This window comes from Jeotgalibacillus proteolyticus, from assembly GCF_050107735.1.
GTDB classification, from domain to species: domain Bacteria; phylum Bacillota; class Bacilli; order Bacillales; family Jeotgalibacillaceae; genus Jeotgalibacillus; species Jeotgalibacillus proteolyticus_A.
The window spans coordinates 172,828-496,179 of the sequence record NZ_JBNILO010000002.1 but is presented as its reverse complement, the minus strand read 5'-3'; the positions used below and the strand labels follow the sequence as shown (position 1 = coordinate 496,179).

324 protein-coding genes, 1 pseudogene, 2 riboswitches and 2 other annotated features (1 of these 329 only partly in view) are annotated in these 323,352 nt (G+C 41.0%); of the genes and pseudogenes, 88 read left to right on the top strand and 237 right to left on the bottom strand.

Features of this window, described 5'->3' with window-relative positions; all coding sequences use genetic code 11:
- Window positions 1–512 precede the first annotated feature (512 nt).
- The 7 genes from ACQCT8_RS05295 (at window position 513) to ACQCT8_RS05265 (ending at window position 6,659) form a co-directional block, all read left to right on the top strand.
- Window positions 513–746 (top strand): YozE family protein, encoded by a 234-nt coding sequence (locus tag ACQCT8_RS05295; protein ID WP_426869117.1) that lies wholly within the window; start codon window positions 513–515, stop codon window positions 744–746.
- Between the two features lie 50 nt (window positions 747–796).
- A complete protein-coding gene (locus ACQCT8_RS05290; RefSeq protein ID WP_426869115.1) occupies window positions 797–1,567 on the top strand; it encodes a sporulation protein in 771 nt (256 codons plus the stop codon).
- A 69-nt stretch (window positions 1,568–1,636) separates the two neighbouring features.
- Entirely contained in the window at window positions 1,637–2,341 is a 705-nt protein-coding gene (gene deoD / locus ACQCT8_RS05285) for a purine-nucleoside phosphorylase (RefSeq protein WP_426869113.1), read from the top strand.
- 168 nt (window positions 2,342–2,509) lie between these two features.
- Window positions 2,510–4,060 (top strand): S41 family peptidase, encoded by a 1,551-nt coding sequence (locus ACQCT8_RS05280; RefSeq protein ID WP_426869111.1) that lies wholly within the window; start codon window positions 2,510–2,512, stop codon window positions 4,058–4,060.
- Between the two features lie 226 nt (window positions 4,061–4,286).
- A complete protein-coding gene (locus ACQCT8_RS05275) occupies window positions 4,287–5,207 on the top strand; it encodes a CobW family GTP-binding protein (RefSeq protein WP_426869109.1) in 921 nt (306 codons plus the stop codon).
- Entirely contained in the window at window positions 5,164–5,493 is a 330-nt protein-coding gene (locus tag ACQCT8_RS05270; protein WP_426869107.1) for a hypothetical protein, read from the top strand. Before ACQCT8_RS05275 ends, ACQCT8_RS05270 begins: the two co-directional genes overlap by 44 nt.
- A gap of 311 nt (window positions 5,494–5,804) precedes the next feature.
- Window positions 5,805–6,659, top strand: a complete 855-nt coding sequence (locus ACQCT8_RS05265; RefSeq protein ID WP_426869105.1) for a CAP domain-containing protein — start codon at window positions 5,805–5,807, stop codon at window positions 6,657–6,659.
- Window positions 6,660–6,712: 53 nt separating this feature from the next.
- Here ACQCT8_RS05265 and ACQCT8_RS05260 read toward each other — a convergent pair whose 3' ends face one another.
- Complete coding sequence (locus tag ACQCT8_RS05260; RefSeq protein WP_426869103.1) at window positions 6,713–7,339, bottom strand: glycerol-3-phosphate acyltransferase; 627 nt, start codon at window positions 7,337–7,339, stop codon at window positions 6,713–6,715.
- 116 nt (window positions 7,340–7,455) lie between these two features.
- Here ACQCT8_RS05260 and ACQCT8_RS05255 point away from each other — a divergent pair, with 116 nt between their 5' ends.
- From ACQCT8_RS05255 to ACQCT8_RS05245, 3 genes are read left to right on the top strand one after another with little or no spacing between them, the layout of a single operon-like run.
- Window positions 7,456–8,964 (top strand): spore germination protein, encoded by a 1,509-nt coding sequence (locus ACQCT8_RS05255; protein ID WP_426869101.1) that lies wholly within the window; start codon window positions 7,456–7,458, stop codon window positions 8,962–8,964.
- Window positions 8,948–10,042: a GerAB/ArcD/ProY family transporter gene (locus ACQCT8_RS05250; protein ID WP_426869099.1), complete on the top strand. Its 1,095-nt coding sequence runs from the start codon at window positions 8,948–8,950 to the stop codon at window positions 10,040–10,042. Before ACQCT8_RS05255 ends, ACQCT8_RS05250 begins: the two co-directional genes overlap by 17 nt.
- Window positions 10,039–11,142 (top strand): Ger(x)C family spore germination protein, encoded by a 1,104-nt coding sequence (locus ACQCT8_RS05245; protein WP_426869097.1) that lies wholly within the window; start codon window positions 10,039–10,041, stop codon window positions 11,140–11,142. The genes ACQCT8_RS05250 and ACQCT8_RS05245 overlap by 4 nt, the downstream gene beginning before the upstream one ends.
- A gap of 47 nt (window positions 11,143–11,189) precedes the next feature.
- Here ACQCT8_RS05245 and ACQCT8_RS05240 read toward each other — a convergent pair whose 3' ends face one another.
- Window positions 11,190–12,545 (bottom strand): MATE family efflux transporter, encoded by a 1,356-nt coding sequence (locus ACQCT8_RS05240; RefSeq protein WP_426869095.1) that lies wholly within the window; start codon window positions 12,543–12,545, stop codon window positions 11,190–11,192.
- 113 nt (window positions 12,546–12,658) lie between these two features.
- Between ACQCT8_RS05240 and ACQCT8_RS05235 the strand changes: the two genes are divergently transcribed.
- The 6 genes from ACQCT8_RS05235 to ACQCT8_RS05210 all read left to right on the top strand — a co-directional run bounded on the left by ACQCT8_RS05235 (window position 12,659) and on the right by ACQCT8_RS05210 (window position 18,737).
- Complete coding sequence (locus tag ACQCT8_RS05235) at window positions 12,659–13,426, top strand: carotenoid biosynthesis protein (RefSeq protein WP_426869092.1); 768 nt, start codon at window positions 12,659–12,661, stop codon at window positions 13,424–13,426.
- The gene (locus ACQCT8_RS05230) at window positions 13,419–14,153 is read left to right on the top strand and encodes a lysophospholipid acyltransferase family protein (protein WP_426869090.1); all 735 of its coding nucleotides are present in this window, start codon (window positions 13,419–13,421) and stop codon (window positions 14,151–14,153) included. Before ACQCT8_RS05235 ends, ACQCT8_RS05230 begins: the two co-directional genes overlap by 8 nt.
- On the top strand, window positions 14,150–15,250 hold the full coding sequence (locus ACQCT8_RS05225) for a glycosyltransferase (protein ID WP_426869088.1): 1,101 nt from the start codon (window positions 14,150–14,152) through the stop codon (window positions 15,248–15,250). Before ACQCT8_RS05230 ends, ACQCT8_RS05225 begins: the two co-directional genes overlap by 4 nt.
- On the top strand, window positions 15,247–16,758 hold the full coding sequence (locus ACQCT8_RS05220) for a phytoene desaturase family protein (protein ID WP_426869086.1): 1,512 nt from the start codon (window positions 15,247–15,249) through the stop codon (window positions 16,756–16,758). Before ACQCT8_RS05225 ends, ACQCT8_RS05220 begins: the two co-directional genes overlap by 4 nt.
- 51 nt (window positions 16,759–16,809) lie before the next feature.
- Window positions 16,810–17,889, top strand: a complete 1,080-nt coding sequence (locus ACQCT8_RS05215) for an undecaprenyldiphospho-muramoylpentapeptide beta-N-acetylglucosaminyltransferase (protein ID WP_426869084.1) — start codon at window positions 16,810–16,812, stop codon at window positions 17,887–17,889.
- A 188-nt stretch (window positions 17,890–18,077) separates the two neighbouring features.
- A complete protein-coding gene (locus tag ACQCT8_RS05210; RefSeq protein WP_426869082.1) occupies window positions 18,078–18,737 on the top strand; it encodes an SDR family oxidoreductase in 660 nt (219 codons plus the stop codon).
- A 35-nt stretch (window positions 18,738–18,772) separates the two neighbouring features.
- Here ACQCT8_RS05210 and ACQCT8_RS05205 read toward each other — a convergent pair whose 3' ends face one another.
- Both ACQCT8_RS05205 and ACQCT8_RS05200 read right to left on the bottom strand, forming a co-directional pair.
- Window positions 18,773–19,330, bottom strand: a complete 558-nt coding sequence (locus ACQCT8_RS05205; RefSeq protein WP_426869080.1) for a GNAT family N-acetyltransferase — start codon at window positions 19,328–19,330, stop codon at window positions 18,773–18,775.
- Between the two features lie 300 nt (window positions 19,331–19,630).
- Window positions 19,631–20,758 carry an amidohydrolase gene (locus ACQCT8_RS05200; protein WP_426869078.1) on the bottom strand — a complete coding sequence of 376 codons (1,128 nt, stop codon included), beginning with the start codon at window positions 20,756–20,758 and terminating at the stop codon, window positions 19,631–19,633.
- 163 nt (window positions 20,759–20,921) lie between these two features.
- On the opposite strand from ACQCT8_RS05200, the gene ACQCT8_RS05195 reads away from it, so the two are divergent.
- The gene (locus ACQCT8_RS05195; protein WP_426869076.1) at window positions 20,922–21,485 is read left to right on the top strand and encodes a YitT family protein; all 564 of its coding nucleotides are present in this window, start codon (window positions 20,922–20,924) and stop codon (window positions 21,483–21,485) included.
- Window positions 21,486–21,717: 232 nt separating this feature from the next.
- Here ACQCT8_RS05195 and ACQCT8_RS05190 read toward each other — a convergent pair whose 3' ends face one another.
- The gene (locus ACQCT8_RS05190) at window positions 21,718–22,422 is read right to left on the bottom strand and encodes a GDSL-type esterase/lipase family protein (RefSeq protein ID WP_426869074.1); all 705 of its coding nucleotides are present in this window, start codon (window positions 22,420–22,422) and stop codon (window positions 21,718–21,720) included.
- 50 nt (window positions 22,423–22,472) lie between these two features.
- Window positions 22,473–22,664: a hypothetical protein gene (locus tag ACQCT8_RS05185; RefSeq protein WP_426869072.1), complete on the bottom strand. Its 192-nt coding sequence runs from the start codon at window positions 22,662–22,664 to the stop codon at window positions 22,473–22,475.
- 297 nt (window positions 22,665–22,961) lie between these two features.
- Here ACQCT8_RS05185 and ACQCT8_RS05180 point away from each other — a divergent pair, with 297 nt between their 5' ends.
- Both ACQCT8_RS05180 and ACQCT8_RS05175 read left to right on the top strand, forming a co-directional pair.
- Window positions 22,962–23,312 (top strand): YolD-like family protein, encoded by a 351-nt coding sequence (locus ACQCT8_RS05180; RefSeq protein WP_278239245.1) that lies wholly within the window; start codon window positions 22,962–22,964, stop codon window positions 23,310–23,312.
- A gap of 15 nt (window positions 23,313–23,327) precedes the next feature.
- Window positions 23,328–24,602 carry a DNA polymerase thumb domain-containing protein gene (locus tag ACQCT8_RS05175; RefSeq protein WP_426869070.1) on the top strand — a complete coding sequence of 425 codons (1,275 nt, stop codon included), beginning with the start codon at window positions 23,328–23,330 and terminating at the stop codon, window positions 24,600–24,602.
- 84 nt (window positions 24,603–24,686) lie between these two features.
- Here the strand turns inward: ACQCT8_RS05175 and ACQCT8_RS05170 are convergent, their stop codons facing one another.
- Window positions 24,687–25,688, bottom strand: coding sequence for a LacI family DNA-binding transcriptional regulator (locus ACQCT8_RS05170; RefSeq protein WP_426869068.1), 1,002 nt, complete (start codon window positions 25,686–25,688; stop codon window positions 24,687–24,689).
- Window positions 25,689–26,063: 375 nt separating this feature from the next.
- On the opposite strand from ACQCT8_RS05170, the gene ACQCT8_RS05165 reads away from it, so the two are divergent.
- The 4 genes from ACQCT8_RS05165 to ACQCT8_RS05150 all read left to right on the top strand — a co-directional run bounded on the left by ACQCT8_RS05165 (window position 26,064) and on the right by ACQCT8_RS05150 (window position 29,955).
- Window positions 26,064–26,342: a holin gene (locus ACQCT8_RS05165; protein WP_426869065.1), complete on the top strand. Its 279-nt coding sequence runs from the start codon at window positions 26,064–26,066 to the stop codon at window positions 26,340–26,342.
- Between the two features lie 439 nt (window positions 26,343–26,781).
- Complete coding sequence (locus ACQCT8_RS05160) at window positions 26,782–27,801, top strand: phosphotransferase enzyme family protein (RefSeq protein WP_426869063.1); 1,020 nt, start codon at window positions 26,782–26,784, stop codon at window positions 27,799–27,801.
- Between the two features lie 277 nt (window positions 27,802–28,078).
- On the top strand, window positions 28,079–29,170 hold the full coding sequence (locus ACQCT8_RS05155; RefSeq protein WP_426869061.1) for a Gfo/Idh/MocA family protein: 1,092 nt from the start codon (window positions 28,079–28,081) through the stop codon (window positions 29,168–29,170).
- A gap of 38 nt (window positions 29,171–29,208) precedes the next feature.
- On the top strand, window positions 29,209–29,955 hold the full coding sequence (locus tag ACQCT8_RS05150) for a hypothetical protein (RefSeq protein WP_426869059.1): 747 nt from the start codon (window positions 29,209–29,211) through the stop codon (window positions 29,953–29,955).
- Between the two features lie 457 nt (window positions 29,956–30,412).
- On the opposite strand, the pseudogene ACQCT8_RS05145 reads toward ACQCT8_RS05150, so the two are convergent.
- A pseudogene (locus ACQCT8_RS05145) lies at window positions 30,413–30,967 on the bottom strand (cupin domain-containing protein); the annotation flags it as partial.
- Window positions 30,968–31,376: 409 nt separating this feature from the next.
- On the opposite strand from ACQCT8_RS05145, the gene ACQCT8_RS05140 reads away from it, so the two are divergent.
- The 3 genes from ACQCT8_RS05140 (at window position 31,377) to ACQCT8_RS05130 (ending at window position 36,263) form a co-directional block, all read left to right on the top strand.
- On the top strand, window positions 31,377–31,532 hold the full coding sequence (locus ACQCT8_RS05140; protein ID WP_426869057.1) for a hypothetical protein: 156 nt from the start codon (window positions 31,377–31,379) through the stop codon (window positions 31,530–31,532).
- 243 nt (window positions 31,533–31,775) lie between these two features.
- Window positions 31,776–32,627 carry a DegV family protein gene (locus ACQCT8_RS05135; protein WP_426869055.1) on the top strand — a complete coding sequence of 284 codons (852 nt, stop codon included), beginning with the start codon at window positions 31,776–31,778 and terminating at the stop codon, window positions 32,625–32,627.
- 30 nt (window positions 32,628–32,657) lie between these two features.
- Window positions 32,658–36,263 carry an SIR2 family NAD-dependent protein deacylase gene (locus ACQCT8_RS05130; protein WP_426869053.1) on the top strand — a complete coding sequence of 1,202 codons (3,606 nt, stop codon included), beginning with the start codon at window positions 32,658–32,660 and terminating at the stop codon, window positions 36,261–36,263.
- An 81-nt stretch (window positions 36,264–36,344) separates the two neighbouring features.
- Here the strand turns inward: ACQCT8_RS05130 and ACQCT8_RS05125 are convergent, their stop codons facing one another.
- The 3 genes from ACQCT8_RS05125 to ACQCT8_RS05115 all read right to left on the bottom strand — a co-directional run bounded on the left by ACQCT8_RS05125 (window position 36,345) and on the right by ACQCT8_RS05115 (window position 38,227).
- Window positions 36,345–36,464: an FCD domain-containing protein gene (locus tag ACQCT8_RS05125; protein WP_426869051.1), complete on the bottom strand. Its 120-nt coding sequence runs from the start codon at window positions 36,462–36,464 to the stop codon at window positions 36,345–36,347.
- Between the two features lie 132 nt (window positions 36,465–36,596).
- On the bottom strand, window positions 36,597–37,532 hold the full coding sequence (locus ACQCT8_RS05120; protein WP_426869049.1) for a P1 family peptidase: 936 nt from the start codon (window positions 37,530–37,532) through the stop codon (window positions 36,597–36,599).
- Window positions 37,533–37,945: 413 nt separating this feature from the next.
- Window positions 37,946–38,227, bottom strand: a complete 282-nt coding sequence (locus ACQCT8_RS05115) for a hypothetical protein (RefSeq protein ID WP_426869047.1) — start codon at window positions 38,225–38,227, stop codon at window positions 37,946–37,948.
- Between the two features lie 365 nt (window positions 38,228–38,592).
- Between ACQCT8_RS05115 and ACQCT8_RS05110 the strand changes: the two genes are divergently transcribed.
- The 6 genes from ACQCT8_RS05110 (at window position 38,593) to ACQCT8_RS05085 (ending at window position 44,991) form a co-directional block, all read left to right on the top strand.
- Complete coding sequence (locus tag ACQCT8_RS05110; protein WP_426869044.1) at window positions 38,593–39,450, top strand: HNH endonuclease signature motif containing protein; 858 nt, start codon at window positions 38,593–38,595, stop codon at window positions 39,448–39,450.
- 162 nt (window positions 39,451–39,612) lie between these two features.
- A riboswitch (FMN riboswitch) is annotated at window positions 39,613–39,752 on the top strand.
- Window positions 39,753–39,858: 106 nt separating this feature from the next.
- Window positions 39,859–40,944 (top strand): bifunctional diaminohydroxyphosphoribosylaminopyrimidine deaminase/5-amino-6-(5-phosphoribosylamino)uracil reductase RibD, encoded by a 1,086-nt coding sequence (gene ribD / locus ACQCT8_RS05105; protein ID WP_426869042.1) that lies wholly within the window; start codon window positions 39,859–39,861, stop codon window positions 40,942–40,944.
- 16 nt (window positions 40,945–40,960) lie between these two features.
- The gene (gene ribE / locus ACQCT8_RS05100; RefSeq protein WP_426869040.1) at window positions 40,961–41,611 is read left to right on the top strand and encodes a riboflavin synthase; all 651 of its coding nucleotides are present in this window, start codon (window positions 40,961–40,963) and stop codon (window positions 41,609–41,611) included.
- Between the two features lie 13 nt (window positions 41,612–41,624).
- Window positions 41,625–42,818 carry a bifunctional 3,4-dihydroxy-2-butanone-4-phosphate synthase/GTP cyclohydrolase II gene (locus ACQCT8_RS05095; RefSeq protein WP_426869038.1) on the top strand — a complete coding sequence of 398 codons (1,194 nt, stop codon included), beginning with the start codon at window positions 41,625–41,627 and terminating at the stop codon, window positions 42,816–42,818.
- Window positions 42,819–42,830: 12 nt separating this feature from the next.
- Window positions 42,831–43,301 carry a 6,7-dimethyl-8-ribityllumazine synthase gene (gene ribH / locus ACQCT8_RS05090; RefSeq protein ID WP_278239214.1) on the top strand — a complete coding sequence of 157 codons (471 nt, stop codon included), beginning with the start codon at window positions 42,831–42,833 and terminating at the stop codon, window positions 43,299–43,301.
- Window positions 43,302–43,701: 400 nt separating this feature from the next.
- Window positions 43,702–44,991 (top strand): NCS2 family permease, encoded by a 1,290-nt coding sequence (locus ACQCT8_RS05085; protein WP_426869035.1) that lies wholly within the window; start codon window positions 43,702–43,704, stop codon window positions 44,989–44,991.
- Between the two features lie 84 nt (window positions 44,992–45,075).
- Here ACQCT8_RS05085 and ACQCT8_RS05080 read toward each other — a convergent pair whose 3' ends face one another.
- On the bottom strand, window positions 45,076–45,351 hold the full coding sequence (locus ACQCT8_RS05080) for a hypothetical protein (protein ID WP_426869033.1): 276 nt from the start codon (window positions 45,349–45,351) through the stop codon (window positions 45,076–45,078).
- A gap of 110 nt (window positions 45,352–45,461) precedes the next feature.
- Between ACQCT8_RS05080 and dapF the strand changes: the two genes are divergently transcribed.
- From dapF to ACQCT8_RS05020, 12 genes are all read left to right on the top strand, one after another.
- Window positions 45,462–46,454: a diaminopimelate epimerase gene (dapF, locus tag ACQCT8_RS05075; RefSeq protein WP_426869031.1), complete on the top strand. Its 993-nt coding sequence runs from the start codon at window positions 45,462–45,464 to the stop codon at window positions 46,452–46,454.
- Between the two features lie 23 nt (window positions 46,455–46,477).
- The gene (locus ACQCT8_RS05070; RefSeq protein WP_426869029.1) at window positions 46,478–47,203 is read left to right on the top strand and encodes a TIGR02206 family membrane protein; all 726 of its coding nucleotides are present in this window, start codon (window positions 46,478–46,480) and stop codon (window positions 47,201–47,203) included.
- Window positions 47,204–47,266: 63 nt separating this feature from the next.
- Window positions 47,267–47,510: a binding site (T-box leader), on the top strand.
- 38 nt (window positions 47,511–47,548) lie between these two features.
- Window positions 47,549–47,763, top strand: a binding site (T-box leader).
- A gap of 55 nt (window positions 47,764–47,818) precedes the next feature.
- Window positions 47,819–49,222, top strand: coding sequence for an anthranilate synthase component I (gene trpE / locus ACQCT8_RS05065; protein ID WP_426869027.1), 1,404 nt, complete (start codon window positions 47,819–47,821; stop codon window positions 49,220–49,222).
- Window positions 49,219–49,788 carry an anthranilate synthase component II gene (locus ACQCT8_RS05060; protein ID WP_426869025.1) on the top strand — a complete coding sequence of 190 codons (570 nt, stop codon included), beginning with the start codon at window positions 49,219–49,221 and terminating at the stop codon, window positions 49,786–49,788. Before trpE ends, ACQCT8_RS05060 begins: the two co-directional genes overlap by 4 nt.
- Before the next feature lie 45 nt (window positions 49,789–49,833).
- A complete protein-coding gene (gene trpD, locus ACQCT8_RS05055) occupies window positions 49,834–50,856 on the top strand; it encodes an anthranilate phosphoribosyltransferase (RefSeq protein ID WP_426869023.1) in 1,023 nt (340 codons plus the stop codon).
- Entirely contained in the window at window positions 50,853–51,653 is an 801-nt protein-coding gene (gene trpC / locus ACQCT8_RS05050; RefSeq protein ID WP_426869021.1) for an indole-3-glycerol phosphate synthase TrpC, read from the top strand. Before trpD ends, trpC begins: the two co-directional genes overlap by 4 nt.
- Entirely contained in the window at window positions 51,650–52,261 is a 612-nt protein-coding gene (locus ACQCT8_RS05045) for a phosphoribosylanthranilate isomerase (RefSeq protein WP_426869019.1), read from the top strand. Before trpC ends, ACQCT8_RS05045 begins: the two co-directional genes overlap by 4 nt.
- A complete protein-coding gene (gene trpB, locus ACQCT8_RS05040; protein ID WP_426869017.1) occupies window positions 52,258–53,463 on the top strand; it encodes a tryptophan synthase subunit beta in 1,206 nt (401 codons plus the stop codon). The genes ACQCT8_RS05045 and trpB overlap by 4 nt, the downstream gene beginning before the upstream one ends.
- Entirely contained in the window at window positions 53,456–54,250 is a 795-nt protein-coding gene (gene trpA, locus ACQCT8_RS05035; RefSeq protein WP_426869014.1) for a tryptophan synthase subunit alpha, read from the top strand. The genes trpB and trpA overlap by 8 nt, the downstream gene beginning before the upstream one ends.
- Window positions 54,251–54,419: 169 nt before the next feature.
- The gene (locus ACQCT8_RS05030; RefSeq protein WP_426869012.1) at window positions 54,420–54,716 is read left to right on the top strand and encodes a 4a-hydroxytetrahydrobiopterin dehydratase; all 297 of its coding nucleotides are present in this window, start codon (window positions 54,420–54,422) and stop codon (window positions 54,714–54,716) included.
- Window positions 54,717–54,730: 14 nt separating this feature from the next.
- Complete coding sequence (locus ACQCT8_RS05025; protein ID WP_426869010.1) at window positions 54,731–55,414, top strand: response regulator transcription factor; 684 nt, start codon at window positions 54,731–54,733, stop codon at window positions 55,412–55,414.
- On the top strand, window positions 55,411–56,814 hold the full coding sequence (locus ACQCT8_RS05020; protein WP_426869008.1) for a sensor histidine kinase: 1,404 nt from the start codon (window positions 55,411–55,413) through the stop codon (window positions 56,812–56,814). Before ACQCT8_RS05025 ends, ACQCT8_RS05020 begins: the two co-directional genes overlap by 4 nt.
- Here ACQCT8_RS05020 and ACQCT8_RS05015 read toward each other — a convergent pair.
- Window positions 56,811–57,215: an Hsp20/alpha crystallin family protein gene (locus ACQCT8_RS05015; RefSeq protein ID WP_426869006.1), complete on the bottom strand. Its 405-nt coding sequence runs from the start codon at window positions 57,213–57,215 to the stop codon at window positions 56,811–56,813. The genes ACQCT8_RS05020 and ACQCT8_RS05015 overlap by 4 nt on opposite strands.
- Window positions 57,216–57,513: 298 nt before the next feature.
- On the opposite strand from ACQCT8_RS05015, the gene ACQCT8_RS05010 reads away from it, so the two are divergent.
- A complete protein-coding gene (locus ACQCT8_RS05010; protein ID WP_426869004.1) occupies window positions 57,514–60,330 on the top strand; it encodes a 2-oxoglutarate dehydrogenase E1 component in 2,817 nt (938 codons plus the stop codon).
- Window positions 60,331–60,357: 27 nt separating this feature from the next.
- The gene (gene odhB, locus ACQCT8_RS05005; RefSeq protein ID WP_426869002.1) at window positions 60,358–61,656 is read left to right on the top strand and encodes a 2-oxoglutarate dehydrogenase complex dihydrolipoyllysine-residue succinyltransferase; all 1,299 of its coding nucleotides are present in this window, start codon (window positions 60,358–60,360) and stop codon (window positions 61,654–61,656) included.
- A 113-nt stretch (window positions 61,657–61,769) separates the two neighbouring features.
- Here odhB and ACQCT8_RS05000 read toward each other — a convergent pair whose 3' ends face one another.
- On the bottom strand, window positions 61,770–61,904 hold the full coding sequence (locus tag ACQCT8_RS05000) for a sporulation histidine kinase inhibitor Sda (RefSeq protein ID WP_156969499.1): 135 nt from the start codon (window positions 61,902–61,904) through the stop codon (window positions 61,770–61,772).
- A 215-nt stretch (window positions 61,905–62,119) separates the two neighbouring features.
- On the opposite strand from ACQCT8_RS05000, the gene ACQCT8_RS04995 reads away from it, so the two are divergent.
- The 4 genes from ACQCT8_RS04995 to ACQCT8_RS04980 all read left to right on the top strand — a co-directional run bounded on the left by ACQCT8_RS04995 (window position 62,120) and on the right by ACQCT8_RS04980 (window position 64,655).
- Window positions 62,120–62,737 carry a DedA family protein gene (locus tag ACQCT8_RS04995; protein WP_426869000.1) on the top strand — a complete coding sequence of 206 codons (618 nt, stop codon included), beginning with the start codon at window positions 62,120–62,122 and terminating at the stop codon, window positions 62,735–62,737.
- A 4-nt stretch (window positions 62,738–62,741) separates the two neighbouring features.
- A complete protein-coding gene (locus ACQCT8_RS04990; protein WP_426868999.1) occupies window positions 62,742–63,782 on the top strand; it encodes a C45 family autoproteolytic acyltransferase/hydolase in 1,041 nt (346 codons plus the stop codon).
- A 66-nt stretch (window positions 63,783–63,848) separates the two neighbouring features.
- On the top strand, window positions 63,849–64,052 hold the full coding sequence (locus tag ACQCT8_RS04985; protein ID WP_426868997.1) for a DUF6501 family protein: 204 nt from the start codon (window positions 63,849–63,851) through the stop codon (window positions 64,050–64,052).
- Between the two features lie 141 nt (window positions 64,053–64,193).
- A complete protein-coding gene (locus ACQCT8_RS04980; protein WP_426868995.1) occupies window positions 64,194–64,655 on the top strand; it encodes a competence protein ComK in 462 nt (153 codons plus the stop codon).
- Between the two features lie 56 nt (window positions 64,656–64,711).
- Here the strand turns inward: ACQCT8_RS04980 and ACQCT8_RS04975 are convergent, their stop codons facing one another.
- Window positions 64,712–65,506: an ion transporter gene (locus ACQCT8_RS04975; protein WP_426868993.1), complete on the bottom strand. Its 795-nt coding sequence runs from the start codon at window positions 65,504–65,506 to the stop codon at window positions 64,712–64,714.
- A 184-nt stretch (window positions 65,507–65,690) separates the two neighbouring features.
- Between ACQCT8_RS04975 and ACQCT8_RS04970 the strand changes: the two genes are divergently transcribed.
- Both ACQCT8_RS04970 and ACQCT8_RS04965 read left to right on the top strand, forming a co-directional pair.
- Entirely contained in the window at window positions 65,691–66,569 is an 879-nt protein-coding gene (locus tag ACQCT8_RS04970; RefSeq protein WP_426868991.1) for an ATP-binding protein, read from the top strand.
- Window positions 66,570–66,580: 11 nt separating this feature from the next.
- Window positions 66,581–68,491 carry a vWA domain-containing protein gene (locus tag ACQCT8_RS04965; RefSeq protein WP_426868989.1) on the top strand — a complete coding sequence of 637 codons (1,911 nt, stop codon included), beginning with the start codon at window positions 66,581–66,583 and terminating at the stop codon, window positions 68,489–68,491.
- Window positions 68,492–68,803: 312 nt separating this feature from the next.
- On the opposite strand, the gene ACQCT8_RS04960 is transcribed toward ACQCT8_RS04965, so the two are convergent.
- Entirely contained in the window at window positions 68,804–69,991 is a 1,188-nt protein-coding gene (locus ACQCT8_RS04960) for a toxic anion resistance protein (protein WP_426868987.1), read from the bottom strand.
- The gene (locus tag ACQCT8_RS04955) at window positions 69,991–70,632 is read right to left on the bottom strand and encodes a 5-bromo-4-chloroindolyl phosphate hydrolysis family protein (RefSeq protein ID WP_426868985.1); all 642 of its coding nucleotides are present in this window, start codon (window positions 70,630–70,632) and stop codon (window positions 69,991–69,993) included. Before ACQCT8_RS04955 ends, ACQCT8_RS04960 begins: the two co-directional genes overlap by 1 nt.
- A gap of 285 nt (window positions 70,633–70,917) precedes the next feature.
- Here ACQCT8_RS04955 and ACQCT8_RS04950 point away from each other — a divergent pair, with 285 nt between their 5' ends.
- Both ACQCT8_RS04950 and ACQCT8_RS04945 read left to right on the top strand, forming a co-directional pair.
- Window positions 70,918–71,232: an ArsR/SmtB family transcription factor gene (locus ACQCT8_RS04950; RefSeq protein WP_426868983.1), complete on the top strand. Its 315-nt coding sequence runs from the start codon at window positions 70,918–70,920 to the stop codon at window positions 71,230–71,232.
- 165 nt (window positions 71,233–71,397) lie between these two features.
- Window positions 71,398–71,745: a DUF1033 family protein gene (locus ACQCT8_RS04945; protein ID WP_426868982.1), complete on the top strand. Its 348-nt coding sequence runs from the start codon at window positions 71,398–71,400 to the stop codon at window positions 71,743–71,745.
- A 36-nt stretch (window positions 71,746–71,781) separates the two neighbouring features.
- Here the strand turns inward: ACQCT8_RS04945 and ACQCT8_RS04940 are convergent, their stop codons facing one another.
- Window positions 71,782–72,903: an AI-2E family transporter gene (locus tag ACQCT8_RS04940; protein ID WP_426868980.1), complete on the bottom strand. Its 1,122-nt coding sequence runs from the start codon at window positions 72,901–72,903 to the stop codon at window positions 71,782–71,784.
- Window positions 72,904–73,132: 229 nt separating this feature from the next.
- Here ACQCT8_RS04940 and ACQCT8_RS04935 point away from each other — a divergent pair, with 229 nt between their 5' ends.
- The 3 genes from ACQCT8_RS04935 to ACQCT8_RS04925 all read left to right on the top strand — a co-directional run bounded on the left by ACQCT8_RS04935 (window position 73,133) and on the right by ACQCT8_RS04925 (window position 74,058).
- Window positions 73,133–73,321, top strand: coding sequence for a DUF1232 domain-containing protein (locus ACQCT8_RS04935; RefSeq protein ID WP_426868979.1), 189 nt, complete (start codon window positions 73,133–73,135; stop codon window positions 73,319–73,321).
- 215 nt (window positions 73,322–73,536) lie between these two features.
- A complete protein-coding gene (locus ACQCT8_RS04930) occupies window positions 73,537–73,737 on the top strand; it encodes a cold-shock protein (RefSeq protein WP_039809180.1) in 201 nt (66 codons plus the stop codon).
- 150 nt (window positions 73,738–73,887) lie between these two features.
- Complete coding sequence (locus ACQCT8_RS04925; RefSeq protein WP_426868976.1) at window positions 73,888–74,058, top strand: hypothetical protein; 171 nt, start codon at window positions 73,888–73,890, stop codon at window positions 74,056–74,058.
- An 83-nt stretch (window positions 74,059–74,141) separates the two neighbouring features.
- On the opposite strand, the gene ACQCT8_RS04920 is transcribed toward ACQCT8_RS04925, so the two are convergent.
- The gene (locus ACQCT8_RS04920) at window positions 74,142–74,447 is read right to left on the bottom strand and encodes a DUF3817 domain-containing protein (protein WP_426868974.1); all 306 of its coding nucleotides are present in this window, start codon (window positions 74,445–74,447) and stop codon (window positions 74,142–74,144) included.
- Window positions 74,448–74,642: 195 nt separating this feature from the next.
- Here ACQCT8_RS04920 and ACQCT8_RS04915 point away from each other — a divergent pair, with 195 nt between their 5' ends.
- A complete protein-coding gene (locus ACQCT8_RS04915) occupies window positions 74,643–75,101 on the top strand; it encodes a YkvA family protein (protein WP_426868972.1) in 459 nt (152 codons plus the stop codon).
- A gap of 50 nt (window positions 75,102–75,151) precedes the next feature.
- Here the strand turns inward: ACQCT8_RS04915 and ACQCT8_RS04910 are convergent, their stop codons facing one another.
- A complete protein-coding gene (locus ACQCT8_RS04910; protein WP_426868970.1) occupies window positions 75,152–76,753 on the bottom strand; it encodes an ABC-F family ATP-binding cassette domain-containing protein in 1,602 nt (533 codons plus the stop codon).
- Window positions 76,754–76,948: 195 nt separating this feature from the next.
- Between ACQCT8_RS04910 and ACQCT8_RS04905 the strand changes: the two genes are divergently transcribed.
- Both ACQCT8_RS04905 and ACQCT8_RS04900 read left to right on the top strand, forming a co-directional pair.
- On the top strand, window positions 76,949–77,554 hold the full coding sequence (locus ACQCT8_RS04905) for an alpha/beta hydrolase (RefSeq protein ID WP_426868968.1): 606 nt from the start codon (window positions 76,949–76,951) through the stop codon (window positions 77,552–77,554).
- Window positions 77,555–78,082: 528 nt separating this feature from the next.
- Entirely contained in the window at window positions 78,083–78,460 is a 378-nt protein-coding gene (locus tag ACQCT8_RS04900; RefSeq protein ID WP_426868966.1) for a PadR family transcriptional regulator, read from the top strand.
- A gap of 514 nt (window positions 78,461–78,974) precedes the next feature.
- Here ACQCT8_RS04900 and ACQCT8_RS04895 read toward each other — a convergent pair.
- Window positions 78,975–80,159 carry an LL-diaminopimelate aminotransferase gene (locus ACQCT8_RS04895; RefSeq protein WP_426868964.1) on the bottom strand — a complete coding sequence of 395 codons (1,185 nt, stop codon included), beginning with the start codon at window positions 80,157–80,159 and terminating at the stop codon, window positions 78,975–78,977.
- 113 nt (window positions 80,160–80,272) lie between these two features.
- Between ACQCT8_RS04895 and ACQCT8_RS04890 the strand changes: the two genes are divergently transcribed.
- The 7 genes from ACQCT8_RS04890 (at window position 80,273) to ssuD (ending at window position 86,236) form a co-directional block, all read left to right on the top strand.
- The gene (locus ACQCT8_RS04890; RefSeq protein WP_426868963.1) at window positions 80,273–81,550 is read left to right on the top strand and encodes a DUF4139 domain-containing protein; all 1,278 of its coding nucleotides are present in this window, start codon (window positions 80,273–80,275) and stop codon (window positions 81,548–81,550) included.
- 85 nt (window positions 81,551–81,635) lie between these two features.
- Window positions 81,636–82,502 (top strand): CvfB family protein, encoded by an 867-nt coding sequence (locus ACQCT8_RS04885; protein WP_426868961.1) that lies wholly within the window; start codon window positions 81,636–81,638, stop codon window positions 82,500–82,502.
- Window positions 82,503–82,588: 86 nt separating this feature from the next.
- The gene (locus ACQCT8_RS04880; RefSeq protein ID WP_426868959.1) at window positions 82,589–83,017 is read left to right on the top strand and encodes a hypothetical protein; all 429 of its coding nucleotides are present in this window, start codon (window positions 82,589–82,591) and stop codon (window positions 83,015–83,017) included.
- Between the two features lie 13 nt (window positions 83,018–83,030).
- Window positions 83,031–83,219 carry a hypothetical protein gene (locus tag ACQCT8_RS04875; protein ID WP_426868957.1) on the top strand — a complete coding sequence of 63 codons (189 nt, stop codon included), beginning with the start codon at window positions 83,031–83,033 and terminating at the stop codon, window positions 83,217–83,219.
- 218 nt (window positions 83,220–83,437) lie between these two features.
- A complete protein-coding gene (locus tag ACQCT8_RS04870; protein ID WP_426868956.1) occupies window positions 83,438–83,914 on the top strand; it encodes a cell wall hydrolase in 477 nt (158 codons plus the stop codon).
- Between the two features lie 23 nt (window positions 83,915–83,937).
- On the top strand, window positions 83,938–84,375 hold the full coding sequence (gene gerQ / locus ACQCT8_RS04865; protein WP_426868954.1) for a spore coat protein GerQ: 438 nt from the start codon (window positions 83,938–83,940) through the stop codon (window positions 84,373–84,375).
- A gap of 805 nt (window positions 84,376–85,180) precedes the next feature.
- Window positions 85,181–86,236, top strand: coding sequence for an FMNH2-dependent alkanesulfonate monooxygenase (gene ssuD / locus ACQCT8_RS04860; RefSeq protein ID WP_426868952.1), 1,056 nt, complete (start codon window positions 85,181–85,183; stop codon window positions 86,234–86,236).
- Window positions 86,237–86,285: 49 nt separating this feature from the next.
- On the opposite strand, the gene ACQCT8_RS04855 is transcribed toward ssuD, so the two are convergent.
- The 7 genes from ACQCT8_RS04855 to ACQCT8_RS04825 all read right to left on the bottom strand — a co-directional run bounded on the left by ACQCT8_RS04855 (window position 86,286) and on the right by ACQCT8_RS04825 (window position 92,445).
- Entirely contained in the window at window positions 86,286–87,383 is a 1,098-nt protein-coding gene (locus ACQCT8_RS04855) for a metallophosphoesterase (protein ID WP_426868951.1), read from the bottom strand.
- 31 nt (window positions 87,384–87,414) lie between these two features.
- Window positions 87,415–88,026, bottom strand: coding sequence for a DUF6241 domain-containing protein (locus tag ACQCT8_RS04850; RefSeq protein WP_426868950.1), 612 nt, complete (start codon window positions 88,024–88,026; stop codon window positions 87,415–87,417).
- 525 nt (window positions 88,027–88,551) lie between these two features.
- Complete coding sequence (locus tag ACQCT8_RS04845; RefSeq protein WP_426868948.1) at window positions 88,552–89,514, bottom strand: hypothetical protein; 963 nt, start codon at window positions 89,512–89,514, stop codon at window positions 88,552–88,554.
- Window positions 89,515–89,603: 89 nt separating this feature from the next.
- Window positions 89,604–89,867, bottom strand: a complete 264-nt coding sequence (locus ACQCT8_RS04840) for a DUF2524 family protein (RefSeq protein ID WP_426868947.1) — start codon at window positions 89,865–89,867, stop codon at window positions 89,604–89,606.
- 52 nt (window positions 89,868–89,919) lie between these two features.
- Entirely contained in the window at window positions 89,920–91,386 is a 1,467-nt protein-coding gene (locus ACQCT8_RS04835) for a DUF4153 domain-containing protein (RefSeq protein ID WP_426868945.1), read from the bottom strand.
- An 86-nt stretch (window positions 91,387–91,472) separates the two neighbouring features.
- Window positions 91,473–92,117, bottom strand: coding sequence for an HAAS signaling domain-containing protein (locus ACQCT8_RS04830; RefSeq protein WP_426868943.1), 645 nt, complete (start codon window positions 92,115–92,117; stop codon window positions 91,473–91,475).
- Window positions 92,098–92,445, bottom strand: a complete 348-nt coding sequence (locus tag ACQCT8_RS04825) for a PadR family transcriptional regulator (protein ID WP_426868941.1) — start codon at window positions 92,443–92,445, stop codon at window positions 92,098–92,100. The genes ACQCT8_RS04830 and ACQCT8_RS04825 overlap by 20 nt, the downstream gene beginning before the upstream one ends.
- Before the next feature lie 141 nt (window positions 92,446–92,586).
- Between ACQCT8_RS04825 and ACQCT8_RS04820 the strand changes: the two genes are divergently transcribed.
- The gene (locus tag ACQCT8_RS04820) at window positions 92,587–92,712 is read left to right on the top strand and encodes a small acid-soluble spore protein P (RefSeq protein ID WP_426868939.1); all 126 of its coding nucleotides are present in this window, start codon (window positions 92,587–92,589) and stop codon (window positions 92,710–92,712) included.
- 22 nt (window positions 92,713–92,734) lie between these two features.
- On the opposite strand, the gene speD is transcribed toward ACQCT8_RS04820, so the two are convergent.
- The 5 genes from speD to ACQCT8_RS04795 form a co-directional block, all read right to left on the bottom strand.
- Entirely contained in the window at window positions 92,735–93,571 is an 837-nt protein-coding gene (gene speD / locus ACQCT8_RS04815; protein ID WP_426868937.1) for an adenosylmethionine decarboxylase, read from the bottom strand.
- Between the two features lie 621 nt (window positions 93,572–94,192).
- The gene (locus ACQCT8_RS04810; RefSeq protein WP_426868936.1) at window positions 94,193–95,815 is read right to left on the bottom strand and encodes a thiamine pyrophosphate-binding protein; all 1,623 of its coding nucleotides are present in this window, start codon (window positions 95,813–95,815) and stop codon (window positions 94,193–94,195) included.
- The gene (locus ACQCT8_RS04805) at window positions 95,812–98,622 is read right to left on the bottom strand and encodes an EAL domain-containing protein (protein WP_426868935.1); all 2,811 of its coding nucleotides are present in this window, start codon (window positions 98,620–98,622) and stop codon (window positions 95,812–95,814) included. The genes ACQCT8_RS04810 and ACQCT8_RS04805 overlap by 4 nt, the downstream gene beginning before the upstream one ends.
- 260 nt (window positions 98,623–98,882) lie before the next feature.
- On the bottom strand, window positions 98,883–99,512 hold the full coding sequence (locus tag ACQCT8_RS04800) for a metal-dependent hydrolase (RefSeq protein WP_426868932.1): 630 nt from the start codon (window positions 99,510–99,512) through the stop codon (window positions 98,883–98,885).
- 88 nt (window positions 99,513–99,600) lie between these two features.
- The gene (locus ACQCT8_RS04795; RefSeq protein WP_426868930.1) at window positions 99,601–100,008 is read right to left on the bottom strand and encodes a sporulation protein; all 408 of its coding nucleotides are present in this window, start codon (window positions 100,006–100,008) and stop codon (window positions 99,601–99,603) included.
- A 331-nt stretch (window positions 100,009–100,339) separates the two neighbouring features.
- Here ACQCT8_RS04795 and ACQCT8_RS04790 point away from each other — a divergent pair, with 331 nt between their 5' ends.
- The gene (locus ACQCT8_RS04790; RefSeq protein ID WP_426868929.1) at window positions 100,340–100,492 is read left to right on the top strand and encodes a lmo0937 family membrane protein; all 153 of its coding nucleotides are present in this window, start codon (window positions 100,340–100,342) and stop codon (window positions 100,490–100,492) included.
- Window positions 100,493–100,536: 44 nt separating this feature from the next.
- Here ACQCT8_RS04790 and ACQCT8_RS04785 read toward each other — a convergent pair whose 3' ends face one another.
- Window positions 100,537–101,469, bottom strand: coding sequence for an LCP family protein (locus ACQCT8_RS04785; RefSeq protein ID WP_426868927.1), 933 nt, complete (start codon window positions 101,467–101,469; stop codon window positions 100,537–100,539).
- 192 nt (window positions 101,470–101,661) lie between these two features.
- Here ACQCT8_RS04785 and msrA point away from each other — a divergent pair, with 192 nt between their 5' ends.
- The gene (gene msrA, locus ACQCT8_RS04780; protein WP_426868925.1) at window positions 101,662–102,189 is read left to right on the top strand and encodes a peptide-methionine (S)-S-oxide reductase MsrA; all 528 of its coding nucleotides are present in this window, start codon (window positions 101,662–101,664) and stop codon (window positions 102,187–102,189) included.
- 35 nt (window positions 102,190–102,224) lie between these two features.
- On the opposite strand, the gene ACQCT8_RS04775 is transcribed toward msrA, so the two are convergent.
- The 6 genes from ACQCT8_RS04775 to ACQCT8_RS04750 all read right to left on the bottom strand — a co-directional run bounded on the left by ACQCT8_RS04775 (window position 102,225) and on the right by ACQCT8_RS04750 (window position 105,231).
- The gene (locus ACQCT8_RS04775) at window positions 102,225–102,398 is read right to left on the bottom strand and encodes a hypothetical protein (RefSeq protein ID WP_426868923.1); all 174 of its coding nucleotides are present in this window, start codon (window positions 102,396–102,398) and stop codon (window positions 102,225–102,227) included.
- Between the two features lie 32 nt (window positions 102,399–102,430).
- The gene (gene queE, locus ACQCT8_RS04770) at window positions 102,431–103,171 is read right to left on the bottom strand and encodes a 7-carboxy-7-deazaguanine synthase QueE (protein ID WP_426868921.1); all 741 of its coding nucleotides are present in this window, start codon (window positions 103,169–103,171) and stop codon (window positions 102,431–102,433) included.
- A gap of 1 nt (window position 103,172) precedes the next feature.
- Window positions 103,173–103,607 (bottom strand): 6-carboxytetrahydropterin synthase QueD, encoded by a 435-nt coding sequence (gene queD, locus ACQCT8_RS04765; protein ID WP_426868919.1) that lies wholly within the window; start codon window positions 103,605–103,607, stop codon window positions 103,173–103,175.
- A complete protein-coding gene (queC, locus tag ACQCT8_RS04760; protein ID WP_426868917.1) occupies window positions 103,604–104,269 on the bottom strand; it encodes a 7-cyano-7-deazaguanine synthase QueC in 666 nt (221 codons plus the stop codon). Before queC ends, queD begins: the two co-directional genes overlap by 4 nt.
- A gap of 71 nt (window positions 104,270–104,340) precedes the next feature.
- Window positions 104,341–104,385, bottom strand: a riboswitch (PreQ1 riboswitch).
- Between the two features lie 106 nt (window positions 104,386–104,491).
- Entirely contained in the window at window positions 104,492–104,692 is a 201-nt protein-coding gene (locus ACQCT8_RS04755; protein ID WP_278239149.1) for a cold-inducible protein YdjO-related protein, read from the bottom strand.
- Between the two features lie 245 nt (window positions 104,693–104,937).
- On the bottom strand, window positions 104,938–105,231 hold the full coding sequence (locus ACQCT8_RS04750; protein ID WP_426868915.1) for a hypothetical protein: 294 nt from the start codon (window positions 105,229–105,231) through the stop codon (window positions 104,938–104,940).
- A 148-nt stretch (window positions 105,232–105,379) separates the two neighbouring features.
- Between ACQCT8_RS04750 and ACQCT8_RS04745 the strand changes: the two genes are divergently transcribed.
- Together ACQCT8_RS04745 and ACQCT8_RS04740 are read left to right on the top strand one after the other, a co-directional pair.
- Window positions 105,380–105,586, top strand: coding sequence for a hypothetical protein (locus ACQCT8_RS04745; RefSeq protein ID WP_426868913.1), 207 nt, complete (start codon window positions 105,380–105,382; stop codon window positions 105,584–105,586).
- 83 nt (window positions 105,587–105,669) lie between these two features.
- Window positions 105,670–105,828, top strand: a complete 159-nt coding sequence (locus tag ACQCT8_RS04740; RefSeq protein WP_426868911.1) for a hypothetical protein — start codon at window positions 105,670–105,672, stop codon at window positions 105,826–105,828.
- A gap of 84 nt (window positions 105,829–105,912) precedes the next feature.
- Here ACQCT8_RS04740 and ACQCT8_RS04735 read toward each other — a convergent pair whose 3' ends face one another.
- From ACQCT8_RS04735 to ACQCT8_RS04715, 5 genes are all read right to left on the bottom strand, one after another.
- A complete protein-coding gene (locus ACQCT8_RS04735; protein ID WP_426868909.1) occupies window positions 105,913–106,782 on the bottom strand; it encodes an SDR family oxidoreductase in 870 nt (289 codons plus the stop codon).
- Between the two features lie 167 nt (window positions 106,783–106,949).
- Complete coding sequence (gene thrB, locus ACQCT8_RS04730) at window positions 106,950–107,867, bottom strand: homoserine kinase (RefSeq protein WP_426868907.1); 918 nt, start codon at window positions 107,865–107,867, stop codon at window positions 106,950–106,952.
- A complete protein-coding gene (gene thrC, locus ACQCT8_RS04725; protein WP_426868906.1) occupies window positions 107,864–108,925 on the bottom strand; it encodes a threonine synthase in 1,062 nt (353 codons plus the stop codon). Before thrC ends, thrB begins: the two co-directional genes overlap by 4 nt.
- A complete protein-coding gene (locus ACQCT8_RS04720) occupies window positions 108,922–110,223 on the bottom strand; it encodes a homoserine dehydrogenase (protein ID WP_426868905.1) in 1,302 nt (433 codons plus the stop codon). Before ACQCT8_RS04720 ends, thrC begins: the two co-directional genes overlap by 4 nt.
- Before the next feature lie 185 nt (window positions 110,224–110,408).
- Window positions 110,409–110,933, bottom strand: coding sequence for a C39 family peptidase (locus ACQCT8_RS04715; protein WP_426868903.1), 525 nt, complete (start codon window positions 110,931–110,933; stop codon window positions 110,409–110,411).
- Window positions 110,934–111,025: 92 nt separating this feature from the next.
- Between ACQCT8_RS04715 and ACQCT8_RS04710 the strand changes: the two genes are divergently transcribed.
- The 3 genes from ACQCT8_RS04710 to ACQCT8_RS04700 all read left to right on the top strand — a co-directional run bounded on the left by ACQCT8_RS04710 (window position 111,026) and on the right by ACQCT8_RS04700 (window position 113,572).
- Window positions 111,026–111,349 (top strand): hypothetical protein, encoded by a 324-nt coding sequence (locus ACQCT8_RS04710; RefSeq protein WP_426868901.1) that lies wholly within the window; start codon window positions 111,026–111,028, stop codon window positions 111,347–111,349.
- Between the two features lie 356 nt (window positions 111,350–111,705).
- On the top strand, window positions 111,706–112,086 hold the full coding sequence (locus ACQCT8_RS04705) for a DUF1499 domain-containing protein (RefSeq protein WP_426868899.1): 381 nt from the start codon (window positions 111,706–111,708) through the stop codon (window positions 112,084–112,086).
- Between the two features lies 1 nt (window position 112,087).
- Window positions 112,088–113,572, top strand: a complete 1,485-nt coding sequence (locus ACQCT8_RS04700; protein ID WP_426868898.1) for a dihydrolipoyl dehydrogenase family protein — start codon at window positions 112,088–112,090, stop codon at window positions 113,570–113,572.
- A gap of 62 nt (window positions 113,573–113,634) precedes the next feature.
- Here ACQCT8_RS04700 and ACQCT8_RS04695 read toward each other — a convergent pair whose 3' ends face one another.
- The 4 genes from ACQCT8_RS04695 to ACQCT8_RS04680 all read right to left on the bottom strand — a co-directional run bounded on the left by ACQCT8_RS04695 (window position 113,635) and on the right by ACQCT8_RS04680 (window position 118,311).
- Complete coding sequence (locus ACQCT8_RS04695; RefSeq protein WP_426868896.1) at window positions 113,635–114,897, bottom strand: glutamate-5-semialdehyde dehydrogenase; 1,263 nt, start codon at window positions 114,895–114,897, stop codon at window positions 113,635–113,637.
- A gap of 40 nt (window positions 114,898–114,937) precedes the next feature.
- Window positions 114,938–116,065, bottom strand: coding sequence for a glutamate 5-kinase (gene proB, locus ACQCT8_RS04690; RefSeq protein ID WP_426868894.1), 1,128 nt, complete (start codon window positions 116,063–116,065; stop codon window positions 114,938–114,940).
- Window positions 116,066–116,127: 62 nt separating this feature from the next.
- Complete coding sequence (proC, locus tag ACQCT8_RS04685) at window positions 116,128–116,970, bottom strand: pyrroline-5-carboxylate reductase (protein WP_426868892.1); 843 nt, start codon at window positions 116,968–116,970, stop codon at window positions 116,128–116,130.
- A 483-nt stretch (window positions 116,971–117,453) separates the two neighbouring features.
- Window positions 117,454–118,311, bottom strand: a complete 858-nt coding sequence (locus ACQCT8_RS04680; RefSeq protein ID WP_426868890.1) for a gamma-glutamylcyclotransferase — start codon at window positions 118,309–118,311, stop codon at window positions 117,454–117,456.
- 138 nt (window positions 118,312–118,449) lie between these two features.
- On the opposite strand from ACQCT8_RS04680, the gene ACQCT8_RS04675 reads away from it, so the two are divergent.
- Window positions 118,450–118,683 (top strand): hypothetical protein, encoded by a 234-nt coding sequence (locus ACQCT8_RS04675; RefSeq protein WP_426868888.1) that lies wholly within the window; start codon window positions 118,450–118,452, stop codon window positions 118,681–118,683.
- A 91-nt stretch (window positions 118,684–118,774) separates the two neighbouring features.
- Window positions 118,775–119,812, top strand: coding sequence for an SGNH/GDSL hydrolase family protein (locus ACQCT8_RS04670; RefSeq protein WP_426868886.1), 1,038 nt, complete (start codon window positions 118,775–118,777; stop codon window positions 119,810–119,812).
- A 47-nt stretch (window positions 119,813–119,859) separates the two neighbouring features.
- Here ACQCT8_RS04670 and ACQCT8_RS04665 read toward each other — a convergent pair whose 3' ends face one another.
- The 8 genes from ACQCT8_RS04665 to ACQCT8_RS04630 form a co-directional block, all read right to left on the bottom strand.
- Complete coding sequence (locus tag ACQCT8_RS04665; RefSeq protein WP_426869147.1) at window positions 119,860–121,287, bottom strand: alanine/glycine:cation symporter family protein; 1,428 nt, start codon at window positions 121,285–121,287, stop codon at window positions 119,860–119,862.
- A 98-nt stretch (window positions 121,288–121,385) separates the two neighbouring features.
- Window positions 121,386–123,815, bottom strand: coding sequence for a DNA topoisomerase IV subunit A (gene parC, locus ACQCT8_RS04660; protein WP_426868884.1), 2,430 nt, complete (start codon window positions 123,813–123,815; stop codon window positions 121,386–121,388).
- 6 nt (window positions 123,816–123,821) lie between these two features.
- A complete protein-coding gene (gene parE / locus ACQCT8_RS04655) occupies window positions 123,822–125,789 on the bottom strand; it encodes a DNA topoisomerase IV subunit B (protein WP_426868882.1) in 1,968 nt (655 codons plus the stop codon).
- Between the two features lie 563 nt (window positions 125,790–126,352).
- Window positions 126,353–126,760 (bottom strand): CoA-binding protein, encoded by a 408-nt coding sequence (locus tag ACQCT8_RS04650; protein WP_426869145.1) that lies wholly within the window; start codon window positions 126,758–126,760, stop codon window positions 126,353–126,355.
- Between the two features lie 25 nt (window positions 126,761–126,785).
- Window positions 126,786–127,700, bottom strand: a complete 915-nt coding sequence (locus ACQCT8_RS04645) for a glycine betaine ABC transporter substrate-binding protein (RefSeq protein WP_426868880.1) — start codon at window positions 127,698–127,700, stop codon at window positions 126,786–126,788.
- A gap of 35 nt (window positions 127,701–127,735) precedes the next feature.
- Entirely contained in the window at window positions 127,736–128,386 is a 651-nt protein-coding gene (locus ACQCT8_RS04640; protein WP_426868878.1) for an ABC transporter permease, read from the bottom strand.
- Window position 128,387: 1 nt separating this feature from the next.
- On the bottom strand, window positions 128,388–129,356 hold the full coding sequence (locus ACQCT8_RS04635; RefSeq protein ID WP_426868877.1) for an ABC transporter ATP-binding protein: 969 nt from the start codon (window positions 129,354–129,356) through the stop codon (window positions 128,388–128,390).
- Between the two features lie 85 nt (window positions 129,357–129,441).
- Complete coding sequence (locus ACQCT8_RS04630) at window positions 129,442–130,737, bottom strand: purine/pyrimidine permease (RefSeq protein ID WP_426868875.1); 1,296 nt, start codon at window positions 130,735–130,737, stop codon at window positions 129,442–129,444.
- A gap of 139 nt (window positions 130,738–130,876) precedes the next feature.
- Between ACQCT8_RS04630 and plsY the strand changes: the two genes are divergently transcribed.
- Window positions 130,877–131,470 (top strand): glycerol-3-phosphate 1-O-acyltransferase PlsY, encoded by a 594-nt coding sequence (plsY, locus tag ACQCT8_RS04625; protein WP_426868872.1) that lies wholly within the window; start codon window positions 130,877–130,879, stop codon window positions 131,468–131,470.
- An 84-nt stretch (window positions 131,471–131,554) separates the two neighbouring features.
- Here plsY and ACQCT8_RS04620 read toward each other — a convergent pair whose 3' ends face one another.
- Window positions 131,555–131,806 (bottom strand): hypothetical protein, encoded by a 252-nt coding sequence (locus ACQCT8_RS04620; protein WP_426868870.1) that lies wholly within the window; start codon window positions 131,804–131,806, stop codon window positions 131,555–131,557.
- A 91-nt stretch (window positions 131,807–131,897) separates the two neighbouring features.
- Here ACQCT8_RS04620 and ACQCT8_RS04615 point away from each other — a divergent pair, with 91 nt between their 5' ends.
- Window positions 131,898–132,191 (top strand): HesB/YadR/YfhF family protein, encoded by a 294-nt coding sequence (locus tag ACQCT8_RS04615; RefSeq protein WP_426868868.1) that lies wholly within the window; start codon window positions 131,898–131,900, stop codon window positions 132,189–132,191.
- A 38-nt stretch (window positions 132,192–132,229) separates the two neighbouring features.
- Here the strand turns inward: ACQCT8_RS04615 and ACQCT8_RS04610 are convergent, their stop codons facing one another.
- The 13 genes from ACQCT8_RS04610 to ACQCT8_RS04550 form a co-directional block, all read right to left on the bottom strand.
- Complete coding sequence (locus ACQCT8_RS04610) at window positions 132,230–132,541, bottom strand: hypothetical protein (protein ID WP_426868866.1); 312 nt, start codon at window positions 132,539–132,541, stop codon at window positions 132,230–132,232.
- A gap of 11 nt (window positions 132,542–132,552) precedes the next feature.
- On the bottom strand, window positions 132,553–132,993 hold the full coding sequence (locus ACQCT8_RS04605) for an acyl-CoA thioesterase (protein WP_426868864.1): 441 nt from the start codon (window positions 132,991–132,993) through the stop codon (window positions 132,553–132,555).
- Between the two features lie 106 nt (window positions 132,994–133,099).
- Window positions 133,100–133,234, bottom strand: a complete 135-nt coding sequence (locus ACQCT8_RS04600; RefSeq protein WP_426868862.1) for an FbpB family small basic protein — start codon at window positions 133,232–133,234, stop codon at window positions 133,100–133,102.
- Between the two features lie 276 nt (window positions 133,235–133,510).
- Window positions 133,511–136,222: an aconitate hydratase AcnA gene (acnA, locus tag ACQCT8_RS04595; protein ID WP_426868860.1), complete on the bottom strand. Its 2,712-nt coding sequence runs from the start codon at window positions 136,220–136,222 to the stop codon at window positions 133,511–133,513.
- Window positions 136,223–136,446: 224 nt separating this feature from the next.
- Window positions 136,447–137,910: an amidase gene (locus ACQCT8_RS04590; protein ID WP_426868858.1), complete on the bottom strand. Its 1,464-nt coding sequence runs from the start codon at window positions 137,908–137,910 to the stop codon at window positions 136,447–136,449.
- 24 nt (window positions 137,911–137,934) lie between these two features.
- Entirely contained in the window at window positions 137,935–138,624 is a 690-nt protein-coding gene (locus ACQCT8_RS04585; RefSeq protein ID WP_426868856.1) for a thermonuclease family protein, read from the bottom strand.
- A 20-nt stretch (window positions 138,625–138,644) separates the two neighbouring features.
- Window positions 138,645–139,292 carry a lytic transglycosylase domain-containing protein gene (locus ACQCT8_RS04580; protein WP_426868854.1) on the bottom strand — a complete coding sequence of 216 codons (648 nt, stop codon included), beginning with the start codon at window positions 139,290–139,292 and terminating at the stop codon, window positions 138,645–138,647.
- A 118-nt stretch (window positions 139,293–139,410) separates the two neighbouring features.
- A complete protein-coding gene (locus tag ACQCT8_RS04575; protein ID WP_426868852.1) occupies window positions 139,411–140,937 on the bottom strand; it encodes a glycine betaine uptake BCCT transporter in 1,527 nt (508 codons plus the stop codon).
- Between the two features lie 169 nt (window positions 140,938–141,106).
- On the bottom strand, window positions 141,107–141,532 hold the full coding sequence (locus ACQCT8_RS04570; protein WP_426868850.1) for a hypothetical protein: 426 nt from the start codon (window positions 141,530–141,532) through the stop codon (window positions 141,107–141,109).
- Window positions 141,533–141,547: 15 nt separating this feature from the next.
- Complete coding sequence (locus ACQCT8_RS04565; RefSeq protein ID WP_426868848.1) at window positions 141,548–142,987, bottom strand: phospholipase D family protein; 1,440 nt, start codon at window positions 142,985–142,987, stop codon at window positions 141,548–141,550.
- 77 nt (window positions 142,988–143,064) lie between these two features.
- The gene (locus ACQCT8_RS04560) at window positions 143,065–143,655 is read right to left on the bottom strand and encodes an SCO family protein (protein ID WP_426868846.1); all 591 of its coding nucleotides are present in this window, start codon (window positions 143,653–143,655) and stop codon (window positions 143,065–143,067) included.
- A gap of 102 nt (window positions 143,656–143,757) precedes the next feature.
- The gene (locus tag ACQCT8_RS04555; protein ID WP_426868844.1) at window positions 143,758–146,889 is read right to left on the bottom strand and encodes an SbcC/MukB-like Walker B domain-containing protein; all 3,132 of its coding nucleotides are present in this window, start codon (window positions 146,887–146,889) and stop codon (window positions 143,758–143,760) included.
- The gene (locus ACQCT8_RS04550) at window positions 146,886–148,028 is read right to left on the bottom strand and encodes an exonuclease SbcCD subunit D (protein ID WP_426868842.1); all 1,143 of its coding nucleotides are present in this window, start codon (window positions 148,026–148,028) and stop codon (window positions 146,886–146,888) included. The genes ACQCT8_RS04555 and ACQCT8_RS04550 overlap by 4 nt, the downstream gene beginning before the upstream one ends.
- Before the next feature lie 231 nt (window positions 148,029–148,259).
- Between ACQCT8_RS04550 and ACQCT8_RS04545 the strand changes: the two genes are divergently transcribed.
- Together ACQCT8_RS04545 and ACQCT8_RS04540 are read left to right on the top strand one after the other, a co-directional pair.
- Complete coding sequence (locus tag ACQCT8_RS04545; RefSeq protein WP_278239110.1) at window positions 148,260–148,409, top strand: hypothetical protein; 150 nt, start codon at window positions 148,260–148,262, stop codon at window positions 148,407–148,409.
- Between the two features lie 154 nt (window positions 148,410–148,563).
- Window positions 148,564–148,992: a DUF2621 family protein gene (locus ACQCT8_RS04540; protein WP_426868840.1), complete on the top strand. Its 429-nt coding sequence runs from the start codon at window positions 148,564–148,566 to the stop codon at window positions 148,990–148,992.
- Window positions 148,993–149,048: 56 nt separating this feature from the next.
- Here the strand turns inward: ACQCT8_RS04540 and ACQCT8_RS04535 are convergent, their stop codons facing one another.
- The 3 genes from ACQCT8_RS04535 to ACQCT8_RS04525 form a co-directional block, all read right to left on the bottom strand.
- Entirely contained in the window at window positions 149,049–149,531 is a 483-nt protein-coding gene (locus ACQCT8_RS04535) for a CcdC family protein (protein WP_426868839.1), read from the bottom strand.
- Window positions 149,532–149,667: 136 nt separating this feature from the next.
- Window positions 149,668–150,033, bottom strand: a complete 366-nt coding sequence (locus ACQCT8_RS04530; RefSeq protein WP_426868837.1) for a response regulator — start codon at window positions 150,031–150,033, stop codon at window positions 149,668–149,670.
- An 82-nt stretch (window positions 150,034–150,115) separates the two neighbouring features.
- Window positions 150,116–150,823: a cytochrome c biogenesis CcdA family protein gene (locus ACQCT8_RS04525; RefSeq protein ID WP_426868835.1), complete on the bottom strand. Its 708-nt coding sequence runs from the start codon at window positions 150,821–150,823 to the stop codon at window positions 150,116–150,118.
- A gap of 322 nt (window positions 150,824–151,145) precedes the next feature.
- Here ACQCT8_RS04525 and ACQCT8_RS04520 point away from each other — a divergent pair, with 322 nt between their 5' ends.
- Window positions 151,146–151,340: a Spo0E family sporulation regulatory protein-aspartic acid phosphatase gene (locus tag ACQCT8_RS04520; RefSeq protein WP_426868833.1), complete on the top strand. Its 195-nt coding sequence runs from the start codon at window positions 151,146–151,148 to the stop codon at window positions 151,338–151,340.
- A gap of 129 nt (window positions 151,341–151,469) precedes the next feature.
- Here ACQCT8_RS04520 and ACQCT8_RS04515 read toward each other — a convergent pair whose 3' ends face one another.
- The 5 genes from ACQCT8_RS04515 to yneA all read right to left on the bottom strand — a co-directional run bounded on the left by ACQCT8_RS04515 (window position 151,470) and on the right by yneA (window position 155,472).
- On the bottom strand, window positions 151,470–151,691 hold the full coding sequence (locus ACQCT8_RS04515) for a YneF family protein (protein WP_041057670.1): 222 nt from the start codon (window positions 151,689–151,691) through the stop codon (window positions 151,470–151,472).
- A 170-nt stretch (window positions 151,692–151,861) separates the two neighbouring features.
- Entirely contained in the window at window positions 151,862–153,868 is a 2,007-nt protein-coding gene (gene tkt / locus ACQCT8_RS04510) for a transketolase (protein ID WP_426868831.1), read from the bottom strand.
- Between the two features lie 276 nt (window positions 153,869–154,144).
- Window positions 154,145–154,378: a DUF896 domain-containing protein gene (locus tag ACQCT8_RS04505; protein WP_426868829.1), complete on the bottom strand. Its 234-nt coding sequence runs from the start codon at window positions 154,376–154,378 to the stop codon at window positions 154,145–154,147.
- Between the two features lie 84 nt (window positions 154,379–154,462).
- Entirely contained in the window at window positions 154,463–155,116 is a 654-nt protein-coding gene (locus ACQCT8_RS04500; protein ID WP_426868827.1) for a YneB family resolvase-like protein, read from the bottom strand.
- Between the two features lie 29 nt (window positions 155,117–155,145).
- Entirely contained in the window at window positions 155,146–155,472 is a 327-nt protein-coding gene (gene yneA / locus ACQCT8_RS04495) for a cell division suppressor protein YneA (RefSeq protein ID WP_426868825.1), read from the bottom strand.
- Window positions 155,473–155,634: 162 nt separating this feature from the next.
- On the opposite strand from yneA, the gene lexA reads away from it, so the two are divergent.
- From lexA to ACQCT8_RS04480, 3 genes are all read left to right on the top strand, one after another.
- Window positions 155,635–156,255: a transcriptional repressor LexA gene (gene lexA / locus ACQCT8_RS04490; protein WP_426868823.1), complete on the top strand. Its 621-nt coding sequence runs from the start codon at window positions 155,635–155,637 to the stop codon at window positions 156,253–156,255.
- Window positions 156,256–156,365: 110 nt separating this feature from the next.
- Window positions 156,366–156,986 (top strand): 3'-5' exonuclease, encoded by a 621-nt coding sequence (locus tag ACQCT8_RS04485; protein ID WP_426868821.1) that lies wholly within the window; start codon window positions 156,366–156,368, stop codon window positions 156,984–156,986.
- A 79-nt stretch (window positions 156,987–157,065) separates the two neighbouring features.
- The gene (locus ACQCT8_RS04480; protein ID WP_426868819.1) at window positions 157,066–157,188 is read left to right on the top strand and encodes a hypothetical protein; all 123 of its coding nucleotides are present in this window, start codon (window positions 157,066–157,068) and stop codon (window positions 157,186–157,188) included.
- A gap of 151 nt (window positions 157,189–157,339) precedes the next feature.
- Here ACQCT8_RS04480 and glnA read toward each other — a convergent pair whose 3' ends face one another.
- The 5 genes from glnA to hflX all read right to left on the bottom strand — a co-directional run bounded on the left by glnA (window position 157,340) and on the right by hflX (window position 162,213).
- A complete protein-coding gene (gene glnA / locus ACQCT8_RS04475) occupies window positions 157,340–158,674 on the bottom strand; it encodes a type I glutamate--ammonia ligase (RefSeq protein ID WP_426868817.1) in 1,335 nt (444 codons plus the stop codon).
- Window positions 158,675–158,711: 37 nt separating this feature from the next.
- Window positions 158,712–159,107 carry a MerR family transcriptional regulator gene (locus ACQCT8_RS04470; protein ID WP_426868815.1) on the bottom strand — a complete coding sequence of 132 codons (396 nt, stop codon included), beginning with the start codon at window positions 159,105–159,107 and terminating at the stop codon, window positions 158,712–158,714.
- Between the two features lie 292 nt (window positions 159,108–159,399).
- Window positions 159,400–159,522 (bottom strand): hypothetical protein, encoded by a 123-nt coding sequence (locus ACQCT8_RS04465; protein ID WP_426868813.1) that lies wholly within the window; start codon window positions 159,520–159,522, stop codon window positions 159,400–159,402.
- Between the two features lie 111 nt (window positions 159,523–159,633).
- Window positions 159,634–160,908, bottom strand: a complete 1,275-nt coding sequence (locus ACQCT8_RS04460) for an aminotransferase class I/II-fold pyridoxal phosphate-dependent enzyme (RefSeq protein ID WP_426868811.1) — start codon at window positions 160,906–160,908, stop codon at window positions 159,634–159,636.
- A 36-nt stretch (window positions 160,909–160,944) separates the two neighbouring features.
- Complete coding sequence (gene hflX / locus ACQCT8_RS04455; protein ID WP_426868809.1) at window positions 160,945–162,213, bottom strand: GTPase HflX; 1,269 nt, start codon at window positions 162,211–162,213, stop codon at window positions 160,945–160,947.
- Window positions 162,214–162,431: 218 nt separating this feature from the next.
- Here hflX and ACQCT8_RS04450 point away from each other — a divergent pair, with 218 nt between their 5' ends.
- On the top strand, window positions 162,432–163,046 hold the full coding sequence (locus ACQCT8_RS04450) for a trimeric intracellular cation channel family protein (RefSeq protein WP_426868807.1): 615 nt from the start codon (window positions 162,432–162,434) through the stop codon (window positions 163,044–163,046).
- Between the two features lie 60 nt (window positions 163,047–163,106).
- On the opposite strand, the gene ACQCT8_RS04445 is transcribed toward ACQCT8_RS04450, so the two are convergent.
- From ACQCT8_RS04445 to ACQCT8_RS03785, 133 genes are all read right to left on the bottom strand, one after another.
- A complete protein-coding gene (locus ACQCT8_RS04445) occupies window positions 163,107–164,036 on the bottom strand; it encodes an AAA family ATPase (protein ID WP_426868806.1) in 930 nt (309 codons plus the stop codon).
- Between the two features lie 92 nt (window positions 164,037–164,128).
- Window positions 164,129–164,365 carry an RNA chaperone Hfq gene (gene hfq / locus ACQCT8_RS04440; RefSeq protein ID WP_041057638.1) on the bottom strand — a complete coding sequence of 79 codons (237 nt, stop codon included), beginning with the start codon at window positions 164,363–164,365 and terminating at the stop codon, window positions 164,129–164,131.
- 49 nt (window positions 164,366–164,414) lie between these two features.
- Complete coding sequence (gene miaA, locus ACQCT8_RS04435; RefSeq protein WP_426868803.1) at window positions 164,415–165,341, bottom strand: tRNA (adenosine(37)-N6)-dimethylallyltransferase MiaA; 927 nt, start codon at window positions 165,339–165,341, stop codon at window positions 164,415–164,417.
- Between the two features lie 60 nt (window positions 165,342–165,401).
- Entirely contained in the window at window positions 165,402–166,322 is a 921-nt protein-coding gene (locus ACQCT8_RS04430; protein ID WP_426868801.1) for an alpha/beta fold hydrolase, read from the bottom strand.
- Between the two features lie 16 nt (window positions 166,323–166,338).
- On the bottom strand, window positions 166,339–168,018 hold the full coding sequence (locus ACQCT8_RS04425) for a glycerol-3-phosphate dehydrogenase/oxidase (protein WP_426868799.1): 1,680 nt from the start codon (window positions 168,016–168,018) through the stop codon (window positions 166,339–166,341).
- 161 nt (window positions 168,019–168,179) lie between these two features.
- Entirely contained in the window at window positions 168,180–169,670 is a 1,491-nt protein-coding gene (glpK, locus tag ACQCT8_RS04420) for a glycerol kinase GlpK (protein WP_426868797.1), read from the bottom strand.
- Window positions 169,630–170,508, bottom strand: a complete 879-nt coding sequence (locus ACQCT8_RS04415) for an MIP/aquaporin family protein (protein ID WP_426868795.1) — start codon at window positions 170,506–170,508, stop codon at window positions 169,630–169,632. Before ACQCT8_RS04415 ends, glpK begins: the two co-directional genes overlap by 41 nt.
- Before the next feature lie 169 nt (window positions 170,509–170,677).
- Window positions 170,678–171,235: a glycerol-3-phosphate responsive antiterminator gene (locus tag ACQCT8_RS04410; protein WP_426868793.1), complete on the bottom strand. Its 558-nt coding sequence runs from the start codon at window positions 171,233–171,235 to the stop codon at window positions 170,678–170,680.
- A gap of 128 nt (window positions 171,236–171,363) precedes the next feature.
- Entirely contained in the window at window positions 171,364–171,582 is a 219-nt protein-coding gene (locus ACQCT8_RS04405; RefSeq protein ID WP_426868791.1) for a hypothetical protein, read from the bottom strand.
- A gap of 205 nt (window positions 171,583–171,787) precedes the next feature.
- Window positions 171,788–173,653 carry a DNA mismatch repair endonuclease MutL gene (gene mutL / locus ACQCT8_RS04400; protein ID WP_426868789.1) on the bottom strand — a complete coding sequence of 622 codons (1,866 nt, stop codon included), beginning with the start codon at window positions 173,651–173,653 and terminating at the stop codon, window positions 171,788–171,790.
- A gap of 27 nt (window positions 173,654–173,680) precedes the next feature.
- Window positions 173,681–176,263, bottom strand: coding sequence for a DNA mismatch repair protein MutS (mutS, locus tag ACQCT8_RS04395; protein WP_426868787.1), 2,583 nt, complete (start codon window positions 176,261–176,263; stop codon window positions 173,681–173,683).
- A gap of 103 nt (window positions 176,264–176,366) precedes the next feature.
- The gene (locus tag ACQCT8_RS04390; protein WP_426868785.1) at window positions 176,367–176,642 is read right to left on the bottom strand and encodes a hypothetical protein; all 276 of its coding nucleotides are present in this window, start codon (window positions 176,640–176,642) and stop codon (window positions 176,367–176,369) included.
- A gap of 334 nt (window positions 176,643–176,976) precedes the next feature.
- Window positions 176,977–177,519, bottom strand: coding sequence for an outer spore coat protein CotE (gene cotE / locus ACQCT8_RS04385; RefSeq protein ID WP_426868783.1), 543 nt, complete (start codon window positions 177,517–177,519; stop codon window positions 176,977–176,979).
- A gap of 71 nt (window positions 177,520–177,590) precedes the next feature.
- The gene (locus tag ACQCT8_RS04380) at window positions 177,591–178,856 is read right to left on the bottom strand and encodes an MFS transporter (protein ID WP_426868781.1); all 1,266 of its coding nucleotides are present in this window, start codon (window positions 178,854–178,856) and stop codon (window positions 177,591–177,593) included.
- 283 nt (window positions 178,857–179,139) lie between these two features.
- A complete protein-coding gene (locus tag ACQCT8_RS04375) occupies window positions 179,140–179,490 on the bottom strand; it encodes a hypothetical protein (protein ID WP_426868779.1) in 351 nt (116 codons plus the stop codon).
- A gap of 152 nt (window positions 179,491–179,642) precedes the next feature.
- Window positions 179,643–181,163, bottom strand: a complete 1,521-nt coding sequence (adh, locus tag ACQCT8_RS04370; RefSeq protein WP_426868778.1) for an aldehyde dehydrogenase — start codon at window positions 181,161–181,163, stop codon at window positions 179,643–179,645.
- A 470-nt stretch (window positions 181,164–181,633) separates the two neighbouring features.
- Complete coding sequence (locus ACQCT8_RS04365; protein WP_278239076.1) at window positions 181,634–182,065, bottom strand: RicAFT regulatory complex protein RicA family protein; 432 nt, start codon at window positions 182,063–182,065, stop codon at window positions 181,634–181,636.
- The gene (gene miaB / locus ACQCT8_RS04360; RefSeq protein ID WP_426868776.1) at window positions 182,065–183,609 is read right to left on the bottom strand and encodes a tRNA (N6-isopentenyl adenosine(37)-C2)-methylthiotransferase MiaB; all 1,545 of its coding nucleotides are present in this window, start codon (window positions 183,607–183,609) and stop codon (window positions 182,065–182,067) included. Before miaB ends, ACQCT8_RS04365 begins: the two co-directional genes overlap by 1 nt.
- A gap of 261 nt (window positions 183,610–183,870) precedes the next feature.
- On the bottom strand, window positions 183,871–184,131 hold the full coding sequence (locus ACQCT8_RS04355) for a stage V sporulation protein S (protein WP_278239074.1): 261 nt from the start codon (window positions 184,129–184,131) through the stop codon (window positions 183,871–183,873).
- Window positions 184,132–184,242: 111 nt separating this feature from the next.
- Complete coding sequence (locus tag ACQCT8_RS04350; RefSeq protein ID WP_426868774.1) at window positions 184,243–185,037, bottom strand: TIGR00282 family metallophosphoesterase; 795 nt, start codon at window positions 185,035–185,037, stop codon at window positions 184,243–184,245.
- Window positions 185,038–185,136: 99 nt separating this feature from the next.
- On the bottom strand, window positions 185,137–186,696 hold the full coding sequence (gene rny, locus ACQCT8_RS04345; RefSeq protein WP_426868772.1) for a ribonuclease Y: 1,560 nt from the start codon (window positions 186,694–186,696) through the stop codon (window positions 185,137–185,139).
- Window positions 186,697–186,936: 240 nt separating this feature from the next.
- Entirely contained in the window at window positions 186,937–187,989 is a 1,053-nt protein-coding gene (recA, locus tag ACQCT8_RS04340; RefSeq protein ID WP_426868770.1) for a recombinase RecA, read from the bottom strand.
- A gap of 333 nt (window positions 187,990–188,322) precedes the next feature.
- Window positions 188,323–189,579, bottom strand: a complete 1,257-nt coding sequence (locus ACQCT8_RS04335) for a competence/damage-inducible protein A (protein WP_426868768.1) — start codon at window positions 189,577–189,579, stop codon at window positions 188,323–188,325.
- A 14-nt stretch (window positions 189,580–189,593) separates the two neighbouring features.
- Window positions 189,594–190,172, bottom strand: a complete 579-nt coding sequence (gene pgsA / locus ACQCT8_RS04330; protein ID WP_426868766.1) for a CDP-diacylglycerol--glycerol-3-phosphate 3-phosphatidyltransferase — start codon at window positions 190,170–190,172, stop codon at window positions 189,594–189,596.
- 105 nt (window positions 190,173–190,277) lie between these two features.
- Window positions 190,278–191,171, bottom strand: a complete 894-nt coding sequence (locus ACQCT8_RS04325; RefSeq protein WP_426868764.1) for a RodZ domain-containing protein — start codon at window positions 191,169–191,171, stop codon at window positions 190,278–190,280.
- Between the two features lie 19 nt (window positions 191,172–191,190).
- Window positions 191,191–191,982 carry a YmfK family protein gene (locus tag ACQCT8_RS04320; RefSeq protein ID WP_426868762.1) on the bottom strand — a complete coding sequence of 264 codons (792 nt, stop codon included), beginning with the start codon at window positions 191,980–191,982 and terminating at the stop codon, window positions 191,191–191,193.
- A gap of 337 nt (window positions 191,983–192,319) precedes the next feature.
- Window positions 192,320–192,577, bottom strand: coding sequence for a DUF3243 domain-containing protein (locus ACQCT8_RS04315; RefSeq protein ID WP_278239066.1), 258 nt, complete (start codon window positions 192,575–192,577; stop codon window positions 192,320–192,322).
- A 106-nt stretch (window positions 192,578–192,683) separates the two neighbouring features.
- The gene (gene ymfI, locus ACQCT8_RS04310; protein ID WP_426868759.1) at window positions 192,684–193,406 is read right to left on the bottom strand and encodes an elongation factor P 5-aminopentanone reductase; all 723 of its coding nucleotides are present in this window, start codon (window positions 193,404–193,406) and stop codon (window positions 192,684–192,686) included.
- A complete protein-coding gene (yfmH, locus tag ACQCT8_RS04305) occupies window positions 193,399–194,703 on the bottom strand; it encodes an EF-P 5-aminopentanol modification-associated protein YfmH (protein WP_426868757.1) in 1,305 nt (434 codons plus the stop codon). Before yfmH ends, ymfI begins: the two co-directional genes overlap by 8 nt.
- Complete coding sequence (gene yfmF, locus ACQCT8_RS04300; RefSeq protein ID WP_426868756.1) at window positions 194,704–195,978, bottom strand: EF-P 5-aminopentanol modification-associated protein YfmF; 1,275 nt, start codon at window positions 195,976–195,978, stop codon at window positions 194,704–194,706. It abuts the gene before it with no gap.
- A 273-nt stretch (window positions 195,979–196,251) separates the two neighbouring features.
- Window positions 196,252–197,208 carry an ABC transporter permease gene (locus ACQCT8_RS04295; RefSeq protein ID WP_426868754.1) on the bottom strand — a complete coding sequence of 319 codons (957 nt, stop codon included), beginning with the start codon at window positions 197,206–197,208 and terminating at the stop codon, window positions 196,252–196,254.
- A complete protein-coding gene (locus tag ACQCT8_RS04290; protein WP_426868752.1) occupies window positions 197,208–198,251 on the bottom strand; it encodes an ABC transporter permease in 1,044 nt (347 codons plus the stop codon). The genes ACQCT8_RS04295 and ACQCT8_RS04290 overlap by 1 nt, the downstream gene beginning before the upstream one ends.
- Window positions 198,244–199,779, bottom strand: a complete 1,536-nt coding sequence (locus ACQCT8_RS04285; RefSeq protein ID WP_426868750.1) for an ABC transporter ATP-binding protein — start codon at window positions 199,777–199,779, stop codon at window positions 198,244–198,246. The genes ACQCT8_RS04290 and ACQCT8_RS04285 overlap by 8 nt, the downstream gene beginning before the upstream one ends.
- Window positions 199,780–199,990: 211 nt before the next feature.
- The gene (locus ACQCT8_RS04280; RefSeq protein WP_426868748.1) at window positions 199,991–201,076 is read right to left on the bottom strand and encodes a BMP family lipoprotein; all 1,086 of its coding nucleotides are present in this window, start codon (window positions 201,074–201,076) and stop codon (window positions 199,991–199,993) included.
- 53 nt (window positions 201,077–201,129) lie between these two features.
- Complete coding sequence (locus tag ACQCT8_RS04275) at window positions 201,130–201,855, bottom strand: GntR family transcriptional regulator (RefSeq protein ID WP_426868746.1); 726 nt, start codon at window positions 201,853–201,855, stop codon at window positions 201,130–201,132.
- A 1,050-nt stretch (window positions 201,856–202,905) separates the two neighbouring features.
- The gene (locus ACQCT8_RS04270) at window positions 202,906–205,281 is read right to left on the bottom strand and encodes a DNA translocase FtsK (protein ID WP_426868744.1); all 2,376 of its coding nucleotides are present in this window, start codon (window positions 205,279–205,281) and stop codon (window positions 202,906–202,908) included.
- Window positions 205,282–205,378: 97 nt separating this feature from the next.
- Complete coding sequence (locus ACQCT8_RS04265; protein WP_426868742.1) at window positions 205,379–207,046, bottom strand: ribonuclease J; 1,668 nt, start codon at window positions 207,044–207,046, stop codon at window positions 205,379–205,381.
- Window positions 207,047–207,224: 178 nt separating this feature from the next.
- The gene (gene dapA / locus ACQCT8_RS04260; protein WP_426868740.1) at window positions 207,225–208,118 is read right to left on the bottom strand and encodes a 4-hydroxy-tetrahydrodipicolinate synthase; all 894 of its coding nucleotides are present in this window, start codon (window positions 208,116–208,118) and stop codon (window positions 207,225–207,227) included.
- A 5-nt stretch (window positions 208,119–208,123) separates the two neighbouring features.
- The gene (locus ACQCT8_RS04255) at window positions 208,124–209,344 is read right to left on the bottom strand and encodes an aspartate kinase (protein ID WP_426868739.1); all 1,221 of its coding nucleotides are present in this window, start codon (window positions 209,342–209,344) and stop codon (window positions 208,124–208,126) included.
- Window positions 209,345–209,386: 42 nt separating this feature from the next.
- Window positions 209,387–210,430 carry an aspartate-semialdehyde dehydrogenase gene (gene asd / locus ACQCT8_RS04250; protein ID WP_426868737.1) on the bottom strand — a complete coding sequence of 348 codons (1,044 nt, stop codon included), beginning with the start codon at window positions 210,428–210,430 and terminating at the stop codon, window positions 209,387–209,389.
- Between the two features lie 109 nt (window positions 210,431–210,539).
- The gene (locus tag ACQCT8_RS04245) at window positions 210,540–211,133 is read right to left on the bottom strand and encodes a dipicolinate synthase subunit B (protein WP_426868735.1); all 594 of its coding nucleotides are present in this window, start codon (window positions 211,131–211,133) and stop codon (window positions 210,540–210,542) included.
- Window positions 211,134–211,157: 24 nt separating this feature from the next.
- Window positions 211,158–212,039 (bottom strand): dipicolinate synthase subunit DpsA, encoded by an 882-nt coding sequence (gene dpsA / locus ACQCT8_RS04240; RefSeq protein ID WP_426868733.1) that lies wholly within the window; start codon window positions 212,037–212,039, stop codon window positions 211,158–211,160.
- Window positions 212,040–212,053: 14 nt separating this feature from the next.
- Window positions 212,054–212,350, bottom strand: coding sequence for a YlmC/YmxH family sporulation protein (locus tag ACQCT8_RS04235; protein WP_278239050.1), 297 nt, complete (start codon window positions 212,348–212,350; stop codon window positions 212,054–212,056).
- Between the two features lie 93 nt (window positions 212,351–212,443).
- The gene (locus ACQCT8_RS04230) at window positions 212,444–213,685 is read right to left on the bottom strand and encodes a M16 family metallopeptidase (protein ID WP_426868730.1); all 1,242 of its coding nucleotides are present in this window, start codon (window positions 213,683–213,685) and stop codon (window positions 212,444–212,446) included.
- A gap of 186 nt (window positions 213,686–213,871) precedes the next feature.
- The gene (pnp, locus tag ACQCT8_RS04225; RefSeq protein ID WP_426868728.1) at window positions 213,872–215,998 is read right to left on the bottom strand and encodes a polyribonucleotide nucleotidyltransferase; all 2,127 of its coding nucleotides are present in this window, start codon (window positions 215,996–215,998) and stop codon (window positions 213,872–213,874) included.
- 199 nt (window positions 215,999–216,197) lie between these two features.
- A complete protein-coding gene (rpsO, locus tag ACQCT8_RS04220; protein WP_278239047.1) occupies window positions 216,198–216,467 on the bottom strand; it encodes a 30S ribosomal protein S15 in 270 nt (89 codons plus the stop codon).
- A 133-nt stretch (window positions 216,468–216,600) separates the two neighbouring features.
- A complete protein-coding gene (ribF, locus tag ACQCT8_RS04215) occupies window positions 216,601–217,545 on the bottom strand; it encodes a bifunctional riboflavin kinase/FAD synthetase (protein WP_426868726.1) in 945 nt (314 codons plus the stop codon).
- Window positions 217,546–217,559: 14 nt separating this feature from the next.
- A complete protein-coding gene (truB, locus tag ACQCT8_RS04210) occupies window positions 217,560–218,477 on the bottom strand; it encodes a tRNA pseudouridine(55) synthase TruB (protein WP_426868724.1) in 918 nt (305 codons plus the stop codon).
- 106 nt (window positions 218,478–218,583) lie between these two features.
- Window positions 218,584–218,931: a 30S ribosome-binding factor RbfA gene (rbfA, locus tag ACQCT8_RS04205; protein WP_041057552.1), complete on the bottom strand. Its 348-nt coding sequence runs from the start codon at window positions 218,929–218,931 to the stop codon at window positions 218,584–218,586.
- A 37-nt stretch (window positions 218,932–218,968) separates the two neighbouring features.
- On the bottom strand, window positions 218,969–219,247 hold the full coding sequence (locus ACQCT8_RS04200; RefSeq protein WP_278239043.1) for a DUF503 domain-containing protein: 279 nt from the start codon (window positions 219,245–219,247) through the stop codon (window positions 218,969–218,971).
- Window positions 219,247–221,448 carry a translation initiation factor IF-2 gene (gene infB, locus ACQCT8_RS04195; protein ID WP_426868722.1) on the bottom strand — a complete coding sequence of 734 codons (2,202 nt, stop codon included), beginning with the start codon at window positions 221,446–221,448 and terminating at the stop codon, window positions 219,247–219,249. Before infB ends, ACQCT8_RS04200 begins: the two co-directional genes overlap by 1 nt.
- Before the next feature lie 13 nt (window positions 221,449–221,461).
- Entirely contained in the window at window positions 221,462–221,770 is a 309-nt protein-coding gene (locus ACQCT8_RS04190) for a YlxQ family RNA-binding protein (RefSeq protein ID WP_426868721.1), read from the bottom strand.
- The gene (gene rnpM / locus ACQCT8_RS04185; protein WP_278239040.1) at window positions 221,767–222,045 is read right to left on the bottom strand and encodes an RNase P modulator RnpM; all 279 of its coding nucleotides are present in this window, start codon (window positions 222,043–222,045) and stop codon (window positions 221,767–221,769) included. The genes ACQCT8_RS04190 and rnpM overlap by 4 nt, the downstream gene beginning before the upstream one ends.
- A 15-nt stretch (window positions 222,046–222,060) precedes the next feature.
- Window positions 222,061–223,185: a transcription termination factor NusA gene (gene nusA / locus ACQCT8_RS04180; protein WP_426868718.1), complete on the bottom strand. Its 1,125-nt coding sequence runs from the start codon at window positions 223,183–223,185 to the stop codon at window positions 222,061–222,063.
- Window positions 223,186–223,226: 41 nt separating this feature from the next.
- Entirely contained in the window at window positions 223,227–223,697 is a 471-nt protein-coding gene (rimP, locus tag ACQCT8_RS04175) for a ribosome maturation factor RimP (RefSeq protein ID WP_278239038.1), read from the bottom strand.
- A gap of 136 nt (window positions 223,698–223,833) precedes the next feature.
- Entirely contained in the window at window positions 223,834–228,150 is a 4,317-nt protein-coding gene (locus ACQCT8_RS04170; protein ID WP_426868716.1) for a PolC-type DNA polymerase III, read from the bottom strand.
- A gap of 64 nt (window positions 228,151–228,214) precedes the next feature.
- Window positions 228,215–229,930: a proline--tRNA ligase gene (locus ACQCT8_RS04165; protein WP_426868714.1), complete on the bottom strand. Its 1,716-nt coding sequence runs from the start codon at window positions 229,928–229,930 to the stop codon at window positions 228,215–228,217.
- A 19-nt stretch (window positions 229,931–229,949) separates the two neighbouring features.
- Window positions 229,950–231,218: an RIP metalloprotease RseP gene (gene rseP, locus ACQCT8_RS04160; RefSeq protein ID WP_426868712.1), complete on the bottom strand. Its 1,269-nt coding sequence runs from the start codon at window positions 231,216–231,218 to the stop codon at window positions 229,950–229,952.
- Window positions 231,219–231,300: 82 nt separating this feature from the next.
- On the bottom strand, window positions 231,301–232,443 hold the full coding sequence (locus ACQCT8_RS04155) for a 1-deoxy-D-xylulose-5-phosphate reductoisomerase (RefSeq protein WP_426868710.1): 1,143 nt from the start codon (window positions 232,441–232,443) through the stop codon (window positions 231,301–231,303).
- A gap of 15 nt (window positions 232,444–232,458) precedes the next feature.
- Complete coding sequence (locus ACQCT8_RS04150) at window positions 232,459–233,247, bottom strand: phosphatidate cytidylyltransferase (protein ID WP_426868708.1); 789 nt, start codon at window positions 233,245–233,247, stop codon at window positions 232,459–232,461.
- Window positions 233,248–234,039, bottom strand: a complete 792-nt coding sequence (locus ACQCT8_RS04145; protein ID WP_426868706.1) for an isoprenyl transferase — start codon at window positions 234,037–234,039, stop codon at window positions 233,248–233,250.
- A 222-nt stretch (window positions 234,040–234,261) separates the two neighbouring features.
- Window positions 234,262–234,819: a ribosome recycling factor gene (frr, locus tag ACQCT8_RS04140; RefSeq protein WP_426868705.1), complete on the bottom strand. Its 558-nt coding sequence runs from the start codon at window positions 234,817–234,819 to the stop codon at window positions 234,262–234,264.
- Entirely contained in the window at window positions 234,819–235,544 is a 726-nt protein-coding gene (gene pyrH / locus ACQCT8_RS04135) for a UMP kinase (RefSeq protein WP_426868703.1), read from the bottom strand. The genes frr and pyrH overlap by 1 nt, the downstream gene beginning before the upstream one ends.
- An 85-nt stretch (window positions 235,545–235,629) precedes the next feature.
- On the bottom strand, window positions 235,630–236,511 hold the full coding sequence (tsf, locus tag ACQCT8_RS04130) for a translation elongation factor Ts (RefSeq protein ID WP_426868700.1): 882 nt from the start codon (window positions 236,509–236,511) through the stop codon (window positions 235,630–235,632).
- A gap of 92 nt (window positions 236,512–236,603) precedes the next feature.
- Complete coding sequence (gene rpsB / locus ACQCT8_RS04125; RefSeq protein ID WP_041057537.1) at window positions 236,604–237,320, bottom strand: 30S ribosomal protein S2; 717 nt, start codon at window positions 237,318–237,320, stop codon at window positions 236,604–236,606.
- A gap of 152 nt (window positions 237,321–237,472) precedes the next feature.
- Window positions 237,473–237,994: a DUF6115 domain-containing protein gene (locus ACQCT8_RS04120; RefSeq protein WP_426868698.1), complete on the bottom strand. Its 522-nt coding sequence runs from the start codon at window positions 237,992–237,994 to the stop codon at window positions 237,473–237,475.
- Window positions 237,995–238,232: 238 nt separating this feature from the next.
- Window positions 238,233–239,006, bottom strand: coding sequence for a FliA/WhiG family RNA polymerase sigma factor (locus tag ACQCT8_RS04115; protein ID WP_426868696.1), 774 nt, complete (start codon window positions 239,004–239,006; stop codon window positions 238,233–238,235).
- Window positions 239,007–239,142: 136 nt separating this feature from the next.
- Entirely contained in the window at window positions 239,143–239,634 is a 492-nt protein-coding gene (locus tag ACQCT8_RS04110; protein ID WP_426868694.1) for a chemotaxis protein CheD, read from the bottom strand.
- Window positions 239,627–240,268 (bottom strand): chemotaxis protein CheC, encoded by a 642-nt coding sequence (locus tag ACQCT8_RS04105; RefSeq protein ID WP_426868692.1) that lies wholly within the window; start codon window positions 240,266–240,268, stop codon window positions 239,627–239,629. Before ACQCT8_RS04105 ends, ACQCT8_RS04110 begins: the two co-directional genes overlap by 8 nt.
- Window positions 240,265–240,711, bottom strand: a complete 447-nt coding sequence (locus tag ACQCT8_RS04100) for a chemotaxis protein CheW (RefSeq protein WP_426868690.1) — start codon at window positions 240,709–240,711, stop codon at window positions 240,265–240,267. The genes ACQCT8_RS04105 and ACQCT8_RS04100 overlap by 4 nt, the downstream gene beginning before the upstream one ends.
- 25 nt (window positions 240,712–240,736) lie before the next feature.
- The gene (locus ACQCT8_RS04095) at window positions 240,737–242,776 is read right to left on the bottom strand and encodes a chemotaxis protein CheW (protein ID WP_426868688.1); all 2,040 of its coding nucleotides are present in this window, start codon (window positions 242,774–242,776) and stop codon (window positions 240,737–240,739) included.
- Window positions 242,777–242,783: 7 nt separating this feature from the next.
- Window positions 242,784–243,902 (bottom strand): protein-glutamate methylesterase/protein-glutamine glutaminase, encoded by a 1,119-nt coding sequence (locus tag ACQCT8_RS04090; RefSeq protein WP_426868686.1) that lies wholly within the window; start codon window positions 243,900–243,902, stop codon window positions 242,784–242,786.
- 16 nt (window positions 243,903–243,918) lie between these two features.
- Window positions 243,919–244,773: a MinD/ParA family protein gene (locus ACQCT8_RS04085; protein ID WP_426868684.1), complete on the bottom strand. Its 855-nt coding sequence runs from the start codon at window positions 244,771–244,773 to the stop codon at window positions 243,919–243,921.
- A complete protein-coding gene (locus ACQCT8_RS04080; RefSeq protein ID WP_426868682.1) occupies window positions 244,773–245,861 on the bottom strand; it encodes a flagellar biosynthesis protein FlhF in 1,089 nt (362 codons plus the stop codon). The genes ACQCT8_RS04085 and ACQCT8_RS04080 overlap by 1 nt, the downstream gene beginning before the upstream one ends.
- The gene (gene flhA / locus ACQCT8_RS04075; protein WP_426868680.1) at window positions 245,858–247,891 is read right to left on the bottom strand and encodes a flagellar biosynthesis protein FlhA; all 2,034 of its coding nucleotides are present in this window, start codon (window positions 247,889–247,891) and stop codon (window positions 245,858–245,860) included. The genes ACQCT8_RS04080 and flhA overlap by 4 nt, the downstream gene beginning before the upstream one ends.
- Window positions 247,892–247,913: 22 nt before the next feature.
- The gene (gene flhB, locus ACQCT8_RS04070) at window positions 247,914–248,996 is read right to left on the bottom strand and encodes a flagellar biosynthesis protein FlhB (RefSeq protein WP_426868678.1); all 1,083 of its coding nucleotides are present in this window, start codon (window positions 248,994–248,996) and stop codon (window positions 247,914–247,916) included.
- Window positions 248,997–249,779: a flagellar biosynthetic protein FliR gene (fliR, locus tag ACQCT8_RS04065; protein ID WP_426868676.1), complete on the bottom strand. Its 783-nt coding sequence runs from the start codon at window positions 249,777–249,779 to the stop codon at window positions 248,997–248,999. It lies immediately after the preceding gene.
- A complete protein-coding gene (gene fliQ / locus ACQCT8_RS04060; RefSeq protein WP_278239016.1) occupies window positions 249,780–250,049 on the bottom strand; it encodes a flagellar biosynthesis protein FliQ in 270 nt (89 codons plus the stop codon).
- Window positions 250,050–250,066: 17 nt separating this feature from the next.
- A complete protein-coding gene (fliP, locus tag ACQCT8_RS04055) occupies window positions 250,067–250,732 on the bottom strand; it encodes a flagellar type III secretion system pore protein FliP (RefSeq protein ID WP_426868674.1) in 666 nt (221 codons plus the stop codon).
- Window positions 250,725–251,375 carry a flagellar biosynthetic protein FliO gene (locus tag ACQCT8_RS04050; RefSeq protein WP_426868673.1) on the bottom strand — a complete coding sequence of 217 codons (651 nt, stop codon included), beginning with the start codon at window positions 251,373–251,375 and terminating at the stop codon, window positions 250,725–250,727. Before ACQCT8_RS04050 ends, fliP begins: the two co-directional genes overlap by 8 nt.
- A 5-nt stretch (window positions 251,376–251,380) precedes the next feature.
- On the bottom strand, window positions 251,381–251,743 hold the full coding sequence (locus ACQCT8_RS04045) for a response regulator (RefSeq protein ID WP_278239013.1): 363 nt from the start codon (window positions 251,741–251,743) through the stop codon (window positions 251,381–251,383).
- Between the two features lie 18 nt (window positions 251,744–251,761).
- The gene (gene fliY, locus ACQCT8_RS04040; RefSeq protein WP_426868671.1) at window positions 251,762–252,964 is read right to left on the bottom strand and encodes a flagellar motor switch phosphatase FliY; all 1,203 of its coding nucleotides are present in this window, start codon (window positions 252,962–252,964) and stop codon (window positions 251,762–251,764) included.
- The gene (gene fliM, locus ACQCT8_RS04035; protein ID WP_426868670.1) at window positions 252,954–253,952 is read right to left on the bottom strand and encodes a flagellar motor switch protein FliM; all 999 of its coding nucleotides are present in this window, start codon (window positions 253,950–253,952) and stop codon (window positions 252,954–252,956) included. Before fliM ends, fliY begins: the two co-directional genes overlap by 11 nt.
- A gap of 31 nt (window positions 253,953–253,983) precedes the next feature.
- Complete coding sequence (fliL, locus tag ACQCT8_RS04030; RefSeq protein ID WP_426868668.1) at window positions 253,984–254,421, bottom strand: flagellar basal body-associated protein FliL; 438 nt, start codon at window positions 254,419–254,421, stop codon at window positions 253,984–253,986.
- Window positions 254,408–254,635, bottom strand: coding sequence for a flagellar FlbD family protein (locus ACQCT8_RS04025; protein WP_426869143.1), 228 nt, complete (start codon window positions 254,633–254,635; stop codon window positions 254,408–254,410). The genes fliL and ACQCT8_RS04025 overlap by 14 nt, the downstream gene beginning before the upstream one ends.
- Before the next feature lie 52 nt (window positions 254,636–254,687).
- Complete coding sequence (locus ACQCT8_RS04020; RefSeq protein WP_426868666.1) at window positions 254,688–255,902, bottom strand: flagellar hook protein FlgE; 1,215 nt, start codon at window positions 255,900–255,902, stop codon at window positions 254,688–254,690.
- 70 nt (window positions 255,903–255,972) lie between these two features.
- Entirely contained in the window at window positions 255,973–256,353 is a 381-nt protein-coding gene (locus ACQCT8_RS04015) for a TIGR02530 family flagellar biosynthesis protein (RefSeq protein ID WP_426868664.1), read from the bottom strand.
- Between the two features lie 13 nt (window positions 256,354–256,366).
- A complete protein-coding gene (flgD, locus tag ACQCT8_RS04010) occupies window positions 256,367–256,999 on the bottom strand; it encodes a flagellar hook assembly protein FlgD (protein WP_426868663.1) in 633 nt (210 codons plus the stop codon).
- Between the two features lie 4 nt (window positions 257,000–257,003).
- Window positions 257,004–258,266, bottom strand: coding sequence for a flagellar hook-length control protein FliK (locus ACQCT8_RS04005; protein ID WP_426868661.1), 1,263 nt, complete (start codon window positions 258,264–258,266; stop codon window positions 257,004–257,006).
- 32 nt (window positions 258,267–258,298) lie between these two features.
- Entirely contained in the window at window positions 258,299–258,898 is a 600-nt protein-coding gene (locus tag ACQCT8_RS04000) for a MotE family protein (RefSeq protein ID WP_426868659.1), read from the bottom strand.
- A 5-nt stretch (window positions 258,899–258,903) separates the two neighbouring features.
- Window positions 258,904–259,350, bottom strand: a complete 447-nt coding sequence (gene fliJ / locus ACQCT8_RS03995; RefSeq protein WP_426868658.1) for a flagellar export protein FliJ — start codon at window positions 259,348–259,350, stop codon at window positions 258,904–258,906.
- Window positions 259,351–260,682, bottom strand: a complete 1,332-nt coding sequence (fliI, locus tag ACQCT8_RS03990; protein WP_426868657.1) for a flagellar protein export ATPase FliI — start codon at window positions 260,680–260,682, stop codon at window positions 259,351–259,353.
- Window positions 260,679–261,446, bottom strand: coding sequence for a flagellar assembly protein FliH (fliH, locus tag ACQCT8_RS03985; protein ID WP_426869141.1), 768 nt, complete (start codon window positions 261,444–261,446; stop codon window positions 260,679–260,681). Before fliH ends, fliI begins: the two co-directional genes overlap by 4 nt.
- A gap of 1 nt (window position 261,447) precedes the next feature.
- Complete coding sequence (fliG, locus tag ACQCT8_RS03980; protein ID WP_426868656.1) at window positions 261,448–262,461, bottom strand: flagellar motor switch protein FliG; 1,014 nt, start codon at window positions 262,459–262,461, stop codon at window positions 261,448–261,450.
- A gap of 12 nt (window positions 262,462–262,473) precedes the next feature.
- A complete protein-coding gene (gene fliF, locus ACQCT8_RS03975) occupies window positions 262,474–264,078 on the bottom strand; it encodes a flagellar basal-body MS-ring/collar protein FliF (RefSeq protein ID WP_426868655.1) in 1,605 nt (534 codons plus the stop codon).
- A 53-nt stretch (window positions 264,079–264,131) separates the two neighbouring features.
- Window positions 264,132–264,416, bottom strand: coding sequence for a flagellar hook-basal body complex protein FliE (gene fliE, locus ACQCT8_RS03970; protein WP_426869140.1), 285 nt, complete (start codon window positions 264,414–264,416; stop codon window positions 264,132–264,134).
- Window positions 264,417–264,461: 45 nt separating this feature from the next.
- Window positions 264,462–264,911, bottom strand: a complete 450-nt coding sequence (gene flgC, locus ACQCT8_RS03965) for a flagellar basal body rod protein FlgC (protein ID WP_426868653.1) — start codon at window positions 264,909–264,911, stop codon at window positions 264,462–264,464.
- 3 nt (window positions 264,912–264,914) lie between these two features.
- Entirely contained in the window at window positions 264,915–265,307 is a 393-nt protein-coding gene (flgB, locus tag ACQCT8_RS03960; protein WP_426868652.1) for a flagellar basal body rod protein FlgB, read from the bottom strand.
- Between the two features lie 678 nt (window positions 265,308–265,985).
- Window positions 265,986–266,765, bottom strand: a complete 780-nt coding sequence (codY, locus tag ACQCT8_RS03955; protein WP_426868651.1) for a GTP-sensing pleiotropic transcriptional regulator CodY — start codon at window positions 266,763–266,765, stop codon at window positions 265,986–265,988.
- A gap of 75 nt (window positions 266,766–266,840) precedes the next feature.
- A complete protein-coding gene (hslU, locus tag ACQCT8_RS03950; RefSeq protein WP_426868650.1) occupies window positions 266,841–268,256 on the bottom strand; it encodes an HslU--HslV peptidase ATPase subunit in 1,416 nt (471 codons plus the stop codon).
- 12 nt (window positions 268,257–268,268) lie between these two features.
- Complete coding sequence (hslV, locus tag ACQCT8_RS03945) at window positions 268,269–268,811, bottom strand: ATP-dependent protease subunit HslV (protein ID WP_426868648.1); 543 nt, start codon at window positions 268,809–268,811, stop codon at window positions 268,269–268,271.
- Window positions 268,812–268,845: 34 nt separating this feature from the next.
- Complete coding sequence (gene xerC / locus ACQCT8_RS03940) at window positions 268,846–269,745, bottom strand: tyrosine recombinase XerC (RefSeq protein ID WP_426868647.1); 900 nt, start codon at window positions 269,743–269,745, stop codon at window positions 268,846–268,848.
- Window positions 269,746–269,806: 61 nt separating this feature from the next.
- Window positions 269,807–271,117, bottom strand: coding sequence for an FADH(2)-oxidizing methylenetetrahydrofolate--tRNA-(uracil(54)-C(5))-methyltransferase TrmFO (gene trmFO, locus ACQCT8_RS03935; RefSeq protein ID WP_426868645.1), 1,311 nt, complete (start codon window positions 271,115–271,117; stop codon window positions 269,807–269,809).
- Window positions 271,118–271,212: 95 nt separating this feature from the next.
- Entirely contained in the window at window positions 271,213–273,294 is a 2,082-nt protein-coding gene (gene topA / locus ACQCT8_RS03930; protein WP_426868643.1) for a type I DNA topoisomerase, read from the bottom strand.
- Window positions 273,295–273,551: 257 nt separating this feature from the next.
- A complete protein-coding gene (dprA, locus tag ACQCT8_RS03925; protein WP_426868641.1) occupies window positions 273,552–274,421 on the bottom strand; it encodes a DNA-processing protein DprA in 870 nt (289 codons plus the stop codon).
- Between the two features lie 119 nt (window positions 274,422–274,540).
- Window positions 274,541–275,443: a succinate--CoA ligase subunit alpha gene (gene sucD, locus ACQCT8_RS03920; protein ID WP_278238990.1), complete on the bottom strand. Its 903-nt coding sequence runs from the start codon at window positions 275,441–275,443 to the stop codon at window positions 274,541–274,543.
- An 18-nt stretch (window positions 275,444–275,461) separates the two neighbouring features.
- Window positions 275,462–276,622, bottom strand: coding sequence for an ADP-forming succinate--CoA ligase subunit beta (gene sucC, locus ACQCT8_RS03915; RefSeq protein WP_278238989.1), 1,161 nt, complete (start codon window positions 276,620–276,622; stop codon window positions 275,462–275,464).
- A gap of 153 nt (window positions 276,623–276,775) precedes the next feature.
- Complete coding sequence (locus ACQCT8_RS03910; RefSeq protein WP_426868638.1) at window positions 276,776–277,060, bottom strand: EscU/YscU/HrcU family type III secretion system export apparatus switch protein; 285 nt, start codon at window positions 277,058–277,060, stop codon at window positions 276,776–276,778.
- Window positions 277,057–278,886 carry a hypothetical protein gene (locus tag ACQCT8_RS03905; protein WP_426868637.1) on the bottom strand — a complete coding sequence of 610 codons (1,830 nt, stop codon included), beginning with the start codon at window positions 278,884–278,886 and terminating at the stop codon, window positions 277,057–277,059. The genes ACQCT8_RS03910 and ACQCT8_RS03905 overlap by 4 nt, the downstream gene beginning before the upstream one ends.
- 15 nt (window positions 278,887–278,901) lie before the next feature.
- Window positions 278,902–279,666 carry a ribonuclease HII gene (locus ACQCT8_RS03900; protein WP_426868635.1) on the bottom strand — a complete coding sequence of 255 codons (765 nt, stop codon included), beginning with the start codon at window positions 279,664–279,666 and terminating at the stop codon, window positions 278,902–278,904.
- Between the two features lie 99 nt (window positions 279,667–279,765).
- On the bottom strand, window positions 279,766–280,641 hold the full coding sequence (ylqF, locus tag ACQCT8_RS03895; RefSeq protein ID WP_426868633.1) for a ribosome biogenesis GTPase YlqF: 876 nt from the start codon (window positions 280,639–280,641) through the stop codon (window positions 279,766–279,768).
- Between the two features lie 116 nt (window positions 280,642–280,757).
- Window positions 280,758–281,321, bottom strand: a complete 564-nt coding sequence (gene lepB, locus ACQCT8_RS03890) for a signal peptidase I (RefSeq protein ID WP_426868631.1) — start codon at window positions 281,319–281,321, stop codon at window positions 280,758–280,760.
- A gap of 147 nt (window positions 281,322–281,468) precedes the next feature.
- Window positions 281,469–281,813 carry a 50S ribosomal protein L19 gene (gene rplS / locus ACQCT8_RS03885; RefSeq protein ID WP_278238983.1) on the bottom strand — a complete coding sequence of 115 codons (345 nt, stop codon included), beginning with the start codon at window positions 281,811–281,813 and terminating at the stop codon, window positions 281,469–281,471.
- Window positions 281,814–281,936: 123 nt separating this feature from the next.
- Window positions 281,937–282,683 (bottom strand): tRNA (guanosine(37)-N1)-methyltransferase TrmD, encoded by a 747-nt coding sequence (trmD, locus tag ACQCT8_RS03880; protein WP_426868628.1) that lies wholly within the window; start codon window positions 282,681–282,683, stop codon window positions 281,937–281,939.
- Window positions 282,680–283,198: a ribosome maturation factor RimM gene (rimM, locus tag ACQCT8_RS03875; RefSeq protein WP_426868626.1), complete on the bottom strand. Its 519-nt coding sequence runs from the start codon at window positions 283,196–283,198 to the stop codon at window positions 282,680–282,682. Before rimM ends, trmD begins: the two co-directional genes overlap by 4 nt.
- Before the next feature lies 1 nt (window position 283,199).
- Window positions 283,200–283,592 carry a YlqD family protein gene (locus ACQCT8_RS03870; RefSeq protein ID WP_426868625.1) on the bottom strand — a complete coding sequence of 131 codons (393 nt, stop codon included), beginning with the start codon at window positions 283,590–283,592 and terminating at the stop codon, window positions 283,200–283,202.
- Between the two features lie 57 nt (window positions 283,593–283,649).
- Complete coding sequence (locus ACQCT8_RS03865) at window positions 283,650–283,886, bottom strand: KH domain-containing protein (protein ID WP_426868623.1); 237 nt, start codon at window positions 283,884–283,886, stop codon at window positions 283,650–283,652.
- A gap of 8 nt (window positions 283,887–283,894) precedes the next feature.
- On the bottom strand, window positions 283,895–284,167 hold the full coding sequence (gene rpsP, locus ACQCT8_RS03860; protein WP_104056010.1) for a 30S ribosomal protein S16: 273 nt from the start codon (window positions 284,165–284,167) through the stop codon (window positions 283,895–283,897).
- Window positions 284,168–284,275: 108 nt separating this feature from the next.
- Entirely contained in the window at window positions 284,276–285,625 is a 1,350-nt protein-coding gene (ffh, locus tag ACQCT8_RS03855) for a signal recognition particle protein (protein ID WP_426868621.1), read from the bottom strand.
- 14 nt (window positions 285,626–285,639) lie between these two features.
- Entirely contained in the window at window positions 285,640–285,972 is a 333-nt protein-coding gene (locus tag ACQCT8_RS03850; protein ID WP_426868619.1) for a putative DNA-binding protein, read from the bottom strand.
- A 91-nt stretch (window positions 285,973–286,063) separates the two neighbouring features.
- On the bottom strand, window positions 286,064–287,068 hold the full coding sequence (ftsY, locus tag ACQCT8_RS03845) for a signal recognition particle-docking protein FtsY (protein WP_426868617.1): 1,005 nt from the start codon (window positions 287,066–287,068) through the stop codon (window positions 286,064–286,066).
- 15 nt (window positions 287,069–287,083) lie between these two features.
- Complete coding sequence (gene smc, locus ACQCT8_RS03840; RefSeq protein ID WP_426868615.1) at window positions 287,084–290,653, bottom strand: chromosome segregation protein SMC; 3,570 nt, start codon at window positions 290,651–290,653, stop codon at window positions 287,084–287,086.
- On the bottom strand, window positions 290,653–291,408 hold the full coding sequence (gene rnc, locus ACQCT8_RS03835; protein WP_426868613.1) for a ribonuclease III: 756 nt from the start codon (window positions 291,406–291,408) through the stop codon (window positions 290,653–290,655). Before rnc ends, smc begins: the two co-directional genes overlap by 1 nt.
- A 137-nt stretch (window positions 291,409–291,545) precedes the next feature.
- Window positions 291,546–291,779, bottom strand: coding sequence for an acyl carrier protein (gene acpP, locus ACQCT8_RS03830; protein ID WP_278238973.1), 234 nt, complete (start codon window positions 291,777–291,779; stop codon window positions 291,546–291,548).
- 67 nt (window positions 291,780–291,846) lie between these two features.
- Entirely contained in the window at window positions 291,847–292,590 is a 744-nt protein-coding gene (fabG, locus tag ACQCT8_RS03825; protein WP_426868612.1) for a 3-oxoacyl-[acyl-carrier-protein] reductase, read from the bottom strand.
- Entirely contained in the window at window positions 292,591–293,535 is a 945-nt protein-coding gene (fabD, locus tag ACQCT8_RS03820; protein ID WP_426868611.1) for an ACP S-malonyltransferase, read from the bottom strand.
- Window positions 293,536–293,550: 15 nt separating this feature from the next.
- The gene (gene plsX, locus ACQCT8_RS03815) at window positions 293,551–294,534 is read right to left on the bottom strand and encodes a phosphate acyltransferase PlsX (protein WP_426868610.1); all 984 of its coding nucleotides are present in this window, start codon (window positions 294,532–294,534) and stop codon (window positions 293,551–293,553) included.
- Between the two features lies 1 nt (window position 294,535).
- On the bottom strand, window positions 294,536–295,111 hold the full coding sequence (gene fapR / locus ACQCT8_RS03810; RefSeq protein ID WP_426868609.1) for a transcription factor FapR: 576 nt from the start codon (window positions 295,109–295,111) through the stop codon (window positions 294,536–294,538).
- A 78-nt stretch (window positions 295,112–295,189) separates the two neighbouring features.
- Entirely contained in the window at window positions 295,190–297,226 is a 2,037-nt protein-coding gene (gene recG, locus ACQCT8_RS03805; protein ID WP_426868608.1) for an ATP-dependent DNA helicase RecG, read from the bottom strand.
- A 6-nt stretch (window positions 297,227–297,232) separates the two neighbouring features.
- Window positions 297,233–298,120, bottom strand: coding sequence for an L-serine ammonia-lyase, iron-sulfur-dependent, subunit alpha (gene sdaAA, locus ACQCT8_RS03800; RefSeq protein WP_426868606.1), 888 nt, complete (start codon window positions 298,118–298,120; stop codon window positions 297,233–297,235).
- A gap of 53 nt (window positions 298,121–298,173) precedes the next feature.
- Window positions 298,174–298,836, bottom strand: coding sequence for an L-serine ammonia-lyase, iron-sulfur-dependent subunit beta (gene sdaAB / locus ACQCT8_RS03795; RefSeq protein ID WP_426868604.1), 663 nt, complete (start codon window positions 298,834–298,836; stop codon window positions 298,174–298,176).
- Window positions 298,837–298,948: 112 nt separating this feature from the next.
- Entirely contained in the window at window positions 298,949–300,622 is a 1,674-nt protein-coding gene (locus ACQCT8_RS03790; protein ID WP_426868603.1) for a DAK2 domain-containing protein, read from the bottom strand.
- 16 nt (window positions 300,623–300,638) lie between these two features.
- Window positions 300,639–301,001 (bottom strand): Asp23/Gls24 family envelope stress response protein, encoded by a 363-nt coding sequence (locus ACQCT8_RS03785; RefSeq protein ID WP_278238964.1) that lies wholly within the window; start codon window positions 300,999–301,001, stop codon window positions 300,639–300,641.
- Between the two features lie 362 nt (window positions 301,002–301,363).
- Here ACQCT8_RS03785 and rpmB point away from each other — a divergent pair, with 362 nt between their 5' ends.
- Window positions 301,364–301,552 carry a 50S ribosomal protein L28 gene (gene rpmB / locus ACQCT8_RS03780; protein WP_039808810.1) on the top strand — a complete coding sequence of 63 codons (189 nt, stop codon included), beginning with the start codon at window positions 301,364–301,366 and terminating at the stop codon, window positions 301,550–301,552.
- Between the two features lie 59 nt (window positions 301,553–301,611).
- Here rpmB and spoVM read toward each other — a convergent pair whose 3' ends face one another.
- From spoVM to ACQCT8_RS03705, 15 genes are all read right to left on the bottom strand, one after another.
- Window positions 301,612–301,710 (bottom strand): stage V sporulation protein SpoVM, encoded by a 99-nt coding sequence (gene spoVM / locus ACQCT8_RS03775; RefSeq protein WP_278238963.1) that lies wholly within the window; start codon window positions 301,708–301,710, stop codon window positions 301,612–301,614.
- Window positions 301,711–301,722: 12 nt separating this feature from the next.
- Entirely contained in the window at window positions 301,723–302,367 is a 645-nt protein-coding gene (locus ACQCT8_RS03770) for a thiamine diphosphokinase (RefSeq protein ID WP_426868601.1), read from the bottom strand.
- 100 nt (window positions 302,368–302,467) lie between these two features.
- Window positions 302,468–303,124 carry a ribulose-phosphate 3-epimerase gene (gene rpe / locus ACQCT8_RS03765; protein WP_426868599.1) on the bottom strand — a complete coding sequence of 219 codons (657 nt, stop codon included), beginning with the start codon at window positions 303,122–303,124 and terminating at the stop codon, window positions 302,468–302,470.
- 1 nt (window position 303,125) lies between these two features.
- Window positions 303,126–304,007 carry a ribosome small subunit-dependent GTPase A gene (gene rsgA / locus ACQCT8_RS03760; RefSeq protein ID WP_426868597.1) on the bottom strand — a complete coding sequence of 294 codons (882 nt, stop codon included), beginning with the start codon at window positions 304,005–304,007 and terminating at the stop codon, window positions 303,126–303,128.
- Between the two features lie 20 nt (window positions 304,008–304,027).
- Complete coding sequence (pknB, locus tag ACQCT8_RS03755) at window positions 304,028–306,052, bottom strand: Stk1 family PASTA domain-containing Ser/Thr kinase (protein WP_426868594.1); 2,025 nt, start codon at window positions 306,050–306,052, stop codon at window positions 304,028–304,030.
- Window positions 306,052–306,813, bottom strand: a complete 762-nt coding sequence (locus ACQCT8_RS03750; protein WP_426868592.1) for a Stp1/IreP family PP2C-type Ser/Thr phosphatase — start codon at window positions 306,811–306,813, stop codon at window positions 306,052–306,054. Before ACQCT8_RS03750 ends, pknB begins: the two co-directional genes overlap by 1 nt.
- A gap of 100 nt (window positions 306,814–306,913) precedes the next feature.
- Window positions 306,914–308,248 carry a 16S rRNA (cytosine(967)-C(5))-methyltransferase RsmB gene (rsmB, locus tag ACQCT8_RS03745; RefSeq protein WP_426868590.1) on the bottom strand — a complete coding sequence of 445 codons (1,335 nt, stop codon included), beginning with the start codon at window positions 308,246–308,248 and terminating at the stop codon, window positions 306,914–306,916.
- Entirely contained in the window at window positions 308,241–309,194 is a 954-nt protein-coding gene (gene fmt, locus ACQCT8_RS03740) for a methionyl-tRNA formyltransferase (protein WP_426868589.1), read from the bottom strand. The genes rsmB and fmt overlap by 8 nt, the downstream gene beginning before the upstream one ends.
- Window positions 309,191–309,676: a peptide deformylase gene (gene def, locus ACQCT8_RS03735; protein ID WP_426868587.1), complete on the bottom strand. Its 486-nt coding sequence runs from the start codon at window positions 309,674–309,676 to the stop codon at window positions 309,191–309,193. The genes fmt and def overlap by 4 nt, the downstream gene beginning before the upstream one ends.
- A gap of 26 nt (window positions 309,677–309,702) precedes the next feature.
- Entirely contained in the window at window positions 309,703–312,108 is a 2,406-nt protein-coding gene (gene priA / locus ACQCT8_RS03730; protein WP_426868585.1) for a primosomal protein N', read from the bottom strand.
- Window positions 312,105–313,319, bottom strand: a complete 1,215-nt coding sequence (gene coaBC, locus ACQCT8_RS03725; protein WP_426868583.1) for a bifunctional phosphopantothenoylcysteine decarboxylase/phosphopantothenate--cysteine ligase CoaBC — start codon at window positions 313,317–313,319, stop codon at window positions 312,105–312,107. Before coaBC ends, priA begins: the two co-directional genes overlap by 4 nt.
- 142 nt (window positions 313,320–313,461) lie before the next feature.
- Window positions 313,462–313,689, bottom strand: a complete 228-nt coding sequence (rpoZ, locus tag ACQCT8_RS03720) for a DNA-directed RNA polymerase subunit omega (protein WP_278238952.1) — start codon at window positions 313,687–313,689, stop codon at window positions 313,462–313,464.
- 1 nt (window position 313,690) lies between these two features.
- A complete protein-coding gene (gene gmk / locus ACQCT8_RS03715) occupies window positions 313,691–314,305 on the bottom strand; it encodes a guanylate kinase (protein ID WP_426868580.1) in 615 nt (204 codons plus the stop codon).
- A gap of 5 nt (window positions 314,306–314,310) precedes the next feature.
- Entirely contained in the window at window positions 314,311–314,574 is a 264-nt protein-coding gene (gene remA, locus ACQCT8_RS03710; protein WP_041057365.1) for an extracellular matrix/biofilm regulator RemA, read from the bottom strand.
- Window positions 314,575–314,603: 29 nt separating this feature from the next.
- Window positions 314,604–315,479: a YicC/YloC family endoribonuclease gene (locus tag ACQCT8_RS03705; RefSeq protein ID WP_426868579.1), complete on the bottom strand. Its 876-nt coding sequence runs from the start codon at window positions 315,477–315,479 to the stop codon at window positions 314,604–314,606.
- A 134-nt stretch (window positions 315,480–315,613) separates the two neighbouring features.
- On the opposite strand from ACQCT8_RS03705, the gene ACQCT8_RS03700 reads away from it, so the two are divergent.
- On the top strand, window positions 315,614–317,323 hold the full coding sequence (locus tag ACQCT8_RS03700; protein WP_426868577.1) for an Rqc2 family fibronectin-binding protein: 1,710 nt from the start codon (window positions 315,614–315,616) through the stop codon (window positions 317,321–317,323).
- 232 nt (window positions 317,324–317,555) lie between these two features.
- On the opposite strand, the gene pyrE is transcribed toward ACQCT8_RS03700, so the two are convergent.
- The 5 genes in view from pyrE to carB are tightly spaced (each overlapping or abutting the next) and all read right to left on the bottom strand, a layout consistent with a single transcriptional unit that may run on beyond the window.
- A complete protein-coding gene (gene pyrE / locus ACQCT8_RS03695) occupies window positions 317,556–318,164 on the bottom strand; it encodes an orotate phosphoribosyltransferase (RefSeq protein WP_426868575.1) in 609 nt (202 codons plus the stop codon).
- Window positions 318,145–318,870 (bottom strand): orotidine-5'-phosphate decarboxylase, encoded by a 726-nt coding sequence (gene pyrF / locus ACQCT8_RS03690; protein ID WP_426868573.1) that lies wholly within the window; start codon window positions 318,868–318,870, stop codon window positions 318,145–318,147. The genes pyrE and pyrF overlap by 20 nt, the downstream gene beginning before the upstream one ends.
- Window positions 318,842–319,783 carry a dihydroorotate dehydrogenase gene (locus ACQCT8_RS03685; protein ID WP_426868571.1) on the bottom strand — a complete coding sequence of 314 codons (942 nt, stop codon included), beginning with the start codon at window positions 319,781–319,783 and terminating at the stop codon, window positions 318,842–318,844. Before ACQCT8_RS03685 ends, pyrF begins: the two co-directional genes overlap by 29 nt.
- The gene (locus tag ACQCT8_RS03680) at window positions 319,780–320,559 is read right to left on the bottom strand and encodes a dihydroorotate dehydrogenase electron transfer subunit (protein WP_426868569.1); all 780 of its coding nucleotides are present in this window, start codon (window positions 320,557–320,559) and stop codon (window positions 319,780–319,782) included. The genes ACQCT8_RS03685 and ACQCT8_RS03680 overlap by 4 nt, the downstream gene beginning before the upstream one ends.
- Window positions 320,556–323,352: the 3' portion of a carbamoyl-phosphate synthase large subunit gene (gene carB, locus ACQCT8_RS03675; protein WP_426868567.1), read on the bottom strand. The gene runs 407 nt beyond the window's last position; 2,797 of the gene's 3,204 nt are visible here — the last part of the coding sequence; its start codon lies beyond the right edge, outside the window — the gene reads right to left on this strand; it ends in the stop codon at window positions 320,556–320,558. The genes ACQCT8_RS03680 and carB overlap by 4 nt, the downstream gene beginning before the upstream one ends.

Genomic DNA, 323,352 nt, shown 5'->3' with positions numbered 1-323,352 from the left:
TTTTGAAGTTTGATTTCCAAGTCTAGGGGCAAAACAACTTGATTCATGTTATAATCTTTAAACATAAGGACACCTCCGGTGGTTTTTGTTGTGGTGACTTTAATTTTACCAGAGGTTGTCCTTATCTATTATAAAAAATTTAATACATCCAAATAAAAAATGCCCTCATGAGCTACTAAAGTTCATGAGGGCATTCTCGTTTATTCAGCTGAGTTTTGTCCCAGCCTCTTTTTTAATTTGTCTGCTGTCATCTACGGGACAGTGGTTAAATACGGCAGGGAGGAAGTCTGTCTCCATTCAATTTTCCATTCAATTTTCCATTCGATTTAATCCACCGGTCTTTTGTTTTTTAACGACCTGAATTATACTAATGAATCAGATGCCGCTGAACCGAAACCATGATCCAGAGCATCGGCAAAAAAACAAAAGGTTATCATCCTGCCTTACAGGGTAGAAATCAATTAAATTGTAATGAAACAAAAATACAATCCTGACAGAAAGAGGAGAAAAAAATGAACCGATCTTTTTACCATTTTGCTATGAAATACAGAGAGCCGCAGCCTATATCTGAACAAAGTAAGCTGGCAAATGCAATGTACGATGACCTGGATTTTCCAAAAATGTCCGAAGATTATCATGAATTAAGTAATTATATCGAACTTACAGAAATTTACAACGATAAGATTTCCATTTTTGATCAAATGTGGGAAGAGTATAAGATTGAAATAAAATTAGAATTGGGCTAGCTTAATACTTAGTAGCAACTCCGAATACAAAAAAGAAAGGGGGAAAATCTTTGTCATTACTTAATAAGGCCTTGGCTTCCATCGGCATAGGTTCATTGAAAATTGACAGCAGACTATCTAAACCTTCTTTTCGTATAGGAGAAACCGTAGATGGGAAAGTACTGATCAAAGGGGGTTCGGTAGAACAGGAGATCGATGCAATCTATTTATGTCTGATCACTGACTATCTAAGAAACTCCAACAATAAGGCATATAAAGACCAGACGGTTATCAAAAGAGTAAAGGTTTCAGAACCGTTTACTGTACTGGAAAACGAAATTATTGAAATTCCTTTCAGCTTTGTCTTGCCGATGCTGACACCGATTACTGCAAATGGAACGAGCATCTGGATTAAAACAGAAGCAGGAATTAAAAATGCTAAAGATCCGACTGACAGGGATTTAATTATCATTAAGCCATCTCTTTTCTTAACTGACATGATGAACGCTGTGCTCTCATTAGGCTTTACTCTCGATTATTCCAGATGCCATGAAGCACCTGAGAGATATAAGAAAACGCAGCAATATATTCAATGCTTTTACTTTAAGCCACTTGAAGGAAAATGGCAGGATATGGACAATATCGAAATTGTATTTTTTGCTGAATCCGCAGACACGTATGATCTTTTTATAGAGGTTAATAATAAAGTGAATGACAGTGTAAAAAAGGAACTTTATCTGCATCCAGAGTCGATCTTTTATTTAAGAATCAGACAGGAAGATGTTCATGAAATTCCCAATAAAATTCTGCAGCTTATGAAGCAGTCCCATCAGCTTGATTAATAGTTGAAATCGTTTTAAAAAAACGCTACAATTGGTTAGCTGGAAAAGGAATTTAAGGAGGAAACAAACATGAGCATCCATATTGGAGCTAAAAAAGGTGAGATAGCTGAAACGGTATTATTGCCGGGAGATCCACTACGTGCAAAATACATAGCTGAAACTTTTTTGGAAGATGTAACCTGCTATAATGAAGTGCGTAATATGTTCGGATACACTGGAACATATAAAGGAAAACGAATCTCTGTACAAGGTACAGGAATGGGTGTTCCTTCCATTTCAATTTACGCTAACGAATTAATCGAGCAGTATGATGTGCAGAATTTAATCCGTGTAGGAACATGCGGAGCTATTCAAAAGGACGTAAAAGTTCGTGACGTCATTCTCGCTATGACTGCTTCAACCGATTCAAATATGAATCAGCGCACGTTCAACGGAGTTGATTATGCACCAGCTGCTAACTTTAATCTGTTAAAAAATGCTTATGATGCAGGTATTGAAAAAGGATTGAATTTAAAAGTTGGAAATGTCTTCACTGCAGATATTTTTTACGATGACAACGCCGAGCATGAAAAATGGGCAAAGTATGGCATTTTGGCTGTTGAAATGGAAACATCTGCTCTTTATACGCTGGCTGCTAAGTTTGACCGTAAAGCGTTGTCCGTACTGACCGTCAGCGACCACATTTTAACAGGTGAAGCAACCTCATCAGAAGAGCGTCAGCTAACCTTCAATGACATGATCGTCGTAGCTTTGGACGCGGCAATTGCTGAATAGGATTTAACCGTTTAGCCAGTGAAAAGGTTGACTGCATAGACAGTCAGCCTTTTATTTTCTATTAATGAGGGAAGTAAGAGCCAATAGGCTTTTACTTACAGTTTAAAAACTGATAAGATATAAGAGATTATTAATAAGGGTATTGCTGAATGAGAAAGTGGTGATTCGATGGATAAAGATCCAAATGAGCAACAGCAAAACAATGAGAATAATGAAATACAGAAAGAACAGAAGGATAATTCCTCGAAATTTGTTAATATTAAAAAATTTAATTTTGTTATGCTGCTTTTTTTCACGGTCTTAGCGACTGCAGGCATTTCAATCTTTGCTCTTTCATTCGGCGATGAAAAGGCAGTAACGGTGGGTGTCCCTGAGCGCCCTGAATTTACTAAGCTTTATGATGCATATGATTCTATCAATAATGAGTATTTTATGGATATTGAAGAAGACGATTTGGTAAATGGCGCAATTAACGGTATGCTTGAAGCGCTTGATGATCCATACTCTGATTATATGAATCAGCAGGAAGCAGCTCAGTTTAATGAAAATATTTCCTCCAGCTTTCAAGGAATTGGTGCGGAAATTCAGTCGTTAAACGATGTTATAACAGTTGTTTCTCCTATAAAAGGATCCCCTGCTGAAGAGGCCGGTATTCTGCCTAACGATCAAATTCTGGCTGTGGACAGTGAGAGCATTCAGGGTATGAGTGCAAACGAAGCCGTCCTGCTGATCCGTGGAGAAAAGGGCAGCGAGGTCACCCTAACCATTCAGCGTCCTGGTATGCAGGAGACGATGGAGATCAGTATTACTAGAGATGACATTCCGATCGATACTGTATACTACGAGATGGATGAAGATAATATTGGACTTATCCAATTAACTAGTTTTTCTGAAAATACCTATGAAGAACTGACAGCTGCCATCCAGGAGCTTGAAGAACAAGGGATGGAAGCGATGGTGCTTGATATGCGTCAAAACCCGGGCGGATTACTTCCTCAGGCTATATCCATTGCGAATTTGTTTGTGCCTGAAGGCGAAACCATTGTTCAGATCGAAGAGAAGAGTGGAGAAAAACAGGTCATTGAAGCACAGGCAGGCGAAAAGCTTGATATTCCGACATCCGTTATAATTGACGAAGGAAGTGCGAGCGCTTCGGAGATCGTAGCAGCTGCTTTAAATGAAACCGCCGGAATTCCTTTATTTGGACAAACTTCATTTGGTAAAGGAACAGTTCAGACTGCTGAGGAGTTCAGTGATCAATCTAATATGAAGATCACGACAGCAAGATGGCTTACACCGGAAGGAAACTGGATTCATGAAGATGGGATCGAGCCGACGACGGAAGTGAGTCTACCTGACTATGCATTTCTTCCATTTTTAGAAGTTGATGTAGATCTGGAAGAGTCTATGCTTTCAGAGCAGGTCGAAACAGCGGAAGAAATGCTGCAGGCGGTAGGATATGAACCAGGTGATGTTGATGGACTGTTTGACGAAGATACTGTATCAGCAGTTGAATCTTTTCAAGAAGAAAATGAGCTTGAGGTAACGGGCACCATTAATAATGATACAGCCAACCTCTTAATTACAGCTTTACGTGAAGAACTTGAAGAAAATGATCCTCAAGTAGAAGAAGCCAGCGAGTATTTAATTGAAGAAGCTGAGATCAATTCGGAAGAAGCTGAGAATGAAGAAGAAGATGAAGATGAAGATTCTGCCTAATTCAACACAGCTGCCTGTTGATAGTATGAGGTGAGCGGAGCAGAAGAAGGCGAGTCCTGCAGGATATGACGGTTGCTTGAGACCCCGCAATGCAAAGCTTGAGAAGAGCTCAGCGCCGTCCCTGCGGAAAGCGTCCGTTTGAAGCGAAGTGAACCGATCGTAGAGCTTGAGACACTTTTGTCCCAGGCTCTTTTTTTACATCACTTTTTGAAAAGGAGCGAACTCAATGACTCATAACAAAAAGTCAGTTTATTTAATCTCTGGCTTTCTTGGGAGCGGCAAAACCAGTTTATTAAAGCAGTTGATTAAGATACATAAGGAAGATCAGCTTACACCTGCCATCCTCATGAACGAAATCGGAAGTGTTTCAATTGATTCAAATGAAGTGGATGACGAACTGCCTTTGGCTGAACTGCTTGACGGATGTATTTGCTGCACGATTCAAGACAAGCTGGAATCACAGCTGCAGGAATTATTGTTTAATCAGAAATTTGATTCAATCATTATTGAAACAACTGGAGCTGCTCATCCCGTTCAGGTTATTGATGCAGTTATGTCACCGCTGTTTGCACATGCTTTTGATTTTAAAGGGATTATCACGGTTGTAGATGCGCTGCAATGGACAAAAAAGGGAGAATATTCCCCGCAAGTCCTGCAGCTGATGAGAGAACAAATTAAACATGCTTCTTTACTTTTGCTAAATAAAATTGATCTTGTCGATGAAATGAGTCAGGGGCTCATTGTAAATGAGCTGCAGTCGATCAATTCAACATGTAAATTACTCATGACAAATCAATCAAGAATTTCCCGCCAGGCACTCGATCATATGCTCCCAGTCCCATTTGATGATGTAAAGAAGGTGAGAGTGAAGAAAGAGTTATCTCTTCAGGCGATTGTACATACCTTTAAAGGAGAAATGAATCAGGAGGATTTTGAAGAGTGGGTTCGTACTGTGGAAGGTACAGTTTATCGAATGAAAGGATATGTGCCATTTTCGAGTCAAAAATATCCGATGCTGTTTCAATATTCTTATGGCATGCCACTGTATTTTCAAGAAGATATGTCAATGCCAAAAAACCTCGTCATTATAGGAGAAGGTCTCGATGAAGCTGCATTATCAGAACGGCTCAGAAGTATGGAGTCCTGAAGGAGAGGTGAATAAGATGAAGCCGTCATCCGAACAACTGCTGGAAGCATACGAGTCTCTTTGGAATAACAGGATCTTTGATCGGAATCTATCTGCACGGGAAATCACTGCTTCAGCTATTAAACGGGAACTGAAAGATGAACTAACCCATCCGAGAGTCAGAGTAGAACCTGATCACAAGTTTTATCAGGCGATTGAAAGAATTGTTTATTCCGCTCTAAGCAGAGATGAAAAAGTTGCTTTAATTCAATTATATACAGTCATATTAAATGACATCACAGAGTAGCCGACGTTACATTTTTGACATATTTGTAACGAATTATGGCTTTTTAAAAACCTGTCAATAGGTAATTTAAAGTAATATCTAGAGTCAATTCTAAAAATAACCGTCTAACCCTAATTTCATCTTATTTTAGAAGAAAAAGGTAAACTCTTATAAAACAAGGAGTTTACCTTTTTTGTTTTACATAATCTTCTATTCTGTTGAAATTAATAGAGTAGACCATCAGATTTCCAGAATGAACCACAAATATTACAAAAAAAGAATGATAGGATGAAATTGTCGAAAAGACAACAACTTTAAAGGAGGAAGTTCACATGAAAGGTAAATCACTTATTATTTCAGGAGCTGCAGCGATTGCACTTCTAGTATCACCGGCTGCTTCTCAGGCATCCAGTGCGGATGTTCAACAAACACCTCAAAAGCATCAAAATATAGAAGTTCTAACAAAGTTGGTTTCACAAAACTTGCAATCTGGAAATCTTCAGGATTTTTCAGGTCAAATTGACTGGGAAAAAATAAATGCAGAACTAAATAAATATAATATTTCTTTAAATGAATTAAATGGAGCTCCAGCTCAAGCTGAGCAGCCTGCTGAAAAAGAGGCAGAAGAAAAAGAAGCCCCAGCTGCTCCTGCTCCGGAAAAACAGTCTGAAGCACCAAAAGCTGAGCAGCCTGCAGAGCAGGAAAATGCAGAAGCACCACAAGAGGAAGCTCCAGCACAGCCAGCTGAAGAACAACCGGCAGCTGAAGTTCAGGATAATGAACAAGCTGATCAGCAAGAAGCTTCACCTGTCTCTGATTTTGAACAGCAGGTCGTGGATTTAACTAATGCAGAACGCAGTAAAGAAGGTCTTCCTGCACTTGAGCTAGACGTAGAACTAAGCAAAGTGGCAGACGACAAATCATTGGACATGCAGCAAAACCAATACTTCTCTCACACAAGTCCAACACACGGTTCACCATTTGACATGATGAAAGCATATGGCATTGAGTACAGCAGTGCCGGAGAAAACATTGCAATGGGTCAGCGTTCACCTGAAGAAGTCGTTCAAGCGTGGATGAATAGTGAAGGCCACCGTAAAAACATTATGAGTTCTTCTTTCACTCATATCGGAGTTGGCCATGTTGAAGAAGGCAACTACTGGACTCAAATGTTTATCAGTAAATAAGTAAACGAACAGAGCATGAAAGGGAGAGGCGGTCCAAATTGGACCGCCTCTTTTTAACTTGCTTTTTTCTTGTTCATTAAGCTCGACAGCCGTGTCTCTTCATGTTTTCTTAAACGCGAGTAATTTTCCATATGTTTGATGGTGCTGATCATCCATACAGCAAAAACGCAGATTACCGGAATCAGCGGATAGTCAAACAGTAAGGTCAAAATAAAAAATGCTGCGTACATAACTGTCACACCAATTACAAGATAATCGGTCGTAAACGTCACAATAAGTAATAAAGAAATAGATATAAGTGCTATACGCCAGTCCAATACGAACAAAACCCCTACAATGGATGCTGTCCCTTTACCGCCACTAAATTTCATTTGGAATGGAAAGATATGTCCAAGCACGACGAATACTGCATTAACAAATAATAAGGACAAGAAAATTTCATTTGTTTCTACATTTGAATACATCAGCCGGATAAGTAAAACAGACCCAATTCCTTTTCCGATATCAATTAAAGCAACCAGTATTCCGAACTTCCAGCCTAAAACGATCGTAGCATTCGATGCACCGGAATTTTTCACTCCGCTTTCTTTTAAATCTGTTTTTTTCAAAAATCCAGCAAACTGGGATCCATGGAAACAACCAATTAAGTAGCCAATGGATGCTGTAATAATCCAATCCATACACAACCTCCTCTTTCCCATTATTTAGTAAGAAGCGTAATTTTGCAACGCTATTTTGCATGAAATGGATAAATATTCTCCATACTATTGTTAGCGAAGATCAGGAGGTGTTGTAAGTGGATCAGGATAAGAATTATTTGAAAATACCGGAACAAAAAGTTAATGAATATGAAAATACACAGAACTTATTTGAAGACTTATCTTTTTTCCTTGGCAACACTGAGGATTTTTCTAAACGTCCTCTTTCCTACGATGAAGGGGAAGCGATCTGTGTGTATATGAGCACGCTGCTTGACGGAGAAAAGCTTGAAAAATCAATTGAGTGGTTCCAACGTTCTTTATGGGAAGTGGGGGAGATTACCACCACTTTAAATATTCAAAGCGTTCCGGCAGATGAAACCATTAATCAAGTGGGGCTCAGGCTTATCAAAGGGCAGGCTCTTATATGGGTAAAAAAAGAGAGTGGGTGGGAAGGAGTCTCTATAGACAGTCCCATTGACCATTACCGAGCCATCCAGGAACCGAAAAATGAACAGATTGTCCGCGGGTCTCATGCCGGTTTTAATGAGAGCCTGCTCACCAATATCCATCAAATACGCACTAAAATCCGTTCCCAGCACTTAGTTATCCGATATCTCACAATCGGAAAAGAAGCCAATACCACCTGTGTCCTAATTTATTTAAATAATGTCGTGAATCAGATGAACGTAGAAGAATATATTATGAGGCTTCAGGCTGTGGACAGTGATATTGCGTTTAGCATCGGCTATCTTGAGGAATTCATTGAAGACGACAGCTGGTCGCCGTTTCCACAGTTTTTGAATACAGAGAGGCCTGACCGTGTAGTTGCAAATATTAGTGAAGGCAGAATCGCTATGATGATTGAAGGGTCTCCCACTGCCTTACTTGCCCCTATGAATTTCTTTGCTTTTTATCAGTCTCCTGATGATTACAATGGCCGTTTTTTAGTCGGCTCATTTTATCGTCTGCTTCGTTTGGGAAGCTTTTTATTGGCTCTATTGCTGCCGGCATTTTATATAGCGATCATTAGCTTTCACTTCGAAGTGATTCCGGATGAACTGGCGCTTCCTGCTAAAAGAGCAGTGGAGGGAATTCCATACTCTCCACTGATTGAGGCGCTTATTTTAGAGTTAACCATTGAACTAATCAGGGAAGCGGGGATTAGGCTTCCAAACCCCATCGGTCAGACTATTGGTATCGTGGGCGGACTTGTCATTGGGGATGCGGTAGTAAACGCTGGGCTTATATCCAATTTAATGATCATTGTTGTTGCGCTAACAGCCATTTCTTCCTTTGTCGTGCCTTCAGTGGAGATGAATACAACTGTAAGGATTCTGCGCTTTCCTTTTATGATTCTTGCATCCATGTTTGGTTTTTTCGGCATTGCGATCATGGGAACAGTTCTTATTATTCATTTAATCAAACTTGAATCATTGCGATCACCTTATCTTTCACCAATTGCACCATTTCATTTGAAGGGAGCTAAGGATATGTTTATCCGCTTGCCTTCATATTTGCAAAATACCCGATCAGCAGATGCTAATCCTGTAAACAAAAGAAGACAGGGCTATAGCAGGTGGTGGAAAAATGAACGCGAAAAATGAAATCACAGGCTGGCAGCTCTTTTTTCTTATCGTGCAAACTCAAGTCGGTGTTGGCATTTTGTCAATGCCAAGTGATATTGGAAAGGTCGCCTACCAGGATGCCTGGATTTCGATGATGCTGGCAGGCGTTTTAGTGCAAATCATTATTTTAATGTATATTTTCCTTTTGTCCCGGTTTCCCGAAGATACGTATTTTGGAATTGTAAATTTGTGTTTTGGTACTATACTTGGAAAGATTATCATGACCACATATCTTGTCTACTTTCTTGGTGTGCTCATTGCCTCCATGACAAGCTTTCATCACATTATTGCTACATGGATTTTCACCGATACACCTAAATGGGTAATTATGCTGCTCTTCTCTATTCCTGCGGTTTATATGGCCAGAGAAAACATCGTCCTGATCGCCAGGTTTAAAATGTTAATCTCTTTTATGCTGCCTATTTTAATTATTGTGCTGGCGTGGGTATACATTCAGCCGCAATTTTTATATTTGCTGCCAATAGGCGGCTCAGGATTAAACGCAATAATAGCTGGAATAAAGCCCGCCATTTTTGCTTTAATGGGATTTGAAGCATTTTTGTTTTTTGCTTTTTATGTTAAAACAGACCGGAAAAAAGAGCTGAGAAAAGGAGCGCTTGCCACTGCCTTTGTGACTGCGTTTTATGTATTTACCATTATCACAACACAGGTTTTCTTTTATATAAAAGAAATTATCGTTGTGCCTTATCCGGTTCTTTACATCATGAAAGCATTAAAATTCACGATCCTTGAAAGAATTGATTTAGTCTTTATTACGGTTTGGATGGTGATTGCGTTATCTTCATTTATCAGCTTTTTATTTATTGCGGGGAACACAATGGAACAATTATTGTCCAAACAGAAGCATACCAAAATGGTGTATATCATCATGGTGATGGCATTTTTCGGGGCGCTCATCCCGACTTCGATGCTTGAGATGAAAAAATTTATGGAAGTATTACTTCCCTCTTCTCTCGTATTCACTGTCGCAATTCCTTTTTTGGTCATGATTGTTTCCCTCTTTAAAAAACCATCTCAAAAGGAGAAATCAGCATGAAGAAAACATTCCTGCTTCTTTTATGCAGCGCTGCGGTTTTACTTTCTTCCTGCTGGGATGAACGCTTGCTGAAGGATTTGCAGCTTGTTTATACAGTTGGATATGACGTTGGAGAAAACGGCGATGTTGACGTTACTTCTGTTGTGCCTCCTTTGGATCCAGCAAACTTAAATGGCACGGTAACATTTAAAACCGGGCATACGTTAAGGGATGCGAGATATAATGCAGATTTAAATGTGTCAGAGCACATTGATTACAGCAAACTTCAGATTATGCTTCTTGGAGATGAATTGGCTAGACAGGATATTTACTCATTTTTAGATGTACTCTACCGAAATTCCCGCAATAATTTAAACGCCCGTATGGCTATTGTGGAGGGGTCTGCATCTAAGTTGCTGTTTAAGCCGGTAACCTCTCAAAAAAGCATATCAGAATACTATACTGGGTTGGTGGAAAGTGCTGAGTTAATCAGTGTTCTGCCAAAGGTTAGTCTTCAAACAGCCTGCACACTTATATTTGATCCAGGAGGAGATCTTTATCTTCCTTATATATCTTATGATGAAGAGATGCAGCGATCGGAAGTAAAAGGATTGGCTCTTTTTAGTGAAAAAAGATTCACAGGCGAAATTCTTGATCCAAGTTTAAGTGCGCTCTTTACGCTTATCAACAGCAGGCAGGGAGATATTGTTCGTTTTACCAGAAAATATTCTGAAAACGAAACACCTGAGATTGCAAATTATATGACAGTCGAACCCCATAGTTCAGACGTTTCCATTAAAGTGAAAGGGGACCAGCAGCTTTCCGCTCATATCTCTGTAAAGATGCAGGTAAATATCGTTGAGTATTCCCCAAATCATATTATGGCAGAAAATAAAATTCCAGATATCGAAAAATGGTGGGAAAAAGAATTGAAAAAAGATGCTGAAGAAATGATTCAGATCATGCAAAAGGCAAAATCGGATGTTTTAGGCATCGGCAGAAGAGTTTCTGCTTTCCATCCTGAGCAGTGGGATGAAAAGACATGGAAGGATATGTATGCAGACATGCCTTTTGAAGTTGATTTTGAAGTAGAGGTTGTCGGAACAGGAATTATTGATTGATTCAAAAAAAGCTCATGAAACCCACTCTACTGGGTTTCATGAGCTTTTTATATTCTGGTGCGGAGGCTTTTCTTCTGTATTAAGATAAGTCGGACAGTCAGTGTAATGGCACCTGCTGTCAGTCCGGCAATCAGGCCGACCCAGTAGCCGAAATATTCCAGGCCTGTGAAGTTTGCCATCAGGTATCCGCTCGGCAGTCCGATTACCCAATAGGAAATCATGGTCATGATCAATGAGACATTCACATCTTTATAGCCTCTCAGCACCCCTTGAACAGGAGCCTGGATAGCATCAGAAAGCTGAAACAACACGGCGAAAAACAGGAATTGAACTGTTAAATCAATTACTTGCGGGTCTTTCACATACATGGCAGCGACAGGTTCTCTGAAAAAGAAAACTATAATGCCTAAAATGGAAGAAATCGTAACAGCGGTTCCAACTCCCATCCAGCCATATTGCTTCGCGTCTTTCATTCTGTTTGCCCCCACTTCAAAGCCGACGACAATCGTCAGTGCCATGGCAATACTGAGCGGGATCATATACAAAAAAGAAGAGAAATTAATGGCTGCCTGATGAGCTGCAATTACTTCAGTAGAGTAATTACTCATAAATAGAGTAACAGCAGAGAAAATACTTGTTTCAAAGAAAATGGAAAAGCCGATTGGAACTCCTATGATCAGGATTTCTTTCCATTTTGAAAAATTCAAACGGTACAGCCTGCTGAATATCTGATATTTTTTAAAAGGCCGGTTCCGATGAATAATGAAAATAGAAATCAGTGCAATCAGCCAGTAGGTAAGGGCTGAGGCAACACCCGCTCCAATGCCCCCAAGTGCAGGAAATCCAAGTTTCCCGAAAATCAGCACATAGTTAAACAGCACATTTAGAGGCAAAGAAAGCAAGGTAATAAACATCGAAACTCTTGTAAGGCCGAGTGCATCGATAAAAGACCGCAGTACATTATATACAAACAAAGGAATGATTCCAAAAGCTAATGCCGTTAAGTAATAAAAGGCTATCCTTCGCACTTCAGGGTCAATATTCATGGCGTTTAAGATAGGCGGCAGAGCAAATATTCCGATCACTACGATCGCAGCAGCCATTAGTATCGCCACATAGATGCCTTGAATAACCGACATGGGAACGTCTTTTTCTTTTTTTGCACCTACAAGCTGTGCTACGATTGGTGTAACAGACAGCAATATGCCGGATAGTCCGGTGAAAACAGGCATCCATAAAGAAGAGCCGATCGCCACTCCGGCTAAATCATTTGTGGAATACTGTCCTGACATAATAGTATCGAAAAAATTCATCGCGAACAGTCCCAGCTGGGTGATGAGAATGGGAACCAGGATGAAAGACAGCTGCTTGACTTTCCCCCGGGTTGAAAATGTTTGTTCCATGTTATCACTGCTCTCTGTAAAAGTAGTCTTCAAATTTCTAAAACAGTAGCATTATATCACAAAAATGATTGTGAAGTTCAATTAGCGCATTAAAAGCTGGAGGTTGTTGGAGCATGGAATGGCTTTGGAGAATTTTTTTAGTTTGGTATGGTTTTGGCATTATTTTAGTCGGATTTGATCTGCTTCCGCCCTTTTTAGAATGGGCAAATGCTGTGTTTCTTTATTTAGCCGGCGGATTGGCTGTTATTTATGCAGTGAAAACCCTTGGGAAAGGGCCGGGATTACTTTTTTCAGCTGCCATTATGGCCTTTACGATGTGGGCTGAATCTCTCGGTGTCAAATATGGCTGGGTGTTTGGTGCTTATCATTATGAGAAGGATTTTGGCATTCAGCTTTTTGGTGTTCCACTAACGATTGGATTCGCGTGGGTGATGGTCATCTTTACCTCAATGGCGATTGTGCGCCCATGGCTGGAGCACTCATTTTCACTCGTAAGAATGCTCCTGTACGCTGTGATCACTTCTTCACTTGCGGTTGGGATGGATTTAATTATCGATCCGGTTGCATTTGTAGTAAAGGAATACTGGGTATGGGAAAACACAGGACCTTACTACGGAATTCCGAATCAAAACTTTATCGGATGGTTTTCCGTATCATTTGGGATTCAAATTTTATTATACATATGGCTGACCGTTAAAAAAGGCAAATCAGACTCCTTATGGAGCACTCGGATGAAGTGGCTCTATGCCATGATGATTGCGATGTTTGTTGTGACCTCTCTTGTAGCAGGGCTTTATTTGGCTGTCGGTGTAACGCTTGCCGCCATAACCGTTACATTGAGTGCAGCGTATGCAGGAGGGAGGCTGGTTTTTCGTGAATAAACCTGTAAAGTCTCCCCGCTCAGAAAAGCTGTTGGTTCATTTTTTGCATTTTCAACTAAAAAAGCATTTTTATCGAATTTATCTTGACGACTGCCGCGGAGATCTTCCTGCTGGTCCGAAGCTTTATAGCATGAATCATTCAAGCTGGTGGGATGGCTTGCTCATTTTTTATTTAAATAAACAGGTGTTGAAAGAAGATGCTTACGCCTTAATGAGCAAGAAAGGGCTGGAGGAATTCAGATTTTTTGGCAGAATCGGGGCTTTCGGGGTTGATCCTGCGTCACCTAAGGATCTACTGCGCTCTTTAACAGTAGCCTCTACCTTATTAGAGGAGAAAAAAAGTGTCTGGATTTTTCCTCAGGGAAAAGAAGAACATATTGAAAAAAGACCTTTTACGTACATGAATGGACCGGCCTATTTGCATGATAAGGCAGATGATATCACGATTATTCCGGTCGCTTCGTATTACACCTTCAGACATGATCAGCGCCCGGAGCTGTTTATTCGCATAGGCAGCCCATTAAAAAACGAAGATTTACAGTCTATGAACAGAAAGCAAAAAACAGAGTATATGCGTGTGATGCATGAAAAATTGGTGGACAGCGTCAAGAAAGACTTGATTGAGGATCGAACCGAGCCATATCAATTAATGAAAAAAGGGAGCAGGACATCGAGTGAATGGCTGCAGTGGATGAAAAGCCCCTTAAACAAGAGGCGCCAGACATGATAATGCTGCTGAATAGTCTACTCGTACTTTTTGTGATCCTGACACTGGTCAATGTTTTCACCATGCCTGCGTTTAAAAAAACCTCTCACACAAAGAGTGGCAAGGTTTCTATTTTAATTCCAATGAGAAACGAGGAAAAAAATGTAGAGGGTCTGATCACGTCTGTTAAAGAAATTGAGTATTCATCTATTGAAGTCATTATTCTTAACGATCAATCAACTGACAGGACTCAGAAACTGCTCGATCAGCATACAAAAGGAGATTCCCGTTTCACCGTGATTTCAGGCAATTCGCTGCCAGAAGGCTGGGTTGGCAAGGTTCATGCCTGCGAGCAGTTAAGCAAAAAAGGAAGCGGAGACTACTTGCTCTTCCTGGATGCCGATGTCAGAGTCAAACCTAATGTGATTCATCAGGCCTTGCACATTATGGAAAAGAACCAAGCAGGATTGGTGACTGGTTTTCCAAGATTTCCTGTTACACCGTTTCTTGGGAAATTGCTTGTGCCGCTTCAGCATTTTTTTATTTTTTTTCATCTGCCCAATATCGTCGCTAATCAAACGACATATCCCGCTTTCACAGCAGCACACGGGGCTTTTATGTTCTTTGAGCGAAAGGCGTATGAGGCAATCGGGGGCCACCGTGCAGTGAAAAGCTCTCTTATTGAAGACATTCAAATTACCCGGACACTAAAAAAAAGGGGATATAAAGCGATTCTGGCAAACGTGGCGCCCTCTGTTACCTGCTTTATGTATGAGACAAATAAAGAAGTGTGGAACGGATTTTTAAAAAATATTTATGTAGGCCTTGGCAGATCGCCGTTTACCGCAATGCTTGTGAGCTTATTTTATCTTGTCTTTTATTTTGCGCCATTGCTGCTTGCAGGGGCGTTCTTGTGGACAAAAGATTGGACATGGCTCCTCCCGCTTTTATTGGTTTTTATCCAAACAGCGATTATTGACTGTGTCACAAGGCAAACCAGGCTGCATTTTCTTTTAATGCCGATATCCTCAGTGGCGCTGACCATGCTGCTGTGGTCCTCAATGCTCAGATCGTTAACGCAAAAAGGCTATGAGTGGAAAGGAAGAACCTATAAATGAAGAAAGTCATTATAATCGGGGCAGGACTCGGTGGACTTGCCTGCGGAATTCAGCTCCAGCATGCCGGATTTGAAGTAACGATTATCGAAAAAAATGCACATGCCGGAGGGAAAATGATGCCGGTAAAAATAGATGACTATTCCTTTGATTTTGGACCTAACACCATCACGATGCCTGGAGTGTTTAAGAGGGTATTTTCTAATGTTGGTGAATCGATGGACGACTATCTGGAATTGATCCGCCTCGATCATCACACGAAAAATGTTTTTCGATCAGGGGACTCATTTATTCAATCCATTGATCCCCATGTTGTCATCAGCCAGCTCGCAAAACTTGATCCATATGGAGCGAAAAATTATTGGCGATACTTAAAGGAAGTGAACAGACTTTACGGGCAGGCGGAGTCAGGTTTTTTCCACCGCTCTTTTCACAGCTGGCTAGATTATTTATCCCCAGGATTAACCAAAGCGTTTTTTTCTGTGAGACCTCTTGAAACCATGGATCATTTTCATAAACGGTTTTTTTCCAGCCCGGATATACTCCAGGTATTTAACCGCTACGCCACGTACATCGGATCTTCTCCTTATAAAAGTCCGGCCACATTTTCTTTAATCGGACACTTGGAAATGAACGAAGGCGTATTTACCGTAAAAGGAGGAAACACCAAAATCGCGGATGCATTTTCACAGGTTTTTAAAAAGCTTGGCGGCGCTTTGCATTTGAATGAAGAAGTAGGTCAGATTACGATTGAAAATCAAAGGGCAGCCGGGGTGCAGCTTAAAAGCGGTACGGAAATTATAGGAGAGACGGTCATTATTAATGGCGATTTTATTACCGCTACGAAACAGTTAATTAAAGAAAAAGACCGGCCATCCTTTTCAACTAAAAAGCTTGACGCCTATGAGCCTTCCATTTCCGCTTTTGTCATCCTTGCCGGATTAAAGACCTTTCAAAAAGACATTCATCACCATCATGTTTTCTTTCCGGAGGATTACCGCAAGGAATTTCAGGATATTTTCACCCATCAAAAACTGCCGGAGGATCCAACCATATATATTTCCCATAGTGCATATACTGACCGTGGCATCTCCAAAGGCAGCAATCTATTTATCCTGGTGAATGCACCGGCTGTTCAAATGCAAAGTGAAGAGGCAGTCACTCACTATAAGGAAGCCATTTACAGCCGGCTCGAAGAACAGGGAATTCCGATCCGAAGCGAGATTGAAGCAGAAAAAGTCTACACCCCCGATACCATTGCGCATTTATTCCATGCTTATAAAGGGGCTTTGTACGGAGTTTCATCTCATAAGAAAAAAGATGCTTTTTTAAGACCCCGCAACGCAAGCAAGGATACAGCCGGTCTATTTTATGTCGGGGGAACGACTCATCCAGGGGGCGGGTCTCCAATGGTAACGTTAAGTGGGCTGAATGTCGCAAAAGAAATCATTGATCAGCATAAGAAGAAAGATGCAGATCGGACAAAATCAAAGAAAAGCACGAATAGTTGAGTGAATATGTGTATAATGGTCTAGTAAACAATTCATGATTGGAGTAAGACTATGACAAAGCGAGTACTATTTACAGGCGGAGGTTCTGCAGGGCATGTTTCCGTTAATGTGGCCTTAATACCCCGTTTCAAAGAAAAGGGCTGGACGATCAGCTATATCGGTTCGCATAATGGGATTGAAAAAGATATGATTACCACCCAGTTTCCGGAGGTTCCGTACCACGGGATCGCCAGCGGAAAATTAAGACGATATTTTTCCATTAAAAACTTCACGGATCCATTCCGTGTCCTAGCAGGCGTTATGCAGGCATACCGTGTGTTGAAAAAAGAAAATCCAGACGTCATTTTTTCAAAAGGCGGATTTGTTTCTGTGCCGGTGCTGCTTGCAGCAAAAATGGCGAAAATTCCGGTAGCTATTCACGAATCAGATGTAACACCGGGACTTGCCAATAAATTAGCTGTGCCATTTGCTACAAAAATTTATACGACCTTCAAAGAAACGCTTCAGTTTATGCCTGCTGACCGTTCTGTTTGTGCAGGCGCCATTATCCGTGAGGAATTATTCACCGGATCAAGAAAAAAAGGGGAAGAACTGACAAAGCTGCACGCTTCAAAGCCTGTTTTATTGATCATGGGCGGCAGCCTTGGTGCTCAAGGCATCAATAAGGTGGTTCGTGATTCACTGGATTCTTTGCTTGAACATTTTTCTGTTATCCATTTATGCGGAAAAGGAAATATTATGCAAACGAATAAAGAAGGGTATGTGCAATACGAGTTTGTTACGACAGAACTGCCCCATCTTCTGGAAATAACAGACCTTGTCGTATCCCGTGCAGGATCTAATTCTATTTTTGAATTTTTGGCTTTGAAAAAACCAATGCTGCTGATTCCTTTATCAAAAGAGTCTAGCAGGGGAGATCAGATTTTAAATGCCAACGCGTTCGTCCAGCAGGGATTTGCTCTAAAGCTTGAGGAACAGGACCTGTCACAGGAATGCTTTTTAACCACTGTGCGGCAGCTTCGGGACCAGCAGTGGACCATGGTCGAAAAAATGGAGGAAGCTCCGCCATCCTATACCATTGATCAAATGACAGATGAAATTGCCCTGCTTTCCAAGTCAACTAAAGGCTGAGGCATCATTTACATCTATAAAAAGGCTTAATGCCGGAAAACCTTCTAATCATACGGAAGGTTTTCCGGCATTTTTTTTGACTTGCAGCTCGGTTCCTTTTTCCCGAGGCAGAACATCGATGCGTTTTAGGAGGCAGAGAGAGGGGTAGAGAGTTTAGAGTTGCAGTAAACAGAAGGGATTGAAGAAACGTGAAAAATAAAAAAAACGTATTAGTAATCGGAGCAAACGGAACAACAGGTAAGATGGTGATTGATAAATTAGCCCGCAGCAGTGCCTATTATGCAAAAGGAATGGTGCGGAAGGAAGAACAAAAGGAAACAATGGAAACACTTGGGGCGCTGCCTGTCCTTGGAAACCTTGAAGAAGACTTCAGCGATGCATTTAAAGAGGTGGATATTGTCATCTTTGCAGCCGGATCCGGTGGAAATACAGGACCGGATAAAACAAAGTCGATCGATGAGGAAGGGGCCATCAAGGCGGTTGATTTAGCAAAAGAGCATGGCGTTGAAAAATTCATCATGCTTTCTGCAATCGGTGCGGGAGATCCATCTGAGCTTGACCTTGATGAAGCAATGGAAGTGTATTATGATGCTAAACATAAAGCAGACGCTCATTTGGAAAAAAGCGGCCTGACGTATACGATTGTCAGACCCGGTCTGCTTACAGATGACGAAGCAACAGGGAAGATTCGTGCAAGCGAAAGACTGCAGAACCGCGAAGGTGAAATTACCCGTGCTGATGTGGCAGAAGTGCTTGTTCAGGCAATTGAACTGGATAACCTGAACAATAAAGCAATTGAGATTCTGAATGAACGGACAGAAATTAAAACATCACTGATTCGGTTGTAATAGAAAAAATCCACGTGCAAGGCACGTGGATTTTTTTATGCTTCAAGCGCTTCTTCTTCCTGAATACTATCGTGCTGACGCATCATATGGAAGGTGTAAAGGTCTTTGGATATCTCAAACAAATTATAAACATCCTCAGCTGCATTCAGCTGATCGTAGATATGCTTTTTTGTCTCATTTGCCAGGACTACATAAGGGAGCTTTAAAGCAGCATTTTGGGATCTGAAGTTCACTTTTCTTATGCGCATATAGATGGTATCAATGCCCAGTTCGTAGAAAAGCTCCTGAAAAAATGCTTCCTTTGCCGGCTGGTTATAGCCTTTCCCGTGGTAAGGCTTGCCAAGCCATGTACCGAGAAAACCGGCACCGTCTTTTACATCAAATAAATTAATGGTTCCAATCGGGGAGCCCCATTCGTCCACAATGGTTCTTGAAATCATTTCTCCCCGTTCTTCTGCTTCTAGCGTTTGTTTGGTCAGGAAAAACAGTTCATCTGCTGATTGAGCTTTTTGACGCACAAAAGGGAAGACGTCTGGATGCACCATCAACTCGAAAAGCGCGTGGCTTTCGTGGATGTCTCGTTTTTTGATCATGGTTTACCCCTCCATAAAAGGGCAGTATCCTAGCAGGAACTGTGATACTCACCCTCGAAATTTTTCATAACGTTCATAAAAAATTTCGGGGTGGGAATCGAACCCACTAGAACCAGTCAAAAACCTGGTGGCGCACCATTTGCCTTCCCTCCATTAAAGACTCTCAAAACAGTCCCATGGCATCATTGTATTAAAACTACCAGTAGTTTGTTCTACATATTTGCATTTAAATCATACAAAAAAAATCTTGTTTTGAAAATAGTTTTTTAGTACTTTTTTTGTATGGATTTTGTAAATAGTTTATTCACTTTGATAGACCATCATTCCTTTTATCATTGTAAAGGACGGCTTTGCCATAAAGTGAAATGGATGGTGGCTCCAGAGAACTAAATCTGCTTCTTTTCCCGGCTCAATACTTCCTACTGTCTTATCAATGCCCAGGTTTCGTGCGGGCCCCATTGTGATGGCTTCAAGCGCTTTTTCAATCGACAATCCCTCTCTTACTGCGATAGCAGCACAGACATTCAAGTATTGAATAGGGGTGTACGGATGATCGGTCGTAATCGAGATATCGATTCCTTCATCTGCAAGCTGATGATAGGTTTTCCACGATTTATTTTTAAGCTCCACTTTTGATTTGCGGGTAAATGTCGGTCCAATGCATACTTTGCTGTTTGAACGCTTCAGTTCTTCTATAATCAGGTGACCTTCTGTACAATGCTCGATTCGTAAATCAAGTCCGAACTCTTCAGCAAAACGGATGGCTGAAACAATATCATCTGCCCGGTGTGCATGAATACGTACAGGAATTTCCCGCTTTAACGCTTTTTTTATAGGAGAGAGCCGCAGATCTTCAGGGCTGCTGCAATGCTTCGCGTGATAAAATGCTTCCCGCAGCATGCCCATAATGCCCATCCGGGTAATCGAATCGTTGTTGCCGTTGCTATGCATCCGCTTAGGATTTTCTCCCAACGCAAGCTTTAGGCCGGATGCCTCATTCACAATCATAGATTGAATGGTTTTCCCATATGTTTTAATAACGGCACTGACACCGCCGATCACATTGGCACTGCCCGGCAGAACATTCACCGTTGTAATGCCGTGTGCGATCGCATTGCGAAACCCTTCATCCAGAGGATAAATGCCGTCAATTGCACGGATGTGAGGCGTCATAGGCTCAATGGATTCATTGGCATCATTGCCGGCCCAGCCGGTTCCTTCATCGTAAAGTCCCAGATGAGTATGCACGTCAATCATTCCTGGGATCAAATGCTGCCCGGAGCAATCGTAAATCGTGCAATTTTCCGGAGGAAGAATATTCTCACTTACCTCTTTAATGATTCCGTTCTCGATCAATACATCTCCATATTCGATCATAGGAGCTGTTATGGGATAAATTAACGCGTTTTTCAGCAGGATTGTGCTCATCGTACCCTCTCACTTCGTCTCATATTGTAAAACAGATTCTGGTCTATTGTCTTTGTTATAGCGTATGTAAAAAAAGCCCGGCCGCCTCAGCGTTTGTTCCGCTTTCATTTCTCAAATTTACGTAGAAAACACGGATAAAAATAAAGAGCAGAAGGGGAAAGATGTGGTTAAAAAAAGCGCAGCAATTCTTATTGGAAGTCTTTTCCTCAGTTTTGGCGTAAATGCTTTCCTTGTCCCTTATCAGCTGCTTGATGGCGGAATGATTGGCCTTGCTTTAATTCTACATTATTTTTGGGATATACAGGCGGGATTATCCATGATTTTTTTAAGTGCACCCTTATTTATTTATGCCTGGTTTAAAAAACGGACTTATTTTTACAACAGTCTGCATGGATTGCTGGTTTCATCCCTGTTAATTGACTGGCTTTCTCCGCTTAGGTACTGGTTTGATTTTTCGCTGCCGCTCAGTGCGATACTTGGAGGTCTCTTTATCGGGGTGGGAATTGGCACCATGCTGAGACATGAAACGAGTACAGGCGGAACCGATTTGCTTGCTCAGATGATTGCTGCGGTTGTGAAGCTTAATGTTGGGATAGTGATCTTTATTGTGGATGGGTTCGTTGTACTGCTCGGGTACAGAATCGTGGGGATTGAAAGCTTTCTTTATTCGTGCCTTGTCATCTGTCTGGTGGGCCTGACGACGTCATGGATGGTACGGGATACATAATAAAGAGTCTGGGACAAAAGTGTCTCAGACTCCTTGACCGGTCCACTGCGCTCCAGGTGGACGCTTTCCGCAGGGACGGCGCTGAGCCTTCTTGGGCCCTGCCCTGCGAAGTCTCAGCTTGCCGTCATATCCTGCAGTCGCCACCTTTCGCTCCGCTCACCTCATACTATTAATAGATACTACATCATTTTTATACTTCTTTTAGTTTTGTCCCAGCGCCTACAGATTACAATTAAAAATTATATTCCTCAACGATCTTTTCGGTAATCAGCTTGTATCCTTTGTCATTCGGATGAAGCTTATCACTAAAATATTCAGTGGATTTTTCTTCAAATAATCCATTCGTTGAAATAAATTTCAATTGTTCTTCTTCAGCAGTCACATTTACAGTCGTACGATTCCAATCCTTTACAATTTCATTAAGCTCCTCTGTTTCCGGATAGGGGTTATAGAGGCCAAGCATTAAAATAGGTACGTTTTGATTTTCAGACCGGATAATGCTCAAAATTTCTTTTATATTGGATTCATAATCCTTTTGACCGCGCTCAATGGCAGACAGATTAAGTTCTGTTAAATCGCCGCCGTTGCTTTCAATCAGATCATTTGTGCCAATAAAGATGATGACGTATTCTGCTTTTTTTATCCTTTCACGAATACTTTCGTTCTTGATTTGCTCGAGAAGACCGTCAGACTGCTGCCCGGGAATGCCGTAATTATGAACGGTAACCGTATGATGCTGATCTTCGGTCAATAAATTCTCCAGGTTGTCTGCATACCCCTGGCCCTGATCACCTACGCCTCTCGTGAGTGAATCTCCCAGGGCAACCAGCTCCTGATGCTCAACCGGCTGCTTTTCACTCTTCAGCACTCCAGACAGGATGGATCCGGCAATAATGACAGCAAATAAAAGAAAACCAACTACAATTGCTTTTTTCATACAAACCTCCGCACGGATAAAGCCCCGCAATAAAAGCGGGGCTTTATTGTTCACTTTTTTGATCGTTGTTCATTTACCCACCAGTCAATATGATTCATATCAAATGAATACATTCCTTTAACCGGGTTTTGATGAGGAATTATTTTTTTATGGATTAGAGTGCGAATCTTCTCATCAGAAAGGGGGTAGTTTTTTGATGCAAGATACTCAATTAATTTCTCAATTCCATATAGTTTACCCATCTCATCACCTCCCACCCAGCTCTCCTTATTCAATAAAGAAAGCTAAGCGCCAGGTACAAGATGAATGGCATTCTTTTTTATACCCCGCTTTTCACATAAGTAGTCGTGGGTATTTTTTACAGATGAAAAGCGTCCTTCTTCCTCAAGCAAAATATGGCAGGACTGGCTGAAAGATTTAAGGACAAAAAAAGATTATTTTTTATATAGTGGTTTATTTTACGAACATTTGTTCTATAATACAGTATAGGGAAAAGACAAAGAGTACAAAAAAGCAGAAAAAGAAAGGGGGAGCTTGAAATGAACCGTGACAGGGGAGATCTTAAATGGCAGTCTGCAATGATACTGCCTGAATTTGCTCAATTATTAAGCGAGGCAAAGGAAGAATACAAACAGGTTCCAAAGCCGATTTTAGATGAACAGCAGGTCGAAGAAAACGAACAAAGCATCCTCGCAGCGATGGAATATAATTTCTTCTCGGAATTTAAAATTTTTCATAACAAAGCCATTACGCAAATAAGAGGGTATGTTCACTTCATTGACTACCACAACAGGCATTACCGGATTTACGATGAGAAGCACAAGGAACATATTATTTCATTTAACAATCTTCTTAGTGTAATGAATCTGGATGAAATTATTCCTCTTTAAGAAAAGGTGAAGAAGATGGATTATTCAATATATCCCAAACGTGTTTATGCCTGTGTTGACATGAAATCATTTTATGCAAGCTGTGCAGCCGTGGAAATGAAGCTCGATCCTTTAACATGCTATCTGGCGGTTGTAGGAAACACCGAAGCCTCGGGAAGCGTGGTGCTCGCGGCTTCTCCTATGCTGAAAAAGGATTTTAATATAAAAACGGGCTCAAGGCACTATGAAATTCCGCGCAATGCAGGCATTCATATTGTGAACCCAAACATGCGCCACTTTATGCAGATGTCTGTTGAAATCACGAAATTATACTGGCGGTACGTCCCGCCGGAATTTGTCCACACCTATTCCGTAGATGAATCTTTTTTACGGCTCGATAAAGTGGAAAGCCTGTGGGGAAGCCCGGAAAAAATAGCTCAAATGATTCAAAACGATATGATGAAGGAGTATGGGCTCTACTGTACGATCGGCATCGGACCAAATCCATTGATGAGCAAACTGGCACTTGATTTGGAAAGTAAAAAAGCACCCAGCGGCATAGCGCGGTGGGAATACAGCGATGTACAGTCCAAGCTTTGGCCGGTGCGGCCGCTTTCCGAAATGTGGGGCATCGGCAGACGGGTTGAAAAACGGTTAAACCGCATGGGAATCTTTACAATTGGAGAACTGGCCAATCACCGCCTCGACGCTCTGGAAAAAGAATTCGGGATTTTGGGCAATCAATTATATTATCATGCCTGGGGAATCGACCTCAGTGACTTGTCGGGCGCATCCGTCACGCAAAAGCAAGTTCAGGTGAGCTATGGAAAAAGCCAGATTTTAATGAGGGATTATAAAGATCCAACAGAAGTGAAGCATGTCATATTAGAAATGTGCGAGGATGTGGCAAAGCGGGCGAGGGACGCCAAAAAAGCAGGAAGAACCATCTCACTCGGCATCGGCTATAGCAAGGATGAGGGCGGGGGAGGTTTTTCACGGGAAAAGAGCATTGAAGTCCCCACCAATATTACACAGGAAATTTACGCTGTGTGCCTGCTTTTATTCGACGAGTTTTATGAAAAGGACCGAACCGTCAGACAAATCAGCATCACGCTGTCTAAAATTGTGTCCGATTCAAACATGCAGCTGGACTTATTTAATGAAAAAAAAGCAAAGCAGATTCAGCTCGGATACGTAATGGACTCCATCCGAAACAAATATGGATCAAAAGCGCTTCTGCGCGCCGTATCCTACACACCTGCCGGAACAGCCGTTCATCGATCCACTCTGATCGGCGGCCATAAAGCATAGCAGTAAAAAGAAAAAGCGGCATCTCGTTCGATTTGAATGAGATGTCGCTTTTTTCGTATGAATTCCTGTCATTTGGGCTGGAGTTTATCTTGATCTATCCGCATGTGACTGCCGTTCAAGCAGATGCGGAAACAACAGTCGGGTTTGCGGTGAAAGATCCGGCTGTTTAAAGCGATCCTCAAGCAGCTTCATTGCTTCTTTTGCCATCTCTGACAAATCGACCTGCATCGTTGTAATTGCTGGATCAAGCATCGTGCTGTATGCGGTATCGTCAAAGCCGACTACGGTCACATGATCAGGTACAGCAATGTTGTGTTTAAGAAGGTGATTTGTAAGGATCATGGCTGTACGGTCATTTGAGCAGACGAAGGCATCAGGCAGATGATTCAGATCAATAGTAACATCCTGTTCCCAATTCAGTTTCACGCTATCAATGGAAGAGGGGAGGAGATCAGCCTGATCTAAACTGCTTAAAAACCCAAAGTAGCGGTCTTTACTACTGCGGGTTTCATTCGTATCCGTAACAAAGATCAGCTTACGATGGTTCTGTTCGATCAGCCAGGATGTCAGCTGGTACGACGCGCGGTAGTTTTCGGTTTCAACAGAGTCAATAGACAGGGAGGGGACGGAGAAATCAATCAGCACAGTGGATGGAATAGTTTTTTGTATTAGTTGAACATACGGTACAGGCAGTTCACCAATAATGAAGCAGCCATCCCAATGCTGTGAATTAAAAGGGAACGTACCTGAATGAATTTGGTCCGAATTAATGAGATAAAGTTCATGATGGTACTGATCAGCTATATTAAATTTTTTCGTCATTTCTCCGTACAAATTCGGATAGGTAAAACTTTCATTGCGGAAAGAGTGCTCATGCATGACAATCATTATTTTTTTAGTTTCAAATTCTTCCGGCACTGGAATATTTACGGAAAGGGGATAGCCTAATTTTTGAGCCAGCTGAGTGGCATTCTGACGTAATGTGTCACTCACGCCGCTCTTTCCGTTAAGTGCTTTTGATATGGCCACTTTCGAAACACCGAGTTCATTTGCCAGCGTTTGAAGGGTAATTTTTTCGTTCTTCATTGGTTGCACCACACAATCTGAATAGAATTAATTAAGTTAACAATAACACTTTTTAGTTTATAAAGTAAATCAAAGAAGTTTACGAAATATACGTTAGTTAACAAAAGGTTAACAGATTAATAGTTTTAACTAATAGATTAACTAAATTAACTATATTAATTAATATTCGTAAATAAGAGTTAATTTTTGATTAATTTAAACTTAAATGTAATTAACAATTAAGTTAAAGCGTGGGGTTAAAAGGAAAGCTAAACACTCCAAGACCAAGCCAAGTGTAAAAATTTTTAAAGGAGCACGTAAAAACCAGAAAAAGAGCATATAGATGAATAAGCCCTTCTCATTACCCAATAAATTAAAGAAGAGAGTGGATTGAAAATGACGACAGAAGTACTGATGTTTGCTTCCATCCTGTCACCGGTCATTCTGGGATTAATTGAAGTAGTAAAACGTTTAGTACGGATACCGAAAAAATACATACCGCTTCTTTCACTTGGAGTAGGACTGTTGATTGGATTATTGTCCGCGTCTTTAACAGAACTCGATCTTCCACTGAGATTGTGGGCGGGGGGCATAGCCGGTCTCAGTGCCACGGGCCTGTTTGAAATGGGAAGTAAAAACCCGGGCAAAACAAGAGGCAGGACAGCCAAAAAATAATACAACCGGTCCGGTAAAAGAAGCAGTGCAAAGAGACAGATTCACAATGTGGTGAATCCGTCTCTTTTTTTGTTAACTTAATTAATTCAAACAATGTCCGACTGGAACTTTTTGTATTATGATAGAAGTGGAAGGATAAATTTTGCAAGTGAACGAATAAAAGCCTCTGACGGGATTCGAACCCGCACTCCTTTCGTAAGCATAGACCAGGGGGGAACACGCTTCCCTACGGAATTTCACCGACGGGAATTTCACCCGTCTCAGCTCATTTGCTTTTCGGTGCTTCTGAAACCCTTGCCTTGTGCGACCCGCTGCTACAATGTTTTACGGCGCTCTTCCCTTCTTGAGCTACAGAGGCGAGATGTACTTTATTATACAGATTGGAAATGATGCTGCTAAATAGTATATTCCTTAAAAAGTCGCCGTTAGGAGGCATTACGTGAGTAACGAGAAAAAAATGATTTGTACTGCACTTGAAGCATATGGGGAAAATCCAAAAGCGTTAACGAGGTATGAAAAACTAGCTGAAAATTTTCATGGAGATCACCATTTTCAAATTCAGTTAGAGAATACATGTTATTCTGCGAGATTCATAGGCTCTCACCGCTATGATCATGACGTATTCGGGGAGTTGACGGATGATGTTCTTACAGAACAGATGAAGTTTTGTGATTTTTTAAATGAAAACGAAATCCCATTTATGCGCCGGAAACCACCTGCTGATGGAAATCCGTACATTCACTTGAACTGGAAAGATTCTGCGTACCGGTTTCTTCTTTTCGAATGGATGGAAGGGAGACATATTACTCACTGTACCGGAGAAGTCGCTTATAAAATGGGGAAAATGGTACGCCGATATCATACAATGACTTATACATACAATGCATCTTTACCTAAGGTTTCCCATCTTGAAGGATATGAGAAATTTATTAAAATGATTAGAACGGCAATGACTGATTCCACCATTAATGACCAGGAAAGATCCATGCTTCACACGTATTTACAAACAGCTGAACAGCATATAGAGCGGTCAGCTTCCTCAAATTTTGATTTCATTATGCAGTCCGATCTCAATCCGCTCAATATTCTATGGGATGAAACAAATACCATAACCGGAATCATTGATTTTGAACATATTGGCTATACAGACCGAATGGAAGGGCTGGCATGGCTTATTAAGTGGTACACACGGCCATATGGAATAGGAAATAATGTGGGATCTCCGAAACTTGCTCAAAGCTTATTAAAAGGCTATGGTGCTGAAGATTTTTTGAATAAAGAGAAGTTAGTGCGGCTGCAGTCCCTGGTTTGGTTATCAGGCTGCATGAATTGGGGATTTACGGCAAAAACACTCGATCTATTAAAGGAACACGATGGAACGGGTCAAATGGAATTGAACGGGCATTTAGTTACGTATCAAGAACGGGGAGAAAAACTTAAGTCTCTCGTTGTAAAGTAAAATAGTTAAGTAAGCTATGGCTAACGGTTCTGGGTAAAAAACGAGTGGAGGTGGTGGGCTATATTGGGAAACGCTCCCGGCTTAGTTTTGGACCATCTATAATTTGGTTTTATTACTAACTTTTATAGTTGCAGTAATAACTATTTCCTTTTTATTAACTAGAAAATTTAATAAAGCGAGAGTGGATTAATTTACTGTAAACCGATTGTTAACAAATTAAAGTATTTAAATTATTTACCTAAGAACACAGGATATTTTGATAAAAGGGGATGTGAAAATGTCAAAACCTGTTTCATTTAGCATTATTGGCGGTTCCAGTTTTCGGGCGGGCTATTATCTAAAAATCGCACGTGAGCTTCCGGAAAGATTCAAAGTGGCAGGCATGGTGGTGCGTGACGTACAGAAAGCAGCAGACTTGGAGGAAACATGGGGAGTCACTGCTTATCCTAATGTAAACGAGCTTTTAAAAAAAGAGCAGCCGGATTTTATCGTGATATCTGTAAGCGCTTCCGCATGCGCCGAGTATTTGCTTCAATTGGCAGACATAGGCATACCCGTATTAACAGAAACTCCTCCCGGGTCGAGTTTGTCTGAATTACGGTTGTTGTATGAAAAACTTAATGTAAAAAAAGCGAAAGTGCAGGTAGCCGAACAATATCATCTTCACCCAACAAATGTTGCACGACTTGCTGTTATCAATTCAGGAATGCTTGGAGAGGTAACCGAAGCAACTATTTCAATCTCACATTTGTATCATGGGGCAAGCCTGATGCGAAAAATGCTTGGCCTGCATTTTGAAAATGCTGAAATAAAAGCCATGCGCTTTCATTCTCCACTTACTGCAGGACCTAATCGCAGCGGGAAGCCGGAGGAAGAAAGAGTGATTTCTGCTGAACGTGATCTGGCCTGGGTGTCATTTGGCAGCAAGCTTGGCATTTATGACTTTACAAAAGACCAGCACCGCTCGTGGATCCGCTCAAACCATTTATCCCTGAGAGGCACGAAGGGAGAATTATTTGATGACCGGCTGGTGTTCCTGCAGCGTTTTGATCGTCCTATGACTGTGGACTTGAAGCGGATCAATAAAGGAGAACAGGAAAATGCGGAGGGTTATTTTTTGGAAGGGATCACAGCGGGAGAAAAATGGGTGTATCAAAATCCGTTTGCACCAGCCAGATTATATGATGATGAGATCGCCATCGCATCCTGCCTGGAAAAAATGGCAGACTACATTTCCGGTGGACAAGGCTTTTACAGCTTTGCTGAGGCAGCGCAGGATTTTTATCTGGGCTCAATGATTGAAAAAGCCATAGCAACGGGAGAAACCTTCCAAACCGAACGGCAGCCCTGGGCAGAAGAAGAGCAATAAGTCATCTTTCTGGCTGAGATGTCTATAAGGAGAAACAGATGAAATTAAAAATCTTTTTATTACTAACAGGGGTATTTTTTATCTATATTTCAATAAATAATGATCTAGTAAAAGAAACTGTATATCAATATGAAATGGATAAACGTTATGAGATTACAGAGTTAAATCTAATGAAGAAAGGTATTTCCACAAAATATAATTTTGAAAATATAGAAATAGATCTTTTTTATGAGCTAATAGACCAACCTCCAGTCATTGAGAGTATGAACGAAGTTGTTAAACTTGCTAATGTATTGATAACAATAAATAATCGCGTGGAAACGATTTTGGAAAGATCTGCAGTAAAAACATTTGATATTAATAATAAGGAAGAAAATCTTAATCAGTACGATCCCTTTATAAGCTATTGGCTAATTACTGATAAAGAAAAAAACGACTATTCGTTTGCGATTATTTTAAATACCACGCAAAATAATTATTATATGTTAGTGCCAAAAGAAGACCAATCATTTCAAATGGTCACGATAAATGAAAATGGGAACGTAAAAACAGAAGATTACACCTGGGAAACAAGATCAAAATTACAAGGAAAGCTGGTTCCTTTTTCAAGTTACTCAGGTACTACTGGCTATTATACAGATTCCCTTAATTCTTACCCCTCTGGTTTTGACATCATCTCTACTTTAACCTTTCCCATCTTGTCATTTTTAATTGGATTGGTGTTCTTAGTCTGCTTCATAGCTTTGGCGGTGGATGATTATAAGGCAAAGAGAAGTGTTGCTTAATTCTTCTTTATAATTTTTTACAAAAATTTACTAGTTTTAAGTTACAGATAGGTGTTTTCTTATTATCGTTAAAATGCATAAGTGAAAAAGAACTGAAAAGATACTGTTTGGACATGAAAATGGTAAAAAGAAACCTGTACATACAGAAAGCCCTGTCGATTTGAGAGGGCTTTTAATGCCAAAGATTTATTACTTAAAGATCTCTTTTAAGCTGCTTCTACATATTTTTGCTTTGCTGAAGAAGCTTGGATACGCCTGTGCGTTCCCAATCTTCTACAGTTTGATAAGCTTCCTCAGGTGAGTACCCTTTTCCAACAAGAACACCCATTAGGATAAATTCCTGAAGAATATGCGTGGCATTTATTCCTCTTTTAACATCCTCCAGCCCCTCATTCACTAAAAATTGAGTGTGTTGAACCCATTCATCCGGAGTTTTTCCTGATATAACGGGATTCTGTCCATGACTTTCCTCAGCGTCCGCTTTTGTAGCATGAACCGTAGCGAAAGGATGGTTGGGTGGAGCATAGATTGAATAAAGCTTTAGCGGTGTGCTGCCTGTATTTGTGAGATTATGCCAGGTGCCGGCAGGGATGATAATAGCAAAGTCGTCGGAAACATTTTGACTAAATGTTAAGTTGTTTTTTTCCTTGCCCATTTGGACCATTCCCTGTCCCTGTTCAAGACGCAGGAATTGATCAACATGCGGATGGGTTTCTAAACCGATATCTTCCCCGGGGTTGATACTCATTAACGTCACTTGTAAGTGCTATCCTGTCCATAATGCAGTACGGTACGTATTGTTCTGCTTTGTTGCCTCGTTAATATTTATAACAAATGGATTTGGCCAATAATCTTTTAATGCATTACGCCAATCATCGTTTGAATATGAAAAAGAATAATAGCTGTTTGTATAGTTCGTTCCGTAAGGATAATTCCCGTAGCCGGAACGGATATTGTCGGTATACATTGGTGTATCCGTGTATGAGTAATATGAATTCGGAACATTAGACATTGTTTTCAATCCCTTCACAGTTAATAAAATTATCCTATGCACTGTTTGTGGGATATGTACGTAATGCGGTAATTAAGCTGCAGCTCTTCCGGCTGTGATCCCTTTCAGATACACAAAACTAGTTCTCATTTTATGAATGACCTGCCAATACTTATTTGAGATGAGTTCCTTGATTCTGAATATCTGATTAGTACTTGCACTCCTTGTAGTTAAATATTTATCATCCAATAATATTGAATTTGCATGCAGAAAATCATAGATAAAATAAATTGCTTCATTATAAGAACAAGAAGATTAATGGTTATGTACAGGGACATTAGATATTATTTTCATCTTTTTTTACTAATTTCAATCATTTAAAGGAAAATAGAAATAATTGTAGAAAATGCTAATAAAGGTGGTTGAATTCATGGATGGAAAGGTAGAAGATTTGAACGTTCTAGACAAAATAAAAAAAGAGACGGTCTTTGGAAAGATGGGTATACTTAAATTCATAAGAGGAAAACCAAATGAAATTAAAAATGTTATTTATGGCAGGGGCATTTTTTTATCTATATTTCAATAAATAACAATCTAGTAAAAGAAACGATTTAACAGTACCTGACATTCTTTTATGAAAATCATTAAGTTAAAGCATTCGAAGACACCATGAAAACAACTCGTGAACATAACCTTTTACACAAAGTGAGAATAAGCACTGTTTCTTTCATTAAATTATATTTGTCACATCACTAATCCCATAATCTCCTGTATAGTTAAAGCAATAACTGGAAAAACAAACGCTACAAACAACCAAGGGGAAGTTCACATGCGTAACATCATCCTATCAAACGAAAGCGGCGCCGATCTGCCGAATGATCTAGTTGAAAAGTACAACCTGCAAGTCGTTCCCATGCACATCATTATGGACGGAAAAGATTATCTGGACGGTTCTTTACCAGTCCCAGACATCTATGACTACTACGACCGCACGAAGAAAATACCCTCCACCACCGCCACGAACATTCACAAATACCAGGAGTTTTTCACATCAATCAAAGAAAAGTACCCTGACTGCACCATCATACATATCGGCTATACATCACAGGCATCCTCATCCTTTCAAAACGCAGTCATCGCTGCAGAAGAATTCGAAGGCCTCCACCTGATCGACGCACTAAATGTAACCGGAGGATTAGCAGCAGTTGTCTTATATGCCGCTGATTTACTAGAAAAAGAACCTGACATTGAACCGGCCTTAATCGAAAAAATAGAAGCAGTCGTTCCAAAATCAAAACTCGCCTTCATCCCAGGCAGCCTGGAATTCCTGAAAGCAGGAGGCCGCGTCAGCAACATGGCTTCCCTGATCGGCGCACTGCTGAAAATAAAGCCATGTATAGAACTAAAAGATGGCAAGCTCGTCTCCACAAAGAAATACCGCGGGAAAATGAGCGGAGCGACGGAGAAGCTTTTTAGTGATTACTTAAAGGAATTTGATATTGATCGAGAGCAGCTTTACCTGATTTACTCGATTGGTCTTGATGAAGGAATCAAGCAACGAATGGATGAAGTTGCGAAAGAGAATGGATTTAAAAATGTGAGATGGATTCAGGCTGGTGGGATGATTTCGACGCATTCTGGGCCTGGGGGATTTGGGGTTGCGGGGTTGGAAACATCATAGGTGTAAAATCATAAAAAGGAGTGAAAAGTAATGAATTCAGAATTAGTTTATACGTATATAAACGATATAGCTAAAAGATTACATGATCCTAATAAATACGGCTCTGCTTCAGTAATGGTTGGAGCAGGATTTTCAAAAAATGCAATAAGTTTGGCAGAGCAATCTGTATCCCCAAATTGGGAAGAACTTGCTAAAACTATGTACGAGTCTTTATATCCATGCCCAGACTCAGACTACGAAAAGGAGAATTGGAATAGGATTTTATTAAAGAAAACCTCTGGGAAAAATGTATTGAAACTTGCTGAAGAATATAAAGTTGCTTTCGGAAGAAATAAATTGGATAAATTCATTGAGGAAAACATTAAAGATGACAAGTTCCTTCCAGGAAACCTGCATGTGAAATTATTAGATTTAAATTGGAACGATGTATTTACTACTAATTATGATACTTTATTGGAAAAATCGATTGAAAATGTTGCTCTTAAAAAGAATTATAAAATATTAACTTCTCAAAATGATCTGCCTGGCAGCACTCATCCTAGAATAATAAAGTTGCATGGAAGTATTCCCAATGCTAAACCATATATTATTTGTGAGGAGGATTATAGAACTTTTCCTATAAAATATGCACCTTTGGTAAATACTGTCCAACAGTCTATGCTTGAAACACAGCTTTGCTTAATTGGTTTTTCAGGGGATGATCCTAATTTTCTAAATTGGTTAGGGTGGTTAAGGGATAATATGGGCGAAAATTGCCCTCAGATATATCTCTGTGGAATCTTTAGTGAGATGAGTGAATTTGAAAGAAAAATGTTAGAAAGTCAAAGTATTACTGTTGTAAATATAGAAGGTCTTGTAGAAGGGAATTCATCAAGTAAATATCATGATGCTATTGATAAATTCCTAGAATTACTAAAAAAATATGGTTATAAAAAGAATTTGTTTGAAGAAATACCATTTGGGAAGTCTTATAAACCACTAATTGAAATTGATACAGATGAGTATTATCAAAAAATGCTCAACTATACAACTGAAATTATAAAAGAGGTTTCTCGGTATTCCGTACTACCTACAAGTAATATAGGTGATTTTCATAGCAAAATAAAAGAACACTTTGAATTTGTACTTCGTCTAGATAACAATCACAATAAATTTATTTTAATAAGCAAGCTAACAATTTTATTAAGGAAATGTTGTATGCCATTAATGGACGATGATGCCAAACGCCTCGATGAATTATTGAGTATTTATACTTATGATAATTTGCCAAAAAATACTGCAAGAAACGACTTTAAAACGATGTGGTTTGAAATTGCAATGTATTTAGCGGAGATGCATAGAATTGACAGTAATTCAATAAAATACAATGAAGTTATAGGATATATAGACGATAACTTGACGCATTTTGATGAACACAAAAAAGCGGAATATTATATTGAACGTTGCAAAAGTAATATTTCAGAATTTAACTACTTAGATGCATTGAATTATATTAATGCCATTGATGAGAGTGTCTCTGTTGAAACTCAAATATTAAAAGCCTGCTTATTAAGCCAATTACAGATGAATCGTGAGGCATTAGAGATACTCAAAAAATGTTCCGCCTATCTGGCTCAAAAATCATATTCAGAAAATAAGACTGCTGAGATAATGAGCCATCTCAACCTATGCGCAAGATCTTTAAATATATATGGGGCCAATTTAAATGATTTTTCGGATCAAGAATTCTCAAATAACCTTTATAATGTGAGGAAAATATTGAACGAGAATAAAGATAATTTAATAAACAGTTTGTTCGCAGAGGACTATAAGAAGTTCGGAGAATCTCAATCTTTTAATCCTAACACTTACACATATACATATGGAACAACCCCAGTTGAAGTTATGAAGGCTTTTACCAATACATTTCGCTATTTAATAATTCAAGACAGACTGTGTCTGCCGGTATTTAGGGATCACAAACAATTAATCGCCGAGGCATGTAATAAAATCATTCCTGCTAGTGAAGTTCCTTTATGGAAATGGTCTTTTATTGTTAGGACAAATGATCCTAAAGTAATCAAGTCGTTTTTCACAAAGGAAAGAATTGTAACATCAAATATAGAATGGACTCGGAAATTCTTTGACCAACTTTTATTAATGCTAAATGAAATGCAAAAATCGAGACAGGACAATCATACAAAGAAATTTATATCAAAAAAATCAATTATGATTGTTTTAACTAGGTTTTGTAGTGTCTTAGATGATGAAAGGATTATTAAGTTTCTCGATAATATATATGAGGATATCCCAAAAGCGAGTGACCTGGATGTAACTGAAATAAAGCATAGTTTAAGTGGTATTTCATATTATCTCAACTCGAATATAATGGAAAAATATCTTACCAAAATAATCAATCAACCTACTAACCACAAAGTCCATTTAGCAGAATATTTTTACCGTATTAAAAATGCTGTAATTCAAAGAGAGGTAATATCTGATGAATTACTATTAAAAATTATTAACCAAATAAAAAGTAAAGACACTAACATACGTGAAAAAGGTTTAACTAAAATGGTTTTATTGAGCGACAACAATTTAATTAATAATTTTAATGACAAGTTTTCAGATGCCATTTGGGAGCAAACAGATAAATTCGGTATTCCAATCTCGAATAATTATGCAATTTGGGCGTGGGAGAGATTTCCGCATAGCTCAATGGTTAATTTTAGTGAAATTTATCTATCTTATCTAAGAGATCTCAATTTCCCTCGTTGTGTACAAGGAGGAGCTATTCATGGATTTACAAGTGTAGATTATAAAATTCAAATATATACTAATAATTTCTATGAGTTATCAGACTTTGGAGATAAACATGTTGCTGAAGTAGATTGGAATAATAGTCTGTTAGATTCAATAATAGAAAATCTATTAGATTATGTGGAAAATGAGAAGAAATTAATAATTGAACACAAGTTTGATATCTTTGGTCAAGGTGAAACGGCCATAAGATATTTTTCAAAATTAAGTGAGCTAGTAGCTTATGTTATTACTCAGGCAATTATTAAAGGCCATTACACTGAAAATACAGCAAGCCTAGTGAATAGAATAAAATTAGTATTCAATGAAACCGAAACTTCAACATTATGTATAGATATTGTTGAAAAGCTTATTAATGATGACTGGAAAGATTACTATAAAGAAATTATGAAGAAAATTATGTCAGGATCTATAGAATATACATCACAGGCATTTTCTGCTTTAGATATAGTAGTAATTTATAAGAAATACAAAAATGAAGAAATTACTATTGAGGAAGAGCTTATAGAATTAATAAAGTCTCTAAAGTACATGGATGTAAAGAATAGTAGAGCGATCTTATTGCATCTACCTCAAATTATTACCAGAGATATGTTCATTACCTCTAAATTTAGAGATGTAATTATATCTTCGCTACACGATTGTATAGAGATTTATGAAGTTGCAATAACTGACATTAATAAGGATTATTTAGATGCTTTATTCAACTTGTCTAAATTAGCCAAACAGTATTATGATAAATTGAAAAATAGTGAGCTTGTAATTCCTAAAAAAATGAATAATTTAATGGGAAAAATAAAAACGTTGCCCCTTAATGAAGTTAAAAATATTTGGTAAGTAGTCCTTTTTTTGTGAAAACTTTATATAATGATTAATAAAGAGAAAAAAGCGTTGATCCCCAATCAACGCTTTTTTCTATTACAATACATGCACCGAAAAATCCAAATCCGCCTGCAAATGCTTCTTCATTAATTCCTCAGCTTTCTCGGCATCTCTATCCTTAATCGCTTCATAATTCTCCTCATGCTCATCAATCAATCCAGGTCCAATTTACTCATGATTTGGTAAAAGAGCTATTTAAAGTTAAGAAGCCTCTAAGAAAACAATTTCTTTGATTATTATATGAAAAAACAATCCCTCATCTAGTAGCAGAGGGATTTGCTCAAGTTTTTAATTAGTGTTTTTATAGGCCATTTGTACTTCGCGTATAATGGCCTCTTCCAATACCAATGCAGCTGCGGTACCCACTGAATCCACGGCAAAATCACCTGTTAATCCGCTTGTATCGGTACCTGTGGCTAGGCAGAAAACTGTATCTCCGTCCTCTTGAAGATGTGAAGGGGAAATGGCTCGGGCCAATCCGTCATGAGCGATAGTTGCTACTCGACTGGCTTCAGATTTGGTCAGTATTGCATTTGTCGCGATAACAGCAAGTGTAGTACTCTTAGTCCTCAAGCCAAGTGGTACATCTCCGTCTAACATTGCCCGAGTTTGGTTGACGAAAGTTCCGTCAGGTCTTAGGGCTCCAGCGATAATGCTCCCCTTATTCCAGATGTCACCAAGTGCGTTTACAATCGCCAAAGCTGCCACCACAGGACCGCCGGGGATAGTCCATGATGCACTACCCAAACCACCTTTCATTGGTAGACCGTAAATTTTCCCTAAAGTTGCACCTGCTCCAGCACCAACGCTACCTTCCTTCACAGAACCTGCATTTGCAGCTTGACAAGCAGCGTAACCCATTTGTGTGTTTGGCCTTCGTGAACCTTTCGCGTAAACAATATCATAGATTACCGCTGCGGGCACAGAAGGCAATGGACCTACTCCTGTCTTATGGCCAATACCTCTCTCACTTAGCCAACGCATCACTCCATCCGTGGCTGCCAGTCCAAAATTACTTCCACCAGTGAGGAGGACTGCATGTATCACCTCCGTAGATGTCCCAGGTCGAATGGCGTCAGTTAGTTCAGTTCCAGGGGATCCCCCTCTAATATCCACGCCAGGGACAGCCCCTTCAGGGTAAAGAATTACTGTACAAACAGTGCGACCGCTTTCGTCTTCAGCATTTCCCACCATGATTCCGGGAACATCAGTAAGACCTCCCATATTTGATCTTGTCTCCTTTCCATTTTTCTATTAATGAAGGGAAATGTTGGTAAGAAGTAATATAATTTCGTTTAATACACTTGCTGTTTTTCATTAATAAGTGCATCTAATTAGTGAATAAACAGTTTGAATTCTGATGAATAATATCCTCCAGAGTACAATTTTGTGCTTACCGATAGTATGATACTCTGTTTAATGATATGACATTAAGCTTAGATTTTTAAATGAAGGAACACTATAAAAGAAATGCCAGCAAATTTAAGTACAAGAATACATAGTATCCTAAACTCCAGGGGTTAGGGGTTTTATCTTTGTACTAAGTTGCACATCAACTTTTAAAGGATCAAGTGAATCCTGTACATATTTAATAATACGGAACACTAAAGATATGGAAGTCGAAAACTCTCGTTTCATTAATTATCTCCATTTATCAATAAGTTATTGTCCATTAGAGCATCTTCATATGATGGTTTTAAGATTAAAGGATTATCCCAATCACAAGCTCCTGGACCATCTAAAGAATTAAAATTAATTCTCTCCCACTCTCCCTCATACTCGTTATCAATGTAGTATAAAGCGACAGCACTATAAGTTTCATTATTAATCCTAATCGGATTCTGGATGGTACGAAATTGCTCATTGGCAAAATTAAAAACTGTTGAATTCCTCTTATTTAATTTTTTAAATTGGCTCAAATTTTAATTCCCTCTTTTTCCTGACTCTGATCCGTAAGTACTGGTATCAGGTGTTATATACCTATTATAAGAGTAACGAGAAATTTTTGTTTTATATAAATGTAACTATAATCTAAATTTTTGATAAGAATTCTACATAAAAACAGGTAATAAATATCAAATTTACATATTAGTAGTGATCGATGAATGTAAATCTTAGAGACATATAATGGCACTGACAAGGATATAGTCTAATTTTTCAAAGTTATCTATAGAACCATATGATAGTTCTATTTTCGACATAAAAAGACAAAATAATAATTTTTATTCATTTATAATCACAGATAATTGATTAAATTTATGAAGTTCACAATAGGAGGACTGAAATGGGGAGAGATCCAATAGGAAGGAAAAAAAGAAGATATTTAAGGAAAGAGGTTGGATTTGGTTGTCCAGTTGAAGGATGTAGAGTTCCATTTTTAGAGTATCACCATTTTGACCCCCCTTACCGTGAAGGTAAGATGCATAACCAAGATGGAATGATCGCTTTATGTCCTACTCACCATAGACAGGCGGATCAGCAGACTTGGTCGGTTCAAGATTTACATGATATGAAAAATATCAAAGTCAGAGAACCTGCTAAAGGTAAACTTGAATGGAGTATCGCCGAAGCTTTTTTAGTTACAGGGTCTAACTATTTCTTGGGATCTTCATTTAATCTTAGGATTAACAACATTGAGTTATTTAGTTTGCAGCAAGATCATAAGGGCAGATTATCGATTAATGCACTGCTATGGAATGAAAATCGAGAAGTAGTTGCTGAAATTAAAAATAATGATATGCTAATAAATCATATGAGACTGGAAGATGTAGACTGCATGTCTTCTGGAAAAGAAATACTATTTAAGACTGCTAACAGATCAAATTTTATACAAGTTAGATTTGAGCGGAAGTCTATAGTAGATGTTATTAAAGATATTAAAGCTACGATGGATCCATTAGTGAAAAATACTTTGACTAAGTTAATTGAAGAGAAAGAAAAAAACGGAATGATAAATTTAATAAAGTTTAATGCAAAAATAAAGAATAATGAATTTATATTTGATGCAAGAGATGAAAATATTACTTTCGATTTTAGAAAAGTTGGTTTGGGTAAGGGCGAATACACAGATAGAGTTCATGCTAATGCTAGCTTAAAAATAAGTAGTAAAGCTGGAAAAGAATTAATCTACTTAGGCAACTGACTTATAACTTAAATATTTAGAAGTCTAAATATTTTTGAGGACGAAATGGGGACGAAATTCAAAACTGGGGACGAGAATGGACAAAGAAGCAAAGGTAAGCTGGAGACAAAAACCTTTACAAGACAACGTTTCATAGGACATAATGAGAATACAATTGAATCAGTGTTCCTTCGGGGCAGGGTGTAAGTCCCTACCGGCGGTGATGGACAGCTGTTGTGTCCTTAGTCCGTGACCCGGCGATGCCGGTGGATTTGGTGAAACTCCAAAGCCGACAGTGATAGTCTGGATGAGAGAAGGAAATATACGCGGACCGTTTCCTATTGCGGTGCCCGTTTATTTAGCGATTTTTTAAAAGCCCCTTTTGTACAAAAGGGGCTTTTTTGGCTTAATTCTTCCGATGAGGATGATTTGATGGATGAAAAATGGATGAAATTAGCGATTGAGATGGCAAGAAGTACGATGGGCCAGACCTCTCCCAATCCTGCTGTGGGGGCTGTTGTAGTCAATCATGGCCGTGCAGTTGGTATGGGCGCTCATTTAAAACCCGGTGAAGGCCATGCAGAAGTGCATGCATTGAAGCAGGCAGGCGATCAGGCAGAAGGCGGTACAATTTACGTGACGCTTGAGCCGTGCTCACACTATGGCAAAACCCCGCCTTGTGCGGATTTGATTATTGAAAAGAAACTGGCGAGGGTCGTTGTGGCATCTGTTGATCCGAACCCTCTTGTCGCAGGCAGAGGACTCAAAAAACTGGAAGAAGCCGGACTCGATGTGACTGTCGGTGTCTTAAAAGAAGAAGCGCTTCAATTAAATGAATTCTTCTTTCATCACACTGCCACTCAAAAGCCGTTCGTGACGCTGAAAGCAGCGATGACTCTTGATGGCAAGATTGCGACAAGCTCCGGCAGCAGTAAGTGGATTACGTCTGAGGAAGCGCGTGAAGACGTTCATCTCGATCGTCATCTGCATGATGCGATATTAGTGGGAGCAAATACGGTGAAGCAGGACAATCCATCATTAACTGCGAGACTTCACGGAGATGCCATTTCACCTGTACGGATTGTGCTTGACACTTCTTTGTCTATCCCGACAACTTCTGCTGTATTAACAGATGGTCTTTCTCCAACCTGGGTCATATGCGGAAGTGAGGCTTCTGAGGAAAAAGAATCACTTTTAACGGGGGTTGCTCATGTCCGTGTTATCAGAATGCAAGCGGAATCGATAGAGCTTCCTGAGCTTTTATCCCTGCTCGGGAAAGAAAAAATCCTTTCTCTTTATGTAGAAGGCGGCGCGAAGATTCACGGTGCTTTTTTAGATCAAAAAGCGGTGGACCGCATGATTATCTATATTGCGCCAAAGATCATCGGTTCAAGAGATGCTTTTTCTGTATTTAATGGAGAAGGTGTGCTGACAATGAATGAAGCAGTTGACCTTTCCATACAAGAAATAAAAACAGTCGGACGGGATATCAAAGTAACAGCAACGTTAACTTAAGAAAGGGTGAGAGACATTGTTCACAGGAATCGTGGAAGAAGTTGGGGCAGTGGTCTCCATCAACAGGGGCAGAGAGTCCATGGTGCTTTCCATTGAAGGACCCAAAGTGGTCAGCGATGTTCACCTCGGTGACAGCATTTCTGTAAACGGGGTTTGTTTAACGGTAACCGGTTTTTCCAAAAACACATTTACAGTGGATGTCATGCCGGAAACGGTCAAGGCATCGACGATTCATCAGTTAAAGGTCGGCTCGAAAGTGAATTTAGAGCGTGCGATGTCTGCGAACGGCAGATTTGGCGGACATTTTGTATCCGGTCATATTGACGGCACTGGGACCATTCGTTCCACTCAGCAGAAGGAAAATGCGATTTACATTTATATTGAAATGGACCCTTCTTTAATGCCTTATTTTATATTGAAGGGATCCGTTTCTGTAGATGGCACATCCTTAACCATTTTTGATGTGGAGGAATCGGCGATTATGATTTCCCTCATTCCACAAACCGTAGAAGAATCGGTGCTCGGTAAAAAGAGAGTGGGAGATCTCGTGAATATTGAATGTGATATGATTGCGAAATATATTCACCGATTTGTTCAGCCTGCAGCGTCTGCAAAGAAAAAAGGGGTAGACGAAGCATTTTTGCAAAAATACGGATTTATGAATTAGGGAGGCTGTCTGTATGTTCGATCGTATTGAAGAAGCAATTGAGGATTTAAAAGCAGGTAAAGTGGTGATCGTGGTCGATGATGAAGACCGGGAGAATGAAGGTGACTTTATCGCGCTGTCTGAAAATGTGACGGCAGAAACTATAAATTTTATGATTACAGAAGGCCGTGGACTGGTGTGTGTGCCAATTACTGAGGAGCGTGCAAAAGAGCTTCAGCTGAAGCCGATGACAGATACCAATACCGATTCTCACGGCACCGCTTTTACAGTGAGTGTGGATCATGTTCAAACGACTACCGGAATCAGTGCACCGGAGCGGGCTTTGACTGTAAGAGAACTGATCAAGCCAGAAGCCAAAGCGGCTGATTTTAACCGCCCTGGTCATATTTTTCCTTTAGTAGCGAAGCCGGGTGGTGTACTGAAACGTGCAGGTCATACAGAAGCAGCGGTTGATCTAGCCGTTTTATCAGGTGCAAAGCCTTCAGGTGTGATCTGTGAAATCATTAAAGAGGACGGTACCATGGCTCGTGTGCCGCAGCTTAAAGAAATCGCTGATAAATTTAATTTAAAGATGATCACGATTCAGGACCTGATTGCGTACCGCAGAAATAAAGAAAAACTGATTCAGCGTGAAGTGGAAGTACAGATGCCTACCGAATATGGGGAGTTTAGAGCTGTCGCTTATACAGAAACTCTGACAGGCCAGGAGCATGTCGCGCTTGTAAAGGGCGATATCTCATCAGTGGATCCTGTGCTGGTCCGTGTACATTCAGAGTGTCTGACGGGTGATGTGTTTGGTTCGAATCGCTGCGACTGCGGTCCTCAGCTTCATGCGGCACTTTCTCAAATTGAAAAAGAAGGCAACGGCATCCTTCTGTACATGAGACAGGAAGGGCGCGGAATCGGTCTTATTAACAAGCTTAAAGCCTATAAGCTGCAGGAAGAAGGACTCGACACCGTTGAAGCAAATCAGAAGCTTGGGTTTGCGGCAGACCTGCGCGATTACGGGATTGGCGCACAAATCCTAAAGGATCTTGGAGTAACCAATATGAGAATCCTGACCAACAATCCAAGAAAAATTGCGGGTGTAAAAGGCTACGGCTTAAAAGTAGTGGAACGTGTAGCCATTCAGATGCCGACAAAAGAACAAAATGCAAAATACATGGAAACAAAAAAATCAAAGCTTGGACACATGCTTAAATTCTAGGAGGAATCATTCATGAAAAACGTTTATGAAGGACATTTAATCGGAACAGATCTTAAGGTGGCAATCGTAGTAGGCCGCTTCAACGAATTTATCACAAGCAAATTGCTTGGAGGAGCAGAGGACGCGCTTCGCCGGCACGGTGTAAAGGAAGAAGACGTTTCAGTTGCGTGGGTGCCGGGTGTTTTTGAAATTCCTGTTGCGGCTCAGAAATTAGCGAAGTCAGGCAAATACGATGCGGTTATCACACTTGGCACCGTTATTCGCGGCGCAACCCCTCATTTTGAATATGTCAGCGGGGAAGTAGCAAAAGGTGTAGCAAATATTGCCCTTAATGAAGGACTGCCGGTTATTTTTGGAGTGCTTACTACCGATACAATCGAGCAGGCAATTGAGCGTGCAGGAACAAAAGCAGGAAATAAAGGCTGGGAAGCAGCAACAGCAGCGATTGAAATGGCAAGCCTCTTCAAAAGCATGGACGTTTAATTTTTTTAGGTGATCATTTGGTCAATCATTAAGTTATATACTAAAAAGAGGTCGATTCCCATACCTGAAAAAAGGTAAAAATGAGCATTATCTATTAACAGTAGGAGGTGCGCGGAGCGGAAGGTGGCGACTCCCTGCAGGATATGACGGCAAGCTGAGACTTTGCAGGGCAAGGCCCTGAAAAGGCTCTGCGCCGTCCCTGCGGAAAGCGTCCGCCTGAAGTGAAGCGAACCGGTCAAAGAGCCAGAGACGCTTTTTTTGTCTCGGGCTCTTCATTTTGTTTCAGTTCAAAAAAAGTAATGACAATTTCTTTTAATGACAGTATAATAACAGCTTGTGGCTGACTTTGTAATGAGGTTGAGCGGGTAGGGAGAGGGCGCTTGCAAAGGCAGGCAATTATATGAAAGTGATAGGAGATTTTTTTGGTTTAACCACTCATCAGACTTCTTTTAAACAGGAAGTGATGGCTGGAGTAGTAGGATTTTTTACGATCGTGTACATTATCGCGGTCAATGCACTCATTTTATCTCAATCGGGGATGCCGTTTGAGGGAGCTGTCATCGCAACCATTATGACGTGTGCTTTAGGTTGTTTTTTAATGGCCTTTATTGGAAATGCTCCGATTATTTTGGTTCCAGGCATGGGCATCAACGCCATGTTCACGTACACGCTGGTTCAGGCGATGGGCTTTACATGGCAGGAAGCACTCGGCATTGTGGCAATGTCAGGAGTTCTATTTATTATCGTCGCTTTTACCAGGCTGTCGGGAATTTTAAATGATGCCATTCCTCAATCGTTAAAAGATGCGATCACCGTGGGTTTGGGCTTTTTTCTTCTGCTGATCGGCCTCGAAAAAGGCGGTCTTGTGGTTCAGGGCGAAAATTCGTTGATTGCCATAGGGGATTTTGCTCAGCCGGCAGCACTTGCGACTATTTTGACGCTGCTTGTGGCATTTATTCTCTTTGTAAAAAATGTTCCGGGTCATTTTTTATGGACCATTTTATTTGGAACCGCACTGTCATTTGTATTGGGTATTCAACCGCCAAATACAAGTGAGTCTCTATCGTGGGATTCATTAATCTGGTTTGAATTATCATTTGAAAGATGGCTTGAAATTCCTTTTTGGGTCGGAATATTTTCCCTGACCATGGTGCTGGTTTTTGAAAACATAGGGCTGATACACGGCCACGCCAGTTTTATTAAAAGACCTGAGACCTATAGCCCGGCTTTGAAGGCAAATGCTTTATCTGCTTTTAGTTCAGGCTTTTTAGGCACCAGTCCGACCGTTTCTACTGTAGAGTCTACAGCTGCTATGGCAGCCGGAGGAAGAACCGGACTGACTTCTTTAACGATCGGTGTGTTATTTCTTGCCTCAACCTTGTTCATTCCATATATGGGGTATATACCGGATCATGCTGTGGCACCGATCTTAATAATTATTGGCATCTTAATGATTCAGCATATGCGTCATATGAATATGGAGGACTTTACTGAATCGATTCCTGCGATTATGCTGATTGTCATGATTCCATTTACGTTCAGTATTGCAGACGGAATTGCTATTGGGTTTATTTTATATCCATTTATGAAATTCATTATGGGAAGAGCAAAGGAAGTGTCCATTCCGCTATACAGTATCGCAGCGCTATTTCTGCTTTATTTTGTACTTCATTATCTTCCATTTATATAAACGTTCGTTAACAGCGAAAAGCCGCCGGCAGGTCCGTTAAAGGACTCACCTGCGGCTTTTTAATTTTTTTCCCTCTCAAAAGATTCAAGCCAGTTCATATAAAAATCTTTTTTGAGGCTTTATATAGCGCTTTAATTCGGATCCTAATTTTCCTCTTAGATTTTTAGGAGCTACTGCTGATGCAATGTCTAAAGGCTTAGGATAGATGCCTACGGGATTCAGTTCTACACGAATCACACCTTCAAAATAATCCATTTTTTCGTGATCCAATATTCTCGTTTTAACGTATATTAAGTAACGGTCGCTTTCCATTTTTTCTACCTTGTGAATATCAAAATAAAATTTAAATTCTTCAAACATGTCATCACCTCAATTTTTCATTGGCTTCTATATTAGCAGTATATCAATCTTGCGAAAAAAATGAGAATATGGCAACCTTAAATGAAACTACGAAAGCGAGAGGAAACAGGATGAAAATTTCAGTGATGAAAAGTCATGGATCAAAAAATGATTTTATAATTATAGATGAACAGGAACGTTTAGTGTTAAATGATGACCAGCGCGCTTCTCTTGCGGTTCATTTATGCGACCGCAGCAATTCCATTGGAGGGGATGGCATCCTGTACATAACAGAAAGCCGCACTGCACAGGCGAAAATGCGTGTGTTTAACTCAGATGGCTCTGAAGCATCCATGTGCGGAAATGGGCTGCGCTGTGCTGCACGCTATATCGCTGAACGGGACGAGGTGCAGAAGTTTAAAGTGGAAACCATGAAAGCTGACCTGACAGTTGAAAAGGTTGAATCTCTTTATGAGGATATCCCTACCTATGCAGTTGAGATCTCTCCTATCCTCTTTCAGCTTGATTCACTCCCCCTTCAGCTTGATCAGGAGACACTTTTTAATCAAGTTGTACCCGAGTGGCATGAAACTCTGCGTTTTTCGGCTTTAGCCGTACCAAACCCTCACTTGATTACTCAGGTAACAGAAGAACAGCTGCTCAGCGGGCTGCAGCAGAAGCTCGCACAATCATTAAATTCTCCTAATCAGTGGTTTACAGATGGGGTTAACGTGAGCTTTGTAGTACCACTTGAACCTAATCAAATTTTTGTGCGAACTTATGAAAGAGGGGTTGGATTTACCAACGCCTGTGGTACAGCTATGTCTTCTTCAAGTTTGATTCAGGTTATGCTGGAGCAGGGAGAAGCTGGCATTCCCATTGATGTCTATAATGATGGGGGCCGTGTAAAATGCGTCATTCATAGAAAAGACGATCAGTTTCACCATATTGATTTAATTGGAAATGCGACGTTCACAGATGAATATACACTTGAGTTCAGTGAAAACGAGATCATTCCTGCAGTTCAGCATGTGAAAAGCACTGGAGAGGAACTGATCTATCAGAGAATGGCAGAGGCTTCAAGAGAATTCGTAACGGGGCATTTGCCAGGCTTAGATAAATAAACCGAAAAAACGGAGGGGAAGGAGTGGGGATCGTATTTTCACCAACTGATTATAATCCATTTACTCTTTTCTCTTTCAGTCATGTTGCCATGATTCTCTTTTTCGGGCTGGTTTTTATTGCTTCTGTCCAACTGTTCAGTAAAAGCCTAACGCAGAAAAATCACAAAGTGATCGTTTGGACTTTGACAGCCATCCTGCTCTTTTCTGAACTTACCTATCAGATTTGGTCCCTTTCTGTTGGGATCTGGGATGCGAGATATTTTATTCCGATTCAGTTATGTTCCTTCAGTACGTTTTTTGGCATGTATTTATTATTCAGGAAAAGCACCTCTATATTTTATTTCTTCTTTTACGTTGCTTTTTTTCCGCCGGTTTTTGCTTTATTAACACCGGACTTGGTATATGGGTTTCCGCATTACTTCTATTGGAAATTTTTCTTCCAGCATATTGCGATTCCCATTACGGCGATTTATCTGCTTTACAGAGATCATACAAAACTGCCTGTCCGGTCGATGTTCATCGCCTTTGCTGCTTTAAACGCGGCAGCGATTCCTATTGGTTTTGTGAACAGCCTGCTGGATGCAAATTATTTTTTTCTGGCTGGACCGCCTGTTTCGGATACGGCTCTTTCTCTATTCGGTGAAGGATGGGTATACATTTTGCAGCTGGAAGCAGTCGCCATCGTCTTTTTCTTTTTAACTTTTTTGATTGGCAAAGGGCTGTTAAAAAAGAAAAAAGCTTTACTGTAAAATAACAGGTTGATGGTTGACATTTAATTTGGTTCGTACTAATATAATAAACAATCAAAATATTTTAACGCGATGAAGAAGAGAAGTACCATAATCTTCTTTTTTAAGAGAGCTGGTGGGTGGTGAAAACCAGTAAAAGAATTTATGGGAATGGACTTTGGAGTATCTGGCTGAGACCAATTGGAGGTAGGCACAGACGGTTCACAACCGATAACAGTGGCAGGAGGGCGAAATAATTGCTTCCTGCAATGAGTGGGTTTCTTTTGAAATCAACAAAGGTGGTATCACGGGTCTTCCCGTCCTTTTTTACAGGACGGGGAGGCCCGTTTTTCATTACAAGAATAAGTGACTTCAATGACTGGAAAGAGTAGCACAATACTTGCTGACTAAAGAGAGCCTGCGGCTGGTGAAAGCAGGAGAGCGGATTGTGTGAATGGGTCCAGGAGAGCTGTTTTGAAGAAAGTAAAAACAGACGGTTCATCCCCGTTAACAGGTGCTAAAGTGAGAGCGGTTTTCCGCTCTAACGTGAGGTGGTACCGCGGGTTGTTCCCGTCCTCCGTGCAGACTTTTCTGCGCGGAGTTTTTTTATTTATTCTAAATTAAGAGGTGGAAAAGTTGAGAAAAGAAGAGATGAGCAGAGTCAGAAGAAAAGTAGTAAACGGGGATTCCTTAACGCCCATTACAATATTTCAAAGTGTAAAAGGAAAGAAGAAATGCCTGCTTGAAAGTTCGTTAAAGCATGAAGAAACCGGCAGATATTCGTTTATAGCGGCTAATCCGTATGCTGAAATCACTGGAAAAGATAACGAAGCGGTCATTCACGATTATTTAGCAGCCGATAAAAAAGCGGAAACCGGAAAACCCCTTCAAATCATTGAACAATACTTAAAAAATCAGCAAATTACGCCACCAGACAATCACCCATTTGCGGGAGGTGCAATTGGCTATATTGGCTACGACGCCATTAGGATGTATGAGGATATCGGCAGCATGCCAAGCGATGAACTGCAGATGCCGGATATTCATTTAATGCTCTATGACACGATGATTATGTATGATCATAAGCGCCATGAGGTGACGATTACCGTTTTAAATCCTCAGAACCACTTTACGGAAGAACAGCTTGATGCCAAGCTAGGAGCGATCGAAGCTCAGCTGACAGATTTTCAAAATGTCCAGACCGGGCTCGATCCGTTGTCAATCCTGACATATGAATCTAATATTGATAAGCAGGAGTATATGAATGCGGTTCAGAGCGCTAAAGAGCACATTAAAGAAGGCGATATTTTTCAGCTCGTCCTGTCACAACGGCTAAGTGCTGAATTTACCGGTTCTGCTTTTTCTTTTTACCGCAAACTAAGACAGGATAATCCTTCTCCTTATATGTTTTTTATTGAGTTTGAGGACTATACGGTACTTGGTGCTTCGCCTGAAAGCTTAATAAAGGTTGCTGGCAGAGACGTTACAACCAACCCGATTGCAGGTACGCGGAAAAGAGGAAAATCAAAGCAGGAAGATCAGCTTCTTGAAGAAGAGCTGTTGAGCGATGAAAAAGAGCTGGCTGAGCACCGGATGCTGGTCGATCTTGGACGAAATGATCTTGGGAGAGTATGCAAAATCGGAACCGTTCAGCTGACAAAATATATGACCATTGAAAAATATCAGCATGTGATGCATATTGTGTCAGAGGTGAAAGGGCAATTGACTGAAAATATGACCGGTCTTGAAGCACTTGTTTCAACATTGCCTGCCGGAACGGTTTCAGGAGCCCCAAAAATCAGAGCCATGCAGCTGATTAATGAATATGAACCTGCTAAACGCGGTGTTTACGCAGGAGCTGTTGGCTATGTCGGGTTTGACGGCAATCTTGATTTTGCTCTTGCCATTCGGACCATGGTGATTAAAGAACAGGTCGCCTACGTGCAGGCGGGTGCAGGAGTCGTATATGATTCGGTTCCTGAGATGGAATATGAAGAAACCTTAAATAAAGCCCGTTCGCTATTGGAGGTTAGATCATGATCCTTTTAATCGATAATTATGACTCGTTTACGTATAATTTGTATCAATATTTAGGTGAGATTGATGAAGTCAAGGTGGTTAGAAATGATCAGATTACACTAGAAGACATTCAAAAGCTGAACCCTTCATTAATTGTGATTTCACCCGGCCCAGGGCACCCTGATGATGCAGGGATTTGCATCGAGATGATTCAGAAGATTGGGTCATACACTCCGATATTGGGAGTTTGCCTGGGTCATCAGGCGATAGGAACCGCGTTTGGCGCGACTGTTGAGAAAACGCCGAATGTAATGCACGGAAAGGTATCGAGGATTACCTATCAGGCACAGGAGCTTTTTGGTCGAGGGAATGAGATAGAAGTCATGCGTTATCACTCCTTGATTGTAAATCGTTCCACGCTGCCACAAGAGCTGGAAGAAATTGCAACATCAACAGATGATAATGTCATTATGGCATTGAGGCATCGGAAATTCCCTATACTAGGTTTACAGTTTCATCCGGAATCCATCGGAACGGCTGATGGTATGAATCTCATAAAGCAGGCAGTCCATTCATTAGTTGAGTAGGGAAAATGAGAGAACAGACGAGAAGAGACAGGAGAGTGGAGCATAATGAAAAAAGCACTTTTAAACGTTCAGCAGGGACTTCATTTGACAGAAGAAGAGATGATCACAGCAAGTGAAGCCATGTTTGATGAAAAAACAGACAATGAGACGATTAAAGCGTTTCTTCTTGCATTAAAGGAAAAGGGAGAAACAGCTGACGAAATCGTTGGGCTTGTTAAGGTCGTAAGAAGACATGCGATGCAAATAGATTCCCCGCTACAAAATGTCATGGATAATTGCGGTACCGGCGGGGATGGTTCGCAGAGCTTTAATATTTCAACCTGCTCGGCTTTCGTTATTGCTGGAGCTGATGTCCCAATTGCCAAACATGGAAACAGAAGTATATCGAGTAAAACTGGAAGTGCAGATGTCCTTGAGCACCTCGGCGTAAGGCTCGATTTTACGGCTGAAGAAGTAAGAGACCTGCTTGAGAAAAATAAAATCGCCTTTTTGTTTGCTCCCCATGTGCACCCGGGCATTCGAAAAGTGATGACTGCAAGAAAAGAACTTGGGGTGCCAACCATCTTTAATTTGATTGGACCGCTGACAAATCCCGTGGAACTTGATACTCAGCTGGTGGGTATATACAGACGTGATATGCTCCATACAATGGCAGAAGCACTTATCCGTCTGGGCAGAAGAAAAGGGGTTGTGATCAGCGGCGCCGGCCATATGGATGAAGCGTCGCTTTCAGGAGAAAACCATCTAGCGGTCGTAGAAGATGGCAGTATACGAAGTGTCGTTATAAGCCCGGAGGATGTGGGTTTGAAAGCTGTCCCTAACGAAAAAATACGGGGAGGCGGACCACTTGATAACGCCGCCATTTTACAATCGGTTTTATCGGGTGAGGATTCGGTTTATCGTGATACGGTGCTGCTGAATGCAGGTATTGCCCTGTTTGCCCATGGCTCAGCCCCTTCTATAGAAGATGGGATAGAGGCTGCTAAAAAAAGCATTGACTCCCAGGCTGCCTTAAAGCGGTTAACTGATTTAATTCATTACAGCAATCAAAAGGAGCTGGCAAAATGAGCAACACCATTTTGGATAAGATTCTCCGGTATAAAGCAAAGGAAGTCGAAAGCATTAAGAATGATCCAGCGTTAAAACTGAACAAAAAACTGAATAAACCATCTGTTGTCAGACTTGAGGATGCGCTGAATCAGCGCAGTCACTTGGGTGTAATCGCTGAAATCAAACGTGCCTCTCCTTCTAAGGGATTGATCAATGGCTCTATTGATCCTGTAAAACAGGCGAAGCTCTACGAATCTCATGGAGCCTCTGCGATTTCCGTACTGACGGATGAGGAATTTTTCCAGGGGTCAATGGAAGATCTGACAAATGTGGCAGCATCGGTTTCTATTCCGGTATTATGCAAGGATTTTATTATTGATGAAGTACAGATCAGACGGGCTAAAGAAGCAGGCGCGTCCATCATTTTGCTTATTGCAGCAGCACTAGACCAGAAAACACTGCTTGATTTATATCAAAAAGCGGTTCAGTTGGAACTGGAAGTGCTGGTGGAGGTTCACGATGAAGAAGAACTCGAACGTGCACTAGAAGTGGGAGCTGCGTTAATCGGTGTGAATAACCGCAATCTTAAAACGTTTGAAGTAGATTTAGAGATCAGTGGAAAATTAGCCGAGAAAATGCCTTTACAGGAAGTGCACTTTATCAGTGAGAGCGGTATTCTATCTCCGCACGAGGCCCAGCAGGCGGCAGCCTTTGGCGCTAGCGGCGTTCTCGTTGGAGAGGTACTGATGAAATCAAGTGATGCAGGAAACCTTCTGACTTCCCTGCAAGTGCCCTTAGCTGGTGAGAAAGAATGAAAGTCAAGCTTTGCGGAATACAAAAACCCAGCCATTTAGAAGCGGCAGCAGAAGCCGGAGCAGATTACATCGGTTTGATGTTTGCAGATAGCAAAAGAAAAATATCGGTTGAAAGAGCAGAGGAACTGGCTGCAGTGGGCCCGCCGCATATAAAACGAGTCGGTGTGTTTGTTAATCCAGCCCAAGAAGAAATAGATGAGGCAGTTCAAAAAGCTAATCTTGATATTATCCAGCTTCACGGAGATGAGAGTCCGGAGTTTTGCAGAAATCAGAAAAAGCCCGTTATGAAGGCGTTTAGTATTACTTCAGCAAAGGATTTTGAAAGAATGAAAGACTATGACGTCGACTATTACCTAGTTGATGCACCTGGAACGGATTATAGAGGGGGAAGCGGCAAGCGTTTTGACTGGTCCCTTATTCCAGAAGGCAGTCTGCCAGAGAGGCTGGTGCTTGCAGGAGGATTGACGCCTGAAAATGTTTATGAAGCTGTACAACAAGTGCAGCCTTATGCTGTGGATGTATCAAGCGGAGTGGAAATAGATGGAGAAAAAGACATAAACAAAATGATCGCTTTTATCAAAGAAGCAAAAAGGAGTGCGGCGCAATGACGACTTATATTCAACCAGATCAAAATGGGCAATTCGGACAATTTGGCGGCCGGTTTGTTCCGGAAACGCTGATGCAGGCAGTATTGGAACTGCAGGAAGCATATGAGGAAGCGCAGAAAGACCCGGCATTTCACGAGCTTCTTGAGCATTATTTAAAAGATTATATTGGCAGAGAAAATCCACTTTATTTTGCAGAAAACCTGACAAAACATACAGGTGGCGCAAAAATCTATTTAAAAAGAGAAGATTTAAATCATACGGGTGCCCATAAAATAAACAATACAATTGGCCAGTCTCTTCTTGCAGTGCGAATGGGCAAGAAAAAAATTGTAGCAGAAACCGGTGCGGGACAGCACGGTGTAGCAACGGCTACTGTTTGCGCCCTGCTGAATCTTGACTGTGTCATCTTTATGGGAGAAGAAGACATCAGAAGACAACAGTTAAACGTATTTCGAATGGAGCTACTAGGCGCTAAAGTCATTAGCGTGACGCACGGAAGCGGTACATTAAAAGATGCGGTCAATGAAGCAATGAGATATTGGGTCAGCAACGTGGAGGATACGCATTACATCATTGGATCGGTCCTTGGTCCTCATCCTTTTCCACAAATGGTTCGGGATTTTCAAAGTGTAATAGGAAAAGAGACGAAACAGCAAATCCTGGACAAAGAGCAGCGTTTGCCGGATACCATCGTTGCGTGCATCGGCGGAGGAAGCAATGCAATGGGCATGTTCTATCCTTTCATTGAGGACGAGGAAGTAAAACTTGTGGGAGTAGAAGCTGCAGGCAGCGGGATTCAGACTGGCAAGCATGCAGCGACACTAACAGCCGGTGAAGTAGGCATTCTCCATGGGTCTCTAATGTATTTACTTCAAAATGAAGACGGACAAATTCAGGAAGCACACTCGATTTCTGCCGGTCTTGACTACCCAGGGGTAGGTCCTGAACATAGCTTTCTACATGAAACAAAACGAGTTCAATATACTTCCGTCACAGACGATGAGGCACTCGATGCCCTTCAGCTGATGTGCAGAACGGAAGGGATCATTCCAGCATTGGAAACGGCACATGCCATTCATCATGCGGTGGAGCTGGCAAAAAATTCACCTAAAGATGAAATCATTGTGATTTGCTTGTCCGGACGTGGAGACAAAGACGTTATGACGGTTAAAAGTGCATTGGAGGAACGCCAAAATGGGTAAAGAACAGCTGCAGCAAGCAATCGAAAAGGTCGTCGAAAGAGGAAACAAAGCGTTTATCCCGTATATAATGGCAGGTGATCCGGATCTGAGCCATTTAAAAGAACAGCTGCTATTTCTTGAAAAAGCCGGTGCAACGGCAGTGGAGCTCGGAATTCCTTTTTCAGATCCGGTGGCAGATGGTCCGACTATTCAGGACGCAGGACAAAGGGCGCTTGAAAGCGGAGCAACCGTCAAAAAACTGATGACAGCTCTTGCATCATGCAGAGAAGAAGTTTCCATCCCTATTGTTTTGATGACCTATATTAATCCTTTATTTAAATACGGTTTGTCCCAATTTTTCAAGGACTGTCAAACAGCCGGTGTAGATGGAATCATTATTCCGGATGTACCTTTAGAGCAGCGGCCATTAATTGAAGAACATATGAATCAAACCGACCTGGCTTTAATTCAGCTCGTGACACTAACAAGTCCGGACCACCGGATCGAACGTCTTGCTAAAGCCTCAGAAGGATTCTTATACGCTGTAACGGTAACGGGCATCACTGGGGCCAGATCAGCGGTCAGCGAAAACCTGGAAAGCTTTATTTATTCCCTTAAAAAACACAGCTCTGTGCCGGTAATGGCGGGATTTGGAATCTCCACTCCTGAGCAGGTAAAGGAAATTTCGTCACTCGGGGACGGCGTTATAGTCGGAAGCCGGATTGTAGACCTTATGCATCAGGGTAAAAGAGAAGAGATTACTCAATTGATAGAAGCAGCTGTTGGAACTCCTGCTTCCCGTCAATAGAACGCCAGGCTGTCTGTTTTACAGACGGCCTGGTTTTCGTTTTGCATTCTACAGGTAAAGAAAGGTATAGTCTGCTTTATGAAAAAGAGTGATCTATACTGATAAGTGCAAGAGAAAAACAAATCCCATTGTCATTTCATACAAAAGAATCGCTTAAGGAGTGAATCATATGACATTAACCCCTGCTCAAATTCAGGAAAGATTATCTACTTTACTAAATTGGGAAATGAATGATGAGGGAGAAATTCAAAAAACCTTCTCTTTTCAATCTTTTCAGGACGGTCTGCATTTTCTAAACGAAGCAGCAGGAGAAGTGGAACGCAGAGGGTACAGTCCTGCCCTGAGTATTTCAGGAGAAACGGTGAGGGTACAAATCAACACCCGAGGAGAAGAAGGATGGACTGAAAATCATTTTGGACTGGCGCATGCCTTAGAGCGTCTTTATCCGGATACATCTGATTTTTAAGGAGCCGACTGAAAATGGAGAGAAATGTACTGGTAGTTGAGGATGAAAAAAATCTTGCGCGATTTATTGAATTGGAACTGAAGCATGAAGGCTATTCTGTTGACGTTTCTTTAGATGGGAGAGAAGGGCTGACTCTTGCTCTTGAGAAAAATTTTGATATTATTTTACTGGATTTAATGCTTCCTTCATTAAATGGAATGGAGGTCTGCAGGAGAATCCGGCAGGTGAAAAAAACTCCGGTTATCATGATTACAGCAAAAGACGGGGTTATGGACAGAGTCTCAGGTCTTGACAGCGGGGCGGATGATTATATTGTGAAACCATTCGCGATTGAAGAGCTTCTCGCAAGAATGAGGGCTCTGACCAGGAGAACCGCGGAAACAGACTCAAGCGATCCAACCACTATTTTGAAATTTCGTGAACTGAAAGTGGATTTGGATTCTTACCGTGTCACAAGAGAGAACCACGAAATTACCCTGACCAAAAAGGAATTTGATTTGCTTCATATGCTGATTGAAAATAAAAATATCGTCTTAACCCGGGACCGGATTCTTGAACGGGTATGGGGGTACGATTCAGAAGTGGAAACAAATGTAGTAGATGTTTATATCCGGCATCTCAGGCATAAGATTGATTCCAAAGAGGGTCCAAGCTACATTCAAACGATTCGCGGAGCAGGGTATGTGATGAGAGAATGAATAAGCTAAAAGCAGTGTGGAATCGGTTGTCCCTCCGCTGGAAATGGACGATAGCAGGAGCGGCCACCATTTTTGTCACCTTTAGCATCTTCAGCCTCATTTTAATTACAGCGATGAGTCAATGGATGCTGCAGGAAGAAGAAAACTCAGTGAATTCAATTTTAAATGACTTATCTCAATTTTATGAGAGCCGTGGTCCTAGAGTTACGACAGATGATGTGTATGAAAGCCGTGACTTGCTGGAGCAGATTTACGAAAAAGGCCAGACGATCCGCTTGTACAATCAGGATGGCTTTGAACTGTTTGTTATTCAAAGCGAGGAACGCGTTTCAAGCGTACCATTTGAACCTGTTCAGACAAGAAGGATTGACAAAGGAGATGCAGGTCAGCAGGAAGTCTTAATTGGAAGATCGCCCATTCGATCCCAGCAGTTTAATGGCTACGCGGAAGTTATTCATCCCCTTAATCAGCTGCAATCCATGCAGGCGTATATGATTCTTTTATCGATCGTACTCGGATTAGGTTCGCTGTTTATAAGCGGAATTGTGGCTTACCTCTTATCCGGCCGGTTAATTGCGCCTGTGGTTTCCCTGGGGCGTGCGATGAAAAAAACGCAAAATGAGGGCTTTCAAAAACAATTAGAGCTTCCAGATGTACAGGATGAAATTGGCGGACTGGTTGAAATTTTTAATGACATGATGGATGAACTGGAGTCCACCTTTACGAAGCAGCGTCAGTTTGTTGAAGATGCTTCACATGAATTACGAACGCCCATTCAAATTATTGAGGGCCACCTTTCCCTCATCAACCGCTGGGGAAAGCACGATCCTGAAGTTCTTGAAGAATCACTCGGCATTTCTATTCAGGAGCTGGACCGGATTAAAAGGCTGGTGAATGAATTGCTGCTGTTATCAAAAGCAGACAGAGAAGTTGGGTATATCCAGGACGCAAGAGCCTTTCCAAATGAAGTCATTCAAAGTGTAATTAAAAGAATTAATGGCATCTATTCTTACAGAGGGATTCGGACTGAACTGGAAGATAGCAAGCATGCCGGGAAAATAGATCCGCTGCACCTTGAGCAAGTTTTAATAATCTTAATTGAAAATGCGATAAAATATTCACCTGAGACCGAACCGTTCACCATCCGATCGACAACGGATAAAGGGTACTGCGTGATTTCTGTGGAAGATAACGGTCCTGGTATAGCACCGGAGCATGTTCCAAAAATATTTGACCGGTTTTACCGTGTGGACAAAGCCCGGAGCAGAAATGAAGGAGGAAATGGGCTGGGTTTATCCATTGCCAAGAAACTTCTGGATCTTTATCAGGGAGAGATCACTGTAAAAAGCAAGGTGAATAAAGGGACCAGCATGATCATCAAGATCCCTTTCGCAGATTAATCAATGGAGTCAATAGGAAGCTCCATTTCAAATTGATGGGCGATTTTAGGCAGTTTGATTTCAAGCGTCCCATCCTTGGCTTCTGCTGTCGCCCCTTTTCTGGATATGGGTTCGGGGAGTGTAATTTTTATGACTGGCTCATCCGGGATGTGAACAAGGACCTGAGTCAGGCTGTGATGCACTTTAATTTCGTTAAGCGAGTGGTTTTTAATAGAAATATGAATAAAAAGATAATGAAATGATTCAAATAGGGTATAGGATGATTGAGGGACCGATGGTTGAAAAGATGGATCAGTTGGCTTTTGCTGATTTTCAAAGGATTGCTGCATATATTTTTGAAGCCAATCCTGCCAGTCATTTGGTGAGTTGGTTTTTGGAAATAATGATTGCCAAAAGTCCATTTTCTCACCCCCTTACATAGTGATATATGCTTTGTCCTTAAAAAAGATTCCCGTATTTCTCGTCACGGTACTTTCTCTTTTCGATAAAACGAGTAAAAATGAATACTGAATAGTTATTCAACACCCTCTTTTCGGCTTTTATTTTTTGAAAAAAAAGTGGGAAAGGCTTTAACTCGTTCCTTTACAGTGATAAAATGTTTCTGTAAGCGTTTTAGAACCATGTAATTACTATTTTTACATAGCATTAGCATCGATCTAAAAAGAAGTGCTGATGTCCAACATGTTGGAGGTTTTCATAATGAGAAAACAGTCGGAACAACAGGATTTAAATCATTTAAACTTTTCCGGTCCTAATCTGGGCTATATGATGGAGATGTATGATCTGTATCTGGAAAATCCAGATCAGCTGGATGAAGAGCTGCAGGCCTATTTTAAAGAATATGGATCTCCTGCTTCTGTAAAAGAGGAACACTCATCTTCTACAGCCATCGAGGGAACAGACTACAGCAAGGTTATTGCAGCTGTCCAGCTTGCCGATGCCATCCGAACGTATGGTCATCTGGCAGCAGATATCAATCCTTTGAATGACAGGGAAAAGGATACAAACAGAATTGAATTGAATTCGTATAATTTAACTAAAGAAGATCTTGAAAAGATCCCTGAAAACATCCTTATAACCAACTCTGTCCCAGAGGTTACAACCGGTTATGAAGCGATTCAGTATTTAAAAAAGATGTATACCAAATCGATAGCTTTTGAATATGCCCATGTGCACAATAAAGAAGAAAAAGCATGGCTGAAAAACTACATTGAATCAGGCAAGCTGGATGAGACCATTAACAGTGAAAAGAAAGAAGCCCTGTTAAACAGGCTGATTCAGGTAGAAGGTTTTGAAAATTTTGTTCACAAAACATTTGTGGGACAAAAGAGATTTTCAATAGAAGGACTCGATGCCATGGTTCCTCTGCTTGATGAAATCATCCAGGCGGCTGTTGAAAAAGGAGCCGAATCCATCAACATTGGTATGGCGCACAGGGGGCGTTTAAACGTTCTTGCCCATGTGCTTGAAAAGCCATATGAAATGATATTTGCAGAATTCCAGCACTCACCAAGCAAGGATCTGATTCCTTCAGAAGGATCAATAGGCATTACATACGGGTGGACTGGAGATGTAAAATACCATTTAGGTGCAGATAGGAATGTAAAAAAAGAAAATTCCGTTAAAACACGCATTACACTAGCGAATAACCCAAGTCATTTGGAAGTAGTAAGTCCGATTGTTGCCGGCTATACACGTGCAGCTCAGGAGGACCGGAGCAATCCAGGCTATCCGGAACTGAAAAAGGAATCGTCACTCGCCATTATGATTCACGGTGATGCAGCTTTTCCTGGTCAGGGCATCGTAGCGGAAACGTTGAATATGAGCCAGCTGAGAGGATACCATACTGGCGGTTCCATACATGTTATTGCAAATAATATGATTGGGTTCACAACTGAATCCTTTGACTCCCGTTCAACGCAATATGCATCTGATACAGCAAAAGGATTTGAAGTACCGATTGTTCATGTCAATGCAGATGATCCTGAAGCATGTCTGGCTGCAGCCATGATGGCTTATGAATACCGCTCAAAATTCGGAAAGGATTTTGTGATTGATTTGATTGGCTACCGCCGTTTCGGACACAACGAGATGGACGAGCCGATGGTTACAAATCCAAAAATGTATACCATTGTCAATAAACACGATAATGTAAGAAAAATATATGAAAAACAATTGGTTGATGAAGGTTTATTAACTGCGGATGAGGCTTCTAAAATGCGCGAATCCAACCAGGAACACCTTCAAAAAGCATACGATTCTGTTCCAAAGAGTGAAAAAGACCCGGACGCTGAGATGGATCCTCCGGAAAAAGTGGTTAATCCACTGGATGAAATTACTACATCCGTCGGCATTGATCAGCTGCGGAAATTAAATGAAGACCTTCTTAATTGGAAAGATTTCAATGTATTTAAAAAGCTTGAAAAGATTTTGAAAAGAAGACAGGATCCTTTCACTAAAGAAGGAAAGATAGACTGGGCGCATGCTGAAACACTTGCATTTGGTGCGATTTTGCAGGACGGTGTCCCGATTCGTTTAACCGGTCAGGATTCCCAGCGTGGAACGTTCGCTCACCGTCATCTTGTGCTGCATGATGAAAAAACAGGAGAAGAATTAACACCGCTGCACCATATTGATGGAGCTAAAGCTTCATTTGTTGTGTATAATAGTCCCCTGACTGAAGCAGCAGTGGTGGGATACGAATACGGCTACAACGTTCTTTCTCCTGAAACATTGGTGCTGTGGGAAGCTCAATATGGCGACTTTGCCAATATGGCTCAGGTTATGTTCGATCAGTTTGTTTCTTCCAGCCGAGCAAAATGGGGTCAGAAATCCGGCTTGGTTATGCTGCTCCCTCATGGCTATGAAGGACAGGGACCTGAGCACTCATCTGCACGAATGGAACGATTTTTAACGCTTGCTGCTGAAAATAACTGGACGGTTGCGAATCTGACGAGTTCAGCTCAATATTTCCATATCCTGCGCAGGCAGGCAGCTATATTAAAACGGGAAGAAATCAGGCCGCTGGTGATTATGACACCGAAAAGCCTTCTTCGTCACCCGCAGGTTTCAAGAGAAGTAAATGAATTTACAGAAGGAACGTTCAAACCTCTTATTGAGCACGATCAATACGGTCAAAAGCATGATAAAGTGGAACGACTTGTCTTTTCTGCAGGCAAAATCGGCATCGATTTAATTGAAAAAGCAGCAAATGAAGAAAATAATGACTGGCTGCATTTAATCCGTATCGAAGAAATTTATCCTTTCCCAATGGAAAATGTGAAAGAGATTATTTCCAGGTATCCAAACCTTAAAGAGATTAAATGGGTTCAGGAAGAACCGAAAAATATGGGAGCATGGACATTTATTGAACCACGTTTAATAAAATCTGCCCCGGAACATATTTCTGTTGAATATATCGGCCGCCGAAGAAGAAGCAGCCCGGCTGAAGGGGATCCGACGGTTCATAAAAAAGAACAAAATCGAATTTTAACAAATGCTGTAACAAAGAACTAGATCGATCTAACAGAGGAGGAAGCCGCAGTGGCAGAAATTAAAGTACCGGAATTAGCAGAATCGATTACAGAAGGAACCATTGCCCAGTGGCTCAAGCAGCCGGGGGATCAGGTAGAAAAAGGCGAATACATTGTAGAACTTGAAACAGATAAGGTAAACGTTGAAGTTATTTCAGAAGAAGCGGGTGTTATTAAAGAACATAAAGCTGATGAAGGGGAGACCGTTGAAGTAGGTCAGGTCATCGCGATTGTAGAGGCGGGAGATGGATCATCTTCAGGTGACACTGAATCAAAAAAAGAAGAAGACACAGAATCCAAATCCGAGGAAAAATCTTCTGAGCAGCCAAAAGAAGAAAAAGGTGAAGAAGTTCAGGAAGAAGCTTCTGATGAAATTGAAGAGGTTCCTCACAATCAAAAGAAAGAGCGCACGATTGCTTCTCCAGCAGCCAGAAAGCTGGCAAGAGAAAAAGGAATTGACCTGTCTCAGGTTTCAACAGTTGACCCTATGGGCCGCGTGAGAAAACAGGATGTGGAATCACACTCTTCCAAGCCGGCTGAAAGCAAAAAACCAGAGAAAAGCTCCGGTTCTGCCAAGCCAGCCCAGGAAACGAAAAAAGCAGACACAAAACCTGTCGTACGTGAAAAAATGTCCAGACGACGCCAAACGATTGCGAATCGTCTGGTTGAGGTGCAGCAGACAGCTGCAATGCTTACCACTTTCAACGAAATTGATATGACGCACGTAATGGATCTGCGCAAGCGCAAGAAAGATAAATTCTTTGATACTCACGATGTACGTTTAGGCTTCATGTCCTTCTTCACTAAAGCAGTGGTTGCTGCACTGAAAAAGTATCCATATGTGAATGCAGAAATTGATGGCGATGAAGTAGTCCTTAAAAAATATTATGATGTAGGCGTTGCGGTTTCTACTGATGACGGGCTGGTTGTTCCAATAGTGAGAGATTGCGATCGCAAGAATTTTGCAGAAATTGAAGGAGAAATTGTTGAGCTGGCTACAAAAGCAAAAAACAAGAAACTTCAATTAAGCGATTTGCAAGGCGGGTCATTCACCATTACAAACGGCGGTGTATTTGGCTCTCTATTATCAACTCCTATTTTGAACGGCCCACAGGTAGGTATACTCGGAATGCACACCATTCAGCTGCGTCCTGTTGCCATAGATGCTGAGAAAATGGAAAACCGTCCAATGATGTACATTGCACTATCATATGACCACAGAATTATTGATGGCAAAGAAGCCGTGAGCTTCCTGGCAATGGTTAAAAACTTATTGGAGAACCCTGAGGATTTATTGCTTGAAGGATAATGAATTATAAGCAGTGATGATAAAAAAGCTGGCATCTGCCAGCTTTTTTATTGTCCATTTTTACATTAAAAAAACACGAAGTCTTTTTCAGACTCCGTGTTATGTAGAAGATTTTATCTTTTGCTGCGGCCAGCGTGGATCCCTCTTTTTTTAATTTCCTTGCGCAATATGTTCTGAGTATCTTGTTCTCCGTGTTTTTCAGCATCTCGATAAGCGGCCATCAACTGTTCGTTACTTAGGATTTTCACTGCACATCGACCTCCTTCAAGTAATTATGGAATATTCTAATTATTCCATTAAAGTCAGTATAGCAGGTTGAAAGAGAGGGGTCCAACAAAAAGTTAGATGTTACAAAAATGTATTATTGGCTCCTCCTATCGTAATGGTATGCGAAAAGAAAATTATTAGATATAATGAATCATATTCGACTGGCTTTTATTTGCAGAGCAGAAAGGGAAAAAGAATGGATACAGTATTTTTTGATGAATTAACAGAGCGTTTTGGCTATTGGAGTATGTTTCTATTCAGCTGGCTTTTATTTTTTGGCCTACCACTGCCAAACGAACTGGCAGCTTCTTTTTCCGGCATGATCACAGTTCAGCAATCCTATAACCCGTTTATTGCCTTTATCTCCACCTATCTTGGATTGATATCAAGTGCGAGTGCCGCTTACGGAATTGGGAGATTATTTGGATCAAAAATTGAAAATAGGATACGTAGGTCAAGATTTGCATCCAGATGGGAGAAAAGTATAGAATTTTTAAACCGGTACGGCAGCTGGGCAATTGCTTTTAGTTTCTTTATTCCAGGAGTCAGGTGGGGAATGCCCTACGTAGTTGGGATTTCAAAGCATCCTTATTGGAAGTTTTGTTTATTTGCTTTTCCGGCAGCGTTTGTCTGGACCATGATCTACTTTCAAATCGGCCGAGTTTTCCCTCTCGTCTACCCCGAGATTCTTACTAATTTACGCTATATCATTCCGATTGTTGCCATTACATTAGTGGCAGCAGGTATCATATTACAGCGCAAAAAAGCAAAGCAAAATCAGGGAACCGCTAAAAACCTGAAGAGAAGGGGGTGAGAAAATGAGGTTTCATGTGGATGTCATTAAGGGAGCAGCATCTTATTATGAACTCGGTGTGCTCGAGGCTTCTAAATTCATTCAAACTCCATTGTATCACTCTCATCTAAACCGCAGAAAAACATCCACTCGAAAATACGATACCAACCTCAATGAAGCCAAACAGTTTTACGAGACGTTTTCACCTGGTCTTTGGAAGGAACTTGAGGGAGTGGCGTCTGTTCTTAAATGGCCGCTTGAGGAAGTTTTTCATGAATACAGCGGCTATCAGCAGGACTGGGGCAAATCAGGCTGCACCGTATTAATGAAAAATGGTTTTTTTGCACGAAATTACGATTACCATCCGAAAACCTATGAGGGAAGATTGCTGCTGTGGGAGCCTAAAGAGGGGTATGCTTCTATAGGGACAAGCGGCAGAATGATCGGACGCATAGACGGCATGAATGAAAAAGGGCTGGTCGTCGGGTATCATCTGGTCAATCGCAGAAATCCCGCTAAAGGGTTTATCTGTGCTACCATCGCCCGATTTATTCTTGATTCCTGTGCTTCTGTTCAGGAAGCTGTTCAAATGCTGCAGCAAATTCCCCACAGACATGCCTTTAACTATTCACTATATGATGCCGCTGGACAATCTGCAGTGGTCGAAGCATCCGGCAGAGGAACAGCCGTCAGAGAGTCTGTACATGCCTGCACAAATCATTTTCAAACAGAAGCGTTAACCGGAGAAAACCGGTATCAGATCACAGAATCATTAAACCGGCTTTCAATGACCGCGATGCAATCAGGTGAAATATCAACTCCACTCAAAGCTTTTAATTTTTTTAATAAACCAGAGAATGGGATCTTTAAACGAAACTACGGGAGCTGGTCGGGCACGATTCACACGGCTGTTTATGTGCCTGAGACATTAACGATGCTGTTTGGGCTGGGAGAGAATGCAAAACCAGTTGCAATCCCCTTTGGAGAATGGCTAAAAGATAAGCGTTTTCCTGTAACCAAAATTTTTGGAAATATAGAGACAAACGAATTGTTTGAACATCAATAATGGCGTATAGAGTTGAATCTGTATAGCACTCACGCTATACTCAATACTAATAAAGGAGTGAAGGACATGATACATAAGGATTGGAATACAACAAGCCCACAGGCAAAAGTGGAATGTGTGAGTGATCAGGCAGCAAAGTATGTGGTTAACAACGTTTTAACGGTAGGAAAAACGTATCCTGTTCAAAATGAAACAGAGGAATTTTTATTTATTATCGATAACACCGGAAAAGTGGGAGGATTTTACAAAGATTACTTTAAAAAAATTTAGTAAAACGAAACTCCAGTTTATTTAGTGAAACTGGAGTTTTGCTTCTTTTCTTTTAAAATTTTAACTATTATAATTAATGAATAACTAGCTTTGATTATTTTAATAATAACAAAGCAATCGAAGTATAAAGGGGAGTGGCAAATGTTTAATGAGAGAATAGCGTTAAAGCTTAGATTAGAGCAAATGGCAGATTCTGAAGAACGGATTCTTCAGGAATTCAGAAAGGAAAGACAAGCGATCATGGCAAGACTGCGGGAACTTGACTTATCACAAGGAGAGCCGCAGGAGTACAATCTGCATGAAGCATCTGATATTGAGCCTTACACTTCATCTGATGAATCAATATTTCTTCCTCACCCTACTACTAAAAGAATTCCTAAAACGAAAAAAATTGGCAAGTCCAGACAAATGCACGAAGCTGCATTCAAAATTTTACGAGAGCGCTTGCAGCCTGTAAAAGGGACAGAAATCCAGGAGTACATTTTAAGTGAAACGGGTTTTAAAGTAGCAAATATGACGACGTTTATGAAAACGATTCAGCGGAAAGATAAACAAGTCAGGAAACTCGACAGGGGGCTATACATATTTGAGAAAGAATCTTAATAAGTAAAACCCCTAAATTTTTGTAAAATTTAGGGGTTTTTTCAGCTTGCAGCTTATTATGGATGTTTATTTTGTTCCTGAAGCATTTTTTTTATTTCTTCTAGTTCTTTTTGAACCTGATTGAGTTTCACTTCCTCGGGGGAAGGATTTTCAGCCTGGTTGGCCTCTTCGACATTGGTTACCACAACGCCGACAAATAAGTTAAATATCACGAATGTTCCAATTAAAATAAACGTAACAAAAAACCACCAGGAAGCAGGATCTTCCGCTAAAATGGGTCTCATAATTCCGCTTGCCCATGATTCAAGTGTGACAACCTGGAATAGACTAAGCAGAGTGTCATGAAGAGTGCCAAAATATTCAGGTGAAATGCTCTGAAATAGCGTGGTTCCTATTATACCGTAAATATAAAAGAAAATACCAAGCAGCAGCAGGATAGTTCCCATAGATGGGATGGTCATTAGCAGTGCATTTACCATCTTCCTTAAGGAAGGGATAATGGAAATAGCCCTAAGCACCCTGAGGACCCTCAGTATCCGCAGTACGGTTACATAATGGCCCCCTGTAAATAAATGGCCGCTTGCAACGATGATAAAGTCAAAGATATTCCATGGTTCTTTAAAGAATGATTTTAAGGATGAACTTCCAATTAAACGGATGATAATTTCAATAGTAAAAAGCCAAAGCAGCAGCCGATCCAGGAAGATAAACCATTCCATATGCCGGTCGTAAATAGAAGGATACGTCTCAAGCCCAATTAAAATCGCATTAAAAATAATTAGCGTAATAATAACCATTGTAAATTTAGAGTGCTCAGCAAGTGCTGCACATTTTGATCTAAAATCTGTCATTCTTTCTATCTCTCTCCCCTCAAACCATTCAAAATTCATTGTACGTTAAAGAACTTTTCCTGTCACTCATGAACTTTGCCGACAAAGTGACTGCAGGGAAACGGTTAGAGTTGCGAACTTCAAATGCGTCAAGTTAGAATGAAGAATATCTAAATTAAACAAGTAAGCGAGGATGAATGTATTTATGATAATCAAAAATCTGCCTGATTCTCTCCGTCAAATTATTGAATCCAGAATCCAAAAAAACTATTCGGCTGAAGATAGACAACGAATAGGGACGGGGGGCTATTCCTCAGAAGATCCTTCTATATTGGAGGATGCTGTGATTAGTCTTGCTCTAAATAAGAATGTTCTTCTAAAAGGACCAACAGGATCCGGTAAGACAAAACTGGCTGAATCGATAAGTGAACTGTTTCATCAGCCTATGTACAGCATTAACTGCTCGATTGATCTGGATGCTGAAGCGATGCTTGGCTATAAAACGATCGAGCAAATAAATGGAAAATCTTCTATTTCTTTTGTAGAAGGTCCCGTTATCCAGGCCATGAAAAAAGGACAGCTTTTATATATAGATGAAATTAATATGGCAAAACCTGAAACGCTTCCTATTTTAAATGGTGTGCTGGATTACAGACGCACCATAACGAATCCCTTTACAAATGAAATCATCAAGGCTGAAGAGGGCTTCGGGGTTATTGCTGCAATCAATGAAGGCTATATTGGAACAGTTCCATTAAATGAGGCGTTAAAAAATCGCTTCATCGTCATTGATGTACCGTATATTCAAGGGGAAACCTTATTTAACGTGATTCAGACACAGAGCGGATTAAAAGACAATTCCATGATTTCTCAGTTTGTTCAATTGTCTGAAGATTTACTTGCTCAAGTCCAAAATGGACAAGTAGCAGAAGAAGCTGCTTCTATTCGGGCGCTGTTGGATACATGCGATTTATCACTATTTGTACCGCCGTTGCGTGCGATTCAGAGAGGAATAATAGACAAGGTGGAAGACGAGAGAGAGAAAGCAGCCATAAAAAACGCGGCAGAGACCATCTTTGAGTAAGGGAGATCTATATGCAGCGATTTATTCAATTTAATGATGAAAACATCAATTCATTCCAATTGATGGAGTTAATTGATCTTGCGAAAACATTAACTAAATCTCAGGATATGGAAGTTGAATATGGGCCTCTAAATTATTTGGATGTACCCAATCAAAAAATAGTGGTCAGCCATTTCTGGGATCATAGAAAAAAGGAAGAAGAATGGCTCGGCTTGACGTCTGATATATACCTCAGAGCGGTTGGAACCAATCGCTTTTCGGATGTAAAAGCTATAAACGAGTACCTCTTTCGAGTAAAAGAAAGCCCCATCTTTTCTTTTGCTAAGCAGCTATTCATGATGATTGAAGATGCAAGAATTGAAGAAGAAGTAAAAAAAATAAGACCGGGCACTAAACGTGCTTTTGCGATGAGGAGGAACATCTACACCCGATATTTCCGCTCTCAGTTAAATGTACATCTCGTAAAAGGTGTCTCTGCTGATGCGCTCCTCAATTTTCTATATATTCTTTTACATGCCCAATCTCCTATCGAGGAGTGGCCCTCCATTCAGCCTGAGATATCGCTTGCTCAGCCCTTTATACAGCAGCAGATTCAGCGTTCTTTTGAAGCATCGTCCACAAAGCAATCAGCTGCCATCAGCTATGAGCTTTGCAGCCTGCTCGAGGAGATCCTGGCAAAAGATATGCTGAATGAATATTTCCACCTTCCTGAAAAAATCATGCAGGAATGGGAGCAGCTCACGTATGAAGATCTAAAACGGCGCGATCCCCTTATCAATGATGACCAGCAGGAAGAAGACGCAACAGGGGAAGAGGAAGTCATGGAAGAGGAATTTAAAACCTGGCATCGCGAATCGTCTGATAAAGGGGAGTCGTTTCTTCAGTTTGACCTGGATCAGGGAACCAAAACAAATATTAAAGGAAACGAGGCCAGAGAAGGTGACGATGGGGACCAGGCGCTTGGCATGGTGCAGGGTGCCAGTAAAAAAGCAGCAAGGGAAGATTTTGAAGGCGAAGTAACCGAAGAAGCAAGAACAGAAGAAAAGGGAGGCGGTGATGCATATGGCAAAGAAAACCGGTATGCGTTTGCTGTGTTTGAAAATGCGTCACCCGTCCAATTAAATGAGCAGCAACTGTACGATCTTTACAAAAAAGAAGTATACCATCTTCACAAAAAACTGCAAAAAATTATTGAAAAAACATTGGATCATAAAAGAAACCAGCCTCGGGGCAGCCTTGCTTTTGGACGGTTAAGCAAGCAGCTTATTCCATTTTTTATAGAAGAGCAGCCAAAAGTGTTTTATAAGAAGGATGAAGAGTCTCCAAAAATTGACGCCACTTTTACACTCCTGCTGGATTGCTCTGCTTCCATGCAGGACAAAATGGATGAAACAAAAAAAGGACTTGTGCTGTTCCACGAAGTGTTAAAATCGGTCCGGGTTCCACACGAAATTGTCGGCTTTTGGGAAGACACAGACCGAACAAGTGAATTCAGTCAGCCCAATCATTTAAAGACCGTCATCTCGTATGATCAGTCGATTTGGACAAACGCCAGTGCATCCATTATGCAGCTTAGACCTGAAGAAGATAACCGGGATGGGTTTGCGATCCGGCATATGACGGAAAGATTGGTAAAACGAAATGAACAAAATCGTTTCTTACTTGTTTTTTCCGATGGAGAGCCGGCAGCCATGGATTATGAGCAAAATGGAATTTTGGATACGCATGAAGCGGTATTGAATGCTCGTAAGCAAGGTCTTGAAGTGATAAATGTATTTCTTTCTAAAGAGGAGATACAGGAGTCGCAAAAAGAAGTGATTCAAAATATGTACGGAAAATACAGTTTATTTATTTCAAACATAGAGGATTTACCTGATATTTTATTTCCTCTTCTTAAAAGACTCTTATACAAGAGCATTTAGGACGGAAACAAAATCATCCTGAAGATGGAGTTAACATCCCGCCAAAATGCCATTCAATCCCCAGTTGTGTTGTCTACAATTTAATAGACAAATCAACTGGAACTGATTTTAAATGTTTGAATTAATGACAGTAAACCAGCAGGCAAGAATTGAAGAATTAAAATGCTTTACTTCGAATGTGAACTGGAAATACTGGAAATCGTTAAAGAGACGGTTTCTTAAATGGTAAAGTGGAAGTTAAAGTATAATACTCTTTTTTTCTGAAAGAAAAAGCACCCGCCTATAAAATGGCGAGGTGCTATTTTGTATTTTTTATCCGTTTTTCGTACCGCGCATTTGAAGCAGCTGCTGCTTTAAATCGGATTCCATTGCCTGAATTTCGGTTTCAGCCAGCCGTCTTTTCTCACGGCCTTCCTGCTGAATACGCAAGGTTTCTTCAAGTGTGGATACCAGATTGGCTTGAGTGGTTTTCAACGTTTCGATGTCCACGATTCCCCGCTCATTTTCTTTAGCTGTCTCGATGCTGTTTGTTTTCAGCATTTCTGAATTCTTTAACAGCAAATCATTCGTCGTTTTTGTCACTTGCTTTTGCGCTTCAACCGCCCGTTGCTGACGGAAGAGAGTGAGGGCTATGGCAATTTGGTTTTTCCATAACGGAATTGCGGTTAAAATGGATGCCTGGATTTTCTCAGCTAATGCCTGGTTAATATTTTGAATCATTCTGATCTGCGGTGCACTTTGAATCGTGATTTGACGGCTCAGTTGCAAATCATGAAGTCTTTTCTCAAGCCGGTCCATAAACTGCATCATATCATTGACTTCCTGATAGGCCATCTGATCATCACTTTGTTCAGCTTTTCTGCGCAGCTCCGGAATTGTTTTCTGCTCAAGTTCATCCCGTTTAATCTCAGCTGCAGCAATATAGATGTTCAGGGCATGGAAGTAATCCTTATTCTGCTGGTACAGCTGTTCAAGCATCTGAATATCGTCGATTAGCGATTTTTTGGAATGGTCGAGTTTTACACTGATGCGATCGACCTGGGCTCCAAGTTTTTGATATTTGGAAAGGACTTCATTAACAGATCGGCTGACACGATTAAAGAGTTTTGAAATTACGCCTCTTTTTTGATCTGAAAGCTCGTCCGGATCAATTTGCTCTAATCGGTCCATAAGCTCTTTTAAAATATCTCCAATTGGTCCAACATCTTTTCGCTGTACATGGTCAAGCATTGAATGTGAAAAATTCGATAGCTTGGATTGAGCGGCGGTTCCATATTGCAGAATTGACTGGTGATCAGTTGGATCAATTTGCTGCGCAATTTGTCTGGCCTGCTCCTGATCACGCTCCGGTATGATATCCATTAGTTTTTTATTAGGAGCGGCTGCGTCTTTATCTGAAGACAGCTCAGTCAGCTCATTTTCTCCAAATGGATTTGCCAGAAGATCCTCCAATCCCTGATTTCTTTCTTCTACTTTTACTGATTGACGATTTCGTTCCATTATTCAATCCCCTCTCTGGATTGCTGACCACGCTGAAGGTTCATCTGAGCAAGATCAAGCTCTACCCGTAATGTGTCTATGTCATTTGTCAATACATTCATTAGTTCTTCTTCCAACGAAGAATTCAGGTCCAGCAATGTTTTTCTCGTATCATCAAGAGATGTCAGCACTTCTTTATTCTTTATAGGCTGCACAGCAAGCGTTGTATACTTGTCTGTCAGCTCAACAGCTGAGTCCAGATGATAGAAGAAAAACCTTTCGGCTAAATAAAAACGCTTCGGGTCCTTTTTCACAACGGCAAATATTTTACGGGACAATTTTGTTAAGTCATTAAACTGCCTCATTGCAGATAAAGAGCGTATTTGAAACATTCTGCCCTGTAAACGGGATAATTTTTTTTGAGCGTCTTTTAAATTCTGCTGGATATACTGGTATTCCTGCGCACTTAATTTGTACGAGCGTAAAATAGACCGGTGCTGAAACCATTTAATTAGATAGAAGGGAATAACACCTCCTGCTATCGCAATCAGAATGGAGTAAAAAAATTGTATATTAAAAATGTAATAAGCGGTAATCCATGTCAGTAAGAACAGTGGAAGGGCAATTCCGGCTCTAGCCAAGAAATATAAAAACTCTCTCATATTCATCTACTCCTTATGTTGGCTTATAGTTTATATACGAGCGGACAAACCGTTTAGTTTCAAAAAAGATAAATCGCATTATAACTTCTTTTACATATTGTCTCTGATTGCTGAAATGATAGCAAGTTACGCACATCAAAATATCCTTTATAGACATAAATGACTATATAAAACGGAAAAATTGCCATTTATTATAGCTTTTTTGTACTATATAGGTATATAATAGGTACGAATAACCAAATTATAATAATTAAAGGTTAGTTTTATAGGAAGAGAGGCATATGAATGACAGTGAAAAACCACTCGCCGGAAGCACTAGCAGAAATTTACCGATTATTTGGAGACAAAACAAGGTTACTAATGGCAAAAAAATTATCTGAAGAAGAATGGACCGTTTCCCAATTTGTAGATTTATTTATGATCAGCCAGCCGCTTGTCAGTCAGCACATTAAGAAATTGAAAGATGCTGAACTGATTGCAGAAAAAAGAGCTGGAAAGAGAATTTTATATCGGCTCGATCCCAAATCCGTCCGATATCCGTTGATCATACGGCTCATAGAACCAATTACTGAGGAATCCGCCGGCAAAAAAGAAGTTTGACAGTGTGATCGTAAGCTTCTTGTTTACGATCGGCTGCTCCAACTTGATAAATCAATGGCAACGTGGTTGAACGGTGCCTGGACCAATAGGAATTTAAGCAAATTCTTTTATTTTTAACGGGATCTCTTATACACTAATCTTAGCATTAATTAAGAGGTGATCGGCGTGTGGAATATCATACAAACGAAAAGTGACGCAGAACCCTGGTGGTTTCTAGAGGGTTGGGAAGAAGATATTTTGCAGCAATGGACATTTTTAAGTAAAGAGGATACATTTAATTTTTTTAAACAGAAGATCGCAGAAATGGTTGACTTATATCCTCATGTAAAAGTAAAAAGGGGTACCCAGATTGCTTTTTGGGATGAAGAAGAACTTTTATTTTGTGATTCCTGTGATGACGATTTACAACTTTATCATGGGTTTTTAATCTTCTGTGACAATAAACCATACGTTTCCAACAGTATGACATCAGCTGACAAAATGTTTTTTGAGCAGCTGATCCCTGAAAAGTAAAAAGAGCTGAAGCGGTTAATCCGCTTCAGCTCTTTTTTAAACCATATGATTTTTATTCATCTTGTTTTCATTATACCGCTTGCGAATCGTGATGAACCGGTACGCATTTACGATAATTGTTTTACCTACAGCATAGGTTGGAACTGCCATGATGAGTCCGAGCAGTCCGCCAAAGCTTCCAGCCACCAATAGGATAAAGATAATGGTCAATGGGTGAATGGCCAGTTTTCTGCCCATTACCTGAGGAGAAATTAAATTACTTTCTATTTGCTGAACGACGATAATCGCAACGATTACCAGCAGGGCTTTTAAAGGAGAATCTAGAAATCCGACAATCACTGCTGGTATCGTGCCGATAAATGGACCAATAAAAGGAATAACATTTGTCAGCATGGCTACGATCGCTAAGACAAGGGAGTATTCAAGCCCTAAAATTAAATAGGCAATGTACAATAAAACCCCAATAAACATACTGACAATAATTTGTCCTTGAATATAAGAACTTAAGGCATCATCCATATCTTCAAGGACTTTTCTGCCTTCAGGACGAAACTCTTCCGGTGTAAAGCGCAAAAATTGATCGGGCAGCTTTTGCCCATCCTTCAGCATATAAAAAAGTACAAAAGGAATCGTAACAATCACTACTGCAATACTCGTTAAAATTCCCAGTAATGAGACAACGTTTGATCCAATCGAATCAATGGCACCCTGTAAATAGTCCGCTACGCTGTTGGCAATCTCCTGATATGAAATATCCTGGCTTTCCTGAAGGCTTTTAAACCATTCAGATTGCTGAAGATTAACAATCATAGAAGTAAGTTCTTCAAAAATGGTTGGTATATTATCTACCAGGGCATTAAATTGCTCCGATAATGGAGGCCCTGCTATGAAGACAAGTCCGGTCACAATTCCGATTCCGACTAGATAAATTAGCAGGATCGAAAGCGTCCGGGGCAGATACTTTGAGACCAGTGCTACAATTGGACGCAGCAGGTAGTAAAGGACGCCGGCAATAGCAATTGGAGCAAAAAGGGTTGTTACAATGATCGTAATTGGAGTAAAAATGAAGCTGACTAAATCCATTAAATAAATGATGATAAGAATTGTAATAAGGCCGAAGCCTAATCGAAACCACTTTGACTTTGCTAACTCCGACAAAAAAATCCCTCCGTATGTATGTATATATTGATATTATCATACATGACTCACTCTTTTTTTGCTATTTTTTTCTTATCGCATTTTGAAACTAAACATGGATTCTGACGTATTAAGAAGAGAGGAATGAGATATATTGATAAAATTTTGGTCTAGACTGCGTTTTATTTTCACTTTAAGGAAATCACTTCCATTTGCTAAAGAATACTTTACATCAAGCGAGGTGACTGCTTTGAAAAAAATACTTCCTGTATTTATTTTTTTCTTGTACGCCGTTATTCCTTTGGATTTTATTCCTGATTACTTGATTGTTTTTGGCATCATGGATGATACGGCGGTCGCTGCTTACCTATTTCAGCTAATGGTAAAAATGGCGCCTCCGCATTTAGCAGCAAAATACCAATTGCTTAAAGATAAATAGTAGTCAGATAATATGGAAAAATTCCTCACAATACATTTGACTTTTAAAATGAACGCTGTATAATAAGGGTAACAAGTCAATAGCAAAAATACCTGCAAGTTACAGATTCACATATTACAAAAAGTGATCGGAACGCACGGTACTTTTCGTAATATGTGAATTTTCTTATGGGTAAGTTTGCATATTGTCAATTAATATTTTGGAGGTTTTTCATTATGAAAACTGGTACAGTAAAATGGTTTAACGCAGAAAAAGGTTTTGGCTTCATCGAAGTTGAAGGAGAAAACGACGTATTCGTACACTTCTCTGCAATCACAGGAGAAGGCTTCAAATCACTTGACGAAGGCCAACAGGTTGAGTTTGAAGTGGTTGAAGGTAACCGTGGACCACAAGCAGCTAACGTTGTAAAACTGTAATTGTTTATATAAAAAAGCCATCCGGGCAACCGGGTGGCTTTTTTCATGTCGTCTGACCGGACGTGCCGAGTTGGTCTGAGGGCAGGCAAGGCGTTTGCCCAAGCACCTGTATCCCAATTTGAATACAATACCTCAAAAGGGGTGAAGAGCATGTCCAATCAACCAAAAAAGAAAGCTGAAGAAGTCAAAGAAGAAGTAAAAGAAGAAAGAGTGCATCCATTCGACTCTTTTTGGAAATTTCATAAAGATAGAGAAGAGAATAAAGCTGAAGAAAAAGAGGCAGCTGAGAGCGAACAAAAGAAAAGACCATTCTGGTGGTAAGCTTGACTTTTTGCTTTTATAAGCAATTTAAAAAATTCATCGTCTGCTGACGATGAATTTTTTTATCTGAAAACGGGGGTCGTTTAAGCGGTCTGAGACATCTCATAGTGTTTGAGCTTCGGATCTAATGCGAAATTGCCAAAAGGAATAAAGGCAACAATAAAAGAAAGGATTGGCCAGTACCATTTCCATCTTGTTTTAAGCGTTACATAGGCAATGACAAAACAATAAATTACGAACAAAAAGCCATGAATAGATCCTACCAGCGTGACCGCTTCAGGAAAGCCAAACCAGTATTTAAGAGGCATTGCGAGTCCAACTAAAATTAATAAAGACACCCCTTCAAAGTATCCCATGAACCGCAGTCTGCCAATTGGTGTTTTTAACATATCAATTCCTCCTGATGCCTTTCAATCGCTGCTATCAGTTTATCAGAAAGAGAGGGGACTTGGATCAAATTCACGAGATTGACAAAAAATTGTCCTCTACCCCTCTTTAAGTTCAAGTAATTCAGATTTGATCCGCGGGCGATAGGGTATGTGAATACATATAAAGACGATTTAAGTGCAGAGGGAGATGAGAAAATGACAAATGAAATCCAGGCTGAAAAACATGAAAACTTTTATTATTCACTTAGAGGAAAGATAAACAGGTGGCTCGAACAGAAAACAGGTAAAAATCACAAGTATGCAAAATATCTGCTTTTTGCTCCTGATCTATTTTATCTTTTATTGCAGGTGGTGAAAGATCCGCGAGTGGCAAAAAAAGACAAAGCCCTGACACTTGGGGCGATCGGCTACTTTATTTTGCCCATCGATGTCATTCCTGAAGGTATTATCGGACCTGGAGGCTACATTGATGACATTATTGTCGCTTCATTTGTGCTGCAGACCATCGTAAACCACCTTTCTCCTGAAATTATACGGGAGCACTGGGCTGGAGATGAGGACGGGCTTGAGATAGTGAATAAAATTGCCGGATTGTCACAAAAAGTCATGGGTAAGGGAGTCGTCCCAAAAATCATCAGCAAGTTCACAAAATAATACAACGCAAAAAGCCCCTGCTTAGAAGCGGGGGCTTTCGTTTGTTGAATTTATGATACGCTTGTTTTATTCCACTCAAGAAACTCATCATAAGACAATTGCTTGTCAGTGATTTTGCCGTCTTTAATATCAATGATACGATTCGCGATCGTTTGAACAAATTGGTGGTCATGAGAAGCGAAAATCATCGCACCTTTATAATTAATCAGTCCGTTATTTAAAGCGGTAATGGACTCAAGATCCAGGTGATTGGTCGGTTCATCCAAAAGCAGTACATTTGCCTGCTTTAGCATCATGCGTGACAGCATGCAGCGAACTTTTTCTCCACCGGAAAGAACACTCGGTTTTTTTCGCACTTCTTCACCGGAGAAAAGCATTCTGCCAAGGAATCCGCGCAAGAACGTTTCACTTTGATCATTAGGTGAATACTGTCGAAGCCAATCAACAAGATCAGATTCATTCCCTGCAAAGTATTCGCCGTTGTCATGAGGGAAATAGGCTTGTGAAGTCGTAACACCCCATTTAAAGCTTCCGCTGTCCGGCTCCATTTCACCCATTAAAATTTTCATGAGCGTAGTCTTCGCAATTTCATCTGTTCCGACTAAAGCGATTTTATCTTCTTTGTTCATCGTAAAGGAGATGTTATCCAATACTTTTACACCATCAATCGTTTTGGACAAATCTTTTACTTGCAGAACATCATTTCCTATTTCCCGCTCAGTCTCAAAATTAACAAATGGATATTTCCGGGAAGACGGTTTAATATCATCAAGTGAAATTTTTTCAAGCGATTTTTTACGGGAGGTCGCCTGCTTGGATTTTGACGCATTAGCGCTAAATCGGGCGACAAAAGCCTGTAGTTCTTTAATTTTTTCTTCTTTTTTCTTGTTTTGGTCATGCATCATCTTTTGAGCAAGCTGACTTGACTCATACCAGAAATCATAGTTCCCGACATAGACCTGAATTTTACTGAAGTCAAGATCCGCAATATGAGTACATACGGTATTTAGAAAATGTCTATCGTGGGAAACCACAATGACGGTGTTTTCAAAATTAATAAGGAAGTCTTCGAGCCATTGAATCGCCTGTATATCCAGACCATTTGTCGGCTCATCTAAAAGAAGGACATCCGGCTTGCCAAAAAGAGCTTGAGCAAGCAATACTTTTACCTTTTCCGAGCCTGTTAGTTCAGACATTTTTTTGGTAAACATGTCCTCACGGATTCCGAGGCCCTGTAAAAGAATCGCAGCTTCTGATTCTGCTTCCCAGCCGTTCATCTCTGCAAATTCGCCTTCAAGCTCGGCAGCTTTTATGCCATCTTCATCAGAGAAATCCTCTTTCATGTAAATTGCATTTTTTTCCTGCATTACTTCAAATAGCCGTGCATGGCCCATCAAGACAACATTCAGCACTTCGTATTCCTCATACTCAAAGTGGTTCTGCTTCAAAACAGCCAGACGTTCATTGGCACCCATAGATACATTACCGGTTTGTGCTTCAATTTCTCCTGATAAGATCTTCAGAAAAGTTGATTTTCCTGCACCATTTGCTCCGATCAAGCCGTAGCAATTACCCGGATTAAACTTAATATTTACATCTTCAAACAGCTTCCGGTCGCCAAACCGCAAGCTGACATCTGTTACTTGAATCATTTCAATTCCCTCCATAACACATACGTATCGTTGAATTATACCATTAATACTTGATTTTTGCTTTACATTTACATGATTTTTAAAGAGAAACGATATATCTTGAAATAAAGTATTTTAAATTTGAAACAATACACGATTTTTCTTATACTTGAATAGCGAAGAGTAAAAGTAATTAGAAGAAGGGAATGGAGAGGTATGAAGCATATTTATAAAAAAGGGGCACCATCTAAGCCAACATTGCTTATGCTACACGGTACTGGAGGAACGGAGCAGGACCTGCTTGGACTTGCCCAATTCATTGACCCTGAAGCAGGCGTATTAAGCGTCCGCGGAAATGTATCTGAAAACGGCATGCCAAGATTTTTCAAGCGTCTGGCAGAAGGCGTGTTTGATTTAGAGGATTTGGCAATCCGAACAGAAGAATTAAAGCAATTTTTAGATGATGCTGCAAAAGAACATGGATTTGACCGGGACAACGTCATTGCGATTGGGTATTCAAATGGCGCAAATATCGCAGGCAGCCTGATTTTTCATTATAAGGATGTTGTAAAGGCAGCCATTTTGCATCACCCAATGGTTCCGATTCGGGATAAACAGCTTCCAGGCCTAAATGGGATGAATGTATTGATTACTGCTGGTGATAATGATCCGATTTGTCCACCTGAGGAAACAAACGATCTTACACAATTACTCGAAAATGCAGGCGCGCAAACAGAAGTATTCTGGCATCACAACGGGCATCAGCTGACCCAGGAAGAAGCGGCAAAAGCAAAACAGTGGTATGGAGAATTAACGAAATAAAAGATTGGGATAAATCATTTAAAAGGATTTATTTGTAAAATATGAGCAAAGGCGTTGTCTTGCTGAGGAAGCGTTTCGTCTAATGCACAATAATCCCGTCGAAGAGCCTGTGACATTTTTGTCTCAGGCTTTTTGCTTGTTAATCTTTCTAAAAGATTTTGGACATTGTATAAAAAGAACGTTTAGTAGTCATCTAGCCTGCATGACCCCTTGATTCAATAATAATTTTCCGAGCATTTTCATAGAATAAAGGAGGTTTTAAGTCCAGATCCAGCGGGGCTCTTAAATCTGCGAACATCACTTTTTTCTGGTCAAACGTCCTGGCCCTGATTTAAAGTCGTCACATCAACTATCCTTTCATTTATTTAGGGATACTAAACTTATACAGAATAGTAAGACGATTGATCCCCCTTAACAAAATGCCTGTTTTTACGCTTGCGAACATATGGTCGTTTTATTATCCTAAGGGAGGAAAACGTGGTAAAATAAAGGAAACAAAGAATCTTTTGGAGGGATGGAGGGAATAGAGTGAGTAAAAATAACCCGAAAAAATTCGCATTAAATATGAGTGCCTCCCAGTTTACGAAATTTTACATACTTCATCTTTTGTCCATCCAGCATTCAGGGATGATCAGTGAGCACTTTAAAGCAGAATTCCGTAAAATAGGCGGGAATTGGGAGCCTGCGCCAAGTACGCTTCTTGATGCTTTGCACGATATGACAGATGAAGGACTACTTCACCGGACAGATGACTATAAATCTCATGAGAAAAAGCGGCAGAAAGTGTATTGGTACCGGTTGACGGATAAAGGCAAAGAGGAATTCGGTCTGATGAAAAAGCAGTTTTTGCCATTGTTTGAAGAACAGAAACGAATTATCGAAAATATTTTAAAGACGGTCTATTAAAAAAGAGGGCGGGACAAAACAAAAACATTTAAAAAAACGAGGTAGTATTTGGTGAGCGGAGCTGAAGGTGGCGACTCAAGCGGGATATGACGGCAAGCTGAGACTTTATGGGGACATGCCCTGGAAAGGCTCAATCCCCGGTCCTGCGGAAAGTATCCACCTGAAACGCAGCGATCCGGTCAAAAAGGCTGAGACAGTTTTTGTCCCAGTCTCTTTTTTTGGATAAAAAAAGGCTGGAACAAAACTCAAAAAAGTTTCAAAAATGCGGATATATTTATTACTAGTAGTAGGTGAGCGGAGCGTAAGGTGGCGACTCCTGCAGGATATGACGGCAAGCTGAGACCCCGCAAGGCAAAGCCTTGAGGAGGGCTCAGCGCCGTCCCTGCGGAAAGCGTCCGCCTGAAGCGCAGACGAACCGGTCAAAGAGCTTGAGACACTTTTGTCCCAAGCTCATTTTAAGACGGTCTATTAAAAAAGGGCAAACGACCTCGTCGTTTGCCCTTTCTTCATGCATTTACAAAAAGGAGGGGGAGGGGAAAAGAGCCAGCTCGCCGATTCTTTCAGCTGCTTCAATGAGAACCTCTGCATCCTGTACTAACGCTATTCTTACATACCCTTCTCCTGTTGGACCAAAAGCGTGTCCCGGTGTAACAACGACATGCGCTTCGTCCATAAGTGTTTGGCAAAACTCCATAGACGTCATGTTTTGAGGGATTGGAGCCCAGACAAACATGCCGCCTTCAGGAGCGGGGATCTCCCAGCCAATTGACCGGGTGCGGGCGAGGAACATGTCTCTTCGATGCTGATAAACGGCCCGGGCCTCTTCAGCGTACCAGTCACCTTCAGTCAGCGCTCTTGCTGCAGCAAGCTGTATAGGTTTAAAAACACCGTAGTCAAGATTTGATTTCATCTGACAGATTGATTGAATGACTGACGGATTTCCTGCAACATAGCCTACGCGGCAGCCGGCCATATTAAAGCTTTTAGAAAGTGAATTCGTCTCAACCCCAACCTCTAAAGCCCCTGGAGTTGAAAGGAAACTCATTGGTTTTTTTCCATCGTAATAAAGTTCGCCATATGCGAAATCATGAACAATTAAGATTTGATGCTTTTTAGCAAATTCGACTGCTTCTTCATAAAAAGAAGACGTTGCTTGGACCGGCACTGGGTTTCCCGGAAAGTTTAAAATCATTAAGGACGTCTTATTTGCGATGTGCGCTGGTATAGCCTTCAAATCAGGAAGAAAATGATTTTCCTTTCTCAGCGGCATATAATAGGGCTTTGCTTCTGCCATTGAAATCCCTGTTTCATAGGCCGTGTATCCAGGATCCGGGACCAGTATATAATCATCCGGATTGCAAAAAACCATTGGAATATGAACCAATGCATCCTGAGACCCCATCGACAGCATGATTTCTGTTTGGGGATCAAGCGTTATGCGGTGCTGTCTGTCGTAGTAAGCTGCAACAGACTGATCAAATTCATTAATCCCGGTTAAGGTATACCCGTATTGATCTTCTGCTTTTGACATTTCCGATATCGTTTCGCGAATGAAATCGGGAGGAGCCAGGTCAGGACTTCCGATGCTGAGGTCAATCATTTGGGCTCCTTCACTGATTTTTAACTGTTTATAGGCGGATAATTCACTAAAGATAAGTGTTTTAAATCCGTCCATTCTTTTTGCATGTGGAAACTCCATCCGTTCATTCCCTCTTTTCTATGTAAGTATGATCCTGCTTAAAATCAATCTTCAACATTGTACCAAAAAGTGAGACAATAGAAAATATTGAAGCCTTTATCCGCCTAAAGGAGATGATTACCATCAACTATTGGAACGAAAGCCAGCGCAAATCCATGAATCTGATTGTGTATGAAAACAATTTCGCCCTCATTCAGGAAAAAAGAGAGTGGTCTGCCGGTACCCCGGAATGGATCATGCTTTCGAATCTGCCTCAGACGATGGATGCATCGAGTCTCAGAATAACAGGCATCCATTTGAAGGAATGGAGATTTCGACAGTCAGAAGGAATTACACAAGAATCAATATTACGCGCTTTATCAGGAGACCAAATCCTGTTTAAGCAAATAGGTGAAGAGCAAAAAAGCTTTAAATTGATTGCATCGTCACCTGACATCATCATAGAAGATCCTGATACTAAACAAGTATTGTTGAATCCTTCCGGACAGCTTTCCGTTGAACGTGTTCCGGAAGCAGTCAGTGAAGCTCCAGTTGTCACGCTTCGGGTGGAGCCTACATCGCATGCCACGGATGTAACACTCAGCTACTTGCTCGATCATCTCTCCTGGTCTGCTGTTTATAGCGGGGTACTTGAAAATGGAATCCTGCAAATAAAAGGCACGCTTCAATTTATCAATCGGACCGGACAAAACTTTACTGAGGTTTCTCTGCAGGCAATGGCGGGCGAGACAAACCGCATTGTTTCAAACAAATCGAATGAACCTTCCGTCATGATGCTAAAGGAAAGCTCTGAGTACAGTGAGGTTACAGAAGAGGGAGAGGGCGACTTGCATCTTTATACGATCCCTTTTTTAGTGTCTCTTCCTGATCGCCAGTCCACAATGATTCCTTTTGTGCAAACAGAAGCTGCTTATCGGCTATTTTATGCAGTTACCTCTATTGATGATCATCCATCCACTGTAGTCGAATGGACACATATGAGTGAGATTCCGCTGTCAAAAGGTAAAATAACATTTTATTATGGATCTAATGGGCGGGAGTACTTTGCGGGAGAAGAAATGCTGTCTTTTACACCAAAAGGCAAAGAGGTCCAATCTGTTTTAGGCAAAGCTGTTGATATTGACAGTGAACATGAAGTGATAAGAAGCTATCTGAGCGGGGAAGATACTGTCGAAGACCATGTCTATAAGATCACAAGCAGAAAAGAGTCACCGGCTGAAGTGATTATTTCACATGCAATTTACGGAAGGATGTGGGAATTAGTAGATGCTTCCGCCGACATCCTCCTGAAAACGGCAAATGAACTTCAATTGAGCACAACCGTTCAGCCAGGCGAAACCAAAATCGTTACCTTTTCCATTAAAATCATTAAACAGAAACGAAGAAGTTAAGATCAGACTTTTATCAAGAGATGTACATTTAGCAGTGTTCATGGTAGATTAAACAACAATGAGTCGTAACAGGAGGAACTAGTTTATGTATGAACAAGAAGAATCACTTGCTGGCACTGTCCAGCGTTTAACCGTAGATCGTGAAGCACCTTTTGGGTTTTATTTAATTAGAGGGGAAGATGAGTATCCGTTAAATGAGTCCGAGGTCACGGGAGAACTGACTGTTGGAGAGGCGTACGATTTCTTTTTGTATGCTGACCGAAGAGGACGGGTTGTTGCTTCAATGAATATTCCTGAAATCCGGAAAGGATCTTATGGCTGGGCAAAAGTAATCAAGGTTAACGACAGGGATGGAGCTGCACTTGATATTGGCATTTCCCGTGAAGTAACGGTCGTGGCCATGGATCTTCCTGCAGCGAAACATGTCTGGCCAAAAGCGGGAGATTATTTATATGTTACGCTTCGCACAGACCGTGCCGGCAATATGTTTGCGCGTCTTGCAACAGAAGAAGTTGTTCAGGTTCTTTCCAACCGGGCAGACCCGGAACTTCATAATAAGGAATTAAAAGCACGCCCTTACCGGTTACTGCGTGTCGGCACATTTTTGCTTACAGAGGAAGGATATCTTTGCTTTGTTCATGAGAGTGAACGATATGAAGAGCCTCGCTTAGGAGAAGACGTGTCAGTTCGTATTATCGGAGTCAAAGAAGACGGTACGCTAAATGGCTCCCTTATCTCAAGAAAACAAGACAAGATGCTAGATGATGCTGAAATTGTCTATGAATATCTTCAAGAACATGGCGGGACTATGCCATTTGGCGACAAAAGTGAGCCTGAACTCATATATGAAACATTTGGAATGAGTAAAGGTGCGTTTAAAAGAGCGTTGGGCCGGCTTTATAAGGAAAAGAAAATCATTCAGCAGGATGGAAGCACATCTCTTACAGAATAGCAGGCAGAAAAAGCGGGCAGCAGCTTGCTTTTTTTGCATGTAAGATAAAAAAATACTGAATCCAAAGATAGGAAGGAGAAACCACCATGAACATTGAATTGAATAGTCAGCAGTATAAAAAATTGATTCAAGCCCTCTATTTGGGTGATCTCGTCCTTCATTCCATGAAAGAAACAGAAGAGGGTCAGGATGAAGAGTTTATGAAGACAGAGCAATATTTGCTTTCATTTGCAAAAGAAGCGGGATTGGAAGAATACGTTGAGTACGATGAGACGCTTCAGCAATATTTCCCGACCCCCGCAATGGAACAGGAATTTGATCAGGGGATGAGAACCTATGAACAGGAAATCCTTTCAGATCAGCTTGCTGCTGTATTAGCCAGAAATGAACTGGAAAGAAAAATGGCCAGTAATGAGCTGAATCAGGACGAAGCCATTGAATTACTATTCACGCTTGAAGAGAATTATTTGGACCAAATCAATCAAAAAGGATTCAAAAACTTACATCTTAAATAACAGGAGGGTGGATATGCGTTTTCAACCGGCGATGATTGCAGTAAATGTTATTTTTGCTCTACTAACCGGATTCTGGGCAATTCAAAACGTGGTTAGAGGAGAATACGCCATGGCTGCTTTGCTGGGAATTATTTGTTTGATCAATGCATTTATATCTGTCAGGCGTTATCAGATCGCAAGGCTGTACGATGAGGAACAATAGCAAATTAAGAACGCTCTCTCTTGAGGCTGGGGTATCCATTAAAAAGTATCTTATTTGAGAAAGTATATACCGTAAAGTGAAGTGAACCGGCATGCGAGCTTGAGACATTTTTGTCCCAGGCTCGTTTTTTTCTTTTTATAGGTTGGGCTGCTGGACAAGTTCCCTTTTAGGCTATGGGTCAATATCTTAACTGTAAAGGCTTAAAGAGGGTGATTCAATTGGGAAGACCCATCAAACATACAGATAGAGATGTAGATTATTTAGCCAGACTGATGCTATCAGAAGCAATTGGAGAGGGTCCACAAGGAATGAATATGGTAGGAACTGTAGTAGCTAATCGTGTTGAAGCTGACTGCGCACCAGACTTCAAAAATCTGAGAAATATTAGACATGCGATTTACCAAACAATACCAGGTACTGGAATTCCTCATTTTGAACCCGTATTGAATGGAACTCTATATTCGCAGCGTCCAGACGAAAGTGATTTGCAGCGGGCAAGAGATCTGCTTCAAGGGTACAGAGATCCTCGTGCCAGAGACAGTTTGTGGTTTTTTAATCCAAGTCCAGGCAGTAAATTTAGAGCGCCATGCACCGAAACAATGCCGCGATCACCCATGACACAATTTGAATTTGCCTTCAGGAATCATTGTTTCTATGTTGGTGTGCCAGGCTATTGTCCAGAATTTTACCGATAAATGAAAAGGGAGCTGATTTAGACATGAATTATGGAAATTATAATTACCCTCAGGGATCGATGATGGGAAATCAAGGTATGCAAAATTCAGGGGGATTTCCATTAAATACGCCGTCCGGGCCATCCTACTCAGTACCCGTCATGCCAATAGGTACAGGTCAGCAATTTCCAACAGGGGTAATAGAAGAGTCATTTATCGAAAATATTCTGCGTTTTAACAAAGGGAAGATTGGCACGTTTTATTATACGTACCAGGGAAACAGCAAATGGAACGCAATGATTTACCGAGGACGTGTAGAAACGGCTGGGCGGGACCATATCATTATTAGTGATCCGGAAAGCGGAAAACGATACTTGCTTTTAATGGCAAATCTTGACTGGGTGGAATTTGAAGAACGCATTAATTATCCTCATATGGAAATCACACCGGCACAGCAGGCATCACTAGACACATCCGAGTAAGAAAACAAAGGTATCCAAATAATCTATCTTGTAGACAAGAGAAAATTTCTGCTTGAGTCTGCAAGGTAGTTACATACGCAAAATGGCTTGCAGTGAATTTATTCGCTATAGATTGTTATGAAAGTTATTTACTTAAAAGCGAACTATTTATAGTTTAATTCGATCGGTACTGAAACAGAGCCTGACACAGAACCCTGGATACATTTAGATAATTTTATTTTTTGTCTCAATATTATAAGTATTCTACGGTTTTGAGACATAAATCATGAAATGCAGTTAACTTCCTATAATATATATTATGTAAACTAAAAATAAAAAATGATTTAAAGCTAATGTACAGACTCCCCTTGCCGCATTCCTGTGCGTTCCAATACACTGGCGGTTATATTTTTATTTTATTTCACATCGAGCACTCTGACTTTGCCGTTAGACTTACCAGCTTATTTCGATCTATAAAAGCTAATCAATGCTCAGGTTGAAATTAATCATTCTCTTTTCAGGCTTCATGATTCTTTAAAGCTGAAGCTCGGTATGTTCATTCGCCATGAAGAAGTATCATTTTTTAGTACAGTTATCTATTGTTGACATATTCTGAATTATCATTTAAGTTTAGTACAATCATACATAGTACTAAAGATTTTTTATGATCTATTTGCTCTTCAATGGGCAAACCAATCATAATTATTTCCGGTTCTTTATATATATAACTCATACAGCTTCTTTAAGACGAAGCATTGTGCGAGTTAATTTTTAGCCCGTAAAACCTATTATTCTAATCGGAATAATATAATATAGGAGGATTACAATGAATATTTTTTGGTTTTTACCTACTGCTGGTGACAGCAGATATTTAGGCACGTCTGTCGGGAAACGCGAAGTTACGATTGATTATCTTCAGCAGGTTGCGCAAGCGGTTGACCGTTTAGGCTTTGACGGTGCCCTGCTGCCGACAGGACGAGAATGTGAAGATTCATGGGTCGTTGCATCAAGTTTAATCCCTCTTACAGAACGGATGAAGTTCTTAGTTGCCATTCGTCCAGGGCTAACCTCCCCTGCTATCTCTGCAAGAATGGCCGCGACGTTTGATCGTATTTCAGGTGGACGAGTTCTTTTAAATATTGTTCAGGGTGGAAATCCTATTGAACTGGCTGGCGAAGGGCTTCATTTATCGCATAGTGACAGATATAAACTAACGAATGAGTTTTTAACAGTTTGGAGAAAGCTTTACTTAGAAGAATCTGTTCAATTTAAAGGAGATTACCTTGACATAAGGGATGGGAAACTAGGGCACGAACCGGTTCAAAAACCCCACCCTCCTCTTTATTTAGGCGGCACTTCAGATTCTGCTTATGAGGTGGCATCAGAGCATGTTGATTATTATTTGACATGGGGAGAACCGGTTGAAGTTGTGAAAGAACGAATTCAACGTGTAAGGAAGCTTGCAGAGGAAAAAGGCAGAAGCGTAAAATTCGGGATTCGCTTCCATGTGATTGTGAGGGAAACGGAAGAAGAAGCCTGGAAAGCAGCAAATAATTTGATTAGATATGTAGATGATGAAGTGATTGAAAAAACTCGAGAGAAATTTAAAGTGTTTGATTCATCTGCTCAAACGACGATGACCCAAACATCACTATCGAACAAGGACTCGCTTGAAATCCGTCCGGGCATTTGGGCAGGAATCGGGCTTGCACGTGAAGGAGCTGGGACAGCCTTTGTTGGAGATCCGCATCAGGTTGCTGAAAACATGAGAAAATATGAAGAAATAGGAATTGACACCTTCATTCTTTCGGGGTACCCGCATCTTGAAGAGGCTTATCATGTAGCAGAGCTGCTGTTTCCTGTTTTAAACAAGAAAAAATAAATATTTAAAAAGCTTGCAGCAATCATTTTTTGCTGCAAGCTTTTTCTCGTCAATCAAATGAAATATTGATCACCGCAACCTCTGCTCTGCTTCCGATCCGAATCGGCGGTCCCCATGTGCCAAAACCGGAAGACACAATTGAATGAAGATTTCCCTTTTCTAAATATCCCCAATCGTTCTCATAGAGCATATTCGTAATAAGATTAGCAGGTGCTGCCTGACCTTTATGGGTATGTCCTGAAAGAAGAACATCCACCCCTCCTTCCATCGCCTCTTCAATCTCCACAGGCTGATGATCAAGCATAATGATTGGACGGGTTTTATCTAATCCATCCACTAATGCATCAACTGACAGACGTTCAGGATCTGTCAAATCCTTTCTCCCACTTACATAAAAAGAATCTGCGACAAGCTCTGTTTCATCAAGTAGCATGCTGATTTGAATTGCTTCCATTTCCTCTATAATATCATCCAGGTCGTCCCCGTAATATTCATGATTACCCAGAACAGCAAAAACGCCTAAAGGCGCGTTAAGTTGTCCAAGTTCACTGCCCATTTTCTGCTTAACATACGGATCCAAATTGTCGTCGATAATATCTCCCGAAATTAAAATAATATCAGGCTGGATGCTTTCAGAAAGCTTTGTAAGACGTTTTAGGTGACTGATTCCTACAATGGGTCCCAAATGAAGGTCAGACACCATTAAAACCTGAAGATTTTGATAATAAGAAGGCTTCTGTATATGAATATCATAAGTTCTTGTTGTGGGACTCCATGCGTTAAAGCTGCCATATAGAAAGATAAAGAGATACACTCCAATTACTGTGATTCCGGTCCAGTGAATAAACCTGTCATTTTTCTGTTTTTTAAAAAACCAGACAACAAGATTGGCAGCGGGCAGAAGGAGCAGGCTGTATCCGATCACTACAAACCAATAGGCCCCGGCTAATTCGAAAAAAAAAGTTGAAGTGCCTCTGCCGATAAAATAAGAGAAAGTGAGTACTATGATCAGCAGGCTGTACCATCTTTTTTTTATGGGAAATTTTGCTGCTCTAAGCCACTTCCAGCCGTTATGAGCAATATAATAAGAGAGCAGACCATACAATATAATAGAAAGTCCGATGGTTAAAAGTTGAGAAACGGTCATTTACGTATCCCTTTCCTCTGTTGAATTGAGTTTAATTCGCCATACTCTCAATATAGCGCTGCTCTTCTTCAGTACTTAATATTCCCGTTGCTTCTCCGACAGTGCCGTCCTGCATTCTCCAAATTTTATTATGTTCTTTGTCTATTTTGGTGAAGTCTCCTTCTTTCCAATTTGTAAGAATTTCGCGGTATACCCTTTTATTTTCAGTAGTAATTTTCGTAGTGTTATCGAGTCCATCTAAAAGCCACTCAATTCTCTTAGGATGTATTTCGTAGAAGCCCCACTTTTTGCTTGCTTTTATTTTCTGATGAGTCATGCCGTGGATGTATTCCTGGTAATGAAAGTCATCCAACTCATCCTGACTTACTTTCTTTTTAAACGGATTTAATCCCTCTTTTTCGTACTGCTCGAGATCTTCATCCGTAATCGTTCCGGCAGCAGCTGCTCTGGATTCTTCCGTGAATTCCTCTTCATTTTCATCAGAATCGCCAGCTGCAGCAGAAGCAGGATCTTCAGCAACATCCTCTTCGTTCTCAGTTTTTTGAAGTTGATCTCCTTTGTCAAGCCATTCATAGGAACTCCAAGCAATTAAACCTGCTGCAATTAATGCGCTTAAAACAATCGGGACAACTTTTCTTGACAAAGATCAGCACCTCTTTCAACAATTTGCTTACTATTTATCGTACATAATCTTTTGAATGTAATCAACCAGTATTTTCATGATGTGGGATGGATACCCTCCTGTATTTCAGAGAAAAAGAAAAGCAGAGTAGAAAGAGAAGAAAATGTGGCGATTTAATCATAAAATTGATATAAAAGCACGTTTCGCTGCCTCATAATGTTGTTTAATAAAAGTTCTTTTTAAATTGAGTACATTATCTGGCATATCTCTTTGAAAACAAACATACAATTTATTAATCAACTGCGAATCGTGACGAGGCAGCAAACAGACAGAAACATATTGTAGAAACTTTTGTTGTTTCGTTCATGAATAATCAAGGTAAAGAACTAGTAATAATTTATAACCAAAAGGAGGAAGTAAAAATGAAAATAAAAGTGAAAAGCTGGAGAATGCTAAGTGCTCAGGACAAACTGTTTATATTAGAAGCTGTCAGTCACAGATCACAAACAAAAAATCAATTGAAAACAGTTTCTTAAAGAGTTTTATTTAGTATAATTCCATACCTTCAACCAGCGCATTGGTATCGTTCATTACATCAGCGAGTTGTTCTTCCGCATTCGTTATTTGTACCTTTAGCTCTTCACACGTCTGCCCTGCCTGATGTATGACGTTCTTTAAATTATCCATTGTTTTATTGATCCTTGAATGAACCGTCCACTCAGAAAAAAGATCATCAAAAAAATAATCTGCAAACGTCAGAAATGACCCCCTATCAATACTTAGGTCATCTGAGAATACATGGTGAATATCCTGCAGCTCTGTTTCAAAACGCTGCAATTCCAGCTGCGCCTTGTGGATGGCGTCTTCTGAGTCGTCCAGTCTGCTGTGCTTCATGGCTGTAGCAATTAATCCCCCGCCAAGAAACGTATCCCAAGTAGACATATCCTTAGCAGACTGCATATGTTTAAATGCATGTTCAAGCGCAAGTACAGCTTGTTCTCCTGCTGTCAACGCTTCATTCATTTCAATAAGCAGTGTATCTAAATCTCTTCTTAAAAGCTGTAAAGAGTCCAATTGCTGGCGCTGAGTTTGTGTGTGTGATCGAAGCCAATTTTCTTTTTTCTCCATAAGAAGGTCCCATTCCTGGTCCAGGCCGGTCCAAATAGGGTTTTGGAGTTTTTTTACAACAGCCTCATAGTCCTTCTGCACGTCACGAACCATTTTATCCTCTTCGTTCCACTTAAGTTCTGCCTCAGCAGCTTGAGCAAGTTCCTTTTCCCGCATTCGTTCTTTTTTTCCGATTGCTTCTCTAAATAAATTAATGAACGAAAATTGATCAAGATCGTGGACATCCTGCTGTTCTTTCGTAAACAATTGATATGCTTGGTCTCTTTTTCTTTTCTGGTTATGTACTTTTTCTTCAAGGATGTTTTTTCTTCTTATAAGTTTATTTCTCGCAGCAATTTCTCCTTGTAAAGCAATCTGTTCCTCCACTAGCTGATTCCACATATTCATCCCTCCTACACTTTTATACGACTTTAAAAGGTAAAAGTTTCAAAAAAGCCCAACACTCAGGAAAGGGAGTGTCGGGCTGGACTCTAGTGGCGCAGCAGCTGCATCTTATTCTGCATCTCCTGTATTTGCAGTCTTTTTCTTTGAAGCGTATCCTCCTGCTCTTCATTTGCTGATTTCATAAGCTTTTCAAGATCCATAAAAGCCTGTTCAAGTTGAAGCTGTGCCTGCGTGTACTCTTCATCATTCCAATGTTCCTGTAAAGAGGCTTTATCATATTCCGTTTGTGCAGACAAAATTGCTTCCTCACAATGATCAAGGCAATGCTGTACAGAATCTCTTGTAGCCATATATACTCTCTCCCTTATTTTAAGATGTTAAAATAGTATGCTCAAAAGTACATTAATTAATTGTAAGCTCCTGTAATTTTCGGATTAATTGCTCCTCAGTCAAATTATAGGACTGCCATTCTCCTGATTGGTTCTGCAGCTTTTCTCCTCTAATTGCCACCACTAGATCTTCAAGTCCTGTTACATCAGGATTGATTTGATAAAGTTTAATCAATCCCAGCTTACCGGTATCAGACATTTGATTTAAATAATTCAGATCAATTTTTCCGGTTAATGTGTACCTTTCCAAATTTCTGTCCACCACAATGCCATCAATATTAATTATGTTTATGGTGCAATAAAAAATCAGGGCGGAAAGTATATAAAAATGAATTAAAGATAAACGTTGAAGCCACACTTTCATCATTGTGTAAATAATAATGACAAAAAGAAAAATGATAAAGGCGTGAACCAGAATTCTTGTGAAGGTAAAACCGTACGCCTGTTCATATAAATGTAAACGCATAAATGCAGAAATCAAAATAAGCAAACTGCTCCCCAGCAGAAAACTAAGCAGGATTTGAATACTCTTCTTATAGAATGTATGATCCTGTTTTACAAAATGAAGGATCAAAACCGTAAGAGTAAGATTGATCATTGTAACCGTTACAAGTTCAAAAAAACCACGCCGTGCATACTCTGCATATGTGAAACCTTCTGCGAGATCACCGTTAAAAAAGTAAGCAAACTGAATCACCAGATAAAAGAGATAGACGAGATTTAAAAGAATCAGCAGCGTCATGACCACGATTTGATCAAAGCCTTTTATTAGTCCCGGATTGTCTGATGTCGAAGTTTCTGTATAAACAAAGGCTGCTTGGAAAAATCCATAAAATAAACATCCGAACAGTAAAACGATCAAGATGTCCTGCACAGTATTTGCTGAAATGAGAGTAAACCAGGTTGGAATTTGAGTCATTATGGTTGTAAAATATAGATCTGATGACATTAGCAACGCAATCACAATGAAAAGGAGCGGCATGGACAACAACAGCCCATAAAAAATTTTTGACCATACTTTTCTTTTTTGCTCATCCATATTTCGACTGAATAAGCGGGTGCAGTACTTGAATAAATACACATTTTGATTAACAGACATTGTCAATTTTTTTAGTCCAAGCGGAATGAGTGTCTGCGGGGTAAAGAAGCTGGAGGTGCTTTTAGGTTGTATACGTAACAGGTAATGTAAAAACATTAAAGCAGGTATAACCAAAAAATTAAGCAAATAAAAACCGTTTTGGTCGTAAAGAAAATAATTTGTGGACAGCACCAGGATACAAATCAATAAGAAGTTCCCCATTCGTCTGTTGTAAAACGAAAGATTCCGGAGAACGATAAAAAAGACGATATAAAACAAAATAACGAAAATAACATATGAAATGCCTGCTTTAGGGATGAAAATTAGCTTATCTAACACAAACCCTAAAAAAAGACTCCAGAGCAAAATCCACCATTGGTCTATAGTCAGTTTACTACTCATCTTATTTCCTCCTCTGTTATAAATACATAGAAATACTATGTATATAAGCATAGATAAACTAGGTATTAAGGTAAATGATAAGCCCCTTATACAGAGGCTCTCCTTCCCCACTTATAGCTTAATAAACTGATTGGATACAGAACAATGGTAATAGCGATGCAGCTCAAAATAAATTCATGGGACAATAAAGGCGCAAACCAATGCTGAGGGACAATTCTAAAGACAACCAGCACCATCAGCGTAATATTTGGAACCAAAGAAAAGATAAACGTTTTTCTAAGAAGTGAATGTCCCTTATATCCAAACCCTTTTCCGATTTCGTAACCAAGCAGAGCCCAAAAAAATAAGTATATAATACTGATTAAAACAGGTATGCTGGTTAAAAGAATCCAGATATTTTGAATCCAGGCCCATTCATATACGTTATAAAAGAAGGTTAATAATCCTCCCCCAAGAAAAATGAAAATGTTGCAGCTGGTGAACAGCCATTTCATCTTACCCGGAGTAACGGACTTTTCCTGCAGCCACAAGTGAGCAATTTCCTGCGGAGTCCCTAATCGTTCCGTTACATCTCGTTTACTCACCTCTTCTATTGAATCTTTTGTAAACTGTAACTCTGTAATCAGCTCTTCCAGGTGTACTTCATACTCTTCAAGGATTGATTCTCTATTTGGATGATGCCGCAGTTCATTGTCCAGGTCGTTAAGATAATCAATCTTCAGCCGGTCCATTCTTAGCTCTCCCCATTACTTTATTAATCACCCCAACGAACTTTAGCCATTCATCCGTTTTTTCCTGAAGAAGTTTTTTGCCTGGTTCTGTAATGCGATAATATTTACGGGCAGCCCCTTTAAGCTGTTCCTGCCAATAAAACTCGATATACCCCTGTTTTTCTAACTTATGAAGAGCGGGATACATCGTTCCTTCCTTCATACTTATATCCTGATCACTTCTAGCTTCTAATTCTTTTACTAACTCATATCCATACATGTCTCTCTCTTTGAGCAACTGAAGCATCAGTAATGAAGTACTCCCTTTTACTAACTCCCGATTGAACATATAATCACCTACCTAGATATATTATGTATATCGTTATTCTACCCACTTAAGAATGAAAAAGCAAACTACTTCATATTTAAATTTACTTTTCAAGGTTAAATACGCATTTGTCTGTTCAAACTAAAACAGGAGGTGATAGACATGTCAAAAAAACAAGAAAATAATAAGCAAACAGAATCCACACAGCCAAAGCCAATGAGCGGTTCTCATAAAGTGAAAAACCAAAACCATTCAAGACAAAATAAAAACAGCGGTCATGATATGTAAAAAAAAGCTCTGATCATTAAGATCAGAGCTTTCCTTGTTTATTTTTTATATTTGGAGGAAGATTCTTTCCATAAAAGATTTCATCCATTTCAATTTTCAAACGATGAGTTATGTCCTTAATTTCTTCATCCCCAAGTTTATCTTTTTTATAGCCGAAAAGATAATTATTAAGGTCAAAATCCTTCAGTTTGCATTTTGTATGGAAAATATTTTGAGGATACACATTTACATCGATCATATCGTATTCTTCTTTAATTTCTTCAGGAATAAAATTTTGAATTGAATTAATATCATGATCAATAAAAAGTTTATGACCATCTACGTCTCTAGTGAAGCCTCTAACCCGGTAATCCATTGTCATTATATCAGTATCAAAAGAGTGAATCAGATAATTTAATGCTTTTAGAGGAGAAATTTCTCCGCATGTTGACACATCTATATCCGCCCGAAAGGTGCTGATGCCCTCATGCGGATGATATTCGGGATACGTGTGCACCGTAATGTGGCTCTTATCCAGCTGCAAAGTCGCAATGGACGGCAGTGGTCCTGGAGATTCATCAAAATGATCTGTTGGCACTTCTACTATGGGTCCTTCGGATACTAAAATCGTTACACTTGCACCCTGTGGTACGTAATCCTGCTTTGCAATGTTTAAAACATGAGCACCAATTATGTCCGCTACATTAGTTAAAATCTTTGTCAGACGCTCAGCGTTGTACTGCTCATCAATGTATTCAATATAAGCCTCTCTTTCCTCTTTTGATTTTGTATAACATATATCGTACATATTAAAACTTAATGACTTAGTTAGATTATTGAATTCATGCAATTGAATTCTTTTTTCCTGCGAAAGCTTCATAGTCAAAACTCCTTCATGTGTTACGGGTTTATAGTTTATCTTACCCTTTCGACTTATCACTAAACGATGTCTTCCTTATGATTTTATGCATTCTATCATATCATTTATTTCAGTCGCTGCCCAATTTAAGAAAAAAAGTAAAGAGCCTGGGACAAGTGTCTCAGGCTCGCTGACGGTTTATTGCGCTTTAGACTTACGCTTTCCGCAAGAACGGCAGGCAGAGAGTTTTCAATTTAAAGTCTCTGCCTGACTCACCTTACTCTGGTGAAGGTCCAGCTTTTTCTTTCGTTACTTTAATTACGACGGTAGATTGAGCCTAATATTCTTTTTAATACTTTTTATTATTTCTTATATTCGGAGTTACTACTAAGTATAATTAGTTAATTTTTTACTTCTTTTAAATGAAATAATTTGACCTGGTCGAAAATGCCTTAGTTATTCTTGAGAAAATCAGGTCAACAAAGCTTTATAAGTTCACCTATCGCTGAAGAATGGATAATTTTCAATAGCTACAAAAATATTTCATATAATCTCGACCTTATTAATATGTCCCAGCTGCTTTCTACGGTTTTCTACTAATATTAATGGTTGGAGTTGCTACTAAGTATAAATTGTTGACGATTACTTGGCAAATGATGAAAGAAATTTAACACGGTCTCCCATTGGAGGAACAGCGTCATCAATTAAGTTGATCTCGATCAATTTAGGCCCATCCAGCTTTATTAAGTCATCTATCGCTGAAGAATGAATATCCTCCAGTGATGAAATGGTGTGAATGGGAATATTTATTGCTTCTACGATCGCCGAAATGGAGGTGTAAGACTGTGAAAATCGTTCATGAACTCTTTTGTATTGCAAAGAATGACCATGATGCACCATCCCAAGACGCGAATTATTAAGGACGATAAACGTAATAGGTAAGTTGTATTCTTTAGCAGTCAGGATTTCCATCCCATGCATGAAAAAGCAGCCATCCCCTGTTATACAGGCAACAGGCCGGTCACGATCAGCAAGCGCCATGCCAATACTTGACCCAATCCCAGTCCCCATTGAGCCATAGTGCACATTGATATCAAAGGATTTTGGACTAAGCACTTTCATATAGTGAATGACATAAGACATAAATTCTCCAATGTCTACTGCATACTTCGTATCACTTGGCATCAATGACTGAATTAAAGGCAAAACCGTTTTTGTATCGTAATGCTGTTCTTCAGCTAATGGGTCGTCCTTTGCCATAAATGAAAACTGCTTCGGCTTAGGCAGCAGCTGCAGCAGCTGTTTTACCGTTTTGCGGCAGTCTCCTGTAACAGGATGATCAATCACATACTTTCGGCTAAACACAGAGGGATCTCGATCTAATTGTATAACCGTTCTTCCTTCTGTAAGTTGATCCTGATAATTACTAGTTGCTGTTTCACCTAAACTTGATCCAATAATAAATAAAATTTCATGTTCACCACGATGAACTAAATCCACAGCAGCTGAATGTCCTGCAAAGCCGTATACTCCACTGTGCAGCGGATGATTCATTGGAATAAGTCCTTTTGCCTGTGGAGTTGTTACAAATGGCCAGTTCAAGGCTTCTGCAAGCTCTATTACTTCCTCGGTGCATTCTCTTGCGCCGTTGCCAATAAACAATACTCCCTTTTTAGTTGAAATCAGATTGGCTACTGATGTGATTTCTTCATATGGTGCTTCTTTTGGAGAAAATACAGGAAAATCCGGAAGGCTGACGTCATCCGCCTTTTGTAGTTGAACATCTATCGGAAGAGCAAGATGAACAGGTCCAGGCACTCCTTCAAATGCAATAGAAACCGCCTTTTGCAGTTCTTCCACCAAGTTAGAGCTCTCGGTGACAGTCGCACTGTATTTAGTCACGTGCTTAAAAACTGGAGAGGCATTTAATTCCTGCGAAGCATTCCACCCAAGAGTAGAGAGCGGGACAGATCCTGTTAAAATCAGCAGAGGAATCTGCTCGCGGGAGGCATTAGCTGCTCCTGTAACCAAATTCATGGCGCCAGGCCCGCTGCAGCCCACTACTACACCCAGTTTTCCTGAATATTTTGCATAAGCAGCGGCCATAAAGGAAGCGGCTCCCTCATGCTTTGCAACAACCGGAGTGATCTGCGGCCGGTCGTATAGCTCATCAAAAATTGCATTTACTGAACCTGCGGGAATTCCGAAAAGATAGTCAACATTCCCTTTAATTAAAAAGTCAATAATATGTCCTGCACTCTTCACGTTGTCATCCTCTTTTCCTGGTTTATTCCATTTAGTAAAAGATGTGAAATTTGTTCTGAAGGAACCGGTCTGCTGAAATAATAACCTTGCATTAAATGGCAGCCGCCCTCCATAAGAAGGTTTACCTGTTCTTCCGTTTCGACTCCTTCAGCAATTACGTCATAGTTCAACTGCTGAGCCAAGTAGATGATCGTGGAATTTAAAGCGGCTATATGAGGCTCATGCGTCATATTTTCCACAAAGGAACGATCTATTTTTATTGCATCAATCGGAAAGTCTTTTAAATAGCGCAGTGAACAGTAGCCTGTGCCGAAATCATCAAGAGAAAGCTTTAAACCAAGCTTTTTCAGATCCTGTAATTTGCTGACATGCTGCGATTGAATCAGAGTATGTTCCGTTAATTCAATTTCCAGACAAGCCGGATCCATCCCGGTTTCAGCCAATATAGATTGAATGGTTTCCACTATTCGCGGATGCTGAATTTGCCTCATGGAAAAATTAACAGCCATATTTAAGGTATAGCCTTTTTCGGTCCATATTTTATGCTGGGCAGCTGCTTTTCTCAGAACCCATTCTCCCAATTTTAAAATCATTCCTGTTTCTTCTGCAATTGGAATAAACTTATCCGGCGCTATCATCCCCCATTCAGGATGGTGCCATCGTAACAGGGCTTCAACTCCAATAATTGTATGATTACCATAATCAACTTTAGGCTGATAATGAACGTCCAGCTCATCACGTTCAAGGGCAGCATGAAGGGCATTCAATAAATTCGACCGCTCAATATTCTGTTCCATCAGCAGCCGGGTAAAGTAGTGAAAGGTTCCACCCTGTTCTTTTGCTACATACATAGCTGTGTCTGCGTTGCGAATCAAATCGTCCTCGTCACCCGCGTCATCAGGGAAAATACTGATTCCTATACTGGCGTTGGTAAACAGTTCATGGCCGTTGATTCTGAAAGGCTCGTCCAATGCTTTAATAAACTGGGAGCCGATCATGCCAAGTTCATCCGCTCGGTTTACTTCTTCAACGAGGATAATAAACTCATCTCCACCGAGCCTGGCGACGGTTATTCTTTGGTTCATAAGGGAGCGGAAACGCTCTGCCACCTCATATAGAACAAGGTCACCTATTTTGTGGCCGAGAGAATCATTAATTAACTTAAAGCGATCCAAATCAAGAAAAAGCACCCCTATTTTTGAGCCTCTGTTTCTGCTTTTGACAATTGCTTTTTTCATTTTCTGCACCAGATAGCTCCGGTTCGGAAGATGAGTAAGCAGGTCATAATAGGCCTGATGGTGAATTTTCCTTTCCATTTCCCTTCGGTCCGTTACATCGCGAAAGGTAACAACTGCCCCGCTTTGCACCCCATTGTTTTGAATAGGCATGGATACATATTCAACATCAATAATGTCTCCACTTTTTCTGGCAAACTTTTCTTCAATAGAATGTGTTTTAATTCCATTTCTCAGAGACTGGTGAATAGGAGAGCTTTGATTCGTATACAGCTCATCTTCCTTGCTGAAATGGGAGATGACCTCGTCCTGAAGGCGGCCAACCATCTCATTAACCTCCCAGTCAAGGAGAGAGGCGGCAATTGGATTGCAAAAAGTTATGACGCCAAATTCATTGAGACCATAGATTCCCTCACCGGCAGAGTTTAAAATGGATTCATTTTTTTTGCCCAGCAGACGCAAATCGTCATTCATCTGCTCCAGAATTTCGTTCTTTTCCTGCAGTTCATACGTTCTTTCGTCTATTATTTCTTCGAGCTGATCTAAATGAAGCAAATTATCCAGCACACTCGCTGTTGCATCTGCAATGGATTCAGCAAGCTGCTGTTCTGAATCGGAGTAAGTTTTAGGTCCTGAAAAATCCACGACGACGAGCGTTCCAAGAACCTCTCCTCTTGAAATAATGGGGATCGCATACATCGCTTTAAAGCCAAATGTCGCCACCGCTGTCCGATCTGGTCTTGGATCAGTTGAGACATCTGGAATTAAAACCGGTCTTTTGGTTTGAACCACCTCTTTAAATACAGGGTCTGTAATAAAATCCAATTTCATTTCCGCATGTGTTTTTTTCCAATCCTCTTCCCGCCAATGACTCTCAGAGCTTAATTTTTCAGGCAGAGGAGATTTAGATTTAAAGTCTTTTAAATGTGCCGCTACATTTTTGTTATTAAGTGCCCGCCCAATATAAACAAAGCTCGTATCAAGAACTTGCTGGATCGTTGTACACCTTGCAAGCGATTTAGTGGCATCTAGCAGCAGCTGTTTATCCTGAACTAATTTTCGCGAGTTATCGAGCAGCTCTGCATTTCGGATCGCAACCGCTGCCATCAGAACGTAGGATTCAAGCGCTTCGATTTCTTCCTCAGTCAGGTGCAGAGGAGATTGATAATCAAACAGAAAAACGAGCCCGTATAGGGACTCCTCAAAGTAAATAGGCATTCCAAAAAGAGATTTTATTTTAAAAAGCTCAATAGGTCTTGGATCCGGCCGGTTATCCTTAGATGTATCCGGTATATAGATCGCTTTTTTGGTGTCAACTATTTCCTGTGCCAAACGGTCATGCTCAAGGTCGATAATCATTTTATCAAGCGTAATGCCGTTAAAGTGATCCGGTTTCCCCACAAATCCTTGAAAACGGGATTTATCTAGCGGCAAATAAATTCCAACTGAATCGCACCGGACAATTTCCTCCGAAATGGCTTTTACCACCTGCTTTAGAACCGATCGTTTATCTAATTCTGTATGGATCATTTTTGTAATGTCTGCTAAACGTGAATAACGGTCCGGATTCATCAGAATCACACCTTTCTGCTATAGTCTTACTATCGGCAAGAAAATACAATTTCTTAGCTTGTTTACACTATTTTTACATTTATTACGGTAAATGATCTCAACTAACTGATGATTCTATTGTACCATTCTATTCTATTCGACAAATACCCTTCTTTTTAAGTGTATATTTCAATTACGACTGACTCGATTAAGAGGAGCATATTTTTCCAGCAAAAAAACCTTCATGAATCATTCGTCATGAAGGTTTTTTGGTCAATATGTCAAAATTCTCTATTATACAGTGGAAGAAACCATTTAACTCCTTTTTTATTAAAGGGAAGACATTTCATGTCGAGTATCAGATGACTGATGTATCCAAAGGCACAGGCCATCACAATGCCGCTGATTGCCATTCGGTGCTCAAGCTGATACGCAATGAAAATGAAGACCGCTGCCCCTGCCAGCGAATGTGTAGGTCCTCTATGCGGAACAAACGATGCCCCGGCTGTGAAAAGACCAAATAAGATTAGCCAGTATTCATCCCCAAGCCAGCCTGTTCCAATCAACGTAATGCCAGATAACAAGACCATAAAACGCTGGTTGATCATATACCTTGGCAGGAGAATAAGCAGGAGAGCAGCCCCAACTCCGAGTATACGGACAAAGCCGGATAATATGATCAAACTGTATGTGCCGAGTAAAACGCCTAAACAGGCAAGCGCAAACCACAGCCATTTCCTGTGAAGGGAAATCCGGTTTGAAAGCTTCCCATTGGTGTCCAGATCGGGCGCGAGAGCAGAAACACTGCCCAGCAGTATTAAAAGACCAGTGGCTGCAGGAGCCGCTTCCTGCCAGACAGCTGCGCCCAATCCCGCTCCTGCCCCCACGATTGCATGCGAGGTCCCCTTCATGTATTCATCATCCTTTTCTATTAAGCGCTCCACTTATTATACCGAACGTATGATCGGATAGCCAGAAAAGTTGAGAAATACATTAAATTTATTTAATCGTAATGATGTCTTTATCTTCAGGGTCTACACCGTTATGTACAAGAAGCTTTGTTTGAATATACGTTTGAATGACAGAAGAGGATCGCGGGTGTTTTTCAGATAAATGCATGGTGAATGGGATTTCCTTTTTCTCATTTGCTTTAATTTCCGTCATATCTTTTAACACAACTTGTTTTAACTCTTCATCATAATAAGAAAAATCACTGTCACTTCTTACTTCATTATCGTGAAAAACGAAGAGAGTTAATTGAATCCCTGCTATTTCCTGATCTCCCTGGCCTCCCTTAACCGTTACTAATCCATTAACGGAATCGCCAGGTGAAAATGTACTGGGATTAATGGTTGTCTTTACTTCCGCCCCTTCAAAACCGATTGAAGAAAAAAACTTTTCAAACATGTTAACACCTCCTTTTATTCATGATAACAAGTTTTATGGCTGGTTCCTATACATAGCCGACACTCTTAACATAAACCGCTACATACTTTGTCTGTCTCACTTTTATTTTGAGTCGCAACCGTCAGTGCTTATTTTGCATCAGGTGACACTTATTAATTCACTCATTCAATGATTTGATCCATATGGTTTTTATTCTGTCATACTAAATCAAATTTCAAAACATATCTTATAGTAAAATAATTTTTTCTATTTTATTTCTTTAGGATTAATTTTAATTATGTAAGGGTAGATTACAATTAGATGCTTTTATAACATAAAGGAGGTGTTCAAGATGAAATTACTTTGGTGGCTAATTGTTATATTAATTATTGTATGGCTAGCTGGATTTTTATTAGATATAGCAGGCGGTATTATTCATATCTTAATTGTAATTGCTATTATCCTGATTATATACAATCTGATTACAGGCAGGAAAAAATTATAGCTGTAAAAGAGCGTGCCCTTTACTATCCGGGCACGCTCTTTTACTTAATTAAGAAATTCCTCCAATGCTTCATTATTTTCTTCCCAGTACAGCTCTAAAACGGAGCCTACTCCAGGATATGAAGCATTTGAATATCCATTTTCAATAGGTATTGTCAGCCGGTCTAAATCAGCACCTCCGCTTAAAATGATTCTGCTCATTAATTCAATTTGCTTCGCATTGCTCATATTTGTTTGAATATAGGGCTGAGCAACTCCTAAAAGCTTTGGCGTTTTCATGACCCCGCTTAAACTCATTGCATGATCCTTAACCGCCTCAATAACCTGCTGCTGCCTGTTGACTCTTCCAAAATCCCCTTCGGCATCCGCTCGGAAACGGGCATAGCCAAGCAGTTCTTTTCCATTTAGTTTTTGCTGTCCTTCTTCCAGACTGACCCCGATTTTTTCAGACATTGCTTTTTCAACGTCGATTTCAATTCCATCCGGTGCCAGCGCATCCACCATATCTTCAAATGCAACAAAATCAATCATCATATAGTGTTCAACGTCTATATTGAAATTTTCTTTTATTGTTTGACGCAGAAGCTCAGGGCCTCCCAGATAAAAGGCTGTATTTAATTTGTAGCTTTGATAACCGGGTATATCGACATAAATGTCTCGCATAAGTGACACAAGCTTCACTTGATCAGTTTCGCCATCCCACTGAGCAATCATCATCGTATCTGAGCGGGATTGTTCTTCTCGTCTGCTGTCTACACCGATCAAAAGCACATTTACTTTGCCGCTATCTGATTTTACGCCTTCAAATTCCTGTTCAAACTCCAAATCAAGTCCTTGAGCATCCTTTGACATTTGTGTTCCCAGCCAATATTGTGTAAGAGAGAAAATGAGGATAAAAATGGATAATAAAATAATAAGAGCAAAAAACACTCTCCCTTTTTTCATCTTCTTTTTTCTGCGCTGCTGTCTTGTTTCCATAATGCCTCCTGAATAAATGTACGTCATAAAACCTAAGTTCTTCAAACATAAGACGATTCAAGAACTTAATTTGTTACACTTTACAATCCTTTTTAAAAGTTTGCAAGCTTTTTTCGATCAGATTAGTAGTACCCTCCGTCTCCACGGTGGTAGAATATGATGTACGTTTTAAAGATAGAGGAGGCAGGTTTCATGTCAAAAACAGAAAAAGCAACATTTGCCGGAGGATGTTTCTGGTGTATGGTTAAACCATTTGATCAATTTGATGGAATTGACTCCATTCGATCAGGCTACACAGGTGGTACTGTCGATCAGCCAAGCTATGAACAAGTAAAAAGTGGAGAAACAGGCCATATGGAAGCAGTTGAAATCGTATTTGATCCGGCTATTTTTCCCTATGAAAAATTACTGGAAATATATTGGCAGCAAGTTGATCCGACCGATGATGAAGGACAATTTCAAGACAGAGGACCGTCCTACCGGGCAGCCATTTTTTATCACAATGAAGAGCAAAAGCAAAAAGCCGAACGGTCAAAAGAAGCTCTTATTGAAAGCGCCAAATATAAAAAACCCATTGTTACCCCGATCCATGCTGCGGGTCCGTTTTGGGAAGCAGAAGACTATCATCAGGACTTTTATAAGAAAAACCCTGAAGAATACAAAGCTGACCGGGAGCAATCCGGAAGAGATGAATTTTTAGCCAAACACTGGCCGAAATAAAAAAAGGTTCGCACCGAGAGTGGTGCGAACCTTTTTTACAACCATAGCTGCATGATCAACCAGTCGAAAACGATCCATAAGCCAAAAAGCAAAAGCATGAAAAAGATAAATAATAGAATAACGTTTCTTTTTTCATGTTCCCGCTTCAGCTGCCAGTATAGGAGACAGGCTGACAGAACGATAATCACGATCCCCGTAAATAAAGCCATTCAAGCTCTCTCCATTCAATCATTAGACGGGTTTAGACACCTCGTTTATTGCCCCATACGTATGTATGAAGCTGAGGCAGCACTCTAACCCGGTTTAACGTTTCTCTTTTCATAACACATTCAATCAGCCATTCATATTTTGAGATTAAATCAGAAACAAGTCTCGTGTCGTTTGTTTCCGTTACTTGTTCATTCCCGGTTTGAATATAAAAAGGAACCAAAGGATAACGCTTATGAAGCATTTCAGCAAAATCCAGGTCCTTTTCATCAAAAACCACGACCTTTAAAGAATAAACAGAAGGTGGACGGTCCTTCAAGCGCTCCAGTATACGATCAAGGATTCCCAGATTAGGCTTCATCTTCGAGCTTGGCGGCTTCGGAGAAATTGTCAGGTCATCAATAGACAAGAACCAGTCCTGCCAGATGCTCCCCTGGGTCTCAAGAGCTACATCGATGCCTTTTTCCTGCAAAGCCGTCACCAAAACCCCCATATGTTTAATTAAAGCAGGGTTCCCTCCGGAAATGGTAACGTGAGAAAAGGCATTCCCACCTGTTTTAAAAAGCTCCTCTAATATAGAGGATGGGCTCATTTGCCTTATTTCATCTTTAGCAGAACCGTCCCACGTAAATGCTGAGTCGCACCATGCGCAGCTGTAGTCACAGCCGGCTGTACGAATAAACATTGTTTTTTGGCCGATGACCATGCCTTCTCCCTGAACCGTAGGACCGAAAATTTCAAGTACAGGTATTTTCTTTTCTGTTGTTTGAAGCATGCTACACCCTCCCTGATTTGGGACGATAAATAACATAGCTTGTTGGTGTTTCACGCAGATAAATTTGCAGACAAACAGGCTTGTTTGCCGTTTGATCAAGATGCTCCTGAATGATTTCATACATGACTCTCGCTACGACTTCTGTTGTAGGAAAAGTATTTCCGCTTTCTGACGGGAAACGTGCATCTTCATTTAAAACTCCATGGTCAAACCGGTCATGAAGCAGGTTTTTAATCGTCTTAAAATTCACAAGAAATCCTGAATCATCTAACTCATCTCCAGCTATGGTCACATTGGCAAAGTAGGTGTGCCCGTGAACGTGCTGGCATTTGCCTGCTGCTTCATGTGGAATGGAATGAGCCGCAGCAAAATGAAAATCCTTGTTTAATTCATAAGAGTATGAATGGTTCGTTGAGGGATATATTTGTTGTATCACGTCGTTTTCGCCCCCTTTTTTTCCAGAAATTCAATCATGCCTTTATTTCTTAGTCTGCAGGCAGGACATTCCCCGCAGCCGGTTCCCATCAGTCCGTTGTAGCAGGTTAGCGTATGTTCTTTAATATAGTCAAATGCCTGCAATTCATCAGCAAGCTCCCACGTTTGCGCCTTGTCGAGCCACATTAGAGGAGTATGAACAACAAAATCCTCTTCCATTGACAAATTGATGGTTACATTTAACGATTTCATGAATACATCACGACAATCGGGATAGCCGCTAAAATCCGTTTCGCATACTCCCGTAATTATATGTCGTGCGCCAATTTGCTTTGCCAGCACCGCAGCAAATGACATAAAAAGAAGATTCCTCCCAGGTACAAAAGTAGAAGGCAGCTCTCCTTCTTTTTCTTCAATTGGCTGATCCGTTCGGGTTAATGCAGATGGAGCAAGCTGATTAAGAAGACTCATGTCCAATACATGGTGGCGCACATTCAATTCCTTTGTAATTTGCCTGGCTGCTTCAATTTCCTTATGATGACGCTGCCCATATTCAAACGTAACCGCTTCAACATGGGTAAATTGTTTTAATGCCCAAAATAAACAAGTTGTACTATCCTGGCCCCCGCTGAAAACAACGAGCGCTTTTTGATTTTTATCCATAAAAAAACCTCCTCTTCTATTGATAGAAGAAAGAGTGCTCACGAAAAAGACAAGTACTGACCCTCAGCTCTTAGTCCCTAGTTTTTTATAGAGGGATGGTCGCGAACCTCTTTTTTATCCAATATCATTTTGTATTATAGCACAGGTACGTACCTATTTAAAATTTGGTGTATGAAGATTAGATAAAAACAGCCGCCCCTGAAATGGGACGGCTGTTTCAAATTAAAATTTACGCGGATTAGGAATTACTTCAAGCAATCGCGAACCTTCTTCCATTTTGCTTCCGCAGATTGGACAAGTTGGAGAACCTTCCCCGTGACTTGAAAAATTAGATCTCATCCACCCTTTGCATTCATCAGATGAGCATTCCCAAACTGGAGTTTCTTCTTTAACCACTTCTTCTGTTGGCTTACGCTGAAACATAGTTTTGTCTCCCTTCAAGAACCATTGTCCATTAATACAGATTGCTCAAAAAAATAAATCACCCAATGATAAAGCTGTGAATAATCTCAAGCTTCATATTAAGTGAAAGAAAATTTGATATACGAGTGGTACTTAACACTATTTTACTTTATCGATCCTTTTTTGTCAACTGTGAGTAAATCGGTTATTAATCCACAGCAAATAAGGACAGATGAACCATCTGCCCCCTACTCCCAAAATTTAGATTAAAGCTGATTTGTTTTATTGGAAGACTCCTCCTGCTTTTCATTAAAATAATGAACAGCAGTCTGCGCTCCTTCTTCCTTCATCTTTTCGTCTTCGAGATCATAAGAACCGGTTGCTTTAGGCGCCTGGCTTTCCTGATCATTCATAGATTGCTTCGCCTGATCAATCAGCTGGTTAATTTTCTCTTTAGTGTCGTTAAAAGCAACGGTTGCTTTTTCACGATTATCCTTATTTTTAAAATAAGCGTATCCTGCTGCGCCAAGACCAAGCAGTGCATAGCGTTTCATGCCCATATAAAACCCTCCTAATTATTCATAGTACTTCTATTTCCTTAATTCATATTTAATAAACCTTACGTTGTGATTTTTTAATTGTCACGCTAAACAGATGTACGTTTAATGTGGGAATCAATGGGAATATATAAAAAAAGGAGGTTTTATCATGTCTAAAGATAAGCATAACCGCACTTCCAATAAATATGATCAGCCTGATAGTCTTAACAGTGAGAAGGAAAGCATTCTTGATAAATTTGAGGATGAGCAGATGACGGATCCAATCCCTATGGAGGATCAAAAACAAGATATGAAAGACGAGAAAAATAAACATCATACCAAATCTTCTTCTTCAAGTGAAAAATCCCGTCCCTGAACTGTTTAATAAGCGTCTGCATAAAAATCTTGTTTTATGATAAAATAGAGTTGAACGCACCAGACTTCATGGAGGTGGATATGATGGCCCGATCTGATTATGAAGAGCACGAAAAAACCGGCAGAAATCATTCTCAAAAAATTAAGGCACATCAGCTCCTTGGTTCAGGAATGAAAGAGGACGAAGTTCAAGAGCTTGCTGAACACCGCGAAGATGGATGGGAATATGTAGATGACCCTTAAAATTATCGGCTTTACTCACATAAGTCCCTGCAATTTTGCAGGGACTTTTTTTTGTTCTGTTTTTTTTCTTTAATTGAGTGGGTATTAACTTGTCACAAATGTTCCGCCGTTGATATGGATGGTTTGACCGGTCATATAGCTCGAGTCGTCTGAAGCGAGCAAAACATAAGCAGGTGCCAGTTCTGCCGGTTGACCAGGTCTCTCCATTGGTGCATCCACACCAAATTTCTCTACTTTGTCTGCTTCAAATGTTGATGGGATCAGAGGCGTCCAAATAGGGCCTGGCGCAACAGAGTTTACACGTATCTTTCTGCTGACTAATGATTTGGAAAGAGATCGGGTAAATGTAGCGATTGCTCCTTTTGTAGCTGAATAGTCAATTAGTGTTTCATTGCCTGCATAAGCAGTTACAGAGCCCGTATTGATAATTGTGCTGCCTTCTTTTAAATGAGGAAGTGCTGCCTTTACCAAATGAAACATGGAAAAGATGTTGGTTTTAAATGTTTTTTCAAGCTGCTCAGTCGAAATTTCCTCAATCGACTGCTGGGGATGCTGTTCTGCAGCATTATTCACCAGAATATGCAGGGAGCCTAATTCATTTACAGTGTTTTGTACAGCAAGCTTGCAGAATTCCTCATTTCCTACATCACCTGACAATAGAAGGCATTTTCCTCCGTATTGCATGATTTCTTCTTTTGTCACTTTAGCATCTTCATGTTCTTCTAAATAAATGACGGCAACATCTGCCCCTTCTTTTGCATAGGCAATAGCCGCTGCTTTGCCGATTCCGCTGTCTCCTCCTGTAATAAGCGCTACTTTACCCTTTAGTTTACCCGAACCTTTATAATCAGGATCGTTGTGAATCGGCTCCGGATTCATTTGATTTGTTTCACCAGGCTGTTGATTTTGATGCTGAGCCGGCTGCCCGCCTTTTTGCTGATTTGTAAACTCCATTATAATCTCTCCTTTTTAAAAGATGGTTTATTATTTCCTTGTGCAATAAAATAAATAACTTCTTGCTTTTTTTTAATTCAATTTTCCACCACCAACTTCCGGCAAATGAAAGAATAGTTATTGCTTCCCTTTTTAGACAAACAAAAAACCACCCCGCTTTCAGGTGGCTACACATTTTCCTTTAAATAAACAGGCGACATTGTACTTCCTGTTTTCGAAATTGCTGAAAAAATAAAGCAATAATCCGGGAAAGATTCTTTCAGTTTACTAGAGATCGAAAGAAGATCTTCTTTCCTGCTGAAGATTATGATGGCGGGTCCTGCTCCACTTACAGTCGTTGCGTAGGCTCCAAGCATGCCAGCTTCTTTTCGAATCTGATGAAATGAATCAATCCACTTTACCCTGTAAGGCTCATGATACTCATCTTTTTCCATCATTGTGCCTGCAGTCTTCCAGTCTTTATTCATGATTGCGGCGATCATGAGGTTTGCAGCTGCACTGGTCCGGATAGCTGATGAATGTGAAATCTCATCAGGAATTACTTTACGGGAATCAGCCGTTATCATTTCATGAGAAGGAACTAAAAGTATTACACTGACTTCAGTAGTATCCAGCTTTAGGCTTGTTAATTCGTTTTGTGTATATCTGCTGACGGTGACTCCTCCAAGTACAGCAGCAGATACATTATCAGGGTGTCCTTCTATGTCACAAGCCAGCTTTATTTTTTCCGTATCTGACAGGGATAAAGACATCAGAAAATCCGCGATCACGATGGCCGTCACAATAGCTGCTGCACTGCTGCCCATCCCTTTTGATAATGGAATTTGAGATGTCACAGAAAGAGAAGCAGGCGGTGCTGTTGTATTGAATTGTTTCTCCATTTTTCTGATCGTGGATAAGATTAAGTTGCGCTCATCTGTAGGAAGACACCGGTGGCTGTCCTCCTCATACTGAATATCCCAATTGGCAGAGGGAGTCACTACCGTGTGCTGATGCAAGTTTAAGGCTGCACCGACTGAATCAAATCCAGGCCCTAAATTGGCTGTCGTCGCCGGGACTTTAACCTGAAATGGAGTAAATGTCATACTTTTACTCCTCCCTTCAGCTCAGCCCGCAATTCATTAATATTCGCTCTTATTTTAACCGGCTCGAGATTAGAGGATTGAATAGCTGTTTCAGGATCTTTCAATCCATTTCCTGTCAATACAGCCACAACGGTGCTGCCTTTTTGTATTAAACCTGCCTCTGCCTTCTTTTTTAATCCGGCTATTGAAGCGCAGGATGCTGGTTCAGCAAAAATTCCTTCTTTTCTAGCTAACAGCTGGTAGGCTTCAAGAATTTCTTCATCAGAAACTGCTAAAATATCACCTGCAGATTCTTTTAATGCGTTCAAAGCTAATTTCCAGCTGGCGGGATGTCCAATTCGAATAGCAGTAGCCACCGTTTCAGGCTGCTCCACAATCCGGTTCAGGACGATAGGTGCTGCTCCTTCTGCCTGCACTCCTAATAACACAGGACGGCTTCCCCCATGTTTTGCCTGATATTCTGTAAAGCCCTTCCAATAAGCAGAGATATTCCCTGCATTTCCCACCGGAAGCGCCAGCACGTCAGGAACGTTGCCAAGCTGGCTAAGCACCTCGAACGCTGCTGTTTTTTGTCCTTCGAGACGAAATGGATTTACAGAGTTTACAAGTGTGATATCTTCTTCCTCACTTATTCTTCTTACAAGTGTCAGTGCTTCATCAAAATTGCCGTCAATTGAAACAATATCCGCCCCGTACATCCGTGCTTGAGCAAGTTTTCCAAGCGCAATTCGTCCATCCGGTATGACGACAATTGTCCTTAGTCCCGCTCTGGCCCCGTATGCTGCTGCAGAAGCAGAAGTATTTCCAGTAGAGGCGCATATGATTGCTTTGCTTCCTTCTTCTTTTGCTTTTGCAACAGCCATTACCATTCCGCGGTCTTTAAAGGAACCTGTTGGATTCGCTCCTTCAAGTTTTACGTGAAGGTCAATCCCCCACTCCTTAGATAAGTGAACCAAAGGCACGAGAGGAGTATTGCCTTCTAATAGACTTACATTTGGCGTAGATGGTGAAACGGGAAGCCACTCTTCGTACTCTTTTATTAGTCCCTGCCACATCATCTCACACCGCCTTCCACACGGTAATTAGATATAATTTGTTTAACGGATGATGTTGCGTTCAGTTCATTAATAATCTCTGATTGATTTTTTCTTGATAAAGAATGGGTAATCAGAATTACCTCAGCTTCCCCTTCTTTTTCACCCGGTCGTTGAATGATCGAACCAAGACTCGCGTGATGCCTGCTGTAAATGGATGTTAATTCAGAAAAAACACCAATCTCATCTTTAACAAGCAAACGGTGAAAAAATTGAGCACTTTGCTGATCTTCACCTTTTAAATGTCTGGAATTCATAGGATTATGACTTCGTTTTCCACCGACGCCAAGCAATAAATTTCTGCATGCAGCAAGGATATCTGATACAACTGACGTGGCAGTAGGCATTGACCCTGCACCTGGTCCATAAAACATTGTTTCCCCGACAGCATCTCCATATATATAAACCGCATTGTATTCATTTCGGACAGACGATAAAGGATGAGAAGATGCTAAAAATACCGGTTCAACAGAGACATCAATTCCATCTTGATCTCTTTGCGCAAATCCAAGCATTTTCACACTGTATCCAAATTGTTCAGCCAGTTCAAGATCTTCTGTGCTGATTGCAGTCATTCCTTCTACGGAGACATCTTCAAGATGAACTTCCATCGAAAAAGCGAGCGTTGCCAGGATGGCCATTTTTCTGGCAGCATCAAGCCCTTCCACATCTGAAGTTGGATCGCTTTCAGCAAAACCCAGTTCCTGTGCTTTTTGGAGTGCTTCCTTATATGACCATTTTTCTTCTTTCATTTTTGTAAGAATGTAATTGGTTGTCCCGTTTACAATCCCCATAATTCCTGAGATTCTGTCTGAAGCCAGACCGTCTTCAAGCGTGCGGATAATAGGAATTCCTCCTGCTACACTTGCTTCATAATACAAATCACAGCTGTTTTCATGAGCCAGACGCAGGAGTGAATGACCATGCAGGGCCATTAAATCTTTATTAGCAGTAATTACCGGTTTTCCTGCTGTTAATGCTTCTTCAATTGCCTCTCTTGCTTCCTCTATTCCTCCCATTACCTCAACTACTACATCAATAGAAGAATCGTGAATAACATCTGAAACATTTGAGCAAAGCACGCCTTCGTCTACAGAAGTACCACGCTCTTTTTCCATATCCCGCACAACGATTTTTCCTATTTTCACCCTTACCCCGAGGCGTTGAGTCAGTTCCTTTTCGTTGTCACGGATCATAGTAGCAACCCCGCTGCCTACCGTACCAAATCCCAGCATACCGATTGTTAGATCTTTTTTCGTCATAAGGCACCTGCTTCCACCTACCGTATGTATTTATACGAAGGACATTTGTTTTTAATATACGGACAATTATATCGATTGTAAGAACGTGTGACAACCCAAAATAATGAACTTTTTTTAAAAAGACCCCGCGCCAGTACTGAAATCGTTTACATTTAAAAAACATATTTGATTAATCTGCTATTGCTTTACCGTTTAGGTACGAAGGCAATAAGTGTAAGAATAGGGGCATTTTGAACAAAAGAAATTCTGCGGATCGCCTTTTTGCTTTTCCCGTGATCCAGTACCAGCAGAAAAAAATCATTATTCACTGCTTCATATCCGATACCAGTAACCCAGTGATAGCGGTACTTATATTTTTTTGACAACCACCTGAACGAAGACCACTGATCAAATTTTATTGCTGCAGGCCGATTGTGATCTATTTCCTGCATATACAGTTCCACAAATTTAGTTTTTCTTGCTTTTTTCACAAAACCAAATGGTCTCATGGTTTTCATCAGTTTTCCGGCGGATAAACCAAACCATCCCGCTTTAGAGTGGATATACCATTTTTTCAGCCATTGATCATCTGATTCTGAATGAGGGTAATGGTAATTCAGAATGGTTGCCAATGAAGTGGGACCGCAGGCTGAATTTTTACCTCTTTGAGATAAAGGAACGTCATACTGCGAAAAAGCTTTTACGTTCTGAATAATCTTTTTGGATTCCATGTTAGACCCGCTTTCTTTGTAAAAAATTTTTATAGCACCTTTGATTTTATTATGGGAAAATATAAGCATGAATGAGAGAAAGGTGTGTTTTCTTGACGAAGGCTGTAAATTTTTTTGGTACCCTCATCGTATTGCTGCTTACGAATGGGGCTTTCGCTTTTGGACTACAAACTGCTTTTATTGATATATCAGTGATCATAGGAATTGCATCAACCGTAATTGTAAGAATGTTTACTTCCCCGAGCAATTGGGCGAAAGCGAATCGTTCCGGCTTCTCAAGCAGTATGGAAACTGTTCAGCTTGATAAAAAAGAAAGCCTTGTCGAACCCCGCAGCATTCTTTACGCATGCTATGCTTATACTTTGATTTTTTTAATTGTGGTTATCGTAACATATTTTGACTACTTTATTTCCTGAATGTTTTGTATTTTTATCTTTAATGTATGAAAGGCTGGCATCTTACTGAAATACGTTAAACAAGCGTTTTTTGGAAGAAGGTGTCTCCATGCAGGAGAAGCCAGAGAGCTTGGTTTTATCAGAGCAAGTATTCCGGTAAAGCCAGCCCTTCTCTGCTTAAAGCATCTCCCGTAAGCGCGGTAAATCGGTGAGATAGCTATAGACACTTTTGTCCTAGACTCGTTTTGTTTAATTCGGCCAGACTATTGGGTAAAGAGTAGTTTAGCTGCAGGTTCAATTTAATTCAATGTGCTTTTTATTCTTGAAAGCATTTGAACTGACCGAAGCAAAAACTACATATTTACTGGAGGCTGTTTATGACGAAAAAAAACCGTATTAGAAATGGCAAGCTACTTCCTTTATCCAAAAAGAAAAACGATGTATCCACGCAAACAGATCAATCCTCAAAAAAGATGGACCCGCTTCCTTTTACAGGCAGCATTGCAGAAAGCCATAATAAGATTAAATCCATCATTGCTTCTTTAGATCGAACTGAAATTAAAACAGATGAAACAGATTATATACATGCTGTCGTAAAAAGCAGAGTATTAAAATTCAAAGATGATGTGGAATTCCTGTTCGATGACCAGACAAATTTAGTTCATTTCCGGTCTGCTTCCCGTACAGGAACGTATGACTTTGGAGTAAACCGTAAGAGAATGAAAACTATTTCTGATCAGTACAGAGAGGAGAATTAATATGGAAAGATATCAAGTGGCCGTTATCGGGGGAGGCTCTGCAGGCATGACAGCTGCTGCAGGAGCTGCAAGCATGGGTGCAAAGACAGCCTTGATTGAAAAAAAAGATTCTCTTGGTGGAGACTGCCTTCATTATGGCTGCGTTCCATCTAAATCTCTGATTGATGCAGCAGCCCGCGTTGATACAATCAAATCGCAGAATTTTGGCTTTAATGTAACAGGGGAACTGAACTTTAATCTTGTAAAAGAGCATGTTAAATCAGCTCAGAGCATTATACAGGAGATTGATGGAACTGATCGCTTCACAGACCTTGGAGTAGATGTCTATTTTGGAGGAGCATCGTTTTTATCACCACACGAAATTAAAATTGGTCATACTGATGTAGTTTACGCAGAAAAAATTATTATCGCAACGGGCTCCTCACCAGTCATTCCTCCTATAGAGGGAATCAAAGACATTACTTATGTGACAAACGAAACTATTTTTGATTTAGAGAAGCTGCCTGAACACCTGGGCATTATTGGCGGTGGTACAGTAGGTGTGGAAATGGCCCAGGCTTTCGCCAAATTAGGATCAAAAGTCACTATCGTTGAAGGGTCAGACCAGCTTTTTTCTAAAGAAGATCAGGATATATCTACATTTATGTATAATGTATTGAAAGAAGAAATAGACATCGAACTGAATACAAAGGTCGTAAAAACGGAATCTGACAGCGGCAGTATTAAACTTCATTTGTCTCACCGCAGTGGAAAAGAAGAAATAAAAATAGTTGACACACTTCTGGTCGCTGCCGGAAGAAAACCCAGCTTAAATTCACTTGATCTTGCTAAAGCAGGAGTCGCCGTGAAAAACGGTTTTGTAGAAGTAGACAAGACGTTTGCCTCTTCCCAGCCGCATATTTTTGCTGTGGGAGATGTAATAGAAACCCTTCCTTTTACTCATGCTGCAGGAGAAGAAGCTAAAACCGTCGTACCAAATGTTTTGTTTGGCCTTAAGCGCGGTCTGGATCATGCACACACTCCCTGGGTTACCTTCACTTCGCCAGAGGTGTTTCATGTAGGGAAAACGGAACAGCAGCTTCAGTCCGAAAAGGCAGATTACCGTACGTACCGGGCTCACCTTGATGAAGTGGATCGTTTCATTACTTCCCATGAGACAAGAGGTTTCGTAAAAATTCTTACGGATAAAAAAGGAAGGATCTTAGGTGCTCATGCGGCCGGCAAAGAAGCGGGAGAATGGATGCAGATTGCTGTGTTTGCGATGAAAAATAAACATAAAATCGGCAGTTTATCCAGAATGATTTATTCGTATCCTACAAAAGCCGGCGCCCTTCAAAAAGCGGCTGATCTTTACTGGAGAGAAAAATTATTTGAAGGACCTCTTCCAAAACTGACAAAAAAATTCCTTGATCTGAAGTACAAAGTCACTTCCAGAAACGATCACCATCCTAAACAGGAAGAACTTCCGCTTAAGAACACTCAATAAAAACACGAAAATGAGGCAGCGTCTCCGCTGCCTCATTTTTATGCAAAATATATCCCTGCCGGTTACCTTATTTGTCCGTTTCCGCTCATTACATATTTAATTGTGGTTAACGCAGGAAGTCCCATAGGCCCTCTTGCATGCAGCTTTTGAGTAGAGATTCCAATTTCGGCCCCAAAACCAAGTGCACTTCCGTCTGTAAAGCGTGTAGAAGCATTATGATAAACGGCAGCTGCGTCCACCAATCCCTTAAAGCGGGCTGCAGTATCATCATTTTCAGTTACAATCGCTTCGGAGTGCTTTGTGCCATATCGGTCTATATGGGCAATAGCATCATCTGCATCTTTGACAATTTTCACTGCAACATCCAGGCTTAAAAATTCATTTTCCCAGTGTTCTTCCTGAGCTGGCAGGGCTCCCGGGATAAGTTGAACAGCTGCTTCATCACCATACACACCTATGCCGGCTTCTTTCAGAGCCTTAATAATTTCATCCTGATGCCGCTCCATAAATTCTTCATGCAGAATCAGCGTTTCAGCGGCATTACAAACTGCCGGACGATCTGTTTTTGCATTGATAAAGATCGAAATCGCTTTTTCAACGTCTGCATCTTTATCTATATAAATATGACAATTGCCGACACCTGTTTCAAGAACTGGTACAGTTGCATTATTTACTACCGCTTGAATCAGCTTGCCGCCTCCTCTTGGAATCAGCACATCAATATGCTCTTTCATCGTAAACAGCTCCTGAGTAGCCGACCGGTCGGTGCTGTCAATAAACTGAACAGCATCAGGAGATATCTTCGTTGAAACCAGCGCTTCTTTCATTACCTTTACAATCGCTCGATTCGAATGAATTGCGGTAGAACCGCCTTTAAGCACGATTGAGTTGCCCGATTTTAACGCAAGACCAGTCGCATCAGCCGTTACATTCGGACGCGCTTCATAAATCATGCCAATAACGCCAAGCGGCACGCGAACGGTTTGTACATTCAGTCCATTGTCAAGCGTCCATTCTGCTGCTACTTCCCCGGAAGGATCCTCAAGCCCGGCTACCTGCCGCAGTCCTTCAGCAAAATCTCTCACACGCTCATCTGTTAGAGATAAGCGGTCCATATAAGCCTCATCAAAATGATTTCGACGACCGTTCTCCAGATCTTTTTCATTGGCTTCTAAAATTTCCTCAGCATGTTCCTCTAAAGCTTTTGCTATCCAGTAAAGCGCCTCATTTTTATCCTGTGTAGAGAGCAGTCCCAGTTCCTTTGAAGCTTTTTGAGCTAATGCTGCCTGTTCTTTCACGTTTACTGGTTCCATTGCTGTTGTCATCAAACCCACTCCTTATGTGTTTTATGCACTTCAGCTATGATTAGACCCCGATCGGGATGGCAACTTCAAGTTCGCAGACAAAGGAGTCACTATGCATAGCCGCTTCTCTTTTATCAGACGCTTCATTTTGTTCAAGCTGAAATGCTTCAAGGTCACGGGAGGAATAATTTACAACCCCTAAACCTAGTTTGTTTTTATTTAAATCAAGAATTCGTACAACGGATCCTTTTTTAAAGTGACCGCTTATCTGGTAAATCTGACTTGGAAGAAGACTTCCTTTTTCATTTACTATGGCTTCCTTTGCTTCTTCTTCTATCAGAATTTCCCCTTCAGGTCCTGAATTAAACGCAATCCATTGTCTGTAATGATCGAGGTTCTGCTCAGGCTGTGCTACGGTAAAATACGTTCCTCTTGCTTCTTCATTTACAGCATCCACTAAAATGTTTTTAACTCCTGCTTTTCCAAGGAAAGAAGGGATACCGGATGCCATCGAGATTTTAAATGCATCAATTTTGGATCTCATTCCGCCTGTTCCTACTGCAGAACCAGGCTCTCCTGCCATATCTTCTATTTCAGGGGTAATTTCTGATACTTCCTTCAGCAGCGATGCAGATGGTGTTTTTCTCGGATCAGCATCATACAACCCATCAATATCAGACAAAATAATTAACTGATCGGAGGCTACAAGACCTGCTACTTTTGCAGAAAGGGTATCATTATCGCCAAATCGCAAGCGATCCGTTGTAACTGTGTCATTCTCGTTTACAATGGGTACAATTCCCCGCTCCAGCAAAACATTAATTGTATTCCGCACATTATTGTACCTAGTCTCATCGGAAAAATCACTGCGAGTAATTAATATTTGAGAAGCAGCATATCCGTGGGAAGAAAAAAGCTCTGAATACGTTTCAATGAGTCTGCCCTGTCCTACTGCTGCTGCAGCCTGCTTTTCAGGCAAGGAATCAGGACGGTTTACAAAGCCAAGAGTCCTGTAGCCTGCAGCTACTGCTCCGGAAGAAACCAATACAACCTCGTGTCCTTCATCTTTTAACTCGGCTACCTGATCGGTAATTCTTTCAATTTTTCGTCTGCTGATATCCCCGGATAAACTTGTTAAAGAACTGCTTCCGATTTTAATGACTACTCTTTTTTGATTGTCCGATGTCATACTATCACTCCTTAAAAAATTTCATACTCCATTTTTTATTTAGGCAAAATTTATAGTTTAATTTAAATTGAAACAGGTGCTTTTTGCAGATCTTTTGAAATTTCTATTGAACGGTTCATCGCACCTTCAATTGCTGCCTTTATAGCGGCTCCACCGCCTGAATCAGCAAGCGCATTAAGTCCCGCAGCAGTTGTGCCATTTGGGGAAGTAACATTATGTCTTAATTCAGCAGGTGTTTCTTCCCGTTCCATTACCATTTTTGCTGCACCTAAAATGGTCTGTGCTCCAATTTTTCTTGCTAGCCCTACATCCATTCCATGTTCAAATGCTGTTTTTTCAATATGCTCCATTAAATAGTAGAAATAAGCAGGACCGCTCCCTGCGATTCCAGTGAATAAATCCATTTGATCTTCTTCAATAATGTATACCTGGCCGATGCAGGTTAACAGGCTTTGTGCCAATTTGATATTTTTCATTGTCACATGCTCACCCGGTGAAATTGCAGTTGCAGATTCCTGAAGCATGCTTGAGGTATTCGGCATGACCCTGATTACCTGCTGTCCGGGCTGAAGATGCTGCTGCATGAACTCAGTCGAGATTCCTGCAAGTACGCTCATGACAACTTGATCAGGTGTAATTTCATATTTTATACGGTTCAATGAAGCTTCTGCATCCTTTGGTTTCATTGCTAAGAAAATAACATCAAAAGAAGATAGCTGCACTTTGTCTCGTTTAATTCCTTGTACACCATATCGGTTATGCAGCTCCAGAAGCCTCTCTTCATTCCCTCTATTTGTTACTGTAATCTGGTGAGCCTCAAGCATCCCTGTTTGGACGATACCTGAAACCATCGCTTCTGCCATGTTTCCTGCTCCGATAAAAGCTACTCGTAAATTCGTTGACATCGCTTATCCATCTCCTTTAGCAAAAAATGTTCTCTATTTGTTCGCTCAATTTTTATCACGCTAGTTATCGTAACATCTGGGAGGTGGACATCAAGGGTAAAATGAAAAGTAGTGAGATAGAAAGGGATATGAGCAGTGAAAGCGCTATCCTGGGTGTTTATTTTGGGATAAAGCCAAAATATACCGTAATAGAGCCTGAGATTGGATGATATGAGGAAATGATAGTCGTGAGGAATTTATGAGAGTTGGTATATCAAGGTTTTGAACTAGGACGCCATTCTTTAATATACCTCCCCTCATACAGGAGATCCCTTACTTCGGTTGAATAAAAAAAAGAGGAAGAAAACTGATGCATTTTATCTATAGTATGGGGTGCAATTTCCCCTCCCTCTTTTCAAACGTCTGCGTGAGGCTCAGCAAAACGTCAAAAAGCCTAAGACACATTTGTCCCAGGCTCATTTTAAAATGGTGAAAAATAACGAATCACGTTTCTCCCACAGATAAATTAAATTTTGTTTTTAAATCATTTACTAATTTAGAATGATACTCTGGGGATACAGTGCCCTTAGAACCTCGAATAATTTCAGTCGCATAATGAAGAGGTGGAGCACATTCTTTTACAGGATCAAGAACGATAAAGGTTAATGATTTTTCATAAAGTCTGCCATCTACCATTACATCAATCATGGCCGGTCTGTACGTGCCGTTATAAACACCCTCTCTCATAAACAGGTATTCCACTGCTTCTTTGTTTACCTTATAAAGCACGCCTTCTCCCTGTTTACCCGTTTCGATTAAGTTGGCCCTGCCACCGTCATGAACAGATAGTGAATAATTCATTTCCAGCCGGTCGGTCAATCCTCCTCCTATCTTATTGGTAAACAGATGATCTACATCTGCGAGTTTAAATCGTTCATTATCCATACAGGAACCATAGGCAAAATAGGTATGATTATCTTTTTCTATTTCTAAATGAACGAGCCAGTCTCCATATGTTAATGGAAATAACCCAACTGCCTGTTCTTCTGAATTGATAAATGTCACGCACTCAATTTCACCGAGTAAATCCGTCATTACGGAGATGGTGGAGGGCTGATAAAATGTTTCTGCTTTTGTATTCCCATAATTGAGGTCCTTAATCTCAAGAAGCTTTTCGTTTGATATTTTATATACTTCTCCATAAACTCTTTTAGGCCCTTTATTAATAAAATAAGGAAAGCCTTTTTCAGGGTCATATAAATTTCCTTTTGACCATGCTTGGGAAGCAACTAGTTCTTCATTTTGAATTACTTGATGATTGCTGCCATGTTTTCTTAGAGTTCCATAAACAAATAGATACATAAGACGCTCCTTTAAATGTTTGATCGCTCCTGATTTTTCCTATGTTAAGATGCCGCAGCATTAAACTTATGCAAGCAATGTGCTGACAAGTAAGACAACGTACAAATGTTCGTGTTATACTAATCCCAGGTGATGAATATGAATTTAGTTCGATGGACGTTTGCAGGGAGAGGAAAAATACGTGCCTATTTTGACGATTTTCCAGCTTCCACTGTTGTCCTCTCAAAAATAAGATCTTATTATTTTATCAGGCACGTAAAGTGGGATGAAAGAGATCCGATTGTTGATAAAACCGCTTTAACTCAAATGGAAATAATTATAAACAAGGAAATGGAGACACTTGACGCTTATAATCAACGACGAAATAAATAATGTCCTCCCATATCTTTTCCGATACAGTTACAATAAAGAAACACGAAGAGGAATTCAAGCCGAAATTTATTACGATTAGACAGGAGTTACTATGAATACGAAAAAAAATATTACATTCAAGATTGGATTATCCGCAAGCATTCTTTCACTTGCAGTTTTCACCTCATCAGCAAAAGCTGAAATTTCAACACCGCAAGTATATGTGGCCCTTGGGGATTCTGTCGCTGCGGGAGCGACGCCATATGAATCGCTGGACGCAGGCTATGCGGATATAATCGCAGATACACTTGCACAAAATGGATTGCTGGCTGCCTTTTCAAAAGATTTTGCAGTACCAGGCTTTGCTGTAAGCGATATTGACGAACTTCTTGATGAAGAAGAAATAAGGCAGACGGTCAGCCAGGCATCCCTTATTACTTTATCAGCAGGTGCTAATAATATCCTAGGTCTTGTCAGGCAGGATGCAGCCGGCCGTACAGTAACTTATGATCAGCTCACAGCAAATTATACGTTGAACCAGATGAGGATACAATATGGAGACCTTTTAGATGAAATACAAGACATTAATCCAGAAGCCTCTATTTATGCTATCGGCTATTATTTTCCATACCCGCATGTCCTTTCTACGCAGCAGGAAGGCGTAAGAAAAATGCTCGACCTTGTTAATGAAATCATAGAAAATGAAGCCACTAAAAGAAGTATTGATTTTGTAGATGCAGGAGCTGACTTTGACGGGGCTGGACTGGAGTATCTGCCTAATCCGGTAGACGTCCATCCCAACCAGCAAGGATATTTATCCATAGCTAACTCTTTTTTCGCAGAAGCTGAGCCAGCCCTCCAAGCTGCAGAGGAAAACATCCCGCCAAATCCCGGTATGTCTCCCTTCCTGGAAAATTTGATGCCTCCTGAACAGACTGAAGAAGAAACCGCTGCAGATCAGGCTGGAGAATTAAATCAGGATCCTTCAGAAGATGAACAGGAAGTTCCTCAAGAGGGAACCCCGGGTATTTCAGAAGATGGAACTGGAGAAACCCCTACTATAACGGAAGAGCCGACTGCCCAAATCAAGCAGCTTTATGCACCTCATCTTGCAAGCGCAATACAGCACTTTACTGTTTTAAAGAGCTGAGAAAAGTAAAAAAACCGCCAGGATGCAAAGTGTCCTGACGGTTTTTCTTATTTTTCTACTGGTCCATCGTCCCAGCATTCCGTATTTTTTAATCCTGATATACTGTTTTTATAAAAAACCGGATCAATCCCCTGGTTCCTCTGTCTTTGATAATCGGCCAACACCTTAAACGCAATAGGCGACAAAAGACTTATCGCAATTAAGTTAATTAAGGCCATCGTCGCCATCGATACATCCGCTAAGTTCCAAACAACACTAAATGACTGAACCGATCCGAAATACACCATACCCATCACGATAATACGATACAGATTTAAAAACAATGGACTGTTTTTAATAAATTCTATATTGGTCTGACCATAGTAATAATTTCCGACAATAGATGAGAAAGCAAACAAAAAGATTGCAATGCTGACAAAGATAGACGCCCATTCTCCAACATGAAATGCTAGTGCATCTTGTGTTAACTGGATGCCGTCAGTTCCATTTAAGTATTCACCTGACATAATAATAATTAGCGCAGTTGCTGTACAAATAATTAAGGTGTCGACAAATACTCCAAGAGTCTGAATCAGCCCCTGCTTGGCAGGATGAGTAACAGATGCGGTTGCAGCGGCGTTTGGCGCACTACCCATACCAGCCTCATTTGAAAATAGGCCCCGTTTAATCCCATTCATTATAGCTGCTCCAATCCCGCCAGATACAACTTCTGTGAAGCCAAAGGCATTACTGAAAATGATTCCGAACATTTCAGGAACCAAATTCAAATTGGTTAAAAGGACGTACAAAGCAAGGAAAATATACAAAACTGCCATTACAGGTACCACTGTACTAGTTACAGCGGCCACCCTGTTAACTCCCCCAAAAATCACCAACCCGGTTAAAATCACTAAAATTAATCCGATAATCGTCCGGTTCCAGCCAAATGAACCTTCTAAAGCAAATGAGATCGTATTCGATTGAACAGAATTAAACACCAATCCAAAAGTAATCGAGATGATAACGGCGAAGATGATGCCCATCCATCTTGCGTTAAGTCCTTTTTCCATATAATAGGCAGGACCGCCGCGGAACCCATCTTTGTCCTTAATTTTATATACTTGTGCCAGCGTTGATTCAACAAAAGCAGAAGCTGCCCCTACCAACGCAATGATCCACATCCAAAAAACGGCTCCCGGTCCCCCCAGTGAAATGGCGGTTGCCACTCCTGCCAGGTTTCCTGTTCCAACACGCGAAGCAGTTGAGATGGTAAAAGCTTTAAATGAAGAGATTCCTCTTCTTCCTTCAGAAGAAATAGTGGATTTTTCAAATAACAGTTTTCCCATATCTCCTATTCGAGTAAACTGTAAAAATCCGCTTTTTACTGTAAAATAAAGTCCACAACCTAAAAGAACAATGATCAGTATGTAGTCCCATAAAAATCCGTTCAATGTTGAAGCTGCATTGTTTAATCCGTCAACAAACTGTAAAGGCATTTGCTTCAAATAAATCACTCCTTATAAAATTTATCTGCATTTCAAAAAAGAAAAATGGAAGAAAGCGGTTCCTTCTTCCATTCCCCAAGCTTTTAAGTTTAAACGCCGGCGCCCTGTATTTGTGCCCAGGCTGCTGTTATTTTCCCTACTTCTGACTCATCTATTACAAACGAACCGTTTGAATACCTATCGTTGATCCTATAGGCAGCAGCTTCTACTACTGTGCGGTGTCCATTTGCACTCTCAATAACAAACTGTTCAGACTCTGAATCAATAGCGAAGACCTGAATGACGCGGTGAGGATTTTTTTTCAATTCTTTTAGCATGAGCAACCCACGATTTGCACGGGTGCCAATTTCAAATTCACTAAGCTTCATCTTTTTTACAGCACCACGCTGTGTAATCATCAGGAGCTGATCCTTTTCATTGACCTTCAATCCTCTAACAACATGGTCGTCCTCTTTAAGATTAATCGCCTTTACTCCTGCTGCCCGCTGACCGACAGTCGTAACGTCCTTTTCATTAAATCTCAGGCCATAGCCAAGTGAAGTGGCAATAAATACTTCATTGGTGCCATCCGTTAGCAGGACATCTACTAGTTCATCATCTTTTTTAACATTTAAGGCGACAAATGTTCTGGAAAAACGCTGCGCTTGATAAAGAGAGAAACTGGATTTTTTAATCATTCCCTTTTTCGTGATAAAGACCAGAAAGTCATTTTCATTAAACTCTTTAACATGCATTGCTTTAATGATTTGCTCATCTCTATCTAAATTTACAATACTCGCGATATGCTGGCCGAGATCTTTCCAGCGTATATCCGGCAGCTGGTGAATAGGGGCATATATATAATTTCCTTTACTGGTAAACAACAGAAGGGTTTCTTTTGTATTTGCCTCTATTTTAGTCAGCAGACGGTCTGTCTCTTTCATTGCAAAATCCTGGCCGTTCGATGCCGAATAAGACCTTTGAGACGTTCTTTTAATGTAGCCGTCTTTTGTAACCGTTACAATCACATCCTCGCTTGCAACCAGTACTTCCATATTAATCTTAATCTCAGCGATTTGATCTTCAATAACGGATCTTCGTTCGTCAACATACTGCTTTTGAATCCCCTTCAGTTCTTTTTTAATTACTGCACTTAATTTTTTTTCGCTGGCTAATATAGCGGTCAACTCTTCGATCAGCTTTTCAAGTTCACCTGCTTCTTTTTGCAAGGCAGTAATATCCGTATTTGTCAAACGGTAAAGCTGTAAGGAAACAATGGCTTCAGATTGTGGTTCGGTAAATTCAAATTGGGATTGAAGATTCGTTTTTGCATCCTTTTTATCCTTTGATCCACGAATTGTTTTAATCACTTCGTCAAGAATTGAAAGAGCTTTAATCAACCCTTCTACAATATGCTCTCTGCTTCTGGCTCGCTTTAAATCAAATTGCGTTCTTTTTGTTACAACTTCCTTTTGATGATCGATATAAGCATCTAATAGCTGAGCAAGCCCCATTAATACAGGACGTTTGTTATGGATCGCAACCATATTAAAGTTATAATGCACCTGCAAATCCGTATTCTTATATAGAAAATTCAAAACTCCATCTGAATCTGCTTCTTTTTTAAGTTCAATTACAATTCGGAGACCTGTGCGATCAGTTTCATCTCTAACTTCTGAGATGCCTTCAACCTTTCTGTCTGCCCGGAATTCGTCCATTTTTTTTACGAGATTTGCTTTATTTACTTCAAACGGAATTTCGGTGATTACCAGCTGCTGGCGTCCACCTCTGAGGTCCTCAACATTTACCTTTCCCCGAATGACAATTTTGCCTTTTCCTTTTTCATACGCATTTTTTATTCCTTCTACTCCCTGTATGATTCCACCGGTTGGAAAATCCGGACCTTTTAATACAGTCATCAGTTCATCAACAGTACATGCAGGCTTATCCATTCGCATAATGGCAGCATCGATGACTTCACTTAAATGATGTGGCGGGATTTCTGTAGCGTAGCCGGCGGATATTCCCGTCGAGCCGTTTACAAGTAAATTGGGATAGCGTGAAGGCAGCACGGTGGGTTCAACTGAAGTGTCGTCAAAATTCGAAATATGCTCTACTGTCTCTTTTTCAATATCACGCAGCAGCTCTCCTGCAATCGCAGAAAGTCTGGCTTCTGTATAACGCATCGCAGCAGCCGGGTCACCATCAACACTTCCGTTATTTCCATGCATTTCAACAAGCATATTACGGACTTTCCAGCTTTGGCTCATTCTCACCATTGCTTCATAAACAGAAGAATCGCCGTGAGGATGATAATTCCCGATAACATTACCTACCGTTTTAGCAGACTTTCGGAAACCTTTTTCCTGTGTGTTTCCTTCAAAATGCATCGCATAAAGAATACGTCTCTGAACAGGCTTCAACCCGTCTCTTGCATCCGGGAGAGCCCGTTCCTGTATAATGTATTTACTGTATCTTCCAAATCGATCTCCCAGTACTTCTTCAAGTGGAAGGTCCTGAAACCGTTCTGTTGCTGTCATAATGTTTTAGTCCTCCTCTGAAACCATGATCTGATCGTTCTCTAAGATGTTTTGGGTGTCCTCCATGCCAAACGCAACGTTTGACTCTATCCATTTACGCCTCGGCTCTACTTTATCACCCATTAAGGTCGTTACTCGGCGTTCAGCTCGGGCACCATCATCAATTTTCACACGGATCAATGTACGGGTTTCAGGGTTCATCGTTGTTTCCCATAACTGTGAAGCATTCATTTCTCCAAGACCTTTATACCGCTGAAGGATATATCCCTTACCCACTTTTTTCACTGCATCTCCGAGTTCATTATCGGTCCAGGCATATTCAATTACTTCTTTTTTCCCAGTGCCCCTGCTTACTTTATACAAGGGAGGAAGTGCTATATACACTCTGCCCGCTTCTATCATCGGCTTCATGTAACGATAAAAAAACGTTAAAAGCAGCACTTGAATATGAGCGCCATCTGTATCAGCATCCGTCATGATAACGATTTTGTCGTATTGAATATCATCAACTTCAAAATCTGCACCTACTCCGGCACCAATAGCATGAATAATCGTATTAATCTCTTCATTTTTAAAAATATCAGCGAGCTTCGCCTTTTCCGTATTAATAACCTTACCCCTTAAAGGCAGCACCGCCTGAAACTTTCTGTCCCGTCCCTGCTTCGCTGATCCGCCGGCAGAATCCCCTTCGACTATATAGAGCTCATTTCGTGCGGCATTTCTTGATTGGGCAGGGGTAAGCTTGCCGGAAAGAATGGTGTCTGATTTTTTTCGTTTCTTTCCGTTTCGCGCATCTTCTCTTGCTCTTCTCGCAGCTTCTCTTGCCTGTTGAGCCCTGATCGCCTTTTTAATAAGCAAGGTGCTGATTTCAGGGTTTTCTTCTAGAAAATAAAGCAGCTGATTCGCTACAACGCTGTCAACTGATGACCTTGCCTCTGTTGTCCCGAGCTTGCCTTTTGTTTGTCCCTCAAATTGGAGTATACCCTCAGGAATACGGACTGAGATAATGGCTGCAAATCCTTCTCTGATATCAGCACCTTCAAGATTTTTATCTTTTTCTTTTAATAAGCTGATTTTTTTTGCATACTCATTTATGACTCTCGTCATCGCTGCTTTTGCTCCTGCTTCATGAGTTCCGCCATCTTTCGTGCGGACATTATTTACAAAAGACAAGATGGTTTCAGAATATCCATCATTAAATTGAAATGCAAAATCAACCTCGATGCCTTCATTTTCTCCTTCAAAGGAAACCACTGGGTGTAGAACATCTTTCTCTTCATTTAAATATGAGACAAATGCTTCAATACCGGTTTCGAATTGAAAAAGATCTTTTTTATCATTGCGCTCATCAATAATCTCTATTTTAAATCCTTTTAAAAGAAATGCGCTTTCCCGCAGTCTTTCACACAAGGTGTCGTAGTTAAAATGTGTCGCACTGAAGATAGATGTATCCGGTTTAAAATGAATCAGTGTTCCGGTTTGTTTTGTTTTGCCTTTTTTTTCGAGTGCGGTAACAGGCTTTCCACCGTTTTCAAATCTCATTTCATGAATCATTCCATCACGGTGTATGGTAACGGTCAGCCATTCGGACAGGGCATTTACAACTGAAGCTCCTACTCCATGCAAGCCTCCGCTTGTTTTATAGCCGCCCTGGCCAAATTTTCCTCCCGCATGAAGGATTGTAAAAATAACTTCTGGTGTGGGTTTTCCTGAGCGATGTATACCCGTTGGCATGCCCCGTCCAAAATCCCTTACAGAAACGCTGTCATCTTTATGAAGAATGATTTGAATCGCATCACCATATCCTCCAAGCGCTTCATCCACTGAATTATCTACTATTTCATACACTAAATGATGAAGTCCACGCGAATCCGTAGATCCGATATACATCCCCGGCCGTTTTCTTACGGCTTCTAATCCCTCAAGTACCTGAATGGCATCTTCGTTGTATTCGATCGTTGCTTTCTTAGCCACGGACATTCCCCTTCCAAATTACACAAACACTTGTTCGTTTTTTACATTGTATCATAACATTCATATTTCACCATCATATTCTATACCTAGATTATGATGGATTTCAATGGTACTTAATCAAATTTCAACAGATTAATTCCTCCAGCACCCGAACTCTACGTTACTAGATCATAGCATTTTATTGCCCGTGTAGGGAATAAATCGTTCAATGATCATTATTTATCTTAATAGAAAAGTTTTAAAAAAGAAAAATATGCAAGACAAAACTCCACTCCTGATAAGGAAAATAGGAAGCAATCATCCATTCAAATTAAACTCCAACTTATTATTATCATATAAAAAAAACCTGAGACAAGTGTCTCAGGCTTTTTGATCGGTTCGCTCCGCTTCAGACGGCGCTTTCAGCAGGGACGTTTGCTTGAGCTATTAAGGACCTTGCCTTGCAAACTCTTAAGCACCCGCTATCTTCTGCTGGAGTCGCCGCTTTTCGCTGCGCTCTCCTCATCCTGTTGATAAATACATCCTCATTCTTTGAGTTTTGTTCCAACCGATTTTTCAATGTACTATCTTGTCATGGCATGTTCAACCTTAATGCATCTGTCCATAATAACTGTTCTGCCTTCTGAAGCCAGTGTACGAAAAACGGTTTCATCTGCTACACCAAGCTGCGACCAGAATACCGGAATATCTGTTTTAAGGAATTCATCTGCGATGTCCTTTAAAAATTCTGATCGTCTGAAGATATTCACGATATCCACCTTCCCTTCTATTTCGTCCAGGGAAGAAACAGCTTTAACACCCAGTGCTTCCTTAATAGTAGGATTTACAGGGATAATCTCGTATCCTGCACGCTGCATCGCCTGGCTGACACTGTACGACGTTCTTGCAGGATTGTCACTGAGTCCAATAACAGCAATTCTTTTCGCCTCATTGAGTATTTCTCCAATTTCTTCTGTGGAGGGGTTTTTAATCATATAAACACGTCCTTTTTGAATTTTATTCTAAAAGACCATTTGATTCTAAAAATTCCTGTGCAACATTAGCGGCTGTATCCCCATCAATGTCAACCTTTGCATTCATTTCCTGCATATCTTCCTCAGAAATCTGTCCAGCCAGCTCACCCATCAGCTCTTCTAATTCAGGATAAGCTTCCAAGACATCCTGACGTACAACCGGAACAGCGTCGTATTTTGGGAAAAAGCCAAGATCATCTTCTGTAGTCTGCAAATTAAATCTTTCAATCCGGCCATCCGTAGTAAACGCTGGTATCACATCCACCTGACCATCTTGAACAGCCTGATACATGAGATTTGCATCAAGACTTTCTGTTGCAGAAAATTCAAAGCCGTATGCTTCTGATAGAGCATCATATCCATCTCCCTGCCGCTCGTAAAAAGCGTGCGGCGCACCGAAGGATAACTGGTCAGAGATTTCTGCAAGCTCTGAATAGGTTGATGCTTCAAAATCGGCATCCTCCGCAAAAGCCATCGTATAATCATTGGCAAAACCAAGTGACTCAAGCCACGTGATACTATACTCTTCTTCATATCCTTCCCGGACACGCTCTAAAATACTGTCGCTTGATTCGCCCTCTTCTGCCTCCAAGCCGAGCACCGCTTCAAGGCCCGTTCCGGTATATTCAACATACATATCGATATCTCCATTTTCAAGAGCCGGCTGAAGAACACTTACTTCTCCAAGACCATCATTTACCGTTACTTCGTAATCTGAATGGTGCTCTATATACTGCTGGAGGATGCTTGGAAGAATATATTGTTCAGTAAATGCTTTCCCTGATATAACAATCGGTTCGCTTGAATCTCTTTCTGAGTTTCCTTCGTCTGAACCGCAGGCCGCAAGAACCAGGGAAGAAGTTAAAGTAGTTAACAGTACTGCTTTTGATCGTTTCATTATAATACCTCGCTTTTATATTCTTATTTAGTAAACTATTTGATTTTAACGCCCTTTGGAGTTGTATATTTTTCAAGCAGCTTTAAAATAAAATCAAATGACAGCGCAAGAAGAGCAACCGGAATGGCTCCTGCCAGGACAAGGTCATTATTGTAGGACTGCAGACCTCTCCAAATCACATCTCCCAGTCCCCCGGCGCCGACAAAAGTGGCCAGTGTGGCGATGCCGACAGTCAGGACCGTTGCGGTTCTGATTCCTGCCATTAAGAAAGGAAGTGAAAGCGGAAGCTCAATCTTAAACAGGATCTGTGTTCCGGTCATTCCCATACCGTGACCTGCCTCTATTACAGCCTGGTCTACACCTGTAATGCCTGTATATGTATTTCTTAGTATGGGCAGCAATGCATAAATGATTAGTGCTATAAGAGCAGTTTCAAAACCTATCCCAAGGATTGGAACTAAAAATCCGAATAAGGCAAGACTCGGAATCGTTTGAAATACTGCCGTTATTCCGATATAAAATTCCGCAACTCTCTGATGCCTTGATATAAATATCCCGAGAGGAACAGAAATTAGGATGGCAATAACGATTGCTGAGAAAGATAAATACAAATGCTCAGTTGCGCCTTCAATGATAATATCCTGTCTTTGAACTACGACTTCCCAAAAATCCGAAATAAACTGCATATCAGGCTCCTCTCTCTATGCCGGCTAATTCGCTTAATAAACGATCTTTATACACTACTCCAAGGATTGATCCATCCTTTACAACCTGTAATGCGTGAATGTTTTGAGCAACCATCATCTCAGCAGCTTCTTTTAAATCAGCTTCTGCGTGAATAGACGTCATTTCTATTAAATCCTCCGGAGACTTATCCATGATCTCTGTAACTTTTGTTGTATTGGGGCTGAAAGAATTAAGAGCGGACTGAATCCTTTCTTCTCCAATAAATGAGCGGACAAAGTCATTTGCCGGCTGCCTCAGTAATTCATCAGGTGTGGCAATTTGCTCGATTGAACCGTCTTTCATTACCACGATCTCATCTGCCACTTTAAGCGCTTCGTCCATATCATGTGTTACAAAAACAATCGTTTTTCTAATAGATTTTTGCAAGTCCTTAAGTTCAGCCTGAAGCTGTTCGCGGCTGATGGGATCCAATGCACTGAATGGTTCATCCATTAAGATAATCGGAGGCTCCCCTGCAAGCGCTCTTACAACACCAACCCGCTGCTGCTGCCCGCCGCTTAGTTCAAGAGGATATTTTTTCTTAAAAACGGACGGCTCAAGCCCTACCAGATTCAATAGTTCATCAACCCGCTTAAGATACTCCTGTTTTTTAATTCCTTTGAGCTTTGGAATCAGCGCGACGTTTTCTTCTATAGTCATATGAGGAAACAATCCGATGCGCTGGATAACATACCCAATATCTCTTCTAAGATCCACATCTTTACGGTCAGCAATATTTTTACCGTTTATTGAGATGGTTCCTGAAGAAGGATGTATTAACTTATTGATCATTTTCATCGTAGTGGTTTTCCCGCAGCCGCTCGGACCTATCAGAGCAACAAGCTTGCCTTCCTCGATATGTAAATCCATTCCTTTAATGGCTTCTGTGCCATCTGGAAATGTTTTCTTAACGTTTTCAAACGTGATCATTTATTCACCATCCTCTTTTAAAGTTTTACTAATTATAAATTCCCTAAGCCTTATGGCTTAAACCTATAAAAAAACATTTAGCCACTTATTCTTCTGTTAAAGATTTAAACTTCCTGAGATGCCACTGCTCAATAAGAACTGCAGTCACGGTACCTGTTATCAGTCCATTGGATAAAATGGAACTCATTGCAACAGGCAGATCCGTATAGGCTGATGACGGAACGAACATTAGACCGACTCCAACGAGCCAGGAAATGCCAACTACGGATAGTCCTTTGTCAACATTTTTTTCTTTTTGCCATTCAAGAAATGCAAGACGAACCATATTTGTAAATATAACAAATGTCACAGCAAATGCTACAGCTGCCGGTATTTGAGCCATTGCGTTTGTAATCAAAGGCACAAAACTTACTGCAGCCACAAGAAGGCACCCGATCCAAAACGGGGTTCTTCCCGGAGTTTTTGTAGCCACTACATACCCCGCAGCACCAGCTATAGGAACAGGGCCAATGGCTGAAGCCGCTCCGCTGAAAAGCGTATTAAAACCAGCAGCATACCCCGCCTCTTTGTAGCGTGATCCAGGTTTTTCTTGAAAATGTTCTGACAGAGCTGATTCCATCACTCTGATGGACGCCACCATATTGGCAGTGAGAAGAAATGTAATGAAAACAGCTGTAACAAAGACCCCACTCTCCAGTATGGGTGGTCCGAACGCAAAAAATTCAGGAAGCGCTATGATTGATTCATCCCGAGACGGAGAAAAAGAGGCTTCACCAAGTAAAATAAAGAGCAGCCAACCTGCAGCAATCGAAAGAATAATTGAATAGCGCTGGACCCATCCAGCTTTGTGTTTGTTCAGCCAAAAAGCGATCACAATTGTAATGATGGAACCAATCATGACTAAACTGTTTATTTTTCCTTCTTCATTAGGCAGACCAACCATTCCGTTCAAAAACGAACCGCTTAATTGAAAGATCAGCAGCATCAAGTACGTAAAGGTGACAACCGGGGTAAACAGAGCGGTAATTTTATTAATAATTCCAGTTGCTGATAATAGGATAAACATAATCCCGCTGATAAGAAGACCCGATTGCAATACCTGAAGTGTTTCATAAGGTGTGGCATAAATGACCCCGACAAAAGTGGCATAAATTGAAAAAACACCCCACCACAATCCGGCAGGTCCTTCATTAATGGGAAGTCTGTGCCCCAAAAACACCTGAATAACTCCTGCAGCTCCAAGCACCAATAGTGTTCTTTGAATAAATCCCGCAGTCTGGCCCGGATCTAACTGAAACACAGCCGCGATTGCGATTGGGGCTGCAATTGAAGAAGCAATCATAAAAATAAACCATTGAAGAGAACTAATAGCCAATTTCATTATCCAATACCCCTTTTATCTCCTAAGTCATTTGTTTCTATGCATCTTTCAAATTCTAATACCATTGACGAATAAAAACCACCTTATTCACCGATTTCATGATAAAATAATCGTATCTACATAATAAAGGAGCAATTTTATGATTGCAGCAGCAATACTTATACTTTCCTACATAATAGGCTCAATCCCTTCCGGACTCTGGATCGGCAAACTTTTTCATAATAAGGACATCCGGAACTTTGGAAGCGGAAACTTAGGAGCAACGAATACATTCCGCGTCCTTGGAATTAAAGCAGGAATCGTGGTTACCGTGATGGATATCTTGAAAGGAACAGCTGCAGTCCTGACCGCATACGCACTTGGATATGAAAGCTTAATGCTTGTGGCAGGTGTTGTCTCTGTTACTGGACATATGTTTCCTATATTCGCAAATTTCAGAGGTGGAAAAGCGGTAGCAACCTCCTCCGGCGTCATACTGGGCTACGAACCTCTATTATTCGTTCTGGTTGTGCTGTGCTTTCTCATTGTATTATATCTATCAAAATATGTATCTCTTTCCTCCATGACTGCAGGTGTTTTTGCTGTACTGTATTGTATATTTTTCGCTGATGATCCTGCTTTACTGATCATCGTTTCTTTGATGGCTGGTTTCGTAATTATCCGCCATAAAAGCAACATCTCAAGAATAAGAAATCAAACAGAACCCAAAATCAACTGGATGTCCCGGAAGTAATTGTGTAATTCATCGACACCTTAAATACAACAGGCAGCCTTTTATTCATTTTGAATAGAAAGCTGCCTATTTAATGGATATCAATTAGTGCACAGGCAAAAACAGCGGGCCAAAAAAGATAAGCAGGAGAGAAACTATGCCCAAAGTACATGTCAGACCTAAGTAAAGGCTGAATTTCTTTTTCTTAAAGAGTAACAGGCTGAAGTAAACAGCCGCTGTGAATAAAATAAACAATGCTGCTTCCATCTGATACTTTGCTTCTAATTGAAGAAATGTCTGCAGAAGAAGCCCGCCAAATATTACAGCGCCAATCCATATAAAAAGTTTCTTTTCCATAAAAACTCCTTTCAAGTCTCATGTTTGTCTTTATTTCCTCATTTCCATTATAATAAAACCAGCTTACTTAATAAAGGAGGACGAAAACGGCATGGATATCCAACTTTCAAAAGCAGCAGTAAAATGGTTTCAAGATGAAATGATGGTTAAAGAAGGGGATCACGTTCGTTTTTTCGTTCGGTACGGCGGATCAAGCCCGATTCAGGACGGATTTTCGCTGGGCGTCAGCAAAGATGACCCGATCGAAGCTGTCGTGACTAAAGAAGAAGAAGGCATTACATTTTACGTTGAGGAAAAAGATGTATGGTACTTTGACGGACATAATCTTGAAGTGGAGTACAGTGAACAATCAGATGGTCCGGCATACGATTACAACAAAAATTAAATTAAATTAAATTAAAGAGTGACGGCTTGGATAAGCTGTCACTCTTTTATTAGGTTGAAGCGGGCCAGATGGTCGCTAAGTCCCTCGGATTTTAATATGTGTATTTGAGTACTTCCAAGCAGGTCAAAATGTGAATATCCATCTTTCCGCACGTGAATCCACTCTTTTTTTAATTGATAGTTCTCGCCCCATAAAGCCAGCTGCTCCAGATTTTTGGCTCCTGCTTTTGTTACCGTGTGGTATTGAGGATATTTGTCATCAAGCCAGTAATGTGTTAAAAAAGCGATTTCACCGTTATCTATTGCGTTTTTCCAATCCCTCAATGCTTTTTTATTTATCCCGAAAGCCATATGTATCACCACTACCCGTTAATTGAATGAGGTTCCTTTTTTTTATATTTTTCGCAGGCTTCATGCCAGGCAGGAAAAAGTTTTCTAACTGATACGGGCCTGAAATTTTCTTTTTTCACACATACATGTTTTGATAATCCGGTTGCAGCTATTTGCCCGTCTTCATTTGTAATTTCATAGGCATAATGTGTACGCAATCCATCGTAGTGCTCAATCCAGGTCTTAATAATTGCTTTGTTCCCATACCGGATTGGTGTTTTATAAGAAACCTGGATATCCATAACAGGAGCAAGAATCCCCTCGTCTTCCATTTCTGAGTACCGAAAACCCATTGACTCAATTAGGGATGTTCTTCCTATCTCCATCCAGATTAAGTAGTTTGCATGGTAGACGACCCCCATCTGATCTGTTTCGGCATATCGTACTTCAATGACTTTATCAGCTATTTTCATTCTTTATTGCTCAGCCCCTTCATTTCTTTTTCTTAGTTTACCATATCACGTCAAGGCAAAACAAAATGAAAAAGCACCCTATCCGGCCGGACAGAATGCAGCATTCTTATTTTCTTTTTTCCCATGCCAGCCATCTTTTCTCAAGACGATCTTCAATCAAATCCATTTTTATAGGATCTTTTTGAATTTCAGAACGATTTTCAGCCATAAGTTCCTGCAGGGTTTTCCCCTTTACTCTCATTCATCAACACCTCCTATTTGTAGTATCTCACAGACATGAAGGTTTTAAACGCAAAAAAAGTAAAAATTTCGACAACTTGAAGCAAGTCTGTTAATCACAAATAGACTGGTCTTGATAAAAGGTTATATGGAGGACTGACGATCAAATCTGGCGTAAAAAGCAATACATAGAAAGCCTCCATGAATAATGATTCATGGAGGCTTTCCTAGTGATTTAAATCATTTAGTCTATCTAAGGTTAATCCTGCATTTTCACGTGCGGGATGAAACATCGGTATTAAACAGACAATTTATCACGCAGTACCATTCTGAGAATACCGCCGTGTCTGAAATAATCGACTTCAACATCAGAGTCAAAACGAACTAATACATCAAATTCTGTTATTTTTCCATCTGCATCTGTAGCTGTGACAGTTAAAATATCACGCGGCTTTACTTGGTCTGTGATGTTTACAGAAATCTCTTCGCGGCCTGTCAGCCCCAATGTTTCAGCGTTTTCTCCTTTTTTGAACTGCAGAGGCAAAACGCCCATAAATACAAGGTTGGAGCGGTGAATTCGCTCATAGCTTTCAGCAATAACCGTTTTTATTCCCAGCAGATTAGTTCCTTTTGCTGCCCAGTCACGTGAAGAACCCATTCCATAATCTTTACCCGCAAGAACAGCAAGACCTGTTCCGTCCTGCTGATATTTCATGCAGGCATCATAAATCGCCATGGTTTCACCCGTTGGCCAGTATGTTGTATAACCGCCTTCTGTGCCAGGAGCTACCTGATTACGTATACGGATATTAGCAAATGTTCCGCGCATCATTACTTCATGGTTGCCTCGTCTTGAGCCATAGGAATTAAAGTCCCGGATGGCTACACCATTTTCTCTCAAGTATAATCCCGCCGGAGTGTCCTTGCCGATTGCACCAGCCGGAGAAATATGATCCGTTGTAACAGAATCGCCAAATTTCCCTACAACACGCAGCCCATTTAATCCTTCAATGCTTGATGGCTTTTCTGTCAGCCCTTCAAAGAATGGAGGATTTTGAATATAGGTAGAGTCATCTGAGAATGTGTAAAGAGCATCTTCACTTGTTTGAATCTCATTCCAGCGCTCATTATTGTCGAACACCCGCTTGTACTCCTCGCGGAAAAGCTCTGGTGTTACTGTTTGTTTAACAATTTCATTTACCTCTTCAGTTGTAGGCCAGATATCTTTTAAGAAAACATCATTGCCGTTCTGATCTTTTCCAATCGCATCTTTTTGAAGGTCAATATCAACCGTTCCTGCAAGAGCATACGCCACAACAAGAGGAGGGGAAGCAAGATAGTTAGCACGAACCAGCGGATGGATACGGCCTTCGAAATTCCGGTTTCCGGATAAGACAGAAGAAACAAGCAGATCACTTTCTGCAATCGTTTTTTCTATTTCAGGAAGTAATGGACCGGAATTTCCGATGCAGGTTGTACAGCCATAGCCTACAAGATCAAATCCTAAATTCGCCAGAGGATCCAGCAGATTTGCATCACGCAGATAGCCTGACACGACTTTTGATCCTGGTGCTAAAGAAGTTTTTACATAGGCTGGCACCTGCATGCCAAGCTCTACAGCTTTTTGCGCAACTAACCCTGCACCAAGCATAACGTACGGGTTTGAAGTATTTGTACAGCTTGTAATGGCAGCAATTCCAATGGCGCCTGTTTTCATCGGTACAACATCACCATTGTCAAACTCCACTACTGCTTCTTTATCTACTTCCGCTTTATCCAGTCCAAATCCTTGAACTCCTTCGGGAGCAGTCAATGCCTTATGGAATTCCTTTTTCATAGCAGATAGCGGAATCAAATCCTGTGGACGCTTAGGTCCTGACAAATTAGGTTCAATTTTAGACAGATCCAGCTCTACTACGTCTGTGTATATCGGATCTTCATTATCTGTTGTAAAGAACATATCGTTTTTCGTTAAATATTCTTCAACAAGTTTAATGTCTGATTCTTCTCTGCCGGTCAGACGCATATACTCAAGCGACTCTTTGTCAACGGGGAAGAATCCGCATGTTGCACCGTATTCCGGAGCCATGTTTGCGATAGTAGCACGGTCAGCAAGAGGAAGAACGGCAACCCCTTCACCGAAAAATTCAACAAATTTTCCGACGACTCCTTTTTTACGAAGCACCTGTGTCACTTTCAGCGCCAGGTCAGTAGCTGTAGCTCCCTGTGGAAGAGCTCCTGTCAGGCGAACACCAATAACTTCAGGGATTGGGAAATAAGATGGCTGTCCAAGCATTCCTGCTTCTGCTTCAATTCCTCCTACACCCCATCCAAGTACTCCGATGCCATTAATCATCGTTGTATGTGAATCAGTTCCTACCAATGTGTCAGGAAATGCGACTGTCTCACCCTCAGCATTCGTAACATTCATGACTACATTCGCTAAATACTCAAGGTTCACCTGGTGGACAATTCCCGTTGCAGGAGGAACGGCACGATAGTTATTAAACGCTTTTTGAGCCCAGCTTAAGAACTGGTAGCGTTCAGCATTCCGTTCAAATTCAAGATCCATATTTACCTGCAGGGAATCAGCTGTACCGTACTTATCTACCTGAACAGAGTGGTCAATTACAAGATCAACCGGAATTTCAGGATTGATTTTATCAGGTGAACCGCCCATTTTAGACATGGCATCTCTTAATGAAGCCAGATCAACGACTGCTGGAACTCCTGTAAAATCCTGAAGAATGACACGTGAAGGCTTGAACGGCACTTCAGAATCTTTGACTTCCTTTGAACCCCAATTTGCCAGATTTTTAATATGGTCTTCTTTAATTACTCTTCCGTCATATTGTCTTAAAACAGACTCTAGCAGCACACGAATGGAATACGGAAGTTTTGATATTTTAGTTAAACCCTTTTCTTCCAATGTTTTAAGTTCGTAGTAATGGTAGCGTTTACCTTCGAGATCAAAAGATTTTTTTGATCCAAAAACGTCCTGATTAGCCATTGAATTTCCCCCTCATATTAATAAATATTTATCCTTGTATGTAAACTACAAGCGCACAATACTATCTTAATACACTGTCTGCGATAAGTAAATATCAATAAAGTTATGTGCAGTGATAAGCTGTGCTTATAGTATTTCTTAACAACAATAATTTAATTGATTCAGCCCTTTATTAAGAATACTTCTCAATTAGATGATTTAAATGTATTCATTAAAATAGTATCCTAAAATAGTAAAAGCTGGTGTTCTTCCAGCTCGGCGCCTAGTTCAATCAGCAGGTCTTCATTTCCTTTCGATGCCATGAACTGAATGCCGATCGGGCGGTCATCCGTCGTTTTACCTGTTGGCAGACTGATGGCAGGCTGACCAGTTAAATTCGCCAGCTGTGTAAAAGGAGAATACGTTAACGCTGGTTCAAACATTTCATAGATTAAGAGCTGCTGTTCTATTGCCTTCAGTTGAGAGACTTTTAACAATTCCTGAATTCTTTTGAATGTTGGAGTAAGTTCTCCTACTTTAGGCGCTCCAAAAGAAGTCGCAGGGGTCAGGTATAAATCGTATCGACGGTGGAAGCTTTCCATTCTCTCTGCGGCAAAATCCCACGCCGAGAGACTTGCTGAAAACTCACCTGCTCCTGTTTTAAGACCCGCTTCTGCCATAACCCAGGATTCAATTTCCATATCTTCACTTGTAAGAGTTCGCCCGAGTGATTTTTCAAGAGAAAATCTTAAAGCAGCCATTTCACCTGAATTCATTAAATAGTACTGCTGCATAAGCTCTATTCCATTCAGGTCAGGGGCTGCTTCTACAACGTGATGCCCTTGCCGTTCTAGCCATTTTGCCATTTTTTTGACTGCAGACACTGCTTCATCGCTAACCGGTGTTCCAACGGGAGAGGCCGTATTGAAGGCAACCGTTAATTTTTTTCTTTTCTGCTGTGTAAGAACATTCATATACCCTTTTTCATAGATAGGTGTATGAAAGGCTGCTTCTTTTTGATACGTTTGCAGCGAATCCAGCAGGCCTGCGGTGTCTCTTATGGATTTTGTAATTGCAAAATCAATAGCAGCTCCCTGCCACTGCCTTCCGCTTCCTGGCCCAACTGCGATTCTTCCCCTTGTAGGCTTTAATCCGATTAAACCGCAAAATGATGCCGGGATTCGTATCGATCCTCCTCCATCACTTGCAGCCGCAACAGGTACCATTCCAGAGGCAACACTTGCTGCAGCTCCTCCGCTTGATCCCCCAGGAGAATATTGAGGATTGTGCGGATTCAGTGCAGCTCCATGCAATTGTGATTCAGTTATATTTTTCAAGCCGAATTCAGGTGCGTTTGTATGACCGAGAATGATAAAACCTGCTTCGATCAGGGAGGAAACAAAATGACTGGTTGCTTGTGCCTTATTAGCAGCAAGCAGACGGGATCCTGCAGTGACAGGTTCACCTTTCAAGCCATGGGAGATATCTTTAAGCAATAGAGGCACACCTGCAAATGGCTTATTCAGGTCTGCACGTTTTGCCTCTGACAAAGCCTTCTCATACCTTTTATAGACTACAGCATTTAAGCGTTTATTCTCGGATTCGATCCTGTTTATCGACTCTGTTGCTGCTTCAAGTGCTGAAATTTCTTTATCTTTAATCCGTCTGGCTATACCAGTCGCGTCCCAATGATCTTCCATATATGACATCTCATGCTGCCCCCTTCCGTAACTTTAGTTTTTTGGAGCTCTAAAGCCTGCTTTTTCTGCTTCAGCAGGCGTACAAAACCGTTCCTCTGCTATGGTTTGAGAATAATACCTGGAGCTCTTGTCGTGGTATATTTTCCCTCCATTCGAATTTATATTCCCTTTAATCGTACATCCCGGTTTTGTTTGAATTTCTTTTTCAGAGGTTTCATCCGATTTTTGATCAAATTCGTCTTCCGTCGCATAATTTTCGATCGACCAAATTCCTCTTGCTTCTTCTCTCGCCACTGACTGAACTCTCTTAAACTGATCTTCATATTTAAGATCAGGAGGATAAACCGCTACTCTTGCCAGACCTTGCCTGATCAATTCTTCATTAAACAAATTGTTGTCAATCCAAATATAAGCAAGGACTCTGCCATATCGGTCCCGGTCACTAATATCCTTTTCCAGTTTAACTGTTTTCCCCAAAAGTGCTTCTTTTGTATAATCGGCTGCTTCCACTCCAAATGGCTGGACGCCAAGCCGTGGATGCTTTGTTTCCGGCGTGTCTATTAATAACAGCCGTATCCGTTCTTCTGCTCCGTTGCTCAGTCGCACATCAATGGTGTCTCCATCCACGATGTTTATAACCTGAGCATTACTTTTAGTTTCCTCTTGATCAGCTGAGCAGCCAGCCAGAACGATTAAAAAGCAGATCCATATAAATTTTTTCATAGACAATGCCTTTCTATATATCAATTCAATTGATCCTCGTATTGATTAAAGTAATATAACACGTCTTCTACGTACTCATCGCTTTGATTGTAGGTGAAAATCGCACGTTCAAGCTCACCGTCTGCTCCCCCATTTTTTGAAAGATAATTAGCAGCGCTGTATATGGCATCTTCTATATTCCACGGATCCGCTTTGCCGTCCCCATTACCATCCGTTCCATAGCCGCCATATTGTTCAATGATATCTGGATCTGTCATTTCGTCGGAAGGAATATCTCCTTCTCCAAGACCTTCACAAGTTGGGTGGCTCCAGCCGACAAATGTACAAGGCATAAATTGCATATGACCTTCTGCCCCGACTGGAGATACCATTGTTTCCATTGTAGAAAATCTGGTTTCCACCCGGTGATGAGCAGCAAGCAGCGTCCATGGAACACCGTACTTCTCTTCTGCCCGCTGATAGATGTCAATATATTCGGGGGGCACCTCTAGTTCAACAGGCGCTCCGGCCTTTTCAAGCCAATCAGCCGTCTTTCCTATGATTCCATCATTTTGGGCAACCATATAGATTGAGATGGCGAGCAGCGTGATGAAAATGGCAATTACACCACCTGCGATTTTCATTACTTTTCTCAGATTAGTATAGGTTGATTTTTTCTTCTTTTTCATGAATAAACTCCTTTAAAGGGTAACTAAGCTTAATTGTAGCTTATATCCTTCAATCTAAACAGGTTAATGATTGAACAAATAAAAAAATCCACCCTGTTTTGCAGGATGGATTTTGTGTTTATTTCGATTCAGTTGATTTTGGTTTTTTCTTTGGTGTAATCATTAATCCCAAGTCTTTTCTTTCCTGATTCAATGATTTATATGTGGACATCATCATCAGAATCATTACGAAGGAAAATGGAAAGGCAGCTATAATTAAAGCATTCTGAAGCGCCTGCAAACCATTTGCTGACAACAAAATAACCGCTACAGTCGACTGTGCTAGACCCCATGTTAATTTGACGCTGTTTGAAGGAGTTAAGGATCCATAAGTAGTCTGCATCCCAAGCACAAATGTTGCAGAGTCGGCTGATGTAATAAAAAACGTGCTGATTAAAACAATCGCGATCACTGAAAGCAAGGCGCCGAGCTGATATTCATTAAATACAGCAAAAAGCAGCTGTTCAGGTGCAAGATCTGTTAAATCAATTCCCATGCGCTGTACATTAATGGAGCTGGCTCCGAAAACTGCAAACCATAGAAAGCTGACGAGTGAAGGCAGCAGCAGAACTCCAGCCATGAATTCACGAATCGTACGTCCTCTTGATACACGGGCGATGAAAATTCCGACAAACGGTGACCATGAAATCCACCATGCCCAGTAAAAGATCGTCCAATCATTAATCCATTCACGATTCCCCGCATCGAGCGGAGCAATTCTAAAGCTCATCTCAAGCAGGTTTTGAGCATAGGCTCCAATTGAGTTCGTAAATAAGTTCAGGATCAGCATGGTCGGTCCAATAATAAGCATGATAATAAGCAGTGTAACCGCAAGGATCATGTTCGTATTAGATAAATACTTGATTCCTTTTGAGATGCCTGTCCAAGCAGATATCATAAATAAGACCGTTACAATGGCAATGATGATTGTCTGTACCCAAAAATCAATTTCAAGTCCAAACAAATAGTTAAGTCCTCCGTTGATTTGAATGGCACCAAATCCAAGTGTCGTTGCAACCCCGACGACTGTTGCGAATACAGCCAGGACATCTACCAGCGTTCCAAGTCCGCCTCTCATCTTTTCTCCAAAAAGCGGAACTAGCGTTGCTGAAATCAGACCAGGCTCACCTTTTCTGAATTTAAAATAAGCTAGGGATAAGGCCACAACCGCGTAAATAGCCCAAGCATGCAGACCCCAATGGAAAAATGTGTACTGCATCGAGTCTTTTAAGGCTTCGTCACTTCCTGCTTCTGCAAGCGGCGGGCTTGAAGCAAAATGAAGGAGCGGCTCACTTGCCCCCCAAAAAACTAAACCAATTCCCATACCTGCGCTAAACAGCATCGCAAACCACGATCCTGTAGAGTATTCAGGTCTTTCATCCGGCTTGCCTAATCGAATTTGTCCAATAGGCGTTATGGCCAGTATAAAGCAGAATATTACCATCACTGTCACTAAAATCAGGTAATACCAGCCAAAGCTTGAGGATATAAAACCTTGAACATTTGCTGTTACCTGTTCAAAACTGGATGGTGCTGCGATGGCATAGATTGTAGCAGCCAGTACAATAGATAGTGTAATCCAAAAAACTTTTGAAACGCTTTTCATCTTGTTCCCCTTTCTAAACTTTTTTTATTGGCAATTAGTATCATTGCCTTTAATTAAGAATAAAAAACACGAGGATAACCGTACCATGATTAAAGGTTTAATTCAAACTCAAAGTGTAGTGAGAAAAGAATTTCTTACTGAAAAAGATGCATCGGAACCCTATTGGAGTCTATTCGGAATTTCCATTTTTCTTAATTGCTGGCACATCAGGGACTTCAGGCACAATCGGAATTTCAACGTTACTGCTTTGCTGTTCCTCCATGGCATCCTCCACTTTATGTTCTTCGCTTACATTGTCTTGAGACATGGATTCTTTCATAGCTTTGGATTCAGTGTGTTCTTCATTTTTATTTTTAAAATCACCAGAAGGAACCTTATTGACACCCTCATACGAACCTGCCTTTTCTTCATCTATTTCCATTTGATTGAGATTATTTTCATCAGTGCGGCCGTCTATTTGCCCCTCCATAACATTTTTTTCTTCATTAATATTGTTTGAAGGATTGGAAAACAATATAAGGACTACTACCCCGACCAAACTCGACATAATGACTAAGGACATTCCGGAAAGTAAAAACCATTCTTTTATTTTCATACTTCTCCTTACTATTTAATAAGTAGTCAACCCCAGCACCTTTTGAATAAAGTAAATGCCTCTTTGCCAAAACGACAATGTAGTCTGATATTCTTCAGTTCCCACCGTATATTGGCCTTCTTCATTATTCCACATTCCTGTAAAGTATCGGGAGACTTCCTCCATGATCGCTGTATCATTTGGTCCTTCAATCACAAGATTGTTTTCAAGATTATAATCAACAAGATTTCGTTTTGTGAAATTTGTAGAACCGCTGATTATAGAAGATCGCTCAGACGATTTCACCATCATCATTTTCGGATGAAATTGTTCTTCTTTCACGTCATACCATTTAATCTGAATAAATCCATTTGAATCCTCAACCAGCTCATTCACAACTGGTCTGTTGGGGAGTCCAGTTTTTTTATTGCCAAAAGCTGTTTCATTAGGATCAAGAATTAAGTATACCTGAGCTCCTCTTTCTGTGGCTGCAATAAGCTCATCCAGGACTTCTCTTTCAGATAAATAAAACATTGCCATCCATATCTGATCTCCATCCTTCGCTTTTTTAAGCTTAGACAGAATCTCATGCCATGTTTTACCTTCAGTGGTGTATTTAATTTCAAGATCCCCTTTTTCCTGTTCAGACCCTTTAAATTGAGGAAGGGTTACTTTGGAGTCGCCTAGGTCAATAACGGCCTGTTCTGCAAGAAGCATATCCTGAATAATGGGTCCTTGTACTTCAAAGGCTACATTGCTGTGAAATCCAGACTCGTTATGCGCATTGGCAGATAAAATCATGGCACCCTGGTCTGTGATGACGGCTTTTCTGTGATTGGCTTTTACGTTTGCCATCATCAAGTAGGACCTGGCCGTCATTTTAGGACCATCCTCTACAAAACCATTGGGGAGCCAGCCTGTTCCCTTTTGACCGAACCATTGAATGCCCATACGCCAAAATGCTGAATACAGAGGAGTCGGGTCCCTTAAAGGATCCAAATTCGTCGTGACAACCTCAATACCCGCTTCCTCAAGAGGCTTCAGCCATTCGTTTTCATACGAATAATAGCCTGTGTTCACCGGGTCCGTAATCACAACCATCGGCATATCGGGGTTTTGCTCTTTTTTTGCAAGAAGCTGCTTTGTCAGATTTCCGCTTAGATCGGGGTAGCCCTTGTCTTCACTCACTTTTCCATCAAATAAGAACATATCAATTACGACAAAGTCCTGAGCTTCTTTGATCAGCTGACCAACACGATTAAAAATTTCCTGATCATGCACGGTTTCCCCGCTCTGCGTAAACGTTAAATCCCGGTAAAAAGCAACTTCATCGGTCTTATAGGTTTCACTTTCATACGAAACACCTTGGGGCAAAGGCTTATACTGGTGGTAGCTTAAAACGATAAAAAACAATGCAATAAATATCCCGGCATAAATTCTTTTTTTCTTGCTCCAATGTCGCTGCTTCTTTGCCAAAAAGACTCCTCCAGGACTCCATATTCTATTTAAAATTATTGTAGCCCTTTCGACAAAAAATGACAAGGACGAATGTACTACTCATCTCCAACAGCTTTTAAATCTGACACGATTTCATCAATGGGCACATCACTTATACCATCATAGTTTTTCACCACAGTTCCTTCTTTATCCACTAGATAAAAGCTGGTGCCATGTATTACCTGGTCTGATTCAGGATCATCAGCGACTATAGCCTGAAATGATTCCATAGCAAAATCAATAATTTCTTCCTGAGTATAGCCAGTAAGGAAATCCCATTTACGTTCATTTAGAGAATATGAGGACATAAACTCCTGCAGTGCTTCAGGTGAGTCATTTTCAGGGTCCACGCTGAAAGACAGAATGCGGTAGTCCTCTATCCCTTCAGCCTCAATAGCCTGCTGAATTTCAGTCATATTAAAGGTCATAGGCGGACACACCGTGTCACAATTCGTAAAAATGAAATTTACCAGGGTGGGTGTTCCCTCCACATCGCTTAATTCGACAGTTTCGTTTTGTTGATTTTGATAGGAAAACTCACCTAAATCTCTTTCCATATTTCCTTCAAACCCTCCCGAACAAGCGCTCAAGAGGATACTCATTAATAATGTTCCAATGATCCAACTCTTATTTTTCACTATAACCATCCTTCCATAAAGTCAGCCGTTTATGCCTTATTTAATCCTACAGAAATACTATAAGCCACACAACGACTAACCACTAAGAGCAGTTGTAGATTTTGTGACAGATCATGAAGTGAAAACAAAGCGGGTGGTACTCCCGGTCTTTGTCTGTTCTACTTCAAGTCTCGCTTCAATTCTCTCTTTTAGTTCCGGAACATGAGAAATAATCCCCACCAGCCTGCCGCTGCTTTGGATATCCATTAACGATTCAATCGCCTGGTCAAGTGACTCAGGATCCAGTGTGCCAAAACCTTCGTCTATAAACATTGTTTCAAGCGATACCCCTCCGGCATGCGCTTGTACAACGTCTGCAAGGCCCAATGCCAGTGACAGTGATGCTTTAAATGCTTCTCCTCCCGAAAGAGTCTTAACATGCCTTTGCTGACCTGTGTATTGATCAAAAACCAGCAGTTCAAGGCCCCCTTGCGCGTTGCCTTTTGACCTGTCTTCTTTACGCAGCAGCTGATATCTTCCAGAAGTCATTCGGCTTAGTCTTTCATTGGCAACTGACAAGATATCTTCTAAGTAAAAAGCAAGCACGTAGCGTTCAAACGTTATGCGCAGATGATTTTTCCCATTAGCCATATCGGATAAATGTCCAACCAGCTCATACTCTTTTTCCATCTGAGCGGTCTCTTTTTTATTTTCATTTATCTGCTTTAAAATCTTTTCGTGACGTTCAATATAAAATGACTTATCTTTTTGTTCTTTTTCAGCCATCTCTATTTCCTGGTCAACTTGGTGTATTTTATTATCAAGTCTCTCTAAAGCCGGTTTCTCCTTATTTTCCAGTTCCTTTTTACGAATGCTTAGCTGCTGTTCGGTAAAATACAGGTCTTTTTCAAACGTATTGAGCTCGTTTTCCAAATCGGTCATAGACTTATTGTTCATCAAACAATCTTCTGCTTCTTTTTCATCTCTGAAAGGCGTCTCTGTTAATCGCATCTCCCATTTTTCTCTGGCAGCTCGCACTCTTTCCGTTTCCTTTTGAAGTTCCTCTTCTGACTGATTTTTTCGATTCAAATACGTTTGACAGTTTTCTTTTAATTGGGAAGTAGCGGTTTCGGCTTGTACCAGACGCTGCTCGAACAATGTAATTGAAGTGCTAAGATGCTCTATTTTCTTTAAGTAGCGGGACTCATCCAGGTATTCTTCAGGAATATCCTGGTTCAGCCGTTTAAAGTCACCCTGCATTTCACTCCATTTATCCCGTTTCTCCTGGATACTTTCTTTCATTGCTGTAATCTTGTTATTAATTTGTTCAAGATTCACAATTAATTTCGCTTTTTCTTCTTCAAGCGACTGCTCAGATTTTTGTTTTGCTTCTATTTCCTGAATTCGGTTTTCTGACGTTCGTATGCTGTCGTTCAACCAGGTGGAAAGTTCAAGCAGCGAAGACCATTCTACGCCAATCTTCATCTCTTTCAGCTCGTAAAGCAGCTCTTTTTTTTCGTCATTTACTTCAGCCATTCTTTTCGTCATTTGTTCGATTTCAATTTCACCGCGTTCTTTTTCCGCCAGGACCTTCTGTAATTCTTCTTCCCAGTATGCGAGATCGTTTTCTGATACTTGTTCTTGCTCTTCTTTTATAGGGTGGGGATGATGCTCTGATCCGCAGACAGGACAAGGAGTGCCGTTTTCCAGGTGCTTTGCTAAATGGAAAGCCTGAGAAGAATAAAATAGTTCGCTGATCTCTTTCTTTTTTTGAATCTTGATTTCCAAATCCTGTTTTATCTTTTCCTGAGCCGTTTTCAGCTCATGACCCTTTTTTTCAAGCTGATTGAAAAGATCGCTCAGCTTTAAGGCTCTTTTCGTATGATGAAGTGAATATTGAAGCTGCTGAAGAAGCTGTTTTTCCTCAGATGCTTTCACTCTTTCCCGACCCATTAGCTGCAGGCGTTCATCCGTCCATTTTTTCTTTGCTTCAAACTCTTCAGCTGATTGAATAAGATTTTCAAGCTCTATTTTTTGCTTGACCCCTTCCTCTTTCAGCTTGTCTAGAGATGTTTTGATGAAAGAACGTTCTTTAATTTTCTCTCCTAGCTCCTTGATTTTCCGTAGCTGCTGCTTTTCATGGTCATTTTCATCTTTTTTCGCCTGAATTTCTTCAAGCTTCATTAATTGCTTTCTTAAATTTTCTTCAGAAAGAGCTAAAGATTCCTTATAGGAGGAGATGCTTTGCTCGCGCTGCGCAATTGCGTTTCTCTTTTCTTTTAAATCGACAAACAGCGGCCAGATTATTTCAGCTTTTTTTGCCCTCGTAAGCTTCTCTCTTTTGTCATTCATGTCTTCCTTTTGCTCAATGAGCGTTCTTTGTTTTCGCTGCATTTCTTCATATTGATTAAAAGCGTCTAGCAGATAAATGGCAGCTTGTTTTTCCTGTAAAAGAGAATCTCTGTTTTTCTTATGATTAATTATCGACTTTTCCAAGATTTCTTTTTCCGTTTTCTGAGTTGCTACTAAGTTCCTTGCTAGTTTGATAACCTGTTGTTCAGGGATTGGTTCATTTAAAAGAAGCTCTTTTAATTCGGGCTCATCAAGTGGATCGAGTTCGCCAAAATATTTTAATCTTTCCTGGACCGACTGGCTCACTTTGACGCGCAATTCTCCGGCTTCGGCTTTTAACTTTTCCTGAAATGCCGTATAAATCTCAGTGTGAAACAGCCTTTGCAAGATCCTTTCTTTATCTTTGCTGTCTGATACAAGTAATTTCCTGAACTCTCCTTGGGGAATCATAAGAATTTGCTTAAATTGACCAAAATCAAGCTGCATAATTTCTTTGATTTTTTCATCTGCTTCCCTGACATTTCCTGCAAGAAGTTTTTCTGCATTATTTTCATACACATATAATTCTGCTTTGCTGTTGATAGTTGTGAATCCATCCCCTCTGGCTTTTTTTCGATCCTGTTGAGGTGAACGGATGATTTTATACATTTTATTTTTTAATTCAAACCAAAGCGTGACTTCTGTTAAAAGAGAGTCTTCTGCAAATTGACTCCGTAAATCTGTTCCACTTCTTTCTTCGCCGCTCGTTTTCCCATAAATTGCAAAAGCAATTCCATCGAAAATAGTGGTTTTACCTGATCCAGTTTTACCAGAAATCAAAAACATTGTTCGGTTAGCCAGTTCGTTAAAGTCAACTGTCTCTACTTTTGCATAAGGACCAAACGCCTGCATGGATAGTTTAACGGGTTTCATCGGGCGGCCTCCTTACTCTTGACTTCGTCCATAATGGACGCCGCTTTGTCCTGTTTATCAATGGACCATTGAGACGTAGTCATATCGTCATAAAAACGTTTAAACAGTTCAATGCCCTCTTCTTTCCTTGATTGAATCATGGAAATTTGTCTGACATTCGATTTGTCTCGCATGGCTGCTTTGCGCTCAAGATGAAGGATATTTGGATAGACCTGCTTAAGCTGATTCATCGGGTCGATTAAACCGCCTTCGTCGTGCAGCGTAACCTTTAAATAATCATCACGTTTTTGAGTTTGATAGAATTCCGCATCCAACAAATGGGATAAATAGCCTTCGATCTCTCTCATATCTTTTTTAGGCTTCAATATTTCCTCTTTTACAGATACTTCGCTATCATTTATCTCAACTATTTTCACTGCTTTTCTTTGTCTGGCTTCAGAAAACGAGTACTTCATCAATGACCCGGCATAATGTATAGAGTCGTGCCGAATTGCATCAGGACTGTGCAGATGGCCAAGCGCAGTATAATCGAAGGATTCGAAAAGCTCGCTTCCTACACATCCTGATCCGCCTACAGATAAAGTTCTTTCTGAATCGGTTGTTTTTCCTCCCAGCACAAAAGCATGTCCAACGAAAACATTTGGAACGGTTGAATCTATATGTTTATGAATATCATCCACTATGACTTTCATTGCCTCATGATGCGATGTAATAGAAGAATTTTCATACATTTCACGAATGGGACCCGGCTCTGTAAATGGAACCAAATGAAAATGAACACCTTTAATTTCAATTGCCTGAGAGGCTTTCTCCCATTTACCTTTCATAAATAGTTTGGAGTGCCGGTACCAGCTCGATCCAAATGACAGCCTGTCACCACTATCGTGATTTCCTGAAATTGCAATAATGGGTACACCAAGCTCCACATTTATCGTATAAAGAGTATCATTAAGCAACTTAACGGCTTCAGTCGGTGGAACGGATCGATCGTATAAATCTCCCGCAATCACTAAAGCATCAGGTTTTTCTTTTTGTATAAGCTGTATAAGATCTTCCAAAACATGTTTTTGATCCTCTGTCATGTAAACGCCATGAACGAGTTTGCCTAAATGCCAATCAGCTGTATGAATAAATTTCATTTATGAACGCCTCATTTCTTAGTCATAACTTCCATTATAGCAAATTCAATTCTTTCCTACTAATTCCTCTTTTTAAGATGGATAGGTTCAATAGGGATAATATTAATTAAATGCACACTTCAATATCTATATTTTTATAAGCTTGTCCGCATAAAAATTCATACTTTAGGCGGATGTATTATTTATAATATTCTGATAATATTACATTACACTTGAAAGGAGGGACGCTGCATGCGTAAAGTTGAAAATGATTTTATTAAAGAAATGGAACAAAAGGTGGATGATTATGTCACGGTGACGGCGGACGACCAAAACTTTTATAACATTCGTCGCGAGAATTTACATCAGCTCGTTTCCCTCGGTTACAGACAAATTAAATAAATCCTGCTGTAAATGGTAAGTCAGCTGCAGATTAAAGAGGACTCAGACAAAGAATCTGTGTCCTTCCTTATTTTCCTCAGCCAATCAATGTTGATGTCAGCTTTATTGTCCCTTATAATAAGATGTAATGGATCTTATATTGAGGTGAAGCATGATGCTTGACGGATGGTTTTTATGGTTTATATTGTTCTGGATTGTTGTTCTCATCAGTTTATTTGCGATAGGCGGATTTTTTATGTTTAGGAAATTTCTCAAAAGAATGCCTAAACAGGATGGTAAATCCGATTTGGATTGGGAAGAGCATTATGTAAAAGAAACCATTCACTTGTGGGGCAGAAATGAACTTGCTCTGCTTGAGGATTTAGTCAGCCCCGTGCCGGAATTATTCAGGGATGTAGCTAAACAAAAAATAGCAGGAAAAATAGGTGAACTTGCTATAGAGGAAAAAGCAAAAAAAATTGATCTTGACCTTGTGATACGAGGCTATATTATCGCTACTCCTAAACGTGATCATAAGTTTCTTCGCAAAAAAATGTCTGACATGAATATTGATTTGCATTCATACGAGGATTTATTTGCTTAAAAGCAATACCATGTACATTTGCCATAAAAAAACAATCTCACAGTGAGATTGTTTTTTTATGCGAATTGAGAAGCTTCTTTTGCTGCTGACCCGGTCAGCTTTCGATACTGAAAATACATCGCAACTCTCCAGGGTACGATCATCCCAAAAGCCAATACCCAAAACATTCCGCTTAAAGCGCCAAGATCGATCGTTGAACTAAGTAAAACTTTCAGGATTACTCTAAGAATCAACAGGCCAATAAGAATAAAGGGAAAGGCTTTTGAAGGCTTTAAGAAAATCCCTTTTTCCTGTACCTCAAACTTAGAGGTTTTAATAAGGACAATGGAAAAAATCATCCCGACAAGTAAAGCCTCAATAAATTCAATGGGTGTCAAGCGAAAAAAAGGAAACAGAAACATTAATGCACCCGTACTCATAAATATTGGAGGCAAAATAATCTTTTTTGCTGACACAGGGCGTTTCGCTGCTTTCATTCGTACCATCAGGACGAGTGAGCCCATCAGAACGGCAGCAACGGTTGACCAAAATACAGGCATGCAGACTCCACCTTTTTACCTTAATACACTTATTATATAAGAGATGATGACTTTTGTAAAAATCATTTAAAAATAAAACCGATTCTTATAGAATCGGTTCGCTTCCATCCGTTCATTTCTCAGCTCATTGAAGTCTTCAGGAAGATTTCATTACTCTGTTTAAGGAATCAATGACTCTGCTGCCATCAAAAGGTTTCACAATAAAATCTTTTGCTCCGGCTTCAATGGCCTCAATGACCATCTTCTGCTGGCCCATCGCTGAACACATAACCACTTTTGCCTCCGGAAACTCTGATAAAATTTTCTTCGCTGCTGTTAAACCATCCATGACCGGCATGGTTATATCCATTGTAACAAGATCCGGGCGCAGCGATCGGTATTGAGCAATTGCTTCCTCACCGTTTTCGGCTTCCCCTATTACGTTATAATTTGATTGGCTGAGCATATTACTTAACGTCATTCTCATAAATTTAGCGTCATCAACGATTAACACATTTCCCATCTGCCTCACCCTTATATATGGAGTATACCATTACTATACTCCTGATACTAAAGTCCTGCAAGCATTAAGAGTGTATATTATACTAGAAACCTTCAAAACCACCAAAAAACGGAGATAGCAGCGTAATAATATATGTCAATCCGTCAAAGAACAGGACAATCCCCATTACAATCATCACCCATCCACCGACAATTGTAATTTTACTGCTATTCCGCTTAATCCATTGCATTTTTCCAAGAAAGAAGGAAAGAAGGAAAAAAGGAAGAGCAAACCCTAAGAAGTAAGCCATCATATATATCATTGCTGATTCAGGGTGTGTAGCAGCTAATGCTGTAACTGCCGCTAATATAGGACCGCTGCATGGAGTCCATCCTGCTGCAAATGCCAAACCGATTAACGAGGAGCCTAAATATCCGGCCGGCCTGTTTTTAAATTCAAATCTTCTTTCTTTCATCATAAATTGCGGAGTGATCAACCCGACAATCATCAATCCAAAAAAGACTATTAATATAGAGCCTATTTGCCGGATTGGATCCTTATAAATTATAAAAAATTCATAAAACCAGGATGAGGTAAATCCGATGGCTATAAACACAAGAGAAAACCCTAAAAGGAAAAATAACGTATGCAGCATGCTCCGTTTTTGCATCATCCCATTTTCCTCTGATAACTCCCGAACAGACATTCCCGTTATGTAAGATAAAAATGCTGGATATAAAGGCAGCACGCAAGGCGAAATAAAACTTAGAAATCCTGCTGCAAATGCAATGAATATATTTAAATCAGTCAAACAAAAACCCCCTGTTGCTTTTTCATAAGTAATGCGTCTTAATCAGTTTATCACTCCTTACTCTCCATTAGTACAAAGGGAGTTCCAAACTTTTTGTGACATCTCGTTTAAAGAACATTCCATCCTTAAGGCCCTTATCCTGAAAAAGAGCGGTGAATAGTTAAAAAAATAATATTTTTATCATAAATAAATATAAAATAATGCTTTGCAGTATATTTACTTTGAATTATGGGCATAACTTTTGTATAATAGACTACAAGTTACAGCAATTACAAAAAATGTATGGGTTAGAAATAGGAAACTCATCGAAAGGACAACCTATATGGCTGACCAGTACCGACTGCTCAATCAAATTGAAAAGAAAAGACAAGTACTGATCAATGCAGTGGCCAAAGAAGGTCTTAACTCCTCATTAGCAGTTCAATATTCTCAGGAACTCGATGATTTACTTAACCATTACGATCGCTTGTTTACAGAAAACGTTCACCATTCTCCTGGATCGCTTGCTCAGGCTTGAAATTAAATTCGAACAAAAAACAATCAGTGAAATTTCTTCGCTGATTGTTTTTTAATTTAGTATTCATAATTTTATTATGTTAACATATGTCTTCTAAAAAAGCACTTCCTCATTGGAAGTGCTTTCCTCTTATTTAGACTGCTGCTTATTCATCGCACTCATCATTTGATTAATTTTCTTTTGCGATGGTTTTTGTCCCATCTGCATCATCATCATTCGAAGCATTTGCTCATTGATTGGCGGATTTTTCTTAAGATACGTCATCATATACTTACGTGCGATGAAGAATCCAAGCGCAACACCTGCTAGCAAAGCCACGACAATTAAAACAATCGCAAGCCATAATTCCATCTTTCATTTCCTCCTATCAGTTCTCTCTATAAAAGTGTACAAGATCATAGTCGATTATACAATGATTTCTTTCTACTTCCTAGATATATTGAACCTAATTTCTTTTCCATTCCTCTTTATTTTACAAGTAGATAGAAAAAGCTGAAGACATTTGTCTCCAGCATTTTTTCTTAGGATTCAAGCAGTGACTTAACTCTTGCAACCACGTTTTCAACGCTGAAACCATACTCTTTTAAAACGGTTGCTCCTGGTGCTGATGCACCAAATGTAGAGATTCCTAACACATCTCCTTCATCCCCGGTGTATCGTTCCCAGCCCAGTGGTGCAGCCATTTCAATTCCAAGGCGTTTTTTCACGTTTTTCGGCAGTACAGACTCTTTATATTCTTTTGATTGCTTTTCGAATCGATCCCACGATGGCATTGAAACGACTGTTACATCAATGTTTTCTTTTTGAAGAGCCTGTTGTGCTTCGTAAGCTAATGTTACTTCAGAACCTGAAGCTAATAGCAGCGCGTCTGCTGTTTCTTTCTGAGCTGCTGATACTACATAGGCACCTTTTTTCACGCCTTCATATGCTTTATCTGCTGTAGCAGGCAAGGTCTTTAGATTTTGACGAGTTAAAACAAGAACAGTTGGGTGGTCAGTTGCTTCAATTGACAACCTCCAAGCTGCTGCGGTTTCATTTCCATCTGCCGGTCGCACTACCGATAGATTCGGCATTGCACGAAGCGATGGCAGCTGTTCTACCGGTTCGTGAGTCGGACCATCTTCACCGACTGCAATGCTGTCATGTGTGAAAACGTACGTTACTGGCACACCCATCAAAGCAGACAAGCGAATTGCCGGTCTTACATAATCACTGAATACGAAGAACGTTCCTCCATAAACATGCAGACCTCCGTGCAGAGCCATGCCATTTAAAGCTGCTCCCATGGCAAATTCCCGAACACCAAACCAGATATTACGTCCATCTGGTGTTTCAGCTGTAAAATCTTTTTCTTCTTTCATCATCGTATTATTTGAACCTGCAAGGTCTGCTGATCCTCCAAACAATGTTGGAAGAGATTTAGCAAGAGCATTTACTGTTTCACCCGATGAAGCACGGCTGGCGATACTTTTTCCTTCTTCAAAGACAGGAAGCGAATCCTCCCAGCCCTCTGGAAGCTTTCCGTCCAATGCGTCACTTAATTCTTTAGCTAGTTCAGGGTAAGCCTGTTTGTATGCGGCGAAACGTTCATTCCATTCTTTTTCTGCTTTTTCGCCATTTTGACCTACCAGCTCGTCAAAACGCTCATATACTTCATTTGGCACATGGAATGCCTCTTCATAAAGCCATTCATACGCTTTTTTAACCAATGCTGTCTCGTCCGTACCAAGCGGAGCACCGTGAACTTTTGATGATCCCGCTCTATTTGGAGATCCAAAACCAATTACAGTCTTAATCTCGATCATCGTAGGACGTGAAGAATCAGCTTTTGCTTGTTCAATCGCATCAGCCACGTTGCCGATGTCATTTCCATCGTCTACTCGGATATACTGCCAATTGTAGGATTCAAAGCGTTTTTTAACACTTTCAGAGAAAGAACGATCAAGATCTCCATCAAGTGAAATATCATTGGAATCATACAGTACAACAAGCTTGTCAAGTTTAAGATGACCTGCTAAAGAAGCAGACTCAGAAGAAATGCCTTCCATTAAATCTCCATCACCACATAAAGCATATGTATAATGGTCGACTACATTATGGTCCTCTTTATTAAATTTCCCGGCAAGATGTTTTTCAGCCATTGCCATCCCTACAGCCATTCCTAAACCTTGTCCTAAGGGTCCAGTTGTCGCTTCTACCCCTTTGGTGTGTTTATATTCAGGGTGTCCAGGTGTTTTTGATCCCCACTGGCGGAAGTTTTTAATTTCTTCCATTGGAAGATCGTAGCCTGAAAGGTGAAGCAGGCTGTATAAAAGCATGGAACCATGACCGGCAGAAAGAACAAAGCGGTCCCTGTTAAACCAGTCTGGGTTTTTTGGATTATGGTTCATGAATCGAGTCCATAGAGTGTATGCAAAAGGTGCAGCTCCCATAGGCAAACCTGGGTGACCGGAATTTGCCTGATCAATCGCATCAATAGAAATTGTACGAATTGTATTAATTGCTAAATCATCCATTTTAGTAAACATCAACAACATCCCTTTCATTTCTTCATATATGATCTCTATTGTACGCAAAATCATGCAGATGTACAAACATCTTCCCATTCAATTTTTAAAAAAGCAGGTTACTATGGTATGATTCTGCCCAAAACACGCCAAACAGAGTAGATGGAGGGTAAGATTTAGAGACTGAACGAAAATTTAAGAATAAAAAAGCAAAAAAAGACCACAGCCGGTCTAATCCCGCTGTAAGTCTTTTGACAATCATCATGTATTTTGCATCACTAGTCCAAAAATCCATGTTTAGTGCAATTTTTTTCTATTCTTTAAATCTTTTACTTTTTGAGGAGTTACGTCTTTTCCTTCAGGATCGATTACCTTAACATTTTCAATTGTCTCTTTCATTGTTCCTCTGAAAGCTTTCAGATATTCTTGACGCAATTCCTTTTGTTCAGCTGCTTCTTTCTCAGACAAGGAATCCTTTTTTGCTTTATTCGATAAAAAATTTATACGGTCTAACTTTTCTTTAGGTAACATTACTGCCATCCTTTCGCTCTGTAGATCAAATTATTTCAATCTTACATAAAACTGAAAGGATTATCAAGAACCACGTTTTAGTTTCTATTCTTCCGCTTCTTTTAATGAAATCAGCTCTCTGTATCTTCGATGCACAGTTGCTTTTGAAACATCATGGCCAAGCCCTCTCAATGTTGCAGCTATATCATGAAAAGTAAGTCCGTTTTTCCTTAAACGGACAATTTCTTCTATAGGAACCGGTATCTTATCCCGGCCATCTTTGTTTCCGCGATTTTTCAGATTTTTTTCCGGACGAAACCCTTTTTCAACTGCCCGCTTCATCCCTCTTTTAATTTTAAGATTATGAAGCTTTCTCTGATGTTCCTCGACCATACTGACAATTTGCAAAATCATCGTATCTGACTCAGACAGCTGAAGCTCTCCATCATGACTGACAGAATAAATGGTAACCCCTTCTTTTATTAAGGTATGGATAAGAGCAATTTTTGCATTCCCTCTTCCAATTCGGGTTTCATCCTGGATAAGAAGACCGGTAATATTCTGCTGTTTAATTAATTCTAATAAATAGAATACTCCATCTCTTTCAAGATCGTAGCCGCTTGCCTGTTCCTTAATGGTTTCAATTATCTCAAATCCGTTCCTAAGAGCGAGCGATGCCAGTTCTTCTTCCTGGCGGTTCAATGAGGTCTCCTGTGATTCTTTTTCAGTGCTCACACGGCAGTACACAATGACTTTCATTAGTAAATCTCCTTTTATACACCAAGTTATTAATCCTCTGATGCAAGTTGAATATCATCTTCAGTATAATAATCTTCAGATTGTACAGGAAGCACAAGTGTGTCCCCTTCTTTTATAGTATGTGAAGAAAGTTTATTTTCTGAAGTCACCCATTCAATGAATTCCTTTTCTGATAATGAAAGACTTTTCCCATATTCCTGTGAAAGCTCCCACAGTGTATCCCCCTGCTGTACTTTAATTTCAACCAGGCTGCTGCCCTGATCATCTGCAGCTGAAAATGTTAGGTAAAGCCCAAAAATAAAGGTTATAACAATAAATAAAATAACAAAAGAATATTTTTCTATCAGTTTCGACATTGTTCTGCCTCCCAGACCGAATATTTGTTCGTATTTGTTGCTTTTAGTATAAACCGAACATTTGTACGGGTCAAGTTAAAAATTCGAACTTATGTTTGTATTTTTATAAAATTCATGATATAATATAGGTAAGAATTGGATAATGAAAAGAGGGACGGCTGTATGAAAAAACTATCAAAAAGACAATTGGACATACTCGATTTTATTAAAAGAGAAGTTAAAGACAAAGGATATCCACCCTCCGTCCGTGAAATCGGACTGGCAGTTGGACTTGCATCAAGTTCAACCGTTCACGGCCATCTTGCCCGCCTGGAAAATAAAGGCCTGATTAGAAGAGATCCTACAAAACCTAGAGCAATTGAGATAATGAATTTAGATGAAGATACAATTCCAACGCAGCGCGTGGTTAATGTTCCTCTCGTCGGTAAAGTAACTGCCGGTTCGCCCATTACGGCAATTGAAAATGTCGAAGAATACTTTCCGCTGCCAGAGCGGCTTGCTGCAAATGAAGAAGCGGTTTTTATGCTTGAAATCATGGGGGACTCCATGATAGAAGCAGGTATATTGAATGGTGATTACGTTATTGTCAAACAGCAGCAATCAGCAAACAATGGCGAAATTGTTGTGGCAATGACTGATGAAGAAGAAGCTACCGTGAAACGGTTCTTTAAAGAACAGAGTCACGTCCGCCTTCAGCCGGAAAATTCTTCAATGGCTCCGATCATATTAAATTCAGTCAGTATTTTAGGAAAAGTAATCGGAGTATATAGACAGGTTCATTAATATTCCAAAACCGGGTAAGCTTCCGGTTTTTTTCTTTTTTAAACTTATGAAGCTTGTCCTTTATCTATGCTTTAATTTCTACATATATCTATTTACGGAGGTTTTAAGCGGTGAATTTTACAGCGTTAGATTTTGAAACTGCCAACCGAAGCCGCAGCAGCGTATGTTCTGTGGGTGTGGTGGAAGTTACGAACGGCATTATTACAAATGAATATTATTCTCTTATTAATCCTATGCAGAGATTTGATCCAATCAATTGCAGCATTCACGGTATATATGAAAAAGATGTTCAATCAGCTCCTACTTTCTCAGAATATTGGCCAGCTCTCAAGGAGCAGCTTGAAAACAAAGTGGTTATTGCGCACAATGCCAGCTTTGATATGGGTGTTCTTCGGGCAAGCTTGGACGCTATGTACTGCAGCTATCCAACTATTGACTATGGATGCTCTTATATACTTGCTAAAAAAGCATATCCTTCTCTTCAAAGCTACAGGCTGTCTTCTATTGCAGACATGCTTAATATTCCCCTTAAGCATCACCAGGCACTCGATGATGCACGTGCTTCTGCTAAAATAGTCTTAGAAATAGGAAACCGTGAGGAAATTACTACGATCGAAGATCTTCATGAAAAAATGGGCGTAACTTCAGGAAGGATCTATCCAGGGGGTTACAGAGCAGCATCCGGAGCCAGAAAGAAAGTATCAACTAAGCGCTCGTCATTTTACAGATAAACGATTTTTAAATTATTAGTTTATTTTATCCATTTTACGTGTAAACAATTACCATAGGGTGATATGAGGAGGATTTCTTATGCGTACGCTTTTCGCAGAAGCACGACGTAAGTTTGCAGAGGACGCTGTCAGTCAGGAGCGCAAAAAAGATCTGAAAAGCAAAGCCAAAACTTCCCGCCCAAAATTCAGGAATAAAGCCTGACCAATTGATTTAATTTAATGAACCACCCTATGGAATCCTCTTTGTGACCTCAGTGTCGGAAAGGGGATTTTTAAGGAACAAAATGAACTTCGATAAACTACACATAAGTAAAACCCCTTTAAGCTAAGCTTAAAGGGGCTTTTAAGTGAAATTAATACATTTCTAAATACTGCTCGCGCTCCCATGGGTGTACTTGCGTACGGAACATATCCCATTCGATCTCTTTCGCTTCTACGAAATGTTCGAAGATGTGTCCGCCAAGAGCTTTAATGATAACTTCATCTTTTTTAAGTTCTTCCAAAGCAGCGAATAGTGTACCCGGAAGGTCTTTGATTCCCGCTTCTTCTCTCTCATCTTTGTCCATGACATAGATGTTTCGGTCAATCGCATTTGGTGGTGTAAGCTGGTTTTTGATGCCGTCAAGACCGGCGCTCAATAAAACAGCCATAGCAAGATAAGGATTTGCTGCCGGGTCAACTGACCGTACTTCAACACGTGTGCTTAATCCACGGGATGCAGGGATCCGGATTAACGGGCTGCGGTTGCGGGCAGACCACGCAATATAACAAGGTGCTTCGTAGCCTGGTACGAGACGCTTGTATGAATTGACTGTAGGATTCGTTACTGCTGTGAACGCGGATGCGTGCTTAAGAGTTCCAGCCATAAATTGACGGGCTGTATCACTTAGCTGAAGCGCTCCATTTTCATCAAAGAAAGAATTTACGCCTTCTTTGAACAATGACATATTACAGTGCATTCCTGATCCGTTTACTCCAAACAATGGCTTTGGCATAAACGTTGCATGCAGACCATGCTTTCTGGCGATTGTTTTAACAACTAATTTAAACGTTTGAATATCATCGCACGCAGAGATGGCATCTGCATATTTAAAGTCGATTTCGTGCTGTCCTGGAGCTACTTCATGGTGAGAAGCTTCAATTTCATAGCCCATTGCTTCAAGCTCAATTACGATATCACGGCGGCAGTTTTCCCCAAGGTCAGTAGGTGCAAGGTCAAAATATCCGCCTTTATCATTCAGTTCTAATGTAGGATTGCCGTTTACATCAAGTTTGAAAAGGAAGAATTCAGGCTCAGGTCCCAGGTTAAAATCAGTGAAGCCAAGCTCTTCCATTTCCTTAAGGACGCGCTTCAGGTTGTTACGCGGATCTCCTTCAAACGGAGTTCCATCGGGATTGTAAATGTCACAGATCAGACGTGCAACCTTGCCGTCACCCGCTGTCCATGGAAATACAACCCATGTATCAAGGTCAGGATAAAGATTCATATCAGACTCTTCAATACGAACAAATCCTTCAATTGATGAACCATCAAACATCATTTTATTGTCTAACGCTTTTTCGAGCTGGCTTACAGGAATTTCAACATTTTTAATTGTACCGAGGATGTCAGTAAATTGAAGGCGGATAAAATTTACGTTTTGTTCTTTCGCTAATCGAAGAATGTCTTCACGTGAAAATTTACTCATTGGTTAAATTCCTCCTGTTTTTATGTAATGGGTATAGCTATCGGAAAAAGCGTGACAGATCGCCTGCACGAAGACTTGAACGGCTGATTTTTCCTGGACTGAGCATTTCTTTTTTTAGTAATGTTCTCAATTCATCATCAGTCAGTTCCGGTTTTTTCGCTACGGTATCCCTTTCAGCTGAATCCTTTTGACTTACAGCAAGAATTTTCTTAATTCCTGCCATATTAATGCCTTGTTCTAACAGATCTTTTATTTCTAAAAGTCTATCAATGTCGTTTAGCGAAAATAATCGGCGATTACCTTCTGTTCGAGCGGGCGCAATGAGCTCGTGCTCTTCGTAGTAACGAATCTGGCGAGCTGATAAGTCCGCTAACTGCATCACAATGCCAATTGGAAATAATGGCATCGTCCGTCGAATTTCACTGCCTCCCATTAGTTAATCCCCTTTCGTTTCCCTATCGACAAGTCAATCTTATCGCATGGAATAAAAGGTGTCAATAACATGTTAGGTTTTCTTACATCAAAATTCACTTTTTTTAAGAACACTTCTTACATTCCCCACTTTTCTTTTTTTATGCATTAAAGTGATTAATTATTATTTTTAATTTAAAGAAGAGTTTGGGACAAAAGTGTCTTAAGCTCTACGGTCGGTTCACTGTACCTCAGGCGGATGTTTATGCAGGGACGGGGGCTTGAGCCTTATCTGGACGTTGCCCTGTAAAGTCTCAAGCCCCCGTCATTCCTGCAGGGAGTCGCCCGTCTTCTGTTTCACTCTCCATTAACAATGATAGATACTGGCTCATTTTAAAAGTTTGGTAATGGTCCTGCTTCCTCACTCTGTTGTTCATGGGCTTTGGACTCCTAATACTCTTACTATTTCTAAATGAACCGAAACATATCATAGGGAAAGTTGATCTTTTAGCTCAGTTTGTTAAAGATAAATATCCGGCTGAATAATATTAAGAACTGAGTTTAATTATACCTTTTTCATAGCTGTCATCTAAAGCAGAAGATATGGCGATTTTTACATGTTCATACGTTAGGCCGCCTTGAATATACGCAGCATAAGGTGGTCTTAAAGGCCCGTCTGCAGATAACTCGATGCTGGCTCCCTGAATGAACGTCCCGGCAGCCATTATGACATCATCTGAATAACCGGGCATGTAGCTTGGATAAGGGGTGAAATGTGCATTAATGGGTGAAGCCGCTTGAATTGATTGACAAAATGCGATCATACTGTCCCTGTCTCCAAATTCCACTGCCTGTATTAAATCAGTTCTTGGCTCAGACCAGTGAGGGAGTGTTTTCATTCCAGCCTCTTCCAGCAAAGCTGAAGTGAAGACAGCGCCTTTGAGCGCTTGCGAAACGACGTGCGGCGCCAGGAAGAAGCCCTGATACATCTCCTGCAAGGAATACAAACTGGCTCCCGCTTCTGCACCAATACCGGGTGAAGTCATTCGGTAGGAGCATTTTTTAACAAGATCTTCTCGTCCAACGATGTATCCGCCTGTTTTGGCTATTCCTCCACCGGGATTTTTAATTAATGATCCCGCCATAAGGTCTGCGCCGACATGAGCAGGTTCAAGCTCTTCCACAAATTCTCCATAGCAGTTATCAACAAAAATGATGATTGAAGGGTAATGGCTTTTTATTTCTTCAATCATCCATTTGATCTCTTTTATATGGAAGGAAGGGCGCATCGCATAGCCCTTTGAACGCTGAATCCCAATCATTTTTGTTGCAGGATTAATCGCTTCAAGAATTTTATCCAAATGGATAGAGCCGTCTTCTTTTAAATCCACATGCTTGTATCCAATATTAAATTCCTTTAACGAGCCGTTCCCGCTGCCTCTTAACCCTACAATTTCTTCAAGGGTATCGTAAGGTTTTCCCGTAATATAAAGGAGTTCATCACCAGGCCGCAAAACACCGAACAGGGCAATAGAAATAGCGTGGGTACCTGATATAATCTGAGGTCTTACTAAACCAGCCTCAGCTCCAAACACTTTCGCATACACCTGTTCAAGGCGCTCTCTTCCCTGATCATCATATCCATACCCGGTTGAAGGGGTAAAATGACTGTCGCTTATTTGAAATTCCTTGAAGGCAGCCAGTACTCGATATTGATTTTCTTCTGCTGTGCTTTCCAGCTGCCTGTGAATCGCTGCAATCTTCTGTTCTGATCTTTTAATAAGAGGGTCTAATACCCGTTGATTTTTTAAATAAGATGTCATTTCGTACTCCTCTATTTTAACTGTTGGTTCGTTTACTCAACGATCTCTCAAATTGTGCTCTTTTAATAGGCCTTCTATAGGTGAATGTTTAGGAATAAATCCTGTCAGTTTGTATTCTTCTTTTTCTTCCTCAAAGGTCAGTTCTTTTATAACGGCTTCCCGTTTGAATTTTGCCAGTAGGCCCCCTTCATTTGATGACAGAACCGTTTCAAAAGGGACCATTAAATCAATCATTGCTTCTTCCATTTTTCCTTTAAGCTGTTCGATATCGTTGGGGTTTAAAGCCGAAATCAGCATCCAGTTTTGATTTGGAGAAGCCGCAAATTGATTCCAGACTTCATCTTTTTTATTATAAACCGTCATAGTTGGAATGTGATCCATTTTCAGGTCTTTAAAAAGCTTATGAACTGTTTTTTCATGCTCAACATAGTCCGGATGGGAAGCATCCACTACATGAAGCAGCATGTCAGCTTCATTTACTTCCTCAAGTGTAGATCGAAAAGAAGCAATCAGTGTAGTCGGTAAATCCTGAATAAATCCAACTGTGTCGGTCATGAGAACTGAATAGCCGCTCGGCAGCAGCAGCTTGCGTGTCATCGGATCGAGTGTCGCAAAAAGCTGATTTTCTTCAAAAGAATCCGCTTCAGCAAGACGGTTGAACAGTGTGGATTTGCCAGCATTGGTGTATCCCACCAGAGCAATCTGAAATACGTTGTTTTTTCTCCTGCGTTCCCTGTACTGTTCACGGTGTTTAACTACTTGATTTAATTGTCGTTTCACTTCTGCAATTTCGTTTCGAATATGTCTGCGGTCCGTCTCCAGTTTTGTTTCTCCAGGTCCTCTGGTACCAATTCCTCCACCAAGTCTGGAGAGTTCAATGCCTTGGCCTCCGAGCCTCGGCAGCATATACTCAAGCTGCGCCAGTTGAACTTGAAGTTTCCCTTCTCTTGATCTTGCTCTTTGGGCAAAAATATCTAAAATAAGTTGAGTTCTATCAATAATTCTGGCACTTAGCACTTTGGACAAGTTTCGATTTTGGCTGGGGGAAAGTTCACTATTAAAGATAATGACATCAGGCTCTAACTCTTCTTCTAACGCCTGAAGTTCTTCTACCTTTCCCTTACCTATGTAAGTACCTGAATGAATCCGGTCCCTGTTCTGGGTCAGAACGGAAACCACTTCGCCTTTTGCTGTTTCAGTCAGTGCTTGTAATTCCTGCAAGGACTGTTGAATATGGTTGTCACTTTGATTAATCTGTACCCCAACTAATATTGCTCTTTCTTTAATGAAGTTTTGATCTGTCAATTGCATCCCCGCTTTCATCTCAATCTTATTTATCTTACCATAAGTATGGCAGTCTGCTCTTTTTTCAAGCGATAGGGTGAGTGCCTGTTGCGTTTTTCCTATCCTTATCCTATCTTTTAATAATTCCCAAATTAATAAAAGAAAAAACGTTTCATTTCTGATTGAACATGATACAATCGTTAAGGTTTTATTTGTATTAGAAAGGCCGGGTGACAGCTATGACCTGGGAAGTATTGAGTATAATCGGAACTGTAGCATTTGCAATTTCTGGTGCAATCATTGCTATGGAAGAAGAATATGATATTTTGGGAGTATATATATTAGGAATCGTGACTGCTTTTGGGGGAGGGGCTATCCGGAATTTGCTTATTGGAGTGCCTGTCTCTGCTTTATGGGAACAGGGGATGTTCTTTCAAATAGCCCTGCTGTCCATTACGGCTGTTTTTCTATTCCCGAATAATTTGCTAAGACATTGGAGACGATGGGGGAACTTCTTTGATGCGATGGGACTTTCTGCTTTCGCTATTCAAGGAGCCCTTTATGCTGTAGATATGGGACATCCTTTAAGCGCTGTGATTGTAGCCGCTGTTTTAACAGGAAGTGGAGGCGGCATAGTCAGGGACCTGCTGGCAGGAAGAAAGCCGCTTGTCCTAAGATCTGAAATATATGCCGTATGGGCGATTTTGGCGGGAGGAGTTGTCGGACTCGGCATCGCGACTGATCCCTGGCATTTGTATGCTCTTTTCGCTGCTACGACTTCATTAAGAGTGTTCTCTTACCTTTACAACTGGAGGCTTCCTTTTAGAAAACTGCACCCCATAGGTGATCATTAAATAGAAATTGCAATAAGTGCCAACGAGCTGAAACCTGCACATGCTGATGTGCAGGTTTGTTTATTCCTTTTCTTTTAAAGCGATCATGACATCCTTTTCTGTCACCATCATTAAGTCCTGTCTGGTAAAGCTCTGATTTTTTAAAAGTCTGACTGCTTGTGCCCGGATAATGGATTCAATGGTATTTCTTATAAATCTCCCATTATCTTTGGCAGCAGTTTGATGACTTGATGATGTTTTCTTTATATACACAGCAACACGGTCCGCTGCTGCTGCTGTTAAAACAAATTCCTTTTCTCTGCAAAATTTCTTTGCGATCTCCATTAGTTCATCTACTGTATAATCTGGGAATGTAACTACATGTGGAAATCTTCCCCGCAAACCGGGATTTAATCTGAGAAAATTGTCCATTTCTGCCCCATACCCGGCCAGGATAAGGATAAAATCATCTTTTTTATCTTCCATATGCTTGACAAGTGTATCAATAGCTTCCCGCCCAAAATCTTTCTCCCCGCCTCTCGCCAATGAATAAGCTTCATCTACAAACAGAATGCCTCCCATTGATTTTTTTACTAATTCCCTTGTTTTATTGGCGGTATGGCCGATGTATTCCCCTACTAGATCCGCTCGTTCCACTTCAATCAAGTGACCTTTAGATAATATATTCAGTTCACAAAGCTGCTTAGCCATGATTCTTGCGACTGTGGTTTTCCCAGTTCCCGGATTTCCCCTGAACAGCATATGAAGGGCATGATGGTCAGATTTCAGTCCCAGTTCCTTTCTTTTCTGGTTGACAATGCTCCATGCTACGATATGCTTAATCATTTCCTTTACTTCCTCCAAACCGACAAGCTGGGAAAATTCTTTTTCTATATTTGCCCAGATAGGATGAAGTGGAGGGTCAACCGTTTTTTCGATCGTCCTTTCAGCTTCTGACTGAATAATCAATTTTATTTGATTTTTTCTTTCACTGCTGATCTGGCGGGTCACTCTGTTCACCCCACTCTTTAACCCATTCTCCTTCACTATATGTATGAACTCTTTAAAAAAGAGCAAAGAAAAAAGTGCTCCTTTAGGAACACTTACTTTTCTGCTTCTGCAGTTTGAATTTTAACTGACTTGGAAGGAACAAATGTAGAAATTGCATGCTTATAAACGAGCTGCTGTTTTCCATCAGATTCTAGCAGGACGGTAAAATTATCAAATGCTTTTACCTGGCCGCGAATTTGAAATCCGTTTAAAAGAAATACGGTTACAAAAGCAGCGTCTTTTCGTAGCTGATTAAGGATTTGATCCTGAATATTTATGGCCTGTTTCATCAAAAGCCTCCTCCACTGGTCTCTAGTATCTAGTATTCTCTATGTACGCCTATTTTCCTGCTAAAAACCGCAGAATCTTCTCTTTTTTTTCATCAGCCTGTTCCGTTAGGTCGAACCAGTCGATATCCATTTTATTACGAAACCAGGTGAGCTGCCTTTTGGCATATCTTCTCGAATTCTGCTTTAAAAGATCGACTGCCTGCTCTAAGGTTATTTCTCCATCCAGGTATCTGTACAATTCTTTATAGCCAATTGCCTGAACAGATTGGACGCCGCGAATTCCAGCCTGGTGCAATTCTTTAACTTCTTCAACCAGCCCCGCTGTCAACATCTTGTCAACCCGGTCATTGATCCGCTCATATAACCGTTCTCTTTCCATCGTCAAGCCAATTATCGTGTGATTATAAAGAGGCTCCACTTTTTGATCTGCCTTCCATTCAGCAGGCGTTTTTCCTGTTGTATAAATGATCTCGAGCGCTCTTATGACTCTGCGCTCATTATTTGGATGAATGTCTTCAGCAGATGCAGGGTCCAGCTTCTTTAACTTTTCATATAAAGTTAAAATTCCATTTTCAGAAGCATCCTTTTCCAGCTTGTTTCTGATTTCTATGTTCTTTCCTTCACTTGAAAAGTGATAATCAAATAAAACGGACTGAATGTACAGCCCAGTCCCCCCTACGATAACAGGACGTTTGCCTCTTGAAGAGATCTCGTTTATTTTTTGCCTGACCAGCCGCTGAAATTCAGCAGCTGAAAAGGCTTCGTCAGGCTCTTTGAAATCCAGTAAATGGTGCGGAATGTCCTGCATTTCCTCCTTGGTGATTTTAGCAGTTCCGATTGATAATCTTTTATAAATCTGCATTGAGTCACCATTGATGATTTCCCCGTCGAATTCTTTAGCTGCTGCTATGCTCAGCTCTGTTTTCCCCACTGCGGTAGGTCCAACAATTGCAATTACATTGAGATTCTTATCCATCCGCTACCCATCTTTCACTTATAAATGCTGTGATACCGTAAACGTGATGCAAAAATCACTTTAGTCTCTCCAGCTCTCTATTTTGGTTAATATATCTTGAAATATCACCCTGCGATTTGTTTCTTTTAATAATTCATGTCTTCCTTCATCGTACAACTTTACTTCAACGTCTTCAACACCTGTTTTTTGGAGCTGTCTGGCAACTGAAAAAACTCCTTTGCCATCATTCCCTACCGGATCGACTGAACCGCTGATTAAAAAAACCCGAACAGAGGGTGACATTTTCTTAAGCTCACTTTTCCGGTGAATCAAGGTTAATCCGTTGAATAAGTCGACGTAAAATTTATGAGAGCAGGTGAATCCGCAGAGCGGGTCTTCCTGGTATCGCTCCACTTCCGTATGATCCCGGCTCAGCCAATCAAGATCTGTTTTGCACGGACTAAAACGGTTATTATATGAACCAAATGTTAACTTAGTCAATATATTTCCAGGGGATGCTGGAGAAGTTAGGAAAGAGGCAGCTGCTGCAATCCCTTTTCCCACTTCCCCCATTACTCCGCTTGGTCCTGCGGTACCAATTAAAACAACACCTTTGGTTAAAGATGGAAAGAGCTGAATGCTTCTTCTTACAACAAATGACCCCATGCTATGCCCAATAATAAATACCGGAAGAGAAAATTCCTGATTGATCCATGCATTCACATCTTTTACATCGTGGACAAGCCTTAAAAATCCGTCGCCGTCTCCCAGATACCCCAATTTTCCGTTTCGGGAAGCCGTTTTGCCGTGGCCTCTTTGATCATGGCCGATTACATGATAGCCGTTTTCATTCAGATACCCGGCAAATTCATCATATCGGGAAATATGCTCCACCATGCCGTGTACCAGCTGAACAACGCCCTTAACCTGCTCAGAATCAGACAGCCACTTTTTCAAATACACTTCAATACCATCAGATGTTCGAAAGTAAGACCCTTCCAACCAAAACCACCCCCGTTTAGGATTTTGCAGATAAATTAAACGGTATGATAGCATCATGAATATCTTTTTCAAGCTCTGCCTGATAAGCATAATACGTTTCATCATCCCATTTTAATAGGTTTTTCATTAGCTGCATAACCGGTTCCTGATACATTTTTACCCAATCTATATCAAAATACAACCTGCCAGTTCTTCTGATAAAGAAATCCACCGGCTTAACGGTCATCTCCTCCTGAATAGCATAAACCACTTCAGCATAAACTGCCGGTGTCATAGGAGCATCGAAATTCATTGCGCTGGCAGCATGAGCAAGAGAAAATAATTTATCAGCATTTGTGCCGTAAAAAGCAGCCAGCTGTTTTCCTTCTTCTCTTGTTAATCCATATTGCACCGCTTCTTCTGCTTTACTTTCAACAAAGGCGGTATAATTTTTTGAGCCTCCAAAATCAGCACCTGATAACGGAAGATTTACGGTTATACACTTTCCAAACTGTTTTCCGGTTTCTTTTTGCAGCCTTTTTGAAACAAGATCTACTACATGCTCTGACATTTTACGGTATCCGGTTAATTTGCCTCCTGCAATTGAAATGAGGCCGCTGTCATGCTCCCACACTTCATCTTTTCTGGAAATTTCAGAAGGATCTTTACCTTCTACATATATTAGCGGCCGCACCCCAGCCCAGCTGCTTTCCACATCTTCTGCAGATACGCTTACTTCAGGAAACATGTAATGGATGGCGTCCAATATATAGGAACGGTCTTCTACTGTCATCTTAGGATTCGCAGTATCCTTGGAATTATCATAAAATGTATCAGTTGTTCCTACATAAGCTTTGCCATTACGAGGTATTGCAAACATCATTCTGCCATCCGGCGTATCAAAATAAATCGCTTGCTTTAAAGGAAATACTGATTGGTCCAGCACAAGATGGACTCCTTTTGTTAATTTTAACTGTTTCGCATTCTTGGAATAATCCTTATCCCGCACATCATCCACCCATGGTCCTGCTGCATTCACAACTTTTCTCCCCTTAATGGTGAATGCATTACCCGAAATTTGATCGATTGCTTCAATTCCTGTAATTTTTTTATTATCGTAGATGAAACGGTCTGCTTTCACATAATTGATGAAATCGACTCCATATTCGGCTGCTCTTTTAATAATTTCCAACGTTAGTCTTGCATCATCTGTACGATATTCTACGTAATATCCGCCGCCTTTAAGCCCGTCTTTTCTAATCAGCGGTTCTTTTTGTGTTGTTTCATTCGCACTCAGCATCTTTCTGCGTTCCTGCTTTTTTACTCCAGCAAGATAATCATATACACGAAGGCCTACAGATGTACTGAATTTCCCAAAGGTTCCCCCTTTGTGAATGGGCAGCAGCATCCATTCAGGTGTCGTAACGTGAGCTGCGTTTTCATACACAATTTCGCGTTCCTTTCCTACCTCTGCAACCAGCTTTACTTCAAACTGCTTTAAATAGCGAAGGCCGCCATGTACAAGCTTCGTCGATCTGCTTGATGTTCCCCCAGCAAAATCCTGCATTTCAATAACGGCTACTTTCATTCCCCTTGAAGCAGCATCTAAAGCAATTCCTGCTCCTGTAATTCCTCCACCGATCACGATTATATCGTACAGATCCTGGTTTAATTTTTTAAGTTGATCTTCTCTATTTACACTTGAAAAATTTGTCATTATAAATCCTCCTTAAATTTCCTGATTGCAGTATGAATTACCCAGTGTATAGAAAAAGAGAGACCTAAAATCATTATGAACAATTTTATTCATAATGAATTCAGGCCTCTCTACATCTCTACCCATTTATTAACTTGTTTACACTATACCATAAGCAGTTTTTATTTAAAAGCCATAGCTGCTTTGACTGCTTTTTGCCAGCCGGCGTAAAGCTCTTCACTCTGCTCATTTTCAAGATCGGGATCAAAATCCTTTTCAATTTTCCACATATCATCAATTTCTTGTCTGCTCTTCCAGTAACCTACTGCCAGTCCGGCAAGATAAGCTGCTCCGAGAGCTGTCGTTTCACTAATTACCGGACACTCTACCGGCACGCGAAGCATATCACTTTGGAATTGCATCAAAAAGTCGTTTTTAACCATCCCGCCATCTACACGGAGCCTGTTGAGTTTAATACCCGAATCCTTCTCCATTGCATCGAGTACATCCTTAGTCTGATAAGCAAGAGACTCAAGAGTGGCACGAATAAAATGTTCTTTAGAAGTTCCTCTTGTTAAACCAAATACGGCGCCTCTTACATCACTGTCCCAGTAAGGTGTGCCGAGCCCAACAAACGCAGGCACTACATACACTCCTTCGGTCGACTCTACACGACTTGCGTACTCTTCACTCGCAGGAGCAGTTTTCAGCATCCTCATTCCATCCCTCAGCCATTGAACAGCGGAACCCGCTACAAAGATACTGCCTTCTAGAGCGTACTCTACTTTGCCGTCTATTCCCCAGGCAAGCGTCGTTAATAATCCATGATCAGAAACAACCGCTTTTTCACCCGTGTTCATCAGCATAAAGCATCCGGTGCCGTAAGTATTTTTTGCCATTCCCTCTTCGTAGCATGCTTGACCAAAAAGTGCTGCCTGCTGATCTCCTGCTGCTCCGGCAATTGGGATTTCTTCTCCAAAAAAGTGATAGCCGACTGTCTTTCCATAAACCGCTGAAGATGGCTTAACTTCAGGAAGCATAGATGCCGGCACTCCGAGGATTTCCAAGAGTTCATCGTCCCACTTAAGATCATAAATATTATACATAAGTGTTCGTGAAGCATTTGAATAATCGGTTACATGAGCTTCTCCTCCGGAAAGTTTCCAGATTAGCCATGTGTCAATGGTTCCGAACATTAGCTGTCCATTTTCCGCTTTTTCTCTTGCACCATCTACATGATCGAGAATCCATTTTACTTTAGTTCCTGAAAAATAAGGATCAATCAGCAAGCCTGTCTTATCTCTAAATGTGTCATTCAATCCTTTATTCTTCAGTTCTTCGCAGATTTCTGCGGTCTGACGGGATTGCCATACGATTGCATTATGTACAGGCACACCAGTATCCTTATCCCACACTACCGCTGTTTCACGCTGATTTGTAATACCGATCGCTTCAATTTGTTTAGCAGAAACCCCTGATTCTGACAATACAGAGGCGATTACCGATAGGACTGAGCCCCAAATTTCATTCGCATTGTGCTCTACCCAGCCCGGTTTTGGAAAAATCTGCTGAAATTCTTTTTGTGCAATCTTTACTATTTCACCTTTCTTGTTGAATAAAATGGCTCTTGAGCTAGTCGTTCCTTGATCCAGCGATAAAATGTACGTCTCCATTTTCCGAGTCCCCCTTAGCAGATAACTGCTCATTTTTTTCACTTTGTGTTTCTTTCTTATCAACCATCAAGGCTAGTAATAAACAACCAATGGTAGCGAGTAAGACAATCCAAAGCCAGATTGTGTGCTCTCCTGTAAAAATAGTTTTATAGAATACACCGGCTAATGATCCTCCTAAAACCGGACCTAATACAGGAACCCATGAATACCCCCAGTTGGAATTTCCCTTTCCTGCAATCGGAAGAAAAAAGTGAGCGATTCTAGGTCCTAAATCCCTTGCCGGATTAATTGCATATCCGGTGGTTCCCCCTAATGAAAGGCCTATTGCTACAATCAGCATTCCGACTATAAAGGGATTCAGTCCTTCTGTGAACTCATTTGCTCCAATGGATAAAATCCCAAGAACAAGTATAAATGTTCCAATGACTTCACTAAGCAAATTAGAGAAAAAATGCGGAATGGCAGGACCTGTGGAAAAAACACCAAGCTTTGTTTCCGGATCCTCTGTAACCTTCCAATGCGGCAGGAAATGAAGCCATACAATCACAGCACCGATGATTGCTCCAATCATTTGAGCAAAAATATAAGCTGGGACGCCTGACCATTCAAAATCTCCGTTAAAAGCCAGTCCGAGAGTCACAGCAGGATTGAAATGCCCTCCGCTAAACTGCCCTACTGCATAAACTGCCATAGCCACTCCTAAACCCCAGCCGAATGCGACAACGATCCATCCGCCTTCAAACGCCAGTGATTTTTTCAGATTGACATTGGCCACCACCCCTCCTCCGAAAACGATGAGTATAGCGGTACCTATTATTTCAGCAATAAATGTACTCATATTATTCCTCCAGTTGTTAGATTTGAAACGGGAAAAATAAAAGAGACTCACAGACTTTTTCCTTTGCAGGTGTAAAAGTACATGTGAGTCTCTTCGTCTCTTCACGCATCATTAACTTGTCTACACCTTAACAAGTTTTGAAAACGCTGTCAACAACTTTTCTATTAAACTACTTGGAAAAATAATCCCACAGCTGCTGAGAAGAAGTGGTAATAGCGCACGCCCCCGCAGATATTGCCTGTTCAACTTCAAGAGGCGTATCGATCAGTCCTCCCGCAATGATAGGCTTTCCGGTTTTCTCTCTTATTCTCTCAATAACTTTGGGAACCACGCCGGGAAGAAGTTCAATGTAATCAGGATCTGTTTTTTGAATAAGCTGAACACTCCTTAAAAGAGCATTGGAATCGATTACAAAAGTGCGCTGAATAGCTTTTACATTTAACTGTCTAGCTTTTTTTATCACATTGCTTCTCGTAGAAATAATGCCATAGGGTTTGATTGTTTGGCAGATAAATTCGCAGGCATACTCATCATTTGCCAGGCCTTGTATTAAATCCATATGTAAAAACATTTCCTTTCCCTCTGAACGGGAATAATCAAATACACTTTTCAGCATATTGACATGCAAATCCAAAAACACACCGTAGCGAAAGGAAAATTTAAGCATTTTGTCAAAATCCTTCATAGACCGGATAGCCGGTAATATCTGCTGCCCTTCAAAAGGCATAGGTTTTCCTCCTTCACGACCACTTTTTAATAATGTAAGTGATCAGCCAAACTATTTTTAATGCTGTTTTTTATTACTTTCTGCAGAGATAACACCCTGCAGTTACATAGCGTGTTCACAACACCGCTTTATAAATATTCATTTTTATGATCCGGCTTTATGGAGCGGACTATAGAAGAAATTCCAAGAATTATTAATGCAAAAAATGAAACAATGGATAAAATTAAAAATGCTGAGGTAAGACGATTTACATGGCTTGAGGCAGCGTAATAAATTGCAGTAGAAAAAACGGCCAGAAAAATGAACATTACTGTTAACTTTCTCATCATTCCTGCAGGGAATAACATTTACTGCCCCCTTTTTATTATTCAGTTTGTTTATTAATTACCCAATATATGATCATTGTAAGCATTTCATGACTTGTTTTCTAGAAAAGAAGCCGCCTCTAGACAAGGAAGCTTCTAGAAATGTAAAGAAGGCTGAAAAAACGGATTTCAGCCTTCTGCACCCGGTTCTATCCGATGCCGAATCCATTATGAGACATTTCACCTTTTACATTACCCGTTTAAACATTTTTTCCATTTCATAAGTGGAATAATGAATGATAATTGGTCTTCCGTGCGGACAAGTAAAAGGGTCTTCTGTTTTTCTTAAATCCCCTAGCAGCTGCTGAATATCTTCTCTGCGCAGATAATGATTGGCTTTGATCGATCCTTTGCAGCTCATCAGTATTGCCGCTTCTTCTCTCAGCTTCCCCACGTCTACTTTTTTCATTTGAAGAAGCTCGTCGATCATTTCTTCAATAATCTTTTTCTCATCTCCAGAGGGAAACCATGTAGGATACCCTCTGACAATAAAGCCATTTCCCCCGAATTCTTCAAGAAACACTCCGACAGCTTCCAAATCCTGTTTGTACTCCTGTATTTTTATACGTTCATCTGTTGAAAACTCCAGGACTAAAGGAACTAATAAATCCTGAAGCTCTGACTGAACAATACCTACTTTCTTTTTAAAATATTCATATTTGATTCTTTCCTGTGCAGCGTGCTGGTCAATGATAAACAAACCGTCTTCATTCTGTGCCAGAATATATGTTCCGTGCATTTGGCCGATCGGCTCAAGAAGTGGAACCCTCGGTTGCTGTTGATCCTCTTCTTGGGGAAATTCATTTAATTGTGTTGCGGGTATCTCTATTTGAGCTGAATCCTGTTTTACTTCATGTTCTGGTGCAGTTGTTTCAGTACTTGAAATTACAGGCTGTGATTCCCTGATTCGATCTTCTTGCCCAGTATCCTGTTGACTGCTTACATCATGCAAAGGACGCATAGAACCCCTGTCAGGCAGCCGCTGAGCAGGTTCTTGAAATGAAAAAGCAGTTTGCTCAGACGTTGGGATGTGTTTCTTTGGTTTATCAGATTCTCCACTTGGAATAAGCGATTTAGTTTGAAACAATTTCTTTAGCGTATCCGTTATAAGCTGAATCAGTTCAGCCTCTTTGCTGAATCGCACTTCCTGCTTGGAGGGATGAACATTTACATCAACAAGCAGCGGATCCATCTTGATTGAAAGCAGAACAATCGGGTAACGTCCGATTGGCAGCAGGGTATGATAGCCTGCTTGAATGGCACGTGTGATCGCGTAATTACGGATAAAACGTCCATTAACAAGAATGGAGATGTAATTTCTGGAAGCACGCGTGATTTCAGGAAGGGCGGCATACCCGCTTACCTGGAAATCAAGTGATTCACTTTCGAAAGGTAGCATTTTTTTGGCTATATTCATCCCATATATTGCGGCAATAACATGCCTGACATCACCTTTGCCGTTCGTTTGAAGCAGCGTTTTGCCATTATAGCGCAATCTAAAGGAAATTTCGGGATGTGACAACGCTATGCGATTCACAATATCTGTCACATTACCGAGTTCTGTGTGTACGGTTTTTAAATATTTTAATCTGGCAGGCGTATTATAAAACAGCTCTGAGACCAAAATATCTGTTCCCTGTCTGGAAGAAGCAGGCTTTTGTTCTAGTACTTCACCGCCTTGCATTTTAATGAACGTACCTATACCGCCTGTAGACGTGTGGATTTCAATTTTAGATACAGACGAAATACTCGGCAGAGCTTCTCCTCTAAAACCAAGTGTGCGAATTCGAAATAAGTCATGTTCATTTTTAATCTTGCTTGTGGCATGGCGGGAAAAGGCGAGGAGCACTTCGTCATTTTCGATGCCCGCTCCGTTATCCCTAATGCGGATCGAAGACAAGCCAGCTTCTTCAAGATCCAGTTCAATAATTGTGGCATTTGCATCCACAGCATTTTCAATGAGTTCTTTCACTACCGATGCCGGACGTTCTACTACTTCTCCAGCTGCTATTTTATTGGCCAGTGCTTCGTCCAGCTGACGTATTTTCCCCATAAGCTCTCAGCCTCCTTTACAGCCCATTCATTTTTCCACTAGGTTTTTAGCCACTTTTTGTACCCGATAAAGTTCATTCAAGGCCTCAAGCGGCGTCATTTCGAGTACATTCAACTTTAAAATCTCGTGCTGTACACTGTTTGTTTTTTTGTTTTTTCTATTTTTAGGTTCTTGAAATAATGACAGCTGTCCTATTTCTTGCTCTTCCTTGATTACAGTTTCCTTTTTTGCATGAGGGACAGCTTCAAATCCCGCAAGCAGCTCGTTGGCACGGTTTATGAGTGAATCCGGAAGATCAGCTAATTGAGCTACATGAATACCATAACTTTTATCTGCTGGACCTTGTTTTATTTTATGCAAAAAGACTACATGACCATCTTGTTCTGCAGCAGCAACATGAACATTCATCAGGCTGTGGAGTTGATCAGATAAATCCACCAGTTCATGATAATGGGTGGAAAACAGCGTTTTGGAACCTATATGGTTATGGACGTGTTCAATTATGGCCTGGGCCAGCGCCATGCCATCATACGTGGAGGTCCCTCGCCCTATTTCATCGAACAAAATTAAGCTGTCCTGTGTAGCGTTGGCTATTGCATGCTGCGCTTCAAGCATCTCAACCATAAAGGTGCTTTGTCCTGAAACAAGATCGTCTGCTGCACCGATCCTGGTAAAGATACGGTCAAAGATAGGCAGATTTGCTTGAGCAGCAGGTACATAGCAGCCGATCTGAGCAAGTATTGCTGTTAGCGCAACCTGACGCATGTATGTGCTCTTACCTGACATGTTAGGGCCCGTGATTAAAAGCATTTCACAATCGGGATTCATTTTGCAATCATTTGGAACATATTCCTGGGCATCCATTACTTTTTCCACAACGGGATGTCTGCCGTCTATAATGTCAATTTTTCTTTCAGTATTAAAAGATGGCTTCACGTAGTGCCTGTTTTCACTGATCGTGGCAAAACATTGCAATACATCAAGCCGGCTTATTTCAAGTGCAAGCTTCTGAAGTCTTGGAATCTCTTTTTTTACCGTCTCTCGAATATCGAGAAACAAATGATACTCCAACTCTGTAGAACGCTCCTGCGCCTGAAGAATCAGCTCTTCTTTTTCTTTTAATTCGGGTGTAATGAACCTCTCAGCATTTGTTAACGTCTGTCTTCGTTCATACATACCTTCCTGCAGAGCTCCCAAATTGGCTTTTGTAATTTCAATATAATAGCCAAAAATCCGGTTATAGCCGATTTTTAATGAGCGTATTCCTGTTTTTTTCCGTTCTTTCTGCTCTAATTCAGCAATCCAGGTTTTTCCGTTTCTGCTTGCATCACGAAACTGATCCAGTTCGGCGTTAAAGCCATCTTTAATAAAGTTGCCTTCTTTTATCGTAAGAGGCGGCTGTTCCATGATGGAAGAATCCAAAAGCGCTAAAAGCTCCCTACAAGGATCCAGTGCCTGAGCTAACTGCACACTTTCTGTATGATCCATTTCGCTGAGCGTTTCTTTAATTACCGGAACCTGCTGCAAGGATTTTTTTAACTGCACAAGATCTCTAGGACTTACATTGCCAAAAGCAACCCTGCCAGCGAGACGTTCAAGGTCATATACTTCTTTTAAAGATTCTCTAAGCGATTCTCTCTCAAAATATGAATCCATCAGTCCCTGAACAATCGATAACCGTTCATTTATCTGCTTAGTGTTCACAAGCGGCCGGTCGATCCATCGCCTCAGCATCCTCGCCCCCATGGCAGTCATGGTTTCATCAAGCAGCCAGACAAGGGAACCTTTTTTGCCGCTGCCCCTGATCGTCTCAGAAAGCTCAAGATTCCGTTTTGAATTTGGATCCATTCTTAAATATGAATCAATCTGATACGAAGAGGCTGCCTGCAGATGGTCTAGTGAACGCTTTTGTGTCGATGATACATAATGAAGCAGCCGGCACATACTTATAACCAGCTTTTCCTGTTTTAATTCTTTAAGAACGGAATCAAATGAATCTTCTTTATGACAGCTTTCCATAATGGACAATGAATGGATATTTCTTTCTTTAAGCCCCTTTTCAATTAAGGGGTCTTCATCTGGAGCCAAAACCACTTCTCTCGGTTTAATATTAACTAATTCATTTACCGCTTCTATTGCTGTATCAATCATCGTAACTTTTGATTCACCTGTTGTAAGATCTAGATAGGCAATGCTGAACGACCCTTCCTCAAACCCAGTTAATGCAGCAAGATAGTGATTTTCCTTTTCAAGCAAACTTTTTGACTCCATAACGGTACCCGGAGTAATCATTTGAACGATTTCTCTTTTAACAACCCCTTTGGTCAATTTCGGGTCTTCCGTCTGCTCACAGATCGCTACTTTAAATCCTTTTTCGATTAACTGTTCTATATAACCTGAAGCTGCATGATGGGGTACTCCGCACATTGGAATTTTTTCTTCTACTCCACCATCACGGGCTGTCAGCGTAATTTCAAGTTCTCTCGCCGCACGAAGGGCATCATCAAAGAACATCTCATAAAAATCTCCAAGACGAAAAAATAAAAAGGCATCCGGTACTTCTGCCTTTATTTTAAGATATTGCTGAATCATAGGTGTATAAGTTTTCATACTTTATTGGTCTCTCCGATCTCTTCAATTATCATGCTATCAGTATAGCATATTCCGCTATTTAAACTCATCCCGCCATATATGTAACAGCTCATCCACAAAATTAAACAGGAGGAGATTTAATGACAGCTTTGGCGAACCAGAACGAGAAAAACGATATGCCTATGCCAATCAGCAGCAGTATACCAGCAAAAAAACTAAAATCCAAAGAAAATAGTGTAATGACCATAAATCCCGATAAAAGTCCAAGTAATACCGTTAGCAATGGCTGCAGCATGGGAGCGATTTTAAATTGAACCGAATAATGAATAAGCACCAGAACTGCAAAAGAAATCAAAAAAAATGCTGCAATAAAAAGCATCATACTGCTCTTCACCATAATACCGTCTCCTTCCATATAATTTATATGTATCACTTAATCGCCAGGTAAAAACCTGAAGAATAAAATGCGTTTAGGAAATACAGGAGGTTGGGGCAAAATTTTAAAAGATGAACAAAATTTCCTTATAGTACGAAGAGAGCTGAGCATAAAGCGGCCAATTCACCAAAATATGATATCTGATTGAAATGCTGGAAGCCTAGTATATAAAAAGGCTTGAACTCATATCCCTGATGAAAATTTCCGACTGAGGTGAACCGCTTAAAGAACGTAAAAATCCTTTGCTCTGGATTTATTGAGGAAATAAAAAAAATCAGGTGAGAGCTCACCTGATTTAGTGCCTTTTTGAATCTTCAAAACCTAGAAAATCCGTTTTGATTTCGTCGATCTCGTCATCGTCAATATCGTGGTCCCAATCTTCTTCCATGCCGTCACGATGGAAAATGACACACATTTTTGTTTCCCCTACGCATTCCACCACAATTTCCCGTTCAACTTGTACGATAACTTTGCTTCCACAATCCGAGATAGAGGCTTCAAGGCAATTCGGCTGTTGCAGAACTCGTGCGATAATTTCATTGTCGTCATAATAATCCGGATCTCTGTACTTCAGCTTGATTGTATCTTTATACGAGACGTTCTCAATGACTACTGAGGTTTTGGTATTGTCGTGATGCGAATACCAGACGTTAACATCAAATGTGCCGTAGACCTCAACCTTTTTCCCCACTTTTTTTGCTTCATATTTATGGTTGATGATCCAACAGCCTAAAATACTCGTTGGACGATGGGGCGGGTGAATGGTGTGATGGGATTGCGTAAATTTTCGGCCCTTGGCCACGACGGACTTTGTAATAATTTCTCTGTACTCCGACATTCATGCGGCCTCCTTTCATTTCCTTTTATCCTATGCTGAAAGTTCAGGAGATGTGCGAAAACCTATAATTTTTAAAATAAACTTGTTTGCTTTCGTTTGGAAAGCATGGTAAAAGTAAATAAAAAGTACAGAGAAGAAATTAAATACAGTCCGCATGTAAGGGTGAAGACCCACGCGTATCCCCAATAGCTGCCATAAATAAGAATGATGCCTGTGGACACAGGCCCCATTGTCGCCCACCCAAGATTAAAGACCATTTGATTAATGGAATTTGCCAGTCCTCTATACTCATCCCCGACCATCTCCATCATTAAAGAAGTCTGAATGGGATTTCCTGCATTCATCAAAGCCTGCCTGAATAAAAAGCCTAATGAAGCCACTAAGAGAGATTCTGTAAATGCTGTAAGCAATAGAAAAGGAAGCGACAGCAGCTGGAGGATTACCAGCGCTTTAATTTCTCCTATTTTTTTGACCACCACTGGTCCAATCAAAATGGCAACGGCAGTCATTGCCTGGCCGCCCGAAATAATAACTCCTATATAAGAAGGGGATGCATTAAAACGATCTGCAAAATACAAATTTAAATACGGAATGACCAGACCTGAGCCAAATCCAATCAAAAGCTGAGCAATGGCAAATAAAGCAATGAGCTTGAAATTATCTCTTTTCTCTTGTTTTCTTATTGATAATTCACCTGCTGAATGGATAACAATTTGTTTTTCAGCAGGAAGCTCAACCATTTTTAAAAAAGGAAAAATAGCTGATGTGAAAAATACAGCACCTGCAAAAAGCGACCATCTCACACTGTCTAGAGAGCTCCATTCCAGAACAAGGTGAAAAAGATCAGTCAATCCGCCTCCAATCAAACTGCCTGCTACTTGTGATGCTGTCATGATCGAAAAATGAATACTGAACAAGTGAACACGTTCACTTTTAGTAGAATTTTCAGCAAGCCAGGGGACACCTGAAACCTGGATAAAAGCTGTAAAAAGACCTGTAGCAAAAGCGCCCCATACCAGAAAATCCTCCACTTGCACAAAACTTCTGAAAAACAATGTTCCAGCCGTGATAAATGTTCCGGCTATCATTATATTTTTCCTGCCGATCCGGTCACTTAAAAGACCCGCGGGGAGTAATACCAGGGCAGTAGCTAAGGACATAGCGGAAATAATTTTTCCATTTACCGCATCATCATAGCCCAGTTCCCTTATATAAAAATTATAAATTACCATAAACATACCTAAGCCAATTTGCAAAAAAACTGTTGCAAGTAAAAACATTTTTACATTTGAATTATAGCTGCGTACTCTTAATGCTTCATTTTTTAACCAATTCATATTTGCTGCTCCAGCTTCTTTTATTTCGCACCCCTAAATAGTTTACCTTATTTTTCTGCTTAGTCAGCCCTTTTTTCTCAATTTATCTAAATTTATATTTAATCAGTGTTTAATATTATAAACAACGCAGTTTGAGCTCAGCTTTTGAGGGACACGCACTATTCGTTTGGAGTAACTTCCGAAGTTTGACCCTAATAAATCAACTTGTAAATGAACATAAATAAAGAGTGTCTTATGAAAAAATCCAATAAGACACTCTTTATATTTTTTTCTTCGTTTCTATTTACTCATTAAAACCCTGCACAGCTTTTTCATCCACATGAGCATCAGTTGTACCCAAAACCTTTAATGCTTCATCAGTTTCTTCAGCTGCCACTTTAAATTCAAGAATATGAGTAAAGCCTTGTGAGGACTGATTATCATCATTCTGGTGATTCCTCGACACCATGCCTGCGTTAGCAGCATTTCCACCTGCAGAGGAAAGGTTGAATGCAGGTACGATGAATAGCCGGTCGTTATCATCGTCAGGAATTGCATCTACTCTTGAATCACTGATGTTCAATCTTTGAAGTTTCATGAGCGCGGTTTCAGCGTCATTTTCACTTTTAAAATAAGCTTGTAAATGATTTAGCATCTCTTCATCTTCCTTCCACCTCTTATTTCTAGTTAAATACCCTTTACAAGCTATTTAAAACGCTTACTAAATTGAATAGCAGCATTTAATTTAGATCTGCAAAACTACTTGATCCGCAGTATCCTGCAAAACTCCAGGTCTACTGTTTTATTTTAAAAGAATCCCAGCTTTTTCGGGCTGTAGCTCACGAGCATATTTTTGGTTTGCTGGTAGTGATCAAGCATCATCTTGTGATTTTCTCTGCCGATCCCTGACATTTTATATCCTCCAAAAGCAGCGTGAGCAGGATACTGGTGATAGCAGTTCGTCCAAACCCGGCCTGCTTGAATCCCTCTGCCAAATCGGTAGGCTGTATTAATATTACGTGTCCAGATTCCGGATCCAAGGCCATAAAGTGTGTCATTTGCGATTTCCATCGCCTCTTCTTCTGTTTTAAAGGTAGTTACGGATAAAACCGGGCCAAATATTTCTTCTTGGAAGACCCTCATTTTATTATCCCCTTTAAAAATTGTCGGCTGAATATAATACCCCTCAGCATTTTCACCTTCCTGCCTGTTTATATCTCCGCCTACAAGCACTTCAGCCCCTTCATCCTTACCAATTTGAAGATACGACTGTATCTTTTCCATTTGTTCCACAGAAGCCTGAGCGCCCATCATTGAATTTGGATCAAGGGGATTTCCAGTATTAATCTGTTTAACACGTTCAATTACTTTTTCCATGAAACGATCAAAAATATCCTCATGTATTAGAGCTCTAGATGGACATGTACATACTTCGCCCTGGTTTAAAGCAAACATCAATAGACCTTCTACAGCTTTATCAGCAAATTCATCATCTTCTTCGAGAATATCCTTGAAAAAAATATTTGGAGATTTGCCTCCAAGTTCAAGTGTAACAGGGATCAGATTTTCTGAAGCATATTCCATAATCATTTTTCCAGTAGTTGTTTCACCTGTAAAGGCAATTTTAGCGATTCGTTTACTGGATGCCAGCGGTTTTCCCGCTTCCAAACCAAATCCATTTACTATATTGACAACTCCCGGCGGCAGTAAATCACCGACCAGTTCCATCAGCAATAGGATTGAAGCAGGAGTTTGTTCAGCCGGCTTCAGCACCACACAGTTTCCTGCAGCGAGCGCCGGGGCTAATTTCCATACTGCCATTAAGATCGGAAAATTCCATGGAATAATTTGCCCTACTACTCCAAGCGGCTCGTGGAAATGATATGCAACCGTATCCTCATCAATCTCTCCAATGCTTCCCTCCTGCGCTCGAATAACACCAGCAAAATAACGGAAGTGATCAATAGCCAATGGAATATCAGCATTTAGCGTTTCCCTTACTGCTTTGCCATTCTCCCATGTTTCAGCAACAGCAAGCATTTCCAGGTTTTCTTCCATTCTATCAGCAATTTTGTTTAAAATAACGGAGCGTTCTGTTACTGATGTTTTTCCCCAGGAATGCTTAGCAGCATGAGCAGCATCCAATGCTTTTTCAATATCTTCTTCTGTGGATCTTGCTACCTGGGTAAACGCTTTGCCGTTAACAGGAGAAGGGTTTTCAAAGTATTCCCCTTTAACTGGTGACACCCATTCCCCGCCTATGTAATTATCATACTTCTCTTTAAATTGAACGATCGAACCTTCAGTATTTGGATTTGCATAAGTCATTTTGACAGCTCCTTTTTTAATATTAATTACTGTTTATGCTCCTTTCATTTTTTGTAAACGTTTTCATTTGGAGGTAAATTGATTAATCTGTTCTATTCCATTTGTATCAAACTATCAAATCATTGTCAATTTTCAGAAACTTTAAGTGAGTATTTACTAGCAATGAAGATTCTTGACTTTTATAGCTATAGATTCTATACGTAGTGTAGTTCATAGTAAAAAGAGCCTGGGACAAAAGGGTCCCAAGCTCTACGACCGGTTCACTTCGCTTTAGTCAGACGCTTTCCACTGGGACGGCGCTGAGACTTTTCAGAGCCTTGCTCTGTAAAGTCTCAGCTTGCCGTCATATCCTGCAGTCGCCGCCTTCCGCTTCGCTCACCTAATACTACTAATAAATATATACTCATTTTTAAAACTTTTTTGAGTTTTGTCCCAACCTCTTTTCAAGGATTGCGTCAGTCCTATTCAGGTTATGAACAGCTGGTTCCACCTCGGCGTACTTGTGCCCCAGTTTCACCCTTTAAGATATCTCCTCCTGTTTGACGGATAATTTCATCCGTAACAGAGTTGGATACCGTGTTTGCAACCATTTGCAAGAGCTCATTTACTTCGATTTGAGACTGCTTAAATTCCTGAACGATCGGAATCTCATCAATTTCTGTTTCGATTTTATCAATTTTAGCCTCAATCATTTTTAAAGCTTCATGTTTGCCATAGTGTTGAAAGTTCACTGCCTGCTTTTGAAGACTTTTCAAACTTGCAATTTTCTCTCTTATTTTTTGATTTTCCTGAATTTGCGCTTCAGCCCGTTTAAAGAAGTCAACTTCTTCAGTAGCGGTAATCATTTTTGCAAGGTCTTTCGCCTTTGCAATAATTTCTTTTTTTGAATAATGCTGTTCCATTATACATTCACCTCAGCCGGCTTAACCACTTCTACCATTTCACCATTCAGGCTCCAGGTTTTGGCATCCGTTATTTTTACTTTTACTAATTGTCCAACTACCTCTTTAGGTGCGACGAAATTCACAAGTTTACTTGTTCGAGTATAACCTGAGAGCACATCGGGATTTTTTCTGCTTTCCCCTTCAACCAATACTTCCATCACTTGACCTTCAAGCTTTTTAAGAGCTGCATTGGACATCTCATTTACCAGATTGTTTAATCGCTGCAGACGTTCTTTCTTTACTTCCATAGGAACATTGTCTTCCATTTTAGCAGCGGGTGTTCCCTCCCTCGGAGAATAAATATAAGTAAAGGCTGTTTCAAAGCCAACTTCTTTATACAATGTGAGGGTTTCCTCAAACTGCTCTTCCGTTTCATTTGGAAAGCCGACAATGATATCAGTCGTGAGAACAGCATTTGGAATCGCTTCACGAATTTTGCCCACAAGATTGATAAAGTGCTCCCGTGTGTACTTTCTCGCCATTAGCTTTAAGATCTGGGAAGAACCGTGCTGTACCGGCAAATGAATGTGTTCAACCAAATTGCCGCCTTTTGCTAATACTTCGATCAGATAATCATCAAAATCGCGAGGGTGGCTTGTTGTGAAGCGGATTCTAGGAATATCAATTTTTCTCAGCTCATCCATCAGCTGGCCAAGGCCATACGTCATATCTTCAAAATCTTTTCCGTACGCATTGACGTTTTGGCCGAGCAGTGTAATTTCCTGATACCCCTGTGAAGCCAAATGGCGTACTTCCTGAATGATATCCTCAGGACGTCTGCTGCGTTCTTTTCCGCGGGTGTAAGGCACGATACAGTACGTACAAAATTTATCACAGCCGTACATGATGTTAACCCAGCCTTTAATGGCGCCTTTGCGCACTCGTGGAAGGTTCTCAATGACGTCCCCTTCTTTAGACCAGACTTCAACAACCATTTCTTTACTCATATATGCTTCGTTTAAAATGTTAGGCAGACGATGAATATTATGTGTTCCGAAAATGATGTCTATATGCTGATGTGTTTTTAAAATTTTGTTTACTACTGACTCTTCTTGAGACATACATCCGCACACGCCGATGATTAAGTCCGGACGTTCGAGCTTGAGCGGTTTTAAATGTCCAATTTCTCCGAAAACCTTATTTTCAGCATTTTCCCTGATGGCACATGTGTTCAGTAAAATTACATCTGCATCCGCCGTTGAATCGGTAAGTTCGTAGCCTAATTGCTCAAAGATACCTGCCATTACTTCCGTATCGTGTTCGTTCATCTGACATCCATATGTGCGGATATAAAACTTGCGTCCCTTTCCCATTCCCTGGAATTCAGGATCAATTTTAAAATCTTTATGATAACTTACTTCTTCTTTTCCACGTTTTTTTGCATCCTTCAAAGATGGCGGGCTGTAGACTGTTTGAAAATATTGACTATAGTCTTTTTCTTGCTTGCCCTTGGCAGGTGTCACGGAGGCCTGTTGCCCTGCAAGACGCTGCTCTTCGTTCATGAGAAAATCCCCTTTCTATCAAAACCACATACAAACAATTACGTATAGTGTGAATCTTTATATCGTGGTGTAAATTCTGCAAATCGCACGTCCCTCTAGTATAAAGGGTCTTTCACTCAGATACAATAGAGACGGTGCGTTTGTCGAAATTTCGACTTTTCTTATCTGCATTTTCACGTAAAAAGAGAAGGACGAAGCTTTGAGCGCTCCATCCTTCTCTTACTTACATAACCATGGCTCATTTTTACCAAATAACCAATCTCACCTTGGTTCAATAATTAGTTTCATGGCTGTCCGGTCTTCCCCATCAATTTTAATGTCTGTAAAAGCCGGAATACAAATTAAATCCACTCCACCTGGAGCAACAAATCCTCTGGCAATGGCGACTGCTTTTACTGCTTGATTCAGCGCACCTGCTCCTATTGCTTGTACCTCCACCACACCCCGTTCACGCAGCACACCAGCCAGTGCTCCTGCCACGGAGTTTGGGTTCGATCGTGATGACACCTTCAGGACGTCCATTGTGTACCTCCTCATTAACATCAACTACCACACCATGGATGTGATGATTTCCATTAACTATATTCACAAAGTGTCATCACTATGCGCTTTGAGAAAGGACTTCTCTAATTCTTACACAAATGGATGATCGTCATTAATCAGTATCCGGTCGATGGAGTGCGCTTTTCCACTTTTTCGATCCAGAGTAATTAGACACCCGCTCAGTATTGTACGCCCGGTCTTCGGAACTTCAAAACGGGTAGGGAGGGTCGTAAGAAAGCGTTTAAGAACTGCTTCTTTTTCCATTCCCAGCACAGCATCATACGGGCCAGTCATACCAACATCTGAAAGGTAAGCGGTACCTGATGGCAATACACGGTTATCTGCTGTCTGAACATGCGTATGAGTACCTACCACAGCAGAAACCTTTCCATCTAAAAACCAGCCCATTGCCTGTTTCTCACTGGTGGCTTCAGCATGAAAGTCCACAAAAATGTAAGGTGTGTGTCGTCTCGCTTCGTCCACCAGTTTTTTGACTGCAGGAAAAGGATCATCTACAGGATTCATAAATGTACGGCCAAGCAAATTAATTACAGCAATCTCGGCACTTCCAGCTGAAATCATCTGCATGCCTTTACCAGGGGCACCTGCTGGATAATTTGCAGGTCTGATAAGATTTTGTGTCTGATCAATAAATTGAAAAATTTCACGATTATCCCAGGTGTGATTGCCCATTGTGATCGCATCTCCGCCTGCTGCTTCAAGCTGCCTGTATATTTTTTCAGTGATTCCTCTTCCAGATGCAGCATTTTCTCCATTTACGATGGTGCAATCCGGCTGGTATTTTTCTTTTAGTTTTGGTAAAAACTCCTCCACCATTTCTCTACCAGGTGACCCCATGACATCGCCAATAAATAAAATTTTCATATACGTATTACCTCTTCCTAGTGCTTTTTTATAGTGAATCAAAATATCTCTTATAAACAAATAGAAAGGCAATGTGAGCGAATCACATTGCCTTTTTAGCTATTTTGCGTATTCTACTGCCCGTGTTTCGCGAATTACTGTAACTTTTATGTGGCCTGGATAATTTAACTCTTCTTCGATTCTCTTTCGAATATCTCGGGCGAGTCTATGAGCAGTAAGATCATCAATTTGTTCAGGCTTCACCATAATTCGGATTTCACGTCCTGCCTGGATTGCAAAGGATTTTTCAACTCCATCATAGGATTCTGAAATTTCCTCCAAACGTTCAAGGCGGCGGATGTAATTTTCCAGCGTTTCGCTTCTGGCTCCCGGCCGAGCTGCGGATAACGCATCTGCAGCAGCTACTAGCACTGCTATGACAGAAGTGGCTTCATGGTCGCCGTGATGAGAAGCAATACTGTTAATGACAACAGGATGCTCTTTGTATTTAGTGGCAAGTTCAACACCGATTTCCACGTGGCTGCCTTCCACTTCGTGATCAATCGCTTTACCGATGTCGTGCAAAAGTCCAGCACGTCTGGCAAGTGTTTCATCTTCTCCCAGTTCAGCAGCCAGCAAGCCTGAAAGGTAGGCAACTTCTGTCGAGTGCTTTAAGACATTTTGTCCATAGCTTGTACGATAGCGAAGTCTGCCCAGAATTTTAATTAAGTCCGGATGCAGCCCATGAGCACCAACATCGAAAGTCGTTTGCTCACCAATCTCCCTGATATGCTCATCCACTTCTCTTCTTGCTTTGTCCACCATCTCTTCAATTCTCGCAGGGTGAATTCGTCCATCCTGCACAAGCTTTTCAAGAGCAATTCTTGCAGTTTCCCGCCTGATAGGATCAAAGCCGGAAAGAATGACTGCTTCAGGTGTGTCATCGATAATTAAATCAATTCCGGTTAATGTTTCTAGCGTACGAATATTTCTTCCTTCTCTTCCAATGATTCGACCTTTCATCTCATCATTCGGCAAATTCACGACAGAAACGGTTGTCTCTGCAACGTGATCAGCTGCACAGCGCTGAATGGCTAATGATAGAAGCTCCCGGGCCTTTTTCTCTGATTCTTCTTTTGCACGGTTTTCCTGTTCCTTAACCATAATTGCAATGTCCTGAGCCAATTCTTTTTCCACCTGGTCGAGAATGATGCTTTTCGCTTCTTCGCGCGTTAAGCTCGAAATTCGCTCAAGCTCATGCTCCTGCTTTTGAACCATCTCGTCCACTTTGCTTTCCATTTCTTCAATATGTTGTTGTCGTTCGTGCAAGGATTGATCCTTGCGCTCGAGTAACGATTCGCGTTTATTCAGCGAATCATCTTTACGGTCGAGATTTTCTTCTCTCTGCATCAAACGATTTTCCTGCTTTTGCAATTCGTTTCTTCGCTCACGAAGTTCTGCTTCAATCTCAGAACGAAGCTTATGATTTTCATCTTTCGCTTCAAGCAGTGCTTCTTTTTTTAATGCTTCTGCTTCACGTCTTCCATTGTCAATAATTTGTTCTACAGAGCCTTTAGCACCACCGATTTTCGCATCCATCATGAATTTGTGAATCAAATAACCAACAATCACACCGACGATAATGCTAAGCAAAATGGAGATGATAGTAAATAATTCCATCGTGTTCACCTCCCCTTGCTATTCAAATGTTTCTGATCCTGCCTTTTGTCGGCTAGTATAAAGTACTATACAAGGCCAGGCAATTTACGTATCAATCGAAAAAATTTGTAAGATATACAATGTTAATTTTAAGTCTGTGAAATTTCCTTGTCAAGGGGATGAGCCAATAATACAGATCACATTCCAAGATATTCATTAAAAAAGACAAAGAGATTATTCTCTTTGCCCTTTATTGTTATGTTATTCTGTATCATCAAGCAGGTTAAAATCTGCCTCTTCCTCAGCTTGAGGAGGGGCATTGCGATCTACGTCCATTCCGTGATGCTCACGGATCTTGAGCATGATTTCCTGACGAAGTTCAGGATTCTCTTTTAGGAATTGCTTCGAATTTTCACGGCCTTGACCCAGACGGTCTCCATTATACGAATACCATGAACCGCTTTTTTGAATAATATCAACATCTGACCCGAGATCCACAATTTCTCCTTCACGGGAAATTCCTTCTCCATACATAATATCCACCTCTGCTATGCGGAAAGGCGGCGCTACTTTATTCTTAACAATTTTAATTCGGGTTTTATTCCCAACCATTTCATTTCCCTGCTTAAGAGTTTCAGCTCTGCGAACATCAAGGCGAATGGAAGAATAGAATTTTAACGCACGGCCCCCAGGTGTTGTCTCAGGGCTGCCAAACATAACGCCTACTTTTTCACGAATCTGATTGATGAAGATGGCAATCGTGTTTGATTTGCTGATAGCGCCAGACAGCTTTCGAAGTGCCTGGGACATAAGTCTTGCCTGGAGACCAACATGGGAATCTCCCATCTCTCCTTCAATTTCCGCTTTAGGAACAAGAGCAGCAACGGAGTCGACTACTACAATTTCGACTGCACCGCTTCGTACGAGTGCTTCAGCAATTTCAAGAGCCTGCTCGCCCGTATCAGGCTGCGATAATAACAGTTCATCTATGTTAACTCCAAGTTTGCTTGCATATACAGGATCAAGCGCATGCTCGGCATCAATAAAGGCAGCCTGACCGCCTTTAGACTGCACCTCTGCAATTGCATGAAGGGCAACAGTCGTCTTACCCGAGCTTTCAGGACCGTAAATTTCAATAACACGGCCTCTTGGATAACCGCCAACTCCAAGCGCTGCATCCAGGGCGATGGAGCCGCTTGAGACTGTGGATAAATTTCTGTCTGTTTTTTCACCCAGTTTCATTATAGAGCCTTTTCCAAACTGCTTTTCTATTTGTTTCAGTGCCATGTCGAGCGCTGCCTGACGATCACTCACAAAAATTCCTCCTTTTATCTAAGATGTCTTTCACTTTTGAATGACATCTCATAACCTAACTCTACTATACTCTTTTTTAATCTATATAACAAGCAAAAAGCGAACATTTATTCGCTTTTTTTAATGAGAAATTTAGAGATATTTTCTTAATTTCCAGAGGGGTATTTTTTTGTTTTAAGAAAAAACCGCTGGATACTTTGCTATTTTATTTTTTTAAAATCTTTATTTTGAGATCAAACTGATGAGAACCTGAAAGCGGAGAGCATTTTTACAGTTCCCGTATGATGGATCAATATTGCAGAGTTTTATTGCGCTGAGGTCCATCATAAGAACTTATAATATTTCTTCAGTATTCTGTTGTTCAAGGAGCTGGATAATGTAAAACAGTCCATATTTAACTGCCCTCAGCCGGATGTAATTTCTTTCTCCCTGCAGCTTCAATTGCACTGCCTGTACAGGTTCATCTTTAAAAGCAATTCCGATCCATACTGTGCCGGGCGGCTTTCCTTCGAGTGAATCCGGACCGGCAGAGCCGGTAAATGAAATGCCTATATCAGCATTCAGCCCGCGTTTGACTCCTTCAGCCATTTCAATAGCACATGCTTTGCTTACAGCACCTTCTTCTGCTAGCGTCTTTTCGGAAACGTGGACTAAATTTGCTTTCACTTCATTTGAGTAGCAAACGATACCGCCTTTAAGTATAGAGCTTACACCAGGCTGACTTCCTAATTGTGAGGAAAACAGTCCTGCTGTCAGACTTTCTGCAGCAGCGATGGTGAGTCTGGATGAAGATAATAGCTGGCAGGCTTTCTGTAGGAGTGTTTCGTTGTTTCTGCCATACATAAATTGACCGACAATCGAGTTTATTTCAGCCTCTGCTTCATCAAGCATCTTTTCCGCTTCTGTTATTAGTGAATGCTTAGCAGTGATCCTTAGCGTTACTTCCCCGTCAGAAGCAAGGGGGGCAATGGTAGGGTTGATCTGTCTGTTGATCAGATGATCAATCTTTGACTCCAATTCAGCTTCTCCAATCCCAAAATATCTAAGAACACGAGATTTTAAAGGCTTTACTTCCCCAAGCTTTAAAAGTTTAGGAATTACAGACAATTGAAACATGGGTTTCATTTCACGGGGAGGTCCGGGCAATAAAATGATGACCGACCGCTCAGAGTGAAGGATCATGCCAGGCGCCATTCCGTGATGATTCATTAATACGTCGCTGCCCTCAACTACAAGGGCCTGCTTTTGATTATTTTCTGTCATTTCCCTGTTGGCATTTTTAAAGTAGTTTTTAATATAGAGAAGAGACTCCTCATGCATGACCAGCTTCCTGCCCAAATGAAGAGCGACGGTCTCTTTTGTCAGATCATCTTTTGTCGGCCCCAGTCCGCCGGTTAGAATAATTAAATCTGCGCGGTTTTCAGCTGCAGAGATCTCTTCAAGCAGCCGGGATTGATTGTCGCCGATCACACTATGCCGGTAAACGTCCACTCCTGCTTCTGCAAGCTGGCTGGATATAAACTGTGCATTTGTATTGGCAATTTGACCAAGAAGCAATTCTGAGCCTACTGCAATAATCTCAGCGTTCATATCGTGAACTCTCCTTATTTGGAATGCCGGAAAGCATTCCAGTTTTTAACAAAATAATCCACTCCAGACCAAACTGTAAAAATAGCTGCAATATAAAGAGAAATAATATCAAATGGAATATTTACAAGTTCGAATATGATGTTGTGAAGAAGAAGTGATGATACAGCAATGATTTGCATCCACATTTTAATTTTCCCAAGCATTGCAGCAGCATGGACTTCTCCGCTGCCTGCAAGAACGAGTCTTAATCCAGTTATAGCAAATTCACGACTTATAATTATAATGACAATCCAAGAAGGTGCCAGCTGCAATTCAACAAGAATAACTAAAGCAGCAGATACTAAAAGCTTATCCGCCAATGGATCTAAAAACTTACCCAGATTCGTAACCATATTGTATTTGCGTGCATAGTAGCCATCGACCCAGTCCGTGGAAGCAGCAAAAATAAAGATCATTCCTCCGATAAAATGATGAACCGGTACCTCAGCACCGAGCAGTTGAAGCGTTCCCCAATTCAAATCAACCAGCATAATGATCATGAATAAAGGAATTAATAATATTCTTGAAATCGTAATTTTATTGGGTATATTCATTTTTTTTCCTCCCTGAAACAAATTGATTCTGTTTATTAGCAAAAAAATAGCCATCAATTCTGATGACTATTTTCCTTTCGCTTAAAATTACCAGGATAACCGGTTTTAGTTTTCCACCTCAATAGCAATGTTTTGAGGATTTACTTCTGTAGAGAGTCCAAATTCAACAAGCTCTCCATTGATTTTCACTTCCGTACCTGCTGTGCTGCCTACTCGAATACGGAACTGATCGTATTCAGATGCATCAAATGACAATTCATTGTCCGTTTGAGTCATCTGCTTGCTGATCAATTCGTTCAGATTTTCATCTGTAATGCCTACCCAGGAAGAAGAAGACTCAACTGTGACCTCTATTTCATCAGTTCCGGAAATCTTATAAGTTGAGGTTTGACCATCTGTTCCAGCACTTTCAATCGAGAGTTCGTCAGTTTCTTCAGATTCTTCTGCTGATTCTTCTGCAGGTTCTTCTTCTGATTCAGATTCCTCAGCTACTTCAGCAGGCTGCTCTTCATCGCCTTCTTCTGCAGCAGGAGAAACTTCCTCCTGCTGGTCTATGCCGACGCTTTCTTCTGTTTCATTGCTTTCATTTGGATCATTATCTTCTGACATAAGTTGTACTGCGAGAAAATAAACCACCGCTAAAATGCCGACAATAAAAATAACAGTAATAAATGTGGGTAGAAAACTAAAGATTTTGGATGAACCGGATGTTCCTTTTCGAGTCTGAGCCCTCGTTAAATGAGAGGGAATCTGATCCTCATGGTTTGAGGGGATGTCATTTGCGAATTCTTCAAACAGCTCATCCGGCTGCAAGTCTACTGCTTCAGCGTACTGCTTAATAAATGCCCGAACATAAAAAGAGCCCGGCATCATTGTATAGTTGCCATCCTCTATACCCTGTAAATACCTTTTTTGAATCTTTGTTAGCGATTGCACTTCATCTAAACTTAATCCTTTTCCTTCGCGGGCTTCTCTTAATCGATTTCCTAATTCAGTCAATGTTTACACCTGCCAATACTTAAAAATCAAAATCACCAAAATCAGATCCGCCGAACATATTATTTTTAGGGACCATTTCATATGTAATTTCTTCATCCGGATGATGACGAAGCTCAATAATATAATCAAAGTCATCCAGGGAATACTCTGTGTTCTCTACAAACACATCAGGGTGTTCAATCACTTTTACAGCCGGCATTCTCATAATTTCACGCACAAGCTGCCAATGTTTTTCGCTGGCTTGTCTTGTAGAAACGACACCATCGAGGATAAACAAATTATTTTCATTATATTCGTCTTGAATCAGTTGATTGCGGATCGTCTGCTTCAGCAGCGTCGAGGAAACAAACAGCCACTTTTTGTTGGCACACACACTTGCCGCTACAATGGATTCTGTTTTTCCAACTCTTGGCATTCCTCTAATACCAATTAATTTATGTCCTTCCTGCTTATAGAGCTCTGCCATGAAGTCCACCAGCAAACCAAGCTCATCCCGTATAAAGCGAAACGTTTTTTTATCATCAGCATCCCGTTGAATATAGCGCCCGTGTCTTACTGCTAATCGGTCACGCAGTTTTGGCTCACGGAGTTTTGTCATTTGAATCGTATCCATAGTACTCAAAATGGATTCAAGCCTTGCAATCTGCTCATCACTTCGCGCTAAAAGAAGCATACCACGTCTTCCTTCATCCACGCCATTAATTGTAATGATATTTATCTCCAGCATACCAAGAAGGGAAGAGATGTCACCAAGCAAGCCGGGCCTGTTTTTTTGAATCTCGTATTCCAAATACCATTCCTTTTTTTGCATGCGTTCATCCCCTTCTAAAAAACGACTTTTTTCGATCTTTACAATATAACTTTAATAATAAAGCATTTACCAGCAATAGAAAAGAGAAACAAAAGGAACTGGTGAAAAAAGTAGCATTAGTACAGGAATACGGCACTGTTCTACTAAAACGAAATTGTTTTCGAGCAAAGATAAAATACATGGAAGCGGTAAAAAATATTCAACACCAATAAGATTGAGACAAATTCGTCCCAGGCTATTTTTGACGGATTTCCGCTTCGCTTACTTAACTCATACTGCCCTCCTCACTAACAATAAAAAAAGAGAGGATTTCCTCTCTTTTTCAGTTCGAGCATTCTTAATGAGTTTCGCTTTGGCTTGTCAGACGGACCATTAAATTAGCAATAACGTGTTGTTCCTCAGTATTTGCTACAGACCACAAATCTGCAAGAACACGTTCCTGCTCATTTTTAGGATCCACGTTCTTCGCCAAGTAATCACCAATTTGAAATGCAACTTCCGACATTTTGCCTTTTTCCATACCGCCTTGCTGAGCATGAACAACTTTGTCGCCCAAAAAAGATTTCCATTGCTGCCAGTTTTCAAGAACAGACATGATATTTCCTCCTTTTTTATCATCCTCAAATTGCATGGAGACTCCGTACAATTTATCTCCATACCCTTCTTAGTATGCTAAAGAAAGCAGGGCTTATACATTTTCATTAGGCGTACCAGCCGCCATTAACCGAAAGGACTTGAGAAGTAATGTAGGACGAATCCTTTCCAAGAAGAAAAGATACAGCTCCCGCCACCTCTTCAGGAGCAGCCATTCTTCCCGCAGGAATACTTTCTGTGATCGCGTTCCTGTCAATTTCATCATAATGACGGGTCATTGGAGTTTCGACTGCTCCTGGAGCAACAGCATTAACGCTGATCTTTGAAAGTGCCAGTTCTTTGCCCAGCGCCTTCACAAAAGCAATCTGTGCACCTTTTACAGCTGAATACATGACCTCGTTTGAAGCACCGGTCTGCCCCCATATCGAAGAAATAAACACGATGCTCCCGCTTTCCGCTTTTCGCATGCAAGGCAAAAATGCCCTGATGATGCGGGCAGGCTGAAAAACATGACTGGCCCAGAGATCTGCCATCACATTATCCGGAGTATTTTCAAGAAGTCCTTCATACCCGCCTCCTCCTGCATGCACAATGGCATCTAATGCCTGAATTGAACCAATAAGAGAATTTGTGCTTTCTAAAGTACAAAGATCAGCTTGAACCGGGATGACAGACGAGGCGCAGCTGCCGATGCGGTCCTGTAATGACAGAACGGCATCTTTATTCTTATTATAGTGAGCGTATACCTGCCAGCCCTCTTCAACCAGCCTTTTTGTTACTGCCGAACCAACTCCTCCGCTTGCCCCAAGTACGAGTACTTTCTTACTCAACCGCCTCTTCTTCCTTCGGCAAAATATAAAAGCTGGTGATGTGTTCAGGCTGGGCTAGATCTGAAAGGGCCAATGCGATATCTTCTTTTGTTAAAGTTTCAAGCGTAGGAACGGCGTCAAATAAATCCATCTCGTTAAATGTATAGCGTGTAAACTGGTTTGCAATAAATTCAGGGGAATTTAAAGACCGTAAAAACCCGCCTATGTTTTTCTTTTTAACAGATTCAATTTGTTCTTCAGTTATAGACGATTGCTCAGCCTCTTCTATTAATATGGACTTCACCGTTTCAGAAAGCTTATCGGGATCTCTGGTGCTGCCCCCCAGCAACGCAAAGCCATAGCCAAGCTCCTGGGAAAAATCAAATGTAAAACTGTCATCAATCAGACCCTCTTCATACAGCTTTGTATAATGTTTGGACGTTTTGCCAAACAAAACATCAAGTGCCGTATTCACTGCCAGTTCCCTGCGCAAAAGTTCCTTGCCTTTCAGGTTCACATTTGAAGCTTTGAGTCCGATCATACATTTAGGCACTTGAACATCCATATTTAACTGATGATGTTTTTTGGCAACACTTGCCGGTTCATCTTCAAAATGTCTTTTGATTGGCGCCTGAGGTGTAAATTCTCTTCTTTTTTGTGATTGTTTTACCTGCTCGATGATTTCTTCCGGGTTCACTGAACCGACAATAAAGAGAACCATATTCGAAGGGTGATAAAAGGTGTTGTAGCATTGATACAAATGATCTTTTGTTATGTCTGTAATGGAGTCGATCGTTCCTGCAATATCCACTCGCACAGGATGAACATGATACATATTTTGAATGGTTCCAAAATAAAGGCGCCAGTCTGCATTATCATCATACATGGTAATTTCCTGCCCGATAATTCCTTTTTCTTTTTCTACTGTTTCCTCTGTAAAATAAGGAGACTGTACAAAGTCAATCAATGTATCAAGATTTTCGCTTACGTTAGCGGTGCTTGAAAATAAATAAGCAGTCCTTGTAAAGGAAGTGAAGGCATTCGCAGAAGCACCATTTTCACTGAATTTCTGGAAGACGTCTCCATCTTCTTTTTCAAACATCTTATGCTCTAGAAAATGCGCAATTCCATCAGGTACTTTTGTAAACTCTTTTTCCCCTAGTGGAATAAATTGGTCATCAATTGAACCATACTTCGTTGTAAACGTTGCGTACGTTTTACTGAATTCCGGTTTAGGGAGAATATAAACAGAAAGACCGTTTTCAAGTTTTTCAAAAAACAACTCCTCCTGAAGCTGGTCGAAAATCTTTTTTTGCATTTACGCCTCCTCCTTTCCCGTTAAAATATAGGTGGTATCCAGTTTTACTTTTTGAGATACAGCCACGATGTCTTCTTTTGTAACTTTGTCTACTTTATCAAACCATTCGTTAATGGTAAAAATATTGCCTGAAACGTCGCCTTGATAAAGAACCTCTATAATCCCTCGTGCTGAATCCAATGTTTCAAGCATCTGATTTTTCATTACGGCCCGGGTCTGGTTTAGTTCTTTAGAAGAAATATCCCCCTTTTGAATGGCCTTCAGCTGCTCCAGAATAATATCAGCTGCTCTGTCTATCTTGCCGGGATCGACACCTGACATGATTAAAATTAAACCTTTATGGCTTTCCATTCGGCTTGCTGCATAATAAGCAAGGCTTTCTTTTTCCCGAACATTAATAAATAACTTTGAATGAGGAAAACCACCGAGGATTCCGTTCATCATAACCAGTGGAATGTAATCCTCTTCCCCATAAAGGGTTTCTGTTCGAAATCCCATATTAAGTTTCCCTTGCTTAATGGATTGTTTTTCCACAATTCTCTTTGGTTCTTTTTTGGGGCTGTAACTTGCCGCTTCTCCCGCAATCGAGTCTCTTTGGTCAAAAGAAAGATATTTTTCACATAGATCTCCGATTTCTTCTTCATTAATATCTCCAACGATATAAAAGTCCACAGTGTCTTCATTCATCATTTTCTTGTATACACGAAAAAGCTTTTCAGAGGTAATAGCATCGACCTCTTCTACCGATCCGTGCGGATGCAGCGCAAAGGGCTCCCCTTCACACATCTCCTCGATCAATCGCTGGGAGGCATATCTCATTTTATCGTCTCTTGCAGCTTCTAAACGCTGTTTTAAAGATCGTTTCTCCTGATCCACTATTTTGGCACTAAACGCACCATTCTCGACTAATGGGTTAAAAAGCATTTCTGCTAACACGTTGAAAGCTTCCGCTGTTAGTGGAGAAGAGTCCTTTAAAAACTGTTCATTGGCAATATCGACTGAAAAACTGATAATGTGCGATTCGCCTTTTTTACTGACATCGACCTGAGCATTGGCTCCGTACAAATTGTCTAAATATGTTCGAAAAGAAGCTGTTGATGGCCATTTTTGTGTCCCGCTTTGAAGTATATAAGGCAGCAGCGCTCTTGCAGTAACGTCGCTTTTTTGCAGTGGTGCACGAAACTTAATGACCAATTGATTTGTTTTAAATTGTTTTGTCTTGATGGTGTGAATAGAAATGCCTCGTTTTTTTGTTGTTTTAGGTTCAATTCTCATAATTTCGCTCCTTTTAGCAGATATCCTTTCCTGCCGCCATATCTTAGTATTTATATTCTATTGTAACACTATACATTCTAATGAATGTCATGGACAAGCTGGAAGAATTTAAAACATTTAACTTTTTTCTATAATCAGAAAAACATTTGTTCATGAATTCTTGCTAGGAGGAAATTGAAAAGGTCAGCATCGTGCAACCAGCAAAAAAAGAGGCGGGACATTTGAGTCACGGCCTCTGCAAAACACTATAGATAAACCCGTTTGATCCAGCGTTTATCTTTTTCCTTTGATATATGAAGTACCAATTGCTTTTGGTGCGTCAGCTCGTCCGATAAAACCTGCCAATGCAAGAATGGTCAGAACGTATGGAGCTGACAGCAGGATCCAGTTAGGTACATCTGCAAGCAAAGGGAAACTTGAACCAATGATTGCAAGACTTTGGGCTAGTCCAAAGAAAAGAGCTGCTCCCATGGCCCCTACTGGATGCCATTTGCCAAAAATTACAGCAGCAAGGGCGATAAATCCTTGTCCCGTAATTGTTGATCCGCTGAAGTCCTGCGTAATCGTCTGAGCATAGACTCCTCCGCCCAATCCACCTAATACACCGGATATAACAACAGCAAGATAACGCATCTTATATACATTAATCCCCATTGTATCCGCAGCTAACGGATGCTCTCCAACAGAGCGCAAACGCAGGCCGAAAGGAGTTTTGAAAAGAACAAACCAAGCAATAAAAGCCACAAAAATCGCTAAATACGACGTTACATAGTTGTTGAACAAGATTGGGCCAATGACCGGAATATCATAAAGCAGAGGGATTTTTTGATAGTATAAAGGTTCAGGAATTTTGTCGGTCTGCCCTGCCCCATACCAGGCTTTTACCAAATAAACGCCAAGTCCCAATGCTAAAAAGTTTATGGCTACTCCGCTCACAACATGATCCGCCCGGAATGTGATGGAGGCTACTGCATGAATCAGTGAGAACAATCCGCCAATTCCCATCGCGACAAGCAGCGCAACCCATGGGGTGGAGGCTCCAAATGCAGAAGCAAATGTGATATTAAAGACCACGGCTGAAAAAGCACCGATTACCATTAACCCTTCTAGTCCGATGTTTACTACTCCCGAACGCTCTGAAAACACACCGCCAAGCGCTGTAAATATAAGCGGGGCTGAAGCAAACAGCATGGATTTTACCAAGATTTCAATTGCTGAGAGGATATCCATTATTGAGCCCCTTTCTTAAAGCGCTGCAGCAAGTATGCAATAATATAGCTTGAAGCAACGAAGAAAATAATAATTGCGATAACAATCTCCACAAGTTCAGTTGGAACTCCGGATTCAAGCGGCATAATGAGAGCTCCCTGTTTTAAAATTCCAAATAAAGCAGCCGCCAGGACAACTCCAATTGCAATATTACCGCCTAAAAGCGCTACTGCAATTCCGTCAAAGCCTACACCTGAAAATGCTCCGTGAATAAATCCGTACCCGAATGTTCCAAGTCCTTCCATTGCTCCTCCAAGACCTGCAAAAGCTCCGGAAATAACCATGGAAAGTACAATATTTCGATTTACATTCATGCCGGCATACTCCGAAGCATTTTGATTAAAACCAACTGAACGCAATTCGAATCCTGTGGATGTTTTTTCTAAAATGATAAAATAAATAATAGCTCCCGCAAGTGCAATAAATATTCCGTAATGCATTGTGGAAAATTCAGTAAGCGCTTCAAAAAAAGGTGATTTTAATGAAGCTGATTCCGGAACACGGTCTGTTGTGTTCTGTTCATCTGAAATAACATATCGAACAAGATAGTTTACTAGATGAAGTGCGATGTAATTCATCATGATGGTGACAATTACTTCATGAACACGAAGACGTGCTTTTAGGATTCCCGGTACAAATGCCCAGAGAGCTCCCGCAATGGCCCCGGCAGCTACTGCCAATGGAAGATGGATGATCTTCGGCAGATCAAAAGCCAACCCTACCCACACAGAAGCAATCCATCCTACAAGAAGCTGTCCTTCAACACCAATATTGAATAAACCGGTTCTGAAAGCAAAGGCTACTGCTAACCCTGCAAAAATATATGGGGTAATTTGCCTGATCGTTTCTCCGATGTAGAAAGTATCACCCAATGAGCCTTTTAAAAGTGCTCCATAGCCCTCGATCGGGTTGTAACCGGACGCTATCATAACAACAGCGCCAATTAACAGCCCCAGCGCCACTGAAATAACCGGAATTAAAATTGTTTGGGCACGACTAAACATCCTTCTTCTCACCTGCTTCCTTTTTCTTAGAGCCCGCCATCAGTAAGCCCAGTTCCTGCTCGGACGTTTCTTTAGGATCGACGGTGGCGATAATATTCCCTTCATAAATGACGGCAATTTTATCACTAACATTCATAATCTCTTCCAGTTCAAATGATAAGAGTAAGACAGCTTTCCCTTTATCCCTCTGATCAATTAAGCGCTGATGAATAAATTCAATGGCCCCCACATCGAGTCCTCTTGTCGGCTGGGCAGCAATCAGAAGATCAGGATCCCTGTCTATTTCGCGGCCGATAATTGCTTTTTGCTGGTTCCCCCCAGATAAAGCTCTCGCCTGTGTGTATTCAGAAGGAGTTCTTACATCAAATTCCTTAATCAATTTCTTTGCCTGTTTATTAATCTCTTTATTGTTCAGCATACTCATTTTTGAATAAGGCTGCTGGTAATAGGTTTGCAGAACCATGTTGTCTCCAATTGGAAAATCAAGCACCAAACCATGCTTATGCCTATCCTGAGGAATATGACCTACTCCAGCTTCAGTAATCTTTCTTGTTTTAAGAGATGACAGTTCTTTCCCGTTTAATTTAATGGAGCCAGAAGCAATTTTTCTTAGACCTGTGATGGCTTCAATCAGTTCCGACTGCCCATTTCCGTCTACCCCTGCAATCCCCACAATTTCACCTGACCGGACGGATAACTCAAGATCTCTAACTGCTTTAACTCCTCGTGTGTCTTTTACATTCAGCCCTTTAATATCAAGAACTACTTCTTTTGGCACCGCAGTCGTTTTTTCTGTCGTGAAAACGACTTCCCTTCCTACCATTAGACTGGCGAGCTGAGTCGGCGTAGCTCCTTCAACATCCAATGTGTTGATGCCAACTCCCTTGCGGATGACTGTCACCCTGTCACAAACAGCAATAATTTCTTTAAGCTTATGGGTAATTAAAATAATAGACTTTCCTTCTGCAATCAGTGTTTTGAAAATTTGCATCAACTCTTTTATTTCCTGTGGAGTCAAGACAGCAGTCGGTTCATCAAATATTAGAATTTCAGCACCACGATAAAGCGTTTTTAATATTTCTGCTCTTTGCTGCATACCGACTGATATGTCTGCAATTTTTGCTTTTGGATCTACGCTGAGGCCATATCGGTCAGAAATCTCCTGAACCTCTTTTTCAGCTTTTTTCATGTCTATGGACAGACCCTTTTTAGGTTCAGATCCCAGCACGATATTTTCAGTCACTGTAAAGGTATCGACTAACATAAAATGCTGATGGACCATTCCAATTCCTAGATCATTCGCTATGTTTGGGCTTGTTATATTAACTTTTTCACCTTTCACTTTTATTTCGCCTTTTTCAGGCTGATAAAGGCCAAAAAGCACATTCATTAACGTAGATTTACCTGCTCCATTTTCTCCAAGCAACGCATGTATTTCCCCTTTTCTTAATTGAAGCGTGATATTATCATTCGCAACAATTCCCGGGAACTCTTTGCGGATGTTCAGCATTTCAATAACATAATCCACCCGTACCCACTCCTTTTAATGCCTTTAGACTCAGTTGTCAGTTGATTGATGTCAGACTTCACGAGTTAAAAGACGCTATAAAAATACTAAATGAAAACAAGAAATTGCATCCGGTTTTCAGTTAAAATTTTTACCTTTATTAGATTTGATTCGAAAAAAAAAGGAATTTCAGGCCGGAAAACCGGCCTTCCATTCCTATATTATTTTCATATTACTCAAGAGTAGATGGCACTTCAATTTCACCATCAAGAATTTGCTGCTGATAGCTTTCAATTTCATCTAAGACTTCCTGAGATAAGTTATCTTGAGTTTCAGCAATAGAAATTCCATTTTCTTCTATTCCATATTCAATAACTTCTCCGCCAGGGAAATCTCCGTCCATTGCGCGCTTAGAAATATCCTGAACAGCAATATCAACACGCTTAACCATTGATGTTAACGTAACGTTTAGTTCTTCACCGTCAGCAGTAAGCACTCCTTCAGCTGACTGATCACGGTCAACACCGATAACCCATACCTGACGATCAGGATCCTGTTGTTTCAGGTTTTTCGCTTCTGTAAATACGCCATTTCCAGTTCCGCCCGCAGCATGATAAATCACGTCTGCTCCTGCACCGTACATTGCTGCAGCCATTTGCTGTCCGCGCGAAGCATTATTAAAATCTCCAGCAAACTGGATATCTACTTCAGCGTCAGGATTAACTGCTTCAACACCCGCTTGGAATCCTGCAGCAAATTTATTAATAAGGTCAGATTCCACGCCGCCCACAAATCCGATTTTATCAGATTCTGTTGTAAGGCCTGCCGCTACTCCAACCAGGAATGATCCTTCATGTTCTTTAAAGGTAATGGAAGCTACATTGTCGCCTTCAGCTACTGAATCTACAATCGCAAAATTTGTGTCCTGCTGCTGAGCTGCTACTTGTTCAATCGCTTCTGTTAATAGAAAACCGATTCCAAAAACAACATCAAAGTCATTACGTGCTGCAGTATTAATATTTGTTACATAATCAGCATCATTATTCGATTGGAAGTAATTGTATCCATCCGTACCTTCTTCAAGACCGTTCTCTTCCCCAAATGCCTGCAAACCTTCCCAGGCAGATTGGTTAAAGGATTTGTCATCAACTCCGCCGGTATCCGTTACCATTGATACTGTAAAATCGCCTGCTGCTTCAGTGCCGCCTGCATTTGACTCGCCGGATGTATCTTCGCTGTCATCTGCACCGCATGCCCCAAGAACTGTGCCTGCTGCAAGAACCATAGATAGTGCCAAACCAAATTTACGCTTTTTCACTTACCGTTACCCCCTAGATGATTTTTCGTGTATTAGTAGGAATGCCGTATGCATTATACACGCTTTCGAACGACGTGAAAGTTGAACCTGTCTGCTCTGAAATAATTTAAAGAATACAGGATCGGTTCATCTTTATCGTCAAAGTGAAGCTGCTTTAAAACAAGAAGTGCTGTTTCAGGCTCACATTCGAGAATCGGAGATATTTTTTCATGATACCCCACCGGCTCTATATGAGTGACAGCGTGTGAAATAAAATGATCGCCGTTTTCCTCTAATAAAGAAAACATCGAACCGTCTTTATGGGTAAAGGACGAAGGCATTAAAGCTGCCGGCACTTTATCCACGCAGTAGACCACGGGATCTCCATTCGCAGTTCTTACACGTTCAATTACAGTCATCTCTTCTTCAGCCGTTTTTAAAAAACGGGACCGGTCTTCATCCGTCGGACTCTGATTAGTCGAGCTTAAGAAAATTGTACCGGGTTCCATTCCTGCCATTTTAATCATATCCGTCACGCTGTATAGCTGCTCAATACCGGAAGTAAAAAGCGGCTTGGCATTCACAAATGTGCCTACTCCGTGGCGGCGTACGATTCGGTTCTCTTCCTCCAGGATGCGCAGTGCTTCTCTTAATGTCGCACGGCTGATTCCCAGCTGCCGAGAAAGTTCAAATTCAGAAGGAAGACGTTCTTTTTCTTTATACACTCCCTTATCGATGTCTCGTTTCAGACGATCGATCACCTGGAGATAAAGGTGCCTATTATCAGTTTTAATCGTCATAAATGGAACCACCACCAAACTCTTTTAAGACATCAGACATCTGATGTATTTCATTCCTACTAATCGAAAATACTATAACACTTTTCGAAATGAAAAGGAATAGCTTTGTAGATTTTTGTCGTTAAATATTTCGATTTAATTACAGGAATATTAATAAATCATCAAAATATGTCTTTTTTTGAGCAGTTAAGCCCTTTCAAAATCCATTATTTTCAATTTAAATAATGATTTTACTTTACACGATTTTAACAATTCAATCTTGTAATCGTTATCAATAGTATAACCTAATTGTTGATAACTTCTTTAAAGGTCAGACATCAAATGTCTTTTCTTCTGCATAATCTCCTATATTTAGGAATGATAAATCGGAATTAGGATATTTATTAGTAACTAGCAGTATGTAGGTAGATGAAGATAAAAAATATAACAGTTGGTTTTTGTTCAACAGTTTCTTTATGGCAGTTTTTTAGTTTTTCTTTTTTCCTAAAGGAATAGTTGAAGCAAAAGAAGAATATGAAAAAATATTGAGGAAACAAATATCACATCAGTTAAAATTAAGAGGGCTAAATTTTTTCAACAAATTAAAATAGAATTGATATCAAAAGGGTGCCATTATAAGGGTTAAGTGGTTTTTATTGCACTCTAACGACGATAAAACCGTCGAGATAAAAATTAAATTTTGTAAGGTGAATTAAATGAAAGTTTAGTGATAAAAGATATAGTAAAAATAGTTAACTAAATCGCTGAGAAAAATAACCTGGGGGAATTTTCAGTAAAAGTAGTGTAAGAAAGAGGCTGTGACAAAACTAAAAAAATTTAAAGACTGTAGAAGTATTTAGCAATAGTTAGAGCAGAGGAGAGTGTAGCGGAAGGTGGCGACTGCAGGATTTGACGGCAGGCTGAGACTTTACAGGGCAAGGCCCTGGAAAGTCTCAGCGCCGTCCCTGCGGAAAGCGTCCGCCTGAAGCGCAGTGAACCGGTCGTAGAGCTTGAGACACTTTTGTTCCAAGCTCTTATTAAAATGTATGAATAGTTATTTGTATCTAACGGTTATACCTGACTGCTGTCTTCGGCTTGTTTTGAAACCAGAACAGTCCGGGGTTTGCTCCCTTCATATGGACCAACGATTCCACGCTGTTCCATAGCATCTATCAATCTTGCTGCTCTGGTGTAGCCGACGCGGAACCTTCTTTGAAGCATGGATACGGAAGCTGTCTGCATGTCGACAATGAGCGCTACTGCTTCATCAAACAACTCATCTTCTACATCGTTTACAGCAGTTTCAGGGACATCATCGGGGATCATTTCATCCTGGTATTGTGCTTTTTGCTGTTCAATTACAAAATTCACAACATCCTCAACCTCCTGATCGCTTAAGAAAGCCCCCTGTACACGAACAGGTTTATTAGCACCAATCGGCATAAACAGCATGTCACCTCGACCAAGCAGTTTTTCAGCACCGCCGGAATCTAATATAGTACGGGAATCAATCTGAGACGAAACCGCAAATGCAATCCTAGACGGGATGTTCGCTTTGATCACGCCTGTAATAACGTCTACAGAAGGTCGCTGCGTAGCAATGATCAAATGGATGCCTGCAGCCCGAGCCATCTGCGCCAGTCTGGTGATTGCATCTTCCACATCATTTGACGCGACCATCATTAAATCTGCAAGCTCATCTACAATAACAACAATATAAGGCAACTGTGGCTGCTTTTCTTCATTGTTGTCATTAAACTTCCGTACATGTTCGTTATAGCCTTCTATATTTCTCGTTCCCGTATGAGAAAACAAATCATATCTTCTTTCCATCTCACTGACCACTTTTTTCAAAGCCTGCGAAGCCTTTTTAGGATCTGTTACAACAGGTGCAAGCAAATGCGGAACTCCATTGTATACATTGAGCTCAACCATTTTTGGATCAATCATCATCAGCTTTACTTCATGTGGTTTGGTTCTCATTAAAATAGAAATGATAATCCCATTGATGCAAACACTTTTTCCGCTTCCGGTCGCACCCGCTACAAGAAGGTGAGGCATTTTATTGAGTTCAGCTACTACAGCTTCCCCTGTGATATCTCTTCCCAGTCCAATCAGCAGTTTTGCAGCATCACGATCTTTTCCCTGTGCTTCTAATACTTCTCGTAAAGAAACCATTGCCACTTCAGAATTCGGCACTTCAATCCCTATGGCAGATTTCCCGGGAATCGGCGCTTCAATGCGTATATCTTTTGCTGCTAAAGCCAGAGCCAGATCGTCATTTAAATTAACAATCTTGCTTACTTTAACGCCCACATCTGGATGAACCTCATATTTTGTCACAGCCGGTCCAAGGTGAACCTGTGTAACCTTAGCCCTTACTCCAAAGCTTTGAAACGTTTTTTCAAGCTTGGAGGCGTTCCGCTGAATGGCTTTGTATTCATTGCTTTGGTCTGCATGAGGCGGGACGGAAAGCAAGTCCATACTTGGCAGAATATAATCTTTATTTTCAATTTCAGCAACGCCTGCTGCAGCTTGGGCTAATTTTTCAATGTCTATTTCCTCCGTTGTTTGTTCAGGCTCTTGTTCAGTCTTGACTTGCTGAGGTTTGTTTTGTTCAGGTAGTGCAACTTTTTCAGAAAAGCTGGAAATTAAAGGTTCAAATGAATCTTCATCTCTCGGAAGAATAACCTGTTCCTCATGGTCTGTTTCAAGAGGCTCTTCTTTTCTTTTATCAGGCGCTTTCCCGCTTCTTCTGGCAATTTGTTCCGCCTTTTTTTGTTCCTTCTTCTGGTTTCTTTTTTCAGTAAGATCTGATTGAACCGACTGCCACATTTCTTTGCACCAGCTGAAAAGAAATGCTCCAGCTGTTTTAATGACAGCTCCGAGCGATCGGTTTGACATCATAATGAGTCCGGCGATTAAAATAGCTATTGCCGCAATTTTTGCTCCTGTGGATGCAAACAGATAATGGAAGACTGCATAAAGGAGAGCCCCTGTCATTCCTGCACCAACATTGGTCGTTTCGTTTTTGATCAATTCTTCATGCGTTTCTTTAAAAGCACTAAATGACTGTAACAACCCTTCCTCAGCGAGCTGATCAAAAAACAGTACATGAGCAAAAAGAAAAATGCTAACGAGCACCAGTAAGATCCCCGTCGTAATTCTGTGAGTCAAATCGGGCACTGTACGATAAATCATTAAGTAAAATGAAAAAGCTATAATGGAAACCGGCAGCAGCAGCTGAAAATTACCCAATAGATAGGTAGAGGCGGTGGTCAGCAAACTGCCTACAGGTCCAAGTTTAAAAATAGTAATTAATGAGAGCGCAATCAGTCCGACCCCCATTAATTCATAGGCCAGAGGGGTCGTTTTCTTTTTGTTTTTCTGCCCTTTAGAAGATGTCCGTTTTTGCTTAGTGGACGGTTTCGGCTTTGTGGCCGCCATATTATCACCTGCTGTCTATAAATTGAAAAAGAAAGCAGACAATGATGCCTGCCTGCTTTTCTTTGTCTTAGAAGATGTTTACGTCTGTCTTCATGTATTAAACTTCCATGATTATTGGGAGAATCATTGGTCTTCTTTTTGTTTTCGTATACAAAAGATGATTTAATGAATCGCGGATTTCCTGCTTGATGCTCGACCAGTCAAAGGTGCGATTTTCAACATTTTTTTCAACGATGTTTCGCACGAGCACAGTAGATTCATCCATTAATTTTTCAGATTCGCGCACATAAACAAATCCTCTCGAGATTACCTCAGGACCAGCAGCAATGGATTTAGTTTTCCTGTTGAGTGTGACAACCACAAGCAAAACACCGTCTTGTGACAGCAATCTGCGGTCACGAAGTACAATATTTCCTACATCGCCGACTCCTTTGCCGTCGATTAACACATTGCCTGTTTGAACTCTGCCGCTCATTTTCATTTTGCCGCCAGCGTATTCAACGATATCACCTTTATCAGCAATAAAAATATTTGATCTTGGAACACTGGTTTCCTCAGCAATTCTGGCATGCGTTATAAGATGTCTGTACTCACCCTGAATCGGCACAAAATATCTTGGTTTCATTAAATTAATCATCATTTTCAAATCTTCCTGGCTGCCATGCCCTGAAACATGTACATTTTTGCTTGCTGTTAAAACATTCGCGCCCGCTCTTGCCAATTCGTTAACAGACCGGTACAGAAATACTTCCATACCAGGAGAAGGTGTGAATGTAATTAAGACGGTATCGCCTTCCTGTATGTTTACCACTTCATGTGTCTGATTCGCCATGCTTTGCATGACTTTAAAAGGCTCATCATGGGTGCCTGAAAGAATGATTACGATTTCATCATCCTGGTACTCGTTAATCTGGTTTGGTTCAATCCGGGTTTTATCATCATATGTCAAGAATTCAAGACGGGAAGCGACGTTTACTACTTTTTCAACTGCTTCGCCAATCACCGCCACTTTTCTTCCTGCTTTTTTGGCAACATCAAAAACCTGCTGAATACGAATCAGATTGGACGCATAACATGTAACAATAATTCTTCCTTTTGCTTTGTTAAAGCTGGACGAAACATGATTTTCCACGACTGACTCAGAAATCGTGTGTCCCGGTCTTTCAGCTTCTGTGCTGTCGGATAAAAGAGCAAACACTCCCTTTTCACCAAGCTTAGCCATTTTCCCTATGTTTGAAGCATATCCGCCTTTTGCTGACTGATCAAATTTAAATTCACCTGTGTGAACGATTGCCCCTTCAGATGTATGAATGGCAATTCCCAATGAATCAGGGATGCTGTGTGTGGTTTGAAAGAAAGTAACATTTACCGTGTCAAACTTCATATTGCTTTTTTCATGCACAATAAAAAACTTGACTCTTTCCTTAAATCCATATTCATTAAGCCCTGCTTTAGCAAGTGCAACAGTGAGTTTTGATCCGTATACTGGCGCCTTTACTTTTTCCAGCAGGTAGGGCAAAGAACCGATCGCATCATCATGCCCGTGCGTTAGAAAGATCGCTTTCACTCTTTCTTTGTTAGATTCAAGATAATTAAAATCCGGAATCACGATATCGATGCCGTACATCTCTTCTTCAGGGAACATAAGTCCCGAATCTATAATGAACAGATCATCATCTACTTCAATTACATACATATTTTTACCGATTTCGCCTACTCCACCCAGTGGAATAATTCTTATCTTTTCATTTATTACTTTAGACAATCCCATTTCCTCCTATATCTCTTTTTCCCGTTCTTTCAACAGTTGTGTTCATTATACTCGATCCTTACCAAACTGTACACGTTATTTGTCAGTGTTTACGTTCCGCTGCCTTTTTAATCTCCTGCTATGTATAAAGAAAAACATCTGAGGGGATTTGGCCACCCTCAGATGAGTTGGATTATTTTAATAAATTTACTTGATTATGAAATTTTTCTACCGCAGTTCTCAATTGTTCTTTTTCGCTTGAAGAAAGAGGTACTAGCGGAAGCCTCAAGCCCCCGCAGGAGATGCCTTTATCCTCTAACGCTACTTTAACCGGTGCAGGATTAGGCTGAGCAAAAAGAGATCGTATCAGCGGAAGCAGCTGCTGATGCAGAATGGCTGCTTCCTGCAAACGGCCTTCATTAAACGCCTTTACCATTCTTTGCATTTCATTTCCTGCAATATGAGAAGCGACTGATACTACCCCATGCCCTCCGACAGCAAGCAGTGGAAGAGTTAACCCGTCATCCCCGCTGTATACGAGAAAGTCTTTTTCTGTCTTTGATAAAATTTCAGTCATCTGATCGATATCACCACTCGCTTCTTTTACCGATGTGATATTCTCGATTTTAGATAATCGAACGATTGTCTCAGGCAGAATATTCACAGCTGATCTTCCTGGAATATTGTAAATCATAACAGGAACGTCTACAGCATTTGCAACTGCTGCAAAGTGCTGATAAAGTCCCTCCTGACTTGGTTTGCTGTAATAAGGCGCTACAAGCATTATGGCATCTGCTCCTGCCTGCACCGCTTTAATCGACAGATCAATCGAACCTTGAGTATTATTGCTTCCGGTTCCCGCAATAACAGGAACTCTTCCATCTGCTATAGCAGCAGTGTATTCAAATAAACTGACTTTTTCATCATTTGATAAAGTAGGTGACTCCCCCGTTGTGCCTCCAACGACCAATGAATCAGAGCCGTTTTCTATAAGGTAGTTGATTAATGCAGCTGTTCGTTCAAAATCAATAGTTCCATCCTTTCCAAAAGGGGTAACCATTGCGGTGGAAACACGTCCGAAATCCATTTTTTTCACTCCTGTAAGCTTTTAGTACGTGCTGGTTTTGAGTTTGTATTAAATATAAACTGCTCATGTAACTTTTTTTGAGCATGATCTGCGTACTTTTCGTCAACAAGAACCCAGAATGTCATGTGACTGTCTGCAGTTTGAAGGATTCTGATTTTTTCTTTTGCGAGCGTTGTGACGATGGTAGAAGTGATACCGGGTTTTCCTTTCATCCCTTCACCAATTAAAGCAATTTTAGCTACGTGATCAATCACTTCAGGATGAAAACCCTCGTTCTCCAGAAGCGTTTGAACATATTGAACATTTTGAGATTCAATGGTAAACCGGACTTCATGAGGATGAATGGAGATTAAATCCACACTGATCTCCTGCTGTGCAACGAGCTGAAAAATCCGATCGTAGTCAAATGCAGAGACCCTGATTTGAGCTAAATTTTTTATGGCGGATATAGATTGTATATCCCTGCTTATATGGTGTACGGATTGTTTTCCGACCCAGGTGCCGTTTTCCCCTATAAGCGGGCCTACCCACATTGGAATTTTGTAGCGTTTTGCCCATTCCACTGCATTAGGATGAATGACTTTTGCTCCCTGATAAGCGATATGACTGGCTTCGTCGTAGGAAATATACTGAAGAGTCGAAGGGTCATCCACAACTGTAGGATCACCGCTCATCACTCCTTCAACATCTGTATAAATAAAAACTGCATCTGCTTTCACACTGCATGCAAGGGCTGAAGCAGTGGTGTCGCTTCCTCCTCTTCCAAGTGTGGAGATACGGCCGTTTTTTGTAATGCCCTGAAATCCTGTGACAACCACCACATCGACTTCTTTAAAAGCTTGATAAAAAGGATCGCCGCTTACTTTGTTAATTGTAGCATGCCTGTAATTATTGTCGGTAATAATTTGAGCTTCTCTCCCCGTCATGATTTGCGACGGGATTCCTTTTGAGGCCAAATCGTGTGAAAATACAGCAGCAGATATAACCTCACCGCATGATAGAAGCAAAGACTGCTGCTCTGGAGGAATTAGTATATTCTTATTTTCAGAGATTAGCGAAAGCAGTGTGTCTGTTGAATAGGGATCGCCCATACGGCCTTGCGCCGAGACGACTACAATTGATTTGAGACCCTTTTCGACGGCTTTTTCAACATGACTTACAGCTGCTGCTCTTAACGCTTTGGAAGTTAATGAACTTCCTCCAAATTTCTGAACGACAATATTCAATGCAGAACTCCTCGCTTTCCTGCAGCGTGAGGAGATTTTAGGTTAAACGAGTTTTAGCTTAACTAAGCTTTCAGCAATTTGTACGGAATTCCACGCTGCGCCTTTAAGTAAATTATCTGATACGATCCACATATGAAAGCCGTTTTCTTCATCCAGATCTTTTCGCACGCGTCCAACAAACACTTCGAGCTTGCCTGCTGCCGTACTTGGCATTGGGTAAAGCTGTTCATCAGGAGAATCCTGAAGGACTACGCCTGGCGCCTGCTTTAAAAGCTGCTGAATATCCGCTGCCGTTTTGCCGCTTTCATCCACTTCAATGTAAACTGATTCAGAATGTCCCGTTTCAACCGGCAGACGCACGCATGTAGCAGAAACTTTAAGTTTAGGCATATGCATGATTTTTTTTGTTTCATTAATCATTTTCATTTCCTCAAAAGTAAAGCCATTCCCATCAAAGTTATCGATTTGGGGAACTGCATTAAATGCAATCGGATAATGACGGTCTGCTCCTTTAACAGGGAGGATCCTGGCTTCTGCTTCACCGCCGTTTAAAATGGTTCTTGACTGTTCTTTCATTTCATCAATTGCATTAATTCCAGCTCCTGAAACCGCCTGGTAAGTGGAAACGACAACCTTTTTCAAACCAAGCGCCTGCCGAATCGGCTCTAAAGCAGCGACCATCTGGATGGTTGAACAATTTGGATTTGCTATAATCCCTTTATGCTGAACAAGATCGGCTTCATTTACTTCGGGTACAACAAGCGGCACTCCTTCTTCCATTCGAAATGCACTGGTATTGTCGATAACAATTGCACCGTGTTTAACTGCAGCAGGCGCAAGTTCTTTAGAAACGCTTCCCCCTGCAGAAAACAAGGCGATATCCACACCGCTGAATTTTTCGGGAGCTGCTTCCTGTATAATAATTTCCTTACCTTTAAATGTAAGTGACTGACCTGCTGACCTTGCAGAGGATAGTAATGTTAATTTTTCTATTGGAAATTGGCGCTGCTCTAAAATAGCCAGCATCTGCGTGCCAACTGCTCCTGTTGCTCCGACGATTGCTACATGATATCCCTGTGCTTTCACGTTGAATCCCTCCTGCTTACATCCATTGACGCATTAGACAGATAAAGCGTAAATGTGTAATTTCGTAGAATACATTGTATCACTTTCTGTCTAATATTCTCAATCTCTTTTATTCTGCAGATCTCATTTTTAACACCGGCTGCACCTGTTTTCCCTCTATAGCGGCTAAAATAGTTTCAGATATATCCTCCATATGAGCAACTAATGAATTGGGTTTATTGATCGGATCGTCCTGGCCGTAGGGCACAAAATAAATATTTTTCGTTGCCATCAATTTCATGATGTTAACCCCGTTCAACCCTAAGCCATCATTGGTTGAAATTCCGATGACTACAGGCTTTCCATTACGCAATGTAGCTTTGGCCGCCATCAAAACCGGAGAATCAGTTAATGCATTCGCAAGCTTGCTCAGTGAATTTCCTGTTAAAGGAGCAATCACCATACAGTCTACAGGGATTTTGGGTCCCATAGGCTCTGCATCTACAATGGTCCGGATGCTTTTACACTGTGTCACTTCTTCAATTCTTTTAATCCATTCTTCCCCTTCACCAAATCGGGTATTTGTCTGCTGCATGGTCATACTCACCACAGGCTGAACTTCAGCACCCAGTGCCACCAGTTTCTCTATTTGGGGGAAAACCTCATGATACGTACAATGCGAGCCAGTTAAACCAAATCCAATTCTTTTTCCTTTAAAGGTCATGATTGTCCTCCTAATGTAAGACTTTTATTTTGAACTTATCCGTTCGATTATAGAGGAAGCCAGAATAAGACCTGCTGTTTTTGGTGCAATAATTCCTGGAAGACTTGGCGCATCAATGTATCGCAAGCCCAGTGATTCTGCTGTTTGGGAACTGATTGCTTTTGGTCCTGATGCTAATTCTATGACGAGGCAATGATGGGAAACCTGATTTAAAACGTCCTCGGAAAATACAGTATCTGACGGTATGGTATTGATCCAGGCATCGAGCGTACCCATTCTGCTGTGAATCATGTCCAGATCAACGGGCTCTATACTCATTTCACTCATTCTTGCTTTTTCAGAACTGCTGGTCGTTCCTCCAAGAACAGAAGCCCCAAGCGATTTTAACCGGTTCGCTATTGTCATGCCAATTCGCCCAAATCCCGTCACAAGAATGGTTGACCCATGTATGGTGTGATCGGTATGCTGTAAAAGCAGCCATAGGACTCCTTCTGCAGTTGGAATGGAATTTAAAATGGCAATCTGGTCTTCGTCCATTAAGTAAACAACCGGCCTTTTAAGCTGTTCAAGCCAAACTGTGGGAATTCCTGAAAACAGCAGGCATGAAGTTTTCAGCCTTTTAAAACATTCAATGTCCAATGTCACAGGTTTACTTGAAAACGAAGAGCGGACAGCACCTTCTTCTCCCACACCGCTTACGGGAAAAACAATGGCATCCAGCTCTTCATACGGTAATTCATGGCTATCCATTTTGGTAAATCCGGGTTCTGTTAATGCCAGTTGATCAAAGCCAACTACATACAGATTCGCCCCACACAACTGACAATGGTGAGCGATCTCCTTCTGTCTTGCATCTCCACCAACAATAGCTATATTGCAGCCATCTAAGCTTGACGTATTTGTCATCCAGCTCACTCATTTCACTGTTCTTCTTTCTGTTCTATTGTATGTAACACTCCTTTCGACTGTGACGATCCATCCGTTTCCTCCTGATCAATCAAAATCATTTCTTCGCCAATGGTTTTAATGTATTTCCACGGTATTGCCAGCTCTTTAGGCGATTTCGAAAATGCTGTCCATCTTCCAACAGGTACAACTACAGCTTCAACCGCACCTGTCACAGGGTTAAATTCCACATCTGTTTCGCCAAGAATGCCCATTCTCTCGGCCCGCTGAATATGAATGATTTCCTTGCCGCTAAGTTCGCTTAATTTCATTTTTTCCACACTCCTTTAACGTCATTGTATGAAAAAAAAACCCTAAGATGAGCAATCATCTCAGGGTCATTATTTACCTTGCTAAATTTTACATCAAGCGAAGGATTTAGGCTTAATTTCATTAGGGGAAACAAGGGACACTGCAAAGTTATCGGTTAAAACATTTTCTGCAATAGTTTTAACAGAGTCTAACGTAACCCCATCAATCCGCTCAATGACTTCATCCATTGTGCGGTGGTAGCCGAGCATTAATTCATTTTTACCGTTTCTGCTCATTCTTGCATTCGTACTTTCAAGACCAAGCATTAAATTGCCTTTAAGCTGTTCTTTCGCATAAAGCAGTTCCTTTGCGGTCATTCCTTTATCTTTAAAGGTGGCTAAAGTGGACTGAATCGTCTCATAAAGCGAATCCAGCTGTTCCGCTCCGGTTCCCGCATAAACCGTCAGCATTCCGCTGTCCTTGTGAGCAGAATGGTAGGAAAAGACGGAATAAGCCAGACCTCTCTCTTCTCTTACTTCCTGAAACAAACGCGAAGACATGCTTCCACCAAGAACGTTATTCATCACAATTAAACTGTAGCTGTCTTTGTCTCCAAGCGGCAGCCCGTTAAAACCAAAACATAGATGAGCCTGCTCTGTATCCTTTTTCTTCATTAATTGCTGATCGTAAAAAACAGGAACTTCAAGATCTTCTTTTCCTGAAGAAAGATTTTTATATTTGCCAAATAAATCTTCAACTTCTTTAATGAAGGATTCGTCTACGTTTCCTGCGACTGAAACTACCACCTGATCAGGAGAATACATCTTATCTACATACTGGTTCAGCTTATCTCGATCAAAGGACCGGATCGTATCCTCCGTACCCAGAATTGGATATCCTAGAGGATGCTTTTGATACACTGCTTCCCCTAATAAATCGTGAACAATATCATCAGGCGTATCTTCATACATTTTAATTTCTTCAAGCACTACATTTTTTTCTTTTTCAAGCTCCGTTTCGTCAAAGGCAGAATTAAAAAACATATCTCCTAAAACGTGTAAGGCATGTGATGCATGGTTATCCATGACTTTAGCGTAATAGCAGGTATATTCTTTGGACGTAAACGCATTGACTTGTCCACCTATACTATCGAATGCTTCAGCAATTTGCCTGGCAGTCCGTTCTTTCGTTCCTTTAAAAAGCATATGCTCTAAGAAATGAGAGATTCCATTGTTCTCTTCATTCTCATATCGGGACCCAGCTCCTATCCAGACTCCAACTGCAACTGAGCGTACAGTAGGAATTTGTTCCAGCACAATGCGCAGGCCGTTTGGGCACGTATGGCGAGTAATCATAAAAACATCTCCTATTGTAAAATACGGTGTCGCTATAAAAGAGCAACTACATTAAAAAACCTACCTTCCATAATACTATGTTTGGCTTGGAATTTCATTGTTTTTGTATTATAATCAACAATTTTATCGCATTTATGGTAAAAAAACCGATTAAAGGCTTATCCCTTAATCGGTTATAAAGAGTATTTAATTACTTTCTTTTGCTTTTTCTTCTTTTTCACGCTTTTCCTTGATAACTGCTTTATGGGATAGATTTACCCGGCCCTGGTTATCAATTTCAGTTACTTTAACTTCTAATTGATCACCGAGTGAAATCACATCTTCAACTTTGTTTGTACGTGCTTCCTGCAATTCAGAAATATGCACAAGTCCATCTTTTCCGCTGAAAATTTCAACGAACGCACCGAATTTTTCAATTCGCTTTACTTTTCCAAGATATACTTGACCAATTACAGCTTCACGTACCATATTCTCGATAATTTCTTTCGCTTTCGCGTTTTTCGATGAATCGGTAGAAGAAATAAAGACAGTTCCGTCTTGTTCAATATCAATTTTAACGCCGGTCTCTTCAATTATTTTATTAATATGCTTACCGCTAGGTCCTATGACATCACGGATTTTATCCGGATTAATCGTAAGCTGAATAATTTTAGGAGCATAGTCAGAAAGCTCAGATCTCGGTTCCTGGATGGTCGCAACCATCGATTCTAAAATATGAAGTCTTCCTTCTTTTGCCTGCAAAAGGGCTTCCTCTAAAATCTCACGAGTCAGTCCGTCAATTTTAATATCCATTTGAAGGGCAGTCACCCCTTTTGCTGTACCTGCAACTTTAAAGTCCATATCACCAAGATGATCTTCCATTCCCTGAATATCTGTCAGGATGGTGTAGTCATCACCTGATTTAACAAGTCCCATAGCAATACCTGCTACTGGTGCTTTTAACGGAACACCGGCATCCATCATTGCAAGCGTACTTGCACAAATACTCGCTTGTGAAGTAGATCCGTTTGATTCAAGCACTTCAGATACAAGACGAATGGTATAAGGGAAATCTTTTTCGTCTGGCAGAACCTTTTCAAGTGCCCGCTCACCGAGAGCACCGTGACCAATTTCCCGGCGACCCGGTCCTCTGATTGGTCCAGTTTCACCTACGCTGAATAATGGGAAATTATAATGATGCATAAAACGCTTAGATTCTTCTATTCCCAAGCCGTCTATAATCTGAACGTCTCCAAGAGCTCCAAGAGTCGCAATGCTCAATGCCTGCGTCTGGCCTCGTGTAAATAATCCAGAACCATGTGTTCTAGGCAAAACGCCTACTTCTGAAGACAGGGCACGTATCTGTTCCGGATTTCTTCCGTCCGGCCGTATTTTATCTTGTGTAATCTGACGGCGCACTTCTTCTTTCACCATCTTATCCAAAGCTTTTTTCACTTCTTTGATTACAGCTTCGTCCGCTTCTTCTTCCGCATAAAGAGCAAGAATCTCGTTTTTAACTGCTGAGATAGCTTCATCGCGAGCCTGTTTTTCCTGCGTTTGAACTGCATCAGCCATTTTACCTGCTGCTTCCTGTTCTACACGTGCAACAATTTCTTCATCAAGGCTTGCTAAAACGATTTCCCGTTTTTCTTTCCCAGCCGCTGCTACAATTTCTTCCTGAAACTTGATCAGACGCTTAATTTCTTCGTGGCCGAACATGATCGCTTCAAGCATCGTTTCTTCTGGAATCTCATATGCTCCAGCTTCTACCATATTTATCGCATCTTTTGTTCCAGCAACAATGAGCTCCATCAAGCTTTCATTTTGCTGTTCGATCGTTGGATTGATGATAAACTCATCATCAATTAACCCTACCATTACACCTGCAATCGGTCCGCCAAAAGGAATATCTGAAACACATAAAGCCAGTGAGGATCCAAACATCGCAGCCATTTCAGAAGAACAGTTCTGCTCTACACTCATAACCATGCTCATAATTTGAACATCGTTGCGGAAGCCATCCGGGAAAAGCGGTCGGATCGGACGGTCAATTAAACGGCTTGTAAGAACAGCACGTTCACTTGGGCGGCCCTCCCGTTTAATAAAACCTCCCGGAATTTTACCCACGGAATACATCCGCTCTTCATAATTTACTGTTAAAGGAAAGAAGTCTAATGGTTTAGGTTCTTTAGATCCTGTTGCTGTACTTAAAACGACCGTATCGCCATATCTTATAAGTGCTGCTCCACTTGCCTGTTTTGCCAATTGCCCAACTTCCACTGTCAGTTGACGACCGGCCCAGTCCATGGAGAATACTTGTTTTTCTTGTTCCATTTTTTAACCCCTTTCTTTTATCACATAGAAACTTGCCTGTATAAAAGCCATAATGTTCGATGCTTCTTGCATACAGAAGCGAACAACAGCATTTCCACTATGTAGAATTTAAATGATCATATGATCTTATTCAAGATTTTAAATACCATTTTTTTGCTAATAAAAAAGCGGGACAAGTCCCGCTTTTCTGCATTCATTCTTATCGGCGCAGTCCAAGTTTGTTAATTAGTTCACGGTAACGAGAAACCTCGTTAGTACGCAAATAAGTTAACAGATTACGACGGCGTCCTACCATTTTTAATAGCCCACGACGTGAGTGGTGATCTTTTTTGTGAGTACGAAGATGTTCATTTAGGTTGTTGATTTCTTCTGTCAGGATCGCGATTTGTACATCCGCTGAACCTGTATCTCCTTCGTGTGTACGGTACTCTTGGATCAATTCATTCTTGCGTTCTTGTGTAATAGCCATAATTGTAGCCTCCTGTAAAATAGTTTAATCCCCGATAACCGAGCAATCGTTGGAGTGATCGAATTGCCAAGCAATGGTTCATGTTCATGCCTCTTAAAGATACCACAAATGACTCTCAACTGCAAGTTTAGCATTAAGGAGTTTTAAAATACAGGATGGCATCCTCTTTATCTTTTTCAATTTGAGAAACAAGCTCATCAATCCCGTTGAATTTCCGCTCACTTCTGATTCGTACATGCCACTCAACCATAACTTTTTCACCATAAATGCTTTCATTATAATTAAACAAATGAACCTCAACCGAAAGTACTTTATGGTCGGGGTCATTAAATGTTGGCTTATACCCAACATTGCATACACCTTCAAACCACTCATCATGAACAAAAAGGCGGACTGCATATACTCCTGTTGCCGGAATGAGCCCCTGATGGCTGACTTGAATATTGGCAGTAGGAAAACCAATTTTTCTACCTCTTTTATCCCCGTGAACCACCACGCCTTCAACAGTGTAAAAATAGCCCAGCAGCTGCTTAGCTTGATCTACTTTTCCTTCATGCAGAGTTTTACGGATGCGTGTTGAACTGATTTTTTCTTCCCCATCCTTCATTTCACCCACTGTAGTGGAGGTAAATGCCTGACGTGAATGAAAAGGCAAAGTTTCCATCGTTCCTCTTCCGAATTTGCCATATGTATAATCAAATCCTGCAGTAACATGAGTTACATTCAGGTCAATAAGATACTGGTCAACAAACTGCTGAGGCTCCAGGTTTGCAAAGTTTGATGTGAAACGGACAATAAATGCGTAGTCTAGATCCATTTGTTTAAAAAGCGCAATCTTTCTGTCCAGGGAAGTTAAATAATCAATTTCTTTTTTTTCTGTACTCAAAACGACTGACGGGTGAGGATCGAAAGTCATAACGCCGCTTTTAAGCCCGTTCTTCTTCGCGTAATCTATGGCAGTTTGAATGACTTTCTGATGACCTGCATGCACGCCGTCAAAAAAGCCCAGAGCAAGAGAAAGTCCCGGGAGATCCTCTTTTTTTATCGAATGGGGATGATGCAGAGTAATTACTTCCATTGTCGATTCCTTTCTCAATCGATCCAAAGCACTTTTACAGGTTTTATAAGTCCTTCTTTGGATGGATGAAGATGATAAATAGCGACTGCCCTGTCTTCAGCATATAATGCGACCGGTTCATTTTGTGATCCGCTCCAGTCAGGCGGTGTTGGCAGTACAGAACCATTTTTAACTCTACTTGCAACTGTATCATTAATAAAGTATTTCTTCAATTGAATAAGACCCGTCTCCATCGGGTGCAAAACTGTTCTCATTGAATCCCGCTCAGCAGCAAGTTCTTCTAATTGAGACAGGGTTACACAATCCTCCGGTCCAAATGATGCGGACCTGGTGCGTGTTAATGATGACATATGAGCAGGGTAGCCAAGCATTTCCCCGATCATAACAGCAAGTGTTCGAATATAAGTCCCTTTCCCGCAATCAATATCTATTGTAAAAGTGATTGTTCCATTTTGGTGAGTCAGGGAATTTTTATCAAGTCTAATATCATAAATGCTGACTATTCTAGAGGGTCTCTCAACTTCGATCCCCTGCCTTGCATATTCATACAGCCGCTTTCCATTCACCTTCACTGCTGAGTACATAGGAGGGGTTTGACGAATTTCTCCTGTGAGATGACGGAGCACCTCTTCTATTGTTTCTTCGCTCATTTCATTTTCTACCGTTTTGGTTTCTACCGTTTCCCCCTGTGCATCTTCAGTTGTCGTCGATAGACCGAGAACGACTTGAGCCCGATAAGATTTACCTGAGTCCGTTATATATTCAGCAATCTTTGTTGCTCTCCCTAAACATATTGGAAGAACTCCATCCACTTCAGGATCGAGAGTGCCTGTATGACCAACCTTTTTCATACGGAGAATTTTTCTAACCTTAAACACACAATCATGTGAAGTCATCCCGGCCTCTTTCCAAATCGCCAGTATACCGTCCATAGTTCCATTCCTTTCAAAGACCCTAGTATGAAATATAAAAAGAGCAGCAGACCATGTTGAAGCGAATAAAACGCCTCTCCTCTAAAGGATTGTCTGCTGCTTCATATTATTGTTCTCTTTCTTTTAAATCACGGATCAAAGATTCGATACGGTTACCTGTATCAATGGACTCGTCAAATTCAAACAGGAGCTCGGGGGTTTTACGCAAACGGATACGCTGCCCGATTTCAGAACGTATAAACCCTTTTGCTTTCGCAAGTCCTCTTAACGTGTTTTCACGCTGTTCTTCATCTCCAAGCACAGTTATATAAACGGTTGCCTGCTGAAGATCACCTGTGACCTCAACATCTGTTACCGTAACGAAACCAATTCTGGGATCCTTAATTTTTCGGCCTATTATGTCGCCGAGTTCTTTTTTCATTTGTTCACCGACGCGATTCGATCGTAAAGACATTGGTGCATCACCTCTCATTTAAATGGTCGGTATCCATTTACATGAAGTCGATAGCAATCGAGACAGCCTCCCATTCGGGAAAAGATTCCATCAATTTTAACGCACGATGAATTTCTCTTTCCGCTGCATCTTTTGAGGAGGCTACTGCAACTAACTCAATCGTTGTTCTTTGCCACACATCTTGATGGTCGACTTCAGCAATAGATATATTGTACTGCCTTTTTACTCTTGATAGAACACGCTGCAGTACGGCCCTTTTTTCTTTTAAAGAATGGGAATGATCTATTTTAAACTCGCATTCCGCATAAGCAATCATTAGCGTTTGATTTCCTGCATAATAAACGCTTCAAAAATGTCGCCTTCTTTAACGTCATTGAACCCTTTAACTGTAATTCCGCATTCATAGCCTTTTGCAACTTCTTTTGCGTCGTCTTTAAAGCGCTTCAGGGTATCTAATTCACCCTCGAATACAACTACGCCGTCGCGGAGAAGGCGAACACCGCTGTCTCTGGTGATTTTGCCATCAATAACGTAGCTGCCCGCTATTGTTCCGACTTTGGAAACTTTAAACGTTTGACGAACTTCAGCCTGGCCAATTACTTTTTCTTCGAATTCAGGATCAAGAAGTCCTTCCATCGCTGACTCAATTTCCTCAATTACTTTATAAATAATACGGTGCAAGCGTACATCCACCTGCTCGGCATCTGCAGCACGCTTGGCATTGGCATCAGGCCGAACGTTAAAGCCGATCACAATGGCGTTTGAAGCGGCAGCAAGGGTAATATCAGACTCTGTAATTGCTCCAACTGCAGTGTGAATGATTTTGATATTAACTCCTTCAACACTGATCTTAAGAAGTGATGCTGCTACGGCTTCTACTGAACCCTGAACATCTCCTTTAACAATTACATTAAGATCTTTCATTTCTCCCTGTTTCATCTGTTCAAACAGATTGTCAAGACTCACTCTTGTTTTTTCGCCGCGCTGTGCCTGAAGTGCTTGCTGAGCACGCGTTTCTCCAATTGAACGAGCGGTTTTTTCATCTTCGAATACAACAAACCGGTCGCCCGCCTGTGGTACATCATTTAATCCCGTGATCTCAACAGGAGTCGATGGACCAGCTGATTTTACACGGCGTCCCAAGTCGTTAACCATTGCACGTACACGTCCAAATGTATATCCTACTACAATTGGGTCGCCTACATTTAATGTACCATCCTGAACAAGCAAAGTGGCTACAGATCCACGCCCTTTATCCAATTCTGCTTCAATAACAGTTCCTAAAGCACGGCGCTTAGGATTTGCTTTATATTCTTCAACCTCGCCTACGAGGAGAATCATCTCTAATAGGTTGTCTATTCCGTCTCCGTTTAATGCAGAAACCGGAACAAAAATGGTATCGCCTCCCCAAGCTTCGGGAACAAGTCCATGTTCTGTCAGTTCCTGCATGACGCGATCTGGATTAGCTGAAGGTTTGTCCATTTTGTTTACAGCAATAATAATAGGAACTTCGGCTGCTTTCGCGTGATTAATTGCTTCAACTGTCTGAGGCATCACACCATCATCCGCTGCTACAACAAGAATGGTAATATCAGTTACTTTAGCTCCACGCGCCCGCATAGTTGTAAAAGCGGCGTGTCCAGGTGTATCAAGAAAAGTAATTTTCTTGTCATTCACTTCTACCTGATATGCTCCGATATGCTGCGTAATCCCGCCAGCTTCGCCTTCTGTTACTTTTGTTTTACGTATGGAATCAAGAAGAGTTGTTTTTCCGTGGTCAACGTGACCCATAATCGTTACAACGGAAGGACGCTCAATTTGGTCAGCTTCATTTTGTTCTTCTTCAAAATACGTTTCAAGATCTGTAGAATCAATCAGAATTTCTTCTTCAACCTCAACACCGTAGTCGGCACAAATTAATTCAATGCCGTCTTTGTCAAGCTCCTGATTAACTGTTGCCATTGTTCCAAGCATAAACAATTTTTTAACAATTTCAGATGGTTCGCGGTGCAGCTTCTTTGCCAGTTCAGCAACTGTCAAAGATTCAACAAATGTAATCTTTTCTGGAAGTTCTTTTTGCTTAACCGGCGCAGGCTGGAAAGGCGTCTTCGACTTCTGGTTGCGGTTTTTCCCGCCGCGTCCGCCTTGATTAATTCCACGCTGGTTTGAATTGCGGCCTTTTCCGCCCTGGTTCTGTCCGCCTCTATTTCCCTGAGCTCCCTGATTTTGGGGACCTCTGTTAGAGTTATTTCCCTGTGCGGGTTTGCCGCCTTGGCTTTGCCCTGAAGATTGAGGACGGCTTTGAGACTTACCTTCCTGTTTCACTGATTTTGTTTCCTGTTTGGGTGCAGTTGAATTTCCTTTGTTATAAGAAGCATCCAATTTCGTGATCGCCTCTCCTTCTAATGTCGCCATATGATTTTTCACTTCGATATTCATGGTCTTTAATAGGTCAATGACTTCTTTACTGGTGACATTTTGTTTTTTTGCATATTCATATACACGTATTTTACTCATTCGTTCACCCCCGTTAAGATTCATCGAGCAGTGTGATCAGCTTTTTGGCAAATCCGGGATCAAGTACCGCAATTGTTACCCTGGCTTCCTTGCCAATTAAGTGACCAAGCGTGTAACGGTCGGTTACCCTTCGCAAAGGGATTCCATAATGCAGGCTTTTATCCGTTATTTTTTTCGCTGTATTTTCAGAAGCATCTTCTGCAAGTAAAACAAGCTTTGCTTTGCCATTCCTGACTTCTTTTATGACAAGTTCTTCTCCTGATATCACTTTTCCTGCCCGAGTTGCAAGACCGAGCAGAGACATCCATTTAGGCTGGCTCATTTTGGCTGGTCCGCTTCCACTTGTGCAAGCAGTTCATCATATATAGAATCATCTACTTTTGCCTGTAAGTGGCTTGCTAATATATTTTTCTTGCGTGCTTTTAAAATCGCATCCTTATCTTTGGAAAGATAAGCACCACGACCTGATTTTTTTCCTGTTAAATCAATGGAAACATCGCCTTCTTTTGTTCTAACGATCCTTACCATTTCTTTTTTCTGTTTCATCTCATTTGTAGCAATGCATTTACGCAGAGGAATCTTTCTTTTGGGCTGCATGTTTTTTCGCTCCCTTTATTCGATATCATCATCCGAATAAGTATAGGATTGATCCATTTCTTCTTCGGTAAACAAAGGCTGGTCGTCACGTGGGTATATGCCCATTTCACGCGCATCTGTCTCACTTTTAATATCGATCTTCCAGCCGGTCAGTTTTGCTGCCAGCCGCGCATTTTGCCCACGCTTCCCAATTGCAAGTGACAATTGGTAATCAGGAACAACTACTGTGGTGGCCTTGTCTTCTTCTTTCACCTGAACATCAACCACTTTTGACGGGCTCAATGCATTCGCCACAAAGATTGTAGGATCTTCAGACCACTCAACGATATCAATCTTTTCCCCTTTTAGTTCATTCACAATCGCCTGTACACGGGTTCCTTTTGAACCTACACAAGCACCTACTGCGTCCACTTCCTCGTTGTCAGAGTGAACTGAAATTTTGGAACGGTCTCCTGCTTCGCGGGAAACAGATTTAATTTCTACTGTTCCATCAAAGATTTCAGGCACTTCAACCTCGAAAAGTCTTTTGAGCAGACCCGGATGTGTTCGTGAAACAAAAATCTGAGGACCCTTAGTCGTCCGTTCAACTTTTGTAATATATACCTTGATCCGGTCGTGAGGCTTATAGGATTCGTTCGGCATTTGCTCATTTAAAGGCAAAAGCGCCTCTATTTTGCCTAGTGCCACATATATAAATCGGTGGTCCTGACGCTGAACAATACCGGTCATAATGTCATCTTCCCGGTCAACGAATTCTGTGTAAATAATTCCGCGTTCTGCTTCCCTTACCCGCTGAGTAACTACCTGCTTTGCTGTTTGAGCCGCAATACGGCCGAAGTTACGCGGTGTTACCTCAAGTTCAACGATATCGCCAACTTCAAACGCGGGATCTTTTTCGTGGGCATCCTCCAGAGATATTTCAAGCCGTGAATCAAACACCTCATCCACTACTTCTTTTCTGGCAAAAACTCTCATAGACCCATTGTCCAGATTAAGATCTACACGCACATTTTGTGCCTGATTAAAATTCCGCTTATACGCTGAAACCAAAGCAGCTTCAATCGCATCAATCAATACTTCTCGATCGATTCCTTTTTCTTTTTCAAGAAAAATCAAAGCATCCAATAATTCCGTACTCATTAATTTGTCATCTCCCTTCAAGCCCCGTGCACCATGTTCAATTAAGAAAAAGAGACAGCAAGTCTGGCTTTAGCCACTTTTTCTTTTGGAATTGTCATCGTTTTTTTTCTTGTTTTGATTGTAACGGCGATTTCAAGTGTGATCCCATCATAGGAAGTTAAAACGCCTTCGATTTCCTTCATTCCGTCAACCGGTTCATAGGTTTTAACAAACACGTTCTTGCCGACTGCTTTTTGAAAATCTTTTTCCTTTTTTAAAGGACGTTCTGCTCCCGGAGAAGAAACTTCCAAAAAGTAGTTCTGCTGAATTGGATCCAGCTCATCTAATTTTTCACTCAGGCGCTCGCTTACTTGCCCGCATTCTTCAATATCCACACCATTTTCTTTGTCAATATAAACCCTTAAAAACCAATTAGAACCTTCTTTAACAAACTCAACATCAACGAGTTCTAAGTTCATATCATTTAGAATAGGGGTGGTTAATTGCTCTACGAGTTCAATAATTTTACTCATCCGTTTCCTCCATTATTCTTTGAAAAATGTCTGAAACAACACAAAAGAGCGGGCGGCACCCACTCTTTCGACGTCAGAGTTATCAGTAGTATTTCCAACAGTATAATACCATATATTGCGTTATGATGCAAATGGATCAGAATAGAGAAAGCTGGTTCTGATCCGGCAATCCTTCGAGGCACCCTTGCGAATCCAGAAACTCAATAATGGTTTTTGATACCTTCCCTCTTTTTTGCAGATCTTCTTTTGATAAAAATTCCCCATTTTTTCTTGCCTGGACGATGTTTATTGCAGCATTCGTACCCAGGCCCGGTATCGCGTTGAAAGGCGGAATGAGAGAATTCCCTTCAATAATAAAATCTTTCGCATCTGATTTGTATAAATCAACCTGCTTAAATGAGTATCCTCTTTCGCACATTTCCAAGCTCAGCTCCAGTACGGTCAACAGGTTCTTTTCTTTAGTAGAAGCGTCAAGCCCTTTAGCATTAATTTCTTCCATTTTTGACTTGATGATCTGCGACCCTGCCGCCATAGCCTCTAAATCAAAATCTTCTGCACGTACTGTAAAATAAGCAGCGTAATACAGAATGGGATGATGAACTTTAAAGTAGGCAATTCTTACTGCCATTAAAACATAGGCAGCGGCGTGAGCTTTTGGAAACATATATTTGATTTTTTTGCAGGAATCAATATACCACTCAGGCACATTATTTTTTTTCATTTCTTCTTCCCACTCAGGAGTCAGTCCTTTACCTTTTCTCACAAATTCCATGATTTTAAAGGCAAGTGACGGTTCCAGCCCCTGATAGATCAAATAAACCATAATGTCATCCCGGCACCCTATTACATCCGAAAGCTCGCAAATCCCGTTATGAATCAGTTCCTGAGCGTTCCCGAGCCATACATCGGTTCCATGGGAAAGCCCTGATATCTGTACCAGTTCTGAAAACGTAGTCGGCTTTGTATCTTCCAGCATCTGGCGAACGAAGCGGGTTCCAAACTCGGGTATGCCATAGGTTCCGGTTTTACACATGATCTGATCTTGTGTGACGCCTAATGATTCAGTTCCACTGAAAATTTTCATTACTTCCGGGTCATCTGTCGGAATGGTTTTGGGATCAATGCCGGATAAGTCCTGAAGCATGCGGATAACCGTTGGGTCGTCATGTCCCAGAATATCAAGCTTAAGCAGATTATCATGGATGGAATGAAAATCAAAATGAGTTGTTTTCCACTCTGAAGTGCTGTCATTAGCCGGGAACTGAATAGGGGTAAAATCATAAATATCCATGTAATCCGGTACGACGATTATTCCGCCTGGATGCTGGCCGGTGGTGCGTTTTACTCCTGTACAACCTTGTGCCAGCCGCTCTACTTCAGCCCCCCTGTAATGCAGATTATGATCACCTGCATAGCCTTTTACATAGCCAAAAGCGGTCTTATCTGCTACTGTGCCGATTGTTCCGGCACGATATACATAGTCTTCTCCAAAAAGATCCTTGGTGTAATTATGCGCTACAGGCTGATATTCGCCGCTGAAGTTTAAATCAATATCGGGTACTTTATCGCCTTTAAAGCCAAGAAATGTTTCAAACGGGATATCTTGTCCGTCTTTGGTAAATGGAATCTCACAATCCGGACAATTCTTATCCTCAAGGTCAAAACCTGAGCTGACAGATCCGTCATCAAAGAACTCAGACTTTTTGCAGGAAGGACAGACATAATGCGGCGGCAGTGGATTTACTTCAGTTATTTCCGTCATCGTTGCGACAAAAGAAGATCCGACAGAGCCCCTCGAACCTACAAGATATCCATCAATCAGCGACTTCTTTACGAGTTTATGGGAAATAAGATAAATAACTGCGAATCCATGCCCGATAATACTCTTAAGTTCTTTTTCAAGCCGGGCCTCAACAATTTCCGGAAGTACTTCTCCGTATATACTGTGAGCCATAGAATAACTCATGCTTCTCATCTCATCATCGGCGCCGTCAATCTTTGGAGTAAATAAATCATCTTTAATCGGCTTAAGATCCTCGATCATATCCGCGATTTTATTTGAATTTGTAACAACAAGCTCTTTTGCTTTTTCTTCACCAAGGAATTTAAATTCTTCAAGCATTTCGTTTGTCGTTCTAAAATGAACATCGGGCAGTTCATGTCTGTTTAAAGGATTCGCTCCGCCCATGGAGGAAATCAGAATCTTTCTATATATTTTATCGTCAGGGTCCAAATAGTGAACATTTCCGGTTGCCACTGCGGGAATATTCAGCTTATCGGCCATAGCCGCAATCTTTTTCATAATCTCTTCCAGATTATTTTCATCTCTGATTAATTCCATCTCAATTAAGTGGGCGTATGCCGGCTTGGGATGCAGTTCAATATAATCGTAAAACGCAGCCATATCTTCAACTTCTTCTGAAGATTTTTGCATCATTCCTTCGAAGACCTCACCTTTGTCGCAGCCGGAACCAATAAGTAATCCTTCCCGGTGCTTTTGTAAAACTGATCGTGGAATTCTGGGCACACGGTAAAAGTAGTTTAAATGAGATATAGAGATAAGCTTAAACAGGTTTTTAAGGCCAGCCTGCGAGGTCGCTAAAAGTGTGACGTGGTTCGGTCTTGCCCGTTTAAATGCTTCACCCACACCCATATAGTCATTTAATTGATTATGGTTGTAAATCTCTTTTTCCTGTGCCTTTTTAAGCATTTTAATTAAAATATATCCGGTTGCTTCGGCATCATAAATCGCTCTATGGTGCTGTGTAAGATCTACCTCGAACTTTTTTGCTAATGTGTTGAGGCGGTGATTTTTCATTTCAGGGTGCAGAAATCGAGCGAGTTCCAGAGTATCAATTACAGGGTTTGGCGCTTTTCCAAGACCAATTCTGCGGTAGCCCACATTAAGAAACCCCATATCAAATGACGCATTATGCGCCACAAGGATATCGTCTTCTGTCCACTCATGGAAATCTTTCAATACATCTTCAATTTCTGGAGCGTTTCGAACCATATCATCTGTTATGCCTGTTAAATTGATTGTAGTAGCGGAAAGAGGATGATGCGGATTGGCGAACCGCTCAAATCTGTCGATAATTTCTCCGCCTTTTATTTTTACAGCTGCAAGCTCAATTATTTTATCGTACACAGCTGATAAACCCGTTGTTTCAACGTCAAAAACAATGTAACTTGCATCCTCTAAATTGCGGTCTGCAGCGTTATACGCAATCGGTACGCCATCATCAACGAGGTTTGCTTCTACTCCATATAAAATCTTTATGTCATTTTTCTGCCCTGCAGCATACGCTTCAGGAAATGACTGTGCCACAGCATGGTCTGTTATCGCGACGGCTTTGTGCCCCCATTTCCTGGCTTGAGCAACGAGCGATGATACAGAAGATACAGCATCCATCTGGCTCATTGGAGTATGAAGATGAAGCTCCACTCTTTTTTCATTCTCAGGTGCTGAATCTTTGCGAAGATCCGGCTGAATTTCCATAACGTCCTGAGCAATCATGACGAGATCCCGCACAAACGTGTCATTTTGAATGGACCCTTTCGCCCGAACCCACATTCCTTTTTTCACATTATTCATAATTGCTGCGTCTTCTTTATCCCGGGAAAACATTTTGACAAGGATAGAATCTGTGTAGTCAGTAACTTTAAACGTCAGCAGGGATCTGCCGCTTCTCAGCTCTTTAACTTCAGCATCAAAGATTAATCCCTGAATAGCAATTTTTCGTTCCTCATCCTGAATGGTTTGTATTTCCACCGGTTCGTCAGGCTTAATCGAATAGCCAATCGAAACGGGGCCGCTTGGAGCGTCGCTTTGTTTTGAATCCTCCATCTTCTGCATTTCCACAATCGCTTGCTTTGCCCATTCTTCCTCTTCTTTTTTCTTTGATTCGACAAAAGCATCATACTCAGCTGTAGACTGATTTTCACTGACTTCCGTTTGGAGTGTGAGAGCTGGAAAACCCCATTTTGAAAATGCAGAACATAGCAATTCAGCGTATTTATTCTTGATTTGCATACCTTCAGTTTCATTTGATACTTTTACAAGCAGGCGATTACCATTAATAACCGGCAGCTGGTTGTTTAATAAAGCCAATAAAGGAGGTGCAATTCCCTGAAGCTCTTTTAAACATGTACTCCAGTAATCCGTTATTTTTTCTTCAGAAAAGGTATTTGAAACCGTTATTACCGTAAAATCAACCTGGGCAATATGCTGGAAGGACTGTGAGAGTCTCATTGAAAATTCATTCATAACCCCGCACGGAACAATATCATTAAACAGAAAATGAAAATGCCACTTCTTACTGTTCTTATGCACAGACAGGCGGGTAATCTCCCCATCCTCAAAAAATTTCATATACTCATCGTCGGTCATATTAAGCTGTGTTAAAAGCAGCCTGAATTTTTCTTTTTTTGTTAGTTCAGCAGATTGATTCATATTTCCCCCTAATCAGACATAAAGGCTGGCACATTCGCGCCAGCCTCCCGTCATCTTTCCAACCTTAAATATTAGACAGCTGTCGGAAAATATCTTGTAGTTTGTCAGTCAGTTCCTCTTTTTGTACTTCGTAGGTTTCTCCGGACCTGCGGATTTTCACTTCCACAATTCCTTCAGAAGCTCTTTTTCCTACTGTAATTCGTACAGGGAGGCCGATTAAGTCAGAATCCGTAAACTTAACACCCGCCCGCTCTACACGGTCGTCAAGCAATACCTGGTATCGATAATCAGTAAGCAATTTATAAAGCTCGTCTGCCACTTGCGACTGTACTTCATCCTTCATATTAATAGCAATAACATGAAGATCATACGGCGCGATATTTACTGGCCAAGTCAAGCCGTTCTCATCATTAAATTGTTCAGCGATTGCTGCAAGTGTTCTCGAGACTCCTATGCCGTAGCAGCCCATAATCATCGGCTTGGAACGTCCATTCTCATCCAGGATATTAGCCCCCATAGATTCACTGTAGACCGTACCCAGTTTAAAGACATGTCCTACTTCTATTCCTTTTGCGAATTGTATGCTGCCTTTTCCATCCGGAGAAGGATCTCCTTCCAGAATAAATCGCAGGTCTTCAACTAAATTTACTTCGAAATCCCGGCCCAGTTGAGCATACCTAAAGTGAACGCCTTCTTCGTTAGCCCCAATGATCAGATCTCCCATTGCCTTTACAGCGTTGTCTGCAAGAATCTTAACATGTTCAGATACTCCTGCCGGTCCTAAAGATCCTGCATTAGCATTAAGATGTTTTACCGTTTCTTCACGGGTTGCCATTTCAACTACTCTGGCACCTAGAGCTCTCTTAACTTTAATATCGTTTACTTCATGATCCCCGCGAACCAGAACAAGAACGGGTTCTTCATCAGCTATAAAGAGAATTGACTTCACAATATCTTCAGACTGTACCTGAAGGTAATCTGCAACATCAGTGATTGTTTTCTGATCCGGCGTTTCAACGCGCTCCATCTTTTTGCCGCTGTGAGGACGCTCTGAATACTGAGTCGTAACTGCAGCCATTTCAAGGTTCGCTGCATATTCCGAGGAGTCAGAAAATGCAATTGTATCTTCCCCAATATCAGACAAGACCATGAACTCATGATTGTCTTTTCCACCAATGGCACCTGAATCAGCTTGTACAGCTCTGAAATTAAGTCCGCAGCGTCTGAAAATATTTGAATAGGCCCTCATCAGGTCTTCATAGGACTGATCAAGACTTTCCAGGCTGCTGTGGAAAGAATAAGCATCTTTCATCAAAAATTCTCTTCCGCGCAGCAAGCCAAATCTTGGTCGTTTTTCGTCTCGGAATTTTGACTGGATCTGATAGAGCGTAAGTGGAAGCTTTTTATAAGAACTGATTTCATCACGAAGCAGACTTGTAATAATTTCTTCATGCGTTGCACCCAGTGCAAAAGCACGGTTGTGACGGTCGGTCATCCTCATTAATTCAGGGCCGTAGGTTGCCCATCTCCCGGACATTTCCCAAAGTTCTGCCGGCTGAAGGGCTGGCATTAAAATTTCAACGCCGCCCACTGCATTCATTTCTTCCCTGACGATCGCTTCAACTTGTTGAAGCACTTTTTTCCCGAGGGGCAAAAAAGAATAAATACCGCTTGCGTTTTGACGGATAAATCCCGCTCGTAGAAGCAGCTGATGGCTTTTGATGTCTGCATCAGCCGGAACTTCACGGAGCGTTGGAATTAGTGTTTGACTTTGCTTCATTTTTTCACACCTCTATTTTCTACTGTAAAAAGAATCGTTGAATATCATTCCATGTTACGACAATCATTAATAGCATAAGTAAGGCAAAGCCTACAAAATGAACCATTCCTTCTTTATGACGGTCAACGGGCTTGCCGCGCAGTGCCTCTACTCCGAAAAACAGGAGTCGTCCTCCATCAAGAGCAGGGAGAGGCAGAAGATTCATGATTCCCAGGTTGATGCTTAAAATTGCACCCCAATGCATTAAATTGTAAATGCCCGTTTGAGCGACAATCTCAGTGGATTTATAGATTCCAACCGGTCCGGATAAAGCATCGATCGTAAATTGGCCTGTGACCAATTTACCAAGGGCATCAAATATCATAACAGTGAAAAAGTACGTTTGTTCTCCTCCGAAAACGACTGCCTGAACCGGCGAAGGAGAGCTTTCAATTGGACCATATACACCTATTCTGCCGATATCGCTGCCTTCAGCGACTTCAACCGCGTCTGGAGTAACCTGAAAGGACATAGCATCTCCATTCCGCAGAATATCCATCGTTACCTCTGTATCCGGATTTTCTTCAATTATAGCTGTTAAATCAGACCACTCAGCTACAGTCTGACCATTGATTCCTTCAATCCGGTCGCCTTCCTGCAAGCCAGCTTCAGCAGCGGCTCCATCCTCAACCAATTCACCAAGAAGCGGCTCCTGCGTAGGAACACCCTGAAGGAAACCGATAATCATGAAAACGATAAATGCAAGTACAAAGTTCATTAGGGGACCTGCAAAAATTGTGATCGCTCTATTTCCAAGAGATTTGGAATTAAACTGTCTGTTCCACGGGGCAATTTGTGACTCTACACCATCTTCGACAAAAACAGCATCTTTTGCGATCGTAAACGTTTGAAGGGTTTCTTCCCCTTCCTCATAGCCTTTAATATAAAGCTCATGTTCAATATCCGCTTCAGCAACTTCTACAACACGAAGATTAGGGTAGCGGTCTTTATTGTTAATGACCATTTTTTGGACAGTTTCATCTTGGTTTACTAGAAGACCGACACGGAAACCAGGCTTAAGATCAACCATTTCAGGATCTTCTCCTGCCATTCTGACGTACCCTCCAATGGGGAGCAAGCGAATGGTGTACTGAGTTTCATTACGTTTGAAAGCCAATACTTTTGGCCCCATGCCAATGGCAAATTCACGGCACAGTATGCCTGCACGCTTTGCAAAAACAAAATGGCCGAGTTCGTGGAAAAATACCAGTGCGCCAAATATAATAATAAATGCGATGACCGTATTCATCGTCACAACCACCTTTTTTTATAATTACTGTCACAAATCCTTACCTTATTGTAGCACGTTCAAAATTAGCGGGGTAGCTTTCCTAACGGTAATTAGAAAGAATTCGTGAACGTATTTCCCTGTCAATATCAAGAATGGTCTCAAGATCTGGAGAGTGCATCACTTCATGGCTGTTCATGGCCTTCTCGATTACTTCTTCAATTTGTAAAAAGCTGATTTTTCCGTTGATAAAAAGTGAAACGGCCGCTTCATTTGCCGCATTCATCACCGCTGGAAGTGACCCGCCTGATTTTCCTGCTTCATATGCAAGAGTCAGACAGCGATATCGCTCAAAATTCATTTTTTCAAAATGAAGCTTTCCTGCATCCTCGAGCCTTAAGCGTTGAGGGTTCTTCATCTCAAGCCTGTCTGGATAGGTTAAGGCGTATTGGATAGGAACTCTCATGTCCGGAGATCCAAGCTGCGCCATTACAGAACTGTCCTGAAACTCCACCATGGAATGAATAATACTTTCCCTGTGAAGGAGAACATCAATCTTGTCATAGGGCAGATCAAAAAGCCAATGTGCTTCAATTACTTCAAGACCTTTATTCATCATAGTAGCTGAATCGATGGTGATTTTCGCACCCATTGACCAGTTAGGGTGGTTCAAAGCATCCTTAAGGGAAACTTCTTTTAATTGCTCTCTGGTTTTATCTCTGAAACTGCCTCCGGACGCTGTTATAATCAACCGATCGATATTTTTTCGGTTTTCTCCCTGTAGTGCTTGAAAGATTGCGGAGTGCTCACTATCAACAGGAAGCATCATGACATTATGCTCTTTTGCTGCATTCATGACGATTCCGCCTGCAGTAACAAGCGTTTCTTTATTTGCTATAGCAATTGTTTTTTTTGCTTCAATTGCTTTTAGTGTCGGCTCAAGCCCTACACTTCCCAGCACAGCGTTAACCAGGATATCGGTTTGCTGATGAGTGGCTGTTTCAATCAGACCATCCATTCCCCATAACACTTTCGCTGATACATCTGTTTGTAAAGATGCGGCATCTTCTTTATGCTGAACCGAAATCAGTTCCGGATTAAATTCTATCGCCAGCTTACGTGCCATATCAATATTTTTACCGACTGAAAAAGCTGTGAGCTTAAAGCTGTCGGGATGCTCACGGATTACATCAATGGTCTGTGTGCCAATTGACCCTGAGGCGCCCATTAAACTAATTTTTTTCAAAAAAGATCCCCCTGACTAGATTAGTTGCAGAATTTTCATAAGCGGCAGAACAAAGAGCAGGCTGTCAAAACGATCCAGCAGACCGCCGTGCCCCGGCAGTATCCGACCAGAGTCTTTTACACCATAATGTCGTTTTAAAGCAGATTCAACAAGGTCTCCGATTTGTCCCATGGCAGATAATATGACAGTAGCAAACATTAAGTACCACATATTCACTTCCAAAGGAGCAAGAATAACAAAGATCCAAGCAGCAGCGATCGCTGACAAAATGCCTCCGACAAACCCTTCTACGGTTTTATTTGGACTTATGTCCGGCCACAGCTTTCTCTTCCCTATAGCCTTCCCTATAAAATATGCACCTGAATCTGTCGTCCAGATAATGAGTAAAGCATAAATCACCCAAGATATATCGGCCTCTCTTGCTACCAGAAAATAATAAAAACCAATTCCTACATATAGCATTGCAAATATAGAAAAAGCTGCATCATCAAACGTAAATCTGTTTTTCTTCATCACCGTGTAAACCAGCAGCAGAAGCACTGATAATAGAGCGGACTCTATTTTAGAGTAGTCCAGCTGGTTTAAAATATCATAATAATCATTTGGCAGAAGAAAAATCCATAATGTTGCTGTTGAAATGACACCTGGTATAGAAAGGACATCAATGGATCTCATTTTCAAGATCTCATAAAGAGCAATTGACGCAATAACATATGTACCGAGTGTGAAAATTAATCCGCCTACCCAAACAATCGGAATAAAAAGCGCAGCCGCAATTATCCCGGTGATTAACCTTTGCTTCATCTAAGATTCCTCGCTTTTTAATCCACCATATCTTCTTGAACGCTTTTGAAAGCCTTCGATCGCTTCAATTAAGTGTGCGTCGCTGAAATCCGGCCACAAAACATCTGTAAACCAAAACTCTGCATAAGCTAGCTGCCATAGCATAAAGTTGCTTAATCGAATTTCCCCGCTTGTACGAATCAGGAGATCCGGATCATTTAAATGGCTTGTCATTAAGTGCGATGAAAAAATGGCATCATCAATTTCGTGTGCATGAAGTTTACCTTCCTGCACTTGTTCAGCTAATGATTTAACGGCATTGAGTATTTCTGATCGGCTCCCATAATTAAGAGCAAAATTCAAAACCATGCCATTATTCTGTTCTGTTGCCTTCACTGCTTTTTCAACAGCTTTAAGAGTATGTGCGGGAATTTGAGACCGTTCCCCCATCATTCTTACCTGTACATTTTCCTCTATCAACTCAGGCAGGAAAGTCCCCAGGAACTCTTCCGGCAGCTTCATTAAATAATCCACCTCTAATTTAGGGCGAATCCAGTTTTCCGTTGAAAATGCATAAAGGGTTAATGCCTGAACTCCCATTCTGCTCGCAAGCCGGGTGATGGGACGGACTGCCTTCATGCCTTCATGATGACCGGCAACTCTTGGCATCGCGCGTTTATTTGCCCACCTTCCGTTTCCATCCATGATAATAGCAATATGATTTGGCATCTGATATTTCATACATTCAATAATGCGATCATCAAGGGTGTCCGGCTCTTTCGTGGACTTCCATAATTTCATTTTATCGAGCATTGTACATCCCCCATACAGTGATTGAATTACAACATGCTTTTCCTATCATATCAAATTTTCCTGCAGAAATGTCCACTCTGCCAAAAAACATGAGAAGGATTCCTTACTATTTTACTACCAGCCAGGTTTCAGTGCAAAAATGAAGAAAACCCCCTAACAGGTAGAGGGTCTTTCTGTGTATTACACTATTAATCTACAGCCGCTTTTGGCTATCGAAAAAAATTATACATCCATAATCTCTTTTTCTTTCGCTTTTGCGAGATCATCGATTTTCTCAATATGCTGATTTGTCATATTTTGAACATCTTCATTGTAGCCTCGGAGATCATCCTCTGTAATATCACCTGTTTTTTCGCTTTTCTTCAGATCATCGTTTGCATCGCGGCGAATGTTGCGGATGGCAACTTTAGCATCCTCAGCTTCACGTTTCACCTGTTTTGCCAGGTCACGGCGGCGCTCTTCAGTTAATGCAGGAATTGTAATTCGAATTAAGGATCCATCATTTGAAGGATTCAAGCCTAAATCAGATTTTTGAATAGCTTTTTCGATTTCTCCCAATGAAGTCTTATCATATGGAGTAATTTGCAAAAGACGTGCTTCAGGTACTGTAATAGAAGCCAGCTGGTTTACAGGCGTAGGAGCTCCGTAATAATCTACTGTGATTTTGTCCAGTAAAGACGCGCTTGCGCGGCCTGCACGAATGGATGCCAATTCACGGGAAAAGGCTTGTACTGCTTTTTCCATTTTTTCTTTTGTCTGTGAAATCGTTTGTGTAGTCATTAGTTTTTCCCCCTTACGATAGTACCGATTGGTTCTCCCAATGCAGCTCGTTTAATATTTCCATTCTCCATTATTGAGAATACTATGAGTGGGATATCATTGTCCATACATAATGATGATGCGGTTGAATCCATAACTGCCAAACCATCTTTTAAAACATCGAGGAAAGAAAGCTCCTGATATTTCACGGCAGAAGCATCCAGCTTAGGGTCAGCCGAGTATACTCCATCCACATTGTTCTTCGCCATCAGAATCACTTCAGCTTCGATCTCTGCCGCCCGCAAAGCTGCGGTGGTATCAGTAGAGAAATAAGGATTTCCTGTACCCGCTGCAAAGATCACAACGCGTTTTTTTTCAAGATGTCGAATGGCTTTCCTTCTAATATAGGGCTCAGCTACCTGCCGCATTTCAATGGATGATTGAACACGTGTTTGAATTCCTAAATTCTCAAGACTGTCCTGCAGAGCAAGAGAATTCATGACTGTGGCCAGCATGCCCATGTAATCAGCTGAAGCACGGTCCATACCCATTTCACTGCCGATTTTGCCTCTCCAAATGTTTCCCCCGCCTACGACCACGGCTACTTCCACCCCGAGATCAGCTAATTCCTTCACTTGTTCAGCGACTGATTTTATGATTGGAGGATGAATTCCAAAACCCGTGTCACCGGCTAAGGCTTCACCGCTTAATTTTAATACCACCCGATTGTATCTTGATTTACTCATAGGATCCTCCCTCATGGTTCATTTTCTCCAAAAAAGAGGGAACACAAAGTGTCCCCCGTTGCTGCATCCGTTATAGATGCATCTATTATTTTTTAACCTGGCTCATCACTTCGTCAGCAAAATTATCTTGACGCTTTTCAATGCCTTCGCCAACTTCATAACGAACAAAATCAGTTAAAGTTGCATTTTTAGTTTCAAGGAACTGACGTACTTTTTGATCAGGGTCTTTAACGAAAGGCTGATCTAGAATACAGATTTCCTCAAAATATTTGCCTAGACGGCCTTCAACCATTTTCGCTACGATATTTTCAGGCTTGCCTTCTTCAAGAGCCTGCTTCGTAAGAACTTCACGTTCTTTATCAGCTTCTTCTTGTGAAACCTGATCGCGTGAAACATATTTAGGATTCAAGGCAGCTGCATGCATTGCTACATCTTTAGCAGCCTGGGCATCTGTCGTTCCTTCAAGAACAGCAAGAACACCAATTCTTCCGCCCATATGCAGGTACTCGCCAAATGATGCGTTATCATCTTTAGTACGGATAGCAAAACGGCGAAGAGTGATCTTTTCTCCAATTTTACCCATTGCCCCTGTAATATGATCGTTTACTGTTGAACCATTATCCATTGATGACGCAAGAGCATCTTCAAGTGTTGCAGGCTCAGTTGATAGAAGATGGCTTGCAAGTTCTTTAACCAGCACCTGGAATCCTTCATTTTTAGCTACGAAGTCAGTTTCAGCGTTTACTTCGATAATAACCGCTTTGTTGCCTTCGCTCATAATAAATGTAGAGCCTTCAGCTGCAATGCGATCTGCTTTCTTCGCCGCTTTTGCGATTCCTTTTTCACGAAGAAAATCAATTGCCTGGTCCATGTCACCGTTTGTTTCCTGTAGTGCTTTTTTGCAGTCCATCATGCCTGCTCCAGTTTTTTCGCGAAGTTCTTTTACCATTTGTGCTGTAATTGCCACAGAAATTCCTCCTTATATACAATGCAAATTTATTATTGCTTTAAAAAAGGTGATAAGGGACGATCCCGCTTATCACCTTTTTAATTTATGCATTACTCAGCAGCTACCGCTTCTTCTTCCTCTTCTTCTACCTGTTTTGATTCAAGAATCGCATCAGCCATTTTTGAAGTAAGAAGCTTAACAGCGCGAATTGCATCATCATTTGCCGGAATTACATAATCAATTTCGTCCGGATCACAGTTTGTATCAACGATTCCAACGATTGGAATATTCAACTTGCGCGCTTCAGCAACTGCAATACGTTCTTTGCGTGGATCAATAATGAATAATGCATCAGGAAGCTTTTGCATATCTCTGATTCCGCCTAAGAATTTTACAAGACGATCATATTCTTTTTTAAGCTGAACAACTTCTTTTTTAGGAAGAACTTCAAACGTACCGTCTTCTTCCATTTTCTCGATTTTTTTCAATCGGTTAATACGAAGTTGAATTGTACCAAAGTTTGTTAACGTTCCGCCTAACCAGCGCTGGTTAATGTAATGCATTCCTGCACGGCCGGCTTCATCGCGCACAGATTCCTGCGCTTGCTTTTTAGTTCCTACAAATAGAACTGTTCCGCCATCAGCTGAAACTTCTTTCACGAATCTGTAAGCTTCTTCTACTTTTTTAACCGTCTTTTGAAGGTCAATAATGTAGATTCCATTACGCTCCGTGAAGATATATTTTTTCATTTTTGGGTTCCAACGGCGAGTCTGGTGGCCGAAGTGAACACCTGCTTCAAGCAGTTGTTTCATTGAAATTACTGACATAGTGTTTTTTCCTCCTTGTGGTTTGTTCTCCTCCGCCCCGATCCTTTTTAGTACGAAAACTATCATTTCTGACAGCACCAATCGCTAAATCACGAAGCGTGTGTAATAACACCGTTAATTACTATAACACATTGACGAACCTGCTTCAACATTTAATTCGATTTATTACGGAACTTCAGCAGCAATTCTATTTCAGTTTGCCCCTTATGCAGTATTTTTGCTATTTGGGCAGGTGAATGACCTTCCTTGTGGAGCCTGAATACTTTTTGTTCAAATGACTCCTCCACAGCATCCACAGATTCTTCGTTTCGTTCGGGCTGTTTTTTATATCGATTAGCTGCAAGGGATCTCGATGCTTTCCTTATAGATTCAGGCAGTGCATCTATTGCCTCGGGATCTTTTATTAAGGGTGCTTGAGAAGCGGAAGCAGATTCCTTTTCAGCCTTTTCCTGCTGGGGCGATTTTTGTATCTGCTCAAAACTCGAAAGAAACTGCGCATTGTCTTCCTTCAGTTCCTGCAAATAGCTTGTGAATGTTTCTTCAAATTCATTTAAGGTCTTTTTATGTTTTTCTTCCTGATAAATTAATTTATTTTGTCTCATGAATAATAAATAAATTGATAAAAACGCAATCAAGTTAAATAGTATAGATAAGATCAGCAGAAAAATGATCATTTGAACTCCTTTTTTCACCTTAGTAATGCAAAACCCGGGACAAAATTACTTCAGGCACTTTGACTGGTTCACTGCGCTTTGGGCGGTGGCTTATGCAGGGGCCGCCATCTCCCGCTACACTTACCTCATGCTTTTTGATAGATACTGCCTCAATTTAATTTTTTTGTAAGTATGTACCAGCTTCACTGCAGTCCTTGACGGCTGCTTGTTTCATCTACTGCAGCAGGCTGTCCGGGAATCAGAATGGAGTAAACTCGGATGAAAGCAGTTTTCTCAGCTTAAACAAACACTTTGAATGGATCTGTGAAATTCTTGAAGTAGAGAGGCTCATAACTTCCCCAATCTCTGTTAATGTCAGTTCTTCTGTATAAAACAAACTTAGAACCATTTGTTCTTTTGGGTTCAACTGACTGATCAAAGAAGAAAGATCATCTATTAACTCATTTTTTACTATTTGTTCTTCGGGCATGAGCCCTTTTGAATCTTTTATAGAAAACCGTGGTGATTCAGAATCCTCATAATCTGTGGATTGTTCATCCATAGAGAGTACATTGGCGAATAGATGCTCCTGTGTTATCTGATAGATTTCTGTTACATCCATTCCGAGTGCCTCTGCAATTTCTTCCGGTTCAGCGTTCCTCAGATTCTTTTGTTCTAATTCTTCGATTTTAGCTTCCACTTTTTTTGCTTTTTCTCTGACAGACCTTGGAAGCCAGTCTTCTTTTCGCAGGCCGTCTATTATAGCACCCCTGATTCGAAATGAAGCATACGTGTCAAATTTAAGTTCTCTTCCAGGATCAAATTTTTGAAGGGCATCGAGCAATCCCATTAAGCCAAGGCTTTTAATATCGTCCTTTGAAACATTTTTGGGCAGACCGCTGCTAATTCGTTGAACGTGATACTGTACAAGGGGCATATACTTTTGAACAAGCATGTCTCCAGCATGAGCATCTCTTGAAGAAGCCCATAATTTCCAATAGTGCTTTTCTTGATTCACAGTTGAATGACTCATGGCACTCCTCTTTTAAATGTGTATTTATATTCAAAATTAATTATATCAAAAAATGGCCTTTTTGTGGTGGTTATAGATGGAAAACAAGAAAAAAACATGAAAAAAGAACAAATGGTTATTTCGTTCTTTTTTCATGTCATATAATACAGTTTCCCAGCTTCATGTTGCGAATGTGCAACTCGCAGGTGGAGGGGTCAAATTCGATGGTTCTTCCGCTGCTCCCGCCCACATCTTCACCGGTAATAGGAATCTGATACAATTCGAGCTGCTTGCGTACTGCTTCAATATTTCTAGGTCCAATCCGCATCGTATCTTCTGTACTTTCGTATTGAAACATTTGGGAGCCTCCGGCGATTTTTGCCCTCAAGCGTGCAGGCGGATGTCCCAGAAGCCTAATCAGTTCTATGATGCCGGTGTCTGCAAATTTACCCGGATTATAATTTGGCGACCTGGAAAGAGAAGAGTCAGGAAGCATGATGTGCAGCAGACCGGCGGACTTTTGATAGGGATGGTATAATACAACCGCCACACAGGATCCCAAACCGGCAGTTTTAATTTTATCCGGTGCAGCTGCGATCTTTACATCCCCTATGCCCACTTTTATGACCTGCTGCTTCGCGCTAATCATGGAATCCAACTTCCAGTTTATAAAAGAGTCTGTCAAAGGATTCCGGGTCCGGCAAAACAAAAAATTGCGCCTCAAGAGAAAATGCTTCTTTATTACCAGCAGAGGAGAGTACCGTATCAATCACCAGGGCCCGGTCACTTGACTGCGAAACACTAAACAGTCCCTGACTAATAATAGCTCCAGCCATGTCTATGCATAATGAAGGAACGGTCGGAAATAAATGGAGGCCTGTGAAATCTGACAAAGCGGACAAATAGGAACCTGAAAGTATATTCCCCAACTCCCGGAGCGCAGAAAGTCTCATGTCTGTGAGTGGAAGCGTATTGATGCAGAAAGAGGGATCGTTCGTCATAACTTTGGCATATGCCTCAGCCTGAGAAAGTGAAAGAATCAAAAACATACTGCCTTTCATCTCTCCTTCAATTCTAAGAAATATTCCTGCAACTTCTTTTTCCGGTCCCCCTGCAAGGTCTATCATTTCACCAAAAGAGACCATTTTTACCGATGGGATTTTCATTTCTATGACTTTTCCAACTATCTTCGACAGTGCCGTAGCAGCATGTCCTGCACCTATGTTTCCCGCCTCTTTTAATAGATCAATTTGATAGGAAGTCATATTCTGCTCAAAATTCATTGGTTATTATCTAATACAACTTCCATCTTCAGCATGATCAGAAGTCTGCGGTCAAGTTTTGCTACCCCGCTGATGAAATCAGCTTCAATACTGCCCGTGACAGCTGGCTGAGGCTCAATTGAACTCAGCGGTACATCTAAAACATCGTTTGCAGAGTCAACGATTAACCCAACTTCTTTCTGATCCAGCTTGACAATGATTATGCGTGTGTGAACATCGTACTTGCTCTGCGCCAGTGAAAAGCGTTCACGCAGATCAATTATCGGCGTCACAACCCCCCGCAGATTGATCACTCCTTTGATATATGAAGAAACCTTTGGGACTCTGGTAATATGCAATACTTTTTCGATTGATCTTACGTTGTCTACTGGAATGGCATATTCCTTGTCCATTAACTTAAAAACGATAACTTTGATATCCAGCAAAGCTGCTTCTGTCACCATTTAAAACTCCCTCCTTTATCAGGTTTCATTTAATTAAAGAATTGCAGTCAATAATCAAGGCGACCTGACCATCACCGAGTATCGTTGCGCCTGAAATTGCGAATACTTCCCCCATATAATTCCCGAGAGATTTTAATACGACTTCCTGCTGCCCTATAAATGAATCGACTACTAAACCGGCCATTTTATCCCCTTTACGAACAATGATGACAGAATGAACGCGATCTTCACTGCCGTGTCCCGGAACATTAAATACCTCATTTAAAAATACAAGAGGAACGACTTTTCCTCTAAAATCGATTACTCGCTGATTATGAGCATGTAAAATATCTTCATCCTTAATAATTGCTGTTTCAATAATAGATGACAAAGGAACAGCATATTTTTCACTTTCCATTTCGACAAGCATGACGGAAATAATGGAAAGTGTCAGCGGCAGCTGAACAGAAAATAAAGATCCCTGTCCTGGGTTCGAGTTGATTGTAATAGTGCCGCCAAGAGACTCAATGGTTGTTTTAACTACGTCGAGCCCAACTCCACGCCCTGATATGTCAGATATGGTGTCGGCTGTTGAAAATCCTGATGCCATTAGTAATTCGTAGACTTGCTGATCAGACAATGTTTTTGAATGTTCCTCTGTTATGATGCTATTTGAAATCGCTTTTTGCAGAACTTTTTCTTTACTAATGCCTGCACCATCATCTTCAATTTCAATAAATACATGATTTCCGCTGTGATAAGCTCTTAATTCAATTGTGCCCTCTTCATGCTTGCAATTTTTCAATCGGACATCCGGCGTCTCAATCCCATGATCCATTGCATTTCGCAATAGGTGTACAAGAGGGTCTCCAATTTCATCTATTACCGTTCGGTCGAGTTCCGTATCTTCACCTTTGACAACGAGGGAAATTTTCTTATTTAAATCTCTCGTAAGCTGTCGGACCATTCTTGGAAACCTGTTAAAAACCGTTTCCACCGGCACCATTCGCATAGTAAGAATAATGGATTGAAGATCCCCTGATATTCTCGACATCCGTTCGACTGTTTCATTTAATTCACCATGGTTAAGATCTTTTGAAATTTGCTCCAATCTTCCTCTGTCAATAACTAGTTCTTCAAACAAATTCATTAGAATATCCAAACGTTCAATGTTAACCCTGATTGTTTTCCCTGAGACAGGTTTTTTCACAGATTCATTTTCCTGAACCATTGTGGTCGTCGTTTCTGTTTCTGTGATCGGCTTTTCAATCACCTCGACTGCCGCAGCTGTTTCCTTTACTGCACTAAAGGAGGTATGCAATGACAGCGGAGCTGCGTCGCTCATTTCAACTTCTGAGACTTTGCACACACTTTCTCTTATGAAGTCCATAGATTCCCTGGTTAATAGGGTGACGAAAAATTCCTGATCAAAGCGCTCTTCTTCCAGCTGATCAACTGATGGAGAGGATTTTACTATATCCCCTATTTTTTCGAGCACTTCAAAAACCATGTATACTCTTGCTGCTTTTAATAAACAATCTTCTCTTAGTCTTACCTTAATTTCATATGCAATAAAGCCTTGCTCCATCGATTCTTCAATAACCGTTCGTTCGTATTCATCATATTGAAGATGTGAGGGGCCGCCGGCGTCCCTTTCAATCTCTTTGTTTGCGTGGTCAGTGATAACCGGGGTCTCTACAGGTTCTTTACCCTGTTCAATCATTTCTAATTTTTGAATGACGTGAGAGACGTCTCTTTTTCCATTTCCGCCTCCTGCAATAGAAGTGATCATTTCTTCAAGATCATCAATGGCTAAAAATACAACATCCATAATCGCGGTCGTAACAGACAATTTGCCATTACGAATTAAATCAAGCACGTTTTCCATATTATGAGTCAGATTGGCTAAGTCCTCGTAGCCCATTGTCGCTGACATTCCTTTTAATGTATGAGCGGAACGAAAAATTTCATTTACAATTTTTAAGTCGTGAGGGTTTTTTTCCAATTCAAGCAATTGCGTATTACAATTTTGAAGATGGTCTTTGCTTTCTTCAATAAAAACTTCGAGGTACTGATTTAATTCCATCCTGCACTCACCCTTCATTGTTAACATATTCAACAATTTTTTTTGCAATCAATGGCAATGGACTTACTGCGTTGACAAGTCCCGTAGCAACTGCGGCCTTTGGCATTCCATGAACGATACACGTTTCTTGAGATTCAGCGATGACGCCAGCAAGCCCTTTATGAGTTAATTGTACCAGACCTTTAGACCCATCTGTACCCATTCCTGTCATTATCACAACTATTTTTTTCACTTTTTTTAATTCAGCCGCTGATTCAAGCATGACATCTACGGATGGACGGTGTCCTGCCCTCGGGTGTTCTTGAGTAAGCACGATCTTGATTGTTTGATAAGACTGGTCAAACGTCAGATGATATCCACCCGGTGCCAAATAGATTGTTCCATTTTGCAGTGTATCCCCCTGTTCTGCTTCTTTTACATTCAAGGGTGAAATAGTGTTTAATCTGCTCGCGAGAGATTTTGTAAAGCCGGCAGGCATATGCTGCACAATGACTACTGGAGCTCCGAGGTCCTTCGGAAGATGAGAAACTACTTTTTGAAGTGCTCTGGGACCCCCGGTTGATGTGCCGATTAATACAACCTTTGTACTTCCAGCAATAGGTAGACCTGATGCAGGTACCATATAGGGTATATCACTTTCTTTGATTTCTTTTTCAACCGCTGAAAAGCAGGAGGTATGTTCTATGCCATTCTCAACGCCGGGTGAATCCGGTTTTCTTGGGACAGACCCTGCTGCTGCATAAATTTTTTCGATCAGTTCGCTTTTTACTTTATGAAGATCAAGGGAAATAGTCCCGGATGGTTTTGAAATAAAATCTACCGCACCGTAATCCATCGCTAAAAGAGTATCTTCTGCTCCAGCTTTAGTAGAGCTCGACAGCATAATGACGGGAAGCGGACGATCTTCCATTATTTTCTTTAATGCTTCCAGTCCATTTAACACAGGCATTTGAACATCCATGGTTATCACATCAGGCTGCAGCAATTTTACTTTGATCAAGGCGTCTTCACCGTTTCGTGCAGTGCCTGCCACGGTTATCTTTTTTTCTTCCCGCAAAAATTCCTGAATTAGTTTTCTCATAAACGCTGAATCATCAACGACCAGAACGTTAATCATGTCCCTCATACTCAATTTGTTCACCTCACCGCTTTGAAAATATACTTGCAAGTCGCTGTACAAAGCGATTCGGTGCAGCTTCAACGTCTTGACCGTCAGCAATATATAGACTAACGATCTTTTTCATCTGTTTACTCGCTGCAGTCGCAGGATATTCAGTTACAAAAGGCACCTGCCTTGTTACAGATTTTCTTACATTTGGATCTTCCGGCATACTTCCAAGAAATTTAACTTCCTTATGAAGAAATCGTTCCATGGCCAATTTAAGCCTGTCGATTGCGAGTTTGCCTTCTTTTGAATCCATAACACGATTGCATAAAATGGAGAAATTTTTTTCAGCATTTTTCATGTAAATAAATTTCATCATTGAATATGCATCCATTATGGAGGTTGGTTCGGGGGTGGTAATGACAAAGACTTCGTCGGCTGCCATAATCATTTCCAGGCCATTAACACTTGCACCGGCGCCCATATCAAAAAGCAGGTAATCATAATTTTTTTGAAGCAGCTCAAACCCATCTAAAAATCGTTGAATTTCAATATCATGCCATTCCACAAGCTGGTTTAACCCTGATCCTCCCGATATAAAGGAGAGATTGCCAGGACCTTTTTGAACAATATCCAATATACTGCCGCTTCCCTGAAGGTAATGGAGGATGGATTGATCCGGCTGCTGCCCCATTAAAATATGAACATTTCCCATGCCTATATCCATATCCATCAAAAGAACACGGTATCCAAGCGAAGAGAGCTCCATGGAAAAGTTCAGTGAAAAGTTGGTTTTTCCAACCCCGCCCTTTCCACTGACGACAGCTATTGTTTTTGCTGTATGCTCATTCCTTGCCATCATTTGAGTTCGCAGTGTTTGTGCCTGGTCCATTACTGCTTCCCGCTTTCTTCGAGAAGATTAAGAAAGTGCTCAGCGGACGCTTCTTTTATATCTTCGGGAACAGCCTGGCCTGTTGTAATAAAAGCTGCCCCTTTCTGATTTTGAGTCATAATCTGAATCACAGCTCCCGGAGAAGTACTTTCATCTTGTTTAGTAAAGATAAAATGACTAATATCCACGTCTTTAAATTGCTCCACAACTGCCTGCATATCCTTTCTTTTTGCAGTCATTGAAAGAACTAAAAAGGATTGCATATTAACGCTGAAATTCAGCACATTTTTTAAATCCTCCACATAGTGCTTCTCTCTGTAGTTTCTTCCTGCAGTGTCAATAAAGATGTGATCAAACTGTTCAAATTTTAAAACAGCCTGCTCAAAATCACTGCGATTATACACGACTTCTATTGGAACATTCAGCAGTTGTGCATATGTTTTAAGCTGTTCTATAGCGCCGATCCGGTAGGTATCTGTAGTGATAAAAGCAATTTTTTTCTTTTGTTCCACAACGAGTTTGGCAGCCATTTTAGCAATAGTAGTCGTTTTCCCAACCCCTGTCGGACCCACCACATTGATAAATTTACGGTCTGTGTTTATTCCTTTATGCACAAGACCTTTCATTTTTTGATTAAAAAAAGCAAGACTGTGAGAGTGAACGTCTTCATCTTTCCCATTCTCTTTCCATTTTCCAAAGACAAACTGACCAAGCTCTAATAGCCAATGGTCATCAAAATCAAGTTCTTTGTAACGTATCAGCTCTTCTTGAATTACTGGAGGGAAATGATGAAAGGCAGGCTGAGTCTGCGGCTGAAAACGGGATAAAATTTCTTTAATTTCATTAAGATCAGCTTTGTAATTTTCTTCAGTTTCCTCTATGTAATTCATTGCAGGCAGAGGAGCAGGCGAATCTGTCAAATCGTCCATCCCCGCTGTTACCTCTATTTTCTTCTTCTTAAACAGCCCTAAAAAACCGCCTGTATAAACCGCTTTTGAATTCAAGATTACAGCATCATCACCGAACTCTGATCTTACTTTTTTCATCGCTTCCTGCATGGAATCAGCTGTTATTTTTTTCACTTTCATTCTACATTCACCACCCCGACACTTTGAACTTCAACATTTGACTCTAATTCGTTATAGGACAAGATCGGTATTTGAGGAAAATACCTTTCTGTCAGCTGTCTGATATACATTCGCACGGCGGGTGAAGAAAGTATAATCGGCGTTTGTTCAGACATGGAAACATGTTCAATCTGGTTTGCCATCGCTTCGAGAACCCGTTGAGAATCACCAGGATCAAGAGAAAGATAATTACCATGCTCCGCTTGCTGGATGCTGTCAGCCACCAGTTTTTCCACCCTGCCTGATAGCGTAATCACTTTCAGACTTTCGCCGGGAATTGAAAACTGGTTGGTAATTTGCCTTGCAAGTGCTTGCCTTGTATATTCCGTTAAAACATCTGTATCTGTTGTCAGTTTTGCATAATCTGCGAGAGTTTCAAAAATAATAGGAAGATTTCTAATCGAAACATTTTCTTTTAACAGCTTAGCAAGAACTTTTTGCACCTCGCCAATGGTTAATGGAGAAGGTGTAACTTCTTCAACCAGAATGGGATACGTTTCTTTTAAATGGTCAATCAGCTGTTTAGTTTCCTGACGGCCAAGCAAATCATACGCATTTCCTTTTATAACCTCTGTAACGTGGGTTGACACAACTGATGGCGGATCCACAACTGTGTACCCAAGCATTTCAGCCTGATCTTTCACAGTTTCGTCGATCCATTTTGCCGGCAGCCCAAAGGACGGTTCAATCGTATCAATGCCTTCTATTGAATCATCATCCCCAGGGCTCATTGCCAGATAATGATCAAGAAGGAGTTCGCCTTTCGCCACTTCATTGCCTTTTATTTTCAAACGGTACTCGTTGGGCTGAAGCTGGATATTATCACGAATTCGAACGACAGGAATAACAAGACCAAGCTCAAGTGCGAGCTGCCTCCTGATCATGACGATTCTGTCAAGCAAGTCCCCGCCCTGCCCGGTATCGGCTAACGGTATAAGACCATAACCGAATTCAAACTCGATTTGATCCACATTCAGCAGGCTTACCACGCTCTCTGGACTCTTTAACTCGTCTGAGGACTCTTCTTCTTCTGCTGAGTGGACTACATTTTCTTCTTTTTTTGCAGCTTGTGAAAGGATATAACCCCCGGCAATTAATACAAATGCAATCGGCAATGTAAGGATATCGTTAATTGGGGTAAACAGACCCAAAAGTGCAATGGTGATGCCGGCTACATACATAATCGGACCAAAAGCAAATAATTGATTGGTAATGTCCTGACCTAAATTCCCATCAGAAGCTGCACGCGTCACGACAATACCTGTCGCGGTAGAGATCAATAGCGCAGGAATCTGGCTTACAATGCCATCGCCTACAGTCAGCAGGGTAAATTGACTGGCCGAGTCTCCCAGTGACATGCCCATTTGAACAATTCCTATGATCATACCAAAAAGAATATTGATCATAACAATGATAATTCCGGCTATTGCATCTCCTTTTACGAACTTTGTAGCTCCATCCATCGCACCATAGAAGTCTGCTTCACGCCCGACTTTCTCTCTTCTTTCCCTGGCGTCCGTTTCAGAAATCATTCCGGCGTTTAAATCCGCATCTATGCTCATCTGTTTACCTGGCATCGCATCCAGCGTAAAACGGGCGGCTACTTCAGATACCCGTTCCGCCCCTTTTGTGATCACGACAAACTGAATAATAATTAGTATTATGAAGACGACAAGACCGACTAAAATATTTCCTCCAGTTACGAATGTTCCAAACGTTTCAACTACCCCGCCTGCTTCTCCTCTGCTTAAAATAGCACGGGTGGTTGAAATATTTAACCCGAGACGAAAAAGAGTCAGTAATAGAATCAGTGATGGAAATATAGAGAATTCAAGCGGTTCTTTCATGTTCATCGATGTTAAAAGTACAATAAGGCCTAATGCTATATTAATAATAATCAGTACACTTAACATCCATGATGGCAGCGGAATCACGAGCATAGCAATAATCATGATGACACTTGCAAGAACCGTTAAATCTTTACCTGACATGCCTTGAACCCCTAACTGTGCATTACACTTTATTTTTTATGCGGTATACATAAGCAAGAATCTCAGCCACTGCTTTAAAAAATTCTTCAGGAATTGGATCACCAATTTCCGCCTGATCAAACAGCGCTCTGGCAAGCGGTCTATTTTCTACCGCCAGCACGTCGTTTTCTTTCGCAACAAGCTTGATTTTCTGTGCGATAAAATCGACACCTTTTGCTACTACTACCGGTGCATCTGAGACGCCGTCTTTATATGTCAACACAATGGCATAGTGAGTGGGATTTGTAATGACCACGTCTGCGTTTGGAATTTCAGACATCATTCTTTTCATCGCCATTTCCCGCTGTCTTTGCTTTATTTTTGATTTAATTAGCGGGTCACCTTCCGTGTTTTTATATTCATCTTTAAGATCCTGCTTGGACATTCGAATATTTTTCTCAAAATCATATTTCTGGTACATATAGTCAAGCACTGCGAGCAGCAGTAGAAGTACCGAAGCATACAGGCCCATTTGAACCGTTAATTTGCCTGCTGTTAATAAAGTCGTTTCCACTGATTTTAGGGATAGTGCTAAAACATGCTCGATTGAAAACCATATAACTAAAAAAGTTGTTAATCCAATTAAAGAAATTTTCAAAATTGATTTTGCTAATTCGACGAGTGCTCTTGCTGAAAAGATTCGTTTCAGACCCTTGATCGGATCAAGTTTTGACAATTGTGGTTTTAGAGGGTCAGTGGCAATTAAAAAACCAACCTGCACATAATTTCCGATAATCCCTGCCAGAGCTGCCACTCCCATGATCGGCAAAAGGATCCAGGCCACTTCTGTGAGCATCTCTGTGTATACAATCATGGCGGTATCCATCGTCACCGGTCTTAAAATATAGTCCCTGAGAGGCACACTGACTAACGATAAAATGCGGTCCCAGAACATACCTCCTGCAAAATACAAGAAAAGGAACACACCAAGCAATATGACAGCAGTGGTTACATCCTGACTTTTTGCTACCTGACCTTTTTTTCTTGAATCCAGTCTTTTTTTAGGTGAAGCTTTTTCCGTTTTTTCACCGGCAAAAAATTGAAGATCCAAAGGGATCCACTTCATTTAAACAAATCCCCCTCCAATAATCGTCATAATATCCCTCATCACCACAAACAATAAATCAAATAAACGCTGAATGACCTGAAAAGTTACACCCATTGTGACGATAAGAATGATAAAGGCAACTGTGATTTTTATAGGAAAACCAATCACAAAAATATTAAACTGCGGTGACGTTCTCGCCACGATTCCAAGTGCCACATCAACAAGAAAGAGTGTTGCGACAATAGGAGAAGCAATTTGAAACGCGATAACAAAAGCTGCTGCAAAAGCCTTAATAATAAACTCAGGTGCTGCCGGATTATCAAAGCCAAGACCCATCTGGTCAATTGGGATAAATTGATAACTGTAAAAAATGCCGTCCAGAATTAAATGATGACCATCCAAATAAAGAAGAAGAAGCAAGGCAATCGTATATAAATACTGACCCATTAAAGGGCTTTGTGCACCTGTTTGCGGATCAATCACATTAGCCATGGCAAACCCCATTTGAAAATCAATGAAACCTCCCGCAATTTGAACGGCTGATAAGACGATATAAGCGATTAAACCAATAAATAATCCTACTACCGCTTCTTTCAGTATAAGAAGAATATATTCACCGTTAATTTCAAAAGGCTCGACATCAATTGTGTAGTACATCATCCAGGATAAAATCAGCGCGAATCCCAGACGGTGCATCGGAGGAATGGTCCGATGTGAAAATAAAGGCATGACGACAAAAAAAGAAGATACCCGCACCAGCAGCAAAAGCAGGATTGTTAGTCTGGGATATAACTCTTCCATTTACCCGATATACCTTGTGAGATTAGAAAAAATATCAGCTGCATACGTGACAATTTGTGTCAGCATCCATGGACCAAAAAAAATCAGCGCGACCATTACCGCAATAATCTTTGGAATAAATGCCAATGTCTGCTCCTGAATCTGCGTAGTTGCTTGAAAAATACTCACCAGCAATCCTACTACCAGTGCAACAAGCATTAAGGGAAGACTGATCATCAGTGTCATGTATACGCCTCTTTCAGCGATTGAAATTACCATTTCACCATTCATAGAAAAAGCTCACCTGCCTAAAAGCTCTGCAGCAACGACTGCATTACAAGATACCAACCATCCACTAAAATAAATAGCAGAATTTTAAAAGGCAAAGAAATCATAACCGGCGGCAGCATCATCATCCCCATCGACATCAGGACGGAAGCTACAACCATATCAATTACCAGAAAAGGAATAAAAATCATAAAGCCCATTTGAAATGCCGTTTTTATTTCACTTAAAGCAAACGCAGGAACCATAACAGTCATAGGGATCTCCTGAATGGTTTCAGGCCGCTCGGCTTCTGTGTAACTTAAAAACAGCTCTAAATCTTTTTGTCTCGTATGCTTGCTCATAAACTCTATAAATGGAACAGATGCTTCTTCATACGCTGTGTCCAGATCAATTTCTTCATTAAATAAAGGGGTCAACGCACGTTCGTTTACCTCACTCAGTACCGGTGCCATAATAAAAAAGGTTAAGAAAAGAGCCAGGCCGATAATTACCTGATTAGGCGGCATCTGCTGCGTTGCCAGAGAAGTTCTGACAAATGACAGCACGATCACGATTCTGGTAAAAGCCGTCATTAAAATTAAAATACCAGGGGCAAGAGACAGTACTGTCAATAAAAGAAGCAGCCTTACAGAAGTCGCCACGTCATCAGGAGGACTATCGTTAAAAATCTGAACAAATTCATCCATCTTTATGATCCTCCTTGCCGTTAACCCGGTTAAACAACTTTTTACGATCTTCTTTCTGCTGATTCAACTGCTTTGATAAAAGAGATTGAAAACTTTGAGATCCTTCGCTGTAGGGATTTTTTTTATTCTTTAATGAGCGTATAAAAAGCTTTGCCAGCGGACTGCGCTCTTCCTTTTGCTCTTCCTGTGAGGAGTAGTAATGCTCCAGCCGGCTGATTTCTTCTGAATCAGTAACTTCTTTTATAAGATGTACCTCTTCTCCCACACCGAGAACATAATAGTTACCAGCTATTTTCACAATTTGAACAGACCGGTTGCCTCCCAGACCCGTCCCGCCCATATTTTGAATGAGCACGGACTGCTGGAAGTTCCTGGTTTTACTGTTTACGAACTTCAGCAGTGCATAAAGCAAAACCAGAACAAAACCAAGCGCTGCGATTAATTTTAAATAGGTAATCCAGGTGACCGGATCACCGTCTGCTGTTTCTTCTGCAGGTGCCGGCGGCTGATTTTGGCTGTCCTCATTGTTTCCACCAGGAAAATAGTCATCCACCATCGTGCCGCCATAAACGGTTCCTTCTCCCCATCCGGCAAAAAATATCAGAATAAGAGAAAGAGTAATTAAGATCTTTTTAACATACATGTTCATCAACCTATCGCTTTTTGAATAGCCTCTATAACACGGTCTGCCTGAAATGGTTTAACGATAAAATCCTTTGCACCTGCTTGAATCGCGTCGATAACCATCGCCTGCTGACCCATTGCAGAGCACATAATTACTTTTGCTGACCCATCAATTTTTTTAATTTCTTTTAATGCTGTGATGCCGTCCATTTCAGGCATAGTGATGTCCATTGTAACAAGGTCCGGTGAAGTCTCCTTGAATTTTTCTATGGCTTGTGCTCCATCAGCCGCTTCTCCTACTACTTCAAAGCCATTTTTAGACAAAATGTCCTTGATCATCATTCTCATAAATGCTGCATCATCCACAATTAAAATTCTTTTTCCCATCAGTACAACCTCCAAGTGTTATTTCAATTTAGTTAAGCGATCTTTTTGACTGACAATATCAGTCAGACGGACTCCGAAATTCTCATCAATGACGACAACTTCACCCTGTGCAATAAGCCGGTTATTAACGAGTATGTCTACAGGCTCACCGGCAAGCTTATCCAGTTCGATGATAGACCCCGAAGTCAAATCCAAAATGTCTCTGACAGACCTTTTTGTTCTGCCGAGTTCAACTGTAACTTGAAGCGGGATATCCATAAGTAAATTTAAATTTCTTGATTCTCCTGAGCTGAGACCCGGTGAATCAAAAGATGAAAATTCTGCAGGCTGAACATTTACAGGCTGGCTGATCGCTTTGTCCCGGTTTAACTGAATTCCCTCATGTTCGCTGTCCGTTACATCTGCCGGTGCTGAATAAGCTGGAACACTGGAAAGCGCCGGCCGCTCCATTCTGTCCTGTTCAGCAGCTGAACTCTGCTGCGGTGCTTCTGCCAATGCAGACACTGCCGTTTCGGCAGCTCCTTCTGAACCTGACATCAAACGCTCGATAAGCGATTGGCCAAATTCGAGAGGAACAAGCTGCATAATGCTGGAATCAATTAGTGAACCTACTTTTAAGTGAAAAGAAATCTGGATCAGAAGCTCTGCGTCAGGCAGATTATCCATTCCTTTGTTTAACGTCAAATCCATCAGGTCGATGCTTGGCGGAGAAATATCAACTTTACTGTTAAAGATCGTAGACATTGATGTAGCGGCAGAACCCATCATCTGGTTCATCGCTTCCTGAACAGCGCTGAGCTGAATTTCATCTAACTCCTGAGAAGTTGTAATGCCATTTCCTCCCAGCATGAGGTCTGCGATAACCGCTGCATCACTTTGCTTGATGACAAGTAAGTTGGTTCCTTTCAGTCCTTCTGTATATTGAACATTAATTGCAACAGACGGGTGGGGGAACGACTGAGATAGTTCAGAAGCTTTAACTACTTTTACAGTAGGGGTTGTGATATCAACCTTTTGATTCAATAATGCGGAAAGGGCCGTTGCTGAACTTCCAAATGAAATATTTCCAATCTCACCTAAAGCATCTATTGCCATTTCATCTAAATAATCCTCTGTAACTATATGTGAACCAGGTGTTCCCCGGTGCTCTTCATCTTCATCCGATGTGCCTCTTAAAAGCGCATCAATTTCATCTTGGGAGAGCATATCATCACTCATCATCGTCCTCTCCTCCTTTCAATTCATCTATAATTTGAATGGCCAGTTTCTTGCCAACCTTCCCGGGCTGCCCGGTGAATTTAGGTATGCCTCCAATACTTACCTCAACCGGCTCGTCAAACCTGTGATTAAGTTCTAAAACATCTCCTGCTTCGAGCATTAGGAATTCTTCCACTGCTACCATTGATGAGCCAAGCGCTGCTGAAATGATCAGATCGGCTTTTTTGATCCTTTTTTCAAGCTGAACCATTTCCTCGGGTTTACTTTCTTTTTTATTGGACTGCATCCAATGCTTAACAGAAAGATTGGGCATTATGGGCTCCAGTACAACATGAGGAAGACAAATATTGATCATTCCGCTCGTGTCTCCTACGATCGTATTTAATGAAATAACAACGACGGTTTCATTTGGTGAAATTACCTGCAGAAATTGCGGATTGACCTCAAAGTCAGTTAAAATCGGATCAATTTCAGCTATTGTCGCCCAGGCTTCTCTTAAGCTGTCAAACGCTTTTTCAAACATATTGGACATGATCTTCGTTTCGATTTCTGTAAGATTTTCAACCTTGCTCATGCTTGAACCATGACCGCCCATAATGCGGTCCATCATGGCATAGGCAATATTCGGGTTGATTTCCATTAAGATTTTCCCGTCCAGCGGGGGAACTTCATACACGTTCAAAATCGTCATCTTGGGAACTGAACGGATAAATTCTTCATATGGAATCTGATCCACGGAAGCCACATTAATTTGCACAAATGTTCTTAGCTGGGCAGAAAAAAATGTTGTCAGCAGCCTGGCAAAATTATCATGTATCCGGGTTAGACTGCGAATTTGATCTTTGGAAAATCGCAGTGCCCTTTTAAAATCATAAACCTTAATTTTCTTTTCCTGTTCTTCCTTGCGAATTTCCTCGGCTGACATTTCACCAGTTGAAATAGCCGATAATAAAGCATCAATTTCATTTTGCGAGAGTATATCTCCAGCCACTTAATCTCACCTCAACTCTCAGACTAGCTCTCTACTGAACAACGATCGACGTTGTGTAGATCTGTACGATTTCTCCTTCTTGCATCATGGCATCTACTCGTTCTTTAACCGTTTGTTCAAAAGCTTCTTTCCCCGCTCTTCCCTCCAGGTTTGCGCGGGTCATTTCTGACAATTCATCAATGATGATGTCCTTTACCATAAAATCTCTTTGTTCAAGCTCTTCTGCAGCCTTAGGGCTGTCTGTTTGCATGGTCATGGAAATTCGTGCAAAGTTATTGTTTGCAATACTAGTCGTTACTTCCGGAATTTCAACAGATGCACTGACAATTTCTTCAATGGTAGGCTCAGGCTCTTCAGCCTGTGCATTTTCAGCAGAAAGCTGTTTAGAAACCACATAGACAATGACTCCAGTAAGTGAAATGGATACCATGATGATCATCATAGTAAGAAGAAGTTTATTCTTCATCATTTACATCTTCTCCTTTTAAATGAACCAGGTTTAGTGCGTGTATCGACTGATAAAACGAACGCACTTCTTCTTTTACATGGGCCACGGAATCTTTCACGATAAATTTTTTGCCGTTTGTCAGGGTGATGGTCGTGTCCGGAAAAGACTCAATTGTCTCAATATAAATAGCATTTATTATAAAAGGCTTGCCATTCAGCCGTGTTACATTAATCATATGATCAGGACTGAAGAATCTCTTCCTCAGTCCTTCCACCTCCTATTGCCCATTATCTTTTCAGATTTACAAGCTCCTCTAGAATCTGATCAGACGTGGTAATAATTCTGGTATTCGCCTGAAAGCCTCTTTGCGCTGAAATCATTTCGGTGAATTCTTCTGACAGGTCCACATTAGACATCTCGAGTGTACCTGATGAAATTGTGCTCCCTACTGTTTCAACATCGCCTATATTTGCGACGCCTGAGTTAACAGATTCCTGAAACAAATTATTTCCTACTTTCACCAGGCCGGATGGATTATTGAAATTCGCCAGGCTTAATTCAGCTAATTCCGTTACTTCCCCGTTTGAATAAACTCCGCTAATCACGCCAGCATTACTGACACTGAAGCTTTCAAGAGATCCTGAGAGATTTCCATTTGCCAAAACCTGCGTAGTGATTTCTCCTGGATTGTTTGTAAGCCCATCGATGACAGGGGGAATCTCTAATGCAAAATCCTCTGGAGCGGGCGGTGTTCCTCTTTCTACTCGAAGATTCTGCGGCGCTGGATTCCAAGCCGGAATACCTTCATCATCGAATTCAATAACACCAGAGGTTTCATTATCGTCTGACTCCATGGAGTTATTACGGAATGTAACATTCCAGCTGTTCGCTCCATTGGCAGTCATTTCCACTTCAAGTACATGTTCTAGACCTTCATCATCGACTACCTTCATTTGCTGGGAAAAGCTGAAATTCTCTGTATCTGCTACATTATCAGGCAAATTCCCTGATAACGTGATTTCATCTGTTGTCTGTGCAGGTAGAACCGCACCGCTGTTAATGTTTATATCACTCATTACACCATCTTGAAATTGCTGCACACGATAGCCATCTCCTGTCACCATGGTGCCGCCCTGATCAAGATAAAAGTTTCCTCCGCGCGTAAAAAGATTTTGTCCGCCCGGTCCCTCAACAACAAAGAATCCGTCGCCGTTTACAGCAAGGTCAAGCGATCTTCCGGTTGTTTGAAGAGAGGCTTGGGTTTGCACGCTGTCAATTGTTGCTGTTACAGAGCCAAGCCCAACTTGAAGTGAGTTTTTCCCGCCTCGTCCGTCACCTGCTCCAGAAGCTCCCTGAATCGTTTGATTCATCGCTTCCTGAAAGGTTACACGGCCCTTTTTAAATCCATACGTATTGACGTTTGCAATATTGTTCCCAATTACATCGAGCTTCGTTTGAAAGTTTTTGAGTCCGGCAATACCTGAATACATTGAACGTATCATCATTTTCTCCCTTCGATTAAAAGCTGCATCTGTCAGTCAGCAGCTCTTTTAGGCTCCTTATCAGGTCCGCCTAGTCATTTACTATAATGGTTCCATCAATGTCTGTGAAAATATGGTCTTTAATATCCTGTGCTCCCATTGCTGTGATAACAGTCCCATTTTTAATGCTCACAATCAGTGCGGCTTGATCCAGTAAAACCAAAGAGTCTTTTATTCCTTTTGATTTAGCTTCATTCACCTTTGCTTCTACTTTCTCCCACTGTGAATCTGTGATGGTGATTCTTCTTTCCGAGAGTCTGTCATTAGCATGTTTACTGATCTTCAGTTTGTTTGTCTCTTGGATCGCTCCATTAAGTTCATCAGAAAAGCTTTTGACATGTGGGTTGACTGGTTTTTTGTCTTTTACGGTTATCGGTGGCAATGGAATAGGATTAAAACGTATCTTTTCCATCAGCAACAAATCCTTATTGGCTTATTTGAGTAAGTTCATCAGCTTTTATTTTTTTCTCATTTTCTGTATGCAGCCATATAGCTCCATCTTTAACAGAAACAGAAATAACTTTGCTTTCCGCTTCTTTTTCATTCTCATCGATCCACGTAGCATTTTTCCCAATAAACATGCTTGCCTGTTGCAGAGTGTTGTTCTCACCGGATTGTTTCACTTCTGAAATATTCCCCGGACTTAATAAGGTGCCGTCTGTCAGCTCAAATTCAACTGCTCCCCCTTTAAATCGAACCGTTTCAACTGTTCCTCTACCGGTTGTGGAAATCTGTTCATCATTTTCTTCAGTGAGTTTGTCCCATTTCACTTCTTTTCCTACAAATTCATTGTATTGAATCAGCTGGGTCTGTTCCTGCATTGAAGCAAATTTCTCAAATGATTCACTCATATTTGTCATTTGTTCCAGTGTTGAAAAACTGGCCATCTGAGCAATAAATTCTTTATCCTCCATAGGCTGTGTCGGGTCCTGATTGGAGAGCTGGGCAATCAGCAGTTTTAAAAACTGGTCCTTTCCCATGGAATCCTGCTTTGTTTCCGTGGTTTTTTCATTCAGTGAAGATAAAAATAAATCATTGTTAACTGAATTTACATTCAATGTTTTACACCTCGATATTCATAAAAATTTGATGAAAATCCTGCTTATCTTCTCCATCATCATCCTCATTGCCTGATTGCTGCTGTCGATCAGAACCTGTATGGTGCTTTGATGAACTGCCTGTTTCGCGATCGGCGCGCTGATCATTTTGTGTTAGAACGACGTCAATCTTGTCAATTTGAATATTTTGATTCGTCAGGGCCTGCCTGAGCTGCTGGATTTGGGAGTCCATCATGTCCTTAGCAAGACTGGTAGACGTCATTACTCTCGCAGCGAGCACGCCGGATTTTTGTATTAATTCGATTTTAAGTGTGCCTAAATGTTCCGGCTGCAGACGGATTAACAGTTTTTCTGTTCCATTCGTTTTTCCGAACTTTGCTTTATCCATGATTTCAGCAAACTGTTTTATTAAGGATTCCGCCGGCTGGGACGTTTTAAATTCCAGTGGAACATTCCATTTGGCAAGTCCTGATTCAGTTTGAAGCTGCTGAATGGATACCGATGATGTTTCCGGTTTTTCGACTGTACTTGCGGCATTACGCTGCTGGATGTGAACTTTATTTGGAATAGCTCTGGCTGAAAAATCAACTGTCTTTCCATATTCCACTTTTCTTACAGGTAGCTTCGTTTCACTTATTTCAGATTGGAGGGTTTTTAGCATCCCCTCAATTTTTTCAAGTGTCTGCAAAAGTTCTTTACCTATCGGACTCGCAGCTGCCGGGCCATCTGACTGTTTCGCAGCATGCGTAAGCTGTTTAATTGCGTTAAGCATCTGAACAGATGCGGGTTCCGGTACTTTCAGCTGAATATTTTTTTCAAGCTTTTCAAGTTGATTTTGCAAGAAAAAAAGTGATTCCGCAGAACCTGCCTTTCCTTTTGGGAGAGCCGTTTCTTTTGTTAACTCATTTAGTTTCTGCTCATTACCGTTAAAGAAAAGCAGAAGAGCGTCTTTTAATGGAAGATCCATCCATTCCTCAGGGGAAAGAACGGTTTCTTTATTAATTAAGAATCCATTTTCCATTTCTGCCTGTCCTTCTTCAATAACAGGTGCATGCTGCTGGATAACTGAAAACAGCTCCTGCAAAATGAATTCACTGTTTTCTCCTGTTGTCTCGTTTAGACCTTCCTTTTGAAGCTCAGGATTTTGACCCGGCGGAAAAGATAGAAGAGCTAAAATCGACCCAAAGCCGCTTGAAGCAGATACAAATTTCTCTGGCTGCTTGTTTTCTTCATTTAATGAAACTTTCAGCAGCGGATTAATCATCATACGTTTGATTCACCCCCTTTCCGGGTATAATTTCACGGTGAGTCGATGCCCAGCAGGCCTGCATACTTTGCAGCTTCTTCAGGGGGCATTTCTTCGAAGATTGAAGCCACTGAATCAGCAGGCAGCTCAGAAAGAATGACGACAGCTTCTCCTTCGTCCATATTCAGCAAAACAGGAGCTGCGGTTTTTCCGTTCATTTCTTTAAAAACAGAAACCATCTCATTGCTTTCGCTTTGGTTTGCTCCCTGTTCACTACGGAGAATTTCCATTTCCTGTAGCAAGATTTCCTGCTCTTCAGCCAGTTTTTCATTGTCACTGGTTTGGGTTTCCAGCCTGCTTTCAAGTTCTTCAATATTACCTTCTTTTTCCTTTAATTGAGATTCCAAGGAAGCTATTTGCTGGCTGTCTTCAATAGTACCGCTCTCCTGTTCAGCCTTCTCGTCAGTCAGGAAAGGAATTTCTATACCCGCTTCCTCCGCTTCTTGAATCGGATTTATATCGAGTAAGGTTAATACGATTACGCTTGCAAAAACAAGAAATACTGCCGGCACTAGAAAAATTAACAGAAAAACCTGAAATTTACCCGGCGATTTTGCTTCTTCTGAATCTATCTTCCCTGCTTTTTTATTCACTTGCATCACCTGCTTCTTTGCTTCATAAACTGAATCATTGAAAGCTCATTCATAAGCTGATTATCCAGTTCACTTTGTTGAGCCATGAAGAGCTGCTGATCTTTGTCTTTTATTTTTTCATATTTACGCACTTCGATGTTTCGATCTGCGACACGCTGCTCGTGCCATTGCATAGTTGATCTGGCTTCCATCACTAGTTTCTGCTGATAATGGATGCTTTTTTCAATATTCGTCAGAAATTGCTGGCCGTGCCGTAATGACTGAACAGCGATGCCATTTTGAATTTTCTCTGTTTGATCTTCTATCATTCTTTCTTTCTTTTTTAATAAAAGATAGAGCTGCTGAGCAATTCCCTCAAAGGACTCAACCGATTCCCTGTACCGGTCTTCCGCTTCCTTCTTTTCTCTCTCTCTAACTGTCAGAACCCGGTCGAAGCGAAATTGATGCACCATTTATTCCCACTCACCTTTATCAGAAAGATTAACCAGTTGTTTTACGCTCGTGTTGAATTCAACTTTTTCATCATATGCCTGCTTTAAGAGTTTTTTTATGGCAGGAATGGCTTTAATGGCATCGTCTATTTCTTTTGACGATCCTTTTTTGTATGCACCAATATTGATTAAATCTTCCGCTTCCTCATAAGTACTCATCAAATGCCTTACTTGTTCAGCTGCACGCAAATGAGGTTTGTCTGCCAGATGATTCATCAGCCTGCTGACACTTTTTAATATATTAATAGCTGGATATTGACCCCGGTTTGCTATTGCCCGGTCAAGAACAATATGACCATCTAAAATTCCTCTGACCGTGTCAGAAATTGGTTCATTCAAATCATCCCCATCCACCAGTACGGTGTAAAAAGCAGTGATACTCCCTGATTCATTCGTACCCGTACGTTCCAGGAGCTTTGGCAGCAAGCCAAATACTGAAGGCGTATATCCTTTGGTTGCCGGAGGTTCCCCAATTGCAAGGCCGATCTCTCTCTGAGCCATAGCGACTCTTGTAACAGAGTCCATCATCAGCATGACATTTAAGCCTTTATCCCTGAAAAACTCTGCAATGGCTGTAGCTGTAAAGGCTCCCTTTATTCTCATTAAAGCGGGCTGATCACTAGTGGCTGCGACGATGATGCTTTTTCTAGCTCCCTCCGGTCCGAGGTCCCGTTCAATAAACTCTCTTACTTCACGTCCCCGTTCACCAATTAACGCAATGACATTAATATCAGCTTCTGTGTTCCTCGCTACCATTCCAAGCAGTGTGCTTTTTCCCACGCCGCTGCCTGCAAAGATACCGATTCTCTGTCCTTTCCCAACTGTGAGCATGCCGTCGATGGCTCTCACTCCAACCTGCATTACTTCATCGATTGGAGGTCTTGTTAAAGGGTTAGGAGGGTCTTGTTCTGTTGTGACGGTCTTCATTCCATAGGGCAGCTGACTATGATCAATAGGATCACCCATCGGATCAATTACCTTCCCTATCAGAGCATCTCCAACTTTAATTTCAAGAGGCCGTCCTGTTGCCTCTACTATGCTGCCGGGTGCGATGTCATGCACATGCGTAAATGGCATCAGCACGACAATCCCTTCCCTGAATCCCACTACTTCAGCTTTTATTTTGATTTTCTTTCTTTTACTGCTCGATTGCACGTGGATGTAGCATACCTCTCCAATGGAGCTCTCGGGCCCTTGTGATTCAATCATTAAACCGATCACCTGTTTTACTTTTCCGTAATGACGTAAAGTTGGAATAGTGGCTACGTGCTGAATCAGATCTGCAGCTTTCATAGCTCATCCTCACTAAGCAGCTGGGATAACTTAAGCTTTAATTGAGTCAGCTGAGAATCAATACTCAAATCAATTCTGCCCTGGCTTGTTTCAATAAAGCACTGATTTGGTTCAAGCTCATCTTCAGGATAGATGGATAGTTGAACGTCAATGGGAAATATAGCAATTAATTCGTCTCGATTTTTGTGAAGCAGAGCATATTGAGGTACAGCCGTATAAATTTTCACTTCTTTCATTTCCCTGACTTCTTTTATAGCTTTTTTAACAATCGGGAGAAATCGTTCTGGATCATGCTCAAGCGTCTGTGCTAAAATTTTCTCGGCAGTTTGAATGGACAATTGCAATATAATTTGTTCATTTCGTTCTGCCTGCTCATAAAGTGCTTCTTTTGCTGATGAGACGATTTTCTTTGCTTCTTCAAGCGAATGAAAAAGGTCTGTATACCCTTTTTCCCGGCCTTCTTCATAGCCTTGTCCAAAAGCTTTCTCATAAGCTTCCTGCTGAATGGATCTTTTTTCTTCTTCCCAGTTGTTTTTTTCATCCATAACATTCAGGAGAATTGAATCGGCTTTCTGCTTTGCATCGCTTTTAAGGTCAAATGCATATTGCTTTGCTTTTTCTACAATTCTTACCGATTCCAAATGAGCTTGCTCGACCGTCCAGGTAAGTGTATTCTGCTGGTCCGGGTTGCCTTGAATGACTGGTCTGAAAGGGATGGCCTTGGCGTTATCGGAAACTGAATGGACAATTTCTGACTTGATCACTCTAGACAATAACGTCATCTCCTCCGCCGCGGGCTACAATGATTTCTCCTGCTTCCTCAAGACGTCTTATAATCGCAACAATTCTTGATTGAGCTTCTTCTACATCACGAAGTCTGACAGGCCCCATGAATTCCATTTCTTCTTTGAAGTTTTCAGCCATCCGCTGTGACATGTTTTTAAACAATACTTCTTTAACCTCATCTGTTGAAACTTTCATGGAAAGTAAAAGGTCCTCATTTTCGCAATCCCGAATGACCCTCTGAATGGAACGGTTATCAAGCGTAACAATGTCTTCGAAAACAAACATTCGTTTTTTGATTTCTTCTGCCAGTTCAGGGTCCTGGATCTCAAGAGAATCCAGGATGGTCTTTTCAGTTGCTCGGTCAACGCCATTAAGCACTTCTACCACAGACTCTATTCCACCGGTTTCTGAGTGGTCCTGCTGAACGGTTGAAGAAAGCTTTCTTTCAAGCACTGACTCAATTTCACTAATTATTTCCGGACTCGTGCTGTCCATCACAGCTATTCTTTTTGCAATATCAGCCTGGACATCCTGAGGCAGAGCTGAAAGGATCTGCCCCGCCTGCTGAGGGTTTAGATAAGACAGGATCAGCGCTATCGTCTGAGGATGTTCGTTTTGAATAAAATTGAATATCTGCATAGGATCTGCTCTTTTAGCAAAATCGAATGGCCTCACCTGAAGAGAAGATGTCAAACGGTTTATGACCGCGTTTGCCTGATCTGGTCCCAATGCTTTTTCCAAGATTGTTTTGGCATAGCCTATTCCGCCTTGCGAAATATAATCCTGAGCTAATGCGATATTATGGAATTCTTCAAGCACCTCGTCCTTTGCTTCAGATTCCACTTTTTTTACGCCGGAGATTTCCAGTGTCAGCCTTTCAATTTCTTCCTCATTTAAATGTTTATAAACAGATGATGCGACATCAGGTCCCAAAGAAATAAGCAAGATCGCAGCCTTCTGTTTTCCTGATAATCCTTTTTCTTTTCTGGCCATTACGGCTCACTCCTAATCCTCAGCGATCCAGGACCTTAACAGTTTTGCAAAGTCTTCTGGCTTTTCCCGCGCCATTTTTTCTAGTTGCTTACGACGGAGCGTTCCTTCTGTTTCTTTTTCATTATTCACATCAGGCACGTCCAGTTTCTCTTTTTGTTCAATTATGATTTCCTCTTCAGCTTCTTCGGCTGCTGCCGATTTTCTTCTGGCTCTTACCATCGCGATAATCAGAATTCCTATAATCAACATCAGCAAACCGGCAACAAGATACCCCCACCATGGGATGACCGGAGTTTGAACCGGCTCTTCAGCTGTCATTATGCCGTTAAAGGGCTGTACCGAAACCAGTACTTTCTCTGCAATATCCGCATCTGTAAGGTCCGCTGAGAATTCATTATCAATAGAGGTTCTTATAATGGTCTCAAGCATCGTCTCAATGTCGTCTACCCGATCCTGAGGCAGCGAGGCAGGATCATCCGGATCCGGCGGTTCTACCATAACCTGAAAGCCGATGTCTCTGACTTTATAAGGGCTTTCCACAATATTTCGGCGAATGCGGTTCACTTCGTTATTAATAGTTTCTTCTACTCTTTCAAAGTCCCCGTTGCCGTTCGCTCCTTCTACAAATCCGGTTAGATTATCACCCGGATCTCCTCCTTCTGTAACTCCGCCCGCTTCATCGGCAGTACCTTCAAAGGTTTCTGAAATTCTTTGTGCGCTGATTTCGATTCCTTCCATATTTTCTTCATCAACCGGCGTTACCAAATTTTCTTCCCGGTTTTCCTGATCAAAATCAATATCAGTAGAAATGGAAACCACCACTTTGTTCTGGCCCATTAATGTACCGAGCATCATTTGAACCTGACGCTGCAAATCGCGTTCAATCGTCTGTTTAATTGACATCTGATCCGACACATTGACGCCAGCAAAAGAGGATTCTGAATTTTTTTGGTCATAGTACTCAAAAAACTGGTTCATGATGACGATATTCTCAGTAGGAAGACTCGGAACACTTTTTGATACAAGAAGGTACAGTGAATTAATTTGCCCGTCATCAAATTGATAGCCAGGTTTAGTGTTCAGTACAATTGATGCTGATGCCGTCTCAGCTGTATCATCCAAAAAGACACCTTTTTCAGGCATCGTGATCATTACCTGAGCGTTTTGAACACCTTCAATTCCCTTCATTAATTCAGCAAGCTCCGTTTGCATTGCATCAAGCTTCAATACATTAAATTCGTTATCCGTCATGCCGAATCCGGCGTTTTCACTAAAAAATGAATAATCGATGTTTCCGCTTTGAGGGATCCCCTCAGCAGCGAGTTCCACCATTAAGGTTTCCACCTGTTCTTCCGGCACTAAGATTGCCGTACCGCCTTCGGTAATTTCAGATGGAATCCCTCTTCCATCCAAATTTTCCTTAATCATGCCGGTTTCTGATGGTGTCAGGTTACTGTATAAGGGTACGAGAACATTTCGTGCAGATAGTAATGAAAAAATAAGGATGACGATAATTAAAATGGCAGCGACCACAGCTCCTATAATTAACTGTTTTTTAGGCCGCTCAGCAAAAAATGCTTTCGTTTTCATTGTCAGTTGTTGAAATGATTCGTTCATCACAATCCTCCGGTCTTTCGGTTAAATGCAAAGCCATAAGAATTGAGGCACTCCTAAACAGGCATTCTCATAATTTCTTGATAAGCTTCAACCGCTTTGTTTCGAACTTGCATTGTTAGTGATAATGAAATGGATGCTTTTTGAGAAGCAATCATCACATCATGCAATTCGACATTCTCTCCTTTAATTAATTTATTTGTCATATCATCACTGTTAACTTGCGCATTGTTTACTTCATTAATGGAATCTTTCAGCATACCCGCAAAGTTTTGCTGGGCATCATAGGGTGAGATTCTTTGTGTGGTCCTTGGCTGGGCAACCGGAGAAATGGTCTCCATCCCTGCTGGAGAAATTGATTGAAGAGGCAATTTATTCATCCTTTCTTATGATTTGCCTATTTGCAAGGCTCTCATCATCATTGCTTTATTGGCATTAAACACCGTGACATTTCCTTCATACGAGCGTGTAGCTGACATCAAATCAACCGTTTCACGAAGCGGATCCACATTCGCCATTTCCACATACCCTTCTTCATCTGCGTCAGGGTGTTCAGGGTCATACATCAGCTCTCCCTGAGAATTATCTTCTCTTATAGCTGATACAGTTACACCATTGCCTGGGCCGTTTTCGGACCCCATAGCCTTGGAAAGATGGGAAGAAAATCCTCCGCTCTTTGGTTCGAGCATTACCGTCTTTCTTTTATACGGCTGCCACTCCCCATTTTCAAAAGTTGCCCGCGTTGTATCCACATTTGCCATATTGGATGAAATAACATCCATTCTCAGCCGTTGTGCTGTCAGTGCTGAAGATGTGATATTCATAGATTGAAACATAGATTACTGGCCTCCTCTGATTACGGTATTCAGGCTTCCAAATTTCCCGCTGATTCTCTCAATCAACGCATCATGATAAATTTGGTTTGTTGCAAGGTCTGCCATTTCTTTGTCCATGTCGACACCGTTCCCGTTTTGTCTATACGAGTAATTCCTTGATTGAATGTTTACAGATCCTTCCGACGGCTTAAGGTCGAAGTGACGGGGATCAGCTGATTTACTTTTCGAAGATGACAAATTTATTTCATTTTGTAACATCGCTTTAAAATTCACGTCTTTAGACTTATAACCAGGAGTATCAACATTCGCGACATTTTCTGCAATGACTTTCTGCTTAACAGATGAATAAGCTAGTCCATGTTCTAATTGGTTTATTGTTCCTGAAAATAAACTCAAGTTTCACCCTCATTTCCTATTATGACAAAGATCGACGGAATCTCTTACAACATAATTAAACACTTATACATCATTTTACTGATTAGTGATCTGTCCGTCTATAGAATATCGGAAAGTAATCGTAGTCTAAAAGAACCAAATTATAAAAAAGTTACTTTTAGACTAGTTTATATTTTATATCATTGATTTATCAAAAATTCATCGAAATATTACTTTAATCATATTAATCTTTGTTATTTTCGACATGTTTTCGTAATTTTTTTGCCAGAAATAACCGTACCACACGTCTCCCGGGGATTCCATATTCTTTAATGAATCTTCACAAACTTATTACAATCATCTTTCCCTAGTTTTAAAGGATGGTTTCAAGTTAATGAAAAACCATCTATACGTTTACTTTGAATTAATGCTCGACAGCAATACTCTGTTGAAACATAGCGGATGATGAAGATACGAATTAGAATTATAAAAACAGAAGCTTGAATTTTAAAGCTAAGCAGATGAGTTAGTATGTTGCATTAGCATCAGATGATCGGAAGTTGGGGATATGTGATGTTTTGCAGGAGGGGGCTGTGGGAGTCATCAAGCTTTCGTCTCTCTGCGAAAGTATCCTCTTCTGAAGTTTCATAGGCTCAAAAAAAAACTTAGCTGCATAGCAGCTAAGTTCATCAGAATTTATTAGTTATTTTTAATGTTATCAAGCTCAAGCAGGAATTTATCGTTAAGAACTTTAATGTACGTTCCTTTCATTCCTAGAGACCGTGATTCAATTACACCGGCACTTTCCAGCTTGCGCAGTGCATTAACAATGACGGATCTTGTTATTCCGACACGATCCGCTATTTTAGAAGCGACCAATAGGCCTTCATTACCATCAAGTTCTTCAAAAATATGCTCAATTGCTTCGAGCTCACTGTAAGACAATGAACTGATTGCCATTTGAACAACTGCCTTACTCCGTGCTTCAACTTCAATTTCGTCTGCTTTTTCACGAAGAATTTCCATACCAACTACAGTTGCACCATATTCACCCAAAATTAAATCATCGTCTTCAAACGCCTGTTCTACACGCGCGAGAATTAAAGTACCCAGTCTTTCTCCTCCTCCTATAAAAGGAACGATCGTTGTCAAACCGTTTTGAAAGAGATCTTTGTTTTCAACTGGAAACGCCGTATATTCACTGTTTACATCCAGATTTGGGGATGTTTCTGTTATATTAAATAAATTTTTTGTATATTCCTCCGGAAACTGACGGTCCTCAAGCATTTGTTTCATACGTTCATTTTCTATTTGCTGATTTACCGCAAATCCGAGCAATTTGCCTTTTCTGCTTAAGATAAAAACATTTGCTTCAATTACGTCTGATAGTGTTTCTGCCATCTCTTTAAAGTTAACAGGTTTACCTGCCGATTTTTGGAGCATAGCATTAATCTGTCGTGTTTTGCCTAGTAAGTTCATTTGTATCAATTCCTCCTGTATTCTAATAAATCAAATAATTATTCTCATCTTTCCCTAATAGGATTAATTCAAACCCTATAAAATAAACTGGCTCAGGTCTTTATCCTTTGCGATCGTATCAAGTTTATCATCGACATAACCAGGAGTAATTGTAACAGTACCAATAGAAATATCAGATGCTTCAAAAGATAAATCTTCAAGAAGCTTTTCCATTATGGTATGAAGACGTCTGGCGCCTATATTATCTGTATCCTGGTTAACCTGATAAGCGATCTCCGCCAATCTGACTGTTGCTTCATGTGTGAATTCAACCTCTATGCCTTCAGTTGCGAGCAATGCAACGTATTGTTTAATTAGAGCATGATCAGGTTCTACAAGAATCCGGACAAAGTCTTCTACTGTAAGCTTTTGCAGCTCCACCCGAATTGGAAAGCGTCCCTGCAGTTCAGGAATCAGATCAGAAGGCTTTGCCGTATGGAACGCGCCTGCCGCAATAAATAATACGTGGTCTGTTTTCACTGGACCGTATTTTGTGTTGACTGTGGACCCTTCGACTATCGGAAGAATATCTCTCTGTACTCCTTCTCTCGATACATCTGCAGAGCTTGTACCAGATGATTTAGATGCAATCTTATCAATTTCATCCACAAAAATAATCCCCATTTGCTCAGCCCGATACAATGCATCCTGGGTAACTTCATCCATATCAATTAATTTTGCCGCTTCATCGTGCGTCAGAACTTTTCTGGCTTCTTTTACTTTTAATTTTCGCTTTTTCTTTTTCTTAGGCATTAAATTGCTTAGAGCATCCTGCATATTCATTCCCATTTGCTCCATGCCTGATCCTTGAAGCATATCAAACATTGAAGACATTTGCTGTTCATCCACTTCAATGGTGACTGTTTCTTCTTCAAGTTCCCCCGCCTTTAATCGACGCGCTATTTCTTTTCGGCGGTCTTTTATAGTTGATTCCTCTTCTTTTTGTTCATCAGCTGATTCGTTAGCCCCATCCCCATTTCCACCAAACATCATTTCAAATGGGTTTTTAAAGGATTGTGACTTTTTAGCAGATGGTACAAGCAATTTTACTAAACGCTGATTTGCCTGCTCTTCCGCTTTGCCCTGAACAGAAACGATTTTTTCTTCTTTTACAATCCGTACGGAGGTTTCCATAAGATCCCGAACCATCGATTCTACATCTCGGCCGACATATCCTACTTCTGTAAACTTAGTCGCTTCAATTTTTATAAAAGGCGCACCGACCAGCTTTGCAATCCGTCTTGCGATTTCCGTTTTCCCTACGCCAGTCGGACCCATCATCAGGATGTTTTTAGGGATAATCTCATCACGCAGTGAATCGTCAAGCAGATTTCTTCGGTATCTGTTTCTTAAGGCTACTGCCACAGCACGCTTTGCATCTTTTTGCCCTACAATATACTGGTCAAGTCGTTCCACTATTTGTTTTGGAGTCAATTCATTTTTTTTTGTCATCTTATCGCTCCTTTACAATTCTTCAACAACAATATTTGTATTTGTATACACGCAAATATCCGCTGCAACGTGCAGGGCAGCATCGGCTATTTCCTTAGCAGTCAGATGGTCGCCGGCGTGGAGCTTTAGCGCTCTTCCTGCCGATAGAGCATAATTGCCTCCGGAGCCAATCGCAAGAACGCCATCATCAGGTTCAATCACTTCTCCTGTACCTGATACCAGCAAAAGCCCTTGTTGATCCATTACAATCAGCATTGCTTCTAATCTTCTGAGAACTTTATCGCTTCTCCATTGCTTGGCAACTTCCACCGCTGCTCTTTGGAGGTTCCCATTGTATTCCTGCAGCTTTCCTTCAAACATCTCAAACAATGTAAATGCATCTGCTACTGAACCTGCAAATCCGGCAATCACCTGGCCGTTAAATAGCTTTCTTACTTTTCTTGCAGTGTGTTTCATCACTACTGCATTTCCAAAAGTCACCTGACCATCACCTGCCATTGCAGACTGTCCCTTATGCTGAACAGCAAAAATCGTTGTCGCATGAAATTGGTCCATTATCGTCGGCCTCCTAATCATCGCTTATATGTAATCAAGCCCGTGGATGAAATGATTGATACGTTTTTCTTAAGTGTTCTTTTGTAACATGAGTATAAAGCTGGGTTGATGAAAGATGGGCATGCCCCAAAAGTTCCTGAACTGTTCTGAGATCTGCACCGTTATTCAGTAAATGAGTTGCAAAGGTATGCCTCAGCATATGCGGATGAATAGACGCTGTGAGCGTCGTTTTATTCATTAGCGCCGTGAGAACATAGCGTATCCCCCTGGATGTTAAAGGAGCTCCCCGATGATTAATGAACAGGGAGGCAGATGTGCTATTGTTTACTAATTTAGATCTGCCTTCTTCAAGATAGCGTTTAATTGCACTTCCCGCAAAATCACCAAAAGGCACATAGCGTTCTTTTCTTCCCTTCCCTTTAACAAGAAGGGTGCCCATCGTTAAATCCAAATCCTGCAGCAGAATGGATGTGCATTCACTTACCCGTATCCCTGTAGCATACAGCAGTTCAAGAATCGCTTTGTTTCTTAAATCCAGCGGCTTATCCCCGTCACAGGCTGAAAAAAGCTGCTCCATTTCATTTTCATAAAAAAAATGAGGCAGCCTCCCCTCTTTTTTAGGGTGCAGTACATAGGACATTGGGTTAATTTTCTGTTTTTCTTCGCGTTGAAGATAAGAGAAAAAGCTGCGCAGACTTGAAATTTTTCTGGAAACAGACGCTCTTGAGTACTTTTCCTTGTGAAGCTGCATCAAAAAAAGCTTGGAATGAATCTCATCTACTTCTTCCAGTGCATCTACACCTTCTTTTACAAGAAAGAGAAAGAAGCTGTCTAAATCGTGAATATAGTGTTCAATTGTTAGAGAAGAATAATTTTTTTCAGTTTGTAAATACTGAATAAATTGCTGTTTGGGTTCTAAAAATGCAGTATTCAATTAGATCACCTCGCAAAAGCCTCTAAATTCTAACACGAATCAGAGGCAGTAGCAATAAATTTTACACTTTTTTCACAAAGTTCTGAATTGTTTCCAATGCTCGTTCAGCATGCTTCTCAGCACGTTCTTTCTTGCCTTTTACCTTTTCTTCCAAATCAGGAAACAGTCCGAAATTTGCATTCATCGGCTGAAAATTTTTCGTATTCGCCTGAGTGATGTAGCGCGCCATGCTTCCCATTGCTGTCTGAGCCGGAAACAACACCGGTTCTTCCCCCAGTGCAAGCTTAGCTGCGTTAATGCCTGCGATTAAACCGCTGGCAGCCGATTCAACATATCCTTCCACACCGGTCATCTGGCCTGCAAAAAACAAATCTTTGCGTTCTTTAAACTGATAAGTGGACTCAAGAACCTTTGGAGAATTTATAAATGTATTGCGATGCATAACTCCATACCTTACAATTTCTGCATTTTCCAGACCCGGAATAAGTCGAATTACTTCTTTTTGAGGACCCCATTTCAAATGTGTCTGAAAACCAACAATATTGTATAAAGTGCCTGCTGCATCATCCTGCCTTAATTGAACGACTGCATATGGTCTTTTTCCTGTTTTTGGATCCTCCAGGCCGACAGGTTTCATTGGCCCGAATAATAACGTTTTCCGGCCTCTTTCCGCCATCACTTCCACCGGCATGCACCCTTCAAAATAAATTTCTTTTTCAAACTCTTTAAGCGGCACTACTTCGGCTGCGATCAGTGCATCGTAGAACGTATTAAATTCCTCTTCTGTCATCGGGCAGTTTAAGTAAGCTGCCTCACCTTTATCATATCTGGATTTTAAATATACCTTGTCCATATCAATACTGTCTTTTTCAAGGATAGGAGCTGCTGCATCGTAAAAATACAGATATTCTTCTCCTGTCAGTGCCTTTAGTTGGCCTGCGAGACCTTCAGTTGTAAGTGGACCTGTTGCAATGATAGTGATTCCTTGTGGTATCTCTGTTATTTCCTCTGAAAAGACCTTAACATTTGGATGCTCTTTTACTTTTGATGTAACATGGCTGGCGAATTCGTGCCGGTCTACAGCGAGAGCTCCGCCTGCAGGAACTGCACATGCATCAGCTGATCCGATTATAACGGAATTGAAAGCTCGCATTTCTTCTTTCAATACCCCTACCGCGTTTGTCAGATTGTTGGCTCTTAAAGAGTTGCTGCATACAAGTTCAGCAAATTTATCTGTATGGTGAGCCGCGGTTTGTCTGACAGGCCTCATCTCATACAAATTCACCTGAATACCGCGCTCTGCGATCTGCCAGGCTGCTTCACTACCTGCAAGTCCTGCGCCTACTACGTTTACTGCTGTTGGTGCTGTCATTTACTAAGTCCTCCCTATTGGTTATCCTGTTATCGTTATTCTACCATAAGAATGAAACAAGAGCCTGACAGCCGAAGCCGTCAAGACCCTTTTCCTTATTGCTGGTGTTCTTCCTTGTAATCGCAATTTGAACACTGTATTTGATTGCCTTTTTTAAGTTTTTTCTCAATCAGCATTTCATTGCATTTTGGACAGGACCGGTCGATCGGCTTATCCCACGATAAAAATTCACAGGATGGATAACGGTCGCAGCCATAAAATATTCTTTTCTTCTTACTTTTCCGCTCTATAACATTGCCTTCTTTACAGAGTGGACATTTAACACCGATCTCTTTAACGATCGGTTTTGTGTTGCGGCAATCCGGGAAATTGCTGCAAGCCATGAATTTTCCGTAACGTCCCATTTTGATAACCATAGGGTTATTGCATTCTTCACAATCTTCCCCTGCATACTCATCTTTAATTTCAATTTTTTCCATCTCTTTTTCAGCTTTATCAAGATGAACTTCAAAATCCTTGTAAAAATCGTCTATGATTTTTACCCATCGTATCTGTCCGTCTTCCACACTGTCCAGATCTTTTTCCATTTTTGCTGTAAATTCAACATCAATGATTTCAGGGAAAAATTCAACAATTAATTCAAGGACGATTTCTCCAAGCTCCGTCGGAATAAATCGTTTATTATCAAGCGACACGTATCCGCGTTTTTGAATCGTATCTAGAGTCGGGGCATAGGTTGAAGGCCTTCCTATTCCCAGTTCTTCAAGCATTTTAACAAGTCTCGCTTCTGTGTAGCGGGGCGGAGGCTGAGTAAAATGCTGTTTGGGGTCGATGTTTTCAGATTTTGCAGTTTCTCCTTCTTTTAAATCTGGAAGGAAGTTTTCTTTTTCATCGCTTTGGTCGTCATTTCCTTCGATATATACTTTCATAAAACCGGGAAACTTAACTTTTGAGCCGGTTGCGCGAAATTGAACTTCTCCATTCATTAAATCGACGCTCATTGTATCCATTACAGCGGAAGCCATTTGACTTGCGATAAACCGTTCCCAGATAAGTCTGTACAGTCTGTGCTGGTCTCTGCTTAAAAATGGTTTGACAGATAAAGGTGTGCGCATCGCGCTTGTAGGACGGATCGCTTCATGCGCATCCTGTGTTTTACCGGATTTAGCTTTTTCCTTTTGCGGCGACTGCTGCACGAATTTTTCTCCATATTCCGATTGAATGACTTCAATTGCCTCTTTTTTTGCTACATCAGAAATTCGCACGGAATCTGTTCTCATATACGTAATTAAACCGACCGTACCTTCTTTTTTTCCTAATTCTATTCCTTCGTACAGCTGCTGAGCAAGCATCATCGTTTTTCTGGCGCGAAAATTCAACTTTCTGGCTGCTTCCTGCTGCAGTGAAGAAGTAATAAAGGAAGGGGAAGGATTTCGCTTGCGCTCTTTTTTTGTCACGTTAGATATTGAAAAATCCTCTTCTTTTATCTGACCGATAATCTGCTTAACGTCTTCTTCTGTTTCGAGCTTTTTTTTCTTCCCGTTTAATCCATAAAAGCTCGCCTGAAACGTTTCTTTACCTTTTGTAAAGGCAGCATCAATAGTCCAGTATTCTTCCGGCTGGAAATTTTTGATTTCGTTTTCTCTGTCTATAATTAACCGGACTGCAACGGACTGCACTCTCCCTGCACTCAGACCTTTTTTCACCTTTTTCCAAAGAATCGGGCTGATGTTATAACCAACCAGCCGGTCAAGTATACGTCTTGCCTGCTGGGCATCCACGCGGTCCATATCAATTTTTCTCGGATGCTTAAATGATTCTTTAATTGCGTCTTTTGTTATTTCATTGAAGACCACACGGCACTCAGAGTCCAGATCCAGATCAAGACTGTGTGCCAAATGCCAGGCAATTGCTTCACCTTCGCGATCCGGATCGGCTGCGAGATAAACTTTTTTTGCTTTCTTGGCAGCACTTTTCAATTCTTTTAAAACAGGTCCTTTTCCGCGTATCGTTATATATTTGGGTTCAAAGCTGTCTTTAACATCGACGCCCATCTGACTTTTTGGCAGGTCTCTGACATGCCCCATTGATGCGCGCACCTTATATTTTTTTCCTAAATACCGCTCGATTGTTTTTGCTTTAGCGGGTGATTCCACAATTACTAAAAAATCTGCCATTCATAATCCTCCCCAGAGGTTTTCTCTTCGTTATTATTTATGTGTAACTATATGTGCTGTACTCAATTTTTGTCAATATAATTCGATTTTCATTCTCAGTTCTGAATCTTTAGCAAAGCCTGTAATAACCAATCTGTAACCGTTTTCTTCAGTAAAAATCTACTCCACTTTCTTCTTATGTCAAAGAAAGCGTCTGAAGCACAATGTAAACTAAATTTTTTTAAAAAGCAACTATTTTCATACAACTGGATAGTAAATTACGTTATTTGCCACTCTTTTAGTATGTCTGCCGCCTCTGTTACCGGTGCAGCTCCCTGTTTTATTAAGTGATTGGTTCCGATTGATAATTCATGAAAAATAGGACCTGGTACAGCAAACACATCTCTGCCCTCTTCTAGTGCTCTGTCAACCGTAATCAATGAACCGCTTTTCAATGCGGCTTGAGTAACTAATATACCTTTTGAGAGCCCTGAAATGATTCTGTTTCTCATTGGAAAAAAATGCTTTTGAGGTTTAAGGTAAGGGGGATATTCTGTGATGAGAAGCTGCCTGGAGATCATCTGAGAGTATAAAAACTTATGTGAAGGAGGATAAATGTGGTCAAACCCGCAACCCAAAACGCCAATTGAATGACCTTCAAGACTGAGCGTATGAGCAGCGCCGTCTGCCCCTAAAGCCATACCGCTTATAATACAGAAATTACGGTCAATTAGCGGAGGAAGAATCTTTTTCAAGCACAGATGTGTATAGCTGTCTGCTTTTCTTGATCCTACTATTCCAAGTGTGTCCGTTAATATTAATTTATCTGTGTTTCCTTTAAGATACAATACAGCTGGTGGATCATATATTTCTTTTAACCGTGCAGGATAATCATCATCTAAAATGGTTAAGATCTTAAGGTTTTTTTCCGTGCAAAATAGATGCTCGTTAAAAATGAGATGATTTTCCAAGTGGGTCTGAAGGCTGTTTTTTTGTTTCGGGGTAAGCTTTAGAGATAGGGGATAAGAGTGCAAATTATTCCATTTTAAAGAAATAAAAGCGTCCTCTTTAAGCCATGTTAAAAGCTGCTGGTTTGATAGGATGTGGCTGTAGTGAAGATAAATGAGTCTGCTTCTTGCCGTATTCACCAATATTCCTCCGTTTTTAGTTTTTTATTTTTATAAAGAATCATACACAAATAGCCCCTGATGCGTCACAGGGGCTATTTGATTTGTCATTGTCTTTAAATCTATTTTTGGTTAATCAATTAGTGGGTTTTACACTGATCGAACAAGTTTTGTTCTTTTAAAACATTAATTAATGTTTCTCCCATTACAGAAGGAGTGGCAGCAACTTGAATGCCGCATTCATTCATTACTTTAATCTTTTCCTCTGCTGTGCCTTTACCGCCGGATATAATCGCGCCGGCATGACCCATCCGTTTGCCTGGAGGAGCAGTGGCGCCGCCAATGAAGCCGACAACCGGCTTTTTCATATTCGCTTTAACCCATTCAGCAGCTTCTTCTTCAGCTGTACCGCCAATTTCACCAATCATGATGACAGCATATGTATCATCGTCCTGATTAAAGGCTTCAAGAGCATCAATAAAGTTTGTTCCGTTAACCGGATCTCCTCCAATGCCCACAGCTGTTGATTGACCTATACCAGCCTGTGAAAGCTGATGAACTGCTTCATAAGTCAGTGTTCCAGACCGGGAAACCACACCGACATGTCCTTTAGTATGAATGTATCCAGGCATAATTCCGATCTTACACTCATCCGGCGTTATAACACCAGGGCAGTTAGGACCAACTAAACGGGTCTTTTTCCCTTCCATATATCTTTTTACTTTTACCATGTCAATAACCGGTATATGTTCTGTAATACATATGGCCATATCCAGTTCAGCGTCAACTGCTTCTAAAATCGCGTCCGCAGCAAAAGGAGCGGGAACGTAGATTACTGAAACGTTGGCGCCTGTTGCTTTAACTGCTGCTTCAACCGTATCAAATACCGGTACACCCTCTGCTTCAGTACCGCCTTTTCCCGGCGTTACGCCGGCAACAATTTTCGTACCGTACTCAAGCATCTGCTTGGTGTGGAAAAGGGCAGTTGAACCCGTGATTCCTTGAACTAAGACTTTTGTATTCTTATCAATAAAAACACTCATTTATGCTCCCTGCCTTTCTTAGCCTACTAATTCCACGATTTTTTGTGCGCCATCAGCCATTGTCTCAGCTGCTACAATATCCAACCCTGATTCGTTCAGGATTTTTTTGCCTAATTCCACATTGGTACCCTCTAAACGGACGACAAGCGGAACTTTAAGCTCAACCTGCTTTGCAGCTTCAACAACGCCTTCCGCAATGATATCGCATTTCATAATTCCGCCAAAGATGTTGACAAAGATTCCTTTTACAGCGGTATCAGATAAAATGATTTTAAAGGCTTCTGTTACTTTTTCTGCTGTAGCACCGCCCCCAACATCAAGAAAGTTTGCCGGGTCTCCGCCATAATGCTTAATGATGTCCATAGTAGCCATTGCAAGGCCTGCACCATTAACCATACAGCCAATATCACCATCAAGTGAAATGTAGCTCAGGTCATATTTAGATGCTTCAATTTCCTTTGGGTCTTCTTCATCAAGATCACGGAACTCCATAACGTCTTTTTGACGGTATAAAGCGTTTGCATCGAAATTGAGTTTTGCATCAAGCGCCATTACATTACCGTCGCCAGTCGTAACAAGCGGGTTAATTTCAGCAATTGAACAATCTTTTTCCACGAACATTTTATAAAGGCCAAGCATGAATTTCACTGTTTTGTTGACTAATTCTTTTGGGATATTAATATTAAATGCTACGCGTCGTGCTTGAAAAGCGGTTAATCCAATAACAGGATCAATTGTTTCACGGAAGATCTTTTCAGGAGTCGCTTCTGCCACTTCTTCGATTTCTGTTCCGCCTTCTTCAGATGCCATCAGCGTAATCCGAGAAGTTGCGCGATCAAGTACCAATCCGATATAGTACTCACTCTTAATATCACAGCCCTCTTCAATGAGAATCCGCTTAATTTCTTTGCCTTCGGGTCCTGTTTGATGTGTAACAAGCGTTTTCCCAAGCAACTCTTTAGAATATGTACGCACATCATCTAAGTTTTTAGCAATTTTTACGCCGCCCGCCTTGCCTCTTCCTCCGGCGTGAATCTGCGCTTTAACCACTGTTACAGCAGAGCCTAATTCTTTAGCTGCATCTACCGCTTCTTTCGGTGTAAATGCAACAAATCCGCGTGGAACGGATACCCCATATTTCCTGAGGAGTTCCTTGCCTTGATACTCATGGATATTCATGTTCCATCCTCCTATCAAACTCTTTTGAAAATAGACTGCGCTTTCATTGTAATAAATGACAGAGCAGGTGTCTACCATTTATGACAAACTAGTGAAAAAACCGACAACCATCTTCTGTTTGGAGCTGTTATTGAAATACGTAATAGGCATCTGTCATTTTTGGGCTTCTGACTGATCAATTCTGTATATAAAAGCGAACACTTCTGCTACAGCCTGATACAAATCATCTGGAATTGATTCATTTACTTCCAGCTGGCTTAGCAGTTCAACTAATGCAGGGTCTTCCTGAATCGGTACGTTGTGTTCACGCGCTTTTTCAATAATGTTTTCAGCTGTTAACCCTTTTCCTTTCCCCGTAACAACTGGCGCAGCATTTAGCTCCTGATTATAAGTAAGAGCCACCGCCTGCTTTCTTTTGTAGACTGGTTTCTTTTTCATATTCTGATATCTACTCCTGAAGAAAAAGTATTCATTTGCGCTGCCGCCGGATCCAGGGCAGGTGGTGTCACTTGCTTTGAAGACAAAAATTTTATATGTGAAAGCTGATAATCGGCCTTCTCTAATTGAGATTTCAAATAGGGCTTTAAAGCTTCGCCGAGCTTCTGCAATCCTTCTTTATGCGTATATACATCTATTGAAATAATTCTTTTTTGAACGGTCATATCAATAACGGTTTCTTTTAAGTTTTCCAGATTTATATAAAACAAAATTCTTGAGTGATCTGCATCCAGTCTGCCGCTCTTTTGTTTTTTTCCTGTCCACTGCATCGTAACGTCCAGCAGTTTTTCTTTCATGTAAATGGGGAGCTGAAAAAAGATCTGAGAAGTTGTTCCTGCTTCAGAGGACAGGAGCTGCTGGCCGTTTAATTTATTGATAAGCAGCTGGGCAGTTTCTTTGGCAGATGGTGATAAAAAGGGATCTTTCAACAGCGAAATTAATTGCGGCTTCAGACTTTCAGAAATCTGTTCGATCGATTGCGGTGAACCGGCCAGCCTGCTTTCATAGTCGATGCCCAGAACTGAAAACATTCCTCTGAACATCTCTGTCAGCTGCCGCCCTGACGGCAATGAATTAGAGGCTTTTTCTGCTTCATTCGTTACTGAAAGCATAAGATCGTGAACCTCTTTCACAGCAGGGCTCTGCCTTTTTGAATGTAAAAGAGCCGGGTCCAAAAAGCGATCCTTTGGTATTAAATGAAGCTCATCAAATATCAACGATTTGCCTGCACTCGGGTTTTTTTGAGAAGATTCATGCAGCGCCTGAATTTCTATCATTCGCTCAAAAAGCTGCTTAGTTTGGGTTCTGACCGTTTCTTCTGAGCTGTTTTTCACTACTGAAGCCAACTCATCTACCTTTTCACTGACGCGGCTACCTGCCTTCAGTATAGTGGATCGCTGCACTGCTTCTTCAGCGAGCTTTATAAAAAGCCCCTTTATATCCTTCTGTACTTCTCTTCCGCTCATATAAGCTTCTCTAAGGCCCTCTGACCAATCCAACAGGGTTGCTGAGTGCGGCAGAACTTCAAGCTGTTTTAAGGTATGCAGAGCGGCTTCACGGATGTGTGAGGCGGTTGAAGGATCAGTTAATAATCCAAAAAGCTTTGCTGTCATTTGCTGAGATATAAAATACTGTGACGGATTTTGAATTTTTTTTAGCGTATGTATGACTTGTGAAGCTGCAGCCGACTTTTCACTGGAAAGTGATTCAACTAAGCGTGATAAATCAGCCTGCAGGTTTTGTTCTGTTCCCTGCATCCCTTTTTGATATGAATGAAATACCGCATCAGTAAAAGGCTGTCTTTTTAAAAACATCAGATTAATAATCGAACGTGCCTGTTCTTTATCAATGGATGCAGCAGTCCAGTCAGATGCTTTAGCTGCCTGTTCCCTGCTTAATGGAAGAGGATCTTTTAGGAATTCAGCTGATGTTCCTCTATTTTCCTTTATGAGATCCAAACGGGCAGGCCTCGCAGTCTCGTTTGTTCTGTTCATCTTGTCAGCGTCTGGTTTTTCGCTGATTGGTTTTAATTCGATTCCGTCTTCGTTTACTGAAACCTGATACCATCCCTTACTGCCTTCTTTCATCTCTCTGGAAACGTTCACCGTTATCTGCTGGCCGCCGAGTTTCATAATGGCTCTTTGTTCAGTTACTTTTTTCTCAACCATCCCAAGTACAAATTGTCCGTGCTTTAATGTCTGAGGTTTTTGAGAATACATCCGCGGGAGGGTATAATCATTTTTTGCACCGGCTTTATTATGCTCCATCTCTTCACCTCTTTACTAATTTAAGGCCTTAACCGGGGCAAATGACATTCTGTGCTCTGAGCAGGGGCCATGAGTCTGCAGGCCTTTTAAATGTTCTTTCGTTCCGTATCCTGCATTTTGTTCAAACTTATAATAAGGATAAGAGTGTGCAAGTTCCTCCATATAACGGTCTCTGGTAACTTTTGCCACTATGGACGCCGCAGCTATAGAAATGCTTCTGGAATCGCCTTTAATAATGGACTTCTGCGGGATTTTAGTGTCGAGAGCCATCGCGTCAATGAGCAGCATCTCCGGCACAACCCCTAAATCTTTAACAGCTCTGGTCATGGCACGTCTAGTTGCCTGATAAATATTCACATCATCTATTTCCTTTGCTTCTGAAAACCCGATGCCAATCGCTGTTGCCTGCTGTCGAATTTCATTATATAAATACTCTTTTTTTACATCGGTTAATTTTTTTGAATCGTCAAGTCCAGGAAGATAAAATCCTTCTGGCAAAACAACAGCTGCTGCTACCACAGGTCCTGCAAGAGGTCCTCTTCCCACTTCATCAATACCAGCGATTAACTCGTACTTATTTAATTTCGCTTCATTTTCAAACGCTTGCATTTGCTTAAACTTTTTATGAAGTGCCTGCTTCTTTTCCATCCGTAAGTAGAATGACTTTAAAAGCTTAATAACCCCTTTTCGCGAATCTTTCTTCCACTCACGGAGCCTAATATCCTCATCTGTTTCCAACGAATTTAATATTTTTTCAATTTCCTTAATTGAATGAGTCATTCAGTATCCATCCTTATCTTATTTATCGGCTATGTAAGAAAAAATTAAAGACCCCGCTGCTGCAGGGTCCAGGGCTTTAAAAATGATTGTTTGAACCGTTTATTTACTGGCTGCTTCTTCAGATTGTTCTAAAAGATCCAAATCGAATGTAATGGGTCCAAATTGTACATTTCTGATATCCCTTACGATGACATCAGCCGTCTTATCAAAGTCGATCATTCCGCCTCCTGAAAGGCAGCCCCTTCTTTTGCCTATTGCTTCAAATAATTGTACAAGATCCTCAGGGATCTCTTCTATTTCATACCGTTTTTTTAATCGGTCAGGATAGTATGTTTCCATAAATCTCAAACCATAAGTTGCAATATCCTGCAGATTGAGCAGGGTATCTTTAATCGCTCCTGTTAATGCCAGACGGTAGCCTACTTCAGGGTCTTCGAATTTTGGCCATAAAATTCCCGGTGTATCAAGAAGCTCCATCTCTTTTCCTACTTTAATCCATTGCTGTGCTTTTGTAACACCGGGGCGATTGCCCGTTTGTGCAATGTTTTTCTTCACAAGACGATTTATCAGCGTGGATTTTCCTACGTTTGGAATTCCTACTATCATAGCCCGGACTGCTCTCGGTCGAATGCCTCGGGATTCCATACGGCTCCATTTTTCCTTTAAAATTTCCATTGTGACTTTATGGATAGACTGGAGCCCTACTCCTTTATCTGAATTAATAGCGAGAGCACGTATCCCCTTTTGTTCAAAATAGGATATCCATTGTTTCGTTCGGACAGGATCTGCCATGTCTGCTTTGTTTATTAAGATCAGACGGGGTTTTTGATTAATAATCTCATCAATCATTGGATTTCTGGACGAAACAGGGATTCGTGCATCCACCAGCTCAAAAATAATATCCACAAGCTTTAATTTTTCAGTTACTTGACGTCTTGCTTTTGCCATATGGCCCGGAAACCATTGTATTGTCATACTAACACTCCTGACTCGTTGTCATCAGTCTTCTGCTTTTTTACCAAATTTGAATTTCGCATTTTCACATTTAAGTTTCAAAATTCTGCACAGAGTTTTTCATTAAGCATCATGATTTAATTTTTTGCATTTTCATTTACGATGCCCATGTCATTCAAAGGCCAGAATACGATGTTTGTACTTCCCAGGACTTCATCCATTTCTACAGTGCCGATATGTCTGCTGTCCTTGCTGAATCGCCTGTTGTCTCCCAGAACAAAAATTTCGCCCGGCGGGACACTTTTTTTTCCGGTCAGCTCTTCTAATGTGAAGTCTCCAGTTAAGATCTCCCCATTGAGTTCACGCTTAAAATTATCAAGATAAGGTTCATCAACCGGTTCATCATTAACATAAAGCTGATCATTTTTATAGGCTATTTCATCACCAGGTAAACCAATAACTCTCTTTATATAATCAGCGTTTTCCGCTGTATGAAAAACAATTACGTCAAAACGGGATGGCTGAGAAATTGAATAGCTGAATTTGTTTACAATCATCCGATTGCCGTCATGCAGCGTCGGCATCATAGAAAGACCTTCTACAACGATCGGGGTAAATAAAAAGAAACGAATTACACTAGCAACCGCAACTGCTATAAGCAACGCTTTCGCCCATTCCCACCACTCATTTTTTCCGTTCAACGTTCACCCTCCGTACTTATAATTATCTAAAGCCTTCTCAACCTATTGTAGCATAATTGAGAAAATGAATTCGATGAAATCATGCTTTCAATCACAAACACTCAAAAAAAAGAAGCTCGCAAAAGCAAGCTCCTTTTTAAGTAACCATTATCGAATTTCTTTAATGCGGGCCGCTTTACCACGCAGATTGCGTAGGTAGTAAAGTTTCGCACGGCGAACTTTACCGCGACGCACAACCTCAAGCTGGGCAATTTTAGGCGTGTGTACCGGGAATGTACGCTCAACACCTACGCCGTAAGAGATCTTACGAACTGTAAACGTTTCACTGACTCCACCACCACGGCGTTTAATCACAACACCCTCATACACCTGAATACGCTCACGGGTTCCCTCAACAACCTTAACGTGTACTTTAACAGTATCACCAGGCTTAAATGACGGAAGATCCGAACGCAGCTGCTCTTGAGTAATTTCTTGAATTAAGTTATGCATCGATTTCAACTCCTTCCAACAGATGCTCTTGCCTCCATTGCGTTTGCAGCGGAACACCGTTTTCAATGGCCTGTTTACTTCAGTAAACTTGGCACAAAATCTATAATACCACAGTAAAGATATTCAATCAACATTCTTTTTATCTTTTTCAAAATGATCAAGCCATTCCTGCTGTTGTGAATCCAAATCGATTTCTTTAAGCAAATCAGGTCTTCGCTCCCAGGTTCTTCTTAAAGATTCCTTCTTTCGCCACTCTTCTATATTCGCGTGGTTTCCAGAGGTTAAAACTGCAGGAACTTCAAGACCTCTGTAAGCAGCCGGACGTGTATAATGAGGGTGCTCAAGAAGGCCGCTTGAAAACGAATCTTTCACAGCAGACTCCGCGTTGCCAAGCACCTCCGGAAGAAGACGGACAATGCTGTCGATCGCGACCATGGCCCCGAGCTCTCCTCCTGTCAGAACAAAGTCTCCTATTGAGATCTCATCCGTGACGAGATGCTCGCGAATACGCTCATCATATCCTTCATAGTGTCCGCAAATAAAGACCAGATGCGATTCAGTCGAAAGTTCTTCCGCTTTCCTTTGTGTGAATCTTTCTCCCTGCGGACACATCAGGATCACTCTGGGTTTTTTAGTATTGGATTTTGTAATGGCGTCAACTGCTTCAAAGACTGGCTCCGGCTTAAGAACCATTCCTGCTCCTCCACCATAAGGATAGTCATCAACAGATTTTTGTTTATGAGGGGAGAATTCCCTGAAGTCAATCACATTGAAACTCACTGCCTCTTTTTCCTGCGCCTTTTTTAAAATTGACTCTCCGAAAACACCTTCAAACATTGCCGGAAATAGAGACAATACATCTATCTTCATTCCAGCAGACCCTCTATGACCGATATAGTAACTTGTTTGGAAGAGACATCAACACTTTTTACGACGGATTCTATATAAGGGATTAAAAGCTCTTTTCCCTCAGGAGTCTGAACCACCCACACGTCATTGGCTCCAGGTGAAAGAATCTCTTTTATAACACCAAGTTCCACCTGTTCGTCTGTCCATACACTGCAGCCGACAATTTCGTGATAGTAAAATTCATTTTCATCAAGTGAGGTTAATTGGTCCTCAGAAATTTTCAGCATCCCCTCTTTAAAAGGCTCCACTTCATTTACATTTTCAAAGCCTTCAAATGTAAGGAGATCAAAGTTTTTATGCTTTCTATGCGACTTAATGATCAGTTCTTTTGCATCTTGCTGCCCTTCCTTAAACAAAAAAAGAACGTTTCCAGGAACATAGCGCTCATCCGGGAAGTCCGTTCTGGAAATGACACGCACTTCGCCGCGTATGCCATGCGTATTAACAATTTTTCCTACATTAAACCAGGTTGTCATTTTACCACCTCTGCCGTATCTCTTTCACCATGCCGTCTTCAAGAACAATGACCGGCTTTTGTTCAGGATGCCATATACTGCCTTCATGCAATTCAACGACTGTATCTGTTTCCATCAAAGTATACTCTGTTCCAAGCGGTGTTTCTTCAATTGATTTTAGCTGCGTAGTTATAGAGCGGACAAGCTGCTTTCTTTTATTAATTTCCTGCTGAATTTTTTGTTTAACGGCTTCTGAAGATTGTTCAAATTGTTTTTCAAGTTTCTTTTGCTGAAAAACAAGCTGGTCCATTTCTTTTTCCGCCCGTTTGATTTTTTCGTTTAATGTTTGTTTGAGTCGGGATTTAGATGAGTTAGTCATTATTTCCTTTATAATCGTTTTTTGAGTAACTTGCATGATTATTTTCCCCCTAACAAATCTCTATATGGAAAAAGGGAGGACGGAGCCTCCCTTTTATTGATCCACTATTTCAATAACGGTTCGTTTTTGCTGGTGTGCAGGCACACCAGCAAACGCGACTGTACGTATAGCTTTCGCAACCCTGCCTTGCTTGCCAATGACTTTACCCATATCGTTCTTATGAACGAAGAGCCTGAAGGTGATCAAACGGTCTGTTTCATCTGTTTCAATCCTTACTGACTCCGGGTGAGCTACAAGTGGCCTGACAATCGTTTCGATAAGCTCTTTCATACAGTCTCTTACTTGCCGTGCTTAGCGTTATGGAATTTTTCCATAATGCCTTCGTTTGATAATAGGTTGCGTACTGTATCAGACGGCTTAGCACCGTTGTTCATCCACTTAAGAATCAAGTCTTCTTTAAGGTCAACGATTGCTGGGTTAGCAACCGGGTTGTACGTTCCAACTGTTTCAATGAAACGTCCATCACGTGGTGAACGAGAATCTGCTACTACGATACGATAGAATGGGTTTTTGTTAGCTCCCATACGCTTTAAACGAATTTTTACTGCCATTTTAATTGCACCTCCGAATAGTTTCACACAAGATAGTATAATATCAAGGGTTTGTTTCTTTGTAAAGTCTTTTTTCTTAACACACTACTTTTTTTATAAAAAAAGTGATTATTGCATAAACGGAAAGTTAAATCCGCCGCGTTTTTTCCCTTTTTGCTGGGAGTTCGTCATCTGCTTCATCATTTTTTTCATATCCTCAAATTGTTTAAGAAGGCGGTTTACTTCCTGGATCGTTCTTCCGCTTCCTTTTGCAATCCGTTTTCTGCGGCTGGCGTTAATAACTTCGGGCTGTTCTTTTTCTTTCATCGTCATGGATTTTATAATGGCCTCCACGTGCCCGAGCTGCTTTTCATCCACCTGAAGATTGTCTATGCCCTTCATCTTGTTGGCTCCGGGAATCATCTTGATCAATTCATCAAGCGGGCCCATTTGCTTTACCTGCCCCAGCTGCTCTAAAAAGTCGTCAAGCGTAAACGAAGCCGTTCGGAGTTTTTTCTCCATTTCTTTCGCTTTTTCTTCGTCTACATTTGTCTGTGCTTTTTCAATCAGGGAGAGCATATCGCCCATTCCAAGAATTCTTGAAGCCATACGTTCGGGGTGAAATGCCTCTAAAGCATCCATTTTTTCGCCCATACCAACAAATTTAATCGGTTTTTCAGTTACTGAACGGATGGATAATGCAGCACCGCCTCGCGTATCTCCATCAAGCTTAGTTAAAACAACGCCTGTTACGCCAAGTGCGTCGTCAAAATTTTTCGCAACATTTACCGCATCCTGACCGGTCATTGCATCGACAACAAGAAAAATTTCTTCTGGTGAAGACAGTTCCTTAATCTGCTTTAATTCATCCATAAGGGTCTCATCAATATGAAGTCTGCCCGCTGTATCGATTAAAACATAATCCTGATGTTCTTCTTTGGCTTTGGCTATGCCCGCCTTCGCAATTTCAACAGGACTCACCTGATCGCCCATCGAGAAGACAGGAAGATCAAGCTGTTTCCCAATCGTTTCAAGCTGTTTAATAGCAGCTGGACGATAAATGTCCGCAGCTACGAGCAAGGGTTTACGATTATGTTTTTTTCGCAAAAGGCTGGCCAATTTTCCGGCAGTCGTTGTTTTACCTGCCCCTTGAAGCCCGACCATCATAATAACGGTTGGGGGCTTTTTCGCCACAGCAATATGGCTTTGCTCTCCGCCCATGAGTTCCGTTAACTCGTCCTTAACTACTTTAATTACCTGCTGTCCAGGTGTCAGGCTCTGCATTACTTCCTGACCTACTGCCCGCTCACTGACTTTTTTTACGAAGGTTTTTACAACCTTAAAGTTAACATCAGCCTCTAAAAGAGCCAGGCGGACTTCTCTCATCATTTCTTTAACATCCGCTTCATTTACTTTTCCTTTTCCGCGGATTTTTTGTATGGAGCCCTGCAGCCGGTCGGCTAATCCTTCAAATGCCATTATCGTGCCGCCCCCTATTCCAGTTTCTCGAGTGAATCAACGATCGAAAGCAAAGTAGATATATCTGCCGGTTTTTCTCCTGCAGCTTCCCGTAATTGATCAATCATTTTTGCTCGTTTTTGAAATTTTTCAAAAAGCAGAAGCTTGGACTCATATTCCTCTAGCATTGCTTCTGTCCTCCGAATATTATCATAGACAGCCTGCCTGCTCACGTCATATTCATCTGCGATTTCTCCAAGAGAGTAGTCATCGAGATAATAAAGGGACATATAACTGCGCTGCTTTGCTGTTAACAACATCTGATAAAAATCAAATAAAAAATTTACACGGGTCGTTTTAGCAAGCATTTTTCGCCCTCCCTTTGTTAAGTGAAAAGCCTTTACACTAAAATCATACCGACTCTGTTCGTCTGTGTCAAGTAGTGGACAGGCAAATCATTTATACGTCTGAGTGTTCCTGCTCATCCTCGATTAAATCTGCAAACAAACCATACACATATTTTTCAGCGTCAAAAGGCTGCAAGTCATCCATTTTTTCTCCAAGACCCACAAATTTAACTGGTATGCCAAGTTCCTGCTTGATGGCAAGAACGATGCCTCCTTTTGCAGTACCATCCAGCTTGGTCAGTACAATCCCGGAAACATTTGTTGCTTCTTTAAATATTTTTGCCTGCGTTAAGGCATTTTGACCGGTTGTTGCATCTAAAGCCAGGAGCACTTCATGTGGAGCGCCTGGAATCTCCCGCTCAATTACTTTTTTCACTTTTTCTAATTCCTTCATAAGATTCACTTTGTTTTGAAGTCTTCCTGCTGTATCGCAAATTAAGATATCCGCTTTTTTTGCTTTTGCTGACTGCACAGCATCATACATCACAGCCGCTGGATCAGATCCTTCTCCGTGCTTAACCACATCTACTCCCACGCGGTTTCCCCAAACTTCAAGCTGTTCGATGGCGCCTGCGCGGAATGTATCACCAGCTGCAAGCATCACTTTTTTTCCTTCCTCTTTAAACTGGTGAGCAAGTTTTCCGATTGTCGTCGTTTTTCCCACTCCATTTACGCCTACAAATAAGATAACAGTCAGCCCTTCTTCCTGAAGCTGAAGAAGAGCATCCGATTCCTGATCTTCACCCTGATAAATTTCAACCAGTTTTTGAGAAATCACTCCGCGGATATCCTTTGTATCTTTAATGTTTTGTCTTCGCACTTCCATTTTAAGTTCTTCAATCAGTTTCACAACTGTTTCAAACCCTACATCTGCCTGGAATAAAATTTCTTCAAGTTCTTCAAAGAAATCTTCATCAACCGTTCTGTATCTGGCTACCAGATCATTCATTTTTGTAGTGAAATTATCCCGTGTTTTGGTAAGGCCTTCACGGAATTTATCCGACATATTGTCTTGTGACTGAGTTAGCTTATCCTTGATTTTTTTAAAGAAGCTCATTATTTTCTCTCCTTTTTAGGAAAATGATTTAACTGGATTCTGTTCTTCAAGACGGACTGAAACTAATTTAGACACTCCGGATTCCTGCATCGTAACGCCATAAAGGACATCTGCGCCCTCCATCGTCCCTTTGCGGTGAGTAATGACGATAAATTGCGACTGCTCACTGAAGCGGTGGAGATATTGACTGAACCGGTGTACATTCGCTTCATCCAGGGCTGCTTCGACTTCATCAAGTATGCAAAACGGCACAGGACGGACTTTTAATATCGCAAACAAAAGAGCGATGGCTGTCAATGCTCTTTCTCCTCCGGACATTAAGCCAAGGTTTTGAAGTTTTTTCCCAGGCGGCTGAGCGACAATGTCGACCCCTGAATGGAGCAAATCATTCGGATCGGTTAATTTCAGTTCCGCTCGCCCTCCTCCAAATAATTCCTTAAACACCTCAGAAAAATGACCTTTCACCTGATTGAAGGTTTGGCCAAAGCGGCGTGCCATTTCCTCGTCCATTTCTTCAATTATTTCCTGCAAATTCCTTTTTGCTTCTAATAAATCCTCCTGCTGTTCAAGGAGAAATTCATACCGCTCTGATATCCGGTCGTACTCATCTATCGCGCCAAGATTAACATTTCCAAGCTCATCTATGGACATTTTGATCAATTTAACCTGTCTTCTGGCATCATCAGCGGACAATGTCATCTGATAGAGCTCTTTTGCTGCAGTAAACGTAAGCTCATACTCCTCCTGAAGACGATTTAAGCGGGAGTCGATTTCCACTTCAAGCCGGTTGATTCGGATTACTTCATCCTTCAGGCCATCCTGCAGTCCTTTTTGCAGTCTGGAGAATTCTTTTAACGAACGATTGACCTGTTCCATTTCTTCCTTCATGACCGTGCGCGTTTGCTTCGTTTTATCAATCAGCGCCAGTATTTCTTCTCTCTTCTGCTGTTTTAAGTCGATCGTTTGTTTTAATGTTTCTGATTGATCTTCGCCGTTTACAGCTTCGTCTGCAATCCAAAGTATGTCTTCTTTCAATGATGCGCTTCGTTTTTTCAATTGTTTGAGAGCTGTTTTGAGCCCTTCTTTTTCACGGATGATCTGCTGCCGCTGTTCCCTTGATACAGCCAAATCCGACTTTGAAGAAGACAATTTTTGAATAAGGTCTTCTTTTGATGTGCGCTGTCTATCTTTTTTCTCTGTTAGCTCTTTCATAGATTCTGTCAATGCGGTCAGGGTCTCTTCAATCGTAACCAGCCGCTTGTTTAATGTCTTTTTCTTCTCTTTCATTTCATCTGTATAGTCTTTAAACTCTCCCATTTCAAGATCATACATGGAAAGCTCTCTGTCGGACCTTTCCAGAAACACTTCTGTTTCTCTGAGACCCGACTTTAATTCGGATTCTTTTATTCTTAAAGACTCCCCTTTTGTTCTAATAAGCTCAATTTGCTGATCTTTTTCGCTTATTTTACTCTTCGTTTCTTTTACTTTTATTTCTAATCGGGCTGCTGTCTCTTCCATTGCAGGTATTTGATCTGTGAGTTCATCCAGCTCATTTTTACGGGATAAGATAGATGCGCCTTTTTTGGATTGAGCTCCACCAGTCATTGAACCTCCAGGGTTTACGACATCACCTTCGATCGTCACGAACCGGAAACGATGCTGAAGCTTGGCAGCAAGCTCGTTTGCACCTTTGAGGTCTTTCACAATTAAGACCGTTCCAAGCAGGTTTTCAACTATCTGAGAGTATTTGCTGTCAGCCGTTACAAGAGAGGAAGCTACTCCGATAAAGCTGCTGTGCGTTCTGATGGCGTCTGCCTGATGTGAGGCAATTGCTTTTGATTTAATAACCGATAATGGAAGAAAGGTCGCACGTCCAAAGCGGTTTTGTTTCAGATACTGAATAGCTGCTCTTGCGTTTTTTTCGTCTGTTGTTACGACACTTTGCATTGAACCGCCTAGTGCTGTTTCAATCGCCAGTTCATATCGCTTGTCTACGGAAATGATCTCTGCAACTGCTCCTTCAATCCCGTGGAGTTTATGTTTCCTTGCTTTGAGGATTTCTTTTACACCTTGAAAAAACCCTGAAAAGTCACCTTCCATGGTTTCAAGCATATTTTTTCTAGACTTGGCTTCACTGACGTATTGATAGGCTTTATAAAGATTTTTTTCCATCTCTTCATACTCTTTTGCGAACCGGCTGCGAGCTTCATGTGTTTCTTTAAACTGATCACGCGTTTGCTTGATTTCGTCAGCAACATCTGAGATTTTCTTGGCAATCGTTTCTCTTTGCTCAAGTTTATCTTTTCTTTCGCTGATAAAATGAGCATTTTGATCATGTAATTTACTTGCCCGTTTTGCATGCTGTTCAAGCTGCTGATCAGCGTAGCTAAGTTCATTATTAATCGTTGTTTTTTCATTTAATGCATCGAAGTATTCGTCCTTCACATTCTCAAGCTGGTCTTCAATATTTATTTCCAGGCTGTCCGCAGAAGCTTGAAGAACGTCTACTTCTTTTTGAAGTTCTGCTGTTCTTACAGCACATTTTTCAGCTCTATTTTCATTTTCAGCTAATGATTGTTCTGTTTGCTCAATCTGCTCATTTAATTCCTCAAGCGTTTTTTTCATCTGCTCTTCATTTTGGGCAGTATTTTTTTTCCGTTCCAGAAGAACCTGCCTGCGGCCTTCGAGCTGTTCTGCTTCCTCTGTGACCGCCAACAATGTTTTTTGATATTCATCAAGCTCCGAGTCATACTTTGCAAGCAGTGTCCGCTTAGAAGAGAGAACTTCTTCCTGCTCCTTTATTATTGCTTCTTTCTGCTCTTCCTGAGCCTGAATGTTTTCATAGTTTTCTTTGCTTTTTTTCCACTCTTCATTCATCGATTCGATATCATGAACAAAAAGGCCAACCTCTGTTTGTTTAAGTTCGTCTTTTTTTTCCAGAAATTCTTTTGCAAGTGATGCCTGAATCTTAAGAGGTTCCACCTGTCCTTCCAACTCGTGCAATATATCCTGGACCCGGTACAGGTTTTCCTGTGTTTCTACTAAGCGGATATCTGCTTTTTTTCTGCGATTCTTATATTTAAGAACGCCAGCTGCCTCTTCAATAATCACCCTGCGCTCGTCTGGCTTGCTGTTTAAAATTTGTTCAACTCTGCCCTGTCCGATAATGGAAAATGCCTCTTTTCCCAGTCCCGAATCAATGAATAAATCAATGATATCTTTTAAACGGCACGGCTGTTTATTCAATAAATATTCACTGTCTCCAGAACGATAGACTCGCCGGGTTACGCTCACTTCTGCATAATCAAGAGGCAACGCCTGGTCCTCGTTATCGAGTGTCAGCGTTACCTCAGCAAGATTTACAGGTTTTCTTGAATCGCTTCCTGCAAAAATAATATCTTCCATTTTTCCTCCGCGCAAAGATTTAGCGGACTGTTCCCCTAAAACCCAGCGTATAGCATCAGTAATATTGCTTTTCCCGCTGCCATTCGGTCCGACTACGGCAGTTACGCCGGGAACAAAGTCTATCGATATCTTTTCTGCAAACGATTTAAATCCAACAATATCCAGTCTTTTTAAAAACATTATGTGTTCACCTGCTGCTCGTCCGGCATATTTTTTAGATATTCCAGCGCTTTTTGAGCTGCGTGCTGCTCAGCTTCTTTTTTTGATCTGCCTGAACCAGTACCCAGCTCTTTTTCCCCAAGAAGAACGCGGGAAATAAATTCACGGTTATGGGCAGGTCCTTTTTCTTTTAAAATTTCATAACTTAATGCTCCAGAGTGGTGACGCTGAATAAATTCCTGAAGCTGGCTTTTAAAATCCATCACATGCGAAAAAGCACCTGTATTTACTTTAGGAAAGACCACTTTTTCCAATATCATCCTGACCGGTTCTAATCCCTGATCCAGATAAAGGGCGCCAATAAATGCCTCGAACACATCAGCGAGCAGTGCGGGTCTCATTCTGCCGCCTGTCTGTTCCTCCCCTTTTCCCAGCAGGATTAATTCTCCAAAGTTAAGTTCATTAGCAAAAATGACAAGAGAGGGCTCACATACAATAGCTGCTCTAAGCTTTGTCATTTCCCCTTCACTCATTGCAGGAAAACGCTCGAATAAATAATGAGATACGGTTAATTCAAGTACAGCGTCTCCCAAAAACTCCAAACGTTCATTATCCTCATAGGGCTTCCTTCGATGCTCATTCACATAAGATGAATGTGTAAATGCTTTCATTAGGAGTTTAAAATCATTAAATTTAATTTCATGCTGCTGCTGAAATGCTTTAAACCGTGCTTCTGATTTTTTTACAGCAGTCAGATCTTTTCTCGTTTTATTCATGGGACTTCACCTTGCCATTTCTGTCTCAATAATTTAATGGGTAACAAGATAAAACAAAACTTGGCATGATTTCTCATGCCAAGTTTTCTCTCAAATAGCCGAAACACGATCATCTTGGCGGGATGATTTCATTACATTTAGATTTTTTCCTGTATGTAATTTACTGCATCACCAACTGTACCGATTTTTTCTGCATCTTCATCAGAGATAACCATATCAAATTCATCTTCAAGCTCCATTACCAATTCTACTACATCAAGTGAATCAGCACCAAGATCTTCTTTAAATGAAGCTTCAAGCTTAACTTCAGATTCATCTACGCCTAAGCGGTCCACGATAATTTTTGTTACACGATCCATAACTTCTGCCATGTTCGTCACCTCCCTTCAATCATTATAGTTTAAAACAGGCGGTAAATAAACTCCTGCTTTTTTAAATTTACATGACCATTCCGCCATCGACATGTAATGTTTGCCCTGTGATATATGAAGCATCATCACTGCTTAAAAACAAAACTACCTTTGCAATATCTGAAGGACTGCCAAAGCGTGCAAGAGGGATTTGCTTTTTCATCTCAACCTGAATATCTTCAGTTAGTTTATCAGTCATGTCCGTTTCAATAAAGCCAGGTGCCACAGCATTTACCGTAATGCCTCTTGAGGACAGCTCTTTAGCAGTGCTTTTTGTTAAGCCGATTACACCCGCTTTTGAAGCTACATAATTCGATTGACCGGGATTACCCATGACGCCTACGATCGAGGATATATTTATAATTCTGCCGCTGCGCTGTTTCATCATGCTTCTAGTGACAGCTTTTGTCGTGAGGAAAACGCCTTTTAGATTAATATTAATAACCTCATCCCACTCGTCATCTTTCATCCGCATCAACAAATTGTCTCTTGTAACACCTGCATTGTTGACCAGAATATCAATTGAGCCGAAATAAGATAACGTTTCCTTAATCATATTTTGAACCTGATCGGCCTCACCAACATTCGCCTGGATAACAAAAGCTTTTCTGCCGAGCTCTGTTATTTCTGCGGCAACCTGTTCTGCTCTATCTTTGCTGCCGCTGAAATTTATGGCAACATCTGCACCGTTCCTTGCAAGTTCAAGCGCAATTTCTTTTCCAATGCCTCTTGAAGCACCTGTTACAAGCGCTGTTTTACCTTCGAGCTTCATTTATTGTACCTCCTTTAAAGCGGTTATAGCGGATTGCAATGTTTCCTCATCATATACCGGATAGGTCTTAGCGCGTCTATCCACTTTTTTCACAAGACCAGATAACACTTTCCCCGGGCCAACCTCAATAAAGGTATCCACTCCAAGGCTGATCAGCTTTTTGATCGTATCTTCCCATAATACCGGGGAGTAAAGTTGAGCAACTAATAATTTCTTGATTTTATCTCCGTCAAGCTCAACATCAGCTGTCACATTCGCAATTACCGGGATCGTCGCATTCTGGACTGACACAGAGGAAATCACTTCCTCAAACTCTTTAGCCGCCGGTTTCATCAGGCTGGAATGAAAAGGACCGCTGACCTGAAGAGGCAGACATCTCTTTGCTCCTCGTTCTTTTGCAAGAAGTGAAGCTTTTTCAACACCAGCACTTGAGCCGGAAATAACAATCTGGCCCGGGCAGTTTAAGTTTGCAAGCTGAACAGGATCCCCCTGTTCAGAAATGATGTCGGTTACGCTTTTTAAGTCTTCCCGGTCCATCCCAAGGACAGCTGCCATTTTCCCTTCTCCATTCGGCACAGCCTGTTCCATCAATTCACCGCGTTTTCTTACAGTTACAACAGCATCCTCAAAGCTCATAGAACCTGAAGCAACTAAAGCGGAGTATTCCCCAAGGCTGTGTCCTGCTAGAAAATCAGCATGAATATTATGTTCTCTAAGGACAGTCATAATTGCTGCACTGGCAGTGAGCAAGGCAGGCTGAGCATTGATTGTTTTTGTTAATTCTTCCTGTGGTCCTTCAAACATTATACCTGACAGGCTCTCATTCAATTGTTCGTCTGCTTTCATATAGATATTCTTTGCTGAATTATATAAATCTGCAATTTCGCGACCCATGCCTACAGACTGTGATCCTTGACCCGGGAACAAGTAAGCGACTTTTGCCATATGTATCGTCCTCCTTTACTTTGTATTTATTGCATCGGAAATCAGCTGGCCGACATGTTCCTCAGCCATACTATTAGCCTGCTTAACAGCATTATAAATCGCGTGTTCATTCGATGAGCCATGTGCTTTGATGACAGGGGCATTTAAGCCAAACAAAGCTGCTCCGCCATATTCAGTGTAGTCCATTTTGCTTTTAAGCCCGCGTAAATCATTTTGCACAAGACCAGCCGCAATTTTGGACTTTATTGAAGAGGAGAATGTTTCTTTTAACATTCCAAAAATCGCCTGCGCAGTACCTTCCAGCGTTTTCAGCACCATATTGCCTGTAAACCCATCTGTTACGACCACATCCGCAGCACCGTTAAGAAGGTCTCTGGATTCTACGTTTCCGATAAAATTCAATGCTGATTCTTTAAGCAGAAGATAAGATGCTTTTGTCAGTTCGTTTCCTTTTCCTTCTTCTGTACCAATATTTAAGAGTCCCACCGTCGGATTGGAAATGCCTCTGACCTTTTCTGCGTAGATGCTTCCCATCATGGCATATTGAAGCAGATGCTCAGGTTTGGCATCGGCATTTGCTCCTAGATCAAGCATCACAAATCCTCTGCCGTCCATCGTCGGAAGCGTAGGTGCAAGAGCCGGTCTTTCAATACCGCTGATCCGGCCCACAACAAAAAGCCCCGCTGCCATTAAAGCCCCGGTATTTCCGGCTGAAACACATGCCTGTGCCTGTCCGTCCTTAACCGCCTGTGCCATTAAAACCATTGAAGCTTCTTTTTTTCTTCTAACTGCTCTTACTGGCTCATCCGTACTTAATATTTTTTCTTTTGTATGTATAACTTCTATATTCTGATTATCGGTCAGGTGCGCTTTTATGGCTTCACTGTCCCCATATAGTTTTATGTGAATTGAAGGATTTTCTTTCACTGCTTTCATTACACCGAGTACAACCTCTTTAGGTGCGTGGTCTCCGCCCATTGCATCAACTGCTATTTTCACTTCAATTCTCCTCCCCTAATTGAGATGTGGAGCGATACATTTCAAATTCGCCTTTAAATACCAGTGTTTTGTCTACATAGGACATCACTTCCACAGTAGTTCTATGCTTATCTCTATGGCTCACTTTCGCTTTTGCTACTACCCTGTTGCCCATTTGTACAGGCTTGCTGAAAAGCAGATTGGCCCTTGCTGTCAGTGCAAGCTCATCATTGATTATTGCAACAGCAAGAGAGTTGGCCTGAGCAAAAAGGTGATGACCTCTTGTAATTTGATTGCGCTGAAAAACATGTTCTTCTCTCACATCAAAAATTGATATTCCGCTTTTATCGAGTTCTATATCAATTACTTCACCTATAACCTCATCAATCGGCAGTGCACGCACTTCATCTTCAAATGTTTGTTCTGCTACTGTTTTTATCCGTTCACGCAGTTCAGGTATTGATAACTCCATCCGGTCAAGACGGATCGTCTGAACGCTTACGCCGAATCGTTTTGCCAGATCGTCATCTGTTACAAATGGATTATCTGTGATTGTCTGATGTAAAGTGATCTGACGTTCTTTTTTTGATAATTTCATTCCTCCACCGCCCGCTACTAGCACTAGGTACTAATAGGAGTATATAAATAAAACAGACAGAATGCAACTGCATTCTGTCTAATCTAGTTTACTGCCGCTTAAAATACCATCCTCCACCAGGATGTCTCTTAGCATTTCAAAACGCTGATCGTACCAAAATTCATGGCTTTCAATCAGCTTATGAGCATCGTCCCTCGCAATTTCCAATGCCCTGTAATCGTGAACCATATCCGCTACTTTAAATTCAGGAAGGCCGCTTTGTTTTCTTCCAAAAAAATCTCCAGGACCTCTCAATTCAAGGTCCTTTTCACTTAACACAAAACCATCATTGGTTTCAGTCATTATTTTCATTCGTTCTTTTCCCACTTCGTTCTTAGGGTCTGCAAGGAGGATGCAATACGATTGATCACTGCCTCTTCCGACTCTCCCTCTCAGCTGATGAAGCTGCGACAAGCCAAACCGTTCCGCATCATAGATTACCATTAAAGAAGCATTAGGCACATTAACGCCGACTTCTACAACTGTGGTTGAAACCAGTACATGAAATTGATTTTCACTAAATGCCTTCATTACCCGTTCCTTTTCATCAGCATGCAGTCTGCCATGCATAAGCCCTACTGAATATTTGCCAAAGAAATATTGCTCCAGCTGTACATGAACATCAATCGCATTTTGCACATCCAGTTTTTCAGATTCTTCAATAAGCGGACATATAACATAAACCTGCCGGCCATTAGAAAGCTCTTTTTCCATAAAAACCAGAATACGATCGAGCATATTTTCTTTTGCCCAATAGGTTTGAATTGGTTTTCTGCCAGCAGGCATCTCATCAATGATCGAAACATCCATTTCACCAAACACTGTAATAGCAAGCGTTCTTGGAATAGGAGTTGCCGTCATAAATAAAACATCAGGGTTTTCTCCTTTTTCACGCAAAACCCGCCGCTGGTTTACTCCGAAACGATGCTGCTCGTCTGTAATTACAAGACCTAAGTGCTTAAAATCCACCTCATCCTGTATCAGCGCGTGCGTGCCAATTAAAATATCAATTTCCCCTGCAGCCAGCTTTTCCAATAGAAGCGCCCTGCGTTTTCCTTTCACCGAACTAGTAAGGAGTGCAACGGTTACTCCGATCGGCTGGAACAATTCATTTAATGATTCTGCATGCTGCTCTGCCAAAATTTCAGTTGGAACCATCAATGCTCCCTGAAGCCCGGCTGTAATAACAGCAAGAAGGGAAATCGCAGCCACCACAGTCTTGCCGGACCCCACATCTCCCTGAAGCAGCCGATTCATGCGGTGCGGGGATTTAAGATCTTTCAGGATTTCTTTTAACACTCTTTTTTGGGCATTTGTAAGAGGAAAGGGCAGTCTTGAAATAAAAGCCGTCAGATCATCTTTTACATAGTTAATTGACATGCCTTTTGACTGCTCCCTTTCCACCTTTCTTAAAGCCTGCATCTTTAACTGAAAAAGAAAGAATTCCTCGTAAACAAACCGTCTTCTTGATTGTTTCATCGTCTCAGTGTCGGTTGGAAAATGCATTCCTTCCAATGCCTCGCGTCTGCCAGGCAATTTATACTTTGCTATCAATTCTTCAGGAATCGGATCGGCTATTGAATCAGCACACCTGGCAAGTGCCTGTTGGATTAGTTTTTTTAATGTGCGATTTGTCATTAATCCTTTTAGCGGATAAACAGGTGAAAATTCTTCTTCGCCCTGCTGGGGACCGAGTTTATACGTTTGAGCCGTAATCATCTGCCTATGTCTGTCCCATTTGCCTGTGACTGTCAAAATGTCCTGAACATTCAGCTTCTTCTTAAGATAAGGCTGATTAAAAAATGTCACCTTTATGCTATGTGGACCGCTTAGCAGTCTGAGCGTCAGTCTGGATTTTTTCTTACCGAAAAACTGGAGGGAAGGCTCACTGTGAACCCGGCCTTCCACAGTTACTCTCTCTTCGTGCGCAGCCTCTGTTAAATCCTTCATCCTGAAATCATCATACCGGTACGGCAGATAATTGATTAAGTCATTAATTGTATGAATTCCCATGTCATGAAGCTGTTGAGCGGTTTCTTCCCCCACTCCGTTTAGAGATAAAACTGATTCCTTCAAACCGGTCTAATCCTTTTTATTCAGAGCGAAACCGAATATTTTCGCTTCCAGTTCTCTTCCTGTCGGTGTAGCTGCCAGACCGCCCTGGGCTGTTTCTCTGAGAGCTACAGGCATAGTCTGACCAATTTTATACATAGCATCAATGACTTCATCACACGGGATGCGGCTCGTAATTCCAGCCAGTGACATATCTGCTGCCACCATGGCGTTTGCTGCTCCCATAGCATTTCTCTTAACACATGGAACCTCGACTAATCCTGCAACAGGGTCACATACAAGTCCGAGCATGTTTTTAAGCGTAATTGCCATAGCTTCAGCACATTGAGCAGGTGATCCTCCAGCCATTTCAACAATTGCTGCGGCAGCCATTCCAGAGGCAGACCCTACTTCAGCCTGACACCCTCCGGCTGCTCCTGAAATAGAAGCATTATTAGCAACAACAAAACCGAATGCGCCTGAAGTGAATAAAAAGCGGATTTTTTCTTCCCTGGTCGGGTTCAACTTTCTTTGAACAGCAAATAAAGTACCGGGAACCACGCCCGCTGATCCCGCAGTCGGGGTGGCGCATATCGTTCCCATAGCTGCATTTACCTCATTCGTAGCTACCGCTTTGCTTACCGCATCAAGCAGCAGATCTCCGCTTAGCGACTTTCCGCCTGCTATGTATTTCTGGAGCAGGACAGCATCTCCACCCGTTAATCCTGAATGAGATTTTACACCTTGTAAACCTTTTTCTACCGCTTCTTCCATGACTGACAGGTTCCGCTCCATTTGAGCAAGAACCTCTTCCCTTGAACGATTTGTTACGCTCATTTCCTGTTCAATCATGATATCCGATATTTTTTTGCTGCTTGTTTCGGCTAATTCTACTAGTTCTGCAACATTACGAAACATCTTATCCCATCCTCTATTTTTTGTAAGCGTTATCAAACCCTCACATTACGAATTTAACTTACGATTCTTGTGACCTGTGTGACTTCTGGAAGCTTTTTTAATTCATTGATGACCTCTTCGTTTACATTTTGATCTACTTCTATGGTCATCAACGCCATTTTTCCAACATCTTTTCGGGAAACATCCATGTGGCCGATGTTAATTCTATGGCTAGCCAGGAGATTGGAGACAGCAGCAATTGCGCCGAATCGGTCGTCATGGACAACCAAAATTGCAGGGTGATGGCCTGTAAGCTTTAATTCAAATCCGTTTAACTCAATGATTTCAATTTTACCACCGCCAATGGAGATGCCAACCAGCTCCATTTCACCATTTTTATCTCCCAGTCTGATCCTTGCCGTATTCGGATGGTCTGTTACCGCTTCTTCTTCACGGATTTTGATTCTGATTTTCTTCTTTTTCGCATGGTCAAATGCTTGAATAATTCTTTCATCATCTGTTTCAAAATTCATAATTCCGCCAATCATTGCTACATCCGTGCCATGACCTCTAAACGTTTTTGCAAATGATCCGTAAAAGGAAATAGTCGCCCATTCAGGTTCTCTGCCGAAAAGCTCCCTGGCCATTTTGCCAATTCTAGCAGCTCCTGCTGTATGGGAAGATGAAGGGCCAATCATAACGGGACCAATAATATCAAATACACTTTTGTACTTCATGCAATTTTCACACCTTCACAGTCATTTTGCACTTTCTTCCCTTATATAGAAAATAGAAGGGTGGATACCCTTCTATTTTCTCTCTTTAAGCAATTGATTTCAATTCATTTCCTTATTCAATTGCAAATATATATGAATAGAGAGGCTGCTTTCCATTATGAATCTCGATTTCAAGTTCAGGGTATTCCTCTTCAATAAATGCAGTAATTTTATTCACTTCGTCCTCTGAGGCGTCTTCCCCATGCAGGATAGTAAGAATTTCTGCATCTTCGTCAATCATATGTGAAAGGAGTTTTTTTGCAGATTGCAGCCTGGTTTTATCGCTTACTACAATTTTGCCTTCAGCAATCCCCATATGATCATCTTTTTGTATCGTAATGCCATCGATCGATGTATCACGAACGGCAAACGTTACCTGACCAGTTTTCACATGCTGCAATGCCTCTTTCATACCTGCAAAATTGTCGCTGATTGCTGCAGTTGGGTTAAAGGCCAGAATGGCAGACATGCCTTGCGGAACTGTTTTGGAAGGAACGACTGCCGCTTCCATTTCAACGACTTGGGCTGCCTGTTCAGCAGCCATGATAATATTTTTATTATTAGGTAAAATAATGACTTTTTCAGCATTGGCTTCTTCAATTGCTCTGACAATGTCCTCCGTGCTTGGATTCATCGTCTGACCGCCTTCAATTACATTCGTCGCGCCTATGCTTCTGAATAATTCAGCGATGCCCTCACCCATAGATACCGTAATAATGGCATATGGTTTTTTTTCATCAGAGATTTCATTTTTCTGAGGAGCTCTATAATCAGATCCAACAAGTTCAGTATGCTGCTCCCGCATATTTTCAATTTTCATTTTGATTAAACTGCCGTAACGCTGGCCATATGAAAGGGCTGTTCCCGGTTCTTCCGTATGAATATGAACCTTTGCCATTTCATCATCAGATATTACGAGCAGCGAATCACCCAGCTCGCTTAATTCATTTCGAAACTGAGTTTCATCAAATGGATGCTGAGATGTTTTTTCTTTTTCAAGCTTCACCATAAACTCTGTACAGTATCCAAACTCAATATCTTCTGTGTTCATAAAACCCTGCACGCCGATATGATGCTCGGCGCTTACAAGCTCGTCCATCGAAGGAGTTACAGGTGCATCATCGATAGTTTCACCCTTTAGTTCCGCCAAGAAACCTTCATATACATGTACAAGTCCCTGCCCGCCGCTGTCCACGACGCCGACTTCCTTTAAAACAGGTAAAAGATCAGGCGTCCGCTTCAATGAAGCTTTTGCCTCTTTAACGATCTCTTCCATAAGCAGCACGAAATTATCTTCATTTTTAGACACCTGCACTGCCTTTTTAGCTGCATCTTTAGCTACAGTCAGAATAGTGCCTTCAACCGGTTTCATTACCGCTTTATATGCAGATCCGACTCCATCATTCAGCGCCTCTGCAAATTCAACCGTACTTAAAACTTTCTTGCCTTCCACGGTTTTGCCGAAGCCTCTAAAAAGCTGCGACAGGATTACACCAGAATTTCCACGCGCCCCCATCAGCAGCCCTTTGGAAAGAGCCGAAGATACTTTGCCCAAGTGATCAGAAACATTGGCCTGGACTTCCTTCGACCCTGATGTCATTGATAAATTCATATTCGTTCCTGTGTCGCCATCAGGCACAGGGAAAACATTTAATGCATCCACTGTATCTGCATTGTTGGACAAATTTGTTGCTCCCTGAAAAATCATTTTGGCAAACTGCCTGCCATTTAACTCATTAATAACCACAAAGCTTTCCTCCTCATTACGGGTTCGTTACACGAACTCCCTGAACATATATATTGACGGACTCAACAGAAAGGCCAACAGTTTTGTCCAATGTGTATTTAACAGTTGATTGCACATTGTGAGCCACTTCTGAAATTTTAGTTCCATAGCTTACTACGATGTACATATCAATAAATACCTTATCGTTTTCCTGACGTACGATCACGCCACGAGTAAAATTTTCACGACGCAAGATATCTGTCAAACCGTCTCTGATCTGGTGCTTGGACGCCATGCCTACTATCCCGAAGCATTCAATTGCTGCTCCACCGGCAACCATTGCAATGACTTCGTTTGAGATATCAATTTGTCCAAACTTTGTTGTTAATTCAATAGACATATCTTGCTCCCCCTTTGGATACTGTCTTGGCTAAAGACATTTTACTATACAATCTCTTTATTTAAAAGCTAAACTGGCAAAGACCCTGATATAATAGGTTTTCTGCTGATTTTTCTCTTTTGAGAAGAGGGATCAACAAAAAGTAATTTTGATATAGTTTACATAATAATATTATATAATAAACTTTCTTATGATTACGGTCTGCCTGCTTCACTTCAAATGATGTAAAGGAAAAAAACTTGATAGAGTGTTTATTTTTATTGCATATTGAAAATAGGTATGGTAAATTAGTTAAGGTGTGATTGACTAAGTGAAAGATTGAAACAAATGTTTTCAGCTTCATTTGTGAGGAGGGGAATTAAATGGCGAAACAGTGTGTTGTTACTGGTCGTAAGACTCGTTCAGGCAACGCTCGCTCCCACGCTATGAACGCTAACAAGCGTACATGGGGCGCTAACCTTCAAAAAGTTCGTATTCTTGTTGACGGTAAGCCTAAGCGCGTATGGGTTTCTGCACGAGCATTGAAATCTGGTAAAGTAGAGCGCGTATAATATTGAAATTAACATAATAAGAAGGGGAGCTGAACTAGTCAGCTCCCCTTCTTATTTGTTTAAACCTGCTTTTTAAAAGCTCCGAGCATTGCTTTTACAATTCCACCAAGCACTCTGGGTAATTTTATGCTGTAAAATCGCAAGTGGATCTCCTCCATTCCGATGATGCATCAAGTGTTGTCCTTGCTTCTTATCATCATAAGTATGCCGGATTGAAACGAAATAGACGCATACGGCGCAATAAATTCATTGCTGATTGTCAGTGTCGTTCCCATTTTTACATTGTGATCGGTCAAAGGATACTTAACTCCTGTTAACGTGAGCTTGTTTACTTCCTGGGTAATCGGTATGAACGAAAGATAGCGGTAATCCGGATCGTTTTTGATCTCATAAGCACCCTCCTCATAAAGCCTGATCCGATTCTGCTCGTCCAGAATCTCTACAGGATGCGGATGTTTCAGCACCGGGTGAGAGCCGAGCAGCTGAAGGTTTCCCATAAAATGGTCGAGTCTCCCTCCGGTAACTCCTATTAAACGAATAGACTGTGATTGCTGCAGAGCCCACTTTAAAGCCATTTCTAAATCAGTCTCATTTTTTTCTGATTGGGCTGTTTCTAATATTGGAACATATGAAATAATTTGTTCATACTCCTCCTTTGATACCGAATCAAAATCTCCAAACGCTCTTTCTACTGAAATACCTGCTTTTATCAGCTTGTCGGTTCCTCTATCTACTCCAACCCATCTGGCTTCCTCATGCTGCAGATTGACTAGCCACTGATCATCGATCGGTCCTCCTCCAACAAGATAAATCATGTTCTCACCTTCCATCTATATGATTTGTTTTCCTGCTATATTCGCTAATTTGCTTTCATTAAATGAATGACCTCACTCCGTCTTGAAGTGAGGTCATGTTTTATTCCTGAGAAGCTTTTTTCAACAGCTTAATGGCTAAACCGCGATCCTTTTCTCCAAACACTGCAGATCCAGCAACCATTACTTCAGCACCTGCATCTTTACATGTTTTAATTGTATCCTTGTTCACGCCGCCGTCTACTTGAATTAAAAAGCTGTATCCTTCTTCTTTTTTCAGCTGTGCAAGCTCTCTTACCTTTTCAATCGCTGACGGAATAAAGGCCTGCCCTCCAAAACCGGGATTCACCGTCATAACTAGAACAAGATCAAGGTCACCTAAAACATGCTTAATGGCATGGATGGGTGTATGCGGGTTAATAACCGCTCCTGCTTTTACCCCTTTTTCCCGAATCAGCTGAATCGCTCTGTGCAAATGATGAGTAGCTTCTGCATGAACCGAAATGTAATCTGCTCCTGCATTTGCAAATTGTTCAATATAATTTTCAGGCTGGACCACCATCAGATGAACATCTAATATCAATGAGGTGACCGGGCGAATAGCATTCACGACCAAAGAGCCCATTGTAATGTTGGGAACAAACTGGCCATCCATGACATCGATATGAATCCAGTCTGCTCCTCCTTTTTCAACTTCCTTTATTTCTTCTCCCAGCTTTGAAAAATCAGCTGATAAAATAGATGGAGCAATTTTGACCATTTTAATACCTCGGCTTTCTTGATTTAATTTCCTCATAAAACTGCTGATAATGGTGATAGCGGTACTCCGGTATTTTCTTTTCTTCTACTGCAGATTTCACCGCACATTTTGGTTCATTCATATGAAGACAGCCTCTGAATTTGCACTGTTCTCCATAATGGACCATTTCAGGGAAGCAAAACGGCAATTCCTCAAGTTCAAGTTCACTGAACTCCAGCGCACTGAATCCAGGTGTGTCTGCAACAAGCCCTGTTCCGATAGATAAAAGCTCTACATGCCGGGTTGTATGCTTGCCTCTCCCCAGAGAAGAAGAAATCTGATCCGTTTTTATATCAAGGTCAGGTCTCAGCGCATTTAAAATGGACGATTTCCCAACGCCGGACTGTCCGGCAAATACAGATATTTTACCTTCAAGATAGGGAATGAGTGTATCAAGACCATCTTCCCATTTAGCAGAGGAGCGCAATACAATATATCCGATGTTTTCATATTCCTTTGCATATTGCTCTATTTCCTTTGTTTGTTCCCTGGATAAAAGGTCCATCTTTGAAATACAGATGACCGGTGTGATTTGATGACTTTCAACCAATACTAAAAAACGGTCCAGCAATGATGTGCTGAAACTGGGTTCAATAGCAGAAAAAACCAGAACTGCCTGATCTACATTGGCAATTGGAGGACGCACGAGTTCATTTTTTCTTTTTTCGATTTCAGTCACATAGCCTTCCTGATCGTTTTCCGCCTGATATGTCACATAATCGCCGACTAATGGTGTGATTTTTTGCTTGCGGAAGACCCCTCTGCCACGGCATTGAACAACTCTGTCCTCATCTTTTACATAATAAAAGCCGCTAAGGGCTTTCATGATTTTTCCAGCTGGCATTCGATCTCTCCTTATACGATTTAGTTGTTTGAATCGTATGGTATTTCTTTTTCGATTATGGTTTCCCCATCCCGTTCAACACGGTAGGCTCCCGTTTCTCCTGGTTCAATCAATAATTCAAGACTTCTTTCGACTGTCTCTGTAATGGTAAATTCTTCGATAGGCTCATCCATCGTCCGATTTGAGTCTTTTACAAATATTCTTATCGTCTGAGGTTTGGGATCTCCCGGAACTTCTGGAGGATCTTCTCCTTCTCCCGGATCGGTTTCTTCTGGTTCTTCAGGTTCCTCAGGTTCTTTATATTCAATAGTCAACGGCACAAAAATCTCTTTTGGCGGCAGCGGCTCCACTCCGAGTGAGATTACTACATTTATTGAACTGCCGACTGCAAGTGAGGTACCCTCCGATGGGTCCTGTGACAGAACAGACCCCTCTGCTTGTTCAGAGGAATATTCTTCCCTCGTGGTATTTACAACCAATCCGGTTCGAGATTCAAAATCCTCTATCTCCTGGGGTGATTTACCGATTAAATTCTCTACTACTGCGGTTTCTTCCCCAAGGCTGACTGTCAACTGCAGCTCGGTTTCACTTGGAATTATTTCATTCCCTTTTCCAGGAGTCTGATCAATGATTGTACCTTCTGGGGAAGCATCATATTGTTCTTCTATGGTGACTTCTTCAAAATCCATTTCCTCAATTAAATCTTGAATATCCTCATAGATTCTTCCTGTGTAATCATCCATTTCGACTTCCGTCTTTCCGCTGCTGACAACGACATTAATTTCTTCTCCCTCATCCACTGACCTGGTCGCCTTAGGTGAAGTTCTGATAATGACATCTTCCGGTACGTCTTCACTGGATTGGTATTCAATTTCACCGAGCAGAAGTCCTTCTTCTTCCAATATCTCTTCTCCCTCATTAAGCGGTTCTCCTACAATGTTTGGCACTTCTATACGGGCTGGACCAAATACACCAAGGGCCGCCATGGCTGCTGTGCCTGCAGAAAGAAGCAGCAGAACAAGAACAAGAACCCATGGCCACTTCTTCCTTTTTTTCTTTTGCTTCACTGGGGGCTGTTCTGTTTTTGGCATGATCTTTGTTTTATTTTGATCTTTATGAACTTTAGTGTCTTCTGCTTGAGTAAATGACCGTTCATTGCGAATGATTGGTATCGCCCTTGTCGCATCATTATCCGGCTCAACCATAAATTTAGGCTCATGAAAACGATCTTCATCAAGTACAGATTTTAAATCTTCATGCATCTCATCTACGGTTGAATAGCGATAAAAAGAATCTTTTGTTGTAGATTTTAAAATGACATTTTCCACACTTTGCGGCAAATTGGGTGTCAGTTTTGAAGGAGGCGGAATCTCAGATTGCAAATGCTTTAAAGCAATTGAAACCGCAGATTCTCCTTCAAAAGGCAAACGCCCTGTAATCAGCTCGAACATGACAATCCCTAAAGAATAAATATCAGATTTTTTGGTTGCTATTCCGCCTCTTGCCTGTTCGGGAGACAGATAATGAACCGTTCCCATTACAGAATTGGTTTGAGTAATCGAAGTTGCACTCAGAGCCATTGCAATCCCGAAGTCGGTGATCTTTATATCGCCATTATGATCTACGAGAATGTTTTGAGGCTTAATATCTCTGTGAATGATGCCGTTATGATGAGCATGTGAAATAGCAGAAGTCAGCTGAGACATAATTTTGATTGCATCTTTCATTGGTACGGGTGAGTGATGCTGAATATATTCTTTTAATGTCATTCCCTCTACATACTCCATAACGAGATAGTACTGATCGTCTTCATCTCCCACATCATACATGCTTACAATGTTGGGGTGCGTTAAACTTGTGGCAGACTGGGCTTCACGCTGAAATCTTTTCATAGAATCATTTTCATTGACGTAATCCAATCGCAGCACTTTTACTGCTACATCTCTATCCAGAATCATGTCGTGCGCGAGAAACACGTTTGCCATCCCGCCGCCGCCGATGGATCGAAGAATTTTATAACGACCGTTTAATCTTTTTCCGATCATCATTTTTTGTCCTCGCTTTCTTCGGAGACAATGTACTCCACTGCAGCAATGGTAATATTATCTTCACCGCCGTTATGATTGGCAATATCAACCAATTTTGACGCGCGCTCATTAAGAGAAATTGCTTGAGTAATCGTATCAGCTAATATAGTTTCATCGAGTTTATTTGATAATCCATCCGAGCATAAGAGAATAATATTTCCATCATCAATTGTGATGGTGGATATACTTGGTTTTACAAGACCGTCTGACCCGAGTGATTTTAAAAGCAGATTTTTTCTCGGGTGATGCTCTGCATCCTGTTTTGTAATTTCACCTGATTGAACCAGCGCATTCACAAAGGAATGATCTTCTGTTACCTGGCGTATTTTACTTGCTTGTGAGATTATGTACCCTCTGCTGTCTCCTACATTTCCAATCGTAACAAATTCATCGGTACAGATGGCTGCTACAATTGTTGTTCCCATCCCTTCACAATCTTTATTGGCCTTTGCATAAAGATGTAAATTTTCATTTATGTTTTCAATACTGGACTGAAGCCATCTTTCAGCATCTATGGGCTTTATAATGGCAGGACTGTCCATCCAGAGTCCCTGAAGTTTATCGACTGCCATTTTACTGGCAACATCTCCTGCTCTGTGGCCTCCCATGCCATCTGCTACGACGGCCAGCAAATGTCCTTGCGGGTGTAAATAAATACCTCCCGCATCTTCATTTAAACGACGTACTTTTCCTTGATCGCTAATGAAAGCAGACTGCACGTTTTGTCACCTCATTTGTAATCTTGCTAATTAAGCTGTACGTTCCTCCGTAAAAAGGGGTCGTGTTCATACTTCTTCATATCGTTAGCGGCTGATTTGCTTAATTCTGTTTCTTTTCAAAACAGGCAATGAAAAAGCCGTCTCCGTTAAAATCCTGTGGGAAAACCTGTAGAATATCGTCTTTAGTCAACGTTTTTATGGGATCCGGGAGATTGTCCATAACGGTCAGCTCCATTTCAGGATGTTCACCCAGAAATTGTGCAACCATGTCATTATTTTCAGCATGATCGACTGTACAGGTGCTGTACACTAGTCTTCCGCCCGGTTTTACCATATCTGCCGCGGCTGCTAGTAAAGATTTCTGTACAAATGTTAGTCCCTCAAGGTCTTTTTCAGATTTAGCATATTTAATATCTGGTTTTCTTCTTACTACTCCTAAGCCGCTGCATGGTGCATCAACCAGCACACGGTCAAACGAACCCGGTGTAAATTTACTGTCAGCCTCACGTGCATCAAGTGCCGTGCCCTCAATACATTCAATCCCCAAACGGTTGGCATTGTCATCGATCAGCTTAATTTTATGAGGATGGAGATCCATCGCAATAATTTGTCCTTCATTTTTTATTTTTTGAGCTAGATGAGTTGTTTTGCCCCCTGGTGCTGCGCACATATCAAGGATTGTTTCTCCAGGCTGAGGATTCAATGCATAAGCAACAAGCATGGAGCTTTCATCCTGAATGGTCAGTAAACCTGATTTATAGGCGTTTGTATGAGCAATATTTCCCCTTGTAATTGAGATTCCTTCCGGAATGATGCTGCTTGCCTGTGCTTCGATTCCTTCTTCATTTAACTGGCTTAATACAGCTTCCCTCGTGGTCTTTAATGTATTGACACGAGCAGTTTGAACAGGAGCAAGCAGATTCATTTCACACATGGCTTTTGTTTTTTCCATTCCATATTGTTCGTGCCACCGCGCTGCAAGCCAGTAAGGATGACTTGTTTCAATAGACAGACGCTCGACCGGATCCTTGATCTCGTTCAGAGAAGGCGCGCCTTCCCGCTGAATCGATCTGAGTATGCCGTTTACCAGTCCGGCAACTCCCTTATGACCTCTTTTTTTTGCAATCTCAACCGCCTCATGAATGGCTGCCCTTTCAGGCACCCGGTCTAAATAAAGCATTTGATATAAGCTCATGCGCAGTAGATTTCTTACCCAGTTTTCGATCTTTTTTTTAATAAAAGGGGCCAGGAAATAATCCAGTGTCAGTTTCCGCTGGAGGGTCCCGTAAGTCAGTTCTGTTAAGAGACCTGTATCCGGGCCTTTAATAGAAAATTTCTTAATCGCATGATTGAGCAGCAAGTTGCTGTAGGATTGATTTTTATCAATTTGTTCTAATATTTCAAGTGCCGCTTCTCTTGCTGTTGTATTACTCATTTCGTTTTCCCACTCTTTCTCCAATTTCCATATCAGACCCTGCACCTCTTAAAAAATCTGCAGCACTCATTTTCTTTTTTCCAAAAGGCTGAAGCTCAGTAATTAATAAAGCTGCACTGTCTCCAGTGGAAATTATTGGACCATTGGATGTCTTATCCAGTATAACACCTGGGTCTTCATCGTGTTTCATTTCTATTTTTTCAGCCTTCAATATTTTCATCGTTTTATCCCGGTAGAGGGTATAAGCTACAGGCCATGGGTACAGTCCGCGTATTTGGTTGTAAATCTCTGTTTGAGAGCGGGTCCAGTCAATCTGTTCTTCTTCCCGTTTAATGTTCCATGCAAAAGTCGCCTCCGCATGATTTTGTTCCCTCCGCTCAGCAGATTGCTCAGCGATCGATGGAAGTGTCTGTGAAAGCAGGTCTGCTCCTGCTCTGCTTAATTTATCATGCAGTGTAGCTACGTTATCCTGCTCTGTTATTTCCACTTTTATCTGGCTAATGATATCTCCAGCATCGAGTTTTTCTGCCATATACATGATCGTAATGCCAGTTTCTTTTTTTCCCTGCATGATTGCATGGTGAATGGGTGCTCCTCCCCTCAGCTCTGGCAGGAGCGATGCATGAACGTTTATGCAGCCAAGCTTTGGGGCTGCAAGTAATTCAGGCGGCAGCAGCTGACCGAATGCAGCCGTTACAATAATATCAGGCTCTAATGAAACAATCCTTTGAAGCTCCTCAGACCCCTTCAATTTTTCCGGCTGAATGACCGGTATATTACGGCTTAACGCTTCCACCTTAACAGGCGGCGGCGTCATGATTTTTTTTCTGCCTGAAGGACGATCCGGCTGTGTAACCACTGCAATAACATCCATTTTATCCTCGATTAGCTGATTAAGAATGGGAACTGAAAAATCGGGAGTACCCATAAAGATCACTTTCATCATTCTTCTTCCCACCCTTCCATTTCTTCCTCGCTGATGTAACGGATGACTTTTGAGGTGAATAAAACTCCGTATAAATGATCTACTTCATGCTGAATAGCTCTTGCCATATAGCCTTCTGCTTCAATCTCATACCATTCTCCCCGGCGGTTCTGCGCTTTTAAGTTAATTTTATCCGCTCGCTCCACTTCTCCGTAAAGGCCGGGAAAACTGAGGCAGCCTTCCACATCAATATCACTGCCGGTAGTATGTGTGATTACTGGGTTAATCATTTCAAGCGTTCCTTCATCGTCATCAAGATCCACGATGGCAGCTTTTTTGCATACTCCCACCTGTGGAGCAGCTATACCAACTCCGTCGCTGTGAATCATCGTTTCAAAAAGATTATCCAGCAGCAGATGAAGGTCCTCTGTAAATTCGGTAACCGTTTCACATTCCTTTTCCAGACGATTATCCGGATGTTTAACTATATCTAAAATTGACAAATCAATATCCTCCTTGACGACTTTCCTCACATCATGATGTATGGCTGCACATCTATATGAATCATTACAGAATCTTTTTTAGCCGATTGATAATCATTTAAAATGGCTTTCAGTAATGGTTTTAAGCCTTCTTCTTTTTTGTATTTTATCAAACATTGGTAACGATATCTATTTTGTATTCTGGCAATCGGTGAAGCAACTGGCCCCAAAATAACGGCCTGGGATGATAATTTCTGCTTTAAAAGATGGCTGATTTCTTCACTGACAGACACGACTTTTAACACATTTTCGTGACTGATTGTGACAAGCGCCATAAAATAAAAAGGAGGGTACTGCCCTAATTTTCTCATCGTCATTTCTTGGTTATAAAACAATTCAAATTGCTGCGTTTTCGCCAAATCGATGGAAAAATGCTCTGGCGTGTAGGTTTGGATGACGACTTCTCCTTCTTTTTCATGTCTGCCTGCACGTCCGCTCACTTGAGTTAGAAGCTGAAACGTTTTTTCTGCAGACCGAAAATCAGGCAAATGGAGCATCGTATCTGCACTGAGCACACCTACAAGGGTTATATTGGGAAAATCCAGGCCTTTCGCAATCATCTGAGTGCCAAGCAGAATGTCCGCCTGACCTTCGCCAAAAGCAGTCAGAAGCTTTTCATGCGAGCCTTTGCGCGTCGTCGTATCGACGTCCATACGGATGACTTTTGCATGCGGGAGTAATTTAGTCAATTCTTCTTCAACCTTTTGAGTGCCTGTTCCAAAATAACGGATATGTTCACTCTGACATTCCGGACAAGTAGAGGGAACAGGCGCCTCTTCTCCACAATAATGACATTTCATTTTTTCAGCATTCCGGTGATAAGTCATGGATACTTCACAATGGGGACATTGCATTACATATCCGCAGTCTCTGCACATGATAAAAGATGAGTGGCCCCGCCGGTTTAAAAATAAAACGGTTTGTTCTTTTTTTTCCAGGCGGTCCTGCAGCTGTTCCAATAACTCACGGGAAAACATGGAACGATTTCCTTCTCTCAATTCTTCTCTCATATCGATTATGGAGACTCGCGGCATTGCCTGGTTATTCATTCGTTTGGACAATGTCAGCAGCTTGTAATTTCCCTTCTGAGCTCTCGCAAAGCTTTCGAGTGACGGTGTAGCACTGCCCAAAATAACAGGGCAGTCATGACGCTTGGCTCTCTCAATCGCCACATCCCTCGCATGATAACGCGGCGCATCCTCCTGCTTATAGCTTGATTCATGCTCTTCATCAATAATGATGACGCCAAGTTTTTCAAAAGGGGCAAACACAGCCGACCTTGCTCCTACAACCACATTAACTTCTTTTCGGTGAATTTTTCGCCATTCATCATACTTTTCTCCAACGGATAAACCGCTGTGCATGACAGCTACCTGTTCGCCAAATCTTCCTTTAAATCGTTCTACCATTTGAGGTGTCAGAGAAATCTCAGGCACCAGCATAATCGCCTGCCGTTTTTGACTGAGTACTTTTTCAATCGTTTGAAGATATATTTCAGTTTTTCCGCTTCCAGTGACGCCGTGCAATAAAAATGTATCATGGCTGTACTGCTTTACAGATTCTAAAATTGGTTTAATTGACGCACTTTGCTGATCGGTTAATTGAAATGAAACAGAGCGTTCAAATGAACGGTGCTCAAAAGGATCACGATATACTTCCTGATAAAATTCAGTAAGATACCCTTTGTTCAGCATGGTTTTAATTGTTGAGTCAGACACATCTGCTTCAGCTTTCGTTTCAGCGACACTTTTAACACTTTCCTGACTAGCTAATAAATAACGCAGCACATTTTTTTGCTTTTGAGCTGAAGCCGAAAGTGATTCAAGTAATAGTCCGCTTTCTTCCTTCGATTTAGCAAGGGAAATTACGCGAATTTTTTTTAAGTTGGTTTTACTTTTCACTTTATACCTTAAATCCATTTTACCGTCAGCTACCAATTCCTGAAGGACTTTGAGCAGTCCTTGTGCAACGGCGTCTTTCCACGACAGAAACCCATCTCTGTTTAAAGAAGAAGACACCGCCTCCGGAAGAGCCTCTTTAGCTGCTAAAGGCTGAAATATTTTTTCATATTTCGCTTTCATAGCAGCAGGAAGCATGACCTGCATAGCGGATATCCGAAAGCATAAAGTCTCTTCTGACAGCCAATGGGAAAGGGACATTAATTCATCATTCAAAACCGGAACAATATCCAGTACTTCTTCAATTTCTTTTAAATTGCTAAAGGAAGATTTCTCTTGAAAATCAATCACAAACCCCTGTATTTTTCTTGGCCCAAATGGAACAACTACTCTCATGCCTGTTTTTATTATTCCCTGCAAATGATCAGGCACTTTGTAATCAAATGGCCGGTCCGTCTGTTTTGCGGGTACATCTACAATGACAGAGGCAATCATTCAGTATCAATCCTTTTAGACGTTGTATTCATAAGTGCGATTTCTTCAAACAGTTTTTCAGCAACCTGGTGCTTTGATAGAATCGGAAATTCTTTTTTTTCTCCATTTTTAAAATAGAGTGTCACGATATTTGTATCACCGCTAAACCCGGCACCTTCTTCTTTAATATTATTGGCTACAATTAAATCTGCATTTTTAGCTTGCAGTTTTTTCTTTGCATAATACTCTACTTGGTCTGTTTCTGCAGCGAATCCTACCAGAATCTGATGCTCTTTTTGCTGCCCCAATAGTTTAAGAATATCTTCTGTTCGTTCAAAATCCAGCGACATCGGACCTTCTGATTTTTTCATTTTTCCTTCATAGCGCATAATCGGCCGGTAATCTGCAACCGCTGCACTTTTAATCACGATATCTGCAGATGAAAAATGCTCCATGACTGCCTGTTTCATTTCTTCAGCCGTTTCTATTTTTATCACTTCAGCCCCTTCAGGTTCCTTCAAGGTCACTGGTCCGGAGATAAGAGTCACTTTTGCACCAAGATCTATTGCTGTTTGGGCAATTGCATAACCCATTTTCCCCGTTGAATGGTTCGTAAAAAAACGGACAGGATCAATATGTTCCCTGGTTGGTCCTGCTGTGATTAATACATGCTTTCCTGCCAACCTTCCTTTATTCAGTTGGAATTTTTTATTAATTAATTCAACGATTTTTTCTGGTTCTTCAAGTCTGCCTTTTCCAACGTAGCCGCATGCTAAAAAGCCCTCAGAAGGTTCAATGAACCGGTATCCATAGGAATAAAGGGTGGCAATATTATTTTTCACAGCCGGATGGTCATACATATGAACATTCATGGCTGGAGCAATCCACACTGGAGCTGTTGCTGCCAATAGGGTAGTAGATACCATATCATCAGCAATTCCGTTGGCGAGTTTCCCTAATGCATTTGCAGTAGCTGGTGCAACTACAATTAAATCTGCCCAGTCGGCCAAGTCAATGTGAGCGATTTTCTTTGAATCTTTTTCATCAAATGTATCATAGTAGACATCATTGCGTGACATAACCTGAAATGTCAGCGGAGTCACAAATTCCATTGCACTTTTTGTCAGGATTATTTTCACATTGAAGCCCGACTGACTTAATTTGCTCGTCAGCGCAACCGCCTTATAAACTGCAATTCCTCCGGTTACACAAAGCAGGATATTTTTTCCCATGAATCACATCTCCCTTGATCATCAATCATTACTTTTTATTATGAAGGAAGTTCGTCTATTTTTCACTTAAATACTTATCGATCCATTTTTCTTTAATTAAAAATAGGTGCTGAAAAAAGAAAAAATAACAACCCGGAGGCTGTTATTTTTCATCTTCATATTCAATCCCTGCAACAGGCTGCTTCATCAGCAAGTGCCCTGCTGCTATCTCTTCAAGTGCCTGTCCGACAAATTTGATGGAATGATAAGAAGCAAGGGTTCCCTTGTCCCCTTTTTCCTGCATATTCCTGGCACGTTTCGCTGCCACACTTACAAGAGAATACTTTGAGTCAATATTTTTTCTAAGAGAATCAGACGATGGATACAACATATTATTCAGCCTCCAGCATTTTTTTATAGCGTGCTTCTACCCGGTCCCGCCGCAAATGTTCTGCAAGAACAATAGCATGAATTCGTTCACACGCCAATTCAACATGGTCATTTTCAACAACATAGTCATACAGATTCATCATTTCAAGTTCTTTTCTTGCTTTTTCCACCCGGCTCGCAATGATGTCGCTGCTTTCTGTGCCCCGGTGAACGAGTCTGCTTTGCAGTTCGGACAAACTAGGCGGCGCAAGGAAAATAAAAAGTCCTTCTGGAAATTTATCTCTGATTTGACGGGCGCCCTGCACTTCTATCTCCAAAAAGACATCTCTGCCTTTATTGATGGTTTCTTTCACATAATCTACTGGCGTACCGTAATAATTCCCCACATATTCAGCATACTCCAGCAGTTTATCCTGCTCAATCAGCGCTTCAAACTCACTTCTGGTCTTAAAAAAATAGTCCGTCCCATTGACTTCGCCTTCTCTGGGAAGACGGGTGGTCATGGAAATGGAATATTCGTACGTAGTTTTCGGGTCAGAAAACAACTCTTTTCTCACAGTTCCTTTTCCTACACCAGATGGGCCTGACAGCACGATCAGCAATCCCTTTTCATTCATTAGCATTACCCTTCTTCCTGACCGTCATCTTTATCAGTAAAACGTGATGCAACAGTTTCCGGCTGAACTGCTACTAAAATAACATGATCGCTGTCCATAATCATTACAGCTCTTGTTCTTCTTCCGTATGTAGCATCTATTAATGTCCCGCGCTCTCTGGCATCCTGAACCAGGCGTTTAACAGGGGCCGATTCTGGAGAAATAATCGTAATAATCCTGTTTGCGGATACAATATTTCCAAACCCGATATTAATTAACTTTATAGACATCGTGACTCCCCTTTTGCGTACCAATCAGTTTATTCGATATTCTGTATTTGCTCTCTGATTTTTTCAAGCGAAGATTTCATTTCCACAACAAGGGAAACTAATGCCGCATCATTTGCCTTAGAACCAATCGTATTAACTTCCCTGTTCATTTCCTGGGTAAGAAAATCAAGTCTTCTTCCCACGGCTCCGTCGAGAGTCAGTGCATTCTGAAATTGATTCATATGACTAGTAAGCCGGACAAATTCTTCTGTAACATCTGTTTTTTCTGCAAAAACTGCCACTTCTGTCAGCAGCCTGTTTTCATCAATCTGTCCATCTGCAAACTCTTTTATTCTTTTTTCGAGTCTGGTGTGGTATTTGGATACTATAGCAGGATTGAGCCCTGCAGCTTTATCCGCACACAATTTAAAAGAATGCAAATGATGAAGAATGTCTTTTTCAAGTTCTTTTCCTTCAGCAGTTCTCATAGTTTGCAGCGAATCGAGAGCCTGTATTAAAGCTGTTTTGACTACAGGTTCGGCCTCATCGCGATTTATGTTTGCTTCTTTTATTGATACAAGATCAGGATTTTCAAGAAAATAAGAGATCGGCACTTCCTGTTTAAGATTATACCGGTCTTTAAGCTGATTTGCATACTTAAAATAAGCATCTGCCAGATCCCAGTCAATTGACAATGACCGGTCAGCAGCACCCGAACCTGCAAGAGAGATAAATACATCCACTTTTCCCCTGTTAATTGTTTGACCAATTAAACGCTTGGTATATTCTTCAAGGTACGCTTGCTCTCTCGGTACACGGATGGCGCATTCCAAATATCGATGATTAACAGATTTAATTTCCACCGTCACGCTGAGATCGTTAACCTGCGCTGTTCCGGTGCCAAATCCGGTCATACTGACTACCATAGGTCGATCTCACCTTCATTCTGTGTATTTTATCGAGTGATCGTCCATTCATCAGCCCATTATAGCACATTTTACACGTGAAACGTAAAAAAATGATAAGATGAAAAAAGAATGCTTTGAAATGAGGGAACACAATGTCATTTGACGGATTATTTACGAGAGCCATGACAAATGAATTAAACGAAACGATCAGCGGAGGACGAATCAGCAAGATTCATCAGCCTTTTAAAAATGAATTACTATTCGTGATACGTGCACAAGGAAAAAACCATAAACTTCTTATTTCAGCACATCCTACCTACTCGAGAGTTCAATTAACGAAAGAACAAAGCGATAATCCAAGTGAACCTCCTATGTTTTGTATGCTTTTAAGAAAGCATCTTGAAGGAGCGATCATTGAATCCATTTATCAAAAAGATATGGAACGAATTCTTGTTCTTGAAGTAAAAGGGCGAAATGAGATCGGAGACATCTCCTATAAGCAGCTAGTCATTGAAATTATGGGCAGACATTCAAATATTACACTCGTAGACAAAGAGCGCTCTATCATTCTCGACAGCATTAAGCATCTTTCACCTGCTGTAAACCGGGTAAGGACTATTATGCCCGGCTCTCCTTTTGAGTGGCCGCCTGAACAAAACAAACTGGACCCATTTAAAGCAGACAAAGACCAGTTAATTAAAAGCATCGACTGGAATGCAGGAAAGCTGGATGGGCAGCTCGTCCGGATCTTTGCAGGACTGTCACCGCTCTTTGCAAAAGAAGTAGTCGCCCGTGCCGGCCTTTCAACAAAAGAAGCATTATGGGAGGCTTTTGCTGATTTAATAGATAAACTTCAAAATCATCTATATGAACCTTCTTTCATGCAAAATAATGATAAGGATTTTTACTATCTGTTTCCACTTCAACAATACGCTGAAGCGAAAATAACTGCCTTTCATTCCTTAAGTGAAATGCTTGACCGGTATTACTTCGGCAAGGCGGAGCGAGATCGGGTCAAACAGCAGGGGCATGATCTAGAACGGTTTATCCGCAATGAAAAAGACAAAAACACTGCGAAGATTAAAAAGCTTGAAAAAACGCTTCAGCAAGCCTCAAAAGGCGACCAGTTCCAATTGCAGGGAGAGCTATTAACCGCCAATCTTTTCGCTGTAAAAAAAGGGATGAAAGAAATCACCGTACAAAACTACTACAGTGAAGATAATGAAGACATGATCATTCCTCTTGACCCTAGAAAAACGCCTTCTGAAAATGCCCAGCGTTTTTTTACCAAGTATCAAAAAGCGAAAAATGCCTTAATTATTGTAGAAGAGCAAATTGATAAAGCTGAGCAGGAAGTACATTACTTTGATCAATTGCTTCAGCAGCTTGAAGCTGCTTCAACCTCTGATATTGAAGAAATCCGGGAGGAATTAAGTGAAGAAGGCTATTTAAAAGCCAAACATAAAAAGAAGAAAACAAAACCGGCCAAACCAAAGCTCGAAGAATATACTTCCTCTGAAGGATTACTCATTCTTGTCGGGAAAAATAATAAACAAAATGACTTTTTAACGAATCGTGCCGCAGCAAGGGATGATGTTTGGTTTCACACAAAAGATATACCAGGGTCCCATGTAGTCATTAAAGACCCCAATCCATCGCAGGAATCCATCATTGAGGCAGCAAGCATCGCGGCTTATTTCAGTAAAGCCAGATCTTCAAGCTCCGTCCCAGTGGACTTTACGAAAATCCGCCACGTTAAAAAACCAAGCGGTGCAAAACCAGGTTATGTGATCTATGATCATCAGGAGACCGTTTTTGTCACTCCTACAGAAGAATTGATCTTGAAGTTAAAGAAAAATTAATTCAAGAAAAACAAAAAAATAATCATTTTAAAAGAGCATGGGACTAAAGTGTCTCATGCTCTTTGACCGGTTCACTGCGCTTCAGGCGGACGCTTCCGCAGGGACGGCGCTGAGCCTTTCCAGGGCAAGGCTTGAGCTTTCAGCCCTTGCCCGTGGCAGGCTCGAGGATCCCTTATATTCTGCAGGAGCCGCCTACTGCCGCTCAAGATATTTTAATTTTTAAAGCCTCTACTTAAACAGTTGACTGCCAGGCGGTTAAATATTCAAGATCCTCTTCTTTAACGTAACCGAGTTCGGCTGCCTGTTTTATCAGCGTTTCATAGTCTGTTAATGACTGGTGACGGATACCCGCTTCTTTAAACGCTTTTTTTCCTTTTGCAAGACCGTATGTAAAAATGGATGCCACCCCAAGCACCTCACAGCCAGCCTCCTGTAATGCGAGTGCTGCTTCGAGGCTGCTTCCGCCTGTTGATATTAAATCCTCAATGATGACAACTTTCTGTCCCTTGACTGCAAGGCCTTCTATCTGATTGCCTTTTCCATGTTTTTTGGCAGAGGAGCGGACATAGCACATCGGAAGATCGAGCAAATCACTGACCCATGCTGCATGCGGTATTCCTGCTGTTGCTGTTCCTGCTATGAGTTCGGCTTCTGCATAATGATTTTTAATCATCTCCGCCAAACCGCTCGCGATCTCTTTTCTCACTGAAGGGTAAGACATTGTCAGCCGATTATCGCAGTAAATAGGCGATTGAATTCCAGACGACCATGTGAAAGGCTTTTCAGGCCGTAGAAATACGGCTTCAATCCGAAGCAGACTTTCAGCTATTTGATTTTTCATTGAAAGCTCCCTCCCATTCATTTTTAACTAAATGATACGCCTTTACCGGATCGCTGCTTTGGGTAATCGACCGTCCTACAACAATGGCACTTGAACCTTTTTCATATGCTGCTTTTGGAGTAGCCGTTCGTACTTGATCATGTGCGTGATCACCCTGCATTCGAATCCCTGGCGTAATTCTTAAAAATTGGTTTCCTGTTTTTTCTTTAATCAAACCTGCCTCTTGAGCAGAGCATACAACTCCATCCAATCCACTGATTTGAGCCAGATCAGCATAGTGCAGGACGGATTCTTCGAGCGTCAGAGCACTTTTTTGCTCGTTCTCAACCATTTGATGGGAAGCAGAGGTGAGCTGTGTAACGGCAATCAGTTTTGGGCGGTTCCCATTTAATGAGCCAGCTGTTAAGCCTTCAAGGGCTTCTTCCATCATTTTTCTTCCGCCTGCAGCGTGTACATTGATCATGTCGATCCCTAATGAAGATAGGCCCTGCATCGCTTTTCTTACGGTTGTCGGTATATCGTAAAGCTTTAAATCAAGAAAAATTTTATGATTTCTTTTTTTGAGCAAATCAATGATTGCAGGCCCATTTTGTAAATACAGCTCCATGCCCACTTTTACATATAAAGGTTCATTAAATAAGGTTAAAAACTGATCAACTTCTTCCATCTCAGAAAAATCAAGAGCGATGATAGGCTGCTTCTCCAATGTCCTTCCAGCTCCTTCCTCTTAAATCGTGGATATGCTCGATCTCCCATTCCTGAAGAAGGTTTCCGAGATTCTTAATGATTTCGGGACAGACAAGAGGATCCACAAAGTTGGCAGTTCCTACAGCTACAGCACTAGCTCCTGCGGATATAAAATCTATGACGTCCATTTCATCTGAAACTCCGCCCATTGCAATGATTGGAAGAGCAGTTTTCTGACTGACTTCATAAACCATTCTTAGGGCAACAGGTTTAATTGCAGGTCCGGAAAGCCCCCCGGTTTTGTTTGCTATGACAGGTTTTCCCGTACGGCTGTCGAGTCTCATTCCAAGGAGTGTATTAATCATGGAAAGTCCATCGGCACCCCCCTCTTCTGCTGCATATGCCATGTCTGTAATGCTGCTGACGTTTGGTGATAGTTTAATATAAACCGGGACGGAAGATACCTTCTTAACCTTCTCAGTCAGTTCTCTTGCTGTGTCTGGATGTGTTCCAAATGCAATTCCGCCTTCTTTAACATTTGGACATGAGATATTGATTTCAAGAGCATGTACATTTGGAGCTTTTGAGATGGCTTCTGCCACTTGCTCATAATCTTCAATTGTTGATCCTGCTACGTTTGCGATCACAGGTACATCATATTGTTCGAGCCATTTTAATTCATGCTGTAATACATGGTCAAGACCGGGGTTCTGCAATCCGATCGCGTTTAACATGCCAGAGGATGTCTCTGCTACCCTAGGGGTCGGATTGCCAAAGCGCACTTCTCTAGTCGTAGCTTTTACCATAATCGCGCCAAGAAGGCTGAGGTCATAAAATTGACTGTATTCTTTTCCAAAACCGAAGCACCCGGAAGCGGGCATGACCGGATTTTTCAATGTTAAACCTGGAAGTTCAACTTGAAGCCTGCTCATATTACTACCTCCCCGCTTTTAAATACAGGACCGTCACTGCAAACTTTTTTGTACTCAAGTCTGCTTTCATCCCCTGCAACATGACATACACAGGCCAGGCAGGCACCGATCCCGCACCCCATCCGCTGCTCCATTGAAATAAACCCGTTAATCGTTTCATATTTCGATTCTACTGCTTTAAGCATAGGAGAGGGTCCACATGTATAATAAGCATCCGGCTGAATAGAAAGCTGCTCTGCCACATCCGTAACAAAACCTTTTACTCCATGCGTTCCATCTGCAGTGGCGATATGAGTTTCACCAAGTTCTTCAAATTCATTTTTGTAAAAAACGGCGCTTTCTGTTTGGAAGCCGAGAATATGCGTTACTTGCACTCCATTTTTAACCAGCCGCTTAGACAGTTCGTAGAGTGGGGGAACCCCTATTCCGCCTCCAATTAACAGCGCTTGTTCCCCCTCTTTCAAATAATCGTCAGGAAAACCGTTGCCTAAAGGTCCAAGCACATGGATAAACGCTCCCGGCGCCCGCTCAGATAAAACCCTGGTGCCGTTCCCGGATACTCTATAGAGCATAGTAAATTGATTCATTTCAGCATCAATCGAACAAATACTGATGGGCCGGCGCAGTAAAGGATCGTTTCCTGATGTTATTTTAAGATGAACAAACTGACCTGCAGATGTCATTTTTTTTGTTAATTCGCCTTCAAGATTAAGCTCAAATATATTCGCTGCTATTTCCCGGTGAGAAACGATTTTCATATTTTCATAGCCGATCATATTTTCACCATTTCTTTTCTTGGAGCACCCATTGGATCCATGATAAAATTCATGGATTCAAACACTTTCAGCATTGCTTCTGCTGTATCCAGAGAAGTCAGGCACGGGATACTGTTCTCTACAGATTCTCTTCGAATCCGGAACCCGTCTCTCGCTGGCTGTTTGCCTTTAGTTAATGTATTTATAACCAGTTGGATTTCCCCGGTTTGAATGAAGTCCAACAGGGTTTTTTCTCCCTGCCCAATTTTATTTACCGTTTCATAAGGGATGTTAAGCTCGTCAAAAATAGCAGCTGTTCCTTCTGTTGCCAGGATTTTGTAGCCCAGCGCATGAAAGCGTCCTGCAAGATTGGCTGCCTCCTGCTTATCTTTGTCTGCTACGGTCAACAGGACCGAACCATGGTTTTTCATACTCATTCCAGCTGCGACTAACCCTTTATACAAAGCCTTTTCCAGCGTAGCATCTTTCCCCATTACCTCTCCAGTTGATTTCATCTCCGGCCCGAGTGTAATATCGACTCTTCTCAATTTGGCAAAGGAGAATACCGGTACCTTTACAAACACTCCGGATCCCGGCTGAACTAAACCTGTACCATATCCAAGTGAAGGAAGTGCAGCTCCAAGGATGGCTTTAGTCGCCAAATTCGCCATTGGAATGCCTGTGATTTTACTTAGAAACGGAACCGTTCTGCTTGATCGCGGATTGACTTCTAAAACATATATTTCCCCTTTTGAAATCACATACTGGATATTGATCAGCCCTTTAATATTCAAGCCCTTAGCAAGCTTTTCCGTGTAGTCTGCAAGCTGATGGATTTGATGATCTGATAAGGACTGGGGAGGATAGACAGCAATAGAGTCACCTGAATGAACTCCTGCCCGTTCGATATGTTCCATGATGCCTGGAATTAAAACATTTTGTCCATCAGATATCGCATCTACTTCAATTTCTTTGCCCGTTAGATAGCGGTCAATTAACACGGGGTGCTCCCGGCTGGCTTTTACTGCGCTGGTCATATATTGCTGCAGTTCTTCTTTGTGATAGACAATTTCCATTGCCCTGCCTCCAAGAACATAAGAAGGTCTGACCAGCACAGGGTAGCCGATTGATTCGGCAATAATTAGTGCCTGTTCAGCAGATGCAGCTGTTTTTCCTTCGGGCTGGGGAATGCCCAGTTTTGTTAATGTTTCTTCGAACTTGTCTCTGCTTTCAGCTCTGTCAAGGTCCTCAAGGCTCGTGCCAAGTATTTTCACTCCGCGTTTTACAAGACCTTCAGCAAGATTAATGGCAGTCTGTCCCCCGAATTGAACCACTACTCCATCAGGCTGTTCCAGATCGACAATGTGCATCACATCTTCAAGGGTAAGCGGCTCAAAATAAAGCTTATCGGAGATCGAAAAGTCTGTTGAGACCGTTTCCGGATTATTATTAATAATAATCGCTTCATATCCGGCTTCTTTAATAGCCCACACCGAGTGCACGGTTGCGTAATCAAACTCAACTCCCTGGCCGATTCTGATTGGACCGGATCCAAGTACGATCACTTTTCTGCGATCACTGACAACAGACTCGTTTTCATCTTCATACGTTCCATAAAAGTAAGGGGTCTCTGACTCAAATTCAGCAGCACATGTGTCTACCATTTTATAAACGGGTACGATATTTTTCTCTTTTCTTCTGTCATATACATCCTGCTCAGAACAACCCCATAAGGCAGCAATCGTTTTATCAGAGAAGCCCATTCGTTTTGCTTTCCATAAAACTTCATCTGTCTGGCTGCTCGTGATCATTTCTTCAAACTGTATAATATTTTGCATTTTATTAAGGAAATAAAGGTCGATCTTACTCCAATCATGGATGGTTTCAACCGAAACACCTCTTCTCAATGCTTCACCTACATAAAAAAGTCTTTCATCTCCTGCTTTTCGTATCCTTCTTTCAATCCACTCATCTGATAAAGTACCGCCCTGGTCAAGCTCTAAATGATACACGTCATTTTCAAGGGAACGGACAGCTTTTAACAGCGACTCTTCTATGGTTCGTCCTATCGCCATAATTTCACCCGTAGCTTTCATTTGAGTCCCCAGATTTCGTTTGGCGGATTCAAATTTATCAAAAGGCCATCTTGGTATTTTTGTTACAACATAGTCAAGTGCAGGCTCAAAGCAGGCATAGGAGGTTCCTGTTACCGGATTCAGCATTTCATCCAGAGAGAGCCCTACAGCAATTTTAGCTGCGAGTTTGGCAATCGGATAGCCGGTCGCTTTTGAAGCCAGTGCCGACGAACGGCTGACTCTCGGATTTACTTCGATTATATAATATTGGTAGCTGTCAGGATCGATGGCTAATTGCACATTACAGCCGCCCTCGATTCCAAGCTCTCTGATGATCTTCAGGGAACAGTTTCTGAGCATCTGATATTCACGGTCACTTAATGTCTGAGACGGCGCTACCACTATAGAGTCTCCAGTGTGGATGCCTACCGGATCAATATTTTCCATATTGCACACCACAATGGCATGGTCATTGGCATCTCTCATTACCTCGTATTCTATTTCTTTAAAACCAGCAATGCTTTTTTCAAGCAGACATTGAGTCACAGGGCTGTACTTTAATCCTGATGAAACAATTTCCTTGAGCTCATCTTCATTATGACAGATACCCCCTCCTGTACCTCCAAGAGTAAATGCAGGACGCACAATGACAGGGTAGCCGATTCTTTCCACAAATAATTTTGCTTCTTCAAATGTATGAATAATATCGCTTTCGGGAACCGGTTCACCGAGTTCATTC

Bases quoted from the DNA above. Each gene is read 5' to 3' on its own strand.
- ACQCT8_RS04560 (WP_426868846.1), bottom strand. From the start codon at position 143,655: ATGGTTATAGTGAAAAATAAGAGTTGGATCATTGGAACATTATTAATG.
- yneA (WP_426868825.1), bottom strand. From the start codon at position 155,472: ATGTCGAAACTGATAGAAAAATATTCTTTTGTTATTTTATTTATTGTT.
- ACQCT8_RS04575 (WP_426868852.1), bottom strand. From the start codon at position 140,937: ATGAAAAGCGTTTCAAAAGTTTTTTGGATTACACTATCTATTGTACTG.
- ACQCT8_RS04550 (WP_426868842.1), bottom strand. From the start codon at position 148,028: ATGAAATTTATTCATACAGCTGATTGGCATTTAGGCAAACTCGTTCAT.
- ACQCT8_RS04295 (WP_426868754.1), bottom strand. From the start codon at position 197,208: ATGGATATCCTCTCAGCAATTGAAATCTTGGTAAAATCCATGCTGTTT.
- ACQCT8_RS04380 (WP_426868781.1), bottom strand. From the start codon at position 178,856: ATGAATTGGTTAAAAAATGAAGCATTAAGAGTACGCAGCTATAATTCA.
- ACQCT8_RS04845 (WP_426868948.1), bottom strand. From the start codon at position 89,514: ATGTGGAATCAGCTAGTGGAGGAACAGATTGCTTTACAAGGAGAAATT.
- ACQCT8_RS05200 (WP_426869078.1), bottom strand. From the start codon at position 20,758: ATGAGCACAATCCTGCTGAAAAACGCGTTAATTTATCCCATAACAGCT.
- ACQCT8_RS03705 (WP_426868579.1), bottom strand. From the start codon at position 315,479: ATGGTAGTCAGTATGACCGGATTTGGCACCGGAACAGCGCAGGTTAAC.
- ACQCT8_RS04145 (WP_426868706.1), bottom strand. From the start codon at position 234,039: ATGCTCGATAAAATGAAATTATGGAAGTCCACGAAAGAGCCGGACACC.
- ACQCT8_RS04355 (WP_278239074.1), bottom strand. From the start codon at position 184,131: ATGGACGTCCTGAAGGTGTCATCACGATCGAACCCAAACTCCGTGGCA.
- ylqF (WP_426868633.1), bottom strand. From the start codon at position 280,641: ATGACAATACAATGGTTTCCGGGCCATATGGCAAAAGCAAGACGTCAA.
- ACQCT8_RS05140 (WP_426869057.1), top strand. From the start codon at position 31,377: ATGGATGGAAAGGTAGAAGATTTGAACGTTCTAGACAAAATAAAAAAA.
- adh (WP_426868778.1), bottom strand. From the start codon at position 181,163: ATGACTTATGCAAATCCAAATACTGAAGGTTCGATCGTTCAATTTAAA.
- ACQCT8_RS03685 (WP_426868571.1), bottom strand. From the start codon at position 319,783: ATGAGCAGGCTTCAAGTTGAACTTCCAGGTTTAACATTGAAAAATCCG.
- ACQCT8_RS04045 (WP_278239013.1), bottom strand. From the start codon at position 251,743: ATGGGAAAAAGAATTTTAATTGTGGATGATGCAGCATTTATGAGAATG.
- ACQCT8_RS05095 (WP_426869038.1), top strand. From the start codon at position 41,625: ATGTTCGATCGTATTGAAGAAGCAATTGAGGATTTAAAAGCAGGTAAA.
- fabD (WP_426868611.1), bottom strand. From the start codon at position 293,535: ATGGCAAAAGTCGCTTACTTGTTCCCGGGTCAAGGATCACAGTCTGTA.
- ACQCT8_RS04715 (WP_426868903.1), bottom strand. From the start codon at position 110,933: ATGGAATCCAAAAAGATTATTCAGAACGTAAAAGCTTTTTCGCAGTAT.
- trmFO (WP_426868645.1), bottom strand. From the start codon at position 271,117: ATGACAGCACCAACAGCAGTAAACGTAGTAGGCGCAGGACTTGCAGGT.
- ACQCT8_RS04855 (WP_426868951.1), bottom strand. From the start codon at position 87,383: ATGACCGTTTCTCAACTTTTAACCATCGGACTTTCTATTATATTGTAT.
- cotE (WP_426868783.1), bottom strand. From the start codon at position 177,519: ATGTCGGAGTACAGAGAAATTATTACAAAGTCCGTCGTGGCCAAGGGC.
- ACQCT8_RS04735 (WP_426868909.1), bottom strand. From the start codon at position 106,782: ATGGAGTTTACAAATCAGCAAAAAGGCGGGCAGCCGGCTCAGCATCAA.
- ACQCT8_RS04320 (WP_426868762.1), bottom strand. From the start codon at position 191,982: ATGCAAAAAAAGGAATGGTATTTGGAATACGAGATTCAAAAAAACAGG.
- thrC (WP_426868906.1), bottom strand. From the start codon at position 108,925: ATGATGTGGCAGGGACTAATAAAAGAGTACGAAGAGTGGCTTCCCGTT.
- fliR (WP_426868676.1), bottom strand. From the start codon at position 249,779: ATGGAAGAGTTATATCCCAGACTAACAATCCTGCTTTTGCTGCTGGTG.
- miaA (WP_426868803.1), bottom strand. From the start codon at position 165,341: ATGGATAAGAATCTCAATGTAATTGCAATTGTTGGACCTACCGCAGTG.
- trmD (WP_426868628.1), bottom strand. From the start codon at position 282,683: ATGAAGATAGATGTATTGTCTCTATTTCCGGCAATGTTTGAAGGTGTT.
- ACQCT8_RS03905 (WP_426868637.1), bottom strand. From the start codon at position 278,886: ATGGAGCATAATAAAGCCGGTGCAAAAAATGATTATACCCTCCCGCGG.
- ACQCT8_RS04460 (WP_426868811.1), bottom strand. From the start codon at position 160,908: ATGACATCTTATTTAAAAAATCAACGGGTATTAGACCCTCTTATTAAA.
- sucD (WP_278238990.1), bottom strand. From the start codon at position 275,443: ATGAGTGTTTTTATTGATAAGAATACAAAAGTCTTAGTTCAAGGAATC.
- ACQCT8_RS05295 (WP_426869117.1), top strand. From the start codon at position 513: ATGAACCGATCTTTTTACCATTTTGCTATGAAATACAGAGAGCCGCAG.
- rpoZ (WP_278238952.1), bottom strand. From the start codon at position 313,689: ATGTTGTATCCATCGTCTGATTCTCTTAGAAAAAATATTGACTCAAAG.
- ACQCT8_RS04585 (WP_426868856.1), bottom strand. From the start codon at position 138,624: ATGAAAAAATTTATATGGATCTGCTTTTTAATCGTTCTGGCTGGCTGC.
- ACQCT8_RS04080 (WP_426868682.1), bottom strand. From the start codon at position 245,861: ATGAAAGTGAAAAAAATAACAGCTGATTCCATGCAGGAAGCGATGAAA.
- ACQCT8_RS04835 (WP_426868945.1), bottom strand. From the start codon at position 91,386: ATGAGTAGTAAACTGACTATAGACCAATGGTGGATTTTGCTCTGGAGT.
- ACQCT8_RS04960 (WP_426868987.1), bottom strand. From the start codon at position 69,991: ATGGAACGAAATCGTCAATCAGTAAAAGTAGAAGAAAGAAATCAGGGA.
- flgC (WP_426868653.1), bottom strand. From the start codon at position 264,911: ATGTTTCAATCTATGAATATCACATCTTCAGCACTGACAGCACAACGG.
- ACQCT8_RS04190 (WP_426868721.1), bottom strand. From the start codon at position 221,770: ATGAGCCAGCCTAAATGGATGTCTCTGCTCGGTCTTGCAACTCGGGCA.
- queC (WP_426868917.1), bottom strand. From the start codon at position 104,269: ATGGATAAAAATCAAAAAGCGCTCGTTGTTTTCAGCGGGGGCCAGGAT.
- pyrH (WP_426868703.1), bottom strand. From the start codon at position 235,544: ATGAGTAAATCAAGATACAATCGGGTGGTATTAAAATTAAGCGGTGAA.
- fliI (WP_426868657.1), bottom strand. From the start codon at position 260,682: ATGAAAGCTGCAGATCTGATTCAGCACGTAGCCACTATTCCAACTTTA.
- ACQCT8_RS05060 (WP_426869025.1), top strand. From the start codon at position 49,219: ATGATCCTTTTAATCGATAATTATGACTCGTTTACGTATAATTTGTAT.
- ACQCT8_RS04630 (WP_426868875.1), bottom strand. From the start codon at position 130,737: ATGAAATTGGCTATTAGTTCTCTTCAATGGTTTATTTTTATGATTGCT.
- ACQCT8_RS04740 (WP_426868911.1), top strand. From the start codon at position 105,670: ATGGCCCGATCTGATTATGAAGAGCACGAAAAAACCGGCAGAAATCAT.
- mutL (WP_426868789.1), bottom strand. From the start codon at position 173,653: ATGGGGAAAATACGTCAGCTGGACGAAGCACTGGCCAATAAAATAGCA.
- glnA (WP_426868817.1), bottom strand. From the start codon at position 158,674: ATGAGTAAATTTTCACGTGAAGACATTCTTCGATTAGCGAAAGAACAA.
- ACQCT8_RS05225 (WP_426869088.1), top strand. From the start codon at position 14,150: ATGATAATGCTGCTGAATAGTCTACTCGTACTTTTTGTGATCCTGACA.
- ACQCT8_RS04105 (WP_426868692.1), bottom strand. From the start codon at position 240,268: ATGAATTTTGAGCAGAATATGACTTCCTATCAAATTGATCTATTAAAA.
- ACQCT8_RS04085 (WP_426868684.1), bottom strand. From the start codon at position 244,773: ATGGACCAGGCACAAACACTGCGAACTCAAATGATGGCAAGGAATGAG.
- rsgA (WP_426868597.1), bottom strand. From the start codon at position 304,007: ATGCCAGCTGGAAAAATCATGAAAGCCCTTAGCGGCTTTTATTATGTA.
- ACQCT8_RS04665 (WP_426869147.1), bottom strand. From the start codon at position 121,287: ATGCCTTTACAGTTTGTTGACGGATTAAACAATGCAGCTTCAACATTG.
- ACQCT8_RS05180 (WP_278239245.1), top strand. From the start codon at position 22,962: ATGAACCGTGACAGGGGAGATCTTAAATGGCAGTCTGCAATGATACTG.
- ACQCT8_RS05135 (WP_426869055.1), top strand. From the start codon at position 31,776: ATGCGTAACATCATCCTATCAAACGAAAGCGGCGCCGATCTGCCGAAT.
- ACQCT8_RS04670 (WP_426868886.1), top strand. From the start codon at position 118,775: ATGAATACGAAAAAAAATATTACATTCAAGATTGGATTATCCGCAAGC.
- ACQCT8_RS05015 (WP_426869006.1), bottom strand. From the start codon at position 57,215: ATGGACTTTTGGCAATCATTATTTCCAAAAACCAACTCACCAAATGAC.
- ACQCT8_RS05025 (WP_426869010.1), top strand. From the start codon at position 54,731: ATGGAGAGAAATGTACTGGTAGTTGAGGATGAAAAAAATCTTGCGCGA.
- ACQCT8_RS03870 (WP_426868625.1), bottom strand. From the start codon at position 283,592: ATGCAAGTTACTCAAAAAACGATTATAAAGGAAATAATGACTAACTCA.
- ACQCT8_RS04570 (WP_426868850.1), bottom strand. From the start codon at position 141,532: ATGAAAATAAAAGAATGGTTTTTACTTTCCGGAATGTCCTTAGTCATT.
- ACQCT8_RS05150 (WP_426869059.1), top strand. From the start codon at position 29,209: ATGAAATTAAAAATCTTTTTATTACTAACAGGGGTATTTTTTATCTAT.
- fliQ (WP_278239016.1), bottom strand. From the start codon at position 250,049: ATGAATGGTGAAATGGTAATTTCAATCGCTGAAAGAGGCGTATACATG.
- ACQCT8_RS04090 (WP_426868686.1), bottom strand. From the start codon at position 243,902: ATGAGGGACATGATTAACGTTCTGGTCGTTGATGATTCAGCGTTTATG.
- ACQCT8_RS04580 (WP_426868854.1), bottom strand. From the start codon at position 139,292: ATGAAAAAGAAGAAAAAATCAACCTATACTAATCTGAGAAAAGTAATG.
- ACQCT8_RS05155 (WP_426869061.1), top strand. From the start codon at position 28,079: ATGTCAAAACCTGTTTCATTTAGCATTATTGGCGGTTCCAGTTTTCGG.
- ACQCT8_RS05045 (WP_426869019.1), top strand. From the start codon at position 51,650: ATGAAAGTCAAGCTTTGCGGAATACAAAAACCCAGCCATTTAGAAGCG.
- trpA (WP_426869014.1), top strand. From the start codon at position 53,456: ATGGGTAAAGAACAGCTGCAGCAAGCAATCGAAAAGGTCGTCGAAAGA.
- ACQCT8_RS04970 (WP_426868991.1), top strand. From the start codon at position 65,691: ATGATAATCAAAAATCTGCCTGATTCTCTCCGTCAAATTATTGAATCC.
- ACQCT8_RS04050 (WP_426868673.1), bottom strand. From the start codon at position 251,375: ATGTATGTTAAAAAGATCTTAATTACTCTTTCTCTTATTCTGATATTT.
- ACQCT8_RS04795 (WP_426868930.1), bottom strand. From the start codon at position 100,008: ATGTTTGAAAAGTTTTTTTCTTCAATCGGTTTTGAAGGGGCGGAAGTA.
- plsY (WP_426868872.1), top strand. From the start codon at position 130,877: ATGATTGCAGCAGCAATACTTATACTTTCCTACATAATAGGCTCAATC.
- fabG (WP_426868612.1), bottom strand. From the start codon at position 292,590: ATGAAGCTCGAAGGTAAAACAGCGCTTGTAACAGGTGCTTCAAGAGGC.
- ACQCT8_RS04785 (WP_426868927.1), bottom strand. From the start codon at position 101,469: ATGGAAACAAGACAGCAGCGCAGAAAAAAGAAGATGAAAAAAGGGAGA.
- ACQCT8_RS05245 (WP_426869097.1), top strand. From the start codon at position 10,039: ATGAAGAAAACATTCCTGCTTCTTTTATGCAGCGCTGCGGTTTTACTT.
- ACQCT8_RS05270 (WP_426869107.1), top strand. From the start codon at position 5,164: ATGAAGCTGCATTATCAGAACGGCTCAGAAGTATGGAGTCCTGAAGGA.
- remA (WP_041057365.1), bottom strand. From the start codon at position 314,574: ATGTCTATAAAGTTAATTAATATCGGGTTTGGAAATATTGTATCCGCA.
- coaBC (WP_426868583.1), bottom strand. From the start codon at position 313,319: ATGGGAAAAAATATCCTGCTTTGTGTAACCGGAGGAATTGCAGTTTAT.
- ACQCT8_RS03700 (WP_426868577.1), top strand. From the start codon at position 315,614: ATGTCATTTGACGGATTATTTACGAGAGCCATGACAAATGAATTAAAC.
- ACQCT8_RS04990 (WP_426868999.1), top strand. From the start codon at position 62,742: ATGAGGTTTCATGTGGATGTCATTAAGGGAGCAGCATCTTATTATGAA.
- ACQCT8_RS04915 (WP_426868972.1), top strand. From the start codon at position 74,643: ATGACAAATGAAATCCAGGCTGAAAAACATGAAAACTTTTATTATTCA.
- fliP (WP_426868674.1), bottom strand. From the start codon at position 250,732: ATGGATGAATTTGTTCAGATTTTTAACGATAGTCCTCCTGATGACGTG.
- ACQCT8_RS04895 (WP_426868964.1), bottom strand. From the start codon at position 80,159: ATGGAGTTTCCACATGCAAAAAGAATGGACGGATTTAAAACACTTATC.
- ACQCT8_RS05030 (WP_426869012.1), top strand. From the start codon at position 54,420: ATGACATTAACCCCTGCTCAAATTCAGGAAAGATTATCTACTTTACTA.
- ACQCT8_RS04675 (WP_426868888.1), top strand. From the start codon at position 118,450: ATGAATTTAGTTCGATGGACGTTTGCAGGGAGAGGAAAAATACGTGCC.
- frr (WP_426868705.1), bottom strand. From the start codon at position 234,819: ATGACTACACAAACGATTTCACAGACAAAAGAAAAAATGGAAAAAGCA.
- flhB (WP_426868678.1), bottom strand. From the start codon at position 248,996: ATGAAGTGGATCCCTTTGGATCTTCAATTTTTTGCCGGTGAAAAAACG.
- rseP (WP_426868712.1), bottom strand. From the start codon at position 231,218: ATGAATACGGTCATCGCATTTATTATTATATTTGGCGCACTGGTATTT.
- ACQCT8_RS04515 (WP_041057670.1), bottom strand. From the start codon at position 151,691: ATGGAATTATGGCTTGCGATTGTTTTAATTGTCGTGGCTTTGCTAGCA.
- ACQCT8_RS04535 (WP_426868839.1), bottom strand. From the start codon at position 149,531: ATGCCTGTATTTTGGTCAACCGTTGCTGCCGTTCTGATGGGCTCACTC.
- ribF (WP_426868726.1), bottom strand. From the start codon at position 217,545: ATGGAAGTAATTACTCTGCATCATCCCCATTCGATAAAAAAAGAGGAT.
- ACQCT8_RS04705 (WP_426868899.1), top strand. From the start codon at position 111,706: ATGACGAAAAAAAACCGTATTAGAAATGGCAAGCTACTTCCTTTATCC.
- tkt (WP_426868831.1), bottom strand. From the start codon at position 153,868: ATGTTTACTAAAATGGATGATTTAGCAATTAATACAATTCGTACAATT.
- ACQCT8_RS05020 (WP_426869008.1), top strand. From the start codon at position 55,411: ATGAATAAGCTAAAAGCAGTGTGGAATCGGTTGTCCCTCCGCTGGAAA.
- flhA (WP_426868680.1), bottom strand. From the start codon at position 247,891: ATGTCAGGTAAAGATTTAACGGTTCTTGCAAGTGTCATCATGATTATT.
- deoD (WP_426869113.1), top strand. From the start codon at position 1,637: ATGAGCATCCATATTGGAGCTAAAAAAGGTGAGATAGCTGAAACGGTA.
- rpsB (WP_041057537.1), bottom strand. From the start codon at position 237,320: ATGTCAGTAATTTCAATGAAACAACTGCTTGAAGCAGGTGTTCACTTC.
- dapA (WP_426868740.1), bottom strand. From the start codon at position 208,118: ATGGATTTCGGACGTGTTTCCACCGCAATGGTTACCCCTTTTGGAAAG.
- ACQCT8_RS04925 (WP_426868976.1), top strand. From the start codon at position 73,888: ATGTCCAATCAACCAAAAAAGAAAGCTGAAGAAGTCAAAGAAGAAGTA.
- ACQCT8_RS04540 (WP_426868840.1), top strand. From the start codon at position 148,564: ATGCTTGACGGATGGTTTTTATGGTTTATATTGTTCTGGATTGTTGTT.
- ACQCT8_RS04605 (WP_426868864.1), bottom strand. From the start codon at position 132,993: ATGAAAATAGCTGATAAAGTCATTGAAGTACGATATGCCGAAACAGAT.
- pknB (WP_426868594.1), bottom strand. From the start codon at position 306,052: ATGATCGGAAAAAGATTAAACGGTCGTTATAAAATTCTTCGATCCATC.
- ACQCT8_RS04840 (WP_426868947.1), bottom strand. From the start codon at position 89,867: ATGGCTACAAGAGATTCTGTACAGCATTGCCTTGATCATTGTGAGGAA.
- ACQCT8_RS05260 (WP_426869103.1), bottom strand. From the start codon at position 7,339: ATGGATTGGATTATTACAGCATCCATTGGCTACTTAATTGGTTGTTTC.
- ACQCT8_RS04020 (WP_426868666.1), bottom strand. From the start codon at position 255,902: ATGATACGTTCAATGTATTCAGGTATTGCCGGACTCAAAAACTTTCAA.
- ACQCT8_RS04150 (WP_426868708.1), bottom strand. From the start codon at position 233,247: ATGAAGCAAAGGTTAATCACCGGGATAATTGCGGCTGCGCTTTTTATT.
- thrB (WP_426868907.1), bottom strand. From the start codon at position 107,867: ATGACATTTACTCCATTTCAGGTTAAAGTCCCGGCGACGACAGCCAAT.
- gerQ (WP_426868954.1), top strand. From the start codon at position 83,938: ATGAATTATGGAAATTATAATTACCCTCAGGGATCGATGATGGGAAAT.
- ACQCT8_RS04480 (WP_426868819.1), top strand. From the start codon at position 157,066: ATGCGTACGCTTTTCGCAGAAGCACGACGTAAGTTTGCAGAGGACGCT.
- ACQCT8_RS04875 (WP_426868957.1), top strand. From the start codon at position 83,031: ATGCGTTTTCAACCGGCGATGATTGCAGTAAATGTTATTTTTGCTCTA.
- ACQCT8_RS04720 (WP_426868905.1), bottom strand. From the start codon at position 110,223: ATGACGAAAAAAGATCTAACAATCGGTATGCTGGGATTTGGTACGGTA.
- ACQCT8_RS03785 (WP_278238964.1), bottom strand. From the start codon at position 301,001: ATGTCTATTGAATTAACAACAAAGTTTGGACAAATTGATATCTCAAAC.
- rny (WP_426868772.1), bottom strand. From the start codon at position 186,696: ATGGAATTATTTACTATCATCTCCATTTTGCTTAGCATTATCGTCGGT.
- ACQCT8_RS04120 (WP_426868698.1), bottom strand. From the start codon at position 237,994: ATGATCATTTTTCTGCTGATCTTATCTATACTATTTAACTTGATTGCG.
- rimP (WP_278239038.1), bottom strand. From the start codon at position 223,697: ATGAGTAAAATTATTGAACTCGTAGAGCAATTAACCACCCCTATTCTA.
- rpsP (WP_104056010.1), bottom strand. From the start codon at position 284,167: ATGGCAGTAAAAATTCGTTTAAAGCGTATGGGAGCTAACAAAAACCCA.
- ACQCT8_RS04230 (WP_426868730.1), bottom strand. From the start codon at position 213,685: ATGATTACTCGCCATACGTGCCCAAACGGCCTGCGCATTGTGCTGGAA.
- ACQCT8_RS04545 (WP_278239110.1), top strand. From the start codon at position 148,260: ATGCGTAAAGTTGAAAATGATTTTATTAAAGAAATGGAACAAAAGGTG.
- ACQCT8_RS04955 (WP_426868985.1), bottom strand. From the start codon at position 70,632: ATGAGAGAGTTTTTATATTTCTTGGCTAGAGCCGGAATTGCCCTTCCA.
- trpD (WP_426869023.1), top strand. From the start codon at position 49,834: ATGAAAAAAGCACTTTTAAACGTTCAGCAGGGACTTCATTTGACAGAA.
- ACQCT8_RS04700 (WP_426868898.1), top strand. From the start codon at position 112,088: ATGGAAAGATATCAAGTGGCCGTTATCGGGGGAGGCTCTGCAGGCATG.
- ACQCT8_RS04695 (WP_426868896.1), bottom strand. From the start codon at position 114,897: ATGACAACAGCAATGGAACCAGTAAACGTGAAAGAACAGGCAGCATTA.
- fmt (WP_426868589.1), bottom strand. From the start codon at position 309,194: ATGATGAAAGTGATCTTTATGGGTACTCCCGATTTTTCAGTTCCCATT.
- ACQCT8_RS04880 (WP_426868959.1), top strand. From the start codon at position 82,589: ATGAACATTGAATTGAATAGTCAGCAGTATAAAAAATTGATTCAAGCC.
- rsmB (WP_426868590.1), bottom strand. From the start codon at position 308,248: ATGAGTAATACAACAGCAAGAGAAGCGGCACTTGAAATATTAGAACAA.
- ACQCT8_RS03680 (WP_426868569.1), bottom strand. From the start codon at position 320,559: ATGATCGGCTATGAAAATATGAAAATCGTTTCTCACCGGGAAATAGCA.
- gmk (WP_426868580.1), bottom strand. From the start codon at position 314,305: ATGAATGAAAAGGGATTGCTGATCGTGCTGTCAGGCCCATCTGGTGTA.
- ACQCT8_RS04390 (WP_426868785.1), bottom strand. From the start codon at position 176,642: ATGGTGAAGAGCAGTATGATGCTTTTTATTGCAGCATTTTTTTTGATT.
- ACQCT8_RS04465 (WP_426868813.1), bottom strand. From the start codon at position 159,522: ATGAACAACAGAGTGAGGAAGCAGGACCATTACCAAACTTTTAAAATG.
- acnA (WP_426868860.1), bottom strand. From the start codon at position 136,222: ATGGCTAATCAGGACGTTTTTGGATCAAAAAAATCTTTTGATCTCGAA.
- ACQCT8_RS05175 (WP_426869070.1), top strand. From the start codon at position 23,328: ATGGATTATTCAATATATCCCAAACGTGTTTATGCCTGTGTTGACATG.
- spoVM (WP_278238963.1), bottom strand. From the start codon at position 301,710: ATGGAGGAGATCCACTTGCGATTTTACAGCATAAAATTACCCAGAGTG.
- ACQCT8_RS04590 (WP_426868858.1), bottom strand. From the start codon at position 137,910: ATGTCATATATGGAAGATCATTGGGACGCGACTGGTATAGCCAGACGG.
- ACQCT8_RS04775 (WP_426868923.1), bottom strand. From the start codon at position 102,398: ATGGCTTTATTTACGGGGATCGTGATTATCGTTCTGTCAGCCTGTCTC.
- ACQCT8_RS04905 (WP_426868968.1), top strand. From the start codon at position 76,949: ATGAAGCATATTTATAAAAAAGGGGCACCATCTAAGCCAACATTGCTT.
- yfmF (WP_426868756.1), bottom strand. From the start codon at position 195,978: ATGAGAATTGAACCTAAAACAACAAAAAAACGAGGCATTTCTATTCAC.
- pnp (WP_426868728.1), bottom strand. From the start codon at position 215,998: ATGGAACAAGAAAAACAAGTATTCTCCATGGACTGGGCCGGTCGTCAA.
- ACQCT8_RS04980 (WP_426868995.1), top strand. From the start codon at position 64,194: ATGTTTAATGAGAGAATAGCGTTAAAGCTTAGATTAGAGCAAATGGCA.
- rpmB (WP_039808810.1), top strand. From the start codon at position 301,364: ATGGCGAAACAGTGTGTTGTTACTGGTCGTAAGACTCGTTCAGGCAAC.
- ACQCT8_RS04500 (WP_426868827.1), bottom strand. From the start codon at position 155,116: ATGAAAGTCATTGTGTACTGCCGTGTGAGCACTGAAAAAGAATCACAG.
- ACQCT8_RS04270 (WP_426868744.1), bottom strand. From the start codon at position 205,281: ATGGCGGCCACAAAGCCGAAACCGTCCACTAAGCAAAAACGGACATCT.
- ACQCT8_RS05275 (WP_426869109.1), top strand. From the start codon at position 4,287: ATGACTCATAACAAAAAGTCAGTTTATTTAATCTCTGGCTTTCTTGGG.
- parC (WP_426868884.1), bottom strand. From the start codon at position 123,815: ATGACAGCAACAGAACGGTTTCAGGACCTTCCACTTGAAGAAGTACTG.
- ACQCT8_RS03770 (WP_426868601.1), bottom strand. From the start codon at position 302,367: ATGATTTATCTTGTTGGAGGAGGACCGATCGATGATCAGTGGCTAGTC.
- yfmH (WP_426868757.1), bottom strand. From the start codon at position 194,703: ATGCAAAAAAAGATTTTCGACCAGCTTCAGGAGGAGTTGTTTTTTGAA.
- ssuD (WP_426868952.1), top strand. From the start codon at position 85,181: ATGAATATTTTTTGGTTTTTACCTACTGCTGGTGACAGCAGATATTTA.
- ACQCT8_RS05080 (WP_426869033.1), bottom strand. From the start codon at position 45,351: ATGTTTGAAGAATTTAAATTTTATTTTGATATTCACAAGGTAGAAAAA.
- speD (WP_426868937.1), bottom strand. From the start codon at position 93,571: ATGAAGCTTTCGCAGGAAAAAAGAATTCAATTGCATGAATTCAATAAT.
- msrA (WP_426868925.1), top strand. From the start codon at position 101,662: ATGTCAAAAACAGAAAAAGCAACATTTGCCGGAGGATGTTTCTGGTGT.
- ACQCT8_RS04600 (WP_426868862.1), bottom strand. From the start codon at position 133,234: ATGAGAGTAAAGGGGAAAACCCTGCAGGAACTTATGGCTGAAAATCGT.
- ACQCT8_RS04275 (WP_426868746.1), bottom strand. From the start codon at position 201,855: ATGACGATTAAAACTGATAATAGGCACCTTTATCTCCAGGTGATCGAT.
- ACQCT8_RS04680 (WP_426868890.1), bottom strand. From the start codon at position 118,311: ATGTATCTATTTGTTTATGGAACTCTAAGAAAACATGGCAGCAATCAT.
- ACQCT8_RS05165 (WP_426869065.1), top strand. From the start codon at position 26,064: ATGACGACAGAAGTACTGATGTTTGCTTCCATCCTGTCACCGGTCATT.
- ACQCT8_RS04825 (WP_426868941.1), bottom strand. From the start codon at position 92,445: ATGTTCAATCGGGAGTTAGTAAAAGGGAGTACTTCATTACTGATGCTT.
- ACQCT8_RS04375 (WP_426868779.1), bottom strand. From the start codon at position 179,490: ATGCTAAATCATTTACAAGCTTATTTTAAAAGTGAAAATGACGCTGAA.
- rimM (WP_426868626.1), bottom strand. From the start codon at position 283,198: ATGACAACCTGGTTTAATGTAGGAAAAATTGTTAATACGCATGGCATA.
- ACQCT8_RS04110 (WP_426868694.1), bottom strand. From the start codon at position 239,634: ATGATTAGCGCGAAGCAGCAGGTCATAAAAGTGGGCATAGGGGATGTA.
- priA (WP_426868585.1), bottom strand. From the start codon at position 312,108: ATGATTGCCTCTGTCATTGTAGATGTACCCGCAAAACAGACGGACCGG.
- truB (WP_426868724.1), bottom strand. From the start codon at position 218,477: ATGGACGGTATACTGGCGATTTGGAAAGAGGCCGGGATGACTTCACAT.
- ACQCT8_RS04095 (WP_426868688.1), bottom strand. From the start codon at position 242,776: ATGGAATTAAATCAGTACCTCGAAGTTTTTATTGAAGAAAGCAAAGAC.
- dapF (WP_426869031.1), top strand. From the start codon at position 45,462: ATGAAAATTTCAGTGATGAAAAGTCATGGATCAAAAAATGATTTTATA.
- fapR (WP_426868609.1), bottom strand. From the start codon at position 295,111: ATGAAATTATCAAAAAAAGAACGTCAGATCACTTTACATCAGACAATC.
- ACQCT8_RS04115 (WP_426868696.1), bottom strand. From the start codon at position 239,006: ATGAGTCATTCAACTGTGAATCAAGAAAAGCACTATTGGAAATTATGG.
- ACQCT8_RS04975 (WP_426868993.1), bottom strand. From the start codon at position 65,506: ATGACAGATTTTAGATCAAAATGTGCAGCACTTGCTGAGCACTCTAAA.
- ACQCT8_RS04965 (WP_426868989.1), top strand. From the start codon at position 66,581: ATGCAGCGATTTATTCAATTTAATGATGAAAACATCAATTCATTCCAA.
- ACQCT8_RS04350 (WP_426868774.1), bottom strand. From the start codon at position 185,037: ATGAAAATTTTATTTATTGGCGATGTCATGGGGTCACCTGGTAGAGAA.
- ACQCT8_RS05170 (WP_426869068.1), bottom strand. From the start codon at position 25,688: ATGAAGAACGAAAAAATTACCCTTCAAACGCTGGCAAATGAACTCGGT.
- ACQCT8_RS04555 (WP_426868844.1), bottom strand. From the start codon at position 146,889: ATGAAACCCGTTAAACTATCCATGCAGGCGTTTGGTCCTTATGCAAAA.
- ACQCT8_RS05220 (WP_426869086.1), top strand. From the start codon at position 15,247: ATGAAGAAAGTCATTATAATCGGGGCAGGACTCGGTGGACTTGCCTGC.
- ACQCT8_RS04315 (WP_278239066.1), bottom strand. From the start codon at position 192,577: ATGTCTGTTCTTGAAAACTGGCAGCAATGGAAATCTTTTTTGGGCGAC.
- miaB (WP_426868776.1), bottom strand. From the start codon at position 183,609: ATGAACGAAGAGCAGCGTCTTGCAGGGCAACAGGCCTCCGTGACACCT.
- ACQCT8_RS04025 (WP_426869143.1), bottom strand. From the start codon at position 254,635: ATGATTAATGTAACACGGCTGAATGGCAAGCCTTTTATAATAAATGCT.
- ACQCT8_RS05130 (WP_426869053.1), top strand. From the start codon at position 32,658: ATGAATTCAGAATTAGTTTATACGTATATAAACGATATAGCTAAAAGA.
- trpB (WP_426869017.1), top strand. From the start codon at position 52,258: ATGACGACTTATATTCAACCAGATCAAAATGGGCAATTCGGACAATTT.
- ACQCT8_RS05120 (WP_426869049.1), bottom strand. From the start codon at position 37,532: ATGGGAGGTCTTACTGATGTTCCCGGAATCATGGTGGGAAATGCTGAA.
- fliL (WP_426868668.1), bottom strand. From the start codon at position 254,421: ATGATGAAGAATAAACTTCTTCTTACTATGATGATCATCATGGTATCC.
- ACQCT8_RS04245 (WP_426868735.1), bottom strand. From the start codon at position 211,133: ATGACCTTTAAAGGAAAAAGAATTGGATTTGGTTTAACTGGCTCGCAT.
- ACQCT8_RS04405 (WP_426868791.1), bottom strand. From the start codon at position 171,582: ATGTTATTCCCTGCAGGAATGATGAGAAAGTTAACAGTAATGTTCATT.
- ACQCT8_RS04005 (WP_426868661.1), bottom strand. From the start codon at position 258,266: ATGATGATTAATCCGCTGCTGAAAGTTTCATTAAATGAAGAAAACAAG.
- ACQCT8_RS05010 (WP_426869004.1), top strand. From the start codon at position 57,514: ATGAGAAAACAGTCGGAACAACAGGATTTAAATCATTTAAACTTTTCC.
- mutS (WP_426868787.1), bottom strand. From the start codon at position 176,263: ATGAAAACTTATACACCTATGATTCAGCAATATCTTAAAATAAAGGCA.
- ACQCT8_RS03900 (WP_426868635.1), bottom strand. From the start codon at position 279,666: ATGACTCATTCAATTAAGGAAATTGAAAAAATATTAAATTCGTTGGAA.
- nusA (WP_426868718.1), bottom strand. From the start codon at position 223,185: ATGAGTACGGAATTATTGGATGCTTTGATTTTTCTTGAAAAAGAAAAA.
- ACQCT8_RS03910 (WP_426868638.1), bottom strand. From the start codon at position 277,060: ATGAAAAAGAAACCAGTCTACAAAAGAAAGCAGGCGGTGGCTCTTACT.
- rpe (WP_426868599.1), bottom strand. From the start codon at position 303,124: ATGGTCAAAATTGCTCCATCTATTTTATCAGCTGATTTTTCAAAGCTG.
- proB (WP_426868894.1), bottom strand. From the start codon at position 116,065: ATGACATCGGACAATCAAAAAAGAGTAGTCATTAAAATCGGAAGCAGT.
- ACQCT8_RS04745 (WP_426868913.1), top strand. From the start codon at position 105,380: ATGTCTAAAGATAAGCATAACCGCACTTCCAATAAATATGATCAGCCT.
- fliY (WP_426868671.1), bottom strand. From the start codon at position 252,964: ATGATGAGTGATGATATGCTCTCCCAAGATGAAATTGATGCGCTTTTA.
- ACQCT8_RS04995 (WP_426869000.1), top strand. From the start codon at position 62,120: ATGGATACAGTATTTTTTGATGAATTAACAGAGCGTTTTGGCTATTGG.
- ACQCT8_RS05185 (WP_426869072.1), bottom strand. From the start codon at position 22,664: ATGGGTAAACTATATGGAATTGAGAAATTAATTGAGTATCTTGCATCA.
- lexA (WP_426868823.1), top strand. From the start codon at position 155,635: ATGAAAAAACTATCAAAAAGACAATTGGACATACTCGATTTTATTAAA.
- ACQCT8_RS04910 (WP_426868970.1), bottom strand. From the start codon at position 76,753: ATGATTCAAGTAACAGATGTCAGCTTGCGGTTTGGCGACCGGAAGCTG.
- ACQCT8_RS04100 (WP_426868690.1), bottom strand. From the start codon at position 240,711: ATGGTGACAGAAGCAGCTTTGCTGGATATCAAAGTTATCGTTTTTAAG.
- hfq (WP_041057638.1), bottom strand. From the start codon at position 164,365: ATGAAACAGGCCATAAATATTCAGGATCAAATCCTTAATCAGCTACGA.
- rbfA (WP_041057552.1), bottom strand. From the start codon at position 218,931: ATGTCTTTACGATCGAATCGCGTCGGTGAACAAATGAAAAAAGAACTC.
- ACQCT8_RS05280 (WP_426869111.1), top strand. From the start codon at position 2,510: ATGGATAAAGATCCAAATGAGCAACAGCAAAACAATGAGAATAATGAA.
- fliE (WP_426869140.1), bottom strand. From the start codon at position 264,416: ATGGAGACCATTTCTCCGGTTGCCCAGCCAAGGACCACACAAAGAATC.
- rpsO (WP_278239047.1), bottom strand. From the start codon at position 216,467: ATGGCTATTACACAAGAACGCAAGAATGAATTGATCCAAGAGTACCGT.
- ACQCT8_RS05085 (WP_426869035.1), top strand. From the start codon at position 43,702: ATGAAAGTGATAGGAGATTTTTTTGGTTTAACCACTCATCAGACTTCT.
- ACQCT8_RS04615 (WP_426868868.1), top strand. From the start codon at position 131,898: ATGGATATCCAACTTTCAAAAGCAGCAGTAAAATGGTTTCAAGATGAA.
- ACQCT8_RS04920 (WP_426868974.1), bottom strand. From the start codon at position 74,447: ATGTTAAAAACACCAATTGGCAGACTGCGGTTCATGGGATACTTTGAA.
- hslU (WP_426868650.1), bottom strand. From the start codon at position 268,256: ATGACAAAAAAAAATGAATTGACTCCAAAACAAATAGTGGAACGACTT.
- ACQCT8_RS05190 (WP_426869074.1), bottom strand. From the start codon at position 22,422: ATGAAAAAAGCAATTGTAGTTGGTTTTCTTTTATTTGCTGTCATTATT.
- ACQCT8_RS04335 (WP_426868768.1), bottom strand. From the start codon at position 189,579: ATGAACGCTGAGATTATTGCAGTAGGCTCAGAATTGCTTCTTGGTCAA.
- ACQCT8_RS04885 (WP_426868961.1), top strand. From the start codon at position 81,636: ATGTATGAACAAGAAGAATCACTTGCTGGCACTGTCCAGCGTTTAACC.
- dpsA (WP_426868733.1), bottom strand. From the start codon at position 212,039: ATGACAAATACGTCAAGCTTAGATGGCTGCAATATAGCTATTGTTGGT.
- ACQCT8_RS04620 (WP_426868870.1), bottom strand. From the start codon at position 131,806: ATGGAAAAGAAACTTTTTATATGGATTGGCGCTGTAATATTTGGCGGG.
- rplS (WP_278238983.1), bottom strand. From the start codon at position 281,813: ATGCATAACTTAATTCAAGAAATTACTCAAGAGCAGCTGCGTTCGGAT.
- pgsA (WP_426868766.1), bottom strand. From the start codon at position 190,172: ATGAATATACCCAATAAAATTACGATTTCAAGAATATTATTAATTCCT.
- ACQCT8_RS04750 (WP_426868915.1), bottom strand. From the start codon at position 105,231: ATGGGCATGAAACGCTATGCACTGCTTGGTCTTGGCGCAGCAGGATAC.
- trpC (WP_426869021.1), top strand. From the start codon at position 50,853: ATGAGCAACACCATTTTGGATAAGATTCTCCGGTATAAAGCAAAGGAA.
- ACQCT8_RS04950 (WP_426868983.1), top strand. From the start codon at position 70,918: ATGACAGTGAAAAACCACTCGCCGGAAGCACTAGCAGAAATTTACCGA.
- ACQCT8_RS04820 (WP_426868939.1), top strand. From the start codon at position 92,587: ATGTCAAAAAAACAAGAAAATAATAAGCAAACAGAATCCACACAGCCA.
- ACQCT8_RS05110 (WP_426869044.1), top strand. From the start codon at position 38,593: ATGGGGAGAGATCCAATAGGAAGGAAAAAAAGAAGATATTTAAGGAAA.
- ACQCT8_RS04830 (WP_426868943.1), bottom strand. From the start codon at position 92,117: ATGGACCGGCTGAAGATTGATTATCTTAACGACCTGGACAATGAACTG.
- ACQCT8_RS04610 (WP_426868866.1), bottom strand. From the start codon at position 132,541: ATGGCTTTCGGGATAAATAAAAAAGCATTGAGGGATTGGAAAAACGCA.
- ACQCT8_RS04410 (WP_426868793.1), bottom strand. From the start codon at position 171,235: ATGCCTTTTGAAGGGCAGCAGATATTACCGGCTATCCGGTCTATGAAG.
- ACQCT8_RS04985 (WP_426868997.1), top strand. From the start codon at position 63,849: ATGATACATAAGGATTGGAATACAACAAGCCCACAGGCAAAAGTGGAA.
- hslV (WP_426868648.1), bottom strand. From the start codon at position 268,811: ATGGACCAATTTCATGCGACAACGATTTTTGCTGTTCAGCATAAGGGA.
- ACQCT8_RS04415 (WP_426868795.1), bottom strand. From the start codon at position 170,508: ATGAGTACATTTATTGCTGAAATAATAGGTACCGCTATACTCATCGTT.
- ACQCT8_RS04755 (WP_278239149.1), bottom strand. From the start codon at position 104,692: ATGTTTCAGCGTAAGCCAACAGAAGAAGTGGTTAAAGAAGAAACTCCA.
- ftsY (WP_426868617.1), bottom strand. From the start codon at position 287,068: ATGAGCTTCTTTAAAAAAATCAAGGATAAGCTAACTCAGTCACAAGAC.
- fliF (WP_426868655.1), bottom strand. From the start codon at position 264,078: ATGAACGAATCATTTCAACAACTGACAATGAAAACGAAAGCATTTTTT.
- ACQCT8_RS04800 (WP_426868932.1), bottom strand. From the start codon at position 99,512: ATGAAGGGGACCTCGCATGCAATCGTGGGGGCAGGAGCGGGATTGGGC.
- ACQCT8_RS04015 (WP_426868664.1), bottom strand. From the start codon at position 256,353: ATGGAAAAGATACGTTTTAATCCTATTCCATTGCCACCGATAACCGTA.
- rnc (WP_426868613.1), bottom strand. From the start codon at position 291,408: ATGAATAAAACGAGAAAAGATCTGACTGCTGTAAAAAAATCAGAAGCA.
- ACQCT8_RS04470 (WP_426868815.1), bottom strand. From the start codon at position 159,107: ATGGGAGGCAGTGAAATTCGACGGACGATGCCATTATTTCCAATTGGC.
- ACQCT8_RS04200 (WP_278239043.1), bottom strand. From the start codon at position 219,247: ATGATTGCTTATGCGGAATGCGAGTTTAAAATAGATCATTCCCATTCT.
- fliJ (WP_426868658.1), bottom strand. From the start codon at position 259,350: ATGGTGCATCAATTTCGCTTCGACCGGGTTCTGACAGTTAGAGAGAGA.
- glpK (WP_426868797.1), bottom strand. From the start codon at position 169,670: ATGGAGACGTACATTTTATCGCTGGATCAAGGAACGACTAGCTCAAGA.
- ACQCT8_RS04235 (WP_278239050.1), bottom strand. From the start codon at position 212,350: ATGAAATTAAGCGAACTTAGCGGCAAGGAAATCATTCATATTCAGCGG.
- topA (WP_426868643.1), bottom strand. From the start codon at position 273,294: ATGGCAGATTTTTTAGTAATTGTGGAATCACCCGCTAAAGCAAAAACA.
- ACQCT8_RS04170 (WP_426868716.1), bottom strand. From the start codon at position 228,150: ATGAATCAATCTGCTGAACTAACAAAAAAAGAAAAATTCAGGCTGCTT.
- ACQCT8_RS05205 (WP_426869080.1), bottom strand. From the start codon at position 19,330: ATGATCAAAAAACGAGACATCCACGAAAGCCACGCGCTTTTCGAGTTG.
- ACQCT8_RS04635 (WP_426868877.1), bottom strand. From the start codon at position 129,356: ATGATCACGTTTGAAAACGTTAAGAAAACATTTCCAGATGGCACAGAA.
- codY (WP_426868651.1), bottom strand. From the start codon at position 266,765: ATGAACTTACTAGGCAAAACACGACAGATTAATGCTATGCTCCAAAAA.
- ACQCT8_RS05215 (WP_426869084.1), top strand. From the start codon at position 16,810: ATGACAAAGCGAGTACTATTTACAGGCGGAGGTTCTGCAGGGCATGTT.
- ACQCT8_RS03850 (WP_426868619.1), bottom strand. From the start codon at position 285,972: ATGCTTGCTAAAACGACCCGTGTAAATTTTTTATTTGATTTTTATCAG.
- ACQCT8_RS05235 (WP_426869092.1), top strand. From the start codon at position 12,659: ATGGAATGGCTTTGGAGAATTTTTTTAGTTTGGTATGGTTTTGGCATT.
- sdaAB (WP_426868604.1), bottom strand. From the start codon at position 298,836: ATGAAGTACAAAAGTGTATTTGATATTATTGGTCCCGTTATGATTGGC.
- ACQCT8_RS05250 (WP_426869099.1), top strand. From the start codon at position 8,948: ATGAACGCGAAAAATGAAATCACAGGCTGGCAGCTCTTTTTTCTTATC.
- ACQCT8_RS04505 (WP_426868829.1), bottom strand. From the start codon at position 154,378: ATGTTACCTAAAGAAAAGTTAGACCGTATAAATTTTTTATCGAATAAA.
- ACQCT8_RS04165 (WP_426868714.1), bottom strand. From the start codon at position 229,930: ATGAAGCAAAGTCAAACACTAATTCCAACGCTCCGTGAAGTTCCGGCT.
- ACQCT8_RS05240 (WP_426869095.1), bottom strand. From the start codon at position 12,545: ATGGAACAAACATTTTCAACCCGGGGGAAAGTCAAGCAGCTGTCTTTC.
- proC (WP_426868892.1), bottom strand. From the start codon at position 116,970: ATGTCAACGAATTTACGAGTAGCTTTTATCGGAGCAGGAAACATGGCA.
- sucC (WP_278238989.1), bottom strand. From the start codon at position 276,622: ATGAATATCCATGAGTATCAAGGCAAGGAACTCCTCAGGAAATATGGG.
- ffh (WP_426868621.1), bottom strand. From the start codon at position 285,625: ATGGCATTTGAAGGATTAGCCGACCGGCTGCAGGGCTCCATACAAAAA.
- ACQCT8_RS04450 (WP_426868807.1), top strand. From the start codon at position 162,432: ATGACCTGGGAAGTATTGAGTATAATCGGAACTGTAGCATTTGCAATT.
- ACQCT8_RS04930 (WP_039809180.1), top strand. From the start codon at position 73,537: ATGAAAACTGGTACAGTAAAATGGTTTAACGCAGAAAAAGGTTTTGGC.
- acpP (WP_278238973.1), bottom strand. From the start codon at position 291,779: ATGGCAGAAGTTATGGATCGTGTAACAAAAATTATCGTGGACCGCTTA.
- ACQCT8_RS05265 (WP_426869105.1), top strand. From the start codon at position 5,805: ATGAAAGGTAAATCACTTATTATTTCAGGAGCTGCAGCGATTGCACTT.
- rnpM (WP_278239040.1), bottom strand. From the start codon at position 222,045: ATGCAGCCCAAAAGAAAGATTCCTCTGCGTAAATGCATTGCTACAAAT.
- ACQCT8_RS04530 (WP_426868837.1), bottom strand. From the start codon at position 150,033: ATGGGAAATGTGTTAATCGTTGATGACGCTAAATTTATGAGAATGACG.
- infB (WP_426868722.1), bottom strand. From the start codon at position 221,448: ATGAGTAAAATACGTGTATATGAATATGCAAAAAAACAAAATGTCACC.
- fliG (WP_426868656.1), bottom strand. From the start codon at position 262,461: ATGGCCAGAAAAGAAAAAGGATTATCAGGAAAACAGAAGGCTGCGATC.
- sdaAA (WP_426868606.1), bottom strand. From the start codon at position 298,120: ATGTTTCGTAATGTTGCAGAACTAGTAGAATTAGCCGAAACAAGCAGC.
- queE (WP_426868921.1), bottom strand. From the start codon at position 103,171: ATGCTTCAAACAACAGAAAAGAAAATACCTGTACTTGAAATTTTCGGT.
- ACQCT8_RS03865 (WP_426868623.1), bottom strand. From the start codon at position 283,886: ATGAAAGAGCTTATCGAAACGATTGTCAGGCCACTTGTAGCTCACCCG.
- ACQCT8_RS04805 (WP_426868935.1), bottom strand. From the start codon at position 98,622: ATGAATCCGGACCGTTATTCACGTTTAGCAGACATTACAAAAATGATC.
- ACQCT8_RS04290 (WP_426868752.1), bottom strand. From the start codon at position 198,251: ATGTTTAGTCGTGCCCAAACAATTTTAATTCCGGTTATTTCAGTGGCG.
- smc (WP_426868615.1), bottom strand. From the start codon at position 290,653: ATGTTTTTAAAAAGACTGGATATTGTTGGATTTAAATCGTTTGCAGAA.
- ACQCT8_RS04640 (WP_426868878.1), bottom strand. From the start codon at position 128,386: ATGCAGTTTATTTCGGATTTTTGGGAAGTCGTAGTTCAAAGACAGGAT.
- ACQCT8_RS04520 (WP_426868833.1), top strand. From the start codon at position 151,146: ATGGCTGACCAGTACCGACTGCTCAATCAAATTGAAAAGAAAAGACAA.
- pyrE (WP_426868575.1), bottom strand. From the start codon at position 318,164: ATGAAAAATCAAATAGCTGAAAGTCTGCTTCGGATTGAAGCCGTATTT.
- ACQCT8_RS04645 (WP_426868880.1), bottom strand. From the start codon at position 127,700: ATGAAACGATCAAAAGCAGTACTGTTAACTACTTTAACTTCTTCCCTG.
- ACQCT8_RS04425 (WP_426868799.1), bottom strand. From the start codon at position 168,018: ATGACAAATTTTTCAAGTGTAAATAGAGAAGATCAACTTAAAAAATTA.
- ACQCT8_RS04790 (WP_426868929.1), top strand. From the start codon at position 100,340: ATGAAATTACTTTGGTGGCTAATTGTTATATTAATTATTGTATGGCTA.
- ribH (WP_278239214.1), top strand. From the start codon at position 42,831: ATGAAAAACGTTTATGAAGGACATTTAATCGGAACAGATCTTAAGGTG.
- ACQCT8_RS04365 (WP_278239076.1), bottom strand. From the start codon at position 182,065: ATGGAACAGCATTATTCAAAAAAAGAAATTATTGCAAAGGCGAAAGAC.
- ACQCT8_RS04890 (WP_426868963.1), top strand. From the start codon at position 80,273: ATGATTACCATCAACTATTGGAACGAAAGCCAGCGCAAATCCATGAAT.